Annotated in this window: 334 protein-coding genes, 5 tRNA genes, 6 pseudogenes, 1 riboswitch and 1 other annotated feature (1 of these 347 only partly in view); of the genes and pseudogenes, 141 read left to right on the plus strand and 204 right to left on the minus strand. The window is 55.4% G+C overall.

Going from position 1 to position 395,580, the window contains the following annotated elements; genetic code table 11:
• The 13 genes from GVJ63_RS05140 to otsB all read right to left on the minus strand — a co-directional run.
• Positions 1-49 carry the beginning of a chemotaxis response regulator protein-glutamate methylesterase gene (locus tag GVJ63_RS05140; RefSeq protein WP_010258555.1) on the minus strand. Its footprint begins 1,001 nt before the window's first position, so the window shows 49 of its 1,050 coding nt (coding positions 1-49); the start codon lies at positions 47-49; its stop codon lies off the left edge, out of view.
• A complete protein-coding gene (gene cheR, locus GVJ63_RS05145) occupies positions 49-921 on the minus strand; it encodes a protein-glutamate O-methyltransferase CheR (RefSeq protein WP_010258551.1) in 873 nt (290 codons plus the stop codon). Before cheR ends, GVJ63_RS05140 begins: the two co-directional genes overlap by 1 nt.
• Positions 922-1,001: 80 nt before the next feature.
• Complete coding sequence (locus GVJ63_RS05150) at positions 1,002-2,678, minus strand: methyl-accepting chemotaxis protein (RefSeq protein ID WP_010258548.1); 1,677 nt, start codon at positions 2,676-2,678, stop codon at positions 1,002-1,004.
• 106 nt (positions 2,679-2,784) lie between these two features.
• Positions 2,785-4,347, minus strand: a complete 1,563-nt coding sequence (locus tag GVJ63_RS05155; protein WP_022625501.1) for a methyl-accepting chemotaxis protein — start codon at positions 4,345-4,347, stop codon at positions 2,785-2,787.
• 194 nt (positions 4,348-4,541) lie between these two features.
• Positions 4,542-6,215 carry a methyl-accepting chemotaxis protein gene (locus GVJ63_RS05160; RefSeq protein WP_159226497.1) on the minus strand — a complete coding sequence of 558 codons (1,674 nt, stop codon included), beginning with the start codon at positions 6,213-6,215 and terminating at the stop codon, positions 4,542-4,544.
• A 161-nt stretch (positions 6,216-6,376) separates the two neighbouring features.
• Complete coding sequence (gene cheW, locus GVJ63_RS05165; RefSeq protein WP_010258541.1) at positions 6,377-6,874, minus strand: chemotaxis protein CheW; 498 nt, start codon at positions 6,872-6,874, stop codon at positions 6,377-6,379.
• A 23-nt stretch (positions 6,875-6,897) separates the two neighbouring features.
• Positions 6,898-8,880 carry a chemotaxis protein CheA gene (gene cheA / locus GVJ63_RS05170; protein ID WP_022625500.1) on the minus strand — a complete coding sequence of 661 codons (1,983 nt, stop codon included), beginning with the start codon at positions 8,878-8,880 and terminating at the stop codon, positions 6,898-6,900.
• 11 nt (positions 8,881-8,891) lie between these two features.
• The gene (gene motB, locus GVJ63_RS05175) at positions 8,892-9,833 is read right to left on the minus strand and encodes a flagellar motor protein MotB (protein WP_159226498.1); all 942 of its coding nucleotides are present in this window, start codon (positions 9,831-9,833) and stop codon (positions 8,892-8,894) included.
• The gene (motA, locus tag GVJ63_RS05180) at positions 9,830-10,717 is read right to left on the minus strand and encodes a flagellar motor stator protein MotA (RefSeq protein WP_003849139.1); all 888 of its coding nucleotides are present in this window, start codon (positions 10,715-10,717) and stop codon (positions 9,830-9,832) included. The genes motB and motA overlap by 4 nt, the downstream gene beginning before the upstream one ends.
• Before the next feature lie 133 nt (positions 10,718-10,850).
• Positions 10,851-11,429: a flagellar transcriptional regulator FlhC gene (gene flhC / locus GVJ63_RS05185; RefSeq protein ID WP_010258532.1), complete on the minus strand. Its 579-nt coding sequence runs from the start codon at positions 11,427-11,429 to the stop codon at positions 10,851-10,853.
• Positions 11,426-11,779 (minus strand): flagellar transcriptional regulator FlhD, encoded by a 354-nt coding sequence (gene flhD, locus GVJ63_RS05190; protein ID WP_010258528.1) that lies wholly within the window; start codon positions 11,777-11,779, stop codon positions 11,426-11,428. Before flhD ends, flhC begins: the two co-directional genes overlap by 4 nt.
• Before the next feature lie 1,018 nt (positions 11,780-12,797).
• Positions 12,798-14,234 (minus strand): alpha,alpha-trehalose-phosphate synthase, encoded by a 1,437-nt coding sequence (gene otsA, locus GVJ63_RS05195; protein ID WP_060680405.1) that lies wholly within the window; start codon positions 14,232-14,234, stop codon positions 12,798-12,800.
• Positions 14,231-15,019: a trehalose-phosphatase gene (gene otsB / locus GVJ63_RS05200; RefSeq protein WP_064691411.1), complete on the minus strand. Its 789-nt coding sequence runs from the start codon at positions 15,017-15,019 to the stop codon at positions 14,231-14,233. The genes otsA and otsB overlap by 4 nt, the downstream gene beginning before the upstream one ends.
• A 453-nt stretch (positions 15,020-15,472) precedes the next feature.
• Between otsB and eptA the strand changes: the two genes are divergently transcribed.
• The 6 genes from eptA (at position 15,473) to GVJ63_RS05230 (ending at position 20,658) form a co-directional block, all read left to right on the plus strand.
• Positions 15,473-17,101, plus strand: a complete 1,629-nt coding sequence (gene eptA, locus GVJ63_RS05205; protein WP_159226616.1) for a phosphoethanolamine transferase EptA — start codon at positions 15,473-15,475, stop codon at positions 17,099-17,101.
• Positions 17,101-17,781, plus strand: coding sequence for a two-component system response regulator PmrA (pmrA, locus tag GVJ63_RS05210; RefSeq protein ID WP_010670822.1), 681 nt, complete (start codon positions 17,101-17,103; stop codon positions 17,779-17,781). The genes eptA and pmrA overlap by 1 nt, the downstream gene beginning before the upstream one ends.
• Positions 17,778-18,836, plus strand: coding sequence for a two-component system sensor histidine kinase PmrB (gene pmrB / locus GVJ63_RS05215; RefSeq protein ID WP_010258517.1), 1,059 nt, complete (start codon positions 17,778-17,780; stop codon positions 18,834-18,836). Before pmrA ends, pmrB begins: the two co-directional genes overlap by 4 nt.
• A 310-nt stretch (positions 18,837-19,146) precedes the next feature.
• A complete protein-coding gene (locus tag GVJ63_RS05220; protein ID WP_031594590.1) occupies positions 19,147-19,713 on the plus strand; it encodes a flavin reductase family protein in 567 nt (188 codons plus the stop codon).
• Positions 19,714-19,772: 59 nt separating this feature from the next.
• Positions 19,773-20,306 (plus strand): peptide-methionine (S)-S-oxide reductase MsrA, encoded by a 534-nt coding sequence (gene msrA / locus GVJ63_RS05225; RefSeq protein ID WP_010670823.1) that lies wholly within the window; start codon positions 19,773-19,775, stop codon positions 20,304-20,306.
• Between the two features lie 264 nt (positions 20,307-20,570).
• Positions 20,571-20,658 (plus strand) — tRNA-Ser (locus GVJ63_RS05230).
• 169 nt (positions 20,659-20,827) lie between these two features.
• On the opposite strand, the gene phoH is transcribed toward GVJ63_RS05230, so the two are convergent.
• The 5 genes from phoH to putP all read right to left on the minus strand — a co-directional run bounded on the left by phoH (position 20,828) and on the right by putP (position 27,134).
• Positions 20,828-21,616 (minus strand): phosphate starvation-inducible protein PhoH, encoded by a 789-nt coding sequence (phoH, locus tag GVJ63_RS05235; RefSeq protein ID WP_010258505.1) that lies wholly within the window; start codon positions 21,614-21,616, stop codon positions 20,828-20,830.
• Positions 21,617-22,187: 571 nt separating this feature from the next.
• Positions 22,188-23,465 (minus strand): iron uptake transporter deferrochelatase/peroxidase subunit, encoded by a 1,278-nt coding sequence (efeB, locus tag GVJ63_RS05240; protein WP_159226499.1) that lies wholly within the window; start codon positions 23,463-23,465, stop codon positions 22,188-22,190.
• 2 nt (positions 23,466-23,467) lie between these two features.
• A complete protein-coding gene (gene efeO, locus GVJ63_RS05245) occupies positions 23,468-24,583 on the minus strand; it encodes an iron uptake system protein EfeO (protein ID WP_010670825.1) in 1,116 nt (371 codons plus the stop codon).
• 52 nt (positions 24,584-24,635) lie between these two features.
• The gene (efeU, locus tag GVJ63_RS05250) at positions 24,636-25,460 is read right to left on the minus strand and encodes an iron uptake transporter permease EfeU (protein ID WP_031593440.1); all 825 of its coding nucleotides are present in this window, start codon (positions 25,458-25,460) and stop codon (positions 24,636-24,638) included.
• Between the two features lie 189 nt (positions 25,461-25,649).
• Positions 25,650-27,134, minus strand: a complete 1,485-nt coding sequence (gene putP / locus GVJ63_RS05255; protein ID WP_010670826.1) for a sodium/proline symporter PutP — start codon at positions 27,132-27,134, stop codon at positions 25,650-25,652.
• Between the two features lie 451 nt (positions 27,135-27,585).
• Here putP and putA point away from each other — a divergent pair, with 451 nt between their 5' ends.
• The gene (putA, locus tag GVJ63_RS05260; RefSeq protein ID WP_159226500.1) at positions 27,586-31,533 is read left to right on the plus strand and encodes a trifunctional transcriptional regulator/proline dehydrogenase/L-glutamate gamma-semialdehyde dehydrogenase; all 3,948 of its coding nucleotides are present in this window, start codon (positions 27,586-27,588) and stop codon (positions 31,531-31,533) included.
• Between the two features lie 1,241 nt (positions 31,534-32,774).
• Here putA and GVJ63_RS05265 read toward each other — a convergent pair.
• From GVJ63_RS05265 to GVJ63_RS05310, 10 genes are all read right to left on the minus strand, one after another.
• Entirely contained in the window at positions 32,775-33,860 is a 1,086-nt protein-coding gene (locus GVJ63_RS05265) for an acyltransferase family protein (protein ID WP_159226501.1), read from the minus strand.
• A 464-nt stretch (positions 33,861-34,324) separates the two neighbouring features.
• Complete coding sequence (tcyN, locus tag GVJ63_RS05270; RefSeq protein WP_010247571.1) at positions 34,325-35,077, minus strand: L-cystine ABC transporter ATP-binding protein TcyN; 753 nt, start codon at positions 35,075-35,077, stop codon at positions 34,325-34,327.
• Positions 35,074-35,742 (minus strand): cystine ABC transporter permease, encoded by a 669-nt coding sequence (tcyL, locus tag GVJ63_RS05275; RefSeq protein ID WP_003854540.1) that lies wholly within the window; start codon positions 35,740-35,742, stop codon positions 35,074-35,076. Before tcyL ends, tcyN begins: the two co-directional genes overlap by 4 nt.
• Entirely contained in the window at positions 35,742-36,542 is an 801-nt protein-coding gene (gene tcyJ / locus GVJ63_RS05280) for a cystine ABC transporter substrate-binding protein (protein WP_064691418.1), read from the minus strand. The genes tcyL and tcyJ overlap by 1 nt, the downstream gene beginning before the upstream one ends.
• 113 nt (positions 36,543-36,655) lie before the next feature.
• Entirely contained in the window at positions 36,656-37,642 is a 987-nt protein-coding gene (locus GVJ63_RS05285; protein ID WP_159226502.1) for a D-cysteine desulfhydrase, read from the minus strand.
• A 218-nt stretch (positions 37,643-37,860) separates the two neighbouring features.
• A complete protein-coding gene (gene fliZ, locus GVJ63_RS05290) occupies positions 37,861-38,364 on the minus strand; it encodes a flagella biosynthesis regulatory protein FliZ (protein ID WP_010247591.1) in 504 nt (167 codons plus the stop codon).
• Positions 38,365-38,414: 50 nt separating this feature from the next.
• Positions 38,415-39,137: an RNA polymerase sigma factor FliA gene (locus GVJ63_RS05295; protein ID WP_003854529.1), complete on the minus strand. Its 723-nt coding sequence runs from the start codon at positions 39,135-39,137 to the stop codon at positions 38,415-38,417.
• Positions 39,138-39,281: 144 nt separating this feature from the next.
• Positions 39,282-40,250: an HNH endonuclease signature motif containing protein gene (locus GVJ63_RS05300; protein WP_010247595.1), complete on the minus strand. Its 969-nt coding sequence runs from the start codon at positions 40,248-40,250 to the stop codon at positions 39,282-39,284.
• A 288-nt stretch (positions 40,251-40,538) separates the two neighbouring features.
• Positions 40,539-41,741 (minus strand): flagellin lysine-N-methylase, encoded by a 1,203-nt coding sequence (gene fliB / locus GVJ63_RS05305; RefSeq protein ID WP_159226503.1) that lies wholly within the window; start codon positions 41,739-41,741, stop codon positions 40,539-40,541.
• A 161-nt stretch (positions 41,742-41,902) separates the two neighbouring features.
• Entirely contained in the window at positions 41,903-43,186 is a 1,284-nt protein-coding gene (locus GVJ63_RS05310; RefSeq protein ID WP_159226504.1) for a FliC/FljB family flagellin, read from the minus strand.
• A gap of 336 nt (positions 43,187-43,522) precedes the next feature.
• Between GVJ63_RS05310 and fliD the strand changes: the two genes are divergently transcribed.
• The 4 genes from fliD to amyA all read left to right on the plus strand — a co-directional run bounded on the left by fliD (position 43,523) and on the right by amyA (position 47,302).
• Positions 43,523-44,938, plus strand: coding sequence for a flagellar filament capping protein FliD (gene fliD, locus GVJ63_RS05315; RefSeq protein WP_159226505.1), 1,416 nt, complete (start codon positions 43,523-43,525; stop codon positions 44,936-44,938).
• Between the two features lie 8 nt (positions 44,939-44,946).
• Positions 44,947-45,354: a flagellar export chaperone FliS gene (gene fliS / locus GVJ63_RS05320; protein ID WP_064691420.1), complete on the plus strand. Its 408-nt coding sequence runs from the start codon at positions 44,947-44,949 to the stop codon at positions 45,352-45,354.
• Positions 45,354-45,719 (plus strand): flagella biosynthesis regulatory protein FliT, encoded by a 366-nt coding sequence (gene fliT / locus GVJ63_RS05325; RefSeq protein WP_010247612.1) that lies wholly within the window; start codon positions 45,354-45,356, stop codon positions 45,717-45,719. The genes fliS and fliT overlap by 1 nt, the downstream gene beginning before the upstream one ends.
• Positions 45,720-45,820: 101 nt before the next feature.
• On the plus strand, positions 45,821-47,302 hold the full coding sequence (amyA, locus tag GVJ63_RS05330; protein WP_159226506.1) for an alpha-amylase: 1,482 nt from the start codon (positions 45,821-45,823) through the stop codon (positions 47,300-47,302).
• Positions 47,303-47,402: 100 nt separating this feature from the next.
• Here amyA and yedD read toward each other — a convergent pair whose 3' ends face one another.
• On the minus strand, positions 47,403-47,876 hold the full coding sequence (yedD, locus tag GVJ63_RS05335; RefSeq protein ID WP_159226507.1) for a lipoprotein YedD: 474 nt from the start codon (positions 47,874-47,876) through the stop codon (positions 47,403-47,405).
• Between the two features lie 254 nt (positions 47,877-48,130).
• Between yedD and GVJ63_RS05340 the strand changes: the two genes are divergently transcribed.
• The gene (locus GVJ63_RS05340) at positions 48,131-48,454 is read left to right on the plus strand and encodes a DUF6388 family protein (protein WP_008926858.1); all 324 of its coding nucleotides are present in this window, start codon (positions 48,131-48,133) and stop codon (positions 48,452-48,454) included.
• 202 nt (positions 48,455-48,656) lie between these two features.
• Here the strand turns inward: GVJ63_RS05340 and iraP are convergent, their stop codons facing one another.
• The gene (iraP, locus tag GVJ63_RS05345) at positions 48,657-48,956 is read right to left on the minus strand and encodes an anti-adapter protein IraP (RefSeq protein ID WP_010247621.1); all 300 of its coding nucleotides are present in this window, start codon (positions 48,954-48,956) and stop codon (positions 48,657-48,659) included.
• Between the two features lie 174 nt (positions 48,957-49,130).
• Here iraP and GVJ63_RS05350 point away from each other — a divergent pair, with 174 nt between their 5' ends.
• On the plus strand, positions 49,131-49,370 hold the full coding sequence (locus tag GVJ63_RS05350; protein WP_003854508.1) for a DinI-like family protein: 240 nt from the start codon (positions 49,131-49,133) through the stop codon (positions 49,368-49,370).
• Between the two features lie 38 nt (positions 49,371-49,408).
• Here the strand turns inward: GVJ63_RS05350 and GVJ63_RS05355 are convergent, their stop codons facing one another.
• The 3 genes from GVJ63_RS05355 to GVJ63_RS05365 all read right to left on the minus strand — a co-directional run bounded on the left by GVJ63_RS05355 (position 49,409) and on the right by GVJ63_RS05365 (position 50,538).
• Positions 49,409-49,675 (minus strand): hypothetical protein, encoded by a 267-nt coding sequence (locus tag GVJ63_RS05355; protein WP_010670837.1) that lies wholly within the window; start codon positions 49,673-49,675, stop codon positions 49,409-49,411.
• Positions 49,676-49,826: 151 nt separating this feature from the next.
• Entirely contained in the window at positions 49,827-50,168 is a 342-nt protein-coding gene (locus GVJ63_RS05360; protein ID WP_010670838.1) for a hypothetical protein, read from the minus strand.
• A complete protein-coding gene (locus GVJ63_RS05365) occupies positions 50,155-50,538 on the minus strand; it encodes a hypothetical protein (RefSeq protein ID WP_010247627.1) in 384 nt (127 codons plus the stop codon). The genes GVJ63_RS05360 and GVJ63_RS05365 overlap by 14 nt, the downstream gene beginning before the upstream one ends.
• 136 nt (positions 50,539-50,674) lie before the next feature.
• Here GVJ63_RS05365 and GVJ63_RS05370 point away from each other — a divergent pair, with 136 nt between their 5' ends.
• Positions 50,675-51,307 carry a helix-turn-helix domain-containing protein gene (locus tag GVJ63_RS05370; protein ID WP_159226508.1) on the plus strand — a complete coding sequence of 211 codons (633 nt, stop codon included), beginning with the start codon at positions 50,675-50,677 and terminating at the stop codon, positions 51,305-51,307.
• 65 nt (positions 51,308-51,372) lie between these two features.
• Here the strand turns inward: GVJ63_RS05370 and GVJ63_RS05375 are convergent, their stop codons facing one another.
• Positions 51,373-51,621, minus strand: a complete 249-nt coding sequence (locus GVJ63_RS05375) for a hypothetical protein (RefSeq protein ID WP_010247633.1) — start codon at positions 51,619-51,621, stop codon at positions 51,373-51,375.
• Between the two features lie 319 nt (positions 51,622-51,940).
• Between GVJ63_RS05375 and GVJ63_RS05380 the strand changes: the two genes are divergently transcribed.
• A complete protein-coding gene (locus tag GVJ63_RS05380) occupies positions 51,941-52,141 on the plus strand; it encodes a hypothetical protein (protein ID WP_010247636.1) in 201 nt (66 codons plus the stop codon).
• 37 nt (positions 52,142-52,178) lie between these two features.
• Here GVJ63_RS05380 and GVJ63_RS05385 read toward each other — a convergent pair whose 3' ends face one another.
• Positions 52,179-53,066, minus strand: a complete 888-nt coding sequence (locus GVJ63_RS05385) for a benzoate transporter (RefSeq protein WP_122458264.1) — start codon at positions 53,064-53,066, stop codon at positions 52,179-52,181.
• A gap of 455 nt (positions 53,067-53,521) precedes the next feature.
• Here GVJ63_RS05385 and GVJ63_RS05390 point away from each other — a divergent pair, with 455 nt between their 5' ends.
• Entirely contained in the window at positions 53,522-53,878 is a 357-nt protein-coding gene (locus GVJ63_RS05390; RefSeq protein WP_159226509.1) for a hypothetical protein, read from the plus strand.
• 177 nt (positions 53,879-54,055) lie between these two features.
• On the opposite strand, the gene GVJ63_RS05395 is transcribed toward GVJ63_RS05390, so the two are convergent.
• Positions 54,056-54,397 (minus strand): hypothetical protein, encoded by a 342-nt coding sequence (locus GVJ63_RS05395; RefSeq protein WP_159226510.1) that lies wholly within the window; start codon positions 54,395-54,397, stop codon positions 54,056-54,058.
• Positions 54,398-55,664: 1,267 nt separating this feature from the next.
• On the opposite strand from GVJ63_RS05395, the gene GVJ63_RS05400 reads away from it, so the two are divergent.
• From GVJ63_RS05400 to GVJ63_RS05410, 3 genes are read left to right on the plus strand one after another with little or no spacing between them, the layout of a single operon-like run.
• Complete coding sequence (locus GVJ63_RS05400; RefSeq protein WP_129062968.1) at positions 55,665-56,606, plus strand: glycosyltransferase; 942 nt, start codon at positions 55,665-55,667, stop codon at positions 56,604-56,606.
• 3 nt (positions 56,607-56,609) lie between these two features.
• Entirely contained in the window at positions 56,610-57,005 is a 396-nt protein-coding gene (locus GVJ63_RS05405) for a GtrA family protein (protein ID WP_010670845.1), read from the plus strand.
• 1 nt (position 57,006) lies between these two features.
• Entirely contained in the window at positions 57,007-58,764 is a 1,758-nt protein-coding gene (locus GVJ63_RS05410) for a DUF2142 domain-containing protein (protein ID WP_159226511.1), read from the plus strand.
• 80 nt (positions 58,765-58,844) lie between these two features.
• On the opposite strand, the gene GVJ63_RS05415 is transcribed toward GVJ63_RS05410, so the two are convergent.
• The 4 genes and pseudogenes from GVJ63_RS05415 to GVJ63_RS05430 all read right to left on the minus strand — a co-directional run.
• The gene (locus GVJ63_RS05415) at positions 58,845-59,285 is read right to left on the minus strand and encodes a hypothetical protein (RefSeq protein WP_159226512.1); all 441 of its coding nucleotides are present in this window, start codon (positions 59,283-59,285) and stop codon (positions 58,845-58,847) included.
• Between the two features lie 738 nt (positions 59,286-60,023).
• The gene (locus GVJ63_RS05420; protein ID WP_010670848.1) at positions 60,024-60,161 is read right to left on the minus strand and encodes a hypothetical protein; all 138 of its coding nucleotides are present in this window, start codon (positions 60,159-60,161) and stop codon (positions 60,024-60,026) included.
• A gap of 2 nt (positions 60,162-60,163) precedes the next feature.
• Positions 60,164-60,745, minus strand: a complete 582-nt coding sequence (locus GVJ63_RS05425; protein WP_159226513.1) for a YmfQ family protein — start codon at positions 60,743-60,745, stop codon at positions 60,164-60,166.
• Positions 60,736-61,200, minus strand: a pseudogene (locus GVJ63_RS05430) (baseplate J/gp47 family protein); the annotation flags it as partial. The gene GVJ63_RS05425 and the pseudogene GVJ63_RS05430, both read right to left, overlap by 10 nt.
• 111 nt (positions 61,201-61,311) lie before the next feature.
• Here GVJ63_RS05430 and GVJ63_RS05435 point away from each other — a divergent pair.
• Both GVJ63_RS05435 and GVJ63_RS22525 read left to right on the plus strand, forming a co-directional pair.
• Positions 61,312-61,896 (plus strand): tyrosine-type recombinase/integrase, encoded by a 585-nt coding sequence (locus GVJ63_RS05435; RefSeq protein ID WP_159226514.1) that lies wholly within the window; start codon positions 61,312-61,314, stop codon positions 61,894-61,896.
• 31 nt (positions 61,897-61,927) lie between these two features.
• Complete coding sequence (locus GVJ63_RS22525; protein ID WP_159226515.1) at positions 61,928-62,332, plus strand: tyrosine-type recombinase/integrase; 405 nt, start codon at positions 61,928-61,930, stop codon at positions 62,330-62,332.
• A 31-nt stretch (positions 62,333-62,363) separates the two neighbouring features.
• Here GVJ63_RS22525 and fliE read toward each other — a convergent pair whose 3' ends face one another.
• Entirely contained in the window at positions 62,364-62,675 is a 312-nt protein-coding gene (gene fliE, locus GVJ63_RS05445; protein WP_003854485.1) for a flagellar hook-basal body complex protein FliE, read from the minus strand.
• A gap of 232 nt (positions 62,676-62,907) precedes the next feature.
• Between fliE and fliF the strand changes: the two genes are divergently transcribed.
• The 15 genes from fliF (at position 62,908) to GVJ63_RS05520 (ending at position 76,784) form a co-directional block, all read left to right on the plus strand.
• Positions 62,908-64,647 (plus strand): flagellar basal-body MS-ring/collar protein FliF, encoded by a 1,740-nt coding sequence (fliF, locus tag GVJ63_RS05450; RefSeq protein ID WP_159226516.1) that lies wholly within the window; start codon positions 62,908-62,910, stop codon positions 64,645-64,647.
• Complete coding sequence (gene fliG / locus GVJ63_RS05455; protein ID WP_010670853.1) at positions 64,644-65,636, plus strand: flagellar motor switch protein FliG; 993 nt, start codon at positions 64,644-64,646, stop codon at positions 65,634-65,636. The genes fliF and fliG overlap by 4 nt, the downstream gene beginning before the upstream one ends.
• A complete protein-coding gene (gene fliH, locus GVJ63_RS05460; RefSeq protein WP_064691427.1) occupies positions 65,629-66,324 on the plus strand; it encodes a flagellar assembly protein FliH in 696 nt (231 codons plus the stop codon). Before fliG ends, fliH begins: the two co-directional genes overlap by 8 nt.
• Complete coding sequence (gene fliI, locus GVJ63_RS05465; RefSeq protein WP_010247655.1) at positions 66,324-67,685, plus strand: flagellar protein export ATPase FliI; 1,362 nt, start codon at positions 66,324-66,326, stop codon at positions 67,683-67,685. Before fliH ends, fliI begins: the two co-directional genes overlap by 1 nt.
• 28 nt (positions 67,686-67,713) lie before the next feature.
• A complete protein-coding gene (gene fliJ, locus GVJ63_RS05470) occupies positions 67,714-68,157 on the plus strand; it encodes a flagellar export protein FliJ (protein ID WP_003854478.1) in 444 nt (147 codons plus the stop codon).
• Positions 68,154-69,422 (plus strand): flagellar hook-length control protein FliK, encoded by a 1,269-nt coding sequence (locus GVJ63_RS05475; RefSeq protein WP_159226517.1) that lies wholly within the window; start codon positions 68,154-68,156, stop codon positions 69,420-69,422. The genes fliJ and GVJ63_RS05475 overlap by 4 nt, the downstream gene beginning before the upstream one ends.
• Before the next feature lie 127 nt (positions 69,423-69,549).
• Positions 69,550-70,038 carry a flagellar basal body-associated protein FliL gene (gene fliL, locus GVJ63_RS05480; RefSeq protein ID WP_010670855.1) on the plus strand — a complete coding sequence of 163 codons (489 nt, stop codon included), beginning with the start codon at positions 69,550-69,552 and terminating at the stop codon, positions 70,036-70,038.
• Positions 70,039-70,042: 4 nt separating this feature from the next.
• Entirely contained in the window at positions 70,043-71,050 is a 1,008-nt protein-coding gene (fliM, locus tag GVJ63_RS05485) for a flagellar motor switch protein FliM (protein ID WP_003854473.1), read from the plus strand.
• Positions 71,043-71,450, plus strand: coding sequence for a flagellar motor switch protein FliN (fliN, locus tag GVJ63_RS05490; RefSeq protein ID WP_010247669.1), 408 nt, complete (start codon positions 71,043-71,045; stop codon positions 71,448-71,450). The genes fliM and fliN overlap by 8 nt, the downstream gene beginning before the upstream one ends.
• A gap of 11 nt (positions 71,451-71,461) precedes the next feature.
• Positions 71,462-71,860: a flagellar biosynthetic protein FliO gene (gene fliO, locus GVJ63_RS05495; RefSeq protein WP_010247672.1), complete on the plus strand. Its 399-nt coding sequence runs from the start codon at positions 71,462-71,464 to the stop codon at positions 71,858-71,860.
• Positions 71,860-72,591 carry a flagellar type III secretion system pore protein FliP gene (gene fliP, locus GVJ63_RS05500; RefSeq protein ID WP_010247675.1) on the plus strand — a complete coding sequence of 244 codons (732 nt, stop codon included), beginning with the start codon at positions 71,860-71,862 and terminating at the stop codon, positions 72,589-72,591. The genes fliO and fliP overlap by 1 nt, the downstream gene beginning before the upstream one ends.
• A 26-nt stretch (positions 72,592-72,617) precedes the next feature.
• The gene (fliQ, locus tag GVJ63_RS05505) at positions 72,618-72,887 is read left to right on the plus strand and encodes a flagellar biosynthesis protein FliQ (protein WP_003854466.1); all 270 of its coding nucleotides are present in this window, start codon (positions 72,618-72,620) and stop codon (positions 72,885-72,887) included.
• Complete coding sequence (fliR, locus tag GVJ63_RS05510) at positions 72,887-73,672, plus strand: flagellar biosynthetic protein FliR (RefSeq protein ID WP_010247683.1); 786 nt, start codon at positions 72,887-72,889, stop codon at positions 73,670-73,672. The genes fliQ and fliR overlap by 1 nt, the downstream gene beginning before the upstream one ends.
• 628 nt (positions 73,673-74,300) lie before the next feature.
• The gene (gene rcsA, locus GVJ63_RS05515) at positions 74,301-74,936 is read left to right on the plus strand and encodes a transcriptional regulator RcsA (RefSeq protein WP_010247685.1); all 636 of its coding nucleotides are present in this window, start codon (positions 74,301-74,303) and stop codon (positions 74,934-74,936) included.
• Positions 74,937-75,077: 141 nt separating this feature from the next.
• A complete protein-coding gene (locus tag GVJ63_RS05520; RefSeq protein WP_159226518.1) occupies positions 75,078-76,784 on the plus strand; it encodes a methyl-accepting chemotaxis protein in 1,707 nt (568 codons plus the stop codon).
• A gap of 108 nt (positions 76,785-76,892) precedes the next feature.
• Here GVJ63_RS05520 and dsrB read toward each other — a convergent pair whose 3' ends face one another.
• Together dsrB and GVJ63_RS05530 are read right to left on the minus strand one after the other, a co-directional pair.
• A complete protein-coding gene (gene dsrB, locus GVJ63_RS22180; RefSeq protein WP_010670857.1) occupies positions 76,893-77,087 on the minus strand; it encodes a protein DsrB in 195 nt (64 codons plus the stop codon).
• Positions 77,088-77,149: 62 nt separating this feature from the next.
• Complete coding sequence (locus GVJ63_RS05530; RefSeq protein ID WP_010247691.1) at positions 77,150-77,308, minus strand: YqaE/Pmp3 family membrane protein; 159 nt, start codon at positions 77,306-77,308, stop codon at positions 77,150-77,152.
• A gap of 315 nt (positions 77,309-77,623) precedes the next feature.
• Here GVJ63_RS05530 and GVJ63_RS05535 point away from each other — a divergent pair, with 315 nt between their 5' ends.
• The 3 genes from GVJ63_RS05535 to GVJ63_RS05545 all read left to right on the plus strand — a co-directional run bounded on the left by GVJ63_RS05535 (position 77,624) and on the right by GVJ63_RS05545 (position 80,252).
• Positions 77,624-77,857: a DUF2525 domain-containing protein gene (locus GVJ63_RS05535; RefSeq protein ID WP_010247694.1), complete on the plus strand. Its 234-nt coding sequence runs from the start codon at positions 77,624-77,626 to the stop codon at positions 77,855-77,857.
• A gap of 352 nt (positions 77,858-78,209) precedes the next feature.
• Positions 78,210-79,001: a mannosyl-3-phosphoglycerate phosphatase-related protein gene (locus GVJ63_RS05540; protein WP_159226519.1), complete on the plus strand. Its 792-nt coding sequence runs from the start codon at positions 78,210-78,212 to the stop codon at positions 78,999-79,001.
• 30 nt (positions 79,002-79,031) lie between these two features.
• Positions 79,032-80,252: a glycosyl transferase gene (locus tag GVJ63_RS05545; protein ID WP_010247700.1), complete on the plus strand. Its 1,221-nt coding sequence runs from the start codon at positions 79,032-79,034 to the stop codon at positions 80,250-80,252.
• Positions 80,253-80,338: 86 nt separating this feature from the next.
• Here the strand turns inward: GVJ63_RS05545 and GVJ63_RS05550 are convergent, their stop codons facing one another.
• The 5 genes from GVJ63_RS05550 to GVJ63_RS05565 form a co-directional block, all read right to left on the minus strand.
• Positions 80,339-80,518 carry a YodC family protein gene (locus GVJ63_RS05550; protein WP_159226520.1) on the minus strand — a complete coding sequence of 60 codons (180 nt, stop codon included), beginning with the start codon at positions 80,516-80,518 and terminating at the stop codon, positions 80,339-80,341.
• Between the two features lie 190 nt (positions 80,519-80,708).
• Entirely contained in the window at positions 80,709-80,840 is a 132-nt protein-coding gene (locus GVJ63_RS22475; RefSeq protein WP_003854444.1) for a hypothetical protein, read from the minus strand.
• 33 nt (positions 80,841-80,873) lie between these two features.
• Positions 80,874-81,785 carry a DUF808 domain-containing protein gene (locus GVJ63_RS05555; protein ID WP_010247708.1) on the minus strand — a complete coding sequence of 304 codons (912 nt, stop codon included), beginning with the start codon at positions 81,783-81,785 and terminating at the stop codon, positions 80,874-80,876.
• Between the two features lie 10 nt (positions 81,786-81,795).
• Positions 81,796-82,071: a hypothetical protein gene (locus GVJ63_RS05560; RefSeq protein ID WP_159226521.1), complete on the minus strand. Its 276-nt coding sequence runs from the start codon at positions 82,069-82,071 to the stop codon at positions 81,796-81,798.
• Positions 82,072-82,123: 52 nt separating this feature from the next.
• A complete protein-coding gene (locus tag GVJ63_RS05565; RefSeq protein WP_010247714.1) occupies positions 82,124-82,603 on the minus strand; it encodes a very short patch repair endonuclease in 480 nt (159 codons plus the stop codon).
• Positions 82,604-82,793: 190 nt separating this feature from the next.
• On the opposite strand from GVJ63_RS05565, the gene dcm reads away from it, so the two are divergent.
• The gene (gene dcm, locus GVJ63_RS05570; RefSeq protein ID WP_031593193.1) at positions 82,794-84,170 is read left to right on the plus strand and encodes a DNA (cytosine-5-)-methyltransferase; all 1,377 of its coding nucleotides are present in this window, start codon (positions 82,794-82,796) and stop codon (positions 84,168-84,170) included.
• Between the two features lie 357 nt (positions 84,171-84,527).
• Here dcm and GVJ63_RS05575 read toward each other — a convergent pair whose 3' ends face one another.
• Both GVJ63_RS05575 and GVJ63_RS05580 read right to left on the minus strand, forming a co-directional pair.
• Complete coding sequence (locus tag GVJ63_RS05575) at positions 84,528-84,809, minus strand: Arc family DNA-binding protein (RefSeq protein WP_010247717.1); 282 nt, start codon at positions 84,807-84,809, stop codon at positions 84,528-84,530.
• Positions 84,810-84,880: 71 nt separating this feature from the next.
• On the minus strand, positions 84,881-85,585 hold the full coding sequence (locus tag GVJ63_RS05580; RefSeq protein ID WP_010670862.1) for a phosphohydrolase: 705 nt from the start codon (positions 85,583-85,585) through the stop codon (positions 84,881-84,883).
• Positions 85,586-86,196: 611 nt separating this feature from the next.
• Here GVJ63_RS05580 and GVJ63_RS05585 point away from each other — a divergent pair.
• From GVJ63_RS05585 to GVJ63_RS05595, 3 genes are all read left to right on the plus strand, one after another.
• Positions 86,197-86,874 carry a hypothetical protein gene (locus GVJ63_RS05585; RefSeq protein ID WP_010247721.1) on the plus strand — a complete coding sequence of 226 codons (678 nt, stop codon included), beginning with the start codon at positions 86,197-86,199 and terminating at the stop codon, positions 86,872-86,874.
• A gap of 179 nt (positions 86,875-87,053) precedes the next feature.
• Entirely contained in the window at positions 87,054-87,830 is a 777-nt protein-coding gene (gene mtfA / locus GVJ63_RS05590; RefSeq protein ID WP_187484308.1) for a DgsA anti-repressor MtfA, read from the plus strand.
• Positions 87,831-87,933: 103 nt separating this feature from the next.
• A tRNA-Asn gene (locus tag GVJ63_RS05595) sits at positions 87,934-88,009 on the plus strand.
• A gap of 245 nt (positions 88,010-88,254) precedes the next feature.
• On the opposite strand, the gene GVJ63_RS05600 is transcribed toward GVJ63_RS05595, so the two are convergent.
• Positions 88,255-88,512 carry a LysM peptidoglycan-binding domain-containing protein gene (locus GVJ63_RS05600; RefSeq protein WP_159226523.1) on the minus strand — a complete coding sequence of 86 codons (258 nt, stop codon included), beginning with the start codon at positions 88,510-88,512 and terminating at the stop codon, positions 88,255-88,257.
• A gap of 157 nt (positions 88,513-88,669) precedes the next feature.
• Here GVJ63_RS05600 and GVJ63_RS05605 point away from each other — a divergent pair, with 157 nt between their 5' ends.
• Together GVJ63_RS05605 and GVJ63_RS05610 are read left to right on the plus strand one after the other, a co-directional pair.
• Positions 88,670-88,930 (plus strand): GlsB/YeaQ/YmgE family stress response membrane protein, encoded by a 261-nt coding sequence (locus GVJ63_RS05605; protein ID WP_010670865.1) that lies wholly within the window; start codon positions 88,670-88,672, stop codon positions 88,928-88,930.
• 26 nt (positions 88,931-88,956) lie between these two features.
• A complete protein-coding gene (locus tag GVJ63_RS05610; RefSeq protein ID WP_010670866.1) occupies positions 88,957-89,337 on the plus strand; it encodes a YidB family protein in 381 nt (126 codons plus the stop codon).
• A gap of 270 nt (positions 89,338-89,607) precedes the next feature.
• Here the strand turns inward: GVJ63_RS05610 and GVJ63_RS05615 are convergent, their stop codons facing one another.
• The 4 genes from GVJ63_RS05615 to GVJ63_RS05625 all read right to left on the minus strand — a co-directional run bounded on the left by GVJ63_RS05615 (position 89,608) and on the right by GVJ63_RS05625 (position 93,276).
• Positions 89,608-89,829: a SymE family type I addiction module toxin gene (locus GVJ63_RS05615; protein ID WP_022625466.1), complete on the minus strand. Its 222-nt coding sequence runs from the start codon at positions 89,827-89,829 to the stop codon at positions 89,608-89,610.
• A 425-nt stretch (positions 89,830-90,254) separates the two neighbouring features.
• A complete protein-coding gene (locus GVJ63_RS22185) occupies positions 90,255-90,410 on the minus strand; it encodes a hypothetical protein (RefSeq protein ID WP_010247735.1) in 156 nt (51 codons plus the stop codon).
• 147 nt (positions 90,411-90,557) lie between these two features.
• Positions 90,558-91,670: a beta-propeller fold lactonase family protein gene (locus GVJ63_RS05620; protein WP_050680085.1), complete on the minus strand. Its 1,113-nt coding sequence runs from the start codon at positions 91,668-91,670 to the stop codon at positions 90,558-90,560.
• Positions 91,671-91,866: 196 nt separating this feature from the next.
• The gene (locus tag GVJ63_RS05625; RefSeq protein ID WP_022625464.1) at positions 91,867-93,276 is read right to left on the minus strand and encodes an EmmdR/YeeO family multidrug/toxin efflux MATE transporter; all 1,410 of its coding nucleotides are present in this window, start codon (positions 93,274-93,276) and stop codon (positions 91,867-91,869) included.
• Positions 93,277-93,741: 465 nt separating this feature from the next.
• On the opposite strand from GVJ63_RS05625, the gene GVJ63_RS05630 reads away from it, so the two are divergent.
• Positions 93,742-95,196, plus strand: coding sequence for an AMP nucleosidase (locus tag GVJ63_RS05630; RefSeq protein ID WP_010670874.1), 1,455 nt, complete (start codon positions 93,742-93,744; stop codon positions 95,194-95,196).
• A 104-nt stretch (positions 95,197-95,300) separates the two neighbouring features.
• Here GVJ63_RS05630 and GVJ63_RS05635 read toward each other — a convergent pair whose 3' ends face one another.
• The gene (locus tag GVJ63_RS05635) at positions 95,301-96,845 is read right to left on the minus strand and encodes a methyl-accepting chemotaxis protein (RefSeq protein WP_124890062.1); all 1,545 of its coding nucleotides are present in this window, start codon (positions 96,843-96,845) and stop codon (positions 95,301-95,303) included.
• A gap of 1,200 nt (positions 96,846-98,045) precedes the next feature.
• Complete coding sequence (locus GVJ63_RS22190; protein ID WP_200843105.1) at positions 98,046-98,363, minus strand: hypothetical protein; 318 nt, start codon at positions 98,361-98,363, stop codon at positions 98,046-98,048.
• Positions 98,364-98,657: 294 nt separating this feature from the next.
• On the opposite strand from GVJ63_RS22190, the gene GVJ63_RS22195 reads away from it, so the two are divergent.
• Positions 98,658-98,894 (plus strand): hypothetical protein, encoded by a 237-nt coding sequence (locus GVJ63_RS22195; protein ID WP_200843106.1) that lies wholly within the window; start codon positions 98,658-98,660, stop codon positions 98,892-98,894.
• 101 nt (positions 98,895-98,995) lie between these two features.
• The gene (locus GVJ63_RS05655) at positions 98,996-99,514 is read left to right on the plus strand and encodes a hypothetical protein (protein WP_158601476.1); all 519 of its coding nucleotides are present in this window, start codon (positions 98,996-98,998) and stop codon (positions 99,512-99,514) included.
• A gap of 1,492 nt (positions 99,515-101,006) precedes the next feature.
• On the opposite strand, the gene GVJ63_RS05660 is transcribed toward GVJ63_RS05655, so the two are convergent.
• Positions 101,007-102,305, minus strand: coding sequence for an NCS2 family permease (locus GVJ63_RS05660; protein ID WP_213006254.1), 1,299 nt, complete (start codon positions 102,303-102,305; stop codon positions 101,007-101,009).
• Between the two features lie 422 nt (positions 102,306-102,727).
• Between GVJ63_RS05660 and GVJ63_RS05665 the strand changes: the two genes are divergently transcribed.
• Positions 102,728-103,471 (plus strand): response regulator, encoded by a 744-nt coding sequence (locus tag GVJ63_RS05665; RefSeq protein ID WP_159226525.1) that lies wholly within the window; start codon positions 102,728-102,730, stop codon positions 103,469-103,471.
• Between the two features lie 15 nt (positions 103,472-103,486).
• On the opposite strand, the gene GVJ63_RS05670 is transcribed toward GVJ63_RS05665, so the two are convergent.
• The 4 genes from GVJ63_RS05670 to GVJ63_RS05685 all read right to left on the minus strand — a co-directional run bounded on the left by GVJ63_RS05670 (position 103,487) and on the right by GVJ63_RS05685 (position 107,749).
• On the minus strand, positions 103,487-104,170 hold the full coding sequence (locus tag GVJ63_RS05670) for a D-lyxose/D-mannose family sugar isomerase (RefSeq protein ID WP_159226526.1): 684 nt from the start codon (positions 104,168-104,170) through the stop codon (positions 103,487-103,489).
• A gap of 44 nt (positions 104,171-104,214) precedes the next feature.
• Entirely contained in the window at positions 104,215-105,153 is a 939-nt protein-coding gene (locus GVJ63_RS05675) for an ABC transporter substrate-binding protein (protein WP_010670879.1), read from the minus strand.
• 90 nt (positions 105,154-105,243) lie between these two features.
• Positions 105,244-106,224, minus strand: a complete 981-nt coding sequence (locus tag GVJ63_RS05680) for a ribose ABC transporter permease (RefSeq protein ID WP_010247757.1) — start codon at positions 106,222-106,224, stop codon at positions 105,244-105,246.
• A 10-nt stretch (positions 106,225-106,234) separates the two neighbouring features.
• A complete protein-coding gene (locus tag GVJ63_RS05685) occupies positions 106,235-107,749 on the minus strand; it encodes a sugar ABC transporter ATP-binding protein (protein WP_159226527.1) in 1,515 nt (504 codons plus the stop codon).
• Positions 107,750-107,896: 147 nt separating this feature from the next.
• On the opposite strand from GVJ63_RS05685, the gene GVJ63_RS05690 reads away from it, so the two are divergent.
• Positions 107,897-110,512 (plus strand): ATP-binding protein, encoded by a 2,616-nt coding sequence (locus tag GVJ63_RS05690; protein ID WP_159226528.1) that lies wholly within the window; start codon positions 107,897-107,899, stop codon positions 110,510-110,512.
• On the opposite strand, the gene phnE (GVJ63_RS05695) is transcribed toward GVJ63_RS05690, so the two are convergent.
• From phnE (GVJ63_RS05695) to GVJ63_RS05775, 17 genes and pseudogenes are all read right to left on the minus strand, one after another.
• Positions 110,466-111,350: a phosphonate ABC transporter, permease protein PhnE gene (phnE, locus tag GVJ63_RS05695; RefSeq protein WP_159226529.1), complete on the minus strand. Its 885-nt coding sequence runs from the start codon at positions 111,348-111,350 to the stop codon at positions 110,466-110,468. The genes GVJ63_RS05690 and phnE (GVJ63_RS05695) overlap by 47 nt on opposite strands.
• Positions 111,347-112,207, minus strand: a complete 861-nt coding sequence (gene phnE / locus GVJ63_RS05700; RefSeq protein WP_159226530.1) for a phosphonate ABC transporter, permease protein PhnE — start codon at positions 112,205-112,207, stop codon at positions 111,347-111,349. The genes phnE (GVJ63_RS05695) and phnE (GVJ63_RS05700) overlap by 4 nt, the downstream gene beginning before the upstream one ends.
• Before the next feature lie 93 nt (positions 112,208-112,300).
• Positions 112,301-113,227 (minus strand): phosphonate ABC transporter substrate-binding protein, encoded by a 927-nt coding sequence (gene phnD / locus GVJ63_RS05705; RefSeq protein WP_159226531.1) that lies wholly within the window; start codon positions 113,225-113,227, stop codon positions 112,301-112,303.
• 26 nt (positions 113,228-113,253) lie between these two features.
• Positions 113,254-114,084 (minus strand): phosphonate ABC transporter ATP-binding protein, encoded by an 831-nt coding sequence (phnC, locus tag GVJ63_RS05710; RefSeq protein ID WP_159226532.1) that lies wholly within the window; start codon positions 114,082-114,084, stop codon positions 113,254-113,256.
• 78 nt (positions 114,085-114,162) lie between these two features.
• On the minus strand, positions 114,163-114,933 hold the full coding sequence (phnP, locus tag GVJ63_RS05715; RefSeq protein WP_033767649.1) for a phosphonate metabolism protein PhnP: 771 nt from the start codon (positions 114,931-114,933) through the stop codon (positions 114,163-114,165).
• Positions 114,930-115,466, minus strand: coding sequence for a ribose 1,5-bisphosphokinase (gene phnN, locus GVJ63_RS05720; protein WP_010670885.1), 537 nt, complete (start codon positions 115,464-115,466; stop codon positions 114,930-114,932). The genes phnP and phnN overlap by 4 nt, the downstream gene beginning before the upstream one ends.
• Complete coding sequence (phnM, locus tag GVJ63_RS05725) at positions 115,466-116,602, minus strand: alpha-D-ribose 1-methylphosphonate 5-triphosphate diphosphatase (protein ID WP_159226533.1); 1,137 nt, start codon at positions 116,600-116,602, stop codon at positions 115,466-115,468. Before phnM ends, phnN begins: the two co-directional genes overlap by 1 nt.
• Positions 116,599-117,312, minus strand: a complete 714-nt coding sequence (gene phnL / locus GVJ63_RS05730; RefSeq protein ID WP_033772090.1) for a phosphonate C-P lyase system protein PhnL — start codon at positions 117,310-117,312, stop codon at positions 116,599-116,601. The genes phnM and phnL overlap by 4 nt, the downstream gene beginning before the upstream one ends.
• Positions 117,313-118,074 carry a phosphonate C-P lyase system protein PhnK gene (gene phnK / locus GVJ63_RS05735; RefSeq protein WP_013358336.1) on the minus strand — a complete coding sequence of 254 codons (762 nt, stop codon included), beginning with the start codon at positions 118,072-118,074 and terminating at the stop codon, positions 117,313-117,315.
• Positions 118,064-118,912, minus strand: coding sequence for an alpha-D-ribose 1-methylphosphonate 5-phosphate C-P-lyase PhnJ (locus GVJ63_RS05740; protein ID WP_159226534.1), 849 nt, complete (start codon positions 118,910-118,912; stop codon positions 118,064-118,066). Before GVJ63_RS05740 ends, phnK begins: the two co-directional genes overlap by 11 nt.
• Positions 118,905-119,981 (minus strand): carbon-phosphorus lyase complex subunit PhnI, encoded by a 1,077-nt coding sequence (locus GVJ63_RS05745; protein ID WP_033758254.1) that lies wholly within the window; start codon positions 119,979-119,981, stop codon positions 118,905-118,907. The genes GVJ63_RS05740 and GVJ63_RS05745 overlap by 8 nt, the downstream gene beginning before the upstream one ends.
• A complete protein-coding gene (gene phnH / locus GVJ63_RS05750) occupies positions 119,981-120,556 on the minus strand; it encodes a phosphonate C-P lyase system protein PhnH (RefSeq protein ID WP_010247799.1) in 576 nt (191 codons plus the stop codon). The genes GVJ63_RS05745 and phnH overlap by 1 nt, the downstream gene beginning before the upstream one ends.
• Entirely contained in the window at positions 120,556-121,002 is a 447-nt protein-coding gene (phnG, locus tag GVJ63_RS05755) for a phosphonate C-P lyase system protein PhnG (protein WP_010247802.1), read from the minus strand. The genes phnH and phnG overlap by 1 nt, the downstream gene beginning before the upstream one ends.
• Positions 121,002-121,715: a phosphonate metabolism transcriptional regulator PhnF gene (gene phnF, locus GVJ63_RS05760; RefSeq protein WP_010247805.1), complete on the minus strand. Its 714-nt coding sequence runs from the start codon at positions 121,713-121,715 to the stop codon at positions 121,002-121,004. Before phnF ends, phnG begins: the two co-directional genes overlap by 1 nt.
• 239 nt (positions 121,716-121,954) lie before the next feature.
• Positions 121,955-122,173, minus strand: a pseudogene (locus tag GVJ63_RS22315) (VOC family protein); the annotation flags it as partial.
• Positions 122,174-122,188: 15 nt separating this feature from the next.
• Positions 122,189-123,336, minus strand: a protein-coding gene (locus tag GVJ63_RS05770; RefSeq protein ID WP_159226536.1) for an IS3 family transposase whose coding sequence is annotated in 2 segments (ribosomal slippage) — positions 122,189-123,099 and positions 123,099-123,336 — 1,149 coding nt in all. Because the reading frame shifts where the segments join, the coding sequence is not laid out codon by codon here.
• A 63-nt stretch (positions 123,337-123,399) separates the two neighbouring features.
• Positions 123,400-123,585, minus strand: a pseudogene (locus GVJ63_RS05775) (VOC family protein); the annotation flags it as partial.
• Between the two features lie 256 nt (positions 123,586-123,841).
• On the opposite strand from GVJ63_RS05775, the gene GVJ63_RS05780 reads away from it, so the two are divergent.
• From GVJ63_RS05780 to GVJ63_RS22320, 3 genes are all read left to right on the plus strand, one after another.
• The gene (locus GVJ63_RS05780) at positions 123,842-124,471 is read left to right on the plus strand and encodes a Vat family streptogramin A O-acetyltransferase (RefSeq protein WP_010670891.1); all 630 of its coding nucleotides are present in this window, start codon (positions 123,842-123,844) and stop codon (positions 124,469-124,471) included.
• Between the two features lie 140 nt (positions 124,472-124,611).
• The gene (locus tag GVJ63_RS05785) at positions 124,612-125,109 is read left to right on the plus strand and encodes an AAA family ATPase (protein ID WP_159226537.1); all 498 of its coding nucleotides are present in this window, start codon (positions 124,612-124,614) and stop codon (positions 125,107-125,109) included.
• Positions 125,110-125,499: 390 nt separating this feature from the next.
• A complete protein-coding gene (locus GVJ63_RS22320) occupies positions 125,500-126,147 on the plus strand; it encodes a GIY-YIG nuclease family protein (protein ID WP_159226538.1) in 648 nt (215 codons plus the stop codon).
• A 276-nt stretch (positions 126,148-126,423) separates the two neighbouring features.
• On the opposite strand, the gene GVJ63_RS05795 is transcribed toward GVJ63_RS22320, so the two are convergent.
• The 3 genes from GVJ63_RS05795 to GVJ63_RS05805 form a co-directional block, all read right to left on the minus strand.
• A complete protein-coding gene (locus GVJ63_RS05795) occupies positions 126,424-127,248 on the minus strand; it encodes a hypothetical protein (RefSeq protein WP_159226539.1) in 825 nt (274 codons plus the stop codon).
• Positions 127,248-127,736 carry a hypothetical protein gene (locus tag GVJ63_RS05800; RefSeq protein WP_159226540.1) on the minus strand — a complete coding sequence of 163 codons (489 nt, stop codon included), beginning with the start codon at positions 127,734-127,736 and terminating at the stop codon, positions 127,248-127,250. Before GVJ63_RS05800 ends, GVJ63_RS05795 begins: the two co-directional genes overlap by 1 nt.
• A gap of 341 nt (positions 127,737-128,077) precedes the next feature.
• Positions 128,078-129,169, minus strand: a complete 1,092-nt coding sequence (locus GVJ63_RS05805) for a mechanosensitive ion channel family protein (RefSeq protein WP_010247815.1) — start codon at positions 129,167-129,169, stop codon at positions 128,078-128,080.
• Between the two features lie 416 nt (positions 129,170-129,585).
• Between GVJ63_RS05805 and GVJ63_RS05810 the strand changes: the two genes are divergently transcribed.
• Positions 129,586-131,772, plus strand: a complete 2,187-nt coding sequence (locus GVJ63_RS05810; RefSeq protein ID WP_159226541.1) for a bifunctional diguanylate cyclase/phosphodiesterase — start codon at positions 129,586-129,588, stop codon at positions 131,770-131,772.
• A 108-nt stretch (positions 131,773-131,880) separates the two neighbouring features.
• On the opposite strand, the gene GVJ63_RS05815 is transcribed toward GVJ63_RS05810, so the two are convergent.
• Genes GVJ63_RS05815 through GVJ63_RS05825 form a run of 3 tightly spaced genes read right to left on the minus strand, consistent with a single transcriptional unit; the run spans position 131,881 to position 135,297 of the window.
• Complete coding sequence (locus GVJ63_RS05815) at positions 131,881-132,567, minus strand: cysteine hydrolase family protein (protein WP_159226542.1); 687 nt, start codon at positions 132,565-132,567, stop codon at positions 131,881-131,883.
• Entirely contained in the window at positions 132,548-133,864 is a 1,317-nt protein-coding gene (locus GVJ63_RS05820; RefSeq protein ID WP_159226543.1) for a cytosine permease, read from the minus strand. Before GVJ63_RS05820 ends, GVJ63_RS05815 begins: the two co-directional genes overlap by 20 nt.
• A complete protein-coding gene (locus GVJ63_RS05825) occupies positions 133,861-135,297 on the minus strand; it encodes an amidase (protein ID WP_159226544.1) in 1,437 nt (478 codons plus the stop codon). The genes GVJ63_RS05820 and GVJ63_RS05825 overlap by 4 nt, the downstream gene beginning before the upstream one ends.
• Positions 135,298-135,664: 367 nt before the next feature.
• Between GVJ63_RS05825 and GVJ63_RS05830 the strand changes: the two genes are divergently transcribed.
• On the plus strand, positions 135,665-136,234 hold the full coding sequence (locus tag GVJ63_RS05830) for a hypothetical protein (protein WP_159226545.1): 570 nt from the start codon (positions 135,665-135,667) through the stop codon (positions 136,232-136,234).
• Entirely contained in the window at positions 136,218-136,445 is a 228-nt protein-coding gene (locus GVJ63_RS05835; RefSeq protein WP_029519618.1) for a hypothetical protein, read from the plus strand. Before GVJ63_RS05830 ends, GVJ63_RS05835 begins: the two co-directional genes overlap by 17 nt.
• A gap of 87 nt (positions 136,446-136,532) precedes the next feature.
• On the opposite strand, the gene GVJ63_RS05840 is transcribed toward GVJ63_RS05835, so the two are convergent.
• The 27 genes from GVJ63_RS05840 to GVJ63_RS05970 all read right to left on the minus strand — a co-directional run bounded on the left by GVJ63_RS05840 (position 136,533) and on the right by GVJ63_RS05970 (position 169,522).
• Positions 136,533-137,375, minus strand: a complete 843-nt coding sequence (locus tag GVJ63_RS05840) for an oxidoreductase (RefSeq protein WP_060680509.1) — start codon at positions 137,373-137,375, stop codon at positions 136,533-136,535.
• Between the two features lie 98 nt (positions 137,376-137,473).
• Positions 137,474-139,255, minus strand: a complete 1,782-nt coding sequence (locus tag GVJ63_RS05845) for a thiamine pyrophosphate-requiring protein (protein ID WP_159226546.1) — start codon at positions 139,253-139,255, stop codon at positions 137,474-137,476.
• Between the two features lie 62 nt (positions 139,256-139,317).
• Positions 139,318-141,276 carry a hydantoinase B/oxoprolinase family protein gene (locus tag GVJ63_RS05850; RefSeq protein ID WP_159226547.1) on the minus strand — a complete coding sequence of 653 codons (1,959 nt, stop codon included), beginning with the start codon at positions 141,274-141,276 and terminating at the stop codon, positions 139,318-139,320.
• Between the two features lies 1 nt (position 141,277).
• Positions 141,278-143,323 (minus strand): hydantoinase/oxoprolinase family protein, encoded by a 2,046-nt coding sequence (locus tag GVJ63_RS05855; RefSeq protein WP_159226548.1) that lies wholly within the window; start codon positions 143,321-143,323, stop codon positions 141,278-141,280.
• An 18-nt stretch (positions 143,324-143,341) separates the two neighbouring features.
• Positions 143,342-143,788: a GNAT family N-acetyltransferase gene (locus GVJ63_RS05860; protein WP_010247848.1), complete on the minus strand. Its 447-nt coding sequence runs from the start codon at positions 143,786-143,788 to the stop codon at positions 143,342-143,344.
• A gap of 271 nt (positions 143,789-144,059) precedes the next feature.
• On the minus strand, positions 144,060-144,572 hold the full coding sequence (locus GVJ63_RS05865; RefSeq protein WP_010247853.1) for an Lrp/AsnC family transcriptional regulator: 513 nt from the start codon (positions 144,570-144,572) through the stop codon (positions 144,060-144,062).
• Between the two features lie 290 nt (positions 144,573-144,862).
• Positions 144,863-146,179: a 4-aminobutyrate--2-oxoglutarate transaminase gene (gabT, locus tag GVJ63_RS05870; protein ID WP_159226549.1), complete on the minus strand. Its 1,317-nt coding sequence runs from the start codon at positions 146,177-146,179 to the stop codon at positions 144,863-144,865.
• Positions 146,180-146,292: 113 nt separating this feature from the next.
• The gene (locus GVJ63_RS05875) at positions 146,293-147,426 is read right to left on the minus strand and encodes a M20 aminoacylase family protein (protein WP_159226550.1); all 1,134 of its coding nucleotides are present in this window, start codon (positions 147,424-147,426) and stop codon (positions 146,293-146,295) included.
• 1 nt (position 147,427) lies between these two features.
• Positions 147,428-148,354 carry a glyoxylate/hydroxypyruvate reductase A gene (locus GVJ63_RS05880; RefSeq protein WP_061703803.1) on the minus strand — a complete coding sequence of 309 codons (927 nt, stop codon included), beginning with the start codon at positions 148,352-148,354 and terminating at the stop codon, positions 147,428-147,430.
• On the minus strand, positions 148,354-149,196 hold the full coding sequence (locus GVJ63_RS05885) for a GNAT family N-acetyltransferase (protein ID WP_159226551.1): 843 nt from the start codon (positions 149,194-149,196) through the stop codon (positions 148,354-148,356). Before GVJ63_RS05885 ends, GVJ63_RS05880 begins: the two co-directional genes overlap by 1 nt.
• Before the next feature lie 11 nt (positions 149,197-149,207).
• On the minus strand, positions 149,208-150,539 hold the full coding sequence (locus tag GVJ63_RS05890) for an FAD-binding oxidoreductase (protein WP_033767690.1): 1,332 nt from the start codon (positions 150,537-150,539) through the stop codon (positions 149,208-149,210).
• Positions 150,540-150,674: 135 nt separating this feature from the next.
• The gene (locus tag GVJ63_RS05895; RefSeq protein ID WP_159226552.1) at positions 150,675-152,339 is read right to left on the minus strand and encodes an ABC transporter ATP-binding protein; all 1,665 of its coding nucleotides are present in this window, start codon (positions 152,337-152,339) and stop codon (positions 150,675-150,677) included.
• A complete protein-coding gene (locus GVJ63_RS05900) occupies positions 152,336-153,187 on the minus strand; it encodes an ABC transporter permease (RefSeq protein ID WP_010247873.1) in 852 nt (283 codons plus the stop codon). The genes GVJ63_RS05895 and GVJ63_RS05900 overlap by 4 nt, the downstream gene beginning before the upstream one ends.
• Positions 153,184-154,140, minus strand: coding sequence for an ABC transporter permease (locus tag GVJ63_RS05905; protein ID WP_159226553.1), 957 nt, complete (start codon positions 154,138-154,140; stop codon positions 153,184-153,186). The genes GVJ63_RS05900 and GVJ63_RS05905 overlap by 4 nt, the downstream gene beginning before the upstream one ends.
• 27 nt (positions 154,141-154,167) lie before the next feature.
• Positions 154,168-155,775 carry an ABC transporter substrate-binding protein gene (locus GVJ63_RS05910; protein ID WP_064690180.1) on the minus strand — a complete coding sequence of 536 codons (1,608 nt, stop codon included), beginning with the start codon at positions 155,773-155,775 and terminating at the stop codon, positions 154,168-154,170.
• 82 nt (positions 155,776-155,857) lie between these two features.
• The gene (locus tag GVJ63_RS05915; RefSeq protein ID WP_159226554.1) at positions 155,858-157,135 is read right to left on the minus strand and encodes an FAD-binding oxidoreductase; all 1,278 of its coding nucleotides are present in this window, start codon (positions 157,133-157,135) and stop codon (positions 155,858-155,860) included.
• A 10-nt stretch (positions 157,136-157,145) separates the two neighbouring features.
• On the minus strand, positions 157,146-157,814 hold the full coding sequence (locus GVJ63_RS05920; protein WP_010247881.1) for a haloacid dehalogenase type II: 669 nt from the start codon (positions 157,812-157,814) through the stop codon (positions 157,146-157,148).
• A 28-nt stretch (positions 157,815-157,842) separates the two neighbouring features.
• Positions 157,843-159,312, minus strand: coding sequence for an aldehyde dehydrogenase (locus GVJ63_RS05925; RefSeq protein WP_159226555.1), 1,470 nt, complete (start codon positions 159,310-159,312; stop codon positions 157,843-157,845).
• Between the two features lie 443 nt (positions 159,313-159,755).
• The gene (locus GVJ63_RS05930) at positions 159,756-161,213 is read right to left on the minus strand and encodes an NAD-dependent succinate-semialdehyde dehydrogenase (protein WP_033778874.1); all 1,458 of its coding nucleotides are present in this window, start codon (positions 161,211-161,213) and stop codon (positions 159,756-159,758) included.
• Positions 161,214-161,373: 160 nt separating this feature from the next.
• Positions 161,374-162,333, minus strand: a complete 960-nt coding sequence (gene cbl / locus GVJ63_RS05935) for an HTH-type transcriptional regulator Cbl (RefSeq protein ID WP_010247887.1) — start codon at positions 162,331-162,333, stop codon at positions 161,374-161,376.
• Between the two features lie 184 nt (positions 162,334-162,517).
• Positions 162,518-162,970, minus strand: coding sequence for a hypothetical protein (locus tag GVJ63_RS05940; protein ID WP_159226556.1), 453 nt, complete (start codon positions 162,968-162,970; stop codon positions 162,518-162,520).
• The gene (locus GVJ63_RS05945) at positions 162,967-163,323 is read right to left on the minus strand and encodes a tlde1 domain-containing protein (RefSeq protein ID WP_010247892.1); all 357 of its coding nucleotides are present in this window, start codon (positions 163,321-163,323) and stop codon (positions 162,967-162,969) included. The genes GVJ63_RS05940 and GVJ63_RS05945 overlap by 4 nt, the downstream gene beginning before the upstream one ends.
• Positions 163,324-163,335: 12 nt before the next feature.
• Positions 163,336-163,827, minus strand: coding sequence for a type VI secretion system tube protein TssD (gene tssD / locus GVJ63_RS05950; protein WP_010670916.1), 492 nt, complete (start codon positions 163,825-163,827; stop codon positions 163,336-163,338).
• Between the two features lie 833 nt (positions 163,828-164,660).
• Positions 164,661-165,578, minus strand: a complete 918-nt coding sequence (gene nac / locus GVJ63_RS05955) for a nitrogen assimilation transcriptional regulator NAC (protein ID WP_010247899.1) — start codon at positions 165,576-165,578, stop codon at positions 164,661-164,663.
• A 454-nt stretch (positions 165,579-166,032) separates the two neighbouring features.
• On the minus strand, positions 166,033-167,058 hold the full coding sequence (locus GVJ63_RS05960; protein ID WP_174819610.1) for an ABC transporter permease: 1,026 nt from the start codon (positions 167,056-167,058) through the stop codon (positions 166,033-166,035).
• Positions 167,059-167,081: 23 nt separating this feature from the next.
• Positions 167,082-168,566, minus strand: a complete 1,485-nt coding sequence (locus GVJ63_RS05965) for a sugar ABC transporter ATP-binding protein (RefSeq protein ID WP_010247905.1) — start codon at positions 168,564-168,566, stop codon at positions 167,082-167,084.
• Positions 168,567-168,598: 32 nt separating this feature from the next.
• Positions 168,599-169,522: a sugar ABC transporter substrate-binding protein gene (locus GVJ63_RS05970; RefSeq protein ID WP_010247907.1), complete on the minus strand. Its 924-nt coding sequence runs from the start codon at positions 169,520-169,522 to the stop codon at positions 168,599-168,601.
• A 505-nt stretch (positions 169,523-170,027) separates the two neighbouring features.
• On the opposite strand from GVJ63_RS05970, the gene GVJ63_RS05975 reads away from it, so the two are divergent.
• Positions 170,028-170,103 (plus strand) — tRNA-Asn (locus GVJ63_RS05975).
• 90 nt (positions 170,104-170,193) lie between these two features.
• On the opposite strand, the gene GVJ63_RS05980 is transcribed toward GVJ63_RS05975, so the two are convergent.
• The 3 genes from GVJ63_RS05980 to GVJ63_RS05990 all read right to left on the minus strand — a co-directional run bounded on the left by GVJ63_RS05980 (position 170,194) and on the right by GVJ63_RS05990 (position 172,241).
• The gene (locus GVJ63_RS05980) at positions 170,194-170,496 is read right to left on the minus strand and encodes a helix-turn-helix domain-containing protein (protein ID WP_010247918.1); all 303 of its coding nucleotides are present in this window, start codon (positions 170,494-170,496) and stop codon (positions 170,194-170,196) included.
• 4 nt (positions 170,497-170,500) lie between these two features.
• Positions 170,501-170,854 carry a type II toxin-antitoxin system RelE/ParE family toxin gene (locus GVJ63_RS05985; RefSeq protein WP_010670918.1) on the minus strand — a complete coding sequence of 118 codons (354 nt, stop codon included), beginning with the start codon at positions 170,852-170,854 and terminating at the stop codon, positions 170,501-170,503.
• A gap of 298 nt (positions 170,855-171,152) precedes the next feature.
• Positions 171,153-172,241 carry a YncE family protein gene (locus GVJ63_RS05990; protein ID WP_029519619.1) on the minus strand — a complete coding sequence of 363 codons (1,089 nt, stop codon included), beginning with the start codon at positions 172,239-172,241 and terminating at the stop codon, positions 171,153-171,155.
• A gap of 395 nt (positions 172,242-172,636) precedes the next feature.
• Between GVJ63_RS05990 and fhuE the strand changes: the two genes are divergently transcribed.
• Positions 172,637-174,799, plus strand: coding sequence for a ferric-rhodotorulic acid/ferric-coprogen receptor FhuE (gene fhuE / locus GVJ63_RS05995; protein ID WP_159226557.1), 2,163 nt, complete (start codon positions 172,637-172,639; stop codon positions 174,797-174,799).
• A gap of 242 nt (positions 174,800-175,041) precedes the next feature.
• Here fhuE and GVJ63_RS06000 read toward each other — a convergent pair whose 3' ends face one another.
• A complete protein-coding gene (locus tag GVJ63_RS06000; RefSeq protein ID WP_159226558.1) occupies positions 175,042-176,343 on the minus strand; it encodes an LLM class flavin-dependent oxidoreductase in 1,302 nt (433 codons plus the stop codon).
• 45 nt (positions 176,344-176,388) lie between these two features.
• Positions 176,389-177,459 (minus strand): annotated as a pseudogene (locus GVJ63_RS06005) (iron-containing alcohol dehydrogenase family protein).
• Between the two features lie 252 nt (positions 177,460-177,711).
• Between GVJ63_RS06005 and GVJ63_RS06010 the strand changes: the two are divergent.
• The gene (locus GVJ63_RS06010) at positions 177,712-178,257 is read left to right on the plus strand and encodes a GNAT family N-acetyltransferase (RefSeq protein ID WP_159226559.1); all 546 of its coding nucleotides are present in this window, start codon (positions 177,712-177,714) and stop codon (positions 178,255-178,257) included.
• A gap of 79 nt (positions 178,258-178,336) precedes the next feature.
• Entirely contained in the window at positions 178,337-179,647 is a 1,311-nt protein-coding gene (locus GVJ63_RS06015) for an MmgE/PrpD family protein (protein WP_159226560.1), read from the plus strand.
• Positions 179,648-179,652: 5 nt separating this feature from the next.
• Here GVJ63_RS06015 and GVJ63_RS06020 read toward each other — a convergent pair whose 3' ends face one another.
• From GVJ63_RS06020 to GVJ63_RS06035, 4 genes are read right to left on the minus strand one after another with little or no spacing between them, the layout of a single operon-like run.
• Positions 179,653-181,938, minus strand: a complete 2,286-nt coding sequence (locus tag GVJ63_RS06020) for a molybdopterin-dependent oxidoreductase (protein ID WP_159226561.1) — start codon at positions 181,936-181,938, stop codon at positions 179,653-179,655.
• A 33-nt stretch (positions 181,939-181,971) separates the two neighbouring features.
• Positions 181,972-182,733, minus strand: coding sequence for an amino acid ABC transporter ATP-binding protein (locus GVJ63_RS06025; RefSeq protein WP_022624977.1), 762 nt, complete (start codon positions 182,731-182,733; stop codon positions 181,972-181,974).
• Entirely contained in the window at positions 182,726-183,649 is a 924-nt protein-coding gene (locus GVJ63_RS06030) for an amino acid ABC transporter permease (protein ID WP_159226562.1), read from the minus strand. The genes GVJ63_RS06025 and GVJ63_RS06030 overlap by 8 nt, the downstream gene beginning before the upstream one ends.
• Positions 183,646-184,524: an ABC transporter substrate-binding protein gene (locus GVJ63_RS06035; RefSeq protein WP_010247954.1), complete on the minus strand. Its 879-nt coding sequence runs from the start codon at positions 184,522-184,524 to the stop codon at positions 183,646-183,648. Before GVJ63_RS06035 ends, GVJ63_RS06030 begins: the two co-directional genes overlap by 4 nt.
• Before the next feature lie 713 nt (positions 184,525-185,237).
• Here GVJ63_RS06035 and GVJ63_RS06040 point away from each other — a divergent pair.
• Positions 185,238-187,160 (plus strand): methyl-accepting chemotaxis protein, encoded by a 1,923-nt coding sequence (locus tag GVJ63_RS06040; RefSeq protein ID WP_159226563.1) that lies wholly within the window; start codon positions 185,238-185,240, stop codon positions 187,158-187,160.
• Between the two features lie 431 nt (positions 187,161-187,591).
• On the opposite strand, the gene GVJ63_RS06045 is transcribed toward GVJ63_RS06040, so the two are convergent.
• Together GVJ63_RS06045 and GVJ63_RS06050 are read right to left on the minus strand one after the other, a co-directional pair.
• Positions 187,592-187,852, minus strand: coding sequence for a hypothetical protein (locus GVJ63_RS06045; protein ID WP_159226564.1), 261 nt, complete (start codon positions 187,850-187,852; stop codon positions 187,592-187,594).
• Between the two features lie 116 nt (positions 187,853-187,968).
• Positions 187,969-188,271, minus strand: a complete 303-nt coding sequence (locus tag GVJ63_RS06050) for a hypothetical protein (protein ID WP_154210388.1) — start codon at positions 188,269-188,271, stop codon at positions 187,969-187,971.
• Between GVJ63_RS06050 and GVJ63_RS06055 the strand changes: the two genes are divergently transcribed.
• Complete coding sequence (locus tag GVJ63_RS06055) at positions 188,261-188,959, plus strand: RluA family pseudouridine synthase (RefSeq protein WP_159226565.1); 699 nt, start codon at positions 188,261-188,263, stop codon at positions 188,957-188,959. The genes GVJ63_RS06050 and GVJ63_RS06055 overlap by 11 nt on opposite strands.
• 16 nt (positions 188,960-188,975) lie before the next feature.
• On the opposite strand, the gene GVJ63_RS06060 is transcribed toward GVJ63_RS06055, so the two are convergent.
• Positions 188,976-189,515 (minus strand): DUF2058 domain-containing protein, encoded by a 540-nt coding sequence (locus tag GVJ63_RS06060; RefSeq protein ID WP_159226566.1) that lies wholly within the window; start codon positions 189,513-189,515, stop codon positions 188,976-188,978.
• Between the two features lie 151 nt (positions 189,516-189,666).
• On the opposite strand from GVJ63_RS06060, the gene GVJ63_RS06065 reads away from it, so the two are divergent.
• The 3 genes from GVJ63_RS06065 (at position 189,667) to GVJ63_RS06075 (ending at position 192,608) form a co-directional block, all read left to right on the plus strand.
• Positions 189,667-190,299 (plus strand): TetR family transcriptional regulator, encoded by a 633-nt coding sequence (locus GVJ63_RS06065; protein WP_010247970.1) that lies wholly within the window; start codon positions 189,667-189,669, stop codon positions 190,297-190,299.
• Between the two features lie 83 nt (positions 190,300-190,382).
• Positions 190,383-191,765 carry a D-arabinono-1,4-lactone oxidase gene (locus GVJ63_RS06070; protein ID WP_132500078.1) on the plus strand — a complete coding sequence of 461 codons (1,383 nt, stop codon included), beginning with the start codon at positions 190,383-190,385 and terminating at the stop codon, positions 191,763-191,765.
• 12 nt (positions 191,766-191,777) lie between these two features.
• Complete coding sequence (locus tag GVJ63_RS06075; RefSeq protein ID WP_159226567.1) at positions 191,778-192,608, plus strand: glycosyltransferase family 8 protein; 831 nt, start codon at positions 191,778-191,780, stop codon at positions 192,606-192,608.
• Between the two features lie 90 nt (positions 192,609-192,698).
• Here GVJ63_RS06075 and GVJ63_RS06080 read toward each other — a convergent pair whose 3' ends face one another.
• Positions 192,699-193,820, minus strand: coding sequence for a Gfo/Idh/MocA family protein (locus GVJ63_RS06080; RefSeq protein ID WP_159226568.1), 1,122 nt, complete (start codon positions 193,818-193,820; stop codon positions 192,699-192,701).
• Positions 193,821-194,153: 333 nt separating this feature from the next.
• Between GVJ63_RS06080 and GVJ63_RS06085 the strand changes: the two genes are divergently transcribed.
• The 4 genes from GVJ63_RS06085 (at position 194,154) to GVJ63_RS06100 (ending at position 196,249) form a co-directional block, all read left to right on the plus strand.
• Positions 194,154-194,229: transfer RNA gene (locus tag GVJ63_RS06085), tRNA-Asn, on the plus strand.
• 369 nt (positions 194,230-194,598) lie between these two features.
• A complete protein-coding gene (locus GVJ63_RS06090; RefSeq protein WP_124890101.1) occupies positions 194,599-194,934 on the plus strand; it encodes a helix-turn-helix transcriptional regulator in 336 nt (111 codons plus the stop codon).
• Entirely contained in the window at positions 194,919-195,230 is a 312-nt protein-coding gene (locus GVJ63_RS06095) for a HipA N-terminal domain-containing protein (protein WP_124890102.1), read from the plus strand. The genes GVJ63_RS06090 and GVJ63_RS06095 overlap by 16 nt, the downstream gene beginning before the upstream one ends.
• On the plus strand, positions 195,227-196,249 hold the full coding sequence (locus GVJ63_RS06100) for a type II toxin-antitoxin system HipA family toxin (RefSeq protein WP_159226569.1): 1,023 nt from the start codon (positions 195,227-195,229) through the stop codon (positions 196,247-196,249). Before GVJ63_RS06095 ends, GVJ63_RS06100 begins: the two co-directional genes overlap by 4 nt.
• 125 nt (positions 196,250-196,374) lie before the next feature.
• Here GVJ63_RS06100 and katG read toward each other — a convergent pair whose 3' ends face one another.
• The 4 genes from katG to GVJ63_RS06120 all read right to left on the minus strand — a co-directional run bounded on the left by katG (position 196,375) and on the right by GVJ63_RS06120 (position 204,418).
• Positions 196,375-198,594 (minus strand): catalase/peroxidase HPI, encoded by a 2,220-nt coding sequence (gene katG / locus GVJ63_RS06105; protein ID WP_022624989.1) that lies wholly within the window; start codon positions 198,592-198,594, stop codon positions 196,375-196,377.
• A gap of 187 nt (positions 198,595-198,781) precedes the next feature.
• Complete coding sequence (locus GVJ63_RS06110) at positions 198,782-201,877, minus strand: efflux RND transporter permease subunit (RefSeq protein ID WP_159226570.1); 3,096 nt, start codon at positions 201,875-201,877, stop codon at positions 198,782-198,784.
• Positions 201,874-202,971, minus strand: a complete 1,098-nt coding sequence (locus tag GVJ63_RS06115; protein WP_062757975.1) for an efflux RND transporter periplasmic adaptor subunit — start codon at positions 202,969-202,971, stop codon at positions 201,874-201,876. The genes GVJ63_RS06110 and GVJ63_RS06115 overlap by 4 nt, the downstream gene beginning before the upstream one ends.
• Before the next feature lie 424 nt (positions 202,972-203,395).
• Positions 203,396-204,418, minus strand: coding sequence for an LLM class flavin-dependent oxidoreductase (locus GVJ63_RS06120; RefSeq protein ID WP_010247994.1), 1,023 nt, complete (start codon positions 204,416-204,418; stop codon positions 203,396-203,398).
• Between the two features lie 208 nt (positions 204,419-204,626).
• Between GVJ63_RS06120 and GVJ63_RS06125 the strand changes: the two genes are divergently transcribed.
• From GVJ63_RS06125 to GVJ63_RS06140, 4 genes are all read left to right on the plus strand, one after another.
• Positions 204,627-205,589 carry a fatty acid desaturase gene (locus tag GVJ63_RS06125; RefSeq protein ID WP_159226571.1) on the plus strand — a complete coding sequence of 321 codons (963 nt, stop codon included), beginning with the start codon at positions 204,627-204,629 and terminating at the stop codon, positions 205,587-205,589.
• Entirely contained in the window at positions 205,582-206,355 is a 774-nt protein-coding gene (locus tag GVJ63_RS06130; RefSeq protein ID WP_159226572.1) for a phosphate/phosphite/phosphonate ABC transporter substrate-binding protein, read from the plus strand. The genes GVJ63_RS06125 and GVJ63_RS06130 overlap by 8 nt, the downstream gene beginning before the upstream one ends.
• 185 nt (positions 206,356-206,540) lie before the next feature.
• Positions 206,541-207,455, plus strand: a complete 915-nt coding sequence (locus tag GVJ63_RS06135) for a ketopantoate reductase family protein (protein WP_159226573.1) — start codon at positions 206,541-206,543, stop codon at positions 207,453-207,455.
• A 129-nt stretch (positions 207,456-207,584) separates the two neighbouring features.
• Positions 207,585-208,646 (plus strand): LacI family DNA-binding transcriptional regulator, encoded by a 1,062-nt coding sequence (locus tag GVJ63_RS06140; RefSeq protein ID WP_062757985.1) that lies wholly within the window; start codon positions 207,585-207,587, stop codon positions 208,644-208,646.
• A gap of 93 nt (positions 208,647-208,739) precedes the next feature.
• Here GVJ63_RS06140 and tmaR read toward each other — a convergent pair whose 3' ends face one another.
• The 3 genes from tmaR to dacD form a co-directional block, all read right to left on the minus strand.
• Entirely contained in the window at positions 208,740-209,066 is a 327-nt protein-coding gene (gene tmaR, locus GVJ63_RS06145; RefSeq protein WP_004571340.1) for a PTS system regulator TmaR, read from the minus strand.
• Positions 209,067-209,226: 160 nt separating this feature from the next.
• Positions 209,227-210,285: an FUSC family protein gene (locus tag GVJ63_RS06150; RefSeq protein ID WP_010670945.1), complete on the minus strand. Its 1,059-nt coding sequence runs from the start codon at positions 210,283-210,285 to the stop codon at positions 209,227-209,229.
• 265 nt (positions 210,286-210,550) lie between these two features.
• On the minus strand, positions 210,551-211,714 hold the full coding sequence (dacD, locus tag GVJ63_RS06155) for a serine-type D-Ala-D-Ala carboxypeptidase DacD (protein ID WP_187495728.1): 1,164 nt from the start codon (positions 211,712-211,714) through the stop codon (positions 210,551-210,553).
• 152 nt (positions 211,715-211,866) lie between these two features.
• Between dacD and GVJ63_RS06160 the strand changes: the two are divergent.
• A pseudogene (locus GVJ63_RS06160) lies at positions 211,867-212,076 on the plus strand (type VI secretion system tube protein Hcp); the annotation flags it as partial.
• Between the two features lie 260 nt (positions 212,077-212,336).
• Entirely contained in the window at positions 212,337-213,764 is a 1,428-nt protein-coding gene (sbcB, locus tag GVJ63_RS06165) for an exodeoxyribonuclease I (protein ID WP_033778828.1), read from the plus strand.
• Between the two features lie 58 nt (positions 213,765-213,822).
• On the opposite strand, the gene GVJ63_RS06170 is transcribed toward sbcB, so the two are convergent.
• The 5 genes from GVJ63_RS06170 to ltnD form a co-directional block, all read right to left on the minus strand.
• Entirely contained in the window at positions 213,823-215,178 is a 1,356-nt protein-coding gene (locus GVJ63_RS06170; RefSeq protein WP_159226574.1) for a GntP family transporter, read from the minus strand.
• A gap of 125 nt (positions 215,179-215,303) precedes the next feature.
• Entirely contained in the window at positions 215,304-216,089 is a 786-nt protein-coding gene (locus GVJ63_RS06175; protein WP_061901290.1) for an HPr family phosphocarrier protein, read from the minus strand.
• On the minus strand, positions 216,089-216,733 hold the full coding sequence (locus GVJ63_RS06180; protein ID WP_010248031.1) for an aldolase: 645 nt from the start codon (positions 216,731-216,733) through the stop codon (positions 216,089-216,091). The genes GVJ63_RS06175 and GVJ63_RS06180 overlap by 1 nt, the downstream gene beginning before the upstream one ends.
• Positions 216,726-217,988 (minus strand): 3-oxo-tetronate kinase, encoded by a 1,263-nt coding sequence (gene otnK / locus GVJ63_RS06185; protein ID WP_159226575.1) that lies wholly within the window; start codon positions 217,986-217,988, stop codon positions 216,726-216,728. Before otnK ends, GVJ63_RS06180 begins: the two co-directional genes overlap by 8 nt.
• Entirely contained in the window at positions 217,988-218,893 is a 906-nt protein-coding gene (gene ltnD, locus GVJ63_RS06190) for an L-threonate dehydrogenase (protein WP_159226576.1), read from the minus strand. Before ltnD ends, otnK begins: the two co-directional genes overlap by 1 nt.
• A 267-nt stretch (positions 218,894-219,160) precedes the next feature.
• On the opposite strand from ltnD, the gene ygbI reads away from it, so the two are divergent.
• On the plus strand, positions 219,161-219,922 hold the full coding sequence (gene ygbI / locus GVJ63_RS06195; RefSeq protein WP_010248039.1) for a DNA-binding transcriptional repressor YgbI: 762 nt from the start codon (positions 219,161-219,163) through the stop codon (positions 219,920-219,922).
• 47 nt (positions 219,923-219,969) lie between these two features.
• On the opposite strand, the gene GVJ63_RS06200 is transcribed toward ygbI, so the two are convergent.
• Together GVJ63_RS06200 and GVJ63_RS06205 are read right to left on the minus strand one after the other, a co-directional pair.
• Positions 219,970-221,328: an APC family permease gene (locus GVJ63_RS06200; RefSeq protein ID WP_010248042.1), complete on the minus strand. Its 1,359-nt coding sequence runs from the start codon at positions 221,326-221,328 to the stop codon at positions 219,970-219,972.
• Between the two features lie 405 nt (positions 221,329-221,733).
• Positions 221,734-223,152, minus strand: a complete 1,419-nt coding sequence (locus GVJ63_RS06205) for a glutamine synthetase family protein (RefSeq protein ID WP_029519400.1) — start codon at positions 223,150-223,152, stop codon at positions 221,734-221,736.
• 201 nt (positions 223,153-223,353) lie between these two features.
• On the opposite strand from GVJ63_RS06205, the gene puuD reads away from it, so the two are divergent.
• From puuD to GVJ63_RS06220, 3 genes are read left to right on the plus strand one after another with little or no spacing between them, the layout of a single operon-like run.
• The gene (puuD, locus tag GVJ63_RS06210) at positions 223,354-224,121 is read left to right on the plus strand and encodes a gamma-glutamyl-gamma-aminobutyrate hydrolase (RefSeq protein WP_045140279.1); all 768 of its coding nucleotides are present in this window, start codon (positions 223,354-223,356) and stop codon (positions 224,119-224,121) included.
• On the plus strand, positions 224,114-224,671 hold the full coding sequence (gene puuR / locus GVJ63_RS06215) for an HTH-type transcriptional regulator PuuR (protein WP_010670955.1): 558 nt from the start codon (positions 224,114-224,116) through the stop codon (positions 224,669-224,671). The genes puuD and puuR overlap by 8 nt, the downstream gene beginning before the upstream one ends.
• Positions 224,672-224,689: 18 nt before the next feature.
• Complete coding sequence (locus GVJ63_RS06220) at positions 224,690-225,967, plus strand: FAD-binding oxidoreductase (protein ID WP_010248052.1); 1,278 nt, start codon at positions 224,690-224,692, stop codon at positions 225,965-225,967.
• Positions 225,968-226,093: 126 nt separating this feature from the next.
• On the opposite strand, the gene GVJ63_RS06225 is transcribed toward GVJ63_RS06220, so the two are convergent.
• Positions 226,094-227,821, minus strand: coding sequence for an LTA synthase family protein (locus GVJ63_RS06225; protein ID WP_159226577.1), 1,728 nt, complete (start codon positions 227,819-227,821; stop codon positions 226,094-226,096).
• Between the two features lie 95 nt (positions 227,822-227,916).
• Positions 227,917-228,741 carry an SDR family oxidoreductase gene (locus GVJ63_RS06230; RefSeq protein ID WP_010670958.1) on the minus strand — a complete coding sequence of 275 codons (825 nt, stop codon included), beginning with the start codon at positions 228,739-228,741 and terminating at the stop codon, positions 227,917-227,919.
• A gap of 179 nt (positions 228,742-228,920) precedes the next feature.
• Here GVJ63_RS06230 and hisL point away from each other — a divergent pair, with 179 nt between their 5' ends.
• The 12 genes from hisL (at position 228,921) to GVJ63_RS06290 (ending at position 239,002) form a co-directional block, all read left to right on the plus strand.
• On the plus strand, positions 228,921-228,968 hold the full coding sequence (hisL, locus tag GVJ63_RS06235) for a his operon leader peptide (protein ID WP_100396937.1): 48 nt from the start codon (positions 228,921-228,923) through the stop codon (positions 228,966-228,968).
• Positions 228,944-229,064, plus strand: a sequence feature (His leader region). (Overlaps the previous gene by 25 nt.)
• 48 nt (positions 229,065-229,112) lie before the next feature.
• A complete protein-coding gene (gene hisG / locus GVJ63_RS06240; protein WP_004571317.1) occupies positions 229,113-230,012 on the plus strand; it encodes an ATP phosphoribosyltransferase in 900 nt (299 codons plus the stop codon).
• A gap of 3 nt (positions 230,013-230,015) precedes the next feature.
• Positions 230,016-231,320: a histidinol dehydrogenase gene (hisD, locus tag GVJ63_RS06245; RefSeq protein WP_010670959.1), complete on the plus strand. Its 1,305-nt coding sequence runs from the start codon at positions 230,016-230,018 to the stop codon at positions 231,318-231,320.
• Complete coding sequence (gene hisC, locus GVJ63_RS06250; protein ID WP_010248060.1) at positions 231,317-232,393, plus strand: histidinol-phosphate transaminase; 1,077 nt, start codon at positions 231,317-231,319, stop codon at positions 232,391-232,393. The genes hisD and hisC overlap by 4 nt, the downstream gene beginning before the upstream one ends.
• Complete coding sequence (gene hisB / locus GVJ63_RS06255; RefSeq protein WP_158149180.1) at positions 232,390-233,457, plus strand: bifunctional histidinol-phosphatase/imidazoleglycerol-phosphate dehydratase HisB; 1,068 nt, start codon at positions 232,390-232,392, stop codon at positions 233,455-233,457. The genes hisC and hisB overlap by 4 nt, the downstream gene beginning before the upstream one ends.
• Positions 233,457-234,047 (plus strand): imidazole glycerol phosphate synthase subunit HisH, encoded by a 591-nt coding sequence (gene hisH, locus GVJ63_RS06260; protein WP_008926061.1) that lies wholly within the window; start codon positions 233,457-233,459, stop codon positions 234,045-234,047. The genes hisB and hisH overlap by 1 nt, the downstream gene beginning before the upstream one ends.
• The gene (gene hisA, locus GVJ63_RS06265) at positions 234,047-234,784 is read left to right on the plus strand and encodes a 1-(5-phosphoribosyl)-5-[(5-phosphoribosylamino)methylideneamino]imidazole-4-carboxamide isomerase (RefSeq protein ID WP_031591331.1); all 738 of its coding nucleotides are present in this window, start codon (positions 234,047-234,049) and stop codon (positions 234,782-234,784) included. Before hisH ends, hisA begins: the two co-directional genes overlap by 1 nt.
• The gene (gene hisF, locus GVJ63_RS06270) at positions 234,766-235,542 is read left to right on the plus strand and encodes an imidazole glycerol phosphate synthase subunit HisF (protein WP_010248068.1); all 777 of its coding nucleotides are present in this window, start codon (positions 234,766-234,768) and stop codon (positions 235,540-235,542) included. Before hisA ends, hisF begins: the two co-directional genes overlap by 19 nt.
• Positions 235,536-236,147, plus strand: a complete 612-nt coding sequence (hisIE, locus tag GVJ63_RS06275) for a bifunctional phosphoribosyl-AMP cyclohydrolase/phosphoribosyl-ATP diphosphatase HisIE (RefSeq protein WP_031591333.1) — start codon at positions 235,536-235,538, stop codon at positions 236,145-236,147. Before hisF ends, hisIE begins: the two co-directional genes overlap by 7 nt.
• Before the next feature lie 115 nt (positions 236,148-236,262).
• The gene (locus tag GVJ63_RS06280; RefSeq protein ID WP_064690206.1) at positions 236,263-236,739 is read left to right on the plus strand and encodes a YbaK/prolyl-tRNA synthetase associated domain-containing protein; all 477 of its coding nucleotides are present in this window, start codon (positions 236,263-236,265) and stop codon (positions 236,737-236,739) included.
• A 66-nt stretch (positions 236,740-236,805) separates the two neighbouring features.
• Entirely contained in the window at positions 236,806-237,597 is a 792-nt protein-coding gene (locus GVJ63_RS06285) for an ABC transporter substrate-binding protein (protein WP_010248077.1), read from the plus strand.
• Positions 237,598-237,703: 106 nt separating this feature from the next.
• Positions 237,704-239,002: a succinylglutamate desuccinylase/aspartoacylase family protein gene (locus GVJ63_RS06290; protein WP_159226578.1), complete on the plus strand. Its 1,299-nt coding sequence runs from the start codon at positions 237,704-237,706 to the stop codon at positions 239,000-239,002.
• A gap of 35 nt (positions 239,003-239,037) precedes the next feature.
• Here GVJ63_RS06290 and gndA read toward each other — a convergent pair whose 3' ends face one another.
• The 24 genes from gndA to wbaP all read right to left on the minus strand — a co-directional run bounded on the left by gndA (position 239,038) and on the right by wbaP (position 270,286).
• Positions 239,038-240,447, minus strand: a complete 1,410-nt coding sequence (gndA, locus tag GVJ63_RS06295; protein ID WP_010248093.1) for an NADP-dependent phosphogluconate dehydrogenase — start codon at positions 240,445-240,447, stop codon at positions 239,038-239,040.
• A 142-nt stretch (positions 240,448-240,589) separates the two neighbouring features.
• Positions 240,590-241,462 (minus strand): glycosyltransferase family 2 protein, encoded by an 873-nt coding sequence (locus GVJ63_RS06300; protein ID WP_111534030.1) that lies wholly within the window; start codon positions 241,460-241,462, stop codon positions 240,590-240,592.
• On the minus strand, positions 241,425-242,261 hold the full coding sequence (locus GVJ63_RS06305) for a glycosyltransferase family 2 protein (protein ID WP_181451918.1): 837 nt from the start codon (positions 242,259-242,261) through the stop codon (positions 241,425-241,427). The genes GVJ63_RS06300 and GVJ63_RS06305 overlap by 38 nt, the downstream gene beginning before the upstream one ends.
• An 87-nt stretch (positions 242,262-242,348) precedes the next feature.
• Complete coding sequence (locus GVJ63_RS06310) at positions 242,349-245,891, minus strand: glycosyltransferase (RefSeq protein WP_159226579.1); 3,543 nt, start codon at positions 245,889-245,891, stop codon at positions 242,349-242,351.
• Positions 245,888-247,228 carry an ABC transporter ATP-binding protein gene (locus tag GVJ63_RS06315; RefSeq protein ID WP_010670970.1) on the minus strand — a complete coding sequence of 447 codons (1,341 nt, stop codon included), beginning with the start codon at positions 247,226-247,228 and terminating at the stop codon, positions 245,888-245,890. Before GVJ63_RS06315 ends, GVJ63_RS06310 begins: the two co-directional genes overlap by 4 nt.
• A complete protein-coding gene (locus tag GVJ63_RS06320) occupies positions 247,218-248,036 on the minus strand; it encodes an ABC transporter permease (RefSeq protein WP_111534034.1) in 819 nt (272 codons plus the stop codon). Before GVJ63_RS06320 ends, GVJ63_RS06315 begins: the two co-directional genes overlap by 11 nt.
• The gene (rfbC, locus tag GVJ63_RS06325) at positions 248,033-248,578 is read right to left on the minus strand and encodes a dTDP-4-dehydrorhamnose 3,5-epimerase (RefSeq protein ID WP_010670972.1); all 546 of its coding nucleotides are present in this window, start codon (positions 248,576-248,578) and stop codon (positions 248,033-248,035) included. Before rfbC ends, GVJ63_RS06320 begins: the two co-directional genes overlap by 4 nt.
• On the minus strand, positions 248,578-249,459 hold the full coding sequence (rfbA, locus tag GVJ63_RS06330; RefSeq protein ID WP_010670973.1) for a glucose-1-phosphate thymidylyltransferase RfbA: 882 nt from the start codon (positions 249,457-249,459) through the stop codon (positions 248,578-248,580). The genes rfbC and rfbA overlap by 1 nt, the downstream gene beginning before the upstream one ends.
• A gap of 44 nt (positions 249,460-249,503) precedes the next feature.
• Positions 249,504-250,391 (minus strand): dTDP-4-dehydrorhamnose reductase, encoded by an 888-nt coding sequence (gene rfbD, locus GVJ63_RS06335; RefSeq protein ID WP_159226580.1) that lies wholly within the window; start codon positions 250,389-250,391, stop codon positions 249,504-249,506.
• Positions 250,391-251,470: a dTDP-glucose 4,6-dehydratase gene (gene rfbB, locus GVJ63_RS06340; protein WP_010670975.1), complete on the minus strand. Its 1,080-nt coding sequence runs from the start codon at positions 251,468-251,470 to the stop codon at positions 250,391-250,393. Before rfbB ends, rfbD begins: the two co-directional genes overlap by 1 nt.
• A gap of 435 nt (positions 251,471-251,905) precedes the next feature.
• Complete coding sequence (galE, locus tag GVJ63_RS06345; RefSeq protein WP_010670976.1) at positions 251,906-252,919, minus strand: UDP-glucose 4-epimerase GalE; 1,014 nt, start codon at positions 252,917-252,919, stop codon at positions 251,906-251,908.
• 42 nt (positions 252,920-252,961) lie between these two features.
• A complete protein-coding gene (galF, locus tag GVJ63_RS06350) occupies positions 252,962-253,864 on the minus strand; it encodes a UTP--glucose-1-phosphate uridylyltransferase GalF (protein WP_010248118.1) in 903 nt (300 codons plus the stop codon).
• Positions 253,865-254,142: 278 nt separating this feature from the next.
• Positions 254,143-255,483: a lipopolysaccharide biosynthesis protein gene (locus GVJ63_RS06355; protein WP_010248120.1), complete on the minus strand. Its 1,341-nt coding sequence runs from the start codon at positions 255,481-255,483 to the stop codon at positions 254,143-254,145.
• Entirely contained in the window at positions 255,480-256,703 is a 1,224-nt protein-coding gene (locus GVJ63_RS06360; protein ID WP_010248122.1) for a glycosyltransferase, read from the minus strand. Before GVJ63_RS06360 ends, GVJ63_RS06355 begins: the two co-directional genes overlap by 4 nt.
• A 4-nt stretch (positions 256,704-256,707) precedes the next feature.
• A complete protein-coding gene (gene wcaK / locus GVJ63_RS06365; RefSeq protein ID WP_010248124.1) occupies positions 256,708-257,970 on the minus strand; it encodes a colanic acid biosynthesis pyruvyl transferase WcaK in 1,263 nt (420 codons plus the stop codon).
• A 159-nt stretch (positions 257,971-258,129) separates the two neighbouring features.
• Positions 258,130-260,346, minus strand: a complete 2,217-nt coding sequence (locus GVJ63_RS06370) for a phage tailspike protein (RefSeq protein ID WP_010248126.1) — start codon at positions 260,344-260,346, stop codon at positions 258,130-258,132.
• An 82-nt stretch (positions 260,347-260,428) separates the two neighbouring features.
• The gene (locus GVJ63_RS06375) at positions 260,429-261,463 is read right to left on the minus strand and encodes a glycosyltransferase (RefSeq protein ID WP_010670977.1); all 1,035 of its coding nucleotides are present in this window, start codon (positions 261,461-261,463) and stop codon (positions 260,429-260,431) included.
• Positions 261,464-261,509: 46 nt separating this feature from the next.
• Complete coding sequence (locus GVJ63_RS06380; RefSeq protein ID WP_010670978.1) at positions 261,510-262,262, minus strand: glycosyltransferase family 2 protein; 753 nt, start codon at positions 262,260-262,262, stop codon at positions 261,510-261,512.
• A 69-nt stretch (positions 262,263-262,331) separates the two neighbouring features.
• On the minus strand, positions 262,332-263,249 hold the full coding sequence (locus tag GVJ63_RS06385) for a glycosyltransferase family 2 protein (RefSeq protein WP_010248134.1): 918 nt from the start codon (positions 263,247-263,249) through the stop codon (positions 262,332-262,334).
• Positions 263,250-263,377: 128 nt separating this feature from the next.
• On the minus strand, positions 263,378-264,514 hold the full coding sequence (locus GVJ63_RS06390; RefSeq protein WP_010248137.1) for an EpsG family protein: 1,137 nt from the start codon (positions 264,512-264,514) through the stop codon (positions 263,378-263,380).
• A 277-nt stretch (positions 264,515-264,791) separates the two neighbouring features.
• A complete protein-coding gene (wzc, locus tag GVJ63_RS06395) occupies positions 264,792-266,969 on the minus strand; it encodes a tyrosine-protein kinase Wzc (RefSeq protein WP_010248139.1) in 2,178 nt (725 codons plus the stop codon).
• Between the two features lie 12 nt (positions 266,970-266,981).
• Positions 266,982-267,416, minus strand: a complete 435-nt coding sequence (locus tag GVJ63_RS06400) for a protein-tyrosine-phosphatase (RefSeq protein ID WP_010248142.1) — start codon at positions 267,414-267,416, stop codon at positions 266,982-266,984.
• Between the two features lie 9 nt (positions 267,417-267,425).
• Entirely contained in the window at positions 267,426-268,565 is a 1,140-nt protein-coding gene (locus tag GVJ63_RS06405) for a polysaccharide export protein (RefSeq protein ID WP_010248145.1), read from the minus strand.
• Positions 268,566-268,852: 287 nt separating this feature from the next.
• On the minus strand, positions 268,853-270,286 hold the full coding sequence (wbaP, locus tag GVJ63_RS06410) for an undecaprenyl-phosphate galactose phosphotransferase WbaP (protein ID WP_022625020.1): 1,434 nt from the start codon (positions 270,284-270,286) through the stop codon (positions 268,853-268,855).
• Between the two features lie 795 nt (positions 270,287-271,081).
• Here wbaP and GVJ63_RS06415 point away from each other — a divergent pair.
• Positions 271,082-272,653: a TerC family protein gene (locus GVJ63_RS06415; RefSeq protein ID WP_033767812.1), complete on the plus strand. Its 1,572-nt coding sequence runs from the start codon at positions 271,082-271,084 to the stop codon at positions 272,651-272,653.
• Positions 272,654-272,683: 30 nt separating this feature from the next.
• Here GVJ63_RS06415 and asmA read toward each other — a convergent pair whose 3' ends face one another.
• The 3 genes from asmA to udk all read right to left on the minus strand — a co-directional run bounded on the left by asmA (position 272,684) and on the right by udk (position 275,824).
• The gene (asmA, locus tag GVJ63_RS06420; RefSeq protein WP_159226581.1) at positions 272,684-274,507 is read right to left on the minus strand and encodes an outer membrane assembly protein AsmA; all 1,824 of its coding nucleotides are present in this window, start codon (positions 274,505-274,507) and stop codon (positions 272,684-272,686) included.
• Between the two features lie 12 nt (positions 274,508-274,519).
• Entirely contained in the window at positions 274,520-275,101 is a 582-nt protein-coding gene (gene dcd, locus GVJ63_RS06425) for a dCTP deaminase (protein WP_004571280.1), read from the minus strand.
• An 81-nt stretch (positions 275,102-275,182) separates the two neighbouring features.
• Positions 275,183-275,824 carry a uridine kinase gene (udk, locus tag GVJ63_RS06430; RefSeq protein ID WP_010670982.1) on the minus strand — a complete coding sequence of 214 codons (642 nt, stop codon included), beginning with the start codon at positions 275,822-275,824 and terminating at the stop codon, positions 275,183-275,185.
• Between the two features lie 283 nt (positions 275,825-276,107).
• Between udk and GVJ63_RS06435 the strand changes: the two genes are divergently transcribed.
• The 3 genes from GVJ63_RS06435 to yegD all read left to right on the plus strand — a co-directional run bounded on the left by GVJ63_RS06435 (position 276,108) and on the right by yegD (position 281,649).
• Complete coding sequence (locus tag GVJ63_RS06435) at positions 276,108-276,722, plus strand: phosphatase PAP2 family protein (protein WP_010248160.1); 615 nt, start codon at positions 276,108-276,110, stop codon at positions 276,720-276,722.
• A 163-nt stretch (positions 276,723-276,885) separates the two neighbouring features.
• Positions 276,886-280,221 carry a diguanylate cyclase gene (locus GVJ63_RS06440; protein ID WP_159226582.1) on the plus strand — a complete coding sequence of 1,112 codons (3,336 nt, stop codon included), beginning with the start codon at positions 276,886-276,888 and terminating at the stop codon, positions 280,219-280,221.
• A gap of 75 nt (positions 280,222-280,296) precedes the next feature.
• Positions 280,297-281,649 carry a molecular chaperone gene (gene yegD, locus GVJ63_RS06445; protein WP_033788265.1) on the plus strand — a complete coding sequence of 451 codons (1,353 nt, stop codon included), beginning with the start codon at positions 280,297-280,299 and terminating at the stop codon, positions 281,647-281,649.
• Between the two features lie 526 nt (positions 281,650-282,175).
• Here yegD and GVJ63_RS06450 read toward each other — a convergent pair.
• Together GVJ63_RS06450 and GVJ63_RS06455 are read right to left on the minus strand one after the other, a co-directional pair.
• Entirely contained in the window at positions 282,176-283,519 is a 1,344-nt protein-coding gene (locus GVJ63_RS06450) for a carbohydrate porin (protein WP_010248170.1), read from the minus strand.
• Between the two features lie 209 nt (positions 283,520-283,728).
• Complete coding sequence (locus tag GVJ63_RS06455) at positions 283,729-284,688, minus strand: aldo/keto reductase (RefSeq protein WP_010670985.1); 960 nt, start codon at positions 284,686-284,688, stop codon at positions 283,729-283,731.
• A gap of 240 nt (positions 284,689-284,928) precedes the next feature.
• Between GVJ63_RS06455 and GVJ63_RS06460 the strand changes: the two genes are divergently transcribed.
• The 13 genes from GVJ63_RS06460 to GVJ63_RS06520 all read left to right on the plus strand — a co-directional run bounded on the left by GVJ63_RS06460 (position 284,929) and on the right by GVJ63_RS06520 (position 304,677).
• Entirely contained in the window at positions 284,929-286,167 is a 1,239-nt protein-coding gene (locus tag GVJ63_RS06460; RefSeq protein ID WP_159226583.1) for an MdtA/MuxA family multidrug efflux RND transporter periplasmic adaptor subunit, read from the plus strand.
• Positions 286,167-289,289 carry an MdtB/MuxB family multidrug efflux RND transporter permease subunit gene (locus GVJ63_RS06465; RefSeq protein WP_159226584.1) on the plus strand — a complete coding sequence of 1,041 codons (3,123 nt, stop codon included), beginning with the start codon at positions 286,167-286,169 and terminating at the stop codon, positions 289,287-289,289. Before GVJ63_RS06460 ends, GVJ63_RS06465 begins: the two co-directional genes overlap by 1 nt.
• Positions 289,286-292,360, plus strand: a complete 3,075-nt coding sequence (mdtC, locus tag GVJ63_RS06470) for a multidrug efflux RND transporter permease subunit MdtC (protein WP_159226585.1) — start codon at positions 289,286-289,288, stop codon at positions 292,358-292,360. The genes GVJ63_RS06465 and mdtC overlap by 4 nt, the downstream gene beginning before the upstream one ends.
• Before the next feature lie 51 nt (positions 292,361-292,411).
• Entirely contained in the window at positions 292,412-293,818 is a 1,407-nt protein-coding gene (locus tag GVJ63_RS06475) for an MFS transporter (protein WP_159226586.1), read from the plus strand.
• Positions 293,815-295,203 carry a two-component system sensor histidine kinase BaeS gene (baeS, locus tag GVJ63_RS06480; protein WP_010670989.1) on the plus strand — a complete coding sequence of 463 codons (1,389 nt, stop codon included), beginning with the start codon at positions 293,815-293,817 and terminating at the stop codon, positions 295,201-295,203. The genes GVJ63_RS06475 and baeS overlap by 4 nt, the downstream gene beginning before the upstream one ends.
• Before the next feature lie 6 nt (positions 295,204-295,209).
• Positions 295,210-295,917: a two-component system response regulator BaeR gene (gene baeR / locus GVJ63_RS06485; protein WP_137228126.1), complete on the plus strand. Its 708-nt coding sequence runs from the start codon at positions 295,210-295,212 to the stop codon at positions 295,915-295,917.
• Between the two features lie 120 nt (positions 295,918-296,037).
• Positions 296,038-297,420, plus strand: a complete 1,383-nt coding sequence (yegQ, locus tag GVJ63_RS06490; protein WP_159226618.1) for a tRNA 5-hydroxyuridine modification protein YegQ — start codon at positions 296,038-296,040, stop codon at positions 297,418-297,420.
• Between the two features lie 220 nt (positions 297,421-297,640).
• Positions 297,641-298,540 (plus strand): lipid kinase YegS, encoded by a 900-nt coding sequence (gene yegS / locus GVJ63_RS06495; protein WP_033772226.1) that lies wholly within the window; start codon positions 297,641-297,643, stop codon positions 298,538-298,540.
• A gap of 220 nt (positions 298,541-298,760) precedes the next feature.
• Positions 298,761-299,975: a D-mannonate dehydratase ManD gene (gene manD, locus GVJ63_RS06500; RefSeq protein ID WP_010670990.1), complete on the plus strand. Its 1,215-nt coding sequence runs from the start codon at positions 298,761-298,763 to the stop codon at positions 299,973-299,975.
• Between the two features lie 10 nt (positions 299,976-299,985).
• Positions 299,986-300,996 carry a Zn-dependent oxidoreductase gene (locus GVJ63_RS06505; RefSeq protein ID WP_033788256.1) on the plus strand — a complete coding sequence of 337 codons (1,011 nt, stop codon included), beginning with the start codon at positions 299,986-299,988 and terminating at the stop codon, positions 300,994-300,996.
• A gap of 82 nt (positions 300,997-301,078) precedes the next feature.
• Complete coding sequence (locus GVJ63_RS06510) at positions 301,079-302,362, plus strand: MFS transporter (protein ID WP_010248200.1); 1,284 nt, start codon at positions 301,079-301,081, stop codon at positions 302,360-302,362.
• A gap of 67 nt (positions 302,363-302,429) precedes the next feature.
• A complete protein-coding gene (locus tag GVJ63_RS06515) occupies positions 302,430-303,890 on the plus strand; it encodes a mannitol dehydrogenase family protein (protein WP_159226587.1) in 1,461 nt (486 codons plus the stop codon).
• A gap of 100 nt (positions 303,891-303,990) precedes the next feature.
• Positions 303,991-304,677, plus strand: coding sequence for a GntR family transcriptional regulator (locus tag GVJ63_RS06520; RefSeq protein ID WP_010248206.1), 687 nt, complete (start codon positions 303,991-303,993; stop codon positions 304,675-304,677).
• Between the two features lie 52 nt (positions 304,678-304,729).
• Here GVJ63_RS06520 and thiD read toward each other — a convergent pair whose 3' ends face one another.
• Positions 304,730-305,530 carry a bifunctional hydroxymethylpyrimidine kinase/phosphomethylpyrimidine kinase gene (gene thiD / locus GVJ63_RS06525; protein WP_060680598.1) on the minus strand — a complete coding sequence of 267 codons (801 nt, stop codon included), beginning with the start codon at positions 305,528-305,530 and terminating at the stop codon, positions 304,730-304,732.
• Entirely contained in the window at positions 305,517-306,314 is a 798-nt protein-coding gene (thiM, locus tag GVJ63_RS06530; protein ID WP_159226588.1) for a hydroxyethylthiazole kinase, read from the minus strand. The genes thiD and thiM overlap by 14 nt, the downstream gene beginning before the upstream one ends.
• Positions 306,315-306,348: 34 nt before the next feature.
• Positions 306,349-306,449, minus strand: a riboswitch (TPP riboswitch).
• A gap of 307 nt (positions 306,450-306,756) precedes the next feature.
• Here thiM and GVJ63_RS06535 point away from each other — a divergent pair.
• Positions 306,757-306,954 carry a hypothetical protein gene (locus tag GVJ63_RS06535; RefSeq protein WP_010248217.1) on the plus strand — a complete coding sequence of 66 codons (198 nt, stop codon included), beginning with the start codon at positions 306,757-306,759 and terminating at the stop codon, positions 306,952-306,954.
• Positions 306,955-307,051: 97 nt separating this feature from the next.
• On the plus strand, positions 307,052-308,011 hold the full coding sequence (locus GVJ63_RS06540; protein ID WP_022625034.1) for an AEC family transporter: 960 nt from the start codon (positions 307,052-307,054) through the stop codon (positions 308,009-308,011).
• A gap of 54 nt (positions 308,012-308,065) precedes the next feature.
• Here GVJ63_RS06540 and ahpF read toward each other — a convergent pair whose 3' ends face one another.
• Both ahpF and ahpC read right to left on the minus strand, forming a co-directional pair.
• Complete coding sequence (gene ahpF, locus GVJ63_RS06545) at positions 308,066-309,634, minus strand: alkyl hydroperoxide reductase subunit F (RefSeq protein WP_159226589.1); 1,569 nt, start codon at positions 309,632-309,634, stop codon at positions 308,066-308,068.
• A gap of 71 nt (positions 309,635-309,705) precedes the next feature.
• Positions 309,706-310,269, minus strand: a complete 564-nt coding sequence (gene ahpC, locus GVJ63_RS06550; RefSeq protein WP_010248225.1) for an alkyl hydroperoxide reductase subunit C — start codon at positions 310,267-310,269, stop codon at positions 309,706-309,708.
• A gap of 236 nt (positions 310,270-310,505) precedes the next feature.
• Between ahpC and GVJ63_RS06555 the strand changes: the two genes are divergently transcribed.
• Entirely contained in the window at positions 310,506-310,961 is a 456-nt protein-coding gene (locus GVJ63_RS06555; protein WP_010670997.1) for a GNAT family N-acetyltransferase, read from the plus strand.
• Here GVJ63_RS06555 and apbC read toward each other — a convergent pair.
• The gene (apbC, locus tag GVJ63_RS06560) at positions 310,958-312,070 is read right to left on the minus strand and encodes an iron-sulfur cluster carrier protein ApbC (RefSeq protein WP_159226590.1); all 1,113 of its coding nucleotides are present in this window, start codon (positions 312,068-312,070) and stop codon (positions 310,958-310,960) included. The two genes, GVJ63_RS06555 and apbC, sit on opposite strands and share 4 nt — an antisense overlap.
• Before the next feature lie 177 nt (positions 312,071-312,247).
• Between apbC and metG the strand changes: the two genes are divergently transcribed.
• The 6 genes from metG to sanA all read left to right on the plus strand — a co-directional run bounded on the left by metG (position 312,248) and on the right by sanA (position 319,425).
• On the plus strand, positions 312,248-314,281 hold the full coding sequence (gene metG, locus GVJ63_RS06565) for a methionine--tRNA ligase (RefSeq protein WP_159226591.1): 2,034 nt from the start codon (positions 312,248-312,250) through the stop codon (positions 314,279-314,281).
• A 233-nt stretch (positions 314,282-314,514) separates the two neighbouring features.
• Positions 314,515-314,907 carry a CidA/LrgA family protein gene (locus GVJ63_RS06570; protein ID WP_159226592.1) on the plus strand — a complete coding sequence of 131 codons (393 nt, stop codon included), beginning with the start codon at positions 314,515-314,517 and terminating at the stop codon, positions 314,905-314,907.
• On the plus strand, positions 314,900-315,592 hold the full coding sequence (locus GVJ63_RS06575; RefSeq protein WP_022625036.1) for a CidB/LrgB family autolysis modulator: 693 nt from the start codon (positions 314,900-314,902) through the stop codon (positions 315,590-315,592). Before GVJ63_RS06570 ends, GVJ63_RS06575 begins: the two co-directional genes overlap by 8 nt.
• Before the next feature lie 120 nt (positions 315,593-315,712).
• The gene (gene cdd / locus GVJ63_RS06580; protein ID WP_045140642.1) at positions 315,713-316,603 is read left to right on the plus strand and encodes a cytidine deaminase; all 891 of its coding nucleotides are present in this window, start codon (positions 315,713-315,715) and stop codon (positions 316,601-316,603) included.
• Between the two features lie 269 nt (positions 316,604-316,872).
• Positions 316,873-318,570, plus strand: coding sequence for an NAD-dependent malic enzyme (locus GVJ63_RS06585; protein ID WP_010248245.1), 1,698 nt, complete (start codon positions 316,873-316,875; stop codon positions 318,568-318,570).
• Positions 318,571-318,705: 135 nt separating this feature from the next.
• Entirely contained in the window at positions 318,706-319,425 is a 720-nt protein-coding gene (gene sanA / locus GVJ63_RS06590) for an outer membrane permeability protein SanA (RefSeq protein ID WP_010248246.1), read from the plus strand.
• A 655-nt stretch (positions 319,426-320,080) separates the two neighbouring features.
• Here the strand turns inward: sanA and mglC are convergent.
• The 7 genes from mglC to GVJ63_RS06625 form a co-directional block, all read right to left on the minus strand.
• On the minus strand, positions 320,081-321,091 hold the full coding sequence (mglC, locus tag GVJ63_RS06595) for a galactose/methyl galactoside ABC transporter permease MglC (protein WP_010248248.1): 1,011 nt from the start codon (positions 321,089-321,091) through the stop codon (positions 320,081-320,083).
• Positions 321,092-321,110: 19 nt separating this feature from the next.
• The gene (mglA, locus tag GVJ63_RS06600) at positions 321,111-322,631 is read right to left on the minus strand and encodes a galactose/methyl galactoside ABC transporter ATP-binding protein MglA (protein WP_010248250.1); all 1,521 of its coding nucleotides are present in this window, start codon (positions 322,629-322,631) and stop codon (positions 321,111-321,113) included.
• Between the two features lie 68 nt (positions 322,632-322,699).
• Positions 322,700-323,695, minus strand: a complete 996-nt coding sequence (mglB, locus tag GVJ63_RS06605) for a galactose/glucose ABC transporter substrate-binding protein MglB (RefSeq protein WP_010248252.1) — start codon at positions 323,693-323,695, stop codon at positions 322,700-322,702.
• A gap of 311 nt (positions 323,696-324,006) precedes the next feature.
• On the minus strand, positions 324,007-325,047 hold the full coding sequence (gene galS / locus GVJ63_RS06610) for an HTH-type transcriptional regulator GalS (RefSeq protein ID WP_022625039.1): 1,041 nt from the start codon (positions 325,045-325,047) through the stop codon (positions 324,007-324,009).
• A gap of 147 nt (positions 325,048-325,194) precedes the next feature.
• The gene (gene yeiB, locus GVJ63_RS06615; protein ID WP_159226593.1) at positions 325,195-326,355 is read right to left on the minus strand and encodes a DUF418 domain-containing protein YeiB; all 1,161 of its coding nucleotides are present in this window, start codon (positions 326,353-326,355) and stop codon (positions 325,195-325,197) included.
• Positions 326,356-326,404: 49 nt separating this feature from the next.
• Positions 326,405-327,070, minus strand: a complete 666-nt coding sequence (folE, locus tag GVJ63_RS06620; RefSeq protein ID WP_010248259.1) for a GTP cyclohydrolase I FolE — start codon at positions 327,068-327,070, stop codon at positions 326,405-326,407.
• A gap of 125 nt (positions 327,071-327,195) precedes the next feature.
• The gene (locus GVJ63_RS06625; protein WP_010671002.1) at positions 327,196-328,323 is read right to left on the minus strand and encodes a YbfB/YjiJ family MFS transporter; all 1,128 of its coding nucleotides are present in this window, start codon (positions 328,321-328,323) and stop codon (positions 327,196-327,198) included.
• 117 nt (positions 328,324-328,440) lie between these two features.
• Between GVJ63_RS06625 and GVJ63_RS06630 the strand changes: the two genes are divergently transcribed.
• The 3 genes from GVJ63_RS06630 (at position 328,441) to fghA (ending at position 331,432) form a co-directional block, all read left to right on the plus strand.
• Entirely contained in the window at positions 328,441-329,352 is a 912-nt protein-coding gene (locus GVJ63_RS06630) for a LysR family transcriptional regulator (RefSeq protein ID WP_010248266.1), read from the plus strand.
• 100 nt (positions 329,353-329,452) lie between these two features.
• The gene (locus tag GVJ63_RS06635) at positions 329,453-330,577 is read left to right on the plus strand and encodes an S-(hydroxymethyl)glutathione dehydrogenase/class III alcohol dehydrogenase (RefSeq protein ID WP_010248270.1); all 1,125 of its coding nucleotides are present in this window, start codon (positions 329,453-329,455) and stop codon (positions 330,575-330,577) included.
• Positions 330,578-330,589: 12 nt separating this feature from the next.
• A complete protein-coding gene (gene fghA, locus GVJ63_RS06640) occupies positions 330,590-331,432 on the plus strand; it encodes an S-formylglutathione hydrolase (RefSeq protein WP_033778753.1) in 843 nt (280 codons plus the stop codon).
• Positions 331,433-331,583: 151 nt separating this feature from the next.
• Here the strand turns inward: fghA and GVJ63_RS06645 are convergent, their stop codons facing one another.
• The 5 genes from GVJ63_RS06645 to GVJ63_RS06665 form a co-directional block, all read right to left on the minus strand.
• The gene (locus tag GVJ63_RS06645) at positions 331,584-332,372 is read right to left on the minus strand and encodes an ABC transporter ATP-binding protein (protein WP_033758742.1); all 789 of its coding nucleotides are present in this window, start codon (positions 332,370-332,372) and stop codon (positions 331,584-331,586) included.
• A complete protein-coding gene (locus GVJ63_RS06650; RefSeq protein ID WP_010248280.1) occupies positions 332,372-333,448 on the minus strand; it encodes an iron ABC transporter permease in 1,077 nt (358 codons plus the stop codon). Before GVJ63_RS06650 ends, GVJ63_RS06645 begins: the two co-directional genes overlap by 1 nt.
• A 208-nt stretch (positions 333,449-333,656) precedes the next feature.
• Positions 333,657-335,123, minus strand: a complete 1,467-nt coding sequence (locus GVJ63_RS06655; protein ID WP_022625044.1) for an amino acid permease — start codon at positions 335,121-335,123, stop codon at positions 333,657-333,659.
• A gap of 117 nt (positions 335,124-335,240) precedes the next feature.
• Complete coding sequence (gene yieE, locus GVJ63_RS06660; protein WP_159226594.1) at positions 335,241-336,107, minus strand: DNA-binding transcriptional regulator YeiE; 867 nt, start codon at positions 336,105-336,107, stop codon at positions 335,241-335,243.
• 9 nt (positions 336,108-336,116) lie between these two features.
• Positions 336,117-336,491: a YkvA family protein gene (locus tag GVJ63_RS06665; RefSeq protein WP_010248287.1), complete on the minus strand. Its 375-nt coding sequence runs from the start codon at positions 336,489-336,491 to the stop codon at positions 336,117-336,119.
• Positions 336,492-336,597: 106 nt separating this feature from the next.
• On the opposite strand from GVJ63_RS06665, the gene GVJ63_RS06670 reads away from it, so the two are divergent.
• Both GVJ63_RS06670 and nfo read left to right on the plus strand, forming a co-directional pair.
• Positions 336,598-337,653, plus strand: a complete 1,056-nt coding sequence (locus GVJ63_RS06670; RefSeq protein ID WP_052272103.1) for a YeiH family protein — start codon at positions 336,598-336,600, stop codon at positions 337,651-337,653.
• Between the two features lie 51 nt (positions 337,654-337,704).
• On the plus strand, positions 337,705-338,550 hold the full coding sequence (gene nfo, locus GVJ63_RS06675) for a deoxyribonuclease IV (protein ID WP_010671008.1): 846 nt from the start codon (positions 337,705-337,707) through the stop codon (positions 338,548-338,550).
• A gap of 648 nt (positions 338,551-339,198) precedes the next feature.
• Here the strand turns inward: nfo and fruA are convergent.
• The 3 genes from fruA to fruB are packed head-to-tail and all read right to left on the minus strand — an operon-like array spanning position 339,199 to position 342,993.
• Positions 339,199-340,911: a PTS fructose transporter subunit IIBC gene (gene fruA, locus GVJ63_RS06680; RefSeq protein WP_159226595.1), complete on the minus strand. Its 1,713-nt coding sequence runs from the start codon at positions 340,909-340,911 to the stop codon at positions 339,199-339,201.
• A 16-nt stretch (positions 340,912-340,927) separates the two neighbouring features.
• The gene (gene fruK, locus GVJ63_RS06685) at positions 340,928-341,866 is read right to left on the minus strand and encodes a 1-phosphofructokinase (RefSeq protein WP_010248301.1); all 939 of its coding nucleotides are present in this window, start codon (positions 341,864-341,866) and stop codon (positions 340,928-340,930) included.
• Complete coding sequence (gene fruB, locus GVJ63_RS06690; RefSeq protein WP_010248303.1) at positions 341,863-342,993, minus strand: fused PTS fructose transporter subunit IIA/HPr protein; 1,131 nt, start codon at positions 342,991-342,993, stop codon at positions 341,863-341,865. Before fruB ends, fruK begins: the two co-directional genes overlap by 4 nt.
• Positions 342,994-343,305: 312 nt before the next feature.
• Between fruB and GVJ63_RS06695 the strand changes: the two are divergent.
• Positions 343,306-343,533 (plus strand): annotated as a pseudogene (locus GVJ63_RS06695) (type II toxin-antitoxin system VapC family toxin); the annotation flags it as partial.
• Positions 343,534-343,581: 48 nt separating this feature from the next.
• Here GVJ63_RS06695 and GVJ63_RS06700 read toward each other — a convergent pair.
• Positions 343,582-343,836 (minus strand): YkgJ family cysteine cluster protein, encoded by a 255-nt coding sequence (locus tag GVJ63_RS06700; protein WP_031292689.1) that lies wholly within the window; start codon positions 343,834-343,836, stop codon positions 343,582-343,584.
• Positions 343,837-344,179: 343 nt separating this feature from the next.
• Between GVJ63_RS06700 and yeiP the strand changes: the two genes are divergently transcribed.
• From yeiP to yejF, 9 genes are all read left to right on the plus strand, one after another.
• A complete protein-coding gene (gene yeiP / locus GVJ63_RS06705; RefSeq protein ID WP_003854146.1) occupies positions 344,180-344,752 on the plus strand; it encodes an elongation factor P-like protein YeiP in 573 nt (190 codons plus the stop codon).
• 76 nt (positions 344,753-344,828) lie between these two features.
• On the plus strand, positions 344,829-345,797 hold the full coding sequence (locus GVJ63_RS06710) for a GTP-binding protein (RefSeq protein WP_010671013.1): 969 nt from the start codon (positions 344,829-344,831) through the stop codon (positions 345,795-345,797).
• A 45-nt stretch (positions 345,798-345,842) separates the two neighbouring features.
• On the plus strand, positions 345,843-346,550 hold the full coding sequence (locus GVJ63_RS06715) for a phosphatase PAP2 family protein (RefSeq protein ID WP_010671014.1): 708 nt from the start codon (positions 345,843-345,845) through the stop codon (positions 346,548-346,550).
• A 512-nt stretch (positions 346,551-347,062) separates the two neighbouring features.
• Entirely contained in the window at positions 347,063-347,638 is a 576-nt protein-coding gene (gene mepS / locus GVJ63_RS06720; RefSeq protein ID WP_010248316.1) for a bifunctional murein DD-endopeptidase/murein LD-carboxypeptidase, read from the plus strand.
• A 222-nt stretch (positions 347,639-347,860) separates the two neighbouring features.
• Positions 347,861-349,423 (plus strand): cyclic di-GMP phosphodiesterase, encoded by a 1,563-nt coding sequence (locus GVJ63_RS06725; protein ID WP_029519627.1) that lies wholly within the window; start codon positions 347,861-347,863, stop codon positions 349,421-349,423.
• Positions 349,424-349,467: 44 nt separating this feature from the next.
• Positions 349,468-351,276, plus strand: a complete 1,809-nt coding sequence (locus tag GVJ63_RS06730) for an extracellular solute-binding protein (protein WP_159226596.1) — start codon at positions 349,468-349,470, stop codon at positions 351,274-351,276.
• Positions 351,277-351,287: 11 nt separating this feature from the next.
• A complete protein-coding gene (locus tag GVJ63_RS06735) occupies positions 351,288-352,382 on the plus strand; it encodes a microcin C ABC transporter permease YejB (RefSeq protein WP_010248326.1) in 1,095 nt (364 codons plus the stop codon).
• Positions 352,379-353,401 carry an ABC transporter permease gene (locus GVJ63_RS06740; RefSeq protein WP_159226597.1) on the plus strand — a complete coding sequence of 341 codons (1,023 nt, stop codon included), beginning with the start codon at positions 352,379-352,381 and terminating at the stop codon, positions 353,399-353,401. The genes GVJ63_RS06735 and GVJ63_RS06740 overlap by 4 nt, the downstream gene beginning before the upstream one ends.
• Positions 353,402-355,006 carry a microcin C ABC transporter ATP-binding protein YejF gene (yejF, locus tag GVJ63_RS06745; RefSeq protein WP_061703757.1) on the plus strand — a complete coding sequence of 535 codons (1,605 nt, stop codon included), beginning with the start codon at positions 353,402-353,404 and terminating at the stop codon, positions 355,004-355,006.
• On the opposite strand, the gene GVJ63_RS06750 is transcribed toward yejF, so the two are convergent.
• From GVJ63_RS06750 to rsuA, 3 genes are all read right to left on the minus strand, one after another.
• On the minus strand, positions 354,993-355,313 hold the full coding sequence (locus GVJ63_RS06750; protein ID WP_010248336.1) for a hypothetical protein: 321 nt from the start codon (positions 355,311-355,313) through the stop codon (positions 354,993-354,995). The genes yejF and GVJ63_RS06750 overlap by 14 nt on opposite strands.
• Positions 355,314-355,607: 294 nt before the next feature.
• Entirely contained in the window at positions 355,608-356,804 is a 1,197-nt protein-coding gene (locus GVJ63_RS06755) for a Bcr/CflA family multidrug efflux MFS transporter (protein ID WP_010248339.1), read from the minus strand.
• A 49-nt stretch (positions 356,805-356,853) separates the two neighbouring features.
• Positions 356,854-357,573: a 16S rRNA pseudouridine(516) synthase RsuA gene (gene rsuA / locus GVJ63_RS06760; protein ID WP_010248342.1), complete on the minus strand. Its 720-nt coding sequence runs from the start codon at positions 357,571-357,573 to the stop codon at positions 356,854-356,856.
• Between the two features lie 155 nt (positions 357,574-357,728).
• Between rsuA and GVJ63_RS06765 the strand changes: the two genes are divergently transcribed.
• Both GVJ63_RS06765 and rplY read left to right on the plus strand, forming a co-directional pair.
• Positions 357,729-359,483: a DEAD/DEAH box helicase gene (locus GVJ63_RS06765; protein WP_159226598.1), complete on the plus strand. Its 1,755-nt coding sequence runs from the start codon at positions 357,729-357,731 to the stop codon at positions 359,481-359,483.
• A 176-nt stretch (positions 359,484-359,659) separates the two neighbouring features.
• Positions 359,660-359,944 carry a 50S ribosomal protein L25 gene (rplY, locus tag GVJ63_RS06770; RefSeq protein ID WP_003854168.1) on the plus strand — a complete coding sequence of 95 codons (285 nt, stop codon included), beginning with the start codon at positions 359,660-359,662 and terminating at the stop codon, positions 359,942-359,944.
• 118 nt (positions 359,945-360,062) lie between these two features.
• Here the strand turns inward: rplY and yejK are convergent, their stop codons facing one another.
• A complete protein-coding gene (gene yejK / locus GVJ63_RS06775; RefSeq protein ID WP_010248346.1) occupies positions 360,063-361,067 on the minus strand; it encodes a nucleoid-associated protein YejK in 1,005 nt (334 codons plus the stop codon).
• Positions 361,068-361,225: 158 nt separating this feature from the next.
• Between yejK and GVJ63_RS06780 the strand changes: the two genes are divergently transcribed.
• The 5 genes from GVJ63_RS06780 to GVJ63_RS06800 all read left to right on the plus strand — a co-directional run bounded on the left by GVJ63_RS06780 (position 361,226) and on the right by GVJ63_RS06800 (position 364,812).
• On the plus strand, positions 361,226-361,453 hold the full coding sequence (locus tag GVJ63_RS06780) for a YejL family protein (protein WP_010248348.1): 228 nt from the start codon (positions 361,226-361,228) through the stop codon (positions 361,451-361,453).
• 22 nt (positions 361,454-361,475) lie between these two features.
• The gene (yejM, locus tag GVJ63_RS06785; RefSeq protein WP_022625056.1) at positions 361,476-363,230 is read left to right on the plus strand and encodes an LPS biosynthesis-modulating metalloenzyme YejM; all 1,755 of its coding nucleotides are present in this window, start codon (positions 361,476-361,478) and stop codon (positions 363,228-363,230) included.
• A gap of 73 nt (positions 363,231-363,303) precedes the next feature.
• Positions 363,304-363,380 (plus strand) — tRNA-Pro (locus GVJ63_RS06790).
• A gap of 440 nt (positions 363,381-363,820) precedes the next feature.
• A complete protein-coding gene (locus tag GVJ63_RS06795; RefSeq protein ID WP_003854174.1) occupies positions 363,821-364,024 on the plus strand; it encodes a hypothetical protein in 204 nt (67 codons plus the stop codon).
• Between the two features lie 71 nt (positions 364,025-364,095).
• The gene (locus GVJ63_RS06800) at positions 364,096-364,812 is read left to right on the plus strand and encodes a 4'-phosphopantetheinyl transferase (RefSeq protein ID WP_033767435.1); all 717 of its coding nucleotides are present in this window, start codon (positions 364,096-364,098) and stop codon (positions 364,810-364,812) included.
• 170 nt (positions 364,813-364,982) lie between these two features.
• On the opposite strand, the gene GVJ63_RS06805 is transcribed toward GVJ63_RS06800, so the two are convergent.
• The 3 genes from GVJ63_RS06805 to apbE form a co-directional block, all read right to left on the minus strand.
• Complete coding sequence (locus GVJ63_RS06805) at positions 364,983-366,635, minus strand: multidrug ABC transporter permease/ATP-binding protein (RefSeq protein ID WP_010248354.1); 1,653 nt, start codon at positions 366,633-366,635, stop codon at positions 364,983-364,985.
• Positions 366,636-366,731: 96 nt separating this feature from the next.
• A complete protein-coding gene (alkB, locus tag GVJ63_RS06810) occupies positions 366,732-367,373 on the minus strand; it encodes a DNA oxidative demethylase AlkB (RefSeq protein ID WP_159226599.1) in 642 nt (213 codons plus the stop codon).
• Positions 367,373-368,419, minus strand: coding sequence for an FAD:protein FMN transferase ApbE (gene apbE / locus GVJ63_RS06815; protein WP_159226600.1), 1,047 nt, complete (start codon positions 368,417-368,419; stop codon positions 367,373-367,375). The genes alkB and apbE overlap by 1 nt, the downstream gene beginning before the upstream one ends.
• 171 nt (positions 368,420-368,590) lie before the next feature.
• Between apbE and GVJ63_RS22210 the strand changes: the two genes are divergently transcribed.
• A complete protein-coding gene (locus GVJ63_RS22210) occupies positions 368,591-368,701 on the plus strand; it encodes a hypothetical protein (RefSeq protein ID WP_010248361.1) in 111 nt (36 codons plus the stop codon).
• A gap of 149 nt (positions 368,702-368,850) precedes the next feature.
• Positions 368,851-369,045, plus strand: coding sequence for a hypothetical protein (locus GVJ63_RS06820; protein ID WP_010248364.1), 195 nt, complete (start codon positions 368,851-368,853; stop codon positions 369,043-369,045).
• Positions 369,046-369,062: 17 nt separating this feature from the next.
• Here GVJ63_RS06820 and ompC read toward each other — a convergent pair whose 3' ends face one another.
• The 6 genes from ompC to GVJ63_RS06850 all read right to left on the minus strand — a co-directional run.
• Entirely contained in the window at positions 369,063-370,175 is a 1,113-nt protein-coding gene (gene ompC, locus GVJ63_RS06825) for a porin OmpC (protein WP_045140631.1), read from the minus strand.
• A 598-nt stretch (positions 370,176-370,773) separates the two neighbouring features.
• Positions 370,774-371,943, minus strand: a complete 1,170-nt coding sequence (locus GVJ63_RS06830) for an HlyD family efflux transporter periplasmic adaptor subunit (protein WP_010248368.1) — start codon at positions 371,941-371,943, stop codon at positions 370,774-370,776.
• A complete protein-coding gene (locus GVJ63_RS06835) occupies positions 371,940-374,093 on the minus strand; it encodes a type I secretion system permease/ATPase (RefSeq protein ID WP_010248371.1) in 2,154 nt (717 codons plus the stop codon). The genes GVJ63_RS06830 and GVJ63_RS06835 overlap by 4 nt, the downstream gene beginning before the upstream one ends.
• 16 nt (positions 374,094-374,109) lie before the next feature.
• Positions 374,110-375,465: a TolC family outer membrane protein gene (locus GVJ63_RS06840; protein ID WP_010248373.1), complete on the minus strand. Its 1,356-nt coding sequence runs from the start codon at positions 375,463-375,465 to the stop codon at positions 374,110-374,112.
• A 304-nt stretch (positions 375,466-375,769) separates the two neighbouring features.
• Positions 375,770-377,713, minus strand: a complete 1,944-nt coding sequence (locus GVJ63_RS06845) for an Ig-like domain-containing protein (RefSeq protein WP_159226601.1) — start codon at positions 377,711-377,713, stop codon at positions 375,770-375,772.
• A gap of 348 nt (positions 377,714-378,061) precedes the next feature.
• Positions 378,062-395,580 (minus strand): Ig-like domain-containing protein (locus tag GVJ63_RS06850; protein ID WP_159226602.1); only part of this gene is annotated, 17,519 nt, incomplete at its 5' end.

A 395,580-nucleotide genomic window follows, 5' to 3' on the forward strand; every position in this document is an offset into this window, starting at 1 on the left:
GCCGCATCAGCGCAGAGTCATCTACGCACATCACGGTGATTTTGCTCATCATCTTTCCTTCGTCAGTCCATAGACGGTTTGCCCGCGCAGCCAGAACTCTTTACTGATCTGACTGAAGTTTTCTGAGTGCCCGGCGAACAGAATGCCACCCGGCTTCAGGAGCGGGACAAACCGACGCAGAATCTTCTCCTGCGTCTCTTTATCGAAATAGATCATCACGTTGCGACAGAAAATAGCGTCGAACTGACCCGGCAGCGCCCAGTCATTGGCCAGCAGGTTAAGCTGCGCGTAAGTGACCATATTGGTCAGCTCGGGACGCGCCCGCACCATACCGGCATGAGGACCGGTGCCGCGCAGGAAGTAGCGCTGCATTTGCGCGGGTGACAGCGTGCGCAGCTCCTCCTGGCGATAAACACCCGCCACCGCTTTTTCCAGCACCTGGGTGTCGATATCGCTGGCATGAACCTGGAACTTGCCCGGTCCGGTGCCCAGTGCTTCCGCCAGCGTCATGGCGATGGAGTAAGGCTCTTCGCCGGTTGACGCTGCGGTACTCCAGACGCTGAAGTTGCCCTGTCGCTTACGTGCATGCTCCGCCAGAATCGGGAAGTGATGCGCTTCGCGGAAGAACGCGGTCAGGTTAGTGGTCAGGGCATTGATAAACGCCTGCCACTCGGCACTGTTCGGATCGGACTCCAGCAGCGCCAGGTAGCGACCGAAATCATCGATATTCAGCGTACGCAGGCGACGAACCAGACGGTTGTAAACCATCTCACGCTTGTGATCGGCCAGTACGATACCGGCACGCTGATAGATCAGCTGGCTGATACGACGAAAATGCGTATCGGAGAGCGGTAAACGCTGCACCATCTGCGACAGCAGCGTTGTCGTCTCATTTTGATCTAAAATTGTCGATTTTTTCATCTCTGCACCTGGCCCGAACTCAATACATTATTTGTCTGCTGCGATGCCCGGCGGCTCAATAGCGGCCGGGCCACGGGCGTTTAAAAGGTTTCCCAGTTGTCGTCGCTGCGGGTAGCAGGCGAACGACCAACGGCTAACGGTGCATCTGACTGGAGAGTTTTCATCGCCGTTGTCTTGTTAACGGCCTGAGCGACAAATTCTTTACCAATATTGAACACTGATACCGCTTGTTTTAAATGACTTGCCTGATCTTCGAGCGCTGCAGCCGCTGCCGCTGACTCTTCGACCAGTGAGGCGTTCTGCTGGGTGACGCGATCCATCTCGGTCACGGCAAGCCCCACCTGGTCAATGCCACGGCTCTGCTCGTCTGACGCTGAGGCGATCTCACCCATGATGTCGGTGACGCGGGTGACCGCGCTGACGATGTTGCTCATGGTGTCACCGGCGCTCTCTACCAGCACCGAGCCGGTATTAACGCGGCTAACCGAATCTTCAATCAGACCTTTAATCTCTTTGGCGGCCTGGGCGCTGCGCTGCGCCAGGCTGCGCACTTCACCGGCAACGACCGCAAAACCGCGACCCTGTTCACCGGCACGCGCCGCTTCAACGGCCGCATTCAGCGCCAGGATGTTGGTCTGGAAGGCGATGCCATCAATCACACTGGTGATATCGGCAATCTTTTTGGAACTGCCCGCAATTTCTTTCATGGTGGTGACCACGCCATCCACCACTTTGCCGCCCTGCTGCGCGGTTTCAGAGGCGGTCAGCGCCAGCTTGGACGCCTGACGGGCGTTTTCGGCATTCTGCTTCACGGTCGCGGTGAGCTGCTCCATGCTGGCAGCGGTCTGCTCCAGCGAAGCGGCCTGCTGTTCGGTACGCGAAGAGAGATCGTTATTGCCGATGGAGATTTCGCTGGCACCGGTATAGATGGCATCAGAGCCGTCTCGAACGGTACGCACGGTACGGACCAGCTCCTGCTGCATGTGCTGCAGCGAAGTGAGTAACTCCCCGATTTCGTTACGCACGCTAATCTCAACCGGCTGGGTCAAGTCGCCCCGTGCGATGTGCTGGATATGCTCAATGCTCTGACGCAGCGGACGGATCAGCACCGAGCGCATCACGTTCCACACCAGGATAATCATCAGCAAGGTCACTGCCAGCGTGGCGATAACGATAGTGATGGAGCGGGTATACGCGTGCTGGTTGGCTTCCACACCCTGCTGAGACAGCGCTTTATTGTGCTCAAGCCACTCGCTGTAATCTTTCTGGAACTTGTCCTGGTAGCTCTGGGTCGGCTGATCCACAAAACCTTTGAAATTGCCGGCGGTGAAGAAGACCATCAGCTCCGCCAGCGCATCGTGATAGGCCTTGTAGTTCGCCTGTAACGCCCGGACGTTTTCGGCCGTTTTGCCTTCTTCTGACAGGTTATCGTTGAATATCTGATAGCTGACTTCAGCCTGCTTCAGCTCCTCGCCCGCCAGGGCGACCAGCTCTTTCACGCTGGCACCCGAGCCCGACATCTGTGCATCCTGCAGAAAACGGATACCGGCGCGGTTAAGGGTGTTGCGCGCCTGAACCAGCGAAACCCATGAGGTGCCCATCGCCTGTTGCAGAGTATTCAGGCGTTGGTTGTAGGCAAAATTCTCTTTATCTGAACTGACAGTTTTGAAAAACATTCCGCCGGAAAACAGCTGCAGCAGCGCAAACAGCGCCAGCACACACAGCAGGCCGGAGACGACTCGTACTCGACTAAACATAAACACCTCATTGGTTGGCGATTCGTGTGTATTTATCGGCGGAGACGGGGGGAACTTTATGCATGGCGACGGCTTTACGCCGCCGCCATGTTGAAAGAGGAAAAAATCAGGCGCGGGAAATTTTGAAAACGGAGACGGCCTGGGTCAGGACGCTGGCCTGCTGCTCCAGTGCGGCCGCAGCGGCGGCAGACTCCTCAACCAGCGAGGCGTTCTGCTGGGTCACGCGATCCATTTCGGTAACGGCCAGACCGACCTGCTCGATACCGCGGCTCTGCTCATCGGAAGCCGAGGCGATCTCACCCATGATGTCGGTAACGCGGGTCACGGCACCCACAATCTCATTCATGGTGCTGCCGGCGCTTTCAACCTGCAGTGAACCGCTGTTGACGCGTGACACCGAGTCTTCAATCAGGCCTTTAATCTCTTTGGCGGCCTGGGCGCTGCGCTGGGCCAGACTGCGCACTTCACCGGCCACCACCGCAAAACCGCGACCCTGTTCACCGGCACGTGCCGCTTCAACCGCCGCATTCAGCGCCAGGATATTAGTCTGGAAGGCGATGCCGTCGATCACGCTGATAATGTCCGCGATCTTCTTCGAGCTGCCGGCGATCTCTTTCATGGTTGTGACCACGCCATTCACCACTTTACCGCCCTGCTGCGCGGTTTCGGAGGCGGTCAGCGCCAGCTGGGATGCCTGACGGGCGTTGTCAGCATTCTGCTTCACCGTGGCAGTGAGCTGCTCCATGCTGGCAGCGGTCTGCTCCAGCGAAGCGGCCTGCTCTTCGGTGCGGGCCGACAGGTCGTTGTTACCGGCGGCGATTTCGCTGGCACCGGTAAAGATGGCATCAGAGCCGTCACGCACATTCCCCACCGTCATCACCAGCGACTGCTGCATCTCATGAATGCCTGCTGCCAGCTGGCTCATCTCATTACGCCCCTCAACCACAATCGGCTGGGTCAAATCGCCGGAGGCAATAGCGCGTATCTGTGCCAGCAGCTGTTGCAGCGGCTGAATCAACACCTGACGCAGGCCAAACCAGCAGGTAATAATCACCGCAAGCACCGCAACACCAATCGCGGCCAGCAGCCACATCATCTGTTTAAAGGCTTTCTGGTTCTGCGCCATTCCCTGATCGGAAAGCTCAGTCTGACGCGCACGCCATTTGTTGTAGCTCTCCTGCATCGCGACCTGTTTCTGCTCAATGTTCTGTTTAAACATCCCTTCCAGGTCACGCGCCTGCAGACTTTTTACCATCGCCTTCAGGCCGTTTTCGTAGTTAGCGTAATCCGCTTCAAGCGTGTCGCCCATGGTTTCGTCAAGACCTGACGTGGTTGGCAGATGGTAATAGATTTTAAAGTGGCGATCGGCTTCCGCTAACTGGGTATTGGCTTTGTTGATCAGCTCATCAAGCTGACCGCCGTTCATCTGCGAGGCCATGCTGGTCTGTAAGCGCAGCATGCCGCGGTTCAGCGTGGTACGGCTGTTGTTCAGTGAAATATAGGCGTCAGTCATCTCGGTGACATTGCGATTGGAGACCTGCGACAGCGCAAAGGACTCTTTGTCTTTATTGAGGGCTGACCAGAAAAGGCTGCCAGCGACTAACTGGAGCGCGCCAAAGATGACCAGGACTGCGATTAAACTGGTCACCACTTTTATTTTTTTTAACATCTTGTTCCCCTGCAGGTTAATTTAGGTGCAGCGGCTATATCGGCGATGTAACAGGATTAATTAACGCTATTCAGCGCTTTCAGGAGAGAAGTGGCTTTTGTAATTATTTTTATCAGCATGAGCTGCTGAGTTTGGCTTTACGCAGAGGAATCGCGAGGGGTTGCTGCGCATCCCGCAGGATGCGCAGCGTGACATCAGAAGGTTTCCCAGTGAGTATCACTGACCGGCGCCGTCAGGGCTTTGCGTGGTGCCAGCGCCGCCGTAGCGGGTGCGGCAATCGGCAGATGCTTTGTCAGCGTCTGCTGCAACGCGCCGCGTTTAATTTTGAAGACCGACACTGACTGACTTAACCGGCTGGCCTGATCTTCCAGCGAGGCGGCTGCCGCAGCGGACTCTTCCACCAGCGAGGCGTTCTGCTGGGTAACGCGATCCATCTCAGTGACCGCCTGCCCGACCTGATCGATACCGCGACTCTGCTCGTCCGACGCCGAGGCGATTTCACCCATGATGTCGGTGACGCGCGTAACCGCACTGACGATATCGCTCATGGTTTCCCCGGCGGTGCCGACCAGTTGCGAACCGACATTGACCCGGTTCACTGAGTCGTCGATCAACCCTTTGATCTCTTTTGCCGCCTGGGCGCTGCGCTGGGCCAGATTACGCACTTCGCCCGCGACCACGGCAAAACCGCGACCCTGCTCGCCGGCACGCGCCGCTTCAACGGCGGCGTTAAGCGCCAGAATATTAGTCTGGAAAGCAATGCCATCAATCACGCTGGTGATATCGGCAATCTTCTTCGAGCTGCCAGCGATTTCGCTCATGGTTTTCACGACACCCGCCACCACGTTGCCGCCTTTTTCTGCGGTTTCTGAGGCGCTGAGTGCCAGCTGTGACGCCTGGCGGGCATTTTCGGCGTTCTGTTTCACCGTGGCTGTGAGCTGCTCCATGCTGGCCGCCGTCTGCTCCAGTGACGCCGCCTGCTGTTCTGTGCGGGCAGAAAGATCATTGTTTCCGGCAGAGATCTCGCTGGCACCTGTGAAAATCGCATCCGAGCCGTCACGCACATTGGTCACCGTGCGCACCAGTGACTGCTGCATGTCATGCAGACTGGCCGCGAGCTGAGTCATCTCATTGCGCCCTTCCACCACAATCGGCTGGGTTAAATCGCCCTGGGCGATATGCTGGATGTGATTAATGCTGCTGTTGAGGGGTGTCATCACGATTTTGCGCAGTCCAAACCAGCAGAACACGATCACGGCGACCACGACAGCCATGATGGTGGAGAGGATCCACATCATACGGCTGTAAGCCGAACTGTTCTCTTCAACACCAAGCGTAGTCAAGCGATTCTGATCGGCTCGCCATTCACGGTAAAGCGTCAGAAACGCACTCTGACTTGGCGCCACCGGGGCTTTACCGGCCGCAATCAGATCGTTTGCCTGTAGCGCCGTCTGCAACTGATCCAGCGCAGCGCCATAGTCGCTGTAGCGCTGCTCCAGCTGGTTGTTTAACTCACTATTTTGTCCCGGCGTATCGGGTGTCTCTTTAAAGACTTTGAAAAAACCGGCGGCCGCCTGCTGAAAGTTTTTGCTGTCGTCAAACAGCGTGGCGACATCGGCCGTTTTGCCTTCCAGCTTACTGGTGGCGAAACGCAGCTGAATACGGGTCAGCAGCACCCGGCTCTGGTTAAGACTCATATAGGCGTCGTTGAGCGACTGCGTATTTTGCATCGCCAGCTGCGACACGGCGAAGCTTTGCTTGTCGTGGCTTAATGCGGAGTAGAAAACAGAACCGGAGAAGGCCTGTAACAGCCCAAACACCAGCAACACCAGTAACAGGCTGGTGACAACACGGATTTTCGTTAACATGAGTAACCCTGAAGAAAGTAGGTAATTAAAGTGACTGAGGGATTATCGGCAGGTGACAGCGGGAAATTAGAGTGCAATGCGGCTTTATTGTATGATTAGAAAGGAATTATCGCTCAGTGAAACTATCACGGGCCAGCCATAACCGGCCCGGGATGATTCAATTACGCGCTACGCAGGTTATCCACCAGCGCCATCTCGTCGCTGCTCAGCAGCTTCTCAATGTCGACCAGAATCAGCATGCGATCGCCCAGCGCACCCAGACCGGTCAGGTACTCGGTGGACATGGTCACAGCGAACTCTGGTGAAGGACGGATCTGATCCTGGGTCAGCGACAGCACATCAGAGACGCCGTCAACCACAATACCGACCACGCGATTTTCCAGATTCAGCACGATAACCACGGTGTTTTCATTGTACTCAACATCGGGTTGCGCAAACTTCACGCGCAGATCGATAATCGGCACGATTACGCCGCGCAGGTTAGTGACGCCGCGGATAAATTCAGGGGTATTTGCGATACGCGTTACCTGATCGTAACCGCGAATTTCCTGAACTTTGAGGATATCGATGCCGTACTCTTCGTCGCCCAGCGTGAAGACCAGAAACTCCTGACCCACAGTTTCGCCAGCGATTTTTGTCACGGTTGCCATTCCATTCATGTTATTTACCCTTTCGTTATCAATCAGGCGGCAGCGCCAGCCACACGTTTTTCACGGTTAAGTGATTGCAGTGCTGAAACATCAACAATCAGCGCCACGCTACCATCGCCAAGAATGGTGGCGGCAGAGATGCCCGGCACTTTGCGATAGTTACTTTCCAGGTTCTTCACCACCACCTGATGCTGGCCAATCAGCTGATCGACCAGTAGCGCGTAACGTTTGCCCGCGCTTTGCAGGATTACCACGATGCCCTGAGTGGCCTCGGTTTTGGCATCCTGCACATCAAAGACGTTCCACAGCTCGACCAGTGGCAGATATTCGCCACGCACTTCCAGCACGCACTCGCCACCGGCCAGCGGTTTCAGCTCTTCGGCGCGCGGTTGCAGCGACTCCATCACCGCATTCAGCGGCAGAATAAAGACTTCATCGGCCACACGAACGGACATCCCATCAAGGATGGCCAGGGTCAGCGGCAGCAGGATACGAATGGTGGTGCCTTTGCCCTGCTTCGAGGCGATTTCGACGTGACCGCCCATCTCCTGAATATTTCGTTTCACCACGTCCATACCGACGCCGCGTCCTGAAACATCCGTCACCTGCTCTGCGGTGGAGAAGCCCGGTGCGAAGATCAGCATGCCGACCTCTTCGTCGCTCATGTTCTCGTGAACCGGCAGGCCCGATGAGAGGGCTTTAGCCAGAATACGTTCACGGTTCAGACCGGCACCATCATCAGACACTTCAATGCAGATGTTGCCGCCCTGATGTTCCGCTGAAAGCGTCAGGTTACCGGTTGCCACTTTACCGGCCACCAGACGTTTCTCTGGCGTTTCGATACCGTGGTCAAGACTGTTACGCACCAGGTGCGTTAATGGATCGATGATGCGTTCAATCAGGCTCTTATCGAGTTCGGTTGAGCTGCCCAGCAGCGTCAGTTCGACCTCTTTGCCGAGTTTGCTGGCCAGGTCACGCACCAGACGCGGGAAGCGGCTGAAGACATATTCCATTGGCATCATACGAATCGACATCACCGATTCCTGCAGATCGCGGGCGTTACGCTCCAGCTGACCCATGCTGTTCAGCAGGTCGCCGTGCGCGACCGGATCGAGTTCGCCGGAACGCTGAGCGAGCATTGACTGGGTAATGACCAGTTCGCCCACCAGGTTGATCAGCTGATCGACTTTCTCTACCGCAACACGGATGCTGGTGGATTCGCTCGATTTGGCAGGTGCCGCGACGCGCTTACTTTCACGCTTCACTGCGGCCACCGGCAGTTCGGTGACGGTGGCGGTGTGAACGTCTTCCACCACCGGTTCGGCCTCGGCTGCAACAGCAGCTGGCGCGGCAACGGCTTCGTCTGCTGCCGGGAAGCGGATCTGTGCTTCGTCGATGACGAAGCAGAGCACCGCCACGATGTCATCTTTACCGACGCCATCAATGCAGACATCCAGCGTGGTGCTGCCTTTCTGTACGTTGGTCAGGGTGCCGAGATTACTCATCTCTTCCAGCATCAGATCGACCTCTTTCTCTTTGAGATCGATCAGCTGTACACGCAGGCCGCTGGTGCTGGCCGGTTCTGCGCTGGCAGTGGCAACACTGGCCGGAACATCAACCGGCAGACCTTTGGCCTCTAGCGCCAGCTGGCGCAGCGCTTCACAGATATATTTGAAGCTTTCCGCGTTAGGCTCCTGCGCGGTTTTATAAGCATCGAGCTGTTCCTGCATAATATCTTTGGTTTCCAAAAACAGGTTGATGATGTCGGTGCTGAGCTGCATCTCGCCGCGACGAGCACCATCCAGAATGTTTTCCAGGATATGAGTCGTTTCCTGTAATACCGTAAAACCAAAGGTTCCGGCCCCACCCTTAATGGAGTGAGCGGCACGGAAGATGGCGTTAAGCTGTTCCGAATCTGGCTCCTGCGGGTCTAAGCCCAACAGGTGTTGTTCCATATCCGCTAATAGCTCATCGGCTTCATCAAAAAACGTCTGGTAAAAATCGCTGATGTCCATACTCACGGGAATCACCTCGGCTGTGAGGGGGCTGCTGTATTCACCGCGCCGCCTGGTGTTGCAGGTGCGGTAATCTGTTCAATGGCCGCCGGATCGCTGATCTGGACGGCATCACTTTCTGCGTTCTCTTTTTCTATTGCCGCTTCGGTGTCGTGGTTCAACACCAGCAGGCTGATGCGGCGGTTAACGGCGTCATTACCGCCACGATTTTTCAGGCGCATGGTGTCGGCCATACCCAACACCCGTAAAATTTTTCCGCTGTCTAAGCCGCCCATCACCAGTTCACGGCGTGAGGCGTTAGCACGGTCTGTCGACAGTTCCCAGTTGCTGTAGCCTTTGTCACCGCTGGCATACTGAAAATCATCGGTATGTCCGGCCAGGCTGATGCGGTTCGGAATGTCGTTAAGGACTGGCGCTATCGCACGCAGAATATCGCGCATATAGGGCTCAACCTCGGCCCGACCGGTCTTAAACATCGGGCGATTCTGGCTGTCGATAATCTGAATACGCAGCCCCTCTTCCACCATGTTGATGATCAGATGCGGGCGCAGCGCTTTCAGACGCGGATCCGCTTCAATCAGCTGGTCGAGCTTTTCACGCAGCCGGTTAAGACGAATCTCATCCAGCTTGCGTTTCTGGGCGTCCATATCGACGACTTTGTTCACTTCGCCAATCTTTTTGGTCGGATCATCACCGCCGCCGGGGATCGGGCTCTCGCTGTTGCTGCTGCGCGCCCCGCCGGTAATCGCTACCTTCAGCGGTGTTTTGAAGTAGTCTGCTATCTGCACCAGCTCCTGCGGGTTGGCGATTGAGAGCAGCCACATCACCATAAAAAAGGCCATCATCGCCGTCATAAAGTCGGCGTAGGCAATCTTCCACGATCCGTGGCTGCCTTCATGGCCTTTATGTTTGCGCTTTTTGATCAGCACAATTGGGCGATTGCCGTGTTTCATGAAGCCTCGTCTGAAGTCTGTTTAGCCGGGTTCTTGGCGTTACGTACGTGCTCTTCCAGTTCGCTGAACGACGGACGCTCGGCGGAATAGAGCGTCTTACGACCAAATTCCACCGCAATCTGCGGCGCGTAACCATTCAGGCTCGACAGCAATGTCACCTTAATGCACTGCATCATCTTGGTGGTTTCCGCACACTTCTGACGCAGCACTGACGAGAGTGGAGAGACAAACCCGTAGGCCAGCAGGATGCCCAGGAAGGTGCCCACCATCGCATGCGCGACCAGCGCACCGAGTTCAGCGGCTGGACGATCGGCCGAAGCCAGTGCATGGACCACGCCCATTACCGCGGCGACGATACCGAATGCCGGAAGACCATCACCCACTGCAGCAATACTTTGCGCTGGTACGTCACACTCGTGTTCGTAGGTCTCAATCTCTTCATCCATCAACGCTTCGATTTCAAAAGCGTTCATGTTGCCGCTCACCATCAGGCGTAAATAGTCAGTAATAAAATCCACTAACTGTTTATCGGCAAGAATGCGGGGATAATTAGCAAAAATTTCACTCTGGCTGGGATCTTCAATATCGCGTTCCAGCGATAACATGCCCTGCTGACGCGACTTCGCCATCAGGCGATAAAGCAGCGCCATCAAATCCATGTAAACCGCTTTGTTGTACTTGGAGCCGCGAAATAACTTAGGCAGCGCCTTCAGCGTTTTTTTAATCGACTTACCGTTGTTGCCGACTAAAAAAGCACCGGCACCGGCACCGCCGATCATTAATAATTCGGCTGGCTGATAAAGCGCGCCCAGATGGCCACCTACCAGCGCATATCCGCCCAACACGGAGCCTAAAACAATCAGGTAACCTATAATTATCAGCACAAAAAAATCCTTACGTCCGTAACGTGTTGGTGGAAGTTAAGCCAGAGAGCCGCAGATGTTATTCCTGAACCGCAAGCAAAAAAAAAGCAGCGGTATTAACCGCTGCTGGATGGCTTCCACAGTGCGAACAAACTTAAACGGCGTGTTTAACCTGTTCATCCAGCAGTTGTGGAAACATATCGGCAGGTTCTGCAGAAAGTTTACGTCTTTTTACTGCCCGTGATGGTGGCTGGCACAGGCTGCAGGTAAAGCTGCCAACCGGCTGATGCGCATGATTAATAAAGCTGCCGTTGCAGCTTTTACAATCTGCCAGTTCCAGCATACCGCTATCAACGAATCGGACCAGGGTCCAGGCACGAGTCAGCGCCAACAGCGGGCCCTCGTCCGATTGAGGACACTGTTCAAGATACAGGCGGTAAGCTTTAATCACGGCATCGACGCCGCTGCACAACCCGGTTTTCAGCAAAAACTTCCAGGCGTTACAGAACATAGAAGCATGAATGTTCTGCTCCCACGTCATAAACCAGTCCGTAGAGAACGGCAGCATACCTTTCGGTGGCGGACTGCCACGTAATTCTTTATAGAGCTTAATGAGACGACCGCGGCTCAGCTGGGTTTCGCTCTCAAGCATCTGTAAGCGGGCACCTAATGTAATGAGCTCCATCGCGAGATGAATATCACGTGCTTCCTGAACAATACTTTTCTCACTCATGACATTGCTCTCTTTTTAGCAGGTGCATCATCTTTAGACGCATTACGCAGTAAACGGCTCGATAATAAAATGCCGGTGTGGATTTGTTGTAAATCATCCACGCGTGATTCCTGCGTCAGGCGATTAATGGTGCTGCTATCGGTAAAACGAAACTGGCAAACCAGTTGATTGGTTTCCGCCATTTTTACCATCTCAGGCAATGTTAATTCAGATAATGCATTCGCCATTTTCTCGTCAATTCCGAGGCGAAACATTGCAGAAGCTTTATCCTGGTTAATTAAACGCTGCGCAAGCAGTAAATAAGACAAGTTGAGATCGTAAATATGTTTCAGTACTTCAGAGGTGCCCATTATTTTTCCATCCTGAGAGATGCGACGTAACTGTATCGCAGAATAAATCTGCGGTTCGAGCTGCTGTTTGTTAAATCAAAAGATGGCAAAAAAAACTTCACGTAACGTTAATGTCACCGTTTTCGCCTTCCATTTTTGTGTGGGTTTCAGACCCACCGAAGGTCGAAAATCCATGCCATTTTATTTTCGAGTTCTGGACATCTTCCGTGACGTCTTCTTACATTTTTTAGGACTATTCCGAAAACAACGCAAATCTATATCGTCTGATTTCGACATACAACGACAGTGATGTGAAATTTTAGATAAAGTGTGACGCAGATCACACTTTTAACGCAAATTTCTTCAGCAACCCTTTACCATTACTTACCGACTGGTCATTTTTTGAGCAAAAAAGCCCGATTTTAAGTCCAATTGGTCCTGAGAAAGGTTTAATAGGGGGTAAAAGCATCGCTATTCGACGCTTTGCGCAGTCCGGAATGAATATCGGGTGTTAATCGTTTTAACACCCTATTTAGAACCACCCAAAGAAAGGTTGTCAGCATATTATGCTGCTGCGACCTTCAGGTATTTGCTTTTAAATTAGTTACTTAAGGGGAGTATCGCAGAGGGTGAGTAATGAAAGCGTTAAGGTTTATACGGCAGCAGGTCAGATTTCTGGCAACCTGACGTTAACAGTGGTGGCGGGGTGTACAGACTCTGAATCCCACTGTAACAAGGGGTTATATAAGAAAGTCGAATGAATTAACGAAGGGTTATGCGTTGGCACTATCACTATCGGCAGCCTGAAGAGAAACTTGAGTTAAGAAGGTAAAGAAAGCGGCAGGGGCTGACAGGACGGGGATTTCCGGGCTTACCTGCATTTATCGGGCCACTCCGGGCAGCCACTGACGTTATCAGCGTAGAATCGTAGCAAACGGTCATCAACAGATAGCAGGCAAGTTTTCTGTGACCTGGGCCGAAAAAAAACAGCGACGCCGTAGAGGCGCCGCTGCTTTCATAACCTGAGTCAGAACAGATATCAGGCGAGTTTTGGGAAGGTCGCGACCTTGTTAACCGTGTTGTGGTCAACGCTGCGCGGTTCAATGCGCTCCAGGTCTTTCAGGAAGCCTTCACGCCAGGCGGTAATATCATTTTTACGCAATACCGCCATCATGTCGTTGTAGCGTGAAATCCTTTCGGTACGCGGCATAGTAATCGCCCTATCCAGCGCGGCTGCCACTTCATCACGGTCATACGGATTTACAATCAGCGCGGAGGTGAGCTCGTTAGCCGCACCCGCAAAGCGCGACAGCACCAGTACACCGGGATCATCCGGGTCCTGCGCAGCCACGTACTCTTTCGCCACCAGGTTCATACCGTCACGCAGCGGCGTAACCAGACCGACATCGGTCAGACGGAAGATTTTCATCAGCAGGCGACGGTCAAAATGCTGGTTAAGGTAGTAGAGCGGGGTCCAGCCCAGCGTACCGTATTTACCGTTGATGCGCCCTGCTTCGGTCTCCAGCTGATGACGGATATCCTGATACGCCTGCACATCGCCGCGCGAGGTCGGTGCAATCTGCGAGTAGCGAATTTTGCCGCGATGCTGCGGGAAGTTCTCCAGCAGCGCTTCATAGGCAAGAAAACGCTCAGGCAGACCTTTGGAATAGTCGAGACGTTCGCAGGCAATAATATTGCGTGCATCGCCCAGCTCTTTCTTCATGGCGGCCATTTTTGGTGGCAGCGGCCCTTCGGCCATCTCTTTAATACTGTCTGGCTCAATCCCGATAGGATAAACCTCAGTCATAAAGGTGTTGCCAAAGGCGCGATGTTTTTTGTCGCCCTTATTCTGCAACTGTGTAAGCTGGCTGACGCTGTCGAGGAAGGCCACCCGATCCGATTCGGTCTGGAAACCCAGCAGGTCATATTCGCACAGCATTTCCAGAAGCTCTTTGTGCGGCGGCAGCGCATTAAATATTTCAGGCGTCGGGAACGGAATATGCAGGAAGAAGCCGATGCGGTTATTAATGCCCGCCCGACGCAACGCGGCTGCAAACGGTAAAAAGTGATAATCGTGGATCCAGACAATATCATCCGGCTTGATCAGCGGTTTTAAACGCTGTGCCACCGCATCGTTAACGTCGCAATACCCTTCCCACGCTTCCCGCTGGAACTGAACCAGGTCAAGGCGATAATGGAATGCGGGCCAGATGACAGTGTTTGAGAACTGGCAATAGTAGAGATCGTAATCGTTCTGGCTCAGCGGGAACGAGGCATACTCAATACCTTCATGTTCCTGAACCGTGACTTCTTCTACCTCTTCGCCTGTGTACTCGCTGATTTCACCGTTCCAGCCAAACCACAGTCCACCGGTGCTTTTCAGTGCATCGAGAATACCGACGGCCAAACCGCCAGCGCTGGTTTTTGACCCATCGGGCATGGCGACACGGTTAGATACAACCACTAAACGACTCATAACCTAAACTCCTTACCGACGTTGTCTTGATCTGATAGTAATAATGTTCTTTCCAGCCAGCCGTAAACCGCATCGACATCATGAAGCCGATAATGGGCCTGGGTGGAACCTTCTCCGACTTTGATCGAGACGCCCTGCCGTGCGTTCACGGCCAGAAAGCCCTTCTCATCCGTCAGATCGTCGCCAATAAAGACCGGCGTACGTCCGGCAAAAGGGGGCTGCTGCATAAAGTCGCTGATTGCGGCGCCTTTATCGATACCTGCCGGTTTAATCTCTACCACACATTTCCCCGGCTGAAGCGCCAGTCCGGGAAAACGTTTCACTGACTGTTCAGCCAGTCGCATCACATCCTGCTCATGCTGCATCGCCTGGCGGTAGTGAAGTGCGAAAGCCATGCCTTTTACCTCCAGCTGGGTGCCAGGCCAGGATGCCATAGCATTCTGCAATTCCGCCCTGAGCGATTGCTCCACCTCGACCGGCAGGCTGATGCGTTGCAGATTACCCTCTGCATCACGGCGCTCTGCACCATGTACGCCCGCAGCCGGGCCGTGCCAGGGAGCGGCCAGCGCATCGAGTTGTTCTATAGGTCTGCCGGAGACCAGCGCCAGCGCGCCCTGCGAGAGTGCAGAGAGCTGCTGCAGTTGCGCGATGACCTGCTCAGGAATAAATACCGCTTCGGGACGGGACTGAATCGCTGCCAGCGTGCCGTCGACATCAAAAAAGAAGGCGTACTGCCCGCCGCTTAATGTCGGGTACCTGGCATGGGTGTCTGCCGCTTGGGTCACGTTACTTCTCCTGAAAATCGAATTTTAATAAAACATTGAGTTAAAACAAGAATGTCCTGACGCAGTCAGGTCAGCAAGCGGGAAATTCTGATAAAGCGGTGATTGAGGGATAAAACGCGGTAACGGGATAGGTCACTCTCCTCAAACTTGCAAGCGCATTGCTGACAATACTGGCTAACTGAGAACATCTTCACAGTAAGTGTAGTCATTAACAGGGGTTATGCCAGAAAGATGCAGGTTTCATGCCAGCCGCTGCGGCTAAGTCAGCATAAAAGCACCATTCAATTCTGCTTCGCTTCTGATGTTCAGGCCGGACACGATCCGCTGCTGACTGGAGTCACGCACGTATCGCACCCGGCAGAGTCGGCCCCCCCAAAGCTTAAGGCTCTTAAGGTATTCCTAATATTGAAAGCGCATTCTCGTGACACTTTTATTACTCTGGTTCCTGCTCACATGGCGTTTACCCTGAAGAGGCCGCTGATTAGCCGCCTTACGTTGCTGATTCTGGCTGCGGTTTACATCGCGGTTTTCCTTAACGTTGCCTATTACCGTCAGGTGCTGGCGGTGATGCCGCTGAACGACCTGCACACCACGCTGGTCTTTTTATCGATGCCGCTGGTCGCCTTTAGCGTGATCAATATCGTGATTACGCTGGCCTCGTTTATCTGGCTGGATCGGCTGCTGGCCGCGCTGTTTATTCTGCTCTCCGCCTCGGCACAGTTCTTTATTCACACCTATAACATCGTGGTCGATCGCTCGATGATCACCAACATGATGGATACCACCGCCTCGGAATCTTTTGCGCTGATTACGCCACAGCTGCTTGTAACCCTGCTCACCTCGGGCGTGCTGATGACGTTGCTGCTGTTCTGGCCGCGAATCAAAAAACAGCAGTGGCGTGGCGTGCTGGCGCGACTGCTCAGCGTATTGCTGTCAGCGGCGCTGATTGTGCTGATCGCCCTGCTCTTTTATAAAGATTACGCTTCGCTGTTCCGTAACAACCGCGAACTGGTAAAAGCGCTGAGCCCCTCTAACAGCATCGCGGCGACGCTCTCCTGGTATAAGCATGAGCAGTTGCAGAACGCGCCGCTGATACGCATCGGTGAAGATGCGCACCTGCAGCCCAGCCGCAGCAGTGGCAAACCTAACCTGACGATTCTGGTGCTGGGCGAAACCTCGCGTGCGCAAAATTTCTCGCTGGGCGGTTACGGTCGTTTGACCAATCCCTTGCTGGCGAAAGATGATGTGATCTATTTCCCGCACACCACCTCGTGCGGAACGGCGACGGCGGTTTCCGTGCCCTGCATGTTCTCCAACATGCCGCGCGCCCACTATGATGATGTGCTGGCCGCCCATCAGGAGGGATTGCTGGATATTATTCAGCGCGCCGGGATCAGCGTGTTGTGGAATGAGAACGATGGGGGCTGTAAAGGGGCCTGCGATCGCGTTCCGCATCAGGACATGACCAGCCTGAACCTGCCCGGCATGTGTATTGACGGTGAGTGTTACGACGACGTGCTGTTCCACGGTCTGGATGAGTACATCAGTCAGTTAAAAGGCAACGCGGTGATTGTGCTGCACACCATTGGCAGTCATGGCCCGACTTACAGCCATCGCTATCCGCCACAGTTTCGTCAGTTTGAACCGACCTGCGACACCAACCAGATTCAGGACTGTTCGCAACAACAGTTGATCAACACCTATGACAATACGCTGGTCAATGTGGATCACATCGTCGATAAAGCCATTAACGTACTGCGTGCACATCAGGACCGCTTCACCACCAGCCTGGTCTATCTGTCTGACCACGGCGAATCCCTGGGTGAAAATGGTGCTTACCTGCATGGCCTGCCCTATGCTATCGCGCCGGACACCCAGAAACATGTGCCGTTGCTGATCTGGCTTTCCGATGATTATCAGAAACGTTATGCGGTTAATCGCGGCTGTCTGAATAAACTGGCGGCGACAGACGATTTTTCACAGGATAATGTGTTTTCAACCATGCTGGGATTAACCGGCACCGCGACCCACGAATATGTGCCTGCGGATGATATTTTGACGTCGTGTCGGAGCCAACCTTAATGAAGATACTGATTGTTGAAGATGATGCCTTGCTGCTGCAGGGTCTGATGCTGGCACTGGAAGGCGAAGGCTATGTCTGTGATGGCGTTACGCGGGTGCGGGATGCTGAAGCGCATTTCGCCAGCGGCCTGTATAGCCTGGTGGTGCTGGATCTTGGCCTCCCGGATGAAGATGGACTGCATTTTCTGATACGACTGCGGCGGCAGAAGAAGATGACGCCGGTGCTGATCCTGACCGCACGCGACACCATCAGCGAACGCATTGCCGGACTCGACGCAGGCGCCGACGACTATCTCATCAAACCGTTCTCGCTGGATGAGTTGCTGGCGCGGATCCGCGCCCTGATCCGCCGCCACGTCAATCAGGGCGACAGTCATGTCAGAGTGGGTGCGCTGGCGCTGGATATGACCCATCGCCAGATTACGCTCAGCGACGTACTGCTGGATCTGACACCCAAAGAGTTTGCGATTCTGTCACGGCTGATGCTCAAGGCCGGGAATCCGGTTCACCGTGAAATTCTCTACCAGGATATCTATAACTGGGAGACCGAGCCTTCTACTAATACCCTGGAAGTGCATATCCATAATCTGCGCGACAAAATCGGCAAAAGCGCTATCCGCACCGTGCGCGGTTTTGGCTATGCGCTGGTGACGCAGGATGGCGTTCGTGAGGCAACATGATAAGACGTTTCGATCATCGCAGTATGCGCTTTCGTCTCATCCTGACCATCGGTCTGATCCTGCTGGTTTTCCAGGTGATCAGCGTGGTCTGGCTGTGGCATGAGAGCAAAGAGCAGATTCAGTTTCTGGTGGAAGCGCAGCTGCAGAAGCGCAACATGGACAGTCACGTTAAGCGTGAAGTGCATGAAGCGGTAGCCAGCCTGGCGGTGCCAAGTCTGGTGATGATTACCCTGACGCTGCTGCTCTGCTATCAGGCGGTGAAGTGGATTACCCGGCCGCTTTATCAGCTGCAGCGTGAACTGGAGAGTCGCAGCGAAGAGAATCTTGATCCCGTCGCCTGCCACAGTCAGGTTCAGGAGATCGATGCGGTGACGCAGGCGATAAACCAGCTGGTCGCGCGTCTGAACAGCAGTCTGGAGCGCGAACGGCTGTTCACCGCCGACGTGGCACATGAGCTGCGCACGCCGCTGGCGGGATTGCGGCTGCATCTGGAGTTAATCGAACGTAACAGCGATGTCAAAGTTCAGCCGCTGGTGCAGCGCCTGGATCAGATGACGCACAGCGTGTCGCAGCTGCTGAATCTGGCGCGCGCCGGACAGTCCTTTACCTCTGGCACCTATCAGAACGTGGGGCTGATTGAAGATGTGATCCTGCCAATGGAGGCAGAGCTGAGTATCATGCTGGAGGCGCATCAGCAGACGCTGGTGCTCGATCTGCCGCAGGAGCAGTTTGTGCGCGGTGATGCCACGCTGCTGAAAATGTTGCTGCGTAACCTGGTTGAGAACGCCCATCGCTACAGCCCGGATAACAGCACCATCAGTGTACAGCTGGTGTTAGCTCCTCAGCCGATGCTGGTGGTGGAAGATCAGGGTCCGGGAATTGATGAGAGTAAAAGTGGCGAGCTGAGTAAAGCGTTTATCCGGATGGACAGTCGCTACGGCGGTATCGGACTCGGGCTGAGCATCGTCAGCCGCATCGTCCAGTTACACCGGTTTCAGTTTTTCTTAGAGAACCGCCGCGACCGAAGCGGTTGTCGTGCCGTGGTGAAGTTTTAAGCGCTGAACCAGGCGGAGAGGAACAGAACGACCGTAGCTGCGGCAATCAGCAGTGCAGCATATTCACTCATCGGACGCGGAGCAGTCACAGACAGGGCAACAGGAGCAGTTTTCATAGCATCATCCTCAGTTAAAGCAGGCAGTATCGCGATTGCATATTAAGGAAACCTTAAGCTCGCGACACTGCCGCTAAAAATGTCTGCGCTGCCAGACGCCGCCATCAACCTCGCATTTCTGCCCGCTGACACGCCTGCTGCATCCGCCCGGTGCTCTACACTTAATGGCTACGTTCCGTTTCAGGAGTTACGCCATGAGCCAACGCATGCACAAATATGCTTTTCCGGTCAGCAAAGCCCGCAAATACCTTGAACCCGGACCGGTGCTGCTGCTCAGTTCGCAGTACGGAGATCAACATGACATCATGACGCTCGGCTGGCACACGGTGCTGGAGTTTTCTCCGTCACTGGTCGGCTGCATGATTGCCGGTATGAACCACAGCCATGAGCTGATCCGCAACAGCGGTCAGTGCGTGCTGAACATTCCTTCTGCCTCGCTGATTGATGAAGTTGTGGCAATCGGCAACAGCCACGGCGACAGCATTGATAAGTTTGAGGCCTTTGGCCTGACGCCGGAACCCGCTCAGGTGGTTGGCGCGCCGATGATTGCCGAATGTTTTGCCAGCTTTGAGTGTCAGCTTTATGACGATTCGATGGTCGCTAACTACAACCTGTTTATTTTTGAGATTGTTAAAGCGCACGTCGCCGAGCAGCCGGAATACCCCACTACCCTGCACTACACTGGCGAAGGCCGGTTCAGCGTGATGAGCGACAAAATACTGGATAAGAGCGGCGATTTTAAACCGGAGATGCTGATCTAGTTGAAAGCGCTCTTCTGCGCCCCCATTCACCTCTTTCGACCTGACAGGAGTAAATTATTATGGCAATCGAATACGCAGTTATCGCTGGCGGCTGTTTCTGGTGTACCGAAGCGGTATTTAAGGATGTGATCGGCGTAGAGTCGGTAGAAAGCGGTTATACCGGCGGTGCTCGTCCTAATCCGACTTATGAGCAGGTCTGCAGCGGTGCGACCGGTCATGCGGAAGCGATCCGCATTGGCTTCGACCCGGATAAAGTCAGCTTTGGCGATCTGCTGGATATCAGCTTTGTGACGCATGATCCGACCCAGCTTAACCGTCAGGGTAATGATATTGGCACCCAGTATCGTTCCGCCATTTTCCCGGCCAATGCAGAGCAGGAAGCGGAAGCACGCGCCGCCATTGCCCGCGCTCAGGCTGACCATGATGTGCCGGTGGTGACCACCATTGAGCCGCTGAAAGAGTGGTATCCCGCTGAAGCTTATCATCAGGATTACTGGGAAGGCGCGGGCCAGCGCAACGGCTACTGCATGGCGGTCATTCCACCGAAATTGCAGAAGCTGCGGAAAAGTTTCGCTAACAGAGTAAAGAGCTGATTCCGGCATCAGTCGGGGCAGCGTCTGACCAGTAACGAGGCTGAGAACGCCGCCCCGAGTTATTTGCTGCTATAAAACTCACCTGACCGGGCTCATCAGTTTGGCGGGATGTGGCCGATAAAACGGCGGGTTTTATGCCGCAGTAAATCAATTCGTTCAGAGCTTAAGCGAATAGATCAAAAGAGAAAAATAGTGCTTGACCGTTTTCAGTCGACTCCCTATAGTACCGCCCCGTTGACCCATCGCGGTCAGCGAAGTAAATCTGGTGAGGTGTCCGAGTGGCTGAAGGAGCACGCCTGGAAAGTGTGTATACGGCAACGTATCGAGGGTTCGAACCCCTCTCTCACCGCCATCTTCAAAGAAGAGCCTGAACTTTTGTTCAGGCTCTTTTTTTTGCATATTTCACGCTGAGAGAGTGTGATAACCCCCGCCGGGGAACGACCGCGGGCGCAGTCCTGCCCCACAATAAGAAAACCCGGCCGGAGCCGGGTTTGGGCGCTACACTTCTACTCAATCAAACGCTAGCTATACGCGTGCAGGGTGCGCTGACACAGCGCAGAACGCACACAATCTTCTTTGCCGAAGCGTACAATGCCAACCATCTCGTCCTCTTCGAAACGCGCCAGCGCGTCTGCGAGACCGGAAGGCACCCCAGCGGGCAAGTCGCACTGGGTAATATCGCCGTTAACAATGACCGTGACGTTTTCGCCCAGTCGGGTCAGGAACATTTTCATCTGCGCGGCGGTGACGTTCTGCGCCTCGTCCAGAATTACCACAGCATTTTCGAAGGTGCGACCACGCATATAGGCGAACGGTGCAATCTCTACCTTGGCAATTTCCGGACGCAGACAATATTGCATAAAGGATGCGCCAAGACGTTTAACCAGAATGTCATAAACCGGGCGGAAATAAGGCGCGAATTTCTCAGAAATATCGCCGGGAAGGAATCCCAGATCCTCATCTGCCTGCAGTACCGGGCGCGTAACGATAATCCTGTCGATATCCTTATTAATCAGGGCCTCAGCCGCTTTTGCGGCACTGATCCAGGTTTTACCGCACCCGGCTTCACCGGTTGCGAAGATCAGCTGTTTTCTCTCTATGGCGTTAAGATAGTGCGCCTGAGCTTCATTACGGGCTTCAATTGGCAACCGGTCACGCGTATCGCGCGCCATGCCAATGGCATCCAGTCCACTCATATGCACCAGCGAAGTGACCGACTCTTCTTCACGCTGACGATGACTTCTTGAGTCACTACGAAGCACTCTTCTTGCTTCACGACGCGCTTTGATCACTGCTTTCTGTCTTCCCATAGTGGCACCTTTCAGTTGGTTTCATTTCCTGCGTCAGGCCGGTGGCCCGTTGCGATAACGTGAACGCTTTAGAGGTTTCAGTTGGCTTCCTTTTGAGCCATGACAGGACAGGATAGTGGGTATGCAGCAGCGCAATAGCGTAGCTGAACACCGGATAAAACAGGATGCGATAAAACAAAAGAGATGGTTGAAGGAAGGAAGAAATAACGAGGCAGAATTGCCCTCGCGGTCAGGCGCAATCTATTTACTGACAGTGACTTTCCATTAAAGACTCGACCCATGCGCGAACTCCAGTGTGATACATCAACACATCCGATTACGCCTGTTTAATAAAGTGCACCATTTTGTTGGGCCTTTGCAATAGTAATTTTACCTGCTGGCAAAAGAATTGCTAATCACGTGTATGTATTTCTTTTAAGGCAAAATGTAAAATCTTTTAATTACAGTGTATTAGCTTATTTTATATATGCCAGACAACCGCTAAAACTCAGTTTAACCTCAGCCAGCAAAGCACGAAAACCGTAAAACGTGGGCGACCAGAACAGGTACGCCCACAGTGGTTGAATTTTAATCAGGCTTCCAGCAACGACTGCGCTAAATAATGGCTGGCGTCTGGTACACCGGGCAAAACAAAAAAGTAACCGCCACCAAAAGGCCGGATATATTCTTCCAGCGCTTCGCCATTCAGGCGTCGCTGCACCGTAAGAAAGCCGCGTTCCAGATCGTGCTGATAGCAGACGAACAGCAACCCCATCTCCAGCTGTCCCGATGCAGAGATACCCGCGGAGTAACTGTAGCCGCGCCGCAGCATCAGGCTGCTTGCCGTCTCTGGCGTGCGGGGGTTGGCAAGACGGATGTGCGCATCCAGCGCAATCACTTCGCCGTCCGGATCACGGGCGTAATCCGGAACGTCGCGCTCATGCTGCATCCCCAGCGGCGCGCCACTTAATTTCTCGCGACCAAAGATAGTCTGCTGCTCGCCCAGCGGCGTGCGATCCCACATTTCGACGTGAAAGCGGATTAACCGTACAGCCTGATAGCTGCCATTGCGCGCCCAGACCGGTTCGTCCTGATCGTCGGTCACCCACAGCAGCTGATTCATCAGAGCAGGGTTGTGGGTATCCGGATTGGCGGTGCCATCTTTGAAACCCAGCAGGTTGATCGGGGTCTCCTGCCCCTGACTGCGCGCGGCGTGATCGGAGATAAAGCCTTCGCGCCGCCAGCGTACGCCAAGCAGGTCAGGCGTATGTTTGATGATATCCCGCAGGGCATGAATCACCGTATCCTGAGTGTTGGCACAGAGCTGAAACAGCAGATCGCCATGACACTGACTGGCATCCAGCGAATCATTGGGAAAGCGAGTCATCGGCTGCAATTTTTTCGGTTTGTGCGGCGCCAGACCAAAGCGTTCATCAAACAGTGAATTGCCGACCGACACGGTAATCGTCAGATTATCAGGCGCGATAGTCGCCCCAAGAATGCCGGAATCCATTGGCGGCAACCGCGGATTGGTGACTACCGGTGCCGGACCGCCCGTGGTCAGGAAGGCAATACGCTGGGTCAGCAACCGGAACAGACGCACCAGCTCCACTTTATCGCTGCTGAGCAGATCAAACGCCACCAGCATCATCGATGCCTGCTGTGGCGTCGTGATACCTGCCTGATGCTGACCATAAAACGGCTGCATCTGCTGTCGGGCCTGCGGCGTAACCGTCCCCGGCGAAAAGCTGTCGGCGGCGGCTGCATGGAACGGACAGCCGCCGCTCAGCGCTGCCGCGCCACCCAGCAGCCCCAGCCCTTTTAGTAACCGACGACGCGCAGGCTGCGCGTCATCTTCCTTGCGACTCATGATTAATCCAGACCCAGGGTGCCACGAAGTAATGAAAGATCTTCCGCCAGTGCGGTGATCGGTCCTTTCAGCGCGTTACGGTCGGCGCTGGTCAGTTTCTCATAGGATTCAAAACCGGTTTGGGTGCGGTACTTACTCAGGATCGCATCCACTTTTTTGAAGTTGGCGTCAACCTTGGCCAGCAACTGCGGGTTCGCTTTGCTTACCATGGGTCGCAGCAGATCGACAATTTTCTGCGCGCCATCAATGTTCGCCTGGAAGTCCCACAGGTCAGTCCGGCTGTAGCGATCTTCTTCACCGGAAATTTTGCTGGAAGCGACCTCTTCAATCAGGCCGGCTGCGCCGCCGACCACTTTGGCTGGCGGGAAGGCCAGTTCGCTGATGCGCACCTGCAAATCTTTCACATCTTTATTCAGCTGCTCAGCGTAGTCCGCCATGCCTTTCGTGCTGTTATCAGCAAACAGCGCTTTCTCCAGACGGTGGAAACCGGTGAACTTAGGATCGGCCGCTTTTTTCTCATAGTCATCTTCACGGGCGTCAATGCTGCCGTCGAGATCGGAGAAGAGCTCAGCAATCGGCTCAATGCGCTCATAATACTGACGGGTCGGAGCAAACAGCGCTTTGGCTTTTTCAACATCACCCGCTTTAACGGCGTCAGTAAAGGCCTGGGTGTTGCTCACCAGCTGGTTCACCTGGTCGGTCACATAGGCTTTATATTCGGTGATCGGGCCTTCCAGCTGCATACGTGCTGAGGTGCCACTTTTCGCCGCGCCCTCACCGGCTTGCACAATCAGCTTGCCTTTTGGATTGCTCAGCAGCCCACAGGTCATCTCATATTCGCCCGCCTCCAGATTGGCGGTCAGTTTCTGACTGAAGCCCGGCGCGATATTCTCACGCTCTTCAACCACCATCACGCCTTTGAGGATCTCCCACTCCAGCGCTTTCTGGCTGTTGTTTTTAATCAGGAACTGGGTCTTACCGGCCTTGACCGTTAAGCTCATCGGCTCGCACTGCTTGTCGGTGACGCTTACGGTAACCTGAGGAACCGCCGCGGCCGCCGTTGCGGAGATCGCCAGCAGAGGAAGCAGCAGTGCCTTGCGGCGGAAACGCATTGTCATCTCTCTTTCCCTATCATGTTGCAGGCGTAAGATGCGCCCGTTAAATGTCAAATTACACAGTGGCCGACGCAGCAGAACGCGCAGGCATAAAGAACAGAATCAGAGCCGGGATCAGGTAGGCGAAGTAAACGGTCACTTCACTGACGCTTGGGGTCTCCTGATAACCCAGCACCCCTTCCAGCAGGGTGCCGAACAGCGAATGGGTCGATAAGGTATTGCTGAGATCGAAGGCGACATCCTGAAAGCGATTCCATAAACCCGCTTCGTGGAAGGCGCGGATGGCGCCCGCTGCCAGACCCGCGGCGACAAACAGGATGAATACGCTGGTCCAGCGGAAGAAATGGGCCATGTTAAGACGGATACCGCCCCAGTAGAGCAGCATGCCCAGCACGACCGCGGTTGCCAGACCCAGCACCGCGCCAATCGGCGGCGCATAACCGACATCCTGGGTAAACGCCGCCAGCAGGAAGAACACCGACTCCAGCCCTTCGCGCGCCACGGCAAGAAACACCATTAGCACCAGCGCCAGACCGCCACGACCTGAGCGTTGCAGCGCCTGATCGACCGCCTGTTCAAGCTCGACCCTGATGTTGCGGGCGACTTTGCGCATCCAGAAAACCATTGAGGTGAGGATCACCACCGCAATCAGCGCCACGATGCCCTCAAACAGCTCCTGCTCTTTCTGCGGGAACTCACCGGTGGTGGCATTGATGAACAGACCCAGGCCCAGACAGAGCCCGGCGGCAATAAACACGCCAGCCCACATCGCGGGAAACCATTGGGTGCGCTGGGTGCGTTTGAGATAGCTGGCTATCAGGCTGACTATCAGCGCGGCTTCAAGCCCTTCGCGCAGCATGATGAGAAAAGGAACAAACATCGCCAACCTCTTGAATGTTAAGCAGCGTCAATAAACAGTAAAATAAGGTAAAGTGTAAACGATACCGATTATCATTATCGCTGAGAAAAAAACAAGTTGCCGGTGGAGATAATTTCATCTTTGAGTGGTTTATCTTTGTAACAAAAAAGCCCGCCCCTTTCGGGACGGGCCAGGCGATTAACGCCTCGCTTATTTTGTCTGGAACTCCGCCTCTGCAGCGGCAAAGCGCTGCTGCGCTTCTGCTGATGGCTCACGGCCCATCAGCGTGAACACTACAATGGCGATGCTGGCGAAAATGAAGCCCGGGATGATTTCATACAGTCCCAGCCAGCCATACTGTTTCCACACCAGCACGGTCAGCGCACCGACGATCATGCCCGCCAGCGCACCGTTGCGGTTCATCCGCTTCCAGCAGACACCAAACAGCACCACCGGACCAAACGCCGCACCGAAGCCCGCCCAGGCGTAGCTCACCAGGCCCAGCACGCGGTTTTCCGGGTTAGCCGCCAGCGCGATCGCAATCAGCGCCACCAGCAGCACCATCAGACGCCCTACCCATACCAGCTCTTTCTGGCTGGCATTTTTACGCAGTAAGCCTTTGTAGAGATCTTCGGTCAGGGCGCTGGAGCAGACCAGCAGCTGACAGCTCAGCGTTGACATCACGGCTGCCAGGATCGCTGACAGCAGAATACCGGCAATCCACGGGTTGAACAGGATACGCGCCAGCTCGATAAAGACCCGCTCCGCATTGGCGTTAACGCCAACCGCCAGCGTCGGGTTGTTCTGGAAGTAGGCAATACCGAAGAAGCCCACCGCCACGGCACCGGCCAGACAGAGCACCATCCAGGTCATACCGATACGGCGAGCGGTACGGATTGAACGATGCGAATCCGCCGCCATAAAGCGCGCCAGAATATGGGGCTGCCCGAAGTAGCCCAGGCCCCAGCCGAGCAGGGAGATCACCGCGACGAAGTTCAGTCCCTTCAGCATGTCGAGGTTTTCCAGGCTCTTCGCTTCAATCACCGCCAGCGAATCAGACCAGCCGCCGACCGCGATAATCACAAACACTGGCGTCAGGATCAGCGCAAAAATCATCAGGCTCGCCTGAACGGTATCGGTCCAGCTCACCGCCAGGAAACCGCCCACCAGCGTATAGAGAATGGTCGCCGCTGCACCCGCCCACAGAGCGGTCTGGTAACTCATACCAAAGGTGCTTTCAAACAGACGCGCACCGGCTACCACGCCTGAGGCGCAATAGATGGTGAAGAATACCAGGATCACAATGGCGGAGATCACGCGCAGGATTTTACTGTGGTCCTCAAAGCGGCTGGTAAAGAAGTCCGGCAGCGTCAGGGCGTTGTTGTGATGTTCAGTCTGAACCCGCAGGCGACCGGCCACGATTTTCCAGTTCAGCCAGGCACCGATCGTCAGGCCAATCGCAATCCAGCTTTCAGAGATACCGGAGATGAAGATCGCACCCGGTAAGCCCATCAGCAGCCAGCCGCTCATATCGGATGCACCGGCAGAGAGTGCTGTGACCACGCTACCCAGACTGCGGCCACCGAGGATGTAATCATCAAAGTTTTTGGTCGAGCGATAAGCCACAAACCCGATTAATACCATCCCAAGAATATAAACCAAAAAGGTCACCAGCAAAGGTGTACTTACACTCATCTGTCTCTCCACTTATTATTTGATATCCCAGAGAAATCGCCAGCTACCCGCCTGCCGGAACGGGGCAAAGCGGGCCGATTTTCTTCGTCAGGGCGTCACTCATTTCCCAGCGGCGCGGTATCCTGCCGGAAAGGCGTTGTGCGCACAATGGATTTAACACAGGCGTTACAGTGATTTCACTAACCGTTTGTGAAAACGTGCTCATAGGTTGCACTCGCTCACAGTTATCCGGTTGCACCGTCGTATTACCTGTCTGAAACCCGCTTTTCATCGGGTCTGCCAGCCTGGCGAGGATCTTGCAGCAATATCCGTGCCGCATTGCGGGATTTAACAATCGTCGACGTTAAAAGGGTGTTAACTGGCTCACATTTAACACGGTTGCACAAAGTTGCAACTTAAGTGATAGTGCAGCCAACGCCGTATCGAACCACTATCAAGGAGCTCTGGAGTCATGGCTACAACTACCATGGGTGTAAAACTGGATGACGCGACACGCGAGCGCATCAAACTGGCTGCGCAGCGCATCGATCGCACGCCACACTGGCTGATTAAACAGGCGATCTTTAATTACCTGGGCCAGCTGGAAACCGGCGATACCGTGCCGGAGATCCCGCTTTCTGCCCAGGCGGCCGCGGAGTCCGACGACACCCAGCCAGAGGAGACGCACCAGCCGTTCCTTGATTTCGCAGAGCAGATTTTACCTCAGTCCGTGACCCGTTCAGCGGTGACCGCCGCATGGCGTCGTCCGGAGACTGATGCGGTGCCAATGATGCTGGAACAGGCACGTTTACCGGCGGCGATGGCAGAGAAAACCCATCAGCTGGCTTACCAGCTTGCCGACAAGCTGCGGCACCAGAAAGGGGCAACCGGACGCGCGGGCATGGTGCAGAGCCTGCTGCAGGAGTTCTCACTCTCCTCCCATGAAGGTGTGGCGCTAATGTGTCTGGCTGAAGCGCTACTGCGTATTCCCGACAAGCCAACGCGTGATGCGCTAATCCGCGACAAGATCAGCAACGGCAACTGGCAGTCACATCTGGGACGCAGCCCGTCACTGTTTGTCAACGCGGCGACCTGGGGCCTGCTGTTCACCGGCCGTCTGGTCTCGACCCACAACGAGTCGAATCTCTCAAGCTCGCTTAACCGCATTATCGGTAAGGGTGGCGAACCGCTGATCCGCAAAGGCGTGGATATGGCGATGCGTCTGATGGGCGAGCAGTTCGTCACCGGTGAAACCATTGCCGAAGCGCTGGCTAACGCCCGCAAGCTGGAAGAGAAAGGCTTCCGCTACTCCTATGACATGCTGGGCGAAGCGGCCCTGACGGCAGGCGATGCCAAAGCCTATCTGCTCTCTTATCAGCAGGCGATCCATGCCATTGGTAAAGCGTCGAATGGTCGTGGCATCTATGAAGGTCCCGGCATCTCTATCAAGCTCTCAGCACTGCATCCCCGCTACAGCCGGGCGCAATATGAGCGCGTGATGGAAGAGCTCTACCCTATTCTGAAATCGCTGACGCTGCTGGCCCGCTCCTATGACATCGGCATCAACATCGATGCAGAAGAGGCGGACCGGCTGGAACTGTCGCTGGATTTACTGGAGAAACTCTGTTTCGAGCCAGAGCTGGAAGGCTGGAACGGCATAGGTTTTGTGATTCAGGCCTACATGAAACGCTGTCCGTTTGTGATTGATGAGCTGATCGATCTGGCGCAGCGCAGCCGCCGTCGCCTGATGATTCGTCTGGTGAAAGGCGCGTACTGGGACAGCGAAATCAAGCGCGCCCAGATGGAAGGCCTGGAAGGCTATCCGGTCTACACCCGCAAGGTTTACACCGATATCTCTTACCTGGCCTGCGCCCGCAAACTGCTGGCCGTGCCAAGCCTGATCTATCCGCAGTTCGCTACCCATAATGCCCACACCCTGGCGGCGATTTATCAGCTGGCGGGCAACAACTACTATCCCGGTCAGTATGAGTTCCAGTGCCTGCACGGCATGGGCGAACCGCTTTATGAGCAGGTGGTCGGCAAAGTGGCGGACGGCAAGCTTAACCGCCCCTGCCGTATCTATGCGCCGGTCGGTACCCATGAAACCCTGCTGGCCTATCTGGTGCGCCGCCTGTTAGAAAACGGGGCCAACACATCCTTTGTTAACCGCATTGCCGATACCTCGCTGCCGATTGATGAACTGGTGGCCGATCCGGTGAGCGCGGTGGAGAAGCTGGGTGCCAGCGAAGGTGCCATTGGTCTGCCGCATCCGAAAATCCCCCTGCCGCGCGATCTGTATGGCGATAACCGCGTCAACTCTGCGGGTCTGGATATGGCCAACGAACACCGTCTTGCCTCACTCTCCAGCGCCCTGCTGAGCAGCGCCGCACAGCCCTGCCTGGCCGAGCCGATGATCGACGGTGAAGCGGGTGCCGGCGAGTTGCGCGACATTCTGAACCCGGCAGCGCCTGGCGACCGTGTAGGTCAGGTCCGTGAAGCCACAGAGCAGGAAGTTTCTGTGGCGCTGGATGCCGCGGTGAACAGCGGGCCAATCTGGTTTGCCACACCACCGCAGGAGCGTGCCGCCATTCTGGAACGCGCCGCACAGATCATGGAAGGCCAGATGCAGCAGCTGCTTGGCATCCTGGTGCGTGAAGCGGGCAAAACCTACAACAACGCCATCGCGGAAGTGCGCGAAGCGGTTGATTTCCTCTATTACTACGCCGGAATGGTGCGTGACGATTTCGACAACGAAACCCATCGTCCGCTGGGCCCGGTGGTCTGCATCAGTCCATGGAACTTCCCGCTGGCGATCTTTACCGGTCAGATTGCGGCTGCACTGGCAGCGGGCAACAGCGTGCTGGCCAAACCGGCCGAGCAGACACCGCTAATTGCCGCACAGGCGGTTCAGATCCTGCTGGATGCGGGTGTGCCGCCAGGCGTGCTGCAACTGCTGCCTGGCCAGGGTGAAACCGTTGGTGCACAGTTGACCGGTGACGTTCGGGTACGTGGCGTGATGTTTACCGGTTCAACTGCGGTGGCGACACTGCTGCAGCGTAATCTGGCGGGTCGCCTCGACCAGCACGGTCGTCCTGTGCCGCTGATTGCTGAGACCGGCGGGATGAATGCGATGATCGTCGACTCTTCCGCGCTGACTGAGCAGGTGGTGATCGATATCGTCGCCTCTGCCTTCGACAGTGCCGGACAGCGCTGTTCTGCCCTGCGCCTGCTCTGCATTCAGGAAGATGTCGCCGACCATACCCTGAAGATGCTGCGCGGCGCGATGGCCGAGTGCCGCATGGGCAATCAGGAACGCTTTTCGACCGACATCGGTCCGGTCATTGATGCCGAAGCGAAAGCTAATATCGATCGCCATATTCAGGCGATGCGTAATAAAGGCTTCACGGTCTATCAGGCGGTGCAGGAAAACCCGCAGGACAGCAAAGAGTGGAATAGCGGTACCTTTGTTAAACCGACACTAATTGAGCTGGGTCAGGTCAGCGATCTGGATAAAGAGATTTTTGGCCCGGTGCTGCACGTGGTGCGTTTCACCCGCAATAACCTGCCGCAGCTGGTTGAGCAGATCAATGCGTCCGGCTATGGTCTGACGCTGGGCGTACATACCCGCATCGACGAAACGATTGCACAGGTCACGGCGAACGCCCGAGTCGGCAATCTCTACGTCAACCGCAATATGGTGGGCGCGGTGGTCGGCGTACAGCCGTTTGGTGGCGAGGGCTTATCCGGTACCGGTCCGAAAGCGGGCGGTCCGCTCTATCTTTACCGCTTGCTGGCGCATCGTCCGGATAGTGCGCTGCGTCTGACTTTTGATCGTCAGGATGCAGAACGCCCGGCGGACAGCACGCTGCGTCAGTCACTGCTGGCACCGCATCTGGCACTCAGCAACTGGGCTAAGGATAAGCCTGAACTGGCTGAACTCTGCCAGCACTATGGCGATCTGGCGCAGGCGGGCGTGGTCCGTCTGCTGCCTGGCCCGACAGGCGAACGCAATACTTTCTCACTGTTGCCGCGTGATCAGGTGCTCTGTCTGGCTGATAACGAGCAGGATGCGTTAATCCAGCTGGCCGCGGTGACCAGCGTCGGCAGTAAAGCATTGTGGCAGGATGATGAGCTGCATCGCGCGCTGCTGGCCTCGCTGCCGGATGCAGTGAAAGCGCGCATCACGCTGGCGCGTGACCCGTTAGCGGCAGAGTTTGATGCGGTGATCTATCACGGTGATGCGGATCAGCTGCGTACCCTGTGTGAACAGATTGCCGCACGTGAAGGCGCGATTGTGTCGGTGCAGGGCTTTGCCCGCGGCGAGACCAATCTGCTGCTGGAGCGTCTGCTGATTGAGCGTTCGCTGAGTGTGAATACCGCTGCGGCAGGCGGTAATGCGAGCCTGATGACCATAGGGTAAGGGCGTTCGCAGGGATTGTTCGCTGCGCGAACGGAACGGGGCTGGGGTGCGGTGCTGAAGCTGGAGTTGTTCGCTGCGCGAACGGGCTGAGGTGCGGTGCTGGAGCTGGAGCTGGAGTTGTTCGCTGCGCGAACGGGCTATGAGAAGGTTTCGTTCGCCTGGTAAGCCAGGTAGTTTCAGATTCGCCTCTGCAGGCGACCGACAAGGGGGCGCCAGTCGCCGCGCCCCCTTGACCCCGGGCTCCGGCCTGCTTCACCGCCGCTTCGCGGTTCCTTCGCTACTTCAGGATTTCTCACGGACCAGCGGGACGCGCCATCCCTGGCGCGAACCCGCCTCTTCGCGACATCCCTGTCGCTCGTCCTGAAATCCCTCATCCGCTCAGCGGTTCTGACGGCCTCCCCACCCCCTCGCTGTTATCTTTTCTTTTTATGTTGGGTTCGCTGTCGCTGTAACTTTGGGAATTGCCTCTGACTTTTGGCTCAGCAGACCGAATGTTATTCAACCTACCCGCTGTTATCTCTTCTTGTTATGTCGGGAACTTTATCGCTGTGGTTTTTTTGGATTGCCTCTGAATTTTTGCTCAGCAGACCGAATGGCATTCAACCCGCCCGCTGTTATCTCTGCTTTTTATGTTGAGTGCTTTATCGCTGTAATTTTTTGGGATTGCCTCTGAATTTTTGCTCAGCAGACAGAATGTTATTCAACCCACCCGCTGTTATCTCTGCTTTTTATGTTGAGTGCTTTATCGCTGTGGTTTTCTGGGATTGCCTCTGACTTTCGGCTCAGCATACAGAATGGCATTCAACCCTAACCGCTGTTATCTCGTTTTCAGGTCACTAAGAGTGTTGCGGTGAGATTCCGGAATTGAGACTGGCTTTCGGGTCACCAGACAACGCTGCACTAAAGAAAACACAAAGAAATCACCGGCAGGGGTTTACCAGAGGCGTCCGAAGCGCTAAGGAACAACCGGAGGCCAGGATGAGCCGACAGGACGTCGGCGAAAGGACGGCACGAGCCAGGGATGGCGAGTCCGGACGGTCCGTCGGCCGCAGGGCGTGACGAAGGCACCCCGCACAGCGGGGCGCGCAGGCAGCCGGACGCCGGGATTGTTAAGGGGCGGGCGTCCGCCCCTTGACGCGTCCGCCTGCTCAGGCAACCTGAAACTCCTCATCGCCTGGCGGGCGAAACCCGCTCAGTGCAAGCCCGCTGCAAAGCGTAACTTCCCCGCTGCTAAGCGTAACTTACCCACCGCTCGCGCCGCCAGGCGCCCTTTTCATTAACGTCGGGAACACAAATAGCGACTGCCCCACTCCGCGATTTGTCAGCGACCAGATTGCCACTGAACAGAGCGAGCAGAGACCCACGATAGCCACCGGATAGAAACAGGCCCAGAGAAACGAAAACCACGCCTGCTCGAACAGATGATGCCGCTGCGCGAACAGAATCGCAGACATACCAAAAAACTCGATAAAAATACGGTGGATGACATAAATTTGCAGCGTATTGCGGCCAACCCAGTTGAGATAACGCATGCTGAAGTGCTGATTCAGCCAGCGACAGGCCGCGATACTGAATAACACCGCCAGTACACACAGGAACAGACTCTTATCCAGACCGAATAGCACATGAATCCCGGCGGCTGCCGCCAGAAGCGCCCAGGGCATCAGATTCTCACGCCGCCATTCACTCAGGCGCAGCATCGTCTGGCTCCAGAATGCCCCTAACAGGAAGAACACAAAATATTGGGCCAGGCTCTGTGGTCCCCAGAACGGGATCACTTTTTCTGCCGCCAGATAATTCAGCAGGATCGCCACCGCCACCAGGGCCAGCTTATATTGACGGAAAACTTTAGCACAGAGGAAATAGAGCCCCAGCCCATACAGATACCACGAGGTACTCATGGCCATAAAGGTCAGCTTGAGAAACTCGACTAGCGAACCCGCATAGGCGGCATTAAGATTCTGCGAAATACGCTGGCCGGTAATTTCAGTGGAGATACCGATAATTGACCACCACTGAATAAACCCCCACAGAATATAGAGATAAAAAAGATTGGTGATGCGACTGGTAAATACCTGCTTCCAGGGCCGATTCAGAATGCCATTGGTCGCCAGTAATCCCGAGACAAAGAAAAAGGCGGGCATACGCAGCGGCGACAGTACCGTATTAAACTGTATCCATATTTCGGCGGGGATCCATCCGGCAGAGAGATATTTCATCGTCCCTTCAAAGCCGGGTAAAACTGTGTGGTACAGGACCACCAGTAATATGCAGGCGCCCTTCAGGGTATCGACCCACAATATCTGATCTGACTTAGTCTGGTTCATTCAATGACTCCTGCTGTGTAGGTCAGAATGCTGGAAAGTAAAAGCGAGGAAATCAGTATTGCTTTTATGATTATCCGGCAATTATTCGCCATTGAACCGGTGATGAATGTAGCGAAACTCTTAAAAGCCGCTGCGTGGCCCTGTTACCACAGTTATTTACTCAGCAGAACGTTTCCTTACACTTATTAATATCGACGCAATGCGCTAATTAGCAGTGCCGCAGCCAGCTTAAAGGATAATATTGCTTCATAATTCAGAGAATATAATTAAGAGAAAGTGGCAACGGGAAAAGCCAATATATCCCCGATGAAAAGAAAAGATTTGTCAGATGTGCCAAAAGGTTTAACAGCGGCAGAGTTATTTATGATACTGCGCCTGCTAATAGCGTGACCATAGCCATTTGCAGCTTAAAAAATGAGGGTTTTAAACAGGTTAAAACTGCCTTCCTGGGAAGGCAGTGTGGATTACTGATTCAGAAATTTATCAAGGAACTGACGGGTGCGCGGCTGCTGAGGGTTACTGAACAACGCTTTCGCTTCGCCCTGCTCCACAATCCGCCCCTGATCCATAAAAATGGCGCGGTCAGCCACATCGCGGGCAAAGCTCATCTCATGCGTGACGATGACCATGGTGCGTTTCTCTTCGGCCAGCGCGCGAATGGTGCTGAGCACCTCGCCCACCAGCTCCGGATCCAGCGCCGAGGTCGGTTCATCAAACAGGATCACTTCCGGCCGCATCGCCAGCGCACGCGCAATCGCCACGCGCTGTTGCTGCCCGCCCGACAGACGGCGCGGATAGCTCTCTTCTTTGCCGTGCAGCCCGACCTTCTCCAGCAGCGTGCGGGCGCGGGCTACCGCATCCGCTTTCGCTTCGCCTTTGACGATAACCGGCCCTTCAATAATGTTCTCCATCACCGAACGATGCGGAAACAGATTGAAGTTCTGGAAGACAAACCCGACCTGCTGACGCAGACGACGCACCTGCTCTTTCTGCTTACTCTGTGCCAGCGCCGCATCAACAGTAATCTCTCCAACGCGGATGGTGCCGCTATCCGGCACTTCCAGCAGATTGATACTGCGCAGCAGCGTGGTTTTACCTGATCCGCTGGGGCCGATAATGGCCACCACTTCACCGGCGGCCACATCAAGGTCGATGTCGTGCAGCACCGTCTGGCCGTTAAAAGACTTCACCAGCTTTCTGACTTCGATGGCGCTCATTTCGACTCCGAATCCTGACGATTAACATGCTGTTCCAGCCGGTTCTGCAACGCAGATAACACCGTTGCCATCACCCAGTAGATCAGCGAGGCTGCCAGATACATGGTAAAGACTTCCAGCGTGCGTGAGGTGATCAACTGCGCCTGACGGAACAGCTCCGGTACCTGAATGGTCGCCGCCAGCGAGGTATCTTTTACCAGGCTGATAAAGCTGTTGCCCAGCGGAGGCAGCGCGGTGCGGGCTGCCTGTGGCAGGATCACCCGGCGCAGGGTTTGCCAGCGCGTCATGCCGATACTTGCCGCCGCTTCCCACTGCCCGCGCTCAATCGATGAAATCGCGCCACGCAGTGACTCTGAGGCATAGGCTGCGGTATTCAGGGAAAGACCAATCATCGCAGAGGGGATCGGATCCAGTTCAATGCCAAACTGCGGCAGGCCGTAATAGATCATAAACAGCTGGGCGATCAGCGGCGTGCCACGAAAGATCGAGACATAGATTCGTGCCAGCCAGCGAACCGGCCAGAAGCGCGACAGACGCATCAGCGCCAGAATAAAGCCCAGCAGCAGGCCAAAGAACATGCCGCCGATGCTGAGCTGCAGCGTAAACAGCGCGCCTTTTAATAAAAAAGGTGCTGAATCCAGCACCAGTTGAAGACTTTCCTGCATTATTTCGTCACGTCCGCGCCAAACCATTTCTGAGACAGCTTGCTCAGCGAGCCATCTTTCTGCATTTCAGCAATGGCCTGATCGATCGCTTTCAGCAGGTCTTCGTTGCCTTTACGTACCGCCACGCCCGATTCCTGACGGGAGAACGCATCACCCGCGACCGCCATGGTATCGCCCGTTTTCTTCACCAGATCCAGCGCAGCCAGACGGTCAACCAGAATGGCATTCAGACGGCCAGAACGCAGATCCTGATATTTCGTCGGGTCATCATCATAGGTACGGATGTCCACGCCCTTCACATTCTCACGCAGCCACTGCTCGTAGTTGGTGCCCAGACCGACGCCCACTTTTTTACCGGCCAGGTCAGCAGGTTTGGTGATGGTGTTCGCATTGGCTTTCATGGTCAGCGCCTGAATGCCGGAGACCGTGTATGGCGTGGAGAAGTCATACTTTTTCTTACGCTCATCAGAGATGGTGACCTGGTTGATGACCACATCGATGCGCTTCGCGTCGAGTGAGGCCAGCATGCCGTCCCACTTGGTCGGTTTCAGGCTCGCCTTGACGCCCATGTGCTGTGCCAGCTGTTCCGCGAATTCCACTTCAAAGCCGGTCAGCTTGCCCTTTTCATCCTGGAAGCTGAATGGCGGATAGGTGCCTTCCAGACCCACCAGCAGCGTGCCGCGCTCTTTAATTTTGTTCAGCAGATTTTCCGCTGCAAAGGTTTTAACGTTGACGCCAGCAATCAGCGCCACGGCCATGACGCCCATCATCATCTGACGACCTGCACGAGAAAAGGACATATTCACCCCATTATTGACAGTATTGTGTGTGTGTTCTTATAAGGGCAGCACGGCTTGTCGCTGCCAGTCCAGTAGGATAACCCACGGAGTATAAACTGTTTTATTCGCTTGTCTCAGACCGAAGGATGATAAGCAAATAACGCCGGTGCGCCGCCCGTATGAATAAACAGCAACGGACCTTCACGGCGGAAACGATTCTGGCTGACGCCATCCAGCAGTCCGGCCATCGCCTTGCCGGTGTAGACCGGGTCCAGCAGGATCCCTTCCAGCCGAGCCAGCAGTTTCACCGCAGCCATGCCTTCATCATTGGGTTCGCCGTAGCGCGGCGCAAAGTAGTCATCCCACAGGGTAATCGGTGCCTTAGCCTGCACTTCCAGCGTCTCCGCCAGCGACTGACGCAGCCGCTCCACCAGCGGCAACTGCGCCTCAACCTGGCGTGAAACGGTGACGCCCACCAGCTCGGCCTCCGGCAGCAGATGCTCCAGACCCACCGCCAGACCGGCATGGGTGCCGGCACTGCCCGAGGCCACGACCACGGCGGCGAAATCGACCACGCCTTCGCTCTGATGAGCAATCTCCTGCGCGCACTCTACATAGCCTAGTGCACCCAGCGCATTTGAGCCGCCGACCGGCACGATGTAAGGACGATAACCCTGGGCTTCCAGACGCGTGGCCTGTTCAGCCAGCTGTTCCGCAGGGTTATTCAGCGCATCCACCATGATCACTTCAGCGTCCATCAGATCCAGTAACAGACGGTTGCCGTTGCTCAGGTAATTTTCAGCGTGGGTGCCAATCGGGTTTTCCAGCAATGCCACGCACTTCAGGCCAAGCCGGGCCGCGACTGCCGCCGTCTGACGCACATGATTGGACTGGATTGCGCCCGCGGTCAGCAGCACATCGGCGCCTTCACGCAGCGCGTCCGCCGCCAGAAATTCCAGCTTGCGCAGCTTATTGCCGCCCATCGCCACCGGCGTGAAATCATCGCGTTTAATAAAAATATCGCGACCCAGATAGTCAGAGAGCCGAGGCAGATGTTCTAACGGCGTGGGTGCGCCCAGCAGTTCAAGACGCGGGAATTGGTGTAACAGATGTAAAGACAATGCTGCCTCCGTTCGGGCATTCAATTTATCCTTACAGTGTTGCAGAAGATGCGAAAAGGATCACCCTGATTCAGGTGTCAGCAGATGCGGTGAGACAGATGCATAATGGAAGATGCAGGAGAAAGAAGCGCCGTGCTCCCCCTTCCCTTTTACCCGGCTGGCGGGCAAAAGGGGAACGTGCCGCAGGCACGCGGGGGAGCAATCGTTGCAGATCAGGGTTAACCCTGCTGCCAGCCTAAGAACTGATCGTACTTGCGCAGCGCGATGCGGTAATTGTTATTACCGGCATCGGGCAGATCGCTTTCCAGACACTGATGCCAGCTATTTCCCTGAAGCCTGTCGGCCGGGAAATTTCTGGCTTTCAGCATCTCATCCAGACGACGCAGCCGCACCACATATTCACGAATCGTGCTGGGGCTCATCTCTGTCTGTTCAAACAGATACTGTTTAAACGCCATTATGTCGAAGTAATTAGGATGGGTATTACAAAAAATATCACTGCAAAAACGACAAAGCGCGGTCAGTTCGGGCTGAAGTTTCAGCCACAGCTGCTCATCAATCATCTGGTCCATCCGAGCGATGGCCTCTTTATTGATGATCTGGCCACGAAAAACGAGCGCCATTCGATCTAATACCTTGCCACAGTGTGAACAGTTGCTCTGGCTGTGTTTATAGTCTTTAAGATAACGACTTAACGGTCTGGCCTTGGTCTTGGCTCCCATTACTGAGTCCCCGGTTTTTTATAATTTTGAATCGCCAGGAACTGATACTGCTAGCGCGCTCCCGCAAGTCGGGCACGCAGGCGTTTAATCGCCTGACTGTGCAGCTGGCTGACACGGGATTCACCCACATCAAGCACCGCCCCAATCTCTTTCAGGTTCAGTTCTTCCTGGTAGTACAGTGTCAGCACCATCTTTTCACGATCGGGTAATGCTTCGATCGCTTCAATGACGCGCTCACGCAGACTCCCTTCAAGCAACTGATGAAGCGGATTAGCCTCTTCATGGCCTTCCGTCACCAGCTCCGCGCTGTCGCCGTGCTCTTCCCGATACTCGTCGTAGGAGAAAAGTTGACTGTTGTTGGTGTCCAGCAGGATCTGCCGGTACTCCTCCATGGAAACATTCAGCTGCTGCGCCACTTCCTGCTCAGAGGCAGAACGCCCCAGCGACTGTTCCACTCTGTGCATTGCTCCGGCCACCTCGCGTGCATTACGACGCACACTGCGCGGTGCCCAGTCCCGACTACGAAGCTCGTCGAGCATGGCGCCACGAATACGCTGCACGGCATAGGTGGTAAAGGCTGTACCCTGGAGCGCGTCATAACGCTCTACGGCATTTAACAGCCCTATCCCACCCGCCTGCAGCAAGTCGTCAAGCTCAACACTGGCCGGCAGGCGAACCTGCAGACGCAACGCTTCATGGCGCACCAGCGGCACGTAGCGCTGCCAGAGCGAATGCTTGTCCATCACGCCTTCGGCGGTATAGAAATCGTTCACGTTGACTACCCTGCGTTAATGAAGTTATCGGCATGATTATCCAATTCTGTAGCGTTTTCGATTGGCTGAATAGGCGGGGTAAAACGAGGCTATTTCATTTTTGTTACGTCAGAGTGCAGATCCTTCTGCACTCTTCAGAGAAGATTAACGACGGGCGCGCAGCCGTTGCCGGGTGGCGGGCGGCACTGCAGCCCACAGGCTGCAGACGCGACCCTCGAGTTCCTGATACCAGGGCGCAAGATGCTGTTGCGCCTCTTCGCCGGGATGCACCAGAATCTCGCCCGATTCACCATCAATGCTAATCAGTCGGTTAATAAACAGCCGCTGCAAATCACTGCGTAAAAACAGGCCGTTATCGATGCTGTTATCTGCCAGGACACCATCATCACCCTCCTGCGTGTCGATATGACAGGCTTCCACCCAGGGCCAGTTGTGCCGTTCGGTCAGCTCGGTGCCGGTCATCACACAGGCGCCGTAGCGGGCTTTGACACCGGCGCTGAATTCCGCCTGGCTGGCGCGCTGCAGCACCCGGGCTTTGACACGACGCCCGACTTCCGTTCCCGGCATCACCGCCGCCGGGACTTTGTGCTGCGGCGTACTCAGCACCACGATGAACTGAATGCGCTGCGACTGCGGAAAACAGGGATCCGCCTGTGGATTGAAGAGCTGCCAGTAAGCGTCTTCATCATCCTGATGCATCAGCACCAGTTTGTAGCCGCGACTGTTCAGCAGATTCTGTGCCGTGGCGGATTGCGGATCGATCATCGCGAAGACCTGGCTGCTGCCCATCACCTTCCACAGGTTGTCGCGCTTTTCGCTATCGCTGCGACGGAAATAGAGGAAGGAGAGATTCTGCTTAAGATAGTGCTCAAAGCGACGCAGGTAATTTTTACGTTCGTTGTCATGGGAGATGAACAGCAGATCCTCCAGCGGGCTGTTGCTCTCTTCCTGCGCGAACACCGCGCGGATTTTCAGCGTGCGCAGCCCGGTTGACGGACTCAGCAAGGCGCGCGCCGTCAGCTCTTTATCATCAGGGTATTGCAGAGCATAACGCCGGGCGATCTCTTCAAAGGTCAGCCGCTCACCCGGTAACAGGTCATAATTGAAGCGCATAGACACTCCACAAAGTTAAAATCAAAAATGATGTTGTTCTGTGAGGAGTTATCGGCAGTCTGGAGGGGAACTGTAACGGGTTGCAGGTTACAGGGATGAAAGACAGCGAACCTGCACCTTTGCGGTCAGGTTTTGGAAAAATGTTGCTTTACTACTCTCGCGTGCGTAGGCCCTGGCGTGCTGGCTTAAAATAGACCCGCACGCCCGCGCTTTCAGACGTCAGCAGAGGCAAATCCCTGGGCAGGGACAGGCGGATGCGGCATATACCTGAAGCGCCGCCATCCGGGATTATTTCAGCAGGTAAATCAGCGATAGATCGTCATTGACCTTAACTTTGTTAATCTCAGCCAGAAACGCACTTACCGATTGTGAACTGTGTTTTGTTATGGAGTGGTAGCTATAAATAATATTGATAATATCCTCTTCATCAATGGTTCCCACTAGCTCAACACTGGCGGCTATCAGTGACTTCAACTGGAACCATTCTGCTGTCAAAAGATACAAACTCAGTAACGGGCTGCGGGTTTCGTCATTAGGGAAAAATTCATCATAGATACGGTACTGAATATAATTGTTCATTATCCACGGACGATCAGCCAGCCAGGGCATAACCTGCTTCTGCCAGACGTTGTCGAGCCGGATCATCGACTGGCTGACGTCATCGGTTTTAGCCCCTTCCGACAAGATATAAATCAGCTTATTCAGATAGTGATCCAGAGTGGGAAAGGCACGCCTGTATGTCTTTCCGCCGAACCAGGTCTGCAATCTCAACAGTAAAGACCATTGCAGATTATGGTCAGGCTTAATCTGGTCGAGCTGCTGTCTGATATGGCCCTGTGCCAGATTATCGAGCACGTCAGAAAAATGAAGCTCCATCTTTTCCAGCCAATCCTCGTTGGGGCTGACTCTTTCGGCCGCCAGCAAAAAGGTGGTCAGCGCGTAAAAAGCTTCATCCAGCTTCTCACCGCTCATTTTAACAATATTGAGACACATCAGATTCAGCAGCTTCTTATGCTGATTGAGATCTTTGGCTTTATTGGCTTCTGGCTGAGTCTGAAGGGTCTGTTCGAAGAGCATGGCATCGGGTGAAGCTAATAACTTCCGGGTTGCTTCCGGGCAGGAGAGCACCAGCGTCTTTTGCTGCTCATATTTAAACGTTCTGGCCGCTCTGGGATAAGTGGCGCAGGTATGGCTCAGGGCAGCTGCGCCCAGGTTTGAGTGCACTTTGCATAGGAGATCTTCATCCATAAAAGCACAGTTGCCAGAGGCATTCAGCTTCATGATGCCCCAGTTGGCGACGCTTTTTCCGGTAATGACGATGTTTTCGGTCGCCAGAGTTTTTATTTCAATCTGTGAGGATTTTAAATAGCGCTTAACCGTGGGCTTATCCAGCGTGATATCCCAGCCTTTGCAGCAATGATCACGACACTCACTGCCAATACATTGAAAAGCAGTGACAAACAGCGGTTCCACAACAGTAATATTTTTCATTATTTACCTGCTCAACCAGGGTGCTTAAAAGCATGAGGGGTTAATGTCAGGATAAATGAAAGCGAGGAGAGTGATTGGCAGAGAAAGGATTAAAAACCAGGCTAATCGTACGCATAAAAAAACCCCGCCGAGGCGGGGTTTTGAATGTGGGTCGAAGGCGATTAGCCCTGCAGCAGAGACAGAACCTGCTGTGGAACCTGGTTAGCTTTAGACAATACTGAGTTACCAGCCTGCTGCACGATCTGCGCTTTAGACATGTTGGAAACTTCAGTTGCGTAGTCAGCATCCTGAATACGAGACTGTGCTGCAGACAGGTTAGTCGTGGTGTTGTTCAGGTTAGTTACCGCTGAGTTCAGACGGTTCTGTACTGCACCCAGGCTTGAACGGAAGTTATCAACAGATGCGATAGCCTTGTCCAGCAGTGCCAGTGGGTTAGCGGTAGCTGAACCGGTGTGCACGTTGGTGTTGGTCGCAGAAGCGATGTCGCCAATGTTGCTTGCTACAGCAGTAGTACCAGTTGCGCCACCATTAACGATAGCACCCGCTGCGGTGTTGTAGTCTTTGCCCTGAACAGTCACATAACCCTGTGCTGCGCCAGTTGCATCGCCGCCAACTTTAACGAACTGACCAGACATAGTACCAGCAGTAACGCCGTTAGCTGAGTCGGTGTAAGAAACGTCAGTGGTGTTCAGTGCAACTTTACCGGTTGTATCGTCAACAGATACTGCATAGTTGTCGCTGCCTGAAGAAACAACGTAAGTTGAAGTTGCTGCGCCAGCTGAAGTCTGTACGTTTTTCAGTGACAGTGAGCTTGCGTCTACTTTCAGCGCAGTGGCAACAGCTGACAGGTCAACGTTTTTCAGTGAACCGCTTGCGCCAACCTGAGTGATTGCATCGCTGGTTTTCAGTGCGTTTTTAGAGACGCCGAAACCTGACAGGCCCAGAGTAGAAGAGTCAATCTTCTTCAGGTCGATGTTGATGGTTTCGCCGTCGTTTGCGCCAACCTGAATTTTCATTGCGCCGTCTTTAGCCAGCACGTTCACGCCGTTGAACTGAGTCTGACCAGATACGCGGTCGATTTCGCTCAGACGTGATTTGATTTCGTCCTGGATTGAACCGAGGTCGGAATCAGAGTTGGTGCCGTTCTGAGACTGTACAGTCAGCTCACGAACACGCTGTAAGTTGTTGTTGATTTCTGACAGCGCGCCTTCAGTAGTCTGCGCAGCAGAGATACCGTCGTTAGCGTTACGAGCAGCCTGAGTCAGGCCCTTGATGTTAGAGGTGAAACGGTTGGCAATTGCCTGACCAGCAGCGTCATCTTTCGCGCTGTTGATACGTAAACCAGAAGACAGACGCTCCATTGAAGTAGACAGAGCTGACTGGTTCTTGTTGATGTTGTTCTGAGTGATCAGCGAGAGGCTGTTGGTATTAATGACTTGGGCCATGATGAATTTTCCTGTTAATCAAGTCTTTCGGTTAAGGTGTGGGCTTCAACCCGCCGGCTTCAGCGCCGTCAAAGTTGTTATCGTCTGCCGTTTAACAACCTTTAGAATTTTTTTAGTACCAGGCGAATTTTTCTGCTTCAACCTGTCACGTTTTAAGTTATCGCCACCCGTCCGAACTTCTTTAGCGTTAATTCATTAATTTTCTAGCCGCTGAATTACCCTTCTCTATAGTGCTTATTTACCTCATTACCCTAAGGCAAATAACCTTAAACTTTCCTTATTCAAGGCCGATAACCCAGGTATCAATTTCTCTGTCGACCTTATAAAGGAATTAACATGGCTAGTATAAGCAACCTCGGTGTGGGCTCCGGCCTGCCACTCAGTACCATGCTTGACAGTTTGACCACCGCTGAAAAAGCGTCACTCACACCAATTTCAAAACAGCAGTCGGCTTACACGTCCAAGCTCAGTGCCTATGCCACGCTGAAAAGCTCACTGACGACTTTCCAGACCGCAAACACCAAGCTGAACAGTGCAGACCTGTTTACCTCTACCACCGCGGCCAGCAGCTCGACGGCGTTCAGCGCCACCACCTCTGGCAGCACCGTGGCCGGTAAATATGCGATTAATGTGACTCAGCTGGCACAGGCGCAGGTCCTGACCTCATCGGTGCAGAGCAGCAATACTGCCGCACTGGGCGACAGCTCTGTGGCCAGCCGCAGCATTGCGATTACCTTAAAAGATGGCACCAGCAAAAGCGTGACGCTTTCCAGCGATCAGACCTCGCTGACCGGTATGCGTGACGCCATCAATGGCGCCAATGCCGGCGTCACCGCCACCATTATTAAGGTGTCAGACGGCAGCTTCCGTCTCTCCATGAGCGCCAATAAAACCGGCAGTGATAATGCCGTGGCGACCATTGCCGTCACCGGTGACAGCACGCTGCAGGGCGTTGTGGGCTTTGATGCATCCGCCAGCAGCAATGTGATGACAGAAAGCGTGAAAGCGCAGAATGCCCAGCTCACGGTTAACAACGTTGCGATTGAGAACAGCAGCAACCAGATCAGTGATGCGCTGGAAGGGATTACCTTAAATCTGACCGCGCAGACAACTGGCGCTCAGACGCTGACGATTACCAAAGATACCTCAAAAGCCTCCAGCGCGATCAGCGGCTGGGTGGATGCCTACAATTCGTTGCTGGATCAGTTCAATACTCTGACCAAATACACCAAAGTGGATACCAACACGGATTCGCAGGACGCCAGCAATGGCGCCCTGATCGGCGACAGCACGTTACGCACGATTGAGACGCAGCTGAAAAGCATGCTGACCAACGCGCAAAGCTCGTCATCCTACAAATCACTGGGGCAGATTGGCATCACTACCGACCCACAGACCGGTTCACTGAAAATTGATTCCACTAAGGTCAGTGCTGCGCTGGATAAAGATGCCGCAGGCGTGAAAGAGATGATCGTGGGCGACGGTAAAACCACCGGTATTACCACCAAAATCGCGACCAGCGTCACGGGCTGGTTGTCATCTAAAGGGATTGTTCAGGCCGCTACCGATGGCGTCAGCAAAACACTGAATAACTTAACGGCCCTGTATAACACCACCAGCGATCGCATTGATGCGGATATCGCACGTTATAAAACACAGTTTACCCAGCTGGATCTGGCCATCAGTAAACTCAACTCGACCAGTACGTATCTGACGCAGCAGTTCGATACCTCAAGTTCTAATAAATCATAGGAGTGACCATGTACAGCGCTACAGGCACCAAAGCCTATGCAAAAATTGGCGTAGAAAGCGCCGTGATGAGTGCCAGCCAGCAGCAGCTGGTTGTGATGCTGTTCGACGGTGCACTGAGTGCGTTAATCCGCGCCCGCTTGTTTATGCTGGATGGCAATATTGCAGGCAAAGGCAACTCTATCTCCAAAGCCATCAATATTATCGAAGCCGGCCTGAAAGAGGGCCTGACTGAAAACCGTGGTGATGAGCTGGCCGATAATCTGCTGGACCTTTACAACTACATGACGCGTCGCCTGTTGCATGCCAACCTGAACAATGATGTTGCAGCGGTCGAGGAGGTCGAAGGCCTGCTGCGCAACATCGCGGACGCGTGGAAAGAAGTAGTTCAACCTAACCTGATTCAGGACGCCGTTTAATGACTACTGCACCGCATCTGATTACCGTTTACCAACAGTTACTCGATCTCAGCCAGGGAATGCTGCGTCATGCAGCACAAGGCGAATGGGATGAATTGATCAGCAGGGAGATGGAGTATGTCAGTGCGGTGCAGAATTTAGCCCAATCGACAGAAGCCGTGTCGCCGTCGGCACAGACTCAGGAGCAGTTACGTCCGGTGCTGCGCCGTATTCTCGATAACGAATGTGAAGTGAAACGTCTGCTGCAGGCGCGGATGGATGAGCTGGCCTCACTGGTGGGTCAGAACAGCAGGCAGAAATCGGTGATGTCCGCTTATAGCAATCAAGGCGGCGTAGTTATGGTGCCGCACGAAACCCTGTCCTGATCCCCTGCACTGTCACGCCGCCAGATTTATTTTTCTGCGCGGCGTCTCTTTTTTGCCGCTTACTCCATACTTGATTTTCATCATCCCATGGAGTGTGGTACATGCAAAACCCAACGTTATTACAGTTTTTCCATTGGTATTACCCGGATGGCAGCAAACTGTGGCCGGAAGTGGCCGATCGTGCGGCCTGGCTCAGCAAAATCGGTATCACTATGGCGTGGTTGCCACCGTGCTACAAAGGGGATTCGGGTGGCTATTCTGTTGGTTACGACAGCTACGATCTGTTTGACCTGGGTGAATTTGATCAGAAAGGCGGTGTTGCCACCAAATATGGCGACAAACAGCAATTACTGGCGGCGACAGAAGCCCTGCGCAGCCACAACGTTGGGGTACTGCTGGATGTGGTGCTGAACCACAAGATGGGTGCTGACGAGAAAGAGGCGATCAGCGTAAACCGCGTCAATCCCGATAACCGCGATGAAATCTACGACGAGGTGGTCGGGTGCGAGGCCTGGACGAAATTCACTTTTCCGGCACGCGCCGGAGAGTTTTCGAAATTTGTCTGGGACCACAAATGCTTTAGCGGCGTAGACCACATCGAAAATCCGGATGAAAACGGCGTATTCAAAATCATCAATGACTACACCGCCGAAGGCTGGAACGACCAGGTTGATAACGAGCTGGGTAATTTCGACTATCTGATGGGTGCCAACATCGATTTTCGCAACAACGCGGTCAGGGAAGAGCTGAAATACTGGGCGCGCTGGGTGATGGAACAGGTGCCCTGCACCGGCTTTCGTCTCGATGCGGTAAAACATATCCCGGCCTGGTTCTACAAAGAGTGGATCGACCATATTCAGGAGGTTGCTGAGGAGCCGATGTTTATCGTCGCGGAATACTGGTCGTTTGAAACGGAGAAGCTGCAGGAGTATGTGCGTCAGGTGGAAGGCAAAACCATGCTGTTTGATGCGCCACTGCACATGAACTTCCACCAGGCTTCAACTGCGGGCAGCGCCTACGATATGAGCCAGATCTTTGCTAACTCGCTGGTGGTCGCTGATCCGTGGCATGCCGTGACGATCGTGGCTAACCACGACACCCAGCCGCTGCAGTCGCTGGAAGCGCCGGTAGAAGCCTGGTTTAAACCACTGGCCTATGCGCTGATCCTGTTACGTGAACAGGGTGTGCCCACCATCTTCTATCCCGACCTGTTTGGGGCGACCTATGAAGATGAAGGCGGCGACGGCGAGAAGCACAAAATTGAGATGCCGGTGATCCCTGAACTGGAAGGATTGATCCGGGCGCGCCAGCAGTATGGCTGGGGCGTGCAGACCGACTATTTTGATCACCCAAATTGCGTGGCCTTCAGCCGCAGCGGCACCGAAACACAGCCAGGCTGTGTGGTGATCATGTCGAACGGCGATGCCGGTGAGAAAAGTGTGCCGATGGGTGAAGGTTTTGCCGGTAAGGTCTGGCGCGATCATCTGGGGAATCGGGAAGAGACCATTACTGCCGACGAGCACGGCACGGCGGTCTTTGTCTGTAACGGTGGCAGTGTCAGCGTCTGGGTGGTGGCAGAATAAGGTCCTTGCAGAAGAAATGACTCAAAACTAAAACCGCCCCGGCAGACAGAAGCGTGAAGTGCGCTCTGCCCGTCGGGGCGGTTTTGTTATGGGTCGGCTGTTACGACTTCGCGTTGTTTTCTGTAATCGGTGTGCGCAGCAGCTGCGGTTCGATGTTCTGAATCACGGCGGCTTTCGGCTGTTTCGCCACCTCTTCCAGAGCCTGCTGACACTCAACGGTCGGACGCGCCACTCTACGCAGAGTCATCCTGTCATAGCTAAGCTCGCCATTCTCCACGACCAGCGGCATCACCCGCACCTGACGCGTTACGTTGACATAATCGCCGCTTAACCGGGTCAGTTTGCCCGGCTTCGCAATCACCCGCATCCACTGACGGCAGTCCAGCGTGCTGCCATCCGCATTGATGATCACACTGGCTATCGCCTTATCGCTGATCAGGCTGCTCTGTGGACCGACGGTTTGCCAGGTTCCCTGCAGATCAGCGGGCGCCGGCGTTTGCACCGCATTTTCATAATCGTTGATTTGTGCACAGCCACTCAGTGCCAGCGCGGCAATCAGCATCCACTTTTTCATGTTTAATCCCTAAGATCCCATCAATGGCGGCTACGTTATAATTTTTCCACCGCGTTGCGCAAGGTATCTGGGTGTTCAAACACCACGCAGACCCTGATTGCGCCAGAATTTATCCCGCACTGAGCTCCACGGTCAGGTTTTTGACCGGAAGTTCAGAGGCTGAACTGATGCAAACTCCGTCCTTTGTCACGCCTGACAAGCGGAAGACAACCCGCTACACTGACGCGCTGCAACAGACTTTCAGGAATATGAATATGAAAACGCCAGAAGCCTACTATGCCCAGGCGCGCGAGATGTTTTTTACCGCGCATCCCGACTTTCAGTCTGCACTTGATGAATTAACGGAGAGCGATGCCCGTGCGGCTAACCTGTCACTGCGACAGCTGCGCGAATGGCATGCCGAACGCATCTATGCGGCCTTTTTGCGGCAGAAGAATCTGGATGGAATGATCTTTTCTATTCAGCTCGCTGAGCCGGATAAAGCGGTGGCGGCTGAAGCTATCGAGACTTATCTCAAATCTCATGCTGAGTCGCTGGGGATGAGCTGGGAAGAGTTTTGCATCAAAAACGAGCTTTAATCAGGGCCGCGCTGAAGTTGTATATTGCAAACACCTCCAACCAGTTCCGGCACTGCAGATAAAATTGTACTAACCGGGGGAAAGTGTATAACTTCGGCGTGCGACTCAGGTCGTGATTGTCCTTTAACGAATAGTGCTGATGCACTGCCTCTGCAGGTGTTGTCTCAATTCCACCTCCAGAGGCGAATTTTTTTATCCGCCCCTACCCTTCACCTTCCGTCGCTTTACCCTTTACTTCAACATAACTCGCTACCGCCAGCAGACGATTAATATGCGTCAGCAGCAGATCCACATCAGACTGCAGAAACTCGGTCGAAGATTGCGAAGCGGTAACAATGGCATCCTGCACCGTTTCTGAAATAGTCAGCGAGTTGTCCTGTTTCGCCTGCACCAGCAGCGCCGCAACCAGCAGGGACTGCGCTTCAAGCTGCGCCGTCAACTCTTTTGCATCGACGTCCATCTTTGCCAGTTTTAGCAGAATATCAATTACCAGTTGTCGCATCGCGGACCTCCTAAAAGTAAGCCGCCATTATGTCGCGATGCGTGCGCATTTTGCTAGTCGAAGATTGAGGTTTATGCGAGATAAAAATTTACACGAAATCAGGCGCGCTGCCTTGCTACTGTTTTTATTTACAGTATTATATGTCAGCGATTTTGCCCTGAATGGATTGCCATCATGTTTGTTGAGTTGATTTATGACAAGCGCAACGTTGCCGGTTTACCGGGTGCTCGCGAGATGATTCGTGAGGAGCTGGAAAAGCGGGTGCATCGGGTGTTCCCTGACATTGAAGTTAAGGTCAAGCCGATGGAACGTAACGCGATTGATACTGATTTGAGTAAGAACGATAAAGCGACGGTTGCGCGGATTGTTGAAGAGATGTTCGACGAAGCGGAAATGTGGCTGGTGGCCGATTAATCCCTTAACGGCCACCACATCAGTTAGCGGGAGATGACTTAGCTCTCCTGCTCGCTGTGATTAACTTCAATCTCGATGTCCTGAATCGCGGCATCCAGATCTTCCAGCAGTTTACCCTGCTTATTAAGCAACGCATCGATTCGGTCGGCGTTGGTCTTGTCTTTATACTCACCCGCATCAAACGCTAACCATTGGCTGGAAAGGGTTTCGGTGTTGGTCTGAGCATAGTGACGCATCTCTTTTAGCTGAGAAGTCACGTCACGCAGATATTCAGTTTTGGTCTTGGTTTCTGTTGAATCGCTCATGCTAAATTTCCTTCTGGTCATTTATCCAAAGTGAGTAGGCTTAGCGGTTCATCAACCGGCCAATCAGCGGGCCTGCATTCAGGTACAAAATGTTGCCCGGATATTTAAAACTAGTCGATAATAGCGAAGCCGCATTAAGAATAATCGGAAGTTATGGTTTATGACCGGATTTCACGGCTGGCACCTCACTCTCAGTGACGACCTCTTTGACTTTTATGACCGTTTTGTCGGCTATGCGATCCGGTATTGCATCCAGCTTGTGCTGTATTGCTGCAACCTGATCGGTCAGCAGCTCCACTCTGTCATCACGCCGCGCCGCAATTAAGCGGTAATCCGCCCGAATCTCCTCGACCCGCTTGTTTGCGGTGTTACTGACGTAGAGAAAAATGATCGTCATCAGGATGCAAATCATCGAACAGCTCAGCAGTACGCAGCCGAGAATAACTTTGCGCCGGTAAGACATAGGTGCCTTAGTGCTATTAATCGTGGCCATCACTGCGATCCTCCAGAGTTGAGATAAGCCGATCAATCTCATTACGAAATTTATCGTTCTGATCGGTTTCGGTCATTGCCAGTAAAATCCCTACCGCATTCTTGATTAACCGAAGATCGGTTTCGAGTGTCGAGATACGCCGCAGATTCCTGTCGTGCCGTTCGCGTAATTCATCGTTCTCCTCCCGTATCAGCAGGTTGCTCTCTTTCAGCAACACCACCTGCTCTTTGTAGCTGGTAATAATTTCGCCGCCGGCTCGATTACTGGTAACGATTGACGCAATTCCCGCCAATAACGGTTTCCAGAACAGTGCTGCTGCCCCCCCACCCAGAACTAACGCACCCATACTGGTAATCAGACTACTTTCCATGCCACACCCCTTTGTACGGTAAGGTCTCTGGAACTTACTGCGTGCTGCTTAGCCACGTCCCCCGCATGAAATTTAAGATTGCTTAAATACCAGGCTTAAGTATACTTAAGTCACTCTCAACCAAAAAGTCAAGCTTATGAAAAACGAAACGCTGGGTGACCGCATCCGACTCCGACGTAAATCGCTGCAGTTAACGCAGAAGCAATTGGCGCAACAGGTAAAAGTGTCCCATGTGGCGATTTCGCAATGGGAAAAAGAAGAGACGCTGCCGCGCGGTGAGAACCTGCTGCGGCTCGCCGAAGCGCTGGGCTGCGCACCGGCTTTTCTGATAGATGGGGATGGTCCTGTTTTCAGCGAAAGCGCCTGGAGTGGTCTGCACCAGATCCCACTGCTTGCACAGCGCGACGTGCCGCGATGGCTGAGCGAGGCCGGTTCCGTCCGGCATGAACTGCTGATGCACAACGACATGGCGCTTTCGCAGCAGAGCTTTGCCTTCCGGGTGGAAGAACAGGCGATGACGCCCGCGATTCTGCGGAATGATGTGGTGATCATCGATCCCACGCAGTCACCTCAGCCCGGCGACTGCGTGCTGGCATTGCAGCATCAGGTCGTGCTGCTACGCACCTGGCGTCAGCGCGGCAGTGAAAATGGCGTCATGCAGTTTGAACTGGCACCGGTCAATATCAACTTCCCTGAGCTGCAATCCAGCCGGGACAGCCTGAAGCTGATTGGTACGCTGGTGGAACTGCGACGCTACCGCCAGCCATAAAAAAACCCGCCGGGCGCGGGTTCACTTTTCATCGTACAACAGTGGCTGAGTTTATAGCCGGGCAACTACAGGGCATCGGTCAGTTGATCTACCACCACTTTGCCCTGCAGATCGGTCTGCATAATGCGGTAATTGACGGGCCATGAGCGGCGGGTACTGAGTTTATCGAACAGGGTTACGCCGCCTTTTTTAACTCCCTGGCTATTTACAATAATCCATTCGGTGACCTCTTCCTGACCACGATTTTTCAGGCTCAGCGAGCGTTGTTCGATTAACTGATCTTCAGCTTCAATCTTTAAATAGTCTCTTAACATAATTTCTATCTCCTGGTAACGCAGGCCACTATATGCCTTTTGCTAATCCGTTCAATCGAATTTATTTATCGATCTGTTTATCGACGGGAATGTGACCTGCCGCAAGCGACATAGCAGGTTTGTCCATTACTGCATCAGGGATTCCCGGTTAGCATGAACCTGCTGTACACACCCAAACATCGAAAAATGACGTGTTCAGTATGAGAGAAACTCCGATTAGCCCGCCGCTGGCGGGCTTTTTTTTCTTCTTTAATCCGCTGCGCATGCGGGATGTCAGTGCTGGTCTAAACTTAAGAGACTGGAATAAAAGGAGAGAGTTATGTTTAAACACAATACGAATGAAGAACGTAAGAAAGAAGGTGATGTCAGCAAAAGCCTGCCCGAAGCCGCGCCAAACGCTGGTAATGCTTACGAGGAAGATGATCATCCCGCCACTGATGCACCGAAAGATCATGGCGAAGTGCCGCGCAAAAATGATGACAGCCAGGATGACAAAAAAGATCCTTACAAGGCAAGCTGATGTGCGAGAGGCGCGCCCGCTGGGCGCGCTGCTAGCGTTAAGATTTAATGAGATCGGCAAGCTGGTGCTGATTTTCAACCAGCCAGGCTGGAAAATGTTCGGATGTTACCGGCACTATCTCCATCCTTCGCGGACGATTCCAGATATCAATATTGTTCTCAACGCAGCGCCGTATGTGATCCGGATTATTAAATTCGGGACAGTTACGTTCGGTATGAGAAATCGAAGACATTTTTTCACTGATGCGCTCATCGCTCATTACCCAGGAAAAATGCCATCCTGCGTTCTTAATGGTTTTCGTCCGGAAATTTAGCCACTTCCAGCGCAACCAGTTCTCGCGTATCGGTGTTCCACGACGCTTAACATTGCGAAGCAATTCCGGTTGTCCCATAAAAAAGTTTCGCAGCGTTTTACAGGTCACCATTTTTGCCAGGGTGGCACAGCGCGGTGTGCCGTCGTCATTTAAAACCCGGACATTAAATTTAAAATTGAAATATTGCTGATGCAGCGTCGTGCAAAGATGCTGATGACTGAATGCTTTTATCGCCTCGGGTCGGGGAATTTCATCGACGTCTGACACAATAACAATATCATCATCCTGCGCGCCGGCCAGCCCCTGCATAATCTGATTACGTGCAGTGGCTTCATTTTCCCAGGGATCAGTCTCACCCGCATTAACCAGAGAACTATTCGATTTAAAGGCTTCCTGATAAAATCTGGGCGCAATATCGTTAACAATATAAATAATTTTATCGCGGAAACGATCGAACTTCTCAATATCAAAATGAAGCTTTTCCCGGCGTTTTCCGGTAAAGGTATAGCGCGATTCCACAATGACAAACCGATCAACAACATGCTCAAGCGTGTTCAGACGCATCTCAAGCAAGATATCTTCATCGTAGTACAAAAAACAGTCATAAATCATAATATTCAGAGGCACTTAAGTAGTAAGGATTTTCATCAGGACACCTCAACATGCGTAACACAACAGAGGTATAACGCCTTTTACTGGGTCGTTTTTTAGTGAACCTGATGTGTGTGTAATGTACTGCGTAAAACTATCCATGTTTATAATAAACTGGCTAACAAAGGCTGCAGGCAATGATTTTCGGGCATCCACCTCAAAGCAGACTAACGATATGATGAGCAACCATTCAGAGTGATATTTACCTGACAACGGTTAACACCAGCAGACAGCATGAGTCACCTGATGCGGGCTACTGAGTTCCTGTCCGTTGCTTACATCATAATGCGTTGCGCAGAATGTTACATATAGTCCGTAACGCCAGCAATATTAAGCGCAGATTTTTGATTAAAATGAGCGATACGATCAATATCCGGATATTATTGGTCAACAAAATAACTATGATGGTTTAGTTAATGAAGAAGATCATTATTGCCCTGAGCATAAGTCTGTTGGGCGGATGCGTAGATATGGGACGGGTTGGATTACACCCGACAACAAAAACCGCTTATTTCGACGGTCCTCCTTTTCAGGTTGAATCCTGCCTTAACGTAGCGGCACAGGATCAAAAACTCTATCTGGAGCAGGATGACCCCCTGCCGGATGGCACGAAGCGATATAACCTTGAACAGGATGATGAAACCGTGGCCTGGGTTGAAATTGCAAAGTTCAGCCATCATCAGACTAGTGCGACATTTTACTATGATCCAAAAGCATCAGATATCAGCACAGCAGTTTCAGGGATGATCGCGCGGTGCAAAACATCGAGTTAGAGGCATCGTCGCCATGTGCGTGATGCAGAATGGATGATCAGGAGTTGGCATACGTTGTCAGGCCAGCCAGAGCACAAGCGCTTGCCTGACAACCTTTCGCACTCTTCTAATCAAAGGCTTTTATCAGGCCCGCTTCCGTGCTATGCCATGTTCAGAAGTGGGCAGTCGAAGCTCAGCCTATTTAGCCGGTTCGCAATCATAGGCGCCTCGTATGCGGATCTGACTCTGGCTGGTGCGGACGATTTCAGCTCTTAACAGCCCTTTGCCCTGACGGTTCGTCAGTTCCATATCCACCATCCCCGGCGCTTTGCTGTTTTTCACCAGCAGTTTGACGGTCGCGTTATCGTAATCGCCCTTCTCTTTCGCAAAGGTGACTTTCTGCGTTTTTGCGCGTTCCCCATTCACCGAGAACCAGCCGCTCTTGTCAGGTTTAAGATAGAACGGCCCGCACTGCGTGGCAGCAAAGGCTGGAACCGATAAGCTGATTAACGATGCGATAAGGATAAGTTTTTTTAGCATTGAGCTGGCGTCCTGCTGATGGGTGATGAGGTGTCGGGTCGCCTGCACCGAAGAGTGAGTTCCCTGCTGCACGGCTCGTAATAAAGAGCAGTATAGTCAATGACACCTGCATTATCGCCAGTATAGGGTCATAGACTCAGCAAAGGGATCGGCCTTGATGCGGGCATCCCACTCCCTCATCGCCTCCACGCAGGCGTGCCTTGTTCAGCGGAATCAGCTCACTAAACCTGCATATTCATAATTTCACTTTGAATATTTAGCATATCAGGTTGCTGTGCGTTGAAGCGTGGTTTTACAGAGACATACCGCAAGTCACAAACTGCCGTCGTGGTGGTTTTGAGGTGATTTGCGGTATTTTTTTGTGCTACATGTGTGCTACGGCTAAATTGTAGGCCGGAGTGGCTCGTACACAGACACAACCTCCGCCGTCACTTTCCCCAGCACAATGATGCCTTCCATTCCCTCTCCGTCGATCGTCTCTCCGTCTGAGGTGATAATCCCTGTATTGAACAATCTGCCCAGTTGCGGGAACTCGCCTACCTGGAATGCGATTTTGTCTCCCGGCGCTGGCTTAAGTGATTTGTCAGCCAGCGAGAACCCGTCAGGTGTCTCGATTAGCAACATGTTGTTCCGGTGAGGCATCAGCACGTCGTTGAGGTCGATGCGCCGCTCTATTTAGTCCAACGCAGGTGATGGAAATCCCATATCTACCTCACATATCCCATGTTGCGTAACGACCAGGTTTTATTCTCACTTCCCTCTGTGACCAGTTCGAAGAAGAAGTTCTAGTAGTACCTTATCCACCGGTTGCACTCCTGCAGCGTCCACACGTGATTCACGTCATCCAGCCGCTTCTGGAATGCCGCTGTTGTGACAATCTGCCGCCCCTTGCTGTCCTTCGTTATCGCTCCAACGAAGGTCGCATGTATGTCACTCTCTCTCGCCATAACAAATCCTTCCCTGACAAATACTGTATGGATAAACAGTAATATCGATCGGTATGTTTGATCAAGCAGACAAGTTCTCAGATTTGTAAGCATTTGAGGAATAAGAGTTTTACACAGGTAGGGGCAACGAAAAGATTCTAATCTCAAATCTTGCAAACCTATCCTCGAAGAAATAAGCGCCATGCACTCCTCTGTCGAGAATATTTCAAAGTAAACAATACATTAACCCAATTTTTATTAAAAAAAATTAGTAGGGTTGCACGACAAAATTAATATTTTTTAGTAAAATTTCTTCAAAATCACATTAAGGAAAGCATGAAATGCATTATCGTGGGTTAAAAATAGCTTTGGTAGTACCATGCCATAATGAAGAAACAACTATTTTTCAAGTAGTTACTGACTTTAAAAAACACATGCCTGAGATTGAGCCTTATGTTTTTGATAACTGCTCTACTGATAAAACCAAAGAAGAAGCCTTAAAAGCCGGTGCAACGCTAATCTCTGTGTATGAAAAAGGTAAAGGCAACGTTGTAAGAAGAATGTTCGCTGACGTTAACGCAGATGTCTATGTAATGGTCGATGGTGATGCCACATACGATGCATCCTCAGTCCATAAATTAGTCGATAAGTTAATTGATGATAACCTTGACATGGTAGTTGGTTGTCGAAAAGTTGTGTCTGATAAAAAAGTTAAAGCATACCGGTTAGGCCATGAGTTTGGTAATAAGATGCTAACAAGCAGTGTTACATCTATTTTCGGCGGTAAGTTTACAGATATGCTTTCAGGGTATAGAGCATTTACTCGAAGATATGCAAAATCTTTTCCAGCATTATCTCAAGGCTTTGAAACTGAGACTGAACTTACTGTTCATGCCCTTGAATTAAGAATGCCCTATGGTGAAGTTTCAACTTTATATGGAGAAAGGCCAGAGGGTTCAGTAAGTAAACTTTCAACTTATAAAGACGGGTTAAGAATTTTAAAAACTATTATAAAGCTTTTCATGCGAGAAAAACCTTTGTATTTCTTTAGCATTTTGACCGTATTACTTTCAACAACATCAATTATTCTTGCTATACCGATTTTCTCCGACTATTTTCTTACCGGATTAGTACCCAGATTACCAACAGCCGTTCTATCTGCAATGCTCATGCTTGCCGGGCTAATGACATTATCCTGCGGTCTTATTTTAGATAACATTAACGTTGCTCGTCATGAGAGCCGGAGACTTTCATATTTACTCATTACTAACTCATTAAGCTAAAATATGAGCAAGGTCATAACTGAAATAATAAAATTTGGTGCTGTAGGGGTATCAGGCTTTTTAGTCGATACTTTTTTTGTACTGCTATTGAAATCATATGCTGGCGCATATGGTGCCCGAATTATTTCTTTCTCATTCGCAGTAATTACCACTTGGTTACTTAATCGCAATATCACATTCAAAAAAGCTAATAGAAGTGATGGGCTCATCACTGAGTTCTCCAAATATGCAGTAAGTATGTGTATAGGTGGGTCAGCTAACTTGATATGTTACAGCTTAATAATATCTTCAAGACCGCATACTACAGAGAATATTATATTCGCCACCGCAATAGGTAGCATTGCCGGATTGGTTTTTAACTTTACATTATCTAAAATATTTATTTTTAAGGAAAAATAGCGTGCGAGTAAGAACTGGGGTCATAATTTTCCTGGCATCTATGTTACTTTTTTCATGGGTTTTAACTGTGAAGCCCCCTTTTAGCTCACCTGATGAAGGGTTCCATCTGAGCCGGGCAGACGGTATTCTCCAAGGATATTTTATACTTAAGCCAATATCTCCAGATGGTTCATCCGGCGCAAAAGTTGATATATCATTAGATAAAATGGCTAATCTCTTCAATTCAACATTGAGTGCAACACACCTTGGAGATCTCAATGATTCATTAGAAGAAATGAAAAATCTTAAGTGGAGCCATGCTTATTTAGCTAAAGGGATGCCCAACGTTAGTTTTTATACTCCCAGCGTTTACCTGCCACAGGCTCTCGGCTTTTACATTAGCAAAGCCTTAGATCTCAACCTTTACTCATCATATTTATTTACTAATGTAGTAACTTTTGCAGCATGTTTAATACTACTAATTCTTGCCTATTATATTTACCCCATACCATTATTAACCCTTGTTTTTTTAACAATCCCAATGTCTGTCTTTCAGTTGATGTCACCAACTATTGATGGCCTTAGTATGGCATTTACTGTTCTAGCCATGTCATGCTTTATGAGGCTTCTTTTTGACAAAGAGATAAAAAATTACAACGGGCTTGCTCTCTTAATGTCGATTTGTATATTTTCAGCAACTGGTAGTCGCGCAAACTTGTTATTAATGTCATTAATGCCTTTGTGGCTTTTTTATAAAAACAGGAAACTTTCAAATCTTTTATTTCTGGCACTATGTTTAGTTACCACCCTCTCATGGACCACATATAATCTTTTGAATGTACACGACGCTGGCATGGGTCGACATCCTGGTTATAGCAATACTGAGTTAGTCATTTTTTACCTGAAAAATCCTTTAATCTTCTTTAAAATATTCTTCAATACTATAACTGACGTCAATACATTAATATTATATTTAACATCTATGATAGGTGTGCTAGGTTGGCTTGATGCGCCAATTTCTAAAACTTCTTTTTCTTTATTTTTTGTTATAATTTTGACTGCATTAGTAATCTCCGTAATGTCATTTAGAAAGTCGAATGACAAAGCAACATCGTATTTTATTTTCATCTTATCAGCACTTTCATTATTATTGATTTTTCCCGCCTTACTTGCTCAATGGAACTCATTCCCTACCGAGAAGATAGTTGGTGTCCAAGGAAGGTATTTTATCATACCTGCACTTATATTTGGTTATTGCTTTCACACTTATGAAAGGATGAATCTGGAAAAATTACTAGTATTGTCATCAATTTTAGTTGCATCAACTTACACAGTTCATTCAGCAATCAGCAATCATTATATTCACCCTAAATTTACATTTGAAACAATCAATTCTCCTGACGAATTGAAAAACTCAAGACCCATAAATATTTTGGGGAACTCACAGCCTCCTTATGCCCTTTCAGTGCCTAATGGGAACATTAGCAGTATGCTCATCTATTTTGGAAATTATAATAACAAAGCTAAAGGCACGGTAAATCTTAAGGTTTGCAGCGTAGAGAAATGCCAAGAAACTTTTGTTAACACACACAAACAGCAGGATAACTCTTTTTATGAGTTTAACCTACCGCAGGGTTTAAAGGTAGAGAATAGAAAAATCACATTAAAATTTAATTTTTTTGAAGATGACAATTCATCCCCCCTAGCTTTGTGGGAATATAGCCCAACAAACGAAAATAACTCATTTTCTCCACGAATTAAAATAAATTATATCAACTAAAATTCCGGGCGGCATGTCCGCCCTTATCTCCGTCTACCCTCCCTGTTTTAAAGTCTCATTTTTACTTTCTCAGAAGACTTTCACATTATTAGCTTATTAACAGGCCCTTTTGGAAGAACATCTCGACCAGATGCTTCAGCAATATAGGCTCTCAGAGCTTTGCGGTAAGCAGTCAATTCAGCTTTTGACTTTGCCACCGCCGCTTCCGTTAACTCGCCGCTATAGTCCTCATCTTCAATTCGCTGGTTGAGAGCGGTGATGTGGGCTGACGCGTGATTGTATTCCGACTGCGCAATATTGAGGTTTTTCTGTGCCTGCTCTTCCGGGGTGATTTCAACTACCGGAGCAGTAAATACCCAGCTACCTTTTTTGTCCTTCTCTGCAGTAAAGCTTGGGCCGACCTGATCCTCCTCTTTTATCTCGTAAGTTTCATACTCAGGGAAAAGGTCACCTTCTCCGTTCCACAGGACTGCATTTACTACAACGCCGTCTTTAATCAATGCGTAAGATGAAACTGACATTATGCATACTCCCAGATAATGACAATGCCATCAGCACCCGCGCCACCTTTGTAGCCGGTTAATGCATTGTTAGGTCCGCCAACTGCGCCGCCTCCACCAGAACCTAATCCATTGGCATCGTTTCCGACTGAGTTGTTATTTGCCAGACTGAAACCACCTTTACCGAAAAACGAATCTCCGCCTTTACCAACAAAGTTTGATCCGGTACTAAGAGATACGCCGTGTTCAGAACTCCCTCCGGGGGTGTTAACAATGTTCCCGCCCGTTGCGTTACCACCCAGAACACCCGTACAGGTGAACGGCGGTATTGACTGCTCTTGGCCGTAACCGCCGCTGCCACCCTTACATAAAATAAGGCTGCCTATTGAGGAGTCGCCTCCTACGCTACCCGATGCGGGTAATCCACTATTCGATTTGCCCTCGTACCTACTGTAATAAGTTGTCCGTCAATCTGATCTACTGATAGTTTTGATTTTGCATAACCACCTGCACTACCGCCGGTAGCCAGGGAAACGGTTGATGACCCTGAATACCCAGTGTTGCCTCCCGAACCACCTGCGGCCTGAACCTCGGAAATAACATTTATCGTACCTGGCGTTTTTTTATAAATGGCACTGGTTTTAAAAATCTGTACATTGATCAGCCGTCCGGGTCCGACCACCGTGTTCATGGCGGCGAGCAGCTGCGCCCTGTTAGATTTGGTAAGCGTCAGGCCCCCGCCTCAATAACCGCAGCTATTTATTCCTGAACTGAATCAAAAAAATCTGCATTCAGCGCAGTAGGCAGTTCACCGGCCTGAGGATTACCGCCGGTAAAGCCATTTTTACCCGCGCCAAATTTATCCACCTGCGCGGTAGATGTGTCAATACGATGCATTTTTACTCCGGGTATCTGAAAATAACGTAGGTATGTGACAGTGGCTGGTTGTTAAGTATGCATTCAGCGATAGTGTCTCCCCACGTTCTAAGACTGTCCGTGCAGTTACTGATGGCCGTCATTGGGGTTATCTGCGTGGAAGCAGGCATGTTTACCTGCCAATAGTACCGCCACTCATCGCTGTAAAGTGAGTCAGTACAAACAGACAGGCAGGTAAACTGGCTTTTGTTGTAGCGAGTAATGGTGACGCCGGTGTAACCCAACGCCTCAAGCTGGGCCAGGTAGAATGCCTCATTAATACCGCCAGCCAGATTAAGCTTTGCATCCAGCCGCTGCCGCCGCTGCTGAAGCGTCCGAACACCTGCAGGTGCGCAGCTGTCAGGCAGTCCACTGATGTTCTCATAGCGATCAATCAACTCCGTCACTGAGTGCGGGTCCGTTTCCAGCATCAGTGCATCACCGCGACCATGTACCTCTGCCAGTGACGGTGCCAGCCCGGTTAGCAGCAGGTCTTCACTGTCCCACGCAGGGCCGCGTGGCAGCAGTGCGCCCAGCATCCGGCGATACTGCGCCGTTAATTCCATGAGATAGTCCCCACCACACCCACCTCGCCTTTACCGATGGTGATATCAGCTGCAGGACTGACCAGCGTGTGGCTGTACTCGCCGGTTGCGATGCTGATGGCCTCACTGATGCGTGACGGCTTCAGCACGTTCTCAGGACCGCCATCGCGCAGCATCATTGAGCGGAGCTCAGTCTCAACGGCATAGCGCACAGTTGCGGTGTCCGGGTTGAGTCGAATCTGGAAGTTAACCGTGTGCTGCGTAGGTGCGAAAACATAAATGTCTGCACCGGCTACCGGGGCCAGTGGTTCAATATAGGCTTTGACGGCGGCCACCGTGGCGGCATCCGGGATCGGATTAATCAGGTCGCTGTTCGCCACCATGATACCGACTGTTCCCCGCCCGCTCCAGTGACGGTATGTCCAGGCGCGGGTAATGCCTGCCACTTCTTTAGCCCACACCTCATAATCGCCGTCTACCGCATTAAGACAGGGACGTTTGATTACAGGAGTGAGTTCCCAGACTCACCACTATTTAAGAACCAGGCTGGATCGTCAAAGTCGGTAGCTATCAGGGAGATTGCTGATTTGTGGCTGAAGCTCAAAAAGCCTGACTGGGCCAATAGCTCTTATGTCACGACAGAACGTCGCGCCAGGGTGACGCTGGATATCATCGGCAACGGAAAGGACATCCGGTCGATCATGCAGAAGGACCTACTCAACCTGCGCATCGAGCTTCTCAGTGGCAGCTACTTCACGGGCAGGAAGATGAATATAGAAAAGAAAGGGAGGACGGCGGCCACGGTAAACTCCAGCATGGCAGACCTGAAAGCTATCTTCGCCTTTGCTCATGGCAACGGGTATATAGAGGCAAATCCCATGACGGGAATAAAACCGCTCAAGAAATCCAGTAAACGGCCAGACCCGATCACGCGGGAAGAGTACCCTCGCCTCATCGCAGCATGCTCAACACACCAGACGGCAAACATGTGGTCACTTGCCATCCTAACGGGATTACGTCACGGAGAGATATGCGCTCTGGCATGGGAGGACATTGACCTTGAAGCGAAGAAGCTGACAGTCAGCCGAAACCTCACGCCACAGGGTTCTATTCACGCCGCCGAAGACGGAAGCGGGAAACCGCGTCATCTGTCTGATAGGCGCAGCCGTTGATATTCTGCGTGATCAAAGGGAGCTGACCCGAATGTATCCTCAGACCTCATTCACCTTTCATACCAGGGAGTATGGCGAGCGCATTGAGGAACAGAAGACATTCGTGTTCAATCCCTGCGTTAACGCAGTCAACGGCAGGTCGGGAGCATATTACTCAACAGAGTCACTGGGACAGATATGGACCGGCGCACTGAGGCGTGCAGGCCTGCGTCACCGGAAAGCATATCAGTCCCGTCATACGTTCGCGTGCTGGGCTCTTTCAGCAGGCGCAAACCCGAACTACGTTGCATCGCAAATGGGTCACTCCGATGCGCAGATGGTGTACCGGGTTTATGGCGCCTGGATGTCAGAGAACAATACTGACCAGCTATCACTCATCAACACGAAAATGAGCGATCTTGTGCTACATACGTGCTCCACTAAAGTGGCAGTGTGATAAACCTTAACAGCTTCAGACAGTTACCCGCCTAAACCTGCATATTCATAATTTCACTATACGCCGACACCAGCTTGTTCCTGACCTGAATACCCATCTGCATTGAGATTGACGATTTCTGCAGATCGACCATTACATCATTAAGCGCGATACCGGGTTTCCCCATCTCAAAATCCTGCGCCTGGGTGCGGGCGGTGGTCTGCGTCTCGCTGATCTTATCCAGCGCCGCTTTCATAGTCGCACCAAAATCGATCTGATTAGGGGCTTCACTACTGCGGTTGCTGGCCTGCAGTGAGGTCGCCTGAAGCTGCTGCAGTACGCCATCAATTGCCTGAATGGACATGAACGATACCTTATTAAAGAGGATGACATTTTTGATGTGAGCAAAAGTTAGCACGTTGTCAATGAGACAAAGCCGCTAAATGACATCAAAAACCCTACCTTATCCAGGCATCGAATTTTGCTTATCACCTAATAATGCCTGGCATTGAAGTGGAAATTTTATCTACGCAGGTCAGGGAGTCTGTTTTGCCATCTCAACTTACCCGGTCAATTACGTCAGGCAGGAATCGGTCATGAATGCGAGTACAGCCGCCACAACAGAACAAGAAAAGAAAGGCTTCGGTGACCTGCTCGCTCGCCTGCGCGCAAATCCGCGTATTCCTTTAATTGTCGCTGCCGCCGCCGTTGTGGCGATAGTGATCGCGATGGTGCTCTGGGCGAAGCAGCCCAGCTATAGCGTCCTTTATAACAACCTTACAGATGAAGATGGCGGTGCCATCGTCACGCAGCTGACGCAGATGAACATCCCTTATCGCTTCGCCGAAAATGGCGGCGCGCTGATGGTGCCGGAAGCGAACGTGCATGAGCTGCGTCTGCGTCTGGCTCAGCAGGGTCTGCCGAAAGGCGGCTCGGTGGGTTTTGAGCTGCTGGATAAAGAGAAGTTCGGTATCAGCCAGTTCAGCGAGCAGGTTAACTACCAGCGCGCGCTGGAAGGCGAACTGGCTCGTACCATCGAATCACTCGGCCCGGTTAAAAGCGCCCGTGTTCATCTGGCGATGCCAAAACCAACCTTATTTGTGCGTGAGCAGAAAGCGCCATCCGCTTCTGTCACCTTAACCCTGCAGCCTGGCCGTGCGCTGGATGAAGGCCAGATTCAGGCCATCGCCCACATGGTCTCAAGCAGCGTCGCCGGTTTACCGCCGGGCAACGTCACCGTGGTCGATCAGACCGGTCGCCTGCTGACCCGCTCTGATTCCGCCGGTCGCGACCTGAATGATGCACAGCTCAAGTATGCCTCTGAAGTTGAAGCACGCTACCAGCAACGTATCGAAGCGATCCTGAATCCGATTCTCGGTCAGGGCAATGTGCATGCGCAGGTTACCGCGCAGATTAACTTCGACACCGCCGAGCAGACCGACGAGAAATATCAGCCTAACGCTAACCCGTCGAACTTAGCGATTCGTTCGCGTCAGACCAGCACCAGCGACCAGTCAGGCAGCCCTTATCCGGGCGGCGTGCCGGGCGCGCTCTCTAACCAGCCTGCGCCAGCTAACACTGCGCCAGTGACGACGCCGAACAACAATGCCGCCAATGGCCAGAACGCCAATGGTCAGAATGCTAACGGTCAGAACAACGCGGCGAATAACGCTAACCAGACCACCAGCACCGCAGCGGCCAGTGCCGGACCGACCAACTCGCGTCGTGACGACACGGTGAACTACGAGCTGGATCGCACCATTCGTCATACCAAGGTCAACGTTGGCGACGTACAGCGCCTGTCGGTGGCGGTCGTGGTGAACTTCCGTGCAGATGATAAAGGTAAAGCGGTTGCGCTGAACGAACAGCAGCTGAAGCAGATTGAAGATCTGACCCGCGAAGCGATGGGCTACTCCCAGAACCGTGGCGACAGCATCAACGTGGTGAACTCGCAGTTCAACACCACTGAACCAGTGACCACCGATCTGCCCTTCTGGCAACAGCAGTCGTTCTTTGATCAGCTGATGAACGCCGGTAAGTGGCTGTTGATTGCCCTGGTCGCTTTCATCCTCTACCGCAAACTGGTTCGTCCGCACCTGGTTCGCAAGCAGGCCGCAGAGAAAGCCGCCGCGGAAGCCGTTGCCGCTCGTGCGACTGAGCAACCGGAAGAAGAAGCCTTTAATGTGCAGCTCAGCAAAGATGAGCTGGATCAGGAACGTAAGTCTAACAACCGCATGAGCGCAGAAGTGATGAGTCAACGCATCCGCGACATGTCAGAAAACGATCCGCGCGTTGTAGCGCTGGTAATTCGCGAATGGATGAGTAAAGAGCTATGAGTCTGACCGGAACCGAAAAAAGCGCCATCCTGATGATGACCATTGGCGAAGAGCGCGCCGCGGAAGTTTTCAAACACCTGAACCAGCGTGAGGTCCAGCACCTGAGCGGCGCGATGGCCAACATGCGTCAGGTGTCGCATAAACAGCTGACTGAAGTGTTGCGTGAGTTCGAAGCGGATGCTGAGCAGTTCGCGGCGCTGAGCCTGAACTCCAACGAATACCTGCGTTCGGTGCTGACCCGGGCACTGGGCGAAGAGCGCGCCTCCAGCCTGCTGGAGGACATTCTCGAAACGCGCGACACCACCAGCGGCATGGAAACGCTCAACTTTATGGAGCCGCAGGCTGCTGCCGACCTTATTCGCGACGAGCATCCACAGATCATCGCCACCATCCTGGTCCACCTCAAGCGTGCCCAGGCCGCCGATATTGTGGCGCTGTTCGACGAACGTCTGCGTCACGACGTGATGCTGCGTATCGCCACGTTCGGTGGTGTCCAGCCAGCCGCGCTGGCCGAACTGACCGAAGTGCTGAACGGCCTGCTGGATGGCACCAACCTCAAGCGTGCGAAGATGGGCGGCGTGAGAACCGCAGCCGAGATCATTAACCTGATGAAAACGCAGCAGGAAGAGGCGGTTATCGAAGCCGTACGCGACTTCGATGGCGAACTGGCGCAGAAAATTATCGACGAGATGTTCCTGTTCGAAAACCTGGTGGCAGTGGACGACCGCAGCATCCAGCGTCTGTTGCAGGAAGTGGAGTCCGAGCAGTTGCTGGTTGCACTGAAAGGTGCCGAACAGCCACTGCGCGAGAAGTTCCTCAAAAACATGTCAGCCCGTGCGGCGGATATCCTGCGCGACGATCTGGCCAACCGTGGTCCGGTGCGTATGTCCGCAGTGGAAAACGAACAGAAAGCGATCCTGCTGGTGGTACGCCGCCTTGCCGAGTCAGGCGAGATGGTGATTGGTGGTGGCGAGGAAACTTATGTCTGATGCATTTTCTGCGCGCCCCTGGCAGCTGTGGCAGCCCACGGATTTAGGCCGTTTCGATGAGCCTGCTGAGCCGGAGCTGCAGCCAGAAATTTACGAAACTGAAGATGGCGTTGATGAGCAGCAACAGCAGCTCGAACGCCTGCAGCAGCAGATGCGTAAAGAGGCACAGGGTCAGGGTTACAACGAAGGCTATCAGCAGGGTGTGACCGAAGGCCAGAAAGCCGGTTACGACGCCGGTTTTCAGCAGGGTCTGGCCGATGCCCAGCAGCAGCAGGCGCCACTTCAGGCGCGTATGCAGCAGCTGGTAACCGAGTTCCAGAACACGCTGGAGTCGCTGGACAGCGTGATTGCGGCGCGTCTGATGCAGCTGGCGCTGGAAGCGGCACGTTCGGTGATTGGTCAGGCGACCACGGTGGATGGCACCGCCCTGCTGCGCCAGATTCAGGGTTTACTGCAGCAGGAACCGATGTTCAGCGGCAAACCGCAACTGCGCGTTCACCCGGATGACTTACAACGCATTGAGCAGACCCTGGGTCCGACGCTGGATCTGCACGGCTGGCGGCTGATCGCTGACAGCACCCTGCATCCTGGCGGCTGTAAACTCAGCGCAGAAGATGGTGACCTGGATGCCAGCGTCGCGACACGCTGGCAGGAACTCTGCCGTCTTGCCGCACCGGGAGAATTGTAATGACCACTCGTCTGAATCGCTGGCTCGGCTCGCTCGATGCCTTTGAGAAACGCATCGCCCAGGTGCAGCCGGTGCGCCGTTATGGCCGCCTGACCCGCGCCACCGGCCTGGTGCTGGAAGCAACCGGCTTACAGTTGCCGCTGGGTGCGACCTGCGTAATCGAACGCAACGATGGCAAAACCATCAGTGAAATCGAAAGCGAAGTGGTGGGATTCAACGGTCAGAAGTTGCTGATGATGCCACTGGAAGAAGTGGACGGCATTTTACCGGGTGCGCGGGTCTATGCGCGCCAGAACGGAGAGAACCCGCAGGCAGGCAAACAGATGATGCTGGGGCCGGAACTGCTGGGCCGCGTACTCGATGGCAGCGGGCGACCGCTGGACGGCCTGCCGTCTCCGGATACCGGCTATCGCGCGCCGCTGAACACCCCGCCGTTTAACCCGCTGCAGCGTACGCCGATCACCGACGTGCTGGATACCGGCGTGCGAGCGATCAACGCCCTGCTGACGGTCGGTCGCGGACAGCGTATGGGCCTGTTCGCCGGTTCGGGCGTGGGTAAAAGCGTGCTGCTTGGCATGATGGCGCGTTACACCAAAGCGGACGTCATCGTAGTCGGTCTGATTGGCGAACGTGGCCGCGAAGTCAAAGATTTTATCGAGAACATTCTCGGCGCTGAAGGCCGCGCCCGTTCGGTGGTGATCGCCGCCCCGGCCGATGTTTCGCCGCTGCTGCGTATGCAGGGTGCCGCTTACGCCACGCGTATCGCAGAAGACTTTCGCGACCGCGGCCAGCATGTGTTGCTGATTATGGATTCCCTGACCCGCTACGCTATGGCGCAGCGTGAGATCGCGCTGGCGATTGGTGAGCCGCCGGCCACCAAAGGCTATCCGCCTTCCGTATTCGCCAAACTGCCTGCCTTGGTTGAGCGTGCCGGTAACGGCATCGACGGCGGCGGCTCGATCACCGCCTTCTATACCGTCCTGACCGAAGGCGACGATCAGCAGGACCCGATCGCCGACTCCGCGCGCGCCATTCTCGACGGCCACATTGTGCTGTCGCGTCGGCTGGGCGAAGCGGGTCACTATCCGGCCATTGATATAGAAGCCTCGATCAGCCGTGCGATGACCTCGCTGATCGATGAGAACCACTATGCGCGAGTGCGCCAGTTTAAGCAGTTGCTCTCCAGCTTCCAGCGTAACCGCGATCTGGTCAGCGTCGGTGCTTATGCCGCGGGCAGTGATCCGATGCTTGATAAAGCGATCACGCTCTATCCGCAGATGGAAGCCTTCCTGCAACAGGGCATCTTTGAGCGCAGTGATTACGACGACGCCAGCCTGCATCTGCATGCGCTGTTTGGCTAGTCACACGAATTAACGCGAGGTAACGGCAATGAAAACTGCAAATGCCATCGATACGCTGCGCGACTTAGCGGAGCAGGATCTCGAACGCGCTGCCATCTATTTAGGCGATATGCGTCGCGGCCAGCACGCCGCGAACGAGCAGCTGACGATGCTGCTCGACTATCAGGACGAATATCGCAACAAGCTCAACGATGACATGTCGTCGGGCATTGCCAGCACCCGCTGGACCAACTATCACCAGTTTATTCAGACGCTGGAAAAAGCGATTGAGCAGCACCGCAACCAGCTTAATAACTGGAATCAGCGGCTGGAACAGGCGCTGATCAACTGGCGTGACAAACAGCAACGGCTGAACGCCTATCAGACGCTGATTACGCGCGCAGCGGAAAATGCATTACGACAGGAAAACCGTCTCGATCAGAAACGGATGGACGAATTTGCCCAACGGGCCGCATCGAGGAGAGGTGAATGATTACGCTGCCAAACATTGCTATGAAAGCGACGGTAAAAACCGACGCAGAACCCTCAGTCTCAACTGACCTTGCTGCGGGTGCCGATGCCCTGCCGCAGGACTTTCTGACCGCACTGGGAAACCAGTTACTCGGCCTGGCTAAACAGCAGGGAAAAGCGGCGCAATCCGCTGACGTCAAAGCAGAAACTGCCGATGACGCCCGCCCGAAGGCCCCGCTGAATGCACTGATGGCAGCACTGGAAAATCCTGCTGCGCTGACCGCTCTGTTTAAGCCGGAAAATATTAAAGGTGGGTCAAAATCAGCCGATGATAAAGACAAGCCGGACGTTGCACCCTTAAGCGCCAGCGATATGCAGAATATGCAGGCGCTGTTCGCCATGTTACCGGGTGTAGCGGCTGTTACAGCCACCACGTCGACCCCGGTCAGCAGTGAAGCGGGCGAGATGATCGCCCAGACCGATACCGGCCGGAAAAGCCAGAGCTCGCTGATGCAACTGCTGAACAGCGCGCAGCAGAGCCTCGCACCGGGCGAAGATGAAAAGTCTGATGCCAGAAGCGACGTACAGAGCAAACCTGCCGTCACCACTGCCGCCAGCCAGAACAACAACACCGCGCAGAGTGCGACCAGCAGCGGCCTGACACTCGACAGCAGTTTCCAGCAGGCGCTGAGCAACATGGTTAAGCAGGATGATCAGGCTGCGATTAAAGCCAGCGCCAGCGATAACGCGGTCAACGCTACGCCAATCGCCACCGCCAGCAGCCTGCCCGCGCCGGTGACCGCCTCCGCGACCACCAGCACACCGTCAACGCCGATGCTGAACTCACAGCTGGGCAGCGACGAGTGGCAGCAGGCGCTGAGTCAGCAGATTGTGATGTTCAGTCGCAACGGCCAGCAGAACGCGGAATTGCGTTTACATCCGGAAGACCTTGGCGCTATCCAGATCAGCCTGAAACTGGATAACGACCAGGCACAAATTAATCTGGTTTCCAGCCATAGCCACGTCAGAGCAGCACTGGAAGCCGCGATACCGCAGCTGCGCAGCGCGCTGGCAGAGAGCGGTATCAACCTGGGCGAGAGTCAGGTGAGCAGTGACAGTTCCGCGCAGGGTCAGCAATTCCAGCAGCAGCAGGAGGCGCGCCGCGATGGACAACATGGCCGCTTCTCCCTCACCCAGGACAGTGACACCGACATTACGCCGATCGCCGTTCCCGCCGCCCTTCAGGCTCGCGTTAGCGGCAACAGCGCCGTCGACACTTTCGCCTGACAGCGGCAAACGCTGAAGGTAAGCGTAAAACCCGCGTCTTTTCTACCCATTGGTTTGACTTAAGACGCGGATAATCTGTCTCGTGAGCCGAGAGGCTTGCCCATAATTCACAGGAAGTAACTGCACCATGTCTGATAACGCGAAAGCAAAAAAAGGCAGCAAACGTAAACTCTTAATACCAGTGTTGCTCATTTTGACGCTGGCCGCTTGCAGCGTGGCAGGCTATGCAGTCTGGCGAATGATGAATAAACATGAGGGCGATAAGCCTGAGGTGGCGAAAGTTGAACCGCCTCCCGCTCCGGTCTTTTTTGCACTTGATACATTTACGGTTAACCTGGTCAATCCCGACAACGATCCCGACCGCGTGCTTTACGTAGGCTTTACCCTGCGTCTGGCCGATGAGGATACCCGGCGTCGGATGAACGACTATCTGCCTGAGGTGCGCAGCCGTTTGCTGCTGCTGCTCTCGCGTCAGAGCGCTACGGCGCTGGCGACAGAGCAAGGAAAGCAGGCGCTTGTTGAACAAGTCAAACAGGCGCTGACACCCCCGCTGGTAAAAGGTCAACCTCCGCAGGCTGTAAACGATGTGCTGTTTACTGCCTTCATTTTGAGGTGAATCAATGGGCGATAGCATTCTCTCCCAGGCTGAAATTGACGCCCTTTTAAACGGCGACAGCGGCAGTGCGGAAGAAGAAAAGAAACAAAACGGACCGGAAGGCGATATTCGTCCTTACGATCCGAACACCCAGCGCCGTGTGGTTCGCGAGCGTTTGCAGGCGCTGGAGATTATTAATGAGCGTTTTGCCCGTAGTTTCCGTATGGCGCTGTTTAACCTGCTGCGCCGTAGCCCGGATATCAGCGTCGGGGCGATCAAGATTCAGCCGTACCACGAGTTTGCACGCAATCTGCCGGTGCCAACCAACCTGAACCTGATCCACCTGAAGCCGCTGCGCGGCACCGCGCTGGTAGTGTTCTCACCGAGCCTGGTGTTTATCGCTGTCGACAACCTGTTTGGTGGCGACGGACGTTTTCCGACTAAAGTCGAAGGCCGTGAGTTTACCCATACCGAGCAGCGCGTTATTCGCCGCATGCTGAAGCTGGCGCTGGATGGTTACAGCGACGCATGGAAGGCCATTTATCCACTGGACGTCGAGTATGTACGTTCAGAGATGCAGGTAAAGTTCACCAACATCACCACTTCACCGAACGACATCGTGGTTAACACGCCGTTCCAGGTGGAGATTGGTAACCTGGTGGGTGAGTTTAATATCTGTATCCCGTTTTCAATGATTGAACCGCTGCGCGAGCTGCTGGTGAATCCACCGCTCGAAAACTCACGTCAGGAAGATAACCACTGGCGCGACAACCTGGTCAAACAGGTGCAGCACTCTGAGCTGGAACTGATCGCTCACTTTGCCGAAACCTCACTGCGTCTGTCACGGATTTTGCAGCTGAAACCCGGTGATGTGCTGCCGATTGAGAAGCCGGAACGCATTATCGCCCATGTCGATAGCGTCCCGGTCTTAACCAGCCAATATGGCACGATGAATGGTCAGTACGCGCTCCGTGTCGAACACCTGATTAACCCGATTTTGAATTCGCTGAACGAGGAACAGCCCCATGACTGACAGTAATAAACCGTCTGACGATATCTCTGCGGACGATCTGTGGGCTGAAGCGATGAATGAGCAGGTCGGCAGCGGCAGTGCGCCGCAGACCGACGAAGTCTTTAAATCATTCGACAGCGGCAACGTCGCTGGATCGCTGCAGGATATCGATCTGATTATGGATATCCCGGTGAAACTCACCGTGGAACTGGGTCGCACCAAAATGACCATCAAAGAGCTGCTGCGTCTGGCGCAGGGTTCAGTGGTGGCACTGGATGGCCTGGCGGGTGAGCCGCTGGATATCCTGATCAACGGTTATCTGATTGCTCAGGGTGAAGTGGTGGTGGTGAACGACAAATATGGCGTGCGCATCACTGACATCATCACCCCATCTGAACGTATGCGTCGTCTGAGTCGCTAAAGAGTTACATTATGAATAGCCAGAATCAAACGCTGCAACCGGCTGCACCACACGCTCAGGCGATCTCGACCGGCTCCATGCTGGCCCAGGTCAGCAGCGTGTTAGCAGTGATTATCTTATTGATTCTGGCCTGCGCCTGGCTGGCACGCCGTGTCGGCTTCGCGCCGAAAAAGGTCAGCGGCCAGGAGCTTAAACTCACAGCCAGCGTTTCAGTGGGCCAGCGCGAGCGGGTGGTGATTGTCGATACCGCTGATGCGCGTCTGGTGCTGGGCGTCACCGCACAGCAGATTACCCATCTGCATACTTTGCCGCCGGGTGAACCGGTCTCTGTGACGCCGGTTAACAGTGCGCCACAGGATTTTCGTCAGCTGTTACAGAACCTGGTTAAACGTCCCGGAAAACCACAATGATGCGTCGACTGCTTCCTTTATTGCCACTGTTGTTACTGGCACCGGTTGCCCATGCCCAGCTGCCGGGTCTGGTGAGTCACTCGCTGCCGAATGGCGGTCAGAGCTGGTCACTGCCGGTACAGACGCTGGTCTTTATCACTGCGCTGACCTTTATCCCGGCCGTGCTGCTGATGATGACCAGCTTCACCCGTATCATCATTGTGTTTGGTTTACTGCGTAACGCCCTGGGCACGCCCTCTGCGCCGCCTAACCAGGTGCTGCTCGGACTGTCGCTGTTTCTGACCTTCTTTATTATGGCGCCGACTTTCGACAAGATTTATCAGGATGCTTACCTGCCGTTCAGCCAGGACAAGATCAGCATGGAAGTGGCGATTGATAAAGGTGCCCAGCCGCTGCGCGAGTTTATGCTGCGTCAGACCCGTGAAGCGGATTTAGCCCTGTTTGCCCGTCTGGCGAATACCGCCCCGATTGCCGGTCCTGAAGCGGTGCCAATGCGTATTCTGCTGCCTGCCTATGTTACCAGCGAGCTGAAGACGGCTTTCCAGATAGGCTTTACCGTCTTTATTCCGTTCCTGATCATCGACCTGGTGGTTGCCAGCGTGCTGATGGCGCTGGGGATGATGATGGTCCCGCCAGCGTCCATCGCGCTGCCGTTTAAACTGATGCTGTTTGTTCTGGTCGATGGCTGGCAACTGCTGGTCGGTTCACTGGCGCAAAGCTTCTACTCCTGATCCCCCTTTTCTTACCGGAGCAACATATGACACCCGAATCAGTAATGGTAATGGGACAGGAAGCGATGCGCGTCGCCCTGATGCTGGCCGCCCCGCTGCTGCTGGCCGCACTGGTCAGCGGTTTGCTGATCAGCCTGATCCAGGCCGCGACCCAGGTCAACGAACAGACCTTATCCTTTATTCCTAAGATTCTGGCGGTTGCCACCACCGGTATCATTGCCGGCCCGTGGATGCTGAATCTGCTGCTGGACTATATCCGCACCGTCTTTACCAACCTGCCTTACATCATCGGCTGATGATTACTCTCGACAGCAGTCAGCTGGTTCAATGGGTCAGCCAGTTCTTCTGGCCTCTGGTGCGCATCATGGCGCTATTCGCCACCGCACCGATCCTCAATGAACGATCCGTCAGCAAACGTGTCAAAATCGGTCTGGCGGTAATGATCACCTGGCTGCTGATGCCGCTGTTACCTGCGGTCAATGTCACCCTGTTTTCCCCTGAGGGCTTCCTGCTACTGATTCAGCAGATGCTGATTGGTATTGCACTCGGCTTCACCATGCAGTTCGCTTTTGCTGCCGTGCGCCTTGCCGGGGAAGTGATTGGTTTACAGATGGGCATCTCGTTCGCCACCTTTTTCGATCCTGGCAGCCGTCTTAACATGCCGGTGCTGGCCCGTTTTCTCGACATGCTGGCGATGTTGCTGTTCCTGACCTTTAACGGACACCTGTGGCTGATCTCGCTGCTGGCGGACAGTTTTCATACGCTGCCGATTGGCGGTCAGCCGCTAAATGCCAATGCGTTTATGGCGCTGGTGAAATCTGGCGGATTAATTTTCCTTAATGGCATGATGTTAGCGCTGCCCTTAATCGTTTTGTTACTCATGGTAAATCTGGTACTGGGTTTGTTAAACCGTGTTTCACCACAGTTATCAATCTTCGCAATTGGCTTCCCGATTACCTTATCAGTCGGAATTTTAACCATCAGCTTGCTGATGCCTCTGCTAGCCCCGTTCTGTGAGCATTTGTTCGGTGAAGTATTTGATTTACTCGCCGTGTTCCTGACAGAACTATCCCGTCCCTGAACATTAAGTTTCTAACTATCTTTGCATAACGATACTTAAGTATCGCAAAACCATCCGTGCATTTTCCGAACCATGTTTTCCAGAATGCAACTAAGGAAATTCTGATAAACGTGCGGAGAGTCTGAAAATAATTCTTATTAAACCGGGCTTCGCGTATTTTAGTGGGGTGGTTCACAGGAGCGGTCAGACTGTGAATGTGCAGGCAAAATAGACAAGACACTGAATTTACAAGAAAAAAATCTTTAAGTGATTTTTCTTGTTAAAAAATGTTTTTTCCGGCATTGTCAACGCACGCTGAGACATCACACTTTCGTAAAACAAATGTTTTTGAGAATTGTCCTATCAGAAAACTCCGCGTTTTCAAGGATAGTGACCTGGCTCCCAAAAAAATGAGTCTTACTTAACCTCCGACATTTCACTGGCACTCCCCGCCATGGCCGGAGAATGTGTGACGTCATGGCAGCACAAATTTTTTGCAGAACGGGTCAGGGATGAAGACTTTTACGGGCGTTTGCCTGTTGCCAAACTGCACGAGCAGAATAAAAAAGTACCTAAGAAATCTCTCTCGTACCGCAACGCGTATTCATCGTTGATTTAAACGGATAACAAATTGGTGAGGGTCGCTATTATGCCAACTATTATTATGGATTCCTGCAACTACACACGCCTGGGATTATCAGACTACATGTCTTTAAAAGGAGTTAAGAAGAAGAATATCTCTTCTGTCTCCGATATTGAGCAACTACAGCAAAAATGTGAGCAATTAAATCCTGGTGTCGTCTTTATTAATGAAGATTGTTTCATTCATGAATCCGATTCCAGTGAACGTATCCGCAGCATTATTACGCAGCATCCTGATACGCTGTTCTTTATATTCATGGCGATTAGCAATATCCATTTTGAGGAATATCTCTACGTTCGTAAGAACCTGATTATTACATCAAAATCGATGAAGACATCGACCCTGGATTCCTTACTCAGCACCTATTTGCAGAAGAAGCTTAACCAGTCTGCGCGTATCTCTTCGGGCATGGATGTACATCCATTAACGCTGAGCCAGACTGAGTCAAACATGCTGAAGATGTGGATGTCAGGTCATGATACCATCCAGATCTCAGATAAAATGCAAATTAAGGCCAAAACGGTATCGTCACACAAAGGTAATATTAAACGCAAAATCAAAACCCATAATAAGCAGGTTATTTATCATGTGGTGCGTTTAACGGATAATGTGACTTCAGGTATTTACGTTAATATCCGCTGATCATAACATCTGAAGAACCGGCCTCTCTGGCCGGTTTTTTTTTGCCCGGAATTGCGATCCAGATCTCACTCTTACCGCTAAGCCTTTACGCTCTTTTGCCGATGTTATGCCTTATAACAACAGCCTCAAGAGAGCAAGGATATGAACACTGCACGAGATAATAATGGACAAAAAAGCGCAGGCATCTGGCAGAATCTCCGCCTGGTGCCGCTGTTTAGCCTGATCTTCGGCGGCATTTTGCTGCTGTTCGCACTCTGTATTGGTGTCGCCAGTTACTTTCTGATTTCCGGCAATCACTCCCTCGATGATGCCACGGACGAAATTCAGGTTCGTATGGGCCTCTCTAACAGTTCAAACCACCTGCGTACTGCGCGCCTGACCATTATTCAGGCCGGTGCCGCCGCGCGTATTGGTGAAATGGACGAGTTTCGCGCCAATATTGCCGCCGCCGAAAAACGGATCCAGCAGGCAAAAGATGGCTTCGCGATTTATCAGGCACGTGAAGTTAAGACGCCCGCGGATATGGAACTGGATGCCACGCTGCAGGCTCGCTTCAACGATTACATTAACAAAGGCCTGATACCGATGATTGAATCCGGTAAACAGGGCAGCTTTGAGGGCATCATTGCTCAGGAGACCGATGTAACCCGCAAGCTGGATGACGACTATAACGCGGTGTTGCTGAAGGCGATCAAGATCCGAACTGATCGCGCCAATGCCATTACCGCCCAGGCCGATCAACAGTCGCGCATCGGCTTTATCTCCATGGCCGTAGCATTCAGTGCCGCCCTGGTGCTGGTGCTGTTGACCTTTGTCTTCCTGCGCCGCGTGGTAATTAGTCCGCTGCGTCAGTCGGTGCTGCGTATCGAACGCATTGCGCAGGGTGATCTGACCTCCGCTCCCCTGCCCCATGGCCGGAGCGAGATTGGTACGCTCATCCATAACCTGCAACTGATGCAGCAGGCGCTGGTGACCACCGTTGGTACGGTGCGTGAAGGCGCCGTCGCGATTTATCAGGGCTCCAGCGAAATTTCAGCCGGCAACACCGATCTCTCTTCACGCACCGAGCAGCAGGCTGCGGCACTGGAGCAGACCGCAGCCAGCATGGAACAGCTTACCGCTACGGTGAAGCAGAACGCCGAGAATGCGCATCACGCCAGCCAGCTGGCCGCGGATGCCTCGGGTAAAGCGCGCAGCGGTGGCGAGCTGGTGAACAGCGTCGTGAAAACCATGACCAATATTTCCGGCAGCTCGAAAAAAATCGCTGAGATCACCAACGTCATTAACAGTATTGCGTTTCAGACCAACATCCTGGCGCTGAATGCGGCGGTAGAAGCGGCGCGTGCCGGTGAGCAGGGTCGTGGCTTTGCGGTGGTGGCCAGCGAAGTGCGTAATCTGGCCCAGCGCAGTGCGCAGGCGGCTAAAGAGATTGAATCGCTGATTGCTGAGTCCGTCACGCTGATCAATGACGGTTCGCATCAGGTTGGCGCAGCCGGTAGCACCATGGGTGAGATTGTTGAAGCCGTACGACGCGTTACCGATATTATGTCGGAGATCGCGGCGGCGTCGGACGAGCAGAGCCGCGGTATTCAGCAGGTGAGCCAGGCGGTCACCGAAATGGATAACGTCACTCAGCAGAACGCCTCACTGGTGGAAGAAGCCTCCGCTGCAGCGGCCTCGCTGGAAGATCAGGCGGGTAAACTGACGCAGGCGGTCGCGGCATTCCGCCTGCAGGACGCCCCTGCAACCGCAGGTGTGGCTGCACGCGTCTCTTCACCCTTAAAGACACCGGCTCTGGCACCCCGTCCGGCGCTGGCGGGCGGCAGCGATAACTGGGAAACCTTCTGAGGTCATAGCAGTTAAACGTCAGCGGCTGATGTCAGCCGCGTAATCTCCGACAGCAAAAAGCCGCCTTTCCGGCAAACGGAAAGGCGGCTTTTTTATTGCGCGTCAGGCTCAGGCTTCGTGGTAAGGCTCCACGAAAATGCCATCCGGCTGGTGGGTCTCGTTAAAAAACCAGATGCCCAGCGGATAATCTTCCAGCGCCACCAGGAACATGGTGCCTTCATTAAACGGCTCCATAGCCAGAATGGTGCCAACACGACGCGGGCCGCCATCGGTTTTGACGCTGACGCGGTCATTTACCTTCATTTCGGTTCTCCAGATTATTGACTGATTACAGTCTAAACGAAGAACCGTGGTGATGCAGCGCGTTAGCGACGGGCAATGACCCAGACGGCGTGGATGATACCGGGGATATAACCACAGAGTGTCAGCAGGATGTTCAGCCAGAAGGCGCCGCCAAAACCGACCTGCATAAACACGCCCAGTGGTGGCAGCAGAATAGCGATAATAATTCGTAAGATGTCCATAACCATTCCTTTAGGTATTGATAAAAATCAGCTTTATCGCTAACTATAGCTGATTCTGCTCTGTTTAGTCGAAAAGTCAGGTAAATCTGAGTAAGGAGGAACTTTTGCAATTCCTTAACATTTCACCGCAAGACTTCTTACGCGTCAGACCTTTAAACTCTTCTCACTGCACCACCCCATAGGTGCAGCCAACCTGAAAGTAACAAGGATTTTGCCCGCGCAGCGCGGGCTTTTTTTTGCCTGCGATCTTTCCGCTCCCGCCTTTCTGCCCTGCGTTCTATACTGATTACTCTGTTTGCTCTCAGGAGTCAGAAAATGACAGACGAAAAACAGCACGGCGATGCTCAGCCATCCGATCTGCAGATTGATGTCGAAGGTTTACTGGCGGCGATTCAGGCCAGAACGTCGGGAGAGGTACGGGAGTATATGGAGCAGGATCAGACGCCACGGCTGGAAGTAGAAGGCCGGGTTTTCCACTCCTATAGCGAACTGGCAGAGGCGTTTGAAATTGATATTTGTGATTATCGCGCCTATGAAGCGAACCGCTGAAATCGATTTCAAAAAAAACCCGGCGGGAAGGCCGGGTAAAAAATCAATTCGTTACACCAGGGAATTCTTAACACCCCTGCAGATTACCCTTTCCCGACTCCGAAACAAGCATCAGATATGCACGTTTCTGCAACCGATCGGGTAATTATGGAGCGACTGTTACCAAAAACACCGCGCCCGCCAGTCACTTAGCCCTGCACACTTCTTGCATACCCACTTTTACTGCGGTTTCGTTTTAAGAATTATCCTGGATTTCCAGCCAGCGTGGCAGGAAAAAAAGTGTGAGCCATATTCAACTATAATATTGAAAAATCGCCGCTTTAGCCGCGAATGTGATGAAAGGAGCCTGTAAATGCCCGATCTCCACCAGCCGTTAATGATAATTACCGATCTGGATGGTTCGTTACTCGACCATCATACCTATCGCTGGGATGCGGCCACCGAATGGCTCACCACGCTAAAGCAGTACGCTGTTCCGCTGGTGATCTGTTCCAGTAAAACGGCAGCCGAGATTATTCCGCTGCAAAAAAGGCTTGGCATCAGCGGTTCACCGTTTATTGCTGAAAACGGTGCCGTGGTGCAAACGCATGATCAGCAGCGTATCCGCCTGCCCGATAACACCCTGACCTATGACGCTATCTGCCAGCGGCTGGCTGCCTTGAAAACAGCGTACCGTTTTACCGGCTTTCATGACTTCTCTGATCCGGAAGTGGCCGCAATGACCGGCCTGAGTGAGGCGGATGCAGAACTGTCGCGTCAGCGCGATGCGTCAGAAGTGATTGTCTGGCGCGACAGTGACGAGGCGTTTGAGCAGTTCCATGATGCGTTGCGTGCACAGGGCCTGGCGCTGACCCAGGGCGGGCGTTTCTGGCATGTAATGCCTGCGGGCAGCGGCAAAGGCGAAGCCCTGCGCTGGCTGCTGGCGCATTCACCCGGTGAGGCACGCGTCACTATTGGACTGGGTGACGGCCCTAACGATGCGCCGATGCTGGATGCGGTTGATTATGCGGTCGTGATTAAGGGCTACAGTAAAACACCGGTGACACTCAGCCGATCCGATCAGCAGCAGATCTATCACACGGCTCACCATGGCCCTGAGGGCTGGCGTGAAGGACTGGACTATTTTTTGACTCAACCTCAATGAGCTGCCCACGGGCATTAAAAGGATGATGCGATGAGTGACTTTTATCAGAATGGCGTAATCACCAACTTTCACAACCTCACCCACCGTAGCGTGGAGTCGCTGGAAAAAGAGATGGTACGCTTTGCCCGCAAACGCAAAATGGGGCTGATCCTGCCATCGCTGTTTTCCGAACTTGAAGGCCCGGCGCTGACGAAAATCGTCGATGAGCTGGCTAAAGTGCCCTATCTGGATGAAATTGTGATTGGGCTGGATCGCGCCGACCGCGACCAGTTCCTGTTTGCCCGCGAGTTTTTCTCCCGTCTGCCGCAACGGCATCGCATTCTGTGGAACGATGGCCCGCGTCTGAAGGCGATTGATGCCGAGCTGGATAAAGAGGGTTTATCACCCACTAATCCCGGCAAAGGTCGCAACGTCTGGTTCTGCACCGGCTATACGCTGGCGTCAGACCGTACCAGCTGTGTGGCACTGCATGACTGCGATATCGTCACCTATGAGCGCGGAATGCTGGCACGCCTGCTCTACCCGGTAGCGAACCCGGCGTTTCAGTATGAATTCTGTAAGGGGTTCTATGCGCGCGTCGCGGATGGCAAGCTTAATGGCCGCGTGGGACGTCTGCTGGTCGGGCCGCTGCTGCGCTCGCTGCAGAAAGTTTATGGCCATTCAGAATACCTGGAATATCTGTCGAGCTTCCGCTATCCGCTCTCCGGGGAGTTCGCCATGCGGACGCATGTGCTGAACGGGATTAAAATCCCCGGCGACTGGGGGCTGGAGATTGGCGTGCTGTCAGAGATTTACCGTAATTACACCACCCGCCAGTCGTGCCAGGTTGAGATCGCCGATAACTACGATCACAAGCATCAGCCGCTGGCTGAAGATGACGGCACCGGCGGCCTGAAGCGCATGAGCAGCGATATCGTCCAGTCACTGCTGCGTAAGCTCGCCACCATGGGTGTGCCGCTGACCAGCGACTCGTTCCGGGTGCTGAAGGCAACCTATTATCGTAATGCGCTGGATATGATGGAGACCTATAACCACGAGGCGGCGATGAACGGGCTGAAGTTTGATCAGCATGTGGAAGAGGCAGCGGTAGAGATGTTTACCCAGTCGATTCTGGAAGCGGGTCAGGCGTTTATTGAGCGTCCTAACGATAAGCCGTTTATACCGAGCTGGAGTCGCGTCCAGTCAGCCTTCCCGGATGTGCTGCAGCGGATCTATCAGGCGGTTGAAGAAGATAACGACGGTAACGTCTGAAAACAGGGCGGCACAGGGAGTGTGCCGGGCCAGAAAAAGCAGAAACCGGGCCTGACGGGGTCGCAGAACCCACAGGCCTGAAGCTGTCAGCTCGCCAGTTGCTGCGCGGGATTCAGAGCGCAGAGTTCATCGCTGCGGAAGGCTTCGCTGCGCACGGCATAGCCATCATACCAGCGGCACTCCACCATGCCACTCGCGTAGCCGGTCACCACCATCGTTTGTCCCTGTTCCTTGTGCTGCACTTCTTCACTGATTGCGAAAACCATGATGCGCTCCTTTTATTAACCTGAGTGTTATTAACCTGAGTGATTATTTTCTTTATAGCAGGCGAATAACGTTCCTGCCTGTTAAGGCACGCAAAAAAAGGGCAAATTAGGAATTAATCAGCTGGATATGCGGAAAATAAAAAAAGCGGATAAAAAAACTTATCCGCTTTGATGAGTATTGACGCTGACGTCAGATTTTACAGCCTTCGCAATCGGCTTCGTCGCCGAGATCATCCGGCACTTCGCTGGCTTTTTTCTCTGCTTTCGCTTCAGCCTGTTCCAGTTGTGCGTCGATATCAAATTCAAACATGTCGTCGTTCATCGTCATTCTCCTGACCGTAAATCACAGTGCGCTTTATACCGATTTTCCGCGCACTCTGGCAATAAGGTTGACCACTAACAGCACGATCGACCCAATGATAAAGCCGAGCACCAGGTTGGCGCCGTTGCTGAGCAGCATAGCGATCCAGCCGCTGAAGCCACTGCTGACTTCCTCGATCAGATGATGCAGCGGTGCGATGCCGTGTACCACAATACCGCCGCCGACCAGGAACATGGCGATGGTGCCGACCACCGAGAGGATCTTCATCAGCCAGGGCGCGGCAGCCAGCAGCACACTACCCAAACCCTGCGCAAGGCGGGACGGTTTCTCACGCAACCAGAATCCGAAGTCATCAATTTTTACGATGGCCGCCACGATGCCGTAAACGCCTACCGTAACCAGAATTGCGATGCCCGCCAGGATAATCACCTGGTTGAGCAGCGGCGATTCCGACACGATGCCTAAGGTAATCGCAACAATTTCGGCTGACAGAATGAAATCGGTGCGCACCGCGCCTTTGATCTTCTTCTTCTCAAACTCTGCCGCATTCTGATTCGCCAGCGAATCGAGTCGCTGCTGACGCGCTTCCGGTGATTTGCTCTGCTTGTCATGCTGCAAACTGTGCATCACCTTCTCCACGCCTTCGTAGCAGAGATAGGCACCGCCAATCATCAGCAGCGGCGTAATCAGCCAGGGCGCAAACGCGGAGATAATCAGCGCCAGTGGCACCAGGATCAGTTTGTTAAGAAACGATCCTTTGGCAACGCCCCATACTACCGGCAGCTCACGGTTGGCTTTTACGCCGCTGACCTGCTGAGCATTCAGCGACAGATCGTCGCCCAGTACGCCAGCGGTCTTTTTCGCCGCCACTTTCCCCATGACGGAAATATCGTCCAGAAGTGTTGCAATATCATCAAGTAAAGTCAGTAAACTGGTTCCCGCCAAAATCTTATCCTTAGTCTGGTTCGTTATGTTGACAACATGGGCAGCGCTCAATTTCCGTAACGGTCATCTCGGCGATGCCCTCACAATCCCACTCTACCCGCACCGTCTCGTCTGCTGCTCCTTCAGCATGCAGATATTTGCTGACCGGGCTTTCGGTCATGCCGGTGATCTCCTCCGTGGCGACAAGCCTGTCACCGCAGTAAACCCGCGCGGTCGCTTTGGTATTCACCATCCGCTCGTCACGAATCTGGTAAAGGCGTTTTACCGTCAGTTTTATGCTGCTCATTTCAGGCTCCTGGCCACGGAGAAAGCGCAGATCTAACCAATTATGTCTGTGATTAGCAATCGGCGTTGTAATGATGAATGCCCTGATGGTCGACTTCGGCACTCTCCGGCATCGCCAGCAGCCACTCCTCCAGCCGCTCCAGCAGGTCCTGATCCGTCAGGCGCAGTTTGCCACGTAGCGCACACTCCCAGATGATCAGCACTTTCCAGCCGCTCTCCTGCAGCTGGCGCACATAACGCCGATCACGTTCAACGTTGCTGTTGATTTTGCCGGTCCAGAATTCTGTGCGTGTCGCTGGCAGTTTAAACAGATAGCAGTGATGACGATGCCAGAAGCAGCCATGAACAAAAATAATTGCCTGATGTTCTGTCAGAACGAAATCGGGCCGACCCGGCAGGTTTTTATCCTGCACGCGGAAGCTGAAGCCCCGATCTTTTAGCAGCAGCGCAATACGTTGCTCGATGGCCGTATCCTGAGCGCGAATGGCACGCATATTTTTGCTGCGTATTTCGCTGGAATGAACATCAGCCATAAACTCTCCTTTTTTGCTGGTACATCAACTTTAGTCTGCGCCACGAAAAGCGAAAGCCGCCGCCCGATGACTTCACACAGTGCACCGCAAAAACAGAACATTCCGGGGGTCTGGCACAGGGCACATCCAGGCAATTTCCTCACAGCGTCTGGAGTGATAGCATAGGCACCTTACTGTTAAGGAAAAACGCATGCATCCCGCCGCCCTCGCTGAACCACTCTCTGCTGCACTTTCATCTGCTGATGCGTCTGAACTCTTTCAGCAGGTGCTGGCAATCTATTCGGTTCGTGATCTCACGGCCCGCCTGCAGCAGGCAGGATTTTCCTGCTGGACGCCGGCACTCCTGAACCGGATTCGTCAGGGTAAAACCGCCCTGCCACCGCTGTGTGAGGCGGAACTGTCGCTGTTACAGGGGCTGCTGCCATCCCGTCCCGCCCATTATGATAATCCTGAATTTCGTTTTATCGATCTCTTTGCCGGTATTGGCGGCATTCGTAAGGGGTTCGAGGCGATCGGCGGCAAGTGCGTGTTCACCAGTGAATGGAATAAAGAGGCGGTCCGCACCTATAAAGCTAACCACTACAGCGATCCGCTGGAGCATCACTTCAATACGGATATCCGCCAGGTCACCCAGCCGGAAGGTCTGACCGACGATGAAGCGATATACCGCGCGATTGATGCGGCGATCCCCGATCATCAGGTGCTGCTGGCCGGTTTTCCCTGTCAGCCCTTTTCGCTGGCGGGCGTCAGCAAGAAAAATGCGCTGGGCCGTGCACATGGCTTTGAGTGTCAGGTACAGGGCACGCTGTTTTTCGATGTGGCCCGTATCCTGGCTGCCAAGAAGCCGCCGTTCTTTGTGCTGGAGAATGTGAAAAACCTCAAGAGTCATGACAAGGGCCGCACCTTCGCCATTATCATGGAGACGCTGGATGAACTGGGGTATGACGTTGCGGATGCGGGTGCCAGCAGCCCGGATGCCAAAGTGATCGATGCGCGTCACTTCCTGCCGCAGCATCGCGAACGCATTGTGCTGGTGGGTATTCGCCGTGACCTGAAAAAGCAGGATTTTACGCTGCGCGATATCCGCCGTTTCTACCCGGCGCAGGTACCCAGCCTGCAGAGCCTGCTGGAGAGTGCGCCGGACGACAAATATATCCTGTCACCGGTCCTGTGGCGCTACCTCTACCAGTATGCGAAAAAACATAAAGCCAAAGGTAATGGCTTTGGCTTTGGCCTCAACGATCCGCGTAATCCTGACTGCTGTGTGCGTACGCTGTCAGCGCGTTACTACAAAGATGGCTCAGAGATTCTGATCGATCGCGGCTGGGACAGTGCGCTGGGCGAAGCGGAGTTTCAGGATGCCGGTAACATGGCGCGTCGGCCACGCCGCCTTTCCCCGCGCGAGTGCGCCCGTTTGATGGGCTTTGATGTGCCAGGCCGCGAGCCGTTCCGCATTCCGGTTTCGGACACCCAGGCTTATAAGCAGTTTGGTAACTCGGTGGTAGTGCCTGTGTTTGCAGCGGTGGCTCAGCTGTTACTGCCACATATCCGTCAGCTGAAGTCGTAAGCACCGTGAAATGAAAAAACCCGTCTGGCGACGGGTTTCAGGTTCCTGTAAAACCTGGCCAGATTAGCGGTGAGATCGAGCTTGCTCAGGGAACAGGGTCAGATCGGAAAGACGCAAAAACTGTCATCCATGACCGCTCGGCCCGCGTAATTACGCACCTCATCCCTGAGGTGCGCCCGTAGCCGGGCCAACGCTTTGCGTTGTTCAAAAACGCTCCCGGCGTTTTTGTCCCTGGCGCGGGACGCTTTCCTTATCTGACCCTGTTCCCTGCGCGCTGAGGTATTGAGTTGCGGCCAGATTTAGCCGGTTTCAGCAAACCCTGAAAAGTAAAAACCCGTCTGGCGACGGGTTTCTGTTTTATTTCTTCTTCTTGCTCTGCTTCTTCAGCAGCAGCCGAATCTGCTTCAGCTCTGTTGCACTTAGTGCATCGGTCTTCACGTCAGCGGCACTGGATCCCTCAGTCCCCTCTTCTGTGATGTCCTGATTATCAATCGCCGGATGTGGATGCGTTTCCAGACTGGCCTGCAAACGTTGCACAATCTCCTGGCTCATCGAAATCTGATTTTCCAGCGCCAGCTGTTTAATCGTTTCTTTCAGCTCAGGATCAATTTTAATTGTTAAATTAACAGTTTCAGTCATCGGGCAGCTCCTTTTTTTTATTGCTACAAGCTACCGGATGACCGTTTCGATTAATACACTGTCACAAAAATTTAATATTCGGTTTGCAAAGGTGTGAAGTCCCGCAGCACACCCTCATCCATACCCACCAGATTGCCCTGCAGCTCGGCATAAAGCTTCGCCATATAGCGCACCAGGAAATCTGCGTTATGCTCAGCCAGCATGCGACCGGTTTCAGTGTGCATGGTTTCCGGCAGACGTAGCAGCTTCTTCTGGAAATGATCCAGCGTCCACTTAACATCATTCAGCTCGCGATCTTTACCCAGCGGGTCCTGGCTGTCGAATAATGGCCGATTCAGCGCACCAGCGGTGTAGAAGACCCGCGCCAGCCCGATCGCGCCCAGCGACTCCAGCCGGTCAGCATCCTGTACAATTTTAGCTTCCAGCGTCTGAGGCGGTATGCCGGCGCTGAAACTGTGTGTTTTAACGGCATGCATCACGGCATCAATCTTTTCAGCCGGGAAATCGAGAAAATCCTGCTGCAGAATGCGCTGGGTTTCCGTCGCGGCATAGGTAGAGGCGAGATGACGTTCCGGATGATTCTTCGGCAGGTTCACCACATCGTGAAAATAGCAGGCGGTCAGCACCACCAGCGGATCTGCGGGCGTGCCGTTCATGATTCGCTGTGCGCTCATCCAGACACGCCGCAGATGGGCGATATCGTGCGCGCCGTCGTCGTGGATCCAGTTCGCCTGAAACCAGCTTTCATAGCGAGATTGCCAGAGTGTAAGTGACATAATCTATCTCCCTGTAGTGATCGACAGCAGTTTTTCTGTCGCGATCAGTGCGCAAACGGCAAGCCATCATAGCGACTGGCTAATGACACTTTTTTTACAGTGCAGTTGAAAAGAGCAGCGCTGCCAGCAATTCCGGGCAGAAAAATGAGATCTGGATCATCTGTATAGCATCTCTGTTACACAATAACCGCAATTTCGGCTGTTTTCAGTCTTTCCTCAGTGAATTGCTGCTAAGAAAATTAGTTTAACAGGCGTAATGTTTGGTTCGATCTTAACCAACTTCCTGCCTCATGCTCAGCGTTTTTTTGTCACGCGATTAAGTGTAAAACTGCACGTTATGACAGGTGAAAAAGTCTGAAAAGGTTCCTATTTTTACGGTTATAACGTACTGTATCCGGGCTATTCGTCGCTTTTTGCCAGTTGCGTGATAAGCTTTGGTGCGCTTTTTGCATTTTGCTGGTTTTTAACTACTAAAGTGACAATTATACAGTGACAGTCAGCCTACAAATTATTAAGCAAAATGATTTAAAGCTTTTATGATAACTCTCAGATGTGAAGCAAATGGACTTTTACAGCAGTAACCGGGTTCTACTAATAAAAAGAGGTAATCCATGAAAGAACGGCCGATTCTTTTTTCCGAACAGCGTGTTCGTGCCCTGTTGGTTGGCCAGCAAACGCAAACCCGGCGCATTATGAAAACTCAGGCTTTCGGTCCGGGACAGGATCATCACGAGGGCGTACACGCTTTCGATGTGAGTGCTAATCATCTGCATGGTTATAAAATGATGTCGATGACGGACATCAGCTATCAGTGTCCTTACGGTAAACCGGGTGACGTGCTCTGGGTGCGTGAAACCTGGCGTGGCCCGATGGTACCCGAGCAGTATCTGGCCGATTATGAACGCGACCCGACGCCCTTCCGCCAGCCAGAATATTGCCAGTATCGTGCAGACAGCAACGAGCTGGGCCAGCATGCACTGAGCACGCCGGAAGCAGAACAGTTTGGCTGGCAAACCGCCATTCATATGCCGCGCTGGGCCAGCCGCATCAATCTGGAGATTACCGGCGTGCGCGCCGAGAAAATTCAGGACATCAGTGAAGATGACATTATGGCGGAAGGTGTGCAGACCGATTCGCACTTCCTCAACAACTTTTTCACCATGAACGTCAATTCTGAATCGCCCAAAGAGGCGTACCGTAAAGCCTGGGAAAAACAGTATGGTGCGACCAGCTGGGAAGTGAATCCCTGGGTGTGGGTGATTGAATTTCATCGTATTGAGCGCAACTGACGCCCCGGCCCCACGCTTTGCGGGCTGAATCACAGACAACGACCGTGCTAACGGGTTGAATAGACGGCCCTTAGCCCTGTCGCCAGATGAACAGTGCCAGCATGGTGTTTTCGATGCTGGCATTTTTATGTCTGGCGCGTCAGGATAGCGAAATAGTCCGGTTCTGTGCGGGAGTTGCGATGTTTAAATGGCCCTGGAAAACGCATAACGACGCCACCCTGGCCGCGCTGCCATGGCAGCATGGGCTGGCGCAGCCGATATTCAGCCAGCTGGATGAGGCTGAACAGCAGGCGCTGGTTGAGCTGGCGCAGCGCTTTCTGCAGCAGAAAAAGCTGGTGCAGCTCGACGGTGTTCAGCTGGATGAACTGCGCAGTGTGCGGATCGCCCTGCTGTTCTGCCTGCCGGTACTGAAACTGGGCCTGGAGTGGCTGGACGGTTTCCACGATGTCCTGATCTATCCCGAGCCGTTCGAGGTCGACGATCAGTGGCAGGATGACGATGGGCTGGTTCACAGCGCGCCTGCGGTTCACGCCGGACAGAGCTGGACGCAGGGGCCGGTCGTCCTCAACTGGCTCGATATTCAGGACTCGTTCGATCTCTCTGGCTTTAATCTGGTGATCCACGAGGTTGCGCACAAACTGGATGCCCGCGGCAGCGGTTACACCAGCGGTATTCCGGTCATGTCGCTGCGTGACGTCGCACTCTGGGAGAAGGATTTGCGTGCCGCGATGGCGGAGATAGAAAGTGAAGTTGAACTGGTGGGTGAACAGGCCGCCACGATCGATCCCTACGCCGCCAGCGATCCCGCTGAGTGCTTCGCCGTGCTCTCTGAATATTTCTTTACGGCTCCGGTTCTGCTGGCCGAACGCTTTCCCGCCATGTATCAGCATCTGCGCCAGTTTTACCAGCAGGATCCCCTGGCCAGAATCGCCGCTGACACTGCGCAAACTGCTTAAATCACGATCGCTTTGCGTTAAAGCTAGCCAGTTGAATGATAATGTATTTTTTGCTGTTGACACCTTAGAGCGACGCCGTTAATATTCGCCTCGTTCACACGATTCCTCTGTAGTTCAGTCGGTAGAACGGCGGACTGTTAATCCGTATGTCACTGGTTCGAGTCCAGTCAGAGGAGCCAGATTAGAAAAACCCGCTCAGGGAAACCTGAGCGGGTTTTTTGCTTTTCAGCGATCCCAGTTTTCTCTTCCTGTCTGACTGTTCATCTCAGCTCGTCTGCGGCTGCTATTACCGAGACCACCGTTAAGTCTGGATCAACGCATGCTGTATGGCGCAACCCTGTCATGGTGTTATGACGAGCTGGCTTTAAATGAAAAACCAGCCGGGCAATATTTACGCCGGCTGGCTCATACTAGTGACGAATTATTACTCAGGAATGGTCAGTACCTGACCCGGTGCAATTTTATCCGGGCTGCTGAGAAGGTTTTTATTCGCCTCAAAGATTTTCATATATTGGGACGCATCATTGTAAAACTGCTTTGCGATGGCGCTGAGCGTGTCGCCTGATTTAACCGTATATGTACGATTACTTCCTGCGGCGGTGACAGACTTATCATCAACATTTTTATCCACAGCATGTAACAACTCACTGCCTATATTTTTAATATTATCCAGAATGCTCATATTTACTCCCCTATCGTTTCTGATACGTTTAGTTTAATAAAGAAAACAGGATTGCCAGGCAAATACTGCTCGGCGTACGATACACCTGCTTTTAATTCATGGGTTAAACCACTGCTAAACGTTGCTGTAAATAATATAAAAACAGAGGATATTAATGATGGGTATATTGTCATGGGTTGTATTTGGATTACTTGCCGGCATTATCGCCAGATGTATTATGCCAGGCAAAGAACATATGGGCATTTTCATGACCATTATTCTGGGTATTATCGGTGCGCTGATTGGCGGTGTCGTCAGTACCGCTCTGGGTTTTGGCAAGGTCGATGGCTTCAATATTTACAGCATTGGCATTGCCACCGTGGGCTCAATTATTGTGCTGTTCGTCATTCATAAAATCAGAGCGTGTAAACAGTCTTAATAGATTACGTTAAAGGGGATAACAGAATGAGTTTACTGGAAACAGTACTGGCCATGTGCGGCCTGAATAATCAGACCAGCCAGGAAGTGAAAGGTGTGCTGGAGTGGGTTGAGCAGCAAGGTGGTTTACATACTATCGTGAGTCACCTGCAGAGCGGCGAGTACAGTGAGGTGGTTAACTCCTGGCTGGGTGATGAGCAGAACGTTGCGCTGAGCAGCGACCTGGTGCAGAAGATGATTAACTCTGAGGCGATTGAGCAGCTGGCTGCGCGGATGGGCATCAACACCGGCGATGCACTGAACCTGCTGGCGAAATATCTGCCGCAGCTGGTGGATAAAGCGTCAACGGCGGGCGTCGTGGATAAAAAAGCCGATCTTACCGGACTGGTTAGTCAGTTAATGCACTAAGCATGACGTAATTGAAAGATAAAAGCCTGCTGCGAAAGTATGAGGCTTTTATCTTTTAGATTAGTCAGGATAAATTAAGACGAATGCTGGAAAGCTCTTTTAAACGTTTATAGAAACCCTTCAGATGTTCCTGTAGAAAACATCAAAAATAGACTTTACAACCTCTCTTATATACCCTGCCAGATAAACTCTAAAAACAAGCGCCATTACGCAATTGAATAAAAGTGATTAACATTATCTGAGTCATTTCCCTATATCAGGAAATTATATTTAATCATTTTCCGGAACCAGCACAAGACAACCCTGCTCAATTTTCACCGTAATAATGGTTCCGGTATCAAATCCTGCCTCACGCAGCCATTTTCCGCTCAGATGTATTGCAGGTGTACTGCAATCACCGCGTTTAGGCTGATAGCCGATGGTATAGCGACGTTGTGTTTTAGATGGCGCGACTTCAGATGAGAAGTGGCATTGATCGAGGTTCGTGGTCATGGGGATGTCTCCAGTATGCTTTTAAACCGCCACCTGAGGTTCCAATCTCATGGGTGGCAGACTGAACGAGGTTGGAACTACCGGGCATACTGAACCGGCGCACCCTGAGGTGCCCTCGCCCAGCCCACCATTGAGGTGTAGCAAGACGTACGACAATAATACATTGTCGCCAGTATGATTAACCGGAGTTCCAATTCCGTCGCCTGATTTTGCAGGCGCAGAAAAAGAATACGTCGATTAACGCTGGACGACAACAGGCAGAACTGGAACACAACTCGCAGATATTAAACGAAGTTTCCTGACATGCCTATCAGAGATCTCTACCCTGTATTAATCGGAGAAATGAAGTCCACACTCTATCCTGGCCCAAACGCAAAAAGGCCCGCAACGTAGCGGGCCTTTAACCAGACAACATACAACAACCATTATTTTTCATGGTAGCGATGCACTGCCGGATAATATTCCAGTCCATACAGCTGGCTCAGCGGCAGCAGCAGTTCCACGTTAATATCATGCACACGGTCACTCGCCACAGGGCCGCTCAGCAGCTGTTCAAACCAGGCTATCAGTTTCTGTTTCATCTCAGGCTCTCCGCATCAGTTGATGCCCTGAGTAAACCCGCTTACACGCCCGATCAGAACCAAAAATTTCTGCGCTGCTTATGCCGGAAATGGCATAAGCAGCCCGCATCTGTTTAGCCAGTGCCATATGCCAGCGGCTCAAAACGGTTACTGCCTTATCAGCGTCACCCAGTTCGCGCCTTTACCAGCCGGGGCTTCAGCAACCCGTTTGAGTTCACCGCTGGCGGAATCGATAGCGTAACTGCCAATCACCGCGCTCTTCTCCCCGCTGACGATCAGCCATTTACCCTGCGCATCAATCGCAATACTGCGCGGCTGTTTTTCAACCGGCCAGCTGCCGATAAGTGTTAACTCACCCGACTGTTTATCAACCCGGTAGCCGCTGACGGTGCTGGAGGTGCGCTCGGTGACATAGATAAATTGCCCGTCCGGGGTGATTTTAATGTCTGCCGCCCAGATGCGCGGCGTGGGATCGCTGTAGCCCGCCGGGCGCTGCTCGCCATGCTGCAGGTTATATTTCTTCGCCACCGCATTCGGCCAGGTTTTCAGCTCCGTCAGCGACCCATCCGCCGCGCGCCGGAACTGCGTAATGGTGCCGCTCATCTCCGCGAGGTTATAGAGAAAACGATTGTCGGGCGATATCACCGAATGTCGTGCGCCGCTGTTCTTCTCGCCCTGAACAAATCCGGTTCCCAGCGGCGTTATCGCGCCGTTATCCGCAAAGGCATATTGCAGCACGCGATCCGCGCCAAGGTTGCCGACGTAGAGTGAATGATTGCTGACGTCGGTGATCACCGAGTGGGCATGCGGCCCGGTTTTCACCTCGCCCGTGACCTGGGGTGTCACAACTCCTTTGTCATCAATCCGGTTGCTGGTGACGATATCGCTGTCATAGGAGGCAGCCAGCAGATAGCGCCCACTTTTGTCGGTGGTGATCCACGGAAAGCTGGCTGCAACCGGCGTCACCGCCAGTTTCTGCAAGTCACCGTGCGGACCCGAGACGCGCCAGCTGATGATCGAATAAGGCGGACTCCGCAGCGCACCATAGAGCCGTTTACCATCCGGGCTGGCCGCCAGCGGCATAATCTTTTTACCGGCAGGCGTATCGCCACGCCATTGCAGGCTGCCATTCGCCTCGCTGAGCTGATAGCGGGAAACGGTGCCGGATTCAGCATTGGAGACATAGACAAAGGTTGTCGCCCATAACGGGGCGCTACACAGCAGCGGCAGGAGTGCCAGCGCCGTTTTCAGACGGATCATAGGGTCACCTTGATAAGTAGTGTCTGCATCATTGCGCAGCAGGCATTACGCTAACCCTGTCTGAGAAGACTGGCTTTGTGCAACTGTCTGAAATTCGGTTCGAAAGTCTGGAGATGTGACGGAGATGTTATTTTTAATGGTGCTGAAAGAGGTAAGACGCCTTTCCCCACGGCGGGTGAAAGGCGTTAACAACGCGCTAACCGGTTTTCGCGATCATTTTTCGATAGCGGTTGAGCCACTTGCCGCTGTTAAGTCGCCACCAGAAGAAGATGCCACGCACCGTCCAGTCGAGGAACATCCCCAGCCAGACACCGGTCACGCCCATCCCCAGTTCAATACCGAGCAGGTAGCCGACCACCACGCGGGCACCCCACATGCTGAACATCGACACATACATGGTGTAACGCGCATCGCGTGCGCCCTTGAGTCCGGCAGGTAGCACCCAGGAAGCGGCCCATAACGGCATAAACAGCGCGTTAAGCCAGATCAGCTGCTTCGTCACATTAATGACCTCCGGGTCGCTGGTATAAAACCGTGCCAGCAACCCGGCCAGCGGCACCGTCAGCAGGGCCATCACGGTCAGGCAGACCGTCGCCAGCCAGAAGACGTGCCGCACCTGGCGTTCCGCCTGGAACACCTGATTCCTGCCCAGACGGGTACCGGTGATAATCGTTGAAGCCGAACCCAGCGCATTGCCTGGCAGGTTGATCAGTGAGGCGATAGAAAAAGCGATAAAATTACCGGCAATCTCGCTGGTGCCCATTCCGGCAACAAACACCTGTGTCAGTAGTTTGCCGCCGTTGAACAGCACCGACTCGATACTGGCAGGCACGCCTATTCCTAAAACTTCCATCAGAATGCTGCTGTTCCAGCGCCGGAAATAGCTCGACAGCGTAATTTTCAGTGAGGCGTTAAAGCCGATCATCAGCACGTAAATCACCGCGATCGCCCCGATATAGCGGGTGATGGTCAGTCCGAGCCCGGCACCGATAAACCCTAAACCGTCCCACGAGAAGCAGCCATAAATCAGCACGCTACTGATGATGATGTTGAGGATGTTCATGCCGCCATTAATCAGCATCGGAATTTTGGTATTACCTGCACCACGCAGCGCCCCGCTGCCAATCAGGGTGATAGCGGCGGCCGGATAGCTCCAGGCGGAAGTCTGCAGATAGCTCAGCGCCAGCGCTTTGACTTTCGGATCGGCGGCACCGGCAATCGCATCGACAATCAGATGGCCCCAGAACTCAATGGCGATCACCAGCACAAAGGCGAGTATCGTCATCATGGCCAGCGACTGACGCGTGGCGGCGCGGGCGCGCTTGCCGTTGCGTTTTGCCAGGCTGAACGCCACCACCACCGTGGTACCGAGATCGATGGCAGCAAAGAACGAGATGATCACCATGTTGAAGCTGTCGGCCAGGCCGACGCCCGCCATTGCCTCTTTACCCAGCCAGCTGACCAGGAAGGTGCTCAGTACGCCCATCAATAGCACACAGGCGTTCTCGAAAAAGATAGGCACTGCTAATGGCGATATCTCACGCCAGTAGAGCGTGCGATACGAACGGCGTTTCGGGTACCACGCCGTGCGCTTGATCGCCTGCATCACTGCTACGCCGGGATTTTGCAAAGGATTACCAAATCAGAAGAGACTGGACAGGAGTTCTAATGATGATAGTGGGCAGGGAAATATGCAAAGTCTTTCCGGTGCAAATTAATCATGGTTACAAACTTTTTAATGTCGCCACGGCACAATCTGCCTCACTGCCCCGCCCGCTGTAGCAAACCTGATTATTTCCCTGACGTTATGATCGGTTGGGCATGCTTTGCTGCTGGCGGTTTTTCCGCCCTCTCCTCATCGGTAACGCATTTAAACGTGGCGAATCACCGCTTCTGATCGTAAAGATTTTCTTACTGGATTTCAGTGCAGCGAATCCTCATTTAAAACAGCACTGCTCAGAATTCGCGCTTCGCTGGCGCAAAAAAACGGCGATCACAGATTCTTCACCAATCTACGCAACAAACCCGCTAAGCTTGGGGCAAATTGCGGAAAAAAATGGAAGGAGAAACCATGCCGACACTACGGAAAAACCTGACCAGCCAGCAGGCGCTGGATGAACTTGAACGCCTGTACGATGGCGCCGTCGATGCGCTGCGCGAGGCGATTAAAGCCTTTACCGAAAACGGCACGCTGCCCGATGCCACCGCACGGGCGCAGGGACTATTTGTTTACCCGGAGCTGCGCATCACCTGGCGCGGCGACGGTCCGCAGCAGAACCGCACGCGTGCCTGGGGACGCTTCACCCACACCGGCAGTTACAGCACCACCATCACCCGCCCGGCATTGCTGCGCCACTATATTTCGGAACAGCTTCAGATGCTGGAGAAGGAGTATCAGCTGGAGATCGACGTGGGGCCCTCCAGCCAGGAGATCCCCTACCCTTACGTGATCGACGGTTCCGACCTGTCACTGGATCGCACCATGAGCGCCGGTATTGCGCGCCACTTCCCGACCACCGAGCTGTCACAGATTGGTGATGAGACAGCCGATGGCCTGTTCCATGCCGATGCAAAATCCCCTCTGTCGCACTTCGACGCGCTGCGAACCGACTTCTCGCTGGCCCGCCTGCGCCACTACACTGGCACCAGCGTAGAGCACTTCCAGCCGTTTGTGCTGTTCACCAACTACACCCGTTATGTTGATGAGTTTGTGCGCTGGGCGATCGAGCAGGTGCGCGATCCCAGTACCCCTTACGACAGCCTGGCCTGCGCGGGCGATGTGGTGCTGACCGCCGACACCGCTGACAGTGAGTCGATGCTCTCGGATCTGGCGTGGAAGAAGCACCAGATGCCCGCCTGGCATCTCACCTCGCCGAATCGTCGCGGTATTACGCTGATTAATATTGGTGTTGGCCCGTCGAATGCCAAAACCATCTGCGATCATCTGGCGGTGATGCGTCCACATGCGTGGCTGATGATTGGTCACTGTGGCGGTCTGCGCGAGAGCCAGCGGATTGGTGATTATGTGCTGGCCCATGCCTATCTGCGCGACGATCACGTGCTGGACAGCGTGCTGCCGCCTGATATCCCGGTACCCAGCATTGCCGAAGTGCAGCGCGCGCTGTATGACGCCACCAAATCAGTGAGCGGCATGCCAGGCGAAGAGGTGAAGCAGCGGTTGCGTACCGGCACCGTGGTGACCACGGACGACCGCAACTGGGAACTGCGCTACTCCGCTTCGGCACTGCGCTTTAACCTGAGCCGTGCGGTGGCGGTCGATATGGAAAGCGCCACTATTGCCGCACAGGGTTATCGTTTCCGGGTGCCATATGGCACGCTGCTGTGCGTTTCAGACAAGCCGCTGCACGGTGAGATTAAGCTGCCCGGTCAGGCGAACCGTTTCTATGAAGGGGCGATTTCGGAGCATCTGCAGATTGGTATTCACGCTGTTGAGCTGCTGCGCGCCGAGGGCGATAAGCTGCATTCGCGTAAGTTGCGTACCTTTAATGAGCCGCCTTTCAGGTAAGCGTTTAACCACCTGATGCGAGGAATAAGGCCGGTACTGCTGACAGGCAGTACCGGCCTCCTGCTTTGGAATTTACCCAACGCGCATGTCAGTGCCGGGACAATTTATACTTTAAAGGTCTCTACAATCAGCCTGAGAGACTGCGCTTGCTCAGAGAGAGACTGAGAAGCACTTGATGATTCTTCTACCAGAGCAGAGTTATTTTGCGTCACCCCATCCATCTGGCTGACTGCAATACTCACCTGAGAAATCCCCTGCATCTGTTCAGCCGACGACAGCGCAATAGCATCCATGGATTCAGCCAGTTCATCCACTAAATGCACGACTTTGAGAATACTCAAACCCGTATCACTGGCAACAGTGACGCCGCATTCAACCTGTCCGACAGCCTGCTCTATTAACGCTTTAATATCTTTTGCGGCAGTCGCACTACGTTGTGCAAGCGTTCTGACTTCAGACGCGACGACAGCGAAGCCCCTTCCCGTCTCTCCCGCTCGTGCCGCTTCAACGGCTGCGTTCAGGGCAAGAATATTAGTCTGGAATGCGATGCTTTCGATGACGGCGGTGATATCTCTGACTTTAGACGCGCTTTTTGAAATATCACTCATCGTATCTGACATTCGTTTGACGTCCGTTTCCCCTCGTTTTGCAATCGAGGCGGTATCTCTCGCTGAGTTGGCTGTGTCCCTGGCAGTTTTGCTGTTATTTTGTACCGTAGCGGTGAGCTGTTCCATACTCGCAGCCGTTTCCTGCAAGGCAGCGGCCTGCTGTTCAGTGCGGGATGCAAGCTCATTGTTTCCTTCAGAAATCTCATTCGCAGAAAGGGCGACTGAAGAAGAGCCTGATTTAATTTCTGAAACGATATCCCGTAACCGAACTTGCATGCTGTTTAAAGAGGCCATGAGACTGAGAGTGTCATTTTTCTTCAAGCTAACCGGTGTGGTCAGATCCCCATTAGTGATCGCATTAGCAAGTTTCCGCGCTGTACTCGGTTCATCGCCAAGCTCGCTCATGAGTTTACGAATAAGATAGATGCTGGTGCCCGTGCCGAACAAAATAGCCGCAACTAAAAGCGTCACCAGGATGATGTAGGCTCTTTCGGTATTTTTCGCGTTTTGAATAACTGAGTCATCCGACTGCTTTGCCAGGATTTCACTCATCAGGGTAAGACCTTCAAGCAGCGGAACCTGTGCGGGCCTGACTTTTTCCAACAGATACTTAACGGTGATATCACTTTTTTTAGCCAGTGCCAGCGGAACAGTGTTGCTGAAGGCATCCAGAGCATTTTTCTCGCTGTCACTGATCTTCGCAAAGGCTTTATATTCTTCCGTATCGCCAGACTGGCTGATCATCGTATTCAGTTGATCCCTGCTGGCTGCAAATTTAGCCTTCAGTTTAACCAGACGATCAGACTGCTCCTGGATAAGAGCCTGATCTGAAAAGAGTGATAAATTCCTGACGGTTATCGCCATATCGCGCTGCGCCAGGGTAAGTTCATTGATTAATTTTGTTTTTTTCATATCACCCTGAACAACTGACTCAAGCGTGCTTTTAGCCTGATATAAAGAGTGAATAGCGACAACGATACATATGGAGAAAAAGATGATTAACGTGCCAAATCCGGAACCGAGGCGCGTAGAGATTTTCATTAAAATTCCTTGAAGGGGGGCGGCGATATAGATCTATCGGCATCTCTTTTTTTAACTTCAATGAATATTTATCACATAAATAATATTAACCAGAATTAATGGCACCGCTGCAAAGCATCACAAAAACTCATAAATTTGTCAGGCTTCGATGATTTCCAGTTCAACCAGAAATCGTTTTTTGTGCGTTATAAACAATCAGAACCCTTATGCTTACCGTTGTCTTAACTTATTACTGCGTTACGCTACACTGGTTTGCATGTCATAAAAATTTCATTTAACCCTTGCAGGCGCGGCTTTTAAGGCTGCTACAACCTGGATGCTTTTCGCATGCAAAAAATACCGCAATAAAAATCAGGAATACATAAATTATAATTATAAATAACGTCAGGAACTTCTGTAGATCACTTTAAACGCGGGCCGGTTCTGTGACGTCTCGCAGGATATAAATGCTTTATTAGTACGATGAATATGGCAGAACAGACCGGCATAAGGATGCTTCAGCCCGGCCGTAGCAATCCAGCCTTCAGGCAGAAAACGCGCTGAGTGCGTTGATGAGCGTGCCCGTCTGCACGATAGCCCTGGTCTGATATGCATCACGAATAAACTCTCCATCATCAGCCCTTGATACGAACGGATAGCCCGGGCAATCGCAGAGAGAAATAGATTTGCCTGACTCGCGCATCAGCTGCAGTAACAGATGAAATTAAAAGCCGTAACATAACTGAAGCATATTGCAGGCGAAATATAAAAACATACACAGCAACAAAACTCATCATTATTGAGCTTGTCACTCCATAATTGCTGTTCAATATAAATAACAGCCAACTGGAGAAGCTATTTCTTAAAATTAGTGCCACATACTGGCAATGTATTCCCGCCTTTCACATAAAATAAAATAAAGGACGCATAAAGAAACTCCAAAACGGAGGAAGACTGACAAGAAGTATTTGAGGAAAATTAACATACCTTTGGCAGCGCAGATAATAAATTTAATTACTCACTTAAAGAGGATTTATTGTGAAAGTTAAAAATATGACTGTGTTAGCGAGTATGGTTTTATTCTACTCCGCTCAGGGTATGGCCAGGCAATTTGATATCAGTGCAGCAAACATTGACGTCAATACCTCTAAGTTTTCCTTCATTCTTACTGGTGCGGGAGGTGCCGGCGGCGCAGGTGGCGCGGGGGGTGCAGGAGGCGCGTTAGGCGGGCAAGGTGGTGCCGGAGGTGTTGGAGGCGCCGGAGGTGCTGGCGGAAGTGATGGTAATGGCGCCGCTAACGCCAGCCAGAATGGTAATAATTCCAATAATGATAACGGCAGTAAAAACGGCAACGGTTCTGATCAGGGTAATAACAGTAATAACGGCACCGGGAATGCTAACGGGAGTGGTGACGGTAACGGAAATGATGCAGGCAACGGCGGTGGTAATGGAGGAGGTGATGGTGGCGGAGATGGTGGTGGTAATGGTGGTGGTGATGGCGGCGGTGATGGCGGCGGAGACTGATAGTCTGGCGTCCATTAACTAAAAAGCTCCTGTTTGTAACCGTTATAGCAGGAGCATCATCACTGTTAGCACAGGAACAGCACATGAAACTTACCAGAAGTTACCCATTATTTTTAGCCACCGTACTGACAGTGGCATGTCCGTTTTACTCGCTGGCTCAGACTGCCAGCGACATGAATACTTCATCCTCAAATACCTCCCTCCAGCCCTCAGCAGGCAAAGACGGACAACAAGGCAATGGTGAAAACGGAGGCGCGGGAGGCAAAGGAGGCGTTCCGGGAGAAGGTACTAACGGAGGAAAAGGAGGTAATGGCGGCAATGGCGGCAATAGTGACAATAGTGGCAATAGTGGCAATAGTGGGAGTGCCGATAATCCCGATACATCAAGTAAAGGCGGTGCGGGCGGCGCAGGTGGTGCGGGCGGCGCAGGTGGTGCGGGCGGCGCAGGCGGTGCAGGCGGTGCGGGCGGCGCAGGCGGTGCAGGCGGTGCGGGCGGCGCAGGCGGTGCGGGTGGTAACGGAGGGACCGGTGGAGAAAGTTTTCTGAAAAGGATTTTCAAATGAAAATAATCACTTTGTTAGCTTCGCTAATCATCATTCCGTATGCGCATGCTGAGTACAAAACGGATATGTTGAGTTCACACCATAATGTCATTCTCATTGATGCCGCTGCAGGTTCTGATGGCGGACCGGGTCAGAACGGCGGTGCCGGGGCCAATGGCGGTCCGGGTGAAAATGGAGGACGAGGGGGAAACGGAGGTATCGGCGGAAATGGAGGGCCAGGAGGAAATGGTGGTGCCGGAGCCAATGGCGGTGATGGCGGAAATGGCGGCCTGGGAGGAAGCGGTGGAAATGGCGGGAACGGAGGTGCTGGACAGAATGGCCAGGCCGGAGGCAATGGCGGGAATGGAGGAAACGGCAGTATGGGGGGAGATGGCGGAAATGGTGGAAATGGTGGGAATGGCAGCAATGGTAGTGATGGTGGCGCAGGGGGGAACGGAGGGAATGGTGGCAGCACGGGAGGTGACGGCGGTGCGGGAGGTAACGGTGGTGACGGAGGAGATGGCGGCGACTAAATTCAACCACGCCTTAATATCTCTTCTCTCCTGGCAGCAGGCTTATAAAACAGGCGAGAACAGCAATTATCACGGGTTAATTCACAGCTAAAACAGGCATTTGAATAACACTGATTTAGCGTAATAAAACTTTCCGTCAGCTCCGTCAGCTCCGTCAGCTCCGTCAGCTCCGTCAGCTCAACATTAAAATCAGCTTACCTGAACTAACAAAAACGCTCAGAGATCCTGTCAACGCTAAGTATGTGTGAAACTCCTCTTTTTTTAACATCAGGGAAATGCACCCTGGAGTTGGCGTACAGTGGAGCCCCGGACTTTTGATAGCCATGATGTGAGAAATAATGGAATTAAATACACCGCTGAAATGGAGTAACGAGTAACAACAAACGCCACAAGTGAAATGCTTTTATAATTTAACCGCACAAACGAGAACAGCCGCGAATAACAACAGCTCCGCCATATTCGCTCTATTGCAATGTTTCGCAGTGTATCAGACACCGCCTGCCCCATAGCCTGGCCGACGAAACCCGCTCAGTGTTAACGCGCGGCTAAGTGATCTGAAACTCCCATACGTCTGGCGGGCGAAACCCGCTCAGTGCTAACGCGCGGCTAAATGACCTGAAACTCTCCTCGCCTGGCGGGCGAAATCCGCTCAGTGTCAGCCTGCTAAAAGCGAAACCTTATGAATCTTTCCCCGCTTTCAGCGGCCTGAGCCCAGCCAGTCCGGGTGACAAACCCACCGGCAGGGGTTTGCCAGAGGCGTCCGGAGCGCTGAGGAACAACCAGAGGCCGGGAGCCGACAGGACGTCGGCGAAAGGACGGCACGAGCCAGGGATGGCGAGTCCGGACGGTCCGTCGGCCGCAGGACGTGACGAAGGCACCCCGCTACGCGGGGCGCGCAGGCAGCCGGACGCCGGGATTGTTAAGGGGCGGGCGTCCGCCCCTTGACGCGTCCGCCTGCACAGGCGACCTGAAACTCCCCATCGCCTGGCGGGCGTAACCCTCTCAGCGCTAACGCGCGGCTAAGTGAACTAAGACGCCCCATCGCCTTGCAGGCGAAACCGCTCAGTGCAAGCCCGCTACAAAGCGAAACCTTATGAATCTTTTCCCGCTTTCAGCGGCCTGAGCCCAGTCAGTCCGGGTAACAAACCCACCGGCAGGGGGTTTCCCAGAGGCGTCCGCAGCGCTGAGGAACAACCAGAGGCAAGGATGAGCCGACAGGACGTCGGCGAAAGGACGGCACGAGCCAGGGATGGCGAGTCCGGACGGTCCGTCGGCCGCAGGGCGTGACGAAGGCACCCCGCTACGCGGGGCGCGCAGGCAGCCGGACGCCGGGATTGTTAAGGGGCGGGCGTCCGCCCCTTGACGCGTCCGCCTGCACGGGCAATCTGAAACTCCCCATCGCCTGGCGGGCGAAACCCGCTCAGTGCTTACGCGCGGTAAGTGATCTGAAACTCCCCTCGCCTGTGCGGGCGAAACCTGCTCACAGCCAGCCCGCTGCCAGGCGAAACTTACTCAGTGTGCCTGCCCGCTGCACAGCGAAATCCGCCCGCTGCTAAGCGACCTTCCCTGCCGCCAGGCAACAACTAAGCACTCAACCATCCCAGCTTAATCACAAACAGAATCGACAGGATCACCAGCGCCGCATTCACCTCTTTCACGCGTCCGCTCAGCAGCTTCACCAGCGTCCAGGTAATAAAACCAAACGCGATGCCGTTGGCGATCGAATAGGTCAGCGGCATGGTCAGCGCGGTGACGGTGACCGGCGCGGCGGTGGTGATATCTTTCCAGTCAATCTCTGCCAGACCCGATGCCATCAGCACCGCTACAAACAGCAACGCAGGCGCGGTGGCATAAACCGGAACACTGGAGGCCAGCGGCGAGAAAAACAGGGCCAGCAGGAACAGCACGGCGACCACAATCGCGGTCAGGCCGGTACGGCCCCCGGCACTCACGCCCGCCGCCGATTCCACATAACTGGTAGTGGTCGAGGTGCCGAGCAGTGAACCAAACAGCGCAGCCGCACTGTCAGCAATCAGCGCACGGCCCATCTTCGGCACGTTACCCTGCTCATCCGCCAGACCGGCGCGTTTGGTCACACCCAGCAGCGTGCCCGTGTTATCAAACACATCAACAAACAGGAAGGCAAAAATCACGCTGATCAGGCCGACGTTAAACGCGCCGGCAATATCCAGCTGCATAAAGGTCGGTGCAATCGATGGCGGTGCAGAGAAGACCCCGGCAAAGGGCGACAGACCAATGCCCATGGAGATAAAGGTCACCAGCAGAATACCGATCAGCACTGCGCCCGTCACCCGACGCGCTTCCAGTACCACGATAACCACAAAGCCGAGCATCGCCAGCAGCGGACCCGGTTTAGTCAGATCGCCAATGCCCACCAGCGTTGCCGGGTTATCGACCACGATGCCTGCCCCTTCCAGCGCAATCAGTGCCAGAAAAAGGCCGATACCGGCACCAATCCCGGCGCGCAGCGGCAGCGGAATACTGGCAATAATCCATTCACGAATCTTAAATAGCGACATCGCGAAGAAAATCACCGCCGAGAGAAACACCGCGCCCAGCGCAATCTGCCACGTGTAGCCCATGTGCAACACAACGGTATAGGTGAAAAAGGCGTTCAGTCCCATACCCGGAGCCAGCGCAATCGGATAGTTGGCGATCAGCCCCATCAGCACGCAGCCAATCGCCGCCGCCAGACAGGTGGCGACAAATACCGCGCCCTTGTCCATGCCGGTCGCGCCCAGAATGCTTGGGTTCACAAACAGAATATAAGCCATCGCCAGGAAGGTGGTGATCCCGGCGATAATCTCAGTACGAACCGTCGTGTTATGCGCTTTGAGTTTGAATAGTTTTTCTAACATCATCATCTCTCGATACAGGAGACATCAGTCTCACTTGCCAAAGGGGTTTGCATGCTGATTATTCTGTTTCCGGGACACTGATACCGGCCGCTGCATACTTGCGTGCCAGAATCGCCTGAAATCCCTGACTTACCCACTGCCCAAAGCAATTGCCATGCCATCTACCGACGCAATCGATTACCTGGCAGAGCCGGGTACGCCTAAGAGAATTCCGAACCAAAACGAGGCGCGATTATGGTGCAATGCACCGATGCCGCGCAATCGTTTTCCTGCGGCAAACAGGCAGCCCCGAAAAACTCTGCGCCAGCGCACGCTTCCGCACTCTCACAGGCGAAGCTGGTCACGTTTCAGCACGCTGCCTCAGCAACCTTTTCTGGCCTGTGTAGACTCCTGAATTAACTCTTTCGTAACATTGAGGCCGCGCAATGAAGCCAGCAATTTTGGTGGTGGATGATGATCCTGCAGTCTGCGACGTCTTGCAGGATGCGTTAAGTGAACATCTGTTAACGGTCTACCGCTGTCATCAGGGACGCGAGGCGCTATCGATGCTAAGCGAACACCCGGAAATCTCGCTGGTGATGCTGGATATGATGCTGCCCGATACCAACGGGCTACTGGTGTTGCAGCAGCTTCAGCGTCAGCGACCCGAAGTGCTGGTGATTATGCTGACCGGTATGGGTTCTGAAGCGGAGATGGTGGTGGGCCTTGAGATGGGCGCAGATGATTACATCGCCAAACCCTTTAATCCACGCGTGGTAGTAGCGAGAACCCGGGCGGCCCTGCGTCGCAGCGGACGCATTGCCCATGCCGACCCTGAACAGGAGGGCTGGCGTTTTGGCGGCTGGCAACTGGATGATGGCCGCTGCCAGCTGTTTAATCCGCAGCGCGAGCTGGTGCCGCTGACCCAGGGGGAATATAGCCTGTTACGCGCGCTGGTTCGCCACGCCCGAAAAGTGCTTACCCGCGATCAGTTGCTGGAGCTGACCCATAGCGAAAGTCTCGACGTGTTTGATCGCACCATCGACGTGCTGATCATGCGGTTGCGCCGTAAAATCGAAATCAATCCGCACCAGCCCGACCTGATCCGCACCATCCGCGGACTGGGCTATGTCTTTTCGGCCGATGTGGTGAAACCCGATTCAACAACGCATGCCAGTCAGATTGCCTGATTACGCCTGCCGCGCTCAGGATAGCCAGTGCGCGTAATCGTTGCACAGCAGCCAGCGCGGCGCTTCATCCTCCTCCAGTGGGTTGAAACGAGCCAGCGGCGTCAGAAACACATTGTCGTTTTCGTCATCGTTGGTCATCGACACCTCGCCCACCAGCACGTCGCCGAAGCCACTTTCCCCCCAGAAACTGTGCCAGATGCCCGCCTCCAGCGTCACGCTTTCACCCGGTGAGAGCCGCAGTTGTGAACCGGCGGCATGGGCCTGGCGCAGGCCATCCAGTGACACCGCCACCAGCGAGTCAGCCAGCCCGTCACCGTCGCGGTTATGCAGTTCGACAATCAGATTCCCGCCGCCGCGATTAATGATGTCTTCCATCTTGCGCGGATGGTAGTGCATCGGCGTCTGCTGCCCTTCCCGCACGTGCATTATTTTCTCGGCGTAGGGTTTATGCCACGGCTGCCCGCCTGGTGAACCGTTGCGCAGGGTAAACAGCGTCAGCCCGGTCTGCAGAAAATCAGCCGCGCCAAAACTGGTGAGATCCCAGCCCAGCCGCAACGCCAGAATCTCCTGCGCGACCTCACGATCCTGAGCCCGCCACTGGCTCACATCGAAATCGGCCCACGGCGGCAGATGCACATCCTGCTGTCGGAAAAACTCGCGCGTATGTTGCAGGTAATAATTAACCTCTGAACGTTGCATGGTGGCCTCCTGAGAGCGGCACCTTAAAGGTGCCGCACTAAAGCTTATTTCACCGTCCAGCCCTGATAGCTGCCGATATTATTACGATCGATCAGTTTCACCGGGATCAGCACGGGCTTATCGGGTGCCGGTTTGCCCTGCAGAATGTCATAACCAATCTCGACCGCTTTGGCGGCCATGACCTGTGGATCCTGCGCAGGCGTCGCGACGAACAGTGAATTCTTGCGCTTGAGCGCCTCTTCACCGTCCGGCGAGCCATCAACGCCAACGATAAAGAACTCACTGCGCTGCGCCTGTTTCGCCGCTAAGTCTGCACCAATCGCTGTCGGGTCGTTGATGGCAAACACCGCATCAATTTTTGGATTGGCAGAAAGCAGACCGGTCATGACTTCCAGTCCGCCTTCACGACTGCCTTTGGCGTTCTGGTTGTAAGAGAGCAGCTTGATGTCAGGATGGGTTTTCAGCTCGGTCATGCAGCCTTCAACGCGGTTCTGCACTGCAGAGACCGGTGGTCCGTTGATGATCACCACGTTGCCTTTGTTCTTCAGGCGGTCAGAAATATATTTACAGGCCATCGCGCCCGCCTCGGTGTTATCGGAGGTGATGGTCGCATTCGCGCCATCGGCCGCCACGTCGACCGCCACCACTACAATACCGGCATCACGCGCCCGCTTCACCGCCGGGGCGATCCCTTTGGAGTCGGCGGCGTTGAGAATAATCATGTCGACTTTGGCCGCAATAAAGTTATCAATCTGGCCCACCTGCTGACCGAGATCGTAGCCGCTGGAGACCAGCGTCACATTCACCTTATCGCCCGCCAGCTGACGCGCCTTCATCTCTGCGCCTTTGGTGATCTGCACGAAGAAGGGGTTTGCCAGATCGCCGACCGTTACGCCGATAGATTTGAGTTCTTTTGCCTGAGCCAGGCCGGTACTGAACAGCGTCGCCGCCAGCAGCCCGGTTACAATCGGATTAAAACGCATAGACCTTCTCCTGCTGTTTTCAAGGTGCCAACCACTTAATGGCGTTTTTTAGATGGCGGAGGTGTAATGGCACATCCGCCCTTTTAAGACTCAACTCACATGATGACGGGTACGGTATTTGTCGATCAGCACCGCGATGATGATGACCGCGCCCTTGATCACCAGCTGCCAGAAATAGGAGACCCCCATCAGCGTCATGCCGTTATTCAGCGTGGCGATAATCAGTGCGCCAATCAGGGTGCCGGTGATGGTGCCGATGCCGCCGACAAAGCTGGTGCCGCCGAGGATCACCGCCGCAATCGCATCCAGCTCATAGCCAACCCCAAGGTTGCCGTTGGCGCTGTAAAGCCGCGAGGCACTCATCAGTCCGCCCAGCCCCGACAGCAGCCCGCTCATGCCGTAGACAAACAGCAGCACCATCCCCACCTTGATGCCGGTGAGACGCGCCGCCTGGATATTGCCGCCGACCGCGTAGATATGGACGCCCAGCGTGGTGCGGCGCAGGATGAACCAGCAGATGGCGATCACCGCAAAGGCAATCACAATCAGCCACGGCACCGGCCCGAGATAGCCGTTGCCGATCCACTCAAAGTTAATATCGGAATTGATTACTGTGGTGCCATCCGCCAGCAGGTAAGCGGCTCCGCGTAGCGCGGTGTAGGTGCCAAGCGTGACGATAAAGGGCGGCAACCCGGCCCAGGCGACCAGGATGCCGTTGAACAGCCCCATCACCAGGCCTGCGCCCAGCGCCATCGGAATGGTCATGGAAGCCAGCATCGGATCCAGTGATGCCACCAGCGCCACCACCGCGGTGGTCCCCAGCATTGACCCTACCGACAGGTCGATGCCGCCGGTGAGGATCACAAAGGTCATGCCCGCCGCCAGCACGATGTTAATCGACGCCTGACGGGTGATGTTGAGCAGGTTTGCTTCGGTGAAGAAGTTCGGCGTGACGAAACCAAATATCGCCACGATCAGGATCAGAATCGGCAGGATACCCACCGTTTGCAGCAGATCGCCCATCAGGGCGCGTTTCAGCGTCGGTGCTTTGGTGCGGGCCAGTTGTGTCATGGTGGTCTCCTTAGATTTCGCCTGCTGCCGCGCTGTGCGCACCGGTTGCCAGCGTCATAATATTTTCCTGACTGATGTGGCTGCCCTCCAGCTCACCGACGATGGTGCCTTCGTGCATCACGTATACGCGGTCGCTCATCCCGACCACTTCCGGCAGTTCGCTGGAGATCATCAGAATCGCCACGCCCTGCCGCGCCATCTCCTGCATCATGCGGTAGATCTCGCTTTTCGCCCCGACATCGACGCCGCGCGTCGGTTCATCGAGGATCAGAATGCGCGGACCAATCGCCACCCAGCGCGAAATCAGCAGCTTCTGCTGGTTACCGCCCGACAGACCGCCCGCCCGGACCTGAGCGTGAGGAACGCGAATATTGAGTGAAGCGATCGCCTCATTGGCGATGGTCTGCCCTTTGCGGCGGTTCAGCATCCCGTAACTGGCGTCACGTTCCAGCGTCGCCATCACGATGTTCTCCTGCGCCGCCATCTCCAGAAACAGTCCCTGCTCTTTGCGGTTTTCGGTGAGGAAACCGATGCCGCGTGCAATCGCATCGCGCGGTGAATGGATGGTGACCTTTTCGCCATCGATCCAGATCTCGCCCTCTTTCGGCTTGTGCACGCCGAAGATCAGCTGTGCCAGTTCGCTGCGACCTGCGCCCACCAGACCGGCCAGGCCGACAATCTCGCCGGCCCGCACTTCAAGACTGCTGGGATGCACTTTGCCGCCGTCGGTAAGGTGATTGACCGCCAGCCGGATATCACCCAGCGGGATAGCACGGTCTTTGTTAAACAGGTCGCTGAGCGGCCGTCCGACCATCATCCGCACCAGTTCGCTGGCGTTGAGCTGGTCACGGGTCAGGCTGCCCACATACTCCCCGTCGCGCAGCACACTGACGCGATCGGACAGCTCATACACCTCCGCCATGCGGTGGCTGATATAGATGATCGCCATGCCTTCGCTGCGCAGCCGTTTGATCAGCGCGAACAGCTGTTCGGTTTCGCGGTTGGAGAGCGCGGCGGTCGGCTCATCCATCACCAGAATGCGGCTGTTGCGCTGCAGCGCGCGGGCGATCTCCACCTGCTGCTGCTCGGCGATGCTCAGACGGCTGACCAGATCCCAGGCGCTGAACTGCGCGCCGAGCCGGTCAATGACCCGCTGCGCCTCTTCGGCCATCTGCCGCCGCCTGACCAGCCCGCCGGGCGCGATTTCGCTGCCGAGAAAAATGTTCTCCGCCACCGTCAGGTTAGGTGCCAGGTTGATCTCCTGATAAATCAGGGTGATCCCGGCGGCCAGTGCCTCTTTCGGCCCTTTCAGCGCCCAGGGCTTGCCTTCAATTAAAATTTCCCCGCTGCTGGCGGTATAGGCACCGGCCAGAATCTTCATCAGTGTGCTTTTACCCGCGCCGTTCTCCCCCATCAGCGCGTGGACCTCACCGGGATAAACCGTGAGATCAACGCCCTTCAGGGCATAAAAGCTGCCGAAGCGCCGGGTAATTCCCCGCATTTCCAGTATCGGTGTGGCTGTCATCGCCTCGCTCCTGCGGACTGTGGATAGCCGTTAGTAAAGCAACGCCAGATAAACGGAAAATGTCAGCGCCCATTCATATTTGTCATAAACGCCCGCCTGCACGCTCCTATACTCGGCCCATCGTTGCAGTGAATAAGAGGTCGTGGGATGCAGCGCACTTATCCGTGGCAGGCCGGGGCACGTGGACGCCTGTTGCTGTTCAATCTGCTGGTGGTGTCGGTCACGCTGATGGTCAGCGTGGTGGCGATCTTGGGCTTTCGTCATGCCGGGGCGATTCAGGAGCAGGCACAGGCGCAGACCCTGGCCGACATGAACGGCAGCCTGGCGCTGGCGCGGGATACCGCCAACGTGGCGACAGCGGCAGTGCGGCTGTCACAGGTGGTGGGCGCGCTGGAGTACCAGAGCGAATCACAGCGGCTGCAGCAGAATCAGCAGGCGTTGCAGCAGTCGCTGAGCCTGCTGGCCAGTGCGCCGCTGGCGGCACGTCAGCCGGAGCGCATCGCCCGGATCCGCGCCCGCAGCCTGATGCTGGAACAGACGATTAACAGCCTGCTGCTGACCGGTCACCAGCGTCATCTGCAGCGCAACAACATGCTGAGCGACCTGTGGCAGACGCAGATTCTGCTCAGCCATATCGACCAGCTGGTGCAGCGGGAGCAGCGGACGCTGCCGGATGCCGCACTGCGGGAGCAAACCGAACGGCTGATCACCATCGCGATCCGCACACCCTCGCCCATCGCCGTCATCGAACAGCTCCAGCAGGTGATGGCGCAGTGGCGCAACGTGCCGCTGACGGGCGTGACCGGCGAAAACGTGCAGCGACTGCTGGCTACCCAGCAGCGCCTGCTGCCGCTGGCAGAGGCGCTGGAGCAGAGCGACCTGGCGATCGCCTATGCCACCTACCGGATTAAAGCGCTGGTGGCGATGCTGAATGAAGATATCAGCGCCTCGGTGCAGCAGGTGGCGTTACAGAGTGAGGCGCGCACCCTGGCGACCCACCGTGAGCTGGATTCCATCATCGGCTTTATCGCGCTGTTTGCGCTGCTGGCGCTGGCAATTACCGGCTATGCCGGTATCTACATCTATCGCAATCTCGGGTCGAGCCTGACGGCGATTGCCGGGGCCATGACGCGGCTGGCGCAGGGCGAGCAGAACGTCAGCGTGCCAGGGCTGCAACGCCGCGACGAGCTGGGCGAGCTGGCGCGGGCGTTTAACGTCTTTGCCCGTAACACCGCCTCACTGGCTCACACCTCACGGCTGCTGAAAGAGAAGAGTAATCAGCTGGAGTCCACCTTTCTGGCGATGCGCGACGGCTTTGCGCTGTTTGATAACAACGGACAGCTGGTGGTGTGGAATGCCCAGTATGCGGAGCTGCTCGGCATCGCACCGCATGAGCTGCATCGTGGCGTTCCCTGGCAGCAACTGCTGGCGCCGCTGGCGGTGGATCTGCACGATCCCGGTGAACCGCAGGAGATCCGGCTGGCCGATGGTCGTACGCTGGAGCTGCGCTTCAGTCCAATCCCGCGGCGCGGCATGGTCAATACCGTGCTGGACCGGACCTCGCGTAAAACGCTGGAGGAGGCGCTGCAGCACAGCCAGAAAATGAAGGCGGTTGGCCAGCTGACCGGCGGACTGGCGCATGACTTCAACAATCTGCTGGCGGTGATTATCGGCAGTCTGGCGCTGACCGAAGGCCAGCTGACGTCCGGCCCGCTGGCCAGCCGGATTGAGCGGGCGCGGCAGGCGGCCGACCGCGCTGCACAGCTGACCCAGCGGCTGCTGGCGTTCTCCCGCAAGCAGGCTCTCTATCCCCGTGCGGTGTCGGTGGTGACGCTGGTGGATAACCTGCAGGGGCTGCTGCAGCACTCGCTGCTGCCCGGTCAGCAGCTGATTATTGATGCGCAGCGTCCCGGCTGGCCCGCCTGGATTGATGCCAGCCAGCTGGAAAATGCGCTGATGAATCTGGTGGTGAATGCCCGCGATGCGATGCATCAGCAAAGCGGTGAAATCCGGCTGCGCATCTGGAATCAGCGCCGTCTGGAAGGGGATGAGAAACGTGACAGGGTCACAATTGAGGTGATAGACCACGGCTGCGGCATGTCGGCAGGGGTTCGTGAGCAGGTGTTTGAGCCTTTTTTCACCACCAAAGCTACCGGCAGCGGCAGCGGGCTGGGCCTGTCGATGGTCTATGGTTTTGTACGGCAGTCAGGCGGCCAGATCGAACTGGAAACCGCGCCAGGCCAGGGCACCACGGTGCGGCTGCTGTTGCCACGCGCGCCGGAAGCCGCCGTCGCCGCAGTGATCGCCCCGCCATCGCCTGTGCACATTGAGACGGACATTGCGGCGGCCAGTAACCGGCTGGTGCTGGTGCTGGATGATGAACCGGCGGTGCGCCAGACGCTCTGTGAGCATCTGCATCAGCTGGGTTATCTGACGCTCGAGTGTGGTGACGGTGAAGAGGCGCTGGCGCTGCTGCGCCAGACACCTGATATCGACCTGCTGATCAGCGACCTGATGCTGCCCGGCGAGATTAACGGCGCGGAGGTGATCCGCCAGGCGCAGCAGAACTGGCCGCAGCTGGCGACGCTGCTCATCAGCGGTCAGGACCTGCGCCATCAGCCGGTGACGCTACCGCTGTGCGAACGGCTGGCGAAGCCCTGGCAGCAGGCACAGCTGGTGCAGGCGTTACAGCGCGCCTGGCAGCGCAGCAAAAGGCTTAATCGCGCGCAGCAGGCTGCCACAACGGCACCGGCTTCCCACTGATGTAGCGCTTGCGCAGGCGGCTGGAGATCACATCCATCACCATCACTACCACCACCAGAATCAGCGTCAGGAACATCACCACATCCCAGTTCCACAGGCGCATATTCTCAGCGTAAACCAGACCGACGCCCCCGGCGCCGACAAAGCCCAGCACCGCCGCTGAGCGGGTATTGGACTCTATCTGGTAAAGGCTCAGCGCCAGAAACTGCGGGAATGACTGGGTGAAGATGCCGAAGCGGTGTTTCTGCAGGCTGTTGGCGCCGACGGCGCCCAGTCCGCGCCCCGGTGAACGCTCCACCGCTTCGTGCCCTTCGGCGTAGAGTTTGCCGAGCAGACCGACATCCTGCAGGATAATCGCCAGCACCCCGGCCAGCGGCCCCATACCGACCGCCCGGACGAAGATCAGCCCCCAGATCGCCATGTCGATGCCGCGCAGCAGATCGAACAAACGGCGCATCAGAAACGCCAGCGGTTTCGCAGTTCGGCTGTGCATCACGTTGCGCGCCGCCAGAAACGACAGCGGCAGCGCCAGCAGCGAGGCAGTCAGCGTGCCGGCAAAGACAATCGCTAAGGTGATGCCGACCTGCGACAGATAGTAGCCAAACGGCCAGTTCAGGAAGTCGTGCCAGACAAACATCCGCAGGAAATAGCGCCCCAGCTGCTGGCAGCCCATCAGCAAACGCGACCACTCCAGACCAAACACCGAAAAGAAAAAGAGGTAATAGAGCAGTACCGCCAGTGTGATCAGCGCCAGGCGACGCAGATAGCGCGGCTGTGCGGCGAAGAGTTCACGATGCTGCTGCTTCATTAGCGCGATATCGGGAACGGTGCTTATCATGTCCTGTCTCCTGTCACACGGCGACGAAGCTGGCCGGAGAGCGTATCCAGCAGCGACACCACAATCAGGATCAGCAGCAGCGTCATACTGACCTGATCGTAGCGGTCCAGTTTGATGTTGGTCATCAGCTCCTGGCCGATGCCGCCCGCGCCGACCAGCCCAAGGATGGTTGAGGAGCGGAAGTTAATCTCCAGCCGCATAAAGCTGTAGGAGAGAAAGACCGGCTTAACCTGTGGCCAGAAGGCGAAGCGCATCCGCTGCAGTTTGCTGGCTCCGCAGGCGGCCAGGCCGCGTACCGGCTTATCCGACGCCGACTCAATCGCCTCGTAAAACAGCTTGGTCAGGCTGCCCACGGTGTGCAGCGCCAGCGCCAGAAAACCGGGGATCGCCCCGATGCCAAAGGCCATCACAAACATCACCGCCCACGCCAGCTCCGGCATGGTGCGCAGGAAGGCGACAAAGGCGCGAATCGTCATCCGCACGCTGACCGGCGTCTGAGTGTTGTCGGCGGCGAAAAAGGCCAGAACCGCGGCCAGTGCCACCGCCACCAGCGTCGAAGCCAACGCCAGTTGTAGTGTTTCCCAGATCAGCGGCAGCTGGATCGGCAGACGGTAGCCCCAGTAAGCCAGCGAGCCTTCGGTCTTGCCGTCGGCAAAGAGCAGCGGCAGATGCAGCACCGGCAGGATTTCGTGCAGGTAGTCAAAGAAGTGCGGCAGCGACTTCCAGACGGTAAGCAGATTAAATTCTGCCACCCTGCCCGCCGCCAGGTAGAGTGCCACCAGCAGCAGTGACCAGAGCAGCGTGTCTCGTTTCTGCTGGCGGCGGATGCGTTGGTAGTAGTGTTCGAATTCGGTCAAAGGGGATCTCCGGCGCTAAAGCAGCGGGACGCAGGCGAGTTTGCTGCGTCCCGCTTTCCCCGCCTGAGCGGAGAAGATAAGAAGTAGCTGGATTTAGCCGCGGCTGCCTTTCATCAGGTCGCGCTTCATATCGATGATGTTCTGATAATCGGCAACCGTCGCCTGACCGATATGCTGCTCGCCGCCCACCGCTTTCACGAAGCAGGCGTGATCTTCCTTATCCAGCTTTTTAATCGCCGACACCACTTTCGCTTTAAAGCCAGCGGGCAGCTTGTTGCTGATCAGCACGGGACCGTTGGGGATCAGCGGTGACTGCCAGATAATGCGGATCTGCTTCATCAGATCCGGATGGTCCATGCGGATCAGACGGCCAAACGCGCCAGAGGTATAGCCGCTGTTGTAGTCACCGACCAGTGAGGTCCAGGTCACTGCGCCATCAAACTGGTTATTCAGCACGCCCAGAATGTCCTGCTCATGGCCGCCGGAGAAGGTGACGCTGGAGAAGGTGTTGTTATATTTGTCATCCACTGAGCCGCCGAACATCTTCTTAAACGCCTGGTTCGGCATCAGGAAGCCGGACGTCGAGTCGGGATCGGCCATACCGAATGATTTCCCTTTCAGGTCTTCCAGCTTTTTGTACGGGCTGTCCGCTTTGACAATCACCACCGAGTGGTAGCCACGTGACTGATCTTTGTCATCCACCACAATGCCAACCACATCCACCGCTTTCGGGTCCTGAATGTAGACCGACGCAAACGAGGCTGGCGACATGCTCAGCACCATATCAATCTTGCCACCCAGCAGACCCTGAATCACGCCAGAGTAGTCGGAGGCGTTGCGCATCTGGGTATCCACACCCAGCTCTTTATCAAAGAAGGTCTTCACACACTGATTATCGCCAATCTGCTGGGTGGCGTTCTGACCGCCCAGAATCCCCAGATTAAGCTGTTTCGGCGCATCCGCTGCGCTGACACCAAACGCCATTACACTGGTCAGGAGTGCTAAAGAAGTCAGTTTCATTCGGGGTTGTTCTCTTGCTGTGGAAGTTAATGGATTTGGTTAAGTTCATCGCCGTACAGCTGGTGCAGCAGGCTGTCGGTCAGTCCTGAAGGATGGCCGTCAAACAGCACCACGCCGCGCTGAATGCCAATCACCCTGGTGCAGTAGCTTTTCACCAGCTCAATCGAGTGCAGGTTGACCATCACGCTGATGCCCTGCTCGCTGACCTGACGCAGCACATCCATGATGCGCTTGGTATTTTTGGGATCGAGTGACGCCACCGGCTCATCGGCCAGCAGGATTTTGGGGTTCTGCATCAGGGCACGGCAGATCGCCACACGCTGCATCTGCCCGCCAGAGAGGTTTTCCGCCCGCTGCAGCGCCTGCGGCAGCATGTTCATCCACTGCAGCAGTTCGATGGCGTGCGCCCGGTCGTTGTCGGAGAAGATTTTAAAGAAAGATTTCAGCGTACCGGTCTGGCTCAGACGGCCCAGCAGCACGTTGGTCAGCACGTCGAGGCGTGGCACCAGACAGAAATCCTGAAAGATCATGCCGCACTGGCTGCGCCATTCGCGCAGCTGGCGGCTGTTGAGCGTAACCACGTTACGATCCGCTTCGCCATGATGCAGACTGATAATCGCGCCGGAAGTCGCTTCAATCGTGCCGTTGAGCATGTGCAGCAGGGTCGATTTACCCGCGCCAGAGCGGCCAATCACCGCCACCAGCTCACCGGCGTGCAGGTCGAAACTGACCTGATCCAGCACCTGAGTGTCGCCGTAGGCTTTGCTCAGTTTCTGCACCGACAACACTTTTTGTCCGCTGAGGCTGGCCGGTGACAGGTCGTTGTCGACCACCGTTTTCAGAAGTGCCTGTGCCATGGTTTCTCCGTCATCGCTGATTGCGTTCTGCGGGTTATTAAGGCGTGACGCGATGAACACGAGATGACAGTCAGATGATCAAACCGTGACAGGCCAGTGCGCGCCGCACAGCAATGTCTGGCCGTCACGGGCAGCCAGCACACCGTCCGGCAACGGGTTCTCAGCTAACCAGTTATCCATCTCATGACTGAGATGGGTGAGCCAGGTCTGACGCGGCTGGAGCATCTCTGCTATCGCCAGCGCCTGGGTCACATCATTATGGTTACGCGGTTCTGCTTGCGGCGGATCGTTGCAGTCAATCACCAGCTGGTCCAGCGGCTGACCGCGCAGGAAGTCGGCGGTGTCGGGTGGCAATCCGCAGGTATCACACAGCCAGGCGAGCCGGGTGCCGTGCCAGTCGAACAGATAGCCATGCGTCAGCTTCGAGTGCTGCAACGGCAGCGGCGTAACCTGCAGTTCACCAAAGGCGTGTGCTACAAACGGCGTTAAGGCGGGACGGAAATCGAGCAGGCCTGGATGTTTATAGAGATCGTCACAGCCTCGCGGATCGGGTGGACCCCAGACCGGAATCGGCGCGCCCACTCCCCAGCGCAGTGCAAAAAGCCCCTGCACATGATCCATGTGGTAGTGAGTCAGCAGAATGCGTGTCAGTGTGCCGGGCGGGAAGCGCGACGCCAGCAGCGGCAGACCGGCATCCAGCAGGATGCGTTCGCGACCAAACTCAATCAGCGCGCTGCAGGGCGCACGCGCGTAGCCACTATTGAGCTGCGCCCGCTGACAGGCGCGACAGTCGCAGCCCGGCAGCGGTGCGGCAGTGACCCCGCCAGTACCCAGAAAAGTGAGTTTCATTGATGCGCCTCCAGTATCTGACGCAGCAGGCACACGGTATCCGCCAGCGCGCCGTCGTTGTTGAGGATAAGGCAGCCATCGGGCTGCGGCTGTGCGGCGCGCGCCAGCCGCCGGGCGATCTCCGCCTCATCTTCCCGTCCGCGCTGGCGCAGCCGCGCTGCCAGCACGGCGGGTGTGACCTGCAGACAGACCGGCAGCAGCTGCGAGCCGAAACGGGCCTGCGCCTGCGCCAGATGCAGCCGCGAACCGTTCACCACCACATTTTGCCCGCGCAGCAGCCACTGTTCCGTCTCACAGCCAATGCCATAGCTGAAACCGTGCGCCTGCCAGCTCACCGCGAACAGACCGAGTGCTGCGCGACGGGCAAACTCCGCCTCGGTCAGCGCCACATGGTTTTCGCCGCCCGCATCGGCGGCGCGGGTAATGTAGCGATGGGCGATCAGCAGCCGTGGCGGAGGTGCCGCCCGCAGCGCATCCAGCAGGCTGTCTTTACCCGAGCCCGAGGGACCGGTGAGCCAGATCAGCCGCGCCATCAGTACACCTGCCGGCCTTTGCTCCAGACGTGCCGCACGTGCGGGTAGCCGTGTGCGGTGTGCGCCAGCACCAGATCGGCGCGGCAGCCTTCGGCGATTACCCCGCGATCTTCGAGCCCTAAGGCGCGCGCCGGGTTACAGGTGACCAGTGCAATCGCCTGCGCCATGCTGAGGCTGTTGCGCTCATCATCTGCCAGCCGGAACGCCGCATCCAGCAGGCTCGCCGGATAGTAATCGGAAGAGAGAATATTCAGCAGGCCGTGTGACGCCAGCTCCCAGGCGGCGACGTTCCCGGAGTGCGAGCCGCCGCGCACGATGTTAGGCGCGCCCATCAGCACCTGCATATTGCGATAACGCGAGGCGCGTGCCGCCTCCAGCGTGGTAGGAAACTCTGCAATGCGGCTGCCCGCGGCGTGAGACTCTTCAACGTGCGCCGCGGTGGCATCATCGTGGCTGGCAATGGCGATGCCATGTTCCCGGCAGAGTCCGGCAATCGCCTGACGATTGGGCTGTGACCACGCTGCCGCCAGGGTGAGCTGGTCATGCTCGAACTGATCCATCTCCGCGTCGTTAAGCTGATATTTGCCCTGATAATATTCGCGATACTTTGTCAGGGACGCGTACTGACGCTGGCCCGGTGAATGGTCCATCAGCGACACCAGCGCCAGCTCCGGCGTGCCCATCAGCGCTTCAAACAGCGGCGCAGTGGTGGGATGCGGCAGTTCACAGCGCAGATGCAGCAGATGCTCGGCCCGGTTCAGACCTTTGCGGTTGCTGTCGCGGATGGCGTCGATCATCTTGCTGAGGTTATCCAGCCGGTGCCCGCCGTCGCGCACATCCCCGACGCCAATCGCATCCAGCACCGTGGTAATGCCGCTGGAGACCATCAGCGCATCGTGGCTGCTCATCGCCGAGTGTGCCGGCCAGTCCACTTTCGGACGCGGCGTGAAAAACTTGTCGAGGTTATCGGTGTGCAGCTCCACCAGACCCGGCATCAGCCAGGCGCCCTCGCCATCCAGCGCGCCCGGCTGCTGGCTGGTGGTTTCGCTGAAGCTGCTGATGCGCTCGTCGCGAAACTCCAGCGATCCGGTTACCACTTCGTTTTCCAGCACCAGTCTGACGTTATTGATGATCATGCCTGCGCTCCTGTCTCGATTGGGTGCATCAGGTGCAGCCGGTCCGCTACCCGCTCGCGCACCGCCCGATCGTGAAAAATACCGACGATGGCGGCACCACGGGCGCGCGCCTGTTCAATTAGGCTCACCACCGCCTCGCTGTTGACACTGTCGAGCGAGGCGGTGGGTTCATCCAGCAGCAGCACCGGATAGTCGGCGATAAAGCCGCGAGCGATATTGACGCGCTGCTGCTCTCCGCCAGAGAAAGTGGACGGGGCCAGCGACCAGAGACGCTGCGGCACGTTGAGCCGGGTCAGCAGTTCGGCGGCACGTGCTTCACATAAGGCGCGCTCGACGCCGCGCTCCAGCAGCGGCTGCATCACAATCTCCAGCGTCGGCACGCGCGGTATCACCCGCAGAAACTGGCTGACCCAGCCCAGCGTGTCGCGGCGCAGGGCGATAATCTGGCGCGCCGATGCCTGCGCCATGTCGATCCACTCGCCCTGATGCGCGACCCGAATGTGGCCGCTGTCGGGCTGATAGTTGCCGTAAAGCGCGCGCAGCAGTGTGGATTTACCGCTGCCGGAATGACCGTGCAGCACGACGCATTCGCCCTCGCCTGCCGTCAGGCTGGCGTTGTGCAGCACCGGCAGCGCCGCGCCGTTCTGGTTATGCAGCACAAAGGTTTTACACAAATTCTCTACCCGCAGGCGCGGAGTGATAGTTGTCATTTAATTGAGCACCGAAGAGACCAGCAGTTGAGTGTAAGGATGATGAGGATCGTCCAGCACGCGGTCAGTCAGACCGCTCTCCACCACCCGCCCCTGCTTCATCACCAGCAGGCGATGCGCCAGCAGTCGTGCTACGCCGAGATCGTGGGTGACAATCACCACCGCCAGATTCAGTTCGCGCACCAGCGTCCGCAGCAGATCCAGCAGTCGCGCCTGCACCGACACATCCAGCCCGCCGGTCGGCTCATCCATAAACATCAACTGCGGCTGCGTCACCAGGTTCCGGGCGATCTGCAGCCGCTGCTGCATGCCGCCGGAAAAGGTGGTGGGCAGATCGTCGATGCGACCGGCGTCAATCTCCACCGCCTGCAGCCAGCGGCTCGCCTCGGCGCGGATATCGCCATAGTGGCGCTGTCCGGTCGCCATCAGCCGTTCGCCGATGTTGCCGCCCGCGCTGACCTGCGAACGCAGCCCGTCCATCGGATGCTGATGCACCACGCCCCATTCGGTGCGCAGCAGGCGACGGCGATCGCTTTCACTCATCTGATAGAGGTCGCGGTTCTGATAAAGAATGCTGCCCTGCTGCGGCGTCAGACGCGCTGACAGGCTCTGCAGCAGCGTGGTTTTACCGGAGCCGGACTCGCCGACAATGCCCAGCACTTCACCGGGCCAGAGATCAAAACTGACCTGCTCAAACCCTTTGCCCGGCGCATAAAGGTGGGTGAGCTGGTTCACCGCAAGCAGCGGCTGTTCACTGTGCATGTTGCTGTTCCTGCTGCTGATGGCAAAAGTCGGTGTCGGAGCAGACAAACATCCGCGTTCCCTGATCGTCCATCACCACCTCATCGAGATAGCTGTGGCGCGAGCCGCACAGCGCGCAGGGTTCATCCCACTGCTGCACGGTGAACGGATGATCGTCGAAGTCCAGGCTTTCCACGCGGGTGTAAGGCGGCAAGGCGTAGATGCGCTTTTCACGCCCGGCACCAAACAGCTGCAGCGCGGGCATCATGTGCATCTTCGGGTTGTCGAATTTGGGAATGGGCGAAGGATCCATCACATAGCGATCATTGACCCGGACCGGATAGGCGTAAGTCGTCGCGATGTGGCCGTAGCGGGCGATATCTTCATACAGCTTCACCTGCATGATGCCGTACTCCTCCAGCGCATGCATGGTGCGGGTTTCGGTTTCGCGCGGCTCGATAAAGCGCAGCGGCTCCGGGATCGGCACCTGGAAAATCAGGATCTGATCCTCTTCCAGCGGCGTTTCCGGGATGCGGTGCCGGGTCTGGATCAGGGTGGCATCGGCGGTGCGCTCGGTGGTGGCAGCATTGCTGACTCGCTTAAAGAACTGACGGATCGACACCGCATTGGTAGTGTCATCTGCGCCCTGATCGATCACTTTCAGCACATCCTGATCGCCAATCACGCTGGCGGTGATCTGGATGCCGCCGGTGCCCCAGCCGTAGGGCATCGGCATCTCACGTCCGGCGAACGGCACCTGATAGCCGGGGATCGCCACCGCTTTCAGGATGGCGCGGCGGATAGTGCGTTTGGTCTGCTCATCGAGATAGCCGTTGTTATAGCCGGCGAGTTCAGCCATGGTTGCGCTCCTGATAATCGTGCTGCAGCTGTTTCAGCAGTTCCAGTTCCGCCTGGAAATCGACGTAGTGCGGCAGCTTGAGATGCGAGACAAAGCCTGCGGCTTCCACGTTGTCGGCGTGCGACAGCACAAACTCTTCGTCCTGCGCCGGGCTGGTAACACGCTCATGCTGTTCGCGGCTTTGCAGCGCCCGGTCCACCAGCGCCATCGCCATCGCTTTACGTTCGGCGCGGCCAAACACCAGCCCATAACCCCGGGTAAAGTGCGGCGCCGTGTCGTCGCTGTGGGCAACGCCGTTGACCATTTCACACTCCGTCAGCAGCAGCTCACCGATCTCCAGTTCAAAACCCAGCTCTTCGGGACAGATACTGACGCTGAGAGTGCCGGTGCGGATCTCGCCGGCAAACGGATGGGTGCGGCCATAGCCGCGCTGGGTCGAATAACCCAGCGCCAGCAGAAAGCCTTCGTCGCCACGCACCAGCTGTTGCAGGCGGGCGGCGCGTGAGGCGGGAAAACTCATCGGCTCGCGAGTGATATCGACAGGCTCGCTGCCGTCATCCATCTCAGCGGCGGCCAGCCCTTCATCGCTCATCATGCTGAACATGTGCGGGCACTGGTCAGGCACCGAACGATCGTCACGCGGCGCGGCAGGCGTTTCGCCATTGGCCAGCAGGGTGAAGTCGAGCAGACGGTGGCTGTAGTCGTAAGTTGGTCCCAGCACCTGGCCGCCCGGCAGATCTTTATAGACCGCCGAGATGCGGCGTTCGATGCGCATCGCACCGGTCGCCAGTGGCGTGCTCTCCGCCAGGCGTGGCAGCGTGGTGCGATAGGCGCGCAACAGAAAGATCGCCTCGACCAGATCGCCGCTGGCCTGCTTAATCGCCAGCGCCGCCAGCTCAGGATCGTAAATTCCTCCCTCGGTCATCACCCGATCCACCGCCAGTCCCAGCTGCTGCGCCACCTGATCGCAGCCGAGTTCGGCTACCGCTCTATCGCCGCGCCGCAGATCGGCCTGCAACTGGTGGGCATTTGAAATGGCTTTTTCGCCCCCTTTCACCGCGACATACATCAGCACACCTCCACAACGGTGGTGCGCGGCACGGCCATGATCGCTTCGCCACAGGTGAAGATCAGGTCCACGCCCTGTGGAAACGGATGCGGACGAGTGCGCAGATATTCCAGCACGCTTTCGGGCAGCTGTGGCGCGATGGCGCGGGTTTCCCGCAGGCCAGGGCCGGAGAGGCGCAGCGTCAGGCCGCCATTCAGCGACGGCACTTCGATAATCAGCGTGGTGCTTTTTTCTGGTGACATGTTGTCACCGGCCGCGAACTGCGTCGGGTCGGGCTGCGCCGCCGCATGGCTCAGGGCAAAAGGCGCATCCTGCTGCGTGGTGATCGGCGCACCGGTATGGAAGCGCAGATTGTTGCGCAGCTGTTCGTTGTCGATTTCCGCATCCAGCCAGACCGGGCTTTCCTGATCGACCAGCGTCAGCAGCAGCGCCGTGGCCGCCGGTGACAGTGCGCCCCAGCCCTGTTGCAGCGGCAGCGAGACCATCACGCCCGGTTCGCTCATCGCTTTCAGAATGCGGCGAAACGCGCGCTGCGCATCCGCCACCGGATGGTTAAAACTTGCCAGTAAAGTCATCAGTTATCTCCGCGAACCAGCGTAAAGAAATCCACTTTGCTGCTGGCGATCTCGCGGGCGCGCAGCTGTCGCTGCTCATCGCGCCACGCCGCCAGCGGGGTAATAATCTTCTCTTCCAGCAGTTGCCGGGTTTCCGGCTGCTGCAACAGCGCATCCAGCAGGGCGCAGCGCTCGGCATGGGCTTTGTCACGCCCTAACAGATAGCTGTAACCCAGTGTGCCGTCGCTGAGCTGCACCACCGCGCGCGTCACCGTGGCATCACCCATCACAAAGCGTTTGCCGGTGGCCCCCATCCGCGCCTGCAACCGTGTCAGCCCGATCTCTGCCGGACGGATCAGGGTAAAGGCGGGCTGGAGGTTAAGCGCCTGCCAGTGCGTCTCAAGCAAGGCGGCGCTGCTGTGCGCCAGCACCGACAGCCAGCGCTGGCGATCCGTTTGCTGTTCCATTAGTGCTCCAGAGTCAGTTCAATCATGTCGCCGCGCGTCAGGCTGACGGAGTATTCCGCCACCGCGCCATCACTGGTTTTGTTCAGGGTCCGCACACAGAGCAGTGGGGAATGCAGCGCGATGTCGAGCTGCCGACACTCTTTGGCCTGCGCCCGGCGGGTGCTGATGCGGGTCTGGGTGCGTACCAGCTGCTTTCCGGTGTGCTCCACTAAGAAGTCGTGCAGCGATCCGCTGTTAAATTGCTGAAGCTGTGGCCACCAGCTGAGGTCGGCGAGGAAATGGTTAATCAGGCAGAGCGGCACGCCGTTGGCGCGACGCAGGGTGCGCAGATGAATGACGTTGTCGCCCTCTTTCACGCCCAGCGCATTGGCAACGTCGTTGCTGGCCGGACGCAGCACCGCCAGCAGCCGTTCGCTGGTGGGATGACTGCCCTGCTCCAGCAGGTTCTGGCTGAATCGCGCCTGGGCATGCAGCGGATAGTCATAAGGGCGCATCAAAACCAGGATGCCGACGCCGTGACGGCGCTGCAGCAGCCCTTTGTGCACCAGCTCATCCACCGCCCGACGCAGCGTGTGGCGATTCACCTCATAGTGATCGGCCAGCTGTTGCTCGGAAGGAAGATAGTCGCCGCAGCGGTAGCGCTCTTTCAGCGCCTGCTCCAGTTGTGCGGCAACAGCCTGATAGACAGTGGTCGGATGTCTGGATAACTCCATCACGATGAAATCCTCACGGGTTACAGAGTGGGAACGCAGTGAAAAGACGCTGCGGGATGGTGTTAGCTTGAGGGGATCAGATGACAGAACCGTGACGCGGGGGTGAAGGAGAGGTGAATGTGGTGGCTGGAAAATGAGGAGTATTTGTCAGGGTGAGTGGCTGGCAGGAAACCGCCGGGCATGGGGTGATAGCCCCCGCTTCAGCGGTCATTTTCTCTGCCGGGCCGGGAGTCAATCAATCAGAAGAACGTCATTCCCTGATAAGGCTGAGCAAGGCAGGCTCTGATACGGCTCTCAAGATCGCCATCATGGATCTCGAGCCTGTGGCCATCGGGGTCCAGAAAGTAGAAGGAGTTCCCCTCGCTTTTATTGCGCTTCCACTCTGTCACACCCGCCGCTCTCAATCGCTCAACGAACGCATTAAATTCGTCACCAGCAATAGTGAATGCATAGTGTGAATCGCCACGGATAATCTAGACACTTCCGAGCCGTTGATAATACTGGTTTTCATATTCTGTCGGTGGCATCTGATCGCTAGAACCATGCCGACGCTTACTGTTATAAAACATTTCGATGTAATCAAAAATATCGCTGCGGGCTTCTTCCCGCGTTCCGTAGATCTTTTTCTTTATCCGTTCGCGTTTCAACAACTGGAAAAAGCTTTCTGCAACCGCATTATCATGGCAGTTACCGCGACGGCTCATGCTGCCCTCCAGGCCGTGTGATTTCAGGAACGACTGCCACTCATGGCTTGTGTACTGACTGCCCTGATCCGAATGAACCAACACCTGTTTTTGGGGATTACGCCGCCATACAGCCATCAGCAGTGCGTTCAGGACAATGTCCTTTGTCATCCAGGATTGCATGGACCAGCCGATAATTTTGCGTGAGAACAGATCAACAACCACGGCAAGATACAGCCAGCCTTCGTGGGTCCTGATGTAGGTTATGTCCGTTACCCAACGCTCATCCGGAGCATCCGGATTGAACTGTCGCTGGAGCCTGTTGGGCGACACGATACTGGCCTCGCCTTTACGTGCCCGCGGGCTCCGGTATCCGACCTGAGCCTTTATCCCGACACGTTTCATCAGTCGCCAGACTCTGTTCACTCCGCACTGTTGCCCGCTGTCCCGCAGATCCAAATGGATTTTGCGATAACCATAGACGCATCCCGATTCCAGCCAGAACTGTTTAATCTGTCCTGTCAGTCTTAGGTCTGCCTGATGGCGTTGTGAATGCGGCTGCTGAAGCCAGGCGTAAAAACCACTGGGATGAACATCCAGCACCCGACAGAGCAGGCGACCAGGCCAGCAACAGATGTTGTCACGGATAAAGGCGTACCTCAGTCGGACAGCTTTGCGAAGTACGCCGCGGCTTTTTTTAATATGTCCCGTTCGTCGGTAACCCGCTTCAGCTCTTTCTGGAGACGGCGGATCTCGGCCTGAGCATCTGACTCTTCTTTATTAGTGGAAGAATCTGGACCGTACTTCTTTATCCAGGCGTAAAGGCTGTGGGTGGTGATATCGAGACGTGTTGCAACGCTGGCAACAGAATAACCGCGATCAACAACCTGTTTGACTGCTTCAATTTTAAACTCTTCGGGATAACGCTTACCGCTCATGGACACCTCTCTTTAAGCCATCTTAAATGACTCTGAGGTGTCTGTTAAACTCGTGGCGATTCAGTGTGTGTAATCATTTCCAGCCGAGACGGTATCCACAGAGAGACAGAGCCAGAGTTCACCCAGCGAAAGATAAGCGCCGTGATCCCATGCCGCTTTGGGGATGAATCCAAGGGTCTCCGTATAAAAATTCAGGCTACTGGCCAGGTTGCTAACTGCGAGTGTGAGGTGATTGAGTCCGGTCAGCATGTAAAACTCTTTATCAGAATGCAGAAGAATTTAATTTACAGGAATCAGATTTCTTTGCACACAAAGAGAATTAACAGCCGTTTGTATATCAGCCGAATCTCTGCCGGACCCACCCCGGAAAGAGGAAACTGGAGCCGGCAATACAGCCGGGACCGGCGCGCGATGAGCAGATAATGAAGACCGGGCTTGCACGAAAGGAACGACGGGTTTCATGGTGTACACTGGAACGAACTAACGTTGCGCTTAAGGAGAGAATATGTACGGACCGGATCCCACCAATCCCCATCCAATGGAAGGTTTCCCACAGGTTTGTTTTATCAAAAATACGGTGAAAAACCCCAACATCATAATCGGGGATTTTACTTATTATGATGATCCTGAAGACTCAGAAAACTTCGAGCGCAATGTCCTTTATCACTTCCCCTTTATTGGTGACAAACTGATCATGGGTAAATTCTGCGCGATAGCCAGAGGCGTTCAGTTCATCATGAACGGGGCAAACCATAACATGGCGGGTTTCTCCACTTTTCCGTTTTACATTTTCGGAAACGGATGGGAAACAGCCCAGCCTCAGGCCGGCGATCTGCCCTATAAAGGCGATACGGTGATTGGTAATGATGTATGGGTGGGTTATCAGGCGCTGATTATGCCAGGCGTTAAAATCGGCAACGGCGCAATAATCTCGTCACGTTCTGTTGTGACGTCGGATGTCCCGGCCTATTCGATTGTGGGTGGCAACCCGGCCAGAGTGATCAGGCAGCGTTTTACCGATGAAACCATATCCCGACTAGAGAAGCTGGCCTGGTGGGACTGGCCGGTAGAAAAGATTACTCAAAACCTACCGGCAATTATCTCCGCAGACCTTGAAGCACTGCCAGATGAATAGCCGGGCAGAAGTGGAATAAACGCTGTCCGCTGCTGACATAGGGCGGCGATCATCCGACACGGGTTCGCATAATTTCGCGCAGATTGATGTATCAATGTGTCTGCTTTAGCACTGGAGCGCAGGTTAAAACAGGAGTTGTTATGCTCTACATCTTTAGTGGCCTTCCGGGTTGCGGAAAAAGCACTATCGCTAAAATGTTATCTGAAAAATTAAAAGCGGTGTATTTACGCGTCGACACAGTTGAACAGGCTCTGCGTAATAGTTCAGCAACTTTCAGGGATATTGGCCCTGAAGGCTACTTCATCCTTTATGAGCTTGCGCGGGACAATCTGAAACGGGGATTACCGGTTATCACTGACTCGGTGAATGACCTTAATCTTGTACGTGATAGTTTTCGTGATATCGCACTATCATCAGGTGTTCCCTTTCTGGAAATTGAAATCCTCTGTTCTGATCCGGAACAGCATCGTGCCCGTGTAGAGAACAGAATCTCAGATATTCCTGGTTTAAAAGTGCCTGACTGGCAAGCCGTTGTGGATCGTGTTTATGAACCGTGGAGCAGAGAGCATCTGAAGCTGGATACGGCGGAATTTTCGCCTGCTGAGTGCGTTGATATCATCCTCCAGACAAGCATTTAGCCCTGACCACGTTTAGCCCGCACCCTTAACGGCAATAAATGTTTTAACCTGAGGCTGCATGTTGCCCTACCCTCAGGGATTAAAACCGGTAAAACAGAAGTAGCCACGCTATTCCCTCAGCTTAAGCGATTATATCAGCAGTCGCTGGTAAAGGATGAATGAAGCAACCTAGTTATTACAATGGTTTTGTCCGCTATGAGCGAAAAGCAGACATCCGCAATGTTCACGCCCAGTGGCGATTTTGTTTAAATAGCCATGTATTAGTTAACAGGGATCAGGTCACATCTATACAATCTGGACCTACTATTAGATTAGGCATCGTCCATTTAGCAAAATTTGTAGTAAACTATCACCAAGAAACTTGGTCAGTATAAAAAGGAAAGTTTATCTATGGCTCCAGGCTATGTATATATTCTGGTCAATCCGAGCATGCCGGGATTGATTAAGGTCGGTCGAACACTACGTGATTCTCGTATGAGGGCGCGTGAGCTATCCTCTACAGGTGTTCCAACACCCTTTCAAGTGGCCTTCGAAATATTTGCAGAACAACATGAAACGCTGGAGGCTAGAGTACATATTGAGTTAACAGATTTTCGTGTCAATGCGGCACGCGAATTCTTTCGCTATCCGCTCGACAAAGCCATTGCATTATTGCTCCAATTAGCGGAACCAATCCAAATTTCCGCTGAGCAATATGTAGCCGAAGATGTAACGCAACGGCTTCGAGAAAAGTATGCCATGTACCTACGTTCCGATATTGTGGCAGTCAGGGTTGTTCAGATGCCTGGACGTGTCTGGTTAGAAATTACGACCGAGAAAGAAACTGCTGGTTATCTCGTGGACCAGACAATCCAACGTACGGACCTAGCATTCATTGCTGACACAGATGAGGCATTCTTTCGACCAGAAGATGATGTCCGCCTAAATGCAAATAAACTAGTTAATGACTACGATGTATATTCTATAATCATGACTACGGATCTTTTTCATGATGAAGCTTGTCAACAAATAGTGCGTATGCATCAAGCGCAAAAATAATTTGTCTGATGCGCTAGGCATAACTCTATTCTAGAATCATATTATGCAAATGACGTCCGTTTCTGAAACGTATAGTTTGGAGGATTCCTGATTGCTATTAGTTAGTAACGGATGTTCGCAGTTTTCTGCAAGCAACGGAAGGATTTATTTACGTGTAATCGCGTGCTAATCGTAAGGAAGCCGATCAAGCAAGATCCTTATGATGAGTTCATTGTTAGAGCATATGCGAAGAAACTAATTTGAATCATCCGCCATTCCCCCACGATCAGCCGCTAGCTATCTTAGTTCTAATTTCGATTTCAATGCTGGAAATTGTGTGCCAAGGATCTTTTCCGTTGAGGCCAAATATGGATAGCGATCCAAGGCTAGTAGAAGCATTTGAGCCTCAAGTATATCTCCTTCTTTAAACAGTTCTCCTTCCTTGTATGGTGTAGTTTTCAAAGACAACTTGTCTTGATGACCTTCTTTAGTTTTAACTGAAACTAACCTGCAACGCTTATCCGCAGGGGCTTCGACAAAGGCTGCATGGTCGCCACGTGGATTACGATGTATGACTTCACAAAATTGCCCCATGTAAGGTTTTCCTCGCAGGTGTTCGCATTTAGAGTAACGCTCACCGCAAATGGAACAGTCCAATCTATCGGAAACAAATCCTGCACTAATGAATACCTGTGGTGGGAAGATGTTATCTTCTAACCGCTCCAAAGCCTCCATCCGTTGCTCGCAGTGCACAAATCCCCTATGTGCACGACTTGCGTCTAAACAGCCCATTTGTGCTGCCACAAGTTGGTCCCATGCCTCATTAGGCATGTCAAGTTTTAATAAAATCCACATCATTAATTCTGATCGCACAGCACCTATAGCGCACTCGAACCCCAAGAAGAGGTTCGCTTTATCTTCTTTATCGCGATGCACGGCCTCGAATTTTAACCGCGTAGCGTTAAACAACAAAAGGTCTAGTGCCAAACATTGTTCCAATTGCAACTGACTAGATCGGGCGAGAGAGAGATAAGTTTCAGCTTTCTGTATACCTTTATTGAAGAAACTGATTATCTGTTCGAACGTCATTTTAACTGATTGCTCCACGGGTGAAATTTTCACTATTTGTCCCCCAACGCCTTGACAATATCGGCGATATCACTCAATCCATCAGGATGACCACTATAATGGACTTCTTTGCAGGAACCGTCTGCTTGCTGGATGATGACATTGAGCGAGGCTTTGCTACTTTTGGATCCTTTAAACAAGTCATAAAGATAGTTCGTAATAATTCCTAGAGTTATGGATAGAACATTGGGATTCTGTGATAACAAGCCGGTCGATAGAAAAAGTGTAGGCCCGAACCACTCAAAGCCATACTGTTGCAGATAAGCTGGTTGATTATCATCGTCGAAAATCTCGACATAGGGGATCTTGCTTGACCTTAGCAGAGTCCTCACCGTGTCAGATTCAACGTGCTGACGAAACTCTTCGATCGATTTTGCCGTTGCTAGGTTGCTCGGCAGGATTGCAAGCCCATTGGGAACGGTGATCCCAAAGTTTTTTAATTTCTCAGAAACGGAAACGTGGTTGCGCACTTTTGTGCTCATTGAAAAACCCCTCAGTTTTTTTTAGAAATGACTTCAGGCAAATTTTTATATTAATCGTTTCCGAAGGAATTAAAACTTATAGTGAGTGTATTCCCACCGAAAATGTGTACATTTCCTGCCCTTGCCACAATGATCATAAAACGGCCTGATGTCTAATACTGAATTGTTACGTGCAAATAGATATGACTTGTTCCCCGCTGACTAAGGCCAGCTGCTTTAAAACTTCACCTTCTGGCACAAAGCGGACACATCCACCAGCGCCCAACATCATATTAATAAAGAATGGAGCGACAGCCATCAGGATGCACACACCCACTCAGACTGCCGCTACCAGCTTGCCCCTATTCTGCCGTCCCTATTCCCACCTTCTCACGCCCACTATCCGTCAGTGACGCTCTCACCTGCGGCAGGCTTTCCGGGTAATTCTGCTGAATAAACTCAATCATCTTCTCACGCACGTAACAGCGTAAATCAAAGGCGATTGGGGAGTTCTGCGCGGTCATCAGCATCCTGATGGTCATCGTTTTCTCGGTGGTGTCGGTCACCTGTAGCACAGACGTTTCCTGATCCCAAAGCTTGGTTTCACTCAGCACCTTTTCAAAATGCTTGCGCAGCGGCTCCAGCGGCATGGAGTAATCCACGTAAAGGAACACCGAGCCTAAGATCTGGGCGTTATTGCGCGTCCAGTTCTGAAACGGGTTTTCGGTAAAGTAGGTGATCGGCAACACCAGCCGACGCAAATCCCAGATGCGCACCACCACATAGGTCAGGTTGATCTCCTCAATCCAGCCCCACTCTTTTTCTACCACTACCGCATCATCAATTTTAATAGGCTGGGTAAAGGCAATCTGAATACCGGCGAACAGATTGACCAGCGACTTCTGCAGCGCAAAACCAATAATGATGCCGGCGACACCCGCACCGGCCAGAATGGTGGTGCCGAATTTCCGGACGCCAGGGAAGCTGAGCAGAATCAGCGAAACACAGAACAGAACCAGGATGACAATAACCACTTTTTTGACATAGATAATCTGCGTGCGAATTTTACGCGCACGAAGGTTATTGGAAATATTAATGTCATAGCGGATATAAAGCATATCCTGCGCCACATTGGTCAGCCGGATTAAGACCGAGCAAAATGACATAATAATAAAGACATTGATGATATTGGTGATTAAAGAGAGAGATTCCGGTTGGAAATCGATGTAATTAACGCCGACATTAATCATTAATAACGGAATAAAAAAGAACATCGAGCCGCTAAGATGCTTCTCAAGGGATTTAAACAGTTTTCTGTCACGAATCTGCCAGTAGCGGATGAACCGGAGCAGGATAAGGCGGGCCAGAAATCCCAGCACAAAAGAGAGCGAGACGAGTAATACAACAGGCACCCATGACGGGAAACCAGATAACTCACCGAATAACAATGGCATTATTTTCCCTTATAGTAAGCTGACAACCTCAGGCTGTCAGATAAGTGACAAACTCAGTAACCGTTGTCTTCACGGCTATCCGTTCGTAACACAATCAGCGCACATAAGTATGAACCATAGCGGCGAAGTTAACAGGAAATGCACGGTGATGCGTCCAGAGAGGCTGTCGCGCGCCAGCCTTATGGCTACTGATACAGAGGCCGAATGTTGGCCCTCATGTCACCGTCCAGCCAGCTAACCCCATTAAAATATCTGATACAACACGGCCACTTTTTCACTCCCCATTATTTAGGCTGCCCTGGCCATCCGGCAACAAAGACGTTGCCAGAATCACTAAGCGTAACGCTTTGCGTGGACGTTTTTGTGCCATCTGCTAATTTTTAAGCTGTTCCCCTGCTGCTGAGAAAAACAACAATATGATTAACACCCTTAAACTTTCCTCTGATTTTCGTCGCAGTTTCCTGCGTGAAGTCCTGGTGCCGCTGGTCGCTATCTTATTGCTGACGTTTGTAGGTGCAGGCGCTGCGCTCTTTGTTGGTACCTCACTCACCAATACGGAGGCCCGCCATCAGCAGCAACGGATGATTGAAGCCTCTTTTTCACAGAGTCTGAATGAGCATCTGCGCCAGCTGCATAGCCTGTCGCGCTGGGGACCCTTTGAGCAGCATCTGGCGGAGGGCAACAGCAGCAGGTGGCTGGATGAGAACATTGGGCTGTGGCTGTATGAGATGTTCGGCCATCAGCTGATTCTGGTGCTGGACCAGCAAAATCAGATTGTCAGAGTCTGGCGCGAAGGCCAGCCGGTCTCCGCCCCTGAAAATGACCCGCTGATTGGTGAGGTGCTGCAAAGCCCGCTGGTCAACGATCCGGCGCGCCACGATAACGCGGATTATGTCCGTGTGACAAACCGTGCCGCCGCGCTGGCTGTAGGTAACATCCAGCGGGAGAGCAATGCCCTGCCGCGTTTCCGGCTGGTGAGCCTGAAATTTCTTGATGACGGCTATCTGACGGGCCTGGCGGAACGCAATCAGCTGCAGGGGCTGCACTTCTCCGACGGCACGCCACAGCCGGGAATCGGTGCGCGCTATCTGCTGATCGCGCAGGCGGGTGAGGCGGTTGGCTATCTGAACTGGATCCCCTCCCGTCCCGGTGCGCAGATGCTGCGCACCATCGGGCCATCTACCGGGCTGGCGGTACTGGCGATATCCCTGCTGTGCCTTTATATGGTGCGGCGACTCTGGAATTCGTCGGTGAACCTCTCGCAATCCATGCTCAGGCTCGGCGCGTCGGAGGCTCAGGCACAGCACCTGGCGTTTCATGATGTGCTGACCGGCCTGCCGAACCGCGCACTGGTCGAAGACCGCTTAACCCAGGCGCTGGCCCTGGCGACGCGCCACGATCAACGCGTGGCGCTGCTGCTCATCGACCTCGACCGCTTTAAAACCATCAACGATACCCACGGTCATCACGCCGGAGATGAACTGATCATCGCGGTCGCACAGCGCCTGAGCCGTATCGTGCGGGCCAGCGATACGGTAGGACGCATCGGCGGTGATGAATTTATCGTGGTGATGCCAGATGTCGATAATATCGGCCAGGTGCATAGCCTGGCGCAGCGCATTATCGATGAACTGAGTGAGCCTTTTACGCTGTTTGGCAGCGATGTCTGGAGTGGTGCCAGTATCGGACTGGCGCTGGCACCCAAAGATGGGGTTGATCGGCTGGAACTGATGCGCAAAGCGGATATTGCGCTTTATGAGGCCAAAAGCGGCGGGCGCGGCACGTATCGACAGTTTGAACGGGCGATGGATGAGTCGGTGCGGACCCGACAGACCATCGCTGCCGACCTGCGTACGGCGCTGCATACCCATCAGGGGCTGGAGGTGTGGTATCAGCCGCTGATGGATATTGGCGGCCAGCAGATGGTGGGCATCGAAGCGCTGCTGCGCTGGCACCATCCAGCCCGCGGCCTGATTGCGCCTGGCGAATTTATCGCGATTGCCGAAGAGACCGGCCTGATTATTCCGCTGGGCGAATGGGTGCTGGCTGAAGCCTGCGTCACTCAGCAGCGTTTTCCCGAGCTGCTGGTGGCGGTCAACGTCTCGCCGGTACAGTTCCGCTCTACCGGCTTTGTTGAGCGGGTGATGGCGATTGTCAGCCAGAACGGCGGCGATCCGAAGCGCCTGGAACTGGAGATCACCGAAGGGGTGTTAATCGAAGATGAACGCGAAGCACGCGCCATTATTGTGGAGCTGCGTGACGCGGGCTTCCGGATTGCGCTGGATGACTTTGGCACCGGTTACTCCAGCCTGAACTATCTCAGCAACTTTCCGGTGGATAAAATCAAAATCGATCGCTCATTTACCCAGTCGCTGGGCGTGGCGGAAAATTCAGTGGCGATTGTTGAATCGGTGGTGAAACTGGGTCATGCCATGGGTCTGATGGTGACAGCAGAAGGCGTCGAGACGCCAGGGCAGATGTCTGCGCTGGCAGATGCGGGCTGTAATCAGTTGCAGGGCTATCTGTTCAGTCAGGCGGTGCCCGCCGATCAGCTCTCAGCACTGATGAAAACGATTGCGCCAGACAACGCGCAGCACGAGTGATCGCTGATGTGGAAAGCCTGAGCACAACGTTGTGCTCAGGCTTTCCGGCTGCGTGATGCATCTGAGATCAGAAGATCAACATCGCCATTTACCCGTCGTCGCGGGAAATTAAACCCCCAGGCTATCCAGCAGCGCGGCAGAATGGGCGACCGCGCCAAAGATGCCGCCCTGCATATGGATCATGCTCAGCGCCGCCTCATGATGACGCTGCTCGGTCGCAGCGCAGCAATCGGACAACACCAGGCACTCAAAGCCGCGATCGTTGGCTTCGCGCAGCGTGGTGTGGACGCAGACGTCGGTGGTAATGCCGGTGAGGATCAGATTACGGATGCCGCGACTGCGCAATATCAGCTCCAGATCGGTGGCATAAAACGATCCCTTACCCGGCTTATCAATCACCACTTCACCCGGCAGCGGTGCCAGCTCCGGGATAATCTCCCAGCCCGGTTCACCGCGCACCAGAATACGGCCGCACGGTCCGTCATCCCCGATCCCGGCGTTCATTCGCCGCGAGCGCCAGCGTTTGTTGGCGGGCAAATCACTGAGATCGGGCCGGTGCCCTTCGCGGGTATGAATAACCGGAAACTGCCGGGCGCGCATCGCCGCCAGCACCTGCTGCAACGGGACAATGGGGGCGCGGGTCAGACTCACGTCATAGCCCATGCTGTCGACATAACCGCCCACGCCACAGAAGTCGGTCTGCATATCAATCACGATCAGCGCGGTGTCAGCCGGCGTAAAAGTGCCGTCAAACGGCCAGGCGTAGGGGGTTGAATTAACGCTGTAGTCGGGCATTGCTGTTCTCCATTACCGGGCGCGGCATGCGCATTCTGCTGATCACGCTGTAGCTGATGGCGGCAGTTACCAGACCAATAACCGCTTCACCAAATTGAGGGAAAGCGACGTGGGCGATCACCGCACACAGGCTGCCAATCGCCCAGGCGGCAAACGCAGTACCACGAAAACGCTGCGCCGGACGCTGCTCGCTGATGCGCGCCATAAAAATTAAATCCACGATCATCACGGCACCAAACGGCGGCACCACAATGCCAAGCAGGCTGAGCCACTCCAGGAAGTAAGACCAGACGCCCGCCAGCGCCAGTACGCCGCCAATGGCACCCAGGATCAGCGTCCAGAGCCGCATTTTGCTGCTGAACAGATGACTGAAGCCTACCGCCCCGTTATAGAGGCAGTGTGTGCAGACCGATCCGAGATTGATAAAGACAAACAGGCAGGCCACTACCGACAAAAAGGCGCTGTGCCCCATCAGCATCGGCAGGAAGTTACCGCCATTGGTCAGCGGATCAACCGCGGCACCCACGGCCACAATCACCACACCGAACAGGTAAGAGATAACATTGGCAACCGGGAAGGCAGAAAACGCGGCGATCACCGCCGAACGGCCATTCTTCGACCAGCGGGTAAAGTCAGCGGTCATGGTGCCGGAGTCAGCAAAACCGGCCACCACCATGGTGACGGCGGTGCCCATACTCATTGCACCGGCTGCGCTGGCGCTGCCCTTCCACTGCGTCACCACGGAGAAGTCGTGCTGTTTACTAATCAGCCACAGCGCCACCATTCCCAGCACCACAAACAGCGGCGCGGCGATCATCCCCAGTACCGACAACGCCCGCACGCCCAGGAAGGTAATGCTGGTATAGAGGATCATGGCAAAGGCCGTCACCGCCAGCGCATTCCAGCCGAAGGTCTGATTAATGACCGTGCCGGTAAGGCCGGTCTGGAAGGCATACCAGCCGATCACCACCGTCGAGAGAAAACCCGAGACCAGGATGTAGCCTTTGCTGCCAAAGGTGCGTCTGGCCTGCAGGGCGAAATTCATTCCGCTATTACCGGCGTACCAGCTCAGCGCGCCGACATAGGCGAACAGCACCAGATTTCCCAGCAGAATAGCAATCAGCGCGGGCCAGAACCCCAGATGCCAGGTGATGATGCCGCCAAACAGCGCATTGGTGAGGATCATCGGAAATCCAAACCAGACGGCCGAGACAGAGCGGGTAGAATGACGGTGCGAAAGCGGTACCGGCTCATGTTCAAACTCCTGCTCCAGCGCAGGCGTAGTAGACGTTTTCATTGGGCGATTCCGGGTTGAAGGTGATTCCACGGCTGAATGCGCTCGAAAGCGGCACTGGCAGCCAGCACTAAGGCATCATCAAGATGACGTCCGACAATCTGCAGACCGATGGGCAAGCCGCTGGCAGTAAAACCGGCGGGCACGGACGCGGCGGGCTGACCGGTGAAGTTGAACGGGTAGCAGAACGAGAGCCAGTGATCGCTGCGGACCATGCGGCCATCAATGATCTCCGGTCCCTGCATCCCCAGCGGAAACGGCGGCACCGCCAGCGTCGGGGTAATCAGCAGGTCAAAGCGCTGCATAAAGCGCCACAGGCAGTTGCTGACCGCTTTGCGGGTGGTGATGGCATCGGTGAAGTTTTCCGCCCGCCAGTCGCGCTGCAGCATGGCGACCAGATGCGGCGACATCTCGCCGCCCTGCTCCGCCAGCATCTGGCGCATGCCGGTGAGATCGCTCTCCATCGCCACCAGCGCGCCAAAGGCCGCCGACGGATCAGGGAAGCCGGGATCGGCCAGTTCCAGTTCAGCACCGATTTCAGCGGCAAAACGCTGCACCGCCGCGCTGACCACTGCCCGCACTTCCGGATCAACGGCCACATAGCCAAAATCTGCGCTGAAGGCGATGCGCAGTTTGCCTGGCAGATGGTGTGGCGCGCCCAGCCAGTCGACATCGCTGCAGGGAATCGAGTGGCGATCGCGCATATCCGGTCCTGCCATCAGCGACATCATCAGCGCGGCATCGCGCACGCTGCGCGTCATCGGACCGATGTGCTCCAGCGACTCCCAGCTCGACACGCCGGGGTAGCGTTCATCACGGCAGCCGGGCCAGAGCGGCACCCGGCCCATCGACGCCTTGAAGCCGAAAATACCGCAGTGCGCCGCCGGAATGCGTACCGACCCGCCGCCGTCGCTGCCCAGTGCAATCGGGCAGAGCCGCGCCGCCACCGCCGCACCCGAACCGGCGCTGGAACCCCCTGGCGTCATGCTCAAATCCCAGGGATTCCGTGGCGACGGAAACAGCGGATTGTGCCCGACCCCGCTGTAGCCAAACTCCGGTGCGGTGGTTTTGCCAAGCAGAATGGCGTCGGCGGCCAGCAACCGTTCCACCGTGATGTCATCATCTTCCGGCACGAAATCTTTGTACGCCGCCGAACCGGAGGTGGTTCTGACGTTTGCGGTGCAGATTAAATCTTTCACCGCCAGCGGTACGCCTGCCAGCGCGCCCAGTGTTTCACCGCGTGCCCGTCGGGCATCCACGGCGCTGGCCTGTGCCATTGCCAGTTCAGGCGTCGGGGTACAAAAAGCCTGTATCGCCGGTTCCCGCTGTTCCATCCGTGCCAGCGCCGCCCCGGTCAGCTCATAAGCCGACACGTCCCCGCTGCGAATCAGAGCGGCCATCGTGGTGGCATCTTCGTCTAATAAGGAGTCAAGCATGGGTTACCTCGCCAAAAGTGTACCTGTCAGCTAGTGCATGAAGCGTGCCAGTTAGCGGTGAATCAACCGGTCTGAGGTGGGGATGCCAGATGGAATACGGGCTGGGATACAAGATCGAATTCTTATGATGCCAGGTGGAGGCGACTGTTTATTTTTCCAGCACGATGATGGCGCAGGGCTGCGCGATAAGGGGGCGTAATAGCTGAATGGTTTGCGGGCTGCTTTACAAAACGATGTCGGTAATCAGCAACAGCGGCCGATATGCTGGAATGAATAACCACATTTTTACCAGGGATGTTTGACCGGTCTGAGCAGGCACTGAAAAATCACGGCTTAAAGATTCACATGCAGCCTGCAGGGATGATAAGTGCGCATTGAGGAAGATATTTATCTCGAAAACTACGAAATCAGACGAAAAAGATTCATTTATGATCGTCAGGTTTATCACAGCTACGTGTTTGTTGTCGGTAATGAGACTTACACCGTCATCGTTGGCGACCGGATAGATGAACAGACCTTTAACCGTATCGGATACCGGATGCCACCCGGTATCGCCTTTCCGGTTAACGGGCTGGCTGAAGTCTGTTTTGACGTGTTCGATGGTCTGGAGTGCCTGGGCGATTTCCGCCATATCAGCTTTGCAGGATTAGGCAGTGCTGTCGTTTACAAAAGCGTACTCCTGGCGTTAATGGCACACCATGAAAGCTTCTTTATAGGCGGTTTTGTTTTCCAGGCTGCATCAGGAGAGATCGTTGACCGCAATCGCCCGACACCCCTTGAGGAGATCTACGACGCTTTGCTTGGGTTAAAAAATGAACTACGCTACAATCGCCGGACAGGGTTGCCAAAGAAAGCGCCGCAACCTTTAATCCCGGACTGTTTCCGGGCTTATAAAGTAGTGACTACAGGGAGAGCTTGCTATGTCGTTTTACAATAAACACGATGAAACAACCCCTTTGGCTCCGGTCGAAACCAGGTATAAGGAGTTAAGGGCACTATTGATTGCTGAATGGCTGGCCAGACCCGATCTGCCCGCCATTAAAGCCCAGTTAGCTCAGAGGAAAAAACGCTCGTCGTCTGCCCTGTTACGCCGAAAGTTGAAAGAGCTGAATGCGCGCGAAATGCAGAAAGCTAAGATCAGCGCTTAACGCTTAAAGGCCCGATAGCGGGCCTTTCGTTTTTTTATCAGCTTCTGGCTCACTCGCAGACGGCTTTCCGCCACCCGCAACTCACCTCTACTCCGGAAAATCCGTCTCCACCGACGTCTGTTTCCACGCTTCGATCTCAGCCAGCCGCTCTTTGAGCTTGCTGGTTACGGCATCATGGCCCCAGGCGCCCATTACCAGATGGCGTGGCGGGTTATCATGCTCAGTGATGGCAATCATCGCCGTGGCGGCCCGCGCCGGATCGCCCTTCTGCGTGCCGCTGTATTCGGCGGTGGCTTTCATCCGTGCGGCTGCAGTCTCTGCATAGTCTGGCAGCGTGCTCGGTGTCTGATGCAGGGAGCGTCCCGCCCAGTCGGTGCGGAACGGACCTGGCTCAACACAGGTGACGCGAATGCCCAGCGGTCCCGCTTCCAGCGCCAGCGAATCTGACCAGCCTTCCACCGCATGTTTGCTGGCAGAGTAGTAGCCTGAGCTGGCAAAACCAATTAAGCCTGCCACCGAGGTAATGTTGATGACGTGGCCGCTGCGCGCCTTTCTCATCGCGGGCAGCACGGCGCGGGTCAGGGCAAACAGGCCAAAGACGTTGGCATCAAACTGCGCGCGGATTTCGCTTTCCACACCCTCTTCCACCGAGCTCTGATAGCCGTAACCGGCGTTGTTTACCAGCACATCAATGGTGCCGAACCTGTCCAGTGCCGTTTTGACGGCCTGGTCGATGCTCGCCTGGTGGGTCACATCCAGCGCTACTGCCAGCGCGTTGTCGTGTCCCTCAACCAGATCGGCAATGGAAGAGGTATCACGTGCCGTCACGACGACCTTAAAACCACGCGCGATGGTCTGCTGCGCCAGTTCACGACCAAATCCGGTCGAACATCCCGATATTAACCAGACAGGGCTGGAGTGAGCAGTCATGGTAAGACTCCCGTTGATGATGATGAAGTGACTGGAGACCCGGACGCGAGTGCATCCGGGATTTAAGGTTAGCGAGGCGCGACCACCCCACTTAGCCCTTAATGCTTTTTATTGAACAGCTGGCTGGCGGTGTCGCTGATGATCTGTGCCGCACCGCGATCGCCTTTCACCATCGACGCCATAAAAGCTTTCGCCTGTTTAAAGGTGATGTGCGGCGGTAACGGGGCAACTTCCGGATCGGTTTTCACCTCCAGCAATACCGGGCGATCGGCGCTGAGCGCACGCTGCCAGGCCGCCGCCAGATCGTCAGGATTATCGACAAAAATACCGACCATCCCCAGCGACTGCGCAAACTCGGCATACTTCACGTCCGGCAGTTGCTGCGAGGCGTCAAAGCGGGGATTGCCCTCCATGACCCGCTGCTCCCAGGTAACCTGATTGAGATCCTGGTTGTTGAACACGCAGACGATCAGGCGTGGATCGGCCCACTGCTGCCAGTATTTCTGAAGCGTGATCAGCTCCGCCATATTGTTCATCTGCATGGCGCCGTCACCCACCAGCGCCACTATCGGTTTATCGGGATGGGCAAATTTTGCGGCAATCGCATAAGGCACCGCCGCGCCCATACAGGCCAGGCCACCGGAGAGCGAGGCGCGCTGACCCTGCTTAACCCGATAGTCGCGGGCGAACCAGTTGGCACAGGAACCAGAGTCCGAGGTGACAATGGCGTTATCCGGCAGTTGTGGCGACATCTCCCACACCACCCGCTGCGGGTTGACCGGATTAGCGGGTGCCATGGCGCGCTCTTCCATCAGCGTCCACCAGTCGCGCACCTGAAGCGCGATATCTTCCTGCCAGCTGCGATCCTCTTTGTGCTCCAGCAGCGGCAGCAGAGCGCGCAGGGTTTCAGCCGCATCGCCATGCAGGTTCACTTCGCTGGGATAGCGCAGTCCGAGCATGGCGGGATCGATGTCGATCTGCACCGCACGCGCCTTGCCCTCTTCCGGCAGGAACTCCGTCCACGGGAAGCCGCTGCCGATCATCAGCAGGGTGTCGCAGTTCTGCATTAAATCGGATGAGGGCTTCGTGCCCAGCAGGCCAATCGAACCGGTCACAAACGGCGCATCGTCCGGCAGCACATCTTTGCCCAGCAGCGCTTTTGCCACGCCCGCACCCAGCACATTGGCGACCTGTACCACCTCGACGGCGGCGTTACGAGCGCCTGCGCCAATCAGAATCGCCACTTTTTTACCGGCGTTAAGCACTTCAGCGGCGCGTTGCAGATCCGCTTCATAAGGGATCACTTTAGGACGCTGATAGCCGCTGCCAGAATGGGTAAAACCGTGCAGATGCTGCGGCGGCTGCCACTCTTCATCCTGAATATCTTTAGGGATGATGATCACCGCCACGCCGTTTTGCGCTTTGGCTATGCGCACGCCCCGGTCGAGCAGATGGCGCACCTGGGTCGAAGTCGAGGCTTCCTGAACGAAGTTGGCAACGTCCGAGAAGATGCGATCCAGGTTCATCTCCTGCTGATAACTGGAGCCGCGCGCGGTCGCTTCCGCCTGGCCGGCAATCGCCAGCACCGGAGCATGATCCATTTTGGCGTCATAGAGTCCGGTCAGCAGATGGGTCGCGCCCGGCCCGCCGGTAGAGAGGCAGACGCCCAGCTCACCGGTGAATTTGGCGTGTCCGGCCGCCATAAAGGCCGCCATCTCTTCGTGACGTACCTGAATAAATTCGATGCCGTCGCCTTTGGCGTTAGCACGCTGAATGGCGCCCAGCACCCCATTGATGCCATCTCCCGGATAGCCATAGATGCGTGTGACGCCCCACTCTTTCAGGCGCTGGACAAAAAAATCACTGGTTTTCATGCTCATCGTCGCGTTTCCCCTTGTAGTCCATGCAGACTTAAAGCGTAGTAGACGATGCGCAATCGCCGTTAATTGTTCGCCATTGCCGGGTATCGGTGACGCAAATCACTGAATATTTGTGCCATATCCGCCGTTTCGCCTATCTCTGCCACCGCCCGGAATACCTGGGTTTTCAGGAAGCGACGCCAGCTCACCGGCGCGCTTGCCAGAAAGGCGGTAAGTAACTGATAACGCTGTGGCGTCCAGAGCATTTCGAAGCGACTCCGTGCTTCGCCGTGCTCAAAATGGTGCGCAGCCTGCTGCGGCATCGTGGCGCGCAGGTGCTCCGTTGCTGCCCGATCCACGTGGTGATCAACCACTACCACGCCATACTGCGTCCTGGCTGCCGCGACGCTGAGATAACCGCAGCGCACATCCTGCATCACCGCATCAGCATCGCGCTGTGTCGGCAGGCCATAACCGCCCGCGCCGGGTCCGCGCACTTCGACCACGTCACCCGGCAGGCAGTGGATCACATCAGTGTTACCGTGATTGATGACCTCACCGTCGCGCCGGGTACGGAAGTAAGAGAGCGCCCCACTCTGGCCGCCGACGACACCCGCCGAGGCAAACACCGATCGGTTACGGTTGCGCGCGGTAATGGTGGTATTGGGCGAGAAAACCTCAAATGCCATTTCGGTGGCTAAACCGCCGCGATAGCGACCGGCTCCGGCGCTGTCCTGAGCCAGTCCGTAGCGATGAAAGCGGATTGGCACTTCCGCTTCGTTGATCTCAATCGGGGTGTTTTTCAGAAAGGCTGAAAGACCGCCGGAGCCGTCAGGCCCATCGTGACGCGGCGTGCCGCCCGCGCCGCCGCCCACCGGACCCAGCGAGGCGACCACACTGCGATTCTGCGTCTGGGTACGAATGTTCATGATTGAGTTGCCGCCCGGTGAATTCGCGGGCAAACGCTCCGGCATCGCCAGCGAGAAGACGCCGATAGTGGCAATCTGCGACAGTGCACAGGTCAGGGAGCGCATCCCTACCGCTGCGGGCGCTTCACAGTTCATGACCGTGCCAGGCGGCAGGATTGCCCTAGTGGGTCGCAGCGTACCGGCGTTAAGCAGCAGTGAACGGTCCAGCGTAGAGAGCGCATAGGTAACACCCACCAGCGCCAGCGGATGTCGCTCACGTCCGCCAGTCGGCATATTCAGCGACGAGGCCAGTTGCGGATCGCTGCCGGTGTAGTCCAGCTCCAGCTGATCGCCCTGCACCCGCAGAGTAATGGCGATACGGCAGGGATAACCGCCCTCGCCATCTTCATCGGCGTAGTCGGCATAGAAGTATTCCCCGTCGGGAATGGTTTTGATAATGCTGCGCGCCTGCGCTTCGGCGTAATCGAGAATGCCCTCAATGCCCTGCAAAAAGTCGGCGATGCCAAATCGGGCAATAATGTCGTGGATTTTACGCTCGCCGACGTTCACCGACGCCAGCTGGGCTTTGAAATCGCCCCAGTTCTGATCCGGCACCCGCACATTGAGCCGCATGATGCTGGCGACCTCTTCGTTGAGCTGACCCTGCCGCATGATCTTCAGCGGCGGGATGCGAATCCCCTCCTGCACGATATCGGTCAGCGAGCGCGACAGCGAGGCAGGCACCGCGCCGCCGACGTCGGTGTTATGAATGTGGCCCACCACGAAGCAGACAATTTCACCCTGGTGGAACACCGGTTTCCAGATATGGATATCGGGCGAGTGGGTCGCCACGTTGCCGGCGTAAGCGTCGTTGGTAATGCAGATGTCGCCGTCAGCGTACTCTTCAATCAGTGCCAGCACCGGCGCATAGTCGATGCCGCTGTACCAGGGGGCGCCGAAGCTGCGCGGCGAGGCAAACGCCAGGCCGCTGCGGCTGACAATCTGGCAGGAGAAATCTTCCGTCTCTTTAACAAAGGTGGAGTGCGCTGTGCGCATCAGCGTAAAGGCCATCGCATCGGCAGCGGCGGCGCAGTAGTTCGCCAGGATCTGTAAGTTACGTCCATCAATCGCCATGTTATGCCTCGTTCGCCGTGATCAGCAGATTACCGAATGAATCGACCGTGACGCCCATGCCGGGCGGCACGCAGGTGGTGCAGTCATCCTGGGCGATGATGACCGGGCCACTGAGCTGATGTCCGGCACGCAGCACTGAACGCAGCACTAAATCAACCTGATGCCAGCCGCCGTCGATCCACGCCCTGGTCTGTTTCAGTACCGGCACCGGTTCCGTGGCCGGAGCCAGTGGGTTAATCACCGGTTTCGGCGTCGGTGATGCAATCACCAGCCGCAGGTTGATCAACTGCACCGGCGCCTGCGGGTCACAGTGACCAAACAGCTGCTGGTGCTGGCGATCAAAGGCGTCATGCAGCGCAGTGAAATCCGCCTGCGCCAGCCAGTTCGCCTCCAGCGGTACGTCGATCTCAAACGACTGACCGCGATAGCGCATATCCGCGCTGAACTGCAGGCTGTAAGGCATATCGCTGCTGTGCTCCTGGGCCAGCCAGCCACAGGCGCGTTGCTGTAATGCTTCGGCTTCACTGGCCAGGGTGTCGGCCAGGGCGGGTGTCAGATCGCCGTAGAGCGTGCGGATAAAATCGTTGCGGATATCTGCTACCAGCCCGCCCAGCGCGGACAGCACGCCCGGCGTCGGCGGCACAATCACCCCTTTCATATTCAGTTCGCGGGCCAGAAAGCAGCCCATCATCGGACCCGCTCCGCCAAAGGCGAGGAACCAGAATTCACGCGGATCGAGACCAAAGCGCGACAGCAGCCCGCTGGTGTCGCTGTACATGCTGGAGATCGCCAGCTGGATGGCGGTTTCTGCCGTTTCCTGCACCGTGACGCCAAGCGCATCCGCCAGCGGCTGCCAGGCCGCACAGGCGGCGTCCACATCAACAGTGACGGCGTTATAACCCAGCGCGCCATGGCCCATCATGCCGCAGGCGGCGAACGCATCGGTGGCAGTGGGTTGCGTGCCGCCGCGCTGGAAGCAGACCGGGCCAGGCAGCGATCCGGCACTGTCCGGGCCCATCTGCAGCACGCCCTGACCATCGATCCACGCCAGCGAGCCGCCGCCCTGACCCACCGAAGTGACGGCGACAGAAGGAATAAAGATCGGGAAATCCCCGATGATTTCGCCGTTGCCCTGTGCCACTTTGCCGTCGATGATCACCGCCACGTCGGCGCTGGTGCCACCGATATCCAGGCTGAGGATTTTGTCAAAACCACAGGCGCTGGCGAGATAGCTGGCACCAATCACCCCGGATGCGGTGCCGGAGAGCACCATCTGCACGCATTCGCGTTTCGCCTGATCGACGCCCATCACCCCGCCGTTGGATTTGGTGATGCGCGGCGGCGGCCTGACGCCGAGCCGTTGCAGCGCCTGCTCAAAGGATTCCAGGTAGTGGATCACCATCGGCTGCACGTAGGCATTAATGGTGGCGGTAATGGTGCGTTCATATTCACGGATGATCGGCCAGATGTCAGCGGAACAGGAGGTCAGCAGCTCGGGTGCCACCTCGTCGATAATCGCCTTCACCGCCGCTTCATTGTGCCGGTTGCGATAGCTGTGCAGCAGCGACACCACAATGCCCTGACAGCCTGCCGCGCGTGCCTGAGCGATTGCGTCGAGCACGCTCTGGCGATCAGGCGCGTGCAGCACGTTGCCGTGCGCGTCACTGCGTTCACGGATGGCAAACACCCGATCGCGGGTGATCAGCGGAGCAGGACGCCGGGAGAAAAGGTCGTGGATATGCGGGATTTTAAGCCGGGCCAGCTCCAGGACATCGCAGAAGCCCTCCGTGGCGAACAGCGCCAGCCGCACGCCGCGCCGCTGGATCACCGCGTTAATACCTACCGTGGTGCCGTGGGTGAAGTAGCCAATCTCAGCGGGGTCAATACCCTGATGCTGCTGAAACTGCGCCAGCCCGGTAACGATTTCGCTGCCTGGCTGATCCGGTCGTGACAGGACTTTCAGGGTGTGAATCTGGTTCGTTTGCTGATCGAGCACGGCGAAATCGGTAAAGGATCCGCCAATATCCACGCCAACGCGGTATCGCATATCGGGGTAACTCCAGTGTCAGGAAGGGGGAAATTCCATCAGTGCCTCGGGATGCTGCACCACACGCCAGCCGAGCCGCTGATAGACCTGATGGGCATCCTGGGTTGAGAGCATCCAGCGATGCACCGTTTGCAGCTCCGGGTGTTCACGGACGCAGGTTGCCAGCCAGCTGCCCAGCCCGTGACCGCGCCAGTTTTCATCAATCATCACGTCGCACAGCCAGCCAAACCGGGTGTAGTCGGTGATGAGGCGGGCAAAACCAATCTGTCTCTGCTGGTGATAGAGGCCAAACGGCAGCGAACCGGCAATCGCCCGCACGGTTTTAGCCAGCGGCTGGCCTTTGGCCCAGTAGGACTTCTCCGCCAGCTGGATGTGGATCCACGCCAGGTCGAGCTGCTGGCGGCTGGTGGAGACAGTGAACGCCTCGCGCTGCCACTGCTGGTCAGCAATCTGTAATGAGTCCATGACAACTCCTTGTATCGGTTGAAAACAGTGTAAAAGGGTTCGCCCAACGGTTGAGGCTGTAGCGTGCTACAGAACCGGCTGTTGCGACTGAATTTTGCGTCATGAAGAAATTTTATGCTGAGGGGGCGTCTTGCAGATTAACGGGAGAAGTGAAGCGGATGGGCGAACATAAGTGCGGCTGGTGTGAATCGCGAAAGAGCAGACAGATACAAGACAGGTGACGGCCCTCTCTCCACCGGTAAACATGGCGAGGGCGACGCCTGGCCGCCCGCTACACGCCGAACTCCACCGAATTGTGCTTGCCGATCAGCGATCGCAACGGCACGCTGCTTTTCATGATCGGGGATTTGATCACGATATAGCTGAAGTACTTATCGATGCCGATCTGAGCGTCGAGCATCTTCTCAATCACTTCCTGGTAATGTTCAATGCTGCGGGTAATAAAGCGCAGCAAATAGTCATAGCCGCCAGTGATCAGATGGCACTCCATCAGCTCATCGACGTCGCGCATCGCACTTTCAAATTTCATAAAGTCTTCGCGGCGATGGCCTGACAGAGTGACTTCAGTAAAGACCGTCACCGAATCGGTAATGCGGGTGAGATTAATGTGCGCTTCATAACCGGTGATAAAACCGGCCTGTTCCAGACGTTTGACCCGTTGCAGACAGGGACTGGGCGAAAGGCCTACGGCGTCGGCGAGGTTAACGTTGCTGATACGGCCATCTTTCTGGAGTTGCACCAGGATGTTGATGTCGATGCGGTCGAGTTTCATTAAGCCGTTCATAGCACCCCCCTCATTGTCAGAGCCTGTCCCGCCAGGCGTCATTGTTGCAGGCAGTCTGGAGACGGACAGCGCGGAACAACCGGCGCGTACATGGCGTACGTGAGGATTGTAAGCACTGACCAGGTTCAGACTGACAAATGAAATAGCCTGATGGGATAGACGCTTAATTAAATGTGCAGAACCTCCCGAAGGTATATCACGCTTTACCGTAAACGCGCCAGCGCTTCGCAGTGGTTATACCAGCGGGAGATTTTCAAATTACTTTAACAATATCAATGAGGAATCGCGCTTTATCCCAACCGGCCTGTGGCGCGGGCCAGCGCAATATCGAAGATATGCAGCGCCTCTTCAAGCTGTGAGTCGGTGGTGACCAGCGGCGCCAGGAAACGGATGGTGTTGCGATGCAGGCCGCATTTGATCAGCAGCAATCCTTCCTGGCAGGCGCTGTCGAGGATCTTCTGGGTTAAGGCCGCATCCGGGCGACCGGTTTCGAAATCGAGGATCTCCACCGCCTGCATAAAGCCCACGCCGCGGACGTCACCGATGCAGGCATATTTATCCGCCAGTTGCCGCAGTCGTGCATTGAGTTGCTCACCAAGCTGGCAGGAGCGCTGCAACAGGTTTTCCTGCTCAAACAGATCCAGTACCGCCAGCGCCGCCGCACAGGCCAGTGCGTTGCCGCCATAAGTACCGCCTAACCCGCCAGGCGTCGGTGCATCCATGATCTCTGCACGCCCCACCACGCCAGAAATCGGCAGACCGCCGCCCAGGCTTTTCGCCAGCGTGACTAAATCGGGTTTAATACCCAGTTGCTGGAAGGCGAACATCGTGCCGGTACGCCCGAAGCCGGACTGGATTTCATCACAAATCAGCAGAATACCGTGCTGGCTGGTGATGCGACGCAGCGCCTGCATAAATTCCGGGCCAGCGGGCAGGAAGCCGCCGTCACCCTGAACCGGCTCAATGATAATCGCCGCGACCCGCTCCGGCAGGATCTGCACCGCAAACAGCTGATCCAGCGCTTTCAGGCAGTCCGCTTCAGTAATACCGTGCAGCGGGTTCGGGAAGGGCAGACGGTAAATATCGCCGGGGAACGGGCCAAAATTCTGTTTGTAAGGCGCGGACATGCCGGTCAGGGTGATACCCAGCAGGGTGCGGCCATGAAACGCACCATCAAAAGCGATGATGCCAGAGCGCTGGGTGTGTGAGCGGGCAATCTTCACCGCATTTTCCACCGCTTCCGCGCCGCTGGTAAAGAAGACGCTTTTGTACGCCTCATCGCCGCCCACCAGTTTGTTCAGCCGCTGCGCCAGCTCGATGTAGCCCGGATAGGCCACCACCTGAAAGCAGGCATGAGACACCAGACCGAGCTGGCGGGTCACCGCATTGACCACCGCCGGGTGATTGTGGCCGACATTCAGCACCCCGATGCCGCCGACAAAGTCGAGATAGCGATTGCCCTCCACGTCCCACACTTCACTGCCTCTGGCGCGTTCGATCACCAGCGGATGGGCGGTAACTACGCCGCGCGGCACGTTCTGCTCGCGTGCATCCAGTAACAGGCTGTTATCGGAGTATGCTTGCTGCTCTGCCATGACATTCTGCATTTTAAACCCTCATCCACGTAACGTTCGGTTGGCTCAAGTATCGCAACCCGCTGGTTTGTCACGCTGCCGTAATTCCTCAGACAGCGGCATTTCCTGTCAAAATCCTGCGGCATTCAGCAGGGAAATTTCTCTGCCAGCGCCTGACGAATCAGCGTGACAAAAACGTTAACGCCATGCGGGATCAGCGCATCGTTGAAGTCGTATGCAGCATGATGCAGCGGCTTGCAGGGTGCCGACCCCAGCCACAGATAGGCACCGGGCCGCGCCTGCAGCATAAAAGCAAAATCTTCTGAGGTAAGTGCGGGCTGGGGCGCGGCCTCAGCCGTAATGCCCGCCTGCGTCAGCGCCTGCAGGCAAAACTGCGCTTCAGCATTACTGTTCAGGGTCGCCGGGTAGTAGCGCAGATAGCTGACCTCTGCGTGCAAACCGTGGGCGGCGGTGATGTGCTCCGCCATCTGACGCAGTCGTGCTTCAATCGTCGCCTGCGCTGCAGGGCTGAAAGTGCGCACCGTGCCGGTGATGTTCGCCTCCGCCGGGATCATGTTGTGTGAAAAGCCGCCCTGCATCCGGGTGACGGTGAGCAGCGCCGTTTCGCACGGATCCAGGGCGCGTGAGACCAGAGTATTCAGCTGCACCACCAGCTCGCTGGTCGCCAGCAGAGTATCGCGCGTCAGATGCGGCTGCGCGGCATGACCGCCTCCGCCCAGTACCCGGATATCAAAACGGTCAGCCGCTGCCATGATCGCGCCAGGGCGGGTCTGTACCTGGCCGAGCGGCAGTTCCGGCCAGTTGTGGATGGCGTAGACCGCCTCACAGGGAAAACGGCTGAAGAGGCCATCGTCAATCATCGCCTTTGCGCCCGCCAGCCCCTCTTCGGCGGGCTGGAAGATAAAGCAGACGCTGCCATCAAAGCTGACGTCGCGCGCCAGTTTTTCTGCGGCTCCCAGCAGCATCACGGTGTGACCGTCGTGGCCGCAGGCGTGGCTCACCTGCTCCGCGCGGCTTTGCCAGTCGGTGCCGCTCTGATCCTGCATCGGCAGCGCATCCATATCAGCCCGCAGGCCAATCATGCATTCACTGCTGCCCTTTTTCAGTATCCCGACCACGCCGGTTTTACCGATGCCGCGATGCACCTCAATGCCCAGCTGTTTCAGAAAGTTCGCCACGATGTCGCTGGTGCGCTGCTCCTGAAAGCCCAGTTCCGGATGCGCATGCAGGTCGCGGCGCAGTGCCACCAGATGTTCCATCTTAATATCCTCGCGAACGGTCAATCTCACCATGCAGCGGCTCGCCACGCTGATGGCGCCGCAGGTTTTCCAGCAGTGCCGCAATGGCGCTCTCATTCTGCGTCTGGCTGGCAATGTGGGGTGTGAGCCAGATGGCGGGATGGTGCCAGAAGGGATGACCCGGCGGTAACGGCTCCGGGTTGGTCACATCGATCACGGCGGCACGGAGCTGCCCGCTCTCCAGCGCCTGCAGCAGATCGTCCTGATTCAGCTGGGGGCCGCGCCCGGCCTGCACCAGCGCCGCGCCCTGTGGTAGCTGATTAAACAGGGTTCGGTTAAGCAAACCCTGTGTGGTGTCAGTCAGCGGCAGCAGGCAGACCAGAATCTCGCTGTGCGCCAGAAACGCATCGAGCTGATCGTCACCGTGCCAGCAGCGGACGCCGGGAATCTGGCGCGGTGTGCGGCTCCAGCCAGCGCAGTCAAAGCCCAGCGCCACCAGCTGTTGCAATGCGGCCTGGCCCAGTTCGCCCAGCCCCATGACGCCTACCCGACGCTGCGCGGCAGGTAATACCGCGTGTGTCAGCCACTGCTGCTGGCGTTGCTGATGAAAATAGCGCGGCATGTCGCGATGCAGGCCGAGTACCGCGAAGGTGACATACTCCACCATGCCCTGGGTCAGGCCTGGCTCGATCATCCTGATCACCGGCAGGTCGGGCGGCAGCGCGCCAAGGTCAAACTGATCGGCCCCGGCACCCACGGAGAACAGTAGTTTCAGCCGGGGGAAAAGCACGGTGATGTCAGCCGGTGGCTGCCAGGCGACCAGCGCCTCAACCTGCTCTGGATCGCCGGTCTCAGGCCAGATATGCAGCTGAATGTCAGGCGCATGCGCTGCCAGCCAGCGCTGCCAGATGCGGCCACGTTCCGGCTCCGATTTATAGACGATATGCATCAGGCCATCGCCTGCGTCATCAGTCCAAACGCCTGCATACCCTGCGGTGTCCAGGGCGTGCCGCGCACCATAGTCGCAGGCGCATCGACCTGAGGGATGCCCAGGCTCTGTAGCCAGGCGGCCATCGGCAGCGCGGCATCGGTGTCGATGCGCAGGAATTCCCCCTGCAGCGACTGCATCAGCGTGGCGACCAGCGCTTGCGCGACTGAAAAATCTGCCGCGATCACCGGGCCAATCGCCCAGCCGTGACCAAAGCGACGCAGGCTGGCGAAGCCCTGAATTTGCTGATGATCATCCTGCAACAGCACCGTCTGGCAGTCGCGCAGCAGGTGGTCGAACAGTGCCGGACGATGCATGCCGTGCGCCTGCTGATCCAGCGTCACCAGTGTGGCGTGATCGGCCAGTGTTGCCGGACGCAGCTGCAGTCCCGCCGGGATCACGACGTCTGGAAGGGTGGTCACTGCGCGGGTCTGGTGCTGGCGAATCTCACCGCAACTGACAAACCCGAGTTTTTCATACAAACCTTTGCCCATCTCGGTGGCGTGCAGACGCACGTTACAGTCGGGTAATTTTTCCAGCTGCGCCAGCATCAGCTGTTTGCCCAGGCCACGCCCCTGCTGCTGGTTATCGACGATCACCAGCCCCAGCGTGGCGGCGCGCTCCCCCCAGCGCCAGAGCACCGCGCTCGCAATCAGCTTGCCCTGCTCTTCAATCACCGTGCCCTCGCCCAGCTGCAGCGCCAGCTGCCAGTCTTCACGTCGATGGGGCCATTTCAGTGCCTGCGTTAAGGTGAAACAGGGGTCGATATCGTCCGGCGTCATTGCGCGTATTTTCAGGCTCATTGCAGGTCTCCTTACATCATGCCTGGCGTTTCAAGTCCGCTGCCGTCAACCAGACGGCTGTAGCGATAAGGGGTGGGATCAACAACTGGCGTGGCTTCGGTCGCCAGATCGGCTGCCAGTCGTCCGGCACCCGGTCCGATACCGAAGCCGTGGGCGCTGTAGCCCGCCGAGAGCACCAGCCCCGGCAATTTCGCCACGGTGGAGATCACCGGAATCGCATCCGGGGTGCTGTCAATCATGCCGCCCCACGACTGCGCCAGCCGCAGGTTCGCCAGCGCCGGGTATTCACGCCGCATCGCCGCCAGTCCCTCTTCCACGATCGTTGCATCGGCTGCCGGATCGAGAATGCGCATGCGCTCAAACGGCGACTCGCGGTCAAATGCCCAGCCACCCATCGCTTCCGGGCCATTGAAGAACGGCGAAAGGCCAAGATTCAGGGTGAGATTCTTGCGGCGGCTTTTAAAGGTCGGGTAGAACTGGCGGGCATAGCGCAGCCCCTGCGCGCCCGGCTCCAGACGCCCGCGACCCGAGACGGAGACGGTGTAACTGCCGTCCATCTGTGGCCGACAGGCAAAGCCAGGTGTGTAGAGTGGCATGGCAATCGCCTGCTCAATGGGCTGCGTGCGGAAAGCGGTGCCAATCACGTTGCCCAGCGGCAGATCGATACCGTGACGACGGCAAAACATGGAGGTCCAGGCCCCGGCGGCACAGATCACCCGGCTGGTTTTGATCAGGCCGCGCTCGGTCCAGACGCCGCTGACCTGTCCGGCGGCGATATCCAGCCCGCGCACCGCGCATTGCTGAAACAGCAGCGCCCCTTTTTTCAGCGCGCCCGCCACCAGCCCGGGCGCGGCCAGCCGTGGTTCGGCGTGACCGTCGGTAGGCGCTGAGAGACCGCCCCGCCAGCTTGTGGTGCTGCCGGGCGTCATCGCTTTGGCCTGCTCCGCCGTGAGGATCGAACTGCGCACGCCATAGCCTTTTGCCATCTGGATCCACTTATCCCAGGCCGCGATGTCCGACTCTTCCTGCGTGGCGTAGACCAGCCCGCTGCGGCGGAAACCCAGCTCTTCGCCGGTTTCATCGTTAAGCTCACCCCAGCGTTGCAGCGCATAAATAATCAGCGGCAATTCACGTTCATCGCGGTTCTGCTGGCGACACCAGCCCCAGTTACGGCTCGACTGCTCCGCTCCTACCAGGCCTTTTTCGATTAGCACGACCTTCAGTCCCTGCTTCGCCAGCTCCCAGGTGGCGGCGGCTCCGGCGATACCGGCGCCAATCACCACTACATCGGCGGAATCGGGAAAATTCGCACTGTCCTGTACATAACGAATCGGTGCAGGCATAACAAGACTACCTCTGTTGTCAGTATCTGGTCTGGCACAGGGCGATATCACCGCTGTGCCTTGACCCGTGCCGCCCGCGCATTACATCAGTGCTGTGCAGGCGGATTAATCAGGGTGCCAGTTGCTTCAGGCAACTCACTCTGCTTTTAAAATCTCTTCATGCTCATCCAGCCAGCCCTGACGCAGCTCCGGCACCGCGCGTTTCAGCCGCTCGAAATACAACTCGCTGGTCGGCTTGTCGTAGTCGCTGCGCGCCAGCTGGGTGACGATACGACCGCTCTTCATCACTACGATTTCATCACATACCGCGCGTACCGCATGCATGTCGTGGCTGATGAAGATCACCGAGAGTCCCAGTTCGCGGCGCAGTTCGCTGATTAAGTCGAGGACGGCAGCGGCAACCACTGTATCCAGCGCCGAGGTCACTTCATCACACAGAATCAGATCCGGCTCAGCCGCCAGCGCGCGCGCCAGATTGACGCGCTGCTTCTGCCCGCCGGAGAGCGCCCAGGGACGCCGCCACAGCACGCTGCGCGGGAGCTGCACCAGATCCAGCAGCTGATAAAGCCGCTGCTGTCGGGCCGCACCGTTCAGACCGTGAAACAGCGTCAGTGGACGCGACAGGATGCGTTCAACGCTGTGGGCCGGGTTCAGCGCGGTGTCTGCCATCTGGAACACATACTGAATGCGGCGCAGCTCATTGTCAGGCCGTTTTTGCATATCGCCCGAGATGTAGTGGCCGTTAAACAGAATATGGCCGTGGCTTGCAGCGTTGAGTCCGGCAATAGCGTGCGCCAGGGTGGTTTTGCCTGAGCCTGACTCACCAATGATGCCAATCGCCTGCCCTTTCCACAGCCTGAGGTTGATATCTTCCAGAATGCGTATTTTCGGGTAGCCATCGCTGCCGCGCGGACCATAACCTGCGCTGAGGTCGCGCACCTCAAGCAGCGGCTGAATATCGGCGGCAACCGGGCACCAGTTGCTGGGCCGCTCTTTCTGCCGCGCCGCCTCCATCAGTAAGCGGGTGTACTCCGCCTGCGGTGCGCCGATCAGATGCGCGGTGCTGCCATACTCCGCCATTTTGCCGCGCAGTAGCACCAGTATCCGGTCTGCCATCTGCGCCACCACGGCTAAATCGTGACTGACGTAAATCGCCGTGACGCCGCGCTGCACCACCACGCGGCGAAACGCCTTCAGCACTTCCACCTGCGTGGTCACATCCAGCGCGGTAGTAGGTTCATCAAGGATTACCACGTCAGGATCGCCAATCAGCGCCATCGCCGTCATCAGACGCTGCAACTGACCGCCCGACACCTGGTGCGGGAAGCGGTCACCAATGGTCTCGGGGTTGGGCAGCGCCAGTTCGCGGAACAGCTCAATCGCTTTGGCTTTTGCCGCTTTGCGGGTCAGGGTGCCGTGGATAACCACCGGCTCAATCACCTGGTCGAGGATCTTCATGCCCGGATTAAACGACGCTGCCGCGCTCTGGGCGATATAGGCGACTTTGTTGCCACGGAAAGCGCGCAACTGCCCCGGCGTCAGGCTGTTAACGTCGGTGCCGGCAACGTGAATGTTGCCTTCGGCGATGCGGCAGCCGCTGCGGGCGTAACCCATCAGCGCCATGGCGATAGTGGTTTTACCTGAGCCGGATTCACCAATCAGCGCCAGCACTTCGCCCTTCTGCACGGTAAAGTGAATATCGGAAACCAGGTCGATCTCTTCGCCGCGATCGGTCTGCGCAGTGACGCGCAGTTTGTCCACCGAAATCACCGGCATGGCGGTATGTGGTGTCACGTTCATGCTCCCTCCTTCGCCAGCGTCATCGGACGCATCGCCTGCAGGCTGTCAATAAACAGGTTGGCGCCAATGGTCAGGCTGGCAATCGCCAGCGCTGGCATCAGCACCGCAGGCGAGCCGTCAAACAGCCCCTGCATATTTTCACGCACCAGCGTGCCCCAGTCGGCGTAGGGCGGCTGAACACCCAGACCGAGGAAGCTCAGGCCGCTCAGCAGCAGCACGATGTAGACAAAGCGCAGACCAAAGTCAGTCAGCATCGGGTGCACCATATTGGGCAGGATATCGTGAATGGCGATATACCAGCGGCTTTCGCCCCGCAGCCGTGACGCCCGGACGTAGTCCATGCTGCGCAGCGAGCTGGCCATGGCAAACGCGATACGAAATGCGCCCGGCCAGTAGGTGAAGACCGCCGTGAGGATCAGCATTGGCAGTGAGGAGCCAAATACCGCGACTATCATCAGGGACAGCACTTTACCCGGCAGTACCAGCAGCGCGTCGTTGACGCGGCCCAGTACCTCCTCCAGCCAGCGCCCCGCCACCGCTGCCAGCAGCGCCAGCAGCGTGCCGATCAGGCTGGCCAGCAGCGCCGCACTCAGCGCCAGACCGATAGAGAACTTCGCGCCATAGAGAATGCGGCTCAGCATGTCGCGCCCAAGGTAGTCGGTGCCCAGCAGGTTATCAGACGTCAGGCCGCCCATCAGCGGGCCGCCGCCGATGTCATCAATGCTGTGCGGGGCCAGCGGGGTGCCGAATACTGCCATCAGCAGCCAGAACAGCGACATTATCAGACCCAGCCGTCCCGACCAGGAAAGCGACTGTAAGAAACGCCAGGGCAACGAGAGAATATTCATGCGCTTCTCCATTTCGGGTTAAAGGCGATAGTCAGAATGTCTGCCGCCAGCAGCAGGGCCAGGTAGCAGGCGGCGAACAGCATCACGCAGAGCTGCACCACCGGCAGGTCGCGGTTACTGACCGCATCCACCAACTGGCTGGCGAGACCGGGATAGCTGAAGATGGTTTCGATGATGATCACCCCGCCAAACAGATAGGAGAGGCTGAGTGAAATGGCATTGGCGATGGGGCCGACCGCGTTAGGCAGTGCGTGACGCAGCACCGCTCTCAGCGGTGAAACCCCTTTCAGCAGCGCCATCTCCAGATAAGGACTGTCGAGCTGGTTGATAATGGCTGCCCGCGTCATACGTGCCATCTGCGCCACCAGCACGCAGCAGAGGGTCAGCACCGGCAGCGCATAGGCTTTGAGGTAACTCAGCAGGTCGCTATCCGGGCTGCCGAACGACATCGCCGAGACCCAGTGCAGCTTGACGGCGAAAATCAGTACCGCCACCGTCGCCACCAGAAACTCCGGCACGGCAACCGTCGCCATGGTGCCGATGACCAGCGCCCGATCGAGTCGGGAACCGCGATTCATCGCGGCAATAATGCCGATAATCAGCGCCAGCGGCACGCAGATCAGCGTGGTGATACCCGCCAGTTCAAAGGTGGCGGGAATGCGCTGCGCCACCAGTTGCGAGACCGGCAAATGGCTGGCAAACGAGGTGCCAAAGTCGCCCTGCACCATGCCTGTCAGCCAGTGGAAGTAGCGCATCAGCAAAGGCTGATCGAGACCCAGCTGCTGCCTTAACGCCGCCACCGTTTCCGGCGTGGCGTTCTGGCCGAGGATCATCTGCGCTGCGTCGCCCGGCAGCAGGCTGGTGATGAAAAACACCACCGCCGAGACGATAAGCAAAGTCAGGATGCCAGCACCAATTCGCCGGGCAATCAGGAACAGCATGTATCGGTTCATCGGCGTACTCCTTCCTTAAATAACGTATCAGGCGCTCAGCCACGCAAATTCATGGAAGCGATAGCCCATCATCATGCCCGACGGCCAGGCCTCCACCCCTTTGACCTTTTTGTTGTAGCCATCCGTGGAGCTGATAAAGGTCGGGATAAGGGTGCCGCAGTGGTCATAAATCAGCGTCTGCATGTCGCCATACATCTGCTTGCGTTTCGCCTGATCGCGCTCACCGCGTGCCGCGACCACCAGCTGATCAAACTGAGGATTTTTCCAGCCCGATTCGTTATTCGGTGCGGTAGAGAGATAAAACTGTGAGAAGAGCATGTCGAGCGTCGGACGCGGGTTTATCGAGCCATATCCCACCGGATCTTTCATCCAGTGCGAAGACCAGTAACCGTCATACGGCACACGTCGCACTTTGATGTTCAGCCCTGCCCCGCGCGCCATCTGCTGGATCATCTGACCGCCTTCATTTGCCCCTTCGATATTCGGCGTGGTGATGATCTCCACCGTGGAGCCGGCCATGCCCGCTTTTTTGATGTGGAACTTCGCTTTTTCAATGTCCAGCGCACGCGGTTTGAGATCGGCGTTATAGAGCGGATGCCACGGCGGCACCGGGGTGTCATTACTGACGTCGCCGTAACCCTGCAGCACCGTTTTCACCAGCATTTCACGTGGCTGCAGATATTTCATCGCCAGCACGAAATCTTCATTGTTACCCGGCTTCACATCGGTGCGGATAATCAGGTTGGTGTACATGCCCGATTTACTCTCCAGCACGCCAAATTCGCTGCTGGCTTTAATGCGCTTGCAGTCGGCAGCGGTCAGGGTGGAGACCATCTGCAGATCGCCCGACATCAGGGCATTAACGCGCGCTGCGCCGTCAGTGACGCCAATCAGTTCTACCTCATCCAGATGCGGCAGACCAGGCTTGTAGTAGTCAGGATTTTTGGTACCGATGGTGCGCGTACCCGGCATAAATGTTTTGCAGACAAACGGACCGGTGCCGATGCCTTTGCTGAAATCTTTGGTGCCGTCCGGCACGATCAGAAACGGCGGTGTCGCCAGCATATAAGGGACGTCGAAGTTAGCGCTGCTCAGCTCCAGCTGCACCTCATTATCATTGACCGCGCTGAAGGTTTTGAACTGATCGGCGAGCTTAAAGGCGATAGAGGCGATGGCCGGATCTTTGTGACGGCTGAGTGAGTAGATGACATCTTTGGCAGTCAGCGGTTTGCCATCATGGAAAGTGACCCCCTTACGCAGTTTGATATGCCAGGTAATGCCGTCGCTGGATTCCAGCGATTCGGCCAGCGCCGGTTGCGCCATCAGGTTTTTATCCAGCTCGGTCAGGCCGCTGTAGAACATGAACTGGCGGGTGTAATCTGCACTGTTGTTACTTTTGGCCGGATCAAGTGTATCGGTGGCCGAGGCATTCGACATCGCCGCCCGCAGTTTACCGCCCCTGACCGGCTTATCGTCCGCCAGTGCCGCCCCTGAAAAAGTGATCAGGCCGCTGCTCATCACCGCACCGGCTGAGAGCATTTTCATCAGACTGCGACGTGAAAGTGAGCCTTCGGTGATCATGCGCGTCAGTGCCGGATTTACCGCATCAGCGTCGTTATTATCAAATTTACTCATCTCTGTACCCTCAATAGTCAGGCGAACCGGGGATCATGTTCTGGCGGTGCTGATAACCTGGCGGTCAGCACCCGACGGGACGTTATGAAAGGCGATCCTTTGCTTTGTAATAGAGTCCTGCGAGCGGTAAAAACCATGGCTTGCCGTGATAACCAGGCAGCGCGGGCCATGTGTCGCGCTGCCAGGGATTTTCAGTGCGCTTTTCAGCCAGCAGACTGGCCATGACGCGTCCCATCCACACCGACATCTGGGTACCGTGACCGCTGTAACCCAGCGAATAGAAGAGGCCATCCTGTTCACCCGCGTGCGGCAGACGGTCGGCGGTCATATCAACCATACCGCCCCAGCAGTAATCCACCTGCGACTGGCCGAGCTGTGGCAGCATCTGCGTCATCGCCCGGCGCAGGATCTCGCCGCTACGCGAGTCCGACGTCGGGTTGCTGACGGCAAACCGCGCCCGCCCGCCAAACACCAAACGGCGATCGGCCGTGGTACGGAAGTAGTTGCCGATATTCAGTGAGGTAACATAGGTGCGATCGTTTGGCAGCACCTGGCGCAGCAGCGCCGGGTCGAGCGCCTCCGTCACCACGATAAAGCTGCCGACCGGCACAATGCGGCGCTGAAACCAGGGAAAAGGGCCGACGTTGGAGCAGCCGGTCGCCATCAGCACTTTGTCCGCCAGAATGGTGCCCTGCGCGGTCTCTACCCGATGCTGATAACCCTTCAGGCGTTCTAGCTTCGTCACGGCGTGGTGCGGAAAAATCTTCGCGCCGCTGCGGGCGGCGGCCTCAGCCAGCCCGACGCCGAACTTGCCCATGTGCATCTGACCGCCACGTTTCTGCAGCAGGCCGCCGTGGAAGTCATCGCTGGCGATCTCGTCACGCACTGCGATTTTGTCGAGCAGTTCGATCTCCGGGTCAACGGTGCGCCGCATCAGCTCATACGCTTCCTGCAGCCCGGCCACATGCGACGCTTTGCTGGCGAGCTTGAGTTTGCCGCACAGCCGGAAGTCGCAGTCGATCGCTTCATCCTGGATCAGTTGCTGGACATAGCTCACCGCCTCATCAAACGCCCGGTAGAAGCGGCTGGCCTGCTCCAGACCCTGGCTCGCCACCAGCGAGGCGAAGTTCTGCGCCACACCGGTGTTGCAGTGGCCGCCGTTGCGCGCCGAGGCCTGACTCATCACGTCGCCACTCTCCAGCAGCACCACGCTGATGCCGCTGCGCGCCAGGTTCAGGGCCGCCGAGATGCCGGTGAAGCCACCGCCAATCACCACCACGTCCGCCTGTGCGGGCAGCGGTTCGCGTGCGGCACCGGTAAAGGCCGGAGCGGTGGCCTGCCAGAACGATTCCAGTTTCATGGGGTGTTCCTCAGAGTCCGACGACGCCAGGCAGGCCGCCGATATCGTTGATTTCGGTGTACTGGTAATACGGATTCGCCGGTTCATGACCGCGATTGACCCAGACTTTGTTTTTGATGCCGAGATCGTGGGCAGTCATCAGGTCATAGCGGAAGCTGGAGGAGACGTGCAGGATCTCCTCAGGGCCGCAGCCGAGCTTGTCCAGCATGTACTCGAAGCCCTTCATCTGTGGTTTGTAGGCTCCCGTCTCTTCTGCCGTGATAGCCATATAGATTGGTGCACCCAGACGCGGTTCGTGATGCGGGATCAGGTCTTTCATCGAGTTGGTCAGCAGCACCAGCGGAAACTCCTTAGCCACCTTTGCCAGCCCGGCGGGCACGTCGGGATGCGGACCCCAGCTGGCGCAGTCGGTGTAGATAAAGTCGCTGTCGGCTTTGTCCCAGCGGACGCCCCACTTTTTACAGGTGCGCTGCAGGGCATTACTCACCACGTCGTAGTAGGGTTTCCACGCGCCGAGCACCTCATCCAGCCGGTAGCTGGAAAAGTCGGTGGTAAAAGCGTGCATTGCGTCCGGGTCGACGCGGTCGCTGAAACAGCGCTGCGCGGCACCCGCCATATCGAAGCGAATCAGCGTGCCGTAACAGTCAAACGTGATGAATTTCGGTTTAAACAGTGCCATGTAACACCCTCGTCATTGTCAGTTGCGCTTAGAAATCGATGAGTACACTCTTCTGGCGCTGGCAGGCCTGAAACGCCTGGCGGCCTAAATCTTTACCAATGCCGGAGCCGAGAAAGCCACCGGTCGGAATGATGAAGTCGCCGGAGCGTCCATAGCGGTTGATCCAGACGGTGCCCGCGTCAATGGCGCGCATTGCCCGCAGCGCGCGCGGCAGACTCAGGGTGTGAACACCGGCGCAGAGGCCATAAGTGTCATGGGCGGCCATCGCCAGTCCCTGCTCTTCATCATCAAACGTCTGCACCGTCAGCACCGGACCAAAAATCTCCTGCTGGACTGCCGGGTTATCCTGCGCCACTTGACTCAGCAGCGTGGGCTGCCAGAACCAGCCGTCGTCGGTGTCGGCAAAACGCTCACCGCCCACCAGTACTTCTGCGCCCTGCGCTTTTGCCGCTTCAATAACCGAGCAGACTTTGTTGCCCTGTCGTTCATCGATCAGCGGCGCGTAGCGGCTGTCCTCCTGCCAGGTGACGCCCGGTTTAACCTCCCGGCAGAGTTGAGCCAGCCGCTCAACCAGCGGATCGGCAATGTTGCGCTGCACAATAAGACGGGTGCCCGCCACACAGGCCTGACCGCCGTTGGCGGTGAAGCCGCGCAGAATACGCTGGGCCAGCACCTCAAGGTCACCCGCGTCATCAAACACCAGTTGCGGACTTTTGCCGCCCAGCTCCAGCGTCACTGGCTTCATGCCGTTTTGCGCGGCATCGCTCATAATGCGTTGACCCGTCAGGGTCGAGCCGGTAAACGAGACTTTGCGCACCAGCGGATGTTTTACCAGCGCGCTGCCGGTCACCGCGCCACTGCCCTGTACAATGTTCAGCACGCCCGCCGGTAAGCCCGCCTGAATGGCCAGTTCGGCCATGCGCACGGTAGAAAACGGGGTCAGTTCAGAGGGTTTAAGCACCACCGCATTGCCCGCCGCCAGCGCCGGTCCGCATTTCCACGACGCCATCGACAGCGGGAAATTCCACGGGGTAATCGCGGCGATAACGCCATAAGGTTCGGCAATCAGCATACCCAGGCTGCTGTCGCGGGTGGGAAAGAGATCCCCGCTGTATTTGTCAGCGCATTCGGCATAGAAGCGAATCGCTTCGGCGGTAAAAGGAATTTCGTGCAGCACCACGTCATTGATCGGCCGGGTGGAGCCCAGCGCTTCCAGCTGTGCCAGCAGCGCGTCCTGCTCAATCAGATCGGCCCAGCGGCGCAGTACCCGTCCGCGTTCGCGCGGCGGACAACCGGACCAGCCGCTGCTTTTCAGCGCCTGATGCGCCACAGTCACGGCACGATCGACATCCTGCAGCGTGGCGTCCTGCAGCGTGGCATAGACCCTGCCATCCGATGGACGTTTAACCTCAAAGGATGCGCCCTGGCTCTGGCAGTGCTGGCCGCCAATATAATGGCCAGCTGGAAGAGAAACTTTTTCCGGGTCGAAACTTAACATGGAAGAATTCCTTATTTGTTACACCCATCAGTTGCTGGTTTATTAGCGTTTAAAACTGCCGGTTTCTGCGCTGTTAATAAGCTAATGCAGAAAGTATGCCAGCCGGGCAAAAAATAAAAATGCGTTTAAAACAGTGCAAAAAAATTTTCTGCCGTATTGGCGGTAGATTTTTTGTGGAATTGCCGAACAATTAAACAGATGATTTACTTCACAAAATTTATGCGCCCTGCTGGTGCAACCTGCACGGAAATTGCACCAAAGCGGATATTTCGGGTCAGGCGGCTCATTCCGGTTCACATGACCCGCCGATTTAACGACCCGCTTCACATCCCTGATAAATTCTTTAATTTTTCAGAACAATTATTTGACGCCGGTAAGTTTTTACGGAGCCTCAGGCAAAAAAAAGCCAGCCGGATTATCCGGCTGGCTCTTTTCATTTTTAGTTACAGACTGCCAATGTGAAATGTTTTCTGTTCCAGATATTCATCAATTCCGTAGCGGGAACCTTCCCGGCCAATACCGGAGAGTTTCACGCCGCCAAACGGCGCGACCTCCAGGGAAATAGCGCCGGTATTAAAGCCGACCATGCCAAACTCCAGCGCCTCCGCTACCCGCCATGCGCGCCGGATGTTCTCGGTAAAGAAATAGGCACCCAGGCCGTAGGGCGTGTCATTTGCCATCGCGATCGCCTCCTCTTCATCGTCGAAGATAAACAGCGGCGCGACCGGACCAAACGTCTCTTCATGGGCGATGCGCATGGCGGCGGTGACCTCACCGAGCACCGTCGGCTGCACAAAGGTCCCGTTGCCCTGGCTGATGCCGCCGGTCAGCAGCGTTGCACCCTGACTGAGGGCATCGTCGATATGACCGTTCACTTTCTCTACCGCGCGGCTATTGATCAAAGGGCCAATAGTGCTGTCGGGCGCAAAACCATCGCCCACTTTCAGGGTGGCGACCGCCTCCAGCAACCGGGCGGTGAAACGCGGATAGATACTTCGCTGCACCAGGATGCGGTTAGCGCAGACGCAGGTCTGCCCTGCGTTGCGGAACTTGCTGAGCATAACCCCCGCGACGGCAATCTCAATATCGGCATCATCAAACACGATCAGGGGCGCGTTGCCACCCAACTCCAGACTCAGGCGCTTGATGCTGTCGGCGCTCTGTTGCATCAGCAACTGTCCGATGCGGGTTGAACCGGTAAAGGAGATTTTACGTACCGTGCGGCTTTCAGTCAGCGTCGCGCCAATCTCCGTGGGCAGGCCGGTCAGCACCTGCAGCACGCCGGACGGGAAGCCCGCGCGCTCTGCCAGTACCGCCAGTGCCAGCGCCGACAGCGGTGTTAACTCGGAAGGTTTAACAATAATCGGGCATCCGGCGGCCAGCGCGGGCGCCACCTTGCGGGTGATCATCGCAATCGGGAAGTTCCACGGCGTGATCGCGGCGGCAACGCCTACCGGCTGTTTCAGCACCAGGATGCGCCGGTCCTCGCTGGGTGCGGGAATGGTGTCGCCATAGATGCGGCGTGCCTCTTCCGCGAACCATTTCACGAAGCTGGCTCCATAGAGCACTTCGCCTCTGGCTTCCGCCAGCGGTTTGCCCTGCTCGGCGGTCATGATAATCGCCAGGTCGTCAGCGTGTTCAATAATCAGTTGATGCCACTTTTCCAGCAGCGCGGCACGGCTGGCATTGGTGGTTTTGCCCCAGCTGATGCGCACCGTTTCCGCATAAGCTATCGCCTGCCCGGTTTCTGCCCGACCCAGTGCCGGAATCGTCGCCAGGGTTTCGCCCGTGGCGGGATCGATAACCGGCAGCGTGGCGCCCTGATGCGCATCCTGCCAGCGTCCATTAAACAGCGCCTGCTGGCGCAGCAGATCGCTATCGTTAAGTTGTAGTCGCGACATATCATCCCCTTGTGGTCAGCTGATTCCACTTTATCGCGCCGGGTCAGCGCAGGATGTTGTTGTGCGGGGTGAGAAAGGTCGATGAGAGAAATTTTCGCGGTGATTTGAAATTTTATGCCGTGCGGAAACAGGCGCGCATCCGGGTGGATGCGCCGTGTGCTTAAATCTGGAAGTCGATAACCGGTTCGTCGTCATTGCTGTAAGAGAGCGCCTGACGCTTGATCTCTTCCAGCGACAGGTTGGCGTTGCAGAGTTCCAGGAACTGCCAGACGTAGTTGCGTTGCAGCTGGCCGCGCTTGAGGCCGAGCCATACGGTGCTGGCATCGAACAGATGGGTGGCATCGAGGCGTACCAGCTCTTCACTCTCTTCAGTTTCACACGCCTGATCGGCCAGTATCCCCACGCCTAAACCGAGTTTGACGTAGGTTTTCACCACATCGGAGTCCTGAGCACTGAGCACAATATCTGGTTTTAAACCGGCCGTCTGGAATGCACGGTCAACCCGCGAACGTCCGGTGATACCCTGCCGGTAGGTGATCAGCGGATAGCGGCTGAGCGTGCTCAGTGAAACTGGTTGGTTCTGCACCAGTTCATGCCCTTTCGGCACCAGTAAGGCGTGATGCCAGCTGAACCAGGGGAACGCCGCCAGGCTGCTGTTGTTGACAAGTAATTCACTGGCGATGCCAATGTCCGCCTCACCCGCCAGCAGCATGGTGACAATTTCCTGCGGCGACCCCTGATTAAGTTCAAGCCGGACGTTAGGATAGAGCTGACGAAACGCTTTGATCACTTTCGGCAGGCTGTAGCGCGCCTGAGTATGGGTAGTGGCAATAGTCAGGATGCCGCTGGTTTCATTGGTAAAGACATCGGCCAGACGTCGTACTTTGCCCGCTTCATCCAGGATACGCTCAGCGATGGTCAGCAGCGCTTTGCCCGGCTCGGTCATCCCCAGCAGGCGCTTGCCGCGACGAATAAAGATCTCAACCCCGAGTTCATCTTCCAGGTCGCGGATGTGCCGACTTACTCCCGACTGGGAGGTAAACAGCGTGTTAGCGACTTCCGTTAAGTTAAACTCACAGCGGGCCGCCTCGCGGATGATTTTAAGCTGCTGGAAATTCACGGTATTTACCTCCCTTTACATAATCTGATTATCTGATGGTAAGAACTATTATTGATAACCGGAAATACTAAAAAATTCGGATTTATGACTTTAGGGAATAACGGGGTGGGTTTGGGGGGGCAGAGAGGTTTGAGATGGGCGGCCGGACTTCAGAATCTGACTGAAACCCGGCCTGGGGGAGAGGCTATTTTACAGAAGGCGATAGATTACGCATTCTGGCGCTCTCTGCTTTCATCTCTTCATAGCTTGCTTCCAGGATCCACAGACAGGTCGCACCCTGGTCAGTTGCCAGTAGCGCCAGACGGGTTTGTTGATAAAAATCCTCTATAAAGGCTGTAGGTTGCTCAGCCGGAACGCTGCAGACAATGTCTGTACCTGCCATATGGGGCCAGGATCTGGCGTCAATAACCCGGAGCGTCTCCAGCACGCCCGGGGTATTCTTTGCTAACGCCGAGGCAAGGGCATCCTCCATCCGGGTTGCCTGCTGAACATCAGCCGTAGCTGCCAGTTGGGGCACTTTTGCAAGCCAGGCTTGCTCTCCTGACGTGATGCCCTTCAGCGAATTTTCCCAGTCGGATGTATTCGCTCCAGCCCAGACCGCGAAGGGCAGAAGGCCAATCAATATCAGATATTTCATCGGACCACCTCCAGCGTCCCGCCTTCACGCAGCACGCGTCGCCGGGTTGCAAGTGACATAATGATGCAGCCTTCTGAGGCGAAGCCCGCTGGCTTATTGACCCTTTCGCCATGAATGCGAAATGCCGAACGGCCAAAAGACTCTCCGGAAGTTTGCACCAGAATAATGGTCAGGGGTCCTTTTGATGTGGAGTGCCCTGCAATTCTGTACGTTCCCTGAGGAAGGGGCCCCATCCCTCTTACATGCTGGCGATCGGGATTATTTTTGTTAGTCAGACTACCTGAGTAGCCGGCCTCAATAAATTCACTGTTGTGGTATAAGTGACCCGTGCTTTGCTCATATGTCCATGTCATCGTTATATTCCTTTATGCTGTCACTCGATCATTCCAGCTGTCCGAGTGGACGATATTTCCGTCTGCATATCGCCAGGTAATTTTTTCGTAAATCAGCTCTACAGTTTCCAGATGATCCCGCGCCTCACCATAGCGGGATTTAACGTCATACATCATCGGGCCCACACAGATAACGGTTACGCCTTCCATCAAAGTATTGAAATATTCCACCTCCTGCCCCGCGTCATTTATCCGGTAAAATCTTATTTCCGCTGAGCAAAGCTTTTGACCTGAGGTCACAGCCCTGTAAAGGCAGGGACTGGACTTATCGATCTCTTTATCAAAACTGTAAGAAGCGTGTTCGCGGACAGCGGTTGTTTTACCCGTCACGTTGTCTGTGGAGAGCATGACGCCGTGATTCAGGCCGAGGACTTCAATAGCGCCTTCACGACCTGCCACGTCGACTGATCCGACAATAATGTTGTTACCGTCATCTTTAAGCCAGAGATAAGCTGGAATAGCCATCGTTTTAAACTCCATTTTAAAAAGAGAAAGCCAGCCTGTTTTCTGCTGACAGGCCCACTGCTTTCACAGCCTGATTAAACTATCTTCCGGCAAACATCAGATCAATTTTCATACAGCGTGAAATCAACCTGATTGAAGTTTTATTGTTTCAGATATAGAGATCGCGGAATAACCCGGTATCAGAGAAAAAAAACGTGCCCAAAAGCTATTCAGAATAATTTAAAAGTCGCATCAGCAATTCTTCACGCCAACATGGATTTATCATTCGTGCTATGAAGTTCACATTGTGTCGAAATGGAAAGATAGAACCTCTTCCTGTCCAGCCAGTAAACAGCTCTGTCCAGCCAGTAAACAGCTCTGTGCAGCAAATAAATACAGAAATTACAGACGAAGGTTTACCAGAGGCGTCCGGAGCGCTGAGGAACAACCGCAGGCAAGGATGAGCCGACAGGACGTCGGCGAAAGGACGGTACGAGCCAGGGATGGCGAGTCCGGAAGGTCCGTCGGCCGCAGGGCGTGACGAAGGTACCCCGCACAGCGGGGCGCGCAGGCAGCCGGACGCCGGGATTGTTAAGGGGCGGGCGTCCGCCCCTTGACGCGTCCGCCTGCTCGGGCAACCTGAAACTCCTCATCGCCTGGCGGGCGAAACTTCCTCAGTGCATACCCGCTGCTAAAGGCTCACAGCCTCCATCGCCTGGCGGGCGTAAACCGCTCAGTGCTAACGCGCGGCTAAGTGACCTGAAACTCCCATACGCCTGGCGGGCGAAACCCGCTCAGTGCAGCCCGCTGCAAAGCGAAACCGGCTGGTTGCCAAGCCCGCTGCAAGCGCCCTCTTAACTCACTAACATTAACTCCCGCTCCTCACTCAGCGGCTTATTCAGCAGCGACAGCAGAATGTTCTTCACTGCCTGCGCTGAAGGTGACAGTGGCAACCGGGCGGAGACGTTCAGTGACAGCGGCAGACTCAATGACGGGCTGTTGATGCGTGACATCCAGGCATCGGTGGAGCCCACCAGCGAACGGGCGGCGGACTCAGGTAATACGGTCACGCCCATGCCGCTGGAAATGGCTGCGGTCAGGGTTGAAATCGATTCGATCTCACCGATGATGCGTGCACTCAGACGACGCAGCGAAAAGGCCTCATCGACCCGCTTGCGCACTGCGCTGTAATCGCGCGGTAAGAACAGACTCATCTGCGCCACATCGGCCAGATCGACGCTGGCTCCCGGGTAATCGGTGGCGCCTACCAGAAAGAGATCCTCTTTCATCAGCGGCATGCTGGTGATCCCGGCAGTGGGTGCACGATCGTACAGCACCGCCATATCCAGCTGACCGTTCATCACTTTCTCATTCAGCACGCTGCCGCTATTTTCGTGCAGATAAACCAGCACTTCCGGAAATTGATCGCGCACGGTCTGCAACAGCGGCATGGTCAGCGATGAAGCCGCCGTCCCTGGGGCCAGCCCAATCGATACCTGTCCACTCAGTACCTGACCAGCGTTAATTACCGCAGTCTGGGCCTGCTCACACTGGCGCAGAATGGTGCGCGCATGACCATAGAGAATCTTACCCGCCTCAGTTGGCGTAACACCGCGCTTGGTACGAATCAGCAACTGCTGATCCAGTTCATTTTCCAGCGTCGCGACCTGCTGACTGAGTGCAGGCTGGGCGATGTGCAACACTTCTGCTGCCTGCGTCAGACTGCCGATATCGACGATTTTCACAAAGTACTTCAGTCGTCTTAAATTCATCTTGCCTCCGTCACTCATCCCGAATAGCGAAATGGGTCTGATCCCATCGCCCTGATAACAGAGATTTTGCAAGATGCAGGCCAGGTTTAAAAAACTCAGGCCATCAGGCAGCCAGATTTTTCCTAACGGCCCGGAAAATAAGCGTTTCTGATTACCTCTTATGGGTTAATAAGCATCAGGAATGGCTGAGAAGAGAGAGTAAAACCGTCAGGCGCACTGTGACAGTGCAGACGCTGCGAGTCAGACGTGCAGAAAAGTGATGACAGGCTGTACAGTTTGAGTGCAGTGGAAACGCATTGCACCTGATGAAGGCTGGCAGGGCCTGAAAGGAGGCGTGAAAAACAGGGAGTGAATGTAACCGCTATCAGCAGGATTTCTTATCGCTGGCGAATGCCGGATGATAAAAAGCAACCGTTGCCCTCTCCCGCATCCGGAAGAAGGCAACGCCTGCTGATTAACGTTTTTTGCGGTTACGGTGCATGTCGATAGAGACCGCAGCCACAATAATCATCCCTTTGATGATGTCCTGAATGTACGCATCGACACCAACGAAGGTGAATCCGCTTTTAATCAGGCCAAGGATCACTGCGCCAATCAATGTACCGGTGATACGGCCCACGCCACCCATCAGGCTGCTGCCACCGATAACCGCTGCGGCAATCGCATCCAGCTCGTACGACATCCCCATGCTCGACTGACCGCTGCTGACACGCGCCGCCAGTACTACACCCGCCAGGCCAGAGAGCGCGCCTGCAATGGTGTAGACGATAATCAGATACTTATTAACGTTGATACCGGAGACTTTCGCCGAGGTCATGTTGCCGCCGATGGCGTAAACATATTTACCGTAGCGGGTATGCTTCAGGGCGATATGGAACAGCAGCGCCACCACCAGGAAAATGACTACCGGCATGGCACCCTGTCCGATTGAGGTGAAGCCATCGGAAAGGAAGCTGATCGGATTGCCCTGGGTGTAATACTGCGCCAGACCACGTGCCGACACCATCATGCCCAGCGTGGCAATAAAGGGCGGAATGCCGGTGCGGGTAATCAGTACACCATTGACCACGCCCGCCAGCAAACCGACGCCGATACCGGCCGCGATAGGGATCACCGCAGGCATATTCACCAGCGACGGATACATTGGCGACAGGCTGTCAGAGGTCTGCGCCAGGCTCGCGGCCACCACTGCCGCCAGGGCAATAATGGATCCGGAGGAGAGATCGATACCGGTGGTGATGATGACCTGGGTCACGCCGACGGCGATAATCCCGATAATCGCCACCTGCAATACAATCAGGATCAGACGGTTGGTGTTGAGCAGGAAAGACTGGTCACGCACGTACCAGCCGAACATTTCAAAAATTAACGCAATCCCCACCATCACCACGAAAATGCCGGTATCTTTCGGCAATTTATGACGCAGGCTGGCAAAAAAAGAGGGTTGCTGCGGGGCTGCCGGGGTGGCAGTAGCTTTCATATTGCTCATAGTGGTCTCGCGCCTCACTCGGATGCCAACGACAGAATGGTTTCCTGATCGGCTTCTTCTTTATCGAGGATGCCGGTTATACGCCCGCCGTGCATGACCATTACCCGGTCGCTCATGCCAAGAATTTCCGGCAGTTCAGAGGAGACCATGATGATAGCCACGCCACGGTTGGCAAGTTCACTGATTAAGCGGTAAATCTCCGCTTTCGCGCCGACGTCAATGCCGCGCGTCGGTTCGTCCAGAATCAGAATCTTCGGTTGCGCCAGCAGCCAGCGGGCAATCAGGACTTTCTGCTGATTACCGCCGCTGAGGTTATTGATGATTTGATCCATGGTCGGCGTTTTGATGTTGAGACGACGGATTTGATCCATGCAGTCCTGCGCCATCTTCACATGGCTGACAAACCCGCTTTTGCCGCTGTACTCCGGCATGTTAACGATGCTCATGTTCTCCATCACCGATAGCACCAGAAACAGGCCGGACTTTTTACGGTCTTCGGTGAGGAACGCCATGCCCTTTTCAATCGCGGTTGAGGGTGAGTCGATCGTCACCGGCACGCCATCAATCAGGATCTCGCCGCTGTCGAAGCTCTCCATGCCGAACAGGCTCTCCATCACCTCGCTGCGACCCGCACCCACCAGTCCGGCGACGCCGAGGATCTCCCCCCGGCGCACACTGAAACTGACGTCGGTGAAACGATCTTTGCAGGTGAGATTGCGCACCGTCAGCACTTCTTCACCAATTGCGCTGTTGAATTTCGGGAACAGCTGGGTCAGTTCGCGTCCCACCATCTGGGTAATCAGCGACTGGCGGGTATATTTCGACGTCTGATCGCTGGCGATCCAACTGCCGTCACGGAAGATACTGACTTCGTCGGTGATGGTGAAAATTTCATCCATCTTATGGCTGATGTAGATGATCGCTTTGCCCTGCTCCCGCAGGTCACGAATGATGGTAAACAGATGCGCCACTTCGGTTTCTGTCAGCGCGGAGGTGGGCTCATCCATGATCACGATGTCTGAATCCCATGAAACTGCTTTGGCAATCTCAACCATCTGCTGCGACGCGATGCTCAGCTCGCCCACCATCCGATCGGCTTTCAGGCGGATATTCAGGCGGTTGAGCAGTTCCTGCGTCATCTGATTAAGTCGGGCGTGATCGACAAAGCCAAATCTCATCGGCTCGCGACCCAGCCAGATATTCTCGGCGACGGTCATGTAAGGCACCAGGTTGAGTTCCTGGTGGATCATTGAAATGCCGGAACGCAACGCGTCCATGGTGTCCTGAAACTGCACCGGCTCCCCTTTAATTTTGATGGTGCCCTGATCGGGACGATACATCCCGATCAGGCACTTCATTAAAGTGGATTTGCCCGCGCCATTTTCGCCCATCAAGGCATGTACCGTTCCCGGACGCACCCGCAACGAGACGTTGTCGAGGGCTTTAACGCCGGGGAAGAACTTGCTGATGCCTTCGGCTTCAAGCGCAAAAGCGTTCATACATCACCTCCGTACAGCTGGGTCGGGAACGACTATTTCAGGTTACGCTTGGTAAACTGTTCCATGTTTTCTTTAGTAATCAACTGGTAGGGGATATTGATGACTTTCTGAACTTTCTCGCCATTCACCAGTTTGATTGCCGTCTGCACCGCACCTTCACCCTGGCCCTGCGCATCCTGGAATACCGTGGCGACCATCTTGCCCTGCTTCAGCATCTGCAGCGCATCGGGTGTGCCATCGACGCCAGCGATCAGGATTTTGTCCGGATTTTTACCCAGTGCCTGCAGCGCACCGATCGCCATTTCATCGTTGTTAGAAGCGATGGCATTGATCTCATCACCGGCGGTCATCCAGTTACTGACTACGTCTACCGCATCGTTACGGGTAAATTTGGCGGTCTGTTTCTGAACAATTTTGATGCCAGGGAATTTAGCCGCAACCTCTTCCACACCTTTGGTACGGTCACGGGTCGCTTCATTCGCCAGGTCACCCATCAGGATGGCAACGTTGCCTTTGCCGTTCATCGCTTTAGCAAGCGCTTCCATCTGTAAGCGTCCCGCCAGTTCCGAATCGGACCCGACGTAGGCCATTTTGCCGGTCAGCTCAGCCTGTGGACGGCGGTTGACAAAGATCAGCGGGATACCCGCTTTGCTCGCCTGGTCCATAATCGGTTTCACCGCATTGGTATCGACCGGGTTGACGATCAGCGCATCAACCCCCTGACCGATAAAGTTCTGAACCTGCTGCAGCTGCTGTGAAACGTCGCCTTTTGCATCCTCAACCTGCCCTTTAACGCCATCTTTCTGCATCTCTTTCTGCATTGAGGTACGCAGAATGGTGAGGAAGTTGTCATCAAACAGCGCCATGGAGACGCCAACTGAGATATCTTTTGCCATAACCGCGGCAGGTAACATGCAGGCTAACAGTGAGGCGACAATCGTTTTTTTAATGTTCATAGGGACCCTTCTTATTTGTTAACTTGCTCAGCGGCTGTGACCGCGAATGAAAAATATCTTTTACATTCACCCAGCCTGTCTGGCGTCTGTTTCGGGAAATTTGAGGTAAGACTTCAGGTTCTGACTATTTTTGTGATCGACCACTCCTTTTCACAATCACTTGATCTGCAAACAGTTAACTTCAAAATAGCGTTTCACTTTCAGACGATAATGACGACCGTGATGATAAGCAGTTTATTTATTCCATATAATCACGTTTTGAAATTTTTATCATAAAAGCACTGAAACGGTTGTTTTAACATCGGCAAACAACAAAACTTTGACATGCCTCTAACATCTGCGGAGAAATGCCCGCAAAGTGAGATCCTGTTGGCAGTTTGAAAATCCAGCAGAATCGGGTAAAAATCGCCAATCCGCTGCTTTTACGAGCATCTGAACGCAATTCGGTAAACAGGGCTTTGACAAGCGGGATCTGCGCCGCTAATATTCGCCCCGTTCAAGCGATTCCTCTGTAGTTCAGTCGGTAGAACGGCGGACTGTTAATCCGTATGTCACTGGTTCGAGTCCAGTCAGAGGAGCCAGAATTAGAAAAGCCCGCTCAGGGAAACCTGAGCGGGCTTTTTGCTTTTATGTTTTCGGTCACTACGGCATGATATCCCCGTCTGAATGGCTTACACCTCAAACCCGTAGTGCGAGCCGTCCGGCAGTTCCACCACCAGCCGCAGCTTACCCCCTGCCGCATCGATATAGCGCTTGAGCGTGGAGAGCTTCAGATCGCGGCCCGGCTTCTCCATACCCGCCACGGTAGGCTGTGTAATGCCCAGCGCCTTTGCCATTTCGACCTGTGTTTTCTGCACTTTCTCGCGCAGCTCGGCAAGGTGAATGTTGAGCAGGATATCCGTCGCCATCGCTTGTGCGTCGGCAACGACTTCCGGTTTTTCATCCGCAATAAGCTGTTCAAGCGTTCTGCCCATCTGGTTACTCCTCATCTTTAAAACTATTCAGCCAGTGTGTAAATTCCCGATCGGCAACCGGAAGCATCTCCTGATAAAAACGCTTTTCATTGCCCACCTTATTTCCGGCACAAAGCACAATCGCCGTTCGGTTTGGGTCAAAAGCAAAGAAAGCCCTTATCGGATCGCCGCGACTCTGAATACGCAGCTCTTTCATGTTGATATAAACAGAGCCTTTTAGCGTATCCGCGTATGGCCTGGACAACCCCGGCCCTTTTTCGCGCAACACCATTAATGCTGCCAGTACGCAGGCGCGATCGCTCTCATTAAGCAAGGTAAACCAGCGATCAAACCTCTCCGTCGTTTTAATCATCCACACGGGATCTCCTTATTAATATAGGTTAAATACTATATAGGTGTAAAGCGATAATCGAGTGTGATGCAGGGAGATTTCAGATGCCTGTGCTTTTAGTGCAAAGTGAGAGAAGCGTTCAGCCGGGTCAGTGATGAATCCACACAACCTTCATCGTTTTGCGAGCTGTACCGGATTGGTTATGGGGTGAGATGATGTGAGGCGTTGTTCTCAATAAGAAAGCCCGCTCAGGCTTCCCGGAGCGGGCTTTCACTTTGTTCGCATCGCTTCCCTGCCAATGCAGAGTGACGCTTTTAGCGCGTGATTACGGCAGCGCGATACGGGCAATCTCGTCAGTGCCTTTGGTGGAGGAATCTTTGTTAAATTCCGCCTTCAGGGTGACATAGAGCGTGTTGTTGTCCGGGCCAATCAGCAGGCTGTTTGGGTTCTTGTCAAACGACCAGCTGTTTTTCACCGCGTAGGTGGTGGCATCCAGTTGCAGCACTTTCTTCGATTCGCGCTGGCTGATGTAAAGCTCATTGCGTTTAGCGTTGAACTTGATGCCCATCGCATCGCCTTCGATGCGCTTGATCACTTTGCCGGTGCGCTCATCAAAGATCAGCGTGGCTTTGCCTTTGGAGTCGTCAGTAACAAACAGGCGACCGGTAGCAGGATCTTCCGCCATGTTCAGGAACAGATACTCTTTGCCATCGCCTGCGGTCCAGCGCTTCTCGATTTTATGGCTGCGTGGATTGATCACCAGAATTTCACCCGAGCCGTTAGCCGCATAAATGCGCTCAGTCAGCGGGGAATAGATGATACCGGTGACCCATTTCCCGGCGTTTTTAATCTCGGTTTTCAGCTTAAAGGTTCGGGTATCTACGACGGAGATATAGCCCGGTTCGGCTACGCGACCGACATAGAGCTCGTTGCCGTGCCACAGGACTTCACGCGCACCCGCCGGATAGCCCTCTTTACTGATCTTGCCCGGGAACACCAGACGCTGCAGCACTTTGCCACTCTGGGCATCCACTTTGGAGATCGCGCCATCCAGTGAGTTGGTGGTGTAGAACACCTGACCGTTTTCATCGATAGCGGTACCGAAGTTTTTCATGTCGGTATGCGTTTCGCCTTTGGTCGTCAGCGTGGCCGGATCGAGACGATAGATCATGCCGCCGTTCACATCCTTAAACGCCTGCGCGCTGGCGACAAATAACGCTTTTGACGCAGGGGAGTAAGCCATTTCGTACAGACCATCACCCAGAGCGCGTTGTGTCACTGCGGTATTAACCGGTTTTGGGGCTTCAGCGGCAGGCGCATCGGCTTTTTTAGCTGGTGCCTGACACGCTGTCAGGCTAAAGGCAGCGGCAACTGCCATGGCAACAGCGGCTTTGCGCGGGCTTAACGATTTCATGCTGAACTCCGTCAGGGAATAAAGAATGAGAATCATACGCATTAACAGCCAGTAATCAAATGACGATGCTGCTATCCATGCCTGTCCGGTCATTTAACCCGCATTAAACCGCTTAACTGCCCCGTGAAATTCCACCTGAATGCCCTTTTTCTGCTTTCAAATCTGATAAACACCAGCAACTAAAAGGCTTTAAATTTTCCTATCACATTGAATTATAAACAATAAACATAAAGTTACACTTTCGATTGAATCCTTTGAAGAATATATAAAGCAAATGATTATCATTGGCGTTCTCATAACTGGCTGAGCGTCTTTCTCCAGAAGATGAGTGGATAAAAAATAACAACCAAAGACACAACGGTTTAACTCAATACCAATTTTTAATGGAAAATTTTATGGCTCGTAGTGGCAGGGAATCAGGTTTCAGAAACAGCTTTAGCGTCTCATTACTGACACTGGCGATACACGCCCTCTTCCACCCCGCCCTGGCGGCGGAGGAGACATCGCAGGATATGGTGGTCAGCGCCACGACTGACGAAACCAGTGACAGCGGTAAGCAGAATTACGCGGTGCAGACCACCCGCGCGGGCACCAAATTAATGCTGACACCGCGAGATGTGCCTCAGTCACTCAGCGTGGTGACGCAACAGCGAATGCAGGATCAGGATCTGCAATCGGTTAATGATGTGCTGACCAACGCCACCGGTATCTCCACCAATCTTATCGACAGTGAACGCTCCGAGTACTATTCACGCGGCTTCAAAGTCAGCAACTTCACTTTCGATGGCATTCCGACCTCGGTTAACGATAGCTGGAATTACGGCGATGCGGCGTCCGACACGGCAATCTATGACCGTATTGAAATTGTGCGCGGTGCGACCGGCCTGATGACCGGAGCGGGCAGCCCTTCGGCCTCGATCAATATGGTACGTAAACATGCTGACAGCAAAACTGCGACCGGCACGCTGAGTGCCAGTTATGGTAGCTGGAACAAGCAGCGCTACGTGGCGGATCTCTCTGCCCCGCTTAACAGCGATGGCAGCCTGCGCGGCCGCGTGGTGACCGGTTATACCGATCAGGAGAGCTGGCTGGATCGCTATCAAAAAACCAAAAAATTCATCTACGGCGTGATTGATGCGGACCTTACCGACAAGACGACGCTGTCACTGGGCTACGACTATGAAGATGACAACACCGGCAATCCAACCTGGGGTGGCCTGCCGATGTTTTACAGTAACAAAGCCACGACACATTACGACCGCAGCCTGAATTCATCAGCTAACTGGGCGCGTTACAACACTAACTCGCGCAAAGTCTTTGCGGATATCGACCATAACTTCGATAACGGCTGGAATATTCATATCAACGGCACGCATGCTGAGAATACCTTCAGCGATAAGCTGCTCTATGTGATGGGCAATCCCGATCAGGAGAGCGGTGAAGGCACTACCGGTTACGGCAGTATGGATCGCGGCAAGCGTAAAATGGATTCAATCGATGGCTTTGCCAGCGGCCCGTTTGAACTGCTGGGTCGTCAGCACCTGTTGATGGCCGGAGCAAGCTACAGCCGCCAGCATAATGCCGCTTACAGTCAGGATGGATTCAGCGATGCGGAGGCGGGTGAAATCACTGCCGCCGATATGGGGATTTTCAATAATAGCTGGACCGGTAACGTAGCGGAGCCGGAGTGGCAGGGCTGGTATCTCAACGATGATGACACTGTTCGTCAGAAATCGGTCTATAGCGCTGCACGTCTGTCGCTGGCCGATCCGCTGTCGCTGATTATTGGCGCTCGCTATACCCAGTGGAGCACCCATGGCAGTAGCGGAGAGATGACTAAAAATAACACCACGCCTTATGCAGGGCTGGTGTATGACATTAATGACACCTGGTCCGCCTATGGCAGCTACACCGCCATTTTCCTGCCGCAGACTTATCGCGATACTCACGGCAGTTACCTCTCACCGGTGACAGGTAAAAGTTACGAGACCGGTCTGAAATCCGCCTGGAACGATGGCCTGCTGACCGCCAGCGTAGCAATTTTCCGCATCGAGCAGGATAACGTTGGACAGGCGATTGATGGCGTTTATCTGAGCGGCAATGAGCAGGCCTATGACGCCGCCAAAGGTGCAGTGAGTAAAGGTGCCGAGTTCGAGTTGAATGGCGCGCTGACCGATAATCTGCAGCTTACCTTTGGCGCAACCCGCTATGTGGCACGCGATAAAAGTGGCCGGTTCAACAGCTATCAGCCGCAAACCTCATTCAAGCTTTTCACCCGTTATCAGTTAGCCGCGATCCCCGAGCTCACCGTTGGTGGCGGAGTTAACTGGCAGAACCGGGTGTTTAAAAACGTGACCAATGCCAGCGGCGACACCGTACGGGTATATCAGGGCAGCTACCCGCTGGCCTCGTTGTTTGCCCGCTATCAGGTGAATAAGCAGGTTGCCGTACAGGCCAACGTCGATAATCTCTTTGACCGTGAATATTACAGCTATATGAACAGCTACGTTTACGGTGAGCCACGTAACGTGAATGTCAGCGTGTCTTATCAGTTCTGATAATGGTGAACTGAGAGGCCAGACAGCCCGCGATTGCGGGCTTTTTTGTATTGCAATTATCTCCTCCAGGCCGGAGGTTTTCTCAACCGGGTCGTCATTCCCTCTTTAATGTCCGATAGAAGCCATTATTTTTAATAAAAATAACGCGACAGATTACTGCCTGATCACCGCTAAATAGCGGTACTGCTGCAAACGTTTTTTTAAATCATCGTTCCGGAATTCAAATATGCACATTGGCCCGACTACAGCCCAGGCAGCCCCAGATTCTCCCGCAGCGTGGCAAACTCATACTCATCGCGAAACAGTCCGCGACGACGCAGTTCCGGGATCACCAGCTCCACAAACAGATCCAGCTGTTCCGGCATAATGGCTGGCATGATGTTAAAGCCGTCCGCGCCGCCCTGCTCCAGCCACTGCTGGAAGTCGTCGGCGATATCTTCAGCGGTACCGACAATCACGCGGTGTCCGCGTGAACCGGCGGCGACGGCGGCCAGCTCACGCAGCGTCAGATTCTCGCGCTTTGCCATATCGGTCATCAGCTTAACGCGGCTCTGATTACCTTCGCCCAGCGGAACCTCCGGTACCGGGCCATCCAGTGGATATTGGCTGAGATCCATACTGAACCGCAGTGAGAGCTGACGAAGCCCGTTCTCAATATCCACCAGCGTATTCAGCTTTTTCCACAACGCCTTCGCCTCCTCACGCGTGCGGCCAATAATCGGCATGACACCGGGCATGATCACAACATGATCCGGGTTACGCCCGGCGGCAATGACCTGCTCCTTTTGAGTGCGATAGAACGCTTGCGCTTCCTCCAGACTGGCGGAGGCGGTAAAGATCACTTCCGCTGTCTCAGCCGCCAGCTTCTGACCATCAGCAGAAGAACCTGCTTCGATAATCACCGGACGTCCCTGTGGCGAACGCGTGATGTTCAGGGGGCCTTGTACCTGAAAATGCTCGCCCTGATGGTTGATCGGTTTGATCTTCTCATCAACAAAATAGTCCCCGGTCGCTTTATCAGGCTGCACTGCCCCCGCTTCCCAGCCCCGCCACAATTTGTCTGCCACCTCAAGGAACTCCCGCGCACGGGCATAGCGGGAAGCGTGGTCGGGCATATCGCTGCGGCTGAAGTTACGTGCAACGTCAGTGGAAAACGAGGTCACGACGTTCCACGCGGCCCGGCCACGGCTGATGTGATCCAGTGACGAGAAACTGCGCGCCAGTGTAAAGGGATCGCTGAAGGTGGTAGAGGCGGTTGCGGCCAGGCCAATACGTCTGGTGTTGACCGCCAGCGCCGCCAGCATCGTCAGCGGTTCAAGGCGTGCCATGGTCGACGGCAGACGATACATGCTGGTTGCCAGTGCATCACCCACAAAGAACAGGTCGAACTTACCCGCTTCGGCTTTTTTAGCCAGCGTGATCAGCCAGTCGATGTCAGTGGGATCGCCCAGCTGTTCCGTCAGACGCCAGCCGCTCACGTGCTGACCCACCGGTTGAACAAACAGGCCGAGCCGCAGGCGACGTGATGGAGTGAAATGATTCATGAACGATTCCTGGTCTGTAAAGTAAAAAGGCGCGCCGCAGCGCGCTTAAAAAAGGGAGTCCGTCGCCAGCAGCGCCTGCTCCAGCGCGCGGGCGGAGACGCTAAACGGCAGCCGTTCTGCGCAGGCCTGGGGGAATTTAATCTGCTGCGCGATGTTGCGTAGCGCGCTATGGCGATCGCCGCGTAACACCGGCAGCTTCAGCGGCATATCGTAGTGTCGCAGCAGCGCAAGGAGTTCCGCATCCGCGACGCCGTCATGTTCCATCAGCGACTGCACCAGCAGGCTGAAGCCGACTTTCTCACCGTGCAGCCAGTGATGCAGCTCCGGCAGGTGCGTCAGTCGATTGTGAATGGCGTGCGCAAAGCCCGGCGTCGGCAGCAGGTCGCGCACACTATTCGCCAGCCCGGCGAGCACGATAGTGGCATCAATAACTCTGACCAGTTCAGGCGTGACCCGCTGCTGCTGGCAGGCCAGGATCGCGGCGTCTCCCTGCTGCCGGAAAGTGTCCAGCGCCTGCCGCGCGGTCATCACCTTAAGATCCAAAGCCAGATCATCAGGGTTGTGCTGCTGGTAAGGCCGGAATTCATAATATTTGGCCAGCGCATCCACAATACCCGCTTTCAGGTAGCGCACGTCGCTCCGGGCGATTACTTCACTGTCCACCAGCACCAGCTCCGGCATTTTCCCCAGCGGCTGGCTGCGCAGATGGCCGCCTTGCTCGTTATAGATGATGGCAATCGGTGACCAGGCCGCGCAGGTTGCCGCCTGGGTCGCAAAGTTAACCAGCGTGACCGTCGGCAACTGGCTGGCAGCGGCTTTAGCCGCATCCAGCACGCGTCAACCCCCAATCGCCAGCAGCAGTTCTGCGCCCTGCTGTTCGGTATGATGTTTTAAGCTGGCGATGGCCTGTACGGTACATTCGCCCTCTAAATAGTCGAGCTGCCAGCGGATGCCATTTTCTTCAAGACTCTGGCTTAATTCCGGATTAACCGCCTGCCACGCCTGAGGAGAGGTAAAAATACGAATATGGGTGGCATAGGGTTTAATAAACTGACCGGCGCGGATGCGCAGGCCCGCCTCATGCGCATAGGCTCGCGGAGATGTAATGGCTAACACAGCAGCATCCTGATTATATAAAATAGAAAAAGACTTTTATTACAATGAGTTAATAGTGTCTCATGGAATTTAATTTCTTTTCTGAATACTACGACAAATAACAATTTAAGCAATCAAAAACCGGCCATTTCATATTCACAAATCCGCATTAGGTTAGTTATTTTTCACACATAGCGACCCGGCTTTTACTGTTAATCTCTCATTCTGGCTGAATGAATTAACTGCCTGCCTGGCAGTTTTCCGGGAAATATTATGCAACTCGATTTTCGTCAGGTCAGAGAAGATGAGGTAGATGTTTATCTGGCGCTGATGCATGCCGCCTATGCACCCGTTAAAGCACTGGGCATTAAATTTGATGCCGCCACGGCTGACCGCGCTACAGCATTACGCCATCTGCAGAATCATGGCGTGTATGCGCTCTACATGCGTGACCAGATGGTTTCATCAGTGACCGTTCGCTATCCCTGGGGGCCGCTGCCCGGCCCGTTTGGGCTGCCGCATATCGGCTGGTTTGGCGCGCATCCCGACTATCCCGGCCACCATTTTGGTCGCCAGGTTCAGGATCGGTTAGAGCAGGAAATCCTGATCGATCAGTTGCATGCCCCAGCGGTCTCGCTGGGCACCGCCACCCATCACCCCTGGCTGAAAGAGATGTATCTGAAACGTGGCTTCCAGCCGATGCATACCCGCGATCTCGGTAAAGGTTACATCACCCTCTATATGAAAAAAGTACTGGACCCGGCGGCACATGATGCCTGGCTGAGCCGCCAGACAGCAGCAGAAGGAAACCCGCTATGAGCAGCGATAATCCCGCATCACTGGGCGAACAGCCGATCGCGTTTCGCCACGAACTGCACCGTTTTCCGGAGCGACCGCAATGAACCTGAGCGCAATGCTGGCTGAACATATCCTTTATAGTCAGCCGGATGAGTCAGCGCACCAGCACGCGCGTGAAGGTGTGCGGGACTTCCTGGCGGTGAGCTGGCCGGTGTTACAGGGCGAGGTGCCGGATAGCGGCTTACCGGCACTGCGCACAATCTACCGCGACGGCAGCGTGCGCTCGCAGGCGCTGCTGCTGGGCTATGCCGGACATGCGCTGGACTACGATGATTTTCATGCCGATTTTCGCGGTCACCCCAGCGTAGTGATCCTGCCCGCCCTGCTCGCCTGGCAGCAATATCAGCCAAAGCGCCTGAACCGTTTTCTGGATGCTTACGTCACGGGTGTGGAAATGGCAGGTCGCCTGGGACTGGCTGTCAGCCAGCAACATTACGCGCTGGGCTATCACAACACGGCAACGCTGGGCACCCTGGCAGCGGCGGCGGCACTGGCGCGTTTGCTGGCGCTGGAAAGTGATGCAACCGCGACCCTGCTGGGGATCGCTGCCACCCAGGCCAGCGGGCTACGCGCGCAGTTTGGTTCGGCGGTGAAACCACTGCACGCTGGTTTTGCCGCCGAACGTGCGGTGTCAGCGGCTCTGCTGACACTGGCCGGAATAGATGGCCGTCAGGCGGGTGTGATTGAGGCTTTTCTGGCAGCCAGCAGTTCGGGTCAGGCGCAGCCGGAGAAATTGCTGGAAAACTGGGGCCGCCCCTGGCGGATTAGCGCGCCCGGACTGGAGTTCAAACCTTTCCCAACCTGCGCAGGCACCCACAGCGCAGCGGAAGCGGCACAAATGCTGCGCCAGCAGTGGCTGGCAGCCGGCAAACCTCTTGATGCGCTGCTGAGCCAGATTGTCGATATCACCGTCGCCTTCCCGCCAGGCGGTGACATCGCCGCTTCCATATCCGTTCCGACGCACGGCATTGAAGCGCGTTTCAGCCTGGAATATGTGATTGCTGCGATGCTGATCTACGGCGATCTGCGTTTGCAGGATTTCGCCGAAGGCGATCTCAATCATCAGATTATGCCGCTGGCCGCCCGCGTCCGTCGTACTCCCGATAACAGCGCGCCGCCCGATGCGATCAATCCCGCCCTGCGCTTCCATGACGTCACGCTGACGCTGAGTGATAGCACAAAGCTGCATCAGCGCCGCACGCGCCAGCAGTCACTGGCAGAGAGTGTGGGTGTAAACAGGAAACTGCAGCTGGTGCTGCAGGCGTCGTCGCCCGATCTGCTGGCAGCCAGTGAGCTGCGTTCAACGGCAGATTTGCAGGCGCTGGGCCGCGCAGTGCTGAGCGCCCTGTAACCGACTCATAACGGGGGAATAAAGGCCTGCACCGGCGTGACTTCCCCGGCAAATTTACGTACCTGCACCACCGTAATCTGCCCGCTACATCCCTGTGCCAGAGATGACGTCCCGATATCCAGCGTCAGCACATTGGGATTACCGTGACGACAAAGCGGACGGGCGGCAGTGGCGTCGACCGGATCGTACCAGGCACCGGTTGGCAGCTGTACCACGCCAGGCATAACCGTGTCGGTGAGACGTGCGCTGGCGAGCACATGGCCCCGATCGTTATAAAGCTCAATGATGTCGCCATCCGCGATAGCCCGGGCTGCGGCATCCTCGCTGTTGAGGCTACAGACTTCGCGCCCGCCACGCTTGCCACTCTGACTGAAATCACCAAAATCGAGCTGACTGTGCAGGCGCGTCGCGGGCTGATTGGCAATCAGCCAGAATGGGTAGTCGGCGCTGGGTTTTTGCTGGGGTTCACGCCATACCGGATGGCCGGGACAGTTGTCATAACCAAAGCTGGCGATAGTGGCGGAGAAGATCTCAATTTTGCCGCCTGCTGTGGGCAGCGGTGCAGCATCAGGGTCAGCGCGAAACGCATTGATCATCCGTCCACCATCCTTCACCTGCGGCAACGCCAGGATGCCCTGCTGCCAGAACTGATTGAAATCCGGTGTCTGCACCTGATGCGCCGCCAGTTTTTCCTGTAGCTGATGGTAAAGATGCTGCAACCAGCCTCGCGCATCGCGCCTTTCACTAAACGCTTCTTCCCGGCCAAGTTGCCGGGCCAGCTCACGGAAAATCGTGTAATCGTCCCTGGCTTCGGCGTAAGGCTGTGCCACTGGCTGCATGGCGATTAAATGGCGATCGGTCGGCGCACCGCCGATATCCTCTCGCTCCAGGGTCATGGTGGCGGGCAGGACGATATCAGCATGACGCGCACTGGCGGTCCAGACGCTCTCATGCACGATGAACGTATCCAGCTGGCAAAACGCCTGACGCAGCCGGGCCAGATCCTGATGGTGGTGAAACGGATTGCCACCCGCCCAGTAAGCCAGCCGGATATGAGGATAAGTAAGCTGACGGCCATTGTAGTCAAACCTGGTGCCGGGATTGAGCAGCATATCGGCAATACGTGCTACCGGAATAAAGCGGTCGATACCATTTTTACCCTGCGGCAGGGACGGAAAGCTGACCAGATTGTGATGTTTGCCATAATGGCCCAGCGCACCCAGTGCATAGGTATAGCCGCCGCCGGGCAGCCCGGGCTGTCCGAGTGCCGCCGCCAGCACCAGGCCAAGCCAGACCGGTTGTTCGCCATGCTCGGCGCGTTGTAAGGCATGGGCGACCGTAACCAGTACGCGCTTGCCGTGCAGCTGTCGGGCGAACTGCCTGATCAGGTCGCTGCTGACGCCACAGATCGCGGCCGCCCAGGGCGCGTCACGCACCACGCCATCCTCTTCACCCCGGATGTAGGCCACCATCTGAGGCCAGCCGACACAGTAGCGCGCCAGAAATGCCTCATCGGTTAACCCTTCGGTGATTAATACCGCCAGCAGGCCGAGTATAAACGCCGCATCCGTTCCGGGTCGCAGCGCCAGCCACTCACCCTGTGCTTCCTCTGGCAAATCGCTTTTCAGTGGGCTTACCGAGATAAAACGGGTGCCGCGCTGTGCCGCACGCTGCATAAATCCGCGCTCGGTATGCTCACTCAGGCCGCCGCTGGCCACCTGGGCATTTTTCAGCGCCAGCCCGCCAAACGCCAGCACCACCTCGCTGTGACCGGCAATCTCTTCCCAGCTCACGCCACGCCGGGCGACTTCATTCATGTCGCCCACAATATGCGGCAGCAAAACCGATGCCGCGCCGGAGCTGTAGCTGTTAACTGAGCGAACATAGCCGCCCAGCGTGGTGTTCAGGAAACGGTGCACCTGACTTTGGGCGTGATGGAAACGGCCTGCGCTTGACCATCCGTAAGATCCGCCAAAAATCCCCGCCGGGCCGTAAGCCTCACCGACCCGCTTAAGCTCCTGTGCAACCCGATGACTGGCTTCCTCCCAGCTAACCGCGACATATTCATCTGCCCCACGACGCCGATCCGGGCCAGGCCCGTTTTCCAGCCAGCCACGCCGTATCATCGGCCGTGCGACGCGTGCCGGGTGATTAAGTGAATGACGGAAGTTTTGCAACAGCGGACTGGGGTCGGGATCGCCCCCGAACGGCTCAATAAGCAGTTGATCGCCGCTGCGCTCAGCGTGAAAAGCGCCCCAGTGGGCGCTGTGCATTACCGGTTTTTGCGTCATCCTGCTTCCTGGTTATCACAAAAGAAACGGTGCTCAGAGCACCGTTGCGATAAAGTTTCTGACGCGTCCGTTGTCCGGATCGTCGAGTACCTGCTGCGTCGGGCCAGCCGCCACAATTTTGCCGCTCTCCATAAAGACGATGTTATCGGCGACCTCGCGGGCAAATCCGATTTCATGGGTGACAACCACCATGGTGATACCGGAATGCGCCAGCTGTTTAATGACCTGCAGCACTTCACCCACCAGTTCCGGGTCAAGCGCCGAGGTCGGTTCATCAAACAACATAACGCCAGGATCCATCGCCAGTGCGCGGGCAATCGCAACGCGCTGCTGCTGACCACCGGAAAGGTTTTGCGGCCACTCATCTTCGCGACCAGACAGCCCCACCTGTTTCAGCAGCGCCAGTGCTTTACTGGTCGCCTGATGGCGGCTCTGCTTTTTCACCCGCATCGGCGCATCCGTGATGTTCTGCAACACGGTACGGTGCGGGAACAGGTTGAATTGCTGAAACACCATGCCGATTTCCGCCCGCTGGCGTGCAATGGCACTGCTGTTGAGTTCGTGCAGCGCCTGGCCTTTTTGTCGGTATCCCACCATCTGGCCGCCGATACGGATGGTGCCACCATCCAGCTTCTCAAGGTGATTAATGCAGCGCAGCAGCGTGGATTTACCGGAGCCGGATGGCCCCAGAATCACCGTGACCGACCCGGCAGGTATATCCAGGTTAACGTCGTCGAGGATGGTTACGCCAGAGAAGCGCTTAGTGACCTTGCGCAGTGCAATTGCTTCAGCCATTGCTCACACTCCTTTGGGTTTTCGGCAGCGAAAAGCGCGGCAACGACGGCCAGAGGCTGCGCTTTTCACGTCGCGTGACACCGCGGCCAAAATAACGCTCCACGTAATACTGGCCCACCGACAGCACTGAGGTCATCAGCAGATACCACAGGGTGGCGACCAGCAGCAGCGGGATCACTTCATAGGTGCGCTGATAGATAATCTGCGCCGAAAACAGCACATCCTGCAGAGAAATCACTGACACCACTGCCGTGGTTTTCAACTGGCCAATGATCTCGTTACCCGCTGGCGGCATAATGGCGCGCATCGCCTGCGGTAAAACGGTATGACGGAAAATCTGAGCCGGGCGATATCCAAGCGCGCGTGCCGCTTCAATCTGCCCATTACCCACGCTCTGGATACCCGCGCGCACAATTTCTGCGGCATAGGCGGACTGATGCATGACCAGCGCGATCACTGCCGCACTAAACGGGCTGACCAGCGCGTTGGACTGTGCACTCCAGAGCTCACCTAAACCGGGAATCGACAGCGCTATTCTGGGATAGAGCGCCGCGATGTTGTACCAGAGAAACAGCTGCACCAGCATCGGCACACCACGGAAAAACCAGGTGTAGGCCCAGCTCACCGCAACCAGAACCGGGTTTGATGAGAGACGCATCAGCGCCAGCACCGTGCCGAAGGCAAAGCCCAGCACCACTGAAATGGCGGTGAGCTGCAGCGTCATTAACACCCCCTGCAGAATGGAGGGCGCAGTGAAGTTGTCTGCGATGATCCCCCACTCAAAGCGCGGATTGTTAATCATCGAATGTGCCATCGCCACCACGCACAACAGCACCACCAGCGCACTCAGCCAGCGTCCGTAGTAGCGTTTACTGACGATTTTCAGATCGTCAGTGTGGTTCTGAATCTCACTCATTTAAAAATCTCTTCGTTGCGTCGGGCTTCGGTCACAGCACCAAATCCGATTCCCCAGTTATCGAGGATTTTCCGGTAGCTGCCATCTTTGATTAATGAGTTCAGCGCGGCCTGCACGGCAGGTTCAAGCGGAGAGGCTTTTGGGAAAGCGACAGAGACCGGTGCATCGTTAACGGTGATTTCGCCGCTCATGGTCAGCGGTTTGATTACCTTAACCTGCCACAGCAGCCCCTCATAGGGACCCAGGAACAGCGGTACGCGCCCGCTGACCACCGCCTGCACGCCAGCCGGACGATCCGGGAATATCGCTACCTTGATGGGCTGCTTACCTGCGGCCTCACAGGCTTTACTGGCTTCTTCCAGCCGCGTAACCTGGGTGGTACCGGAACCGGCGCCGACCTCTTTGCCGCAGACGTCACTGAGTGATTTAAACGGGGCGATACTGGCGTCTTTTCGGGAAATAATTCCCAGCAGGCTGGCGTTGTAGTAGCCGACAAAGTCGATCTGTTTCAGGCGGGTCGGTGTGGCATTTATGTTCGACAGCGCCACATCGTAACGTCCGGTTTTCAGACCGGGAATGATGTTGTCGAAGCCGCCCGTGTCGCGCCACTCTACCGCGATACCCAGACGTTCACCCACCGCATTCATGATGTCGATTTCGCGACCGGCCAGCGTCTTATTATCTTCTTTATAAAAGGTAGTTGGCGGCGTATTCGGGTTTGTTCCTGCCACAATGTAGCCACGCTTGAGGATATCCGCAGGAATCAGCGTTTTCAGCGCCGGATCGGCTTTAACATGTATGCTGCTGTCAGCAGGCACTGAGGGTTCTGCCGCAAAGCTGACGGATGCGTTGAGCACGAGTGTGAAAAGGGTCATTCTTTTTATCAATTTCACCGGAACCTTTCTCCTGATATTTAAAATGTTCCCCCAGAGGGAAAAGCGATCGTGACCTGTTGTCAGCGCTGAAAGAAAGCCAGATAAGCGGCGGGCTCCAGAGCTTTTATCATCCTCGTAACGTTCTGTTGTCATTCTCAGTGAAGACCGGCGGCGATCACAAATGCTAAAACCGGGAATATTTTGCTGGAATATGGCAATGGCGCGCGTTGCGAGGCTGTTGAACAGGCGCTGGCATCCTGTGACCGAAGAGATGAGCCGTTTGGTAAGGATTGGCGAGGCGAGAAAACGTCATACTGCGGTTAATTAATTGGCACAGCCAGGCTCTGATGATTAATAAAAATATAATTTCATTGATAAGTATTTATTGAAAAATCATCTCTTTGCGCCTGACCGATTCTTTTATCCGGGACTTATTTGATCAAAATCAATAACTATTTATTCAGGTAATGTAAAGACTGCAGCAGGCACGGGAATCATAATTTTAATCAAAATTATCAATACATTACACGAAGTAAATCAAAGATTAGCAGGCAGATAGTTTCCCTTGAGAATAATGAAAGCCTCATTAATCAGATCATTGAGTAAGCATAAATAATATTAAAGATTAGTCTGGCGCTGACGATAAGAAGATTATCTTTGAATTATTTAACAGCCTCTTCTCTGCTTCTGATATCTCACTAAAGGTGAACCTTATGGGCCTTGCTCAACGCATCTCCGATATTAAAATTGGGAAAAAACTGGGCGTCGGTTTTATCGTCGTCATTGCTGCCTCCCTCGCCATTACTTTTATCGCTTTCGATTGTTTTCGCAGTATTAAAGACAACTCCGCCCGGCGCACGATTACCGTGGAGATGGTAAACACGTTAAGCAAGGCACGCCTTAACCGCACCCTCTACCAGTACACCAAAGATCCCAAATTTGCCACGCAGAACGTTCAGGCCCTGAAGGAGTTAGATGCCCTTTATAAACGGCTGGATGGATTCAAATGGGATGAGATGGGCCAGCAGAAAGTCGCGCTGATGGGGCAGTTACTTAACGATTATCAGAATCAGCGCCAGACATTCGTGACGTCTGCGCAGGCGACAAGCAGCGCCTTTGATGCCATTAAACCGGGTGCCCTGATTGCGCTTGCGCATCAGTTTGAATCACTCGATATGGCTCTGACACCCGATGCGGCGCTGCCGGTCATGCACCTGGCCGCAGCGCTGTTTGATGCGGCCAATGTTGAAAAAGCGTTTCTCGATAAGCCGTCTGAGGCCAGCAGAGAGGCGATTCTTGAAGAATACACCGCTATCAACACCCTGAGCGAGCAACTGGATATTTTCGCCCAGCCGAATATTAATGACGTAACGCGAAATGTGCTCAGCACTCTGACGCAGCAACGCCAGGCTTTAACGCGCTATGTCGATGCGACAGAGAAAGAAAAGAGCGAATCGGCGGGCCTGACCACCACCGCAGAGCGGCTCAATGCGGTGGTCTCCGATACCTTTGCCTATCAGTCCCAGCTATCCTCTGAATTTATCAAACAGGCGGAGTGGCGCATTGCTTTTGCCGCGCTGATTTGTGTGGTGCTGAGTCTGCTGATTGCCTGGCGGATCACCCGCAACATTACGCTGCCATTGAAAGAGACGCTGAACGCAGCGCAACGTATTGCCAGCGGTGATTTAACAACCTCACTGAAAACCACACGTGGTGATGAGTTAGGTCAGCTGATGCAGGCGGTAGATGCAATGAACATCAGCCTGCAGAATATCATCACCAACGTGCGTGATGGCGTCAGCAGCGTGGCGCGTGCCTCGGCGGAAATCGCGGCAGGTAATACCGATCTTTCATCCCGCACAGAACAGCAGTCTGCCGCAGTGGTTCAGACCGCGGCCAGCATGGAAGAGCTCTCTTCAACGGTGAAACAGAATGCGGAGAACGCTCACCATGCGAGTCAGCTGGCGACAGACGCGTCAGTGAATGCCGGACGTGGTGGCGAGATTATCCGTGACGTTATCGAAACCATGAACAACATCAGCCAGAGTTCGGGCAAAATCGGCGAGATCATTCACGTCATCAACAGCATCTCTTTCCAGACCAATATTCTGGCCCTTAACGCCGCCGTCGAAGCGGCACGAGCCGGAGAGCAGGGTCGCGGATTTGCGGTGGTTGCCGGTGAAGTCAGAAATCTGGCCCAGCGCAGTTCACTGGCCGCCAAAGAGATTGAAACGCTGATACGCGAGTCACTTGATCGGGTTCATGATGGTTCTGAGTTTGTGGAACGCGCCGGTACCACCATGGATGACATCGTCCGCTCTGTCAGTCAGGTTAAAGATATTATGGGTGAAATTGCTGCCGCCTCTGACGAGCAAAACCGCGGCATTTCTCAGATCGCCACGGCAATGGCCGAGATGGATACCACGACGCAACAGAACGCCGCGCTGGTTGAAGAGTCCTCCGCCGCAGCCAGCTCACTGGAATCTCAGGCTGATGAACTGGAAAAAACAGTGGCCGTATTCCGTCTCTCTCCCGGACAAAGCAGCGTCAGCCGGGGCGCACCTGCCCTGTCGCCGCGTTTAGTGCCCGCAGTGCCCGTTAATGCATCAGCAGACTCAAGCTGGGAAAGCTTTTAACGGTTAGCGAAGCGTTAATTCTGTCTGACCGTAAATAGAGCCAGCCTTAATTATTGAGGCTGGCTGAAATAACAGCCCTCTTCAGACAAATAAGTGATCTGATTAATCAGAAGATAATAAGCCGTAGCGGTTAACGCGGGAATGACAGGGTCAGGCGAGCATCCGGAAACTGAGGGAAGGTCATATTATCGGCCACGACAGCTGAAACAAGCTGGCTCGTGCCTGATGATTCCGGTTTATATCCCGGCTGGCTTTGAAATGAGGGTAGATAAGAATCGCGATCGGTCTGTACAGAAAGCGATGGAGAGAGAGTTGTCGTCCCTGACAGCTTCTCCGGCCGGTATACGCTTTCGCGCAACCGATGAGGTCATCCGCTTCGTCGTTTTCCGGCCGGAGCCGGACTACGTCCATTGGCATCAGTTCCGTTACTGCTAGTTCAGCTCTTCGTTCAGGCTTGCAAGCGTCTGCAGGTACGGCACCTGCTGTTGAGCAATCGCCGGTGACTCAAAACTACTCAGCCAGCTTCTGGCTTCGGCGATTTTCGTCAGCCGATCCGCGTTGCTTTCAGATTTCGCCATATAACCCAGTTGGGTAAAGAGTGTTGCGATACTGATTTCTTTTTCACCCAGGGCAAGGTTTAGTGCCGCTTCGCCAATAATGACGTGGCCTTTCTCGTCGTTTTGAAATAACACAGAAAATCCTCCATTAGATACGAATTGATGACAACCTCACCAGAGACTGTAGTCGTAAAAGAGAGAACTGCCCGAATTTATCACTAAAAATCGCGCAACTTGCTGAACAAATGTACTTAATGTTTTTTTTCCGGATTGTTCTGTTTGTCTCTGCCGCCCTTCCTGTCAGACTTGCTTTTAAATTCACGATGGGATGTCACCATGAAACTTTCCATTCTCCTTACGCTGCTGGCTGCGACGGTCTGCTCCGTTTTTGCTGCCCATGGCAAATTTGAAACGCAGCAGGCTGGCCAGTCACTCTTCACGCAAAGCGGGGAAACGATCAGCGAAGAATAATGGCTGCGCGCAGCATCGTCAGTGACCGGCCAATCGGTTATGATCCGTTGCCATTTACCTGCCGGTTGCCCGATGTCTGCCATTATCGATACGTTTATCGCCCCGCCCTGCTTTGATGAGATAACCCTCCTCTTTCAGGACGACCATCTGCTGGTGATCAATAAACCCAGCGGCTTGCTGAGCCTGTCAGGCAAAAATCCGCAAAACCTCGATTCGGTGCATCATCGGCTGGTGAAGCTTTTTCCTGGCTGCACGCTGGTTCATCGGCTCGATTTTGGCACCTCCGGGCTGATGGTCGTAGCACGGAGCAAAGCGATTAACGCGGCACTCTGCCAGCAATTCAGCCAGCGCAGCGTGTGTAAAACTTATCAGGCGCTGCTGTGCGGGCACCTTGCCGATGACGAAGGCGTTATTGATGCCGCGATAGCGAAAGATCCGGCGCAGTTTCCCCGGATGGTGATTTGCCCGATCCAGGGGAAACCTGCGCGCTCATGCTACCGGGTCACAGAACGCGGTTATTATCAGGAAAAAAAGGGAAAGGGATTGCCGGTCACGCGGGTTGAACTGATGCCGGAAACCGGGCGCACCCATCAGCTGCGCATTCACTGTCAGCAGCTGCGGCACCCGATTCTGGGCTGTGATCTCTACGGCGGGCTTTTGCTGCCTGGCGCGGATCAGGCAGAGAGACTGATGCTGCACGCCAGCGGATTGACGTTTGTTCATCCTGTCAGCGGCAGCACGCTGCAACTCTCTGCCGACAGCCCGTTCTGAATGCGTCAGCGCGCTGTTACCACATCAAATCATCGGGCACTTTGAAATCAGCATAAGGATCATCTTCGTCCTGTGCTTCTTCGCTTAATGCACTGTTTAATACGATGGCACTGGCATCACGCTGCGCAATTTTATCCGCTACGCTGGCCGGGATGATAGCGTACTGGCTCTCGCCATTATTGTCAGCCGCCAGGCGGGCAATGGCGAGACGCCCATTCATCAGCTGAGTCTGCGTCAGCTTATCCACCATAATCTTTTTGATCAGGTTATTGTCGGTGAAATTGAAGCTGATGTTGCCTCTTGCCACGTCAATTTTGTTCATTTCGATCAGCTGTTTGACCTGCGCTTTGTACTCTTTAGACAGCACAGCCAGCTTCTGCTGCTCGTTCAGCTGCTTATCCCGCTCAAGCTGCGCTTTTTTGTTATCTTCCACCGCCGCTCTGGCTTCGCGTGCCTGAACCCTGGATTTCTTCGCTGTCCGCTGAACCTTGTCCATTTTTTTGCTGGATACTAATCCCGCTTTCAGCATCTGCTCTTGCAAGGTGAGTTTTGTCATTGTCGTCTCTGAACCCGTGAAATAATGTCCGGGATTATACCTGTAATCATCCGGGCTGTACCAGGTTGCCGCACCTGCCGCGCCCGCGATTGCGGGCAGCCTCTCAACACTGTGCTAACATTCCCCGGTCAAAATCACCTTATTGAGCACCATGTCAGAGCTAACAAAACGTAAAAATGACCCTGAAGGGCTGAAAAAACGCATCATCGCAGGCGCACTGAAAACCTTCGCGGAGTTTGGTATGCAGGGTGCCAGGCTGGAGCAGATTGCTGAGCATGCGCAAACCACTAAACGCATGGTGGTCTATCACTTTGGCAGTAAAGAGCAGCTTTATATCCACGTGCTGGAGCAGGTTTATCAGCAGATACGTCAGCACGAAACCGGCCTGAACCTGGCGGCGATGGAGCCGGAACTGGCCATGACCCGCCTGGTGGAAGCCAGTTTTGATTACCATGTCGAGCATCCCGATTTTATCCGGCTGGTCTGCAGTGAGAACCTGTTGCGCGGGCGCTACATCACCCAGTCGCCGCAGATTAAAGCCCTTAACCGCAGCGCGCTGGATCTGCTGGATGACATTCTGGCACGCGGTCAGCAACAGGGCGTGTTCACTGCCGATGTGCAGACCATCGATGTCCATCGCCTGATCAGCAGTATCTGCGTTCATCACGTCTCAAACCGCTACACCTTCAACGCCCTTTTCAGCCCGGACAACAGCGAAGCAGAGAGTATCCGCCGCAATCGTCAGCTGGCTGTAACCGCAACGTTACGCTATATCCGCAAATAATTGCCCGCAGGCCGGGCTGCGCTTAGCCATAGTCTACGCTTACTGATACTTGTCACTAAAATGCAATAATAAGGAATGCTGTTGTGAGCAGAGATGCACGCCTCTATCCGCTTCGTCAGACCCATGTTGAACCCGATGATGATGCGCTGTGGAACTGGGCGCAGAACGCGCAAATCGGCAGCCGTCACCAGGTTCAGCGTCCCGCCAGTGAAGCGGAATTACAGAGACTTATCCGGGAGTCACACGGCCAGATTCGGGTGATCGGCAGCAAGCTGTCGCCTGGTCGTATGCTGCATGTCAGTGATGACGATGTGCTGCTCGATCTCAGCGCACTGAGCGGCCAGCTTGCCAGTGATGAACAGAGCGTAACCTTTGGTGGCGCGACCCCGCTTGAGCAGGTCTATCGCAGCCTGACCGAAATGAACCGCATGCTGGCTTCATCGCCAGGCGTGATTGCGATTCAGACGCTGGCGGGCGCGATGGCGACCGGAACGCACGGCCAGGGATTGCAGCAGAGTTCGATTGCCGACGAAGCGCTGGCAATCAGAATGGTGCTGGCCGATGGCAGCGTGCGCGAATTTGTTCGTGGCGACGCTGACTTCCCGGCAGCGCAGGTCTCACTGGGCGCACTAGGCATTGTTACCGCGGTAACCCTGCGTACCCAGCCGTTTAGCATCTTCACCTGCCACAAATATGCCGTCTCTGCCGATACCCTTGAAGAGGATCTGCTGCGCTGGAACAACGACTATCCGCTGAGCAAAGCCTGGTGGTTTGTCGATGACAACCTGATGCACGTCTGGAACGCCCATGAGGCGAGTGACGAAGAGCGTCAGCGCTACGAAGCGCAGGGTCGTCAGGTGGTGGAACATGAGGGCGACGTTGACGAAAGCCTCAACGACACTATCGACCAGACGCTGGCACATATGCACCGCGATACGCAGATTGAGGGCAAAGGGGGAAAACAGTTTCGCACCGTCACCCGTTTTCGTGATTTCACCGATGTTACCGGTGACATTTACCAGCTCTTCTGCCGCGGCATTGCGGTGCCGCAGATCAATGTGGAAATCGGCGTGCCGCTGGCAAAAACCCCGGCCATCATTCGCCGCATCAAGCAGTGGTATGCCGAGAACCGTCCGCATATGCACTACCCGATTATCCTGCGCTGCACCGGTGCATCATCGGCCTGGCTCAGTCCGGCCGCTGACCAGCCAACCTGCTTTTTCGGCTTCGTGGTCTATTACGCCGACGATGGTTCGCTGTCACAGGAAGGACTGCACTTCCTGACGGAAGTGGAAAAACTGCTGGCCGAAGAGGGCGGACGCCCGCACTGGGGCAAATATTACGATGAAGAACGTTACAACTGGCGTGAGATCTATCCGCAGTGGGACGCCTTCCGCGCCCTGCGCAGCCAGCTCGACCCAAATGGCCGACTGGGTAACGACTACATCACGCCACTTTTTGACTGATTGAGGAAAGCTATGTTTGCCTGGGTAACGCTGTTAACTCAACCCGATTATCTGGTGGGCGTGAAAGCGCTGCACCGTTCGCTGCAACAGAGCCACAGCCAGTGGCCGCTGGTGGTGATGACCACGCCGGCGATTTCAGCGTCTGACTGTCAGATTTTGCAGGATGAGGGCTGTGTCATTAAACCGGTCGACCCCCTCTATCCGCGCGACGATCTGGATCAGCACTACGCATCGGCGCAGTTCGGCGAAGTCTGGACCAAGCTGCGCGCCTGGCAGCTAACCGATTATGAGCGCGTCGTGTTTCTGGATGCCGATATGCTGGTCCTTCAAAACATGGATGAGCTTTTTACCCTGGATCTGGGCGATAACCCGCTCGCCGCCTGTCACGCCTGCCGCTGTAATCCCAACCAGATTGCCTCTTATCCGGCAGAGTGGCAGCCTGAGCAGTGCCACTATACCTGGCAGGCGCGCGGTGAAAAGGCGCCAGAGAGTGTGGATCTGTACCTGAACGGCGGTTTTCTGGTGCTGAAGCCCGATAATGCGATGTTCGACGTACTGGAAAAGCGTATTGCCGGCATTGATGATCTCAGTAACTATCCCTTCTCCGAACAGGATCTGCTGAACGAAGTGTTTGCCAATCGCTGGAAGCCGCTCTCTTACATCTACAATGCCTTGAAAACGCTGCCGTTTCAGCACAGCGGTCTCTGGCACGATGAAGAGGTGAAGAACCTGCACTATATTCTGGCAAAACCGTGGAAACGCGATCTCAGCCAGCCCGAGAGCCAGCGCGATCGCTTTTATGCGCTGGATAAATTGTGGTGGGAAAAAAGCGGTCTGATCTGATTGGGTGTGGGCGGGAAGCCAACGTTTTCCGCCCTGTCCGCCTGGGTTAATCAACACATCGGCAATACCCTCTATCCCTTTGATTCTGCCCTACACCTCAATCCAGCGGCGTTGCTCTGCTGAGTGAGCAATCGCTTCCAGCACCTTCTGAACCTGCAATCCCTCTGCAAAATCGGGCCACATGCGATCGCCCGCCGCGATGCCGTTGATCAGGTCGCGAATCTCCACCGTTTTCTGATCGTTAAAGCCGATACCGTGCCCGGCAGAAACACAGAAGTTCGCGTAATCAGGGTGCGCTGGTCCGGTCAGGATAGTTTTAAATCCCTGACGCCCGGCCGGTTCGTCATGCAGATAAAGCTCCAGCTCCGCCATGCGCTCCTGGGTGTAGCGCAGTGTGCCTTTAGTGCCGGTGACAACGTAAGTCAGGCCCATTTTTGCGCCACAGGCGATGCGTGAGGTTTCAATCACGCCGTGCGCGCCGTTATGGAAGCGCAGCAGCGCGCTGGCCTGATCTTCGTTTTCGACCGGTAACTGCCGCGCAGGCTCTTTCGGGTCGGGCCGGGAGGCGATCACCGTCATCATGTCGCCGCTGACCTCAGCAATGTCACCCACCAGGTAGTGCGCCATATTAACGATATGCGCCGCCAGATCGCCCAGCGCACCGAGGCCTGCCAGCGCTTTCTGACAGTGCCAGTCGAGCGGCGTTTCCGGTCTGGCGAGATAATCCTCGTTATGGGTGCCGTAGAAATGCACCACGTCGCCTATTTCACCATTGGCAATGATCTCTTTCGCCAGCTGGCTGGTAGGGTTTTTCATATAGTTGAAGCCCACCAGCGTTTTGACTCCGGCCGCATCGGCTGCCGCCACCATCTCCTGCGCATCCGCCACGCTTAACGACAGCGGCTTTTCTGAATAGACGTGTTTGCCGTGGCGTATCGCCTCCAGCGCCATCTCTTTATGCAGGAAGTTGGGGGCGCAGATATCCACGACATCAATCGCCGGGTCGCTGACCAGCGCGCGCCAGTCACCCGTCGAGCGCGCGAAACCAAAGGTCGCCGCCTGACGGGCGGCGAGCTCCGGGTTCACTTCAGCCAGCATCTCCCGCACGATTTCGCCTTTCAGCGAAAATACGGTGGGCGCCTGCGCATAAGCAATCGCGTGGCAGCGTCCGATATAGCCGCTGCCAATCATGCCGATTCTGACTTTGTTCATTTCAACTCCAGAGATTCTGTTCAGGGTTGAAATGGAATCTACGTTTCGTTTTTATTGCTGACAAAGCCAGAATGGAGACTTTGTGACGCCCGTAAAAAACTATCCGGTTAAATCACGCGCCCGGCCGCCTGACAAGGACAATACAGCGCCAGAACACCTCATAAACACCTCAGTTTTACACGTGGCGTTTTGCCGGATGAGTCAGCCGCACAGGCCGCTCTTTCAGTGCTTAAAACGCCATAGTGGCGACTATTTCAGCAGTCGCGCTAATTTATGAAAAAGAGCTTTGACATGGCCCGGCGTGGCCGTTACTATGCGCCCCGTTCAAACGATTCCTCTGTAGTTCAGTCGGTAGAACGGCGGACTGTTAATCCGTATGTCACTGGTTCGAGTCCAGTCAGAGGAGCCAAATTTGAAAAGCCTGCTTAGGAAACTAAGCGGGTTTTTTGCTTTTCATACTTCTGATAAAATACCTGCGTCTTACTCAGTCTGTTTCCTCTTCAAATTCCCCGTTCTTTTCGTTATTGCCTGATACTTAGACATTCGGTTCCGCCCTCACTTAAAGGTTCATTTCTGACCCCTACATCTCATACTCTCTTTAACAAATGTTTTAACAGTGGCTTAAAGTGTCATAAATGACCTTTCATCAGCATATTTCGCATTCTGGCGGTAAGATGAGAAGATGCTGCCGTTAATAGGTTCAAAAATGACCCTATTAGAACTATAGTCGGACCATATCGTTTCAAAAAACGTACTGAGAATGCAGAAAAGGTCAAAAATGAACCTTGATGAGATTAAATCTTCGCTGATAAACCTTTCTGAGTCAGATCGGCGAAAGGTATTGGCGGGGTTCGCTTTGAGTAGAGAAGCCACAACAGAAGCGGACGAACCGGACACCCGATCGGTGCTGAGTGCTCTGACGTTTCCGACACTGCCACAACTACTGGCCAATGAACTCAAACGACAAAACATCACCTATGAAGAGATGGCGATTCAGATTGGTGTATCACTCTCAACATTTAAACGACTGATTGCCAGACCATCTTCTGCAAAGGCAATAAATCTTCACGCCTTACTTAAAGAACTGGGTATAAAAGTATGGCTCGAAAAATAGAGGTGTGGCTTTACAACACGCTGGCAGGGACGCTGAGTGAAGGGCATAACGGTTATACTTTCTGCTACCTGCCTACTTATGTCGGCTGTGCGATATCTCTCAGCATGCCGGTAAGACCTGAGCCCTATTTAAGTGAAGAGCTACATCCCTTCTTTAAAGGTTTAGCGCCGGAAGGCTGGTTGCGAAAACGCTATTCTGAAATTCAAAAAATTGATGATAAAGATCTGTTCGGCTTACTGATGGAAAATGGCAACGATTTGCTTGGGGCTGTCGTCTTTAAAGAGATAACATCATGAATTCAGAACGCTGCCTGATCACATTAAAACGGCTTAAAGAATCTGAGCTAAAAACCGGCTACTCAACAAAAGGCATCCGGCATCTGCTGGGTAGTCTGAATGTGGCTCTTAGCCTGCCGTTTACGCGCAGTCAGTTTATTCAGGAACTCCCTGAACGTCAGAAAGGCATGAGCATTTCAGGCTATCAACCCAAACTGTCGCTTCGCCTGGAAAAGGGAGAACTGGTGGTCGTCAGCAATGATGGCACCTATATCCTGAAACCCTCTCCGGAAGAATATCCACACCTGGCAGAAAACGAGCATGCCACTATGTGCGTTATGCAGCGTCTGAAATTTGACGTTCCCCCGTTCGGGCTGATGCCATTCAGACACGATGAAAATCGGCCAGATGAAATGGCGTTTGTCATTAAAAGGTATGACCGGACAGCGTCAGATAACGCGAGATTACATCAGGAACAGCTGGATGGCGCGATGGGTCTCGGCGATAAATATGGCAGGATTGATAATCATAAAGCCATCAGTTACGAGAAAGCCGCTAAATTCCTGAATACCAGAGTGAACAGCAGTTTAAAGAGTAAACGAGACCTCTTTTTGCGCATCGTGTATGCCTATGTGCTGGGAAACAATGATTTTCATCTGCGCAATATCGGGATTATCCTGCCTCCGCAGGGTTCACCCTGGCTGGCCCCGGTTTATGACTTTATCAGCGTTGTGCCCTACCCTGCAGCGTTTGGAGAGTATTTAGCTTTGCCCCTGCTGGAACGTGAAGAAAATGATGCAGGAAACGCACCTGGGATGAATTCAGAGTACGGAGAATATCTGGGTGCAGACTTTATCCTGCTTGCCCAGGGTATGGATATTAATCCGACACTGGCACGAAAATGGCTTTCCGAGGTGGTGAGTCATCATCAGCTTATTATCGATACTTATAATGAAAGTCATATGCCTGAATCGCAGCGGGAAGCCGTACTTGACTACGTGGCCCGAAGGATCACGTTACTGGCAGTGACCGAAATTTAAATGATGCCATTAACCTGTTGTACTTGGGTTGTAAAAGGATAGTTAAGCGGTCGAATAACTCACCTGCTCTCATAAAAAAACCCGCTAATATCAGCGGGTTTCAGGTTTTACAACGTCAACAGCAATCAGAGTTCAAACCGATCCAGATTCATCACTTTGGTCCAGGCGGCAACAAAGTCTTTGACGAATTTTTCACGGGCGTCGCTGCTGGCGTAGACTTCCGCCGAGGCGCGTAACACCGCATTGGAGCCAAACACCAGATCGGCGCGCGTGGCGGTGAAACGGGTTTCGCCAGTGACGCGATCCCGTCCAATGAATTTCTCATTGGTCGAATCGGCGGCTTTCCACTCGGTGCGCATATCCAGCAGATTCACGAAGAAGTCTGTGTTCAGCGTCCCTGTGTGGTGCGTGAAGACACCGTGCTGGCTGCCATCAAAGTTAGTACCCAGTGCACGCATCCCACCAACCAGCACCGTTAACTCCGGCACGGTCAGGGTCAGCTGCTGCGCTTTATCGATCAGCAGATTTTCGGTGGTGGTTTTGCCGAAGCCAGTACCGTAGTTACGGAAACCATCTGCACGCGGTTTCAGCAGATCGAATGACTCGATATCAGTCTGATCCTGACGCGCATCAACACGGCCCGGAGTAAATGGCACGTCAATTTCAACGCCAGCTGCTTTCGCCGCCTGCTCAACGCCGATCACACCCGCCAGCACAATCACATCTGCCAGTGAAGCCTTGTGCGCTTCACGCTGCACCGCTTCCAGCGTCGGCAGCACGCGTACCGCGACGGCATTGACGTCCCACTCACGCTGCGGCAGCAACGCCAGGCGGGCACCGTTGGCACCACCACGTTTGTCGCCGCCACGGAAGGTTGATGCCGAGGCCCAGGCAACCGAAACCAGCTCGCTGACGCTGAGGCCGGTTGCAGCGATTTTCTCTTTCAGCTGCGCGATATCCGCCACGGTTGGATGATAAACCGGTGCAGGCAGCGGATCCTGCCAGATCAGATCTTCCTGCGGGACTTCAGGTCCGATGTAGCGCGCTTTTGGCCCCATATCACGGTGAGTCAGTTTAAACCAGGCACGGGCAAAGGCTTCGTTGAACGCTTGCGGATCGTTGTGGAAACGACGCGAAATCTTTTCAAACTCCGGGTCAAATCGCAGCGTCAGATCGGTCACCAGCATGGTCGGCTTGTGTTTCTTCGCGGCGTCAAACGCATCCGGGATAATATCCGGCGCATCAGCTGCCACGAACTGGATGGCACCGGCCGGGCTGCGCGTCTGAACCCACTCATATTTGAACAGGTTCTCGAAGAAGTAGTTACTCCACTGGGTTGGCGTCTGAGACCAGATTACTTCCAGACCAGAGGTAATCGCATCTGCGCCAACGCCCGTGCCGTGGCTGTTGACCCAGCCCAGGCCCTGCGCCTCAATCGGTGCGGTTTCCGGATCGACACCGACGTGGCTGGCCGGTGCGGCACCGTGGGTTTTACCCAGCGTATGTCCACCAGCAATCAATGCCACGATCTCTTCGTCGTTCATGCCCATGTTGCCGAAAGTGGCGCGAATAGCCGGGGCCGCAGAGGCAGGATCGCCGCTGTGTTCCGGACCTTCCGGGTTCACGTAAATCAGACCCATTTCGGTAGCGCCCAGTGGCGACTGCGCCAGGGATTCCGGGTGACGGTGTTCCAGCCAGGCGGCTTCTTCGCCCCAGTTCACATCCATATCCGGTTCCCAGACATCTTCACGTCCGGCACCAAAGCCGAAGGTACGGAATCCGGAATTTTCCAGCGCGACGTTGCCCGCCAGAATGTAGAGGTCGGCCCAGGAGATCTTCTGACCATATTTCTGTTTAACCGGCCACAGTAAGCGGCGCGCTTTATCCAGACTGACGTTGTCTGGCCAGGAGTTTAGAGGTGCGAAGCGTTGCTGACCACGACCTGAACCACCGCGTCCGTCCACGGAGCGATAGGTTCCGGCGCTGTGCCAGGCCATACGAATAAACAGGCCGATGTAGCTGCCCCAGTCAGCGGGCCACCAGGCTTGTGACTCGGTGAGCAACCCTTTGATGTCAGCTTTCAGCGCTGAGTAATCTAATTTGGCAAATTCTTTACGGTAATCGAAGGATTCATCAAGCGGATTCGAACGGGATGAGTGCTGGTTCAGCAGGTCAACCCGAAGTTGATTAGGCCACCAGTCGCGGTTGGTTGTTCCGCCGCCCGGCGCCTGATTTTCCTGAGAAGGCTTACCGGCATGAAAAGGACATTTGCCCTCGGGCGCTTCGCGATCGGCTTCGACAATAGGCTTTGCATCTTTTGCATCTTCATCAATGGAATTGCTCATGGTCACACCTCTTTTTTGTATTTTCATCGCTACTCTATAGAGGATTTTCAGGATCGCACACCTGTCTCATCCTATCTGTTTGATAGCTTTTACCTTTTTATACACCTTCTTCAAAAGCTTAAAACAATGAATTGATGGTTCCCGCCAGGCTGTAAAGAGCAGCGAAGCGGCAACCGTCACCCTGAGACTATTCCGACAGCGCCGGTTTCACAACTGCCGTTTTGCTGCCCGGCAGGCGGATGCGGAACCAGATGGCGTACATTGCGGGCAGGAAAACCAGCGTGATCAGGGTGCCGCCCAGCGTGCCACCAATCAGGGTATAGGCCAGCGTTCCCCAGAACATCGAGTGGGTCAGTGGAATAAACGCCAGAATCGCCGCCATTGCCGTCAGCAGCACCGGACGGGCACGCTGCACTGTCGCTTCGACCACGGCATCAAAGGGTGCCAGACCCTCCTGTTCATTGTGGTGGATCTGCCCTATCAGAATCAGCGTGTTACGCATCAGGATGCCCGACAGGGCAATCAGCCCGACCAGTGCATTAATACCAAACGGCTGACTGAACAGCAGCAGCGTCGGCACGACGCCAATCAGCCCGAGGGGCGCAGTCAGAAAGACCATGATCATCGCCGACAGAGAACGCACCTGCAGAATGATGATCAGCAGAGTGATTGCAATCATGATTGGGAACAGCGGGGCCATCGCCTGGGTCGCTTTACCGGACTCCTCTATTGAACCGGCCAGTTCAATGCGGTAGCCCGCGGGCAGCGTCGCGATGATCGGTTGCAGGGCTTTGTTCAGCGCCGTCGAGACGTCAGGCGGCTCCAGGGAATCGGCGATATCACCCCGAACGGTGATGGTCGGCGTGCGGTCGCGCCGCCGCAGCACGGGATCTTCCATTTTCACCTGCACATCACCAATCTGCGATAAGGGGATACGCTGACCCGCGGTGCCCACCAGCGTGAAATCGGCGATTTTAGCCGGATCGAGCCGGGTTTCTCCGGCCGCACGCCCCACCACCTGGACCGCGCGGATATCTTCCCGCACGGTAGTGACAGGCACGCCCGACAGCAGAAACTGTAATTGCCGGGCGACGTCACTGGATGTCAGCCCCACTGCCTGCAGCCGGTTCTGATCCAGTGAGAAATGCAGCGTCGGCACGGGGGCGCCCCAGTCGGTGTTCACCGTCCTCATCATCGGGCTGGCCCGCAGGACCGCTTCCACCCGATCGGCAATCGCGCGCAGATGGGCCGGATCAGGCCCCATCACCCGCCACGCCACCGGATAAGGGGAGTATGGGCCAAACACTAGCTGCGTAACACGAACCTGCGCTTCAGGCACCAGACCGCTGGCAATGGCGGCGCGCAGCTGCGTTTTCAGTGCCTCACGCGCGTCCTGACTGTCGGTCAGTACCACCAGCTTAGCAAAGGCCGGATCGGGCAGTTCCGGTGCCATCGCCAGATAAAAACGCGGTGGCCCCTGACCAATATAGGTGGTGACGATTTTTGCCTGCTGCTGCTGTTTAAGCCAGGTCTCAACCTTTTCAGCCGCAGCGCGGGTCTGTTCTATGGCGCTGCCGTAGGGGAGCTGAACTTCAACCAGCACTTCAGGCCGGTCTGAGGTCGGGAAAAACTGTTTTTTCACCAGCGCCATACCGAGCACAGCGGCGATAAACAGGGCAATCACCACGCCTGCCACCCAGCCTTTACGGGCAATCACGCGGGTCAGCAGGCGGCGAAAGCGGTTGTAGTGGCGGGTGTTGTAGATCGCTGCGTGACCGCCTTCTACCGTTTTGATGGCTGGCAGCAGCTTTACGCCGAGATAAGGGGTGAACACCACAGCGACGATCCAGGAGGCGATCAACGCGATGCCGACTATCCAGAACATATTGCTGGTGTACTCGCCCGCCGTGGACTGCGCAAACCCATTGGGCATAAACCCGACGGCCGTAACCAGGGTGCCTGCCAGCATTGGTGCCGCCGTATGACTCCAGGCATAGGCAGAAGCCTTAATGCGGTCGTAGCCCTCTTCCATTTTCACTACCATCATCTCAATGGCGATAATGGCGTCGTCCACCAGCAGGCCCAGCGCCAGAATCAGCGAACCGAGCGTGATGCGGTCAAAGTTTTTGCCGGAAGCCTCCATCACCACAAACACCACCGCCAGGGTGAGCGGCACCGCAGCCGCGACCACTACCCCAACGCGCCAGCCCATGCTGACAAAGCAGACCACCATCACCACCAGCAACGCCACGACGAACTTAACCATAAATTCATCAACCGCCGAGCGGATATTGACGGACTGATCGGTGACCTGAGTCAGTGAGAGCCCCAGCGGCATCGCCTGATTAATGCGGGCGGTTTCAGCCGCCAGTGCCTTGCCGAGTTCCAGACCGTTCCAGCCTTCACGCATTACGATACCCAGCAGCAGCGCCGGTTCGCCCTGATTGCGCACCATAAAGGTGGCGGGATCTTCGTAACCCCGGGTCACCGTAGCCACGTCCGCCAGCTTCAGGCTTCTCCCCTGCGCCACAATCGGCGTCTCACGGATTTTTTCCAGTTTATCGAACGCGCCATCCAGGCGGATAAAGACCTGCGGCCCCTGCGTATCAATCGATCCCGCTGGCGTCAGGACATTCTGATCGTTCAGCGCAGCAAAAATTGCCTGCGGGGTGATGCCGAGCGTCGCCAGTCGATCGTGTGAAAACGACACATAGATGCGTTCACTCTGCTCACCGATGATATTGACCTTTTTCACGCCAGGCAGATGCAGCAGTCGCTGACGCAGTGATTCCGCTTCACGAACCAGCAGGCGCTGCGGCTCCCCTTTTGCCTTCAGCGCCAGCAGTGCAAAGGTCACGTCGGAGAACTCGTCGTTGATCATCGGCCCGATGACCCCGGCAGGCAGATTTCTGCTCTCATCACCCAGCTTCTTACGCGCCTGGTAAAACTCATCCTGAACCTGGGAAGGCGGCGTTTTATCCTGCAGGGATAACATAGTGAAAGCCAGACCGGGGCGCGTGTACGTCTCGCTACGGTCATACCACCTCAGCTCCTGCAGACGCTTTTCCAGCGGCTCGGCCACCTGATCCTGCATCTCCTGAGCCGTCGCACCTGGCCAGGCGGAGATAATCGTCATCTGTTTTACGGTGAACGGCGGATCTTCTGCCCGTCCCAGTTCGAAAAAGGACAAGACGCCCGCCACGGTAATCAGGATGATCAGAAACAGCGTAATGGCGCGCTCGCGCACGGCCAGCGCTGACAGATTAAAGCGTCCCTGGCTCATGGCTGGCTCCCGGCAACGGCAGCGTCATCGGGGCGCACGCGCTCCCCCTGCTGCAACAGATGCGCGCCCAGCGCCACTATCTGATCGCCAGCATTAAGCTGACCCGTGACGGTGGCCGCCTCATCACTTATCGACACCACCGTCACCGGCCGCCAGGCAACGGTAGCGGGCTGGCCGGTAATATCCCAGACGCCTGGCCCTTTACCGGCATCGTAGATCGCCGCCAGCGGAACCTGCAGCAGCGGTTGCGACGGTTTATTCGGCAGCGTGATTGTGACGGTGGCTCCCAGCGGTGCGCTGGCCAGTGCGCCCTCCAGCACATATCTCGCCTCAAAGGTGCGCGTCATCGGATCGGCCACATCAGCCAGTTGGCGCAGCCGGGCAGAAACCGGCGCACTGCCCGCACCATACAGCGTTGCCTTTGCCTCACTTCCCACTGCCGGGCGCAGGGTCTCCGGCAACTGAACACTTGCCTCGCGCTGTCCGGCTCTGGCCAGTCTGATGACAGCCTCACCGGCACTCACAACCTGACCCGGCTCCGCCAGCGTTGCCATCACCACGCCATCGTCATCAGCCAGGAGCAGCGCATATCCGCTGGCGTTACCTGCCACGCTGGCCTGCGCCTGGGCGGCTTTCAGCTCAGCCTGAGCGGTGGCCGCAGCGGCCCGAATCTGGTCGTATGCCGACGCAGAAACTGCCCCGGTTGCCACCAGAGTGCGGTAACGCGCCTGATCGGCGCTGGCCTGTCTGACGCGTGCCTGCGCGGCGGCAACGGCCTGCTGCTGAGCCTGGGCCTGCAGCCGGAGATCTGCCGGGTCGAGCCGCATCAGCGGCTGACCGCGCTTCACCCGCTGGCCGCTATCCACCAGCCGTTCGAGGATTTTTCCTGAGACCCGAAAGCCGAGGTCGCTCTGAACCCGGGCAACCACGACGCCACTAAACGCACGGCTGCCATCGGTGGCGCTGATGACCTTTGTGACCCTGACCAGCGGCGGCTGCGTGCGCGGATCGTCTTTGGGTGAATTATCCCGGCAACCCGCCAGCGCCAGTGGCAGCAGACAAACAACCAGAATGGCAGGATTGAACCTGAGCATAGATTACCTTCAACAGTAAGCAGGAGAGTGCCGCCATTCTCTTATCATGTGACCAATTCTGTCAATAGTCACAAATTACGTAAAGGCATTGTCCGTTCATACAGGTTATGAAAACACGTTAAACCAGGGAGATGCGTTGATTAAGGGTTCAGACCCACCCTGAGCAGAGGAAACATCCCATTCAGCAACAAGTGACGAAATAAATCATAAGTCACAAAACCTGCATATTCCGTACACTGGAAACAGAGTGACGAAAAGGCTCTGCCAGGGCCTGGAATGGCTCGCCAGAGAGAAGTTCAGAGAGGATAAAGCAGAAAAAGCGGGGAGTGATGACGCGCGTTTACAGCAGAATCACCGCAGGCGCTTTGTCATCTGCGCCTGCGGTGGATCTCACAGCGCCCTGCTCTTCAGGGCGCTCTGTCACTTAACGCCAGCCGAGTTCCGGGGCGACATACTTCAGGATCGCCTCAATCACATGGGCATTATAGGCAACACCAAGCTGGTTAGGCACGGTGAGCAGCAGGGTATCGGCTTCGGCAATCGCCTCATCCTGCGCAAGCTGCTTAATTAACGCCTCTGGCTCTGCGGCATAGCTGCGGCCAAAGATAGCGCGGGTTTTCTCATCGAGAAAGCCGACGGAATCCTGGTCGTTACCGCTGCGGCCAAAGTACGCGCGGTCCATATCATTCACCAGCGCAAAGATGCTGCGACTGACGGAGACGCGTGGCGCATGCTGATGCCCCGCCGCTTTCCAGGCCTCACGGTAGGCGCGAATCTGTTTTGCCTGCTGAATGTGGAACGGCTCGCCGGTCTCATCATCTTTCAGGGTTGAACTTTGCAGGTTCATGCCCATTTTTGCCGCCCATTCTGCGGTGGCGTTGGAGCCGGATCCCCACCAGATGCGGTCGCGCAGGCCTTCAGAGAGCGGCTCAGGACGCAGCAGGCCTGGCGGATTGGGGAACATGGGCTGTGGATTTGGCTTAGCAAAACCTTCGCCGCGCAGCACCTCCAGAAACTCTTCGGTGTGACGACGGCCCATATCCGCATCACTTTCTCCCGCTTTCGGTTCAAAGCCGAAGTAACGCCAGCCATCGATTACCTGCTCAGGTGAACCGCGGCTCAGACCCAGTTGCAGACGACCATTGGAGATCAGGTCTGCCGCGCTGGCGTCTTCCACCATGTAGAGTGGGTTTTCGTAGCGCATGTCGATGACACCGGTGCCGATCTCAATCGTTTTAGTGCGCGCTGCAACGGCAGCCAGCAGCGGAAATGGCGAGCTGAGCTGACGGGCAAAATGGTGGACGCGGAAGTAAGCGCCATCTGCGCCCAGCTCTTCGGCGGCGACCGCTAAGTCGATCGATTGCAGTAACACATCCTGCGCGGTACGGGTGGCGGACTGCGACGAGGGCGTCCAGTGACCAAAGGATAAGAAGCCAATATTTTTCATCTGTATTTCTCCTGACAGGCGGTAAACGCCCGTGGATGCAAGGCGATTTCTGATAGAGAAAGGTTACGCCCCCGGAGCCGCGACTGATAGTCAATATCTTTCAGCGCCATATTCAGGAATTTCGACATAGCTAAGCAGATTATCCACTTTGCCTTTGCCCGCCCTTTCTTTCACTGTTCAGATTCCCGCTTCCGCTGTCAGGTGAATCATGCACACCGGTTATCTCTCTCTACAACAGCGCGCCTGGCTTAAAGCGCGCGCACGCAGCTGGCTCTGGCGCAGCGAACTGCCGACCTGGCTGCTAATCGGTGTGATCTATGGCGGCTGGTTTGCGGTGATGCTGAACGCGCAGACGCTGGGACGGCTGCCCGCCACCCTGCTGCTGATCGTCTTCACTGGCTGGTATATGTCGCTGCAGCATGAGCTGATCCACGGCCATCCCACCCGCTGGCCGCGGGTAAATCAGCTATTTGGCACCCTGCCGCTGGCGGTCTGGTATCCCTACGGACTCTATCGCGATTCTCATCTGGCCCATCATCGCAATCACACCCTGACCGAGCCGGATGAGGATCCGGAAACCTACTACCTCTCCGCTGCTCGCTGGGCGAAGTTACCGCGCTGGCAGCAGCAGCTGATTCATCTGCGTAACACTTTTTTGGGACGGTTGCTGCTCGGCCCGCTGCTGGATGTAGCGGCGACCTTCGGCGGGATGTGGCAGGCACTGCGCCGCGGCGATCGATCCGCGATAGCGATGTGGCTGCTGCACGGGGCGCTGCTGGCACTACTGTTTTTCTGGATGGCACGGCAGGGATTTTCGCCGCTGTGGTATCTGCTGGCGGTGAGTTATCCGGCGCTGGCGCTGACCAAAGTGCGATCCTTCTACGAGCATCGTGCGGCGGACGATCCGCTGGCACGGTCAGTGAATAATGAAGCGGCGTGGCCGTGGCGCATGCTATTCCTGAATCTGAACTACCATTCAGTGCATCACGACCTCCCCGGCGTCCCCTGGTATGGCCTGCGTCGTCTCTATCTGCGCGACCGCGAGCATTACTACCAGCGCAATCATGGCTTTCGCGTGGCGGGCTATCAGGTCTGGCTGCGTCAGTTCTGGGTCAGACCGGTCGGGGTCAATGTCCATCCGGGACGATCAGCGGAGAAAACGCATGAATAACCTGCTCGCCTTGCCGATGTATGCGATTCACCCGCCCGCCACACGGGCACTGGTACAGGCTGTGGTTACCCTGCTGACGCAGCACGGCATCGCTACGCAGCCGGTCTGGCCTCAGGATCTACTGACACACTGGCAGGATAACCGGTTGCTGCTGAGCCAGACCTGCGGCTATCCGCTGGTCAGCCAGCTTCCTGCGGTTCAGCTGGTCGGCACCTTTCACTATCAGGCCCCAGGCTGCACCGGCCGTGACTATCGCAGCTGGCTGGTGGCGCGGGACAAACAGGCGACGCTGGCCGATTTTAACGGCCAGCGGGCCGTAGCTAACAGCCTGGACTCTCACTCCGGTTATAACGCGCTGCGGTTTGTGGCAGCGCTTCAGGGCGTGAGATTTTCGCAGCTGCTGCTGAGCGGCGGCCATCGTCAGTCGCTGGCGGCGCTGCGTGATTCACAGGCGGATATCGCCGCTATCGACTGCGTCAGCTGGGCGCTGCTGGCGCGCTATGATCCGGATGCGCTGCGCGGCCTGCATATCATCGGTGAAACGCCAGCCGCACCCGGATTGCCGTTGATCACGGCAGCCCCGACGTCAGTGGACCGGCTGGAGAGACTCCGCTCGGCGCTGCATCAGCTGGTGAACGATCCCGCCTGGCGCACCGTCTGCGACGACAATTTGATCGGCGGATTCAGCCCGGTGCAGAGAGACGATTATCAGGGCGTGCTGGCGTGGGAACAGCAGGCTGCCGCGCTGGGCGTCACCCGGCTGTAACACACCCCTCTGTTTCGAACTGCTTACCGGGCAGGGAAAATCTGATTTCTCTGCATCGTCACCTCCCTGCCCGCGCTTTCCCGACCTCTCATTTCATGCTCCCCGATGCGCTCTGACCCAGGCTAAGACTGGTAAGCCCGGTCACGGCGTTCTAAGGTAGAGGTTTTCAGCAGAGGGAGAGTGGGATGCGCATTCTGATGGCAGGCGCCGGCGCGACCGGTGGATATTTTGGTGCACGGCTGGCTCAGGCGGGCCAGGACGTGACTTTTCTGGTCCGCGAACGGCGTTATCAGCAGCTTCAGGCCAGCGGTCTGGTGTTGCAGACGCCACAGGGCACTGAAACGCTACAGCCGCAGCTGGCCCAGGCGAGCAGCCTGACGGGCCACTATGATCTGATTATCGTGACGGTGAAGAGCTTTGCCCTTGATCAGGTGATGGAGGATATTGCACCTGCAGTGGGTCCGGAAACGCTGATCATGCCGATTCTGAACGGATTGCGGCACATCGCGACGCTGCAACAGCGTTTCGGCGAAGATAGGGTGATTGGCGGCCTGTGCAAAATCAACGCGACGCTGGGTGACAATGGCGAAGTAATTCAGATGACGCCGCTGCATCAGCTCTATTATGGCGCGCTGGACGGTAACAACGATGCGCGACTACAGCGGGTTGATGCGGCGCTGCGTGACTGTCAGGTCGATACCCGATTCAGCGATAACATCATGGATGAGCTGTGGGAGAAGTGGCTGCTGCTGAGCACGCTCGGCGCGGTTTGCTGCCTGGCGCGCGGAAATACCCAACAGATACTCACCTCGCGCGGCGGCGAAGCGCTGTTACAGGGTGTTTTCTCGGAGATTCTGTCAGTCATTACTGCCGAAGGCTATCAGACGCGTCCGGCGGCCACTGCCCGCATTCTTGAGCTGTTAAGCGATCCGGCCACCCCGATGACCTCCTCAATGTACCGCGATTTAACCCAGGGCTTTGATATCGAAGCCGATCAGGTGATAGGTGACCTGCTGCTGCGGGCGAAACGCCATAGTCTCGCCACGCCACTGCTTAACGCGGTGGATGTGAACCTTCAGGTCTATCTGCAGCAGCGTTAATGGCCCTGCCAGATACCGTGACCGGGTGCTGCAACGGACCCGGTTTTTGTGGTCGTGAAAGTGTGGTGTGCAGCAGCAGTGCAGCAGGAAAATTTGCTACACTCGTCGCTTCATCTTTTGGAGAGTTCAATGACTTCCCGCTCCGTGACCCTCGATGATGTCGCTCAACTTGCCGGCGTCTCATATCAAACCGTTTCACGTGTTTTAAATCGTTCTGAACAGGTGTCAGCCCGCACGCGGGAAAGGGTTGAGGCGGCGATGCTGCAGCTCAATTATGTGCCCAATCGTGTGGCGCAGCAGCTGGCCGGTAAGGCGACGCGCACGCTGGGTCTGGCCACCAGCGACCTGGCCCTGATGGCTCCTGCGCAGATCGCCTCGGCGATCCAGCAGCGCGCCGCCGGGGCGGGTTATCATCTGGTGATCGCCATGGACAGTGGTAACGATGCGGCAGCAACGGTGAATGAACTGCTGGCACAGCGGGTCGATGGACTGCTGATCAACCTGCCGCTGGAGGCAGATGAGGCGCAACAGATCCAGTTGCTCTGCGGCAGCAAACCGGTGCTGTTTCTGGATGTCGAACCGCAGGCGGCGGTAGCGCAGTGTCAGTACCCGAATGAGTCTGGCGCACGTGCCGCCGTTGAACATCTGGTGGCGCTGGGTCATCGTCAGATTGGTTTGTTAAACGGGCCGCTGCGCTCGGTCTCGGCCCGTCAGCGTGAAAATGCATGGCGTCAGGCGCTGGCCGATCATCAGCTGACACCGCACTGTTCTCTGCGCGGGGACTGGAGCGCGCAGTCGGGTTATCAGGCGCTACTGGCGCAGCTTCCCGACGATCTGCCGCAGGCGCTGCTGGTGGCGAACGATCAGATGGCGTTGGGTGCGATGCGGGCGCTGCATCAGTATGGCGTAGCCATTCCTGGCGAGATATCGGTGATTGGATATGATGACACCGCTGAGAGCGCGTGGTATCAGCCGCCGCTGACCACGGTGCGGCAGGATTTGCAATTTCTCGGCGCGCAGAGCGTCGAGCGGATGCTGGCCCGGCTTCAGGGAGCAGAGGCGTCAGACAACGCGCTGGAAACCACGCTGGTGATCCGGGAGACCACCGCCCCGCCTGCTGATGAGCGGGTCAATTTAGTGGCGCTGTCACAGCAGTTACAGGTGATCGCCCGCAGGCTGGCGGGAAAATAACCCTGCGCTGACGCAGGCAATAAAAAACCCGCCCCACCGGAGTGGATGCGGGTTTGCATAGGACGTCTGGCGCTTGCGCGCTGCTGTCTGCCCTTACGCTTTCGGGTGTTCGCCCACGCCCATCGCTTTGATCTTTTTCGACAGCTCGCGACGCTCTTTAGACAGGTCGGCGTTTTTGATGATGTACTCATCCACGCGATCTTCATAATCCACACGCATGCTGGCGATGATTTCCTGAATAGCCTCAACGCTCATGCCGGGTTTGATATATTCGCTCAGGTTGTCGAGCAGCAGTACGCGCTTCTGGTTGTCGCGAATTTTCTTCTCGTTGTCGACAATTTCACGCTGCAGTTTGTTTTTGCGGCGGAACATACGCACGAACTCCAGTACGTCCTGAAATGATTGCTTGGCATTTTCCATGATGGCACCTTTCTTTGAGCCTGCTGACGCAGGGAGAGAGTCAAAACGATCAGCTTAGCGGCTAGCCCGCCAGGTAAGCAATTTTCACAGCTAAATTCAGACTGGCTCTTATCTTAGCGCAAAGAAACCCTGTTTCACATTAAGTCATTGTCTGAGGTGATTATTTGCGCAGCGCCATCCGCATCAGGTCGGTCATCCGTTCCAGCTGTTTTGCCAGTTCCAGTGTCAGCCAGACGTAGCCGTAGATCGGCGTCTCCTCCAGACCTTCGCTGCCCGCTTCCGCGATCAGTCGCCGCAGTTCGCCACTGATTTCGGTCAGCTCGTGACTGTTAGCCACCACCTCTTCCGTTTCCCCTTCAATCGCCATGACCGACAGCGCCCGCAGCGTGTTCTCAGTCATCTGCTGGGTGCGGCGCAATGCAGGCGCGTTAAGCATAATCAGATGGCTCTCGCGCGATGCCCACCAGGCATTAATCTGCATCTCAATGGTGTAAACCATATTACGGTTGATGGTCTGGATCGCTTCAAGCACCGATTTTGGAATGCGCGTCTCTTTGCTTGACGGCTCCAGCAGCGCCCGCATTTTGATCACGCTGCTCAGCAATTTGCCCAGCGGCTTGTTCAGGCGTGGCTTTTCAACCAGGTTGGGTGAGAAACCGGCGTGATAGATTTTTGCCATTTCCGCCAGCGCGTCGGAGAGCTGAATGCGCCAGTGTGTATAGGCACGCTGCGCCCAGATAGCGGTAAACAGCAGCGCCATCAGCGAGCCCAGAATCACATCACCGCCGCGCCACAGTGCCATCGTGAAATCGCCGGTTGGTGCGCCCACGACCACGCTCAGCGTAATCCCGATCAACAACGCCATGTAGGGATGTTTGCCCAGCGTCAGGTAGCCACTGATCATCATGATGATGCCGCACCAGGCCAGCATCATCGGCATCGAGATCAGCTCCAGCTTCAGGGCGATCAGACCGGATATTGACCCGGCGACCGTGCCGCTGATGCGCTGCAGTGCACGTGGAAAGACATTTCCCCAGGTGGAGATGGGCCCCATCACCACCACTAGCGTAATCAGCGGCCAGGTGCCTTCAGGGATATCGGTCGCCCGCACAAAGATAAAGCAGAGCAAAAAGGCGATGGCAATACGCACACCGTGGACGGAGCGATAATGGCGATAAAACCAGAACTCCAGTTTTGATATGGGCTTATCGGGACGCAAAATGACTTTCCGGTTGCGGGAACATGGTGTGGCTATCTTAACGCTGAACGCGGCTCAGGCTTAGCGCGGGCCGGATATTTAAAACAGTTTTGACGTTCGCTTACAATTATCAACATCCGCCTCACATACTTTCCCGGTAGTTAAAAACAACTTAATGCGATTTTTTAACCTTTATCGGCTCTCAGTAACACATTCAGGGCAGCCAGCGTGCAAGTAAAAACGGGCAGCCCGCAGGCTACCCGTTTTAGTGCTGACAATCGGCTAATCAGAACTTCTGCTTGAGATAATCCGTCAGGCGGGTAATGACGCCTGCAGGTTCAACCGCACTCAGCGCCACCAGCGGATAGTGGGCAATCTGCTGATCTTTATCCATCACCTGAATTTCACCAATGACTTCGTTGGCTTTCAGCGGGGCTTCCAGATCTTTGCGATCGATGACGTACTTCGCCTTCACGTTCTGCACTTCACTGCGCGGCAGTGACAGATAAACATCTTCTGCGGTACCCACATCCACCTGATGAGGATTGCCATACCAGACGTTTTCGCTGCCAATTTTCTTACCGGCATGGAACAGCTGAACGGTATCAAAGGTGTTCTGTCCCCAGACCAGCAGTTTACGCGCCTGCTCTTCGCGGCCTTTCGGGCTTTTACCGCCCATGACGACGGCGATCAGGCGATGCTTGCCCACCACATTCGAGGCGATGATGTTAAAGCCCGCGGTCTCCGTGTGACCGGTTTTCAACCCATCAACGTGGAGATTATTATCCCACAACAGGCCATTACGGTTGTTCTGGGTAATGCCATTCCAGGTCAGGGTCTTCTCACTGTACATGGCATAAAAATCAGGCTCACCATCAATAATGGCGCGTGACAGTTTCGCCATATCCAGCGCGCTGGAGAACTGACCCGGCGCATCCAGACCATGAACCGTTTCAAAATGGGTATTCTGCAGGCCGAGCTTCTCAACGTAGTGATTCATCATGCCGACGAAGTTCGCTTCGCTGCCCGCCACATAATCAGCCAGGGCAACGCAGGCGTCGTTACCGGAGTCGATGATGACGCCACGGCTTAAATCCCGGACGCTCAGCTTATCGCCTGGCTTCAGGAACATCAGCGAGGAGCCTTTGAACACCGGATTACCCGCCGCCCAGGCATCTTTTCCGACCGTAACCATGTCGTCACGGCTGATTTTCTTCTGGTCAATGGCGCGATCAACCACGTAACCGGTCATCAGTTTGGTCAGGCTGGCGGGATTACGGCGTTCATCGGGATTGCCAGCGGTCAGAACCTGTCCTGTGGTGGCATCCATCAGCACCCAGGAAGCCGCATCAACCGCCGGAGGCGTCACAGGAAAGGGAATCGCATCAGCCTGCGCCAGCGAGGCCCAAAAAACAGTAGCGGTAACGGTGAACAGCAGACGCCTTTTCAACACTTCATCCTTAATTGCACGGGAGAGAAAATTTCTAAAACGAAACGGAAACAGCCGCACGTTTTACGGCAAAAGCGTTGTGAAGGTTTGAATAAATTGAAAAAAAGTATGAACTGCGACGAGTATGGCTGATGCCTGCAGGGGGGTGGTAACGGCTAATTGATGCAGGAAATGAGACCGAATATTTCAATATCATCCTGGAAAACGTTAAGGTCACTACGGTATCGCCCTGCCTTGCACCCAGCGGCATGAGCAGCACGCATCTGGAAACACCGGAATTACGCTATGCAGCAATAACCTGGAAATATGTCGAAGGGAATATTATCTATCGTGACTCATGGAATGAGCGAGCTACAGCCTGAGAGGTAAAAAGTCCGCTTTACTCCTTGCCCCTGACCGCTCAGTCAGATACTACGCCCCCCGCTACCATCCGAAACTTCAGGCCAGTCGGATTATGGTTTACCATGTAGTGAGTGAAGCCTGAGCCTGTATGACCTTGCCCGGCAAAGGCACCGCTCTCGCACCAGCAGCCAGGCGCCGATGAAGAAAGGCATCCAGCGAACGGGAAGCCTGATGACTTTCTGTTCATCAGTTTAGTGAACGCAATGAACGGATATGAAATTTGAATAACGACCGCGTACAGCCCACTTTCCTCTTCCACGATTACGAGACCTTCGGCACCAGCCCCTCTCGTGACCGGCCAGCCCAGTTTGCCGGCCTGCGCACCGACAGTGAGTTTAATCCGGTCGGCGAACCCGAAGTGTTCTACTGCCGTCCGCCTGATGACTATCTGCCACAGCCCGAAGCGGTGATGATCACCGGCATTACCCCGCAGATAGCGATGAGTCGCGGCGTGATCGAAGCTGAGTTCGCTGAACGCATCCACGCGTTGTTCACCACGGAGCAAACCTGTGTGGTGGGCTACAACAACGTGCGTTTCGATGATGAAGTGACGCGCAATATCTTCTATCGCAACTTTTACGATCCCTATGGCTGGGCCTGGCAAAACGGCAACTCACGCTGGGACCTGCTCGACGTGATGCGTGCCTGCTACGCGTTACGGCCAGAAGGGATCAACTGGCCGGAGAATGAAGAAGGTTTTCCCAGCTTCCGGCTGGAGCATCTGACCAAAGCAAACGGCGTGTCACATGAAAATGCGCACGATGCCATGTCCGACGTTTACGCCACGCTGGCGATGGCGAAGCTGGTAAAAGAGAAGCAGCCAAAACTGTTTGAGTTTTTGTTTACCCATCGTAACAAAAACAAGCTGATGAACCTGATTGATATCCCGCAGATGAAACCGCTGGTTCATGTCTCCGGTATGTTCGGTGCCGCGCGCGGTAACACCAGCTGGATCGTACCGCTGGCCTGGCATCCCGATAACCGCAATGCGCTGATCGTGGTGGATCTGGCGGGCGACATGTCACCACTGCTGCAACTGGATGCCGATACGCTGCGTGAGCGTCTTTACACGCCGAAAAACGATCTCGGCGATCTGCCTGCGGTGCCGGTCAAACTGGTGCATATCAATAAGTGTCCGGTGCTGGCGCCTGCCAGTACGCTGCGGCCGGAAGATGCGGCCCGGCTGAATATTGATCGTCAGCACTGCCTGGCGAATCTGGCGCTGCTGCGTCAGCAGCCCGACGTGCGGGAAAAACTGGTCACGCTATTTGCCGAAGCGGAGCCGTTTACGCCGTCAGATGATGTGGACACACAACTCTATGATGGCTTCTTCAGTGATGCCGACCGGGCGGGGATGAATATTATCCGCCAGACAGCGCCCGCGAATCTGCCTGCGCTGGACCTGAGCTTTGAGAGTGCACGGGTAGCGAAACTGCTGTTCCGCTATCGGGCGCGTAACTTCCCCGGCACGCTGGACGATGCCGAGCAGCAACGCTGGTTGCAGCACCGTCGTGACGTGCTTAATGCCGATCGGGTGCAGGCGTTTATGCAGGAACTGGAAGCTCTGGCGAATCTGCATGAAGCGGATGCAGAAAAGGTTGGGCAGCTTAAAGCGCTCTATCTCTATGCGCAGGAGTTGGTTTCCTGAAGCACTAAGAGTCTGACCCGGTATCGCCTGCCGGGTCAGACTTTCTGATGCTGCTTAATCAGAGCACGGTCCACGCCAGCCAGGTCAGCGCAAAGCCGCTCAGCCCCATTAGTGTTGTCAGCACCGTCCAGGTGCGTAAACCGTCGGCCACCGAAAGTCCCAGATAACGGGTCACCACCCAGAATCCCGCATCATTGACATGCGACAATCCCAGACCACCAAAACAGGCCGCCAGTGTGACCAGTACCCGTTGCATATCCGTCACGCCGGTCACCGCCTGCGTCAGCAGCCCGCTGGTGGTCAGGATCGCCACCGTGGCGGAACCCTGTGATGCACGCAGCGCCAGCGACAGGATAAATGCCGCGGGCACCAGCGGCAGATGCAGCGTTTCAAGGGTGACCGCCAGCGCTTTACCCACGCCCGACTCCACCAGCACTTTGCCGAATGCACCACCGGCCCCGGCCACCAGAATCACGCTGGCTGAGGTGGGAATGGCCCGGCCGGTCAGATCTTCCAGCTTATCTTTGCTCCAGCCACGCCGTACGCCCAGCAGCCAGGCCGCCAGCCCTAAGGCAATCAGCAGGGCAATCGGCGGTGTGCCGATCACGGTCATCACACTACGCAGCAGACTCCCTTCAGCCAGCAGTGTGTGTGACAGAGTTCCCAGCACGATCAATACAATCGGGACCACAATCAGGCCGCTGATGGTGAGCGCACCGGGTGGTGCCGGTTCATTCTTCTTTTCCTGCCCTTCCGGCTTCGCCATCTGCAACTGTTCCAGCACCTCCACCGACAGGGGGTAGTGGCGACGGTTCATGAATTTCGCTACGTAGTAGCCGATGATCCCGACCGGCACGGAAATCGCGATCCCCAGTATCATCAGCCATCCCATGTCGGTGTGCAGGATCCCGGCTGCCGCCGCTGCGCCCGGATGGGTCGGCAATGCCACATGTACCGTCAGCATCACACCCGCCATCGGCAGGCCAAACTTCAGCGGCGAGACCCGCGCCACTTTGGTAAAGCCATAAATCAGCGGAATAACAATGATAAAGCCGACTTCAAAAAATACCGGGATGCCAAGGATAAAGGCCGCCATGGTCAATGCCGCAACGGTACGCTTCAGCCCCAGCGTTTTACTGAAACGCTGCGCCAGCGACTCGGCACCGCCCGAGGCTTCAATGATCGCCCCGAGCATGGCACCAAGCACGATGATGATGGTGATGTGACCAAGCAGGCCGCCCATCCCGGTGATAATCGTCTCCATGATTTTTTCAGCCGGAATGCCGGTGGCGATGGCCACCAGCAGACTGACAATTAACAGGGCGACAAAGGGATGAACTTTGGCTTTGATGACCAGCAGCAGCAGGATCACGATGCTGGCGGTCGCTATGGCTAACAGCAGTGAGGTGGACATAGTAAACCTCAGAAATTGTTATATTTTTTAGGTTATCGGCGTACAGAATAAACAGGTGCAGGGTCAGAAAAAGGACGAAAAAATCTCAACCGGTGCCGAAACACCGGTTTTTTTAGCCCGTTAAATCAGGTTTTTCTCGCCCAGGGCGCAAACCAGCCAAGACCAGCGGTAGTGTTGCCGCGCGGGATATATTCGCAGCCCACCCAGCCGGAATAGCCAACCTCATCCAGCAGTGAGTAGAGATAGGGGTAGTTGATTTCACCCTCATCCGGTTCATGACGATCCGGTGCCGAAGCAATCTGCACGTGCCGATAGCGTCCGGCATAGTGGCGAATCAGATGGCTGAGGTTGCCATCCACCCGTTGCGCATGGAACAGGTCGAGCTGAGTGAAGACATTGGGTCGATCGATCTGTTCAACCATCTCCAGCGTCTGATACTGGCTGGCATAAAGATAGTTGGGTTTGGTTGTGGGATTCAGCGCCTCAATTAGCAGGATGATGCCGTGCGGCGCAAAGCGCTCAGCCGCATAACGCATATTGCTGATAAAGGTCTCAACGTAGCGCTGACGGTCAGCGTCGGGCGGCACCGTCGCCGCCATGATGTGCACCTGCGGGCAGTTCAGCGCCAGCGCATAGCTCAGGGCGCGATCGATATCCGCCTTTGCTTCCGCTTCCCGTCCAGGGATGGCCGAAACGCCCCACTCACCCGCTGCGACGTTGCCGGGTGCGGTATTGAACAGCACCAAGTCCAGCTGGTTATCATCAAGCCACTGCTTGATCTGCGTGGCGGGATAGTCATAAGGAAACAGAAATTCGACGGCAGTGAAACCGGCTTCCGCCGCTGCAGCGAAGCGTTCAGCAAACGGCAATTCAGTAAATTGCGTCGAAAGGTTAGCAGCAAACTTCGGCATTATCGGCTCCTTAATTCTGCCACTTCGGCATCATTGAGATAACGGATCGGGCGGTCGCCCAGGGTAAAGATCAGCCGGGCGGTCTCCTCCAGCTCTTCAGTGTTGTCTGCCGCTTCCTGCAACGATTTCCCCACTACCACCGGGCCATGATTCGCCAGCAGGAAGGCACGGTAACGTGGAGCCAGCGCCGCGAGATCCTCGGCCAGTCGCCCATCACCCGGCTTGTAGTAAGGCACAACCGGCACATCACCGACACGCATCACCACATAGGGGGTAAACGGACGGATGCAGTTGTCCGTGTCCAGCCCCTGTAAACAGGAGAGCGCCGTCAGGTAGTGGCTATGCAGATGCACTACCGCCCTGCAGTCGGGATTATTCAGATAGAGCGCGCGGTGAAACGCAATCTCTTTGGAGGGTTTATCGCCTGAGATCCATTCGCCGTCAGGCGTGACTTTGGCCAGCCGGTCACCCTGTAATTCACCCAGGCATGAACCGGTGGGAGTCGCCAGCAGATTGCCATCCTCCAGCAACATTGAGAGATTGCCCGCCGAGCCGGTGGCATAGCCGCGCTGAAAAAACGAAGCGCCAAGACGCACCATCTCGTCACGCGCCTGCTGTTCCGTTAAAGAGAAAGATTCAGACATCAGTAAACTCCGTTTGCGCGCGGCGGAAGAAATCTTCATCGCCAAAATTGCCCGATTTCAGTGCCAGAGAGAGCGGCTGATGAATGTCGCGCACCCAGGGCACGCCGGGCGAAATCGTCGGGCCGATATGAAAGGCCGTCACACCCAGGCTCTGCGCGACCACGCCGGAGGTTTCGCCACCCGCCACGATAAAGCGCTGCCATTCGCGCCGTTTCAGCTCGCGGGTGACGGCAGCAAACAGTTGCTCAACGGCTTCGCTGCTGCGCTGAGCACCATAACGCTGTTGAATCGCCTGCAATTGTTGCGCGTCAGCGGTGGCAAACAGCAGGGGTGCCAGCGTCTGATCGCTGTTCGCTTCCACCCAGTCGCATAACTGCCGGGCATAAGCCCCGGCATCTTCCAGACAGCGTTCAGTCTCAACTTCGCAGGCCGGTGCCAGCTGGCGGTACGCGGCGACCTGACGATTGGTCATCTGTGAACAGGAACCGGAAAGCACCACGGCGCGATCGCCCTGCGGACGGCCTGCCTGCTCCGCTTTTGCATCACTCTCAGCCGCTGCCCACTGCCGTGCCAGACCGATGGCCAGCCCGGAACCGCCGGTGACCAGGCGCAGATCGCTCAGTGCTTCGCCCAGGGTCAACAGATGTTCCTGATGCAGGACGTCAGTTACGACGTAGTTGATCCCCTGCGCCGCCAGATGATCCAGCGCCTGCCGTACTGACTCAGCGCCCTGATCGACCTGTGCCGCAGCGATCAGCCCGGCTTTGCCCGTCGCCTGTGATGTCATCAGCCGCAGCAGGTTGCTGTCGTGCATCGGTGTGACGGGATGATGCCGCATACCGGAATCTGACAGCAGCTGATCGCCGACAAACAGGTGGCCCTGATAAACGGTGCGGCCATTCACCGGCAGCGCCGGACAGATTACCGTCTGCGTTTCACCCAGCGCCTGCAGCAGGGCGTCGGTTACCGGACCGATATTGCCCTGCGCGGTGCTGTCGAAGGTGGAGCAATATTTGAAGTAGAAGCGCTCACAGCCCTGCTTCTGCAGCCAGGCCAGCGCAGCCAGCGACTGAGCAACCGCCTGGTCTGCCGGACAGGAGCGGCTCTTCAGGCTGATCACAATCGCCTGCGCCTCTGTGATTTCCTCGCTGTCAGGAATGCCGTTGAACTGAATGGTGGTCAGCCCGTTCTGCACCAGAAAACTGGCGATGTCAGTCGCACCGGTAAAATCGTCCGCTATCACGCCAAGCCGCATCAGATTTTCTCCTCTGCCTGCGGCAGCGTGATGCCGCTGAAGATTTTAATCACTGCACTGTCATCTTCACGGCCGTAACCGGCGTTGCTGGCTTCGGTGAACATATTGAGGGCGGTTGAGGCCAGCGGCAGCGGGAAGTGCAAGGCTTTCGCGGTATCGGCCACCAGGTTGAGATCTTTCACAAAGATATCGACCGCCGATTTCGGGCTATAGTCGCCGTCCACCACATGCCGCATGCGGTTTTCGAACATCCACGAATTGCCTGCGGCGTTGGTGACCACTTCATACATGGTTTCCAGCGGGATGCCGGCACGCGCCGCCAGCGCCATCGCTTCTGCCCCGACCGCGATGTGAACACCTGCCAGCAGCTGATGGATAATTTTGACGGTTGACCCGAGGCCGATCTCACTGCCCACGCGATACACTTTGGCTGCCACGGCATCCAGTACAGATTGCAGTTGCGTAAAGGCTGCTTCACTGCCGGAAGCCATCACCGTCATCTCACCGCTGGCCGCTTTAGCGGCACCGCCGGAGACCGGTGCATCCAGCATCAGCAGCTGATATTGCGCCAGCTGTTGTTCAATCTGCTGCGCATCCCGGGCGGACAATGTGGATGAGACCATGACCACGGTGCCGGGACGCAGTTTTGCGGCCAGGCCCTCTTCACCAAACAGAATGGCGTTAACCTGCTGCGCATTTACCACCAGCAGCAAAACGGCATCAAGCTGTTCTGCAAAGGCGGATGCTGAAGGCTGCGCATCACGCGCGCCTGCCTGGCGTAAGTTCTCAAGCGCGGCGGGATTCAAATCGACACCCCAGGTATTGAGGCCGGCACGCAGGCAGGATTTCGCGGCCCCCATGCCCATGGAACCTAACCCGATAACGCAGATATTTTCAGCTGGCACGATACGCCTCCACTGTTAATTTAAGTGATTATTTGTTTGTTACTGTTAATCCTGCCAGTTTACTGTCGGCAAAAATGTGTTTCCGCTCACAAAAAAACATTCCAGATGTGAACCAGAACAATTTTTAACATTACCAGATTGGCAGCACCGGCCCTGCCGCAGTGCAGTTACCGCCGTCGTTGCCGGGATTGCCGCTGTTATTATTTGTTCTGGTTAACCGGCAGATCCTTTATAATGTGAAAAAATGGTAATCATCAGGGAGCCGATATGATTCCGGTTGAACGTCATCAACAGATTCTTGCGCTGGTGGCCGATCGTGGCGTGGTGAGCATTGCAGAACTCACTGAACGGCTGGGTGTGTCACACATGACCATACGCCGTGATGTGCAGAAACTGGAGGAGCAAGGGGCCGTGCTGTCGGTCTCCGGCGGCGTGCGCTCAGCCGACCGGCTGGCGGCTGAGCCGTCACATCTGACGAAAAGCGCCCTCTACAATGAGGAGAAGCGCGCAATTGGTCGCACCGCCGCCCGACAGATCCCACGTAACAGCTGCATCTACCTGGATGCCGGAACCACGACGTTAGCGCTGGCAAGAGAAGTGGTGGATCGCGATGATTTACTGGTGGTGACCAATGATTTTATGGTGGCGAATCTGCTGATGGAGGCCAGTCAGTGCCGGGTTATTCACACGGGCGGCACCGTATGCCGGGAGAACCGCTCCTGTGTCGGGGAGTCGGCGGCACGCAGCCTGCGTCAACTGGCCATTGATATTGCCTTTATTTCCGCCTCCTGCTGGGGGCCGCGTGGCTTGTTTACGCCGGATGAAGATAAAGTGATGGTGAAGCAGGCGGTGAGTGAAGTGAGCAGTAAGCGGGTATTGCTGAGTGACAGTTCGAAGTACAACAGGATTGCGACGTTTCTGGCTTTACCGCTGGAGAGCTTTGATCGGGTAGTGACAGACACGCATCTGAGTGAGTCGGCGCGGGAGCTGTTAAGTGCGGGGAGCTGTGAACTGATACTGGCTGGTTAAGCTGTCGCCGCCTTCCCTGAACCGGGAAGGCGGCAACGTGAGCGTGATTAAACTTCTTCGCTGAACTGCGGCACCGGATTACGGAAGCTGCGGGTTACGAATGCCAGGTAGATAATCCCGATGGCGGCCCAGATCAGGCCCAGCTCCATAGAACTCTCTTCCAGATTCACCCACAGCGCTCCCACCGTCAGCGCGCCAAGCAGCGGCAGCAGCAGATACTGAACGTGATCTTTCAGCGTGCGGTTACGCTTCTCACGGACCCAGAACTGCGCAATCACCGACAGGTTAACGAAGGTAAACGCCACCAGCGCACCAAAGTTAATCAGCGCGGTTGCGGTCACCAGGTCGAAGTTAATCGCCATCAGCGCAATCGCACCCACCAGCAGCACGTTCAGCGACGGGGTACGCCATTTCGGATGGATGTAACCGAAGAAACGCTCCGGGAACACACCATCACGGCCCATCACATACATCAGACGCGAGACGCCAGCGTGCGCCGCCATACCGGATGCCAGCACCGTGACCACCGAGAAGATCAGGATGCCGACCTGCAACGCTTTACCGGCCACGAACAGCATGATTTCAGGCTGCGATGAGTCCGGGTGCTGGAAGCGTGTGATGTCCGGGAAGTAGAGCTGCAGGAAGTAAGATGCCGCGATAAAGATCACCCCACCAATCAGCGCGGTCAGGAAAATAGCGCGCGGAATGGTGCGTTCTGCATCTTTGGTCTCTTCGGACAGCGAACTGATGCCATCAAAGCCGAGGAACGAGAAGCAGAGTATCGTCGCACCGGTAATCATCGGCACCACATGCGCATTCTCAGACCAGAATGGACGGCTGCTCACCAGCGTGCCGGAACCCACGCCGCTTGCCACACCGTAGATTACCATCGCGGTAATCCCGACCATGACAACCACCTGTAGCACCACAATCACACTGTTGAAGTTGGCGACGGTTTTGATGCCCTTGAGGTTAGAGAGCGTCATAAACCCGACCAGCAACACCACAAAAATCCACGACGGAATGCCCGGCACCAGCGATTCGAAATAGTTTTTAGCCAGCAGGATGTTGATCATCGGCATGAACAGGTAGTCCAGCAGTGATGACCAGCCGACCATAAAGCCGACGTGCGGACTGATCGCCTTCTGAGCGTAGGTATAAGCGGAGCCCGCAGAGGGGAAGCGGCGTACCAGCTTACCGTAACTCACGGCAGTGAACAGAATCGCAATCAGCGCGAAAGCATAAGCGGTGGCGACGTGACCTTCGGTCAGCCCGGAAACGATGCCAAAGGTATCGAACAGGGTCATAGGCTGCATGTAGGCTAAGCCCATCATGACGACCGGAAGTAACGTGAGTGTTTTTTTGAGTTGCGCACGCTGCGGTGCGGCGGAGGTATTAAGCGACATGCTTCAGTCCCCCATGTGCGACAACCTGGCTGGGCTGGGTCACAGGGCAACTGCGCATTAAGCGACAGGGAGTAAGGTTAGCGGTTAACGCGGCGCCGTAGTCATCACGAAAACGCGTACCAGCGTTGGCTGGCAGAGTGTAAAACATCCCCATCTTTGTCATCCTCAATCTCACGCTTATGCGTGTTTTCAGTGTTTATCTATCCGGGTGCGTGCCCGGCCTCGGTTAAGTCAGCAAAAAACGCTCTAGTAAAACTGGATGCAAAAAAATAACCGGCGCGGTAAGCGTCGGTTATCATCTGATTTTGCAGGCCGCGTATTCTGCCCTAACCCATGGCAGGAATACAAGCCATCGGGGCATCTTATGCAAAAAAAAGCCCGTCAGATAACAGGTAAAAAAACCTGTCAGGCATTTTTCAGCATCCAGTCGATCTCGGTCGACGTAATCAGCCGTTCAAACTGCATCAGTTCATGATGCTTACAGCTGTGCCAGACACTGGCAAAGCGTTCGCCCAGTAACTTCTGCAGCGGATAGCTGTTGTCAAACTCATACAGCGCATCGCTCTGGCGGATCGGCAGTGCCAGCCCCTCGGCATGGTGACCGTTGCCGGTGACCGGATGGGGCAACGGCAACTGGGTATCCAGCCCATGCAGCATCCCGGCAAGAATAGCCGACACCACCAGGTAGGGATTAGCATCCGCGCCCGCAACCCGGTACTCAATACGATGATTGTCGATATCCCCGCACGGCACCCGCAGCGCAACGGTCCGGTTGTTATGGCCCCACGATGCCTGCAACGGCACATAGGCGTCCGGAACAAAACGGCGATAGGCATTCACATTGGGTGCCAGCAACGCCATTGAGGCGGGCATCAGATCGATCATCCCAGCCAGCGCCCGTTTCATCAGCGGCGAATCACTGCCGTCATCGCAGGCGAAGGCGTTGTGATCGGCGGCATCCAGCATGCTGATATGCACATGCATGCCGCTGCCCGCATACTCCTCATAGGGCTTCGCCATAAACGTCGCGGTCATACCGTGGTTTTCTGCCACCTGACGAATCAGTCGCTTCAGCTGCACCGCATGGTCACAGGCCCGCAGCACGTCGCGGGTATGATGCAGGTTAATTTCAAACTGTCCGGGCGAGGCTTCCGCCAGCGCACCATCGGCCGGGATGCCCTGCTGACGGGCCAGATCGTCGATGTCACGCAGCACATCGGCGAAGTGATCGAGGTTATCTACCGAGTAGACCTGGCTCTGCATATTGCGTTCATCACTGCCGGGCGAACACGGCGGCTGGATAAAGCCTTCGGCATCGCGCTTTTTGTCCACCAGATAGAACTCCAGCTCTACCGCTACCACCGGAAACAGACCTCGGTTACGCAGCTGTTGCCACAGCCGGTTAAGGACATTTCGGGGTTCAACGTCAAAGGGAGTGCCATCTTGGTTGCACATGGTTAACAGCAGTTGCGCAATGTGCTGAGGGTCAGACGCGGAGGGAACTAAAGTACCGGTGACGGGCAGACAGAGATTATCGGGTTCGCCCAGTGACTGGCCGAGTCCCGCTTCTTCTACTGTGTTGCCGAGGATATCCATGGCAAACACCGAGGCGGGGAAATAACACCCTTTTTCCAGCTTAGGCAGCGCAGAGACCGGAATGCGCTTGCCGCGGAACACACCATTTAAATCATTTAACAGGATGTCGACATACTGCGTGTCAGGATGGCGCTCCAGCCAGGTTTTCACCTCAAGCTGGAACGCGCTGGTTCGTTTCTCTTCACTGTGAAGCGTGAAGTCTTCCACTTCTACCAGGTTAGTCATGATCTCACCCGCCCCTATTAGGTTTGCGTAATGCTCAAAATAACAGCCACACCACTAACATAGCGCCAACATAAAAAGTGTGCAAATGTAACAAATCTGTTTGAAGAACAAACAGCAGATTGCTAGATTGAAAAAATATTGCACACTTAACCGCCAGACGTGCCCTTTCGGTAGATATTTCGAACAGCGATGCGAGGACGTGAGATGGGCATTATTTTTGACAAGCCGTTGATTGGCGTAGTGATGTGCCAGAAGGATCTGGGAGGCCATCCGAGCCAGACGGTTCACAATAAGTATACCGATGCGGTTGTCCTTGCGGGTGGCGTACCGCTGGCCCTGCCCCACAGTCTGATGAATGCGCCTCATCTATTAGAAAACGCTATGGCTGTTCTGGATGGCCTGCTGCTGACCGGCAGCCCCAGCAATATCGAACCCTGGCATTATGGCGAGGCGGGCGAAGAGCTGCATGCCGATCCGGGCCGTGACCATCTCGCCTTTCAGCTGATCACCTGGGCCACCAGCCACAAGATGCCGATGTTCGGGATCTGCCGTGGGCTGCAGGAGCTGGTGGTGGCGAATGGCGGCGCGCTATGGCGGGAGCTCAGCGGGCAGCCGTCGTTTCAGCGTCACCATGAAGATGAGACGCTGCCGCTGGAGCAGCAGTATGCTCAGGCGCATCCCATCACTATCGAACCCGACGGCCTGCTGGCGACGCTGCTGGACAGCAACAGTCCGCTGGCGGTCAATTCACTGCATCATCAGGGGGTACGCGAACCGGGCCCGCAGTTGCGCGTTGAAGCGCGCGCGCCGGATGGCCTGATTGAGGCGGTGAGTCTGCGCCATCATCCCTTCGCCCTGGCGGTGCAGTGGCATCCCGAGTGGCAGCCGGAACACACAGCGGGATCGCAGGCGCTCTTCAGCGGCTTTATTCAGGCCGCCATTCGTTATCACAAGGAAAAAGAAAATGAGTGATGCCACGCTGGCGCCGGGACGACGGCTGGCGCAGATCCGGCAGACACTGGGGCTGTCGCAACGCCGTGTCGCCGAACTGGCCGGACTGACCCATAGCGCCATCAGCACCATTGAACAGGATAAGGTCAGCCCGGCGGTCAGCACCCTGCAGAAGCTGCTGAAAGTCTATGGGCTCTCGCTGTCAGAGTTCTTCTCGGAACCCAAACCGGATGCGGAACCGAAGGTCATTGTCCGCGCCAGCGACCTGCTGGAGATTGGCAGTCAGGGGGTTTCGCTGAAGCTTATCGACAATGGCCGTGCACAGCGCACGCTGGGCATGCTGCTGGAAACTTATCAACCCGGTGCCAGCACCGGCGAGAAGCTGCGTCATCCGGGCGAAGAGACCGGCACGCTGCTGGAAGGAGAGATTACGCTGGTCATCAACGGAGAGCACTATCATCTCTCCGCCGGAGAGAGCTACGTCATTGATACGGGCTTACCACACAGTTTCACCAACCGTGCTGAAATCCCCTGCCGCATTGTCAGTGCCCATACGCCAGCCAACTTTTAGGCGCTTCCGGAGGTTGTTATGAATTACGTGGAGAGTTATTACGCAGCGACCGCCAATCCGCATGCGCCCTGGCCGACATTACAGGAGAGCATTCAGTGTGACGTCTGCATTATTGGCGGCGGTTTCACCGGTCTTTCGGCGGCGCTGCATCTGACCGAGGTAGGCTATGACGTGGTTGTGCTGGAAGCGGCGCGGGTCGGCTTTGGTGCCAGCGGGCGTAACGGCGGTCAGGTGGTGAACTCCTACAGCCGCGACGTGGATGTGATTGAGCAGCGCTACGGTAAAGAGAGCGCCCGTATGCTGGGCAGCATGATGTTTGAAGGCGCTGAAATCATCCGCGATCGCATTAAGCGGTACGCGATCGACTGCGATTACCGGCCTGGCGGCGTTTTTGCGGCCCTGAATGCGCGCCAGATGGCGCATCTGCGAAAACAGAAAGCGTTATGGCAGCAGTATGGGAATCATGATCTGGAACTACTGGATGAGCGAGCCATTCGCCGTGAAGTCGCCACCGAACGCTACGTTGGCGGGCTGCTGGATCGGCGCGGCGGCCATCTGCATCCGCTGAACCTGGCGCTGGGGGAAGCGGAGGCGATCCGGCGACATGGCGGACGCATCTATGAACAGTCCGCGGCGACCAGTGTGGTTTATGGTACACCAAACCGGGTAAAAACCGCCCAGGGCGAGGTCAGCGCAACCTTTGTGATCTTCGCCGGGAATGCCTATCTGGCCCCGCAGCTGGAACCGCGACTGAGCAGGAAAAGCATGCCGTGCGGATCGCAGATTGTGGCAACCGAACCGCTGTCAACCGACCAGGCGTTGTCGCTGATGCCGAACAACTACTGTGTGGAAGATTGTAACTATCTGCTGGATTACTTCCGTCTGACTGCGGATAACCGGCTGCTCTATGGCGGCGGCGTGGTTTATGGCGCACGGGAACCGGCCGATATTGAAGCGTTGATCCGGCCCAAGCTGCGCCGCACTTTCCCGCAGTTGCAGAACGTGAAGCTGGACTTCAGCTGGAGCGGCAATTTCCTCCTGACGCTGTCGCGCATGCCGCAGTTTGGCCGGCTGGAGAAGAATGTCTATTTTATGCAGGGTGACAGCGGTCATGGCGTAACCAGTACGCATCTTTCCGGCAAGCTGATCAGCGAAGTGTTACGCGGCGATGCCGAGCGTTTTGATGCCTTCGCCCGCCTGCCTCACCTGCCGTTTCCCGGTGGGCGACGGTTTAAGGTGCCGCTGACGGCGATGGGCGCGGTGTGGTATGCGTTGAGGGATCGGTTAGGGGTGTGAACCCGTGTAACTAAAATCAAAACGACCTTTAAGATCATTGGTTATCTAAATTGTAACTGCATTAGATAGCTTGAGTCTTTATTCAACCCTGATTATGGGGGTTCCCCCCCCCATAACTATGAATGTTTAATGAGTATTGTCAGTCATTTTGTATCCCTTCCAGACCCACTCTTTACCTTGTGTAAATTGATCTTTAAGATAATCTGGCATGGCAAACTCAGGATAAACATCGTGCTTATCCGTTATAAAGAAACTGTCACCATATGCGCTGATATTCGCTACGGGATGGCAATTGTTGTCAAGGAGTGAGCATCCCATAAAATAATTTTTAGCCTTTGCTATTTTTAAAACATTGAGCAATGTTGGCGCAAAATTCACACTATTCTTTCCTTCGGCATCAATCACCTGATGCTGAACACCTTCCCAATACATAAGTAAAGGAATTTTATCAATAAAATAATTCTTTGGAGTATCAATGACCGATGTAAACTCTGGAGCCGGGAATGAGGCATGGTCAGAAGTTAGAACGAAAATGGTGTTTTTCGACATCCCACTGTCCTTAAGATATTTAATATAACGACCAACCTGCGCATCTAAATTATGGAATCTATTCAGTGCAATACTTCGTCCATCTTTGTATTTAATGTCAGGGCTATCAATAGTAAGATGAGTACCAAAATTATAAAGACCAATAAAGAATGGTGCTTTATCACTTTTGGTTTTTTTGATTAGGAAATCAATAAGTGCTTTATCACTTAATGGCTCTGTAGAGGAACCTTTAAACTGCATATCATCTGCACGTGTATAAACGCGGTCAAAACCTAGAGATGCCAGCATAGTATTAAGGTTAGCACCTTGATAATGAGGACTGATGAAGTAGGTGTTATAACCCTCGTCACGCAGAATATTTGGCAGTGTAGTTAACTTATTTAATGTATGAAGCACTACCTGTTCGGATGACAGTTGATCAAGACCTTTAGCTAATGAATCTGTCCCGCCTATATATTGATAGGTAGATGTCAATTGTCCTCGCAATCCCCGGAAAGTGGCAGCAGTATGATTGTAATAGTTTTTAAAAACCAGAGAAGAGTTAGCTAATTGATCAATATTAGGGGTAAGATCTTTGTATTTACCACCATAATAATCAATGATATTTGCTGACATACCTTCGACAAAGAAAACTACCACATTCGGTTTATGTGGTATTTTACTAAATAACTCTTCATCCTTTCCTTCTGACGGATAGATAGTGTAATGTTTAAATTCATTATATATCTTTTCACGCTCTGAACCATTTTCTTTCATAGCATCCAGCTTTCGGTTCATCTCTATATAATTATGCATTGTTGTCACAATAGAAAGCAAAGGCGAACGCCATTCTGAAAAAGAAGGTTCATGCTGGACATTCGCATAAACAATACCACAATATGATAATATAGCCCCAACACTAACTGCTTTAGTGAATTTTTTATTAATATAGCCTGAATTAGGACGACAAATTAAAAAAAGAACAAGAAAAACAGCAAAAGGAAAATAACTTGATGCTGAGATATTTATAAAATCAGCGGAATCTCTATTCCACAGTGATAAAACGGTTATAAATGCACCAGACTTCTGAACAAACTGAAGTTGTAATAATATGAAAAAAGCTAAAATTACAGAAATAAACCTAACTATGGAAAAATGTAATTTTGCAAACTTGACAAATAAAAAAAGAGTTACTTGAATAAAAAATATCTCAACAAGTGTTGGAAGTATATAAACCACTAAATTATATTGAACATACGTAACTGATGCATATACAGCAAGTAACAACCACACAAAACCCCAGCGACAATTGAACAGAAAATTCATTTTACAATCATTATTAGTTAAGTAATTTTTAGTATTATAATGCTTATGAGAGTTAGTGTGAACCCCCATAAACATCACGTATATACAAAATTTTTTTAGATAGGCATTTTAACCGGATCGTCATAGCGGTACTCAAAACCGAGTTCGCTACAGATGCGGGAACCATCAATCAGCTTGCCGCTATTCTTTTCCGGCTCGGGTGCGAACTGCGGCGGCTGCAGCCCAAGCTGGTGCGTGACCGCAGGATAGAAGGTGTCACGCGAGGGATGTTTCGAGGCACACAGATTGTAGACCCGTCCCCCTTTGGGCGACTGCAATAGCAGCGTGATCGCCTCAACGACATCATCCAGATGCACCAGATTGACGCCCTGCGAGCCATTGGCCACATCCTGCTTACCGGCGAGGAAGCGTCCCGGATGGCGCTTTGGTCCTACCAGACCGGCCAGCCGCACAATATCCACGCTGGTGCCTGGCAGATCGTGCAGCCAGTTCTCCAGTTTAACCAGCGTCTTTCCGGCCACCGTTTCTGCGTCCAGCGGGCTGTTTTCCCGCTTAGCGCCGGCGCTGCTGCCATAGACTGAGGTGGAACTGGTAAAGATAATGCGCGGTACCTTATAAACCAGCGCCGTATCGACCACATTCTGCACCGCCTGCAGATAGGCTTCGCCCCCTTCCGCAGTGCGGCTGGCGGGCAGTGTAACGATCAGCGCATCGACGTTGAATAGCGGCTCAATATCGGCGGCATCACAGAGCAGTTCCGGCGTCAGTTCCAGCTGGAACGCCTCAATGCCGCAGCGGCGTGCCGCGTCTACACCGTCTGGCGTGGTTTTGCTGCCGGTGACCTGCCAGCCTCGCGCAGTTAACGCCGTGGCCAGCGGCATGCCTAACCAGCCCAGTCCCACAATCGCGACCTTCTTCATTTTGACTCCTGACGTGAAACATCAACCCTGACTTCACCGTAGTTTGCCCCCGGATTGCAAACCAGAACAACCTGTTTCAGCGCTTTCCGAACCGCCCGTTTAAAAAAGTGTTGCCAAGCGCAGCCATCTTCGCTAGGTTAAACCCCACAAATGAATACTCATTCATCGACGAGATTATTATGACACGCGTTCAGTTCAACCATCATCACCACCATCATCCTGACTAGTCTTTCAGGCGATTGGTGCTGGAAGACTTTCAAGATCTTCCAGTGGTGTGAACGCAAGAGAACCCCCGGAAGATCGTCTTCCGGGGGTTTTTTTATGGGCTGACGTAACCACACATTCAGGACCGAATTAAGAGGACAGGAACCATGTTAGATAACACCCGTTTACGCATAGCTATGCAGAAATCTGGCCGTTTAAGTGATGATTCACGCGAACTGCTGGCGCGCTGCGGCGTTAAAATCAACCTTCAGCAACAGCGCCTGATTGCGTTTGCGGAGAACATGCCGATCGACATCCTGCGCGTGCGCGATGACGATATTCCTGGCCTGGTGATGGATGGTGTGGTCGATTTAGGCATCATCGGCGAGAACGTGCTGGAAGAAGAGCTGCTGTCGCGCCGTGCCCAGGGTGAAGACCCGCGCTACTTTACGCTGCGCCGCCTCGACTTCGGCGGTTGCCGTCTGTCACTGGCGATGGCGACAGATGCCGAGTATACCGGCCCGGAATGCCTGGATAAATCCCGTATCGCCACCTCCTATCCGCACCTGTTAAAACAATACCTCGACAAAAAAGGCGTCAGCTTTAAGACCTGTTTACTGAACGGTTCCGTGGAAGTGGCGACCCGCGCCGGTCTGGCTGACGCCATCTGCGATCTGGTCTCTACCGGTGCTACGCTGGAAGCCAATGGCCTGCGCGAAGTTGAAGTAATCTATCGTTCAAAAGCGGTGCTGATCCAGCGTGACGGCGAGATGCCTGCCGCCAAGCAGGAGCTGATCGACAAGATGATGACCCGTATTCAGGGCGTGATTAAAGCGCGTGAATCGAAGTACATCATGCTGCACGCGCCGAGTGAGCGTCTGGAAGAAGTGATCAGCCTGCTGCCTGGCGCAGAGCGCCCGACCGTGCTGCCGCTGGCAGGCGATGTCAGCCGCGTGGCGATGCACATGGTCAGCAGCGAAACCCTGTTCTGGGAAACCATGGAAAAACTGAAAGCGCTGGGTGCCAGTTCGATTCTGGTGCTGCCTATTGAGAAGATGATGGAGTAAGCCATGGCCTTTTCTACCCCGATTGAGTGGCAGCAGTGCACCCCCGAACAGCAGCAGGCGCTGCTGTTACGTCCTGCTATCGCCGCCTCTGAAAACGTGACGCTGACGGTGCGCGATGTGCTGGAGCAGGTAAAGCTGAACGGTGATGACGCTCTGCGCCAGTTCAGCGCCCGCTTCGACAAAGCGCAGGTGGATAACCTGCGTGTTACCGCGCAGCAAATCGCAGAGGCCAGCTTACGTCTGAGTGACGAGCTGAAGCAGGCGATGGCTGTCGCGGTGGGCAATATCGAAACCTTCCACAACGCGCAGATCCTGCCGCCGGTGGATGTGGAAACCCAGCCAGGCGTACGCTGCCAGCAGATTACCCGTCCGGTGAAATCGGTCGGACTCTATATTCCTGGTGGTTCCGCCCCGCTCTTCTCCACCGTGCTGATGCTGGCGACCCCGGCCCGTATCGCGGGCTGTGGCCGCGTGGTGCTCTGTTCGCCGCCGCCGATTGCCGATGAGATCCTGTATGCCGCCCAGCTGTGCGGCGTAGAAGAGGTGTTCCAGGTAGGCGGCGCGCAGGCCATCGCCGCGATGGCCTTCGGCACCGAAACCGTGCCACGCGTGGACAAGATTTTTGGCCCGGGCAACGCCTGGGTGACAGAAGCGAAACGTCAGGTAAGTCAGCGACTCGATGGCGCGGCGATTGATATGCCAGCGGGTCCTTCTGAAGTGCTGGTGATTGCGGATGAAGGCGCCACGCCCGCGTTTGTCGCGTCTGATTTGCTTTCACAGGCAGAGCATGGTCCCGACTCGCAGGTGATTCTGCTGACGCCTTCATTAAAGCTGGCCGAGGCGGTCGCGGTCGCGGTTGAGCAGCAACTGGCGCAGTTGCCGCGGGCTGCCACAGCGCGTCAGGCGCTGGAAAGCAGCCGCCTGATCGTGGCGCGTGACCTTGAGCAGTGTGTCGCGATCTCTAATCTCTACGGCCCGGAGCACCTGATTCTGCAGACGCGTCAGCCGCGCGATCTGGTGGAGTCGATCACCAGCGCCGGTTCGGTATTTTTAGGTGACTGGTCGCCGGAGTCCGCGGGCGATTACGCCTCTGGCACCAATCACGTGTTACCGACCTACGGTTACACCTCGACCTGTTCCAGCCTGGGCCTGGCCGATTTCCAGAAACGCATGACGGTGCAGGAGCTGACGCCGCAGGGCTTCCTGAACCTGGCCGCCACCATTGAAACCCTGGCCGCCGCCGAGCAGCTGGATGCCCATAAGAATGCCGTCACCCTGCGCGTTGCCGCACTGAAGGAGCAAGCATGAGTCAGGATATTGAGCAGCTGGCGCGCGCCAATGTGCGCGCCCTGACGCCCTATATGTCGGCGCGTCGTCTGGGTGGCAACGGAGATGTCTGGCTCAATGCCAACGAGTTTCCGCTGCCGGTGCCGTTTGAGCTGTCGCAGCAGACGCTGAACCGCTATCCGGAATGTCAGCCTAAACTGGTGATTGAGCGCTACGCGGCTTATGCAGGCTTAACGCCGGAGCAGGTGCTGGTGAGCCGTGGCGCAGATGAAGCCATCGAACTGATCATGCGTGCCTTCTGTGAGCCGGGTCAGGATGCGATTCTGTTCTGTCCACCGACCTATGGCATGTACAGCGTCAGCGCCGAAACCATCGGCATTGAATACCGCACCGTCCCGGCCCTGACCGACTGGCAGCTTAACCTGCCTGCTATTGCAGAGCAGCTGGATGGCGTCAAAGTGGTTTACCTCTGCAGCCCGAACAACCCGACCGGCAACCTGATCAATCAGGACGACATCCGTCAGCTGCTGGCAATGACCGCCGGTAAAGCGCTGGTCGTCGCAGATGAAGCCTATATTGAGTTCTGCCCGCAGGCGACCCTGACCGGCTGGCTGAAGGATTATCCGCATCTGGTGATCCTGCGTACGCTTTCTAAAGCTTTTGCGCTGGCTGGCCTGCGTTGCGGCTTTGCGCTGGCGAATAAGCCGGTCATCGACCTGCTGATGAAGGTGATTGCGCCCTACCCGCTGGCCACACCGGTTGCCGATGTCGCCGGTCAGGCACTGAGCGACCAGGGAATTGCGCTGATGCGTGAACATGTGGCACAGCTGAATGAGAACCGTAGCTGGCTGCAGGCTGAACTGGCTCAGCTGGCCTGCGTTGAGCAGGTTTTCTCCAGTGAAACCAACTATGTGCTGGCGCGCTTTACCGATTCACCAAAAGTCTTCAAAACCTTATGGGATCAGGGCATTATCCTGCGTGATCAGAACAAAAATCCGGGCCTGTCGGGATGCCTGCGCATCTCCATCGGCACGCGTGAAGAGTGCGAACGAGTGATCGCCGCGCTGCAAGCCTTTTCTGTGGAGCAAGCATGAGCCAGAAGACCCTTTTTATTGACCGCGACGGTACGTTAATCTCTGAGCCGCCTGAAGATTATCAGGTGGACCGCATGGATAAGCTGGCGTTTGAGCCAGATGTTATCCCGGCGCTGCTGGCACTGCAGGCCGCCGGTTATCGCCTGGTCATGATCACTAACCAGGATGGTCTTGGCACCCCGGGTTTCCCGCAGGCCGATTTCGATGGCCCGCACAATCTGATGATGCAGATCCTGACCTCGCAGGGCATTGCGTTTGACGATGTGCTGATCTGCCCGCACATGCCGGACGATCACTGCGACTGTCGCAAGCCAAAAACCCGAATGGTGGAAGCCTGGCTGGCCGAAGGCGCGCTGGATACCGCCAACAGCTACGTGATTGGCGATCGCCTGACCGATGTTCAGCTGGCGGAGAACATGGGCATCCAGCCTATCCGCTACGGTGCTGACGGCCAGAACTGGCAGACTATCCAGCAGCGTCTGACCCAGCGTGACCGCCATGCGCTGGTGCAGCGCAACACCAAAGAGACACAGGTGCGGGTAGAACTGTGGCTGGATCGCGAAGGCGGCAGCAAGATTAATACCGGCGTGGGTTTCTTCGACCACATGCTGGACCAGATCGCCGTACACGGCGGGTTCCGCATGAACATCGAAGTGAAAGGCGATCTCTATATTGACGATCACCACACGGTGGAAGATACCGGTCTGGCACTGGGCGAAGCGCTGCTGAAGGCGCTGGGCGACAAGCGAGGCATTGGCCGTTTCGGCTTTGTGCTGCCGATGGATGAATGTCTGGCGCGCTGCGCGCTGGATATCTCCGGCCGTCCGCACATCGAGTTTAAAGCGGAGTTCAACTATCAGCGCGTGGGCGACCTCAGCACCGAGATGGTCGAGCACTTCTTCAGCTCGCTCTCCTACGCCATGATGAGCACCCTGCATCTTAAAACCAAAGGCAAGAATGACCATCACCGCGTCGAGAGCCTGTTTAAAGCCTTTGGCCGTACGCTGCGTCAGGCGATCCGCGTTGAGGGCACTACGCTGCCAAGCTCGAAGGGAGTGCTGTGATGAACGTGGTGATCATGGATACCGGTTGCGCCAACCTGTCGTCGGTGAAATGGGCGATTGAACGTCTGGGCTACACCCCGGAAGTGAGCCGCGATCCCGATGTGGTGCTGCGTGCCGACAAACTGTTTCTGCCCGGCGTCGGCACCGCGCAGGCGGCAATGAATCAGCTGGAAGAGCGTGACCTGATCGATCTGGTCAAAGCCTGTACCCAGCCGGTGCTGGGGATCTGCCTGGGTATGCAGCTGCTGGGTCGCGGCAGCGATGAAAACGGCGGCGTGCCGACGCTGGGGATTATCGATGAGCCGGTGTCATTAATGGACACGCACGGCCTGCCGCTGCCACACATGGGCTGGAACCAGATTACCGCGCAGGCGGGCAATCATCTGTTCCGTGGCATCGACGAAGGCTGCTATTTCTACTTCGTCCACAGCTATGCCATGCCGGTCAACGCCAGCACTATCGCCCAGTGTCACTACGGTGAAGCTTTCACCGCCGCGGTGCAGAAAGATAACTTCTTTGGCGTCCAGTTCCATCCTGAACGCTCGGGCAAAGCGGGCGCGCAGCTGCTGAAAAACTTCCTGGAGATGTAATGATTATCCCCGCGTTAGATTTAATTGACGGCAAAGTGGTTCGTCTGCATCAGGGCGATTATGGTCAGCAGCGCGATTACGGCAGCGATCCGCTGCCGCGTCTGCAGGATTACGTTCGCCAGGGCGCGACCGTGCTGCATCTGGTGGATTTAACCGGCGCGAAAGATCCGGCGAAACGCCAGATCGCGCTGCTGAAAACCCTGCTGGATGGCGTTGATGTGACGGTGCAGGTCGGTGGCGGCATTCGCAGCCGTGACGATGTTCATGCGCTGCTTGAAGCCGGAGCGAGTCGTGTGGTGGTCGGTTCCACCGCGGTGAAACAGCCTGAAGAGGTAAAACGGTGGTTTGCGGAATTTGGCGCAGAGGCGATTGTGCTTGCGTTAGATGTGCGCATTGATGCCAGTAACCGCAAAGAAGTGGCAATCAGTGGCTGGCAGGAAGCGGCGGGTGTCACGCTGGAAGAGGTGATTACCGACTTTCAGCAGGTGGGCCTGAAGCACGTGCTGTGCACCGACATTTCTCGCGACGGCACCCTGAGCGGCTCCAATGTTGCGCTCTATCAGGAAGTGACGGCGCGCTTCCCGACGATTGCTTTTCAGTCCTCGGGTGGCATTGGCGACCTCAATGATATCGCCGCCCTGCGCGGCAGCGGCGTTCAGGGCGTGATTGTCGGACGTGCGCTGCTGGAAGATAAATTCACTGTTTCGGAGGCGATCGCATGCTGGCAAAACGGATAATTCCCTGCCTGGACGTACGTGACGGCCAGGTGGTCAAAGGCGTACAGTTTCGCAATCACGAGATCATCGGCGACATCGTACCGCTGGCGCAGCGCTATGCCGCCGAAGGTGCCGACGAGCTGGTGTTCTATGATATCACCGCCTCATCCGATGGCCGGGTCGTCGACAAAAGCTGGGTATCGCGGGTTGCGGAAGTGATCGATATCCCGTTCTGCGTCGCGGGCGGCATTAAAACCCCGGAAGACGCAGCGCGCATTCTGGAGTTTGGCGCAGATAAGATTTCGATTAACTCGCCGGCGCTGGCCGACCCCACGCTGATCACCCGCCTCGCGGACCGTTTTGGCGTGCAGTGTATTGTGGTCGGGATCGATACCTGGTTTGATGAAGCCAGCGGTAAATATCAGGTGAATCAGTATACCGGCGACGAAGCGCGCACCCGCGTGACACAGTGGGAAACGCTGGAGTGGGTGCAGGAAGTGCAGAAGCTGGGCGCAGGCGAGATCGTGCTGAACATGATGAATCAGGATGGCGTGCGTAACGGCTATGACCTGGTGCAGCTGAAGAAAATGCGTGAAGTCTGCAAAGTTCCCCTGATCGCCTCTGGCGGCGCAGGCACCATGCAGCACTTCCTGGATGCGTTTACCGAAGCTAACGTGGATGGTGCTTTAGCCGCCTCGGTATTCCATAAGCAGATTATTAATATTGGTGAGCTGAAGAGCTTTCTGATCGACAACGGAGTGGAGATTCGCGCGTGCTAACTGAACAACAACAGGCCCTTCTCGACTGGGATAAAACACAGGGCATGATGCCGGTCATTGTCCAGCACTTCGTCTCAGGCGAAGTGCTGATGCATGGCTACATGAACCCGGCCGCGCTGGAGAAAACGCTGGCAGAAGGCAAGGTCACCTTTTTCTCCCGCACCAAAAATCGTTTGTGGACCAAAGGCGAAACCTCCGGCAATTTTTTGCAGGTCGTGAGCATCACGCCTGACTGCGACAATGACACCCTGTTAGTGCTGGCGGATCCTATTGGCCCGACCTGCCATCTGGGCACCACCAGCTGCTTCTCACCGGCGGTCCCTGAGTGGACGTTCCTCTATCAGCTTGAGCAGTTGCTGGCTTCGCGCAAAACCGCCGATCCTGAAAGCTCCTACACCGCACGACTCTACGCCAGCGGCACCAAACGCATCGCGCAGAAAGTGGGTGAAGAAGGCGTTGAAACCGCACTGGCCGCCACGGTCAACGATCGGGATGAACTCACCAACGAAGCGTCTGACCTGGTCTATCACCTGATGGTGCTGTTGCAGGATCAGGATCTCGACTTCCGCGCCGTGATCAACAACCTGCGTGACCGCCATAAGTAACTGTGCAATATGCTGCTCAGAATTTCGTTTTTTATGCGGATTCTGAGCAGTCTTCAGCTCATTCCTCACGTCCATCCGGCACAATGACGGCAACTCAAACCTCAGGGAGAGAACCGTGACCACCCATGAGAAATTAATCGCCCTGCTCGACCAGCACCAGGCACGCTATCGCCTGATGGAGCATGAGGCGACCGGTAAATGTGAAGCGGTCGCGGCGATACGCGGCACCAAAATCGGCCAGGGTGCTAAAGCGCTGGTCTGTCATGTGAAAGGCAACGGCGTTAAACAGCATGTACTGGCGGTTTTACCTGCCGATCATCAGGCCGATCTGGGCAAAGTCGCGGCCGCGGTCGGAGGAAGACGCGCCTCACTCGCCAGTCCGGCGGAAACCGATCTGCTGACCGGCTGCGTATTCGGGGCGATACCACCGTTCAGCTTTCATCCCGACCTCAGACTGATTGTTGACCCCGCGTTGTTTGAACGTTATCCGGAGATCGCGTTTAACGCCGGTCTGCTGGAACGCTCAGTGATCCTGAATACCGAAGATTATCGCGCGTTATGCGCGGCTGACGTGGTGAAGATTACGCAGTAATTGCCATCCCGGCAGCCCGGCGATACTCTGCATAATCACTCATCACGACAGAATAAGAGCAAAATCATGAACATTTTCACTCAACGCCTGCGTCAGACGCTGGCTGTGGCCGTTATGGCAGGCTGCGCTTTTGGCGCGCAGGCAAAAATCGAACAGGTGCGTTTCGCGGTCGATCCGACCTATCCGCCATTCGAATCGAAAACGCCACAGGGCAAGCTGGTCGGCTTTGATATTGATCTGGGCAATGCGCTTTGTACTCAGATGCAGGCAAAATGTGTCTGGGTTGAAAGCCAGTTTGACGGCATGATCCCGGCCCTTAAAGCGCGTAAATTTGATGCCATTCTGTCCGACATGGGCATTACCGAAGAGCGCCTGAAGCAGATTGATTTCACCGCGCCGCTCTATGACACCCACACCCAGCTGATTGCCCGTAAAGGTGCTGGCATATTGCCCACCGTTGAATCCCTGAAAGGAAAAACGGTCGGCGTAGAACAGGGAACGGTTCAGGAGCGCTATGCGCTGGCGAAATGGCAGCCTCACGGTGTGACCGTAGTGCCTTATGGCGATCAGGCACAGGTTGAAAGCGATCTGGTTTCAGGCCGACTGGATGCGGTATTCACCGATGCGGCACAGGCTGCCATCGGCTTCCTGAAGCATCCGCAGGGCAAAGATTTTGAACTGGCTGGCCCGATTATACAGGATCCGATCATCGGCCCCGGCACGGCGATTGGCCTGCGTAAAGGCGATACCGAGCTGAAAACCGCACTGGATAACGCCTTCGTCGAAATCAAAAAGAATGGCACCTTTGACCAGATTCAGAAGCGCTATTTTGCTACGGATATCTCTATCCAGCCTTAACCTCGCGGTCGCCCTTTTTCATCCTCAACGCGATCCGGCACTATACTTTAACTTTTTCAGGACGGCGCGCTGTCGTCCTTTGCCGATTAAAGGACATTAACACGGTATGCATCAACAACATCATCCACTGTTAAGCGCCTCTTTAGGCACCCAGCGTGAAATCATCAGTTTCCATTTCGCGGAAGACAACGAGCGTCAGGTCTATATCCAGGCTGCGCTGCATGGCGACGAACTGCCCGGTATGGCAGTGGCGTGGTTTTTAAAGCAGCGACTACAGGCGCTGGAGTCCGCCGGTCAACTTAAAGCCGCTTTTACCCTGGTGCCGGTTGCCAATCCGCTGGCGCTGGGACAGCACTGGCATGGCACCCATCTGGGCCGATTCCATACGCTCTCTGGCCAGGACTTCAACCGCCGTTTCCCGTCACTCGGTACTACCCTGGCGGCCGGGCTGGCTGACAGTCTGACTCAAAGTGAATCGCAGAACCGGAGCCTGATCCGCGAGGCGATTGATCGCCACTATCGCGATACCGTGCCAAAAACCGAGCTGGATGCGCAACGCCACACGCTGATGCGGATGGCCAGTCAGGCCGATCTGATGATTGACCTGCACTGTGACTGGGAAGCCGTGCCACATCTCTACACCACGCCGCACGCCTGGCCGGACATTGAACCGCTGGCGCGCTGGTTAGGCAGCGAGGTGCAGCTGCTGGCGCAGATCTCTGGCGGTGAACCGTTTGATGAAGCCTGTTGCGAACCCTGGCTGACGCTGGCGGAACGGTTTGGCAAAGATTATCCGATGCCACGGGGATTGCTGCCGGTGACGCTGGAGTTGCGCGGTGTACGTGATGTGTCGCCTGAACAGGCGGAGAAAGACGCGGAGGCGATTATTTCAGCGCTACAGGAAGGCGGTTATATCGGCTACAGCGAGCCTGCGATTTCCGTGGAGGTGGCGGCACCCGTGATTGGCGGCGACGAACTTGTCCCGGCGAGCGCGGGCGGAGACGATATCGTGGCTATCAATGACGGCCCGATTGGTTTAAACGTGCCAGATATCGCTGAAGCACCTGGAGAAGCTGGCGTCATCAAAGAGCGTCACAGCGAAGGATCGGCGGCAGCCTCCCCTGCCCTGAAAAATCCACCTACGCCATTAGCGGGCTGCGAATACATTCACTCACCAGTATCCGGTCTGATCCTGCATCGTAAACCGCTGGGCGCAAAGATTCGGCCAGGAGAAGTGGTGGCGGAGATTGTTGATCCGATAACCGACCAGATCACCCCGCTGGTGACGGAACATGGCGGTATTCTCTATGCAAGACACTGGGCTAAGTTTGCGACGGCAGGTATGCTGGTTGTGAGGCTGGCAGGTGAGCGAGAGATTCGGAGCGGGGATTTGCTGGTAGGATAAAAAAAGGGCTTCCCGAGGGAAGCCCTTTTTAGTGATTAATCTAACCACTCGGTGTGGAAAACACCGTCTTTATCAATGCGCTTGTAGGTATGCGCACCGAAGTAGTCACGCTGCGCCTGAATCAGGTTAGCAGGCAGCACTTCTGAACGGTAGCTGTCGTAGTAAGCGATCGCCGCAGAGAAGGTTGGCGTCGGGATACCGTTCTGAATCGCGTAGGAAACCACATCACGCAGCGCCTGCTGATACTGATCAGCGATATCTTTGAAGTACGGTGCCAGCAACAGGTTAGCGATGCCTGCATCTTCTGCATATGCATCAGTAATCTTCTGCAGGAACTGGGCACGGATGATGCAGCCAGCGCGGAAGATCTTCGCGATTTCACCGTAATGCAGATCCCAGTTGTTCTCTTCTGACGCGGCACGCAGCTGTGAGAAGCCCTGAGCATAAGAAACGATTTTACCCAGATACAGAGCGCGACGAACTTTCTCGATGAACTCCGCTTTGTCACCGGTGAAGGCCTTCGCCTGTGGACCGCTCAGTACTTTAGAGGCTGCCACACGCTGGGTTTTCAGCGAGGAGAGGTAACGAGCGAACACAGACTCAGTGATCAGTGACAGAGGTTCGCCGAGATCCAGTGAACTCTGGCTGGTCCATTTACCGGTACCTTTGTTCGCTGCTTCATCCAGAATCACATCAACCAGGTATTTACCTTCTTCGTCTTTCTTGGTGAAGATATCTTTGGTGATGTCGATCAGGTAGCTGCTCAGCTCGCCGTTATTCCACTCGGTGAAGGTTTCAGCCAGTTCTTCGTTGTTCAGACCCAGCGCGCCTTTCAGCAGAGCATAGGCTTCAGCGATTAGCTGCATGTCGCCATACTCGATGCCGTTGTGAACCATCTTCACGTAGTGGCCCGCGCCGTCCGGACCGATGTAAGCCACACAGGCTTCGCCATCTTCTGCGCGTGCAGCAATTTTATCCAGAATAGGAGCAACCAGCTCGTAGGCTTCTTTCTGACCGCCAGGCATGATAGATGGGCCTTTCAGTGCGCCCTCTTCACCACCGGAAACACCGGTACCGATGAAGTTGAAGCCCTGGTCTGAAAGCTCTTTGTTACGACGGATGGTGTCTTTATAGAAGGTGTTACCGCCATCGATCAGGATGTCGCCTTTATCCAGGTGTGGAGTCAGGGAGGCGATTGTCTTATCGGTCGCTTCACCCGCCTGAACCATCAGCAGGATACGACGAGGTTTTTCCAGCGATTCGACAAACTCTTCAACGGTGTAAAAAGGAGCAAGTTTCTTGCCCTGGTTCTCGGCGATGACTTCATCAGTCTTTTCGCGTGAACGGTTAAAGATAGAAACAGTGTAACCGCGGCTCTCAATGTTAAGAGCCAGGTTGCGGCCCATCACTGCCATACCTACAACGCCGATCTGTTGCTTGGACATCTTTTACTCCTGTTATATAAAACGTAATGAATACGTTTAGAACTATATATCACATAGAAGATAATAACTTACTGAATGAGAAGATAAATAGCATTTGGTGCCATTAGTTAAAATCTTAACAGTGCGCTGACGGCAAATTTATTTAGAAAAACTTCCATCCATGTTTATTAAAGAATTTAAACATCGAATGTGAGAAAAGGAGTATATGCTTAAGACCTTTCCTGGAAACATTACCACCATGGTGGATTATTTTCACATCCGGAACATAAGCAACCTCAGTAACCTGACGAGCTCGTAAACTCAGGTCTGTATCTTCAAAATATAAAAAAAAGTTTTTATCAAAACCATTCAGTTGCAAAAGAACGTTATTTCTGAAAAACATAAAACAGCCACTAACACTATCTGGCTGCCACAAAACTGTCTCAGATTGCGTTTCTTTCATCATGCAGTATGTTTCAAGTTTATTTTTGAATAAATGATGGAGTGATTTTGGAAGAAAAGCGCGAAGAAATAATGTGAAAACATTTGGATAACGCTTGCAAAGATATTGCCTATCGCCATTTCTCCAAAAAGCCTGCGGTGATAACAAGCCACAGCCTTTATTTTTTTCCATAAAAACCAGAGCATTAGACAAAGAGTCATCTGTAAAAATAACATCAGGATTAAGAATCAGATGATAATCATAATCTTCAGAAAAAGTAACATTATGGCCCCGACCATAGCCCAGGTTTTCACCACTTATGATGATTTCACAAAACTGGAATTGATCAACAACTTTGTTATGGAGTGGCTTTAATTCTTTATAACCGTTTTCTACAATCACAAAATCGTAACGCAGATGATCAATGTAAGATGCGGCCTTTTTAAATGATTCAAGTAATTCAAGTATATCATCATCAATATAGTAACAAACAATTGAAACTCGCAAAGAAATCTCACGTTCGGGATTGTTGGAGTTTATTTCATTTGTTTGAGAATTATTGACTGTATCTTCCGTGGATGCCACGTAAACCATGCATAACTCCCCTGAAAATCATCTTTAACTCGAGCGACTTGTTTCGAGATGCAATAATGTAAAAGGACATCTTTACTATTAATTTAAATGCATCTACCACTTTCCAGTTAAAAGGGATGTAGTTACGCTTGTATAATAGCAAAGCATTTCGAGCCTGATAGTAATGTCTGAGGGGAGAATGAATAGCAATTGAGTTACTTAAAAAATTAACTCTTTCATCGCCTAACGTATGTGTCATATGGGCGTTACAAGCTCCATAACTCTTAAAGCCTTTACTCTTAGCCCTTAAAGCCCATTCAACATCCACATAATCAATAAAGAGCGTATCGTCCATCAAGCCAACTTTTTGAATACTTTCGACGGATATTAATGAACCAGAAGAAATTAGATGATCAACAATAACACATCCATTATCATCTGGCTTAAGTTTTTTATCAATCTTTAACCCTCTAATTTGGATAAAGCGTGACCGCACATTGTTATTTACGTCTAAAAATTGTGGTCCCACCGCTGCAGCATCTGGGTATTTAACCAAAACTTCCTGTAAGGAAGACACCATATCATTTGCAGGTAAACTATCTTGATCCATCAGTAATATATTTTTATATCTATTGATGATGGCATGATTTATACCTATATTTTGAGCTGCCGCAATTCCTAAGTTGCTATCGCACAAGATAACTTCAATGTGCTTATCAAATTCGAAAGCCATATTTTTCAGTGCATAATTATTATCCGAAGCATTATCAACAATAATAATATCGACATTACTTTTTGACAATATATTAACTTGAGACATTAATTGCTCAAGCTGTGGATGATAAGTAACAATGATTGCGAGGGTGTTATTTGGCATGTGATTATCTAATAAAAGGGCCAAAGGCCCTTATTTGATACAGCTGCGATAGATATCTTTAAGCTCTTCGTATTGCTCGCCGAATGATCGTATGTGTGAATGAGGCAGTTGTACTACGTCAGTTTGTGGCAAATAGGAGAAATGCGCTATGGTTTTTTTAACACATTCCAGAAGCGTGCCACCATCATTATTAAAAGGGATAATAAACCCATTTTCGCCGGGTATAATATCTTCTACAGCACCACCCGCATCTGAGGTAATAACCCAGACGTTTCTGATTAGCGCTTCACGTACAGTCAATCCAAAACTTTCTTTAGACTGAGTTGGATATAAAAGAACATCGATAGAATTGAAAAATTCGTCCATGTTATCCTGTGAAAAAGCAGGCACAACTTCAACATTTTTCAATCCGGCTAGATCGCTCTCATGGAAAGACTTAAAACCAAGGTTAAGTGCATTATCAACGATTATTAACTTACCTTCATTTTCTGCTATATGATTAAATGCATATTTTATTAAGTGATAACCTTTTATGTCTGTATTTCCTCCCGCATACCCGAATCGTAATGGTCGGCCAGGAACTTTAGGCGAAATACTCTGAGGATAAGTAACTCCATTTTTATTAAGCAGAGCTTCAGTAAAACCTTCTTTACGATAAAGCTCAGTGGTAAACATACTTGGAGAAATTATCTTAGTAGCAAGAGATAGTGCATCTCTTTTCTTCATTTCCAGATAGTCCATTTTTGCTGGAATGTTGCCATTCGTATCGTCACTACTTCCACGGGACTTGTGATCTTCTTTAAAGCTCAATATAAATTGATGCTCATATAACCACCAATAATCATGTGTAGTTACAACGATGGGGATATTACGTTCAGCGCATATCCGTAGCATAGTAATGCCAAGCCCTTGAATAGAATGATAATGTACAATATCTGGTTTAACTAGATCCAGTACATCTGTAAACGCTTTATCTATATCAGGGTTAATAACCTGACGGTTTTCAGAAAGTAAGTTGGGCAAAACAATACCATAACAATCCTGGCCGTAGGCTTCGTATCGTCGAAGAGTATTAGCAGCACCATATTCTTCTGGTAAAGAAGTTAATATATGAATATTAAATTCTTTATCATTAACGAAGCATTTATTCAAAGCCTCTGCTACAACAGTCGCTCCACCAAAAGAACGTGGATTATAATAGCAATTGACAGAGAGAACATGCTTAACCTTATTATTATTTAAACGCTCAAAATCCTTAATAATTATGGAAGCTTGTTCACGGGCAATGCTTTCAGGTGAATAGTGTTTCAAAACAGACTTTTTAGCGTTTTCACCGACATTCTTTCGTAATAAAGGATCTTCAATAAGCATCTTAAATGATGCCTCCCATTGCTCTGTGTCATAACAGAGAAAACCATTCACTCCATTTTCTATTACGGAAATAAAGTTTGGACGAGGAGAGCAAACACTTGGCAAACCTAAGATTGAAGCTTCCAGATACTTAATATTTGATTTTGAGTCGTTGAAAATATAATTTTCAAGTGGCGCAATACTAATATCACACTCAGCAAGAATCCTTAAATAATCTGCATAAGGACAAAACCCTATTCTTTCTATTTGATTTTTTACTTTATCAAACTTGTCAGGTAGTTCTAACATACCCGCTAAACGTAAATGAACATTAGGAGAAGAAACAAGAATATTATAGATGGCATCTGAAGCTTCTAAAAAGTCTACATTATGAGTACTTGTTCCAGACCCATAGACAATACGAATTATATCATCAGTTTCACTTTTTCTTATTTCTGGGATAGATTCTGCTGTTTCAATTGTTTCAGGATCAAGCGCATTTTCAATGACTATTGATTTACTAGCTCCTGATTTTAACATAGCTTCTGCCAGAGGCTCAGTCGATGCAATGACGCCTTTACAACGCATCATTGCATCATGGTATAACCTGGCACCATCTATTAACCCTTTAAAGGTTTCTTTATCAAGCTCATTTAACGTTTTACTTTTAAGAAGTATGTCTTCATCGAATATCAGATCATCGACTTCCCAGTATGTTTCTAAATTTAAACGTTTACACTCATCAAAGAGTGTCATCACTGTTTCAAACGCAGGTACACGATAAAAAATGATTATCGAATGATACTGTAAAGCCTCCATACAACCAATTAAGTCGGTCCAATTCAGAGTTTTGACAGGAATTCCTAGCTGTTTAAATAAATCGACTTTCTGATCTACACGATATTTCTTACACTGAGGAATAGACATTTCAGCAATAATAAGTACTCGTGGTAAGAGCAAAGATTCGTTATTTAACATTACAGCTGGGAGAGTTTTAGCTGATAAAACACTTTGTGACGCGGATTGTAAGTTATTAATATGATATATCTTGCGAACAATCCCTTTAAGCCCATTCTTTTTATATAGAGAAAGTGTTCGATTCACACTTCCTTTTATGCCATAACTAGAGACCACACTTTTTGCAACTTTAGCCGCTTTCTTAACGCGACGCGCGTTAAGAACTGCCTTTCTCATAGGCGCAGTAATTTTCCAGCTAGTGGAGGTCAGCAGAGCATTATTTTCAAAGGATAATCTATTTGCTAGCTCAGACTGATTGTTTAGTTGCGCCTTAAGATCGTCAATTTCAGTTCGTAGTACATCTTCAATTCTTTTATAAAGATTAATTTGCCTTGCGCTTACAGATAACTGATCGGATAAGCTGGCATTCTGCGTAACAAGTTCTTTCCACTCCATTTCCGGAAAGACACTTAGATTACTCCATGGGTTTTCTGTTTGTTCTGGCGCTTTAAATACGCTGCCATTTAACTCGAGATTACCAACTACTACTTCTTCATCCTCACCAACAACGTGACGTAGACCTAATAAATTCTCTTTTCTAGATTTTTTTGTAATTATACATAATGAATTTATGAAAGTGACGGAGTGAATTTCTGAATAATCAACATTATCTAGTTCTGCACTATGATAATGTTTAAATAATGAAGAGAGGTAGTCTGAAGCAGAACGCTCAATACCCCAGTGTTCAAAATTGGTAATATCAGCAAGTTTTTTCAAAAAGGCCATAGAAGAATATGGGTCATAAAGTCCTCCTTCCCATTCTTGCCAGTAACTACAGTGTAGGTCTTCAACAATATAAACACCATCCTGCTCCAGCATAGGGAAGTAAAGTAAAAAAGACTTTATTATATCTGATGAATTGTGCGAACCATCATCTATTATCAAATTATATGAAGGGGTAATTTCACTAATTTTGTTTTTAATTTCTAATGTAGAAGAGTTCCCGATCAAAACTTTAATCGATTTATTTTCGTATTCAAGACGAGCACAATCAGGATTAATATCACAACCCACTATGTTTTCAGCATTTGGAAAATATTTACTCCATATTTCCAAAGACCCGCCATTCTGGACACCAATTTCAAGAAGATTTTTTAGAGTTTTTTGTTGTCTGGAAAGGATATTATGATAAGTTTCAAGATAAATATCCCATTTATCGGATGATTTACCATGATGCTCCTGATAGAGCTCTTTTAAATTTTTCATTCTTGTCTCAGCTTAACTTTATCAAATTTAATTCCAACCAGTCCCCAGCGTACTTCACTGGATGATACATTAATGATCATAGCATCATGAAGCCAGTGATGCTGAACATGATTATTCAAATCTCCGTTTGCAAGGGAGACCATTAGTGCATATTCACCATTAGGTAGCATTGGCAATGTAAATTCAAATGTGGCATGAATCTTACTATCCGCAGAAGCAACCAACGGTTTTTCAGTAGTGAAGGGTAACGTATTTTCTCCAAATAATACCTGCCCCAAACGGTCCTTTACTAAAAAACCAATAATTGGCGAGTCAAAATCCTGATAAATGTTAGCCCTGACAGATAACTCAACTTTTTCGCCTCCTTTAAAGAGATTCTTGCTTTTATGATCTTTATTGATAAATGACACATCTGTTATTTCTGCAGCACCTGTTTTCCATCCATTAGCTTCAGAAAGGTTGTTAGCAATCCCATATTGAACCTTATAATCGATAGCTGGGGTTTCATTTAATTCTTTAGGGGTTAAATGCTTGTCGTTTTCTTCTAATGTTGCTTCACTATCTTGTTTGATACTTTCGAGATGTGTTTCATCTCCATAAACTTCCTGCAGAGTATATTGCAGATATTTTTCTGCAACTTGCTTCGCCGTTCCTGAAGTTATCATTTCACCTTTGTGTAGCCAGATAGCTTTATCACACAGGTTAATGACAGAGTTAGTATCGTGGCTAACGAAAAGTAATGTTCCATTTTCTTTAAATTTTCGTATAAATCGCATGCATTTCTGTGTAAAAACTGCATCACCTACGGCAAGCGCTTCATCGATAACCAATATGTCTGCATCTACATGTGCGATGACAGCAAATGCAAGACGCACATACATACCACTTGAATAGGACTTAACCGGTTGATCTATATAATCACCAATATCAGCAAAGGCTAATATTTTTTCATATCGATCGCGGATCTGTTCATTGGTTAATCCGTATAGCGACGCTGCCATGAACACATTTTCATGCCCGGTAAACTCAGGGTTAAAGCCCGCACCAAGTTCGAGCAATGCAGCAATACGTCCATTGACTGTTACACTGCCATTCGTCGGAGTCAGTGTTCCACATATCATCTGCAGCAGCGTCGATTTTCCCGATCCATTCCGTCCGATGATGCCTACTGTTTCCCCCTTTTTGAGGGAAAATGTTACATCCCGAAGCGCCCAGAATTCTCGATACATTTGTTTATGCGATCTATAGAACATCTGCATAAGACGATGCTGAGGTGATTCATAAATCTGATAACATTTACTCAACCCAGCGACTTCAATGATATTATCAGATGACATCAGCAAATCCTTTACGTGTTTTCTGAAACCACAAATATCCTAACCATGCCAGAATCGCATTTATAATTAATCCTTTAATATAAGGGATTATTTCAGGAACTTTTCCCCAATACATAACATCACGCGTTTGCTCGATAAAATGGGCTAACGGATTTAAAGATAAAAGCGGTCTTACTGAATCTGGCAGTGCCGAAGTAGGGAAAAAGATAGGTGATAAGAACATTAAAACCATCGTTAAAATCCCGACGATTTGACTCACATCTCTTAGGTATACTCCAAGTGAAGCTAGTATCCAACTGATGCCCATTATCATAAACATCAGAGGAAGCAAAATAAAGGGTAACAGCAGAATTGTTAAATGTGGCATCCCGACTTCAAATACATAAAATGTTATCCATACAATGCAACTGATCGCAAAATGAAACAATGCAGCGCAAAGATTTACCCATGGCAATATTTCTAAGGGGAAGATAACCTTTTTTACATAGTTTGAATTGGCAAGAATGATGCCAGGCGCCCGGTTTATGCATTCCGAAAATAAATTAAAAATTATTAATCCGGAAAATAACAGTAACGCAAAAGACGATTTAGAAGTATGACCTTCACTCCACTTAGCCTGAAACACTACGCTAAAAATAAACGTATAAACGACTAACATTAATACAGGAGTGAAAAACGACCATAACAAACCCAATACTGAGCCCCGATAGCGGCTAATAACTTCTCTTCTAGTCAGTGTATAGATTAATCTTCGATTAGACACTGGCGATTTAACACATTGCCACGTCATTTTAAGAAGCGAATTCATTCAAAGACCTCAGCTCCGGAAAATAAAGAAGCAAGCTTATCTTTTTCTGATAGCAGGACCTCATTTTTCGGCCACTCAATATTGATTGAAGGATCGTTCCAGACAATGCTACGCTCATTTTCTTTTGAATAAAAGTTAGTGGTTTTATAAACAAATTCAGTATTATCAATGAGTGTTAAAAATCCATGTGCAAAACCTTCCGGTATCCATAATTGCCTTTTATTTTCACTGCTAAGTTCAACACCAATCCATTGACCAAAAAACGGAGATTGCTTGCGTATATCAACCGCTACGTCAAACACAGCTCCCGCAACACAACGTACTAGTTTACCTTGCGCATAAGGATTAAGTTGATAGTGCAAACCGCGCAAAACACCTTTGCTTGATTTAGAATGGTTGTCCTGTACAAAATCAACATGCCTGCCGACAGCTTCATCAAATTTTTTCTGACTAAAGCTTTCAAAAAAGAACCCACGTTCATCGCCAAACACAGCAGGCTCAAAAATTTTAACATCAGGAATTTTAGTATCGATAATCTTCATTATAAACGCCCTTCCACCAGCGCCATCAAATATTTGCCATATTCGTTTTTTAGATACGGCTTAGCAAGTTCCTGTAATTGCGCTTTATCAATAAAGCCCATTCTGAAGGCAATTTCTTCCGGACAAGCTACTTTCAGGCCCTGTCTTGATTCTATAGTCTGAATAAAGTTGTTCGCTTCCATCAGACTCTGATGCGTACCGGTATCAAGCCAGGCATGACCGCGGCCCATAATTGATACAGAAAGTTTGCCTTGCTCCATGTAGATACGGTTAATGTCCGTAATCTCGAGTTCACCACGAGGTGAAGGCTGCAGGTTTTTCGCCATTTCCACAACACTGTTGTCGTAAAAATAGAGCCCAGTAACGGCATAATTACTGCGAGGGTTCTCAGGTTTTTCCACCAGCGAAATAGCTTTACCCTCCTTATCAAATTCTACAACACCATAACGCTCAGGATCGGTAACGTGATAAGCAAAGACGGTAGCGCCATCATCCTTCAATGACGCAGCTTCAAGCTGCTTGTAGAGGTCATGCCCGTAGAAAATATTATCGCCGAGGATAAGTGCGACTGAATCATCACCGATGAACTCTTCACCAATGATGAACGCCTGAGCCAGGCCATCCGGACTCGGTTGCACTTTGTACTGAATTGAGATGCCCCACTGAGAGCCATCACCTAGTAGGCCTTCGAATCGCGGCGTGTCCTGCGGTGTGCTGATAATCAGGATATCGTTAATTCCTGCAAGCATCAGCGTGCTGAGTGGATAATAAATCATCGGCTTATCATAAACCGGAAGCAGTTGCTTACTGACTGCCATTGTTACCGGGTAAAGACGCGTTCCTGAGCCGCCAGCGAGAATAATACCTTTATTCTTTTTCACAATTTCACCTTACATGAACAGGCAGCTTTCGCTACCTGTTTAAATTATTTAAGAGTTTCAAGCAACATACGTTCAACACCCAATTTCCAGTCAGGCAGGGTCAAACCAAACGTATGTTGAAACTTCTCAGTATTGAGCCGGGAATTTGAAGGACGTCTGGCAGGCGTAGGGAATGCACTTGTTGGCACAGGATTAATCACCTGAACATTAAGCTCAACACCCTGCAATTTTGCAAAGTCGATTACGCTCTTAGCATAAGCATGCCAGGTCGTCTCACCTGCTGCAATCAGATGGTAGATGCCAGCAACTGCATTATTATTCAATGCCACTCTGATTGCATGTGCAGTGCTGTCTGCGATCAGTTCAGCGCCAGTTGGCGCACCAAACTGATCATTAATCACTGACAATGAATCCCGATCTTTAGCAAGCTTCAGCATCGTCTTAGCAAAATTATTGCCCTTTGCTGCGTAGACCCAGCTGGTACGGAAAATAAGGTATTTCGTCATGGTGCGGACGATTGCCTGCTCCCCTTCCAGCTTAGTCTGTCCATAGACATTCAACGGGGCTGTTGCATCATCCTCACACCAGGCACGATCGCCCGAGCCGTCAAAAACATAATCGGTAGAGTAATGGACCAACCACGCGCCGATTTCTTCAGCGGCCTCTGCCAAAGCCTTAATTGAAGTGGCGTTAACAAGGCGAGCCTTATCCTGCTCTGATTCAGCTTTATCAACAGCGGTGTAAGCTGTCGCGTTCACGATTACAGCTGGTTTTATCCTGCGAACCGTCTCAGCCAGCCCCTGTGGGTTTTCGAAATCGCCGCAATAGTCAGTAGACTGACGATCGACCACAATCAAATTGCCCAATGGCGCCAGCGCACGCTGTAATTCCCAGCCGACCTGGCCATTTTTACCAAAAAGGAGAATATCCATTAGCTACGTTTCTCGTAATTTTCTTCGATCCAGTTCTGGTACGCGCCACTCTTCACATGCTCAACCCACTGTGAATTGTTAAGGTACCACTCAACGGTTTTCTTCAGGCCCGTTTCAAACGTCTCTTCCGGTTTCCAGCCCAAATCCTTTTCAATCTTAGCGGCATCAATCGCGTAGCGACGATCATGTCCCGGGCGGTCCTGAACATAGGTAATTTGATCACTGTACGGAGTCGCTTTTGGACGCAACTGATCCAGCAGTTCGCAAACCTTCATCACAACATCGATATTTTTCTTTTCGTTATGTCCGCCGATGTTATAGGTGGTGCCAGTCTTCGCATTTTTAACTACGGTGTAAAGCGCGCGCGCGTGGTCTTCAACATAAAGCCAGTCACGAATCTGATCGCCTTTACCGTAGATAGGTAGTGGTTTGCCTTCCAGCGCATTACTAATAATCAGTGGGATCAGTTTTTCCGGGAAATGATAAGGGCCATAGTTGTTCGAACAGTTGGTGACAATCACCGGCAGCTTGTAAGTGCGGCCCCAGGCGCGAACCAGATGATCGCTGGCAGCCTTGGTAGAAGAATAAGGGCTGCTGGGTGCATAAGGCGTTTCCTCGGTGAACAGCGGGAGGTCGCCATCCATTTCATCCGGATGAGGTAAGTCGCCATAGACTTCATCCGTTGAAATATGGTGAAAACGGAATGCTGATTTACGCTCATCAGGCAGCGCACTCCAGTATTGGCGGCTCGCCTCTAACAGAGCATAGGTGCCCACCACGTTAGTCTGAACAAATTCAGCCGGACCGGTGATCGAACGGTCTACATGGCTTTCAGCGGCCAGATGCATGATGGCATCAGGCTGAAATTTATTTAATGCTTCAGTGATAGCCTGACCGTCGCAGATATCGATCTGTTTAAAGGTATAGCGTGGATTGCTGCTCACCTCTTTAAGAGACTCAAGATTGCCTGCATAGGTTAGTTTATCAACGTTAATGACTTCATCGTTCGTATTGTTGATAACATGACGCACAACCGCTGAACCGATAAAACCTGCACCACCAGTGATAAGAATCTTCATAACGTATTTATTCCTGACAAGCTATCTGAGGCATGGGTGCCTGAATAAAAAGCAGACAATCATAGGCGTTTTAAGAGCACGCTACCGCCCCTGGGTTACAGCTCCCACGATGCTGATTATCTTTGACCGAATGAGTATGCTGACAACATGAATCCGCCAGATGTTCAGCATTCAGTTGATTGATATCACTTTATTAATGAAATTGTTTAAGTGGGTTTATCATTCAACAATCGTAAATTCTATCACTCAGGTATAGCTATTACGAATAAAATGCGTTTATGTCGCAGGTGTTAGTTCAACTAATGAGCACTTTTCTGGCGCAGGAGATGGTTGCTGATGCCTCAGGGTGATGCAATCAGAATTATGAGAAAGGTCTGATAAGATATTTCAAATCAAATATAAGAAAGGCGAACCGTAGTTCGCCTTTCTTTTCAACTACCTGAACCCATCCGGGTTCTTGCTCTGCCAGTTCCACGTATCGCGCATCATCTCATCGATGCCGCGCGTCACGCGCCAGTCGAGCGTCGTGTTCGCCAGTGACGCATCGGCCCAGAACGCAGGCAGGTCGCCATCGCGACGTGGCTTTATCTCAAATGGGATCGCCTTGCCGGATGCCTTCTCAAACGCTTTGATCATCTCCAGCACCGAGAAGCCTTTGCCGCCGCCCAGGTTAAAGGCGGTGTAGCCCTCAACTTTGCTCAGATAATCCAGCGCTTTCAGGTGCCCTTCCGCCAGGTCAACGACATGGATGTAGTCACGCAGACAGGTACCGTCTGGCGTATCGTAATCACCGCCAAACACGCCCAGCTTCTCCAGACGGCCAATCGCGACCTGTGCAATGTACGGCAGCAGGTTGTTTGGGATGCCCGCCGGATCTTCACCGATTTCGCCTGACTCATGCGCGCCAACCGGATTGAAGTAACGCAGCGCAATCGCCTTGAACTTCGGCTCCGCTTTGGCGAAGTCGCGCATCACGAATTCAGTCATCAGCTTAGAGGTGCCGTATGGACTGGTGGTGCCGCCAATCGGGGTGGTCTCAACGTAAGGAACCGGGGCATCTGCGCCATAAACGGTTGCTGATGAGCTGAAGATAAAGTTCCAGACGCCGGCATCACGCATCTCTTCCAGCAGCACCACGGTGCCCGCGACGTTGTTCTCGTAGTACTCCAGCGGCATACGCGTAGATTCACCGACGGCTTTAAGCGCAGCAAAGTGGATTACGGCTGAAATGCTGTTGGATGCAAACAGGTCACGCAGACAGGCGCGATCACGGATATCGCCTTCAACGAAGGTCGCTTTTTTGCCTGCCAGTTTCTCAACGCGGTTAATCGCTTCGCGTGAGGCATTGCAGAGGTTATCCAGAACCACAACATCATCACCGCGCTGCAACAGCGCCAGTACCGTATGGGAGCCGATATATCCTGCTCCGCCCGTGACTAAAATTGCCATGTGAGCTCCTTTCAATCTGCCGCGCAGGACGCGGCAAATAAATTACTGTTGTTTTGCGAGGATGGTCTGGATAGCTTCGCGGAAATCGCGACCCTGCGCGTTGCTGCGCAGGCCGTAGGAGACAAACGCCTGCATGTAACCGAGCTTACGACCGCAGTCAAAACTGTGACCGGTCAGCAGCGAAACATCAACGGTTTTATGTTTGCTCAGGCTGGCGATGGCATCGGTCAGCTGGATACGGCCCCACGCGCCTGGCTCAGTGCGCTCCAGTTCCGCCCAGATATCAGCAGAAAGGACATAGCGGCCTACCGCAGCCAGGTCAGAGTTCAGTCCGGCGGTATCTTCAGGCTTCTCAACGAAATCGGTAATGGTGCTGATGTCGCCAGGGTGATCAATCGGCTCTGCAGTGGTGATTACCGAGTACTCAGTGAGATTGGACGCGGGCATATGCTGTGCCAGGACCTGGCTGTGGCCGGTCTCTTCAAAACGGGCAACCATCGCCGCAAGGTTGTAACGCATGTGGTCAGCGGTAGAATCATCCAGCAGCACGTCTGGCAGCACGACCACGAACGGATTATCACCGATCATCGGACGGGCACAGAGAATCGAGTGACCCAGGCCCAGTGGCTGCGCCTGGCGCACGTTCATGATGGTTACGCCTGGCGGGCAGATAGACTGCACTTCGCTCAGCAGCTGACGCTTCACGCGCGCTTCAAGCAGCGCTTCGAGCTCATAGGTGGTGTCGAAATGGTTTTCTACGGCATTTTTCGATGCATGCGTGACCAGCACAATCTCTTTAATACCCGCGGCAACACACTCGTCAATGATGTACTGGATCATCGGTTTGTCGACGACAGGCAGCATCTCTTTCGGAATGGCTTTAGTCGCAGGGAGCATATGCATACCGAGGCCCGCAACCGGGATTACTGCTTTAAGCTTGGTCATATTTATTCCGTTTAATAAAATGAAGATGTGGGTCGATTATGCAGGATCGGCCGGAAGAGCAAGTATAATCTTTATCTGAAAATCGGACAGTAACTCTCTGTCATAACTTGGAAATTCGGCATTTTGCCCATTGCCAGCAACGGCATAAACTGAATAAAGACAATCAGTAATCGAATATCGCCTCTGTTATTTCCACCCCTGGTCGCCGCGCGGCTGAGACCAGCCATAAATGAAAACGGGCGACCCTGAGGCCGCCCGTTGATATAACGCAATTGTGATTACAACCAGCCTTCAAACCACTCCGGCATCACAAACAGATTAAAGTGATTGACCAGCAGCATTATGCCGACAAATACCACCGACACCGCCACCCACTGCCGGGCATAAGGGATAAACCGAATGCCAATCACCGGCTTAATAAAGAACGGATGAGCCAGTGCCGAGATCAGAATCTGCGAGATGGAAAGCGTCAGCGCCACATAGAGCACGTTCGGCCAGATAAAGGTGGTTGCCAGCACCGCCAGAACCACAATACTCGCCACGATGTTCCAGTAGAACTCAACGTTGGTCCGTCCGTTGGCCTGGGAAATTGCCCCGGTCAGTCCGCCCATCGGCCGCAGCATACCAAACAGCAGCATCAGCGGAATCAGATGATAGACCTGCTCGTGGGATGCGCCGTAGAGCACACGAACGATAACCGGCGAGAAGATGCCAATCACCAGGTACATCGCGCTGCTGAACAGCATGATCCCCAGCGTGCCTTTGAGGAACAGCTTCTTCAACTGCTCGGCATCGTGCTGCTTCTCTGCAAAGCGCGGCAGTGCCAGACGGTTAATCACCGGCGTCACCAGCTTCAGCGGTTGCAGCACCAGCTCTTTCGCCAGCGAGTAGACACCCAGCATCTCGGCGCCCATCACTTTACCGACCACCAGCGCATCGGCCTGGGTTCGCAGCTGGTTAATGGTCTGCGAGCCGAGCTGATAACTGCCGTAGCGAATCGCGCCAATAAAAGTCGCTTTATCGAACTCCCAGGTCGGACGCCACGACTTCTCACCCAGCGCAATCATGCAGAGGATGCGGGTAAAGGCGTTGATAAACAGACCAAGAATCGCCGCCGCTACGGTGAGCGAGGTGAACTCCAGCATCGCCACCACACAGAGGAAGGCAAACAGCTTGGTGCCCATCTCAATCTTCGCCAGCGAAACCATCCGCTTGGTTTTGATGTAGTGCGCCTGATACTGCGACAGATGCCCCAGCACCAGGAAGTTGAGGCTGGTCAGCATGATCAGACCCACCAGCTCCGGCAGGTGATAGAACCAGGAGACCGGGAAGGCGATCAGCAGCATGATCAGGCCAGTACACAAGCTGAGTGAGACGTTCACCCAGTAGATAGTGCTCTGCTCACGACGGGTAATGTTCTGACGATGCACCAGATAACTGCTCATCCCCATATCCTGCAGCACACCCGCCACCGCCAGGATGGCGTTGATGATGGCTAACAGACCCAGCTCGTGGGTTTCCAGTTTGCGGGCGAGAAAGCTTAGCTGTGCAACCTGCAGCACTGCCGAGAAGCAGGTGCTGCCGAACAGCCAAATCGCCTGTGACTTAAATCCACTCACACCAGTCGCTCCAGAATCTGTGCCAGTTCGCCGTAGGCGATATGCTGATTAAATTCAGTCTCAACTTTGTGACGGGCGGCCGCGACCACGGGCGCCACATCCACTTCACCCTGAGAGAGCTTCAGCAGCGTCTCCGCCAGCGCCTCAGGATCGTCCTCTTCCACCAGCCAGCCAGATACGTTGTTTTCGATCAGCTCCGGAATGCCGCTGTGGAAGGTTGAGACCACCGGCAGGCCGACCGCCATCGCCTCCATCAGTGCAACCGGAATACCTTCCATATCGCCATCTGCGGCGGTTTTGGAGGGCAGCAGGAAGATGTCAGCCTCACTCAGCGCGCGACGGATCTCCTCCTGAGGTTTAAAGCCCGGCATGCTGACGCAATCTTCCATCCCCTCGCGGGCGATGAAATCACGCATCATCTCATCCTGATCGCCGTTACCGATAATGGTGTACTGAAACTGACCGCCACGCTGCTTCAGGATGGCGCTGGCTTTGACCGCCACATCCAGCCCTTTCTTCTCGGTCAGACGTGCCACCGAAACGATACGCAGCGGCGTCTGAAACGCCTGGCGCGGCTGGAAGTTAAACTTCTCCGGCTCAATGCCCATACGCGTAACGTGAATTTTTTCCGGCGGGCAGCCCATCTCAATCAGCTTGTTCTTCCACAGATTGCTGATAGGCAGCATCAGCTCACTCTGGCGGAACAGATTCACATAGTCGAGTTTGTGCTCTTCCAGAATGTGACGACGGGAAATATCGGCGCCGTGAAACACGGTCGCCTGTTTACCCTTGAGCACGCCCAGCTCACGCAGCTTGTTCGCCAGGGCACCGGCATAGCCGAAATGCACCAGGAACACATCTGCAGTGAAGGTCTGCTTTGCATTCGCCACAATCGACGGCAGCAGCAGTTTGCTGGACTGTGCGCCATAACGGCGCACATTCAGCGAACGCAGCAGCGACGGCTTCGTCACTTTTGGCAGCACCAGCTTGATGCGCTGGTTCAGCTTATCGACAATCGAGATCTTCTCTTCCGGCAGCAGATAATGCGTCTTCGCCGCCAGACCATACTCATCAAAAGCGGCATGCCGGTTCACTAAATCGCCGGGAAAGACTGAAATAATCTCCACCTCGTAACCGGCATCAATAAAGTGGGTTACCTGATTTAATACGAATGTCTCAGAGGCAACCGGGAAACGCATGGTGAAAAAAGTCAGTTTCATCACATTACCCTAATACTTTGAGAATCTCTTCAGTGATCCGGTTGCCAATTTCCCTTTCATTCGCAACGGCCGTGTCGACCTTAAGCTTGATGTTGTCGTAATCGGCAAGCACAGTTTTCACCTTGTCGATTAGCGAGCCATCCATCAGGCTTTTCACATCGGTTGCCATCTGCGGCAGACCAAGCTGGTTCATCACACCCATCGACTTGTGCTCGTAGTTGATCGCCACAGCCGGGGTGCCAAAGTTCATGGAGATAATCGCCGAGTGCAGGCGGGTACCAATGGTCAGATGACAATGATTCAGCAGGATGCCCAGTTCCAGGTCATTAAACTCATCCATAATGACATGGTAATGTTCAGGCTGCGTCACGTGGTCACGCAGGGTCAGTGCAACCATGCGGTCATCTTTGGCATAGCTGTCGATGCCGGTACAGGTTGAGAACGCCACAACCTGATAGCCTTCAGCAATCATGGCATTGATCACCCGGCCAAATGCCGCTTCATACTCTTTCTGCGTCACACCCAGACGTTTATCAAACGGTGCCAGTTCACGCACGGTGATCGCGATGGTTTTACGGCCATCGATAATGCCCTGCCAGTAGAGCAGGTTATGGCTCGGATTTTCGACTTCGCGTGCGCGCACCAGGAATGCGGTATCAACGCCAGACGCGACTTTAGAACTGGTCACGCCATCGCGCTTCATCAGGTCAAGACTCACCGATTCACGCAGCACCAGGCTGTCGACCCGATCAAAGACAAAGTTTGCCAGCGCATTGACGCGCGGGTTCTGGAACGGCCCCACCGAGTGACCGATCAGGTAGATCGGCTTTTTCGCCATCAGCGCACAGAGCGCATGGTCAAACTGGGTCACACCATAGAGGTCAACGAAGAACGATCCGCCAACCTGAATAATCGCATCATATTTTGCCAGACTGTCAGTAAACGCTTTCAGGTGCGGGGGTACAGCGAACGACTTAAAGATCCCGCCCTTGCCCAGATGCGCCATCATGATATCAGGCATCAGGCGGTTCGCGACTTTACGCTTGAACGAACCGACCAGACCTTTGCCTGATTTGCTGTTGTGCAGATACAGCGCATCCTGCTTAATATCCTGCTGAAGCAGATAACCGGAGCTGGTTGGATAACGGCTTATAACATCAATTTCTAAATCACTGCGTGCAGACTTCATTGAATCAATCAGTCCACGAAGAATCGCGCCATCCCCGCGATTTCCACACGTATGGTTACCCACCAATAAAATTTTCATAACAACTCCGAATGAATTTTTTTAATTCTGTAAGCCGCCCAGATCCGCAATGGGCAAAATGAACTCTGTTTAAAGTAATGCTTTACGGGATAACGCACCCAAAGGTAGTGCTCCTGTTAAAACCGGCCGCCTCCATTGTGGCGGCCGTGATGCAAGGGATTACGACTTGATTGCGAAGTAAGGCAGTGCGACCTGTTTGCCGTTGATCACGACGGAAACAAAGCCTTCTGGCTTGCTGGTATCGACCTGATCGGCGGAGAGCGGACGGGAAGCCATCAGCAGGTCGCCCTGTTCATTAGCGCCCACGCCCGCTTTGCCGTTGTGCAGGCTGAAGCGCTGCGGCGCGCGTTTAGTCGCGTCGCCCGCCGGAGGATTGCCCTTCTCCATCTTCGCGTTAACGCGCGCACAGCGACCAGTGACAAAGCGATCTTTACCGGTGGTTTTCACCAGCACGGCCACCGACGGCGTCCAGCCCGCCAGTTTGACGAAGATGCGGACATCGGTGTCATGCTCAGCCACATAGCGCACATCGACAATCGGGCTGCTGCCTTCGGCCGACCAGCTCGCTTCAGAGCGATCTTTTTTGCGCTGTACGTGGATCATCGCGCGGCCACCGGTGGTCTTGTCACCGATCAGGTCCATCAGCGGCTTATCGCCACTGCCGTTACTGAACTGCGACTGACCAAAAATTTCGATCTCCCACGAATCACCCACGGTCGGGGAGTAGAGGCTGCCGAGATCAAACCAGGTTTCCTGATTCGTGTTGTTCTCTAAACGCCAGCGCGAGGTGATGTAGTTGTACTTCAGGCTGCCATCCAGCGCGACGCCATAGGACTCCACGCGGGTCGATCCCATCTCCCAGATGCTGAGCAGACGGTCGCCCTGCATGGAGTTGTCGATCCAGCTGCCCGACTGCAGGCTGGTCTGGCGCATATTCAGGCGCGTGTTATGCGCGATCAGCGGATTCTTACAATCCTCCAGGCTCAGCGCATCGACAATCCACTGACCGTTGGAGAGATCACCCGGGTTATCACAGTGCTCAATCCAGCCGTTATGGATAATCGACTGGCCGCAGCGCGGCAGGTTGAGGACTTTGCCACCACGACAGTACTGCGCATTAAAGTTCGACAGCTCAATCGCGGTGCTGTGGTCCCATTTGCCCTGCTTCTGACCTGACCAGCCCGATTTGATCACATCGCCGCTACAGCGTGAGGCGTACCACTGGTCGATTTTACAATCCAGAGTATCCTGCAGGCTGATGGCGGTGCCGCCGACTGCGTTAAAGCGCAGGCAGGCACCACGGAAATATTGTCCGCCAGGGCAGTTGTTATGGAAAAAGCCCTGCTTGTTGGGGCTTTTATCGCTGTTGCCGTTAAAGTTCAGGTTGGAAAGCTCAACCCGACGTGCATTCATCTCAAAGACGAACTCTGACTTACCATCGGAGACAATCGTGGTCGCCGGGAAGTAGCCGAAGTTTACCATCGCACCGGACATGCGGAAGAAGTTGAGATACTTATCGCCAAGGTTACAGGCTGAGACCATGAAGGTACCGGCCGGGAACTGGACACAGATCTGCTGGTTAGCCTGCTGTGACCACTGGAACATCGCCATAATGGCGGGCGCCGTATCGGTTTTGCCATCGGCAATCGCACCGAAATCAAACAGGGTCAGGCGGTTAAAATCGTCTACCACGCGACGCCAGGAAAAACCCTCACCGGCAAAGTTTACGCCGCCATCATTCTGAGCGGGCTGGAAGCTGCCGACAAACTCGCCGCCGCCGACCTCCCGTCCTTCATGCCAGCTTTTCAGCTTAACCTTAGCCCCTTCAAACAGCGGACGGGTTTTGCGTAACTCCGCTACGGACGGGATCTCACCAATCAGCTGATAACCCGCGGGCTGCGCCAGACGCTGGCTGAAATCTGCAGCGCCCGGACGGCTGACATCTGCGATGTTGAACAGCGTCTGACCACTGCTGTCTTCAACTGCCATCGAATGCGACGGATTGGCAATCAGCGCAGCATTGTCCTGAATAAACTGGGCAAAGTTGCCTTTGTTCAGCGCGATAGGCTGAGCAATCTCCGACACTTTGCCGCTGGCATCACGCAGGAAGACCGGGATCTGGTTGCCCGGTTTGCTGGCATCTGCGCCCGCTTTACCAATCCAGAGTTTGCCTTCAAAGCCCTGCCAGAACTGCGGCGGCATGGCGTAGACATTTTCCGGGGTCAGAATTGGCACGTCGCCTTTAGGCACGTCAGTGGCATCAACCGGCTTCAGGGCGATACCGTTACTTTTTGCAGCGTAGCTGGAAAAGGTGCTCACGGAGAGAGCCCCCACCAGAGCGGAGGCGGCGGTCTGTAAAACTTCTCTTCTTTTCATGCATCAATTCCCGTAGTCAATAAGGCCATTGGCCATGGCGGTGTCCCTGAGGCACGTCGCAAGTGAGCTTTTCCAGCTCCGGTTAAACCAATGACAGCCAGCTTTGCTTAATCTGATTACCGTCGAATTTCAGCGCGGTCTGTTTCGTTTTTTCGCTCATGGCATAGAACAGCGCGTCATCGCTGGCGAGCTGCTCCATTCGGGCCAGAAACGTGGCTTTGTCGTTCATCGGAACCAGGAAACCATCTTCACCGTGATTGATGATCTCCTGTGGACCGGTCGGGCAGTCATATGCCACTACCGGCAGTGACCAGGATTTTGCTTCCAGCAGCACCAGTGGCAATCCTTCATAGCGCGAGGTCATCAGCGCCATATCGCTGTCGCGATAGTAGTCGTTGATATTGCTGACCTTACCGACAAACTTCACGCTGTCGGTGATGCCCAGCACCGCCGCCTGGTCATGCAGTTGCTGACGCAGTTCACCGTCACCGGCAATCACCAGCGTCCAGTCAGGATGGCTGCGGGCGAAGTCGCGCCAGATATCCAGCATCAGGTCAAAGCCCTTCTGGTTATCCAGACGGCCTACGGCCAGCGCCTGGCGATGACGAGTCTGGCGCTGATAGTCTTTGTAAACCACCGGGTTGGGGATTTGCTTGCTGGGAATGCGCCAGCGGCTGAACACCTGATGATCTTTGTCGGTCAGAACAATCACGCGGTCGTAGTAGCGCAGCAGCAGAAACTTGAGGAACTTAATCGGTTTGCTGAAGGAGTTAATGGCGATGTGTTCGCAGGCGTAGGCTTTGCCCCGCTTCTTCTTCATCGCCAGCAGATTCCAGAAAGCGAACATCACGCTCAGGCGACCCATGCTGATCAGGAAGACGGTATCAAAGCCCTCTTCGTGAATCCGGGCAACCGCGCTTTTGATCGGATTGCTCTGCCCTTCAAAGCTGACGATCTGTTTGACGTGCTCAAACGGGTAAAAGGTTTTTCCACTGCCTTCCAGCGAGTAGATGGTGACTTCATGGGTCTCGCCAAGACACTCTGACATGAAGTTACAGATGTTCTCGGTGCCCGCATACGAATAAGCATCTTTGATCACCAGGACAATTTTTTTCATGAAACGCTATCCACCTCAAATTTTAAAGACAATCCTGCCGACAGGCTTAACGATGCTTAAGGGTAAACAGCACACCATTCACCATATACCAGGCGTAATAGTAATAGATTTTTAAAGGATTGTTTTTATAGATAATTCTTAATAATTCAAGGTGCCACTGGGCCGCTTTGTTCTTATTACGGGAAAGGGAATCGCCTAATTCGTAATAGTTGACCAGAATCGTCTGAATTACGCGTGCCTGCTTATAGCGGGTGAATAATTCATACAAAAACAGGAAATCTTCGTGGCCTTTGCGCTGGAAGAAAAGCCCCTGCGGCGGACGGCGGAAACAGACGGAGGAGAAGCAGACGCGATACTGCTTCTTCACAAAGTTTTCCTGCTGCAGGTAAGGTTTGCCGTAGGTAATGTCGTGCTCAGCCTTGCGGGTTTTATAGTGATATTCGGTAATCACAAAATCATCGCCGGCCGCAATGGCAGCAACCTGCTGGGTCAGCTTATCCGCATGCCACTCATCGTCGCTGTCGAGAAAGGCGATAATCTCTTCAGTGGCCGCGCGCAGCCCGACGTTACGGGTTTCTGCTGCGCCCATGTTGACCGCGTTATCCAGAATGGTAATGCGCGGATCCTGACAATGCTCACGCACAAATTCCAGCGAGTCATCGGTCGATTTATCGTTGACCAGATAGAGATGCCAGTCGGTATAGTGCTGATTGATAACCGATTGCACCGCGCGTAACACCGTCTGACGTGCATTATACATAGGCATGACAATGCCAACGGTTCCAACAGAAGTATTCATCTTCAACCCTGAATTAATCGTAAAAAGAGTCGCTCCTGGCATCAGGAGCAGAGCGAGGCGCGGCGCGCGTCAGGAGATCGCTTTCTCACCGCCGAAACGTGCTTTGACCTTGTCTTTAACCCGGTTCATAAAGTAAGCACGGTTGTCTTTGTTGGTGAGGAAGAAGTAGCGCGCAAAGCTCAGGCTCGCCATCAGCGACTTACCATCCATCTTGTAGCGCAGCGGCAGCTTAAAAGCTTTGTAGGTGTGGATGTCACGCGGGGTCAGATGCGGCTTCATGCTATCGAGCCAGAACATCGAGTAGTTCACCGATTCGCCTTTGTGTTTCGAGCCAAACTTAGTGACCAGGTGGTAGTTCGCCAGCGGTGCGGCGATCATCACAAAGTCATAGCCCATGCGGTCGGCACGTATGCAGAAATCATAGTCCTGATGACGGATGTAGCGGGTATCGAACTGAATTTTCGCCGCGTCTTCCCGCTTCAGCACAATGGTGCTGGTCTGGATAAAGCCGTAGCAGCCGAACAGATACTCCGCGACCGTTTCATTTTTGCCTGGCGGCTGCATCGGCATCACTTTCAGGAACGTGCCATCCTGATAGATATTCACCTGGCTGAAAATGACGAAATTCTTTTTGCCCTGCGCGTCCAGCTGAGCAATTTTTTCGCTCACCTGCTGCAGTTTGTCCGCCGCCCACTCATCATCGGCGTCAAGGAAGCTGACGTAGTCACCGGTCGCCAGCTCAATGCCTTTGTTACGCGCACCGGCTCCGTTGAGTTTGACCTCAGAGAGCACCAGATTGATATCGAGATCCCGGTAGCGTTCGCTGCGCACCACATCCGCCAGCGCGGCGGCATCCGCAGATTTATCATCAACGATGATGACTTCGAAATTGCGATACGTTTGTGCTTTAACGCAATCCAGCGTCGTGACAATCGATTCTGACGCGTTATAAGCCGGAATTACGATGGAGAAACGAATGTCCTTCATTGCCAGCACCTCATTAAAGTAGTTCAAAAATAAACAGTTCATTCGACAACGGTCGATGAAAAACCTGTGTTCTGACCGACGACCGCCCCTGGGTGAAACTCGTCATCCAGAGGCGGTCGTCAGATTGATTAGTGGATCAGCCAAAACTCCCGCGCCACTTCATAACCGGTAACGGCCTGTTTGGTTGAAATGGTGTTGTAGTAGAGGTAATAGAGCAGGAAGAACACCAGCATGGCATACAGCGCTGGCTTCCAGGATCGCCTTGCCTGATAAATCAGCGAGGTCAGGATGATCGGCTCAACCTGCTGCAGATAGTTGGACAGGCGCGAACCTGACGGGAAGTTGTACAGGAAGATCCTGATCGCCCCGCCGATGGCAAAACTTAAAATCAGCAGATAGTTAAGGCGATACTGGGCGTAATTCTCGCGCTTCAGCTTATCGGTCAGCATGAAATAGAAGAAGACGAACACCAGCATGATGTTTTTCAGGTTCGATACGGCCAGGATGCTGCCACCCATTGCATAGGAGGGGTCATTGTTATAGCCCGATGCCCTCTCTCCCAGCGATCCCAGATGACCGGCAATCAGGGCAATAAAGCCCGAGCCACCCACAACCGATAGCGGCAGACTGGCAACGATGATAATGACCGGCCACCAGCGCCAGTCCCGGATAAACAGGAACGGCACAAGCGTCACCACCATGACACCGGTGTTATGGCTCGTGAACGACAGAATAAAGAAGGCAAATGCCCACCAGTAGCGCTTGAGATAGATCGACCAGAGAACGCCAAGGAACAGCGCAGAACTCAGGCCAAAGCGAATCTGGTTAATGTCTTTGTTGATAAAGATGTGCGCCGAATAGAGCACCAGCGCCAGCACCGGATACGGAGACATCTTCCTGAAAAACCAGGTATTGATGGAAACGGCAATGGCGCAGAAGACAAACAGGAAGATGCTGGCATTGTGCGAAAACAGGCTGGTGAGCCAGGCCATCGCAAAAATCAGCGGTTCGTAACGGAAAAACGCAACGGTATTAAAGAAGCCATTAATCTCAATACGTCTTACAAAGTCTTCGAAGAAGCTCCGGTACTGAAAGTCATCCATGCCGGTACCAAGACCGCGTATTCCCCCGAAAATAATCAAAGTCACGGCGGCAAAACAGAGTAGCCAGGTCAGAATATAATTTGTGCGTTCGTCTTTTTTTAGCGCTATTTCAAACAGCGAAAGCAGCAGTAAAAAGCCTGATACATACCAATATGGAGCCATGGTGTGATTCCTTAATTCCACAAGTTCTCATGCCAGCAATAATCACGCTTCGCCTTACCGACTGGCTTTACAGCGAGTCTGATTGCACGGTCACAAATTGCGTGCGGGCGATGCCTGCTGGTGATGAATTCTGTTGAGTGACGCTCGCCATGCGATTTATAGATGTATCGCTTTTGTGGGTTTGGACAGAATAACCTGTGTAAATTGATGCGTGTCGTCATTCAAAGGGACGATAAAAAGGGGCGGTCAGACCGCCCCCTGTTTTATTGCTCAATGATCAGCTTTTGTTCGTCTTGCCGTAGTCATAGGCGTAGTAGTCATACCCATAGCCATACGCATTAGCGGCTTTACGCACCACGGCGTTGAGGATCACACCTTTAATCTCAATACCGTTCTGGGCAAAGCGTTTGAAGCTGACGTCCACTTCTTTGGTGGTGTTGGCTTCGAAACGCGCCACCATCAGTGAGGTGCCGGCCAGCTTACCGATGATGGAGGCATCGGTGACGGCCAGGATTGGCGGCGTATCGATTAACACCAGGTCGTAGTTCTTGCTCGCCCACTCCAGCAACTCACCCATGCGACGATGCATCAGCAGCTCAGACGGGTTCGGCGGAACCTGACCACGTGGCAGGAAGTCGAAACCGTACACGCCCTGCTGAATCAGCGCCGGGCTGAACTCAGTTTTACCGGACAAGACGTTGGACAGACCTGATTTGTTATCTGCGCCCAGCAGTTCGTGGGTATAACCACGACGCATGTCGCCATCGATAAACAGAACACGCTGACCCGCTTTCGCGACCAGGGTCGCCAGGTTGGCACAGATAAAGGTTTTACCAATACCCGGGCTGGCACCGGTGATCATCAGGATATTGTTTTTCGCTTCCATCATCGCGAAGTGCAGGCTGGTACGCAGGCTACGAATCGCTTCGATGGAGAGGTCAGTCGGGTTACCCAGCGCCAGCAGCGTTTCGTGCGGATCGGTTTTCACCTTGCTGCCACGACGCGCCAGGGCTTCGGTATCCTTCTTACGCTGCCAGTCTGACAGTGGAACGCTGGCATAGACATTCATGCCCAGCTCTTCCAGCTGATCCGGGTTCTCGATGCCGTGATGCAGCAGCGCTTTCAGCAGAACCAGACCCACTGACACGAACAGACCGAAAATCAGGCTCGCGGCGATGATCAGCAGCTTCTTCGGTGCAACAGGCGAGTTAGCAGTCTGCGCGCCATCGATGATGCGGACATCACCCACGGTGCTCGCTTTACTGATACCCAGCTCCTGCTGACGGTTCAGCAGCTGCATGTAGATCTCCTGACCAGACTGAACGTCACGGGTCAGACGCAGGATTTCCTGCTGAGTCTGCGGCATGCCAGCAATTTTCTTGTTCAGCTGAGCCTGCTCACCTTCCAGCGTTTTGCGTTTTTCAAGCAGCGCGCGATACGTCGGGTGATCTTTGGTAAACAGCTGAGAGACTTCGGCTTCACGGAAGGTCAGTTCGTTCAGCTGACTCTGCACGCTGACAGAGGAGTCCAGAGCGGATTTCGCTTCCAGTGACAGGTCAACAGATTCGTTCTGACGACGGAAGGTGTTCAGCTTGTCTTCCGCTTCATCCAGCTTGCTGCGCACGGCAGGCAGCTGAGTGCGTAAGAACTCCAGGCTTTTCTCTGCCTGCGCTGACTTGCGCTCAACGTTCTGTAACAGATAGTTATTCACAATCTGGTTCAGCACTTTGCTGATCTGCTCTGGATCTTCACCCAGATACTCCAGACCCAGCACGCCGGTATCTTTACCTTTGTCTGCCACGGTCAGGTTAGAGAGCACTGAACGGATCGCCTGCAGGTTATTCAGCTTGGTCACGGTGAAGCTGGTGCCTTCATCAGCGTGGATCTCGCTGACCAGCATGCTGATGTCGCCGTGCGACTCCAGCTGGCCGACTTTACCTTTGAACAGCTCATCGCCATCTTTTGAGACGGTGTAGCTATCCGGACCGGTCACTTCCAGTTCAACGTTACGTTTGTCGATAGTGCGTGGGATTTCCAGGCGCGAAATCGCGATACTGGCGGGTTTGTTGCCCATCAGGCGCGACAGACCTTTACCGATAACCGGGAAATAGTTCTGCTCAACGACGGTATCCAGACCCAGATCGTCAACGGTTTTGCCGATGACCATACGGGATTCCAGAATCTCGATTTCCGTATCAGAGGCTGGTGTCGGTGGCAGAATGCTGTCAATTTCGTTCAGAACGGTGCTGGCATTCTTCTGCTCAACCTGAACTAACGCATCTGCGCTATAAATGGGTGTTGCAAACAGTGTGTAGAGTGTTCCCGCCAGCATGAAAAAAGCGGTAACGGCAACAATGATCCAGCGATGATCAATTAGCTGTCCCACAAGATGCGCCAGATCCCATCCATTCGAATCCTCTCCCGGCGCGGTTCTGACCTTATTTTTTATATTCATGGATAATCCCAACTATCGGCTTAATACGTTCACCCACTTCTGGGTAGCGTTTTCCAGTAATCCGTAAATCTCTTCAAAGGCCTCACGGCTTTTTCTGTACGGATCCGCAATTTCTTTCTGATTGAGCCAGTGACCAAGCAGCATGGTTTTGCCACGCGCGGCCGGGTCGATGCGATTCACCTGTTCAATATGTCGCTTTTCCATCACCAGAATCAGGTCAACGTTGCGGCACATCTCTGCCGTCAACTGTTGCGCCTCATGTCCTTCCAGCGACAGACCCTGCGCAGCAGCGACTTCAGACGCCGTCTTGTCGGCCGGGTGGCCGACCAGCGCCCCCAGGCCGGCAGAGCGAACGTCTAAATCAGGCAGCGCACGTTTAAACAGGCGCTCTCCGGTAGGAGAGCGGCAGATGTTGCCAACGCAAACGACTAACACGGACTTAATCATGATGGGACCTTAATTACCCCAGGTACGGATACGCGATGCGGCCTGTGTTGCATCGTTGATACCTGCGATGGTCGGTATCAACTGCCCAATCACACGGTTCCAGCGCGTCAGCGGCGTAGAGGTGACATAAACGATGTCGTAAGGCTGGAGCTGGAAATCGGTTCCCATCACCATGGATGCCGCATCTTTGGTGTTCAACTGATAGATGTTGGCAATCTTGTTGCGATCGGTGCCGTGCAGTGGACGGATAACGAATACACCGGTGGCGTCAGAGGTGGTTTGATCCATCCCGGCCGCATTGCCCAGTGCTTCCGCCAGCGTCATGCCGCTACGGTCCATTTTCAGGGTAGTCTGCTGCTTCACTTCACCCATCACGAAGATTTTCAGATCATCGTTACGCGGAACGTAAAGAATATCGCCTGGATAGAGGAGGTGGTTCTGGCTCAGGTCACCATTCTGCATCAGTGCCTGCAGAGAGATGCGCTGTTCACGACCGTTGTGCGTCAGCACCACGTTGCGCCAGTCAGCATCAGCGGCCAGGCCGCCAGCGGCGTTGATCGCATCCAGCACCGTCAACGGAACGTTGGTGATGGGCTGCTGACCAGAAGTGGTCACTGAACCCGTCACATAGGTTTTCTGTGATTTGAACGAGGCGATGCTGACATCAACCTGTGGGCTTTCAATGTACTGAGCCAGACGACGTGACACTTCGTCACGCACTTCGCCGACGGTACGGCCCGCTACACGCACACGACCGATGTAGGGATAGAAAATGGTGCCGTCAGAATGCACCCAGTTACCGGTATCGCTGGCGCTACGGTACTGACCCGCTGGGGTGGTCAGTTCCGGGTGGTCCCAGACCGTTACGGTCAGGACATCGCCCACACCGATACGGTATTCGTAGTTCTGAATTTCGTTCTGCAGGGCAGGATTCGTCTGAGCCACCAGTGGCTTCGGACGCATCCTTTCAACCAGTGAAGGCGTTAACGGGAAGACGTTGACATATTTATCGATGTCAAAGTTGCTATCCTGCTGTTCAACAACATCTTTTCCTGATGTAGAAAGGTGAGAACCTGGTTCGATCGTACACCCGCTAAGGAATGTGGCGGATACCAGCAAGGGTATCAATTTCATTTTGATTGTAATCATTTAGATCTTCGCTATCAGTTATTTATTGATAGAGGCGAAACCGCCGCTGTGTAAGCGTCCAACAAAAAGTAAATCCTACCTGACTTAAGCACTGAACCTGTCGTTCATTATCCTTGCTCCACTTGTTATAAGTAGCGGCCATCTACCAGGGTGTACCCTGAACGCCACGCATCATAGCGGACTATGGATGCACAGCGATATCCCTGATGATGGCCACTATCAACGACACGCCTGACAACGGCAAAACACCTCTGAGCGCGCATTAACGCGCTCATTCCGACTCACGATTAATAGGCACCATCGCGTTTCAACACCACGCCCACTGTTTTAAACAGAATCGCGATGTCGTTCCACAGTGACCAGTTTTTCACGTACCACGAGTCGAAATAGACGCGGGTTTCATAGTCAACATCATTACGACCGCTGACCTGCCACAATCCCGTCATGCCTGGCTTTGCCATCAGGTAATAATCAACATCACCGGCATAACGACAGAGTTCATCTTCAATGACCGGACGCGGTCCGACCAGACTCATATCACCGCGCACCACGTTCCAGAGCTGAGGAAGCTCATCGAGGCTTGTTTTACGGATGAAGTGGCCCACTTTAGTAATACGTGGATCATTTTTGAGTTTGAAATCTTTATCCCATTCCGCACGGGCAATCGGATCAGTGCGCAGCACCTCTTCCAGCACTTCTTTTGAATTAATGACCATCGAGCGGAATTTCAGGCATTTGAATTTACGGCCATTCATTCCCACACGCTCGTGACCATAAATCGGTGGTCCACCGTCACGACCCACCAGGAAGCCCAGTACCAGCAGCGCTGGCATCAGCATCAGGATAATCGAGAGCGCACCCACGATATCGAATGCCCGCTTCAGGAAGCGCGACGTGCGTTTAGCCAGGTTGTTCTGAACCCGCAGGATCATCACTTCATGGCTGAAGATATAGGCCATGTCAGTACCGTAGAGCGGTACACCACGCAGGGTTGGGATCACTGACACTGAACGGCAGTTGTGCATCGCCAGCGATTTAAGCCAGACATCACGGTACTGACTCTGCTCATACTCAACCGCAACGATAAACTGCGTTTCGCTGTTGGTGAGGCTCCAGAGCTCCTGCTCGTCGCGCAGCACCGGCACGCCGTTCATGATCTCCTGCGGACAGGTTCCATCAACGTCATAGAAGGCGATAACGTCAAAACCCATGACCTCTTCGCTTTGCAGCGCCTGCCAGGCTTCGTGCGCATTTTTGCTGCTGCCGATAATAATGGTCTGTTTTTTCCACAAGCCATTTTTATTCAGCAGACGTTTAGAAAGCGCGCGGCAGGTCGGAATTAAAATCAGCGCCAGGATCCAGGTCAGTAACCAGACGAAACGCGACATCTGCCACTGCGACAGGGCGGTAATCGACAGGTCGATAACAGAAAATATAAGAATGGTACGAAAAACTTCTTTTAATTCGAACCAGAAAGGTTTGCGGTAAGTGTAGTGACGCAGCCTTACCCAGAACCAGCCAATACAAATTACCGACAGACAAATGTGTGTGGCAATTTTTAAATTCATTTCTTTTTCAGAAATATCTGCCAGCGGCGAATCTGACTGCAAATTAATTAGCATCATCGCCAAAAATAACGCTGCGTTGAAACAAATTAAGTCTGAACATGCCAGCATTAATTTGGTAATAAGACTTTTAAACGTAAATTCTGTATCGCGCATATTTAACTCTTTATTTTATTTCCTTAAACCCGCAACGGCTATCGCCTGTTTAATCATTAAGCGACGAAACCTCTCCAGAGTGAGCCGTTTCTAAGGGGAGCTCCTGCGGCGTTTACGCCAATGATCTTAACCATGAAACCAATAATATCGTGATGAATACCAACAGATTACTCTGACTTAACCACCGCCAGCGCTGCTCACTTTATCAACAAAAACGCGATTCGGGCACGCTACCGCCCTTGGCTGTCGCTGCCAATATCGCTGTCATCATTCATAATGCTCCCCGTAATGTGTTAGCGTTACCGCAACGCATCATACAGACGTTCACAGGCGAATTACTCATTCGTGACATTGCGATTAATGTCGAATAGGTACGCAGATTACGACTCTGGGGCAGAGTTTGCTAACTTGTTGCTATACTAGTTATTACTGGCTTGTTTACAAGCAGGTCCCGCCATCCCTGGACTATTTTAGGAAAAAGACTACCAGCAATTAGTATTGAGGCCTGACGGGCAGTGCAATCCTTTCTTCACAATTCGGATTAATGCCATACTCCCGATGAGATAAATCGCATAAGCCCGACAGGTGAATATCTCTTTCCTGTCAGCCAATGACTAAGAATTATCTCTACTGCGCCCTGTGAAGTTAATCAAAGCGTCACACTATTATGTTCATATTTTGCACGATATAGCGCGGTTATCTGAGAACATGCCCCCTGCCCTGCCATTTGTACGTGGCTTCGCACTCCACTATCATCAGAGAAAACTCAATTTAAGACATTCAGGTGAACAACGCATGCTGGAGGTAATTGCAGATCCCTCGCTATGGGCGGGATTAGTAACGCTAATCGTTCTGGAACTGGTTTTAGGCATCGACAATCTGATCTTCATCGCCATCCTGGTGGAGAAGCTTCCAGGGCCGCTTCGCGACCGCGCGCGCGTGATTGGACTGCTGCTGGCGTTATTGTGCCGATTATTGCTGCTGGCATCGCTTTCGTGGCTGGTTACGCTGAAAGAACCCTGGATTACGCTTGCGGGCCACCCCTTCAGTGCGCGCGATTTACTGCTGCTGACAGGCGGGATTTTCCTGCTATTTAAAGCCACCACAGAGTTGAATGAGCGTCTTGAAGGGGGTGATGAGGCGTCCGGTCAACAAAAAGGCGGCGCTAAATTCTGGCCGGTGGTGGCGCAAATCGTGGTGCTGGATGCCATCTTCTCGCTGGATGCGGTGATTACTGCCGTCGGCATGGTTAATGACTTACCGGTCATGATGATTGCGGTCACCATCGCCATTCTGCTGATGCTGCTCGCCAGCAAGCCGTTAACCCGCTTCGTGAACAACCATCCTACGATTGTGATCCTCTGCTTAAGCTTTCTGCTGATGATCGGCTTCAGCCTGGTGGCGGAAGGCTTTGGCTTTGTGATTCCCAAAGGCTACCTCTATGCGGCAATCGGCTTCTCGGTGGTGATTGAGGCACTGAACCAGCTGGCGCACTTTAATCGTCGTCGGGTGCTGTCGGCCGGTCGTCCGCTACGCCAGCGCACGGCGGAAGCGGTGTTACGGCTGCTGCGCGGCGCGGCAGAACCGGCGGAACTGGATGCGAAAACTTCGTCACTGATTGCTGACAGCGATGACAGCATGCTGTTTAACCGGCAGGAACGGGTGATGATTGCCCGCGTACTGGGCATGGGTCAGCGCCACATTAACAGCATCATGACCTCTCGCCACGACGTCGAACATATCGATCTCAGTGATGATCCGGCAGAGATTATGTCGCGCCTCGACCGCAACCAGCACACGCGAATACTGATTACGGATCACTCCAGCGAACCGCTGGGCGTGGTTCACGTTATCGATCTGCTGCACCAGTCACTGCACCACAATTCCCTGGATTTACGCGCCCTGATTCGACAGCCGCTGGTCTTTCCTGAGCGGCTGACGGTGCTGCAGGCGCTTGAACAGTTTCGTCAGGCCCATACTCACTTCGCCTTTGTGGTTGATGAGTTTGGTTCGGTGGAAGGCGTGGTGACGCTGAGCGATGTAATGGAGACCATCGCCGGCAATCTGCCGAATGAGGCGGGTGAAATCGATGCTCGCTACGATATTCAGATTCAGGATGAAGGTCACTGGATTGCTAACGGTCATATGCCGCTGGAAGATCTGGCGCTCTATGTGAAATTGCCGCTCGATGAGCAGGGTGACTATCATACGCTGGCGGGATTACTGATGGATAAGCTGCAACACATCCCTCAGGAAGGCGAAGTGTTGCAACTGGGTGACTATCTGCTGCGAACGCTGCAGGTCGAAAATCATCGGGTGCAGAAAGTCGAGATCCTGCTGCAGCCCGATATCAGTTACGAGGTCTGAGTGGTTAGCTGGCAGAAGGGAATGCGCCCGCTACGGGCGCATGATTTTCTTCAGGTTCTCTTTGTTCTCGCCCTCTTTCTGGCGATCGATCCACTGATTCAGCCGTGATTTCGCCTCACTCTGCAGCCGGTTACGCAGAACGTCATCCACCGGCAGAGAGTATTGCAGGCTGTCCCAGCGACCATACATGCGCAGCGGAACCGGCTGACTGGAGAGCGCCTTCACCAGCGCATCATCGCCACGCCAGCCGCTGATTTTCAGCCCCAGGGTCATATCCAGCTGTTGCTGCACCATGTCAACTTTGCCCGCACCCTGCAGGCCCAGATTCTGTCCGTTGCCATTGATATCGCTGAAGCTGAGTACGCCCTTATTCAGCGCCACCTGTGCGCTAATCGACTCAATCCCCTCATCCACCGCCTGATCGCTGCTGACCTTATCGCTGACCCGCGCCACGGCACGCTGCACCATCTGCTGCAGATTCAGCTGTGCCAGCTTCAGGTTGCTGGCGCTGATGGTCGCCCTGCCCTGCCAGCGACGTTTGGCTGCTTCGACCGTCAGCGTATCACCCGACAGGTCGCCATCCAGACTCAGGTTCCCCTGCACACTTTCCGGCAGTTCAAACGCTTTAAGCAGCGGCTGAATCGCAATTAAACGGAGTTGGGGTTTAAGGCTGACCCGCGTCTCTGGCTGACGGATATCGATACTGCCGGGAATGGAGAAGCTGCCATTGCCCAGCTTGCCGCTGAGCGTCTTCAGCGTCATCACTCCCTGCTGATTGCTGGCGTTCACCGAAAGACTGGTCAGAGAGAGTCCGCGCCATACCGCATTGTCAGCCTGTAACTTCAGCGCCAGATCCAGGTCATTCAGCGGAGAGTCGGCGTTGGTGCGTTCCCGCGGCGCAGCAATCACCGGCGAACGGGCTACGGTGGCGTGCTGCACGCCAGGTGCGTCAGAGACGGGCGCACTGGTGAGTAAATTATCGACGTTAAGGTTGCTGGCTTTCAGATCCAGCGCCAGCTGCTGCGGTGGCGCAATATGGCCACTGCCCTGCCCGGTCAGGGTGCTGTCATTGGCGGTGAGCTGCAGATTACTGAAGGAGAGCTGCTGGCGGTCGCCATCCCACTCGCCCTGCAGGCTCAGCGAGCCTTTGATCCCCTGGGCCGGAATGTCGGCGCCGGACAAGGTGTAATCAAGCTGCTGCAACTGGCCGCTGAGGCGATGGGGATATTGCGCGGCATCCAGCTGGCCTTTTAGATTCAGTGTGGCGTTGCGCTGGTTGCGCATCAGCGTGGTGCTCAGCGACAGCGTCGCCAGCTTGTTCGCGTCCTGTTCCATATTAATGTTGAGGTCGCGGAAATTATATTCGTCGCCGCCTGGCTGCTGCCAGATCAACAGACTGTCTGCTACCCGCAGTTTAGCGATATCGAATGACCAGCCGCTGGAAGGCGAAGCCGGCTCCGCATCACGCGGACCCTGGGGCGCATTTCTGGCACGCTGCGCGCGGCTATCTGGCGTCACCCGCACTATCGCATTTTTCAGCATCACCTGGCTGACGCTGAGCTGATGGGATAACAGTGGCCAGAGATCTACATCCAGCCGCATGTTTTCCGCCGAGACCATTGGCTGGCTGGCCCCCGGCGCGGTCAGGCTCATCCGGCCGGCCAGAATGCTGAGCTGAGGCCAGACGTGCCAGCGCAGATCGCTGCTGACCTCAAGGCGATAACCACTGCGTTGTTCGACCTGCTGCACCATATAGGCACGAAAGTCGTTGGGATTGACCAGCAGCACCAGCGCGCTCATTCCCGTTACGGCCACCACTAACAGGATGGCCAGCGTGGTTATCACTCTTTTCATTACATCCTCAGATCAGTCTTTGTCGATACGGCTGGCATCAGCGCCCTGCTGACCGCGATATTTCGCATCTTCACGCCGGTTGTAGGGACGCGCAGCCGGGCCTGAAAGCGGTTCAAAACTCAGCGCGCCGATCAACATGCCGGGACGCAGAGCCAGCGGCAGTTTACCTGAATTGTAGAACTCCAGCACGATACGGCCCTGCCAGCCAGGATCGATGCGGTGAGCCGTAACGTGTACCATCAACCCAAGTCGCGCCAGCGATGAACGGCCATCCAGCCAGCCGACCAGATCGTCAGGCAGCGTCACGGACTCCAGCGTCACCGCCAGCGCCAGCTCTCCCGGATGGAGGAAAAAGGCTTCGCCATCAGGCAATACGATCTCATCGCTCATGACCCGATCCAGTGCCGCGCTCACTTCCTGTTTCGGGCCGCTCAAATCGATAAAGGCCGCGGTATGACCGCTGAAGGTGCGGAACTGATTACCCAGACGCACATCGACGGTGGCTCCGTTAATGCGCTCGACCGGCGGGCGTGGCTCAATGGCCAGTTTGCCATTGTCCAGCCAGGCTTCAATATCGCGATCGCATAATCTCATTGCGGTAACTCCATGGCATAAGTGTAGCAAACCGGCATGCTTGCCTGCCGCCGGTCTGCACCACGTCCGGACGGACGTGTGTTATTCAAAAAACTGGTTGATTTTCGCCTTGAGGATATCGATGGCGATACGGTTTTTTCCGCCGCGCGGCACAATGATATCGGCGTACTGTTTTGATGGCTCGATAAACTGCAGGAACATCGGACGCACGGTCTTCTGATACTGACTCATTACCGAATCCATTGAGCGGCCACGCTCATTGACGTCACGTTTCATACGACGCATCAGACAGATGTCGAGCGGCGTGTCCACGAAGATAGAGAAGTTGAGTTCCTGGCGCAGACGGGCATCGGTTAACAGCAGAATGCCTTCAAGGATGATGACCTTTTTTGCGCTCAGATGATGCGTTTGCTGGGTGCGGGTGTGCTCAACGTAGCTGTAGACCGGCAGCTCAATATCCTGACCGGCTTTGACCGCCTGCAGATGCTGCAACAGCAAATCATGATCCATCGCGCTCGGATGGTCATAATTGGTTTTAACCCTCTCTTCCATGGTGAGGTGACTTTGATCTTTGTAATAAGCATCTTCCGGGATGACCCCGATGTGCTCGCCACCTACCTGATCACGGATTTCACGATAGAGCGTGCTGGCAATTAAACTTTTACCGGATGCGGAAGCGCCGGCAATGCCTACAATCACGCACTGATGAGACTTGTCAGTCATACTTTTTTAAGACCTGATAACTGGAGCCTGCCACTGGTCACACTTTACGCGGGCAGCGGACGGGCCGAAATGGAGAGGGTGTGTTCGCGCTAAGTATAGGGATTTCGGCCTTTTGATGCCAGAGAAATGGCGTCGGCGACTTTTCAGACTTTCTCCTTTGGACGCCACTCATTTCACCGATAAACTAACGGCACACCATACTATAAAAAAAATGGCCTGCGCGGCGCGCTGTTCAGACAACGCGTGTCGCTAACGTGACGACCGAAGATGCATCAGGAGTGGTATGCACTGGAAGACTTTGACCTATTTTGGCGACAGCATGCTGTTGATTCCAACAGCCGTGATTATTGCGCTGATTTTGCCGTGGAAGAGTGATAATCGTCATACGGTCTTTTACTGGATTGTGGCATTTGGCCTGGCTGGCCTGACCGTCAGCATCTCTAAAATTCTGTTTCTGGGGTTTGGCATCGGCAGCGCCCGCTTTAATTTTACCGGTTTCAGCGGTCATAGTGCCATGTCCGCCACGCTGTGGCCGGTCATGCTATGGCTGATTTCCGGGCGCTGGTCCGCGATGTGGCGCATTGCGGCGATTGGGGTTGGCTATCTGATTCCCCTGATGGTCGGTTTCTCCCGCCTGGTCATCCACGCACACTCAAAAAGTGAGGTGGTCACCGGGCTGCTGCTGGGCTTCACGCTGAGCACGGCGTTTCTGATCTCCCAGCGTCGCACCTCGCTCAAAGGCTTCAGCTGGCCGCAGGTCGGTGCTGCGCTGTTAGTGCCGTTTGTATTGATGAGTCACGGTCGTGTCGCCACCACGCAGCAGTTCCTGGAGCGTTTCGCCGCCAGCCTTGCGGGCATGGAGAAACCCTATACCCGCGCCGATCTTTTCCGCCAGTAATCAACGTGCTGGCAATCAATCTTAGCGTGCCCGTCAATTCGCCGAATAACGGGCAATATTGATTTCACCCCTTTTTTCTTTGCCGGATGTGCTAGCATGCAGTGAGAGAATGACTGGTGCCTGATACGCCATTGTGGAGCGCTGCACCCTGCCGGAAGTCCGCATGACGATAGAGATCCTGTCCCCGCAAAATAGCACGCCAAACCGCTGGCTCTCGGCGCTGCTCCTTGGCTGCGTGGTGTTTGTCCTGACACTCTTCTGTCTGGAACTGATCGTCGTCAGCGGCAAAATCTCCCCGCTCTGGTTTCCGACTACGTTAATGACCGTCGTGGTTTTCCGCTGCCCGTCACGCCAGCTCCCGCTGCTGCTGACAGCCTGCGTGCTTGGCACCGCCGGGGCTAACGCCATCATCATCGGGCCTGCCCTCTCGAACATTAAATTCGCCCTGCTCAATCTTATCCAGGCCGGTGTGGGTGGCATGCTGCTGCGCGCCCTGCTGGATCGGCGCGCGCCGCTGGATTCACTGCATGACTGGGCACGGATGGTACTGTCGGTGGGCATCGTGACGCCGGTGCTCGGCGGCCTGCTGGCACTCTGGACGCTACAGGTCAGCGGCCACGCCTCGTTTCCCTTCTTTTATACCTGGGTGATCTCCGAAATCATCGGCATGCTGGTGTTAGGCCCGATGCTGTTACTTCTGCCGTGGCCGCTGCGTCGCACGGGGTTCAGCAATCTGCGCCTGGCCGAAGCTCTGCTGACGCTTCTTCTCACCCTCGGGGCCAGTTATCTGGCGCTGCGCTTTTTGCCGTGGCCCTTTACCTTTATCGTGGTGATCCTCTTCTGGTGCGCGGTCCGCCTGCCCAAGCTGCAGGCGTTCGTGCTGTTCTTCCTGAACGCCAGTTTTATCTCGATACTGCTCGCCTTTGATCTGGTCACCGTGGTGAACAACAACAGCGCGCTGGGCCCGGTCTCCAGCTGGCTGCCGTTCCTGCTGGTGCTAATCCCCAGTCACATTATGTCGCTGGTGATGGATGCGCTCCGGCGCGAAAAGCTCCATATCACTGACAGTGAAACCCGCTTCCGTCACGCCATGGAGTATTCCGCCATTGGGATGGCGCTGGTGGCGCCCCACGGCATCTGGTTGCAGGTCAACCGCTCGCTGTGCCAGATCCTGGGCTACCCGGCTGAGGAGCTGAAGCGGCTGACTTTTCAGCAGATCACCCATCCCGACGATCTCAGCCTCGATTTGCAACATGCGAACCGACTGCTGGCGGGTGAGATTGATACCTACACCTTTGAGAAGCGCTATTTCCGCAAAGATGGCGAGATTGTCTGGGCGCGGCTGACGGTATCGCTGGTGCGCGATGGTAACCAGGAACCGCTCTACTTTATTGCGCAGATTATCGATATCTCTGAGCTGAAGCAGAGCGAGCAGGTGAATCGCCGGCTGATGGAGCGTATTACGCTGGCCAACGAAGCGGGTGGCATTGGCGTATGGGAGTGGAACCTGCTGACCGGCGAGATGTTATGGGACAAGCGCATGTACGCGCTGTTTGGTCTTGCCCCGCATGAGTCACCCAGCTATGACCTCTGGATCCATCTGCTGCATCCCGCCGATCGCGAGTATGCCGCACTGACGGTGCAACAGGCGATTGAGCTTCGCAGCGCGTTTCACATGGAGTACCGCGTGGTCGATGACCAGGGACATCGCTGGGTGCGCACTCAGGCCAACCGGCTGCTGAGTAAAGAAGGCCGCATTGAGCGCATGCTGGGCATCTGTCAGGACATCACGCCGCTACGCAATCTTAACGAGGCGCTGTTTCAGGAGAAAGAGCGCATGGCGATCACCCTGGATTCGATCGGCGAAGCGGTCATCAGCACCGATAAAGAGATGCGCGTTGCCTTTATGAACCCGGTGGCGGAGAAAATGAGTGGCTGGTCGCAGGAGCAGGCCGCCGGTCAGCCGCTGAGTGAGCTGCTGCATATCACGCAGGGACGTAACGGCCCTGAGGTAGAGAGTTTGCTGTTATGCCAGCTGCCGCCGGAAAAAGTCACCCCCGGTCTCGCTGAAGATCTGGTGCTGCATACCCCGGACGGCGGCCATATCGATATTCACTACAGCATCACGCCGCTGCGTTCGGAAGCGGGTCTGGAACAGGGGGCGGTGATGGTCATTCAGGATGTGAGTGAGTCACGCAAACTGATGAAGCGCCTGAGCTACAGCGCGCTGCATGACACCCTGACCCGTCTGCCTAACCGCGCCAGCTTCGAACTTCAGCTTAAGCGTCTGCTGTTTGATGCCGCTGAACATCAGCATCAGCACGTGCTGGTGTTTATCGACCTTGATAAGTTTAAAGCGGTCAATGACAGCGCCGGGCATGCTGCAGGCGATGCGTTACTGCGCGAACTCTCCGATCTGATGCAGCACCCTCTGCGCAGCAGCGATTTCCTTGCGCGACTGGGCGGTGATGAGTTTGCGCTACTGATGCCCGATTGCGATATCGCACAGGCACATGATGTGGTGCAGCGCATTGTCGCCGCGGTAAATGATTACCGGTTCCAGTGGCTGGGACGCCTTTATCAGGTCGGTGCCAGCGCGGGCGTGACGCAGATTTCAGCAGAAAACTGTCAGAGCAGCGACGTGCTTTCGCAGGCGGACATCGCCTGTTACAACGCCAAACGCAGCGGGCGTGGACGGCTGGTGGTCTACGAACAGCATCGCTTACCGCTGTCGGGCAACCATCAGGGCATGGATGCGGCGATGATTGATGCGCTGCAGATCGAACTGCCCGCCTGGGCCGTTGCCCCGCCAAAAACGCCGCAGGCTGCCTTTATCTGGCTGCTTGAAGTGCAGCTGTTAACCGCTGACGGATTGCTGCTGGATGAGACACTGTTACGCAATAACCTGCCTGATGAAACGCTGCGTCGCCGGCTGGATAACAATATTCTTGAGGCTTTTTTCCGCCACGACGTGCAGCGGCTCAATAACAAAGGCATTCCGGTGATTCTGCCGCTTAATGCCCAGGTACTGAGTGATGCCGCCTTTGTGCAGCAACTCTGTCAGCGCTTTGTCGCCGCCGGACTCTCCAGCAGCGGCTGTGGTTTTGCTTTCCCTGCCGCCAGTGTGCTGAGCCAGGGCGATCAGCTCTATGCCGCGCTGCTGCAACTGCGGCAGTGCGGCTGCCGCATCGTATTGCAGCATTTTGGCCGTAATCTGGATGCTTTTAATCTGCTGAGTGACGAGGTGGTCGATTATCTGGTGCTGGCGCCTGAACTGGTTGCCAACGTTCACAATAATCTGATGGATGAGATGCTGCTGACCATCATTCAGGGCCAGGCCACACAGCGCAATATCTCGGTGCTGGCCGGTCCGGTTTCGGTACCGGCCCTGCTCAGCACCCTGGCTAACCTTGATGTTAATGGCGTCTGGGGCAGTGCCGTGGCGGAGCGCCAGCCGTTGCGTTCACTGGCTGAAGATCACATCTTCGCTATTCGTTAATTCCGGCGCTGCCCGCTTGCCACCCTGCTGAAGCTGCGCTAAAGTCGCCCCCTTTTTTCCGGCATGGGGGCGAAAATGTTCATAGGATTCGATTACGGCACGGCTAACTGCTCTATTGCAGTCAGCGAAAATGGCACGCCACGTCTGTTAACGCTGGAAAATGATCAGCGCCTGCTGCCGTCGATGATCTGTGCGCCGACCCGCGAGTCGATCAGCGAATGGCTCTATCGTCATCATCAGGTCGCGACACCTGACAGCGAAACCACGGCGCTGCTGCAGCGCGCGCTGCGATATAACCGCGAAGAAGATATCGATGTCCAGCCCAATAGCGTGCAGTTTGGCCTCACCGCGCTGCAGCACTATATGGTCGATCCCGAAGATGTCTGGTTCGTTAAATCCCCCAAATCGTTCCTCGGTGCTACTGGCCTGAAGCCACAGCAGATTGCCCTGTTTGAAGATCTGGTCTGCGCCATGATGCTGCACATCCGCAAGCAGGGTGAAAGCCAGCTTGATCAGGTTATCGATCAGGCGGTGATCGGACGCCCGGTCAACTTCCAGGGTTTAGGCAGTGAAGAGTCTAACCAGCAGGCTGAAGGTATTCTGCTGCGCGCCGCCCACCGCGCCGGTTTCCGCGACGTGGAGTTTCAGTTCGAACCGGTGGCGGCCGGACTCGATTTCGAAGCCACGCTACAGCAGGAGACGCGGGTACTGGTGGTGGATATTGGCGGTGGTACTACCGACTGCTCAATGTTGCTGATGGGGCCGAAGTGGCGTGATAAAGCTGACCGCCGTGAAAGTCTGCTGGGCCACAGCGGTTGCCGCGTCGGCGGTAACGACCTGGACATCATGCTGACGTTTAAGACCCTGATGCCGCTACTCGGTCTGGGCGGTAACACCCAGAAAGGCACCGCCCTGCCTGCGCTGCCGTGGTGGAATGCGATCGCCATCAATGATGTGCCGGCACAAAGTGACTTTTACAGTCCTGCCTGCGGAAAGTGGCTGCGGGATTTAGTGCGTGATGCGGAACAGGGTGACGTAGTGGCTCGCCTGCTGAAAGTGTGGCAGCAGAAGCTCAGTTATCGCCTGGTGCGCGCAGCGGAAGAGAGCAAGATTGCGCTGTCAGCCAGCCCGGCGCATACCGCCTCCCTGGACTTTATTGCCGCCGCATTAGAGACAGAGATTGGCGTGGATCAACTGCAGGATGCCATCAGTCAGCCGCTGGAGAAAATTCTGGAACAGGTGCAGCTGGCATTAGCCACCAGCCAGATTAAGCCTGATGTGATTTACCTGACCGGCGGCAGTGCGCGTTCGCCGTTGCTGCGCGCGGCGCTGCAGCAGACACTGCCGGATACACCGATTGCGGGCGGCGATGATTTCGCCTCCGTCACCGCAGGGCTGGCCCGCTGGGCGGAAGTGATGTTCCGCTAGGCTTGCACTGCAATAACAAAAACGGCACCTGAGGGTGTAGCGACAGGTGATAACGCAGGCTGGTGCCGGGCAGGGGCTGGCGGTCCTCGCGCCGCTGCGCGGTTCCTTCACTTCATTCGCCTGCCTGACGGACCGCCGGGGATGGCACATCCTGTGCCGCCCCGCCTTTCGCCCGCGTCCTGCGGGCTCTCCTGGCAGACTCATTCTGTTCAGCGCTGCGGATTGCCTGCCCCTGCCCGGCACCGGCCTGCTCTGAAACTTCAGTGTGTATTGTTAAAAAGGGCACGAGAGTGAAGGCCTGAGCGCCGCTGCTGCTGAAAGGGCTATCCGCAGCGCTGAGGCGTGACGGTGGGCCAGAAGTCCACGCCGGGAAGCGTGGACAGTTCGGGGCCGGCCAGGGAGGGCCGATCCCCGAACGGTTCGTCGGCACGACGTCAAAGCCGAAGGAACCGCGTGAGCGGCGCGAGGACGGCCCGGCAGCAGCAGAGGTGCTCAGGCCCGTACTGCGGCTCGCTCGCCCGGAAAATCAGAATGCAATATTGGCGCTGATACCGCCGATAAACGCATCTTTCACTTCACTGACTGCGCCAGGGGCAACCACATACTGCAGGTTAGGACGCAGTGACATCCAGTTAGTTACTTTAGCGTTGTAGTAAACCTCATAGTTGTACTCTGAGCCTTCCTGAATCGGCAGATAGGTCGGGCTGTCAAAGCGGCTCTCGCCATTAGCCTGATTCTGCTGACGCAGTGAGCGGGTATAGTCGCTGTTCACATGAATACGTGACGCGCCCACGCCGATCTCATCCTGAGGACGGGCATCAAACGGTCCTGTCCAGGTAAACGCAATAGACTGATAGTTGTCGGTCTTTGAGGTCTTGTGATCGTTCATCACCGCCTGCACCCGCACACCCAGACCGCGATTCACATCGCCGTCCTGCGCGGTCAGCTGTTGCTGTAACAGCAGATAGCCGCCATAGGAATGGGCCTGATCCTGATAGCCGCCGTTGCGCCAGCTGCCATAAACATCGCCATCCACCGAGGAATAGTAATAGCCGATGCGGTAGTTACCCGGTAATTTCTCCGGCCCGAAGGTTGGCTTCCAGCCCAGTTCGACCGGCACCAGATTCCCTTCTGAATTGCTGGTATCCAGACGGAAACCATCACCGCGATCGTAGTTAGCGCTGTTCTGATTATAGAAACCGACCTGGAAGAAAACGTCCGGCGTGATATTGAATTTCACCCGGCCGCCCCACTGCGAGACCGGCCAGTTAAACCAGCGATCGCCGCGCCAGTTACCCGCCTGCCCGCTGCCCAGCGCCAGGTTCTGGAACAGATTGCCATCGAAGTTATCGAAGTCTTCCCCTACCGTCACCCGCCCGGCTTTCACATCGACCACATCGTTAAACAATCCTTTGCGCAACCAGAACTGGGTCAGACGCCAGGTCTGGCCGCGACCGTAAACCTCCTGCACCGAGGAGAGCATACCGGTGCGTTGATCCGCGACCTGTTCAGAAAGATTCTGTCCGTTACGACTGGTCACGGTCATCTGGAACTCGGCATCCTGCCAGTCCAGCAACTTCTGCAGATCGAAATTGGTGCCAAACGACCACTGATCGCTGTAGCGCATGGTGGTATTGGTATCTGCCCCGCCGCCTAAATTCGCGGCGCTTTCCATGGTGTAGTTAACGTCAAACTTAATGCCGTCGTCCTGCAGCTGCGTTCGGTAACCGCCCCAGTCACCAAACATCCATTCGGAGTCCGGGCTCAGGGCGTCAGCGGCCAACGCCTGCGCGGAAAACATGGCCAGGATCAGGGTGCCGGTTGCCACACGGCGCAGCGGGAAACGCTGCTCTGCTTTTCTGTTTTTCATCTTGCTTATTCTTATGTAAGTTACGGAAAATGACGCGCAGAGGATAGTGCTGGATAACCTCTGTTTTTTGTAAATACGTGCGCATAATTACCCGTAACATCCGTTTATTAACGCATTTGTGATCGGGATCGCTGATTGGCTATTCTCTGGGCGGGGTGCGTATTTTTTGACAGGTGCAGCGTAAAAAGGGGCGCTATCGCCCCTTGTGTTTACTGGCTTGCCTGATTCAGTTGTTCAATCTGCGCCGGGGTCAGCGTCAGCTGCATCGCGCCAGTCAGATCGTCGAGCTGTTTCAGCGAGGTGGCACTGACAATCGGTGCGGTGATACCGGGACGGGCGATCAGCCAGGCCAGCGCCACCTGCGTTGGCGTCACCTGATGCGCTTCGCTAATAGCGTCCAGTGCGTCGAGGATCCGCAAACCGCGCGGGTTAAGGTATTTATCTACGACACCCTGACCGCGCGCGCTTTTACCCGCATCCGCCGCCTCGCGGTATTTGCCACTGAGAAAGCCGCTGGCGAGTGAATAGTAGTTGATCACGCCCAGCCCCTGCGCCATCACCACCGGCTCCAGCTCCGACTCATAGGGCTGGCGGTCATAAAGGTTGTATTCAGGTTGCAGGGTTTCATAGCGCGCCAGCCCCTGCGTTTCACTGACCTGCAACGCCTCCTGCAGCCGTGCCGCGCTGTAATTGGAAGCACCAATCGCCCGCACTTTGCCCTCTCTGATCAGGCTGTCGAAGGCGCTCAAGGTTTCCGCCAGCGGCGTATCCTGATCGTCGCGGTGCGCCTGGTAGAGATCGATATAGTCGGTCTGCAACCGGCGCAGTGAATCTTCAACTGCCTGACGGATATATTGCGGTTTCAGCCCGGTTTTCTCCGGCGACAATTCCATGCCAACCTTGGTTGCCAGCACGATCTGGTCGCGTTTGCCGCTTTTTTTCAGCCATTCACCCATAATGGTTTCCGATTCACCGCCTTTATTGCCCGGTGCCCAGCGGGAATAGACGTCGGCGGTATCGATAAACCACAGGCCTCGATCCACCAGCGCATCCAGCAGCGAAAAGGAGGTGGTTTGATCCACTGTCCAGCCAAACACGTTGCCGCCAAACGTCAGCAACGGCACCGCGATACCACTGTCACCCAACTGCCGGGTTTGATTCTGACTCATTTCCTGCTCCTTATTTGCCTGAAAAAACCGTCTGTCTTTCAGCATAGCAAAGTGATTTCACGGCTTTATGACGATTGTGATGCGATTAATGAAAGAACAGGCATAATTACCCCGCCCTGACAGATATCCTTATTTCCTTCAACTTCTGCCCGTCAGAGGCGGCTACACTCTGTCGTTTGCAGGCTACCCATTTGATGCCTGCGCCTGGGACTACGTCACTGCTGGAGAGCACCAACAATCATGAGCACCCGACATCCTGTTATGAAGAAAACCCTTATCGTGCTGGCCCTGATCGCCGTGGCCGCTGGCGGCTATTATGCCTGGCAGCGCCATGTCCAGCCGCAGAGCAGCAGTCAGAGTGACGCACCTGCGCCACGTGGCGGCAAAGGCGGCGGTGACGGTGCCCGTCGTCCCCTCGCGCCGGTTCAGGCCGCTACGGCTACCAGCCAGAGCGTGCCGCACTATCTGAGTGGACTGGGTACGGTGACCGCGGCTAACACGGCCACGGTGCGCAGCCGGGTCAATGGCGATCTGCTGGCAATCCACTTCACCGAAGGGCAGCAGGTGAAAGCGGGCGAGCTACTGGCAGAAGTCGACCCGCGGCCTTATCAGGTGGCGTTAACGCAGGCACAGGGCCAATTGGCGAAAGATCAGGCGACGCTGGCCAACGCCCGTCGTGACCTGGCACGCTTCGAGAAGCTGGCAAAAACCTCGCTGGTGTCGCAACAAGAGCTGGATACCCAGCGCTCACTGGTCAGTGAAACGCTCGGCACGCTGAAAGCGGATGAGGGAAGCGTCGCCAGTGCGCAGCTCAATCTTACCTACAGCCGGATCACTGCGCCGATTGCCGGCCGGGTCGGGCTGAAACAGGTGGACGTCGGCAACTACGTCACCAGCGGCGACACCACCGGTATCGTGGTGATCACCCAGACGCACCCGATTGATGTGGTCTTTACCCTGGCTGAGAACAGCATCAGTTCCATTCTCAAGGCGCAGAAAAGCGGTGAATCGCTGCTGGTGGAGGCCTGGGATCGCAGTAATCAGAATCTGATCGCCAGCGGCAAACTGCTAAGCCTTGATAACCAGATTGATGTCACCACCGGCACCATCAAAATCAAAGCGCGTTTTGATAATCAGGACGACACGCTGTTCCCCAATCAGTTCGTGAATGTGCGGCTGAAGGTCAACACCCTGCAGGATGCGATTGTTATCCCACCTGCCGCGCTGCAGATGGGCAACGAAGGCAACTTTGTCTGGGTGGTTAACAGTGACAACAAGGTCAGCAAGAAAAGCGTGATTGCCGGCTTGCAGGATAGCGAGAAAGTGGTGGTCAGCGCCGGTCTGGAGGCGGGCGAACGCGTCGTGACCGATGGGCTGGATCGCCTCACGGAAGGCGCAAAAGTCGAGGTGGTCGCGCCGCAGAGCAACGCACCGCGCGCTACCCGCGCCACCCTGCCGTCAAAAGGAGAGCGTGAGTAATGCAGGTCATGCCTCCCGATCATAGTGGCGGACCGTCACGCCAGTTTATCCTGCGGCCGGTCGCCACCACGCTGTTGATGATTGCGATCCTGCTGGCCGGGGTGCTGGGCTACCGCTTCCTGCCGGTCTCGGCGCTGCCGGAAGTCGACTATCCGACGATCCAGGTCGTCACGCTCTATCCGGGTGCCAGCCCGGATGTGGTCACCTCCTCCATCACCGCGCCGCTTGAGCGCCAGTTTGGTCAGATGTCTGGCCTGAAACAGATGGCGTCACAAAGCTCCGGCGGTGCCTCGGTGGTGACGCTGCAGTTCCAGCTGACGCTACCGCTGGATGTCGCAGAGCAGGAGTTGCAGGCTGCCATTAACTCCGCCACTAACCTGCTGCCCAACGACCTGCCTAATCCGCCGGTCTACAGCAAAGTGAATCCTGCCGATCCACCGATCATGACGCTTGCCGTCACCACGCGCAGCATGCCGCTGACGCAGGTGCAGGACATGGTGGAAACGCGGGTGGCGCAGAAAATCTCTCAGGTCAGCGGCGTCGGACTGGTGACGCTATCGGGCGGTCAGCGTCCGGCGGTGCGGGTGAAAATGAATGCGCAGGCGCTGGCTGCGCTGGGTCTGACCAGCGAAACGGTGCGGACCGCCATCAGCAATGCCAACGTTAACTCCGCCAAAGGCAGCCTGGATGGTCCGACCCGCTCAGTTACCCTGTCAGCCAATGACCAGATGAAATCAGCGGAGGATTATCGCCAGCTGATTATCAGCTACAAAAACGGCGCACCGGTGCGTCTTGGCGACGTGGCGACCATAGAACAGGGAGCAGAAAACAGCTGGCTCGGCGCCTGGGCCAACCGCGATGCGGCGATTGTGCTCAACGTTCAGCGTCAGCCTGGTGCCAATATCATCGCCACAGCAGATAATATCCGTGCCATGTTGCCCGCCCTGACCGCAGCCCTGCCGAAGTCGGTGGAGGTTAAACTGCTCACCGACCGCACCACCAATATTCGTGCTTCGGTCAACGACACGCAGTATGAGCTGATGCTGGCGATGGCGCTGGTGGTGATGATTATCTATCTGTTTCTGCGCAACGTGCCCGCCACGCTGATCCCGGCGGTTGCGGTGCCTCTGTCACTGATCGGCACCTTCGCGGCGATGTACTTCCTCGGCTTTTCAATTAACAACCTGACGCTGATGGCGCTGACCATCGCCACCGGCTTTGTGGTCGATGATGCCATCGTGGTGATTGAGAACATCTCACGCTATATCGAGAAAGGGGAAAAGCCGCTGACCGCCGCGCTGAAAGGTGCCGGCGAGATCGGCTTTACCATCATCTCCCTCACCTTCTCGCTGATTGCGGTCCTGATCCCGCTGCTGTTTATGGGCGACGTGATCGGCCGTCTGTTCCGCGAATTTGCCGTGACGCTGGCGGTGGCGATTCTGATTTCAGCGGTGGTGTCACTGACCCTGACGCCGATGATGTGCGCCAGGATGCTGAGCGCGGAGTCGCTGCGCAAACAGAACCGCTTTTCGCGGGCCAGCGAAGCGATGTTTGATCGTATCGTGGCCGCCTATGGCCGCGGCCTGAAACGGGTACTTAATCATCCCTGGCTCACGCTGTCGGTGGCGCTTGGCACCCTGGTGCTGACGCTGGTGCTGTGGATGATCATTCCGAAAGGCTTTTTCCCGCAGCAGGACAACAGCATTATTCAGGGCACGCTGCAGGCACCGCAGTCGGTCTCCTATGCCAGCATGGCGCAGCGCACCCGCGATGTCGCCTCCATCATCATGAAAGATCCGGCAGTGGAGAGCATGACTTCGTTTGTCGGCGTGGATGGCACCAATGCCTCGCTGAACAGCGCGCGTCTGCAGATCAACCTCAAACCGCTGGATCAACGCGACGACCGCATTCCTGCTATTCAGCAGCGTCTGCAACAGCAGGTCAGTGAGGTACCGGGCGTGCAGCTGTGGCTGCAGGCGGTGCAGGATCTCACCATCGATACCCAGGCGAGCCGTACGCCCTATCAGTTCACGCTGCAATCGGGTTCACTGTCGTCGCTCAGCACCTGGGTTCCGGCGCTGCTGACCCGGCTCAGCACCCTGCCACAGCTGCGCGATGTCAGCAGTGACTGGCAGGATCAGGGACTGGAAGCCTATGTCAAAGTGGACCGCGACAGCGCCAGCCGCCTCGGCATCAGCATGGCGGATGTCGATAACGCGCTGTACAACGCTTTTGGTCAGCGGCTCATCTCCACCATTTATACTCAGGCGAACCAGTATCGGGTGGTGCTGGAGCAGGACAATAGTGCCACTCCAGGCATGGAGAGCCTGGAGGCGATTCGCCTTAACAGCAGCGACGGCGGCAGCGTACCGCTGAGCGCCATTGCCCGCATTGAACAGCGCAACACGCCGCTCAGCATTAACCACCTCGACCAGTTCCCGTCGGCGACCTTCTCCTTCAACGTGGCTGACGGCTATTCGCTGGAAGATGCGGTGAAAGCGGTGTCGCAGGCTGAAGCCGAGCTTGGCATGCCCGCAGAGCTGATGACGCAGTTCCAGGGCAGCACGCTGGCGTTTGAGGCGGCGCTGAGCAGCACTGTCTGGCTGATTGTGGCGGCTATTGTGGCGATGTACATCGTGCTGGGCGTGCTTTATGAGAGCTTTATTCACCCCATCACAATTCTCTCAACGCTGCCTACGGCGGGTGTCGGCGCGCTGCTGGCGCTGATGCTCAGCGGCAATGAGCTGGATATCGTGGCGATAATCGGCATCATCCTGCTGATCGGCATCGTGAAAAAGAACGCCATCATGATGATCGACTTTGCGCTGGCGGCCGAACGTGAACAGGGTATGAAGCCTGTTGATGCCATTTATCAGGCCTGCCTGCTGCGCTTCCGCCCGATTCTGATGACCACGCTGGCCGCCCTGCTCGGCGCGCTGCCGCTGATGCTCAGCACCGGCGTCGGTGCCGAACTGCGTCATCCGCTGGGGATTGCCATGGTCGGCGGGCTGATTCTGAGCCAGGTGCTGACCCTGTTTACCACCCCGGTGATCTACCTGCTGTTTGATCGACTGGCGCACGCCACCCGCCGCCGCTTTGCCCGCACGGAGGCCGCAGAGTGAAGTTCTTTGCCCTGTTCATCAACCGGCCCGTCGCCACCACGCTGCTGACGCTGGCCATCGCACTGGCGGGGATGCTGGGTTTCCGGCTGCTGCCGGTGGCGCCGCTGCCGCAGGTTGATTTTCCGGTGATCGTTATCTCGGCTTCGCTGCCGGGTGCCGCACCGGAGATCATGGCGTCGTCGGTGGCCACGCCGCTGGAGCGCTCGCTGGGACGCATCGCGGGCGTCAGTGAAATGACCTCCACCAGTTCGCTGGGAAGCACCCGCATCATTCTGGTGTTTGATTTTGATCGCGACATCAACGGAGCCGCGCGCGATGTCCAGGCCGCGATTAACGCGGCGCAAAGCCTGCTGCCTACCGGGATGCCGTCGCGCCCGACCTATCGCAAAGTGAACCCTTCAGATGCGCCGATTATGATCATGACGCTGACTTCGGATACCTATAATCCGGGTCAGCTCTACGATTACGCCTCGACCCAGCTGGCGCAGAAACTGTCACAGATTGAGGGCGTGGGCGACGTCACCGTGGGCGGCAGCTCGCTGCCTGCGGTCCGCGTGGCCCTGAATCCACAGGCGCTGTTTAATCAGGGCGTCTCGCTGGATGCGGTGCGCACCGCCATTTCCAACGCCAATCAGCGACGGCCGCAGGGCGCACTGGATGATTCGCAGCAGCGCTGGCAGTTGCGTACCAATGACGCGCTGCAGACCGCCAGTGAGTATCAGCCGCTGATAGTGCATTACAACAACGGCGCGGCGGTCAGGCTGTCGGATGTGGCGACAGTCGAAGATTCAGTGCAGGACGTACGCAACGCCGGGATGTCGCGCGGTAAACCGGCGGTGCTGCTGCTGATCCGCAAGACGCCTGAAGCCAACGTCATCGATACGGTGGACCGCATCCGCGCCGAAATGCCGCTGCTGCATGAGGTGATCCCGGCCGCCATCGATCTGCAGATCGCTCAGGATCGCTCACCCACCATTCGCGCCTCGCTGCATGAGGTGGAGCAGTCGCTGGTGATCGCCGTGGCGCTGGTGATTCTGGTAGTGTTTGTTTTCCTGCGTTCGGGCCGCGCCACGCTGATCCCCGCCGTTGCGGTGCCGGTTTCGCTGATCGGCACCTTCGCCGCGATGTACCTGTGCGGCTTCAGCCTCAACAACCTGTCGCTGATGGCGCTGACCATCGCCACCGGCTTTGTGGTGGATGATGCGATTGTAGTGCTGGAGAACATTGCCCGACACGTAGAAGCGGGCATGAAGCCGCTGGCCGCCGCGCTGAAAGGGGTGCGTGAAGTCGGCTTTACCGTGTTGTCGATGAGCCTGTCACTGATTGCCGTGTTCCTGCCGCTGCTGATGATCGGCGGACTGATTGGCCGCTTCTTCTCAGAATTTGCCATTACGCTGTCGGTGGCTATCGTAATCTCGCTGTTTATCTCGGTCACCCTGACGCCGGTGATGTGCGCCTATCTGCTGAAGCCGCACGCGCCGCGCAGTCAGCCGCGTCAGCGCGGCGCGGGCCGGTTACTGATGGCGATCCAGCAGGGCTATGGCCGCTCGCTTAGCGTGGTACTGAACCATGCGCGCTGGGTGATGGTGCTGTTTTTCGCCACCATCGTCCTGACCGGCTGGCTGTTTGTCCATATTCCGAAAACTTTTATGCCGGAGCAGGATACCGGACGCCTTTCCGGGTTTATCTCTGCCGACCAGAGCATTTCGTTTCAGGCGATGCGCAGTAAGCTGCAGGATTTTATGGAGATTGTCGGGGCCGATCCGGCGGTGGAGAGCGTGGTGGGCTTCACCGGCGGGATGCGTACCAACAGTGGCTCCATGTTTATCTCGCTGAAGCCGCTGTCGGAGCGGAAAGAGAGCGCAGTGGAGATTATCGCCCGCCTGCGCAATAAGCTGGCGAAAGAACCCGGGGCGAGTCTCTATCTGAATGCGGTGCAGGATCTGCGCGTCGGCGGTCGGGAATCGAATGCCGGTTATCAATATTCCCTGCTGTCGGACGACCTTAAAGCCCTGCGTGAGTGGGAGCCAAAAATCCGTCAGGCGTTCTCTGCCCTGCCGCAGCTGGCGGATGTGAACTCCGATCAGCAGGATAAAGGCAGCGAGATGGCGCTGACCTATGACCGGGAAAGCATGGCGCGGCTTGGCATTGATGTCTCTCAGGCCAATGCCCTGCTGAATAACGCCTTTGGTCAGCGTCAGATCTCCACCATCTATCAGCCGCTTAACCAGTACAAAGTGGTGATGGAGGTCGATCCGCGCTACACCCAGGATATCAGCGCCCTTTCGCAGATGTTTGTAATAAACAGCGAAGGTAAAGCGATTCCGCTGTCGTGGTTCGCCCACTGGCAGCCCGCGAATGCGCCGCTCTCGGTCAATCATGAAGGGCTGTCTGCCGCCTCGACCATCTCATTTAACCTGTCGGAAGGGGTGTCGCTGTCGCAGGCGTCGGAGGCGATTGAACGCACCATGACCGCGATTGGCGTGCCCTCCAGCGTGCGCGGCAGCTTTGCCGGTACGGCGCAGGTGTTTCAGCAGTCGCAAAGCAATCAGCTCTGGCTGATGCTGGCGGCGATTGCGGCGGTCTATATCGTGCTGGGGATCCTTTATGAGAGCTATGTCCATCCGCTGACGATCCTCTCTACCCTGCCCTCGGCGGGTGTTGGCGCGCTGCTGGCGCTGGAGCTGTTCGATACGCCCTTCAGCCTGATTGCGCTGATCGGTATTCTGCTGCTGATCGGTATCGTGAAAAAGAACGCCATCATGATGGTCGATTTTGCGCTGGAGGCAGAGCGCAACGGCCAGCTCAGCGCGCGGGAAGCGATTTTCCAGGCGTGCCTGTTGCGCTTCCGGCCGATTATGATGACGACGCTGGCGGCGCTGTTTGGCGCGCTGCCGCTGGTGCTGACCAGCGGCGACGGCGCAGAGCTGCGTCAGCCGCTGGGGATTACCATTGCAGGCGGGCTGGTGATGAGCCAGTTACTGACGCTCTACACCACGCCGGTGGTCTATTTAATGATGGATAAGTTGCGCCGTAAAAAACGCCCGCTGGCTGCCGCGCAGCAGCCGTAACAGGTATGGCGGCAGCAGGCATCGGACGTGACGCCTTTATCGGGGGGATCGATGAGTACGCAAAGCACTAACGTCCGCTGGCAACTGTGGATTGTTGCCATCGGCTTCTTTATGCAGACGCTGGATACCACCATCGTGAATACCGCGATCCCGTCGATGGCGCACGATCTGGGTGTCAGCCCGCTGCACATGCACTCGGTCATCGTCTATTACGTGCTGACGGTGGCGGTGATGCTGCCGGTCAGCGGCTGGCTGGCCGATCGCTTTGGTGTGCGCAACATTTTCTTCTGCGCGATTGTGCTGTTCAGCCTGGGATCACTGCTGTGCGCCCTTTCCGGCACTCTGGATCAGCTGGTGCTGTCGCGGGTGGTTCAGGGGATTGGCGGGGCAATGATGGTGCCGGTGGGTCGCCTGACGGTGATGAAAATCGTGCCGCGCGAGCAGTATATGTCCGCCATGACGTTTGTCACTCTGCCCGGCCAGATTGGCCCGCTGCTGGGTCCGGCACTGGGCGGTGTGCTGGTGGAGTACGCCAGCTGGCACTGGATCTTTCTGATCAATATCCCGGTCGGCATTGCAGGCGCTATCGCCACCCTGATGCTGATGCCCAACTACAGCATGCATACGCGGCGCTTTGATTTCGGCGGTTTTATCCTGCTGGCCGCCGGAATGGCAACCCTGACACTGGCGCTGGATGGTCAGCGCAGCAGTGGCGGCTCTCCGCTGCTGCTGGGTGCCATGATCCTCATTGGTATGTTCTCTCTGCTGTTCTACCTGATGCATGCGCGCAGCAATGATAATGCGCTGTTCAGCCTGAAGCTGTTTGATAATCGCATCTACTCCATTGGCCTGCTCGGCAGTTTTACCGGCCGCATCGGCAGCGGCATGCTGCCCTTTATGACGCCTATCTTTCTGCAGCTCGGCATGGGTTACAGCCCGTTTCATGCTGGTCTGATGATGATTCCGATGGTGCTGGGGAATATGGGGATGAAACGCATTGTGGTGCGCATCGTCAATCTTTATGGCTACCGCAACGTGCTGGTGATGTCGACCGTGGCGCTGGCGCTGGTGGTCCTGCTGTTCCCGCTGGTGGCAATTCTGGGCTGGGTCTGGCTGCTGCCACTGGTGCTGTTTCTGCAGGGCATGGTCAACGCCATCCGCTTCTCTTCAATGAATACCCTGACGCTGAAGGAGCTGCCTGATGAGCTGGCGTCCAGCGGCAACAGCCTGCTGTCGATGATTATGCAGCTGTCGATGAGTATTGGCGTTACCGTGGCCGGGCTGCTGCTGGGGGCATTTGCTCAGGAAAGCGCAGCGAACAGCACGGCGGAACATCAGATGTTTATTTATACCTACCTTTGCATGTCGCTGATTATCATCCTGCCCGCGCTGGTGTTCTGGCGCGTGCCGCCACAGGTGAGTACCAACGTTGATTTGCGACGCCGGAGAAAAAAATGAGAGATAACCTGCGCCTGGGCATCGGTGCCAAACTGTTTATGGCGATTTTCGCCACCTGCATGCTGGTGCTGATTACCATGCACTGGGGGGTTCGCCTCAGTTTCGAGCATGGCTTTGTCGACTACATTAAGCGCGGCAACGAGCAGCGGTTAAATCTGCTCAGCGATGCCCTGGCCGATCAGTATGAGCAGCACGGCAACTGGGATTTTTTGCGCCACAACGATCGGCTGGTGTTCACCATGCTGCGCTCGCTGGAGCAGAATCCCGACAGTAACAGTCAGCTGCCGCCGCACGGCTGGCGCACCCAGTTCTGGATCCTCGATCAGCAATATAAAGTGCTGGCCGGGCCAAAATCGCCGGTGCCGCCCGAAGGCACGCGACGCAATATCACCACCAGCAATAATAAAGTGGTCGGCTGGGTCATCGGCTCGCCGCCGGAGCGGCTGACGCGCAGCACCGACATTAACTTTGATCAGCAGCAGCGGCGCACCAGCTGGATTATCGTCGGGCTGTCCACGCTGCTGGCGGCGCTGGCAACCTGGCTGATGGCGCGCGGTCTGCTGGCTCCGGTCAAACGACTGGTCGACGGCACCCATCATCTGGCGGCCGGTAATTTTGCTACCCGCGTTGAGGTCAGCAGCCGGGATGAGCTGGGCCAGCTGGCCAGGGACTTTAACCTCCTTGCCAGCTCGCTGGAGAAAAATGAGAGCATGCGCCGCGCCTTTATGGCCGATATCTCCCATGAGTTACGCACACCACTGGCGATCCTGCGCGGTGAACTGGAAGCGATGCAGGATGGAGTTCGCAAACTGACGCCGGAAGCGATCGCCTCGCTACAGAGCGAAGTGGTGGTGCTGACCAAGCTGGTCGACGATCTGCATCAGCTGTCGCTGTCCGATGAGGGCGCCCTTGCCTACCGCAAACAGGCAACCGATCTGGTGCAGCTGCTGGAAGTGACGGCAGGCAGCTTTGCCGAACGCTATCGGGCACACGGCCTGACGCTGAAACTCAATCTGCCCGATAACGCCCCCTTCTTTGGCGACCCCGACCGCCTGATGCAGTTGTTCACTAATCTGCTGGAGAACAGCCTGCGCTACACCGACAGCGGGGGCCGGGTTGAAGTGACGCTGAACTATGAGGCGCCCAACTGGCGCATCGAGTTTGATGACAGCGCACCGGGCGTGGATGGGGAACATCAGGCCCAGATTTTTGAGCGCTTCTTCCGCACCGAAGGCTCGCGCAATCGCGCCAGCGGCGGCTCGGGACTGGGCCTGGCCATCTGTAAAAATATCGCTGACGCGCATGGCGGCGATATTCATGCGGCGCACTCTGATTTAGGTGGACTGAAAATCGCGCTACACTTGCGCTATGTTCCCCTTGTGTAGACGCTTATGAGCCTGGAAAACCACGACCCGCTGATTCTGGTGGTCGAAGATGAGCCGAAACTGGCGCAGCTGATGATCGATTATCTGCATGCCTCGAACTACCGTACCCATCACATCGCCGACGGTAACGCGGTGCTGGAGTATGTGCGCCAGACGCCACCCGACCTGATGCTGCTGGATTTGATGCTGCCAGGCACCGACGGTTTAACGCTGTGCCGTGAAATCCGTCGTCATTCCGAGCTGCCGATCATTATGGTCACCGCCCGTACCGAGGAGATCGATCGGCTGCTGGGGCTGGAGCTGGGCGCGGATGACTACATCTGTAAGCCCTTCAGCCCGCGTGAAGTCGTGGCGCGAGTTAAAACGATTCTGCGCCGGGTAAAACGGTCGGCGGAAGAGCCGCAAAGCGCCTCGTTACTTCGCGTCGATGAGAGCCGCTTCTTCGCCAGCTGGCGCGAAAAACCGCTGGATTTAACACCGGCGGAGTTCCGCCTGCTGAAAACGCTGTCGCTGGAGCCGGGCAAGGTCTTTTCACGCGAACAGCTGCTCAACCATCTCTATGATGACTACCGCGTGGTCACGGACCGCACCATCGACAGCCATATCAAGAACCTGCGGCGCAAGCTGGAGACTCTCGACAGCGAGCAACCTTTTATCCGCGCCGTCTACGGCATGGGCTATCGCTGGGAAGCCGATGCCTGTCATTTGATCTAGTTTGATCCTGATCAATTTACTTCCCTTTTCTCACTGCCTACAATTCCGCACCTTTTGCAGGGCTTAACTGCCCTGCACCTGCCGCCTGAGGCGACATGCTGACCTGACATCAGTGAGAAAATCATGAAACCCGAACTGCTTTCCCCCGCTGGCACCCTGAAGAACATGCGTTACGCGTTTGCTTATGGTGCCGATGCCGTTTATGCCGGCCAGCCGCGCTACAGCCTGCGGGTGCGCAACAACGAATTCACCCACGAAAACCTCGCACTGGGCATCAGTGAAGCGCACGCGCTGGGTAAAAAATTCTACGTGGTGGTGAACATTGCGCCGCACAACGCCAAGCTGAAAACCTTTATACGTGACTTAGCGCCGGTAGTGGCGATGCAGCCCGACGCGCTGATCATGTCCGATCCCGGCCTGATCATGCTGGTGCGCGACGCTTTCCCGACGATGCCGGTTCATCTGTCGGTGCAGGCCAATGCGGTCAACTGGGCCACGGTAAAGTTCTGGCAGCAGATGGGCCTGAGCCGGGTGATTCTGTCACGTGAGCTGTCGCTGGAGGAGATCGCCGAGATCCGCCAGCAGGTCCCGGAGATGGAGCTGGAAGTCTTTGTCCATGGCGCACTCTGCATGGCCTACTCCGGTCGTTGCCTGCTCTCCGGCTATATGAACAAACGCGACCCGAATCAGGGAACCTGCACCAACGCCTGCCGCTGGGAGTATAAAGTGGCGGAGGGTCAGCAGGATGAGGTGGGGAATATCGTTGGTACCCACACGCCTGTCGCCGTACAGGATGTGACGCCAACGCTGGGCGTTGGTCAGCCCACCGACAAGGTGTTTCTGCTGGAAGAGAAGATGAAGCCCGGCGAGGTGATGAGCGCGTTCGAAGATGAGCACGGCACCTACATCATGAACTCGCGGGATCTGCGCGCGGTTGCCCACGTGGAGCGGCTCAGCGAGATGGGCGTTCATTCGCTGAAGATCGAGGGACGCACCAAGTCCTACTACTACTGCGCCCGCACCGCTCAGGTTTATCGCCGGGCGATTGATGATGCCGCTGCCGGTAAGCCGTTTGATCCCTCACTGCTGTTAACCCTGGAAGGCCTGGCACATCGTGGCTATACCGAAGGTTTCCTGCGCCGCCACACTCACGACAGCTACCAGAATTATCAGCAGGGCTTTTCGGTGTCCGACCGCCAGCAGTTTGTCGGCGAATTCACCGGCGAACGCCGGGGCGAATGGGCTGAAGTGGCGGTGAAGAATAAGTTTATGCTGCACGACAGCGTGGAGATCATGACGCCTCAGGGGAACCTGAATTGCCAGCTGGAAGCGCTGCAGAATGCACGTGGTGAGCCCACTGAAGTTGCCCCGGGCGATGGCCATCGCGTCTGGCTGCGGGTGCCAGAGGAGGTGGATCTGCGTTTTGCACTGCTGCTGCGCAACTTCGATCACGGTGAAGATACCCGGGACCCTCATAATCGTTTACCAACGGAAACATTTTGAGGAAATCAGAACAGGATCACAGACCCCTGCGCGGCGCTGCTTTATAGTCCCGCCTGCTGCTAACGAGTAACAATAAACGGCAGATTTACCAGGAACCACCTCATTTACCCGCCCGGCTCCCCCGTGCGGGTTTTCTTTTTTCTCTCTTTCGCCAATAATTTACTGCTGGCAGCTGTGTTATAAATCCCTTCTTACTCTGTAGATCTTCAAGGAACGCAAAATGGATAATAAACCGCTTACGCTGCTCATCCTGAACGGGAAAGGCGCGGGTAATGATGATCTGCGCGAAGCTATTACGACCCTGCGTGAAGAAGGCTTCGACATTGCGGTGCGTGTCACATTTGAAAAAGGTGACGGCGATCGGTACGTCAAAGAGGCCATTGCGCTGCAGGCCGCGACCGTGGTGGCCGGTGGTGGCGATGGCACCATCAATGAAATTGCGACAGCGCTGGCTTCTTCTGAAGCGGATCATCGCCCGGTGCTGGGCATCCTGCCGCTGGGTACCGCCAACGATTTTGCCACCAGCGTCGGCATCCCGGAAGAGATGGAACCGGCACTGCGACTGGCGATTCAGGGCAAAGCCAGTGCCATCGATCTGGCCAGGGTAAACCAGAGCCACTACTTCATCAATATGGCGACCGGCGGGTTTGGCACCCGAATCACGACTGAAACCCCGGAAAAGCTGAAGTCGGCGCTGGGTGGCGTCTCCTACTTTATTCACGGCCTGATGCGCATGGATACGCTGAAACCGGATACCTGCGAGATCAGCGGCCCCGATTTCGCCTGGCAGGGTGATGCGCTGGTGATCGGTATCGGTAATGGTCGTCAGGCGGGCGGCGGTCAGCGGTTATGCCCTTCTGCCCTGATCAACGATGGCCGACTTGACGTCAGTGTTGTCACCGCGCAGGAGTTGCTGCCTACCCTGCTGCACTCGCTGACCGGCGACGATGACAATCCCGGCATCGTCACCACGCAACTGGAATCACTGACGATCCGTTCTCCGCATGAGATGACCTTTAACCTCGATGGCGAGCCGCTTTCCGGGCGCGAATTCGTGATTGAGGTGATGGCGGGCGCGCTGAGCTGCCGCCTGCCGCCACAGTGCGCGCTGCTTGCCTGAACCGACATCAGGGGCGAAAGCCCCTTTTTCTTCTGCTGCCATTAGCGCCCATTTTCTTCGTAACATCCCTCCTGCTGCCTCGCTTTATCACGCCTTAACGGGCGTTTTCAGGCAATGTAAACACTCTGTGATTCCGTTCACAACTCTGCCACCCCAACTTGTATGGTAGTATTAAAGAGCGTACTTTTTCAACATTGAACGCTGACTTAAGGCAACCAGGATGAAAATTGTTAAGGCAGAAGTATTTGTAACCTGCGCAGGCAGAAACTTTGTCACCGTAAAGATCACCACCGATCAGGGTCTGACCGGCATTGGCGACGCAACGCTGAATGGCCGTGAATTACCGGTCGCCTCCTACCTGAAAGATCACGTCTGCCCGCAGCTGATTGGCCGCGATGCGCATCAGATCGAAGACATCTGGCAATATTTCTACAAGGGCGCTTACTGGCGTCGTGGCCCGGTCACCATGTCCGCTATCTCGGCCGTCGATATGGCACTGTGGGATATCAAAGGCAAAGCCGCCAATATGCCGGTTTATCAGCTGCTGGGTGGCGCATCACGCACCGGCGTGATGGTCTATTGCCACACCACCGGCCACTCCATTGATGAAGTGATGGATGACTACGCGAAGCACAAAGAGCTGGGCTTCAAAGCGATTCGCGCGCAGTGCGGCGTTCCGGGCATGAAAACCACCTACGGCATGGCGAAAGGCAAAGGTCTGGCCTATGAGCCTGCAACCAAAGGTAACTGGCCGGAAGAGCAGCTCTGGTCAACCGAGAAATACCTCGATTTTACCCCGAAACTGTTCGCCGCCATCCGTGACAAGTTTGGTTTCGACGAGCACTTGCTGCATGACATGCATCATCGCCTGACGCCAATTGAAGCGGCGCGTTTTGGCAAGAGCGTGGAAGATTATCGCCTGTTCTGGATGGAAGATCCGACGCCTGCTGAGAATCAGGAGTGCTTCCGCCTGATCCGCCAGCATACCGTTACGCCGATTGCCGTGGGTGAAGTGTTCAACAGCATCTGGGATTGTAAGCAGCTGATTGAAGAACAGCTGATCGACTACATCCGCACCACCATTACGCATGCGGGCGGCATTACCGGTATGCGGCGTATCGCTGATTTTGCATCGCTCTATCAGGTGCGCACCGGCTCGCACGGTCCTTCTGATCTCTCCCCTGTTTGCATGGCGGCTGCACTGCACTTTGACCTCTGGGTGCCGAACTTCGGTGTGCAGGAGTACATGGGCTTCTCTGAACAGATGATGGAGCTGTTTGATGCAAACTGGACCTTTGACCAGGGCTACATGCATCCAGGCGACAAACCCGGTCTCGGCATTGAATTCAACGAGAAACTGGCGTCGAAATATCCCTATGAACCTGCCTATCTCCCGGTCGCCCGTCTTGAAGATGGCACCCTGTGGAACTGGTAAGGAGAAGCTGATGAAAAGCGTTGTTATTGAACAGCCGGGTGAACTGGTGGTGGCTGAACGTCCGCTGCCACAACCTGCGGCGGGCGAAGTCCGGGTCAAAGTGGCTTATGCCAGTATCTGCGGCTCTGATGTGCATATCTGGCACGGTCATAACCCGTTCGCGAAATATCCACGGGTAATTGGTCACGAATTTTTCGGCGTTATTGACGCGGTGGGTGACGGTGTTGATCCGGCCCGGCTGGGCGACCGCGTGGCGGTGGATCCGGTGGTGAGCTGCGGCAGCTGCTATCCCTGCTCGGTGGGCCGTCCCAATGTTTGTACCACACTGCAGGTGATTGGCGTGCACCGTGATGGCGGCTTCAGCGAGTTTGCGCTGGCTCCGGCAAAAAATGCTTTTTCCCTGCCGGACAGCATCCCCGATCGGCTCGCCAGTCTGGTTGAGCCTTTCACGATCGCCGCCAATATCACCGCATTTCTCAAGCCGCAGCCAGACGATGTGGCGCTGATTTACGGTGCCGGTCCGATGGGGCTCACTGCGATTCAGGTGCTGAAGGGCGTCTATAAGGTTAAAAAGGTGATGGTGGTGGATCGCCTGCCGGAAAGGCTGGCACTTGCAGAGCAGAGCGGTGCGGATCAACTGTTCGATAACAGCGAAATCCCGCTGGCGGCACAGCTTGAGGGCGTGCAGCCTACGCTGATTATCGACGCGGCCTGCCATCCCACCATTCTGGCTGAAGCAGCTGCCCTCGCCTCACCGGCCGCGCGCATTGGCCTGCTGGGTTTCTCCGGCGAGCCGTGCAGCATTACTCAGCAGAGCCTGACCAGCAAGGAGCTGTCGCTGTTTACCTCACGTCTTAACAGCAATCGTTTCCCCCAGGTGATCGAATGGATGGAAAAAGGGTTAATCCAGCCAGAGAAACTGGTCACGCACTACTTCCCGCTGCAGGAGATTGAGCGTGCGATGACCCTGTTTGAAAAAGATCCGCGCACCTGCTGCAAAGTCATACTTCAGATGGGTTAATTATCCGCTGAACACCAGGTCTCCTCAGCCGGTGCGTACCCGCCGGCATGACTATAAAGATAAAACAGATCACGGAGTTTGTATGTTCAAGAATCTGCGCTGGACCCTCGTTTTGCTGCTGTTCCTGGTTTACATGATTAACTACCTCGATCGTGTCGCCCTGTCGCTGACGGTGCCGCTGGTGGAAAAAGATCTGGCGATCAATGCTGAGCAGTTTGGCATGATCTTCGGCAGCTTTTTCTTTGGCTATGCCCTGTTTAACTTCCTTGGCGGCCTTGCCACTGACCGCTATGGCCCTAAAATCGTGCTGGCCGTGGCGGTAGGTGCCTGGTCCATTTTCTGCGGCATGACCGCACTGGCCACCGGCTTCTGGTCACTGCTGATCCTGCGTGTGCTGTTCGGCATGGCTGAAGGCCCGATCTGCTCCTCGGCCAACAAAGCGATTAACGGCTGGTTCCCGAAAAAACAGGCCGCGACGGCCATGGGCTTACTGAGTGCCGGATCACCTTTGGGTGGTGCGGTCGCTGGCCCGATCATTGGTTATCTGGCGCTCGCCTATGGCTGGCGTCCGGCGTTCGTAATTGTCTGCTGTATCGGACTGGTGTGGATGGCATTCTGGCTCTTCTTCGCCGCTGACAATCCGGCGAAGAGCAAGCGCGTCAGCGAAGAGGAACGTCTGCTGATTGATCGCCTGAAAGCAACGAACCCGAATGATGAAGTTGATCTGTCGGAAACGTCACATCCGTTTGGCTACTACCTGCGCCAGCCGATTATCCTGGTCACCGCTTTTGCCTTCTTCTGCTACAACTACATTCTGTTCTTCTTCCTGAGCTGGTTCCCGGCCTACCTGGTGCAGGCGCACGGCCTGGATATCAAATCGATGAGCATCACCACCATGATCCCGTGGATCGTCGGTTTCGTTGGCCTGGCGCTGGGTGGCTGGATCTCCGATAAGATCTTTAACATCACCGGCAAGCTGTTGTTGTCCCGCAAAATTGTGCTGGTGGTCTCACTGCTGGCCGCCGCAATTTGTGTGGCGCTGGCGGGTACGATAAAAGATGTGGTGCCTGCGGTAATTATGATGTCGGTGTCGATTTTCTTTCTCTATATCACCGGCGCAATCTACTGGGCGATTATTCAGGATGTGGTGCACAAGAGCCGTATCGGCAGCATCAGCGGCTTTATCCATCTGGTGGGTAGCCTCTCCGGCATCATCGGGCCCATCGTCACCGGGTTTATTGTTCATCACACCGGTAAATTCGATAGCGCCTTTATCCTGGCGGGCTGTGTCGCCGCGCTGGGTGCCTTCCTGGTGTTATTTGTGATTCGCAGTCCGAAAACCCAGGATAAACCGGTTTCGGTCTGAGTGTTGTTTCGTTAACAGATGTATGATTTCGGGGCGCTTTGCGCCCCGTGTGCCATAAGGATGGACTATGTTACAGATTGATCGCCTGCCCGCGGAGGTCAAGCGCCCCGCTTACGACCGCAGCCAGTTAAAAACCCGCATGGTACATATCGGTTTTGGTGCATTTCACCGCGCCCATCAGGCGCTCTGCAGCGATAAGCTGGCTGAACAGGGCAGCGACTGGGGTTATTGTGAAGTGAACCTCAACAGCGGCGCGTTGATTGAGGCCCTGCGAGAGCAGCAGCTGCTTTATACCCTCACCGAGATGGCCGATGATTCATTGCATACCCGGGTGATTGGCGTCATTACTCAGGCACTGCACGGCAAAAGTGACGGTATTGAGGCGGTGATCAATGCCATGAGCCAGCCTGAGGTGGCGATTGTCTCCATGACCGTCACCGAGAAAGGCTATTGCCACCAGCCTGCCAGTGGCAATTTAAATGCCGATCACCCTGATATCGTGCATGACCTGCAGAATCCGCATTCGCCGCGTTCGCTGCCCGGTCTGATTCTGGCCGCGATTCGCCGCCGACGAGATCAGAGCTTACCCGCCTTTAGCGTGATGTCCTGTGACAACATGCCGGAAAATGGTCACGTGACCCGCAACGTTGTTGTGCAACTGGCACAGCATCAGGATCCGGCCCTGGCAGACTATATTCAGCAACACATAACCTTCCCCTCCACCATGGTGGATCGTATCGTTCCGGCCATGACCGATGCAGCGTTTGCGGCACTAGGCGCGCGTCTGGGTTCCGATGACCCGGTTGCGGTTGAAGCGGAGCCCTTCTTTCAGTGGGTGATTGAAGATAACTTCGTCAATGGCCGTCCGGCGTGGGAAAAAGCGGGCGCAGAACTGGTCAGAGACGTTCTGCCCTATGAAGAGATGAAACTGCGCATGCTGAATGGCAGCCACTCTTTCCTGGCCTATCTCGGCTTTCTGGCCGGTTATGAGTACATCAGCGACTGCGTGGCCGATCCCCATTTCCGCGCCGCCGCCCGTTCACTGATGATCGATGAGCAGGCGCCGACGCTGCGTACCCAGGGCGTGGATCTCAACGCCTATGCCGATTCGCTGATCGCCCGTTACGAAAACCGTGCCATTAAACATCGCACATATCAAATCGCCACTGACGGATCGCAAAAATTGCCACAACGCATGCTCGACAGCCTGCGCTGGCATCTGCAGCGCGGCAGCCGCTGCGACCTGCTGCTGCTGGGCGTGGCGGGCTGGATGCGCTATGTCGGCGGCATCGATGAACAGGGTCAGCCGATTGAGATCCGCGATCCGCTGAAAGCCACGCTGGCAGAGACGGTTGCCGGAAGCGAAGAAGGCGAAGCGCGTGTCCGTGCGCTATTGGGTCTGCGCGACATCTTTGGCGACGATCTGGCGCAGAACGCCGATCTGGTGGCCCGACTGACGACGTATTACCAGCAGCTGACGACTCAGGGCGCGCGGGCGATGGTGCAGCAGTGTATGAGCCAGGCATAACAGCCTGGTGACAAAGCGCTGGCGCAGATGCAGCGCGCTGATTAGACTGACACTTTCCCATCGCGCTGGCCCCTGCCAGCCGTAATATGGATATTGCTGCATGTCGATCGCCTATACCATTACTACCAGCGAACCGGTAAATCAGCAGATTTACCGGTATCTGCGCAAAGATATCGTCACCTGCGCAATTCAGCCGGGCTCGCTGCTCTCGGAAAAAGAGGTGTCCGCGCGCTTCAACGTTTCACGCCAGCCGGTGCGTGAAGCGTTCATCAAGCTGGCCGAAGCCGGACTGGTACAGGTATTGCCGCAGCGTGGCACTTTCGTGCGCAAAATCTCCGCTAAGCGGGTGGCGGATGGCCGTTTTATCAGGGAGGCAGTCGAGGTGTCGGTGGTTCGCCGTGCGGCACTGGAGATTGATGATCCGGCCCTGATGGCGCTGGAGCATAACCTGCAGCTGCAGCGCATGGCCGCTGAACGGCATGACAGCCAGGCTTTTCTCACTCTGGACGATGAGTTTCATCGCCTGATTGCTGAAAGCATCGACTGTAAGCTGGCCTGGGAAACGGTGGAGAACATCAAAGCGGCCATGGACCGGGTGCGGTTTCTGACGCTGAGTGAAGTCTCTCCACCGGACAAGCTGATTGAGCAGCATGAAGAGATTTTTGCGGCGCTGAAGCGTCATGACGCCGATGCAGCCGAAGCGGCAATGCGTCGTCATCTGCAGGAGATGATCTTCTCTATCACCCCGATTGCCGAGCGTAACAGCGCCTGGTTTGAAGCACCCTGAACCTGGAACCGCCCGCACCACCTGATTACCAGGTCGATGCGGGCCTTCGTCGTTACCACCATTGATGAAAATGGTGAACCGGCCCGATACCCTTCCCGACCTCCAGCGAATCTGCCTGCAGCAGCGCCTGCTGTAACCAGTTTTTGGCTTCCCCAATCGTCTCTGCCCAGTCAGCATGACGTGGTCGCAACGCGGCTAAGGCTGCCGACAGCGTACAGCCGGTGCCGTGCGTATGCCGGGTATTCACGCGCGGCGTACTGAATCGCTGCTCTGCTGAGTGCGTGATCAGCCAGTCCGGGCTCTCTGCCGCCGCAAGGTGACCGCCCTTCATCAGCACGGCCTGACAGCCCAGTGCCAGCAGTGCCCGTCCCTGCTCGCGCATCTCCTCTTCATCTGCTGCAATGGCGCAATCCAGCAACGCCGCCGCTTCCGGCAGATTAGGCGTGATCAGCGAGACCTGCGGCAATAACAGCTCCCGTACACTGGCTACGGCGTCTGGCGAGAGCAACGCATCACCACTTTTCGCGACCATGACCGTGTCCAGCACGATAAACGGGATTGCCGCATTTCTCAGCCGAGCCGCGACTTGCTCCACGATAGCCGTTTCTGACAGCATGCCAATTTTTGCGCTGTCGATGCGCACATCACTGAGCACCGAATCGAGCTGGGCAGCAACAAAGTCAGGCGTAATGCGATAAACCGACTGCACGCCGCAGGTGTTCTGTGCCACCAGCGCGGTGATGACGCTGGTGCCATAGGCTCCCAGAGCGGAGAAGGTCTTGAGATCGGCCTGAATCCCTGCGCCGCCGCTGGGATCGGTACCCGCAATCGTCAGAGCGTTAATACGCTTCATGATTACCCTCCAGCGTCCAGAGTGCATCAATAAACGCCGTGGCAAAGCTGCCGGGGCCGGCAGCCTGCGCCGCTGCCTTTTCACCCGCCAGCGCCATCACCTGACAGGCGGCCGCGACATTCATCAGCCGATCGCCAGGCAGAGAGCTGAAACCCGCCACCACTGCCGAGAGGGCGCAGCCGGTCCCGACTACCCGTGTCATTAAGGGGTTTCCACCGTGTACAGCAAGGAGTCGTTGACCATCGGTGGCGTAGTCCACTTCACCGGTGACGACCACCAGCGTGCTCCAGGTTTCCGCGAGCTGTTGGGCCGCATCGAGTGCTGCATCCGCCTGATGCAGCGTGTCGACACCGCGCCCGCCGCTGGCCTGTTGTGCCAGCGCCAGAATCTCTGACGCATTCCCCCGAATCACCGCCGGTTGCTGGCTTAACAATTGCTGGCAGAAGTCACTGCGCAGCGTCAGCGCGCCGACGGCAACCGGATCGAGTGTCCAGGGCGTGCCCGCCTGATTAGCCGCGGTGACGGCAGCCTGCATCGCCTGCTGGCGATCGCGGGTTAAGGTGCCCACGTTAATCAGCAGTGCATCGGCCATGCTACTGAACTGGGCAGTCTCAGCGGCATCGATCACCATCGCCGGTGAGGCATGGAGTGCCAGCAACACGTTGGCGGTGAAGTTCTGGACCACGTCATTGGTCATACAGTGCACCAGCGGTGACTGGCGCCGGAAAGCGTGCAGAATGGGCGCGAAGTGCGCGGCAGAAAGGTGTTGAGATTGATGTGTCATCGTAGCTCCCAACCGGCGAACAAGAAGGCGAATGCGGTCAGGCATCAGACTTCCCTACGCTGGCATTATCCAGTTCAGGTCAGCGGGTTTTTCTCAGCCCTTTCCGTGTGGAAAGCGGCACCCCGAGTCGTATTACGGCTTGCAGCATAGGCAAGCCGCGCAGCGAAAGCAAGCGACTCCCGCCTGGGAAATAATCGGAGCTGAAACAATTCACATGATCCCGATCAACGCCTGAGGGTGCAAAAAAAGGCTTAATGCTGCGGGTTAACGAGATACCTCTTTATAGGTAGCCCCGCTTATTACCCGGATAGGTAATATTTCCCGCAGTGACTCTGGTCACCCCATAATAATTAACCTGCTTGCAGCATCATCGTAAAAAACACTTTATTTCATGGAGTCAGAAAACTCCTGAAGCGGAACTTCATACTATTCAGGATGTATGATGCGATTTTTAGCGCTTATTCCACACCGCCATCGATGGCAGGATATTAATATTGAACGCAAGGGTGCCGTGGCACCCAATGGCAGACAGTACCTCTCCACCTATATTTCCGCCCGCTGCACAGGCTGTGGCGAAATTATTCACCGGGTCTATTATCGCGACATCAGCGATCGGCAGGCGCGCCGCTGGTTAGGTTAGCGTCCCGGTAACGGTCATTCCGGACACAGTTCAGGTTAACTGTTAGTTAGCAATTTGTTAGTCTGGTAACTAATCATCGTCTGACCAGACTCTCTCTATGCCACTGCTGTTTGAAAGCTTAAGCCATCAAATTTACCTGTCAGCCCCGCTGTTTATCCTGATCCTGCTGGGGTACTGCCTGACGCGCCTGGGGAAATGGCCCGCCAGCATCAGTGAAGGGATGAACCGCTTTGTGTTTAATGTTGCCCTGCCCTGCATGCTGTTTCGGGTGATGAGCACCTTCTCGCAAAGTCCACCGGTAGATGCGCGTCTGTTGCTGGCCTTTTTCGGCAGTTGCCTGCTGGTGTTTATCGTGGGACGACTGCTGGCAACAAGGCTGTTTAATCTGGATGGCGTAGCGGCGTCGGTTTTTGCGCTGGGCGGCATCTTTTCCAATAACGTGATGCTGGGGATCCCGGTAGCCACGGTACTGCTGGGGCCAGAAGCCCTGCCCCCGGTGGCGCTGGTGCTGGTGTTTAACAGCCTGATCCTCTGGACCTTACTGACCGTTTCGGTCGAGTGGGCAAAACAGGGCAGCTTCTCGCTGGAAGGACTCTGGCGCACCCTGCTCGGCGTGCTGAAGAATCCGCTGATCATCGGTATTCTCAGCGGTACAGCCTGGAGCTTTCTGCAACGTCCCTTGCCGCTGCTGGCCGCTGAACCGCTAAAGATGCTGGCCTCACTGGCCGCACCCCTGTCGCTGGTGACGCTGGGCATGAGCCTGGCGCACTATCGGGTGCGGGATGGCTTAAAAGAGAGCTATACCATCTGCCTGCTGAAGCTGGTGCTGCAACCGATGACAGTATGGGCTATCGCGTGGCTGACCGATCTGCCGCCACTGGAGAGTAAAGTGGTGGTGTTGCTGGGATCGATGGCAGTCGGGGTTAACGTCTATCTGATGTCGCAGAAGTTCAATGTTATTACCGGCCCGGCGGCGGCGAGCATGCTCTTTTCTACCGTGTTTGCGGCGGTCACAACGCCAATCTGGATGATGCTGATGACGCTGGCGGGCTATTAACAAAAAAGCCCCTCAGCACACGTGCTGAAGGGCTATTGTCTGGCTAACTAAATGTTACTCTGCCGATTTGGTACGAATCAGATAGTCAAAAGCGCTCAGTGAGGCTTTAGCACCTTCGCCGCTGGCGATGATGATCTGCTTGTACGGTACAGTGGTGCAGTCGCCCGCGGCGAACACGCCTTTCAGGCTGGTTTCGCATTTACCATCGATGATGATCTCACCCATTTTGTTGCGCTCAACCGCACCTTCCAGCCATGGGGTGTTAGGCAACAGACCGATCTGAACGAAGATACCGGAGAGCGGCAGCTCATGAGTGGTCTGCGTCGTGCGATCGATATAGTGCAGGCCGGTGACTTTGGTGCCGTCGCCTTTCACTTCGGTGGTCTGCGCGTTCAGGATCACATCCACGTTCTTCAGGCTGCGCAGCTTATCCTGCAGCACCTGATCGGCGCGCATCTTACCGGCAAACTCCAGCAGCGTAACGTGTTCAACGATACCGGCCAGGTCAATAGCGGCTTCCACACCGGAGTTACCGCCGCCGATCACCGCCGTGCGTTTGCCTTTAAACAGCGGGCCATCGCAGTGTGGGCAGTAGGTCACGCCTTTGGTGCGATACTCTTCTTCACCCGGCACACCCATGTTACGCCAGCGTGCGCCGGTCGCCAGGATGATGCTGCGTGATTTCAATACTGCGCCGGAGGCGGTTTCGATGGCGTGCATTCCGCCCTCTTTCGCTGCCGGGATCAGTTTGATGGCGCTCTGGCTTTCAATGACGTCCACGTTGTAATCATCCACGTGTGCGCGCAGTGAACCGGCCAGTTTTGCCCCTTCGGTTTTCGGTACGGAGATATAGTTTTCGATATCGACCGTGTCCAGCACCTGGCCGCCAAAACGCTCACCCAGCAGGCCGGTACGGATACCTTTACGTGCTGAGTAGATGGCTGCCGCTGCGCCCGCCGGGCCGCTGCCGATAATCAGGACTTCATACGCGTCACGCTTGTTCAGCTCTTCTGCCGCACGTTTGTCTGCATTGGTATCCACTTTGCTGACGATTTCCGCCAGGCTCATGCGACCCTGACCAAACTCTTTACCATTGAGGTAAACCGCTGGCACGCCCATCACGTTACGTTCCTGAATCTCGTTCTGGAACAGGCCACCGTCGATAGCGGTGTGGCTGATGCGCGGGTTAATCACCGCCATCAGGTTCAGCGCCTGTACGACGTCAGGGCAGTTATGGCATGAGAGTGAATAGTAGGTTTCGAAATGGAAGTCGCTGTCCAGCGCGGCAATCTGATCCAGCAGGCTTTGTGCTTCTTTCGACGGATGCCCACCGGTCTGTAACAGTGCCAGCACCAGTGAGGTAAATTCGTGACCCAGAGGTGAACCGGCAAAACGCGGGCCGCTGTTCGAACCTGGGTTGGTGATCAGAAATGAGGGCTTACGCACCTGACGATCGTTCTCTTCGCGGAAGCTGACTTTGTCAGACAAACCGGCGATATCAACCAACAGTTCACGGATCTCGGTTGATTTTGCACCTTCGTCCAGCGTGGCAATCAACTCAACAGGTTTGGTTAATTTCTCAAGGTAAGCCTTGAGCTGGGTTTTCAGATTTGTGTCGAGCATAGTGATATCCTGGTCAAAAAATCGGGTGCCGCAGCACCCGATTGGAGAATGGTCGAAAGGCCGAAGCGGAATTAGATTTTGCCAACCAGGTCCAGAGACGGAGCCAGTGTTGCATCACCTTCTTTCCATTTAGCCGGGCACACTTCACCTGGGTGAGAAGCCACGTACTGAGCCGCTTTCACTTTGCGCAGCAGGTCAGAGGCGTCACGGCCAATGCCTTCAGCAGTGATTTCGATTGCCTGGATAACGCCTTCCGGGTCAACGATAAAGGTACCGCGGTCAGCCAGACCTTCGTCTTCGCGCATGATTTCGAAGTTACGGGTCAGCGCGCCAGTCGGGTCACCGATCATCGTGTACTGGATTTTCGCGATGGTGTCAGAAGAACCGTGCCAGGCTTTGTGGGTAAAGTGGGTATCGGTAGAAACGGAGTAGATATCTACGCCCAGTTTCTGGAACTCTTCGTAGTGATCAGCCACGTCGCCCAGCTCGGTCGGGCAGACGAAGGTGAAGTCAGCTGGATAGAAGAAGAACACACTCCATTTACCTTCAACGTCTTTCTCGGTTACGTCGATGAATTCGCCGTTTTTGAATGCTGCGTTTTTGAACGGCTTGATTTTGGTATTGATAATAGACATCTGGTGGCCTCCGTTAAAATATGTGATGCAGGTTACATAATTTCCGGGCCAACATCTAATATGCAGTCGTTATCAATTTGATTAACGAAAGCTATCAAACGCTAAGAGCCTGATGCTCTCTGGCCCGGCAGGCAGTGTACAGTGATTTACGTGACATTTAACCCGCTTTATCTTTTCCGCCCCTCTCCGCGAATCGCTGCTAGTTTTGTAAGACCGGATTAAAAGGGAGCTGACTTGTGGAGATTCGTCCGTTTACTGAAGCCGATCGTCCTTTTCTGCGTACGCTGTTTCTGGCGGCGCGTCGGCATAACTGGCGCTGGCTGGACGGCAGCGAGTGGCAGCTGGAAGATTTTGATGGGGTAATCCTGGGTGAAACCGTGCTGGTCGCGGAAGCTGATGGACAGCGGGTCGGATTTGCCGGCCTGCTGGAGAACGATAACTTCCTGCACAGCCTCTATGTCGATCCTGACTGGCAGGGGCGCGGCGTGGGCAGCGCTTTGCTTAAGGCGGCAGAGGCGCGCTTTACCTCAACCGGTGCGCTAAAGTGCCTGCAGAAGAATAAAGCAGCGCAGGCCTTTTACCTGAAACATGGCTGGAAGATGATTTCACAAGGCGAAGGCGAACATGGCGGCTACGTGCTAATGCACTACCCGCTGGCTTCGCAATATGCCAGCGGGTCGGGTCGTGCTTAGAGCGCGCGGAAGGCGATGTCGCCGGGGATGACTTCGCCCTGCCAGTAAAGCTGGGCAGCAACGCGTCCGGCCAGCTGGCGATAAAGCGCGGTAAACTCGCTTTCGGGCCGGCGAATCACCGTCGGCTGTCCTTCATCGAGATCTTCGCGCAGGTCAATGTGCAGCGGCAGCTGGGCCAGCAGCTGCGTCTGGTAATCCTCTACCAGTTTCTGTGCGCCGCCGGTGCCGAAAATCGGCTCATGGAAGCCACACTGACTGCAGATATGCAGGCTCATGTTTTCCACCACACCAAGTACCGGCACATTAACCTTTTCAAACATCACCAGCCCTTTGCGGGCATCAATCAGGGCGATATCCTGCGGCGTAGTCACCACCAGCGCGCCGGTGACCGGTACGTTCTGCGCCAGTGTCAGCTGAATGTCGCCGGTACCGGGTGGCATATCCAGCACCAGATAATCCAGCTCAGGCCACAGCGTCTCGTTCAGCAGCTGCATCAGCGCTTTGCTGGCCATCGGCCCGCGCCACACCATGGCATTGTCGTCCGTGACCAGATAACCAATAGAGTTGGTTGCCAGCCCGTGCGCCATGATCGGCGCCATGTGGGTGCCATCCGGCGAGGTAGGCCGTTGATTCTGGGTGCCAAGCATGTTCGGCACTGACGGGCCATAAATGTCGGCGTCAAGAATGCCGACCCGCGCCCCCTCTGCTGCCAGCGCCAGCGCCATGTTCACGGCGGTGCTGGATTTACCCACGCCGCCTTTGCCAGAGCTGACCGCAATAATATTTTTCACGCCGTTGACGCCCGGCTGGTTTTTCACCCGTTTCAGGGTGGCAATGTCATGGCTGAGTCGCCAGTCGATGGCACTCGCGCCGGTCTGACGCAGCAGTTCGGCGCTGACCTGCTCTTTCAGGACGTCGAACCCGCTGGCCCAGGCAAACGGCATCAGCAGCTCCACATGCAGCGTACCGTCAAGCTGTGCCACGTGATGTAACGCCTTCAGGGCGGTGAGATTCTGCTTAAGGGTCGGATGCTCAAAGCTTCTCAATACGCCAGCCACGATGGCGCGCAGGCCTTCTGGCGTCTGCGGTTCCCGGGATTGTGCTGTCATCCCCTACTCCTTATTTCTGCTGTGCTTACGCTGTGTTTCAGCGATGTATTGTCAATGATATCAGATGCTCGTGGATCTGCGGTGACCGGAGGGGGTGAATCCCTTGTGTTTACGCAGGAGAAGCCTTCAGTTACCATCTAAGCCCGTTTTTTCAATCAACAGAAAGCTACGCAAACTATGACTCAAGTCGCTAAAAAAATTCTGGTAACGTGCGCACTGCCTTACGCGAACGGATCAATCCATCTCGGCCACATGCTCGAGCATATCCAGGCCGACATTTGGGTGCGTTATCAGCGAATGCGTGGCAATCAGGTTTATTTCATCTGCGCCGATGATGCGCACGGCACGCCTATCATGCTGAAAGCTCAGCAGTTAGGGATTGCACCGGAGCAGATGATTGCAGAAATGAAAAGCGAGCATGAAGCCGACTTTGCCGGTTTCAACGTCAGCTATGACAACTATCACTCGACCCACGGCGACGAAAACCGTGAGCTTTCTGCGCTGATTTATGGCCGTCTGAAAGAGAACGGTTTTATTAAAAACCGCACCATCTCCCAGCTTTACGATCCGGAAAAAGGGATGTTCCTGCCGGACCGTTTTGTAAAAGGCACCTGCCCGAAATGTAAATCTGCCGATCAGTATGGCGATAACTGCGAAGTGTGTGGCGCGACCTACAGCCCGACCGAGTTAATCGAGCCAAAATCGGTGGTCTCTGGCGCGACACCGGTTCTGCGCGACTCTGAACACTTCTTCTTTGATCTGCCCTCGTTCAGCGCCATGCTGCAGGCCTGGACCCGCTCGGGTGCGTTGCAGGATCAGGTGGCGAACAAAATGCAGGAGTGGTTTGAATCGGGCCTGCAGCAGTGGGATATCTCCCGCGACGCGCCCTACTTCGGCTTTGAAATTCCGGATGCGCCAGGCAAATATTTTTATGTCTGGCTGGATGCGCCTATCGGCTACATGGGCTCGTTCAAGAACCTGTGCGACAAGCGCGGCGACATCGACTTCGACGAATTCTGGCGTAAAGACTCCACTACCGAGCTCTATCACTTCATCGGTAAAGATATCGTCTACTTCCACAGCCTGTTCTGGCCAGCGATGCTGGAAGGCAGTAACTTCCGCAAGCCGAACAACCTGTTTGTGCACGGCTATGTCACCGTCAACGGTGCCAAGATGTCGAAGTCGCGCGGCACCTTTATTAAAGCCAGCACCTGGCTGCAGCATCTGGATGCGGACAGCCTGCGTTACTACTACGCGGCGAAACTCTCTTCACGTATCGACGATATCGACCTGAATCTGGAAGATTTCGTCCAGCGCGTAAACGCCGACATCGTCAACAAAGTAGTTAACCTGGCGTCACGTAACGCGGGCTTTATCACTAAACGCTTTGACGGCAAACTGGCGGCTGAGCTGGCCGATCCGGCGCTCTATCAGACCTTTGTGGACGCGTCAGAGAAGATTGGTGAAGCCTGGGCCGGTCGTGAATACAGCCGGGCTATTCGTGAGATCATGGCGCTGGCCGACCTGGCGAACCGCTATGTCGATGAGCAGGCTCCGTGGGTGGTGGCGAAGCAGGAAGGCCGTGATGCCGATCTGCAGGCGATCTGCTCAATGGGCATCAACCTGTTCCGCATTCTGATGACCTGGCTGAAGCCGGTGCTGCCGTCACTGAGCGCCCGTGCAGAAGGCTTCCTGAGCTGCGAACTGAGCTGGGATGCTATCGCGCAACCGCTGCTGGACCACCAGGTTGCGCCATTCAAAGCGCTTTACAGCCGCATTGAGATGGCAAAGGTTGAAGGACTGATTGAGGCCTCGAAAGAGGATGCCGCTGCCGCCAGTGCACCGGCCGCAAGCGGCCCGCTGGCAGATTCGCCGGTAGGTGACACCATCACCATCGACGATTTCGCCAAAGTTGATATGCGCGTGGCGCTGATTGAGCAGGCGGAACTGGTTGAGGGTTCGGACAAGCTGCTGCGCCTGCAGCTCGACCTGGGCGGTGAAAAGCGTCAGATCTTCTCGGGTATTCGCGCCGCCTATCCCGATCCCTCTGTGCTGGTCGGTAAAATGACCATTATCGTGGCCAACCTCGCGCCACGTAAAATGCGCTTTGGTATCTCTGAAGGCATGGTGCTGTCAGCGGGTCCTGGCGGCAAAGATCTGTTTGTGCTGTCCGTAGACAGTGGTGCTGTACCGGGAATGCCCGTTAAGTAACACTCTGCATTCTGCGGCTTTAACCGCTTAGCGCAGTGCCGTTCTCACACCCTTCGTGCCTCATCACGGGCGCGAAGGGTTATCACTCCTCGCTCTGAATGTGCACCGCTTCCATTCCACTCCCGCCCCTGAAAATCTGTATCTGCTACGGCCATACCGCTGCATAAATGTGATCGCTAGCACGCTAAGCGGTTAATGCGTATGATGAAGCTCAGTGAAAACAGGAGCCTGCCATGCTCACCGTGCTGTCTGTCTGCGGGCGCTATCTTCGCGCCTTTATCATCATTTATCTCTGCTTATACGCCGGAATCGGCATCGCCTCGCTGCTGCCCATCAAACTGCCTGGCAGCATCCTTGGGATGTTAATTCTGTTTGCCCTGCTCGCCTCGCAGATCCTGCCTGTCAGCTGGGTTAAACCGGGCTGCCATCTGCTGATTCGCTATATGGCGCTGCTATTTGTGCCAATCAGCGTCGGGGTAATGAGCTACACCGATATTCTGACCGCGCAGTTTGGCCCTATCGTGATCTCCTGCGTCGTCAGCACCTTCCTGGTTCTCTCTATTGTCGGCGTAAGCGCCCACCAGCTTCATAGTCGCTGTCCGGCCGGGGAGTCAGGCGATGAGTGAAATATGGTGGTCACTGCCACTGACGCTGGCGGCATTTTTTCTGGCGCGCAAACTGGCGATACGGCTGAAAATCTCGCTGCTCAATCCGCTGCTGGTGGCGATGGCGATAATTATCCCGATTCTGCTGCTGTTGCAGCTGCCCTATTCGCGCTATTTCGCGGGCAGTCAGATTCTTAATCAGCTGCTGCAACCGGCTGTTGTCGCGCTGGCACTGCCGCTGTATGAGCAGATGCATCAGATCCGTGCCCGCTGGAAATCGATTATTGGCGTCTGCTTTATCGGCAGTGTGACCGCCATGACCTCTGGCACCGCTATTGCTCTGTGGATGGGTGCCACGCCTGAAATCGCCGCTACCATCATTCCTAAATCCGTTACCACGCCCATTGCGATGGCCGTCTCCGGTTCACTGCACGGCATTCCCGCCATCAGCGCCATCTGCGTGCTGATTGCCGGAGTACTGGGTGCGGTGTTCGGACATACCGTACTGAATCTGCTTGGCGTGAAATCTAAGGCAGCGCGCGGGCTGGCGATAGGTAACGCGTCGCACGCCCTCGGCACAGCACGCGCCGCTGAACTCGACTATCAGGAAGGGGCATTCAGCTCACTGGCGCTGGTGATCTGCGGCATCATCACCTCACTCCTGGCGCCGTTTATTTTTCCGCTGCTGCTGCACTGGTTTGGCTGAAAGTTTGCGAGAGATCTCGCAAAGTTGAAACATGCAACACAGGTTACATTGTCAGAGCGATGTGGATCACATATAAACCGGTGACTGGCACATCGCCCTGCTGAATCTAATGAGGCTCACATGCAATCCCGTTTCCTCTCTGCCTTTGAGGCATTGCCGTCAACGCTGCAAACCGCACTCTCTCCGCTGCTGGACGATCCTGGCTTTCAGGCGGTGCTGAGCGCCGACCAGGTCGCCTCACTGCAGCAACAGACACAGATGGATGCCGATGCTCTGGCGCTGGCGCTGCTGCCCCTGGCGGCGGCCTGTGCCGTTGCTACCGTGTCGCATTTTAACGTCGGGGCTATCGCCCGTGGCGTCAGCGGCAACTGGTACTTCGGGGCCAACATGGAATTTACCGGTACGCCTTTGCAGCAGACGGTTCACGCCGAGCAGAGCGCCATTACCCATGCGTGGCTGCGTGGCGAAAGTCAGCTTGAGACGATCACCGTTAACTACACACCGTGCGGTCACTGCCGTCAGTTTATGAACGAGCTGAACAGCGGCACGAACATTCGCATCAGCCTGCCACAACGCGCGGTCAGCACCCTGGCCGATTATCTGCCGGATGCCTTTGGACCGCGCGATCTGGACATCACGACCTTCCTGATGGACAGCGTGGATCACGGCTATGTAGCCGAAGGCGATGAACTGGTGCAGGCCGCGGTTGCCGCTGCCAATGCCAGCCACGCGCCTTACAGCCAGTCACACGCCGGTGTTGCGCTGCTGACCGCAAACGGCGCGATTGTCACCGGGCGCTATGCGGAAAATGCCGCCTTTAACCCGAGTTTCCCGCCCCTTCAGGCGGCGCTGGTCCTGCTCAACATGCAGGGTGGCGATGTTCGTCAGATAAAAAAAGCGGTATTAGCCGAAGTGGAAAATGCCACGCTAAGCCAGTTCGCCGCCACACAGGCGACGCTTGAGACATTTGGTTGCGGTGAGCTGCTGCAGGTGACGCTGTACAAAGCATAACCCGCTGTCAGAGAGGCCACAGTTTTGTGAGCTTTTATGAACAAACGCTGTACTTCTGCGGGAAATTTCATAGGATCTGGCGCCAGAATTCACGACATTACAAATTACTCTGAATAATTCAGGTTGCAGGATAGCAGCACGGTCGTGAATGTTTCTGCAGCGGTTCCCCTGCCGCTGCCAGGCCTGCAGTCTGAGCTATAACGGGTAAGAAAACTGGCGCTACCTTTCCGGCGTGACGCCAGACAACACTGCAACCGGAGCATTACCGCATGGAACTCGACTACGAAAGTAAACGCCCGCTGTATATCCCTTATGCTGGCCCGATTTTGCTGGAATTTCCCCTGCTGAACAAAGGCAGCGCCTTTAGTATCGAAGAACGTAACGAATTCAACCTCAACGGTCTGCTGCCAGAAGCAGTGGAATCGATTGAAGAGCAGGCGCAGCGTGCCTGGCGTCAGTTCCAGGACTTCAAAAACAATAACGATAAGCATGTCTACCTGCGTAACATCCAGGACACCAACGAAACGCTGTTCTACCGCCTGCTGGATAACCATCTCGAAGAGATGATGCCCATCATCTACACCCCGACCGTCGGCGCAGCCTGTGAACACTTCTCTGAAATCTACCGTCGTGCGCGTGGCGTGTTCATCTCCTACCCTAACCGCGACCATATCGAAGATATGCTGCAAAACGCCACCAAGCAGAATGTGAAGGTGATTGTGGTGACTGATGGCGAGCGTATTCTGGGCCTCGGCGATCAGGGCATCGGTGGTATGGGTATCCCGATTGGTAAGCTTTCACTCTACACCGCCTGTGGCGGCATCAGTCCGGCTTACACCCTGCCGGTGGTGCTGGATGTTGGTACCAACAACCAGCAGTTGCTGAACGATCCGCTCTATATGGGCTGGCGTCATCCGCGCATCACTGGCGAAGAGTATGATGCGTTCGTGAACGATTTTATTCAGGCCGTTAAACGCCGCTGGCCGAAAGTGCTGTTGCAGTTTGAAGATTTCGCCCAGAAGAATGCCATGCCGCTGCTGAACCGCTATCGCGATGAAGTCTGCTGCTTTAATGATGATATTCAGGGCACTGCCGCCGTGACCGTGGGTACGCTGATTGCCGCCAGCCGCGCCGCCGGCAGCCGCCTGTGCGAGCAGAAAGTGGTGTTCCTGGGCGCCGGTTCCGCGGGTTGTGGTATCGCTGAACAGATCATCGCACAGATGAAATCCGAAGGTCTGAGTGACGAGGAAGCGCGTGGCCGGGTAATGATGGTGGATCGCTTTGGTCTGCTCACTGACAAGCTGCCTAACCTGCTCGATTTCCAGAGCAAGCTGGTGCAGAAGAGCGAAAATCTGCAGCAGTGGGATGTTACCAATGATTCCATCTCGCTGCTGGACGTGGTGCGCAATGCGCAGCCCGATATTCTGATTGGTGTCTCTGGCCAGCCGGGCCTGTTCACCGAAGAGATCATCCGCGAGATGCACAAGCACTGTAAGCGCCCTATTGTGATGCCACTGTCGAACCCGACATCACGCGTGGAAGCGACGCCAGCCGATATCATCGCCTGGACAGACGGTGCCGCGCTGGTCGCAACCGGCAGTCCGTTCTCGCCGGTGAGCTGGAACGGTAAAACCTATCCGATTGCGCAGTGCAACAACTCCTACATCTTCCCGGGCATTGGTCTGGGTGTGATTGCTTCGGGTGCCAGCCGCGTTACTGATACCATGCTGATGACCGCCAGCCGCGCGCTTGCTGACTGCTCTCCGCTGGTGAATGAAGGTGAAGGCCCGGTGCTGCCTGAGATTAAAGATATCCAGGGTGTATCGAAAATCATTGCGATGGAAGTGGGTAAAGCTGCTCAGCTGGCGGGTGTCGCCGTGGTGACCTCTGAAGATGTGTTGTCACAGGCTATCGCCAACAACTTCTGGCTGCCGCAGTACCGTCATTATCGTCGTACCTCGATTTAATCTTCAGACTGCCGGATTGCATCCGATCCGGCAGTGTTCAAAAAGAGCACAGCCAGCCGGCAGTAACTTGCTTCACAGTGACAGCTCAAGTAGCCTTGTCCCATCTCACTATTCTGACATCGAGTCTCCAGGCGCATGCTGAAACGCGTTTTCATTGGTCTGCTTTTCATCATCTTACTGATGATGGCAACGGCGCTCGGCCTTGATCGCTGGATCAGCTGGAAAACTGCGCCCTTTATCTACGAAAATGTCGCCTCTTTGCCACATCGTCAGGTCGGTGTGGTACTGGGTACGGCGAAATATTATCGCACCGGCGTCATCAATCAGTATTACCTCTATCGTATGCAGGGCGCGCTGAATGCCTACAACAGCGGCAAGGTCAATTATCTGCTGTTAAGCGGTGATAACGCGCTGCAAAGCTATAACGAGCCGATGACGATGCGCCGCGATCTCATCAAAGCCGGTGTCGATCCGGCTGATATCGTGCTGGACTATGCCGGTTTCCGCACACTGGATTCGATTGTGCGCACTCGCAAAGTGTTTGATACCAACGACTTCATTATTATCACGCAGCGTTTCCATTGCGAGCGTGCGCTGTTTATCGCCTTACAGCTGGGTATTCAGGCGCAGTGTTATGCGGTGCCCTCACCGAAGAACATGCTTAGCGTGCGCTTCCGTGAGGTAGGTGCCCGGCTGGGCGCGCTGGTGGATCTCTTCCTGCTTAAGCGCGAACCCCGCTTCCTGGGCCCATTGGTGCCGATCCCCGCCGTACGCGATGTCCCTGAAGATGCGCAGAGTTACCCGGCAGTGACGCCGGAGCAGCTGCTGGAGCTGGAACAGAAGCTGCGGAAATAGGTCACACACTGCGGCTTCTTTATGCTGGTTACTGCTGTGCCGAAGTCTGGCAGTGACGTGCAGGGCTCAGGGAGCTGACGGTAATATGCTGGCTCAGGGAGCATACGTTTAGTCGCCGTCTGTTACTATGCAGCGATCATTAAGCTGATTAATTACATGACTACGGTAGATAATTCAGTGCTACTTCCCCTCTGAAAGCCGACTTAGACTGCTGAGAAATCTGAAGAGGGTGAATCTTATAACAATGAATAAGCTCAACGCGCAGGGAACACGGTCAGAAGAGGAAAGCATCCCACGCCAGGGACAAAAACGCCGGGAGCGTTTTTGAACAACGCAAAGCGTTGGCCCGGAAACGGGCGCACCTCAGGGATGAGGTGCGTAATCGCGTGGGCCGAGCGTGTCATGGATGACGGCTGTTGCGACTTTCCGATCTGACCGTGTTCCTGCGCATACTCGATCTCACAGCAACGACCCCAGCACTCTCCGCTATAAAAAGCGTTCTGCGGGGGGAATGACACGGGCAGATCATTTACTGGCCTTAGCGTCTTTCCGATCTGACCGTGTTCCCTTCGCAGCCTCGACCTCATAGCAGCTCCCCCTTGACTCCCCATAAAAAAAGCGACCCGAAGGTCGCTTCTTTAGCGTGGAGTTGGACTTACTTCTTACGGGAATATTTCAGGGAATCCAGCGCCACGGCGAAGATGATGATGCCGCCTTTAATAATGTACTGCCAGTAAGGGTTAACGCCGATATAGGTCAGACCATAGTTGATGACGGTGAAGATCAACACACCGGTCACTACGCCCGCCACGCTACCCACACCACCGGCGAAGGAGACACCGCCGACCACACAGGCCGCAATCGCATCCAGCTCATACATAAAGCCAAGGTTGTTGGTGGCCGAACCGATACGCCCCGCTTCCAGCATCCCGCCGAAGGCGTAGAACACACCTGACAGGGCATAAATCATGATCAGGTTCAGGTTGACGTTAACGCCTGAGACTTTCGCCGCTTCCGGGTTACCGCCGATAGCAAAAATGTTCTTGCCGAAACGGGTTTTATTCCACAGCACCCAGACGAAAATAATGGCAATCACGGCGTAGAAGGTGATGAACGAGAGCTTAAAATCACCAAAGCGTAAGAAGCCCTGGGTAAATTTCGAGAATCCTGTATCAAAACCGGCAATCGGTGATGCGCCAACAAAGTCGTAATAGAGTGAGTTGATACCGTAAACGATGATCATGGTGCCCAGCGTGGTGATAAATGGCGTTACCTTGAGGTAAGCAATAATCACACCGTTGACCAGACCAATCACGCCGCCGATGATGCACACGGTCAGAATAACCAGTGGAATCGGCACCGTATCCAGCGTCGGGAAGACCTTGTTCGCGTTATCCATCGCCTGCAGCAGCGTCGCGGCAACCACCGCCGCCAGACCGACCTGACGTCCGGCTGACAGGTCAGTACCCTGCGTCACAATCAGACCCGCCACACCCAGTGCAATAATAATGCGCACCGAAGATTGGGTCAGAATATTACTCAGGTTCATTAAACTTAAAAATGAGGGGTCCTGGAAAATAATAATAGCCAGCAATACCAGCAGCACGACATAAATGCCGCCCTCTTTTAACCAGGTTAGCGCATTCTTTTTTGTAGTCGCTTTCATGTTAACAGCCCTTGCTTCATTAAAGGTGTAATGACGCTAAACGCAATATTTCGTTCTGCGTGGTCGTTTTGGTATCAACTATGCCTGCTACCAGACCATTACTCATTACCAGAATACGATCGGTAATGCCTAACAGCTCCGGCATTTCGGATGAGATAATAATGATGCCCTTTTCTCTTTTCGCCAGCTCAGCAATTAACTGGTAAATTTCGAATTTTGCACCAACATCAATACCGCGAGTGGGTTCATCAAGCATCAGGATTTCAGGCTGGGTCAATAACCAGCGGCCAATAATTACTTTTTGCTGGTTACCGCCCGAAAGCGAACCAATCTGAGTATGGTGGCCTGGCGTTTTTACACGCATAGAATCGATCACCCACTGGGTATCACTCTTCATGCGTTTATTATCCAGCAGTCCCATACTGTTTTTATATTTTTTGATATTGGAAATAAGCGAGTTAAAACCAATGTCGAGGAAAGCATAAATACCGGTTGAGCGACGCTCTTCAGTCACCAGCGCAAAACCGTGGTTAATGGCTTCATTGGCGCTGTGATTATTAATCGGTTTACCATGCAGTTTAATGGTGCCGCCCGATTTTTCGCGAATGCCAAACAGCGTTTCGACGATATCGGTACGTTTGGCGCCCACCAGCCCGGCAATGCCGAGTATCTCCCCTTTACGCAAATCAAATGAGATGTCGCGAATCGATGGCTGACGCAGTGACGTCAGATGACGCACCTCAAGAATCGTCTCGCCTGGCACGTTAGTACGATCAGGGAAACGCTGGTTCAGTGAACGGCCAACCATCATGGAGATGATCTTATCCATATCCAGCCCTTCCAGCGGCTGAGAGGTGATCCACTGACCATCACGCAGGATAGTGATCTCATCACACAGCTGGAAAATCTCTTCCATTTTGTGCGAAATATAAACAATGCCACAGCCGCGATCTTTCAGCTTACGAATAATCGTGAACAGGTGATTAACCTCTTTCTCGGTTAACGAGGAGGTCGGCTCATCCATAATCACAATTTTCGCGTCGTAGGAAAACGCTTTGGCAATTTCAATCATCTGCATCTGCGATACAGAAAGATTGGCAACTTTATCGCGCGGATCGATATCAATATCCAGCTCGTCAAAAATCGCTTTGGTATCCCGGTACATTTTATCCTGATCGACAAAGAAGCCTTTGCGCGGATAACGCCCAAGCCACATATTGTCCATCACGGTACGCTGCAGGACCAGGTTTAATTCCTGATGCACCATCGACACGCCATTTTCCAGCGCCTCTTTGGAACTTTTATAGTCGATCTCTTTACCCTGAAACAGGATACTGCCGGTATCTTTTTTATAAATACCAAACAGGCATTTTAATAAGGTAGATTTCCCGGCACCGTTCTCGCCCATTAATGCATGAACAGAGTGAGGCCGCACTTTTAAATTCACATTATCTAACGCTTTAACGCCGGGAAATGATTTTGAGACATCCGTCATTTCCAGCAGATATTCTCGCTGCGCGGTCGTATTATCACTGGCCATATTTTACCTGGCTAAAAAACGGTGGTGACATAAAAAAGGCGCGACAGCGGTCGCGCCCGTAATCGATCTTATTTCACGAACTGAGACAGATTTTCTTTATCAACCGGCACGTAAGGAACGCGGACGATCTTATCAACCATCTTGAAGTTTGTTCCGTCGGTGGCGGCTTTGCCGTTAGCCAGATTGTTGGCAATATCCAGCGTTGCTTTCGCCTGGTTTTCCGCATCGTTCAGCACGGTACCGGCCAGCGCACCGGATTTCACCAGCGCCAGCGCTTCTGGCAGTGCATCGACGCCGAAGACCGGGATTGAGGTCATGTTGTGCGCTTTCAGCGCTTCAACCGCACCCATTGCCATCGCATCGTTGTTGGCAATCACCACTTCGATTTTTTTGGCATTCGGGCCTGACAGCCACGCATCCATCTTATCTTTGGCCTGCGCGGTATCCCACATTGCAGTATCCATCGCTAACTGCTGGGTTTTCAGACCATCTTTGTTCAGGGTATCGATCACATATTTGGTACGGGCTTCTGCATCAGGATGGCCCGGCTCGCCTTTCAGCAGCACGAACTGAATCTGACCATCTTTGTTCAGATCCCACGCGGGTGTGGCTTTCCAGTGCTTCTCAATCAGCTGACCCTGAATGATGCCTGACTCTTTAGAGTCGGTACCGACATAGTAAGCTTTGTCATAACCGGCCAGCACTTTGGCGTTAGGTTCTTTGTTGAAGAAGACCACCGGCACGTCGTTGGCACGCGCTTTGTCTACTACAACCGCAGCCGCAGCCGGGTCAACCAGGTTAATCGCCAGCGCTTTCACGCCTTTTGCCATCAGCACGTCAATCTGATCGTTCTGTTTGGACTGGTCGTTCTGTGAATCATTCATCAGCAACTGCACGCCACCGATCGCTTTCGCTTCTTTCTCGATGTCTTTGCGCACCATTGACATGAAGTTGTCATCATATTTGTAAATGGTCACGCCGATACGGGTGTCAGCTGCGTGAGCGGTTGCACCAAACATCATGCTGGCAACCAGTGCTGTAAGCGTGAAAACCTTCTTATTCATGGTATCTCCGGTTTTATTATGCAGGGTCTTTTTAGCGCTACCGCGCCATACAGGCGGGAGAGCAATCGGTAAAACAGATCGGCGCGTCGGTTAACGTAATGAGAATGTTAAGCCATTGAACACCGTCTAAAACCTGACTTCCCTGTGCCAGAATGCTTCCATGAAGAGGGTATAAACCCTTTAACCGGCTACTGAGACCACAACTGATGCCGTTACACTGGCGTTACATAATGTTTCAGTCCGGTAAGACGCTGCCATCATAGTGAGAGCAATGTTAATTAACTGTGAATGTAATCACAGATTGAAAACGGTTACATGGCTGAATCGCCTGAATTAGTGACGGACTCCACATTTTGCCGCTGCGCCACCGAATGACGCCGCACCAGCGTTGGCATAAAGATGTGCGTTGCCGTGTCATCCAGCAGTCCGGCTGCGCCCTGCAGCGCCAGTTCAGTGGCGATTTTTGCCATAGATACAATGGGATAGCGCACAGTGGTTAACTGCGGATCGGTGTAACGGGAAATGGGGATGTCATCAAAGCCAATGACAGAAAAATGCTGTGGCACCTGGATGCCGTTGTCTTTCAGCGCAGTGAGTGCACCAGCCGCCATGCCGTCGTTATAGGCAAACACCGCACTGAGGTTGAGATTGCGTCCCAGCAGTTCTACCATCGCCGCTTCGCCGCCCTGCATATCGGGCTCTGCGCTGGCTATCCAGCTCTCCTGGGGCCGGATGCCCTGCTCTGCCATCGCCTGAATCCACCCTTCACGGCGCTGCGCCACATCTTCGATGGGATGGCTGGAACAAAGGTATCCAATCCGGCTATGCCCCTGCTGTAGCAGGGTTCGTGAAGCCATCAATGCACCCGTGACGTTATCCAGACTGACACTGCGGTGTTCAAATCCGGGCACGATGCGGTTAATCACCACCATGCCCGGAACGTGGCGCATGAAATCCGCCAGCTCAGCGTCAGGCAGCGTTTTCGCGTGCACCACCAGGGCGCTGCAACGCTGACGAATCAGCACTTCAATGGCATGACGCTCTTTCTCTTCCTGATGCCAGGAGTTGCTGATTAACACATGTTTGTGCACACGCTGCGCCACGGTATCCACCGCTTTAACCAGTGCACCGAAGAAGGGATCCGAAACATCCATCACCACCACGCCAATGGTGTCACTGACCTGCGTCGCCAGCGCCTGCGCATTGGCGTTGGGGCGATAGCCCAGCGCTTCCACCGCCTGTAACACGGCGTCGCGGGTGTCAGAGGTGACGGCGCTGCTCTGATTGAGGACGCGCGACACGGTCGCCACCGACACGCCAGCCTGACGGGCAACATCACGAATTGTTATCATGCAGCAGTTCCACAAAGGAAAAATAAGGCATCACGCCGGGTTGAACACCGGCGCTATTTTGTCAGGGGCAGGAGGCGTACAGCGTGAATTGCGTCACATCAATGAAAACGGTTACATACAATTCTGTAACCTTTGTGATGGCGGTCATTATCTGGCGTTGTCAGTGATGCGCGATTTACCGGCTGAGATCAGCGTGAGCCGCCGCCACAGCCACTCCAGCGGACCCTGTGCGAAGAAATGTAACCAGATGAGTGAAAAGAGGATATTGATAAGCCAGACCGCAGGCACCATCAGCACCAGCTCCAGCCGGGTGAAGTGCATATAGAAGCCGAAGCGATAGAACAGCGTGGTGCAGATCAGCGACTGCAGCAGATAGTTGGTCAGCGCCATGCGGCCCACGCACTGAATGGCATAGCTGATGCGCCAGCGCGCTATCTGCGGCCAGTAAGCCAGACAGAGCGCGGCATAGCCCAGGCTAATCAGCGGGCTGGCGAGATCGCGCGGGGCTTGCAGATAAAAAGCGGTCCAGCGGAATTCCCAATGTAACAGCCATTGCGCTGCCACACCGGCCACCGCAATTAACAACCCCATCGTCAGCAGCAGCGCCGCCGCCTGACGGTAATGTTGCACTGAAAACTCGCCGATCAGCCAGCCACTGCGCAGCAGTGCGCCACCGATCATCATCAGGCCCGCCAGCTGCCAGCCATACTGCGCCGCCAGCGCCATCAATCCTGACGAGAGATGATCCAGCCGGTTCTGTATCGCTTCCCAGCCGCCGGTCAGTTTCCAGTACTGTTCATATTGCAGATCGGCAGCACCTGGCAGCCAGGATCGGGTCGGTTCAGGATCGGAGATTGACCCAAACACCAGCAGAACGCCACAGCCCACCAGGTAGAGCAGAATGCCGGTATTCATCAGGCTGCGTGTGGAAGGGACATCGCGCAACACCCGCCAGACCACCAGTCCGATAATGCCGTAGTCCAGCAGGATATCGCCCTCCCAGAGAAAGACGCCGTGCAGAAAACCGATCAGCACCAGCAGTGAGAGCCGGGCAGTCAGCCAGCGACTGCCGCGTGGCAGCTGCATTTGCAGACCTGCGCCAAACAGCAGCGCAAACAGGGTGAGGAATTTGAGCTGGGCAAAGGCGTCAGAGATCGCCCATGTCCAGACATCGGACAGGCTGACGCTGCCCTGCCATGCCGGATTAAGGTAGGCGGCAGAAGGCAGGCCAAAGCCGACAATATTGAGCAGCAGAATGCCGAGAATGGCACATCCACGAATGAAATCCAGCGCGTGATAGCGTTGCATGCGGCACCTGCACCATTGAGGCGGGCAACGTTATGCGCCCGCCGTAGACTCAACTATGGCGCACCGCGCGCAAAAATTCCTGGCGGGTATTCTGGCTGGACTTGAACAGGCCACCCAGAGAGGTCGTCGTGGTGGCACTGGTGGCATCTTTTACGCCACGCGCTTTCACGCAGTAATGCACCGCATCAATAGAAACAGCCACATTGTTGGTGCCCAGCAGCGTCTGCAGTGCGACCAGAACCTGCTGCGTCAGACGCTCCTGCACCTGCGGGCGCTGGGCGAAGAACTGCACGATACGGTTGATTTTCGACAGGCCAATCACCTTTTCTTTGGGAATGTAGGCGACGGTCGCTTTGCCATCGATGATCACAAAGTGGTGTTCACAGGTGCTGGTCAGCGTGATATCACGCACGGTCACCATCTCATCAACCTTCATTTTATTCTCAATGACGGTGATTTTCGGGAAGTTGGCGTAGTCGAGACCGGAAAAGACTTCATCCACATACATTTTGGCGATGCGATGCGGCGTTTCCATCAGGCTGTCATCTTCAAGATCCAGATTCAGCAGCTGCATAATCTCGGTCATGTGCCCGGCAATCAGACTTTTACGTGTGTTGTCATCTATATCGCGCGTCGGTGCACGTAACGGCGTTTCCAGTCCACGCGCCAGCAGCGCTTCGTGAACCAGGGCAGCTTCCTGACTTAGGGTGCTCATCTTACTCTTCTCCGGCTGGTGTTACGCCCGCCAGCTTTTGCCAGCGGGCCCTGTAATCAGGCGCGTATTGTGAAACTTTCTTTGCGGGGAATCCAGCAATCAATCAGATTGGTGATGAAAGCTTTTCACCCGGTTCGCCGCCACACCAGCAGGCCGGCCCAGACCAGGCTAACCCCTGCAACCCACAGGGCAGGCTCCAGCCGATGTAACAGGGCTGTGGAGAGAAAAGAGAGCAGCGGGCCGACCAGCTGCCCGATAGCATAGCCGGTGGTCAGCAGGCCAGCCATGTAGCGCAGATGATTGGGTGCCAGCTCACGGGCGCAGAGCAGCGACAGCTGCACCACGCTGAGGAAACCGCCCCCCACCAGCAGCGCACCGGCCAGCAGGCCGCTAAAGCCTGGCAGCAGCGCCGCGGCAAATACGCCCAGCGCCTGCGCCCACAGCACCAGAGCCAGGCGGACGTGGCTGTGCCCCCAGCGCCGCGTCAGGATCCCCAGCAGGATGCCGATCATCGCCGCGCCGCCAAAAATCGGCCAGACAAACTGCGCGAAGATGCCGTCAGGAAACCGCGTGGCGGCCATCTGCGACAAAAAGGTGGCGGGCAGAATGTAGCCAAAGCCCGCCAGACTGTAACTCAGTACCAGCCGTTTAAGGTTGCGATCCAGCACCAGCGGCTCGGGTGCCTGATCCGGGCGATGCAGTTCGCCCCGACGCGGCAGATTACGGGTAATCAGCGCAATCAGCAGCAGCGCCAGCGCACCATAAGCGGCCCAGGCCAGACCGGCAGAAACCTGCAATGTGTGCAGCGCTACCCCCAGCAGACCGCTGACAAAAATGCCGCAGCCTGGCCCGGCAAAAACGGCCGCTGACAGCCCTGCCCGTCCATGGCGATGCAGCTGTTCATTGCTCCAGGCCGCCACCAGCACCATCGCCCAGCCGCTGGCCCAGCCAATCAGAAAGCGGATTGCGCCGTGCAGCCACGGTCCGCTGGCGAATGCTGAGAGCAGGGTCAGGATCACCGCGCCCCATACGCCCGCCTGCAATCGCAGCTCAACCCGCCGGTGTGCGCGCATGGCATCAAATGAGCCACACAGATAGCCAAGATAGTTAAGTGCCGCCACCAGGCTGGCACTGGTGAGTGTCAGCTGGTGTGCCTGAATCATCAGCGGCACCTGGGGCGTGAAAGCAAACCGGCCAATGCCCATCGCGACAAATAAGGTTAAAAACGCGCTGAGCGCGACGCGTAACGCCATTGCTGAACTCCTGTTGTTCTGCCCTGAGATCTCTTCTGACTTGCTAACAGCATGCAGGATGATTAAACTCACGGAAAGTGAATAATTTTAACCAACTTGCTTACAGGAAGAGAAGATATGGATTTAGTTCAGCTGCGTATGTTCTGTTCCGTCGCCGAAACGGGTTCACTGGCGCGCGCAGCAGAACAGCTGCATCGCGTCCCCTCTAATCTCACCACGCGGTTGCGCCAGCTGGAAGAAGAATTAGGTGTGGATCTCTTTATTCGTGAGAAACAGCGCATTCGCCTGTCACCAATGGGCCATAATTTTCTGAATTATGCGCAGCGTATCCTGGCATTAAGTGAAGAAGCGATGAGCATGACCCGCACCGGTGAACCGGCGGGCAACTTTGCGCTGGGCTCAATGGAGAGCACCGCGGCGACGCGTCTGCCCGGCCTGCTCGCCGCCTATCACCAGCGCTTCCCCAAAGTAGCGCTGTCGCTGATTACCGGCACCTCGGGCGAAATCATCGATCGGGTGCGTGAAGGCACCCTGGCGGCCGCGCTGGTGGATGGCCCGGTCTCCCATGACGATCTCAATGGCTGCATCGCCTTTCGCGAAGAGATGATACTGATCACCGGCCTCGATCATGCGCCAATCGCCACCGCGCGCGACGTGCAGGACGATACCCTGTTTGCCTTTCGCAACAGCTGCTCTTACCGGGTGAAGCTGGAGAGCTGGTATCGGGACAGCCAGACTGCACCCAACAGTGTGATGGAGATTCAGTCCTATCACGCCATGCTGGCCTGCGTGGCAGGCGGTGCGGGCGTAGCGATGATCCCGGCCTCGGTGCTGAAGCAGATGGCGGATCGGTCACGGGTGCAGGCGCATACGTTACCTCCCGCTTATCGCGACACCGCCACCTGGCTGATGTGGCGACGCGACGCCTTTACGCCGAATGTTGAAGCACTGAAGTACCTGATTATTGAACAATTTGACGATCGTCCGCTCAACGATGAGCTGATTTACCCATTACAGGCGGCGGAATAAGCGTTCCACGCTATGTTTAAGAGCCTGACCCACCAGGCTTTGAATCATCACGACCACCCGGCGCCACTGCGCGTCACAATCTGACTGGAAGAGGGATTGCATGAATATGATCAAAACCCGTGCCGCTGTTGCCTGGGCTGCTGGCGAACCGCTGAAAATCGAAGAAGTTGATTTAATGCCACCGCAGAAAGGTGAAGTGCTGGTGCGTATCGTCGCGACCGGCGTCTGTCATACCGACGCCTACACCCTGTCCGGCACCGACCCGGAAGGCGTTTTCCCGGCGATTCTTGGCCATGAAGGCGGCGGCATCGTCGAAGCCGTGGGCGAAGGCGTGACCAGCGTTGAAGTGGGTGACCACGTCATTCCACTCTACACGCCGGAGTGTGGCAAATGTAAATATTGTCTTTCAGGCAAAACTAACCTCTGCCAGGCGATCCGTACCACGCAGGGTAAAGGCCTGATGCCGGATGGCACCACCCGTTTCTTTAAAGATGGCAAACCCATTTTCCACTATATGGGCACCTCAACCTTCTCTGAGTACACGGTAATTCCGGAGATCTCGCTGGCGAAAATCAGTAAAGAAGCGCCGCTGGAAGAGGTTTGTCTGCTGGGCTGTGGCGTGACCACTGGCATGGGCGCGGTGATGAACACCGCCAAAGTGAAAGAAGGCGACACCGTGGCGATTTTCGGTCTCGGCGGCATTGGCCTCTCTGCGGTCATCGGCGCGAAGATGGCGAAAGCGGGCCGCATCATTGCCATCGACCTTAATACCAGTAAATTCGATCTGGCACGCAAACTGGGTGCCACCGATCTGATCAACCCGAAAGATTACGACAAGCCGATTCAGGATGTGATTGTCGAGCTGACCGACGGCGGCGTGGATTTCTCGTTTGAATGTATTGGTAACGTCAACGTGATGCGTTCCGCGCTGGAGTGCTGCCACAAAGGCTGGGGCGAGTCCGTGATTATCGGCGTCGCCGGTGCCGGTGAAGAGATCTCCACCCGTCCCTTCCAGCTGGTGACCGGTCGCGTCTGGCGCGGTTCCGCGTTTGGCGGCGTCAAAGGCCGCTCGCAGTTGCCTGGCATTGTGCAGGATTACCTCGACGGTAAATTTGCGCTGAACGACTTCATCACTCACACCATGCCGCTGGAAGAGATCAACGACGCCTTTGATTTGATGCACGAAGGAAAATCGATTCGCTCGGTCGTGCACTTTAACAAGTAATCAGGAGGCGTTATGGCATCCACTCTGGAGCTACTGGAAGAACACCGTATTTTTGGCGGCTGGCAGCAGCGCTGGCGTCATCAGTCTTTGCTGCTGAATTGCCCGATGACCTTCAGCATCTATCTGCCTGGGCCGCACGGTGATGCGCCGCCGCCGGTGGTCTGGTTTCTGGCCGGGCTGACCTGTAACGATGAAAACTTCACCAGCAAAGCCGGCGCACAGCGGGTTGCAGCGGAACTGGGTCTGGTGCTGATTATGCCGGACACCAGCCCGCGCGGCGAAGGGGTTGCGAATGATGAAGGATACGATCTGGGTCAGGGCGCGGGATTTTATCTCAATGCCACCCAACAGCCCTGGGCCAGCCATTTCCGCATGTTCGATTATCTGAGCAACGAGTTACCCGCCCTGATTGCGGATAACTTCAAGGTCAGTGAACGTCAGTCGATTATGGGTCACTCGATGGGCGGACACGGCGCGCTGATGCTGGCGCTGCGTCTGGGTAACCGCTTTGCCTCGGCTTCCGCTTTTGCACCGATTGTGAATCCGATGCAGGTACCCTGGGGCCAGAAAGCGTTTCAGGCCTATCTGGGCGACGATCGTGCAACGTGGCGGGAATATGACAGCTGCCAGCTGATGGCGGAGGTGTCGCATCGGCTGCCAATGCTGATCGATCAGGGCGACAGCGATCAGTTCCTGGCCGATCAGCTGCAACCGGAGCGGTTACAAGAGGTCGCGAATGAGGTGGGTTTCCCGCTGACGTTGCGCATTCAGCCAGGTTATGACCATAGCTACTTCTTTATAGCCAGCTTTGTGGAAGATCATCTGCGCTTCCATGCGCAGCATCTGCTGGCGTAAACAATCAGGGCCGCAATCGCGGCCCTGAACTTTTATGCCTGCTCTGCTGGCTAACGCTCTGTCACAGAGCCAGCGTCCTGCCAGCCTGCCCTGTAAAAATTTCTTTCTCAGAACAGTGATGCTCAGCGCCCTACCGGACGCCTCCTCAATATCAGACCAGTGCCGGGCCGGTCAGCCCGTCGATCATCACCTGCGGGATACCACGCGAGCAGTGTTCGATACGACCATCGACGCCATACACCTTTGCCAGAGTGGCAGGCGTGATCACCTTATCCGGCTGCCCTTCCGCCACCAGCGCGCCCTGCTTCAGCATCAGCGCATGTTGCGCATGACGCAGTGCAATATTGATGTCATGCACCACTACCACCGTCACGATGTTACGCTGAGCGGTTTCGCGCCGCACCAGATCCATCACGTGAAACTGGTAGTTGAGATCCAGCGCGCTCAGCGGTTCATCCAGCAGCAGCAGCTTAGGGCGACGGATCAGTGACTGCGCCAGCCCGACCAGCTGTTTCTGTCCGCCGGAGAGCTGATCGAGATATCGCATCGCCAGATGGGCAATGCCCAGCTGCTCCAGCAGATGCATGATTTCCGCTTCGCTGCTGGCGCTGTGCAGACCACCGGAGGCACGCTGCGCCACGATGATCGACTCCAGCACATGCAGATGCACGCCCGCAGGCAGCGACTGCGGCAGATAAACCACGTTCTTCGCCCGCCGGGCAAACGGCTGGGTCATGAGATCCTCACCGTTGAGCCACATCTCGCCCTGGCCTTTGTTCAGCCCGGCCAGTGCACGCAGCAGCGTCGATTTACCACAGCCATTCGGCCCCAGCAGCACGGTGATCTCGCCGCGCGGCAGCGGCGCGATATTAAGATTATCAATGACTTTATTTTTTGGGTACCCGGCACTGAAGCCGCGTAACGTCAGACCCTGTTTCATCATACCGTCCCCCGATGACGCAGAATAATACTCAGGAAGAACGGCACGCCAATCAGTGAGGTGACAATGCCAACCGGGATGATTACACCGGGGAGCAGGTTTTTCGAGGCGACCGACGCCAGCGACAGCACCAGCGCGCCGACCAGCGCACTGGCGGGCAAATAGAAACGGTGATCTTCACCAAACATCATGCGGGCGATATGGGGAGCGACCAGCCCAATGAAACCGATCGGGCCGACAAACGCGACCGCCAGGGCAGAGAGGATGCTGATGCGCAGTAAGGTAGTCAGACGCAGACGACGCACATCAATGCCAAAGCTTACCGCGCGGTCTTCGCCCAGACGCAGCGCCGTCAACTTCCAGCTGCTCATCATGGAAAACGGCACCAGAATGGCCAGCGCCACGCTCAGCACGCCCAGCTTCTCCCAGGAGGCGCGCGCCAGGCTGCCCATGGTCCAGAACACCAGGCCCTGCAGGGTATCTTCGCTGGCGATGAACTGCATCATGGATACCAGGGCGTTAAAGGTGAAGACCAGCGCGATACCGAACAGCACCACGCCCGCCGAAGAGACCTGAGTCCAGCGGGTCACGGCATCCAGCATCAGCGCGGCAAACAGAGCAAAGACAAAGGCGTTGGCAGAAATTAACCACTGATCGGGAATGCCGGGAATACCCACGCCGAGGATGATGGCCAGCGCGGCGCCAAACGCCGCCGCCGATGAGACACCGAGGGTAAACGGACTGGCCAGCGGGTTATTCAGGATGGTCTGCATTTCTGCGCCCGCCAGACCCAGCGACAGCCCCACCACCAGCGCCATCAGCGCATAGGGCAGACGAATGTCCCAGACAATGACGCGCGTGCCGGCATCGACGCTCTCGGGGCTGAGCAGCGTATTCCACAGCGTTTCAAGTGAGAGTCCCGCCGGACCCAGCGTGAAGTCGAGGATCAGCGAGGCGAGTATCGCCAGCAGCAGCACGCCAATCCAGATTAAGCGGCGGCGCAGCACCTGATGATAGTTCTGCATGGTGTGGTGAAGCGTCTCTTCCCCCGCCAGCAGCGAAGTTTCGGTAGTCATGTTTGAACCCTGTGTGGCTATCACGTCAGAAAACGCAGCCACAATAGTGCAGGTGATAATAATTATCAATTCGAGAACATAAGCGAGACGTGAAAAAACAGTAAAAAACGGTGTTGCAGGCAGGAGAATGGCTCAGGGAGCCTGCGCCTTTCGCAAAGACGCAAAACCCGCCATCCCTGGCGGGTTTTGTGCGGGCGATTACGCAGAGTTAATCTTTGTGAACCGGAAACTCCATTTCGCTGTACTTAACGAAACGGCTGCCGCGCGTCAGCTTGTAGCCGAACCAGATAATCAGGAACAGCGGAATGCCGATGTAGGTTGCCGCCACGCCGTACCAGTCGATGCTGTCGTTGAGGAATGCCTGGTAGTTCTGACCCAGCGTGATGATCAGGCAGAGCACAAAGGCGAAAATCGGACCCAGCGGGAAGAAGCCGGAACGGTAAGGCAGATCGTTCAGGTCACGTCCCTGGGCGACATAGCCCCGACGAAAGCGATAGTGACTGATGGCAATACCCAGCCAGGCGATAAACCCGGTCATGCCTGAAGTATTCAGCAGCCACAGATAGACTTCCTGATTACCAAATTTTGAGGTCAGGAAGCACAGTCCGGCCACCACGGTAGTGGCCCAAAGGGCATTACGCGGAACGCCGCCTTTAGAGAGCTTCGCGAAAATCCGTGGCGCTTTACCTTCGCTGGCCAGGTTATAAAGCATACGCGTTGACGCATACATCCCGGAGTTACCCGCTGACAGCACAGCCGTCAGGATCACCGCATTCATGACGGCGGCGGCAGAGAGCAGACCGGCATTCTGGAACACCAGGGTGAACGGGCTGACGCTGATATCGTCGATATCATTGTGCAGCAACTGCGGATCGGTGTATGGCAGGATCAGGCTGATAATCAGGATAGCGAACACATAGAACAGCAGAATACGCCAGAAAATCTGCCGCACAGCGCGCGGAATATTTTTCGCCGGATCTTCAGATTCGCCCGCCGCGATACCGATCAGCTCGGTGCCCTGGAAGGAGAATCCCACAATCATCGCCACCCCAATCATCGCCGCAAAGCCGCCCGCAAACGGCGCGTCGCCCACCTGCCAGTTCTGCCAGCCCGCATGTTCAGCACCGCGCATAATGCCGGTGATCATCAGCACGCCAACGATGATAAAGATAATCACGGTGGCCACTTTAATCAGCGAGAACCAGTATTCCGCCTCGCCAAAGCCTTTGACCGAAATGTAGTTGAGCAGGAACATCAGCCCCAGGAACAGCGCGCTCCAGATCCAGCCAGGCGTGTCGGGGAACCAGTAGTTCATCACCAGCTGGGACGCCACCAGGTCAACCGCGATGGTCACCGCCCAGTTGTACCAGTAGTTCCAGCCGAGTGCGAAACCAAAGCCCTCTTCGACATATTTTGCGCCGTAGGTGGCGAAGGAACCCGATACCGGCATGAACGCAGCCAGTTCGCCGAGGCTGGTCATCAGGAAGTAGACCATCAGGCCGATGAGGATATAGGAGAGCAGTGCTCCGCCGGGGCCAGCCTGAGCGATGGTGGCACCGGAGGCGACAAACAGGCCGGTACCAATGGAGCCGCCGATGGCGATCATCGTCAGGTGACGGGCTTTTAACGCACGTCGTAATGCAGGTTGTTGTGTTGTATTTGAGTCATTATGCATGTGTTAACGCTACGCTGGGTAAAAATGAGGCGCGATTGTAGCAGCCAGATCGCCTCTGTATAGCGAATGCCAACCTGTTATTAGTTAACTTCATGATCGCGCCGGAATTATTAGTAATTACTCGCGACAATAGGAAAAAAACCGCGTCAGTGCTTTGGAAATATGCTTCTGCCGGTGATGGATGCGATAGAGCGTGCGGATGAGACGCGGCAGCGGAATCGTCAGTTCAACCAGCGTGCCCGCCTCCAGCAGATCGGCAATCACCCGGCGCGAAAGACAGCTGATGCCCATGCCGTGCCGCACCGCATGTTTAATCGCCTCGGAATTGCCCAGCTCCATGCCCAGCTGAAAACTCGGCAGATGCGACAGCAGCAGATAATCGACAATTTCACGGGTGCCGGAGCCGCGTTCGCGCAGGATCCACGGGGCGTCAGCCAGGGTTTGCAGCGTCACCGGCTGTTGCAGAATCGCCGCATCTGGCGCGGCAAACACCACCAGCTCATCTTCGAGCCAGGGTTCACTGACCAGCTCGGTCATATGGCACGGCCCTTCAATCAATCCGACATCGACGCGGAAATCGCAAACCGCCTGAATCACATCCTGACTGTTGCCGACACTCAGCTCCAGCGGCAGGCGGGGAAAATCGCGACGATAAGCGGCCATCATGCCTGGCAGCAGATAGTTCCCTATGGTGCTACTGGCAAAAATGCGGATCGCGCCGTTATCCTCTTTAAACAGCTGCTCGATTTCGCCCGCCTGCTCCAGCAGCCCTACTGCACGGGGATAGAGCAGCCGTCCATGCTCATTCAGCACCAGCCGTTTGCCGACCCGGTCAAACAGTTGCACGCCGAGCTGACTCTCCAGATCGGCCAGCGCTGCACTCACCGCCGACTGCGACAGCGCCAGCAGTTGCGAAGCCTGAGTGGTGGAACCGCTCTTAAGCACTTCGGTGAAAACTTCAATTTGCCGCAGCGTAATGTGCATCGTTGCCTCTTAACTCAGTGACTGCCTGACCAGGTAAATGATTAATGCCAGCCAGATCAGCCCTATCGCCACCAGCCAGCCTGCAATCTTTTTGCCACGCGAACGTTGAGACTGCGCCCGCTCGCTGCTGCTGATGCGCACCTCTCGCGGCAGTAAACGCAGCAGCACCATGACGCCCGTCGGGATAATCACCGCGTCATCCAGCAGACCGACAAAGGGGATCACATCAGGAATGATATCGATCGGGCTGATGCCATAGGCGACCAGCCCCAGCATCCCCAGCTTGTTCCACCAGGGTGTGCGGGGATCGCGGAAGGCAAACCCCAGCACAAACACATCTCTTTTGATCAGCGTCGCCCAGCGGCGCAGACGCGAAACTATCATGATTGCTGCCTTATCGTTTATTCTGGTTAATTATAAATATATTATCAATTTCACTTTTAAGCCAGTCGCCGTCATGATCGGGTCTCAACCAGGAGGAGTGACCACCATGACTGAACTGAGCATCGCTAAACCGCATCATCCCGTTCCGCTCTGGATCCCGGGTCTGCTGCTGACCGCCGTGATTGCCGGGGCAGCCAGCTGGCTGGCGCAGCAGCCGATGATTGCCGCCCTGGGGCTGGGTTCACTGACTCTGGCGATTATGCTGGGCATCCTGGTCGGTAACAGCATCTATTCGCCGCTGGCGTCACGCTGCGACAACGGCGTGCTGCTGGCTAAGCAGAAACTGCTGCGGCTGGGGATCATCCTGTTTGGCTTTCGCATCACTTTACAACAAATCGCTGACGTCGGTTTCAGCGGCATCCTGATTGATGCGCTGACCCTGACCAGTACCTTCCTGATAACCTGCCTGCTGGGCATGCGGCTGCTGAAGCTGGATCGCGATACCGTCTGGCTGATTGGTGCGGGCAGCAGTATCTGCGGTGCTGCGGCTGTACTGGCGACCGAGCCGGTAGTGAAAGCCGCGCCGTCGAAAGTTGCGGTGGCTATCGCGACCGTGGTGCTGTTCGGCACGCTGGCGATCTTTATCTATCCGCTGCTGTGGCCGCTGGCGCATGAGCTGTTCCCGGATCTCAGTGCATCGCAGTTCGGGGTTTTTACCGGCTCAACCATCCATGAAGTGGCGCAGGTGGTGGCCGCCGGACACAGCATCAGCCCGGAAGCTGAGAACAGTGCGGTCATTGCCAAAATGCTGCGGGTAATGATGCTGGCTCCCTTTCTGCTCTGCCTGAGCGCCGTGATACGCGGCAAACGTCAAGGAAGCAACGCGCGCCAGGCTGTGACATTTCCCTGGTTCGCCCTGCTGTTTATTGCCGTCGCACTGTTTAACTCGCTGCAGCTGCTGCCTGCCGCGGTGGTGACCACGCTGAATCAGCTGGCGGGTCTGCTGCTGGCGATGGCGATGGCGGCGCTGGGATTGACCACCCGTTTCGGGGCATTGCGTGAGGCAGGCGTTAAACCGCTGCTGCTGGGTGCGATGGTGTTTGTCTGGTTAATCGCGGGCGGCGGTGCAATCAATCTGCTGGTGCAACATTTCATGGGCTAGCGGCATCGGGTATCATGCCGTCTCATCCGTGCACAGCCCCAGGAGAAAGGCATGAAATATATTGGCGCACACGTGAGTGCGGCAGGTGGCGTGGATCAGGCAGTGATCCGCGCCCATGAAATAGAAGCCACCGCCTTCGCGCTCTTTACTAAAAATCAACGTCAGTGGAAGGCTGCCCCGCTCTCGACTGAGGTGATTGATGCTTTTCGCGCCGCCTGCGAGACGTACAAATTCGGTCCGCAGCAAATCCTGCCGCACGACAGTTTCCTGATAAACCTGGGTCATCCGGTTGAAGAGGCGCTGGAGAAATCCCGCGCCGCTTTTATTGATGAGCTGCGACGTGCCGACCAGCTCGGCCTGACTTTGCTGAACTTCCATCCGGGCAGCCATCTGCATCAGATTGATGAGGAGGCCTGTCTGAAGCGGATTGCGGAGTCGATCAACATCGCTCTCGACCAGAGCCAGAACGTCACCGCCGTCATTGAGAATACCGCCGGTCAGGGCAGTAATCTGGGTTTCCGCTTCGAGCATCTCGCCACCATTATTGAGCATGTTGAAGATAAGTCGCGTGTCGGTGTCTGTATTGATACCTGCCATGCGTTTGCTGGTGGCTATGATCTGCGTACCGAAGCGGATTGCGAAGCGACCTTCGCCGAGTTTGAGCGCATTGTCGGCTTTAACTATCTGCGCGGCATGCACCTTAACGATGCCAAAAGCGCCTTCGACAGTCGCGTTGACCGCCATCACAGCCTGGGTGAAGGCAATATCGGCAAAACAGCGTTTAGCTGGCTGATGAAAGATCCGCGGTTTGATGGCATCCCGTTGATTCTGGAAACCATTAATCCCGATATCTGGAAAGATGAGATTGCCTGGCTGAAAGCCGAACAGCAGGGATAGAAAAGGGAGCCAGCTGGCTTAATGCTGGTCAGTTAAGATTAGATTTGTAAAGGCTGTCACGGTCAAACGTGGCAGCTTTTTTGTCAGTGCGAGCGAGCCGCAGTGCGGGCCTGAGCAGGCCGGTGGCGATCAGGAGCAGGCAATCCGCAGCGCTGAACAGAATGAGTCTGCCAGGAGAGCCCGCAGGACGCGGGCGAAAGGCGGGGCGGCACAGGATGTGCCATCCCCGGCGGTCCGTCAGGCAGGCGAATGAAGTGAAGGAACCGCGCAGCGGCGCGAGGACCGCCAGCCCCTGAGCGGCACCAGACTGCGTTATCACCTGTCGCTTAACTGGCTGGCATGCTCCCTTTTCGTTTAGAGAGAACGCTGGCTCAGGGAGCATACGCCTTCCGTAAAGACGCAAAAAAACGCCATCCCTGGCAGGCGCAGCGCGGGCGATTACGCACCTCATCCCTGAGGTGCGCCCGCAGCCGGGCCAACGCTTTGCGTTGTTCAAAAACGCTCCCGGCTTTTTGTCCATGGCCCGCGATGCTTTACTCCAGTCGTATGCTCCCGTCGCTTTGACTTCGGGAACCGTCTGTAAAAGCAAACAGGGAGCCATCCGGCTCCCTGTTATTTTCACTTCAGCAGATTATGCACTTCTGCAAATCAGGCTTTCGCCAGCTGCTCTTCCGGACGTTTCAGTACCGCATAGCTCAGACCCGCAATCGCGGTGCCGATGATAATCGCCATCAGATAGCCGATAACCGGGGTAATCGCGCCAGGGATCAGCAGTACGAACAGTCCACCGTGCGGAGCCATCAGTTTTGCGCCAATTGCCATGGAGATCGCGCCGGTGGTTGCACCGCCAACGATACAGCAAGGCAGAACGCGCATCGGGTCTCGGGCGGCAAACGGAATCGCGCCTTCAGAGATAAAGCAGAGACCCAGAACCAGTGCCGCTTTACCACCTTCCTGCTGACCTTTATTGAATTTACGACGGGCAACCAGCGTCGCCAGCCCCATCGCCAGCGGTGGCACCATACCGGCTGCCATAATGGCTGCCATTGGCGCATAGGTCTGCGAACTCAGTAACCCGACGCCAAACGCGTAAGCCACTTTGTTTACCGGACCGCCCATATCGGTACACATCATGCCGCCCAGAATGGCACCCAGCAGGACCGCATTCGCCGTTCCCATGTTGGCCAGCCAGTGCGTCAGGCCGTTCATGATGCCAGCAACCGGTTTACCCACTACGTAGATCATCAGCAGACCGGTGATCAGACTGGCGAACAGGGGAATAATCAGTATCGGTTTCAGCGCTTCCATACTCTGCGGCAGTTTAACTTTGCCGCTGATCAGCTTCGCCGCATAACCGGCAATAAAGCCCGCGATAATACCGCCTAAGAAACCTGCGTTAATGCTGGTGGCGATCATACCGCCAATCAGACCCGGCGTCAGACCCGGACGATCAGCGATGGAGAAGGCGATAAAGCCCGCCAGCACCGGCACCATCAGGGCAAAGGCGCTGCCACCACCAATTTGCATCAGCGCCGCAGCCAGCGTGCCCTGCTCTTTAAACGCCGTGATACCAAAGGCAAACGACAGCGCGATGCTCAGACCACCTGCGACCACCATCGGCAGCATGTAAGAAACACCGGTCAGCAGGTGACGATAAGCCCCTGCTCCGCCTTTCTTCTCTTCTTCACTGCTATTGTTCTGTCCGCCAGCCGCCGCTTTATACGGCTTCGCTTCTGCTACCGCTTTATCCAGCTCCTGCGCGGTTTTCTTCAGCGCCAGACCGGTTGAGGTACGGTACATCGGCTTACCGGCAAATTTCGCCAGGTCGACTTCGATATCAGCTGCGACGATCACCAGATCGGCGGCAGCGACTTCTTCCGGAGTGATCGCATTACCGGCACCCACTGAACCACGGGTTTCAACTTTCACCCACCAGCCGCGACGGGTCGCTTCAGCCTGAATGGCCTCGGCAGCCATAAAGGTATGCGCCACGCCGGTCGGACAGGCGGTCACCGCGACGACGCGTTTCTGCGCGCCAGCCTGAGCCGGTGCAGCAGGTGCGCCTGCTTCAGGTGTTGCTACCGCAGCCGGTGCCTGCCAGGTTTTCGCTTCTGCTTTCGCGCGGTTCAGGAAGGTTTCTGGCTCACGTACTGCCAGCTGGATATCGCCCAGCCAGACCGCTTTGCCGTTCAGCGCCGCATCGTCCGGCACGTTTTTGCCCAGCACAATCGCCAGCTCAGCGTCGGCAGGATTATCAGTCAGGGTCAGGCCCGCCGCAGCGGCGGCAGCCGCCAGACGCTGTTGTGCCATATATGCGGAAGCCAGTCCCAGTGTAGGGTCTTTAATCAGCAGCGTTTTCATTATCGCTCTCCTGCTGTCAGTTAACGGGTTGTAAGTCGACGCGCGCCATCATTGCGGCCAACTGAGTACGATCGGAAACGCCAACATTGCTCTGGCTGACGGCCATCGCCGCCACGGCAGTCGCAAGACGCAGCGTGTGTTCGCTGGATTCGCGCATCAGCAGGCCATAAATCAGTCCACCAACCATTGAGTCGCCTGCACCCACGGTGCTGACCACTTCGCACACCGGCGGTTTAGCGATCCATTCGCCAGAAGCGTTGACCCACAGAGCACCTTCTGCGCCCAGCGAAATCACCACATGGGCGATACCCTGCTCGCGCAGTTCGTGCGCAGCGCCAATCACATCCTGCAGGGTTGGCAGTTTGCGACCGGCCCAGATTTCCAGCTCACGTCGGTTAGGTTTAACCAGCCACGGTGCCGCCTTCAGTCCTGCCACCAGCGCCTCGCGGCTGCTGTCAAAGATGATGCATGGGCAGTGGGTGCGAAGTTCGGTCATCCAGCGGGTAAAGGCATCGTGGTCGACGCCCTCAGGCAGGCTACCGCTGACGCAGACCATATCGAACTGGCCCAGCCAGGTCAGAGAATCGGTAGTAAAACGATCCCAGTCCTGCGCCGTCACCTGAAAACCGGAGAAATTCAGATCGGTGACGTCACCGGTCTGTTCAGTGAGTTTAACGTTGATACGGGTACGGCCAGGCACGACATGGAAACGGTTGGCTATGCCCAGCTCACTGAACAACTGCTGGAAACCGTCCTGATTCTCTTTCCCCATGAAGCCACCGACGGTGACATCGATACCCAGATCCTTAAGTACTTTGGCTACGTTGATGCCCTTGCCCGCAGCATGCAGCCCGGTGGTTTTCACCAGGTTAACTTCGCCACGTTCAATTTCAGGGGTATATCCCACCAGGTCATACGCCGGGTTCAGCGTAATGGTGGCGACGCGTCTGCTCATGATGCCCCCTCACCCAGACCACTGGTGATCGCTTCTTCAATCGCGTTCAGCGCCTGCTGTGCATCTTCACCGCTGGCGGTGAAGCGCAGGCGATGGCCTTTCTTCACGCCCAGCGCAACCACTTTCATCAGGCTACGGCCATTAGCGGGTTTGCCGCTGCCGTCGAGATTGGTCACGGTAATGTCGCTGTTGAACTGCTTGATCACGCTAACCAGCGCCGTGCCCGGACGGGCATGCAGGCCGTGTTCGTTGCGAATAGTAAATTCAGCCGTCAGCACGTCAGCCTGCTCATCGACTTCGCTGGTGAGCAGTGCGTAAACGCCTGCAGCATCCGCTTTCAACAGACGATCCGCTTTGCCCTGCTGCAGCAAGGCGCTGAGGTAACCCAACACTTCCAGCGGACGTTCATCGGTCGCCGAAACGCTGATTAACATCGCAGCCGATTCGCCCTGATGGTCGAAGGCATGTTCAGCGCGGCTGATAGCCACGCCGCTGCGCAGGTTGCCGAGGCTGCTGTCGCTGAGCCAGATACCCTGACCCAGATTCAGCGGAGGCGTTGAAACCACGTCTGCGACGTAGCTGGCATCCACCACACCAGCGGACTGCAGCCGACCGGCGTTCATCGCCTGTAAGGTGATCAGATCGCTGGCAGCCACGTTGAGCGTGATTAATGAGGTGTCGAAGCTGAATTCAGCGGCTTGTTTCTCGCCCATCAGCAACGCACGAAGATCTTCAGCAGAGGCGGTTTTTAGCTGTTCTGCAATGGTGTCATCGCTCAGCACATGGGTCAGCTGACGCAGCAGCGCCAGATGTTCATCCGACTTAGCGGCAATCCCGATGGCAACATAGGCTGTCTGATCGTCACCCCAGGCAATGCCCTGCGGAAACTGGAAAACCTGAACGCCTGTTTTCAGCACCAGATCGCGGGTATCGGTGGTGCCATGAGGGATTGCGATGCCGTTGCCAAGAAAGGTTGAGGTTTGCTGTTCGCGCGCCAGCATGCCGTTGACGTACCCTTCGGTCACATTGCCCGCCGCGGTTAACGCGGCAGCAACCTGACGAATGGCCTCTTCTTTATTCTGGGCGCTGGCTCCGGTATGGATGGCCTGCAATTCGAGCTGGAACATAATTCTCCTCGCTTGCTGAGATTGAATCGTTTCAGCTAGTGGGAAAGATTTTACGCCATGCTGAGGAAAACAGATGGCGCAGTCACCGCTGAAACGTTTCAGGGATTGTGGTACAGCCGCTTTCACCAGGCAAGAAAATGCGCAAACGGCGTAGCAGATTTTTGACGTTACGCACATTTCGGGCAGGTTTAGCGGATTAGCGGACGAACAGGCTGACGCTGCTGCTGTAAAGTGAGAATGGGTGGACCGAAAAACTTCAGCAGCGTCAGCGCCTGATGGCGCGGTATCCGCTTCGGTTTACAGCAGATACGTTTGCAATTGGTAGATGCATTCTGCGCACGTCTTGATGCTGTGCTTTCATGGGATCGCGCAGCGGTAGATGCAACTACTGAAATCAAAGCGGCGCTGGCTGCTGCCGGAACGCCCATTGGTCCCAACGACACCGCGATTGCCGGGCATGCCATTGCGGCCAGGGCTATTCTGGTGACCAATAACACACGCGAGTTTGAACGGGTACCCGGATTGCAGCTGGAAGAGTAGGTCAGCTAACCGCTGACGCGGGATTAAATCCAAGCGGTGGGAGAGTTCTCAGGCACGAGTGCTGGCTTCAAGCTCAATCAGGTAGGTCATGGCTGAGGTACGGTCTGTAAGACACATATCAACTGAAGGTTGCAGACTTCCACATACTTTCGGCCTTAAATCTGAACCGAAAATCATGCACAAATTTTCATCCGATAACTGAATGCATCGGACATTCGCGGGTTTACCCTGCGGCATTCCGGGGATGGGACTGGAGATTGACGGCGCGATGCAGCAGGCACCACAATCAATACGACACTGCATTAACACCTCTCACGCGACCTTCAGGATACAACAGACAGTAACAGAACCTCAGAGGGAGCGACACCACCCCCTTCAGCTCTTAACTTCCTGCTTAAATCGTTCACTGTCACCCATGTCAGAAATCGGTGAAGAGATAGAGGGCGCTGTACAACAGGCACCGCCCTGGCTACGGCATTGCATGCTGTGCTCAGGCAGAGAAAGTCGCGGCGACAATAGCAGTCCGGGGCGGCAATTGCCATGAAAGCCGCGGCCTGAGACAAAATTTCACGCCGGTGATATTGCCAGTTTTCATCGGCGCGAGTAACGTTGCGCGCACTTCACTCTCAAGATAGCGAGAACAGCAATGCCAAAAGCCAATGAAATCAAAAAAGGGATGGCCGTCACGCACAACGGTAAACTGCTGCTGGTTAAAGATATTGATGTCCAGAGCCCCAGCGCACGCGGTGCCGCCACCCTGTATAAAATGCGCTTTACCGATGTCCGCACCGGCTTAAAAGTGGAAGAGCGCTTTAAAGGCGACGAGATTATTGATGCAATTTCGCTCAGCCGTCGCAGCGTGACCTTCTCTTATATAGATGGTGACGAATATATTTTTATGGATGATGAGGATTACACCCCCTACTCCTTTAAACAGGAGCAGATTGAAGAAGAGCTGCTGTTTATCCCTGAAGGCGGTATCCCTGGCATTCACGTGCTGACGATGGAAGGTCAGGTGCTGGCGCTGGAACTGCCACAAACCGTGGATATGGAGATTGTGGATACTTCACCAGGCATTAAAGGTGCTTCTGCCAGCGCTCGCACCAAACCCGCCGGTATGAGTACAGGCCTCTCGATTCAGGTACCGGAATACCTCAGCAACGGTGACCGCATCCGCATCCACATTGCTGAACGCCGCTATATGGGCCGTGCAGACTAAATCAGAAGCCTGCTGCCGATCGTGATAGTGTTATATTATTACATTATCACGTTATTCCCCGGCAGGAGTCACCCCCATGACACGCGTTAATCTGATTACCGGTTTTTTGGGCAGCGGCAAAACCACGCTGCTCTGCCATCTGCTGGCTGCCAGGCCGTCCGGGGAAAACTGGGCGGTGCTGGTTAATGAATTTGGCGAGATCGGGATCGACGGCGCCCTGCTGGCCGATAGCGGTGCCACGCTGAAAGAGATCCCCGGCGGCTGCCTGTGCTGTGTGAATGGCCTGCCGATGCAGGTCGGGCTGAATATGCTGCTGAAGAGTAAACCCGATCGGCTGCTGATCGAGCCAACCGGCCTGGGCCATCCTCGTCAGGTGCTGGAGATGTTGAGTGCGCCCGTCTATCAGTCGTGGCTGCAACTGAATGCCACACTAACGCTGCTGGATGCGCGTCAGCTGGCTGATCCTCGTATCGTTGCCAATGAAAACTTCCGCGATCAGCTGGCTGCCGCCGACCTTATTATCGCTAATAAGCGCGACTGCTGGGATCAGGCGGATCATCAGCGCCTGGCTGACTGGCAGCAGCAGATGCAGCCTGCGCGCCCTCTGATAGAGACAGAATTTGGTCAGATCCCCCTTTCCCTGCTGGATACACCCCGGCAGCCGCGCGAGCTTCCCGTGCCGCAGCACCATCATTCGTCGGGTCCCACCAGCGGTCTGGCGGCGTTGCGACTGAATGGCGAGGCGCGCTGGCGTCGGGCGCTGAACCACGGACAGGGCTATAGCGCCTGCGGCTGGCTGTTTGATGGTGATACGCTGTTCGACAGCGGCATGCTGCTGGAATGGGTTCGGCAGGCGCCGGTAGATCGCGTTAAAGGAGTGATGCGCACGAAAGAAGGCGCTCTGCGCATCAATCGCCAGGCAAATGAGCTGCAGAGTGAAACACTCCCCTCACCGCCATCCGATAGCCGCATTGAGATCATTCATTCTCAACAGGCTGACTGGAATCGTCTACAATCGGCATTGTTGAAGTGCCGTTTACGCTGACAGAGGTATTGTCGGCGGTTATTTTTAATAATAATGAGTTTAACTATGCGCGTAACTCGCCTTATTACTATCCTGCTGCTTAATGCACTGGGCGTGGTGCTATTTCTGTCATGGTATCTGCCCCCGGAACATGGCTTCTGGTTCGGCGTCGATAAATCTATTTTCTTTGGCTTCAATAGCCAGATGGTGACCCATCCGCTGTTCGCGCTGATCGTCGCTATCACGAATTACCGTGGTTTTGATGCGGTGTCATTGCTGGCGATGGGTCTGCTTTACCTGTCGATCTGGCGGCGCGAAACGCCACAGGCGCAGCGCCGGATGCTGGCAATCGGCATCACCATGCTGCTGACCGCCGTCGTTCTCAATCAGCTGGGCCATTTATTGCCGGTTAAACACTCCAGTCCGACACTGTTCTTCGAAAACGTGCATCGCGTCAGTGAACTGACCGGTATTCCCGCTAAAGATGCTTCAAAAGATAGCTTCCCCGGCGACCACGGTATGATGCTGATCATTTTCGCCTGCTTTATCTGGCGTTATTTTGGTTTCAGCCGCTTTTTAATTGCCACGGCTATTGTGGTGATATTTTCACTGCCACGCATCATGGCCGGTGCGCACTGGTTTACCGATGTTGCCGTCGGTTCAATGTCGGTGGTATTAGTGGGTCTGAGCTGGTGGCTATTAACGCCAGCCAGTGACGTATTGGTTAACTGGTTTTATCGCAAATTGCCGGGTAAATATAAGCCCGTGACGTAAATGTTAAGCGCGGGCGATTTAAACCCCTGGTTTGAACCGCCCGTGCTTATAAAAAACACCCCATCACTATTAGCCTGCTAATTAAATTCACGAAAAGAAAAGGTTATGACCCAGCTGGCAGGTTAAATAGTCGCCAATATCCTCTGTCAATAAAGAAAACTCTAAAAATAGCGGCTATGCCCCGAATTAGCCCCCCTTTAACTCCCTGTTCTCACCATCATTTGACCACAATTGTAGCTAAAGTAGTCAGTGTGTTACGGTTTGATTTCACATCAAAAAAACCTATATGAAATTGATTAAAAGCACTCGCCACGGCGTCTGTAATCAGTTAACCTCAGTCGCAGTGAGGCAAAAGCGGCAGAAAATTCGGATTTTTTACCGTTAAAATGTGTCCATTAACACATTTTAGTAATTAAGGATTTGTCTTAGTCTGTTTCGCTTATTAATCTCCCTGTTTTGTCATCTGGCTGGCGACAATCTTGTCGTAAGGAAATCGAAGGAAAACCCGAATAATGGTCAAGTCTCAACCAATACTGAGATATATCTTGCGGATCGTGCCCGCAGTGGCGCTGGCAACACTCCTCTCAGCTTGTAGCAGTACCCATAGCAGTCAAAACGCGAATAACGAGAATCATGAAGTTAACAACCACAATGGTTTTTTACTTCAGGCGTCTCAGGATGAGTTTGAAGAAATGGTGCGTAATGTCGACGTTAAGTCGCGCATCATGGAACAATACGCCGTCTGGAAAGGTGTGCGCTATCGCCTCGGTGGCGATACTAAACGCGGGATCGATTGTTCCGCCTTTGTACAACGCACCTTCCGCGATCAGTTTGGCTTAGAATTACCGCGTTCTACCTCTCAGCAGCAGGACACCGGTAAAGAGATTACCCGCAGTAAACTGCGTCCCGGCGATCTGGTGATGTTCCGTGCAGGCTCTACGGGCCGTCACGTTGGCATCTATCTTGGCAACGATAACTTCGTTCATGCCTCGACCAGCAGTGGCGTGATGATCTCCAGTCTGAATGATGATTACTGGAAAAAGCGCTACCGTGAAGGACGCCGTGTATTAAGTCGTAACCCGACCTGATAACCACTTTCGATCTTCTCTCAGCCAGAGAACATGAAACGCTGCTTATGCAGCGTTTTTTTTCGCCTTTAATCATTTTTACCAGCAGTTATATAAGATAAAAGCATTCTGACTCAGATTAATAGCAAGACATTTCCCGCCGTCTCGTTATATTCTCGGTCGCTTAAACCGAAGCCGTCGTGCGCAATAACATAATAATAATTTGATTAGGGGAAGCTCCTCATGCCACTGTCGGGGGCGCTACGGCGCCATGCCACCTATCCTCGCCGTATCGCATGGAGTAGTGCGATGGCTGGCGGCTTATTCTTTCTGTTATTTGCTGCCCTCTCGCTTCACCAGACCTGGCAGAAGCGCGAACGACAGCATCAGCAACTGCTGGAGAACAGCCGCACGGCATTGCAGCAAACGCTCTCCAGCCTGATTAACAGTACTCTCAGTCCCCTGCTTCCGTTTACCCACACTGCCTGCAATACCATCAATCGTGAACTTACCTCACGCGCCGCCTTTGCCGGAAATCTTCGTGCCATCCTGCTGGTTAAAGAAGGTAATGCCTTTTGCTCCTCGGCCACCGGCAGTTTTAATCTGCCGCTCAATGTAATTGCGCCCCTGAGTGATATTTCGCGTGATATCGATCTGCAGCTGATGCCGGGCACGCCGTTGCAGCCCAATAAACCGGCGCTGGCGTTGTGGATCAAAAATCCCGGCAGCCTGCAGTCAGGCGTTTTCGCGACGCTGAATATTACCCTGGCACCCTATCAGCTGCTGGCGTCCGGGCATCCGGAAATCACCGGTATGGCACTGGTGGCACAACGCAGTGCCTTAACCAGCTGGCAATCCGTCGTCATGCAGAATAAAAACCTGCCGACGCCGCTGCACCGGCAGGCGCTGACAGGCTATCCGCTGCAGTTTGTGTTGTACGGTTCCACTCTGGCGTTCAGCGATTATCAGAATATCCTGCTGAGCGGCCTGCTACTGTCGCTGCTGGTTTCAGGCGCTTGCTGGCTGCTGTTGTCGGTTTATCAGCGCCCTGGTAAAGAGCTGATTCGGGGCATGAAGCGCGGTGAATTTCACGTCGAATATCAGCCGCTGGTCACCTCCCATGATGGTCAGCCGTATGGGATGGAAGCGTTACTGCGCTGGACCCACCCGACGAAAGGCCCGATTCCGCCCGATGTGTTTATTCACTATGCCGAGGCGCAGAACCTGATTATTCCCCTGACCCGACATCTGTTTCAGCTGGTTTCCCGTGATGCCCACCTGCTGTGTCATACCATTCCCCGTCATGCCTGCCTCAGCCTCAACATTTCGCCCCTGCATCTGGCTGACAGCGGTTTCCGTCAGGATGTGCTGCGCTGGCTTGATACTATGCCTGCAGACCACTTTACTTACGTGTTTGAGATCACCGAGCGAGCCATGGTGCGCGACGAAAACGTCGGAGAACTGTTTGACTGGTTGCATCAGCAGCAGATCCATATCGCCATTGATGATTTCGGTACCGGTCACAGCGCGCTGATCTATCTGGAACGTTATGACTTTGATTATCTGAAAATCGATCGCGGCTTTGTTCAGAGCATCGGTACGGATAGCCTGACCTCGCCGGTGCTCGATACCGTGCTGCAGCTGGCGAAGAAGCTGAACCTGAAAAGTGTGGCCGAAGGGGTAGAAACCGGCGAGCAGGCTGCCTGGCTGATTAACCGCGGTGTGACCCATCTGCAGGGTTACATCTTTAGCCGTCCGCTGCGGCCGGAAACGCTGATAGACTATTTCCGGCGTCATAACGCCTGACACTACCTGGCCCGAACTGCGCCAGACATCTGACAGGAGAGTGCATGCTGTTTCGTTCCGGACTTCTGCTGCTGTGCGGCCTGCTCAGCGCCCCGCTGCTGGCAGCTTCTGTGCAGCAAAGCTACGCGTTCACCCAGGCCGGTGAAGCGAAATATCCGCCCGGCTTCAGCCATTACGACTACGCCGATCCCCGCGCACCCAAAGGCGGCAGCATCACCATGGCGGTAGTGGGCACTTACGACAACTTCAACCGCTACGCTTCTCGCGGTAATCCGGGCATTAACACCGGCACGCTTTATGATGGGCTTTACACCAGCTCAGACGATGAACCTGGCAGTTATTATCCGCTGATTGCCGAGTCAGCGCGCTACGCCAGCGATTTTACATGGATTGAGATCCGCCTTAATCCCCGCGCCCGTTTTCAGAATGGCACACCAATAACCGCCCGCGACGTGGCGTTCACCTATCAGAAATTCATGACCGAGGGCGTGCCTCAATTTCGCGTCGCCTACCGTGGCGTGACCGTTAAAGCGCTGAACGATCTCACTGTACGCATCGAGGCACAGAAGCCGGATAAAGATCTGCTGCTTGGCTTACTGACGCTGCCGGTTATCGCAGAGTCGTTCTGGCGCGATAAGAAGTTTAATGAGCCGTTAAGCGAGCCACCCTTGTCGAGCGGACCCTATCGCATCACCCGCTGGAAGCTGGGACAGTTTATTGAGTTCAGCCGGGTAAAAGATTACTGGGCCGCTGATCTGCCGGTCAATCGCGGACGCTTTAATTTTGATCGAATGCGCTATGACTACTATCTGGATGACAATGTGGCATTTGAAGCCTTTAAGGCGGGTGCTTACGATCTGCGTGAAGAGACATCGGCAAAGAAATGGGCCACTCAGTATCGTGGCCGCAATTTTGACGATGGCAGCATCGTTAAAGAGACCACGCCTAACGATGCCGCTATCGATACCCGCTGGCTGGCATTCAACAATGAAAAACCGCTGTTCCAGGATCGCCGCGTGCGTCAGGCGCTGTCACTGATGTTCGATTTCGAGTGGATGAACAAGGCGCTCTATTACGGTGCCTGGCAGCGCGCCAGCAGCTATTTCCAGAACACGGCGTATGCGGCCAGCGGCGTGCCGGATGCACAGCAGCAGGCCCTGCTTGAACCCTGGCGCGCGCAACTGCCACCTGAGCTGTTCAGCCAGCCTTATCAGCCACACAAAACCGACGGCAGCGGCTATGACCGCGCCAGCCTGTTAAAAGCGTCTGACCTGCTGAAACAGGCGGGCTGGCAGATAAAAAATCACCGTCTGGTCAATGATAAAACCGGTCAGCCGTTTACCATTGAACTCCTGCTGCGCGGTGGCACCAATACCGACTGGGCGTTACCGTTCCAGCACAATCTTTCCCGGCTTGGCATTACGCTGAACCTGCGGCAGATCGACAACTCGCAGTATCTGCGGCGCTGGCGCGAAGGCGACTATGACATGATTGCCACGGTCTATGGGGCAATGCCGATCCCGACCTCCAGTCTGCAGATCCTGTGGCAGTCTGACTTTATTGCCTCGTCGTGGAATACCGCGCGGGTCAAAGAGACTGTAGTCGATCATTTCGTGAAACAGATTGTGGCGCATCAGGGTGATCCCGCCGCGCTGCGGCCGCTGGCCCAGGCGCTGGACCGGGTGCTGCTGTGGAATGCGTATATGATCCCGATGTGGTACAACGCAGAGCAGCGGCTGGCGTACTGGGATAAGTTTTCTCACCCTGCCCGCAAGCCAGCCTACAGCGTCGGACTGGAAAACTGGTGGTACGACACAAACAAAGCCGGACGCCTGCCGGCCAGCAAACGCTAAGGAGATCACCGTTGGCCGCTTACTTTCTGCGCAGATTGCTGCTGATCATCCCAACGTTATGGGCGATCATCACGCTTAATTTTTTTATCGTGCAAATCGCGCCCGGCGGACCGGTCGATCAGGCGCTGGCTAACATTCAGTTTGGTCAGACAACCGGTCTGCCCGGCAGTGGTGCAGACAGCGCCGGTTCACGCGCCAGCGTCAGTCATCTCAATCCTGCCGATAATCAGTATCGTGGCGCACGCGGGCTGGATCCCGAAGTGATTGCTGAGATTAAACAGCGTTACGGTTTCGATAAACCTCTCTGGCAGCGTTACGGCGAGATGCTGTGGAATTATCTGCGTCTGGATTTTGGCGACAGCCTGTTTCGCAGTGCCTCGGTGATCGGGCTGATCAAAGAGAGCCTGCCGGTTTCGATCAGTCTGGGATTATGGAGCACACTGATCATCTACCTTGTGTCGATCCCGCTGGGGATCCGCAAAGCGGTGCGCAATGGCAGCGCTTTCGATGTCTGGAGCAGCGCTTTTATTATCATTGGCTACTCCATCCCGGCTTTTCTGTTCGGCATCATGTTAATCGTGCTATTTGCCGGTGGCAGCTATCTGGACTGGTTTCCGCTGCGCGGGCTCACCTCTGCGCAGCACGACACACTGCCCTGGTATGGCAAAGTGCTGGACTACTTCTGGCATATCGCCCTGCCGGTGCTGGCGACAGTGATCGGCGGCTTCGCCACGCTGACCATGCTGACGAAAAACGCGTTTCTGGATGAGATCCGCAAGCTCTATGTGGTGACTGCGCGCGCCAAAGGGGTGCCGGAGCGCCGTATTCTCTATCACCATGTGTTTCGCAATGCGATGCTGCTGGTGATCGCCAGCTTCCCCGCCACCTTTATCAGCATGTTCTTTACCAGTTCAGTGCTGATCGAGGTTATGTTCTCACTCAACGGACTTGGGCTGCTCGGCTATGATGCGACTCTGCAACGTGACTATCCGGTGATGTTTGGCACGCTCTATATTTTTACGCTGATAGGTTTACTGATGAATATTCTCAGTGATCTCACCTATACGCTGGTCGATCCGCGCATCGATTTCGGGAGCCGCTCATGACGCTCTCTCCGCTAAATCAACAGCGCTGGCAGCGCTTTCGTCATAACCGGCGCGGCTACTGGTCGCTGTGGATCTTTCTGATCATCTTTCTGCTGTCGATGGGTGCCGAACTGATTGCCAATGACAAGCCACTGCTGGTGCGTTACCAGCAGCGCTGGACAGTGCCGCTGCTGTTTGACTACAGCGAAACCGACTATGGCGGCGTACTGGCGACAGCGGCAGATTATCAGGATCCCTGGCTGCGGCAGCGCATTGAGCAGAGTGGCTGGGCCATATGGGCACCGATTCGTTTCAGCGACAGCACTATCAACTTTGCCACCGAGGTGCCCTTCCCCTCTCCGCCCTCTGCGCAGAACTGGCTCGGCACGGATGCCAACGGCGGCGACGTGATGGCACGCCTGCTCTATGGCACGCGCATTTCTCTGCTGTTCGGACTGATGCTGACACTCTTCTCCAGCGTCATCGGGATTGTAGTCGGCGCGGTGCAGGGCTATTTCGGCGGCAGGATTGATCTGATTGGGCAGCGGCTGATTGAAGTCTGGTCCGGCATGCCTGCGCTGTTTCTGCTGATTCTCCTCTCCAGCGTGATCCAGCCGGGTTTCTGGTGGCTGCTGCTGGTCACCGTGGCTTTCGGCTGGATGAGCCTGGTCAGCGTGGTCCGGGCCGAGTTTCTGCGTACCCGAAACTTTGATTACATCCGTGCGGCGCAGGCGCTGGGGGTTAGCGACGGCCGGATTATGCTGCGCCACATGCTGCCAAATGCCATGGTCGCCACCCTGACCTTTCTGCCATTTATTCTGTGCGGATCGATTACCACGCTGACCTCACTCGACTTTCTCGGCTTTGGCCTGCCGCTGGGTTCGCCCTCGCTGGGCGAGTTACTGCTGCAGGGCAAAAATAACCTGCAGGCACCCTGGTTAGGCCTGGCGGGCTTTTTCACCCTGGCGATCCTGCTTTCGCTGCTGATTTTTATTGGCGAAGCGGTACGCGACGCTTTTGATCCGGGCAAAGGAGCCTGAATGAACACGCCATTGCTTGCCATCAATCATCTCTCGGTCGCCTTTCGTCAGGGCGAGACGCTTCGCCAGGTGGTGAATGACGTTTCACTGCGCATCGACGCGGGCGAAACGCTGGCGCTGGTGGGCGAGTCGGGTTCCGGCAAGAGCGTCACGGCACTCTCGGTGATGCGACTGCTGCATGAGGCTGCGGTGGTTTATCCCAGCGGTGAGATTCTGTTTAACGGTGAAGATCTGCTGCGCGCGCGCGAGCAGCGCCTGCGCGGGATTCGCGGCAACCAGATCGCGATGATTTTTCAGGAGCCGATGGTATCGCTTAATCCGCTGCACACCGTGGAGAAGCAGCTCTATGAAGTGCTGTCGCTGCATCGCGGGTTGCGTCGTCCGGCGGCACGCGGTGAAATTCTCAGCGTGCTTGATCGGGTCGGGATACGGCAGCCCGCCACCCGGCTCAATGATTTCCCCCACCAGCTTTCGGGTGGAGAACGTCAGCGGGTGATGATCGCCATGGCATTGCTGACCGAGCCTCAGCTGCTGATTGCCGATGAGCCAACCACCGCGCTGGATGTGACGGTGCAGGCACAAATCCTGACGCTGCTTCGTGAACTGCAGCGAGAGCTGAATATGGGCATGCTGTTTATCACCCATAACCTGAATATCGTGCGTCAGCTGGCGGATAACGTTAGCGTGATGCGCAATGGTCACATCGTCGAACAGAACCGCTGCCAGGTCCTGCTGAATCAGCCGCAACACCCTTACAGCCAGCAGTTGCTGGCTGCCGAACCGGAAGGAAAAGCGCTGCCGCTGCCCGCAGACGCGCCGGTCATTCTTCGGGTCGATAATCTTCAGGTCAGCTTTCCGCTGCGGCGCGGGCTGTTCCGCCGGCAGAGTGGTGAGAAACAGGTGCTCTCCGGGCTGAGCTTCAGCCTGCGGCGCGGCGAAAGTCTGGGGCTGGTGGGCGAGTCCGGATCAGGTAAAAGCACTACCGGGCTGGCACTGCTGCGGCTGATTGCCTCGCGCGGCGAAGTCTGGTTTGACGGCCAGCCGCTGCATCAGCTGTCACGTCGTCAGTTATTGCCGCTGCGTCAGCGCATTCAGGTGGTGTTTCAGGATCCTAACTCTTCACTGAATCCGCGTATGACAGTGCAGCAGATCATTGCGGAAGGGCTTGCGGTACATCAGCCCGAACTTAGCCGTGCGCAACAGGAGCAGCGGGTCATCGAGGTAATGGCGGAGGTGGGGCTTGAAGCGGAAAGTCGCCATCGTTATCCGGCCGAATTTTCGGGCGGTCAGCGACAGCGTATTGCCATTGCGCGTGCACTGATTCTGGAGCCGGAGTTGCTGGTGCTGGATGAACCGACCTCATCGCTGGATCGCACGGTGCAGAAGCAGATTCTGACGCTGTTACGCCGCTTACAGCAGCAGCGGCAGCTCAGCTATCTGTTTATCAGTCACGATCTGGATGTGGTACGCGCCCTGTGTCACCAGCTTATTGTGCTGCGTCAGGGAGAAGTGGTGGAACAGGGAGAGTGTGAAAGGTTGTTTGCTTCACCCGCGGCCGGGTATACCCGCGAGCTGCTGCAGTCGGCGCAACTCAACCTGCGATAAAGGTTTCGGCAATCGCTACGCCCTGATTTTTCAGGCAGCAGTTGGTGGCGCTTTCGTCACGACGCTGAATGAACAGGCAGGGCTGTCCTTCGCACTCGGCCACTTTACAATCGACCTGAATATCCGCCAGAACCTCTTTTAGCTGCTGAAGGATCTCCCACGCCGGAATGCCATCATGGCTGATCAAGCGCAGCGCAACGAAATCCTGCTCGTCCAGCGTGGTGTCATCGGATTCGATAGCACTGTGGTGATCGCTGGCCCAGCGAAAATGCTGTGGCAGACGATGCACAATCGAAAGTTGCAGCATAGTTTACTCTCCCCGGATGAGTTTATGTCGCAACACAAAGCAGCCCAGCTGGAAGCGGCCTGATAACCGCTGAGTCCGGACAGGGTTTAATGGCCCGTCCGTGTGGATTGCAGAAGCGCATTTTTTGCGACTCACATCGCACTTCAGCCTATATGTACCGCGTTCACACGCCGTTAACAATCATTTTAGCTGCATTGTGATTACTTTTTTAACTAAATATTTTCACAATATCGAAACAAAGTCAGGAGGCGTGCAAGTCGGCAGGTCATTGCAGAGGGAAACCACTGCGCCCGATTACCGGGACGCAGTGCGGGGACGTGAAGCGTAGAAAAAGAGCAGCAGAGAGATTGTCGCGCACAGTGCAATCGTGCCGACCATTGGCCAGGCGCTGTTGAAACTCACCAGCGACAGCAGCGCGCCGACAAATGCCCCGACGCCAAAACGCAGGGTGCCCGCCAGGGACGATGCCGTACCCGCCATATGCGGAAACTCATCCAGAATCACCGCCATCGCATTCGATGAGACCATCGACACGCAACCGATAAACATCGCGATCCCCATCACCAGCGGCAAAAAGCCGAGGCTGAAGGCGCTGACCAGCAGCAGCCAGATCCCCATACAGAATTGTATCAGCAGTCCCATCCGGAACATCGCCACCGGGCCAAAGCGGCGCACGGCGCGGCTGTTAATCAGCGTCAGGACAAACAGAAACACCACATTGAGGCCAAAGTAGTAGCCAAAGTTTTGCGGTGAAACGTGATTCAGTTCAATGTAAACAAAGGGACCGGCATTGAGAAAGGTAAACAGCCCGGCAAAGGAGAAACCGCTCGACAGCATGTAACTGAACGCGCGCTTGTGGCGAAACAGCGTTACGAAATTGCCCAGCGTAGTACGCAGATGAAACCGCTGTCGCTGCTCCGGCTTCAGGGTTTCACGGATCTGCGTGGTCACCAGCACGGTCGTCACTAACGCCGCGCCCGCGAGCGCCCAGAAGATGGCGTGCCAGCTCCAGAGCACCAGCAGCCAGCCGCCGATGATCGGCGCCAGCAACGGCGCAATGGTGGTAATCAGCATCACAAAGGACATCATGCGGGAGAAGTCCTCTTTCGAGTAACTGTCACGCATTAACGCATTGATCACCACACTGGCTGCGGCAGCCGACAGTCCATGCAGAAAGCGCATCGTAATCAGCTGATCGATGGTTTGCGACAGCGCACAGGCCGCGGCAGCGCAGGCAAAGATCAGGGTCCCGAGCGCAATCACCGGCTTACGCCCATAGCTGTCTGCCAGCGGCCCATAGATCAGCTGCCCAATCGCGAAGCCAAGAATGTAGAGGTTGAGCGACATCTGCACGCTACCGGCTGAAACGCCGAACTCACGTGCAATCTGCGGCATGGCGGGCAGATACATGTCGATCGACAACGGCATCAGCATGGCTAACAGACCGAGGATGACCACCAGTCCTGTTGGCGAATTCTTTTCCTTACGCACACCCTCTCCTGCCCTTATGGTCGTAATGCGGGCCGCCGGGCCCGTCCGGTTATTTTGTCTGCAGCTCTTTCGGCAGACCGATGCTGGCGATCTCTTCTTCTGTCAGCGCACGATATTCGCCCGGTTCCAGATCGGCGTCCAGTACGATGTCACCGATGCGCTCGCGATGCAGCTCAAGGACCCGATTGCCTACTGCCGCAAACATCCGTTTTACCTGATGATAACGGCCTTCGCTCAGTGTCAGCCGGACGTCTGTCGGGGTGATCACCTCCAGCTGAGCCGGTTTAGTCAGGCTCTTCTCATTGTGCAGCTGCACGCCCGCCGTAAACTGCGCGGCGGTATCGTCACTGACCGGTGATTCCAGGGTCACACGGTAGGTTTTCTCGCAGTGATGACGTGGCGAGGTAATACGGTGTGACCACTGGCCATCATCTGTCAGCAGCACCAGTCCGGTGGTGTCGATATCAAGACGCCCCGCCGCGTGCAGTTTGAATGACATCGGTTCTTCAATGAAATAGATGATGGTGGGATGATCGGGATCGTCGGTTGAGCAGACGTAACCCTGCGGTTTGTTCAGCATAAAGTAGCGTGGACCGGTCTGCATCTGCAGTACGTTGCCGTCATAGACGACTTCGTGGTCGGGCAGCAGTTTAAACGCGGTATCGCGTACGATTTCCCCGTTAACGGTGACACGCTGACCACGGATCTCGCGATGGGCGATGGCGCGGCTGATTTCCAGTTGCTGAGAGATGAATTTGTCGAGTCGCATGAATTCGTTTTGCCTGTTACTGCGGAGGGAATCTGAAACGGCCTGGTTAACCGTTGAAAATGTGCGGGAAGTATAACGTGATCCGCGCCAGCCTGACAGCGCGTTTACCGCACTTTCATGGCATAATTACCCCCAGTTTTGCAAAAGTGAGCATCATGTCTTTTACCTTACGCCCCTATCAACAGGATGCGGTGAATGCCACCGTGGCGCATTTCCGTCGTCATCATCAGCCTGCAGTCATTGTGCTGCCGACCGGTGCCGGAAAGAGCCTGGTCATTGCCGAGCTGGCACGGCTGGCGCGTGGCCGGGTGCTGGTGCTGGCGCACGTCAAAGAGCTGGTAGCGCAGAACCACAGTAAATATCAGGCTTACGGGCTGGAGGCGGATATCTTTGCCGCCGGACTTCAGCGTAAAGAGAGTCAGCGCAAAGTGGTGTTTGGCAGCGTGCAGTCAGTGGCGCGTAACCTCGACCAGTTCGACAGCGCCTTTTCACTGGTGATTGTCGATGAGTGCCACCGTATCGGTGATGATAAAGAGAGTCAGTATCAGCAGATCTTTAATCATCTGCGTCAGCATAATCCGCAACTGCGTTTACTGGGCCTGACCGCCACGCCTTTCCGGCTGGGTAAAGGCTGGATTTATCAGTTCCACTATCACGGCATGGTGCGTGGCGACGAAAAATCGCTGTTTCGCGACTGTATCTATGAACTGCCGCTGCGCTACATGATCAAACATCAGTTTCTGGTGCCGCCGGAGCGACTGGATATGCCGGTGGTGCAGTATGACTTCAGCCGCCTGACGGCACAAAGCAGCGGCTTGTTCAGCGAAGCCGATCTTAATCGTGAACTGAAACAGCAGCAGCGCGTGACGCCCCATATTATCCGTCAGATCGTGGAGTTCGCTGAAGATCGGCTGGGGGTGATGATTTTTGCTTCAACGGTGGAGCATGCGCATGAAATTTTGCGGCTGCTGCCCGCTAACAGCGCGCTGGTGTCAGCCGAAACGCCTGCCAGAGAGCGCGATGATCTGATTCTGGCCTTTAAGGCGCAGCAGCTGAAATTCCTGGTTAACGTGGCGGTGCTGACCACCGGGTTTGATGCTCCGCACGTTGATCTGATTGCGATTCTGCGCCCGACCGAGTCGGTCAGCCTCTATCAGCAAATCGTCGGACGCGGCCTGCGGCTCTCGCCCGGTAAAACCGACTGTCTGATTCTCGATTATGCCGGTAATCCGCACGATCTCTTTACGCCCGAGGTCGGCGCGCCCAAAGGGGCCAGCGACAATCAGCCGGTACAGGTTTTTTGTCCCGCCTGCGGGTTCGCCAACACCTTCTGGGGCAAGGCGACCGAAGATGGCATGGTCATCGAACATTTTGGCCGACGCTGTCAGGGCGTGCTGGAAGATGATGAGGGCGAGCGCGAACAGTGTGACTTCCGCTTCCGCTTTAAAAGCTGCCCCGACTGTGGCGCAGAGAATGATATTGCCGCCCGGCGTTGTCACCAGTGCGACAAAATTCTGGTCGATCCTGACGATATGCTCAAAGCGGCGCTGAAGCTTAAAGATGCGCTGGTGCTGCGCTGTGGCGGCATGACGCTGGAACAGGGCCGTGACGCCAAAGGTGAATGGCTCAAGGCGACCTATTATGACGAGGAAGGCACCAGCGTCAGCGAACGGTTTCGTCTGCAGACACCGGCCCAGCGCAAAGCGTTTGAACAGCTCTTTATGCGCCCGCATCAGCGCGCGCCCGGCGTGCCGCTGGGCTGGCAAAGCGCCGCTGACGTGCTGGCGCTGCAGCCGCTGCTGCGTCATCCCGACTTTGTGGTGGCGCGGGCCAAAGGTCAGTTCTGGCAGATCCGCGAAAAAATGTTCGATTATCAGGGTCGCTATCGCCGTGCCAATGAGCTGCGCTAATGAGCGCTATCGGGTCCGGCTAACCGGATGCCGAGCCCGGCTGGCGGGTATATCGTTTGCTACCATCCAGCATAACGGCTATACTGCCGCCCGCTTTTGCATGTGCATCAGCGGTATTGAATAACCAGCCTGTTACTGGGTCGCCTGTAGCAGGAATTAAATAAAGAGATATATTAATGCTCACTATCAATGCAGTAGAACGTAAAGAGCAGGGTAAGGGTGCGAGCCGCCGCCTGCGTACAGCAAACCGTTTCCCGGCCATCATCTACGGTGGTTCTGAAGCGGCTGTTGCCATCGACCTGGATCACGATTCCGTAATGAACCTGCAATCTAAGCCAGGTTTCTACGACGAAGTGCTGACCCTGTCAGTTGACGGTAAAGAAACTAAAGTGAAAGTTCAGGCTGTTCAGCGTCACCCGTTCAAGCCAAAACTGTTCCACATCGACTTCGTTCGCGCTTAATCGCGAACTTCGTTGAAAGCAGAAGGGCCGGTTGCGAAACCGGCCCTTTTCTTTTGGCGCTGCCCGGTGAAATGATCGCCGCGTGCAGGGAATGAAAGCCGGGCTAAGCCCGGCTTTTTTATTTGCTGCTGGTACGGCGCTGCAGCTGATCGCGCAGATTGGGTGGTGTGCCCTTAATCGTCAGGGTGTCCGTTGCCGGATCCCAGAAAATGCGTTCGCCCAGCAACATCGCATCGAAGTTCAGGGTCAGGCCCCCGCCGCTTCCGGCAAACTTCGTCAGCTGGCGCAGAGTGCTGCGATCCGCCGGGAAGCTCTCTTCCAGTTCATACCCCTGCTCCTGGGTAAAAGCCTGGAACGTTTTTTCACCCAGCGGTGGCAGTTCGCTCGATAACTCTTCCAGCGCAATCTCCTCGCCCGCCTGCAACTGCTCGTTGCAGTAGCTGTAGACCTGCTGGCGATAGTTCTGCCGCTCCTGCTTATCCAGTTCCGATTCGTTGCAGTAGTCATCTACCGCCTGCAACAGACCGCGGTTCTGCGCCTTGGTGTCTAATCCCACTTCGGCACCCAGGAAGTCCATAAAGAAGTCAGCCACTTTACGTCCGACGCGGCCACGCAGGAAGGTCAGATAACGGGTCGATTCCGGGTTAGTTTCCCACTCGGTTAAATCGATGCGTGCCACGATGTCGGCATGATTGATGTCAAGATAGTGGGTGCTGCTGATATCCATCTGCTCGTTGACGCGCATGCTGGACTGGCTGTTCAGCACCGCAATCAGCAGGTATTCCACCGCCAGATAGCGGTAGTGAATAAACAACACCACGCCGCCTTCAGCGAAGGGGTATTTTGCAAGCTCATCGCGCAGACGACCGGTCGCGGCACGGCTAAAAGCGAGAAAATCATCGTTGCCCTTACGACAATTACGCAGCGCTTCTGCCAGTTCACTCTCTGCATTGAACAGGCCATAGGCTTTGCTTTTTGCGCTATAAACCCGGTGTAACTCCTCCACCATCGCGTTGACCGTGTTGGTGGCAGGCAGCAGCGAATCGCGCAGCGCCAGTTCAAGCTGGTTTTCATCGCGTTTAATTAACTGATGCAGGGCAATCTGGTCGATATCCAGACTCATGGTAGACTCTCCTTTTAGCACAGGCGCGTATTCAAACACCGCCAGCATCGGCTTTCAACTCCATGCGTATAGCGAACGCGCGGCTTTCGATAAAATTGCGGTAAAAAGTGCGCTGTTCCGGTAATATATCGCCTTTTGAAATGAGCTTAGACGACGATATGGCACAATCATCCCGTTACAGTGACGAACGCGTGGAACAACTCCTCGCGGAAATGGCCCAAATCCTGCACAAGGACAAAGCCCCCACCGATCTCTCCCTGATGGTTCTGGGAAATATGGTGACCAACTTAATTAACAGCGATGTTGCTCCGGCGCAACGTCGTTCACTGGCACGATCTTTCGCCGATGCCCTTCAGGCGTCTGTGCGTGACGATAACGCCCATTAATTGGCTGATTTGACTTCATAATATGGTAACCAACCGGCAGCGCTACCGCGAAAAAGTTTCCCAGATGATCAGTTGGGGTCACTGGTTTGCTCTGTTTAACATCTTATTCGCGCTGATTTTAGGCAGTCGCTACCTGTTGGTCGCCGACTGGCCTTCTTCGCTGGCGGGGCGCATCTACGCCTATACCAGCTGGGTTGGCCACTTCAGTTTTGTTGTTTTTGCCGCCTATCTGCTGATTATCTTCCCGCTGACCTTTGTGGTGATGTCGCAACGGCTGATGCGGGTGTTGTCCGCGGTGGTCGCTACCGCCGGGCTGACGCTGGTGATGGTCGACAGTGCAGTGTTCAGCCGCTTCCACCTGCACCTGAATCCGGTGGTGTGGGAGCTGGTCATTAACCCTGATCAGAGCGAGATGGCGCGCGACTGGCAGCTGATGTTTATCAGCGTGCCGCTGATTTTCCTGGTTGAGATGCTGTTTGCGACCTGGAGCTGGCAGAAGCTTCGCAGCCTGAATCGCCGTTCGTTTGGTAAGCCTGTCGCCGCCCTGTTTATCAGCGCCTTCTTTGCCAGCCACCTGATGTATATCTGGGCCGATGCGAATTTCTATCGTCCGATTACGATGCAGCGTGCCAACCTGCCGCTCTCCTACCCGATGACCGCCCGCCGCTTCCTTGAGCGTCATGGTCTGCTGGATGCGCAGGAGTATCAGCGTCGGCTGATTCAGCAGGGCGACCCGGAAGCAGTGGCGGTGGAATATCCGCTGAGCGAGATTACTTTCCGTGATGCCGGCACACGCAACAACCTGCTGGTGCTGACGGTCGATGGTCTGAACAACGCCACGCTGGCCAAAGCGCTGCCGGAGCTTAATCAGTTCGCCAGCGAGAACGTGCGTTTTACCCAGCACTACAGCGCGGGTGATACGCCAGAGAAAGGGTTGTTTGGCCTGTTCTATGGGATCTCATCCAGCTACATGAACGGTATTCTGGCATCCCGAACGCCGTCGGCGCTGCTGGGCGCGCTTAGCACCCAGGGTTACCAGTTTGGCCTCTTCTCCTCGGAAGGCTTTAATCCGCCGCTCTACCGGCAGGCGTTGCTGACTGATTATTCACTGCCTGCAACGACCAGCCAGCCCAACGCCAGTACTGTGGCGCAATGGCAGAACTGGCTGGAGAAACAGAACGGTTCACAGGCGCCGTGGTTCTCATGGATTGCCCTGAACGGCCCGGACGTCACCGGCGACAGTGCAAAAGCGCGTCAGCGCAGCTATCTGCGCCAGGCTCCTGCCGTTGATGAGCAGATCCACGCGGTGCTCAGCAGCCTGCAGGCGCGTGATTTACTGAAGAACACGGTGGTGGTGATTACGGCGCAGCGTGGATTGGCACTGGATGGCAATCCTGACAGCGCTGGAAACCGCCAGACGCTGCAGGTGCCATTAGTGATTCACTGGCCAGATACGCCCGCACAGACCGTTGATCGCCTTTCTGATCATCAGGATGTGATGTCGACGCTCATGCAGCGACTGCTGCATGTGCGGACCAATCCGGTGAACTACTCTCAGGGTGAAGATCTGTTTGCTGCGCGCCGTCGCCATGACTGGGTCGTCAGCAGCGAAGAGAATAAGCTGGTGATTACCACGCCGCAGGTGACGCTGGTACTCAACAATAACGGCAGCTATCGCGCTTATGATGCGCAGGGCAACGCCCTGAAAGATCACAAGCCAGAACTGGCGCTGCTGTTGCAGGTATTAACTGAAGAGAAGCGGTTTATCGCTAACTGATTAATAATCAGGCAAATAGCCGGCAGGTATCTTGCATTAATGGTGATAACCAGTAGACTAATCCTCCAGTGTTCGGCACGTAGCGCAGCCTGGTAGCGCACGGTCATGGGGTGTCCGGGGTCGGAGGTTCAAATCCTCTCGTGCCGACCAAATTCCCTGAAAAGCAGCCCTAAAGGCTGCTTTTTTCGTTTCTGTCATCAAACCTTAACTTACCTCGCACCTTCCACAATTCGTTCTATACTTAACTGCGTGTGGGTAACAAGAGGAGAGTTCATGACATATATTGAAAAAGACGATCCAACAGAAGCACCCGAGTCAGGCGATAAGCAACCTTCCCCGCCAGACCAGAAGTAACCCACGGGGCCGCGTCTGACGCGGCCTTTCTATCTCAGCTTATCTCTCCGTTTAACATTCAGAATAGTCCCGTGTGGCAGTTAACATTCCTCTTACAATCAGCAGGTTAACAGTTGCATTATAATCTGATCTGCTTCACAAAATCGGCTACCGGCTGCGCTTATTCATCAAACTGAAACAAAAATGTCACAGAAAATGCCTACCCTGAAATCCCCAGAAATTGACGGATAATTTTTATGGCGATCAAAGCGAAAAGCCTGAAAGATGCAGAAGCATTGCTGCATTCAGGCATTAGCAAAGTGGAACTGGCGTATGACATTGGCAGCGACGATTTCTTTCGTCTGGCAAGCCACTGGTGCGACCGAGGTGCACGCATCAGCAGGGGTCACCACCATTTCGTTGTTTCTCTGAAGAGTTTTGCCATTCCTCCCAACGACTGATTCCGGCGGGCTGCTTGCCCTGATCCATCGCGCCTGATTTAATGCCTTTTTGGTTTTGATGATGGTCCCGCATGCGCTATCCCGACCTGCCGCTGCCGCCTGTTGCAGGCGGCTTTATCCTTTCCCGGCACCTTAACCGCAGCGATCCTTTGCTGGCGGTGAGTCACTTCGATCCGCAAAAGTATCATGACGGGCTGGCTGTCGAATGGGATATTCCGCTGCCCGCCCGACTGCAGCAGGCTGTCAGTAAACGGCGTGCTGAATACCTCGCCAGCCGTCTGCTGGTCCGGTCAGTGATGGCAGAACTGGGTATTGCTGATTTCATTCTGACCAATGCAGCTGATCGATCCCCCTGCTGGCCCGCTGGCATTCAGGCGTCACTGTCGCACAGTGCAGGCATCGTTGTGGTAGCGGCAACCCGTCAGCCCTGCGCTGTTGGGGTGGATGTCGAGCAGTTCATGTCGGAGACGACGGCGCATGAAACGGCTGAGTTGCTGATGAACGAGCAGGAACAGCACCTGTTACGGACGCTGCCCGTCTCTTTTCGCGCTGCCGCTACCCTGCTCTTCTCCCTCAAAGAGAGCGTTTATAAAGCCATCTGGCCGCAACTGCTTCAGCCGATGGACTTTCCGGATGCGGAACTGGTGTCGGTAGATTTCGCGCAGCAGCGGGCGACGTTGCGACTGACTCAGCACTTCAGCGGGTGTTTTGCGATGGGAACGTTACTGGAGGCAAGCTTTGTGTGGCGGGATACTCAGGTAATCACGCTAATCACACATCGGCTTTAAAAAAACCGGCTAAACAATACGCGTTAAAACTTTGCGGTTTAGCCGGGGGTAACACAGACGAAAGAAAAGGTTCAGAATGGCAGAAACCGGAGTTTCTGCTGATCGCTAACGTAGCCTGGTTTAGGCGAAGCATGCCACTACGCTTTTTTGCTAAGCTTTGCCAGCTGCCGTTAAAGCCCGGTGTCGGTGCGTTTTACCGAGTCGAGCGTGGCAAGATCGCGCTCATTACCGGTCAGCTCCGTCAACTTGCCTTCACGCATCTCCAGCAGCCGATCGGCATGAATGAAGTAGTGATCGTCATGGCTGATAGCAAACACCGTTTTACCCGCCTGCTGTAGCCACGGCAGCAGCTCGCGATAGAAGATACGGCGAAAATGGGGATCCTGATCCGCCGCCCACTCATCCAGTAGCAGCACATCGCGCTCTTCTGCCACCGCCAGCAGCAGTGCCAGTCGCTTACTCTGTCCTTTAGAAAGCTGCAGATTCAGCACTTTGTTGCCTTCAATCTTCAGCTTATCCTGCATCTTCAGTCTCTCCAGCCAGAGCTGAACCAGCGCCGGGTTGGCTGCAACCCCTTCCCGTCCCATTAACCGGTCAAACAGGTGTAAGTCGGTAAAGACCGCCGAGAACTGACTGCGCCACACATCAAGCTCATCCGCCGTTATCGGCTTGCCATCCAGCAGCAGCGTGCCGGACTGAGGCTGATAAAGACCGGTCAGCAGCATCGCCAGCGTCGATTTCCCGCTGCCGTTGCCGCCAATCAGAAAGACCAGTTCGCCCCGGCGCAGCGTCAGGTTAACCGGCCCGACCTGGAAGCCGTTATCACCATAGTGAAAAGAGACGTCGCGCAACTCCAGCGTTTGCCAGTCTGAGGACGTGGAGGCGGAGTGGAATCCTGACTGATAAGGAGCGAGGTCAAAGGCATTGAGCTTACGGAATGCGACCTGGGCACTGAGCAACGTCGGTAACGCGCCCACCGCGGAGAGCAGCGGCGTGCGTAAAAACAGCAGCGTCAGGGAAAAGGTAGCGGCGACGGCGGTATTGGCCCAGCCCAGGCTGTTGGCCATAAAAAAGACCATGCCGATAGCGCCTAACGTCATGATATTTGACCAGTTGACCGCACTGAGGTGATAAGTGTCGGCGCGGACAATGTGGTGTCGCCAGGCGCGGGCATCTTCCTGATAAACCGTGTCGTAAACCTGCTGAGCGCGTGAGCGGTTAAGCTGTAGCTCTTTGCGCCCTTCAATCACCGTCTGATAATCACGATAGAGGTTATCTTCGATTTCCCGCAGCTTTGCCATGTGCTGGTAAACCCGCGAGACCAGCAGCCAGCCGCCAACCAGCGTGACACCCAGCCAGACACTGGTTACCAGCAGCATTTTAGGCGACAGCCACGCAAGATAGATCGCCGAGCCAAGCGTAATAATCACACCCTGAAAGAGCTCCGGCAGGCGCACAAAGGCCAGAGTAATGGCCCGCACGTCGCTGGTCAGGCCCGCCAGCAGCTGCGCACTGCCGAGTTGCTCGATGCGTTCAATGCGGGTATCGAGGATACGCTTGATAAATTCGCCGCGCAGTCGCCAGACAAACTGATGGCCAAGCATGGTCAGCGCCAGTTGCGAGGCCAGCGTCACCGCCATCAGCACCACCAGCTGCAACAGAAACTGCGGCAGTACCGCAAATGAGGTGTTAATGGCGACAATCATTTCGCGATTGATAAAGGCGATCATGCCGATACCCAGCACGGCGCTTAACAACGTGAGCGCAATCACCCCGATAAAAGGCCAGCGGAACTGGCGAAAAACAACGCTTAGCAACGTCATGCAGGCAATCCAGCAGTCAAAAAACAGCCTGCAGTGTAATGGGATGCAAAATGATAGCAATAGTTATTCGTACCACGCCGTAACCGGCGTGGTGGGTCAGAAAGCGCGTCGAAACGTCAGGTTAAAACGCCAGGCACCCACCAGCGGATGAACGCCTGGCTTTAGTGGCAGGATGCCGTGGTAGCGCAGGCGCGACGGCCCGCCCCACACCACAATATCACCATGTTCCAGCAGCACACGCTGGGTACTGTCACCCCGCTCGAAGCCGCCAAACTGAAAGACCGCCGGTAAACCCAGCGACACCGAAACGATAGGCTGACGCAGATCTTTCTCATCTTTATCCTGATGCAGCGTCAGCTTCGCGCCCGGCTCATAGCGATTAAGCAGGCAGGCATCCGGATTAAAGCCAGGGAACCCCGCCTGAGACGCCGCCTGCTGCGCCAGAGTACGAAACAGCGGCGGCATAGCCGGCCATTTACGCCCGTTCAGGTTGTCCTGCTGCTGATACTGGTAGCCGCGTGAATCCACCGACCAGCCGAAATCGCCACAGTTGGTCATCGCCACCGACATGCGATGGCCACCGGGCGTAATGCGATGGGCAAACGGATTCTGCTCCGCAATTGCCATTATTTGCTGATAAAGCGCCTCTGCATCCTCACGTGCGCGACGCCGCAGGATCACCGCGCCCTCAGCCAGCGTCTCCTGCCAGGGTTGTTCTTCACTAAACAGATCTAACATCAGGGTTCTCCGGATTCAGCGGGGATCAGGAAAGCAGCGAACTGCGGCGACATCCAGCTGACAAATTTATCGCCCTGCTTGCTGATCAGATAGACCGCCAGATGCTGTTCGATCGCCAGCGCCTGGGCTTTTTCCGTGCCAAGTACCATCAGTCCGGTATCCCAGCCATCGGCTTCCAGCGCCGTGGTGGCGATCACCGTGGCGGAAACCAGTTTATGCTCAATTGGCCGTCCGGTAACGGGATCGATCACATGAGAAATGCGCTTGCCGTCCAGTTCATAATAGTTGCGATAGCTGCCGGAGGTACTGATGCCGTGTCCCTGCAGATTAACGCGCGCCTGAACCGCATTCTCACGATCGGTCGGTTTCTGAATCGCCACCCGCCACGGCTGCTGCTGCGCATTAAGGCCGCGGCTCAGAACGGCGCCGCCCACAGACACCAGATAGTTATTGATGCCGAGCTGCTCCATCAGTCGCGCCAGATGATCGGTGGCAAAGCCCTCGCCCACCGTCGAGAGATCGACATAGAGACCTGGCAGATCTTTCTGCAGCCACTGTCCATCTGCGCCCTGCACCACCCGCAGATGCTGCAATCCGGTCTGCGCCCGGGCGACGGCGATTTGTGCCGCATCCGGCGTATGGCCGGGCTGTTTCATCGGGCCAAAGCCCCATAAGTTGACCAGTGGCCCGACGGTAATATCCATCGCCCCGCCAGTTTTACGGCCAATCCGCAGTGAGGTCGTGACAATATCCGCCATGTTTTCACTCACCGGCTGCGGTGACAGGTCACGGCTTTGGTTGAAGCGCGACAAGGCGGAGTCGGGCTTCCAGGTAGAGAGTTCCGCATCGTCCGCATCCAGCTGCTGCTGAATCCGCTGTTGCAGTTCCGCTCTGCGCTCACTCGCCACACCGGCCAGGCTCACACGCCAGACGGTTCCCATGGTTTTTCCTTCCAGCACCAGCGCGGATGTGGTCGCTGGCTTATCACAGGCCGTTAACATCAACGTTAACATCGCTATAAACAGCAGATTAATCTGAGAACGCATCTTTCCTCACTTGTAACACTTTATTCAGCTCTGCTACAAAGCATAAACTTCGGGTAAAGACGCTTAAAGAGAGTTGAATATTTCTCTGAAACCTATCAGTATTCACCGGTCATCTACCCTGTATCCGCCTTTTATCAGGCGACTAACGTTAATCAAAGTAAGGAGCGGCAGATGATCTATCTGATTCTCGTCATTGCCCTGGGGCTGTTTATCTTCAGTAGCTATAAAGTCTTGCATCAGCGTCGTCATCGTCACATGACACCCTCACGCCCGCGCCAATAACAGGCTTAACTGCACCTCATTGGGGCAAGATCGCCCTGACGCGCGCGGCAAGTGTACCAAAGTGCGCGCGAGGTCTGTGGCTGTGAGAGCGGTAAAGCTGGCATGAATTCTGCACTGTTGAAACAGTGTTTATCTCTGAGAGGTGCAGAATGAAAAATTCACAGAAGTGGCAGTCAGCATGGCATCACTGGCTGAGCTTTTCAGCCTTCACCCTGGCAGGCGTGGCATTTGAAGGCGCGCGATTCGGCAGCGTGGTGTCGTCAGTGACAACCGCGCCGGAAGCCACCAAGTGGCGAAAGGCTGAAGCGCTCAGCCCGAAAGGTGACGCAGGAGCGCAGCGGTAACTGCGCTCCCGTACAACTCAGAACTGGTAAACCAGACCCAGTGCCACCACGTCGTCGGTATTGATACCGGCTGCGTCGGTGAAAGCGTTGTCGTCCAGCAGGTTGATCTGGTAATCAACATAGGTGGACATGTTTTTGTTGAAGTAGTAGGTCGCGCCAACGTCGATATATTTTTTCAGATTCTGTTTACCCCAGTTCTGAACATCGGTGCCGCGTGAGGTGACGTACGCCAGGGATGGACGCAGGCCAAAGTCGAACTGATACTGCGCAACCAGTTCCCAGTTGTCCGCTTTATCCGCATAGCCATAAGCTGCAGAGTCGCTGCTGCCGAAGCGAGTAGCGTTATAGGCGCGTGAATACATAGCCGCCAGATAGATGTTGTTCGCGTCATATTTCAGACCGCCGGTGTAAGCTTCCGCTTTATCACCACGCCCCAGAATACCCTGCGCTGCGCCATTCTGGTCGTTGGTACGATCAGACTGGAAGGCAGACGCACCAATGCCGAAACCTGAACCCAGATCATAAGTGGTGCTCAGACCCCAGCCGTCGCCGTTCTGACCCAGTACGTCACGGCCATTCGGAGACTCGGTGCTGTTGCCATTCTTGCCCTGATACTGGACTGCAAAGTTCCAGCCATCCACCAGACCGAAGAAGTTATTGTTACGGTAGGTCGCCATGCCGTTACCGCGCTGATACATAAAGTTATCTGCGCCGTAGGTGTCGCCGCCGAACTCTGGCAGCACGTCGGTCCAGGCGCCGATGTCGTAAGCTACACCGTAGTTACGACCGTAGTCGAACGAACCTGCATCACCAAATTTCACACCGGCAAAACCAACACGGGTGTAGCTGTCAGCCGTACCTTCAGACTCGGCGTTGTTCAGCGCCGCCTGGTATTCCCACTGGCCGTAACCGGTCAGCTCATTGCTGATTTCGGTTTCGCCTTTGAAGCCGAAGCGAACGTAAGACTGATCGCCATCAGAACCATCGTTATCAGAGAAGTAGTGCAGACCGTCAACTTTACCAAAGAGATCTAATTTGTTGCCGTCTTTGTTATAGATTTCAGCTGCGTTTGCTGATCCTGCTGCAACCAGCAACGCAGGGATCATCAGGGAGAGAACGCGACGTTTCATTTTATTACCCTCTGTTATGTGCCTTTATTATTTGCCACTGCTAACTGAATGATTAAAAATTCAGCCGGCAGGCCATTGTTGTTTTATAACGGGCAATAATCCACCAGGAAAATGCTACTAAATTTCCAAAAGTGTTTCATACGTCGAAACAGTTATTTCATAATGTAAATAACGGGGAACTAATAACCAGCACGGATCGATAAAAAATGGCGCACAAATCGATAAACCGATTCAGAGAGCTATGTTATCAACAGGTTACATCAGAGTATTCCGAAGCACTGAATGATAAAACTTATACGGCATCTGGTAATAGAATAGACCCCGCTATCATCATTTATTCCATTATTACCTTCATTCTCCCCGAATGAGATGTACAACTTATTATTTCCCGCCGGACAAGTTGTCCGGCATTTTTTTGCCTGCTATTTACCGTTCCGTTATATCTTCGTAAACTTTCTTAACCGGGTTAAATTAACTACGGCCTGTTTCCGCACATATTGTTAAAATACGCACGCTTTGCGCCCTGACTGCCCAAATATCCGCCATGTTAATTTATCACCGTAATTAAGCAGGCGGATATTTTAGCTGGTGCGGATTTTCAGCGCTCGCGCATCGATTCTTTGACTTTATTCAGGGGCTTAATCAGATAATCCATAACCGATTTCTGACCGGTTTTAATCTCTACATTGGCCACCATACCGGGCACGATCGGGAATTTACGTCCGGCACGGTTAGTCAGCTCGGCTTTCTGGGTACGAACATAAACACGATAGTAATATTGATCACGTTTTACCTCATCCTGCAGGGTATCTGGCGACACCGTTTCAACTTCGCCGTGCAGATCGCCATAGATGGAGGAGTCATAGGCGGTCACTTTGACGGTAGCCGCCAGACCGGGCCGGATATAAGCGATATCGCGTGGATTGATGCGCGTCTCAATCAGCAGTTGATCCTCCAGCGGGACGATTTCCATCAGTTTACCGCCAGGCTCCAGTACCCCACCGACCGTGGTGACCTGAATATCTTTAACAATGCCGCGCACCGGTGAATAGAGCGTGGCACGCGTCAGCTGATCCTCTTTGCCTGCAGCAACCTGCAATTGCGCATCCAGTTCGGCATTATTTTTCACCTGCTCTTCGTGGGCGCGCACCAGATAGTCATTGCGCGCCTCATCGATTTTGCCGCGCAGATCGCTGACCTGACGACGCAGTCGAATCACCTCGACCTGCCCTGCTGCGCCTTTGGCAACCAGCGGTTCCGTCAGGCGCAGTTCATCCTGCACCAGTCGCAGCGACTGCTGCAGATTACTGATGGTTTCGGTGAGATTACGGCGTCGCGACTCGTAGAGCTGCCGTTCACGCGTCACCAGGTTCGGCTCCTTCAGCGTTTCGGCGCTGAATGTCAGCGGCGTGCCCGACAGCTCCGCCTCCAGCCGCTCGGACGAGGCGCGCAGGGTGCGCACTTTGGCCTGCGCCTCGCCGAAGTTCGACTGGAAGCGTGTCGGATCGAGGGTCGCCAGCACCTGCCCTTTTTCGACAATGTCGCCCTCATGCACGTTAAGCTGTTTGACGATGCCGCCATCCAGGCTGTCAATCACCTGCGCGCGGCTGGAAGGGGTGACTTTACCGGTGCCGACCGTGACCTCATCCAGAATGGCAAAGTGCGCCCAGATGAGAAAAATCGCCAGCGCGGCGGTGCAGAGCCAGATAATCGCCGATGTCCGGCGCTCATGACGGGCAAGATCTTTATCAACAATAACCAGACTCATGCGGTGTCTCCTTTACCTGGCGACGGTGCCGACGCGGGTGTCGTCGCACGGCGCAGGATCTCGTCGCGCGGGCCATCGGCCACAATCCGGCCGTTATCCATCACCACTATACGATCGACCATCTTCAGCAGCGCCGGACGGTGCGTCACCAGCACCAGCGTCCGGCCGCTGATCCAGCCCTGCAGCTGACGGATCACATGCTCCTCCAGCTGTTCATCCATCGCCGCGGTGGGTTCATCCAGCAATACCACCTGCGGCTGACGCAGGATCAACCGGCTCAGCATCACCATCTGACGCTGGCCGCCCGAAAGTCCGCGCCCGCCTTCATTGATAATGCGGTCCAGGCTGGCGGCATCCTGCTGGACCAGCGACAGCGCGCCACTGATGCGCAGCGCCTGCAGCATCTCCTGTTCGCTGGCATGGGGATTGCCCAGCATCAGATTCTGCCGCAGCGTGCCAAAAAAGAGGCGGGAGTCGTGCGAGAGCCAGCCGAGCTGACGACGTAAATCGGTGGGATCGATACGCTCAATATCGACGCCATCGACAATCACTTTGCCCTGCGTCGCCAGCGCCTGACCGGCGAGGATCTTCAGCAGCGTCGATTTCCCTGCTCCGACTTTGCCCAGAATGGCAATCTTCTCGCCGGGCTTAATCTGTAGTTGCTGAACGTTGAGCACATTCTTTTCATTCTCTTCGTCATAGCTGTAGTGCACATTGCGCAGATCGTACTGGCCGGTGAGCGTCGGGCAGTGTGCCAGCGTGGTCGCTTCAGGCTGATCAAGCGGCTTTTTCAGCAACTCATCCAGCCCTTTCATCGCCATTTTGGCGTGCTGCCAGCGCGAGAAGACCATGGTCAGCTGCATCAGCGGGGCGATGGTGCGTGATGAGAGCAGGCTGCAGGCAACCAGCGTACCGGTAGTGATTTGCGAATCGAGCACCAGATAGACACCAAATACCAGCATGCCCGCATAGGTGAGCTGCTGCACAGTCGAGGCCCAGCCGGTGAGACGCGCGCCCCACAACCGCTGCTGGTTACTGATTGAGGCGCTGACTTCGTGCGTCTGCTCCCACTGACGCTGAAAATAGGGTTCCGCCTGCAGCGCCTTGATATCCTCAATCCCTTCAATGGTCTCTACCAGCACCGCATTGCGCAGCGCGCCCTCGCGCAGCCCCTCTTTGGCCAGCCGCGCCATCGGGATCTGCACCAGCAGACCGGGAATGACGATCAGCGGGATCGCTGCCAGCGGAATCAGCACCAGCCAGCCGCCAACAAACGACATGATAAACAGGAACAGGATAACAAACGGCAGATCGGCCGCTGCGCCTACCGTGGTCGAGGTGAGCAGCTCACGCACCTGGTCGATCTCACGCAGCTGCGAGATAAACGAACCGGTCGACTTCGGACGCGCCTCATTACGTATGCTCATCGCCCGGGCAAACAGCATGGCCGAGACTTTCAGGTCGATGCGTTTGCCCATTAAGTCTGACACCTGGGTCCGCATCAGCCGGATCAGATACTCAATGGCCGCAGCGATCAGCACGCCGACAAACAGTACCCACAGCGTGGACTGCGACTGGGCCGGGATGACCCGATCGTAGACCTGCATCGAAAAGAGAATACCGGCCAGTGCCAGCACATTACTGATCACCGAGGCCAGCGAAATTTCCGTGATACGGCGGCCCATACCGCGAAAATTTTTCCAGAACCAGTGTGGCTCATAAGGCTGAACGAATTCGTCGATGCGCGCATCACGGCCACGCGCCGCTACGCCAATCACGCCGACATCGCCCTGGGCGCGTGCCAGCAGTTCTGATAAAGCGCTTTCACGCACCACATCGCCGCCTTCACTGAGCCAGTAGCGCGCGCTGTTGTCGGAATCGATGCTCTCCAGCACCGCCACGCTGGCATTCTCCAGCACCAGCACCACCGGGGTGATCTCCTGACGCCAGCGCAGTTTGTTCTGCGGCACCATGGTCAGATGCAGTCCCAGCAGGCCGGAGAGTCGTTCCAGCTGCTGTGACACCGGCAGATGTTCAAACCAGCGCATCTGCTGACGCAGGGTTTTGCCATCGGCAGGTTTACCGAATCGCGCGGCTACGCGCAGCATGGCGGCAATCCAGTTATCGGTATTCAGGGTTGATGTACTCATTATTAATGCCTTATCGCTATTGCAGCGAAGGAAGGAGATCGCCGCTGCTTTGCTGGCGATCGATACCCATGATATCGAGCAGATTGTCTACCGCGGCGGCATAACGCACGGTGGCGTCCCAGCCATCGTAAAGCGCGGTGATACGTGAGCTGTCAGCCTGAAACACATCCTGTTCCACGCTAAGCAGATCGTTCAGGCTGCGCTTACTCAGGCGATATTCATCGGCGTAGACATTACGGGTATGGTCGGCGCTGGCCAGCTGCACTTCCCCGGCAGCCTGCCGCTGCTGCGCGCCAATCATGTCGGCATAGGCGGTAGAGGCGTTTTGATTGATGGCGAGCTTGGCCTGCTGAATAGCGGCCTGCGCCGCTTCACGATCGCCCTCCGCTGACTGGGTTTTCGCATTCACCAGGCCGCCCTGATAAAGCGGCGCTTCCACCTGCAGCTGCACTTCATCATCCCAGTAAGATTGACGATCGTTTTCATAGCGGGTCCGGCCCGCCTGCACTTTAATCGTCGGCCAGTGACCGGACTCTGCCTGGCGCACCCGTTCACGAGCGGCTTCCTGCTTCGACTGCGCACTGCGCACCGCCGCGCTGCTTTCATAGGCGATTTTGTCGAGGGTGATCTGCTGCTTAAGCAGCGCCTGTGGCAGTTCAGGCAGCGTAGCGGGGACCACGCCGGTCAGCACGGTCAGTTGCGCGGTGGCGGAACGATGCTGGGCGCGATATTGCTCCAGCGTGGCCTGCATCGCGGCGATGCGTGTTTCCGCCTGCAGCACGTCGGACTGGGAATTGAGGCCGGCATCGGCGCGCAGCTTCGCGATATCCCGAACGCGCTTCAGTGAGGCAATATTGGTATGCGCCGTTTCTGCCAGCGCCTGGTAACGTTTGACTTCGAGGTAGGCCTGCAGCGTATCTTCCGCCACAGTGGTCATCGAGTCGAACAGGCTGTAACGATAAGCATCCGACAGCGCGTGCTGCTCATCGATGGCGCTGCCGGTGCGGCCAAAGTCGTAGAGCAGCTGGCTGAGCGTGATGCCACCGGAGCCGTTATTGTTCAGGCTCCCGGCGGAGTCGGTCTGATGAGAGCGTCCCGCCGCGCCCTGCAGTGAAATCTGCGGATACCAGGCGCTGCGGGCGGCATCAAGATCCCCCTCACCGATGTGGATCTGTGCCGCCGCTTCCGAGATTTTCGGATTGCGGGCGAAGGCCCGAAGAATGGCGTCGCGCAGCGTTAAGCTGGCAATCTGCTCTTCGGTGGGCGCGGCGCGCCAGTTAAATTCGGCTTTAGGTAACGGTGCGGCAAAGGCCGCGTGCACTGCAACGCCACTCAGGGCGCACAACAAAAAAGTTAATCGCGCTTTGTTCATTATCCATACCAACAGGGGTTCTTATCATCATGGTGTTTTTCCTGGTGAACAAAGCGAGCAAAAAGGGGTGCTACTCAGCGTCTGACAGATTTAATGCATTATTTTATTTATGGTTCGCAAGCGAGACGCTAAACGACCTTTAACATTATTAGATCAGATCCCGCGCTTATTCCTGCTAAAAACAGATGAAATCGTTAATATTTCTGCTGAACGAACGAAAAGCAACCACTGAGCGAGCTCGCGCCAATCCAGACAGGCTTAACAGACCTGTCCGGAAGGCAGTGCGTTTACTAATGTGTCAGCGTCAGACCAGGGGGTGTGCCGCAGGATGCTGCAGCAGGTGGTCGGCGAGCGTATAAGGAATATCAGAGAACAGATGACTTTCCTGCGGTGCGGCGGCGGCAGAAGATGCCTGCGCCACGTGCGCCGTCTCCGCCTGCTGGGTCAGGCTGACCGTCTCCAGCAACTGGTCCACCGTCTGACCCTCCAGCGGGTTGGCACTTTTGGTATGTGAGGCCACCTGTACCGTCTGGCTGGCACTGGCCAGATTACCGGCGCTGTCTTTGCCGCTGACTGTCATCTGGTACTCACCATCGTCCAGCGGTGCCAGCTGCCCGGCCAGAATGGTCAGCGCCCAGCCGCCATCGGCTTTTACACTGGCGCTGTAGTGCTGATCGCCCAGCGTTAATTCCACCAGGCTGCCCGGTTGCAGATGACTGGAGCTGCCCTGAATCAGATGCCAGCTGTTGACATCGGCAGCATCAATTTTGTTATCACCAAAAGCCGTGTCCAGGGTCAGCGTCGGCCGCTGGTGCACGGCTACGGTAAAGAGTTTATCGCTGGTCTGGGTGTCGCTGTTGCCATATTCATCCCAGCGGTGAAAGGTGGCGGCGACCGGGCCATCCGGCAGCGCCAGCAGCTCGCTGGAGGTCAGTGTTACCATACCTTTGGCATCGGGCTGGTAGGTTTTACCGTTGATCTCCAGGGTGTTGGCGCCTTCAACGTAGAAGCTCAGATCGTGCTGCGCCTCCTGATAGTTGAGCGTCATGTCACCGCCGATATCCATTTCGGTGTAGATCGGAATAAAGCCGGTGTGGATATTCAGCTCATGCGTGACGTCAATGTAGTTTTTGGCCCCGTCGATCGACCAGGCGCGGATTTCCCCAACGTTGATAAAGGCGTGCACATCCGCTGCCGGGATCACCACCTGCCAGTGTCCATCATCGCCTATGGTGGCGGCATAATCTTTCTGGTTGGCACCCGTGATCACCAGCCGATGACCCGGCATGACGGTGGAGAGCATGCCGCTCAGTAGCAGATCCTGCTGGCTTTCTGCCAGGTTTATCACATCGTCCGCAGTGACCTTATCAAAGGTAATTTTTGGCAGGCTACTCAGATGGGTGATCAGCGTCAGATCGTGATATTCGGTGGCGCTGTTTCCATTGGGATCGGTCGCCGTGACTTTCAGGCTGTAGACCCCGTCTTTCAGCGCCTGCATATCGCTTTCATGAAATGTGCCATACCACTTACCGTCATTTCCCATGCTGGCGGTGGTGGTTTGCGTCCCCAGCGTCAGTTTCAGCACCGACCCCACCGGCAAGTGCGTTGCGCTGCCGCTAATCTCGACGCCATAAATGCTCTCAGCAATACTCACCGCGTTGTCACCACTGACCGTGTCCACGGTCAGGGTAGGTTTGATCGTGCGGTCGGTATAGAGACCAAAATCTACGGTGGTTGCCGTGCTTTGCCCTGCTTTATCAGTAATGGTCAGCGTCAGCGTGTGATTGCCATCCGCTACGCCTTTCAGCGTATCAGCCGGCATGGAGGCGTTCCAGTAGCCCCACTTATTGACGGTGCTGTGCCAGCTTTGATCGTTGAAGGTCAGCGTGACGGTGGAGCCCGCTTCACCTTCAGCACGACCGCGCAGATGCACCGGCTTTTGCGCTTCCCAGCCAGCGATCACGCCATCACTGGCGATCGGTTCATAGGGTCGCAGCATAGCTGGCGGCGAACTTTTCACCGCGCTGACAGCCAGTGTGCTGTCGTTGAGCGGGCTGCTATGCAGTGACTCGGTGGAGAGCGTAGTGATCGGCAGGCTCTGGCCCGGCGTGGCGAAAGGAAGGCTCAGACTTTGCGTGGCGGCTGGCGCAATGGCGGGCACAGCGCTATCGGCGACGGCAAAATCGCTCACCGCCGTCTGAAAAATGGATTCAAGCCGGGTAGTACGAAGCGTATCGCGTGATGACATAGGTAACCTCAGTTCAGAACAGAAACGCAGACAAAAACCATCGGATAAACCGATCGTTTAGTCTGACGACATGGTAGTGGGACAGCTGAAGCTGCCCGTTTCCGCTGGTCGGAACCGGTTACCCGCAGGTAACAAGGATTGATAAACAGGACGCTAATAAAAGCGCCAAATAGAGTCAGAATGCTGATTTTACGGCGTGACGCCGTTTGTTGCGCCTACCCTAATCTTTCATTCTGCTAATGAATAGTGGCGATAATCTGGAAAATGCAATTATCACGTGACTAAAACAAAAAAAAGCGGGTGCTTTCGCACCCGCTCTGTTCATCTTCTGAACAGACCTTTCAGTCACTACACAACATGAACCTGCAGGTTCTGCTGCACCAGCACATCGCCCAGGGTGTTATCACTGGTCAGCGCCGAGTTGTGGTAGATCTCAAAGACTCTGCCCTCAACGGTACGCTCGCCCGTCACTTCCCAGATTCCGCCGTTGCTGTTAGCCAGTGTCACCTGGCTGCCATCTGCGCCTTTGATCAGCAAATCGTCACTCTGCTTATCCGTGATATTGAGTGCTTCATTGAGATCGAGCTTCACGGAGTTGGTTCCGGTTTTACCCAAATCGAGCACCTCAATGTGTTCGACCTTCAGGCCCAGCGCGGTGAGATCCAGACTGAGATGCTCACCATTCAGCACCAGGGTATCGGTGCCTGCGCCGCCATCAATATGGGTAAAGTTAAGGTCACTGACCGTCACGATATCCGCCCCGCTGCTGCCGGTTACTGTCGCCCCCTCAATGGTGCTGCCATCGGCCAGCGTAATCACGACGCCGCCGATGGTGTACCCCGCCTCCTCTGCCGGTGCCGCTGCCACCGCGGCGTCATTTGCCGCCGCGTTTTCACTGCTGCCGACGGGTGTCACGGTATCCGCTTCGGTGATCAGCGTGGAAGCCACCGCCACATGGGCGCTGCTCTCGTCGCTGCTGGTGCTGCTGTTATGCTGCGTCTCCGCGCTGGCGACAGTAGCGCTGTCATCCGCCACCGAGAACAGCGCAACCGATTCGTTTGCCGCCAGCGTCACCGGTAGCACGGCACCCAGTAACAGGGTATTGGTGGTCGAGTAGCTGTTACCGGCCGCGTCGGTAATCGTGACTTTCGCCAGCGTTCCCAGCGACAGCAGCAGGCCCCCCACCGACAGCAGTGAAGGTGAGAAGTTAACCGCGTAACGCCCCAGCGCATCGGTCGTGGTGTTCAGCGTCGGGCCGTTGTTGCCGTTGGAGAGCAGCAGCGTAACGTTCACTTTCGAGCCCTGCGCGGCATTCAGCGATCCCCCCTGCACCACCAGACCCGCCAGTAAGGAACCGACGATGCTCAGCACCGGATCGACCCCGACCAGCGGCTGATTGTGCGACAGCGCGGTAAAGCTGCTGGTGCTGGTTGCGGTGTTGCCGCCAATATCCGCCACCGTGACGGTGAGAGGATGGCTGCCATCGGCGATCCCTTTCAGCGTCGCTGACGGCACGCTGATGCTCCATGCGCCATTCGCACCAATAGTAGTGGTGAGGATATTGCCCGCCACGTTCACCGTCACCGTGCCGCCCGCCGCGTTGGTGCTGGTTCCTCTGATGGTTTCAGTACTGTTGGCTTCCGCAATATTGAGGTAGCCATCGCCGCCAAAGAAGCTGTTGACGCTGACCGTTGGCGTGGTGTGACTGACCACACCCAGCGACGCCGAGGTGTTGCCAATGCTGCCCGCACCGTTGGTCACGCTGGCGGTGACAGTCTGCAGACCGTCAGTAATGGCAGCAAGGTTAGCCGCCGGAACAGAGAGACTCCAGTTGCCGTTGCTGCTCACCGTGGTGCTGTAAGTCTGACCACCCAGCGTGACGCGCACAACCGATCCCTCGGCGTTGCTGGCGGTGCCGCTGATGGTCTGCGCCGTTTTCACATCCACCGCGCTCAGCGCACTGTCACCAAACAGCGAGGTAATGGCGACCACCGGCGTCGACTGACTGATGACGCTCAGCGTTCCGCTGCTGTTTGCCACGTTACCGTAGGCATCGGTGCCGGTGACCGTGACGGTTTTACTGCCGTCAGTGATAGCAACAAGATCCGCTTTCGGGACGGTAATACTCCAGTTGCCGCCGCTGACCACTTTGGTGGTGTAGGTCAGGCCATTCAGCGTGGCGCTGACGGTTGAACCGGCAGAGAGGCTGGACGTCCCGCTCAGGGTCTGGTTAGAGGCCAGATCCGCGGCGCTCAGCACACCATCGCCAAACACCGTATTCACCGACAGGGTCGGCTGGAACAGTCCCAGTGACACGCCCGCGCTGGTGCTGCTGACGTTTCCGACCGGATCGGTGACGGCCGCGCTGACGGTAAAGTTACCGTTCAGCAGCGTTGACAGAATCGCTGGCGAGACGGCGGTTGAGAAACTGCCATCCGCGTTGACCTGCGCGTCGACGATGGTGTTGCCAATTGCCAGCCTGACGCTGCTACCCGCAGCCAGCCCGGAGACCGTGCCGCTGATGGTCTGAGTCACCAGTGACTCCGCCAGGTTCAGCACGCCGTCGCCAAACAGCGGATTGAGGGTGACTTTCGGCAGGTTGTGAATACCGACCAGTGCCCCGGCCGTGGTGCTGTTGGTGTTACCCGCGCTGTCGGTGACACTGATGCCCACGGTCAGATTGCCATCTGCAATCCCCTGCAACAGCGCTGGCGTCAGCGAGACGTTAAAGTTGCCATTGGCATCGGTCGCCGTCAGCAACTGCTGTGAACCTACCGACACCACCACGCGCGATCCCGCTTCCGCGCCGCCAATCACCCCACCGATCACCTGGGTAACCAGCGAATCCGCCACGTTCAGCAGACCGTCGCCAAACAGCGGATTCACGGTGATGGTCGGCAGCAGCGTATCGACCCGGATACCGGCGCTGGTGCTGGCGGTATTGCCCGCCGCATCCGTTACCGATGCGCCCACCGTCAGGTTGCCCTGCGCCAGCGTGCCCAGAATATCTGGCGTCACCGTGGCGCTGAACGCCCCACCCGCACCCACGGTGGCGGTCACCTGGCTATTGCCAACCGAGAGCGTCACCACACTGCCCTGCGCGACGTTGTTCACCACCCCGCTGATCACCTGTCCGGTGGCGATATCAGCCAGGTTTAGCACCCCATCACCAAACAGTGAGGTCAGCGAGATTGATGGCGTCTGAGTAAAGATGCCGATGGATGCGCTGCTGGAGGCGACATTGCCCGCCACGTCTCTGACGCTGACACCCAGCGTCAGATTGCCATCCAGCAGAGAGGTCAGATCGCTGCCCGGCAGGTTAACGCTCCACACTCCACCCGCCTGCACCGTCGTGCTGTAACTCTTGCTGCCAAAGGTGACCGTTACCTGGGAACCCACAGCCGCATTTTCTATCACGCCACTGACCAGCTGTCCGGCAGCGGCTTCCGCAATGTTCAGCAGGTTATCACCGCCAAACAGCCCGGTGAGCGCGCCAACCACCGGCACCGCATCGACAATCGCGGTGACGGTTTCACCGACGGTGCGGGTGTTACCCGCGGCATCGGTCAGGGTGACGTCAAGCGCAAGATTGCCATCACTTAACAGGCCCAGCACCGAAGGCGGCACCACGATGGCCCATTTACCATCCTGGCCCACTGACGCAGAGAGCGTTGTGCCGCCCAGCACCACCGATACCGTGGCACCCACGCCCGCCGAGGTCGCAACCCCGGAGATAGTCTGCGCCACCGTAGTATCCAGCGCGCTGAGCGTGCCGTCTCCGAACACCGAGTCGACCACCAGCGTCAGCGCACTGTTGACCACTTTGTTGACCGTCAGCGTGGCGTCGGTCTGGTTGCCCGCACCGTCATTGACCCGCACGCCAAACACCAGCGCACCGTCAGTGAGACTCGACAGGACATCCGGCGCGAGATCGATGCTCCAGCGTCCGTCAGCACCCACCGTCGCGGTGGCGATCGGCGCGGCATCGCCCAGATAGAGACCGATGGTCTGGCCTTCTGCTCCCTGCGCGCTGCCGGTCAGCACCTGGCTTAGCACCAGGTCAGCGGCGTTGATCACGTTGTCGCCGAGGAACGCGTCGACCTGGACCAGCGGCGCGGCGGTATCCACCGTCACCGTCTGGGTGGTCGTCGTCACGTTACCAGCCGCATCCGCCAGCTGCGCGGTGATCACCGGCGAGCTGCCATCGGGAAGAGCCTGCATCGCGCTGGCAGGAACCGTTGTGGACCAGGTGCCGTTGCTCTGCACCACGGCGTTGTAGGTCTGATTATTGAAGGTCACCACCACCGTGCGACCCACTTCGCTGAGATCGGCGGTGCCACTGATGGCCTGGCTGGTGGCACTTTCATTGCCATTGACCTGGTTGTCACCGGTAAACGGATTGAGAGTCAGTGCCGGTGGCGTAAGGTCGATCAGCACGTTACCGCTGGTGGTCACAGGGGTAGTGCCGTCGGTAGCATTCACCGTGATGGCGACGCTGCCGTCCGCATTGCCAAAGGCGCTGACCGGCAATGCCGCCGTTGACCAGTTGCCCGACCCATCCAGCGTAGTCGCGTACTCCTGACCATTGATCGACACCGTCACTACCCCACCCGCGCCGAGGTTAGCGGAGGTGCCACTCACTACCACACCACCCGCCACGTCCTGGGTGCTGATGATGTTGTCGCCCGAGACCGTGCCCAGCGTAACCAGCGGCCCTGGCGGTGGGGTAAGATCAACCGTCAGCGCAACCGTGCCGTTGGCGGTATTGCCTGCCAGATCGGTCACTGCCAGCGCCAGGGTCGTCGATGGACCAAAGGTGGCCATCTGTTCTGGCGTCAGCGTTACACTCCAGTTGCCGTTGGCTGTCACTATCGCGGTGCCAAGCAGCGTGTCATTCAGTGAGATCGAAACCACTGATCCCGGCTCGGCTCCCGCTGCGGTGCCGCTGAGACTCTGCGGCTGAATGCTCTCGGTGTAGTTCAGCGCATTGTCACCGGTAAAGGCGGCAACATTAAGCACCGGCGGTGTGGTGTCGAGCACCAGCGAGCTGTTAATGGTGGTGCTGTTGCCCGCCGCATCGGTTGCCGTCACGGTAACCGGATAGGTGGCATCCGGCAGAAGTGAAAGCTCCGCCGTTGTCAGTGGCACCGTCCAGTTCCCATTGGCATCCACTGTCGCGGAATAGGTTGTGCCGCCAAGCGTAAGCTGCACAGTCTGATTCGCGCCCGCCTCACCGGTGGTTCCGCTCAGCGTTACTCCCGCGGCCACATCGCCGCCATTCACATAACTGCCAAGGAATTCCGGATTGACCGCAGGCTGCGGCGCGCTGAGATCTGCGGTGAACGGCAGCTGCGCCGATGCGCTGTTGCCCGCCGCATCCACGACGTTAACCGTCAGTGATTGCGCACCGTCACCCAGTGAACTCAGGGCGTTGGCAGGAATGTTAACAGTCCAGTTACCGTTGCTTGCCACCGTGCCAGAATAGAGGCTGCCGTTGACATCCACGGTAATGCTGACCGCCTGGTTCGCCCCGACACTGCCGGTGGTGCCGGTCAGGGTCACCCCTGCCGCGGCTTCACTGATGTTCAGCAGGTTGTCGCCGCCAAATGCGCCTGGGTTGAAGGTCGGCACAGGCAGCGCCACCTCTGTCACCACGTTCTGCGCCGTCGCGTCGCTGTTACCCGCGATATCGGTCGCCGTCACGGTAATGGTGTGGGTGCCGCTGGTGAAGGTGGCTAACTGCGCTGGCGACAGGGCCAGAGACCAGCTGCCATCGGTCTGCACCGTGGCTGCCAGCGGCTGACCGTTGTTAAAGCCGGAGATGAGCACCGTTACCGTCTGTCCGGCACCGGTAATGCCGGTTGTGCCACTGAGGATCTGTTCACCGGCCGCCTCTGCTGCGTTCAGCGCACCGTCGCCAAACGGCAGGTTCAGCGTCACGTCCGGCAGCGCATTCACGGCCACCAGCACAGTGCCACTGGTGCTGCCGACGTTGCCGTTCGCATCGGTAACCGTCACGCTCACCGGCCAGTTGCCATCCGGCAGTGACTGCAATACAGAAGGCGGCAGATCCAGTGACCAGCGTGAACCACCCTCAGTCAGCGTCGCAGAATAGAGGGTGCCATTAACGGTCACCGTGACCGATGCGGCGTTATTAATATTCACCGCACCGGTCAGGGATCCGCCTGCGGCGGCCTCTTCAGCATTGATACGGCCATCAATAAATGGCGTATCCAGCGTTGGATTAGCAATCGGCGTAATCGCAGCGACGAACGTTTTGGTCGTTTCAATGCTGTTACCGGCCCGATCCGTGGTGGTGAGGGTCAGGGTATGTTCACCGGTTCCCAGGCTGGCAATGAACTCTGGGGGCAGGCTGGCAGTCCAGTTGCCATTGGCATCGACCGTCACCGACAGCGGGATATTGTCATCGCCTACCGTGACGCTCAGGGTCTGGCCCGGCACGACGATGGAGGTGCCGGTGACCAGCTGAACGGAACCGGCTTCGCTGATATTAATGATGTTATCGCCGAACAATATCGTGTCGAAGGCGGCTGAAACAGGATCACTCTGCAGGATCTCAACGCCTGCAGTAACCTGCGCCGGATTACCGGCACCATCCGCGGCGCTGACCACCACCTGGGTCAGTCCATCGGCCAGGCCCGTCAGCGCGCCCGGTGCCAGGTTCAGCGTCCAGTTACCGCTGGCATCCGTGGTGGTGCTGAAGTTCTGCCCGCCTACAGAGATGTTCACCACGCTGCCTTCCGGCAGATTGGTACTGTCACCACTCAGCGTTAACGCCCCTTCCGCATCTGCCGCACTGATCAGCGCATCGCCAAACGGCGTATTCAGCGTCAGCGCTGGCAGGGTATTAAACGCTACGTCCAGTGTCGTGGTGCTATCCGTGGTGATATTGCCCGCCGCGTCGGTGACCGAAACGGTAATCGCATTGGGGCCGTCCGCCAGCTGCTGCAGGTCAGCGGTCGGAATAGTAAGTGACCAGTTACCGTCGGCATCGGCCGTGGTGGTATAGCTGACGTTATTCAGCGTCACCGTCACCGGCAATGCGCCGGTGGTGCTGCCGCTGATGGTGAGATCCTGCAGCGACTCCGCCAGGTTAAGGGTATCTCCCGCGTCGACCGTGATATTCGTCAGCGCAGGCGGTGTGGTAATGAAACTGACCTCCTGAGTGGCGGTCGCCGGATTGCCTGCGACATCAGTGGCGGTCACGGTAAAGATTTGCGTGCTGCCCGGATCCACGCTGGTAAAGGCAGCAGACGGCACATTCACCGTCCAGTTGCCGTCAGCGTCGAGCGTGGTGCTGTAGTCAGTGCCGTTAAACGACACCGTCACCAGCGTACCCGCTGCCAGCAGGGTGCTGCTGCCGCTGACCGCGACATCCGCTGTGGCCTCGGTGGCGTTAATCACATCATCGCCGGCTACCACGTTCATGGTCAGCGTCGGCTGAACCTGCTCGCTGGCCAGCACGACCAGGCTGGTGCTGGCGCTGGCCGGATTGCCAGACGTATCCGCTGAGACCACGACCAGCAGCTGATCGCCATCCGGCAGATTACCCAGATCGGCGGCCGGAACGGTCACCGTCCAGCTGCCGTCGGCTGCCACCGTGCCGCTGTACTGAATGTTATTCAGCGTCACCGTCACCAGCTGGCCTTCCACCAGGTTGTTACTGGTGCCGCCGATGTTCAGATCCTGTAGCGACTCCGCCTGGTTAAGGAAATTATCGTCACTGATGGTCCCGATGGTCAGGGTTGGCAGGTTCAGAGTGTCAGCATCACGCGTCAGGGTCTGGGTGGCCGTGGCCGGGTTCCCCGCCGCATCGGTCATCGAGACAGCAACGGTGTAGCTGCCGTCTGCCAGCCCCTGCACGACGCTGGCTGGCAGTGTCACCTCCCAGGTGCCGTCAGAGAGCACCTGAGTGGTGTAATCGACGTTCTGGAAGCTGACGGTGACTGTCTGTCCGGCATCCGCTACCGACGCACTGCCGCTGATAGCGACCGCTTCCAGCACCTCTACCGAATTGATGATGTTGTCGCCGCCGATGGCATTGACGGTCAGCACTGGCGGTGTGAGATCGACCGTAACGGCGCTGGTCAGCGAACCACTGTTACCGGCGGCATCGCTGGCATTGACCACCAGCGTAGTAACCCCCTCGCCCAGCGTCTGCACCTGATCTGCTGTTAAGGTCAGCGTCCAGTTACCCTGCGCATCCACCGTAGCGGAATACTCATTCCCGCCCAGCGTCACGCTGACGGTCTGGCCGTTGCCCGCTACACCGGTGCTGCCGGTCAGCGTCTGACCGACCCCCTGTTCCGCCAGGTTCAGATAACCATCGCCAAACGGGGTGTCTATGCTGACGGCCAGCGACGCCGTCGCCACGGTGATTTCACGCGTTTCGGTTACCGGGTTACCCGCCGCATCGCTGACCGTCACGGTCAGAATGTACGCCCCGGCCGGAATGCCGGCCAGCGAACCCGCAGGCAGCGTCAGATTCCACTCGCCGTTCTGGTCAACCGTGGTGGTCCAGGTCTGATTGTTCAGGGTAATGGTGACCTGCTGTCCGGCTTCGGCATTGCTGTTGCCGCTGAGAACAATCGGCGCGGTGCTTTCGGCAATATTGATACTGTTATCGCCCGCAACCGTATTCAGTGTCAGGGTCGGTGGCGTCAGATCCACCGTCACGCTGCCCTGGCTGCTGCCGGTGTTACCCGCTGCATCCTGGACTGTGACGGTATAGTTCAGGAGATCTTCCGGCAGGCCGGCCAGCGCGGAAGCCGGCACGCTGATCTGCCAGTTGCCATTGCCATCGACGGTGCCGTTGTAGGTTGCGCCATTCAGCAGCACGCTCACCGTCTGGCCGTCACCGGTTATGCCGGTGGTGCCGCTCAGAGTTTGTGCTGTGGCGATCTCGCTGCTGTTGAGCAGGCCATCGCCAAAGGCCGAGACGATCTGCGGTGCTGGCAGCGTCGCCAGCACGCTGAGCGCTGCCTCGCTGCTCAGAGTCGCCCCGCCGCTGTCCGTTGCGGTGACCGTCAGGGTGTAAGGTCCATCGGCGAGCGCCGTCAGTGCCTCAGCCGGAACGATCACTGTCCAGCGGCCGCTGGCCGAGACCTGCGCGGTGTAGCTGATGTTGTTAAACAGCAACGTGACCGTGCTGCCCTCTGTCACGTTCACCGACGTACCGGTGACGACCAGGGCCTGACCCAGCTCCTGCGCATTCAGGTAGTTATCTTCGCTGATGGCATCCATCGCCAGGCCAGAGGCATTGCTGTTGACGTCAAAGGTGAGATTGCTGGTGGAGGTGTTGCCCGCCACATCGCTGACTGCCACGGTAAAACTGGCGCTGCCATCATTAATCGCGGCCAGCGCACCGGCTGGCACGATCAGGCTCCATGCCCCGCTCGCCTGCACGGCGGCGCTGTAGACTGTGCCGTCAACGGTGACGGTAACCAGCTGACCCGCTTCGACGTTGGTGGTGGTGCCGGAGAGACGTTGATCGGTGAGGCGCTCCGCGCCATCGACCACATTGTTACCGGCAAAGGCATCCAGCGTCAGGGTCGGCAGTGTGCCTGGCTCCACTTTCAGCGCCAGGTCGCGGCTGGTGGTGGTGGCATTTCCTGCCGCATCGCTGGCGGTCACGGTCAGCGGATAGCTGCCGTTGCCCAGCCCGGTGTAAACCGTGGCGGGCAGCTCCAGCGACCAGACGCCGTTGACGTCAGCGGTGGTGCTCAGGGTGGTGCCGTTGAAGCTGGCCACAATCAGGGCGTTAGCTTCGCTGCTGCCGGTCAGCGTCAGCGGCTGCTGACTTTCAGCGGCGTTAATGATGCCATCGGATGGCGTAATGAAGTTCAGCACCGGAGGCAGTGTATCCACCACCAGGTTGCCATCAGCCTGGCTGCTGTTGCCCGCTACATCACTGACGACCACGGTGTAGCCACTATTACCCTGCGGCAATGCAGACAAGACATCGGCCGGAACGGCGACCTGCCAGTTGCCTGCGGCATCGACCGTGCCGCTGTAGTTGTTGCCGCCCAGCGTCACGACGACGGTCTGGCCGTCGCCGGTCACGCCCGTGTTACCGGTGATCGTGCCACCGGCGGCGGCTTCCTCACCGTTCAGAATGCCATCATCAAAGGCCACGCCCGGGGTCGCCACCGGCAATGCAGTGGCGATCACCGTCAGGGTAGCGTCGCTGGTCGCCAGCGGCTGTCCGTTAGCGTCGCTGGCGGTGGCGGTGATGGTCTGCGGGCCGTCTGCCGATCCGGTAAAGGTGCCTGCCGGTAAGGTCAGGCTCCAGCTTCCATCTGCCGTCACGGTGGTGCTGACCGTGGTGCCGTTGGCCAGCACGGTAACAATGCTGCCATCAGGCAGACCGCTGGTGCTGCCGCTGACCACGACGGCGCCACCCAATTCCTGCGCATTGAGGTAGTTGTCGTCACTGACGGGTGCCAGCGCGATCGACGGCAGGGTGTTGTCCACACTGAAGTCAAGCGGGCTGCTGGCGGTGTTACCGACGGCGTTGATGACGCTGACGTTCAGCGTCTGAGTGCCTTCTCCCAGTTCAGCCAGGGCACCCGCAGGCAGAATAATGCTCCAGTTGCCGCTGGCCTCGACCACACCGCTGTATTCGATGCCATTCAGGGAGATGATCACCTGCTGGCCCGGTTCGACATTCGTGCTGCTGCCGCGCACCGTTATCGGCTGCAGCTGCTCCGCTGCCGTAACGATGCCGTCACCGGCGAAGGTGCTGCTGTCGATAGTCAGTACAGGCTGCACGTCCGGCGCGGTTGCCACATTCAGATCAACCACCTGGCTGCTCTGATTCCCGTTAGCACTGGTTTCCGTCACCGTCACCAGATTACTGCCAGGAGGCAGTGCCGCCAGTGCTTCAGGGGCGATCTGCAGCGTCCACTGGCCGTTAACGCCAACGGTGGTGCTGTAGAGCTGGTCATTGAGCTGCACCGTGACCACGTCGCCATTCTGACCACTGCCACTCACCACCAGCGGCTCTGCCAGTTCCCCGACGTTCAGCGCGTTATCACCGCTGACCGGCGCGACGACCAGCGGAGGCGGCGTAGTCGCAACCGTCAGGGCACTGTTCTGGCTGCTGCTGTTACCGGCCGCGTCGGTGACGGTGACCACCACCGGATAGCTGCTGCCATTGGTCAGACCGGCAAGCGCCGCTGGCGGAACAGCCAGCGCCCAGTTTCCGTCACCATCAACGGTGCCGGTGTAGGTCACGCCATTCAGCGTCACACTGACGCGGTCGCCTTCACTGCCTGCGCCGCTGAAACTGAACCCTGCCGCCTGCTCAGCGATATTCAGCACGCCATCACCCGCGGGCGCAGCGATACTGAAGTCTGGTGCCGTGGTATCCACGGTAACCGACACTGGCGTAGTGGCGACGTTGCCGCTGACGGTGGTGACGGTCACGTTGAGATCGTAACGGCCATCTGGCAACTGTTGCAGATTCGCAGCAGGCACGGTGGCGGTCCAGCTGCCATCGGCGGCAACCACTGCGTCATAGGTCTGGCCATTCAGCGCAAGGCTGACGCTACTACCTGGCGTAACGGTGCCGCTGAGGGTCAGATCGGTGGCGGTTTCAGCCTCATTAATCGTGCCATCGGTGGCAATCGGGTTAACGGTCAGCGCCGGTACGCCGGTATCAACAATCAGCGGCTCGCTGATGCTGGTACTGTTACCCGCTTCATCACTCACCGTCACGGTAATCGGATTGCTTCCCTGCGCAAGTGCCTGCAGTCTGTCTGCGGGTATCGTCACGCTCCATTCACCATTCGCGTCTACAGTGGCCGGATAGCTGGTACCGCCCAGGGTCACGCTGACCGCCTGGCCTGGCAGCACTGTGCCGGTCAGCGTCTGCGCCGCGCTGGCTTCATCGGTATTGAGTATGCCGTCAGTGAATGGCGTGTTGATTTGCGGGTCTGCCAGCGGCGCGGTCGCCACCAGCAGCGGCAGGCTGTTCTGCACATCACCCGAAGAGACGGTAACGGTGGTCGTGCCCTGCGGCAGCGTCACCAGATCGGCAGCCGGCACGGTCAGGGTCCACGCACCGGTTTCATCGGTTGTGGTGGTGTAGACGGTGCCGCCAGTCACCAGCGTTACGCTGATCGGGCTGTTAGCCGGCAGGTTCGCTGAACCGCCGCTGAGGATAAGATCGCTCTGCGCCTCCAGGGCATTCAGCGCATTGTCGTCACTGATTGGGGCAATCGACAGCGACGGTACGGGTGAAGTAACCACGCTAAACTGCCCTTCAGCAGGCAGCGCCGGGTTACCGGCCACATCGGTAATCGCCACGGTGAAGGTTTTATCGCCTGCACCGCCCAGCGATCCGGCTGGCAGCGACACACTCCAGCTACCGTTCGCCTGTACTACGCCATCGTAAGACTGGCCATTGATGGTCAGCAATACCGGCTGACCTGCCGGTACGCCGGTGACGTTACCGGTGACCAGAATGTCGGTGAGCTGTTCAGCGCTGTCGACCTGATTATCGCCGGTCACGGGATTAATGGTCAGCGCCGGCGACGTTGCCGCCAGCACAGTGACGCTGGTCGGTACGGTGCTGCTGTTACCATATGCATCGCTGAGTACCACATCCACCGGATAGGTTGCGTCACCCAGTTGGCTGATAATCGCGGCGGGCACCGTAACACTCCACGCGCCATCGGTATCCACGGTGGCGGTGTAGGTCTCGCCATTGAAACTCACCGTGACGGTGTCGCCCTGGGCCCCCCCGCGTCCGTCGAGTGTGAGATCCTGAGTGTGTTCAGCGATATTGATATAACCATCACTGCCCGGCGTGGAGACTTCCAGCAACGGCGGTGTTGTGGCGAAAATCAGTGAACTGCTGGCTGGCGTGGTATTACCATCGGCGTCTGTCGCCACTACCGATACCGGTTGGGTACCGTTGGGCACATTTGCCAGGTCGGATGCCGGAACGGTGACACTCCAGCTGCCACCCTGCGCCACCACGGCGCTGTAGGCCACGTTATTCAGCGTGACGCGGATGATGTCGCCTTCGTCGCCGGTTCCGCTGACGATTAGCGGCTGCTGCGCGTCGCTGACGTTGATCACGCCATCATCGCTGAGATCGTTGAGCGTCAGAGCGGGCACCGCGGTAGCCACCCGCAGTTCCGTATTCTGAGTGCTGATGTTACCGGCCGGATCGGTCACGGTGACGGTCACCGGATAGGTCTGATTGGTCAGCGTGCCGAGATCGGCCACCGGGACGGATGCACTCCAGTTACTGTTTTCGTCAACAATGGCGGTGTAGGACTTACCGTTTAATTCCACCGTCACGCTGTCGCCCGGGGTGCCGGTTCCGCTGATTTGCAGCGGCGTAGTGAGTTCGTTGTTGGTCAGGACGCCATCACCGCCCGGTGCGGTAACGGTTGCAACCGGAGGCTGCGTGCTGACCGCCAGGGGCTGCGTCTGCGTGGTGGTGTTACCGCTGGCATCAGTCAGCGTAACTACCAGCGTATAGCTGCTGCCATCTGACAGGGCCTGCAGCGCCGCTGGCGGCAGATCCACCGTCCAGTTGCCCTGCCCATCTACGGTGGCGCTGTAACTCTCGTTATTCAGCGAGACAGACACCACTTCGCCCGGCAACGCACCTGAACCGCTGACCGGCAGACCGGCAGCCACTTCGCTGCTGTTGAGAATGCCATCGCCGCCTGCGACCTCTGCCACAATCAGATTCGGTGGCAGCGTGTCGACGCTGAAGTTGAGCGTCTCATCCACGCGGTTGCCTGCTTCATCAATCGCGGTAATGATCAGGCTGTTGGCGCCCTGTGGCAGTAAGGCGAGATCGGCGGCCGGCAGCGCCAGGCTCCAGCTGCCGTCTGCATTGACCGTGGTGCTGTAGGTTTTACCGTTAAGTTCCAGTTCAACCTGCTGGCCCGGCACGGCTTTGCCGGTGCTGCCGCCGATCAGCAGATCGCTGCCCGCTTCCACCCGGTTGAGAAGGCCGTCGGTGATCGCGCTCTCCTCCAGCGTGATTTGCGGCAGCGTGGCTGCGACCACATTCAGCTGAGCGGAGTCGGTCAGCAGTGCGCCGGTGGCGTCGGTGGTGGTGACCGAAATCAGTTTTACGCCGTCGGTGATAGTGGTGAGATCGCCTGCCGGAACAGTGACGCTCCAGAAGCCATTGCTGTTCACTACCGCACTGTAATTGCTGCCGTTAAAGTTAACCTGCACCGCCTGGCCCGGGTTAACGCCCACTGCAGAGCCGCTGATGATCAGATCGCTGCTCAGCTCCTGCTGATTCAGGAAACCATCAAGGCTGACAGGTTCACTAATGGAAACCACGCCAGGTTCGCCTGCCGCCGGGGCGACGTTAATATCGCGGGTGTCGGTAGCTGAGGCGCCTGCCGCCGTTGTGACGCTGACCGCGATGGTGCTGCTGCCCGCCGCCAGTGCGCTGAGCGCCGCAGAGGGGATCTGCGTGCTCCAGCTGCCATCCGCGTTGACCAGCGCAGTGTAATTTTGGCCGCCCAGGGTAATGGTGACCGTCTGGCCCGCCTCCACGTTGCTGGTGCTGCCGGACAGCGTCTGGTCCAGCGCTTTTTCGCTGTTATCCAGCAGATCGTCACCGGCAAACAGGGCGATCGTCACCGTCGGCGTACCCGGTTCCGCTGGCGCTTCCACCGCAATCACCCGATCTTCGCTGACTGTTACGCCCGCCTGATTGGTAACTGTGGCCGCGATAGTCGCGTTGCCCGCCGTCAGTGCCGCCAGCGCGCTGGCCGGGACGCTCAGGCTCCAGCTGCCATCCGCGCCGACCGTGGCGCTGTAAGTCTGGTCGCCCAGCGTTACGGTCACGACCTGACCCGCCTCGACATTGGTTGAGCTGCCGCTCAGCAGCTGATCGCTGGTTTTCTCATCGTTGCTCAGCACGTCATCCACGGCGAACTGATCGAGCGTGATAGTGGGCTGGCCCGGCTCGGTAACCGGCGGCTCAACCGTGATCGGCAGCGTGTCACTTACGGTGGTGCCTGCCGCGTTGCTGACCGTGACCACCAGCGAGGCAGAACCTGCTGCCAGCGCACCGAGTGCATCGGCCGGAATGGCAATGTTCCAGCTGCCGTCGGCGCCAACCGTTCCGCTGTAGCTCTGGCCGCCCAGCGTCACCGTGACAATCTGGCCCGCCTCGACGTTGGTGGTGCTGCCGGAGACCGCCTGCGCTTCCAGCTTCTCATCGTTGCTCAGGATGTTGTCGTCAGCAAAGGCATTGAGGGTTAGCGTCGGGGCATTCGGTGAAGTGCCCGCTGACTCCACCAGGAAGTCGCGGGTTTCAGTGATCTGAGTACCAGACTGATCTGTCACCGTCACATTCAGGGCTGCGCTACCGGCTGTCAGCGCAGCCAGTGAACTGGCAGGAATCGACACGCTCCAGCTGCCATCCGCGCCGACCGTGGCGGTAAAAGTCTCTCCGTTCAGAGTGACAGTGACCTGCTGGCCTTCACCGATATTGGTGGTGGTGCCGCTCAGCAGCTGATCGCTGGCTTTCTCGCTGTTGCTGAGGATGTCATCCCCGGCAAAGGCGTCGATGGTTACGGTGGCTTCACCCGGCTGCGTTACCGGGGCTTCGACAGTGACTGGCTGCGTTGAAGTGACTGTGTCGCCCGCTGCATTACTGACCGAGACGGTCAGTGTGGTGGTGCCTGCTGCCAGCGCATTCAGCGCGGCTGACGGCACGGCGACGCTCCAGCTGCCATCACCCTGCACGCTGGCACTGTAGGTCTGACCGCCCAGGGTGACCGTCACGATCTGCCCGGTTTCGATATTACTGGTGCTACCGCTGACAAGCTGATCGACCGCTTTTTCGTCGTTGCTCAGAAGGTTGTCGCCGGCGAAATCATTCAGTGTCAGAGACGGCACGCCCGGTTCCGTTACTGGCGTCTCAACTGCGATATCGCGGATTTCGGTAGTGCTCACGCCATCGGCATTGTTGACGGTGACGCTGATGGCATTAGATCCCGCCGGCAGGTTACCCAGCGCGGCTGCAGGAATAATTACACTCCAGTTACCACTGCCATCGACGGTGCCAAGGTAAGTCTGGCCACCGAAGGTAACGGTCACCGTCTGGCCCGCTTCGATGTTGGTGGTGGAGCCGGAGAGCGTCTGGGCCGTCCCTTTTTCATCGTTGCTGAGGATGTCATCCCCGGCAAACTGACCAATGGCGACGGTGGGTTCGCCCGGCAGTGTGACAGGCGCTTCCACGGTGATGGGCAGCGTGCCGGTCACGGTATCACCGGCCACATTGCTGACTGAAACCGTCAGCGTCGTTTCACCTGCCGCCAGGGCGCTCAGGGCCGCCGATGGCAAAGTAACGCTCCAGTTGCCCTGCGAATCAACGCTGCCGCTGTAAGTCTGGCCGCCCAGGGTGACTGTTACCAGCTGACCGGGTTCAACATTGCTGGTGCTGCCGGTGAGTGTCTGATCGGTGACTTTCTCCCCATTACTCAGCACGTTGTCCCCGGCAAAATCATCCAGCGTGACGGATGGCGGGCCCGGAACGACCGGCGTATCAATGCTGATCGCGCGGTTTTCACTGGCTTCAATGCCAGCCTGGCTGGTGACGACCGCGGAAATCGCAACCGAACCGGCTGCCAGCGCATTCAGTGCCGCAGGCGAGAGCGTGACGCTCCAGTTGCCCTGCGCATCCACTACTGCGCTGTAGGTCTGATCGCCCAGCGTGATGGTGACAATCTGGCCCGCTTCCACATTGGTGGTGGTGCCGCTAAGAACCTGATTGCTGCTTTTCTCGGCATTGCTGAGAATGTCATCACCGGCAAACTGATCGATGGTGATAACGGGCGTACCCGGCTGAGTCAGTGGTGGTTCTACGTTTACGGTCAGGCTACCGCTGGCGGCGGTTCCTGCCTGGTTAGCAACGGTGGCAGTCACCGTGGTGGTACCGGATGCCAGTGCGGTCAGCGCATCAGCAGGCACGGTAATGCTCCAGCTACCGTCGCCTGCCACGCTGCCGCTGTAGCTCTGGCCGCCCAGTGTAACCGTGACGATCTGCCCGGCTTCGACGTTGGTGGTGCTGCCGCTAAGAGTCTGATCGCTGGTTTTTTCTGCGTTGCTCAGCACGTCGTCGCCGGTAAACGGGGCGATCGTCAGGGCTGGCACACCAGGGGTGGTGTCAGGTGCCTGCACCTGGATACCCAGGCTGGCGGCAGCCGCCGTGCCCGCGGCGCTGGTCACACTGACCGAAATGGTGCTGCTGCCTGCAGCCAGCGCCGAGAGTGCGGCAGCCGGAATTGAGACGCTCCAGCTGCCATCCGCCCCCACAGTGGCGTTATAGCTCTGTCCGCCCAATGTCACACTGACCTGCTGGCCCGCTTCGACATTGCTGGTGCTGCCGGACAACGTTTGTGGCGTGGTTTTTTCGCTGTTATCCAGCAGGTTATCGCCCGCAAACGGGTTCAGGCTAATGGACGGCGCAGCCGGTGTGCCGGGATCGGCGGCCGCGACGGTAATGGGCAGGCTGCCGGTGGTCGTCGTGCCCGCCGCGTTAGTGACGCTGACGTCGATGGTGGTGGTGCCTGCGGCGAGTCCCGCCAGCGCGGCAGCAGGGATAGTAACGCTCCAGCTGCCGTCAGCACCGACGGTGGCGTTGTAGGTCTGGCCGCCCAGCGTGACAGTGACAATCTGACCCGCTTCGACATTACTGGTGGTGCCGCTCAGTACCTGATCGCTGCTTTTTTCCGCGTTATCCAGAACATCATCGCCAGCGAATGCATTGAGCGTGATAGCAGGCGTCCCCGGCGTGACCGGTGTTCCAGGATCGGTGCCACCATCATTGCCGCCACCGTTACCCCCACCGC

The sequence above is a fragment of the Pantoea sp. 18059 genome, from assembly GCF_902706165.1.
Taxonomy (GTDB): Bacteria; Pseudomonadota; Gammaproteobacteria; order Enterobacterales; family Enterobacteriaceae; genus Pantoea; species Pantoea agglomerans.

What these genes read in the sequence shown, in the direction of transcription:
- cheA (WP_022625500.1), bottom strand. Translation starts at nt 8,880, where the DNA reads ATGGACATCAGCGATTTTTACCAGACGTTTTTTGATGAAGCCGATGAG.
- GVJ63_RS05380 (WP_010247636.1), top strand. Translation starts at nt 51,941, where the DNA reads ATGTTTAAACACAATACGAATGAAGAACGTAAGAAAGAAGGTGATGTC.
- GVJ63_RS05365 (WP_010247627.1), bottom strand. Translation starts at nt 50,538, where the DNA reads ATGGAAAGTAGTCTGATTACCAGTATGGGTGCGTTAGTTCTGGGTGGG.
- GVJ63_RS06230 (WP_010670958.1), bottom strand. Translation starts at nt 228,741, where the DNA reads ATGAAGAAGGTCGCGATTGTGGGACTGGGCTGGTTAGGCATGCCGCTG.
- GVJ63_RS06635 (WP_010248270.1), top strand. Translation starts at nt 329,453, where the DNA reads ATGAATATGATCAAAACCCGTGCCGCTGTTGCCTGGGCTGCTGGCGAA.
- GVJ63_RS06475 (WP_159226586.1), top strand. Translation starts at nt 292,412, where the DNA reads ATGAGTACGCAAAGCACTAACGTCCGCTGGCAACTGTGGATTGTTGCC.
- GVJ63_RS06390 (WP_010248137.1), bottom strand. Translation starts at nt 264,514, where the DNA reads ATGGCTCCATATTGGTATGTATCAGGCTTTTTACTGCTGCTTTCGCTG.
- GVJ63_RS05850 (WP_159226547.1), bottom strand. Translation starts at nt 141,276, where the DNA reads ATGGCGATTGATGGACGTAACTTACAGATCCTGGCGAACTACTGCGCC.
- mglC (WP_010248248.1), bottom strand. Translation starts at nt 321,091, where the DNA reads ATGAAAGCGACTACAAAAAAGAATGCGCTAACCTGGTTAAAAGAGGGC.
- GVJ63_RS05400 (WP_129062968.1), top strand. Translation starts at nt 55,665, where the DNA reads ATGCATTATCGTGGGTTAAAAATAGCTTTGGTAGTACCATGCCATAAT.
- GVJ63_RS05745 (WP_033758254.1), bottom strand. Translation starts at nt 119,981, where the DNA reads ATGTATGTCGCGGTGAAAGGGGGCGAAAAAGCCATTTCAAATGCCCAC.
- hisG (WP_004571317.1), top strand. Translation starts at nt 229,113, where the DNA reads ATGTTAGATAACACCCGTTTACGCATAGCTATGCAGAAATCTGGCCGT.
- GVJ63_RS05940 (WP_159226556.1), bottom strand. Translation starts at nt 162,970, where the DNA reads ATGAAATATCTGATATTGATTGGCCTTCTGCCCTTCGCGGTCTGGGCT.
- yeiP (WP_003854146.1), top strand. Translation starts at nt 344,180, where the DNA reads ATGCCAAAAGCCAATGAAATCAAAAAAGGGATGGCCGTCACGCACAAC.
- GVJ63_RS05520 (WP_159226518.1), top strand. Translation starts at nt 75,078, where the DNA reads ATGAACACTGCACGAGATAATAATGGACAAAAAAGCGCAGGCATCTGG.
- GVJ63_RS05875 (WP_159226550.1), bottom strand. Translation starts at nt 147,426, where the DNA reads ATGGAACATCTGGTGGCACTGCGCCGCGACCTGCATGCGCATCCGGAA.
- otnK (WP_159226575.1), bottom strand. Translation starts at nt 217,988, where the DNA reads ATGCGGCTTGGCGTGATAGCGGACGATTTTACCGGTGCGACTGACATC.
- GVJ63_RS06845 (WP_159226601.1), bottom strand. Translation starts at nt 377,713, where the DNA reads ATGTCATCACGCGATACGCTTCGTACTACCCGGCTTGAATCCATTTTT.
- mglA (WP_010248250.1), bottom strand. Translation starts at nt 322,631, where the DNA reads ATGGCCAGTGATAATACGACCGCGCAGCGAGAATATCTGCTGGAAATG.
- tmaR (WP_004571340.1), bottom strand. Translation starts at nt 209,066, where the DNA reads ATGGAAAATGCCAAGCAATCATTTCAGGACGTACTGGAGTTCGTGCGT.
- sanA (WP_010248246.1), top strand. Translation starts at nt 318,706, where the DNA reads ATGCTGAAACGCGTTTTCATTGGTCTGCTTTTCATCATCTTACTGATG.
- GVJ63_RS06040 (WP_159226563.1), top strand. Translation starts at nt 185,238, where the DNA reads ATGGGCCTTGCTCAACGCATCTCCGATATTAAAATTGGGAAAAAACTG.
- phnF (WP_010247805.1), bottom strand. Translation starts at nt 121,715, where the DNA reads ATGGAGTTATCCAGACATCCGACCACTGTCTATCAGGCTGTTGCCGCA.
- GVJ63_RS06440 (WP_159226582.1), top strand. Translation starts at nt 276,886, where the DNA reads ATGACGATAGAGATCCTGTCCCCGCAAAATAGCACGCCAAACCGCTGG.
- GVJ63_RS05300 (WP_010247595.1), bottom strand. Translation starts at nt 40,250, where the DNA reads ATGCGCTTCAATTATGACCTGTTACCGGGTGAGCGGCTGACCTTTGAA.
- GVJ63_RS06765 (WP_159226598.1), top strand. Translation starts at nt 357,729, where the DNA reads ATGTCTTTTACCTTACGCCCCTATCAACAGGATGCGGTGAATGCCACC.
- GVJ63_RS06080 (WP_159226568.1), bottom strand. Translation starts at nt 193,820, where the DNA reads ATGAACAAAGTCAGAATCGGCATGATTGGCAGCGGCTATATCGGACGC.
- otsA (WP_060680405.1), bottom strand. Translation starts at nt 14,234, where the DNA reads ATGAGTCGTTTAGTGGTTGTATCTAACCGTGTCGCCATGCCCGATGGG.
- tcyL (WP_003854540.1), bottom strand. Translation starts at nt 35,742, where the DNA reads ATGCAGGAAAGTCTTCAACTGGTGCTGGATTCAGCACCTTTTTTATTA.
- putP (WP_010670826.1), bottom strand. Translation starts at nt 27,134, where the DNA reads ATGAGTGTAAGTACACCTTTGCTGGTGACCTTTTTGGTTTATATTCTT.
- GVJ63_RS06225 (WP_159226577.1), bottom strand. Translation starts at nt 227,821, where the DNA reads ATGAATTTTCTGTTCAATTGTCGCTGGGGTTTTGTGTGGTTGTTACTT.
- GVJ63_RS06645 (WP_033758742.1), bottom strand. Translation starts at nt 332,372, where the DNA reads ATGAAACAGGGTCTGACGTTACGCGGCTTCAGTGCCGGGTACCCAAAA.
- GVJ63_RS06370 (WP_010248126.1), bottom strand. Translation starts at nt 260,346, where the DNA reads ATGAAAAGAAGAGAAGTTTTACAGACCGCCGCCTCCGCTCTGGTGGGG.
- GVJ63_RS05965 (WP_010247905.1), bottom strand. Translation starts at nt 168,566, where the DNA reads ATGAACGCTTTTGCGCTTGAAGCCGAAGGCATCAGCAAGTTCTTCCCC.
- folE (WP_010248259.1), bottom strand. Translation starts at nt 327,070, where the DNA reads ATGAGCACCCTAAGTCAGGAAGCTGCCCTGGTTCACGAAGCGCTGCTG.
- GVJ63_RS05405 (WP_010670845.1), top strand. Translation starts at nt 56,610, where the DNA reads ATGAGCAAGGTCATAACTGAAATAATAAAATTTGGTGCTGTAGGGGTA.
- GVJ63_RS06090 (WP_124890101.1), top strand. Translation starts at nt 194,599, where the DNA reads ATGAACCTTGATGAGATTAAATCTTCGCTGATAAACCTTTCTGAGTCA.
- GVJ63_RS06400 (WP_010248142.1), bottom strand. Translation starts at nt 267,416, where the DNA reads ATGATTAAGTCCGTGTTAGTCGTTTGCGTTGGCAACATCTGCCGCTCT.
- GVJ63_RS05610 (WP_010670866.1), top strand. Translation starts at nt 88,957, where the DNA reads ATGAGTTTACTGGAAACAGTACTGGCCATGTGCGGCCTGAATAATCAG.
- tcyN (WP_010247571.1), bottom strand. Translation starts at nt 35,077, where the DNA reads ATGAGCGCCATCGAAGTCAGAAAGCTGGTGAAGTCTTTTAACGGCCAG.
- GVJ63_RS05815 (WP_159226542.1), bottom strand. Translation starts at nt 132,567, where the DNA reads ATGCCCGACTACAGCGTTAATTCAACCCCCTACGCCTGGCCGTTTGAC.
- GVJ63_RS06820 (WP_010248364.1), top strand. Translation starts at nt 368,851, where the DNA reads ATGAAAAATTCACAGAAGTGGCAGTCAGCATGGCATCACTGGCTGAGC.
- GVJ63_RS06570 (WP_159226592.1), top strand. Translation starts at nt 314,515, where the DNA reads ATGCTCACCGTGCTGTCTGTCTGCGGGCGCTATCTTCGCGCCTTTATC.
- GVJ63_RS05670 (WP_159226526.1), bottom strand. Translation starts at nt 104,170, where the DNA reads ATGCAACGTTCAGAGGTTAATTATTACCTGCAACATACGCGCGAGTTT.
- GVJ63_RS06710 (WP_010671013.1), top strand. Translation starts at nt 344,829, where the DNA reads ATGACACGCGTTAATCTGATTACCGGTTTTTTGGGCAGCGGCAAAACC.
- GVJ63_RS22195 (WP_200843106.1), top strand. Translation starts at nt 98,658, where the DNA reads ATGGCGGCAATGGCGGCAATAGTGACAATAGTGGCAATAGTGGCAATA.
- GVJ63_RS05560 (WP_159226521.1), bottom strand. Translation starts at nt 82,071, where the DNA reads ATGAGCAGCATAAAACTGACGGTAAAACGCCTTTACCAGATTCGTGAC.
- GVJ63_RS05675 (WP_010670879.1), bottom strand. Translation starts at nt 105,153, where the DNA reads ATGCGTTTTAATCCGATTGTAACCGGGCTGCTGGCGGCGACGCTGTTC.
- GVJ63_RS05970 (WP_010247907.1), bottom strand. Translation starts at nt 169,522, where the DNA reads ATGAACATTAAAAAAACGATTGTCGCCTCACTGTTAGCCTGCATGTTA.
- GVJ63_RS05665 (WP_159226525.1), top strand. Translation starts at nt 102,728, where the DNA reads ATGAAGCCAGCAATTTTGGTGGTGGATGATGATCCTGCAGTCTGCGAC.
- GVJ63_RS05375 (WP_010247633.1), bottom strand. Translation starts at nt 51,621, where the DNA reads ATGTTAAGAGACTATTTAAAGATTGAAGCTGAAGATCAGTTAATCGAA.
- ompC (WP_045140631.1), bottom strand. Translation starts at nt 370,175, where the DNA reads ATGAAACGTCGCGTTCTCTCCCTGATGATCCCTGCGTTGCTGGTTGCA.
- GVJ63_RS06010 (WP_159226559.1), top strand. Translation starts at nt 177,712, where the DNA reads ATGCAACTCGATTTTCGTCAGGTCAGAGAAGATGAGGTAGATGTTTAT.
- GVJ63_RS06035 (WP_010247954.1), bottom strand. Translation starts at nt 184,524, where the DNA reads ATGACCCTTTTCACACTCGTGCTCAACGCATCCGTCAGCTTTGCGGCA.
- hisD (WP_010670959.1), top strand. Translation starts at nt 230,016, where the DNA reads ATGGCCTTTTCTACCCCGATTGAGTGGCAGCAGTGCACCCCCGAACAG.
- GVJ63_RS06650 (WP_010248280.1), bottom strand. Translation starts at nt 333,448, where the DNA reads ATGACTACCGAAACTTCGCTGCTGGCGGGGGAAGAGACGCTTCACCAC.
- GVJ63_RS06125 (WP_159226571.1), top strand. Translation starts at nt 204,627, where the DNA reads ATGCACACCGGTTATCTCTCTCTACAACAGCGCGCCTGGCTTAAAGCG.
- GVJ63_RS05930 (WP_033778874.1), bottom strand. Translation starts at nt 161,213, where the DNA reads ATGTCGCGACTACAACTTAACGATAGCGATCTGCTGCGCCAGCAGGCG.
- GVJ63_RS05660 (WP_213006254.1), bottom strand. Translation starts at nt 102,305, where the DNA reads ATGATGTTAGAAAAACTATTCAAACTCAAAGCGCATAACACGACGGTT.
- fliR (WP_010247683.1), top strand. Translation starts at nt 72,887, where the DNA reads ATGATTACTCTCGACAGCAGTCAGCTGGTTCAATGGGTCAGCCAGTTC.
- fliF (WP_159226516.1), top strand. Translation starts at nt 62,908, where the DNA reads ATGAATGCGAGTACAGCCGCCACAACAGAACAAGAAAAGAAAGGCTTC.
- yedD (WP_159226507.1), bottom strand. Translation starts at nt 47,876, where the DNA reads ATGAAAAAGTGGATGCTGATTGCCGCGCTGGCACTGAGTGGCTGTGCA.
- GVJ63_RS06200 (WP_010248042.1), bottom strand. Translation starts at nt 221,328, where the DNA reads ATGTCGCTTAATACCTCCGCCGCACCGCAGCGTGCGCAACTCAAAAAA.
- galE (WP_010670976.1), bottom strand. Translation starts at nt 252,919, where the DNA reads ATGGCAATTTTAGTCACGGGCGGAGCAGGATATATCGGCTCCCATACG.
- GVJ63_RS06730 (WP_159226596.1), top strand. Translation starts at nt 349,468, where the DNA reads ATGCTGTTTCGTTCCGGACTTCTGCTGCTGTGCGGCCTGCTCAGCGCC.
- fliG (WP_010670853.1), top strand. Translation starts at nt 64,644, where the DNA reads ATGAGTCTGACCGGAACCGAAAAAAGCGCCATCCTGATGATGACCATT.
- GVJ63_RS05920 (WP_010247881.1), bottom strand. Translation starts at nt 157,814, where the DNA reads ATGGCACTGTTTAAACCGAAATTCATCACGTTTGACTGTTACGGCACG.
- udk (WP_010670982.1), bottom strand. Translation starts at nt 275,824, where the DNA reads ATGACTGACAAGTCTCATCAGTGCGTGATTGTAGGCATTGCCGGCGCT.
- phnL (WP_033772090.1), bottom strand. Translation starts at nt 117,312, where the DNA reads ATGACAACTATCACTCCGCGCCTGCGGGTAGAGAATTTGTGTAAAACC.
- GVJ63_RS06290 (WP_159226578.1), top strand. Translation starts at nt 237,704, where the DNA reads ATGCATCAACAACATCATCCACTGTTAAGCGCCTCTTTAGGCACCCAG.
- GVJ63_RS05785 (WP_159226537.1), top strand. Translation starts at nt 124,612, where the DNA reads ATGCTCTACATCTTTAGTGGCCTTCCGGGTTGCGGAAAAAGCACTATC.
- fliM (WP_003854473.1), top strand. Translation starts at nt 70,043, where the DNA reads ATGGGCGATAGCATTCTCTCCCAGGCTGAAATTGACGCCCTTTTAAAC.
- cdd (WP_045140642.1), top strand. Translation starts at nt 315,713, where the DNA reads ATGCAATCCCGTTTCCTCTCTGCCTTTGAGGCATTGCCGTCAACGCTG.
- yejM (WP_022625056.1), top strand. Translation starts at nt 361,476, where the DNA reads ATGGTAACCAACCGGCAGCGCTACCGCGAAAAAGTTTCCCAGATGATC.
- iraP (WP_010247621.1), bottom strand. Translation starts at nt 48,956, where the DNA reads ATGCGACAACTGGTAATTGATATTCTGCTAAAACTGGCAAAGATGGAC.
- GVJ63_RS06305 (WP_181451918.1), bottom strand. Translation starts at nt 242,261, where the DNA reads ATGTCTCAAGTTAATATATTGTCAAAAAGTAATGTCGATATTATTATT.
- tcyJ (WP_064691418.1), bottom strand. Translation starts at nt 36,542, where the DNA reads ATGTCCTTTTCTCGTGCAGGTCGTCAGATGATGATGGGCGTCATGGCC.
- GVJ63_RS06540 (WP_022625034.1), top strand. Translation starts at nt 307,052, where the DNA reads ATGCCACTGCTGTTTGAAAGCTTAAGCCATCAAATTTACCTGTCAGCC.
- fliP (WP_010247675.1), top strand. Translation starts at nt 71,860, where the DNA reads ATGCGTCGACTGCTTCCTTTATTGCCACTGTTGTTACTGGCACCGGTT.
- GVJ63_RS06220 (WP_010248052.1), top strand. Translation starts at nt 224,690, where the DNA reads ATGAATTACGTGGAGAGTTATTACGCAGCGACCGCCAATCCGCATGCG.
- GVJ63_RS05395 (WP_159226510.1), bottom strand. Translation starts at nt 54,397, where the DNA reads ATGCTAAAAAAACTTATCCTTATCGCATCGTTAATCAGCTTATCGGTT.
- flhD (WP_010258528.1), bottom strand. Translation starts at nt 11,779, where the DNA reads ATGGGCACCTCTGAAGTACTGAAACATATTTACGATCTCAACTTGTCT.
- rfbD (WP_159226580.1), bottom strand. Translation starts at nt 250,391, where the DNA reads ATGGATATTCTCCTTTTTGGTAAAAATGGCCAGGTCGGCTGGGAATTA.
- GVJ63_RS05915 (WP_159226554.1), bottom strand. Translation starts at nt 157,135, where the DNA reads ATGAAACTGGAATCGTTCTGGCAGGCCACCGCTCCGGCCTTTACCGGT.
- GVJ63_RS05630 (WP_010670874.1), top strand. Translation starts at nt 93,742, where the DNA reads ATGCCGACACTACGGAAAAACCTGACCAGCCAGCAGGCGCTGGATGAA.
- yejK (WP_010248346.1), bottom strand. Translation starts at nt 361,067, where the DNA reads ATGAGTCTGGATATCGACCAGATTGCCCTGCATCAGTTAATTAAACGC.
- fliB (WP_159226503.1), bottom strand. Translation starts at nt 41,741, where the DNA reads ATGAAAAATATTACTGTTGTGGAACCGCTGTTTGTCACTGCTTTTCAA.
- fliH (WP_064691427.1), top strand. Translation starts at nt 65,629, where the DNA reads ATGTCTGATGCATTTTCTGCGCGCCCCTGGCAGCTGTGGCAGCCCACG.
- flhC (WP_010258532.1), bottom strand. Translation starts at nt 11,429, where the DNA reads ATGAGTGAGAAAAGTATTGTTCAGGAAGCACGTGATATTCATCTCGCG.
- baeS (WP_010670989.1), top strand. Translation starts at nt 293,815, where the DNA reads ATGAGAGATAACCTGCGCCTGGGCATCGGTGCCAAACTGTTTATGGCG.
- GVJ63_RS05535 (WP_010247694.1), top strand. Translation starts at nt 77,624, where the DNA reads ATGACAGACGAAAAACAGCACGGCGATGCTCAGCCATCCGATCTGCAG.
- GVJ63_RS05805 (WP_010247815.1), bottom strand. Translation starts at nt 129,169, where the DNA reads ATGCCATTGTTATTCGGTGAGTTATCTGGTTTCCCGTCATGGGTGCCT.
- rfbB (WP_010670975.1), bottom strand. Translation starts at nt 251,470, where the DNA reads ATGAAGATTCTTATCACTGGTGGTGCAGGTTTTATCGGTTCAGCGGTT.
- mepS (WP_010248316.1), top strand. Translation starts at nt 347,063, where the DNA reads ATGGTCAAGTCTCAACCAATACTGAGATATATCTTGCGGATCGTGCCC.
- GVJ63_RS06700 (WP_031292689.1), bottom strand. Translation starts at nt 343,836, where the DNA reads ATGCAGTGTCGTATTGATTGTGGTGCCTGCTGCATCGCGCCGTCAATC.
- efeU (WP_031593440.1), bottom strand. Translation starts at nt 25,460, where the DNA reads ATGTTTGTTCCTTTTCTCATCATGCTGCGCGAAGGGCTTGAAGCCGCG.
- fliJ (WP_003854478.1), top strand. Translation starts at nt 67,714, where the DNA reads ATGAAAACTGCAAATGCCATCGATACGCTGCGCGACTTAGCGGAGCAG.
- phnC (WP_159226532.1), bottom strand. Translation starts at nt 114,084, where the DNA reads ATGGCACAGGCACTTCTGAAAACGGTGGTCGACAACGACCTGTCACCG.
- GVJ63_RS05600 (WP_159226523.1), bottom strand. Translation starts at nt 88,512, where the DNA reads ATGAGCATTCTGGATAATATTAAAAATATAGGCAGTGAGTTGTTACAT.
- phnH (WP_010247799.1), bottom strand. Translation starts at nt 120,556, where the DNA reads ATGACTTTACTGGCAAGTTTTAACCATCCGGTGGCGGATGCGCAGCGC.
- phnD (WP_159226531.1), bottom strand. Translation starts at nt 113,227, where the DNA reads ATGAAACTGACTTCTTTAGCACTCCTGACCAGTGTAATGGCGTTTGGT.
- ahpC (WP_010248225.1), bottom strand. Translation starts at nt 310,269, where the DNA reads ATGTCTATTATCAATACCAAAATCAAGCCGTTCAAAAACGCAGCATTC.
- GVJ63_RS06505 (WP_033788256.1), top strand. Translation starts at nt 299,986, where the DNA reads ATGAAAAGCGTTGTTATTGAACAGCCGGGTGAACTGGTGGTGGCTGAA.
- GVJ63_RS05420 (WP_010670848.1), bottom strand. Translation starts at nt 60,161, where the DNA reads ATGCATCGTATTGACACATCTACCGCGCAGGTGGATAAATTTGGCGCG.
- cheR (WP_010258551.1), bottom strand. Translation starts at nt 921, where the DNA reads ATGAAAAAATCGACAATTTTAGATCAAAATGAGACGACAACGCTGCTG.
- GVJ63_RS05605 (WP_010670865.1), top strand. Translation starts at nt 88,670, where the DNA reads ATGGGTATATTGTCATGGGTTGTATTTGGATTACTTGCCGGCATTATC.
- GVJ63_RS06065 (WP_010247970.1), top strand. Translation starts at nt 189,667, where the DNA reads ATGTCAGAGCTAACAAAACGTAAAAATGACCCTGAAGGGCTGAAAAAA.
- GVJ63_RS05585 (WP_010247721.1), top strand. Translation starts at nt 86,197, where the DNA reads ATGAAAGAACGGCCGATTCTTTTTTCCGAACAGCGTGTTCGTGCCCTG.
- GVJ63_RS06665 (WP_010248287.1), bottom strand. Translation starts at nt 336,491, where the DNA reads ATGATAGTTTCGCGTCTGCGCCGCTGGGCGACGCTGATCAAAAGAGAT.
- GVJ63_RS05580 (WP_010670862.1), bottom strand. Translation starts at nt 85,585, where the DNA reads ATGTCACTTACACTCTGGCAATCTCGCTATGAAAGCTGGTTTCAGGCG.
- GVJ63_RS05860 (WP_010247848.1), bottom strand. Translation starts at nt 143,788, where the DNA reads ATGGACTCATTACAGATTGCTGACCAGCAGTGGCAGCGCGAGGCGTTC.
- GVJ63_RS05865 (WP_010247853.1), bottom strand. Translation starts at nt 144,572, where the DNA reads ATGAACGGCTTAATGAAACTCGACCGCATCGACATCAACATCCTGGTG.
- amyA (WP_159226506.1), top strand. Translation starts at nt 45,821, where the DNA reads ATGCAAAACCCAACGTTATTACAGTTTTTCCATTGGTATTACCCGGAT.
- GVJ63_RS06025 (WP_022624977.1), bottom strand. Translation starts at nt 182,733, where the DNA reads ATGGCTGAAGCAATTGCACTGCGCAAGGTCACTAAGCGCTTCTCTGGC.
- nfo (WP_010671008.1), top strand. Translation starts at nt 337,705, where the DNA reads ATGAAATATATTGGCGCACACGTGAGTGCGGCAGGTGGCGTGGATCAG.
- GVJ63_RS05620 (WP_050680085.1), bottom strand. Translation starts at nt 91,670, where the DNA reads ATGATCCGTCTGAAAACGGCGCTGGCACTCCTGCCGCTGCTGTGTAGC.
- dcd (WP_004571280.1), bottom strand. Translation starts at nt 275,101, where the DNA reads ATGAGATTATGCGATCGCGATATTGAAGCCTGGCTGGACAATGGCAAA.
- fliT (WP_010247612.1), top strand. Translation starts at nt 45,354, where the DNA reads ATGACTACTGCACCGCATCTGATTACCGTTTACCAACAGTTACTCGAT.
- GVJ63_RS06175 (WP_061901290.1), bottom strand. Translation starts at nt 216,089, where the DNA reads ATGCCGAAGTTTGCTGCTAACCTTTCGACGCAATTTACTGAATTGCCG.
- GVJ63_RS06630 (WP_010248266.1), top strand. Translation starts at nt 328,441, where the DNA reads ATGGATTTAGTTCAGCTGCGTATGTTCTGTTCCGTCGCCGAAACGGGT.
- GVJ63_RS05690 (WP_159226528.1), top strand. Translation starts at nt 107,897, where the DNA reads ATGCAGCGCACTTATCCGTGGCAGGCCGGGGCACGTGGACGCCTGTTG.
- GVJ63_RS06670 (WP_052272103.1), top strand. Translation starts at nt 336,598, where the DNA reads ATGACTGAACTGAGCATCGCTAAACCGCATCATCCCGTTCCGCTCTGG.
- GVJ63_RS06575 (WP_022625036.1), top strand. Translation starts at nt 314,900, where the DNA reads ATGAGTGAAATATGGTGGTCACTGCCACTGACGCTGGCGGCATTTTTT.
- cheW (WP_010258541.1), bottom strand. Translation starts at nt 6,874, where the DNA reads ATGAATGGAATGGCAACCGTGACAAAAATCGCTGGCGAAACTGTGGGT.
- GVJ63_RS06835 (WP_010248371.1), bottom strand. Translation starts at nt 374,093, where the DNA reads ATGAGTACATCAACCCTGAATACCGATAACTGGATTGCCGCCATGCTG.
- ahpF (WP_159226589.1), bottom strand. Translation starts at nt 309,634, where the DNA reads ATGCTCGACACAAATCTGAAAACCCAGCTCAAGGCTTACCTTGAGAAA.
- GVJ63_RS06750 (WP_010248336.1), bottom strand. Translation starts at nt 355,313, where the DNA reads ATGCTGCAACTTTCGATTGTGCATCGTCTGCCACAGCATTTTCGCTGG.
- msrA (WP_010670823.1), top strand. Translation starts at nt 19,773, where the DNA reads ATGGCAATCGAATACGCAGTTATCGCTGGCGGCTGTTTCTGGTGTACC.
- yieE (WP_159226594.1), bottom strand. Translation starts at nt 336,107, where the DNA reads ATGCACATTACGCTGCGGCAAATTGAAGTTTTCACCGAAGTGCTTAAG.
- GVJ63_RS06800 (WP_033767435.1), top strand. Translation starts at nt 364,096, where the DNA reads ATGCGCTATCCCGACCTGCCGCTGCCGCCTGTTGCAGGCGGCTTTATC.
- fliI (WP_010247655.1), top strand. Translation starts at nt 66,324, where the DNA reads ATGACCACTCGTCTGAATCGCTGGCTCGGCTCGCTCGATGCCTTTGAG.
- fliE (WP_003854485.1), bottom strand. Translation starts at nt 62,675, where the DNA reads ATGTCCATTCAGGCAATTGATGGCGTACTGCAGCAGCTTCAGGCGACC.
- GVJ63_RS06115 (WP_062757975.1), bottom strand. Translation starts at nt 202,971, where the DNA reads ATGCTCAGGTTCAATCCTGCCATTCTGGTTGTTTGTCTGCTGCCACTG.
- GVJ63_RS22190 (WP_200843105.1), bottom strand. Translation starts at nt 98,363, where the DNA reads ATGGACGCCAGACTATCAGTCTCCGCCGCCATCACCGCCGCCATCACC.
- GVJ63_RS05475 (WP_159226517.1), top strand. Translation starts at nt 68,154, where the DNA reads ATGATTACGCTGCCAAACATTGCTATGAAAGCGACGGTAAAAACCGAC.
- pmrB (WP_010258517.1), top strand. Translation starts at nt 17,778, where the DNA reads ATGATAAGACGTTTCGATCATCGCAGTATGCGCTTTCGTCTCATCCTG.
- fruB (WP_010248303.1), bottom strand. Translation starts at nt 342,993, where the DNA reads ATGTTCCAGCTCGAATTGCAGGCCATCCATACCGGAGCCAGCGCCCAG.
- phnP (WP_033767649.1), bottom strand. Translation starts at nt 114,933, where the DNA reads ATGAAACTCACTTTTCTGGGTACTGGCGGGGTCACTGCCGCACCGCTG.
- GVJ63_RS06380 (WP_010670978.1), bottom strand. Translation starts at nt 262,262, where the DNA reads ATGAATACTTCTGTTGGAACCGTTGGCATTGTCATGCCTATGTATAAT.
- GVJ63_RS05840 (WP_060680509.1), bottom strand. Translation starts at nt 137,375, where the DNA reads ATGACTGCTCACTCCAGCCCTGTCTGGTTAATATCGGGATGTTCGACC.
- GVJ63_RS06780 (WP_010248348.1), top strand. Translation starts at nt 361,226, where the DNA reads ATGGCACAATCATCCCGTTACAGTGACGAACGCGTGGAACAACTCCTC.
- GVJ63_RS06360 (WP_010248122.1), bottom strand. Translation starts at nt 256,703, where the DNA reads ATGAAACTGACTTTTTTCACCATGCGTTTCCCGGTTGCCTCTGAGACA.
- efeO (WP_010670825.1), bottom strand. Translation starts at nt 24,583, where the DNA reads ATGACAATGCGTTTCCGCCGCAAGGCACTGCTGCTTCCTCTGCTGGCG.
- GVJ63_RS06050 (WP_154210388.1), bottom strand. Translation starts at nt 188,271, where the DNA reads ATGGCAGACATCGGGCAACCGGCAGGTAAATGGCAACGGATCATAACC.
- wzc (WP_010248139.1), bottom strand. Translation starts at nt 266,969, where the DNA reads ATGAATATAAAAAATAAGGTCAGAACCGCGCCGGGAGAGGATTCGAAT.
- asmA (WP_159226581.1), bottom strand. Translation starts at nt 274,507, where the DNA reads ATGAAAAGAGTGATAACCACGCTGGCCATCCTGTTAGTGGTGGCCGTA.
- dcm (WP_031593193.1), top strand. Translation starts at nt 82,794, where the DNA reads ATGCATCCCGCCGCCCTCGCTGAACCACTCTCTGCTGCACTTTCATCT.
- GVJ63_RS05980 (WP_010247918.1), bottom strand. Translation starts at nt 170,496, where the DNA reads ATGGGCAGAACGCTTGAACAGCTTATTGCGGATGAAAAACCGGAAGTC.
- GVJ63_RS06095 (WP_124890102.1), top strand. Translation starts at nt 194,919, where the DNA reads ATGGCTCGAAAAATAGAGGTGTGGCTTTACAACACGCTGGCAGGGACG.
- apbC (WP_159226590.1), bottom strand. Translation starts at nt 312,070, where the DNA reads ATGACAGCACAATCCCGGGAACCGCAGACGCCAGAAGGCCTGCGCGCC.
- GVJ63_RS06455 (WP_010670985.1), bottom strand. Translation starts at nt 284,688, where the DNA reads ATGAGTCAGAATCAAACCCGGCAGTTGGGTGACAGTGGTATCGCGGTG.
- phnN (WP_010670885.1), bottom strand. Translation starts at nt 115,466, where the DNA reads ATGGCGCGGCTGATCTGGCTCACCGGTCCCTCGGGCTCGGGTAAAGAC.
- GVJ63_RS05415 (WP_159226512.1), bottom strand. Translation starts at nt 59,285, where the DNA reads ATGTCAGTTTCATCTTACGCATTGATTAAAGACGGCGTTGTAGTAAAT.
- GVJ63_RS05800 (WP_159226540.1), bottom strand. Translation starts at nt 127,736, where the DNA reads ATGAGCACAAAAGTGCGCAACCACGTTTCCGTTTCTGAGAAATTAAAA.
- wbaP (WP_022625020.1), bottom strand. Translation starts at nt 270,286, where the DNA reads ATGCGCGATACAGAATTTACGTTTAAAAGTCTTATTACCAAATTAATG.
- mtfA (WP_187484308.1), top strand. Translation starts at nt 87,054, where the DNA reads ATGTTTAAATGGCCCTGGAAAACGCATAACGACGCCACCCTGGCCGCG.
- hisC (WP_010248060.1), top strand. Translation starts at nt 231,317, where the DNA reads ATGAGTCAGGATATTGAGCAGCTGGCGCGCGCCAATGTGCGCGCCCTG.
- GVJ63_RS05575 (WP_010247717.1), bottom strand. Translation starts at nt 84,809, where the DNA reads ATGACTGAAACTGTTAATTTAACAATTAAAATTGATCCTGAGCTGAAA.
- GVJ63_RS05425 (WP_159226513.1), bottom strand. Translation starts at nt 60,745, where the DNA reads ATGGAATTAACGGCGCAGTATCGCCGGATGCTGGGCGCACTGCTGCCA.
- GVJ63_RS05780 (WP_010670891.1), top strand. Translation starts at nt 123,842, where the DNA reads ATGTACGGACCGGATCCCACCAATCCCCATCCAATGGAAGGTTTCCCA.
- GVJ63_RS22525 (WP_159226515.1), top strand. Translation starts at nt 61,928, where the DNA reads ATGTATCCTCAGACCTCATTCACCTTTCATACCAGGGAGTATGGCGAG.
- GVJ63_RS05370 (WP_159226508.1), top strand. Translation starts at nt 50,675, where the DNA reads ATGAAAAACGAAACGCTGGGTGACCGCATCCGACTCCGACGTAAATCG.
- wcaK (WP_010248124.1), bottom strand. Translation starts at nt 257,970, where the DNA reads ATGAAAATTTTATTGGTGGGTAACCATACGTGTGGAAATCGCGGGGAT.
- mglB (WP_010248252.1), bottom strand. Translation starts at nt 323,695, where the DNA reads ATGAATAAGAAGGTTTTCACGCTTACAGCACTGGTTGCCAGCATGATG.
- GVJ63_RS06055 (WP_159226565.1), top strand. Translation starts at nt 188,261, where the DNA reads ATGTCTGCCATTATCGATACGTTTATCGCCCCGCCCTGCTTTGATGAG.
- GVJ63_RS06515 (WP_159226587.1), top strand. Translation starts at nt 302,430, where the DNA reads ATGTTACAGATTGATCGCCTGCCCGCGGAGGTCAAGCGCCCCGCTTAC.
- ygbI (WP_010248039.1), top strand. Translation starts at nt 219,161, where the DNA reads ATGATTCCGGTTGAACGTCATCAACAGATTCTTGCGCTGGTGGCCGAT.
- GVJ63_RS06320 (WP_111534034.1), bottom strand. Translation starts at nt 248,036, where the DNA reads ATGAATTCGCTTCTTAAAATGACGTGGCAATGTGTTAAATCGCCAGTG.
- GVJ63_RS05855 (WP_159226548.1), bottom strand. Translation starts at nt 143,323, where the DNA reads ATGCGATACCGCGTTGGCGTGGATATTGGCGGATCCTTTACCGATTTC.
- GVJ63_RS06120 (WP_010247994.1), bottom strand. Translation starts at nt 204,418, where the DNA reads ATGAAAAATATTGGCTTCTTATCCTTTGGTCACTGGACGCCCTCGTCG.
- fliN (WP_010247669.1), top strand. Translation starts at nt 71,043, where the DNA reads ATGACTGACAGTAATAAACCGTCTGACGATATCTCTGCGGACGATCTG.
- GVJ63_RS06180 (WP_010248031.1), bottom strand. Translation starts at nt 216,733, where the DNA reads ATGTCTGAATCTTTCTCTTTAACGGAACAGCAGGCGCGTGACGAGATG.
- fhuE (WP_159226557.1), top strand. Translation starts at nt 172,637, where the DNA reads ATGGCTCGTAGTGGCAGGGAATCAGGTTTCAGAAACAGCTTTAGCGTC.
- GVJ63_RS05530 (WP_010247691.1), bottom strand. Translation starts at nt 77,308, where the DNA reads ATGGACATCTTACGAATTATTATCGCTATTCTGCTGCCACCACTGGGC.
- GVJ63_RS06725 (WP_029519627.1), top strand. Translation starts at nt 347,861, where the DNA reads ATGCCACTGTCGGGGGCGCTACGGCGCCATGCCACCTATCCTCGCCGT.
- GVJ63_RS05615 (WP_022625466.1), bottom strand. Translation starts at nt 89,829, where the DNA reads ATGACCACGAACCTCGATCAATGCCACTTCTCATCTGAAGTCGCGCCA.
- GVJ63_RS05960 (WP_174819610.1), bottom strand. Translation starts at nt 167,058, where the DNA reads ATGAAAGCTACTGCCACCCCGGCAGCCCCGCAGCAACCCTCTTTTTTT.
- galS (WP_022625039.1), bottom strand. Translation starts at nt 325,047, where the DNA reads ATGATAACAATTCGTGATGTTGCCCGTCAGGCTGGCGTGTCGGTGGCG.
- GVJ63_RS05355 (WP_010670837.1), bottom strand. Translation starts at nt 49,675, where the DNA reads ATGAGCGATTCAACAGAAACCAAGACCAAAACTGAATATCTGCGTGAC.
- GVJ63_RS05845 (WP_159226546.1), bottom strand. Translation starts at nt 139,255, where the DNA reads ATGAGCATGAAAACCAGTGATTTTTTTGTCCAGCGCCTGAAAGAGTGG.
- GVJ63_RS05990 (WP_029519619.1), bottom strand. Translation starts at nt 172,241, where the DNA reads ATGAAATCGTTAAGCCCGCGCAAAGCCGCTGTTGCCATGGCAGTTGCC.
- GVJ63_RS06585 (WP_010248245.1), top strand. Translation starts at nt 316,873, where the DNA reads ATGGAACTCGACTACGAAAGTAAACGCCCGCTGTATATCCCTTATGCT.
- rsuA (WP_010248342.1), bottom strand. Translation starts at nt 357,573, where the DNA reads ATGCGACTCGACAAATTCATCTCTCAGCAACTGGAAATCAGCCGCGCC.
- thiM (WP_159226588.1), bottom strand. Translation starts at nt 306,314, where the DNA reads ATGACACATCAATCTCAACACCTTTCTGCCGCGCACTTCGCGCCCATT.
- yeiB (WP_159226593.1), bottom strand. Translation starts at nt 326,355, where the DNA reads ATGCAACGCTATCACGCGCTGGATTTCATTCGTGGATGTGCCATTCTC.
- GVJ63_RS06415 (WP_033767812.1), top strand. Translation starts at nt 271,082, where the DNA reads ATGCTGGAGGTAATTGCAGATCCCTCGCTATGGGCGGGATTAGTAACG.
- yegS (WP_033772226.1), top strand. Translation starts at nt 297,641, where the DNA reads ATGGATAATAAACCGCTTACGCTGCTCATCCTGAACGGGAAAGGCGCG.
- GVJ63_RS05635 (WP_124890062.1), bottom strand. Translation starts at nt 96,845, where the DNA reads ATGAAAATCTCTACGCGCCTCGGTTCCGGATTTGGCACGTTAATCATC.
- phnM (WP_159226533.1), bottom strand. Translation starts at nt 116,602, where the DNA reads ATGATCATCAATAACGTCAGACTGGTGCTGGAAAACGAAGTGGTAACC.
- GVJ63_RS05825 (WP_159226544.1), bottom strand. Translation starts at nt 135,297, where the DNA reads ATGCTTGACTCCTTATTAGACGAAGATGCCACCACGATGGCCGCTCTG.
- GVJ63_RS06140 (WP_062757985.1), top strand. Translation starts at nt 207,585, where the DNA reads ATGACTTCCCGCTCCGTGACCCTCGATGATGTCGCTCAACTTGCCGGC.
- GVJ63_RS05160 (WP_159226497.1), bottom strand. Translation starts at nt 6,215, where the DNA reads ATGTTAACGAAAATCCGTGTTGTCACCAGCCTGTTACTGGTGTTGCTG.
- GVJ63_RS05565 (WP_010247714.1), bottom strand. Translation starts at nt 82,603, where the DNA reads ATGGCTGATGTTCATTCCAGCGAAATACGCAGCAAAAATATGCGTGCC.
- GVJ63_RS06285 (WP_010248077.1), top strand. Translation starts at nt 236,806, where the DNA reads ATGAACATTTTCACTCAACGCCTGCGTCAGACGCTGGCTGTGGCCGTT.
- GVJ63_RS06385 (WP_010248134.1), bottom strand. Translation starts at nt 263,249, where the DNA reads ATGAAGGACATTCGTTTCTCCATCGTAATTCCGGCTTATAACGCGTCA.
- GVJ63_RS06315 (WP_010670970.1), bottom strand. Translation starts at nt 247,228, where the DNA reads ATGTCATCTGATAATATCATTGAAGTCGCTGGGTTGAGTAAATGTTAT.
- GVJ63_RS05680 (WP_010247757.1), bottom strand. Translation starts at nt 106,224, where the DNA reads ATGACACAACTGGCCCGCACCAAAGCACCGACGCTGAAACGCGCCCTG.
- GVJ63_RS05895 (WP_159226552.1), bottom strand. Translation starts at nt 152,339, where the DNA reads ATGAACGTGACACCACATACCGCCATGCCGGTGATTTCGGTGGACAAA.
- GVJ63_RS05945 (WP_010247892.1), bottom strand. Translation starts at nt 163,323, where the DNA reads ATGACATGGACATATGAGCAAAGCACGGGTCACTTATACCACAACAGT.
- eptA (WP_159226616.1), top strand. Translation starts at nt 15,473, where the DNA reads ATGGCGTTTACCCTGAAGAGGCCGCTGATTAGCCGCCTTACGTTGCTG.
- efeB (WP_159226499.1), bottom strand. Translation starts at nt 23,465, where the DNA reads ATGAGTCGCAAGGAAGATGACGCGCAGCCTGCGCGTCGTCGGTTACTA.
- phnK (WP_013358336.1), bottom strand. Translation starts at nt 118,074, where the DNA reads ATGCACAGTGAACAGCCGCTGCTTGCGGTGAACCAGCTCACCCACCTT.
- GVJ63_RS22185 (WP_010247735.1), bottom strand. Translation starts at nt 90,410, where the DNA reads ATGAAACAGAAACTGATAGCCTGGTTTGAACAGCTGCTGAGCGGCCCT.
- phnE (WP_159226529.1), bottom strand. Translation starts at nt 111,350, where the DNA reads ATGATAAGCACCGTTCCCGATATCGCGCTAATGAAGCAGCAGCATCGT.
- GVJ63_RS05265 (WP_159226501.1), bottom strand. Translation starts at nt 33,860, where the DNA reads ATGAACCAGACTAAGTCAGATCAGATATTGTGGGTCGATACCCTGAAG.
- GVJ63_RS05885 (WP_159226551.1), bottom strand. Translation starts at nt 149,196, where the DNA reads ATGAGCCTGAAAATACGCGCAATGACGCCGGACGATATCGACCCCTGT.
- metG (WP_159226591.1), top strand. Translation starts at nt 312,248, where the DNA reads ATGACTCAAGTCGCTAAAAAAATTCTGGTAACGTGCGCACTGCCTTAC.
- GVJ63_RS05545 (WP_010247700.1), top strand. Translation starts at nt 79,032, where the DNA reads ATGAGTGACTTTTATCAGAATGGCGTAATCACCAACTTTCACAACCTC.
- GVJ63_RS05220 (WP_031594590.1), top strand. Translation starts at nt 19,147, where the DNA reads ATGAGCCAACGCATGCACAAATATGCTTTTCCGGTCAGCAAAGCCCGC.
- fliQ (WP_003854466.1), top strand. Translation starts at nt 72,618, where the DNA reads ATGACACCCGAATCAGTAATGGTAATGGGACAGGAAGCGATGCGCGTC.
- GVJ63_RS06740 (WP_159226597.1), top strand. Translation starts at nt 352,379, where the DNA reads ATGACGCTCTCTCCGCTAAATCAACAGCGCTGGCAGCGCTTTCGTCAT.
- GVJ63_RS05890 (WP_033767690.1), bottom strand. Translation starts at nt 150,539, where the DNA reads ATGCCTGCACCGATTCGTTATGTACAGGACAGTGCGAATTTTCCCGAT.
- hisF (WP_010248068.1), top strand. Translation starts at nt 234,766, where the DNA reads ATGCTGGCAAAACGGATAATTCCCTGCCTGGACGTACGTGACGGCCAG.
- nac (WP_010247899.1), bottom strand. Translation starts at nt 165,578, where the DNA reads ATGAATTTAAGACGACTGAAGTACTTTGTGAAAATCGTCGATATCGGC.
- GVJ63_RS06715 (WP_010671014.1), top strand. Translation starts at nt 345,843, where the DNA reads ATGCGCGTAACTCGCCTTATTACTATCCTGCTGCTTAATGCACTGGGC.
- fghA (WP_033778753.1), top strand. Translation starts at nt 330,590, where the DNA reads ATGGCATCCACTCTGGAGCTACTGGAAGAACACCGTATTTTTGGCGGC.
- GVJ63_RS05655 (WP_158601476.1), top strand. Translation starts at nt 98,996, where the DNA reads ATGTCATTCTCATTGATGCCGCTGCAGGTTCTGATGGCGGACCGGGTC.
- gabT (WP_159226549.1), bottom strand. Translation starts at nt 146,179, where the DNA reads ATGCAGAATGTCATGGCAGAGCAGCAAGCATACTCCGATAACAGCCTG.
- GVJ63_RS06830 (WP_010248368.1), bottom strand. Translation starts at nt 371,943, where the DNA reads ATGAGTCTGGTTATTGTTGATAAAGATCTTGCCCGTCATGAGCGCCGG.
- GVJ63_RS05880 (WP_061703803.1), bottom strand. Translation starts at nt 148,354, where the DNA reads ATGCATATCGTCTATAAATCGGAGCCGGAACGTGGCCGCATCTGGCAG.
- GVJ63_RS05360 (WP_010670838.1), bottom strand. Translation starts at nt 50,168, where the DNA reads ATGGCCACGATTAATAGCACTAAGGCACCTATGTCTTACCGGCGCAAA.
- manD (WP_010670990.1), top strand. Translation starts at nt 298,761, where the DNA reads ATGAAAATTGTTAAGGCAGAAGTATTTGTAACCTGCGCAGGCAGAAAC.
- yejF (WP_061703757.1), top strand. Translation starts at nt 353,402, where the DNA reads ATGAACACGCCATTGCTTGCCATCAATCATCTCTCGGTCGCCTTTCGT.
- GVJ63_RS06805 (WP_010248354.1), bottom strand. Translation starts at nt 366,635, where the DNA reads ATGACGTTGCTAAGCGTTGTTTTTCGCCAGTTCCGCTGGCCTTTTATC.
- GVJ63_RS05550 (WP_159226520.1), bottom strand. Translation starts at nt 80,518, where the DNA reads ATGGTTTTCGCAATCAGTGAAGAAGTGCAGCACAAGGAACAGGGACAA.
- galF (WP_010248118.1), bottom strand. Translation starts at nt 253,864, where the DNA reads ATGACCAAGCTTAAAGCAGTAATCCCGGTTGCGGGCCTCGGTATGCAT.
- fliD (WP_159226505.1), top strand. Translation starts at nt 43,523, where the DNA reads ATGGCTAGTATAAGCAACCTCGGTGTGGGCTCCGGCCTGCCACTCAGT.
- putA (WP_159226500.1), top strand. Translation starts at nt 27,586, where the DNA reads ATGGCTACAACTACCATGGGTGTAAAACTGGATGACGCGACACGCGAG.
- GVJ63_RS06100 (WP_159226569.1), top strand. Translation starts at nt 195,227, where the DNA reads ATGAATTCAGAACGCTGCCTGATCACATTAAAACGGCTTAAAGAATCT.
- GVJ63_RS06300 (WP_111534030.1), bottom strand. Translation starts at nt 241,462, where the DNA reads ATGGTTTACGTGGCATCCACGGAAGATACAGTCAATAATTCTCAAACA.
- fruK (WP_010248301.1), bottom strand. Translation starts at nt 341,866, where the DNA reads ATGAGCAGACGCGTCGCCACCATTACGCTGAACCCGGCGTATGACCTG.
- katG (WP_022624989.1), bottom strand. Translation starts at nt 198,594, where the DNA reads ATGAGCAATTCCATTGATGAAGATGCAAAAGATGCAAAGCCTATTGTC.
- tssD (WP_010670916.1), bottom strand. Translation starts at nt 163,827, where the DNA reads ATGGCTATTCCAGCTTATCTCTGGCTTAAAGATGACGGTAACAACATT.
- GVJ63_RS06435 (WP_010248160.1), top strand. Translation starts at nt 276,108, where the DNA reads ATGCACTGGAAGACTTTGACCTATTTTGGCGACAGCATGCTGTTGATT.
- GVJ63_RS05385 (WP_122458264.1), bottom strand. Translation starts at nt 53,066, where the DNA reads ATGATTTATGACTGTTTTTTGTACTACGATGAAGATATCTTGCTTGAG.
- yegD (WP_033788265.1), top strand. Translation starts at nt 280,297, where the DNA reads ATGTTCATAGGATTCGATTACGGCACGGCTAACTGCTCTATTGCAGTC.
- alkB (WP_159226599.1), bottom strand. Translation starts at nt 367,373, where the DNA reads ATGTTAGATCTGTTTAGTGAAGAACAACCCTGGCAGGAGACGCTGGCT.
- GVJ63_RS06520 (WP_010248206.1), top strand. Translation starts at nt 303,991, where the DNA reads ATGTCGATCGCCTATACCATTACTACCAGCGAACCGGTAAATCAGCAG.
- GVJ63_RS06020 (WP_159226561.1), bottom strand. Translation starts at nt 181,938, where the DNA reads ATGACGCAAAAACCGGTAATGCACAGCGCCCACTGGGGCGCTTTTCAC.
- GVJ63_RS06310 (WP_159226579.1), bottom strand. Translation starts at nt 245,891, where the DNA reads ATGAAAAATTTAAAAGAGCTCTATCAGGAGCATCATGGTAAATCATCC.
- GVJ63_RS05905 (WP_159226553.1), bottom strand. Translation starts at nt 154,140, where the DNA reads ATGAACCGATACATGCTGTTCCTGATTGCCCGGCGAATTGGTGCTGGC.
- GVJ63_RS05910 (WP_064690180.1), bottom strand. Translation starts at nt 155,775, where the DNA reads ATGAGTAAATTTGATAATAACGACGCTGATGCGGTAAATCCGGCACTG.
- GVJ63_RS05625 (WP_022625464.1), bottom strand. Translation starts at nt 93,276, where the DNA reads ATGCAGGCGATCAAGCGCACGGCGTGGTACCCGAAACGCCGTTCGTAT.
- GVJ63_RS05340 (WP_008926858.1), top strand. Translation starts at nt 48,131, where the DNA reads ATGAAAACGCCAGAAGCCTACTATGCCCAGGCGCGCGAGATGTTTTTT.
- GVJ63_RS06655 (WP_022625044.1), bottom strand. Translation starts at nt 335,123, where the DNA reads ATGCATAATGACTCAAATACAACACAACAACCTGCATTACGACGTGCG.
- GVJ63_RS05925 (WP_159226555.1), bottom strand. Translation starts at nt 159,312, where the DNA reads ATGTTAAGTTTCGACCCGGAAAAAGTTTCTCTTCCAGCTGGCCATTAT.
- hisA (WP_031591331.1), top strand. Translation starts at nt 234,047, where the DNA reads ATGATTATCCCCGCGTTAGATTTAATTGACGGCAAAGTGGTTCGTCTG.
- hisB (WP_158149180.1), top strand. Translation starts at nt 232,390, where the DNA reads ATGAGCCAGAAGACCCTTTTTATTGACCGCGACGGTACGTTAATCTCT.
- GVJ63_RS06460 (WP_159226583.1), top strand. Translation starts at nt 284,929, where the DNA reads ATGAGCACCCGACATCCTGTTATGAAGAAAACCCTTATCGTGCTGGCC.
- motB (WP_159226498.1), bottom strand. Translation starts at nt 9,833, where the DNA reads ATGAAACACGGCAATCGCCCAATTGTGCTGATCAAAAAGCGCAAACAT.
- GVJ63_RS06535 (WP_010248217.1), top strand. Translation starts at nt 306,757, where the DNA reads ATGCGATTTTTAGCGCTTATTCCACACCGCCATCGATGGCAGGATATT.
- gndA (WP_010248093.1), bottom strand. Translation starts at nt 240,447, where the DNA reads ATGTCCAAGCAACAGATCGGCGTTGTAGGTATGGCAGTGATGGGCCGC.
- GVJ63_RS22210 (WP_010248361.1), top strand. Translation starts at nt 368,591, where the DNA reads ATGATCTATCTGATTCTCGTCATTGCCCTGGGGCTGTTTATCTTCAGT.
- puuR (WP_010670955.1), top strand. Translation starts at nt 224,114, where the DNA reads ATGAGTGATGCCACGCTGGCGCCGGGACGACGGCTGGCGCAGATCCGG.
- GVJ63_RS06510 (WP_010248200.1), top strand. Translation starts at nt 301,079, where the DNA reads ATGTTCAAGAATCTGCGCTGGACCCTCGTTTTGCTGCTGTTCCTGGTT.
- pmrA (WP_010670822.1), top strand. Translation starts at nt 17,101, where the DNA reads ATGAAGATACTGATTGTTGAAGATGATGCCTTGCTGCTGCAGGGTCTG.
- thiD (WP_060680598.1), bottom strand. Translation starts at nt 305,530, where the DNA reads ATGAAGCGTATTAACGCTCTGACGATTGCGGGTACCGATCCCAGCGGC.
- GVJ63_RS06060 (WP_159226566.1), bottom strand. Translation starts at nt 189,515, where the DNA reads ATGACAAAACTCACCTTGCAAGAGCAGATGCTGAAAGCGGGATTAGTA.
- GVJ63_RS05540 (WP_159226519.1), top strand. Translation starts at nt 78,210, where the DNA reads ATGCCCGATCTCCACCAGCCGTTAATGATAATTACCGATCTGGATGGT.
- GVJ63_RS05740 (WP_159226534.1), bottom strand. Translation starts at nt 118,912, where the DNA reads ATGGCTGAACTCGCCGGCTATAACAACGGCTATCTCGATGAGCAGACC.
- fliL (WP_010670855.1), top strand. Translation starts at nt 69,550, where the DNA reads ATGTCTGATAACGCGAAAGCAAAAAAAGGCAGCAAACGTAAACTCTTA.
- hisH (WP_008926061.1), top strand. Translation starts at nt 233,457, where the DNA reads ATGAACGTGGTGATCATGGATACCGGTTGCGCCAACCTGTCGTCGGTG.
- rplY (WP_003854168.1), top strand. Translation starts at nt 359,660, where the DNA reads ATGCTCACTATCAATGCAGTAGAACGTAAAGAGCAGGGTAAGGGTGCG.
- baeR (WP_137228126.1), top strand. Translation starts at nt 295,210, where the DNA reads ATGAGCCTGGAAAACCACGACCCGCTGATTCTGGTGGTCGAAGATGAG.
- phnG (WP_010247802.1), bottom strand. Translation starts at nt 121,002, where the DNA reads ATGGAACAGCAAACGGATCGCCAGCGCTGGCTGTCGGTGCTGGCGCAC.
- GVJ63_RS06075 (WP_159226567.1), top strand. Translation starts at nt 191,778, where the DNA reads ATGTTTGCCTGGGTAACGCTGTTAACTCAACCCGATTATCTGGTGGGC.
- fliZ (WP_010247591.1), bottom strand. Translation starts at nt 38,364, where the DNA reads ATGGGAGCCAAGACCAAGGCCAGACCGTTAAGTCGTTATCTTAAAGAC.
- apbE (WP_159226600.1), bottom strand. Translation starts at nt 368,419, where the DNA reads ATGCGTTCTCAGATTAATCTGCTGTTTATAGCGATGTTAACGTTGATG.
- GVJ63_RS06795 (WP_003854174.1), top strand. Translation starts at nt 363,821, where the DNA reads ATGGCGATCAAAGCGAAAAGCCTGAAAGATGCAGAAGCATTGCTGCAT.
- GVJ63_RS06030 (WP_159226562.1), bottom strand. Translation starts at nt 183,649, where the DNA reads ATGAGTGAGATTCAGAACCACACTGACGATCTGAAAATCGTCAGTAAA.
- GVJ63_RS05835 (WP_029519618.1), top strand. Translation starts at nt 136,218, where the DNA reads ATGTCGTTTTACAATAAACACGATGAAACAACCCCTTTGGCTCCGGTC.
- GVJ63_RS06135 (WP_159226573.1), top strand. Translation starts at nt 206,541, where the DNA reads ATGCGCATTCTGATGGCAGGCGCCGGCGCGACCGGTGGATATTTTGGT.
- GVJ63_RS06015 (WP_159226560.1), top strand. Translation starts at nt 178,337, where the DNA reads ATGAACCTGAGCGCAATGCTGGCTGAACATATCCTTTATAGTCAGCCG.
- GVJ63_RS06405 (WP_010248145.1), bottom strand. Translation starts at nt 268,565, where the DNA reads ATGATTACAATCAAAATGAAATTGATACCCTTGCTGGTATCCGCCACA.
- fliS (WP_064691420.1), top strand. Translation starts at nt 44,947, where the DNA reads ATGTACAGCGCTACAGGCACCAAAGCCTATGCAAAAATTGGCGTAGAA.
- GVJ63_RS06840 (WP_010248373.1), bottom strand. Translation starts at nt 375,465, where the DNA reads ATGAACAAAGCGCGATTAACTTTTTTGTTGTGCGCCCTGAGTGGCGTT.
- GVJ63_RS05810 (WP_159226541.1), top strand. Translation starts at nt 129,586, where the DNA reads ATGATTAACACCCTTAAACTTTCCTCTGATTTTCGTCGCAGTTTCCTG.
- GVJ63_RS05310 (WP_159226504.1), bottom strand. Translation starts at nt 43,186, where the DNA reads ATGGCCCAAGTCATTAATACCAACAGCCTCTCGCTGATCACTCAGAAC.
- GVJ63_RS05685 (WP_159226527.1), bottom strand. Translation starts at nt 107,749, where the DNA reads ATGACAGCCACACCGATACTGGAAATGCGGGGAATTACCCGGCGCTTC.
- GVJ63_RS06375 (WP_010670977.1), bottom strand. Translation starts at nt 261,463, where the DNA reads ATGAAAAAAATTGTCCTGGTGATCAAAGATGCTTATTCGTATGCGGGC.
- fliO (WP_010247672.1), top strand. Translation starts at nt 71,462, where the DNA reads ATGAATAGCCAGAATCAAACGCTGCAACCGGCTGCACCACACGCTCAG.
- GVJ63_RS22475 (WP_003854444.1), bottom strand. Translation starts at nt 80,840, where the DNA reads ATGAACGACGACATGTTTGAATTTGATATCGACGCACAACTGGAACAG.
- rcsA (WP_010247685.1), top strand. Translation starts at nt 74,301, where the DNA reads ATGCCAACTATTATTATGGATTCCTGCAACTACACACGCCTGGGATTA.
- GVJ63_RS05350 (WP_003854508.1), top strand. Translation starts at nt 49,131, where the DNA reads ATGTTTGTTGAGTTGATTTATGACAAGCGCAACGTTGCCGGTTTACCG.
- GVJ63_RS05150 (WP_010258548.1), bottom strand. Translation starts at nt 2,678, where the DNA reads ATGTTTAGTCGAGTACGAGTCGTCTCCGGCCTGCTGTGTGTGCTGGCG.
- GVJ63_RS06625 (WP_010671002.1), bottom strand. Translation starts at nt 328,323, where the DNA reads ATGGCGTTACGCGTCGCGCTCAGCGCGTTTTTAACCTTATTTGTCGCG.
- GVJ63_RS06130 (WP_159226572.1), top strand. Translation starts at nt 205,582, where the DNA reads ATGAATAACCTGCTCGCCTTGCCGATGTATGCGATTCACCCGCCCGCC.
- fruA (WP_159226595.1), bottom strand. Translation starts at nt 340,911, where the DNA reads ATGAAAACGCTGCTGATTAAAGACCCTACACTGGGACTGGCTTCCGCA.
- GVJ63_RS05390 (WP_159226509.1), top strand. Translation starts at nt 53,522, where the DNA reads ATGAAGAAGATCATTATTGCCCTGAGCATAAGTCTGTTGGGCGGATGC.
- GVJ63_RS05155 (WP_022625501.1), bottom strand. Translation starts at nt 4,347, where the DNA reads ATGTTAAAAAAAATAAAAGTGGTGACCAGTTTAATCGCAGTCCTGGTC.
- GVJ63_RS06450 (WP_010248170.1), bottom strand. Translation starts at nt 283,519, where the DNA reads ATGAAAAACAGAAAAGCAGAGCAGCGTTTCCCGCTGCGCCGTGTGGCA.
- GVJ63_RS05900 (WP_010247873.1), bottom strand. Translation starts at nt 153,187, where the DNA reads ATGAATATTCTCTCGTTGCCCTGGCGTTTCTTACAGTCGCTTTCCTGG.
- rfbC (WP_010670972.1), bottom strand. Translation starts at nt 248,578, where the DNA reads ATGAAGATTATCGATACTAAAATTCCTGATGTTAAAATTTTTGAGCCT.
- GVJ63_RS06110 (WP_159226570.1), bottom strand. Translation starts at nt 201,877, where the DNA reads ATGAGCCAGGGACGCTTTAATCTGTCAGCGCTGGCCGTGCGCGAGCGC.
- GVJ63_RS06465 (WP_159226584.1), top strand. Translation starts at nt 286,167, where the DNA reads ATGCAGGTCATGCCTCCCGATCATAGTGGCGGACCGTCACGCCAGTTT.
- GVJ63_RS05820 (WP_159226543.1), bottom strand. Translation starts at nt 133,864, where the DNA reads ATGAAAACGTCTACTACGCCTGCGCTGGAGCAGGAGTTTGAACATGAG.
- GVJ63_RS22320 (WP_159226538.1), top strand. Translation starts at nt 125,500, where the DNA reads ATGGCTCCAGGCTATGTATATATTCTGGTCAATCCGAGCATGCCGGGA.
- GVJ63_RS06170 (WP_159226574.1), bottom strand. Translation starts at nt 215,178, where the DNA reads ATGTCCACCTCACTGCTGTTAGCCATAGCGACCGCCAGCATCGTGATC.
- GVJ63_RS06000 (WP_159226558.1), bottom strand. Translation starts at nt 176,343, where the DNA reads ATGAATCATTTCACTCCATCACGTCGCCTGCGGCTCGGCCTGTTTGTT.
- phoH (WP_010258505.1), bottom strand. Translation starts at nt 21,616, where the DNA reads ATGGGAAGACAGAAAGCAGTGATCAAAGCGCGTCGTGAAGCAAGAAGA.
- puuD (WP_045140279.1), top strand. Translation starts at nt 223,354, where the DNA reads ATGGGCATTATTTTTGACAAGCCGTTGATTGGCGTAGTGATGTGCCAG.
- dsrB (WP_010670857.1), bottom strand. Translation starts at nt 77,087, where the DNA reads ATGAAGGTAAATGACCGCGTCAGCGTCAAAACCGATGGCGGCCCGCGT.